Raw genomic sequence first — 461,373 nt, forward strand, 5'->3', positions numbered from 1 at the left:
GGAAAGGACCACGATCATTTACTTTTACAACCACACTTTTACCATTGTCTTTGTTGGTTACTCGGATGTAACAGTTCAATGGTAGGCTACGGTGAGCAGCAGTGAGAGCATTCATATCGAATGTTTCACCATTTGCTGTTTTACGACCATGGAATTGACGACCATACCATGAAGCCATGCCAGTTTGGCTAAACTTACGAACAGTGTTTGAAGCTACTGTGTTAAGTTTTTCAATCACTGAAGGCTCATCTTCAGGGATTTCAATTTTTGCTGCGATAGCTTGACGACGAATTTGGTCGCCAGAACGTTCAGTGATTGAAAGACTGTTAATGTTAGAAAAACGAGAATTAAAATTTTGAGTATCTTTACTCAATACACGAGCTGCTAAATTAGAGCCATCTACATCATTATTTAATGATGAGGATTGCACCATTTCAGCGTGCAATGGGGCCATACTTAAACTAGCCGTCAGTGCAAGAACGTATTTCAGCGATAACTGCATTTGTATAAACTCCTGAGAACATGTACTTTTTTCTTTCAGCGATTGACTGAAATTTAAAGTGAACATGTCTGATTATTCACTTTTGCAATTGCTACATTGGGGTGGATAATATTCATCGCTTACGGAGAGTGTCTAGTCTTTAACGAGAAATCGTTACAAAAAGGGCAAAAACTTACAGTTCTGGGTTAAAAAATAATCAAAAGTGTAACAAAATATTAAATTTGTGCGTATTGTGATCTATTTAACAAAAATATTTATTGACTTTTACATAACTCACAAAAAAGCTAGCCTATCGGCTAGCCACTTCAGTGCCTAATAACCATACAGCAGTCGCATACATACGGCTCTTATTATAGGTCGTAATCACTTGAAAATTCGGGTAAGTTAAATAGTAAATCGGACCATTATAGTCTTGTAATTGAATAACATTCACCATATCTAGATCATCAATTTTAACTAAAGGATTTAATGGTGAGATACCTAGTGTCTTTAATGCACCATATGGAAAAGGCTGAGTTAAATCTTTAGCAATAATACTTTCCGGATTTGACCCCGTGTAACGCGCCATAAACCCGATAGGTTGATCGCGTTGCCATCCTTGTTTTGCTAAGTAGTTTGCAATTGAACCAATTGCATCTTCTGCAGAGTTTCTTAAATCGATATGTCCATTGCCGTCATAATCGACACCATATTTACTAATATTGCTCGGCATAAACTGTGGATAGCCAATTGCACCTGCGTAGGAACCTACAATACTATTTGTTGGGTAGCCTTCTTTATAAGTCCATGCAATAAGGGCAGCTAACTCATCGCCAAAATATTCAGCACGGCGAGGGTAGCCAAAAGCAAGTGTAGCTAAGGCATCACGTGTAATAAAAGAACCTTTATTCGCGCCATAACCTGTCTCAACACCCAAAATGCCCAAAATGACAGCTTGAGATACACCATATTGTTGTTCAGCACGGTTTAAAGCATCTGCATATTGGTTTTTAAAACGGACGCCACGTTGAATTGTCCCTTCAACCAAAAACATAGAACGATAGTCATACCAAGGTTTGCTTTCCCCTGGACGAGTCATAATATTTAGAATGTTTGGTAAATTTTTTGCACCATTCATGGCTGCATCAACTTGATCGCCACTTAAACCATAAGCGCTCATGGTTTTTTGTTTAAAATTTACATAATCAGGATGTGTTGCAAAATCGTTGGCCTGAGCGAAGTGACTTGTACTGATTAAACCAGTACACAAAGCGAGCATTTTTAAAGTTTTATTTAAGTGTTGAGACAACATATCGTTTTAAAATTCCAGATTATCGATGTGTATGAATGGACATGACTAAACCAAAGGTGGCCATTAAAGTAATAATAGCTGTTCCGCCATAACTCATAAAAGGTAAAGGAACACCTACTACAGGTAAAATACCACTGACCATTCCCGCATTTACAAATACATAAACAAAAAAAGACAAACCAAAGGCGCCAGCAACTAAACGTCCATAGTTATGGAAGCTTTGTAAACCGATTTGGAATGTTCTAAAAATAATAGCAAAATAAAGAATAACTAAAATAAGTACACCGATGAGCCCAAATTCTTCGGAATACGCAGCAATAATAAAGTCGGTATGACCTTCGGGTAAAAAGTGCAAATGTGATTGAGTTCCTTCAAGAAATCCTTTACCTGAAAAACCACCAGAACCAATCGCAGTTTTAGATTGAATAATATTCCAACCTGTACCGAGTGCATCCGCCTCTGGGTCAAGCAACGTTAAAACCCTTTGACGTTGATAATCGTGTAAAAGGAATTCCCACGCAATCGGAATGATGACCGCAGCGCATGCTCCCGCAGCACCGATCATACGCCATGATAGCCCACTTAAAAATAAAACAAATATGCCACTTGCTAGCACTAACACTGATGTCCCTAAATCGGGTTGTTCTGCAATTAGTAAAAAAGGAATACCAATTAACATTAAGGATAAAACAACTTGTGAAAAGCTAGGGGGAAGGGGTTTACGTGCTAAAAACCATGCAACCATCATGGGCATACCGATTTTCATGAACTCACTGGGTTGGACACTTCCGAAACCGGGAATATCAATCCAGCGCTGAGCACCCATTCGGACTTCGCCAAACACCATGACTGCCACAAGTGAAAATAAGCCAAACAAATAAAAATATGGAGAAAAAGCTTGATAGACCTTGGGCGGAATTTGGGCTAGACCAAACATAACTATAAAGCCAATACCAAAACTCATGGCTTGTTTACTCACTAACCCCACATCCTGTGCAGAAGCACTATATAGTACGGTTAAACCTAATAAAGCATTTAAGAGCAGAAATAGGCATAACCAAGGGTCAACATGGAGTTGTTGCCACTTTGATGGTTGCATAGCGGTGCTAAGACCATCTCGAGGAGCTTGGCGTAAAAATTTATATTGTGGGCTAGGAGACATGCGGCGTTAACTAAGGTCAATCAGTGCTTGGCGCATGCTAACATAAACGTGGTGAATGGCAATGTATATCAATATTTTGCAATAAAAAAACCTAGCTAACGCTAGGTTTCCGATAGTCTATTTTTTATTAGTTAAAGAATAGACCATCATGGTATTCAGCCATCGCTTTAAGTTCAGTGCGATTTAAGCTTGGAATCAGTTTGTCGATTGCAATGTGAACAGCTTTTGTTACGGCTGCTGCACCAATATCTGCTGCTTTACGTTTGATCATACCGAGGTCTAATGTTTTATTAAAATCAGACATGAAGTGTTTGATCATCGTATCGCCGAACTGTTTATATAATTCAGCTAAAGCAGCTTTATTAATGTCATTTCCTGCTTCAAGCTCAGTAAAGTTATGCTTAAGGTTAGTTACTAAACCTGCATCTAAATTTACGCCTACTTTATATTGACCTTGTGGGTCTTTAAATAAGCTTTTTTCAGAGAACTCAACTGACTGTTTAACCACATCGTTAGGTGCTTTGCTTAACAGTTGCTTTAAAAGAACAGCAACGGTTGATTTGACATAACCTGCTAGTTTTTCGGCAGTATCGCGCTTTTCACTTGCAGGAAAATGCTGAACTAACTTAATCAAGACATTATCAATAATTTCTTCATTAAGTTGTAAAGCAATCTTATCGCGAAGTGGATATAAAGGTTCACTAGAATTTTTATTCGCAATTCCAGTCTGCATATCGTTCAATAAGCCTTCAGAAGGGGTAAAACCAAAAAACGGCATGGTATATCCTCAAATTATTCGTTTTATTGTCGTGCCAATCGAATCGGTTTTGGCATCCATGAAAGATCCGATACTCGGCAAGGGTTAATATCAAGTCCGCCGCGACGAGTATAAGTTGCATAAACCATCAGCTTTTCAGGCTGTAGATTTTGCCAAATATCGGCAAAGATCTGCTCAACACATTGTTCGTGAAAGCCGTTATGCTGACGGTACGAGATAATATAAGCTAAAACACTACGATAACAAGGTTTTTTGCCTTTAAAACGAATAAAAACTGTACCCCAATCCGGTTGTCCGGTGACTGGGCAGTTACTTCTTAAAAGATGAGAATACAATTCAACTTCGACTTCTTCACCAGAATCATCGAGTTTTAAAAGAGTGGCATCAGGATGCTGCTCTAAACGCTCTGGAGTGAGGTCATCAACACAAATACCTTGAGGCTTAGAAATCTCTAAATCATCTACTTGAAATAGGGTTAACTCAACTTTTGCACCTGCCGCCGCCGAGAGGTCTTTTTCAACAGTTTCAATAAATGATTGTTTAGACTCAAACTGAGTGAAATTAAGACTATTGAAGTAAAGTTTTAATGACTTAGATTCAATCAAATTCGGTGAAGATGCAGGTAGCGTAATTCTGCCAATAGCAACTTGCGGAATAGCATGAGCGTTTAACCATGAAATTTCAAAAACATGCCACCAATCTTTACCTTGTGTGATGCCTTCAATATGCGAGTAGCTTTCACGAGACTGAGCACGGGCAATTGGAAATAACACATCAGGTTGATAATTAGTTGGATATTGGGTTTCTTTTCCCAACAAAGACTGTTCGACACTCATTCACGCATTCCTGAACCACGAGCAAGTAAATAGTAAGCAATTCCGTAAAGTACAACACAGCATGATGTCACAATGATTAAAGAGAATGAAACATTCACATCGCTATGACCTAAAATGCCGTAACGGAAAGCATTAACCATATAAACAATAGGGTTAATTAAAGAAAGTTTTTGCCAAAAAGGGCCAAGTGCACTGATGGCATAAAACACACCACCTAAATAAGTTAAGGGTGTAAGAACAAAGGTGGGGATAATAGAAATATCATCAAATGATTTTGCATAGACTGCATTAATAAAACCACCTAATGAGAAAAGAACCGAAGTAATTAAGACTGTATATATAGTTACGAACCAGTTGTGTATGAAAAGGTCAGTAAAGAACATGCTCATTGCAGTCACAATTGTGCCTACTAATACACCGCGGCAAATACCACCAATCACATAGCCCCATAAAATAATATGTAGCGGCACAGGACTCATGATGAGTTCTTCAATGCTTTTTTGGAATTTTACGCTAAAGAAACTAGAAGAGACGTTGGCATAACTATTGGTAATGACCGCCATCATAATTAGGCCAGGCACAATAAATTGCATATAGCTCACGCCACCCATTTGTCCAATGCGTGAACCTACCAAATTACCAAAAATGACAAAGTACAAACTCATCGTAATTGCTGGTGGTAATAAGGTTTGTGGCCAAATGCGTAGAAAACGGCGTACTTCTTTACGAACGATGGTCCAGAGAGCAATTTGTAGTTGGCTAAAATTCATTTTGCCTCTCCTTCAAGATTTTTCTCGACCATTTTGACAAATAACTCTTCTAAACGGTTCGATTTATTACGCATGCTGTGAACACGAATACCTTGCGATTCTAATAACTGGAATAGGTCATTCAATGTATGCGCTCTATCCATCGTTACTTCTAAAGTATTACTATCAATTAAGTTGAACTTGACACCAATAATGTTTAACTGGAGCGGCCCAATCGGCTCAGCTAAATCGAAGATAAATGATTCTTCATTGAGCTGATTAAGGAAGCTCTTCATGCTGGTATCTTCTTTAATTACACCGCGGTCAATAATCGCAATGCGACGACACAACATTTCTGCTTCTTCTAAATAGTGTGTCGTTAAAATAATAGAAGTACCGCTTTCGTTCATTTCGGTCAGAAAATCCCACATAGAACGGCGTAATTCAATATCTACACCGGCAGTAGGTTCATCTAGAATAAGAAGTTTAGGTTCATGCATCATGGCACGGGCAATCATCAGACGACGTTTCATACCACCAGATAGCATACGCGCTTGTATATTGCGTTTTTCCCACAGACCGAGTTTTTCTAAATAATGTTCGGCACGTTTTTCTGCAATCTTTTTATGGATACCGTAATAGCCAGCTTGAGTGACTAAAATATCGAATGTTTTTTCAAACTGTCCAAAGTTAAATTCTTGAGGAACGACACCAAGCTGCTGTTTTGCTAGAGATGGATGGGTATCGAGATTGTGCCCAAAAATCTCAACTGTTCCTGAGGTTTTTTTCGTGAGGGAGCTGATAATACTAATGGTTGTTGATTTGCCGGCACCATTTGGGCCTAACAACGCATAAAATTCACCTTCAGGCACAGTGAGGTTAATACCTTTTAACGCCTGAAAACCATTACGATATGTTTTGGACAAATCTCTTAAAACCAAAGCATCAGTCATGAAATTCTCACATTATGAAAGAGGGGTATATTTTGAGCGATAATGATTAATAAACCAAGTAAAATAGTCGGAATTTTATAAAATTAAGATAAATTTATGAAGTTATTATATAAAAGCTGGTGCGCCCGGCGGGGATCGAACCCACGACCCCAGGTTTCGGAAACCTGTACTCTATCCAACTGAGCTACGAGCGCATGCGTGGGGCACATCATAGGAAAAAAACACTGGCAGGTAAAGCACGAAATACATGCCAAGTGCATTTAATGCTTAATTAAACAGCAAGTTGTTCAATATTTTATATACTTTATTAAAGAAGCTGAATTGAATAGTTAATTGTATGTAAAGCTTTTACAAGTTCCTGAGGGGGAATGCGTGATTCTTGCAAATTGGTAATCCATTGCATTTGACATAATTTAAGCTCTTGTATTGTTTTAGTTTCCTCTATTTTTTGAACAAGTGGTTTAGTCATTAGTCCACAATAACTGCTAAGCGTTTTCATCATTAATAGTTGTATTTCTTCGAAAGAAAGAGCCTCAGAAGATATTACTGGTTGAAAATATATAGTATTGGACTGATCTAAATTTTTTTGCTCGGAAAGCTGGATTTCTCCAACAAGATTCGGGGAATGCTGTATAGAGCTACCAACAGATTCTTTTTGATTTTCTTCTACTTTATTATTTATTGATGATGTTTTTAAAATAATTTCTTCATCAGTTGATGTTTCGGTAGAGACAGTTAGAGCAATAAGTTCTAAGTCGATAAGCTGTTGAATCAATTCTGGAGAAGCAATACGTTTTTTAAATTCACCATTTAAGTTTTGAAAATCTTCATGGTCTATTAATAGTAATAAACGTCTTTGTTTTGCATTTAAAACAATATTGCGTTGTTGAAGCGCAACTCTTCCTAAATTGGTTCGATAAAAACCAGCCATTATGTTTCCCCAATATAAAAATAAATCAGACTGTTCAATCTTCTGAGTTGAACAGTGCTGTTTTTAATAAAATATAAATGGGGTTAACTATAAAACTCAAAAATGACAATATGATGAAGAATTGATGAATATCATTTAGTTAAGTCTTTAAAGTACACTTTCTAATGCTTTGCGAAGGTAAATATCAAGCTCATCTTGGCGTAATAACCATTGAATATAGTCTTTAGGAAGTTCAGTAATTGCTGTGCCTTTATGCTTACCAAAGTTAACCGTCGTGGGGATACGTGCTTCTTCAGAAACTCGGTATAGCTCTTCAATATCTTGAATATTTAAATGATAGATAATATGCATCAAAATATTAGCAGTCAAAATAATATCTGCATCGGCACGGTGTGCACCTTTGAGCAATTCACGAGCTTTACTACTACCTTGAGAAATCATATAGATGAGGGCTGAAATGTTATGTGCTTCTGCTTCAGGCCAAACTTTACGTGCTAAAGCTAAAGTACAAATCGGTTTAATATTCGATATATCCACACCGCAACGAGCAATCGCGGCTATATCGTAATCAATATTGTGACCAATAATATAAGTCGTGCTCTCTGGTAATTTAAAGGTTTTATAGTGAGGCTGGTTTTCTAAATCTGACTCTAATATATGGTGAACTGCCATAGCTGCGTAAGAAATAGGGGCACCGACTTGATAGAGCTGATCAAACAATTTGCTTTTATCTAAGGTGAGCTTGCCTTCATTAATTTCAATCGGGGCATATGCAATTTCAATAGGCAAACCATTTAGTGTATGTGTTTCTGTATCTAAAATAATGGTTTGCATAACTGGCCCTTTAAACAATCACGAGTAATTAAGAATGTTAACAGTTGGCTACCTACTTTAAAATATGAAGTGAGGCTATAAAGTAGCGAGAACGTCAATTTATATTAAAAATAAAGTTTTCATAGATTAATTTCATCCAATTGAACTTGCGAAAAATAAAGATTAGGCGTAATTGTTTGTAAGACATTTAAAATGTTACTAAAAACTAAAGCACAACAAAAATGGAATTTAAGGGATATAGCAATGAAAATGAAACTGTTCATGACCAGTGTTCTTAGCACAAGTTTACTGTTGACGGCATGTGGTGGCGGAAGTAGCGATGACAGTCCCGCAACTACTAATCCATCTGGTACTCCAGCCAATAATATTAAAAACCCAGTGGTTAAAGTTGATGCTTACACAAGTACCAACTTAGGATCAGTTGCTGCCGAAAGTAGTATTCTGACCTATAAAATGTTAGGCCAAAGTGGCCAAGAGGTGCAAGCAACCAGTTTGGTATTTACACCAAACACTCCACCACCAGCAGGCGGTTGGCCAATTGTAGTCTGGGCACATGGCACTACAGGTGTTGCAGATGCCTGTGCACCAAGTAAAGCAGCTTTAACAGATAGTACAAAAGATTTAATTAGTAAGTTACTTACAGCTGGTTATGTTGTTGTTGCACCAGACTATGAAGGTTTAGGCACAGCAGGCATACACCCATTTTTAAATGTTAAAAGTGAGGCTTTCTCAATTACAGATGCTGTGGTTGCAACACGTAACTATTTATTACAGCGTAATTTATTAACTTCAAAAAAATGGCTTACAGTCGGACATTCCCAAGGGGGGAATGCTGCGTTAGGTGCTGCACAATATGCGAGTCGTGCACAGCTAGACTATAAAGGTACAGTAGCCGTAGCACCTGCTTCTAATTTGGGAAGTATTCTTTTAAATGGCGAACTAAAAGCTGCAAGCGCATCAGTATATGAAAAAAAAGCAATCTATACGCAGCTTGATACATTTACAGCTCTTGTTGTAGCAGGAATTCGTAATACCCATCCAGACTTTGATTATCTTCGAGTGTTTACTGAATATACCTCAAGGGTTGCACAAGACGCTGAAGGTTTTTGTTATGAACCTTTAGCTGCGAATTTTAACGCTACTATGCAAGTTTATATTGCAACTCATGGGGAAACATTAGATGGTTATACGCGTACACAACCTAACTTTATGGAAGTGCCGTTAGTTAAGACGTTTTTGGAAAAAGATTCACAGCCGTTACAACTAAAAGTCACTACACCAATCATCATTTATCAAGGGATCGCTGATCCTACAGTACCTAAATTAGCAACTGATCTATTGATATTTAATGCCACTACCTTAGGTACTAAAATTAATAGTTATGTGACTGGTAATTGGGACCATAATACAGCGATGAGCAGTAATATAGACAACATTGTTGGTAATGTTCAGAATTTGCTAACAGCACAATAGGGTTATTGATATTTAAAGTATTTTTAACATTGTTAAAAGCTAAAGTGAATGAGGAAAAAATTTAAAATATAAGCTTTAAACCAGCTTTTTAATTGATTTATAAACAATGGCTCATTTTTTATAAAACTTGAGCCATTTTTATTTAAAACTGAGCTAACTTCATTCTGTTTAATTATAAAGTTCATGCTACAATATGTCGCAATCTTAGCACGGCTTAAAAGCCCTAATTTTATAGGACCCCCGCTAATGTTTGCCAATATTTCCATTTCTGAATTTGATCCAGAATTAGCTCAAGCAATTGCTTCTGAAGGTGAGCGTCAAGAAGCACATATCGAGTTAATTGCTTCTGAAAACTATTGCTCTCCTGCTGTGATGGAAGCGCAAGGATCAAAACTTACGAATAAATATGCAGAAGGTTATCCAGGTAAACGCTATTATGGCGGTTGCGAATATGTGGATATCATTGAGCAAATGGCGATTGATCGTGCTAAAGAACTTTTTGGTGCAGATTACGCAAACGTTCAACCACATGCTGGCTCACAAGCTAACTCTGCTGTTTATCTAGCGCTTCTTAACCCAGGCGATACTGTTTTAGGTATGAGCTTGGCTCACGGTGGTCACTTGACTCACGGTGCTAAAGTAAGCTTCTCTGGTAAAACTTATAATGCAGTTCAATATGGTCTAAACGCTGAAACTGGCGAGATCGATTATGAAGAAGTTGAACGTTTAGCATTAGAGCACAAGCCACGTATGATCGTTGCTGGTTTCTCTGCTTATAGCCGTGTTATAGATTGGCAGCGTTTCCGTGACATCGCGGACAAAGTTGGCGCTTACCTTTTTGTTGATATGGCTCACGTTGCAGGTCTTGTTGCTGCTGGTGTATATCCAAACCCAGTTCAAATTGCTGACGTAACTACAACTACGACTCACAAAACACTTCGTGGTCCACGTTCTGGTTTAATCCTTGCGAAAGCGAATGAAGAAATCGAGAAGAAACTTCAATCAGCTGTATTCCCTGGTAACCAAGGTGGTCCATTGATGCATGCGATTGCTGCTAAAGCAATCTGCTTCAAAGAAGCAATGTCTGATGACTTCAAAGTTTACCAACAACAAGTTGTGAAAAATGCTCAAGCTATGGCTGAAGTATTAATCGCTCGTGGTTATGACGTTGTTTCTGGTGGTACAGAAAACCACTTGTTCTTGTTATCTTTAATCAAGCAAGACGTAACTGGTAAAGAAGCAGATGCTTGGTTAGGCGCTTCTCACATTACTGTTAACAAAAACTCAGTTCCAAATGACCCACGTTCTCCATTTGTGACTTCTGGTATCCGTATCGGTACTCCAGCAGTAACAACTCGTGGTTTTGGTGAAGCTGAAGTTCGTGAACTTGCTGGTTGGATCGCTGACGTGATTGACAGCAAAGGTGACGAAAAAGTTATTGCTGACGTAAAAGCGAAAGTTGAAACTGTTTGTGCAAAATTCCCTGTATACGCACAATAAGTTGTAGATATAAAAAAAGCGCCGTATGGCGCTTTTTTTATATCAAGTTAATTAGATAAGAATTAACTTTTAGATTTTACCGATGATTCGGCACCATGCCATCCACCCCCTAATGCACGGATTAAATCTACACTAGCCATCATTCTACTGCCGTTAAGCTGTGCGGAAAGTTGCTCTTGTTGCAAAATAGTCCGGTCAGAGTCAATCACATCAAGATAGCTAATTGCACCTTCTCTATAGCGTAGATGAGAAAGCTGATTTGCATGACGAGAAGAAGAAAGTGCTTGGTTTTGAGCCTGAATTTGCTGATCGAGAATACGTTGATCAGATAAACCATTTTCAACTTCGCGAAATGCATTCAGCACGGTTTGGCGATAATTCGCAATGCTTTCTTCATAGGCTGCTCGCGCTTGAGCAACTCCAGCCTTACGTTGTCCACCGTCAAATAATGGCAAAGATAAAATAGTGCCTGCGACTGGACCAAGTAAAAATGTACGGCTCGACCATTTACCTAAATCACCTAAAGTTGATGATTCATAACCGAGTGCACCTGTCAGGTCCAGTTTTGGGAAGAAAGCAGCACGCGCAATTCCAATACGTGCATTATCTGCTGCCATGGCACGTTCAGCCGCAGCAATGTCAGGTCGTCTTTCAAGTAAGGCCGATGGTAAACCTGCTGGAAGACGGAGACTGTTTTCAGTTAACGGTTGAATTGCCAAGCTAAAGTCAGCTGGGGTTTTACCTAACAATACTGCAAGCGCATGTTCTGCATTGGCTCGATTACGGGCAATGTTCAGTGCATTGGTTTGGGCTGTAGCAAGTTCAGTCTGTGCACGGAAAACATCAAGCTCGCTGACTAAACCATTTCGAAAACGCGTTTGAGCTAAGTCTCGTGTCTCGCCAAGCAGTTTAATTGTGCGATTATAAATTGCTTGTTCAGCATCAAGCTGACGAATGAGAAAGTAGCCTTGAGCAACATCTGCTTGTAACGCTAGAAGTGCCGACTGATATAAAGCTTCTTGTTGCTGTACATCAGCTGTTGCTGCATTGACACTACTGGCGATACGACCAAATAAATCGAGCTCATATGAAACATTCGCTTGAGCACGCCATAAGGTTTGTGCAGATGTATGAGTATTGTCATCTAAACCCAATGAAGCAGGAGAGGGCTTTTGACGAGTTGGGCCAAAGCCGGCACTAATACTTGGCAAACGTTCAGCTTGTGCTACTGAACGTAATGCACGTGAAGCCTGAATATTGGCTGCTGCCGCTTTAAGACTCTGGTTTCCAGAAATGGCTTGTTGTTCGAGCTCATTCAATTGAGCATCATTAAAAACATGCCACCACTCACCTCGAATCTGTTGATCGGCAGGTTGGGCAATTTTCCAGTTATTATCCTGAAGTTTAGCGTCAGATTCTTTAAATTTGACTGGAACTATCACTTTTGCAGGTTGATATTCCGGAGCCAAAGAGCAGCCTGCAAGCAGCAGGCTTCCCATGAGTGAGGACAATAATAAGCTTTGTTTTGCTGTAGCCATCAAATGTCCTCCTTAATGATCATGTGGGTTAGATAAAGGCGCTTCATGAACTGCTGCTGAATGCAATTTATGTTTACTGTTCAGTGTACGAATCAGGACATAAAAGGCAGGGGTCAGGAACAAACCAAACAGCGTTACACCGATCATGCCGAAGAACACCGCAATACCCATGGCATGACGCATTTCAGAACCTGCACCAGTTGAGGTAACCAGTGGGACTACACCCATAATGAATGCAATAGAAGTCATTAAAATGGGACGTAAACGTAGACGACTTGCTTCAACGGCTGCATTAAATGCAGTTGCACCTTGCATTTCGAGTTCCCTTGCAAATTCGACAATTAAGATGGCATTTTTACAGGCTAGCCCGACCAGCACCATCAGACCAATTTGGGTAAAGATGTTGTTATCTCCGCCTGTTAACCAAACACCCGTCAGAGCGGCCAAAATTCCCATTGGTACAATTAGAATTACAGCTAATGGCAAAGTTAGACTTTCATATTGAGCGGCTAAAACTAAGAACACCAGTAATACGCTAATTGGGAATACCCAGAGTCCTGCGTTACCAGCTAAGATTTTTTGGTAAGTTAAATCTGTCCATTCAAACTTGATACCACGTGGTAGAGTTTGTGCAGCAATACGTTCAACCGCAGCTTCTGCTTGGCTAGATGAATAACCCGGTGCAGGGCCACCGTTAATATCGGCTGATGTGTAGCCGTTGTAACGCACTACCATTTCAGGACCATAAGTTTGAGTTACATTCACCAATGAAGATAACGGCACCATTTGTCCCGCACTGTTGCGAGTTTTAAGCTGCAAAATATCTTCAGGGTTAGCACGGAAAGGGGCATCGGCCTGTGCTCGAACCTGATAAACACGTCCAAAGCGGTTAAAGTCATTAACGTACTGAGAACCTAAATAAATCTGCATGGTGTTGAAAACATCAGTCACAGCAACACCTTGTTGTTTGGCTTTTACACGGTCCAGATCTACGTTTAGTTGAGGCACATTAATTTGATAACTTGAGAACATTGGACCAAGTTCAGGGGCTGATTGTGCTGCTTTCATAAAGTTTTGAGCAGCATCATTCAAGGCTGAATAGCCTAAGGCACCTCTGTCTTCAAGTTGGAGTTTAAAGCCGCCCATGGTACCTAAGCCCATTACCGGTGGTGGTGGGAAAACTGCAATATAAGCATCTTGAATTGCTGAATATTTCTGGTTGAGAGCGCCTGCAATTGCATTCGCAGATAAGTCTTTGGCCTTACGTTCATCAAATGGTTTTAATGTCACAAAGACAATACCAGCGCTTGAACTATTGGTAAAACCGTTAATGGATAGGCCCGGGAAGGCAACCGCACTTTCTACACCAGGTTGTTTAAGTGCAGCGTCACTCATTTTACGAATAACAGCTTCGGTACGGTCTAAAGATGCACCATTAGGTAGTTGGGCAAAGCTAATTAAATATTGTTTATCTTGTGCCGGTACGAAACCACCAGGGACAATATAAGAAATACCTATTGTTAACCCAAGAAGAGCAGCATAGACACCCATTGCCGATGCTTTATGAGTTATCACACGGCTCACGCCCTGACTGTAGCGATCAGAAGTGCGCGAAAATACGCGGTTAAACAGTGCAAAGAAACGCCCGAACACACGGTTCATAATGCGAGTTAATGCATCAGGTTTGGCATCATGTCCTTTAAGTAACATAGCCGCCAAAGCAGGAGATAGCGTAAGGGAATTAAATGCCGAAATAACAGTTGAAATGGCAATGGTCATGGCAAATTGTTTATAAAATTGCCCTGTTAAGCCCGTCATAAAGGCAAGAGGTACGAAGACCGCAACGAGGGTTAAGGCAATCGCAATAATTGGACCGCTCACTTCTCGCATGGCACGATAAGTTGCGTCTCTTGGGCTTAAACCTGCTTCAATATTCCTTTCGACATTTTCGACGACGACAATCGCGTCATCGACCACAATGCCGATGGCAAGTACCATCCCAAACAGTGATAACGCATTGATGGAATACCCAAAAGCAAGCATAAGTGCAAATGTACCAATAATAGAAACTGGTACTGCAAGTAATGGAATAATCGACGCACGCCATGTTTGTAAGAATAAAATAACAACCACAACAACCAGTGCAATTGCTTCAAGTAAGGTATGAACGACTGCTTTAATACTAGAACGTACGAATTGAGTTGGGTCGTAAACAATGTCGTATTTAATTGAAGATGGGAAATCTTTTGAAAGTTCCTTCATCGTGCTACGCACCTGATCGGAAACTTGCAAAGCATTGGCACCCGGTGCTTGGAAAATTGGAATCGCTACAGCTTGTTTATTATCAAGCAATGAACGTAAGCCATATTGTGAGGCTGCAAGTTCAACACGTGCAACATCACCCAATCGGGTGACTGCGCCATCGGGTGCAGTTTTTAAAATAATGTCTGCAAATTCTTGCTCAGTGGTTAAACGACCTTGAGCATTCACTGAAAGTTGTACAGGTGAATTGGTTGGTGACGCACCAATTGTACCTGCCGCAACCTGAATATTTTGTTCACGGATTGCATTCACAATTTCAGTGGCTGTGAGGTTACGTTGCGCTACTTTTTGTGGGTCTAACCACACCCGCATAGCGTAGTCACCAGAACCGAATAAACCGACTTCACCTACACCTTGTAAGCGTGCCAAACGATCTTTTACGTTCAGTACCGCGTAGTTACGTAAGTAAGTCATGTCATAGCGGTTATCTGGAGAGGTCAGATGTACCACCATGGTTAAAGTGGGAGAACTTTTTAAGGTGGTGACACCTAAACGCTGTACATCTTCAGGTAAGCGAGGCATTGCCTGAGACACACGGTTTTGAACCAATTGTTGAGCTTTATCTGGGTCAATACCGAGTTTGAAGTTCACTGTAATGGTTAAGTTACCATCGCTGTTTGCTTGAGATTGCATATACAGCATGTCTTCTACGCCGTTGATTGATTCTTCAAGCGGAGAGGCAACAGTTTCAGCAATTACTTTTGGGTTTGCACCCGGATATTGAGCACGTACCACCACAGATGGCGGTACAACTTCTGGATATTCGGAAATCGGTAATTTAAATACGGAAAGTAAACCAGCAAGTAGAATCAGTACTGATAACACACCAGCAAAGATCGGCCGATCAATAAAAAATTTAGAAATATTCATATGTGATTAACCTTTTGCCGGAGTTGATGTTTTTTCTGTTGGCTGAGGTTGAGGTGTGTTAGTACTTGCAGTGATTTGTGCATTCGGCATAGGGACGAGGTGCGGTGTAACAGGGTCACCCGGACGAATGCGCTGTAAACCATTCACCACAATACGGTCGCCCGCTTGTAATCCGCTATTTACGATTTGCAAGCCATCTTGTTGCACCCCGATTTTTATTTCACGGTAAGCGGTCTGGTTTTTAGCATCGACTACAACAACAAAACGCTTATCTTGATCGACCCCAATTGCGGTTGGGCTAATGAGAATGGCTGAACGTGGTTGGCCGCCACCAAGACGAATTCGAGCATATAAACCCGGTAATAAAACTCCGTTTGGATTGTCGAAAGTCGCTCGAACACGAATCGTACCTGAGGTTGTATCTAGGTTATTGTCGATTGAGTTGATAGTCCCTTCACGTGAGAAACCAGTTTCATTGGCAAGTCCCATATAGACAGGAACTTGTGCAGAATTACGTTGGTTACTGATGTATTTCAGGTAAGTTTGTTCATCAACATCAAAAGATGCATAGAGACGCGATACAGACACTAAACTTGTTAAAACTTGTGCTCCGTTGCCAGCAGAAACCACATTACCCACGGTTACTTCGGCACGCGAAATTCGACCGCTAACTGGTGCAGTAATACGGGTATATTCCAGATTTAAGCGTGCAGATTGAACGGCTGCTCTGGCTGCTTGTAGGTTGGCACTGGCTGAGCGTGCATCATTTTCTGCCAGATCAAGCTCTTGGCGTGATACAGCATTACTTTGAATTAGACGTTGAATACGGGAAAGATTGGTTGCTGTATAGGTGACTTGCGCTTCGGCTGAAGCAAGTTGTGCTTGTGCACGATTGAGTTCTGCTTCAAATGGACGAGGGTCAATTGTAAAAAGTAACTCGCCTTTTCTAACCAGACTCCCATCTTTAAAATGAACGGCAATGAGTTTGCCCGAAACTTGAGGCCGAATATCAACTTGATCAATGGCTTCTAAGCGACCGGAATATTCTTGCCAATCGGTAATAGTTTTGCTGACAACAGGAGAGACATCAACAGTAGCAGCTTGTTGGGCTTGGGTCGGTGCAGCTTTTGCATCGGCATTTTCATGTAGAAATATAAAACTGCCTCCTGTTGCTAAAAGGGCAACAAAGATGGCAGACAGTGCGAACTGTTTGCGGGAAAATGACATGAGGTGCTCCTACTTATTTGGATACCTGTTTTCAGACTTTTAGTTATGGTCCGTATGGGAGAAACAGGGTTTGGGGGATGGACGGAGCATAAAAGTTTGTCAATCACGAATAAATATATTAAATTCGATAACACTATTCGTATTTTTATAACAATTGATGTATTTGAATTAAAAAATGCATTGATAGGAGTGTGCGTGTGGATCTATTTCATGCCATGAAAGTATTTAACAAAGTTGTCGAAACAAATAGTTTCAGTTTAGCGGCTGACAGTTTAGGCCTACCGCGTGCTTCTGTGACCACAACCATTCAGGGTTTAGAGAAACATTTACAAGTTCGCTTATTGAACCGAACCACTCGTAAACTCAGTTTGACACCCGATGGTGCGGTTTATTATGAACGTACTTCGCGAATTTTAGCTGATGTCGAAGACGTTGAATCGAATTTTCATGACTCGGAACGGGGACCACGAGGTCGACTACGCATTGATGTTAAAGCTTCAATTGGACGACTCATTCTTATTCCAATGCTTTGTGATTTTCATGCCAAGTATCCCGATATCGATTTGGTGATTGGAATGAGTGATCGTCCGGTCGATTTAGTTCAAGATGCAGTGGACTGTGTCATTCGTATTGGGCAGTTGAAAGATTCAAGTTTGGTGGCACGTCGTATCGGCACAATTCAATGTGTGACGGTTGCTGCACCGCGTTACTTGGCGGAACATGGCGAACCGGAAACTATTGATGACTTAAAAAAACATCAGGTCGTGCATTATTTTAATAGTCGTACCGGACGCAATATTGACTGGGATTTTATGGTTGATGGCGAGATTCATAGCGTTGGTGTGAAAGGGCGTGTTTCTGTCAACGATGGTGATTCCTATGTTGATTTGGCTGTACAGGGTTTTGGCTTAATTCAATGCCCATATTACATGGTGGGGAAACATCTAGAAGATGGCACACTCAAGGAAGTGTTGACTGAATGGTTACCTGCACCTATGCCTATATCAGTTGTATATCTACAAAACCGTCATTTATCGCCTAAAGTTCGTGTGTTTGTTGATTGGGTGGCTGAATTATTTGCAGGGTGTCCATTGTTGAGTGGTTGCTCAATGCTCTGGGATCAGAAATGTGAATTTGCTAGTGCCAAAGAACATAACCATGAATATACCATTCGGACATTGGTCGAAAATGAAAATATGGCAGAAGCCTATACACTCAAAAATTAGCTTTATAGTTTGAGTGATTTTTCAACATTTAATCAGGTAATACAATCTGCTGTTTTGACATCTTCATCAATCCTTAATTTATGGTATAGAAATTGCAATTATTTCGACAGAAGAGTAATTTAGAAATACTCAAATTTTTATCACCTTATTTGGATTTTAAGGAGAAGCTTCAACATGGCAAGCTTTATGAAAAAAATGTTCGTTTCAACAACTTTAGTTTTGGCTGCTGTTGCGACGAATGTACAAGCAAAGGATTGGAAGGTGATTCGTTTTGGTACTGAATCCTCTTATGCGCCGTTTGAATATAAAACACCAGATGGCAAGTTAACTGGTTTTGACGTTGATTTGGGTAATGCCGTTTGTGCAAAACTCAAAGCCAAATGTGTTTGGGTTGAAAACTCTTTTGACGGGATGATTCCAGCACTTAAAGCGAAAAAGTTTGATGGCATTCTTTCATCAATGACGGTCACTGATGAACGTGCGAAACAAATTTTGTTTAGTAGTAAAATCTACAACACGCCAACGCGTATGGTTGCAAAAAAAGGCTCACCGTTATTACCAACAGCTGCATCATTGAAAGGTAAGCGTGTAGGGGTGCAACAGGGCACAATTCAAGAAACTTATGCTAAAACCTATTGGGCAACAAAAGGTGTAACCGTTGTACCTTATCCAGTCCAAGATTTGATTTATCAAGACATGATGTCAGGTCGTTTGGATGCAACTTTACAAGATGCAATCATGGTTGACGGTGCTTTCTTAAAACAACCAAAAGGCAAAAACTTTGCATTTGTCGGTGGCAATGTGGTTGATGCAAAAACACTGGGTGTAGGCGCAGCGATTGGTTTACGCAAAGAAGATACAGATTTGAAAGCGAATATTGATAAAGCTCTCGCAGCAATCATTGCAGATGGTACATACAAGAAACTAGAGAAAAAATATTTCTCCTTTAACATTTACTAATGATGTGAAAAATGTCGGCTTAGTGCCGACATTTTAAAATCTATTCTCATCTCATCAATATTAGATATTGTTTTTAAGGAGAAGATGAGTCATGTTTTTATCTGGCTATGGACCACTCCTTCTCAGCGGAACATGGATGACTATACAGCTTGCGCTGTTGTCACTTTTGCTTTCTGTCATTATTGGCTTAATTGGTGCGAGTTCAAAACTCTCTAATATTAAAGCTTTACGTTATATTGCGACTGCCTATACTACGCTCATTCGTAGTGTGCCTGACTTGGTAATTATGCTGCTGTTATTTTATAGCTTGCAGTTGGGTTTAAACCAAATTACTGAAGCACTGCAAATGGACCAGATTGATATCAATCCTTTTGTGGCTGGTGTGATTACTTTAGCGTTCATTTATGGTGCATATTTTACCGAGACCTTTCGTGGTGCATTTCAATCGGTTCCAACGGGTCAAATTGAAGCAGCAATGGCCTATGGGATGACTCCTTGGCAGGTTTTTCGACGTGTATTGTTCCCCCAAATGATGCGTTTTGCACTGCCGGGTATTGGTAATAATTGGCAGGTTTTGATTAAGGCAACTGCACTGGTTTCGATTATTGGCCTAACTGACATTGTAAAAATTACGCAAGATGCGGGTAGAAGTACCATGCAACTGTTCTTTTTCAGCATCGTGGCTGCTGCGATTTATTTGGTCATTACCACCGTGTCGAACCTGATTTTAATGTGGCTTGAGCGTCGTTATTCTGCTGGTGTGAGGAAGGGACAATTATGATTGAAATCCTTCAACAGTATTGGCAGGCATACCTTTGGACCGATGGCCTACAAATGACCGGTGTCGCGATGACTGCTTGGTTATTGGTGCTTTCTATTGGTATTGGGTTTGTGCTTGCTGTGCCTTTATCACTTGCACGAGTATCAGAAAATCTTTGGTTGCGTGGTCCAGTTTGGTTGTTTACCTACGTTTTTCGTGGCACACCACTGTACATCCAATTGCTGATTATTTATTCAGGCATTTACAGCTTTGATTACATCCATGAACATCAGACGCTCGATGCATTTTTTCGAGAGGGCATAAATTGCACCATTTTGGCATTCGCGCTCAATACTGGTGCATATACGACTGAAATCTTCGCTGGAGCGATTCGTTCTATTCCACATGGTGAGATTGAAGCGGCCCAAGCTTTCGGTATGTCCAAATGGAAACTCTACACACGTATTATTATTCCGTCGATGTTACGCCGTGCTTTGCCATTTTACGGTAACGAAGTCATTTTGATGTTGCACGCGACAACCATTGCATTTACAGCAACTGTTCCAGATATTTTAAAAATTGCGCGTGATGTAAATGCGGCAACTTATGACACCTTCAATGCTTTTGGGATTGCCGCGGTGTTATATGCAGTGTTGGCATTTATTTTGATTTGGATATTTCGTAAGTTGGAAAAACGTTGGTTGGCATTTTTAAAGCCATCGAATCATTAGGAGACATAAATGGAACACGTTGCAAAACTAGTGATTCGTGATTTACACAAAACATTTGGTGATCATGAAGTACTGAAAGGGATATCACTTGATGCAAATGCTGGCGATGTGATTAGTATTATTGGCTCATCTGGTTCAGGTAAAAGTACCTTGCTGCGTTGTATCAATTTTTTAGAACAACCAAGCAATGGCTCCATTAAACTCAATGGTGAAAAACTACGCACAGTCTTTGATAAAAAAGGCAATTTAAAAGTGGTTGACCCAAAGCAACTACAAAAAATGCGTACCCAACTGATGATGGTGTTTCAGCACTTTAATTTATGGTCTCACATGACGGTACTGGAAAATGTCATTGAAGGGCCAATTCATGTGCTTGGGGTGAAGCGTGCTGAAGCCGAAGAGCGTGCAAGGAAATATCTACGCAAAGTTGGATTGCCTGAAAGTGTTGAAAATAAATATCCAGCATTTTTATCTGGTGGTCAGCAGCAACGTGTAGCGATTGCTCGTGCTTTGGCGATGGAACCTGAAGTCATGTTGTTTGATGAACCAACTAGTGCGCTTGATCCAGAGTTGGTGGGTGAAGTACTAAAGGTTATGCAGGGTTTGGCTGAAGAAGGGCGAACCATGATTGTGGTAACACATGAAATGGGCTTTGCACGTCATGTGTCTAATCAGGTGATTTTCTTGCATCAAGGGAAAATTGAGGAACAAGGTCATCCTGATGAAGTACTCAACAATCCGAAAAGTGAGCGTTTAAAGCAATTTTTAACGGGAAGTTTAAAATAAGCTGTTTATACCGAGTAAGGTGAAATTTTTATAAAAGGATTCTCATCTTATTCGGTTGCTTACAGGCAGTAATATTGCTGAAGTAAGAGCATTAAAAACTTAAGATTATTATTTATTGTGGTTTAAATATTAAGGCACCCTAGATCGAAAAGATTCTATGGGTGCTTTCTAATTATAATTTATAGATGGGTATTTTTAGAAAACACATTAATAATGATAATGCCTGCAATCATTAAAGTAAGACCAATACAGGCCGCCAAGTCTAAATGCTGTTTGTAAAATATCCAGCCAATTGCAGAAATTAAAATAATACCTGCACCTGACCAAATAGCGTATGCAATTCCGATCGGAATCGTTTTTAATGTCAAGGACAATAAATAAAAAGCAATTGCATAGCCCACAACCGTAATGATGGATGGAATGGGAATAGTAAAACCTTGAGATGCTTTTAAAGCTGAAGTTGCAATGACTTCACAAACAATGGCAATTGCTAAATAAAGATAAGACATGGGGAGCTGCGCCAGAATGAGTTTTAATCAATCTATATGAAATGTTGAAATGGTTTAGCAGTTTTAACGATTGTCTATTTTTTTGGTACAAAATGACCAGTAAATCAAACTGAACTGATAAATTGATTTTATCACTAGCAAAGCGGTCTCAGCTATTTATTCATTTATTTAATATTGGGTTTGCATGGTTATTTAAGAGGATCAGCAACTTTAGCTTGATCCTCTATAGACTTTTTTAAAGATAGGTTAACCGAGTATATTTAAACCTTTAAATTTCTCTAGCAGTTGCTCTTTATTTTCAATATGTGCAGGGTCTTGTTTAATACAATCGATTGGACAGACCGCCTTACACGTTGGCGCATCGTAAAAGCCTACGCACTCCGTACAACGAAATGGATCAATTTCATAAACTTTGCTGCCTTCAAAAATAGCAATATTGGGACATTCAGGTAAGCACATATCACAATTGATACAGTCACTCGTAATCAAAAGTGCCATGTTTAACTCGCTGAATAAGCTAATGTAGAGGCAGTAATACTTTCTTTTGCATGTGGCAAGTTACGTATGAGTAGGGCATAACTAACATCAACATTTTGTGAGAGTGGAATTTCAACAAAATGCCCCGAACCTTTAGCATCCATAATTGGATTGCCTTTTAAATCACGCATTTCGGTTAAGGTAAAAGTGATATTGCCTTGAGGTGTCATGAGTTCAAGTGAGTCGCCAACCACAAAACGGTTTTTAACTTCGATACGAATATAATCGCCGTGGCGTTCTAATACTTCGCCGCAAAATTGTTGATAGTCAAAATGTGATGAACCATCAGCATAGTTTTGATATTCACTATGGACATGACGTCTTAAAAAACCTTCGGTGTAACCACGGTTCGCCAGCCCTTCGAGCTGAGCCATTAAGCTTGGGTCAAATGGTTTACCTGCTAACGCATCATCAATGGCTTTTCGATAAATTTGGGCAGTACGGGCACAATAAAAATAGGATTTAGTACGACCTTCAATTTTCAGTGAGGCAATGCCCATTTGGGTTAAACGATCTACATGTTGTACAGCACGTAAATCTTTGGAGTTCATAAAATAGGTGCCGTGTTCATCTTCTTCGGCAGCAAACATTTCTTCATCATTACGTTGTACAAGCAAAATTTGATTCGAAATTTTTTCTGATTGTGCTGATGAGCAGCAAGACTTTTCTGAGGTGTTGAGCTGAGTGGATGGAATCACATCGCCGTTTGCATCTTCTTGAGCTTCATGCAGTTTATAGTCCCAACGGCAAGCATTGGTACAAGCACCTTGGTTGGCATCACGTTTGTTCATATAACCAGAAAGTAAACAACGACCTGAGTAGGCCATGCATAGTGCGCCATGTACAAAAACTTCGAGTTCAATATCTGGCACATGTTGCTGGATTTCTTCTATTTCTTCTAAAGACAACTCACGCGATAAAATCACACGGCTTAAACCATAATCTTTCCAAAATTTAACAGTGGCCCAGTTAATAGCGTTGGCTTGAACCGATAGATGAATTTGTACTTCTGGGAAATGCTCACGCACCATCATGATTAAGCCTGGGTCAGACATAATAAGAGCGTCTGGTTGCATCGCTACAATAGGTTCAAGATCACGAATAAAGTTTTTTAATTTGCTGTTATGTGGCTGAATATTCACCACAACATAAAACTTTTTACCCAAAGCATGCGCTTCATCAATCCCAATTTTTAAATTGTCATGATCAAAAGCATTATTACGCACACGTAAACTGTAACGTGGTTGGCCTGCATATACGGCATCTGCACCATAGGCAAATGCATAGCGCATGTTTTTAAGTGAACCTGCGGGAGAGAGGAGTTCAGTTTTCATAAAATAAAAGGCATAAAAAATATATGGTTTTATTTTATTAACTCTATATTTTGGATTCAACCTACTGAATTAGTAGGGATTTGACCTATATCTTTTTGTGCTGGTAGCATATTTTTTGCTAACTCTCCTAAGTGCATCAAAGCATTTAACATTTTAGGATTTAATTCGAAACACGCCGCTATACGTAAACAATGACTAAAACGTTTATCAGCCGAACATAAAATTCCCGGCATACATAAGATTTTTTCATCCATTGCCTGATGAAACAGTTCTAATGTGTCGATAGATTCGGGTAGCTCTAACCATAAAATAAATCCTGCTTGCGGTCGACTGACTCGAGTACCGAGCGGGAAATAACGACAGATATAAGATTTGATGGTATCAATTTGTTGTTGATAGCGTTTTTTAAGATGCCTTAAGTGCAGGTCATAACTACCATTTTCTAAGAAAAGTCCTAAAGTTTCTGTGAGTAAAGCTGGCTCGGCAACAGTTGTCGTAAATTTAAGTTGCTGCACAATATTACGAAAGCGCCCAGCTTCTAACCAACCAATTCGATAGTCGGGTGCTACAGTTTTAGTATAGCTACCACACGCCAAAACCCATCCGTTCTGGTCAAACGCTTTGATATTGGGCAAGAGGGGCTCGGTGAGTTGCAATTCGGCGTACATCGCATCTTCAATGACAGGAACCTGAAATTGATTAGCAAGCTCGGCTAAACGACGGCGACTGCTTTCTGGCATGCTAAAACCGAGAGGATTGTGTCCTGTTGGAATGGTTAATATGACTTGTACACTTTGTGATTTTAAGAGTTCTTCAAGGGTATCTAAGCACATACCTGTGTGTGGCGAAGTCGGCACTTCTACAATTTTTCGGCCTAAATTATGAAGCAGCGGGTACAGGTTATGAAAAGTAGGAGTCTCCAGTGCAATGCTGTCACCCGCTTGAGTTGTTGCCATAATCGCGAGACTTAAAGCTTCCATCGTGCCATGAGTCAGCACAATATCATCTGCTGAAAGAAACATGCCAAGTTGTAAGCCTCGCCTAGCAATTTGTGTACGTAAACGTGTAGAGCCGGGCGGTAAAGTATAGCTTTTAAAAATATCTGGTTGTGTTCGTAAAACCTGAGCAGTTAAGCGTTTTAGTCGCTCAATTGGATAGAAATTTTCCCCAGAAGGACAAGCTAAAGCCAAATTGACATAGGCTGGGTCCATTTGCTTTTTAACGATTTGAGCGAGGAAGCAACTAATGCCTGAAAGAGGCACTTTTTCTTCACTCACATAACGCTCTTCGGGTTCTAGCAGGTTTGAAGGTGCATGACAAACATAGTAACCAGACTGTGGTCGAACTGAAATTAAACCTTGATCTTCAAGCTGACGATAAGCTTCTTTGACAGTATTAATGCTGACCTGATAATGATTTGCGCAGTCTCGGATTGATGGTAAGCGTGAACCAATAGGCTGCCTACCATTCTGAATTTGAAGGGTTAGGTCATCACTCACTTTTTTATATTTGTACATGTCAATTCATTAAAAAGCCAAAGTAATGGATACACTTTATAGTGATCTTTTATTTAACTCAAATATTGTGATGGCTTTTGATTTATTCATTTAACACAAATCTAAACTTAAAAACTGTGTCTATTATTTTTCATATTAACTGATACTGTGACCATTAAAAATAAATCAGTAATATCAGACCTATGGTAAGGATTTAAAACCATAATTTTTAATTACAAAATCAATAGGAGTGGTCTATGTCTGTTGTTGCATTTAAACAAGTTGATGTTTTTACTTCACAAGCATTTAAAGGGAATCCTGTTGCGGTGATTATGGACGCCAGTACTTTAACGTCTGAGCAGATGCAGGAAATTGCGAATTGGACGAATCTTTCTGAAACCACGTTTGTGCTCCCTGCGACCGATTCACAAGCTGACTATCAGGTTCGAATTTTTACTCCGCAAAGTGAATTGCCATTTGCAGGACATCCTACAATTGGTACTGCCTATGCTTTGCTTGAAGCTGGTCTAATTACTGCTAAAGAAGGTAAGCTGGTACAGCAATGTGGTGCGGGGTTGGTAACGCTTACCGTGAGTGACTCAGGGCATATTTCATTTGAACTCCCTAAGCCTAAAATTACACCATTAGATGCAATGCACACTAAGAAATTAGCAGAAATTTTAAAATGTGAAATTAATACTCAATGGAATGCCACATTGGTTGATGTAGGCGCACGCTGGGTTGTCTTGCAAGCTGTAAATGCGCAAGCTGTTTTAGCGGCTCAACCAGACTTTGCTGCTTTAAAAGAACATGATTTAGAAATGAAAGTTGGTGGAGCAACAGTTTATGGTTTTTATGAAAATAATGATGAGCAGAAACATATAGAAGTCCGCTCATTTGCTCCTTCAATTGGAATAAATGAAGATCCGGTTTGTGGGAGTGGCAATGGTAGTGTGGCGTCTTTCATTCGTCACTATGGTATTTTACCAGCACAAAATGACGTCGTTCTTTCTTCACAGGGGCAAGCTTTAGGTCGTGACGGACAGCTTCAACTAAATTTGTATCAAGACAAAATTTTAGTGGGTGGAACTGCTGTTACCTGTATCGATGGCACGATTAACTTATAAAACAAATATTAAAAAACCGAGGACTGTGCCTCGGTTTTTTAATTAGAAAAATCTTATTTTTCTACGAAAGCACGTTCAATCACGTAGTCGCCCATTACACCCATACGAGGTGATTCAACTAAACCGTGTTGGTCAAGTAACGCAGCAACATCTTTCAAGAAAGCAGGGCTACCGCAAAGCATTGCGCGGTCAGTTTCACGGTTGAAGCGTGGTAAACCAACTTTTTCGAATAAAGCGCCAGTTTCAATTGCAGTTGTTACACGGCCTTGAGTGTGGAAAGGTTCACGAGTTACAGTAGGGTAGTAAACAAGTTTGTCTTTAATACCTAACTCTTCAAAGAACTCATGGTTTGGTAGTTCGTTCAAGATAAGGTCTTGATAAGCTAATTCAGAAATATAACGTGTACCATGAACAACAATTACTTTTTCAAAACGTTCGTAAGTTTCTGGGTCACGAATAATTGATAAGAATGGTGCAAGGCCAGTACCAGAAGATAAAAGGTACAAGTTTTTACCCGGTAACAGGTCATCATGAACCAATGTACCTGTCGGTTTTTTAGAAATTAAAATTTCATCGCCAACTTGTACTTTTTGCAAAATCGAAGTTAAAGGACCTTCTTGTACTTTAATTGAGAAAAATTCTAACTCTTCTTCGTAGTTTGCACTTGCAATCGAATACGCACGCATTAACGGTTTGCCATTCACTTCAAGTCCGATCATTACGAACTGACCATTTTTAAAACGTAAGCTAGTGTCGCGTGTAGTTTTAAAACTGAAAAGGGTGTCATTCCAGTGGTGAACATGAGTAATGCGTTCGACGTTAAAAGCAGCCATTAAAGGTCTCGATCACGATTAAAAGAAAACAGATAGCTATTCTAATCTAATTTCATTCCCGATAAACTGAATATATTTAATTGTGTTTATAAGAAAAAGTGATGAACAACTCTGTCACCTTCCCCGTAATCGGCCACATGTGTTCGCCTTATCGTGAAAAATTTGGTATTCCGCGGCAGCCTAATTTGGTAAATATTGAGTCTTATATCGATATGGTAGAACCTTATAATGACTTATTGGCATTTGAGGGCATTGAGCAGTTCAGTCATCTCTGGCTAGTCTGGCAGTTTCATGACAATAAAAATCAGGGTAGTGCCGATAAATTCCGTCCACAGGTTCGTCCGCCACGTTTAGGCGGTAATGAAAAAATTGGTGTATTCGCTACACGTAGCATGTATCGACCATCTCCAATTGGGCTTTCAGTTGTAAAACTGAATAAAGTGGAAAAACTAGGTAAGTCTGTTCGTGTTTACGTCACTGGAAGTGATTTATTAAATGGCACTCCAATTTTAGATATCAAGCCCTATATTCAATATTCTGATGCAATTGTTGATGCACAAAGTGGTTATGCACATGCTGAACCCGAACGGAAGTCAGTCGTTTGGTCAGAAGCTGCGTTAGCAGCTCAAAAATATTTTCTGCAAAATAAAGAAATAGATGCTCAATACATTGATGAGCTTGAGCAAGTTTTAGCTTTAGATCCAAGACCTGCCTATCAAGAAGACGCTGAGCGGATTTATAAAATGAAATTTTCAGACTTTGATATTCATTTTAAAGTCGATCAATTTTTAGTTACGGTCATTGATGTAGTGAAGACTTCTTCGCTTGCACAATAGAAATCTTTAAAACCAATGGATGTTGAGCCAAAGTAAACTAATAAATATGGCCATATGAATGAGTTGGGCGGGCACGAAAGCAAGGGCATAGGGCAGCCCGCCTGAAATTGCAGAGTTCACACTTTTGGCAAGCGCATGAACTGCAAAGCCTCCTAAAAAGGCAATTAATAAAGGTGTCATATGGGTGCTATCAGGTTCACCTTGTACAATGACTGCCGCAATAGCTGCATGTATTTCAAATAAAGATGCGAGCAGAGTACCTGCGATTAATCCAGCATCGCCTAAAGATATACTTAAACCATAAACACCTGCCTGAATGAGGGTGAGTGTGCCTGCAATAATAATGGCTTCTTTTAAGCTGAACATTCTTGAGTCGAGTTCGGGCGAAGTTGTACTGGGCTCTGCTTTACGCAATAAAATAAAAGCCCAGATTGCTAAAACTGCTAATGCAATAAGTGTAGGAAATATAATCAGCTTAAACCAAGCAAAGCTAATCCCAATCACAATAATTAAAGTTTGAATGAGTGTTGAAACACATGACATTAATGCAGCGCCTGCATTTGTAGTTGCATTGGCTCTGCCAGAGCGTACTTCTAAACCTAAACTAGCAATGGTCGCTGTACTAGAAACAAATCCCGAAGCTAAAGAAGAGAGTAATAAAGCGTTTTTAGATGAGAGTAACCGTTTCGCAATATGGGCGAGTGCTTGTACAAATAAGATCAAAGTGAGTAATTTTAAAATCACATGAGGATTTAAAACTGGACCCCAGAAAGGTTTATTGGGAACTAAAGGCAACGCAATTAAAAGTAAGGCGAGTAGGAAAATACCATCACGCAATTCCGATTCAGTAATCCACTGACTGGCAATGCCATGCATAGATTGTTTAGCCAATAAAATAATGGTCATGATCACGGCGAGTCCAGCAGCTAGCGAAATATTCCAAATACAAAGTGCCCCAATAAAGTAAGTCATAATAAAGGCAAGTTCGGTGGTCACACCGGGGTCATTGGGCTGATTTTTGAGAGATACAATGCTAATTGCACCAATGAGAAGAGCACCTACAATTCCAATTTCAGTGCCAAATAAAAAACAGATGGCACCTAATAGTGAACTAATTGCAAAAGAACGAAATCCCGCAAAAGTTTTGTATTCATGTTTAAGCTTACTTCGTTCACGTTCTAAACCAATTAGTAAGCCACAACCGAGCGCCGCAGCAATGACGGTAATGAATTCTTCAAATGAAGTTGTTTGTAATGACATTGTCATTGGAAGCTCCATATTACTTCCTCTTTGGTTTATTGTTATAAGTAGATTTGAATCGTTTTAAAAATCATATATTCACGTTCAGTTTATGCTTTTTATTATAGTGAGCATAGAGTCTTTTTTAGACAAAGCCACAGACACAGTATTTTTATAAATATGAACTATGACGCAAAAAAAAATTAAGTTGAGAATTGGTTTAATTATTTGAAGTTAAAGAATATTTAAAAGTTTGGTTTAGTGATTTTGTGGTGAGTTAAATTAAAAATATCTCTGCTATATTATAAAAATATATTGGGGATAACGCATGAATGCACACGTAGAAATAGATACGTATTGGTGTCTAGAACAACTATTACAAGAAGGCAGGATTACGGAACGAGATAAATTACTTGTACAGTCGAGCCACCGCCAAAAAGACCAATTAAAGTGGCATCCTTTACAGTGGATTGCACATTTTAATTTAAAGGATCAGCAGCACACACATGCTCATTTAAGTTTAAACCGCTTATGTTTATGGTTTGCAGATAGGGTTCAACTTCCTTTATTTGTGATTGATCCTTTAAAGGCAGATGTTAGTGCTTTAACGCAGGTAATGTCACAAGAATTTGCTATTCGCAATCATATTTTAGCTGTTGAAATTCATGCTGATCGAATTGTGATTGGAACAGATCAGCCATTTCAAACAGATTGGCTCAATAATCTTGAAAGAAGTCTAGCACCTAAAAAAATTGAGCGGGTATTACTTAATCCTGAACAGTTACAGCGTTATTTACGAGAGTATTATCAGGTCAGTCGGGCGGTCAACTCAGCTCAAAAAGATGCAGCTCATGACCGAGACACTAAAAATGTTGAAGCGCTTTTGCAGCTTGGCGATAGTCAAAACCCAGATGCGAATGATCAGCATATTGTGAAGTTGGTTGATTGGATTTTACAGTTTGCATTCGAGCAGAGCGCCAGTGATATTCACATGGAACCGCGTAAAGATAACGGTAAAGTCAGGTTCCGTATTGATGGTGTTTTACACACCATTTATAACATGCCATCAAATACGCTAACCGCCGTGATTTCCCGAATTAAAATTTTAGGGCGTTTAAATGTAGCGGAAAAACGTAAGCCACAAGATGGCCGATTAAAAACACGGACACCTAAAGGGCAAGAAACTGAACTCCGTTTATCAACCTTGCCAACTGCATTTGGTGAAAAACTGGTTATGAGGATTTTTGATCCAGATGTGTTGGTACGTTCTTTTCATCAACTGGGTTTTGAAGAGACTCTATTACAACAGTGGCAGCAATTAACAAAAAATAGCCATGGGATTATTTTGGTCACTGGCCCCACAGGTTCAGGTAAAACCACAACGCTATATTCTTCGTTAAAGCAGCTCGCAACTGATCAGGTCAATGTCTGTACCATTGAAGACCCGATTGAAATGTTAGAACCTAGTTTTAACCAAATGCAGGTCAATAATGCAATTGATCTAGGCTTTGCAGATGGTGTTCGTGCACTTATGCGACAAGACCCCGATATTATTATGATTGGGGAAATTCGTGATCAAGATACAGCGAATATGGCCATTCAGGCGGCACTCACAGGTCACTTGGTGTTATCAACTTTACACACCAATGATGCGCCATCCAGTTTGACTCGCTTGCATGATTTAGGTGTGCAGCCATTTTTAACAGCAGCAACTATTTTGGGTGTTCTCGCGCAACGTTTAGTGCGACAGCTTTGTCCGCACTGCAAGCAACAAACTTATATTAATGAGGATGAGTGGCAACATTTAACCTTCGACTACATTATGGAAATGCCAGAAAAAGTTTATCAAGCAATCGGGTGTGAACAATGTCGTCATACAGGCTATAAAGGGCGAGTCGGTATTTATGAATTTATGCCAGTCAGTCTTGAGCTTAAGCATCTTATTAGTAGCCATATGACCTTAAACGATTTGAGAACGCAAACTAAAAAAGAAGGTATAGAACCCTTAAGAATTGCGGGTGCTCGTAAAGTGATTGATGGTCTTACAACACTAGAAGAGGTATTAAGGGTTGTACCATTAAATTAACTTTTTCTTAAGATTCACCTCATCTATGCCTGTTGTACTTACGCTATTCCAAGATGTGGTTAAAAAGGTAATCTTATGAAAATGCTTAAAGCAATACTAATAACTACAGGTCTAACTGTTACTGGCGTAGCTATGGCAAATACACCTGTGAATCAGGCAGCAATTGCTCCAGCAACGCTAACAACTGTTAAGCATGCATTAACGGAAAAAGATAATACACCAGTCAAATTACATGGTCAGGTAGTAAAATCTTTAGGCGATGAAAAATATCAATTTCGTGACAAGACAGGTAGCATTACAGTTGATGTAGATGATGAGCTTTGGCAAGGTCGTCCTATTTCACCAAATACAAATGTGACTTTAATTGGTGAAGTAGACATCGACTATAAGCCTTTAAAACGCGTAGAAATTGAGGTGGATCAAGTTCAGTTCTAATTCATTGATCTCTGAATCTACTACTTTTAGCCGCATTTAAATGATGCGGCTTTGCTTTTTTTATAAAGGCTTGGCAAGATTAAAACAGCATATAACAGGAAAAATAGATGAGAATTTTGCTTGCAGAAGATGATCGCTCTCAAGCTGAAAGTATTCAATCATGGTTAGAGTTAGATGGTTATCAGGTCGATTGGGTGGAAAGAGGTGATTATGCGCTTACAGCAATCGAACAGCATGACTATGACTGTATTTTACTTGATCGGGGACTGCCGCAATTAGCGGGTGAAAAAGTTCTAACAACGATCCGTTATAAACAAAAAAATGTTCCTGTTATTTTTATTACCGCACGTGACAGTATTCATGATCGCGTAGAAGGACTAGATTTAGGCGCAAATGATTATTTGGTTAAGCCTTTTAGTTTAGAAGAGTTATCTGCCCGAATTCGCGCTCAATTACGCAAACAAACTTTGAGTCAGCAATCGATTTTAACGTGGGGTGATTTGCAACTCGACACACAAGCTAAAGTTGTATTAAACGCTGGCAAATCTATCGATTTAACGGCAAAAGAATTTCAAATATTGCGTAAGTTGATGGTTCATCCTGAACATATTATTACTCGCGATCAATTAGAAGAAGCGCTCTATGCATGGGGTGAAGAAATTGAAAGTAATGCAATTGAGGTATTTATTTATCAGCTTCGAAAAAAAATAGGGAGTAGCTGCATTAAAACCATACGGGGGCTAGGCTACCGTATGGGAGATTTAAAATGAAATCAAATCGCTCATCTTTGCAGTCGCAACTGGTTAAAACCACCATGTGGAGTAGTGTGGTGGTTGGGTTGCTGGCTTTAAGCTTACTCACCATATTTTCTGTTTATCACAACATGTCCGTACAAGACGAAATCATGGATGAAATTTCAGATACTTTGCTGGTTTCTGATCTTTCTCAACACTCCATGAAACAGTTTGATGAGCTCAGTGACGAATTTGATATTCAATATGAATTATTAAGCTCAGGCCAATTACTTACCCATTCTCATACCTATCAGCACGAGCTTTTTGAACAAGGTAATTTATCAAAAGGTTTTTCATATTTTTGGTTTGAAGGCCAATTATGGCGTAGTCTGGCTGCCCGGCAAGTAGACTCACAATTACATGTCGAAGTCTTTCAACCAATGAGCACCCGTATTGAAGAGGTTTTTAAAGCGCTTGCAGGTTATAGTGCACTCATGGTGTTATTTTGGCTTTTACAATGGGCAATTGTACGTTGGTGTACCAAGCAACAATTAGCTGCTCTAAACCTATTATCCAAACGTATTGCTCAAAAAACTGCATCAAATCTAGAACCTATTCAAGACCCAGATGTCATTACAGAAATTCAACCTGTGATTGATGCTATAAACCAGTTACTTGCAAGGTTGCAAAGGGCATTAGTGGCTGAACAGCGTTTTACCGCAGATGCTTCTCATGAGTTACGATCTCCATTATCTGCTATAAAAATGCGTCTTCAGGTTCTACAGCGTAAATATCAACATGTTCCAGAACTTCATCAGGACTTTGAGCGCATACAAGAAGACGTTTCAAAAAGTACAAAAATACTTGAAAATTTACTCCTTCTTGCTCGCTTAGAACCTAATGAAGCAGAACAGCCAGAACTTCCTAAGACGATTATCGATTTAAATTACTTATTAGCCAGAGTTATAGAAACTGTAAATGTAGATGCACAAGCTAAACAGATTTTGATAGAGACAAGTACCTTATCAATAGAAACTAAAACATTTGCGAATGAAGAGTTACTGTTTATTGCTTTTAGAAATTTATTTGATAATGCCATTCGTTATAGCCCAGCTTTAGGCTTTATTCATGTTGAGATTAGTCAGGATGAACAGCACATTAAGATTTCTGTAGAAGATACAGGAAATGGTGTAGATGATGAGGTATTGCAACGTTTAGGGCAGCGCTTTTTTCGGGTATTAGGCACTCAGCAGCAAGGTTCAGGGTTGGGAATTTCGATTACACGAAAAATTATTGAATTACATAATGGCGAATTACATTTTATGCATGCTGAACAGGGCGGTTTGAAGGTGGAAGTTAATCTTCCTTTATAAAAAATAGCATGGTTACCCATGCTATCCATTTTTTGTTTTCCCACGAATATTATTGAAACGCGAGTGTATTTTTTATTTAGTTAAAATAAGACGATTATTGCGAGTGAGGCGTAAACGATATTCCTCACCAGCATGCATAATGCGGATTTCACGGCCTAATGCAAAGAGGTTGTTAGAATGTAACATTGGTAAGGCATGAGCTGTTTCATTGTTACGAGTAAATAAGCTAAAAGGTGCGTTCATTTGTTGTGCTCCGTGGTATGTTCTTGAACGATTTAAATGATAATCATTATCGAATAGATCTGTCAATGAGATTTTAAAAATTTTATAAAATGATAAACTTTGCTTACACTTAAGAAAAACTTTAGAGAGTAGAAAAATGCCCAAACCGATAGTCGATGTCGCTATAGCAATCTTGATCCATCGTGGAAAAATATTAGTCGGGTGGCGTGGTGAGCAGCAGCATCAAGGTGGCAAGCATGAGTTTCCTGGAGGAAAGGTTGAGCAGGGTGAAACGCCCGAAGAAGCCTGTCGCCGTGAAATCTATGAAGAAGTGGGTATTGGTTTAAAAGAGTGGCACCAATTTGATTATATTCACCATGAGTATGAAGACATTATTGTCAATTTACATTTATTCCATAGTTATGTACCTGATGAACTATTAAATCTTATTCATCAACCATGGGCGTGGTACACACGGGAACAGTTACTTCACTTAAACTTTCCAAAAGCCAATAAAGATATTATAAAACGACTCTATTGGCCCAATCTCATCAAAATCAGCAATACGCTTACACCTGTAAATAACAGTGAGACTTTATTGTATTGGCGTATAGAGGAAGCTGATGCTGATCAGAGATATTTAGAACAATTACTTGCTTTAGATGAAGGGCAATTATCAAATTTAATTATTAATATCGATATTTGGCAGCAATTGAACCCCGAGTTAAAAAAACAGATTAAGACGGTTCATTTAAAACAATCTCAGCTCATGAATTTGCATAAGGGTGATTTAACAGTGGGCGTACGTCATATTGCCGCTTGTCATGATGCTGTTTCTTTAAAGCAGGCTGAGCAGATTGGCTGTGATGCTGTTTTTATGAGTCCTGTACAACAGACAGCAACTCATCCAGAAGCCGCGGCATTAGGCTGGGAACGCTTTGCTGATCTGGCTCAAAATAGCCAAATTCCAGTTTTTGGACTGGGAGGAGTGCATCCTGATGATTTAGCCACTGCACAGCAGCATGGTGCATATGGTTTAGCAGGCATTCGTAATTTTTAATAAGAAAATAAACAAGCATTAGAAGCTAGAGAGCTTTTAATGCTTGCTGTGCTTCTTGAACAGTTTTTTGATTATTAAGTTGTTGTCCAGCTTTTAAAATAGTCAACCAAAGCTGCTTTTTCATGGCCTGACTTTGGGCAAAGCTTAAGCCACGTCTTGCTAAAGACTCAGCATTAGAATATTGCTGCTTATGATTTGCCGTAAGGGCAAGAAATAAATAAGTCTCAGCTGCTTGGGGCGCTAAACGCTGTGCTTGAAGCGCATAACGTTCAGCTTCTGACCATTGCTGATTTTTGTAAGCCTGCTCAGTTTTCTGCATTAAGACTTTAAATGCAGGTAACTGACTTCCATCATCACTAAAGCGTTGGAGCTTCTTTTGCTGCGGAACAATAACCTGTAAATTTTTGCGTTGAATTTCCGGATGCTCATAAGGTGTAATTTTTACACCCGTTGGCGTTTCCGTATTTTTCTTTACAGGTGGAGTTGGTGTTTTCTCTTTGGACTCAGAATGATCAGGCAAAGTTGTACAACCGACCATAAGTACAGCACCAATATAAAAAACACCTTTCTTCAACATATCCTACTTTCCTGTTAACACTTAGTTGTTATAACTACCACTTGAAATCACATGTGAGTTATTTGACAGATCTTGTTGCATCTGACTTTCACTATCACGAATATAGCTATCGGTATTATCCGGTTGAGAAGCTGGCGTTGTGTTATCACTTTGTGGCGTATATGTTGGATCAACTTGATAATAAGGCGCTGCACATGGGGTAGCACGATGTGGAACTGTATGCGTTAGCATCGGAATATACATAGCACCATCACAAGCCTGTGCAGATAAATCACCTGATGCACGATCAATCCATTGCCACTGTACAGTGTCTGGTTGACGTAGATTCACAGGAGTTTGACGTAATTGCTTCATCACATTAGTCCACACTGGCAATGCACCAGATGAACCTGTTAGACCAGTAACATTGTTGTCATCTAAACCTAACCACACGACAGCCACATGATTACCTGAATAACCTGCAAACCATGAGTCACGTGTATCATTAGTTGTACCTGATTTACCCGCCAATTTTAAAGCTGGAGATAAGCTACTATAGGCTGAACGGCCAGTACCCGAAGACATCACCTGTTGTAAACCATAATTCATGATATAGCCAACAGATGGATCAATCGTCTGTTGCACCTTAAGACCATAACGGTCAAGCAGACGACCATTGGCATCTACGACAGATCGAATCGCACGAGTTGGATATTTAAAACCGCCTGTAGCGAAGTTTTCATAGATTCCGAGTACTTCCATTGGTGACATATTGACTGCCCCAAGGAAAATAGAAGGGTAGGCAGGAATTGTTGACTCAACACCAAACTTTCTTAAATTATTGGTAAATGTAGATAGACCAAACTCTTGACCCAAACGTACAGCAGAAAGGTTATATGAGTTCGCTAATGCCTCACTCAGGCTCACTACGCCATGTCCACCACCACTATAGTTTTTAGGTGTCCAGCTTTTACCGCCGTCTACAGGAACACTAATCGGAGCATCATCAATTTGGCTTGCCCAGTTATAACGTCCCGATTCAATAGCACTTAAATAAATCACAGGTTTCAACAAAGAACCAACTTGACGTTTCGCATCTAAAGCGCGGTTAAAACCAGTAAAGTCTTGTGTAGAACCAACCGCTGCAACGAGCTCACCATTTTCAGGATGTGCAATCAGTACAGCACCTTGTAAATTTTTCAAACGAGATGGATTACTGCTAGCCAAACGGTCTACTGAAGCTTTAAACGCATTTTGAACTTGCGTTTGAGTAATTGGATCTAAGGTCGTAAAAATACGTAAACCCTGATTGGTTAAATCACTTTCTTGATACTCTGTACGTAATTGACGACGTACAATATCTAAAAAGTCTGGGAATTTTGCAGGCCCTAAACTTGGTTTACTTAACACATTTAAAGGACGTGCAATTTCATCTTCATATTCAGCTTGAGTTAAATAACCCATCACACGCATGTTATTTAACACGGTATCGCGGCGTTTTTTTGCACCTTCAGGGTTTTTCCAAGGGTTATATAAAGAAGGACCTTGAACTAAACCGACTAAATAAGCTTGTTGTGCGACACTGAGTTCACGTAGCGGCAGACCGAAATAAAATTGTGAAGCCAAACCATAACCATTAATTGAGTAGCTACCATTTTGGCCCAGATTCACTTCATTTAAATACGCCTCTAAAATTTCATCTTTGCTGTAATGCAGTTCGATGAGTAAAGCCATTAATGCTTCATTGACTTTACGTTTTAGTGTGCGTTCAGGGGTGAGATAGAAGTTTTTAACTAATTGTTGAGTCAGGGTTGAGCCACCTTGACGTTTTCCACCAGTAACATTACTGACCAATGCACGAGCTGTACCACGAATTGAAATACCATGATGATGATAAAAATTGCGGTCTTCTGTAGAAATTAAAGCTTCAATGAGTGGTTTAGGGACATTATTCAGTTTAATGAGTACACGGTCTTCATTGTGTTGAGGATAAATTCCTCCAATGAGTAGCGGTTCTAAGCGTGCAACGCCGGTTGAAGAGGGTTTAGTACTTCTAACTTCAACAACTTGATCATTTGCGAAACTTAATTCTAAAACTTGTTCTGGTTCAACGCTGTCACCGTAGTCAAAACCACGTGTGTGGATATACATATTGCTGCCTTGAGCAACATAGCTTCCAGACTTGTCATAATTACTTGAAGTTTTGTAACCCAATAACTTTAATTCTTGAGTGAAATTTGCTTGAGAAATAGGCGCGTTGTTATAAATTTCCAAAGGTCGTGCAAACACTTTGGCAGGAATATCCCACCGCTGTCCTTCAAATTTTTCACGGATAATATTATCTAAACGAATCAGATAGATACTAAGAGCAATAAAAGCACCAATGACCAAAATGGAAAAGATTAGTGCAAAGAAACCGATACCACGTTCAAACTTCATAAAAATGAGATAAAACCCTAACAATGCCTGTAATGATGCGATAGCTTGTCATCAATTTGCAATGATAAAACTGTGAATAATTGGAAAAGTTAGATTGAATTTTACAGCATCTTGTAGTTATGTTTTTTTAAATTAATCGGGTTAATGTTATTATAGCCGAGTATCGCAGCGGAGCTTACTCATTCGTGCAAATTTCACATAAGTCCTTCAGAAACGTCGGGTTAATCGGTCGACCAGATAAATCATCAGTTGTAGAAACACTCTGTTTAATTCATGATCATTTATTGAACTTAGGTTTGAACCCCATTTTTGATCAGGAAACAGCCGAATTAGTGCCTTATGATCATGCACAGATAGTAAGCCGTCATTTATTAGGTGAAGTTGCTGATTTAGTTATTGTGGTTGGCGGCGATGGTTCTTTACTCCATGCTGCAAGGGCTTTGGTTCGTTATAATACCCCTGTAATTGGTATCAACCGTGGGCGATTAGGTTTTTTAACTGATATCAAACCGTCAGAAGCGATTTTTAAACTTGACCAAGTGCTTCAAGGGCATTTTCAACTTGATCGTCGTTTCTTACTTGAAATGGAAGTAAGAACAAATGGCGAAGTCATTTATGATGCAATTGCTTTAAATGATGTCGTTTTGCATTCGGGTAAGTCGGTTCACATGATTGACTTTGAACTTAACATTGATGGTCAATACGTTTATCGCCAGCATAGTGATGGTTTAATTGTTTCGACTCCAACTGGATCAACTGCCTATGCTTTGTCAGGTGGCGGCCCAATTTTACATCCAAGCATGGATGCGATTGCATTAGTTCCAATGCACCCTCATACCTTGTCATCACGTCCTATCGTCGTCGGTGGACAAAGCGAAATTAAGATTGTTATTCGCGAAAATCGGGTGTTACCAATGGTGAGTGCAGATGGTCAACATAGTATATCGCTCAATGTTGGAGATAGTTTACACATCCGCAAACATCCATTTAAACTAAGTTTATTGCATCCACCAGGTTATGATTTTTATATGGCCTGCCGTACCAAACTTGGTTGGAACCAAGATTTTGAATCTTTCCAAAGAGATGAATCATGAATATTGAACAAATGCTATCTATTTTAAACCCTGAGATTGTAGAGCGTTTAAAAACAGCAGTAGAAATTGGTAAATGGCCAAATGGCGTTGTTTTAACAAAAGAGCAGCGTGAAACCTGTATGCAAGCTGTAATTGCTTGGGAGTTAAAGAACTTACCAGAAGAGCAGCGTAGTGGTTATATTGACCGCGGTACGAAAGAAGAGGGTGAGGTTTGTGAAGATGATCACCACAAACATGAGCCAGAATTTAAACCAATTCGTTTTGTTTAAAACAGCATTTTAGAATAAAAAGATAAATCATATTAGCATTTGCTATCGCGTGGGCGACATGGATGTCGCCTGTTGAGCAACAGTACAAGAACGTACTGTTTGCTCAACGAAAGATTTTTGTTACTTTTCATCTTTGAAAAGTAAGTATTGCCTATATGCAACAATATCGAAGAGACATGGCGTATAAGGCTGTATGAACTAAATTTTATCTTTTAGCTCTGAGTTTCTTGTTTCCCATAATACTTTTGCTTTTTGCATTGCCTCTTCAAAACTAGCAACAACTCCCATGGTATATAGTGCAATTCCCATTGTTTCAGTTACTGCCATTTCTCCATATTCATGGTGCTGTTGACCTAACCATACTGCTTTAAAAGTTGCTAAATCTAACTCTTCTTCAGTTGGACTACGTTCAGGCGTGAGTTTTGGTAACTCATGTTCATAAAGCTCACCATTTTTAATGCCACAAATGAGTGTTTTTGCATCTGGATTTCGCTCAAACTCACCACCTTCACCTTTAATGACAGCACTATTTTGATAGCCTAAGCGCAGTGCACTATGTTGATGTGAAGTTCTATACGCTGGATGGAAGATAGCTTGTAAGGTAGCTTTAGCATTAAAAGGATTGATTAAGCGGGCTAAAGTATGAATTGGAGAACGTAATCCCATCACATTTCTTAAAGAAATTAGTTCACTTAAAACTGGTGAAATCACATCTAAAGGTAAGTATGCGAAATTTTGCTCTGCTAGTTGTGTACGCACTTCTTGTTCAGAGTGACAAATTTGATAACCCAGATATTCTAAAACTTGCTCAGTATAGACGCGATTAAGCGTATGGCCTGAAGCGCCATGCATAACAATCTTATAGCCATGTTGGGCAAGCGTAAGGGCAGCTAATAAAAACCAAGGATAATGTTTACGCTTACCCGCATAAGATGACCAGTCTAAATCGACTTCTAAGGGCTGAAAATTGAGTTGATCTCTAGTGGCTTGAACAAAACCAGCGAGTTCATCAATAGATTCTTCTTTAACACGAAGTAGCATTAAAAAAGCACCTAACTGCACATCAAGCACTTCACCTTTTAAAATCATGGTGAATGCCTGATAAGCTTCTTCATAGCTTAAAGAGCGTGAACCACTTTTTCCTTTACCTAAAATACGGACATATTGAGCGAATGGGTGTTCAGCATCTTTATAGATATTACGTTTAGTATTCATCGTAGTTCAAAAACAATAAAAATGATGGGATGCAGGCAGCTCAAAATGAAATGTCCACAAGTGTTTAATCAATATGACATAAAAAAGTGTCGAAAAAATATCAAAAGTGTTTCTTATACTAAAGTCTTAGGGCTGCATGAGTGTTTTTTGCGCGTATTAGCTAAAAATTTAACCGAATCATTATTTAATTCGAGTACACTTTCTCGTGCTTTTTTGAGCACTCATATCATAATTTTCTGTGATTCTCCTATATCTTCAGCTTTTTATTGAAAAAGTAAGAGGTTATTTCTAACTACTCAAAGTGGTTAGAAACTTCAGGTATTCTCCTGTTTTAGAAAACAGCTTTTTTTGTTTTCATTGAGGTAGTAGGAAGGTTTTTTGTTTACAAAGAACCGTTTCCCTTTTGCGGTGTTCATGTGAAAGGTTAGGGCTGTGTATTCGTAAAGAATAGACGTTTCATTTTGGTATTTCCAACGGACTTGGAAATATAGATTGAAGTAAAGTTATGGCTAAAAAACCGATTTATAAATCACTTTATTTTCAAGTGATTATTGCGATTATTGCGGGTGTTTTGGTAGGACATTTTTCCCCAAGCACAACGCAAATTGTCAATGGTGTTGAACAGCATATCCCAGGTTTAGGTGAGAAACTCAAGCCATTAGGTGATGCCTTTATTCGTTTGATCAAGATGATCATCGCACCCGTTATTTTCTGTACAGTGGTGAGCGGTATCGCTGGCATGGAAAGCATGAAGTCAGTCGGAAAAACTGGCGGCGTCGCGTTGTTATATTTTGAAGTTGTTTCAACAATTGCACTTCTGATTGGCCTTGTTGTAATTAACATTGCTAAACCGGGTGTAGGGATGAATATTGACCCTACAACTCTAGACACCTCGGGCATTCAAAAATACGTCAGTTCTGGTGAGTCACAATCTACCATTGATTTCTTAATGCACATCATCCCAGATACGGTTGTTGGCGCATTTGCAAATGGTGAAATCTTACAAGTCCTTCTTTTTGCAATTCTCTTTGGTTTTGCTTTACATAAGTTAGGTGATGCAGGACGTCCAGTTTTAAAATTTATTGACCAAGTTGCACATGTGTTCTTTAACATTGTGAATATGGTGATGAAACTGGCTCCGATTGGTGCATTTGGTGCAATGGCATTCACCATTGGTAAATATGGCGTTGGTTCACTCGTACAATTAGGGCAACTCATTCTCTGCTTCTATATTACGTGTCTACTCTTTATCTTCTTGATCTTGGGTACAATCAGCCGTGTTAGTGGATTCAGTATTCTCAAAATGATCCGCCTGATTCGTGAAGAGTTATTAATTGTACTTGGTACATCTTCTTCTGAATCTGTTTTGCCTCGTATGTTACGTAAACTCGAAATTGCAGGTTGTGAAAAGTCTGTAGTCGGTTTGGTTATTCCAACAGGTTATTCATTTAACCTTGATGGAACGTCAATTTATTTGACTATGGCAGCAATCTTTATTGCTCAGGCAACGAATACTCAGCTTGATATTCAACATCAGATCACTTTGTTATTAGTACTTTTAATTTCATCTAAGGGTGCGGCGGGTGTAACTGGCTCTGGCTTTATTGTTATGGCAGCAACTTTGTCTGCTGTAGGACATATTCCAGTTGCAGGTTTGGCATTGATTCTTGGTATTGACCGTTTCATGTCAGAAGCACGTGCTTTAACTAACCTTGTCGGTAACTCTTTAGCAACGATTGTTGTTGCTAAATGGGTCGGTGCTTTAGATAAAGATAAGCTCAATGATGCTTTAAATAATCCAGATGAAGTCGACAGAAAAATGATGGAACCAAAAAGTCCTCAAGTCGCTGAAGGTCTAGATTAATTCGAATAAACCTATATAAAAAAGGAAGCTAAAGCTTCCTTTTTTATTGGCTGACTGAAAAGTACAGTTTTAATGAGCAGCTATGCCATGACAGTTGCTAAAAAAATGATTAGCATGCACAGCAATGAGATTCGATAAAACAATAAAGCTGAAGGAAAATATTATGTTGGCATACGATGCAGATTTAGAATTATTCCGTGATAATTTTAAACGTTTTATGAGTGAGCATATTGCGCCTCACTACGACCAATGGGAACGCGAAGGAATCATGCCTCGTTCAGTTTGGAATCAACTGGGTGAAAATGGCTATTTATGTGTAGATGTTCCAGAAGAATATGGTGGTTATGGGGTTCCGACATATTATTCATTAATGCTGGTTGAAGAGTCTGCGCGTGCTGGTTTTTGTGCATTATCAACAGCTATTTCTTGCCACTCTGAAATTGCTGCACCATATATTTTACACATCGGGACAGAAGAGCAAAAACAATACTGGTTACCGAAAATGGTAACAGGTGAAGTGGTTGGTGCAATCGGTATGACTGAACCAGGAGCAGGTTCGGATTTACAATCAATGCGTACTAGCGCCATCTTGCAAGATGATCATTATGTGTTAAATGGTTCAAAAACATTTATTTCAAATGGACAGCATGCTGATCTTGTTGTGCTTGCGGTAAAAACAGATCCTCAAGCCCGTGCTAAAGGTGTGTCTTTATTATTGGCAGATACTCACTTAGAAGGCTTTAAAAAAGGTACAAATTTAGACAAAATCGGCCTGCATTCTCAAGATACATCTGAGCTGTTTTTTGACAATGTGAAAGTGCCTAAAAACCAGCTACTTGGTCAAGCTGGGCAGGGTTTTGCTTATTTAATGCAAGAATTACCACGTGAACGTACTGCAATTGCATCCACTGCAATTGGTGCAATCCGTGGTGCAATTGATTTGACAACGGCTTATGTAAAAGAACGCCAAGCATTTGGTCAACCCATTTCACAATTCCAAAATACGCGTTTTGTTTTGGCGCAAGCGAAAATTGATGAACTTGCTACAGCGGCTTTTTATGAAAGAAATATTGCTCTATATCAAGAAGGTAAACTAGATGTAGAAACGGCTGCAGCATTGAAAAGTTTCAGTAGCGATATGCAAATGAAAGTTGCAGATAACTTGCTTCAGCTTTTTGGTGGTTATGGTTATATGACCGAATATCCAATTTCACGTTTCTTTGTAGATGCCCGTATTCAGCGTATTTACGGTGGTACAAATGAAATTATGAAAGAAATCGTAGCGCGTGGATTAATTGGCAAAGCCTAATTAAGCAGAGTAAAAACAGCCTGTCCTAGAACAGGCTGTTTTGTTTTTAACTATTTGTTCTTCTGTTGAATGACAGGGTAGTCTTGTTGTTTCGGTAATTGCTGTAATGCATGATTGATCTTTCTTAAAAACTCATCTGCTTCATCTTGATGAAATGAATCTTCGGTGTATGCACTACGTTCTTGGATATTGATACTACAACCTCTTATTTTCATATTTTTAGGATTAAATGACCAGTCATTTGGATCCTTTAAAGTAATGTCTAAATCACTTTCACAGCTTTTCCATAGACGTAAAAAATCATTTGATAATTCTGTTTTAAATCCTCGTGCTGGATAGACCGAAAAGCCTTTCATTTCGGGATTAGAAAACTGTATAAACATGTCTACTGGCATACCGCCCCAAATGATTGCTGTATCAGTTGGTAAAGAGATGCCTGATAAATTTTTCTCTTTTAAAGCATGTGGTTGCTCAAATTTCTGCCTGAAATTTTGGGACTGATAGGTGAGCTTGGTTTGAGGTGGGATTGGAATACCACGAACTTGATTACTGACAGTCGTCCTATAGTACGGAGAATTATCAGTACCATTGCATCCTGCGATTAAGGGGCAACCACCACACGCCGTTAGACTGACAGTAAGTAAACTCAGTAGACCTAAAACAATAATTTTATTCATTCTATTTTACTGTTGTTATGACATCTTCAGACAGTATAACTAATCTATCGATTGAGAGCTTTGCCTTTAAGAGGAGTGAAATGCTCCTCTTTAAATTTAAGTGGGTTTTTATTTAGTTGTTTGTTCTGTAGGCTCATCAAATAAAGATTTACAGCTTTCTAGGTCTTTGCACGAAGCAAACATAAGGGCTTTAGGTAGACTCGCATACAAATTTGTAATGTGTTGCTCAGCCGGGTTGTAAAAATGCCAATAACTAAATTGATCTGAACGTTTACTTTCCAGAGCTTTAAAGAAATCAGTTTCGTTAAAGTTATGATCAGATTGAGTACGAGGTCCGCCTTGTTCATGGGTGCCGACTGTAGTCAAAAGCATAGGAGAATTAATTTGTTTTTGACTCTGCCAATAGTTTAATTTTTGAAATAGCATGCCTTGATCAAACCAGAGGGAAGGGCTGGCTGCGATGTAACGTTGAAATGCTTCAGGTTTTTTGGAAAAAGTGATAAAGCACAAATAACCCTCCAAATGAGTGGCCATAAATACTTTGCTGTTGGTTATTAATTGGAAACTGTTCGGCGATTTCCAGTTTGAGTTCATCATTTAAAAATGTAATGAACTGGTCAGCACCACCATACTTATATCTGCCTTGCTTCTGAAATTCAGCAGAAGGTTTAGGGGTGTAGTCATAAGCACGTTTTTGTACATCAAAAGTTTTTTGTTTAGGGTAACCAACCGCGACGATCATGAGCGGGTCTAGACCTAATTTTGTAGAACCTGCCCCAATAGATTGAGCGATATTGACTGCACTTGGAAAGGTTGCATTTCCGTCTAATATATAAAGTACGGGATAACCATGTTGTGATGGGGCAACAGGTGGTTTATAGACTTGAATCAAATACTCATGGCCGGTGTTTTTAGATTTGAGTTGAAATTGGGCTTGGTCATTATGTAAGACTATTTTTGATGGATTTTGTATAGGAGTTTGAGCCAAAGTAGAACAAGTTATTAAAGAGCTCAGAAGAAAACTGCAAGATAAAAAGAAAAATGAGTTATGCATAATAAACAAGAATAAAATTTATTATGCAAATGATAAATGAAAATCATTATCAAATAAAGCGATCTGAGGAATCCGACCAAGACGGTTTAATGAAAAAAGCCAATACAGCCATATTGCCTAACAAATCAAAGCAGACTATTGTTATACTCTCGTTTAAAAGATGATTTTGCTGAGGCTGCATTCCAATGATCAACGATGATCAAAACAAAACGACTTCTCTTAGTTTAGAACAAATTCGCGAAGATATTGATAGCGTGGATCAACAGATTCAAGAATTATTAAATCGACGCGCAAGCCTTGCTGAAGCAGTTGCGAAAGCGAAATTTGCTTCCGAAGAGAATCCTTTGTTTTATCGTCCTGAACGTGAAGCACAAGTCTTACGTAAAGTCATGGAGCGCAATCAAGGTCCTTTGTCTGATGTAACCATGGCGCGTTTGTTCCGTGAAATTATGTCGGCTTGCCTTGCTTTAGAAGCGCCGCAAAGTATTGCGTTTTTAGGGCCAGAAGGTACTTTTACTCAATCTGCTGTGCTTAAGCATTTTGGTAAAGATGCGGTTGTACGCCCACTTCCAACCATTGATGAAGTCTTCCGTGAAGTGGAAGCGGGTAGTGCACATTACGGTGTAGTTCCAGTTGAGAACTCATCTGAAGGTGTTGTAAACCATACCTTAGATTGCTTTAAAACATCGAATTTAAACGTGATTGGTGAAGTTGAATTACGTATTCACCATCAATTCCTTGTTTCTGAAAATACACGTAAAGACAGTATTAAGCAGATTTATGCGCATCAACAAACTTTGGCTCAATGTCGCCAATGGTTAGATGCACATTATCCGGGGGTTGAGCGTGTTGCTTTAAACTCAAATGCAGAAGCTGCGCGCCGTATTCGTAACGAATGGCATTCGGCAGCAATCGCATCTGATATTGCAGCAGGCATGTATAACCTTGAAATCTTACATAGCAATATTGAAGATAATCCGGAAAATACCACTCGTTTCTTAGTGATTGGACGTGAAAAAATTCCACAAAGCGGTAATGATAAAACATCGTTATTGATTTCAGCACATGACCGTGCGGGCGCTTTATTAGAAATTTTAGCACCATTTGCAAAACATAATATTAGCTTAACAAGTATTGAGACTCGTCCAGCATTACCTGAAAAGTGGGCATATGTATTCTTTATCGATTTAGAAGGTCATATCGAACAAGAGAATGTTGCTGCTGCGATTAATGATATTCGCCCAATGGTGAAAGAGATTCGTATTTTAGGTTCTTATCCTGCCGCTGTTCTGTAATCACTTATGTTGGAATAATGACATGCATCAAGATAAGCATGTCATTATGCTTAAAAACAAATTGTTCAATGGTTTAAATATCTTTGAGCAAAAGCAAAGTTGAAGTTATGTCACAACCCCTATTTAAAAAAGTTGCATTTATTGGTTTAGGACTCATCGGGTCGAGTTTAGCTCGTGTTATTGTTGCAGAAAATTTGGCGACAACTGTTGTTGCATCTACACGTTCACAGAAAACTTTAGAAGATGCAAAATCACTTGGCTTAATACAAGAGGGATTTTCTGATCCTGTTGAAGCCGTGAAAGGGGCAGATTTAGTCGTTTTAGCCTTGCCAGTACGTGCTACGCAAAAAGTGCTTGAGCAGATTAAACCTTATTTGTCAGAAACCACAATTGTAACTGATGTGGGAAGTACAAAAGGTAATGTCGTTGATGCAGCAAAAGCTGTATTTGGTGAAGATTTACCAGCAGGTTTTGTACCAGGGCATCCTATCGCGGGTAGCGAACACACTGGTGTTCATGCGGGTAAGATTGACCTATTTGCAAATCACAAAGTAATTTTAACACCGTTACCGACAAGTGCAGAATGGGCAGTTGATAAACTGATTCAACTTTGGTCAGCTGCTAAAGCTGAAGTTATTTGTATGGATGTTGCTAAGCATGATGAAGTGCTGGCGCATACGAGTCATTTACCACATTTAATGGCATTTAATCTGGTCGAGCAACTTGCAAACCGTGAAGATAATTTTGATATTTTCCGTTATGCAGCGGGTGGTTTTCGTGATTTTTCGCGGATTGCGGCCAGTGATCCTCAAATGTGGCATGACATTTTCTTTGCCAATAAAACAGCGATATTAAATGCTGTAGATGGCTTCGAAAAGCAGCTTACTGTACTTAGAAAATTGATTGAAAACGAAGATTCTCATGCATTAATGGGTTTACTCGGCCATGCTCAAGCAGCACGTCAACATTTCAATCATATGTTAGCCAAAAAACCTTTAATGGAGAAAAATAAGGTGACACAGCAATTCAGTATCTTACCGGGAAATAAAACTTTTAAAGGTAAATTTACCGTACCGGGTGACAAATCTGTGTCACATCGCTCCATTATGTTTGGTGCTATTGCCGAAGGCACTACCCATGTCACTGGCTTCCTTGAAGGTGAAGATGCTTTGGCAACCTTGCAAGCTTTCCGTGATATGGGCGTAAGCATTGAAGGCCCAAAAAATGGTGAAGTGACCATTCATGGCGTAGGCATGCATGGTTTAAAAGCGCCAGCAAGTGCCTTGTATATGGGTAACTCTGGTACAAGTATGCGTTTGCTTTCAGGCATGTTATCTGCACAAAAGTTTGATTCTGTCATGACAGGTGATGCATCACTTTCTAAACGTCCAATGGAGCGTATTGCTAAACCATTACGTTTAATGGGTGCGCAAATTCAGACCACGGGTGAGAAAGGTACACCACCTGTAAGCATTACTGGTGCTCAGCAATTAAAAGGCATTCAATACGATTTACCTATGGCATCTGCTCAAGTGAAGTCTGGTATTTTACTTGCAGGCTTATGGGCTGAAGGTGAAATCTCTGTTACAGAACCAGAGCCAACACGTGACCATACAGAGCGCATGCTTCGTGCATTTGGTTATGATGTTAAAACCGAAGGCAACAAGATTTCACTCGTTGGTGGTGGAAAATTAGTGGGGACTGACATTCAGGTTCCATCAGATATTTCATCAGCTGCTTTCTTTATGGTGGGTGCTGCAATTACTGAGGGTTCCGATGTTGTTCTGGAAGCTGTAGGTATTAACCCAACACGTACTGGCGTAATTGAAATTTTAAAACAGATGGGTGCTGATCTGACTGTTGAAAATGAGCGTATTGCCGGTGGCGAACCTATTGCTGATATTCATATTAAAGGTTCACGCACACTTAAAGGCATTCATATGCCAGAAGACCAAGTGCCGTTAGCAATTGATGAATTCCCAGCTTTATTTATTGCAGCAGCTTGTGCCGAAGGCCAAACGGTACTGACTGGTGCGGCAGAACTTCGTGTGAAAGAGTCTGATCGCATTCAGGTTATGGCAGATGGCTTAAAAATTATGGGCATTGACTGCACGCCAACTGATGATGGCATCATTATCGAAGGTAAGGGTAAGGCTGGTGACTGGTCACCAATCTTTACAGGTGGTGAAGTTGAATCACACCATGACCACCGTATTGCAATGAGCTTTAGTATGGCAGGCCTTCGTAATTCTGGTCCGATTACGATTCAAGGTACTGAAACTGTGGCGACAAGCTTCCCAACTTTCACTGAGTTGGCGAATCGTGCAGGCTTAACGATCGAAGTTAGCCAATAACTTTTCACCTAACACATTTTATAATTGCTAACACAATAGCAACGGCAGCAGCGGGCTAAAGGCTTGGCTGCTGTTTGTTTATTGCTTATGCTAAGCGCAGATAATGATAAAAGTGTTAGGACAAAGGATGAAAAAATTACAATTTATTGCCAGTTGCCCAGAACATGGGGTGCTCGATCATCCGCCAAATGAATGCCATATCACTCAAGAATATGTAGCGGCTTTATTATTTAAACAATTGGGACATTATGGCTTTGATGCACAGCACATTGTGCATGAACATGAAAAAGTAGAAGTGAGTATTGATAATCATCTTTTACCCTTGTCGATTACTTGTCAGAAAACAGACCATGATGGGCATCTCATGTGTGAAATCTCTGCCAATCCTGATGAAGAGCAAGATTGGTTTGAGAAAATTGAAACACAAAGCATCATTCGTCAGCTTGCACAGGCAGTTGAAAATAGTTTGAAAGCCGATCAGAGTTTCTCAGCATTTGAGTGGAAAAACTAAAACATACCCCTGTTAAGACTTAGTTATGAAGTACGACTTTTTAGAAAAGTCGTACTATCTCTTTAGATTAAAGATAAAAATACAAAATCTTTCCTGAAATTCCTACCTATCTTTAATGCATTGTGTATATTGAAATTATTAAGATATTTACATAATTAGAGTGTGGTTTTCATGACACAAGTTGATATTGCGGCGCTATCTCCTCAAGTGGTTTGGCAGCATTTTCAAACACTTTGCACTATTCCTCGTCCATCAAAGCATGAACAGCAGCTTCGTGAATTTTTACAAAATTGGGCGCAAAGTCGAAATCTAGAAACTTACGTAGATGAAGTGGGGAATTTGATTATCCGTAAGAATGCGACTGCGGGTAAAGAACATGTATCTGGAGTCATTCTGCAAGGCCATTTAGATATGGTCACACAAGCCAACACTGGCACAGTACACGACTTTTTTAAGGACCCGATTCGCCCAGTTCTTGAGGATGGTTGGTTGATTGCTAAAGACACTACCTTAGGTGCAGACAATGGCATCGGGGTAGCTTTAGCCTTGGCAGTTTTAGACTCAAATGATATTGCTCATGGACCAATTGAAGTTCTTTTAACAGTTGATGAAGAAGCAGGCATGAGTGGTGCCCGGCTTTTACAGGCAGGTGTGCTAAAAGGAAAATGGTTATTTAATATTGATACAGAAGAGTGGGGTGAGCTATATCTCGGATGTGCGGGCAGTATTGATATTGAAGTAGAACAATCACTCACTTATGAACCAATCCCTGAAAATTTGACGGTTGTGAATATTCAGGTTGCCGGTCTTAAAGGCGGTCACTCTGGCGTAGATATTCATTTAGGACGTGGCAATGCCAACGTTATTTTAGCTCGCTTTTTAAATGAGTATTTAGCAAAGCTTGGTGGACGACTTATTGAATTTACAGGTGGTACAGCTCGTAATGCTTTACCTCGAGAGGCAGTGGCAACCATTGCAATTCCGTATAACCAATTACCCGAATTAGAAAAATTACTTGCTGAATATCAAGCTGCATGGAAAAAACAGCTACAAGGTATTGATGACAATCTGCAATTAACTATTCAACCTACTAGTGTTGAAACGAATCAAGTGATTACTCAGCAACAGCAAAACGAGTGGTTGCAAGCTTTAGCAACTAGTCCTTATGGCGTTGCAAGTATGAGTCAAGCTTTACCAGACGTAGTTGAAACCTCAAATAATATTGGGGTGGTAAAACTAAATCGAGATGGTGGAAAAGCTGTTTTAATGGTTCGCTCAATGGTGAATCAAGAAGCTCAAGATTTTGCAGAAAAAATTCAGGCACATTTTAGTCAATTTAATATAGCCTCAGCACTCACACCGTTAGTTTCGGGTTGGACACCAAATCCTGACTCAGCTGCTCTAAAGTGCTTACAACAAGCCTATCAAAAGGCATTTAACATTGAGCCAAGTCTTAAAGTGATTCATGCAGGCTTAGAGTGTGGGATTATTGCCGAGCATTATCCAGATTTACAGATGGTTTCATTTGGACCGGATATTCAAGGTGCACATGCACCAGGCGAACGAGTCAAAATAGAGACTGTAGAGAAATGTTGGAAGCTGTTGGTGACAGCTTTGGCATCTGTAGAGTAATTTTTTTAAAAATAAGAAGCTCTTTAAAGAACTTCTTAAACTTTGACCTTTACATGAAAATGATTTTTACCTAACTCGATAAATTCGATTTCACAATCAATAAATTTTTCAATCATAGCTGCTTGAGTACGCGTATGCTCGCTAATACATTGTGCGGTGAACTCACCACCTTGACCCAAGGCTAACGGCAATAACAACTGATCTGCTAAATACTCATCCACAGCAGCATTAGTTTCCATATATTGCTTCACTTGTTCAGCCAAATGATTGGCAATTTGTTCTGCACTTTTTCGCATTTCGCCTAAAGAGGTAAATAGCTGGGTATGATGTTTGTGTTCAAGTTTGATATACACCGTATTGCCTTGGCTGATTCCATTCAGCTGAAATTGCTTTTGTGTATCCAATTTCAGTCTTTTATTTAAAGTCGCTAATTCTCTTTGTGCAATTTGCGCTTCTTCTGAAAGATTTAATACTGCTGCAAAAGCCTCAGTACATTGCAAAGCACCACGATCTAATAAATTTAGTTTGTTGCGATGTTGCCACGGCTGAATCGTAACTTGAATTTTACCTGCACCAATAGGAAAGAAGCCTGCTTTGTTTAATTTAAAATCGACGTTAATGCCAAGTTTCGCTAGAGCAGGTAAAAAGCAGTGTTCAATAAAATCTGCTGTTGGTGCAAGCGGGTTATGTGTGCCACCTGAAATGGTAAGCTCAGAGGCTTCATTTTGTAATAAAAATGCAGGTAGAAGAGTTTGTAAAACCAGTGTTGTACTACCTGCGGAACCAATTTGGAATTGATATTTTCCACTTTGAACATGTTGAGGTGCGAAATATAACCGTTGGCTATGTAACTCAGTACCTTCAACATAAGCTTGGCTAATTTGTTGAGATGCCTGTACACAAACTAAATGTTGGCGCATTAAACCTGGTTTTTTACGTCCTGCACGTATATTAATTAATTCAAATGCCTGACCTGTAATCATTGAAAGGGCAAGGGCAGTTCTTAAAATCTGTCCACCGCCTTCACCTTGTGAGCCATCAATTTGAATGGTTGTTGGCATATTTGCCAAAGCTTTATTCACTTCTATTTTCCTTATTTTCTAATTTAATGAACATACTGTCAGTACATGGTGGTGCGAAGTAACGTGTAACTTTGCTTTCGACAAAGGTTTACAAGGTGCATAGTGCTGAGCCTGATAAGTGAATATCGGTGCACGGCTCACATGCTGCCATAGCCGCCTGAATTATTTTCAATCCCTCAGATCGGAGTAACGCAGGATCTTGTACTCGCCCAGTATGCCCAAACTTTGATTGTGAAAATGATTTCACAAAATTTGTTGTTTACTCAACTAAATCGATCTGCCAATTGGCAGCTTGAATTTTGATGTTTAAGTCACGGAGTTTCGCACTGATATCATCTGCCTGCTTTTGTAAGCTAGAAACAGGAATGACTTTCTTCCACTTAATTTCACGTGAGCTATAACGATCAGGTTCTCGATGAGTATTGGCAATCGCATCTATTAAAATCTTATGCTGTTCAGCATAACTATCACGTAAGCTTAATAGGGACAACAATACTTTGCCATCTTCCAGTTTTGCTTGCGCATTGGTCAAATGAATACGACAAATCAATTGATTGCTTTCTTGGGTTAAAGCAAACACCTGTTTGATGAGTTCATTAGGGTCTTCACTTGGTTCATCGCCGTCTTGTACCAATACATTGGCATTAATTCGTTGTTTTAACGAAGCGAGCTTTTTTTGTTGATCGCTTCGCAGTAAAAGTGCTTCTGCGAGTTTCATTTTTTATCCTTGAATTTGGAAAATATGTTCTTTAAGAACTTTCTCAACAATTTCTAAAAGATCACTTCTAGGTTCAGATAAATATTTTTCGACATAGAAATCGTAATTTTCACTATCATATAGATGAGGTGCTTTCCCATGTACAATATTGCCGCGAATTTCTAAAAGATCATTTAATTGGGTTTCAGAGAATTTAGGTATGTAAGATTTGGATAAATCTCTAAATTTCTGAGAACTTTTAAATCGGGTATCTTCAATTAATGCCTCTATACAAGAACAAAAAGTGCGATATTGTTCAGCATCTTTTTCAAACCAACTGTTATAAAAACTAGTTAAAGCTGAAATACTTCTTTGTGATGTCTTATCATTTGATTTCAAAAGACTAGATAGATGTTCCAATTGGGTTGCTAATTCATTTTTAACTTTTAATTTGAAATAGAGACTCGGAGTTAAGTTCTGAGTTTGTCTGTACGTATAAGAGCTCTGATTAGAAAAATATGAACAACCTGAATCTTCACATCCACTATTGAAACAGTACCTTTTTTTAGATTCTTCAAATAAAGAAATAGCACCAAGTACAGAATATAAAGTTCTTCTTGAAATTTCTTCCGTGGGAGCTTTAATTCCAATCCAAGTTGATATTCGTTTTCTATTTTGATTTTCATTTCTAATACTAGGGTAATATAGAAAATCAAATTCATTTGAATAACGGACATCAATATCTATATGTTGGAGGCTAAGATTTTGGCTATTAATGATAAAAAAATTATCAAACATCAAGTCGTTTTCTAGATGGATTGAGTCAAATGGATACAAAAACGTATTAAGATCTTCTTTGAAAAGTGAAGAATTTAGTAGAGCATTTGCTAAATTTAACTTGGCTTCAATAGGAATTTGCATTTTGTAAGAAATATTTGGATTACGAGAAAACTCTCCCTCTCGAATAAACCAAAAGTTTTCGATTAGAAAATTAGTAACCTTATTTCTTACTTCAGAAGTTGGTAGTTTTCTTAAATATGAAGCACCATTCTGTTTGATAAAAACTAATGCTTTTAAGTAATCTTGCTGATTTCGAATATAAATTTCTGTACCTATTCCATGACTCCAAATAGGGCTATTAGGTTCACGAATAGTAAATTGAGCTAATAGTTCATCTCTCTCACCAATTGAATAAATAGCATCTAATATTAAATCTACAGCTTCAATACATATATTCATCATTTTATTTTTCCTGAGATTTATTTAATGGGTTATAAAATTTATAAATCACCCCTTAACACACACCACTTGCCGTAAGGTATACACAACTTCAACCAAATCGCTTTGAGCTTTCATTACATCTTCAATCGGCTTATATGCAGAAGGAATTTCATCAATGACAGCGGCATCTTTACGGCATTCCACACCTTCAGTTTGTGCAATTTGATCCTCAACAGTAAAACGTCGTTTTGCTTCAGTACGGCTCATAACACGGCCTGCACCATGCGAACATGAACAGAAAGATTCCTGATTTCCAAGCCCACGGACAATAAACGACTTCGCTCCCATTGAACCTGGAATAATTCCATATTCACCTAGACGCGCACGGACTGCACCTTTACGGGTGACCATCACTTCTTCACCGTAGTGTTCTTCTTTTTCCACATAGTTATGGTGGCAGTTCACTGCTTCTAAACGTGCCTGAAAAGGCTTTGGTACAATCGTAGCCAAGGCTTTAATCGCAGATTGCATCATGATTTCTCGGTTCTTCATCGCAAAGCGTTGAGCCCAACCTACGGCAAACCAGTAGTCATCAAAGTGTTCAGTTCCTTCGACTAAATATGCTAAATCTTTATTTGGTAAATTAATGAAATGCTTCTGCATGTCTTTACGGGCAAGTTCAATAAAATGATTACCGATAGCATTTCCTACACCACGAGAACCTGAGTGCAACATAATCCAAACATGATCATGTTCATCTAAACAGATTTCGACAAAGTGGTTTCCTGTACCTAATGTTCCCAAATGCTTGCGGTTATTAGTGTTTTTCAAACGTGGATGTTTGGCACAAATGTATTCAAAATCTGCAACAAGATCGGCCCAAGCTTGATCTACCATTTCTGGTGGAGTTTCCCATGAGCCGCGATCTCGCCCGCGCTTAGTCATTCCATGTGGAATTAATCGTTCAAGTTCAGTACGTAGAGCATGTAAGTTATCTGGTAAATCTGAAGCAGTTAAGCTTGTACGGGTTGCCATCATTCCACAACCAATATCTACACCCACGGCAGCAGGAATAATTGCTCCTTTGGTTGGAATCACGCTACCAATGGTTGCGCCTAAACCGAAGTGTACATCTGGCATTACAGCCATCCACTTATAAATAAAAGGCATTTGAGCAGTTTGCAATAATTGTTGTTTTGAGTTGTCATCAACAAGCACGCCTTTAGTCCACATTTTGACTGGCATAGTTTTTTCATTTTGCAGAACTTGGTAAGCACGTTCTTGCTGCTTTTGTTCAAATTGAGCTTGTTGGTTAATTTCTTCAATGACAGACATTTTCTCTTCCTTTCAAAGCCTGCCTGCCAAGCGTTTGCAGGCAGGTGTTATTCACAATATCCCAATGATGTTGTGTGCTTTGTACTATTGCACTGAGTGTGCCAACTTTTTTAAAAAGCACTTAACTTTAAATTAAGTTATTGAAATTAATATGTAAAAATAATTGTTTTCTCTGTGTGATTAATTTTTATTGGAGATTTTAATGTTTAATATATATCTAAAAATATATTTAAATATCTTTTTAGATATATATTATTAATGGGCTTTACGATTTTTATCGACTTTTAAAAGCTGTCCAGCTTCGTTTAAAGTAAACTCATCAAAATCATTTGCTAAATAAAAATGACCTTTATAAAACTGGTGAACTTCTTCAGCAATAGCGTGCTGTCCAGCTTTATCCTGATGTCTAGGGCTAAAGTGCGTCAGAATTAAATTACCCAGAGATTGCTGTTCTGCAAATTCAGCCACCATTTTTGCTGAACTATGCATTGGACCTTTGCCGACTTTATCTAAAACCGTTTGCAAGTATGTTGATTCATGAATAAGGAGTTGGGCATCTTTGCAAGTGTCAGCTAATAGCTCTGGTCGGTCATTATCACCACCTATAATTGCATGAACTTGTTGATTTTGAATTTTGATAAAGTCTTGAGCTTTTAATGTTTGTCCCTCAAATTCAACATCATAGCCTCGTTTTAAATGGCCCCACATATCGCCTTGAGGTACGCCTAACTGAGTTAGAGCTTGGGTATCTAATTTCTTGTGAATAGATTTGATATAAATGCTAAAAGCAAAACTTGGAACACGATGGCTTAGTGGATGTGCTTGAACGATGAATTCGTCAGTGATCTGTTGTGGCTGCGTTGCTTCATTCACATCAATAAATTGAAGGGAATAGGGTAAATGTAAATCTGTAAGTTGGGCAGTGATTTCAAACCATTGCTGAATTTCTTTCGGTGCAATCACGATTAAGGGTTTGCTACGGGCATTCATGCCTGCACTTGCCAATAAGCCAACTAGACCATAACAATGGTCGCCGTGAACATGTGTAATACAAATGGCAACTAGGTTTTGTAGTGAAAGTTTAGCTTGTTGAATGCGGTGCTGTGTCCCTTCGCCGGCATCAATTAAAATCCAGTCCTTATTCTTGTTATTACGAACTGCTAAACCTGAAACATTACGTGTCAGGGTCGGTACACCTGAAGATGTGCCTAAAAAAGTAAAATGAAGCATATTCTTGGAATTTTTTGGTCAAATGCGTATTGTATATTATAGACACTTATAAAATTTTATAGAAATTATGACGGATGCAAAGAAAACAGTCGTTATTGGCTTTGTCGGTTCTACACTTGATCAGGGGAGAAAGCCCGATCGATGGCAACGTTGGCGTCCTACAATTAGTCTGTTAATGCATGAAGATTTACTTATAGATGAATTGGTGTTGTTACATGACAGGCAACATCATAATTTAGTGAAATCTATAGCATTAGATGCAAAAGAAATTTCTCCGCAAACACAGGTTTCTGGGCATAAGGTGAGTATTAGAGACCCATGGGATTTTGCCGAGGTATATGGTGCACTCTATGACTTTGTAAAAACCTATCAGTTTGATGTTGAAAAAAACAACTATTTATTGCATATCACAACCGGAACACATGTTGCTCAAATTTGCTGGTATTTATTGGTCGATGCCCACTATTTACCAGCTCAATTGATTCAAAGTTCACCTAATCAGCAAAAGACCTCAGAAGGTGAATATAGAGTTATTGATCTGGACTTGTCTCGATACGATGCTTTAAAACAACGATTCGATGATGAACAAAAGCAAAATTGGCAACAGCTTAAGGCAAATATTTCTACTCATAATAAAGCGTTTAATCAGCTTATTGAGGAGGTTGAGTTAGTTGCAATCCGCTCTAGTGCGCCTATTTTGATTATGGGGGCAACAGGTGTTGGAAAGTCTCATTTAGCAAAACAGATTTTTCAGTTAAAGAAAGATAAATTCCAGTTAAGTGGTCGCTTTATCGATGTTAACTGCGCAACCTTACGTGGCGATAGTGCAATGTCGACCTTATTTGGTCATATAAAAGGTGCATTTACAGGAGCCGCAGCTTCTCGTGCTGGTTTATTAAAAAGTGCTGACCAAGGTATTTTGTTTTTAGATGAAATTGGTGAGTTAGGGCTTGATGAACAAGCAATGTTGCTGAAAGCGCTAGAAGATAAAAGCTTTTTTCCCGTGGGAAGTGATAAGGAAATTCATGCAGATTTTCAGCTGATTGCTGGTACTAACCGCGATTTACGTAATGAAGTTCAAGCAGGTCGATTTCGTGAAGATTTATGGGCCCGTTTAAATACTTGGACATTCTTCTTACCAAATTTAAAAGACCGTGTAGAAGATATTGCGCCCAACATTGAGTTTGAGCTACAGCGCTTTGCAGCAATTCATCAGAGACAATTACGTTTTCAACGCGATGCTTTAGAAATGTATTTGGAATTTGCTAAATCAGCAGATGCAACTTGGCAAGGTAATTTCAGAGATTTGGCAGCAAGCGTAACTCGTTTGGCAACTTTGTCTCAAGGTGAATTAATTCGAAGTGAAACAGTAGAAAGAGAAGTTGAACGCTTAAAACAACTTTGGCTTATTCAGACCACATCTTGCAATGATGGAAATAGAGATGTAGATATTCTATTGAACTATTTGAGTTCTGAGCAATTAGAGCAAATAGATGAATTTGACCAGATTCAATTACGTGGGGTACTTAAAGTTTGTGAAAATTCAAAATCAATGGCAGAGGTTGGAAGACAACTCTTTTCGGTGTCTCGTCAACAACGTAATACAACGAACGATAGTGATCGAGTGAAAAAATATTTGGCCCGTTTTGGATTAAGTTGGAATAATTTTTAGTAGTTACAGGGCTTATGAAATGATGGACATAGACTCAATCTATGTCCATCAAACTACTGCTTATTTCATAATAATAAAGCGTGTAATGATTTGGCGAAGCTGTTTTAAATAGCCTGTAAAGAAGTGGTTAGCGCCCGGTAAAATCGTAATTGGGTGCTTTTGTGGTTTTGCCCATGCAATTGCATCTGAAAGCAAGGTAATGTCATCTTGCTCACCATGAATGAGTAGAATATCACCTTGAATTTCTGGAGTTTTATAGTGGCGCAAACCCACTACGGTAGCCGTTGGTAAACCACACAAAATTAACTGTACAGGTCGTAATTCAGGATTAAGCTGTGCAAAGCATTTTGCCAAAACATGTGAACCGAAGCTAAAGCCGCCTGCATAAAATGGCAGACCTTCATGAAGCTTACGAACATGTTCAATTACGGCTAAAATATCTTCGGTTTCGCCATGACCTTCATCATGAATACCTTCACTGCCACCTAAGCCACGGAAACTAGGGCGATAAACAATACAGCCATATTCATTAAAGATTTGGGTTAAAAGGGCAGGGACTTTATGTTGAGGGGTTCCACCTTGCAATGGATGCGGATGGCAAACAACCGCAAAGCCTTTGATTTCACCTTCAGGGCGGTCAACGAAAAGTTCAATTTTACCTACTGGACCCTGGATGAAAGTTTGCTCAGACATATAAGAACCGCTAAATAACAATACGTGATGCTATTTTACCGATAGTCGTCATTGAAAACACGAGTTAGCATTAAAAAATATCTACTGTTATAGTTGGGATTAAGAATAATTTTTTCAGGTTGTCTATGCTTGCTTTAATTTCTCCTGCAAAAACTTTAGATTATGAAACAGCTTTACCTACAGATGAGTTTACTCAGCCTCGCTTGTTAGAACACTCAGCACAATTAATTGAGGTTTGCCGAAAACTTTCTGCTTCCGAAATTGCCAATTTAATGAGTGTCAGTGAAAAAATTGCCACACTAAATGCAGACCGATTTAGAGATTGGAAGCCTGAATTTGATTTTTCAAATGCTCGTCAGGCGATTTATGCGTTTAAAGGTGATGTATATACAGGTTTAGATGCCTATCATTTAAAAGATAAAGATATTGATTTTGCACAGCAGCATTTACGTATGCTATCTGGCTTATATGGTTTACTACGTCCTTTAGATCTAATGATGCCTTATCGTCTTGAGATGGGCACTAAATTAAAAAATTTACGGGGCCATAATTTGTATGAGTTCTGGGGTGAAATTATCACGAACCAGATTAATGAAGACTTGGCGGCAATTAAATCTGAGTTACTTGTAAATCTAGCTTCAGATGAATATTACAAATCGGTCAACGAAAAGAAAATTAAGGCTGAAATTGTTAAGCCTGTTTTTCTTGACCAGAAAAATGGCAAATATAAAGTCATTAGTTTCTATGCGAAAAAAGCACGCGGTTTAATGGCTCGTTTTATGGTTGAAAACCAATTAAATAAAGCTGAGGATCTTAAAGCGTTCAATACCGATGGATACTACTTTGATGCTGAAAACTCATCAGCAAAAGAGCTAGTATTTAAACGCGATGAGCAATAATCCTGAGCGTGGTTAATATATGATGATGCAGCTTTACTTATTAAAACTGGAACATGTTTGGTTTGAGCTGCATCAGCATTATCATTTTTCTGACCCACAAAAAATCTTAAATATACTCATCGCTGCTTATAGTGAAAAGCAGCGGGCCTATCATACTGTTCAACATTTATATGAATGCTTAGCTTTGCTCGAATCGGTTCGATCTGATTTGAATGATGCCTATGCGGTTGCATTGGCTCTTTGGTTTCATGATGTTATCTATGATCCACAAGCTAAAGATAATGAACTTAAAAGTGCTGAACTCTTTGAGCAATGTATGGCTCAAGATTTACCAGTAAATACTGCTCAGAAAATAAAGCAGTGGATTTTTGCCACGCAAAAACATATACCGACTGATGAGTTGGATTTGCAATTTTTATTGGATATTGATTTAGCTATTCTGGCAGCACCACCAAATCGTTTTATACAATATAAACAGCAGATTCAACAGGAATATGCGTGGGTTGATCCAGAAGTATATTCAATTAAGCGAAAAGAAGTTTTAGCGCATTTTTATCATTTAGACCCACTTTATCAGACTGCCTATTTCCAAAAGAATTTTGAATTCAGTGCCAAGGAAAATTTAAAGAGTACATTAGGTTTAGCCTAAGCTAACTATAAGAATGTATATTTATTACAATACAGTGAGATGGATTTTAGTGTTTTTTTGAAAAGTGAAAATGGCTACATGAGAGAAGAGAGGAACCACTGAAAAAGCAGTGATTCCTTAGAAATAAATTATTTAAAGAAATAACCTGTTTCTGGTGAGCTTGCATTTGCCATACGTTTGCGTGGCATACGACCAGCTAAAAATGCTTCACGCCCAGCTTCAACAGCTTTTTTCATTGCAGAAGCCATCAAAATAGGGTTTTGAGCAGCTGCAATCGCTGTATTCATCAGCACGCCGTCACAACCGAGTTCCATAGCAATTGCGGCATCACTTGCTGTACCAACGCCTGCATCTACCAAAACTGGTACTTTCGCATTTTCTTTAATAATTGAAATAGTGTGAGGGTTTAAAATACCTAAACCTGAACCAATAAGACTGCCTAAAGGCATAATCGCAACGCAGCCCATACTTTCAAGCTCTTGAGCAATGATCGGGTCATCAGATGTGTAGACCATAATCTCAAAACCGTCATCAATCAAAGTACGTGCAGCTTTTAAAGTCGCGGTTACATTTGGATATAAGGTCTTCTCATCACCTAAAACTTCAAGTTTTACCAAGTTATGACCGTCAAGTAGCTCGCGCGCTAACATGCATGTGCGTACCGCACTATCGGCATCAAAACAACCTGCGGTATTTGGCAAAATTGTATACTTTTCTGGTGGAATAACTGAGAGTAAATTTGGCTGATCTGGATTTTGTCCAATATTCACACGGCGGATTGCAACAGTTACGATTTCTGCACCACTCGCTTGAATGGCTAAATCTGTTTCATTTAAGTCTTTATATTTGCCAGTTCCTACCAATAAACGAGATTGAAAAGAACGTGAACCAATAATGAGAGGGGTGTCTTGCATGGATAACTCCGACTTAGCCGCCGCCAACAGCGTGAATAATTTCGATACGGTCATGTTGAGCAATAGTGATTTGCTCTAATTTGCTTTTAGAGACAATTTGCTGATTGTGTTCGACAGCAAATCGTTTTCCTTCAAGTGCCATTTCCTGAATGAGTTGCAACAGGTTTTGACAAGGCGTGTCCGTTAATTCGCCATTTAAATAAATTTGCATGATCACATTCCAATTATTTTGCGTATTTGAGGGCATTCCAAGCCAAAACGAGCCATCCAGCTATCATGAATGCTCCACCAATTGGGGTAATTGCCCCTAAAATTCGCGGTAATCCAAGCGCCATGATATAGAGTGAACCACAGAAGAATAAAATACCGATCTGAATCAATATGAATGGCAATTTAATGGGGAACGTAATGATGACTTTACTTAAAATACCAAGTGCTAAGAGACCTAAAGCATGGTAGAAAAAATAGTCGGTTGCAGTATGCCACCAAACAAGTTGCTCAGGACTCGCATGAGCTTTAAGACCATGTGCTCCAAAAGCACCCAACATGACTGCAAAGGCAAGATTAAGGGCTGAAATGGCAATCCACATAACAAAAAACGCAAATGAATAATGAAGGGCAACGTTATCATAGATTGGGTTGGCTAAACATAGCCAGATAAAACAAAAGGGCTAATCGCCCTTTTATTTTTAAACTTATTTTAGCTTGCAGACATGGCAATTTTAATTTTTTCCATTGCATTCTTTTCAAGCTGGCGAATACGTTCTGCTGATACATTATATTCGGCTGCTAACTCGTGGAGAGTAGACTTATCATCATCTAACCAACGACGTTGTAAAATATTACGCGAACGGTCATCTAACTGATCCATTGCATCATGTAAAGCAGATGTAGTTTGCTCTTCCCAGTCTTCATTTTCAACTAAACGAGCTGGATCATAGCGGTTATCTTCAAGAAACAATGCAGGTGCAGTATGTGGGGTGTCATCATCGTCGTCGCCTTGAGCATCGAAAGCGGCATCATAAGCGGTTAAACGACCTTCCATCTCCAGAACTTGTTCTGCAGTAACATTTAAGTCATTCGCAATCGATTGAGCTTCTTCGAGCGTTAATTTTTTACTCGATTTTTTTAAACTACGTAAATTGAAAAATAATTTACGCTGTGCTTTGGTCGTTGCAATTTTGACAATACGCCAATTACGAATAACGTATTCGTGAATTTCTGCCTTAATCCAGTGGACGGCAAAAGATACAAGACGCACGCCCATATTTGGGTCGAAACGCTTCACGGCTTTCATTAAGCCTAAATTACCTTCTTGAATAAGGTCGCCTTGTGGTAGGCCATAACCTGCATAGCTGCGCGCAATGTGAACGACGAAACGTAAATGCGACATTACCAGCATTTTTGCGGCATCAAGATCTTGGTCATAATAATAACGTTCAGCAAGTTCTTTTTCTTGCTCGGCCGTTAAAATAGGAATCTGATTGACAGTACTGATATATGCACCAAGGTTTACACCGGGCGCAGACAATGACAGGGGCATCAATTGATTGCTGCTGTCACTCATGATTTCTCCTTGTAGGATCGGATGGGATAACCAATAAATTCATCTTAATTTGAATCAGCTTCATAATTAAGGAAAATTGGGTAGAGAAATGTAAAATTTTATGCAATTTCTAATCTTTTAGTTTATCAAAGAATCATTGAGTTTCAATTAAATAGTGAAATTCTCTTTCGGATATATGTGTCGTCTGACACATAAAATGATGTAAACCACAGTAACGAGTTACATCTATTTCACTATGAGGGTCAGAAGATTTTAATAAGAATAGCTGTTTACCCGATACTTTTTTGAGTTCGCGTTTTAGCATTAATAACGGCATCGGACACGGTTGGCCCAAGGCATTAATTTCAATAAGTGCTGTAGTAGTAGAAGTGTTGGTCATTCATCATCAAAACAACTAAAAATATTATTCTAACAAATTTTTTTATAAACGCTGCACATTTTATAAAAGAAGAAACAAGCAATTACCTATAAGAAATATTGTAATAAGCTGTTTAAAAAAAGGACTAAAAATAGGGAGAATAATTGAAAAAAATTCTATTAATTGTCATAAACCCATGGTAAGCTCGAACCGTTTTAGGATTTACCGCACACTTAAATTGGTTTAAAAATCTTATAACAAATGGATGTAACCGGAAATTGTTGATAGTTTTACAGAATGATTACAAGCTTTAAGATTATAAATATTTTAAACACTTGTTTGCTCTGCTGTTTGCAACACCGGAAGGTCCTTTTTTCAACATCTGAGGATTGACTTATGACAGCTCGCGAACAAGGCGTAGTAAAGTGGTTTAACGACACTAAAGGTTTTGGCTTTATTCAACGTAACGGCGGTGATGACGTATTCGTTCATTTCCGTGCAATCGCTGGTGATGGCCACCGTTCTTTACGTGACGGCCAACGCGTAGAATTCAGTGTAGTACAAGGTCAAAAAGGTTTTCAAGCTGAAAACGTTCAGCCTTTAGACTAATTCATCATTTTTTGATGAATCATGGACGCTCCAATTTTTGAATTGGGGCGTTTTTGTTTATAATGATCTTCTCACTAGAGAGATTGTTTGTTAGAGCACGTATTTATGACATCTGGTTTTGAAACCTTGAATTTACATCCGCAACTTAAAAAGGCGATTGATGCTTTAGGGTTTAAGCAAATGACCCCGATTCAGCAAAAGGTTTTAAAATATACGTTGGGCGGGCATGATGCAATTGGTAGAGCACAAACAGGAACAGGTAAAACTGCTGCTTTCCTGATTAGTGTCATTAATGACTTATTACATAACCCGATTCAAGAGCAGCGTTTTCGTGGTGAGCCACGTGCCCTGATTTTGGCGCCTACTCGTGAATTGGCATTGCAAATTGAAAGCGATGCGAAGTTACTCACAAAATTTTCAGATTTACACATCGTGACACTCTTAGGTGGCGTAGATTTTGATAAGCAAAAGAAACAGCTAGATGCTAATTTTGTCGATATCATAGTTGCCACTCCTGGGCGTCTAATTGATTTTGTAGAACAAAAAGAAGTTTGGCTCGATCAAATTGAATTCCTAGTCATTGATGAAGCTGACCGCTTATTGGACATGGGTTTTATTCCTTCTGTAAAACGTATTGTGCGTTATTCCCCGCGTAAGGAAGAACGTCAGACCCTCATGTTCTCGGCTACTTTTAGTTATGACGTGCTTAATTTGGCGAGACAATGGTTGTTTGAGCCAATCACTGTTGAAATTGAACCTGAGCAAAAAACCAATAACGATGTTGAGCAACGCGTTTATGTTGTGGCTAAACAAGATAAATATCGTTTGCTACAAGATATTTTGCGTGAAGAACCAATCGATAAAGTCATGATTTTTGCTAATCGACGTGATCAAGTACGCCGTCTTTATGATCATTTAAAGAGAGATGGGTATCGGGTCGGGATGCTTTCAGGTGAAATTGCCCAAGATAAACGTTTAAAAATGTTAGACCAGTTTAAACAGGGTAAAAATAATATCATGATCGCAACGGATGTTGCAGGCCGTGGTATTCATGTTGATGGCGTATCTCATGTGATCAACTATACTTTACCTGAGCAATCAGACGATTATGTTCACCGCATTGGACGTACAGGTCGTGCTGGGTCACAAGGTATAAGTATTAGTTTTCTTTCAGAAGATGATGCTTTTTACTTGCCAGAAATTGAAAAAGCAATTGGTAAGAAATTGCCATTAACCCGATTAGATGGTTATTGCTAATAAAAAAATCCCAATCATTTGATTGGGATTTTTTTGATTAATTAATTTTACAATAGAAAGTAAGTGTTGTTTGATAATCATCGTCTTTTGCTAGGGATGCATTTTTACCAGTCAAGGTGCCAATTACACCAGCAGCAGCTTCAACCATTTGACCTGTTTTCTCGCTTACTACATCTTTTAATACGCCGTTATAAGTTGTTTTTTCATCTACAACAACAGGTGTAGTATTTTTTGAACAAGTTTTTTGAGCGGCAGTAATCGCATTATTTTTTGCAATTAGATTTGTTTTACCAATGCCTGTAACTTCAAATTGATTATTTTCTTTTTGAACGGCCAATGTGTTTTTAGGGGTGGTGGCACAAGCACCTAGTAATAAAACAACACTACTTAATGCGCTCGCTAAAATTATTTTTTTCATATTTCACCTAATATCGTTAATCGTCAAAAGATCTCATTATTTGAACACAAGTTTTCTAATTGATTTTGAAGACGTTGTATAAGTTTTGATGTTTTGTCTTAGAAAAATGTCAAAGTGTGAACTCGTTATTTTTATGTTCTAGATACAATGGTGGATTATCTGTAGATTATGCTAATCTATTTTGAATTTTTTGAGTTAGATCAATATTAATGACGGATTCAGCAACACAGATAATTCATCAAAATATTCACCAACGTCAATCTATTGGTCAATTGATTGAGCCTGCACCAAATGCAGATCAATTAGAGTTGGCTTTTCAAGCTGCTTTAACTGCTCCTGACCATCATAGACTTAAACCAACACGTTTTGTCGTTATCGAAGCTGAAAAACGTGCTGCATTTGGTGAGGTTTTAGCAAAAGCATTGGCCGATTTGGGTGAAACTGATTCAGCACAGCTTGAGCGGGTTAAGCAACATCCTTTCCGTGCGCCTTTACTCATTTTAGCGCTTACGCAATTGCAAGATCATCCTAAGGTTCCGCATTTTGAACAGATTTTAAGTACTGGAGCTGCCGTACAAAATCTTTTATTGTCTTTGCAAGTTCAAGGTTTTTCTACGATGTGGCGCAGTGGAGCTGTTGTTGAGTCAAATTGGTTAAAACAGCATTTAGGATTGCAACCACATGATTTGATTTCAGGTATTATTTATGTGGGCACGGCAGCTAAAGCAATTGCACCACGTGCAGATATTGAAAGTAAAGAATTCGTAAAAGTTTGGCAGGCATAAAAGTCTGTAGAAGTAAGAAATAGGATAATAAAGCATGACTGAATTTAAGTTTACAGATTTAGTGGAACCTGTTGCGGTCGATAAAAAAACGGCATTACGTATTACTGTTTTAGGTGGAGGTAGTTTTGGTACAGCTATGGCGAACTTAGCTGCACGTAATGGCTGCGACACCATGATCTGGATTCGTGATGCTGATACAGCAGAAGAAATCAATAAAACACATATTAATAAACGTTATTTGCCAGACTTTGTTTTAGAGTCATCATTGCGTGCTGTGTCCGACCTAGAACAAGCAGTATGTGATCGAGATATTATTTTGGTGGCGATTCCTAGTCATTCATTTCGTGATGTATTAAAGCAAATTGCTCCTTTTATTACTGCACAAGCTGTTGTTTCTTTAACGAAGGGCGTTGAGGCTAAAACTTTTAGCTTCATGAGCGATATTATTCGTGAAGAATTGCCAGAAGTTCCTTATGGCGTGTTATCTGGCCCAAATCTCGCTAAGGAAATTATGGCGGGCATGCCATCTGGTACAGTTATTGCCAGTGATTCTGAATTAGTCCGTTATGCTGTGCAGCATGCTCTTCATAGCGCTTTATTCCGAGTTTTCGGTAGTGATGATGTGCATGGTGTTGAACTAGGTGGTGCACTTAAAAATATTTATGCCGTTGCAATGGGAATTGGTGCTGCCTATAAGATTGGTGAAAACACCAAGAGTATGATTTTAACGCGTGCTTTGGCCGAAATGAGCCGTTTTGCAGTCAAACAAGGGGCAAACCCGCTAACGTTCTTAGGTTTATCTGGCGTTGGTGATTTATTTGCAACCTGTAATAGTCCATTAAGCCGTAATTATCAGATTGGTTATGCTTTGGGTTCAGGTAAAACACTTGATCAAGCAAGTAAAGAGTTGGGGCAAACCGCGGAAGGAATTAATACGATTGTTCAGGTGCGTGGTAAAGCCGAAGAGCTAGACGTATATATGCCTATTACAAATGCCTTATATGAAGTTATTTTTGAGGGCGCGCCACCTTTAAATATTGCATTATCTCTTATGAAAAATGGACACCGTAGTGATGTTGAGTTTGTTTTACCTCATCATGAAGTTTGAAGAAGAAATGTCATAAATTACGGTTATAATGCAATAATTATTAACAAGGAATATTTATGCAACTGACATTGGTTCGTCATGGGGAAGCCGCTCCTCCAGTGAATGGTAATGACACTAAACGTCCGCTTACTGCTCGTGGGCATGCTCAAGCTGAGCAGACAGCAACATTTTTAAAAGATATTGTTAAGCCTGATATTTTTGTAGTTAGTCCTTTATTGCGTGCTCAAGAGACACTGGCTCATATTCAAACTTATTTTAAAGATGTGCCTGTGCTGTTATGCGATAAAATTAAACCGGATGATAATGCTAAAGAAGCAGTGGAGTGGTTGTCTCAGGTTCCGTATGAGTCAATTGTAGTCGTGTGTCACATGAATGTAGTAGGGCATATTGCCGAACTACTGACACATGAGAACTTTAATCCATTTGCACTTGCCGAAGCTCGAATTTATGATCAGGCTGTTATTGCAACTGGTTTATCAACACAAAAAAATAGTTTTGTACCCACAATATAATTAAAAAGGTCATTTAGCCCATTATGCTGTATTTATGGATGCCTGAAACCAATGGAATATGGCATTGGTCTAACGGAGAAAACTGGTTGCAGGCAGCAAGTCTTGATCAATTAATACAAGACCTGCAACCACATCAAGGAAAAGAAGCTGTCATCTTTTTCCCTAGTCGCCATGCTCAGGTACTCCAGCAGCACATGGCAAAGTCTCATTACAAGCAACTCGGGGCAGATGGTGTTAAATATTTGCTTGAAGAATTTGTGACTTTGCCGATTGATCATATGAAAGTGGTTCATCATTTTCATGCTGATCAATTAACCGTATTGGGGGTGGCAAAAACAACAGTGGAAACATGGCAACATGCAATGGCTTTGCTGCCTATTAAACTCGTTGCTTTATTGCCAGACTTTTTAATTTTACCTGAACCTCAAGATCAGCAATTGGTCTTATGTAATATTGACCAGAAATTACTTGTGCGTGAAAGTAAATGGGTGGGTAATTCGCTAGATGATTTAGCATTGTTTTTAGAGTTCCAGCCAGTTGAAGCACACTATCAATATAGTGGTTTAACAACAGAGCAGCTAGAAAGCTTGATGGTAGCTTCAAGTGCTGAGCAACGTTCAGAATTTATTTATCAATTTCAGGCTTTAGATAAACCTAAACAGCATCCTTTTAATGTTCTACCTAAAACTAAAGGACAAGAGCAAGCTGTTTCTGGTTATTGGAAAGCGTGTGCTGCTGTGGTTTTAGCAATTATAGTGGTTCAGTTTAGCTATGATTTATTGCGCTGGGTAAAGTTAAAAAGTGTGGCTAATCAAACCTCTGAGCAGACGATTGAGCAATATAAATATTGGTTTGGTTCTTCTAGTCGTGTAAATGAGCAAAACATAAAAAGCCAATTTGAAAGTCATTTACGCATGAGTAAGCAAGGTGATACACAAGTACTTTCTTTATTGAGTCGCGTTGGTCCTATTTTAATGCAAAGACAAATTTTAGCTCAGCAGCTAAATTATGATGCTTCAACACTAACTATGGCATTAAAAGCAAAGTCGGCAGACGATTTGCAAGCTTTAACTCAGCAACTTAACCAGCAGGGTTTTAAAGCGGAGCTCGGTAATGTTCAAGCCGATGGTGGTGGGGCAATTGGGGTGGTGAAAATACAATAATGAAAATGATAACTCAATTGCAAAACCGCTTTGATCAGTGGGTTGAACAAATCGTTCAATATTTAGATCGTTTAACTCTGCGTGAACGTATTATGGTGGTCTTTACTACAGTCTTTGTAGTTGTGGCTATTGTCGGAGCTTCACTTTGGAAAATGCATTCTTTGGCAGAGCAGCAACAACAGCGCTTAAATGATTTAAAAGATTTGATGGTATGGATGCAGAGTAATGCCGTTACCATGAAGCCAGCGAATGAACTCGAATTAGGCCAATCAGAAAAAATACAACGAGTAGCTCAGCAACAAGGTTTAACGGTTACTTCTCAACAAAATGGTGAGCAGTTACAAATTATTGTTACTCATCAGAATTATGCAATTTTAGCTAACTTTTTAACCCAACTTGCACAAATGGGCTTAAGTATTCAAAAGATGGAAATGGTTTCAAGTGACGGACAGATTAAATTAACAGCGACGGTTCAGTAACATATTAAAATATGGTGTTCTTAAGCATGGTGTTTTGTGCTACCTGTGCCTATAATATGCCTACCTAAAATCAGTAGACTGTGATTGGTATGTTATATTCACTTGCTCGCCCGATGTTGTTTAGTTTAGCACCAGAGCGTGCCCATGAATTAACATTATCTATGCTTGATAAAGCACATAAGTTCGGCTTGCTACGCCAGAGCGTAGAATCAAAACCAACAACCTGTATGGGAATTGAATTTCCAAATCCGGTAGGTTTAGCGGCTGGACTTGATAAAAATGGCGCCCATATTGATTCTTTAGCTGGACTGGGTTTCGGTTTTATTGAAATCGGAACAATTACACCTCGTCCTCAGTCGGGTAATCCACAACCACGATTGTTCCGTATTCCTGAAGCGAAAGCCATTATTAACCGTATGGGTTTTAATAATGATGGTGTTGATAAGCTTGTTGAGAATGTCAAAGCTTCAAAATTTAAAGGAATTCTCGGTATCAATATTGGTAAGAATGCAGATACGCCTGTAGAAAAGGCTGTTGACGATTACCTGATTTGCCTTGAGAAAGTTTATAACTACGCTTCTTATATTACCGTTAATATCTCATCTCCAAATACCAAGAACTTAAGAAGTTTACAAAGTGGTGATGCATTAACTGAATTATTGCAAACATTAAAAGAAAGACAACTTGAGCTTGCCGAGCAATATAACCATTATGTTCCTTTAGTTTTAAAAGTTGCACCTGATTTAACAGCAGAAGATGTTGAATTTATTGCAGCACAATTATTGCAATTTAAAATTGATGGTTTAATCGTTACCAATACGACTTTATCTAGAGAAGGTGTAGAAAATCTTCCTTATGGTAATGAGTCAGGCGGCTTGTCAGGTGCGCCTGTTTTTGAAAAAAGTACAGAATGCTTACGTTTATTTGCCCAAACGTTAAAAGGACAAATCCCGTTAATTGGTGTGGGTGGAATTTTGTCGGGTGAACAAGCAGCAGTCAAACAGCAAGCTGGAGCAACACTAGTACAGATCTATAGTGGATTGATTTACACCGGTCCTATATTAGTAAAGCAATGTGTTGCAGCCATGACTTAAGTGAATATGAACACAATTGATATCATTATTCTGATACTTTTGCTCATTGGGGGGCTAAACGGTTTGCGACAAGGATTTATCAAAGCCTTTGCGAACTTGGTAGGATGGATCATTGCATTAATTATGGGTGCAAAATATGCTGTCCTCCTTGCGCCGTCCATGTCGGGTTTAAGTCATGATCCCGTTGTTCAAAAAATTGCAGCTTTCGCATTTATAGCACTTTTGATCATTGTTTTAACATGGATCGTCACTGCATTTTTAAATGGCCTCTTGAAAAGTCTGAAATTGGGGCCATTAAATCGTTTAGCAGGTGGTGCTTTTGGTTCCTTAAAAGGCTTGTTGGTTGTGTTGATTACAATGCAGGGCGTAGGGCCTTGGGTTGAAAGTTCACCAAACTGGAAACAGTCCATACTTATACAATTTTTACTGCCTTATGCACCTTTAGCGACTGAGTTGTCTAAAGATGCAGCGAGTGAGGCATTTCATCAAATAACATCTGGAGGTAGTGCATCAAGCACCCCTTCAAAAACAATGGACGAATCGGAAGATTCAGAAAACCGATCCGACCATTCGACAAAGAATCCTTTTTATTAATTCCTAGCTTGTCTGCGAGGTTGCTATGTGTGGAGTTGTTGGTATAGCCGGTAAATCGCCAGTGAACCAAATGTTGTTTGATGCTTTAACGATGTTGCAACATCGTGGGCAAGATGCAGCTGGAATAGTAACCTGCCATGAAGGCCGTCTTTTCCTTCGTAAGGATAACGGTATGGTGCGTGATGTTTTTCATACTCGTCATATGAGAGCATTACTTGGTAATTATGGTATTGGCCATGTACGTTACCCAACTGCTGGTTCTGCTAGCAGTGCTGAAGCACAACCATTTTATGTGAACTCACCTTATGGTATTACGCTTGCGCATAATGGTAATTTAACCAATGCCGAAGACATTCATGATGACCTGTTTAAAACAGATTTACGTCATATGAATACTGATTCTGACTCAGAAGTTCTTTTGAACGTATTCGCGCATGAGTTGCAGAAGAACGGTACTTTAAACCCTACACCAGATGATATTTTCCACACAGTTACTCGTGTACACGAGCGCTGTCTAGGTGCATATGGCGTAGTGGCAATGATTACTGGGCATGGTTTGGTTGGTTTTCGCGATCCAAACGGTATTCGCCCACTGATCTATGGTTCACGTATGACTGAACAAGGTGAGATGGAATACATCATCGCTTCTGAATCAGTTGCTATTACAGCTCTTGGTTTCAAAATTGAGCGTGACATTGAACCAGGTGAAGCAATTTTTATCACTGCTGATGGTGAATTATACTCAAGACAATGTGCAGCTAATCCAAAATACCGCCCATGTATTTTTGAATATGTTTATTTTGCACGTCCTGATGCCATTATTGATGGAATTTCAGTTTATAAAGCCCGTTTAAAAATGGGTGAAAAGCTTGCTCATAAAATCTTACGTGACTGGGGTGAGGACCATGATATTGATGTGGTTATTCCAATTCCAGATACGAGCCGTACTTCAGCATTAGAACTTGCAAATATTCTAGGTGTGAAGTTCCGTGAAGGTTTTATGAAAAACCGTTACATCGGTCGTACCTTCATTATGCCAGGTCAGCAACAGCGAAAAAAATCAGTACGCCAGAAATTAAACCCTGTTGAACTTGAGTTTAAGGGTAAGAATGTTTTACTGGTTGATGACTCAATTGTTCGTGGTACAACATGTAACGAAATCATCCAGATGGCACGTGATTCTGGTGCGAAAAAAGTATACTTTGCATCAGCTGCACCTCAGGTCATGTATCCAAACGTTTACGGTATTGATATGCCTGCTAAAACTGAGCTAATTGCTTCAGAGCGCAGTGTAGAAGAGATCCAAGAAATTATTGGTGCTGACCGTTTGGTTTTTCAAGACTTGGAAGACTTGAAAAATGCAGTACGTACTAGCAAAGTACCTGATCTAACTGAGTTTGATTGCTCTGTATTTGATGGGATCTATGTCACAGGCGATATTGATGGTGCTTATCTAAATAATTTGGAGCAGAAGCGTAATGATTCTGCGAAAAAGAAAAAAGATGGTTACATTGATGTCAATGTTGACGCAGCTTCTGTCGATTTAACTGGCATTAAAGAAGAATAGAAATAGCTGAAAAAAGCGGGTGTTTCCCGCTTTTTTCTTTTATGATGAAAACTAACAATGTAATTGGGAATATTTACATTGAAAGAAGTAAGCCACTATCTAATCGAAAATAAGAATATGGCATGGTCCATCACTATGTGTTTGGTTGCTGTGCTGCTTACCATTTTTATCTTAAATTTAATTTTAGGTTTACTCGTCCATTTTTTTGATTATAGTCAGCCCATTTGGTGGCACACTTTAAGTCCGTATTTTGTAGCACTATTACTTTTTATTATGGTTTGGTCAGTAGTTACTGAACTTTATATCTTGCGTAAAGGTGGACATTCTTTAGCAAAACAACTTAAAGCACGTCGTTTAGTAAAAGAAGAAAGTACACCAGAAGAGCTTGAAGCATTAAAAATTACTGAATATTTGGCGCAAAATTTTTCACTTAAAGTTCCAACCTTATATGTTTTACCTGATGAAGTCGGTGTAAATGCACTTACAGCAGGTTTTCACCCTAAAGATATTGTGATTATTTTGACGTGGGGAGCTCTGCAAAATCTAGATAAACTTGAACTATATGGTTTGTTGGGCCATGAGTTTAATCAGATTTTATCGGGTGAGGCTGTTGAGAATACTAAATTAAAGATTTTATATAGTGGATTAACAACGTTTAGCCAGTGGGGCAGTAAATTAGCAAAACAGGGTTTTAAGCGCTATAGCCCTGGTTATAAACATAAATTTGAAACCGTGTTTGTTGCGGTGGGTGGTGTTATTTGGCTGGCTGGAAGCCTAGGCGTACTGATTACTCGATTTATTAAATATTTAACCTTAAGTGGTCGTACATTTCGTAATGACCAAAAAACGGTACGATTATTAAAAAATAGTGCCAATACTCAGACTTTATTACGTATTTATGTTCACCATTCTGGTTCACAAATTCATAGTGCTTATTCTGAGTCAATCGCGCATATGTGTTTTGCGAACTCACTTAGTCCGCAAAGCTGGATGAATATTCACCCAAGTATTCGTGAACGGATTTATGAGTTAAATCCGACTTTGCTACAAGATTTACAATTAGAAAATTTAAAAAAGCTCCGCAATCGTCCGTTATTTAGTTTATTTCATTTTTTAGAGGAATCTGAAAAAGAAATTTATGTACCGTGGTCATCTCCACAGCCTTTGCCTTTGTTAAGATTGTCACCGATTAGTTTTGCATTAAATGATGCCATTAAGCCTCTTAGTAGTGATGTGCGTCGAAATAAAAAGCGCCCTGAACTCATTCAGCGTGCGCTACAAACTGCTACTGGTTCACGTGAGGTAATGGTCGCTATTTTGATGATTCGTCAATATCGAGAATTTATTCCTAAAGATGCGCCAGTTAGTCATGCCATTATTGATGCCTTATTAAATCTTGATGGCCGTATTCATATTCAGATATTTCATGATGCCTGTAAAAACATTGGACATATGCCAGCAAGCATTGCGCGGCAATTTCTAACAAAACTAGCGCTCATTATTCAAGAAGATGGCGAAATTGGTTTGTTAGATGCACTTTTGTTGGAGCGGGTTAAATATGAATTGAATTTGATGCCGTTACATTTGCCAACAGCACTTGAAGAAGTGAAACCTCAAATTGTTCGTTTGATTGATGCCTTGCTTCATGTTCAGCAAATTAATAGTCCAAATCAGTTAGAAGTACGTGAGCGTATTTTGCGTTCGCTACTCAATCCAGATGAAATGAATATTTATGATGAGATTTCGGATGAGCCTTTAGATTTGGCCGAAATTTTAAATGATATAGCGGGTTTATTATTGCGTGATCGTCTTAGTATTTTAGCGATTGCAGAAATGTGTTTGTGGAGTGATCGTATTATCACACAAGACGAACTAGACGTACTTGAATTATTGTATTGGCGTTTTGGCTTTGAGACAGAAGAAATTGTTGAGCAAATGCAAAAAAGAAATAGTGTGATGATTATTTAAAAGACATCTACGATTATAAAAACAACTGAACGAAATAAAACACTGAAAAAAAAACTGAAGCCCGTTAGAATGTAGCTTGAGTAGAGGTATTGATTCACACATGATTGGGCAGCAAAGAAATATATTGGCAACTTTAGGAATTGATTTGTGGATTCCTAAGACACAGACATGCCAAAAAAATAATGCTCAAAGCCTTTGGCGAGATCATGTTGTTGAAGAACCTGAACCGATTATATTGCCTTCTGTAGAGTTCATAGTTGTTGAGCAGCCCACAAAGCCACAAATCAACGATATTCCAAAAGTTGAACCTGAAATTGTGGTGCCAGTGTCAATGCCGGTTCAACCTGTTATAGAGTCTCGTAATGAAGTGCAAGCACCTGTCATTAAGATTGTATCATTTGAGTTGCAGGCTTTTTCTCTTGAAAAATGTGTTATTTTTTTAGATGTTACCAATTTAAATGAAGAAGAAAAACAGCTTTGGATTAACATACAAAAAGCAAAAATAGGGCAGTATGCTGAATTAAAGTGGCCTTTTCCTTTAGCTACTTATCAAGATCAGCGAGGTGCTGGTTCATATATACAAGGCTTCTTAGATGCTGTCGCAGCAGAGAAGAAGATATTGTGTCTTGGTGACTGTTCTTATATTCAACACGCTAATATTATTCATTTGGCAAGTTTAAAAGAAATGCTGGAGAAACCACTCCTTAAAAAAAGGTTATGGAAATTAATGCAAGATAACAACGAGTAGTAGGGATTTACATGAAAAAAGTTGTAGTTTTTAGTCAAATTGATGAAGAAATTTTGTCTCGATTACAACAGGATTATCATGTTGTAGTTCTTAACCCTAAATTGGGTGATATTAATGAACAAATACGACAGCACGTTGTAGATGCTGATGGAATGATTGGTGCAGGACGGTTACTTAATGAAAATAACCTTGCGCCAGCTCAAAAACTAAAAATTATTTCATCTGTAACGGTGGGCTATGACAATTATGATCTGGCTTATTTAAATCAAAGAAAAATCTGGTTATCAAATACCCCTCATGTTTTAACGGAAACAACAGCTGATCTTGCTTTTACATTATTACTAAGTGCTGCTAGAAAAGTTCCTTTTCTTGATCATTGGACTAAACAAGGTGAATGGAAAAGAACGGTAGGGCCTCAGCAATTTGGTTTAGATGTTTTTGGAAAGACATTGGGTATTATTGGACTTGGTAATATTGGTGCTGCAATTGCACGTCGTGGTTTTTATGGGTTTAACATGAATATTGTTTATCATAATCGTCGTGAAAAGCCTGAATTAGCTGAACCGTTAAATGCAGAATATCTTGATTTGGATCAATTACTACAGCAGTCTGATTTCGTGGTCACCGCCGTTGATTTAAATAATGAATCGAAAGCCTTAATGGGTAAAGCTCAGTTTGAGCTTATGCAGAAACACGCTATTTTTATTAATATTGCGCGTGGTTCAGTCGTTGATGAGCAAGCTTTAATTGAAGCTTTGCAGCAAAATCAGATCTTTGCTGCTGGCTTAGATGTATATGAAAAAGAACCTTTACAAGATTCAGAACTTTTTAAATTACCTAACGTAGTCACGTTACCTCATGTGGGTTCAGCTACTGCTGAAACACGTAAAAAAATGGCAAATCTTGCCTATAAAAATTTGGTTGAAGCTTTAGAGGACAAAACACCTAGATATCTGGTAAACCAAAACTTTATATAAGTGATGAATAACACTTCATTGCAAAACTAGTCGATTTCGAGTGATATAGTAAAAGTCTATTGATTGAAAACCTTTTTTTATGGTTTACATTAATAGGCTTTTTTTATGGTTTGATTTTAATAGAGAAAAACTTTTGAGATTTTTGCCAGTTATTTTAAGTGCGACTTTTATAGCAAATGCTTCGTATGCACAGTCTTTCGACCCTCAGCCATCTGCGAGTCAGGTGGAAATTCCTAATATCGGAAGTGGGATAGGCTTGCTTGATCAACAAAAAGAAAAATTTATTGGTGAAAAAGTTTTCCGTGAAGTCCATAAACAAATGCCAGTTATCCAAGATATCTGGCTCGAAGACCAATTTTTTCAAGTGTTTTCAAATATTCTGAGTGAGACTCAACTGGGTCAACCTATTGGTCTAGTTGTTATTAAAGACCCGCAAATTAATGCATTTGCTGTTCCGGGTGGCCTATTTGCGCTTAATACAGGACTTATCGCTTCAGCTCGTAATATTGATGAAATCGCTGGTGTTATGGCCCATGAAGTTGCACACGTATCACAGAGACATTTTAGCCGTTCAGAGGAAGCCTTTAAGGGGCAAACTTTATTAAGTTTAGCTGGGCTTTTGGCGGGTGTGGCCATAGCGGCACAGGGTGGTGGAGATGCAGGAGCGGCAGTGATGTTGGGAACGCAGGCTGCACTAATGGATAGCCAGTTAACATATAGTCGAAATCAGGAACGTGAAGCAGACCGTATTGGTATGCAATATATGTATGCAGCAGGTTATAACCCTCAAAGTATGGCAGACTATTTTGAAACAATGCATCGCGCGACTAGTCGGGTAAGTTTTTTACCAGATTTCTGGCTGACCCATCCGCTAACGACTGAACGCATGAGTGAAGCTCGACTTCGTGCGAACCAAATGCCTAAAGTTAAAAATCGTATATATGATGTCGATTTTGAAATTTTAAAATGGTACACAATGGTAGTTTCAAATCAGGCTACTGAAAACCAGCTACAGAGTTTAGCTTCACAAAAAAATATTGCTGGTCTTATTGCTTTGGCAGCTTTTTATGTAAAACAAGGTGATTATGTGCAGGCGCAGTCCACTTTAGATCAAGCGAAAACGAGTGGAAAACCTCTCGTTACACTCTTGCAGACTGATATTTATCTGGGGCAAAACAAGTTGGATCAGGCCTATACTTCAATTGCTTCAACACAAATGACTATGCCTGAAAATAGAGCTTTTAGTTATAAATTGGCTGAAGTGCTATTACGTCAAGGTAAATTTGCTCAGGTTCAAACTCTCGTTCAACGATTTATCAATAAAAATCCAAGAGATATACAAGGTTGGCAATTTTTACAACAAGCTGCTAATTTGGACAAGGCAGGATCTTTGAGAGCAGTCAATGTTTTACGCTATCGAGCGGAAGCTGAATATTGGTCGGGGAGTGAAGAAAATGCAATTAAATCGATGTTGCATGCTCAGCGATTAGCAAAAAACAATCAAGCCATGTCGGCTAGAATAGACAGTAGATTAAAGCAAATGCAAGATGAGCGAAGAATGAAAATTTGAAGATAAATCTTTCAAAATTTTCAGATATACAAATATTCGCAAACTAAAAGGAACTTTGGTTTGAAGGAATATAAAATTTAAGAGAAGAAATTAAGCTAATTTAGCTTTAATTTTTGCTGAAACTATAGAAGGATCGGCACGCCCGGCTATGATCGGACGTAGAGAATTCATCACCTTACCCATATCTTTCATGCTAGTTGCTTCTTGAGCAGAAATCGTTTGCTCAATGAGAGAATCAAGCTCTTCCTCAGTCATAGCTTCTGGTAGAAACTGGGATAAAATCTCAGCTTCGGCTTGTTCTTTACTAGCTAAATCATCACGACCAGCACCTTCAAAGGCTTTGATCGATTCTTTACGTTGTTTAATTTGCTTTTCAATGACCGCAAGAACCTGAGCGTCGCCAAGCTCTATGCGTTCATCGATTTCGATTTGCTTAATTGCTGCTTGTAGACTACGCAAAACCGTCACTGTTGCCATATCTTTGGCACGCATAGAAGTTTTTAATGCATCAGTAATTTGGTTTTTTAAAGTAGTCATAATTCAGCAGTCAATCACAAATTAATTAGTAAAGGCGAGTAGTACGTACAGATTCGCGAGCCAATTTCTTTTGGTAGCGTTTAACTGCAGCAGCTTTTTTGCGCTTACGTTCTTGAGTTGGTTTTTCGTAGAATTCGCGTTTACGAACGTCAGCTAAAACACCAGCTTTTTCGCATGAACGTTTGAAGCGACGGATAGCTACGTCAACTGGTTCGCCTTCTTTCAACTTAACTTGTGGCATGTAAAATCCTCTAGATTATGGATAAGATCAAGCACACTATTGTGCCGGATCACAAGTGAAGGTCAGTATTTTACTCATTTACAACTCATATCACAAGTCTATAATAGCGATTGCAATATTTTGACTCATATAAAAGGCAGTTTTGATGATTGTTTTAGGCTTGGAAACTTCTTGTGATGAAACAGGGTTGGCACTTTATGATAGCGAACTCGGCTTGCGGGGACAGGTTCTTTATAGCCAGATTAAACTTCATGCCGAATATGGTGGAGTAGTACCTGAACTAGCTTCTCGTGACCATGTTCGTAAATTAATTCCTTTAATGAATCAATTGCTTGACCAAAGCGGAATAAAAAAGCAAGAGATTGATGCGATTGCTTATACGCGTGGTCCAGGTTTAATGGGAGCCTTAATGACAGGGGCTTTATTTGGAAGAACTTTAGCTTTTTCTTTAAATAAACCTGCAATTGGTGTCCACCATATGGAGGGGCACATGTTGGCACCTCTGCTCTCAAGTCAACCACCCGAATTTCCATTTGTTGCTTTATTGGTTTCAGGTGGGCATACACAATTAATGGCAGCCCACGGTATTGGTCAATATGAGCTTTTAGGTGAATCTATTGATGATGCAGCTGGAGAAGCTTTTGATAAAGTTGCAAAAATGATGAGTTTGCCATACCCAGGCGGTCCTAATATTGCGAAATTGGCTTTGAGTGGTAATCCGTCAGCATTTGAATTTCCACGACCAATGCTTCACCAAGGTCTAGATTTTTCTTTTAGTGGTTTAAAAACAGCAGTTTCTGTTCAATTGAAAAAATTGAATGGTGAAAATCGAGACGCAGATATTGCAGCTTCATTCCAAGAAGCAATTGTAGATACCTTGGTAAAAAAATCAGTAAAAGCTTTAAAGCAAACTGGACTTAAGCGTCTAGTTATTGCGGGTGGAGTCAGCGCAAATTTACGATTACGTGAACAGTTGGAAACTTCATTAGCTAAAATTAAAGCACAAGTTTACTACGCTGAGCCTGCTCTCTGTACTGATAATGGGGCAATGATTGCTTTTGCAGGTTATCAGCGCTTAAAAGCAGGACAACATGATGGTTTGGCTGTAACCACAACACCACGTTGGCCAATGACTGAGTTGTCTATTCCTGAGTAAAACTATTCATCTTCAAAGGCCTGTTGGTTTTCAATATCTATATATTCGATATAACCACGGCCTTGAACTTCATTACCGAAATAATTACCGGTAAATATATAACTACTTGCATAACCTCGCCCATGACCGTAGCGGAGTGGGCAGTCAATTTCTGCCTGAATATTTAAAATAATTTGTTTAGCTTCATTTCGAGCAATCCACGAAAAGAATTTAGGAAGTCGCATCTTTTGCCCAGTCGGTGAGATGTAATCATCTACTTGATGGGAAATAACATTAAAACTGACATCTGTATAAATTTCTACGGGTTGATCAAGATATCTAATATGTAAAGTATAAGCAGCAGTCTTTCCTGCAATATCTGCTTTGGTAAGAAGAAGTTGAGTGGTCTCATTTAAATTGATAATTTGATAAGTAAAAAAATCAAGCGGCAGTTTATAAGCATTAGGAATAAGTTTATTTGCGATGGAGTGAGCTCCAACTGCTCGAGCATATTCGTAAGTGCAAAGTCCCTCACTTTCAATCCTTTCTGCTTGATAGCTTAAGAAGCCTTTAAACTTTGCCAATAAACTAAAATGATCATAAATCGGTGTTTTTATAAACCAAGAAACATGCGAGGTGACATCAATATCAAAGTCGAAATCAAGACCCTCATAATGTCCATTAATATGAATTTCTGGGAATTTTCCTTGAATTGAAATTTCTTGGCCTAATTCGATTAAGCTTCCATCTTTATTAATTTTTGTATCTTCAGGAATGATATAAGCCTTAAGCAAAGCTTTCTCTACTGCGGCGGTACTTGAAAAGAAAGTAGCTGTTTTTCGAGGATTTCCATGAATTATGTCATCATGATCAAATGCAAGAGCACCGGGTGTGCCTAATAAAATCATAATATTTAAATAGCGATGCGGCTCTGGCAAAAGTGGAAAAAAGATGCCGTAATGTGTCCAGCTATAATATTTTTCATCAACTCGGGGCTGGATAATATGAGGCTGAGAAAAAGGAAGAGTTGAGTATTTTTCTGCTTTATCTATAACACTTTGCGCAAGCAATAAGCTTTGACCTAAAACTTTGCTGCCTATAGAAATTTTGGGCAATTGTTTTTTCATATATAAACCTAAATCAGGATAGGACTATCTTTGTTTTAGGTTATGAAAAACAACTGTCAAAACTAAGCGGTTTTCAGGCCAAAGCTAAGGCTTTGCGGGACATTTTGTTTAATTGTTAGACAGCTCTTTTAAGCCATTTAAACCAATCCAGTGCTTAGAAAACTGATAAGCAGCACGTCCTGAACGTTGACCACGCATTTGACACCAACGTAAACTTTCAGCACGAACTTCGTCATTAAAAGCCATGTTTGCTTTATGAATATAATGCTCTACGATTTCTAAATATAAACTCTGGTCCATTGGGTAAAAAGACAACCACAAGCCAAAACGGTCTGATAAAGAGATCTTTTCTTCAATCGCTTCTTGTGGGTGTAATTCAGTGTATTGTGGAACGTCGACTCTAGTTACAGGTGTATTCTCATGCATGAATTCTGGCAATAAATGGCGACGGTTACTGGTTGCATAAATAATAAAATTACTTGAACCAGACTGTAAGGAACCATCCAATACACTTTTTAAACTACGGTAATTTTCATCTTCAGCATTAAAAGCTAAGTCATCACAATACACGATGTATTTTTCAGGTCGGTTTTGAATGAGTTTCTGAACTTTAGGTAAATCTGCCAAGTCATCACGCTCAATTTCAATTAAACGTAATCCTTGAGGAGCATACTCAGTCAATAAAGCACGAACAATTGATGACTTTCCTGTACCACGTGAGCCAGTTAAAAGTACATCATTTGCGGGTAGGCCATTTAAAAATTGTAAAGTATTTTGAATGATTTTTTCTTTTTGACGTTCAATGCCTTTTAAGTCATCCAGATAAATATTTTTGGGTGTATAGATGGCTTTAAGCTGCTGATTTTCCCATCTAAAAGCAGGTGCATTAAAATCTGTCTCTTGTTTAGCTTCAGGTAAGACCTGCTGTAACTGATTTAATACGAGTGATAATGTTTGAACTAAATTATCTGGTAAATCAATGGTAGCCATGGTAAGTCAATCATGTTAAACAGTAATTTACTAGGATACTAACACCGAAATTAACAGGCTGACAAAAAAGTTGTTGTCTCTACAGTTTATCGGTTTTGCAATTGATTGAAATCTTCAGACCGCGCATAGTGTTGTGGTGTCTATTCAGTAAAATCATCTGTGAAGATGAGGACGAAATATGTTTGAAAAAATACGCAGTGATATGAATCCGCATCAGGCCTACCGTATCAAAAAATTACAACGTCAATTAGACATGGCTGAATCTTATGAAGAATGGAAGTCTTTTGCATTAAAACTAGATGAAGAAACAGGGGTGCAAGAGTGGAAATTTGACAATAGTTCGCCTTACTTCGATGCAGAGCTCATTTCTTATCGCTACACTTTACTGAAAAGATATCGTCAGCAACATCGAACGCTAGATCTTATTTATTTACTCAAAGAAGGGCTAACCTACGATATTGCAAATATTGGACACCCTATGCTGTTTGCTGCAACTCATGTGGGAACAAAAAAGTTAATTGAAGATTATATTGAAGAAGTTAGTCAAAGCTTGGCTTTTATTGCTTCAAGTGAATGTATTACTTTCCAACGCAAAGAAAAAATTGAGTTTTTTGAAAATTGTGAAAAAGCATATGGCCAACCAGCCCTTATGTTCTCGGGTGGAGCGACTTTAGGTCTTTTTCATACAGGTGTGTGTAAAGCATTAATTGAACAAGATTTAATGCCTAAAGTGCTCTCTGGCTCAAGTGCTGGGGCAATTATGACGGGCATGCTCGGAACTTCTGCCAGTGAAGATGTTCAAAATTTATTAAATGGAGAACAATTCTTTAGTGATGCTTTTCATTTTAGAAAACTTCGTGAACTCATTAAAGGAAATGGTGGCATTGCCGATGTGCACTATTTGAAAAAGTTCCTTGTTGAAAATCTGGGTGATCTTACGTTTGAAGAGGCTTTCAAAAAATCTGGTTTAAATATTAATGTTGCTGTTGCGCCGTACGATGCAACAGAAAACCCGCGAATCATGAATGCGATTATGACTCCTAATGTTTTGGTATGGAGTGCTGTGTTGGCTTCATGTGCTGTACCTGTGTTATTTCCGCCCGTACGTTTAACCAGCAAACGTTATGACGGTGAACACACACCTTATATGGCAAACACAAAATGGGTGGATGGCAGTGTAAGAAATGATTTTCCGCAAGAAAGAATGGCGCGGCTTTACAATTTAAATTACACCATCGCCAGTCAGGTAAACCCACATATTGTTCCATTTATGCAGAATGATGCAGACCGCTTTCGTAAAGATGTTTTAAGCTGGCCTGAACGTATTTTAAGACGCCAAGGTAAAGTGCTATCGATGGGACTTATGGACTTTACACGTCAAAGACTTGGTTCTATTTCTCCGATTAGAAGGTTACTCGATCATGGCTATGGTGTAATGGGGCAACGTTATTATGGTGATGTGAATATCATTGCTAAATATGGCTTGAGTCACTATACCTATACCTTGCAAAACCCACGTCCACATTTGTTTAAACGCTTACAGAGAGAAGGGGAACGGGCGACTTGGCCAAAAATTTCTTCTATTGAGACTCATGCTCGTATTGGCAAGACGATTCAGCACTGTTTAGAAGTTTTACGTTTTGAAGAAAAGCAACAACAGCCTGAGTCTTATTATGCTGAAGCATGATTTTGCTTCGCATATACAAAACTTAAAAAGCGTGACAAAACCTGTGAGTGCCGCTTTAGGGCGGTATCTATGGACATGCAGCATTAATAACAAAGACTATTGGTTAAAATATCATTTACCTGAAACAGATGTCCAAAGTGAGCAGGATTTCATTCACGAACAATTGTTTTACGAAGAAATTAATCATAAGAGACCTGCGTGGCTTTTACTCCATAAATTAATCGAATTAAGTACTATTCCTCAGATAAACCATTCTTTAGGTAAGGTTTTAATTTTACCTGATACTGATTTGTGGTTTGGTTCGTTGTCTCATGAAACTGATTTGATTGATGTATATCATACGATTTGGTTCGCATTAGATAAGCTCGCAGAACTACATAGATTCGGTTGGATTCATGGGGATATTAAGAAAGAGCATTTTCGAAAGTTTGAGCAAAATCCTTATTTGATTGATTTTGAGAAAGCCCGACTTATATCAAGCTCAGATTCAAGAATGGATGCTACACCACGCTATATGGCTCCAGAGCTGTTTAGAGGCGTGTCTAAGGGTGTACAAAGCGATTTATACGCATTTGGTATAGTTTTATATGAATGGTTAACTCAAACTCGCTTAGAAGCAGGGAGTTACTATGATTGGGCAATATTGCATTGCCAAAATTTAACCATTCGATTGCCCAAACAATTTATGATTTTTTATCCATTGCTTTCGGGTTTATTGCAAAAACAACAAAAAAATAGGTTTGCAAACGTGTTTGAAGCGATGAATTGTTTAAAAGCACATTCAAACTTATAAAAATCATTGATCTAGTATCTGTATACAATTTACACGGTCAGTTTTTTTTAGAAAAAAAACACTTGTCACTGTTAGATCTTATCGCTAATATACACAGCCATCGGGGGCGTGGCGAAATTGGTAGACGCACTGGATTTAGGTTCCAGCGCCGCAAGGTGTAAGAGTTCGAGTCTCTTCGCCCCCACCACTTTAAGTTAAACTTAAAGTTTAATGTAGATGTTAGGTCATCTATGTTTTGGAAGAGGATTGGTGTAATGGTAGCATGACGGTCTCCAAAACCGTTCGTCAAGGTTCGAGTCCTTGATCCTCTGCCACATTTATTTTAAATAAATGTCCCAGATGGGGGCGTGGCGAAATTGGTAGACGCACTGGATTTAGGTTCCAGCGCCGCAAGGTGTAAGAGTTCGAGTCTCTTCGCCCCCACCATTAAAAGAAGCAAGACGATGTTCTTGCTTTTTTTATGATTAAATTATTAGTTGTTTAATCATAGATATAGAGGATTGGTGTAATGGTAGCATGACGGTCTCCAAAACCGTTCGTCAAGGTTCGAGTCCTTGATCCTCTGCCAATGATTTAAAAATGAAGCTCCTCTTTAGGAGTTTTTTTATTGCCTGAATTTTTTAAAACTCAAATTCTTTTATCTCTTTGTTTATATTTTATTCTCCCATTTAATAAGTTATAACCAATTATTCTTCTGCTCACCGATATTTTATCTAATCAGATGTAAGTCGTTGGTTAAGTAGGGAATATACTAAGTTTTTAGTTGCCTTGTTAAGTTATTGTTTTTCTGTTTTTTATTATAATTTATAAAATTTTTTTCATAAAAAGCTTGAATAGAAATTTATTTCATGTATCATGCTCTTAACTAGAAAAAAGTCTTGTTAGTAAATCTTCTTTAAAGTATCGTAGTTTTAGTCATAATCCTTCGTTTTTTAAGATCTTAACTCAATTTGTTATTCTTTTTTCAAAGTTATGTTAGTGTCATTATTAAATGATGCTAAAATATTAGAAATCAGTAGGATATATCATGTCTAATACAGTAAGCGGTACAGTAAAATGGTTTAACGAAACTAAAGGTTTCGGTTTCATTCAACAAGACAACGGTCCAGATGTGTTTGCTCACTTCAAAGAGATCTCTGGTTCAGGTTTCAAAACTTTGCACGAAGGTCAACGTGTAACGTTTACTGTTACTCAAGGTCAAAAAGGACCAAATGCTGTAAATATTATTCCACAATAATATTTCAGTAAGAAAAAAAGCACTATTTAGTGCTTTTTTTTATTTTAGTCTTTAAAGAAATTCTATTTTCTTTTAAGCAATATAAAAGCCCTCTATAAGAGGGCTTTTGTTTTTATATCTAATCGTTTGTAAGTCTAATAAGTTTCCGTACTCACTTATTGGTTGTTTGTATAAAGCATAGATTTAATGTAAGTGTGAAATATAAATTATCAGGAATAGATATGTGTTAGATTGAAAAATCTTTAGATGATGAAATTTTTATATTTCACGGAATTGTTAATGAACGTTCGACTGTGTTATGCCAGCCAACGAAATGAAAAAAATGAAGATTTATTACAAGATTTACGTGATATCCTGACAGAAGCTAGAAATTTCAACGATTTGAATCAAATTTGTGGTGTGCTCTATTATGCTGATAATGCTTTCTTTCAATGCCTAGAAGGTGAACAAGAGTTAGTAGAGCGATTATTTGAAAAAATTAAAAATGATCAAAGACACTACAATGTTAAATGGCTATGTACATATTCCATCGAGAAGAACTCTTTTCAGCGTTGGTCAATGAAATATGTACAGCGTAATACAAATATTGAATCTTTCTTTTTGAGTATGGGAGAAACTAGTTTTAATCCCATTTGTCTTGATGAGCAAAATTTAAAAATTTTCTTAAATGAATTATTACGTGCTGAGCAAAGTAAAATTAATACAGTTAAGAAAGTTGGTATGGTTAAGCGTGGGGTGAACCCTTTTTAGCTATCACATCAATATGGATGGTCTTGAGTTTAGGAATCATTCTAGTCATCACCAGATAGACAATGACTGAACTTGCGAGCATCCATATCACTTCTAAACTTTGGCTAATCACAAACATTGCCCAGTAAAAAAAACTAAATAAGGCGAGACACAGGCCGCTACCTTTGAAATACCAAGTAATGAATATTCCAAAAAGTGCTGAAGAGAGCAGAAGGTTAGTCGTCTCATTCATTCCAAGGTAGTTAAAGAAAATAATCAGTAAGCATAAAGCTAACATTGATAGTAAATATACAAATATATTTTTTGCAATAAACATTTTCTATATCCTATCTGATGATTAAAAAAAAGATCTTTCCTCTGTTTCCAGAGGAAAGATAGTACATATTAATTTTTTGAGATTCTTTTTCTATTATTAAGAATTTTTATATTAATAAAGATAACGTTACCGTTTCTCCAGATCTCTTCATTAATACTAAGCTTTCTATTTAATAGTAAAGAGTGCCTATGTACTGAAATTAATTATAGGAAAAACAATTGGTTATGTTGTAAGTTTTAGCTTACATGGTTGTGAGAAATTGCCTACAAATGTATAAAAAATAGACAAAATTTACAAAATAAAATTCAGTAAAAAATTATATTTAACAATGATTTATTCCGACTTATTGTTAAGTTGAACTTTACATAAGTAACAAAAAGTAACATGGATTATGTGGGAGTGTGTTTCTAAAAATAAAAAATGATTAGGTTATTAAATGAATATTCAATAAAAGTTATTTTATGAAATTATAAAAATAAGTAATTCTTAATATAAAATATTAATAATTAAAAGTTATATAAATTAATTTTTACATGAGAAAGTAGATGTCCTTATCCAGTTTCGATGATTAAAATGTAGATAGGGTGGGCAACCATACAGAGATGAGTAGTGTTAGCGCCATTATTTTATTAAAAATGTTTATATGCTTTGGTTTTGAAAATAATCGGTTGCTTAACCTGCCAGCTAAGGCCCAGATGTAAAGACAGGGAATTGCGATAATTAAAAAAATAAAGGATAAAATTGAGACATTTAGCCAGATATCTTGCCCTTGCTTTGTGTAAACACTAATCACTGCAAAAGCCATTAGCCATGTTTTAGGATTAACTGCCTGCATAAAAAATCCGGCAAGAAAACCAATTTTCTCTTTTTCATTGTCTTGTTCGGAAGGAATAATAGGGTTGTAGTTATATAATTTCCAAGCCAATGAGGTGAGCCAGATTAAACTAATCAATGTCATTATTTTTTGAATAATTGGGTAAGCCAGAAGAGTTGAACCTAGTCCAATGCCAACGATGAGCACAAGTAGGGCAGCCCCGATGCAAGAACCTAAAATGACAGGAAACGTTTTAGAAATTTTATAACGGCTGCTTAAACTCAAAATTATAAAATTGGTTGGACCAGGAGTAATTGAGGCAACAATAGCAAATAATGAAAATGTAGTGAGGTTTTCCATCTTGTTGACTTAAGTTAATAGGGGCATACAAGATGAAATAATTAAGATTTTTAATCTTGAAGATTTGTGCAGATTTTTCTATAGGCTGCGGGTGTTAAACCATAGCAACGTTTGAACCAGCGACTTAAATGACTTTGGTCTGCAAAACATAAATCGGAAGCAACTTGTGCGGGAGCAATGCTTCTGGCGAGCAAATCGCGTGCTCGCGTAAGTCTGAGTTGAATAAGATATTGATGCGGGGCTAAATGAAATGTTGCTTTAAAAATGCGATGAATATGGTAGCGGTCTAGGCCTATCATGCGGGCGATGTCTTCAAGTCCAATATCTTCAAATAGATGATCATGCAAAATATCTCGAATTTGATATGCGATTCGAGGCGTATGAGCAAAAGATGATTGGTGAGCTTTTTTTAACCATTTCCCTTGTGCAATATAGTGAATAAGCAGGTCTAGACTATTATCTTTCACAATATTCATTTCTTTATAGTGTAAATGTTGAAACGCTTGAGAAGTAATAATAGCGAGCTGCTCATCTGACTTTAGTGGTGCATCAATTACTAACTCGTATTGGTCAGGACTATTATGAAATAAACCTTGGATTCGTTGTTTTAACAAGTCTGGATGTAGGTACAGCATTTGATAGGTAAAGCCATCAGATGCAGGAGCATGTCCATCATGAATTTCTTCGGGTTCAAGCATAAAGACTTGCCCAGCATGACTATTGATTTGTTTTTTTCGACAGTGAAATTGCTGAATGCCAGATTCTGTTACACCGATTAAATAACTTGAATGCCAGTGTGGGTCATAGGCATGGCCAGTAAAATGGGCACGGATGGTTTCAATACCTGTGTTGGTATCTTTTGAAATATCCACCCAATTACCCATAAGAATTTAACCAGAAATTTTTAAGTTTAGCCCTTAGAACGGTACAAAAGAGCTGGGCACAGTTCTAGAAGATTTGTGCAAAATCTTTAAGAAGATCGAATATTCCTCTTTAAAACTGAATGCGACTTCATCTATGTATAAAATTTGCCAAGCAGGATACTAAACCAAATATCAAAGCACTGACTCCAATGATTTGAAAGAAGGTTGATAAACTTGCATTAAAATATAAGACAGAGATACTTCCAATAACAGCAGCAATGATCATTCTGATGGTACCTGCTAAGAGAGGGCCTAATAATCGTTTTGAACTTTGGCCTGCAAAATAAAGTGCCATACCAATACCTATCGCGCCATAAAAAGGCGCAACATGCTGCAAGTAATTTGTTCCAGTCTGAAGAACAGATGGATCATGAGTAAAAAAAACAAGCCAAATGGAAGGAAAAATACTAAAGAAAAGTCCTATTGAGCCAGTAATAAGAAACGTAATGAAAACCCCGATCCATGTTATACGGCGTGCTCTTTGAAATTGTCCAGCTCCGTAATTAATACCAACCATGGTCATGATTGCTGAACCGATACCGAACATAAGCGGAACTTGTATGTAGTCTAATCGGGACGCAATACCGTACCCAGCGATTGCATCAGATCCAAATTGACCAACTAAGGTAGTTATAAGGACAACAGTTAAATTGAGTTGAATTATTCCGATAGCGGATAGTGAACCAATACCAAGAATATCTTTGAAGAACTGAAAATTAATGGGCTTGATCGATAATTTGATAATGCTATGCGTTGTTCGCATGTGTTTAATTAAGCATATGATGGCAAAAATATAATAACTTAATACAGCGAGTCCAGCTCCGGCCACGCCAAATGAAGGAATGAATCCCCAGCCAAAAATGAAAATAGGTGATAGAGGCAAAAGTAGTACTCCACCTAGAAGTGTTATGCGAGCTGGGGTTTTTGTATCACCTGCACCGCGTAAAGCTGCTGATAGTAAGGCTACAGCCCATATGAGAGGTGAACCAATAAAAATAATATTGGAATATTTTAGAGCAGCATTCAAAGCTAAGCCCGTAACCCCCATTAAGTGGTAGATGATGGGCGCCGCGGTGAGCATAACAATACTAAAAACTCCTCCCAAAAGGCCAGCAAGAATTACACCATGCCAGACAAGGGATTGGACATCTTCTGATTGTCCTGCTCCAGAAGCCCGAGCAATTGCTGAGGCTAAACCTCCCCCAAAACCACCATTTGCTAGCATTTGCATGAGCATAAGAATTGGGAACACAACGGCTACACCCGCCATTACGTCAGTTCCCAAAGAACTTACAAAATATGTCTCTAGTAATCCAATTAATGTTTGTACGAGTAGAACAGCTATGGTCGGTAACGCCAGTTTTAGCATTACTTGGGTTATTGGGCCGTTTAAGATGGCATGATTTAAATCGTGTGTACTTAAAGACTGGCGTACTGATTGTTCTTGCATAACAGATTCTCGTTTTATGAATTACTTGCCTACGACTGCAATAGGGTTGTCTTAAAAATTTTGAGGTTGCCAGCCACCATCTAGTGATTTGTAAACTGCTACAGTGGCAAGGGCCGAATCAGTTTGTGCTTGAAATTTTCTATCTGAGAATTGCAAAGTATTAGCTAATATTGGTAAGACAACGAGAGTTTTAGAGGGCATATTTGGGCAGTGTTTTGAACAATTACTGGTTGTGACTATATTAATATTTGGTCACTAAATGTCAATAAGAGATAGGCTGCGTTAAACTGTCATTTTCAAAAACAGCTAAATAAAAAAATATGAATCGGGAAAAGAGTAGTTATCTTCTCCCGACGGAATGAGCTGAGGGTCGTGAGGTGCGAGATCAAATCCTGAGTGCTGCAACAGAGTGTTTTAGCGGCTAGGGTGGTGAGAGAACTACACTTTCTAATTTTGCAAAATCTATAGCTTTTCCTAAGCTAGTGTTTGTAATATTTATAATTTAATCAGTATTTTATTTTGTAGTTAGACATTTATTGAAAAATAAAAAAGTATGATACGAAATGATGTGATTTTTTGATTTTAAAAGAAAGAACTACGTTTCTGAAGTAGTCAAAGTGGTTTGCCTAGTGATCAAATCTTATTTATATCCATTGTTTTTACAATAGAGAATTAATCATCAACACTAATGTACTAAGATTACCTTCTGATCTTGTATTAAGAAGTTTATTGCCTTAATGGGTTTGTGACTTATTGTTAATTTGGTTATTTATTAAAAATTTTACAAGGCTGTGGTTTTAATATGCTTTAGCCCTTATTTTATTTACTGCAATATATTTAATTCCATTATTTTCGTTAAGTTGTGCTGATAATACTAAACAAGACACACATGACCCATGAGTTTTCACGGAGACGATATAAGTAGGATTGGAAAGTATTAAATACTTAAATCTAAATGTTTCTAAGATGAAGAATTAAAGCAATTAATAAACTGGAGAAAACCGAGAAAGAACAAAGAATAAATTTAAAAGACTGAGACCTGTACGTTACAGAACTCAGTCTTTAAAAGCCATTAGATAAAGCCAACTAACTTCGGGGGTAAATCATTCTAAATAGCTTTTTCAATATGAATAATTAGAACTTATAGCCCATTTTTAATCCATATGCGATAGCGTAGTTATCTTTAAATTCTGCAACATAGCTTGCTGTATCAAATTGTGCGCTAGTCTGTAATTTAGCATCACCTAACCAAAAATATTTTACGCCACCTGCAATGAACGTTCGTGGTGTTGGGCTGAATTGAGCCCCCAAGCCGAGATTCCAATAACCTTCTGTTGGGCCTAATGCTGTCACAAGATTACCCGCACCAGAATCCCAACCTATAGAAATGTTCCCTGTCCATTGATCATTTAACTTGCGGCCAATGCCAATGTTTCCTGACCATTGGTCATCACTATAGGCGGCTAGATCAAAGCCACCTGGCTTGCCAACAGATGGCCCTGCGATTTCTGAAGCCACACCGAACGCATAAGGGCGTATTGTGAAATCTTTCCAATTTACCCAGCGCACATTTGCAAATGCAATGGTATCTGCCAAGATGCCTGTTTGGAAATCTAGATTAACAGATTGAGGCGTAGTAATTTTTGTTTGCTCCAAGCCATTATTCATATTAATAAAAGTACCAATATTTTGCCCTAATGTTGCAATAGAGCTTTCATTAATTGTCATTTCATGATCAATTTCAGAGCGATATGTAACAGATGCTTTTAATGCAATTTCTGGAATTTGATATGCAACACCAACCAACCAGCCAACACCGCCAGTTTCTTTAATGTTGAGATTATATCCACCAAAGCTGTTATTACCACCGAATGCTAAGCCACGAAATTGAGCATTACCTTCAATTGTTTGGTAAACGGGACCTGCATAAAAATTAAAATTTTCATTTGGTTGATAGCCAAGCAGCATTGAAATACTTTGGGTTTTTACTTCAACTTCTAGTGACTCTGTACCATTGTGAAATAGACCTAAGCCACCTGCAGCAGCTGATGCTGGGTCAGAGAGCGAATAAGTAACATCTGCGCCAAATGGTCGATCGTAAATTAAACCAAAAGAGAAGTGGTCTGTTGCTTGTAGTTTTAGCGCAGCGCTAGGGAAGTAATAATCATCCCCCATATCGCTAATATTTGTATTTTGTAAACCAATCGCGCTTGGTGGTGTTGCATTTGGTGAATATTCATTGCGCACTTTACCTGAAACATTTGGATCTAATACCGAAATACCTGCTTCAAAGTAATTGCCAGGTTGTAAGAATGCAGAGATAGACTGACCTGAACGATCTAGAGATGCAGCAAATGCCCCTGTCATAGGTAAAGTTACTAAAATAATTGCTGTAGTTAATGTTTTTAATTTCATTTTACATCTTTCCTTGAGGTGAAAATGTGTGTCGGACGTTTTGTGTTTATATTTCATAGAGAGTTCATGCGATCGAAGGTATTACTCGTATAGGCATACATCTAATCCACCGATTGAGCCGTAGCTCCTCATCATTTTGTATGAGCACTAGCACAATAAGATGTGCAATCCCTAGCTAACTCTTGTTTAGGGTTATGAGTTAGCCAGAGAGGTTTGGCTACAGAATCGAATGAACAGCTAGTCTGACGAGACTAAACTCCCATCACTGTTGCCATGATGGTCTGGTGTAACCAGCGCGGAGTTGCCCAAGCTAGAACAGCAATTGCTTTATTGCCAAACCCTGGTACCACGCTCATGCGGCCTGCTTGAAGTGCCTGAATTCCCGCCTGAACTACAGGCTTGGGCTGCATCATGATCATTTTTAAGGCCGGTGTTAGTTTTTGTTTGGCTCCCGCAGCAAATCCTGTATCTGACAGGCCAGGGCATAGTGCTGTAACGACGACGCCATCCTTTTTGAACTCACGATGGAGTGCATCGGAAAACTTGAGTACATAGGCTTTAGCGGCGGAGTACACGGCAAAATTCTTAACGCCTTGATAAGAAAGCAGGCTCGCGACCATCAATATGCTTCCTTTTTTTCTTGCGCGCATGTCTTCACCGAACAGGCGTGTCATTGCTGTCAAGCTGCGGATATCCAAATCGATCATTGCTAATGAATGATCTAGAGTCTCATCCAAGAATGGACCTTGTAGTCCATGGCCTGCGTTGTTGATCAAAACGTCAACTACAATATCTCTTTCACGTAGGCGCTGATGTAATGCAGTAACTGCAGGAATAGAGGAAAGATCCACTTGTTCCACAATGACTTCGATATTGAAGTTCTGTCGTAACTCTGCAGCGATGGATTCAAGCTTAGTCAAGGTACGCGCTACTAAGATTAGCGAGCGACCTTGCTCTGCGTATTGTCTGGCGAACTCGATACCAAAACCGCTTGATGCACCAGTCACAAGGACCCAAGATTTACTTTTATCTGTCATCTCACTTACTCCGGCTTGCTATAACAATTTAAATGACTTTGCATTACTCTTCCTCATTTTGTGTTTTTCAATCTAGATGATTAATTTTTAATAATCATGAGGTTGCCAGCCGCCACCTAGTGATTTGTAAACTGCTACAGCTGCAAGGGCCGAATCAGTTTGTGCTTGAAGTTTTCTATCTGAAAATTGCAAAGCGCTTGAATCTGCTTGTAATACTTCTATTCGACTGTTAATTCCTTTCTGGTAGGCGATTAAAGCGATTCTCTGTGCATGCTTTAATGCATTTTCTCCATCTTGGAGAGCCATTAACTGTTCTTGTCGTTTGGATAAAGTTGATAATGAGTTTTCTACATCTTCCGCTGCATGTAAGACGGCTAATTGGTAGGCTGCAAGCTTTTCGGCTTCTTGTCCCTTAGCTAAGCGGATTTCTGCATTAATTCGACCAAAATCAAATAAGCGCCAACGCAAACCTAATAAGCCCGCAGCTTGATTCGCACCACTTGAAAATAAGTTTCCACTTGCTGTGGTTGTACTACCTATCAAACCGCCTAGAGAGACCTTTGGGTAATATTCTGCAATCGCACTGCCAATTGTCTTTCAGCCATGATGAGATCTGGTCTTCTACGTAACAGATCACGAGGTGTTCCAGTTTCTGTAATCTGAGGAATAACCGGAATTGGTTTTATTTCTGCTAGCTCTGCTCGGTGAGTTCCCGGTACGGTTCCAAGCATGACGTCGAGGGCATTCATGGCAATGTCTAGATTCATTTCAAGAACAGGAATAACAGCTTGAACTTGAGCGACATTCGCTTTGGCTTGTTTGACTTGAAATTCGGAAGCTAATCCTTTGCTGTATAAAAGATTAATGGTTGAAAGAAGTTGTTGTTGGGTTTTTAATTGTTGATGGGCAATGTTTAATCGAGATTGTAAGCCTCGAATATTAATATAGATATTGGCAGTTTGAGCTGCGACCATTAAACGGACGGCTGAGGCTCCTGCGTTTGAAGACTGATAATTTGCAAGAGCAGCTTCACGATCTCTGCGCAGGCCTCCAAAAATATCTAACTCCCAAGTTGCACTTAAATTTGCGTCATAAGAACTACCATGTCGGTCAAAATCTGGCATTGAATTTAAAACTTGCCCCAATGGTGTTTCAACAGATTGGTAAACTTTAGCTGCCTGTGCGCCAACAGTACCGATTGGTTGTAAAGAGGCATTAGCTGCCGATAATCCAGCCTGAGCTTGAGTCACTCGAGTATATGCTTGGGTTAAATCAAGATTTTGTTTTAACGCTAATGTGACATATCGAGTAAGTTGAGGATCGTTAAAACTTTGCCACCATACGACAATATCTGCTTTGCTATTGTCATTTGATGAGTTTAAAGGTGTGCCAAGGTATTGCTCGGGTAGAGATATATTAGGGCGTTTATAATTAGGACCTACGGTACACGCAGTAAGAGTACTTACGATGATGGGTAGGAGAACGATAGATCTAGATAACATATTTCCCCCGAGGCGAGATTTTGAACAATAGTTTAATTGTGACTATAATACAATTTGGTCACTAGTTGTCAATATCATTTCGCAAGAGTTAAACTGCCACTTTCAGATAAAGGTTTAAATTGAAAATATGAGTAAAGAAAAAAGTAGTTATCCTGTTTCGAAGCGAGGACCAGAAGATCATGACGTAAGAGATCAAATCCTGAGTGCCGCTACAGAGCATTTCAGCCGATATGGTTATGAGAAAACTACAGTTTCTGATCTTGCAAAATCTATAGGTTTTTCTAAAGCTTATATTTATAAATTTTTTGAATCTAAACAAGCAATTGGCGAAATGATATGTGCCAATTGTTTACGTGAAATTGAAGATGAAGTTAATACAGCCATTAAAGAAGCTGAATATCCAGCAGAAAAATTAAGGGTGTTATTTAAAGTAATTGTTGAAGCAAGCCTTCGTTTATTTTCTCAAGAGCGTAAGCTTTATGAAATTGCCGCTTCTGCTGCTTCTGAGAAATGGGATGCTACAGTCGCTTATGAAAATCGAATCCTTGAAGTATTACAAAACATTATTCAAGAAGGTCGTCAATCTGGTGATTTTGAAAGAAAAACTCCAATTGATGAAGCAGTTAAGGCTATTTATTTAGTCATGAGACCTTATCTGCACCCACTACTTTTACAACATAGTATTTCATATAACACAGATGCTCCAGTCTTGCTTTCTAGCCTCGTACTGAGAAGTTTATCGCCATAATAGATTTGTGACTATTGACTAAATTGGTCACTTGATTAAAAATGAGTCTCCTGATTAATTTCTTAAGGGGGGCTCAAATATGCTTTATCGTCGCCTTATTCCGTTTACAGCAATATGTATATTTCCTTTTTTCTTGCTCGGTTGTGCTGAAAATACGCAATCTGACCCCCGTACTTCGGCGCCGTTAGTACGAGTCGCAACTGTACAAGACGAAATCACTTCTGATTCAAGAGCATTCACAGGCACGATAGGGGCACGGGTAGAAAGTGATTTGGGTTTTCGTGTCTCTGGCAAAGTCATCAAACGATTTGTGGAAGCAGGCCAGACAGTAAAGCGCGGTCAGTTACTGATGCGTATTGATCCGGTCGATTTAGAACTTGCTGCTAAAGCCCAACAAGAAGCTGTGGGTGCAGCCAGAGCCCGTGCAGAACAAGCAGAGAAAGATGAAGCCCGATATCAGGATTTACGTGGAAGCGGGGCTATATCTGCTTCTGCCTATGATCAGATTAAAGCGGCAGCAGACACAGCGAGAGCACAGCTCAGTTCGACTCAAGCTCAAGCTAGGGTGGCATTAAACGCGAGTCACTATGCCGATTTAATTGCGGATGGTGATGGTACGATTATGGAAACACTGGTCGAACCAGGTCAGGTTGTCAGTGCGGGTCAAACAGTCATTCGCTTGGCTCATTCTGGTCAAAGGGAAGCAATCATTCAGCTTCCAGAGACATTACGTCCTGCAATAGGGGCTATTGGTCAAGCTACACTCTTTGGTAAAGAAAATATAAGTGTCCCCGCTAAACTTAGACAGTTATCAAATACAGCAGATCAACTCACTCGTACTTTTGAGGCACGTTTCGTCTTGGAAGGCGATTTAGCAAATGCTCCTTTAGGTTCAACGGTTACCGTACGTATTGCCAATCAAAATGAGAGTTCACAGCATTTTTTACAAGTGCCAGTCGGTTCCTTACTTGATAAGGGTAAAGGAGCTGGAGTTTGGGTAATTAATGGAAAAACTCAGAAAGTAACGTGGCGTTCTGTTGTTGTTAAACAGCTTGATGATGAATATGCCTATGTCACTGGCAATATTCAAAGTGGAGATCGAATTGTTGCTTTAGGTGCGCATTTGCTTCGAGAAGGTGAATTGGTACGTATTGCATCACAAGCGAGTCATCCTTCAGTTGGAAATGAAGGGGACCACTCATGAGTGAAAAAGGTTTTAACTTATCGGCCCTTGCTGTGCGTGAACGCGGCATTACACTATTTCTAATTTTTTTGATTTCGATTGCTGGCATCGTTGCTTTTTTTAAATTAGGTCGAGCCGAAGATCCAGCTTTTACAGTGAAGGTTATGACCATTGTGACGGCTTGGCCTGGAGCAACTGCTCAAGAGATGCAAGATCAAGTTGCTGAAAAAATCGAAAAACGGATGCAGGAGCTGCGTTGGTATGATCGAACAGAAACCTATACCAGACCTGGCTTAGCTTTTACGACACTGACTTTACTTGATAGTACGCCACCATCACAGGTGCAAGACGAATTCTATCAAGCGAGGAAGAAAGTAAATGATGAGATGAGCAACTTACCTGCTGGTGTTATTGGACCGCTCGTTAATGATGAATATGCAGATGTAACTTTTGCCTTATTTGCTTTAAAAGCAAAAAATGAAGCGCAAAGATTATTAGTACGTGATGCAGAAACAATTCGGCAGCAGTTACTTCATGTGCCAGGCGTAAAGAAAGTCAATATTATTGGTGAGCAATCTGAGCGTATCTATATTGAATTTTCGCATGAGCGTTTGGCAACACTAGGCGTAAATCCGCAAGATGTATTTGCTGCACTGAATAATCAGAATGTGCTTACTCCAGCGGGTTCCATTGAAACCAAAGGCCCTCAAGTTTTTGTCAGATTAGATGGCGCTTTTGACAAGTTACAAAAAATTCGTGACACCCCCATAACGGCTCAAGGTCGCACCTTGAAATTGTCAGATATTGCGACAGTTAAACGCGGTACTGAAGATCCTGCAACATTCATGATTCGTAATGGTGGGGAACCGACCTTACTGTTGGGCGTGGTGATGCGCGAAGGATGGAATGGATTAGATCTTGGTAAATCATTAGAGAAAGAAGTCGGATCGATTAATGAAGATTTACCTCTGGGCATCAGTTTAAACAAAGTGACTGATCAGGCAGTCAATATTAGCTCATCGGTAGATGAGTTCATGATTAAGTTCTTTGTAGCATTGCTTGTGGTTATGTTTGTAAGCTTTATTAGCATGGGATGGCGCGTTGGTGTCGTGGTTGCTATGGCTGTACCACTCACATTGGCGATTGTTTTTGTGGTGATGTTGGCAACGGGTAAAAACTTTGACCGAATTACACTTGGCTCTCTTATTCTTGCTTTAGGGCTTTTAGTTGACGATGCCATTATTGCGATTGAAATGATGGTTGTGAAAATGGAAGAGGGCTTTAGCCGTACAGCAGCTTCCGCCTATGCTTGGAGTCATACGGCAGCACCGATGCTTTCTGGAACATTAGTCACCGCTGTTGGGTTCATGCCAAATGGTTTTGCTCGCTCTTCAGCGGGTGAATATACCAGCAATATGTTTTGGATTGTTGGTATTGCACTTATTGCTTCATGGGTTGTTGCTGTCGTTTTTACACCTTATTTGGGTGTGAAGATGTTGCCTGATTTTAAAAAAATTGAAGGCGGTCATACTGCAATTTATGACACACCACGATATAACCGTTTCCGTCAAATTCTTGCACGTGTGATTGCACGTAAATGGATTGTTGCAGGCAGTGTTATTGGGTTATTTGTTTTAGCCATAGGCGGAATGGCATTGGTGAAAAAACAATTTTTTCCAATCTCTGACCGACCTGAAGTGCTTGTTGAAGTACAGATGCCTTATGGTACATCGATTACGCAAACAAGTGCTGCGACAGCAAAAGTTGAGGCTTGGTTATCTAAGCAACATGAAGCAAAGATTGTCACATCGTATATTGGTCAAGGTGCACCTCGTTTTTATTTTTCGATGGGGCCTGAGTTACCAGATCCAGCCTTTGCCAAGATTGTGGTACGAACTGACAATCAAGAAGAACGTGAAGCCTTAAAACACCGCCTAAGACAAGCCATTTCAAATGGACTTGCGACTGAGGCACAGCTACGTGTAACACAACTTGTGTTTGGACCTTATTCGCCATATCCAGTAGCTTACCGAGTTTCAGGCCCAGATCCAGAAAAATTACGCGTGATTGCAGCTCAGGTTCAGCAAATTATGAATGCTAGCCCAATGATGCGAACTGTAAATACGGACTGGGGAACTCGTGTGCCAGCCCTACATTTCACATTGGAACAAGACCGTCTACAAGCAGTTGGTCTGACATCAAGTTCAGTCGCACAGCAATTACAGTTTTTGTTAACTGGTATTCCGATTACATCTGTGCGTGAAGATATTCGTACAGTGCAAGTTGTTGCCCGTTCAGCAGGTGATATCAGGCTAGACCCTGCAAAAATTGGTGATTTCACACTGACTGGTGCAAATGGACAACGTATTCCTTTAGCACAAATTGGCAAAATTGAAGTTCGCATGGAAGAACCTGTCATTCGTCGTCGAGATCGGGTACCAACGATGACTATTCGTGGAGATATTGCTGAAGGTTTACAACCACCGGATGTATCTACTGCAATTACTAAAGAGCTTCAACCAGTCATTAAAGATTTACCAAAGGGATATCAGATTGTAGAGGCTGGTTCCATTGAAGAGTCTGGCAAAGCCACTAAAGCCATGCTTCCTATTTTTCCAATCATGTTGGCGATGACACTACTCATTATCATTCTTCAAGTGAGATCTATTGCTGCAATGATTATGGTGTTTTTAACCAGCCCGTTGGGATTAATTGGTGTGGTGCCAACACTTCTTTTATTTCAGCAGCCCTTTGGTATTAATGCATTAGTCGGGTTGATTGCATTGTCTGGAATTTTGATGCGTAACACGCTCATCTTAATTGGACAGATTCAGCAAAACAAAGAAGCTGGGCTTGATCCGTTGAATGCAGTGGTTGAGGCCACAGTACAACGCGCCAGACCTGTAATTCTGACAGCTTTAGCAGCTATTTTGGCTTTCATTCCTCTGACTCACTCAGTGTTTTGGGGAACGCTTGCTTACACACTTATTGGCGGAACGCTTGCAGGAACCATTTTGACTTTGGTTTTTCTGCCAGCAATGTATTCGATCTGGTTCAAGATCGGGGCTAAACCAGCAGTTTAATGATCAAATTTTCAAATTTAAAAGGTATTGGAGTTCATATGTCAAACTCAAAAGTGGTTGTAATTACAGGTGTTTCATCTGGCATTGGGCAAGTTACAGCAGAAAAATTTGCTAAACTCGGTCATAAAGTTTTCGGTACAGTCAGAAATAAACTCAAAGCTCAACCTATAGAAGGCGTTGAACTTATTGAGATGGATGTGTCAGATGAAGACTCTGTCCAGCTCGGGATTCATTCTATTATTGATAAAGCTGGGCATATTGATATTTTGGTTAATAATGCTGGAGCAAGCTTAATTGGTGCAGTAGAGGAGACCTCGATAAAAGAAGCAGAGTTTTTATTTAACACCAATGTATTTAGCATTCTTCGTACCACACAAGCAGTATTGCCTTATATGCGCATACAGCATTATGGAAGAATTATAAATATTAGTTCAGTCTTGGGATTCCTACCTTCACCGTATATGGGGCTATATTCGGCAACCAAACATGCAGTTGAGGGACTATCTGAATCTTTAGATCACGAGCTTCGCCAATTTGGAATTCGGGTATCCATTGTTCAGCCTTCTTTTACGAAAACTAATTTAGATAAAAATGCTCCTGTAGCAAGTTCTAAAATTCCTGAATATGACAATGAGCGTGATCTCGCTACTCAAGCCGTATTAAAGCAGATTGATCAGGCTCCTCAGCCCGATAGTGTTGCTGATACAATTGTTACAGCGGCACTCAGTGATTGGCAAATGCGCCGTACCCCATCTGGACAAGCATCTTTGTTAAGCAAGTTGCGTCGATTTATGCCGAGTGGTCCAGTTGATAAAAGTATTCGAAAGACTTTTGGTTTGAAATAAACTTTAAGTTGTTTTTAAAGGATCTAAATAAATTTTTTATTCAGATCCTTTTATAAAATAACCTTACCTGATTATTAAAAAAATAGTCACAAAAAGTAGTGAAGAAAGCAGCCTAAAACCTGAATATACAATAATCTATCTAGTTTCGAGTCCGTTTTGAACTATGTCTTTACTAGGTTGATTTTCTAATAATTCGGATAAATTATTTTCAAGCCAAGTGGTTAAATCAAAGAGTCGTTCAGAGGCTTCTCTCCCAAAATCTGTTAATTGATAATCTACACGAGGCGGTATTTCTGCATAATCTTGACGTAAGATAAAACCATCTTTCTCAAGCGTTTTTAAGGTTTGCGCCAACATCTTTTCACTAATGCCATCAATAATTTTCTTTAACTCATGAAAACGCAAACGTTTATCTCGAAGTGCAACTAAAATCAACACACTCCAGCGGCTAGTGAGTGTTAACAAAATTTTTCGAGAGGGACAATCTGCTGAAAAAACATATCCTTTCATCGCTCATCACCTTAATTACAAAACATTACATTTGTTTCTGAGCTTACTTTAAGGTAAGTACTTACTTTTAGTAAGTTAAGGTACTACGATGATTAAAATATATCAACTAGATCAGATGGAGAACATTATGCGTATTGCAGTTACTGGTGCATCAGGCCAACTAGGCCAACTTGTTATTTCGCAATTACTTGAACGAACTGAGGCAAAAAATATTGTGGCATTGGTGCGCAATCCAGAAAAAGCATCAGAATTAAGTTCAAAAGGGATTGAAGTTCGTGCTTTTGACTATGCTCATAATGCAGATGAACTTTCAATTCAATTGGCAGGTGTCGATAAGCTTTTATTAATTTCATCGAGTGAAATTGGTCAACGAACAGCACAACATCAAAATGTGATTAATGCAGCAAAACTTGCTCACGTAAAATTTATTGTTTATACAAGTTTATTAAAAGCAGATACATCACCGCTTCTATTAGCACAAGAACATGTTGAGACTGAACAATATTTAAAAATATCGGACATCCCATATACATTATTACGTAATAACTGGTACAGCGAAAACTATGCAATGGGGTTGGCACAAGCAGTTGAACAGGGCAAAATTTTCGGGGCCACGCATCACGGTAAAATTGCTTCTGCTTCACGCTTAGATTATGCGACAGCTGCTGCCGTGGTATTAACTCAAGAAGGGCATGAGAATAAAGTCTATGAGTTGGCAGGTGATACAAGTTATACGCTTGATGATGTTGCAAAGTGGGTAACTGAAATCAGCAAAAAAGATGTAACTTACAACGATTTATCGGAAGAGGAATATAAGGCGCTCTTGATACAAGTAGGTTTACCAGAAGGTTTTGCCACTATATTAGCGAACTCAGATGATGGTGTATCTAAAGATGCTTTATATAGTGATAGCAAAGACCTGCACAAACTAATTGGTCGTGCTACTACAAGTATGCAAGAAACTATTAAAGAATTTTTATCTTAAGTTGCTGGTAGAGCGCTTATCAAAAAAACAAAAAAGGCTTAAGTTTTATGATTTAGGCCTTTTTTTGATTTTTAAATTCTGCCCATTCAATAAGTGCTTCCATTGAAGGTCCAAGAGCCAATCCTATTTCACTAAGTTCATATTCAACTTTAGGGGGAACTTGTGGATAAACAGTACGTTTAATAATCCCATCTTGCTCTAATTGTTTAAGTTGCTGAATCAGCATTTTTTGATTAACACCTTCGATAAGCTTTTCTAAAGCAGAGAAACGTAAGGGGTGTTTTGCTGCAAAAAGTTGGCAAATGATGATTATTTTCCATTTTCCTTCAATAACTTTAAGAGCTTCAGATGTGATTTTTGCCCATACCATCCGTTGCTGAGGATCTTCACAATTCCAGTCACGAGCTGCTTTCATACTTACCTTTTAGATATATACTTACTTTTTTGTGTGTACTTCCTATTATCTCAGCTTGTCTTTAAACTTTAAAGTGTTAACTGTATTAAAGTTCTTGAAAAGGTGATTTTATGAAAATAGGTATTATTGGTGTTGGCAATATTGGAAAGACTCTTGCACGTCTTTTAAAAGAAGCAGGTCATACAATATATGTTGCAAACTCTAGAGGTGTGGAAGGCGTAAGAAAAATTGCAGATGAAATAAATGTAGTAGCAGTGGATATATATGGAGCTGTTAATTACTCAGATATCATTATTTTATCTATTCCATTACCTGCAATACTAGAGCTGCCTAAGGACTTATTTAGCTTGGCCTCACCTGAGAAAATAGTTATAGATACCAGCAATTATTATCCTGATTTCCGTGATCCACATATTCAAGAACTCGATCATGGGATGACCGAAAGTGTTTGGGTATCAAAGCAGATTAATCAGCCTGTTGTTAAAGCTTTTAATAATATTTTAGCTTATTCACTTGCAGAGTTAGGTCAAGTTGAAGGAAGTAAAAACAGATTAGCAATAGCTGTAGCTGGAGATAGTGCACCTGCAAAAAATGTTGTTATGAGTCTTGTTAATGACATAGGGTTTGACCCTGTAGATGCAGGGAATTTGGAGAATTCTTGGCGACAACAGCCATCTACTCCAGCATATTGCTGCGATTATGACCAGAACATGATGAAGAAAGGACTCGCTATTGCTCAAAAAGGAGAGGCCCCAAAAAAACGTGATCATTTACCTGAACTCTTCTCAAGCTTAGGGGCTAATCCAACACATCAGGATATTGTACAAATGAACCGAGATTTAAATCCAATAGTCGATTAGTTTTTTAAAATTAATTTTAAAAAAGATATAGGCTTATTTTTTTCTAGTGATTAAATAAGCCTAATTATTGGGATTAATAAAAATTCTCTATTTAATGGGGCTGGTGGCAACTATCTAAGAATTAAAAACTTATTTGTAGTGAAATTTTGAATAAATAAAGATTTTTTAAGAGGACAGATCAGCGCTTTTCGGTTCATGATTCCGTAAATTAAATATACATATTCTTGCGACGAGCCAACTAGTGCAAAGAGCTGATCTTGTTGATCAATACTAATCAGTATTTCATTACTTAAATTTAACAGATCAAAGGGCGATGCATTTTTTTTTGCTTCAACTGATATATTGAAATTCTCGAAAGTTTTCTTGATATCAAGTAGTGAATAATGGAAATTTTTCTGATTTCGTTGAGCTTGCAGGTAAACAGTAATAAGGTCTAAATCTATTTGTTTATCGTATTTTGCAGTAATTGCGGACGCAATAATAAAAGCGATGTTTGAACTATTTGACTCTATTGAGCCTACTTTAAGTTTAGAGATAGAACTCTGGATATTATCAGGTATATGTTGGACTGAAGCTGAGCACATATTTATTGACCTATAGACTGTGGTAGCTTGGGTCGTATTCAGCCCTGCTAATAATGATATAAAAACGATGAGTTTTTTTAATTTAATGGTCATATAAAGGTTTGAACGCCATTTTACTTAGCAAAACTTTAAGTTCCCGTAGCAGTTTTTAATGCCTATTTGTCCAGAGTCGATAGGATTAATAATTAACTCTCGACCAACTAATCCTCCGAGTGCTTCCCCAAGTCCTACATCAATCCGCTGTTGTGTTTCGATATCAGTAAGAATAACTTTCGGTAAGGAAAGCCACCATCCAGGTTGAGCAGTTACCGTATTTTCGAAGCTACCAGAACTAATTTTTTGCCACTGGATAGCTTGCTTTTGTAAGGATAGTGATGTGTCACTAGTAGGAATTGTTCCTGCTGCATCCTGAGCTAGTAAAATTTCATGGAAACCAGATAGAGGATAATCTTTTAATGTGGCATTACTTAGAGTTAAACCTAAAGGTAGATCTAAGATACCTAATAGTCTTAGTGGACCAGTTTTAGCTACTACATTATCCAGCGTTGCTGATGTAGAGCGGTTAAGAATAAGCTGTTTGTTATAATCATTAATATGTGCTTCTGTAGAGATCAATCCATTTTCAATCACTACATTCTTCAGAACAGTATTCGTAAGTGTTAAATTCAAATCACCAGATAAAGAGTTAATTCCTGCTGTGTCATCAGCTAATGTTGTTAAATCTGTATTTGATCCCAATCCAAGCTTGCCTAATATGCCTAATGCCCCAAGGCGAAAGCCAACAATTTCTCGAGTAGAAGCACTGTTCGGCGATTTTATAGCAAACTCGATAAAAGGATTAGTAATAACGGCATCTGATCCTGCATAGCTACCATTTACGGGGAGGACACCTGCTAAACTAATATTTTCAATATCAATGTCACAACCCACTCCTTTAGTCCCACCGCAACCTAACTGTAAACGTTTAATATTGGCATTTAACTCTACTTGAGCTTCCATTCCGAGACGATAAAAACCTACATCTGTATTTGGATTACCATTTTGATTAGCTGCAATATTGGTTAGATTAAATAATGCTTGACCAGTTACACCAGATAAACTTTTGTCATCTAAGCGATTAAGTTCGGCGTTTACAAGGGAACTGACCAACATCAATGGTATTGTAAATAACAAAGCCTGTTTTATACTTCTAAGATTGTTCATATCAGTTCCTTTGCTTAAAGATAATTAGGCTCAAGAGAAAAGTTAAAAATTTACTTTATGAGCCCAGTATCCTTTGCTTCACAGCCTTATTGTTTGAGTGTGATTCTAGGTAATTGTTTTGTTTAAGCATTCTTACTGAACATAAATAGGATTTATCTTCTGGGGAGGATAAAACTACAGTAAAAGCATAATGTGTTCAGTGCACACATTATGCTTATAATATGTGCGCGGTGTCAACATGTCTTCTATACAATCTCAAAAATCAAATTATCATCATGGAAATGTACGTGAAGAATTATTAAATGCAGGACTAGTTCATTTAAAAGATAATGATGCCGAGAGCCTTAGTTTTCGAGAAATGGCGAGACAAATTGGAGTAAGTGCCAATGCGGTATATCGGCATTTCGAAAATAAAGAGAGCTTTTTAGCAGCATTGGCAGCAAAAGGATTTCAGCTCTTGCAAGAGGAGCAAAGCCAAACGTTGCAAGATGCTAATTCTCAGCCAGAGGCGTTAAAATTATTTGGTTTAGCCTATATTAACTTTGCAAAAAATAATCGAAATCTCTTTGCTTTGATGTTTAATCCTGACTTACAAAAGAATGAAGCACTTGAGTTAAAAGAGGCAGTGGGTAATACATATACTCAGTTACATCAATTAACTGCTTCAATATTAGGTGTGGATGAAAATGATGCTCAAGTTGAAGTATTAGCAATGTTGAGTTGTAGCCTTGTACATGGCCTATCTCATCTTTTATTAGAAGGGCGTTTGGCTGAATCAGAAGAAAAAGCGAATAATTTAGTCTTATTAATTATGAATTATGCAACGAGTTTGCTTACTGGAGCTGGCGCGGATAAGCATTAAAATATTAAATACAAATCTAAATTTATTTTTGCCACCTAAAATTTCGGGGAGAAATGCCTTTCCAACGTTTAAAGGCTCTGGAAAATGCTGAAACTTCGGAATAACCCAATTGAATAGCAACTTCTTCAACTGTTAAATTGGTGGTTTTAAGTAAGTCTTCGGCTAAGTCTTTACGAATGTCATCTATAAGCTGTTCATAGGTAACTCCTTCAATTGCGAGATGTCGTTGTAATGTTCTGAGGTTGACCTGAAGATGGGCTGCCATTTCATCAATTCTGGGCATTTGTGAGGGTTGTTGGAGTAAAATATTTCTGACCTTTTGGCTATAGCTGCCTAGAGAACTTCTTCGCGTCCAAAGTTGTTGGCATTCTTCTTCATATCGTGCACGAATAAATGGGTCTGCTTGAGGTAATGGTAAATCAAGCAAACTGCTTTCAAAGATAATACAGCTACGTGGTTGATTAAATTGAATTGGATATCCCGTTAATTCGGGAAATTTATCGGCATACACAGGTGCAGGTAAAGCAATATTAATGCTCATTACAGGAAACTGTATAGGCAAGACATCTCGTTGAATTGATATAACCGTTATAAGATCTCTTTCAACCAGAAAACACGCTAAGTCATCAGGTAATTGACTATGATCAAAAATCAGTAATGTATATATATCTTCCTGAATAACTTCTAAATTGCAAAAAATGGAACTAAGTTGAAAGTATCGCATAGCAAAATGCAAAGCTTCTTTCATTGTCTGACTACTAAGAATGGCAAAACCCCATGCACCAAATGTGGTTGTATGGTGCCTTAGACCTGCTTCTATACTCAAGGGAAGTGTAGGATCTAGTAGTTTAAGTAAGTTTCGAATAACTAAAAATTCTTGTTCTGCTTTTACCTCAAAGTTAGGTTGCGACAAATCATCCAAAGAAATGTGCGTGTTTTTTATACAACTTTCAGGTATTAAACCATGTTGCTGACCTATCATAAGCAATATGCGAATAGCACTGATACTGCGAGGAAAATCCCAATATAATTGTATAGACATGCTTTGTGTGTCATGAAATGTCAAGTTTGGTAGTATAAAGTCATTCTGCTAATGTTCAAAACTTTATATCTTTTCGGATAGGATCAAATCCGATAGGGATATATAAAATGCTAAATAATAAAGACGGCAAGCACGAAAGTTTAACGGCAGCTTTAAAAGCTTTATATGATCAAACTAAAGCAAAAGTTGGTGATGCAGACCTAGAACATATCAGAAATGTTGCCGCTTACTCTCAAGCTATCAAAGCGCGTAGTAATGAGTTGATCCAACAAGGTGGAAAACGTAATGCCATAATGCGTGGCGCGATATTAGGTGCATTGCATACATTACTTGAGTTTTCTGAACTTGGTCATAACATCATGCATGGTAGTTATGATCATTTGCCAAAAGCAGGTTCTTTCCATTCTGAACGTTGGGTTTGGAATTTTATGGTGGATCCTTATGAATGGCGTGTGATGCATCATCAAAATCACCATCCTTTTACTAATATCGTTGGCGTAGACCATGATTTGGGATATTCCTTTTTACGTATTAAACCAGGTCAGCCATGGTATGGTCACCATACTTTGCAACTTCCACTGTTGTGGGTTTTATTATTAACAACACCTAATCTTGTATTTTCTTTATTTACTGGAGCATCAGCCGCTAAAACAGAAGGGCGTAAAGTACTTAGTCGAACCACCATTGAACAAACCTTAAAACTGACAAAAAAATATATTACTCAGCATTTTTGGAAAGATCCTCTTTCGGTCTCTCCTCATCGGATATTGCCGACATTTTTTGGAAATTATCTGAGTACAGTTTTGGGCTATGATTTGACTGTTGCCGTCTTATTTCTGGAACACCATTCACCCAATGTTGAGTTATTTAGTGACCCGGGATTGAGTGAAACAGAAGAAGAGTATTTTCGTCGTCAAATTTTAGCAACAAGTAATTTTACGCCTTATGCCCAACTTGATAATTATTTTAAAACATTGTTGGAAGAGGAAGTTAAATTCGATAATCCACCTGCATTTGGTGTGTTTTATGGCGGATTGGACACGCACTTAGAGCATCATTTATTTCCAGACCTACCATGTAATCGTCAAAGAGAAATCCAGCCCTTTGTTAAAGAAATCTGTTTGCAGCATGGCTTACCTTACAATGTTATGTCTCTTGAAGATGTTGTACCAGATATGATGGTCAATGTGCTCAAATTGGCGAGTCCTGTAGGTGAGCAAGAAAACGGAAATTTTTTAAAACTACTAAAAAATCCTAAGGAATTATTACGTCGAGCCGTATATGGAGCCCAATATAAACTGCCAGATAATATGACATATTTAAATAAACCTCGTTTTTATAATGTGCCTGTTAAGGTTTTAGCTGTGTTTCCGCAAGCAGAGAATCAGGCATTGATGATACGTTTTGAAAAACCCCAAGGATGGGAAAACGTAACTTGGGAAGCTGGTGCATTTATTTCTGTACGGGTTGAAGTCGATGGTGAAAGTCTGGTTCGACAATATAGTTTGTTAAGAGACAGTCACGAGGCTGATCATTGTTTAGAAATTGCCGTCAAACGTGTAGAGGGCGGACGTGCTTCAAATTACATCAATGATCATATTAAGAAAAATTCGCATATGATTTTGGTGGGAGTACCGCAGGCCTCTCCCGATTTTATTCTGAAAGAAGTACCTAAACAGATTGTTTTCCTTGCGGGTGGTGTTGGTATTACGCCAATTTTGAGTATGTTACGTAAGGCACGACGTGAAGCTCCACATAGTCAAGTTAGGTTACTTTATTTTAACCGTAATGAGAGATCTATTATTTTTGAACATGAATTACGTGAAGTTGCCAACTTATCTGGTTTTGATGTGCATTTTATATGTGATGAGATAGACCCTAATTATCCGATTTCAGAGCAGATGTATCAGGCGAAACTAAGTGCTGAGTTGCTATCTAAAGTTGTTCCCGATATAACAGCGCATGAAGTGTATGTTTGTGCTCCACCAGGATTTATTGCTGCCTCAAAATCTATGTTACTGGATTTAGGATTACCTGAAATACAATTTCATACAGAGAGTTTTACCCCTCCGGTAGTAGAGCACCCAACTGATGGTAAAGATCATGTTATCCACTTTGCTCGGAGTGGTATTGATATTGTAGTTGATGGAGGAACGACGCTATTAGAAGCTGCACGTTTGGCTGGCATTAATATTCCGTCGGGATGTGAAAGAGGGTTATGTCGCGCTTGTGTCTGTAATAAGCTACAAGGCGTTACTACTTTAGATCAATATAAGGCACAACCAGATTTACGTATTACCACCTGTAACAGTTTGCCTCGTTCGGATAAGTTGGTTCTGGATATTTAACATCTTTGAATATGGAGTTATTAATTTTTACTTTAAAGCTTAAGAGTTAATCACCACAACAATAAAAGCCAGCGTATGGCTTGCTACGCTGGTTCCCGATATTATTTAAACGAACTAACCTGAACGCTCAACTAACCAATGACTCATTTCTGGCCAGACTGAAGTAGGGGCTTGGCTTCCAGAAACGACACCCATGTGTCCACCAGGCACGACTTTAAATGTTTTATCTTGGCTGCTAATTAAATCCATGAGAGGTTTAACCGCTTCAGTGGTCACAATAATATCAGTACTACCACCCAGCGCTAACACTGAACATTTAATATCTTTTAAATAGGCTGTAAGTTCACCAAATTTCACTACACCATTCGATAGTTCATTATCAATCCAGAAACGAAGGATGATGTCACGCATGACTCCACCGGGATAAGCCAGCATGTTATCGATAAATGAACTTGCTGTTGCATGGTCAACAATAAATTCTCGGTTATCGAGATTTTTAAAAAGTTCCCAATACGTTTTTAGATTTCCAATTGGATCGGTTAATTTAAAGCCTAGAGTGTTTTGCCATCCATGAATATGAAACGCCTTACTTGGCACATGGTGGCGAATACGAAACGACGTATGTTTGCGAACCCATTGTGCAGGTTTGGTTAAGCTGCCATAGAGTTTGCCCATATAACCAGCTTTATGTGTATCGATAGGGGAAGCTAAAATAATTAGGTTTTTAATATCTTTATCTTTAAATAATGCGGTATAGCAGAGCGAGAGTGCCCCGCCTAAACTCCAGCCATGTAAAGAAAGCTGTTGTTGACCACTGTGCGCGCGGACCTCTTTTAACATTTCAGGCATAAAGACTTTAATGTAGGTGCCGAAATTGTATTTTGCTTGATGTCGGGTGGGCACGCCCCAGTCAATTAGATAGACATCAAACCCTTGCTCCAAAAAGAATTGGACAAAACTACGTGTAGGAAACAAATCATAAATGAGCATGTTTACTGCTAACGGCGGAACAATAACTAATGGTACGCGATGTTTAGGCGCAGAAGTATTCGTCTCATTTCTATAATGTCTTAAGCTAATAATTTCATGCTTATAAATCACATCAAATGGTGTTTTTCCTGACAATGCAATTTGAGGACCTCTAAAAAATAGATCCGATGCATTAATCAGCATGTGAGGTATTTTTTGACCAGCACCTGTCTGAAGAGATTTTTTAATGGACTGTAGCTGTGGAACGTTCTGTCGAACTTTAAGCAATAAACTCATTGAATATAAAACCTATAAAGATGTTGCCCAGAACAATAATGAGCTGGTCTTTTAAGGATATTAAAGGGAATGAGAGCGAAGTTCAGTGACTTAAAAGACAGGATTTTTTGCTTAAGGTATCAAGGAGTAATTATTTTTAATTAACAATATTTAATTTTAAGTGGTTGAAATTAAATAATTAAATTAATTGTATGGTGTGATTTTGTATAAAATATTTAAAAATTTAAGTTTTTCTTAAGAATCGTGAAAATTGATTGCTAGGGTAATTTTGTAAAGTTTATTTGTGTTTTTTTTACATATTAAAAAATAAAATATAATTATTTTACAATCCGTTAGGAATGTAATTAGAAAGTAGTATATATGGAATTTGTTTTTAATGGTTTTTATACACTAATTTCGGCGGTCATCGTTCTATTATTGGGCCGCTTTCTTGTTAATCGAATTGATTTTTTAAAACGCTACAATATTCCTGAACCTGTAGCAGGTGGTTTAGTTGCTGCGGTCGTCTCGCTACTTGTCCATACCATATGGGGATATAGCATTGTTTTTAGTAGCGAATTACAAACCAGCTTTATGCTCGTATTCTTTGCTTCTATTGGTTTAAGTGCCAATTTTATGAAGCTTAAAGAAGGCGGTATGGCTTTGGTTATCTTCTTAGTCTGTGTAGCGTCTTTCATCGTGGTGCAAAATGCGGTAGGCATGAGTCTTGCGACGTTGCTTGGTCTTGACCCCCTCATTGGCTTAATTGCGGGTTCAATTACCTTAACAGGTGGTCACGGTACAGCCGGAGCTTGGGGTGAAATTTTAGAAACTCAGCATGGTATTCAGGGTGCTCTAGCTTTAGGAATGGCGAGTGCGACTTTTGGTTTAATTATTGGTGGTGTGATTGGTGGCCCGTTAGCCAAATTGCTTATCAATCGTTATAGCCTTGCTCAACCCAAAACTAATGCTGAAATCCAACAGCGTGATGGTCATGTTGAACAAAATTCGGATGACCTTGCACCGTTTGAAAACCCTCATCAAGTTCGTTTAATTACTGCTGACAATGCAATTACTACATTGGGTATGTTCGCAGCGTGTTTGGCATTTGCTGAATTTATGACAGGCTTTAGTAAAGGTACTTGGTTTGAGTTACCAACCTTTGTTTGGGCGCTGGGTGGCGGTGTAATTTTAAGAAACATCTTAGAAAGCGTCTTAAAAATTGATATTTTTGACCGTGCGATTGATGTTTTTGGTAATGCATCATTATCACTTTATTTAGCAATGGCATTGCTTTCATTAAAGCTTTGGCAACTTGCAGATTTGGCTGGGCCGCTTGTGGTAATTTTGGGTGCTCAAACTATTACGATGGCGTTATATGCAGCCTTTGTGACCTTCCGTGTGATGGGTAAAAACTATGATGCAGCAGTGTTGTCAGCAGGGCACTGTGGTTTTGGTATGGGTGCAACGCCAACAGCAGTTGCAAATATGCAGGCCATTACGAACATGTATGGACCATCGCATAAGGCATTTTTAATTGTTCCGCTTTGTGGCGCATTCTTTGTCGATTTAATTAATGCAACGGTTATTCAGCTGATGTTGAAATTTGTTGTTTAATCAAAAAAAGCCCGTCAGGGCTTTTTTTATGGATTCTTTTTCTCAAAACTAATAATCGCCCTTAAACATAGTTTCACATAGAATAAATTGCAGATAAATAAAATGAGAAATGTATGAGCGCAGAAGCACATTCAATTAGCTTGGTTGCCCCTGTGGTTTTATTGGCGGCGGCTGTAATTGCAGTTCCTATTTTTAAACGTATTGGTTTAGGTTCGGTATTAGGTTATTTAATTGCAGGTCTGATTATTGGCCCATTCGGTTTTGCTTTTTTCCAAGATTCCACCGCAATTTTACATATTGCCGAGTTGGGAATTGTGATGTACCTATTTCTGATTGGTTTGGAAATGCAGCCGTCACATTTATGGAGCCTTAGACGCGAAATTTTTGGCCTTGGCACACTACAGATCATCATTTGTGCACTGGCTTTGACTGGCGTCGGACTGTTATTTGGCTTTACGTGGCAAGTTGCTTTTATTGGTGCCGCAGGGTTTGTATTAACCTCGACTGCTATTGTGATGCAGTTATTGGGCGATCGCGGTGACTTGACTCAGCCTCGTGGGCAAAAAATTGTAGCCATCTTATTATTTGAAGATTTACTGATTGTACCATTGCTCGCTATTGTTGCTTTTATGGCACCTAATCATGTGGTTGAAAGCACATCTGTACGTTTAGAAAATATAGGCATTGGTTTAATCGCAATTGCAGGTCTTATTGCGGCAGGTTATTGGTTACTTAATCCATTATTTAGACTCTTGGCGGCGGCTAAAGCCCGAGAAGTCATGACTGCCGCTGCCTTATTGGTTGTGTTGGGTGCAGCGTTGCTTATGCAAGTCAGCGGTTTGTCCATGGCGATGGGTGCTTTCCTAGCTGGCGTGCTTTTATCTGAATCAACGTTTAGACATCAAATTGAAGCTGATATTGAACCATTCCGAGGAATCTTGCTGGGCCTGTTTTTCCTTGGGGTTGGCATGTCATTGGATTTATCAGTGGTTGCTCAAAACTGGCAGCTCATTGTCAGTGGTGTAATTGCACTGATGCTTGCCAAAGCTCTCATGATTTATATTGTCGCCCGAATAACGAAAAGCCCTCATACTGAAGCCTTGGACCGTGCCTTACTCATGGCTCAGGGCGGAGAGTTTGCCTTTGTACTTTTCTCTGCTGCATTAAGTGCACAAGTTATTGACGGTACAATTAAATCTAATCTTACCGCTATTGTTGTGCTTTCAATGGTGTTGACTCCAATTGTAGGTATTATTTTTAAACGGTTTACTCAATTTAAAGCGAATGTTTCATTAGAAAACGTCAATATTGCTGAGGGCTTAAGCGGTAGCGTTTTAATGATTGGATTTGGGCGTTTTGGACAGGTCACCAGTCAATTATTATTGGCAAGAGGGGTAGATGTCACCATTATTGATAATAATACGGACATGATTCGAAACGCTGAAAAATTTGGTTTTAAAATTTATTATGGCGATGGCTGCCGCTTAGATATTCTACATGCTTCTGGTGCTGCAACAGCACAAGCGATTGTGGTGTGTGTAGACAGTAAAGAAACAACCAATAGAATTGTGGAACTCGTCACTCATGAATTTCCTTTAGCGAAATTATTAGTCCGTTCATATGACCGCGAGCACTCACTGCATTTAGTCAAACAAAAAGTAGACTTCATGATCCGTGAAACGTTTGAATCTGCGATTAAGTTTGGGGGAGTAATTTTACAAGAACTTGGTGTGGATGAAGATGAAGTAGAAAGAATTACTGAGGAAATTCGAGATCTTGATAATGAGCGCTTTGAAACTGAAATCGCAGCAGATGACGTAAATGCGGGAGTCGGTATGCAATATACACATACGCATCCCCGACCAACAGCACCATTGATTCGACCAAAACGAGAAGGACGGATTTTAAATAAAGAAGATAGCTCAGATAACGATTCTTGATGAGTATAAAGTTCAGTAAAAGCTCTCTTTAGAAGAACTTTTACTGAACAATAAACCTGATGCGCCTGCTAATCAAACCATCTTAACTGAGTGAGATTAGATTTTTAGTCACATTATAAGCCTGACTACAAATGCTCTAAGGCTGTACCTTTCACTGGGTTTCTACGCCAGTAATAAGGTTGCAAAAATCTAAGGAAAAGCTTCCACGGCGTGATCCACGCGATGCGTCGGTTGGCTTTTTTATTTTGAATAATTTGTTTTGCTAAATAAGCACAAACAATTTCTGGCGGATCAATCACAAAGAAAAATAACCGTTTCATCTTTTTCCAGTTTTGGATGTTGCCATTGGTCCAAGAAGAAACTAACAGGTCTGTTGCAACCATGCCTGGGCTTAGTGTGCCAGTTAAAATTGGAGTCGATTTTGTCTCTCTATAAAGTGCTTTACTGAAATAGCTTACGGCTCGTTTTGTGGTTGCATAAGGCGTCATGCCTGCACTCCATTCGCCGTTGCTTCCCCAACCTTCCATATTAAAGATTTGACCATAACCTTGTTTGAGCATGCCTTTTAAAGCGACTTGCGACCCCAACATTGTGCCTAGAATATTAGTTGAAACGGCTGCGTTTAATTCATCAGGTTGAAGGTCGATAAAGTCTTTGGTGGGGTGGCAGCTTCCTGCGTTATTAATCCACACATCGATTTGCCCAAAGCGCTCAATTGCACCATCCCATAGGGTTTGCACATCAGAAATTTGAGTCACATCGCAACATAGGCCAATGAATTTTTCTTTATTGAAGTGAGTTTCTAAATGAGAAAGAGCCTGCCTAAGATGCTCTGGGTTACGTCCAGCAATGACAACAGAACATCCAAGATCTAAAAAAGCATGGGCAAGGGCTAAACCAATACCTTTTGTACTGCCTGTAATGACCACACTGCAAACTTCAGTTTTGGGTAAACTCATTGCACTCTCTATATAAAATCTTTAAAAATAGTTACATGAATGGCTGTAAGTTAATTTTGCTCACTTAATAAGATGAGATAGACAATAGATAAACTTATCATTGAAAGATTCATCACGATAGGGTTATAGGGCAAGATCAGGGTAGAGGGTATTAAAAAACCAATTAAAAGAAGCAGCCCAAGCAAACCCAAAATACTTAAATAGTGAATATATTTATGTGCAGTAAAGAGAAAACATAAACCAAAAATCATTTCGGCGATACCACTCGCATGGCCTGCAAGTTTTGCATGTTCAAGTGATAGTCCTACCCATTGCCATACAAAAATTTCATCAGAATTAAGAAATAGAAATTTGGGAACAAGTCCTTGATAGATCCATAAAAAGGCCAGCACAAGGTTTATAAATTTGAAGATATTAATATTTTTCATGGAGGTACTCTAAAACTTTAAAATGTATATAATTCATATCCGTTATGGTAGAGCAGAAGAGGGACGCCTTGTGCGTGCTGGAGTCTAACCAGTCTGTCAACCCTCTTTTGCTCTGCTACCATTTATTTAAAACCATCAAAATCAGCAATATGCTGCCCTGTAATAAATAAAAAATACAGTTAAATATGCATCTTAAAATAAAATTTTTTTAAATGTTTAGCAGAACTATCATTCAGCTTAATTAATGATTAGTTAAAGTATCTAATTGAATGAAAAACAATAATTATTTAACCAATTTCTAGCCAATATCACATTGACACTCTAAACCCTGCCGATTATCCTTTGCCTGCTGGCCTACATCGCCAGCCGGCTTTGACAGGCTGTTTTTCATCTAGGGCACCAAGAAAGTAATTTTTTGGTGACGAACTCGTTCGTCCTGCCTTCGTAGCGGTAGGACGGAGGTGGGACGCCTTGTGCGTGCCGGTTCCTAGATGACTGGTCTGTCAACCCGCCTTCGTTCTGCCACCATAATTATTTGACAGTAATTCGGTAGAACTTCTATTTCATCTAGGAGTCCGCCATGCGTACTAATTTTTCTTATTTATTGGCCTTTGCCAAACTCTCTTTATTCATACCGCTCAACTGGTCTTTAAAACGGTTTAAACATTTATAGGTTTAACCTTTAGATCATTACGACTAAAAAATCATATCAACAATAAAGCTTGAGATAGGTTAGCGCATCCTTTTTGCGCAGCTTTCGAATGCCTGTTTTTAGCACTCATTTTAAGAGTGAAGGCCTTTCTATCTCTTTTATATACAACAAAAAATTATCTTTGAGCAGAATGTTTATGCCAAATTTAGAAAATTCATTTAGAGCATTAAGAGTGCTCCACGCGGCAAGAGATCTATTTAATCAACATGGTTTTCATAATGTAGGTGTCGACCGAATTATTGCTGAAGCCAGAATTTCAAAATCCACTTTTTATAATGATTTTCACTCTAAAGAAAAGCTCATCGAGATGAGCCTAACTTTTCAAAAAGATGCATTAAAAGACGAGGTATTTTCAATTATCCATTCATATCGTGAACTCATGTTGTTCGATAAGCTCAAGAAAATTTTCTATTTACATGCAGATTTAGAGGGCTTTTACCATTTGCCATTTAAAGCAATTTTTGAAATTGAAAAGCTTTATCCAACCGCCTATAAGGTTGTAATTGACTATCGAAATTGGCTAATTCAAGAAATTTATAAACTACTCTTAACGTTAAAAGTTACGGCCTCAATTGAAGATGCTCACCTGTTTTTATTTGTGGTTGATGGCGCTATGGTTCAGCTTTTAGGAGAAAATCAGATAGATGACCGAGATAGATTATTAAACTATTTTTTAACTATGGTTAATTAAGAATCGGCGAATGAAAAGCTCCTTATTTGAGGAGCTTTTTTTAGATCTGAATTTAAATATCTCATTAAAATAATGCATTGGGCTTGTATTTATTTATGGTGAATTCAAGCTTTTCAAATAAAGATCAGCGCGCTGTGCATGACCAAAGCACCAATCTTCTGCACTATTTTGCACAATCACAAACATGACATCTTGTTCTGGCACATCAAAATTCTGTTTAAGCTGGGTTGTAACATGCAGCATTAAATCTGATTTTTGTTGCGCCGTTCGGGGCTTGCCTGAGGTGATATAAAGCAAGATGAACTTTTCAGTACGTGCAGTTTTAACCCAATAATCAGGGTCAACAAAAACCTGTCCTTGCGGTATTTGTTCAAAAATATGAAAACAATCATTTTTAGGCGTATCGAAATAGTTTTCCATACAAGATTGCACAACTTTAGATATTTGCGCTTTTTCTAAATCGGTATATGAATAGCTGGTTGTAAAACGAATCATGGGCATGACCATATCTCCTCTGGCATATGTTCAAGTGCTGAAATAGCGGTGGGCAGTCCTGCATAAAAAGCAAGATGGGTAGTAACCTCAATAATTTGTTCCTTAGAGATCCCTTGGCTTAGGGCATTTTTGATATGCCATTCGAGCTGTGAATAGCGACCCTGCAAAATAAGCGCCGAGATTGTAATGAAACAGCGTGTTTGAGTATCAAGGATTGGTCTTTGCCAGATATCTGCAAACAAATAATCTTTGCCGAGCTCATAAAGTTTGGGAGCGACAGTTTCTAGATTATTGATATCAATTTTTCTAAACATCTTAAAACTCTGCGTTGGGGGATGTTGTAGCGACTATGGCAGTTTGTTATATTTTTAAAAATCAAAACTTTTTGAACCTATAGTTCAGTTTTTATGAATGATTATGCCAAAGTACCCACGAACCTTGATTTAGATGCCTTACGGGCATTTGTAAAAGGTATAGAGCTAGGCAGTTTTTATTTGGCTGCTCAAAACTTATGTCGTTCTCCGGCTGCGATTAGTGCTCAATTAAAAAAATTAGAGCAGCAGACTGGCTGCCAATTATTAAGAAAAAACGGAAGATTGTTAGAGTTAACACCGAGCGGTGAATTATTATTTAGTCATGCAAAAAGTGTGTTGGCAATGAATGATAGGGTACTTTTACAACTTCATCAGACTCAAGCGACAGGGGTTATTCGCTTTGGGTTACAAGAAGATTTTGCTGAAGGCACGCTCCAACAATTAATTGCTCAGTTCATGTTGCAATATCCTAAAGTGCAGTTTCAAATTCAGGTCGATCGAAATCTTAATTTATTAGAAAAAGTACAAAAACAAGAGCTGGATTTGGCACTCATCTGGCAACAAGATGAAGCCCGTGAAAATTTTTATGAATTGCAGAATGTAGAAACAGAGTGGTTATTTTGTTCACATCCACACATCCAGCAGATTATTGAAACTGGAACTTCGATTCCATTAGTTGTTTTACAGCAGCCTTGTATTCTAAGACAAATGGCAATTCAGGCGCTTGAAGAGAAGGGCTTGGAGTGGCACATTGCCTATGAGTGCAATTCTGTTCAAGCTTTGTGGCCTGCGGTACGTGCAGGCATTGGAATCAGTTTAAGATCATTATTTCAAATACCTTCAGATATCAAGATTTTAAAAAGTGCTGAATTGCCCCAACTTAGATCTTTATCGTTTGGGCTTTATTCCAGTTCAAAATTAGAATCTGGTTATATTGTTCAGCAATTTCAAAAATATATTGAACAGCATCTTCAATAATTTATCTGTCTAAAAAGTTGAATTTAATGAGATAGTCTTTGGTTTAATTTGTATTTTCATTTAACTTGGTAGCAAAGAGATTCTCTATAAATTATTTTGGGTAGCAGTAAAATAATCAAAATTTTCATTTTTCTTCTATCTTTCTTAACTTGAATGTTGATATACCAATGCTATAAGTTAAATTTTTGGAATGATATTTGCGTGTTAGGAGTCATTGTTTTTAGGTAAAACAAGCTCGTTGAAGAATGTAATCAAACTATAAATTTCAGAGTATCACTATGAAGCTTAAAGAATTAGCAGGTTGTGAGGAGTGCGATACAGTCTATCGTAGAGCTCCGCTTGCTTATGGAAAAAGAGCTTATTGTGTTTGCTGTGGCGCAGAACTCTATCGGCACACCAAACCTTTTTCAACGTTGTTAGCTTTGATTTTAACTGCCTTAATTGTATTTATTCTTGCCAATAGCTTTCCCATCGTAAAAATTGAATTACAAGGAAATACTTCCGAGACTACTTTACTGGGGGCAGTCTGGGTGATGTTTCACTTTGATCGGGCATTCGTTGGTGTACTTATTTTAATTACCACTTTTATTGTGCCGCTTTCCTATCTTTTATTGCTTAGCTATGTGCTTGGTACAGTGAGTATCTTGAAAAAGAGGCCAACGTTTTTGGTGATGGCCTTACGCACACTTTTCTTTATGAGAGTGTGGGGAATGGTTGAGGTGTTCTTAATCGGAATTTTGGTCACGCTTGTGAAGTTAATGGGAATGGTCTTGGTGATTCCCGAAATTGCTTTATGGGCATTTGCGATCTTAAGTGTATTGTTGGTCTATATTACTTCCATAAAGGTAAGTGATATATGGAACGAAATTGATAGGTCACTGCCATGAAAACAATAAAAAATGTGACCCAAGCAAAAAGCTCGCAACATGGATCGGTACTTAAGCAATATCCACGCGCTAAAGATCTCTCATTAATTGTGTGTCATTGCTGTGGGGTCGTAAATTCTGCTCAAAATGAAAAAAGACGACGAAATAAAAGCCATCAAGTTTTACGTTGTATTCGGTGTAATAGCGTGCTGCATTCACGTAAACCAGCGAGTTTAAATCGAACCTTTGCTTTGGTAGTTGCTGCAACAATTCTCTATATTCCAGCCAATGTCCTTCCGATGACGGTAACTGACTCACTTTTAGGTAGCCAGCAAGATACGATCATGAGTGGGGTAATTTACTTCTGGCAAAGTGGAGACTATCTGGTTTCAGTCGTTATTTTCATGGCCAGTATTTTTATTCCCATGTTGAAGCTGCTGATTTTGTATTTTTTATTATTTGCTGTATATCTACAGAAATCGGCAGGTTGGAAATTTTTACCGGAGCAATGCGTTAAGTTATATCGAATTGTCGAGTTTATTGGGCGCTGGTCAATGATTGATGTTTTTGTGGTGGCACTTTTAACAGCCCTCATTCAGATTCAATCGCTTGCTACGATTTTAGCTGGGCCGGGTTCGATTGCTTTTGGCGCAGTTGTGGTGTTAACCATGTTCGCATCACTTAGTTTTGACCCACGTATTATTTGGGATAATTTTTATGCATCTCAAAATACAAACAAACCGTCTTCTGTTGCTTCTGAAAAAACAACGATTATTCAGGCAGAACATTCGCCGTTGAATAATGATTCTATTAATCCCAGTCAATAAAAGAACAATGAGTATGTCTGAAAATGAAATAACCACTGGTAACTCAGATCATCGCAATGCAGATGTTGAACTGGATAGCATGAATGATTTACCAGAGCCCCAAGAAAAGAAGAGTCGGTGGAAGCCTTTATTAATTTGGCTTATTCCATTGATCGCGCTTTTAATCGCGCTGTCATTAGCTGTAAAAGCGCTACTGTCTCATGGCCCTACAATTGATGTGTCTTTTAGAACGGCTGAAGGGTTAGTCGCTGGTAAAACAACAGTTCGCTATAAGCAGGTGGATATTGGTGTAGTACGGCAGATTGATCTTTCAGATGATCGTTCACACGTTATTGCCAGAATTGATTTGCGCAAAGGTGCGAGTAACTTTGCAGCAAAAGATTCACGATTTTGGGTTGTGCGACCACGTATTGGGACGAGTGGAGTTTCAGGAATAGACACCTTATTGTCAGGTTCATATATTGAAGTGGATGGCGGTAAATCAGCAGAAGATAAGTTTGAATTTACTGGATTAGAAGTGCCGCCAGTCATATCTTCAGATGTTCCCGGAAAAGTATTTTTCTTAAATGCAGATGATCTTGGTTCGTTAGATATAGGTTCTCCAATTTATTATCGTCGAATTAATGTAGGGCAAATTACAGCCTATAAATTGTCTGATGACGGTAAAAATGTTGAACTACAAACGTTTATCCGTGCACCGTATGACAAGTTTGTAACCACCGATGCACGTTTTTGGCAGGCGAGTGGGATTGATGTGACCTTAAATGCTTCGGGCTTTAATTTAGATACTCAATCGCTGGCAAGTATTGTCGCGGGTGGTATTGCTTTTGGAATCCCTGAAAGCTCTCGTGCTACTACAGCGGCGAATCATAGTCGTTTTAATCTTTGGGATTCAAAAGGTGATGCATTAAAAGAGCCTGACGGGCAACCTCGTGGTGTGATTATGTATTTTGATCATTCATTACGCGGGCTGACTGTCGGTGCTCCGATTGATTTCATGGGTATTGAAATTGGTAATGTTAAATCAGTAAATGCCGAGTTTTATGACCACTATAAACAGATTCGTATGCGTGTTGAGGCTGTCATCTATCCTTCACGAGTTGAAAATGGTCAAGCACTTAACCCGAACAGTGAAATTTTTAAAGATTTTATTGAACATGGATGGCGGGCTCAAATGCGAACAGGGAACCTTCTTACTGGACAAAACTATATTGCTCTAGACAAGTTCCCTAAAGCCAAACCAGCCACATTACAGATTCTAGGTGATAACCGTGTGGTGATTCCGACAACGCCAACTGAACTGAGTGGCTTACAAGCACAGGTTTCTCAGATTGCAGACAAGTTAACGAAATTCCCGTTAGTTGAAATTGGGCAAGATGTGCGTAAAACGCTTAACAATATGAACACAGCGATTGAGTCTACCGACAAGCTGGTTAAACAGTTAGATGGAAAAGTTGCACCTGGTTTACAAGCAACTTTAGACGATGTTCGTAAAACGGTAAGATCGTCTGAGTCTATTTTGTCGAGCGATGCGCCGTTGCAACAAGACGTACGCAAAGCATTGCAGCAAATGACACGTGCCGCTGCCTCTTTACAGTTAATGTCAGACTATATTGAACAACACCCTGAATCAATTATTCGTGGTAAGACCCCAGAGGCCGATGATGAAAAATAAAAACAATCGATCTTTTCAACATTCTAAAGCAGCCAAATGGCTGCTTGGGAGTGGCTTGTTTTTAACGGCAGTTGCTATGACAGCATGTTCGAGTTCACCAACGCCAAACTACTATACGCTTACACCTAAAGTCACTCCGGTCACCAGTTCAACTGTGCAGGTGATTGAAGTTTTGCCAGTCGGGATTCCAGATCGATTAGACCGTGCGCCTTTAGTGCTCCAAGACAGTAGTGGTAAATCTACAGTGCTAAACAACGAACGTTGGACATCGACCATGGGTACGCAATTACGCGATACTCTGTCGGCGGGTTTACAACAAAAGCTAGGGGCAATTGACAGTTATAGCAGTGGGCTTGCTGGAAACAATCAACCGTTATATCGAGTTTCTACAGACTTTTCTCATTTTGATATTGTAGATCACAGCAATATTAATATTGCTGTATCTTGGGTGGTGAAGCGTCAAATACCGCCTACTCAATTAGAGTCAGCTAATGCAAAAGTAATCACTAATAGAGGATCTCAGCTGAATTGCAGAATTGCTTTTAAGCAGCCAATTGATCAAAAAGCTAAAAAAATGGAAGCAATTGTGAGTGCGTCAAGTGAGGCGATGACTCAAATTATTAATACGGTTTCTTCTTCAATTGTGGCGCTAGATTCAAACAAAAAATCGGTGATTAGCAATGGGGTTTGTTCGTAAACCAAATCGCTTTGAATTAACCCCTTTATTTGTGCAAAACAGATAAAGGGGTTTTTCTTTTAATTACCTCGATAGGTTGAATAGCCATAAGGGCTAAGTAGTAGAGGAATATGGTAGTGATTTACGCTTCCATCCACTTTAAAAATAACGGGTACTTCGGCAAAAAAAGTTTGTTGTTTATTCTTTTTGAACCAGTCTTCAGTTTTAAAGGTAACTTTATAAACCCCTTGCTCTAATTTTTTATTTTCTGGATACAGCGCAGTAATACGACCATTTGAATCGGTCACTTGCTGGTTGAGTTTAACCCACTGGTTATTGGTGTTTTTTTCTAAAACGACTTCAACCTGAGAAGAGGGCAACCCCGTTTCTAGATTTAACACATGCACACTTAGCGGATTAGTTTGTGCAAACGTAGCCGAAGCAATAAATAGCGAAGATAAAGCAATAAATGATTTAGGCATGATGAAGTTCCTTATGAATGAAAAACGGTTTCAATGGCTTTGCTTGCACATTGATTGTCATTTTGTGCGCCGCCAGCACCTGCAACCCCAATCGCTCCGATCACTTGGTTCTCAAAACGAACAGGTACGCCGCCTCCTAACAACAATAAATTTGCCAGTGTGGTTAAATTTTTTGCATCGGGGTTTTGGTTACTGTTTTGGCTTAAAACCAAGGTCGATGTTTTGGTAGATAGTGCCGTATAGGCTTTTTTCTCGGCAGCCATTAAATTATGCGGACCAACCAGCTCATGCCGTTCGGCAGTTAAAGGGTTACCACCACGGTCAACAACAACGACCGCAATGTTTTGATTTAATTTTTTGCATGCCTCTTTAGCACTGTCCGCTAATAGGTGTGCAGTTTTAAGATCTAATGAATAGACTTGATTCAAAGCAGGGGGCTGTGCAAAAGTACTATTACCCAATAGCACGGCTGTTAGCATCAGCCAGTTCAATTTGTTCATGATGATTGCCTCTATGTCGCTTTGAAAATCTTAAACAAATTGAATAATTCCAAGCATGACAATCACATTACAAAGTTGTCATCTTTCAAATGAGTCTCTACAAAATGCGTATCCTTATTATTGAAGACGAGATCAAAATCGCCACTTATTTGGTCAAAGGATTAAAAGAATCTGGATATCAAGCAGAGTGCATTCATTTAGGACTTCAAGGTTTGGAAATGCTAAAGAGAGATCAATATGACTTGCTTATTCTTGATGTGATGTTGCCAGACATAGACGGCTGGAGCGTATTACAAGTATTACGTCAGTTCTCAAAAATTCCGGTTATTTTCTTAACAGCAAAAGATCAGGTGATAGATAGAGTCAAAGGTTTGGAGTTGGGTGCAGATGATTACTTGGCTAAACCTTTTTCCTATATTGAGTTGTTAGCCCGTATTAAAAGTCTGTTAAGAAGACAGCAATATCTGCAAGAAAATGAGCTGTCTATCAGTGATTTAAAAATGGATTTGGTCGGACATAAAGTATGGCGTAATGGCAACTTAATTGAGCTGAGCAAAACCGAATTTAATTTATTGCGCTATCTATTGATCAATAAAGAGCAAATCGTGACGCGCAGGCGAATTGGTTCCGAAGTGTGGAATATTAACTTTGATACCGATACTAATTTTATTGATGTGGCAGTACGCCGTTTACGAAGCAAAATTGATGAAGGATATGAATTAAAACTCATTCATACCATCCGTGGTTTGGGTTATAAAATTTCGGTTAGCTTATGAACTTTAAATTTCTGCGTTCTCTGGAAGTCCGTATTACATTACTGGTCACGCTCTGTTCTGCCTTAATTTTATGTTCCGTCGGCTTTATGACCTATTTAGGTATTAACCAGATTTTATTAAAGCAACAAGATAAAGCTTTAGCAGACAGAATTAACCGTTTGGAAATTTTGCTGCAAGATAGCGAAAATGTAGAGCAAATTATTGCGCGGCCAAAGCTGTACCAAAACATGCTCGGCAACCAAGACAATTTGTTTCTGCTTATTAATAAAGACAAAGCTTTAATTAATATTAATCCACTCCATATTCAGTTACCTGAGCTTGCACAGCGCAACAGTCTTCAATTTCAGGACTTAGCCAACAACCCATATCCAACACGAATTGCTTGGAAAAGCATAAAAATTAATGACGAGCCTTATCTGCTCATTGCAGGTAAACAGTGGTCGGAACGCATCAATATTCTTTTACCTTTTCAAGAAAGTCTCTTGATGTATGTGGTAGGAGGCGTGTTTGCAATCTTTGTGCTTTGCATTTTAGCGTGTCACCTAGGTTTAAGGTCGCTACAACAACTTCGCAAGCAAACTCATTCTATTAACGTAAATCAGCTACAAAAACGATTAAACCTCCCAAATTCGCCTTTAGAAGTTGAGCTGCTTTCAAAAGATATAAATCACATGCTTGAGCGTATTGAAAAGGGTTATACACAGCTCAACCGTTTTTCTGAGGATATTGCTCATGAGTTCCGTACGCCTTTAAATAATCTGATTGGGCAAACTGAAATTGCTTTAACTGGCGAACGCTCAGTTGAGCAATATGAAGATTTGCTGGTGTCTCATTTGGATGATTACCACAGATTAAAACGCATGATTGATAGCATGCTTTTTTTAGCAAGAGCCGATCAGAAAATGGTTCTTGTAAACAAACAAGAAATAAACGTCCAAGATGTTATAGATGGGCTATGCCAGATTTTTGAATATCAGGCCGAGGAACAAGAGTGTCATTTTAGTTTCAACTTAGAAGCCCAGAAGTTATTTGCAGATCGAGAGCTATTTCAAAGAGCAGTCTACAATCTCATTTTAAATGCGCTGGTACACGGTGGTGACAAGCGAACTATTTATATTGCCACTAGGCATAAGGTGATTGAGCATACGCAATGGGTGAGCCTGACTGTGGTAACGGGAGGTGTTTCAATTGCTGACCATCAACTTGAGCATCTTTTTGAAAGATTTTACCAATGCCACTCAAGTCGAAGTGATGAGAACCAGACAGGTGGATTAGGGTTATCGATTGTCGCTTCAATTATGGATCTACATCATGGCCTATATCGGGTTTATAACACGCTCGATGGCGTATGTTTTGAACTGAATTTTCCAATTGCAGATGTTCCAAAGAAATACAATTAAATCCTTATTAATGTTCTTTAATTTTTAAAATTCACACTTTGTTCACAACCCTCTGGCGTATGTTTAAACATATGAAATAAATAGAAGAGGGTCGTTATGAAATTATTATTTAAGTCACTTGTCATCAGCAGCAGTCTTGCAGCGGTTAGCTTAACGCTTCCTTTGAGCACCTTTGCCGACACAAATACGAAACCAGTGGCTGTTGAATCTATTGATATTAATAAATACGCAGGTAAGTGGTATGAGATTGCGCATTTACCTATGTTTTTTCAGCGTAATTGTGTAGCCAATACAACTGCAAACTATTCCATTAACGCGGACAAAACCGTTGGTGTTTTAAATAGTTGTACCAACAAAGATGGCAAAATGATTTCATCTGAAGGTGTGGCCTATTCGCAAAATGAGGGCAACAGTAAATTAAAAGTGAGCTTTTTGCCTTCTGGCCTAAGATGGATTCCTTTTACAAAAGGCGATTATTGGGTTTTAAGAGTTGACCAAGATTATCAGGTCGCTTTAGTGGGGGGCCCAAGCCAGAAATATTTATGGATTCTTTCTCGTAGTCCTCAAATTGATGAAGCGACATATCAGTCTTATCTGCAAACCGCAAAAAGCTATGGCTACGATGTTTCTAAACTCGTTAAGACAACACATTCTAAATAGTGACGTTGCTGGTTATGTAGATTCTTATATTTATCTCGTAATCGTGTGAACTTCACATAAAATTCATTGCGCATTTTCTAAATTAGAACCAAAAGAAATGCTTTAGATCAGGAAGAATCAATGTCTAAATTTTTTCTGCGCTGGATCGATAGCTGGTCAGATTCAGAAAATGCGCAAGTGGGTACTTCTGGCGAATATGTCATTGAAAAGAAAATTCAATGGTTAAGAATAATTCCTTTTATTTTATTGCATATCGCTTGTTTAGCTGTGTTTTGGGTGGGCGTATCTTGGTTTGCAGTTGTCTTCATGCTGGGTTTTTACTTTCTTCGCATGTTTGCAATTACTGCTTTTTTTCACCGCTATCTTTCACATAAAACTTTTCAAACATCACGTATTGTCCAGTTCATTTTTATACTGATTGGAACCATGAGTGCACAGCGCGGACCTTTATGGTGGGCAGCACATCACCGTTATCACCATCATTTTACCGACACCGATCAGGACCCGCATTCAGCGAAAGCAGGCTTTTGGTATTCCCATGTAGGCTGGTTTTTAAATGAGCAGAATTTTGCCACTCGAAAAAAAGTCATTAAAGACTGGTTGAAATATCCTGAGCTGATTTGGCTGGACCGATTTAGTTTACCTATTGTGATTTTGACGGCTTTAGCAATTTATGGTTTCGGTTCATGGCTTGCACAACATTTTCCTGAGTTAGGTACTAATGGCTTACAGCTTTTGGTGTGGGGTTTTGTGATTTCCACAGTTCTATTAACGCATGCAACCTTGTGTATTAATTCACTCGCGCATCGTTATGGTTCACGAGAGTTTAATACCCCAGATGATAGCCGTAATAACTTTTTACTTTCTTTAATTACCTTAGGTGAGGGATGGCACAACAACCATCACTTTTACGCGGGTAGTGTGCGTCAAGGTTTTTATTGGTGGCAGATTGATATCACCTTTTATGTGCTCAAACTGATGTCTTTATTTGGTTTGGTGTGGGGGCTAAAGCCAGTACCAGCGAAGGTCTATCAATATAAAAAGATTAAAGATCTACCGATAGAAAAAATTGAAAATGGGGAAGTGTTATGAAAATTGCCATTGTGGGTTCGGGAATATCGGGACTTTATGCTGCATGGAAATTGTCAGAACAACATCAAGTTACCGTATATGAAAAAAACAACTATTTTGGTGGTCATACTGATACTCATGAGCTGGATATAGAGGGCGCTAAAGTTGCGGTAGATAGTGGTTTTATTGTGTTTAATGACTACAACTATCCGTTATTTACCGACATGCTTAAAAATTTGGGAGTTGAAACTCAAAGCAGCGACATGAGTTTTTCGGTGAATAACCTAGTCAGTGGGCTTCAATATAACCCCTCAAAAAAATGGTCGCTCTTTGCCCGTCCGCAGAACTTTCTAAACCGTAAATTTCTACAAATGCTCTCAGATTTGCTGCGTTTTTATGATGATAATAAAAATATTGATGTAACAGATTTTGGCCCTAATTTATCTATTGAAGACTATTTAGACCTACACAAATATAGCCATGAGTTCCGTTATGAGCATCTTTATCCGATGTGCGGGGCATTATGGTCGGCTCCGGTTGAGCAGGTAGGTCAGATTCCATATCGATTTGTCGTGAGCTTTTTTCAGCATCACCGCATGCTACAGCTAAAAGAGCGGCCGCAATGGCAAACGGTTAAACACGGTTCAGCAAGTTATATACATGCTATTCAACAAAACTGTCCATCTATTGAGTGGAAGTTTGCAGAAGTAAAAGGTGTGAGCCGTTCACAAGAAACTGTGTTTATCGAAACGACTGAAGGGCAAGCCGGATATGACTGGGTGATTTTCGCAAGCCATGCGGACGATAGCCTAAGTTTAATTAAAGATGCTTCATCGCTTGAACGAGAAATACTAAGTCAATTTAGCTATCAAGATAATCACATGGTGGTTCACCGTGACACTTCAATTATGCCTAAAAGCCGTTTGCAGTGGGCAAGTTGGCATGTACATGTAACGCCAACATCGCAAGTTCAAAGCAATGAGTCCGACATACATTATGGTTTTACCTACTGGATGAATAATTTGCAGAATTTACCCTGCAATACTCAAGTTTTTTCTACTTTAAATCCGAATATGAAAATTAAAGCCGAAGACATATTGGTTGAACGCCAATATCGTCATCCTGTGTTTGATACAAAAGCGATTCAAACTCAATCTCGTTGGCAAGAAATTAACGGACAAAACAGAACTTCATTTTGTGGAGCGTATTGGGGCTGGGGTTTCCATGAGGATGGTGCCCGCAGTGCAGCACGTGTTGTAGAGCAAATTTTACACTTATAAAAATAGGTAAGGAGCTTTTCAAATGTTATTAAATAAACTTGCTATAGCTCCTACACTTATTCGTCACCGACGCTATAGCCCCAAACAGCATCAATTCACATCGACCTTAAATTACTTATGGTTCGATCCAGATCAATTAAATGAGATTGCAAAAGATTGCTCACTTTGGTCAACCAATCATTGGAATGTCTTAGAACTATCCAAAAATGATTTTTTAAATATGTATCACGGTTCTATAAAGGAAAAAGTAGAAAAAGCGATACTGCAAAATAACAACTTACATATTAGGCCAGACTGGCAAATCAGAGTATTGGCTTTACCCCGTTGTTTGGGTTTTCGGTTTAACTCTGTGGTCTTTTATTTTGTTTTAAATAAAGCCGGAAAACCGCTATTTATTCTTAGTGAAATCACCAATACCCCTTGGAATGAACGAAAAGTTTATATACATGACTGCTCAAAACAACAAAGAAATATGGGTGATTATCAGAGTTTTGATTTTCATTTTGAAAAATCATTTCATGTTTCGCCGTTCATGCCTATGCAGTTGATTTACCGCTGGCGGTTTAGTTTTTCAGATCAGCAAAATGTTATTCACATGCAGCTCTTTGAAGAACAAAAACAAGTGTTTGATGCCACTATGCGGTTTGAACTTGTGCCCATCACATTTCCTTCACAGCAGTATCGATATGCTCTTATGAACAGCCTAGCCCCTTTTAAAATGTTGTTTTCAATATATTTAGAGGCATTTAAGTTATGGCGAAAAAAAGTTCCATTTTATCGTCATCCTAAAAAGATCAAGGTAGATAAGACATGATAAAAACATTTCTTTATGGTGAAGATGACTCACTACCGTTACTGCTCAAGAGTCTTCTCAAACTACGTCATGGACAGATCACTTTTCAGGGCGCGTGGAGTGGTACAGTTGGCGAGGTTTCAGACTTACATGCTGTGATTGAAGTTCGCAATCCTTTGCTGATGGATCTCATTTTAAAAAATGGTGTTTTAGGAGCAGCGGAAGGCTATATCCGTGGTGATTGGAGCAGCGAACAACTTGTAGAGTTGGTTCAGATATTGGCACGTAATCGAGATGTATTAGACCAGTTTAACCAGAATGTTATTGCACAGGCGAGCCAGTTTTTTCTGAAGGGTTGGTATAAAAATAGAAAAAATTCTATAAGCGGGAGCCGTAAAAATATTGCTGAGCACTATGACTTAAGTAATGACTTTTTTAAATTATTTTTAGACCCGTCGTTAATGTATTCGAGTGCTGTTTTTGAAAATGAAAACATGTCACTTGAAGATGCATCTGATTATAAAAAAGAGCTCATCTGTAAAAAGTTAGATTTAAAACCAATGGATCATTTGGTTGAAATTGGAAGCGGTTGGGGCGGTTTTGCAATTTATGCAGCCCAACATTATGGCTGTAGAGTGACCACCATTACCATTTCACAAGCTCAATACGATGAAGCCGTTACTCGTGTAAGTGAAGCTGGGTTGGCACATCGAATTGATGTGCAATTAAAAGACTATCGTTTGCTCGAAGGAAAATTCGATAAGTTGGTTTCAATTGAAATGGTTGAGGCCGTAGGTGCACAATATTTATCAACATATTTTGATCAGTGCAAAGCGCTGTTAAAACCGAAAGGTTTGGCATTTATTCAAGCCATTACCATTGAAGATTTCCGTTATAAAAAAGCATTAAATACAGTCGATTATATTAAGCGTTATATTTTCCCTGGTAGCTTTATTCCTAGCGTGAGTGTATTGACTCAAACCGCCTCTGAAAGTGGTTTAAGGCTAAAGCATTTAAATGACATCGGTTTAAGTTATGCAAAAACAATTCATCACTGGCGAGCACGGTTTTTAATCGCACGAGAGGAAGTATTAGCTCTGGGGTTCGATGAAAACTTCATTCGCATGTGGGATTTCTATTTATGTTATTGCGAGGGTGGTTTTAAAGAAGGTGTGATAAGCAATGTTCACTTGTTGTTTGAAAGTACCAGTTACTAACTCAAACACATCAAGCAAGGAGACTGCTCATGTTTTGGAATTTACTGATTCTAGATTTAATGATCATGTTGCTGAGCTGGCTACTTGCCACAGCAAATGGTCGAGCTGGAATTGTAGATGCCGCATGGAGTTTCTGTCTGGCAGTAAACATTATTGTGTCTTCTTTACTCATTTCAGTTGCTCCAGTTGAAGTGCGACTTTTTGTCGGTATTTTTAGCGGCTTATGGTTTTTAAGATTATTTTGGCACCTGTTAAGACGTTATCAATCTGAACACAAAGAAGATGGTCGTTACGCGAACATGCGCAAGTCAATGGGTAAGTTCCAGCACTTTGGCTTTTTATTATTTTTTATTTTTCAAACCCTTTTGGTGCTTTTGTTCTTTTTTCCGATGTGGACGCTACTCAATGTAGAAGCAATTGAATGGAGTGGTGGATATAAAATCGCTTTAGTGATTGCTGCTGTCATCATGGTGATTGCCTTTATTGGGGAGCAGCTCGCTGATCAGCAGTTATACCGATTTAAATTAAATCCGGAACATCATGGCAAAACGATGGATCAGGGTTTATGGCGTTATTCACGTCACCCAAATTATTTTTTTGAATGGTTACACTGGTTTGCCTATCCAATCATTGGTTTAGCTGCGGGCCAATATTTATTGTGGATTTATCCGTTACTGATGTGGCTATTTTTATACTACGTCACGGGTATTCCATTTAGTGAAAAACAAGCAATTAAAAGCCGCGGCCAAAATTATCTTGATTATCAACAAAAAACATCAATGTTTATTCCGCGAAAACCCAAAAAATAGGTGCGCATATGGATTTTATTGTTCATCAGTCTTTAAAAATTGTTGAAAGTGGTGTGATTCCAGATCATGCAATTCGGGCAGCAATTCGTGCTTTAAGCAAAAAACGCTTAATTCAAGAAGGGCGTTATGACCCTGAGCAAGGGGCACAGCGCTATATGGATCTGCTTAATATACTGAAGAAGAGCGAAATTGCCGTTGAAACGGACAAGGCAAATGAGCAGCACTATGAATTGCCGACTGAGTTTTTTCAGGCAGTGCTTGGAAAAAGACTCAAATACAGTGCTTGCTATTTTCCGACTAAAACAACAACTTTAGATCAAGCAGAGGAGCTCGCACTTCAGCTTTACTGTGAAAGAGCACAACTTAAAAACGGCCAACATATTTTAGAGCTAGGCTGTGGATGGGGTTCTCTAACATTATGGATGGCAGAAAACTATCCGCGCTCACAGATTACTGCTGTTTCAAACTCTGCAACCCAGAAAAAGCATATTCTTGGGCAAGCAAAGTTGAAGGGTTTAAACAATATTGAAGTAGTTACATGTGATGTGAATGTGCTCGAATTAGACCAAGCTCAATTTGATCGGGTTGTATCGGTTGAAATGTTTGAACACGTTCGTAACTATCAACGTCTTTTTGAGAAAATTCAGGGATGGCTGAAGGCAGATGGGCTACTTTGGTGTCATATTTTTTGCCATCGCTTTTTACATTATCCTTTTGAAGTAAAATCAGATTATGATTGGATGTCCAAGTATTTCTTTACTGGCGGTTTAATGCCTGCGACGTCAACTTTTTTGCATTTTCAAGAGCATTTAGAATTGGCTCAACACTGGCAGTGGTCGGGTGAGCATTATATGAGAACTGCAAATGCTTGGCTTGATAATATGGATAATCAAGAAGTTGAATTGAAGCCTCTGTTTAAAAAAATCTATGGAAAAGATGCCAATATTTGGTGGCAACGTTGGCGTATTTTCTTCATGGCTTGTGCTGAGCTGTTTGGTTTTGAGCAAGGACAAGAATGGGTAATTGGTCACTTTTTATTTAGAAAGAGATCATTGTAATTTCTACAGCCTATCCCGGCGATAAAGATATGATAAGAACTCGACATGATGGCAAATCTAGTCATCCATTAGCCAAAATGTTCAATCGATATTATTGGTTGCAGATTGGTCTGATTGCATTATCGATCGTGGTCGGGTTGGCTTGTAGTGCATGGGTCATTAAAGGCTCTTTACTTAAAACCGCTTTAGAGCAGGAAATGGAGCATTACTGGTTACGCATAGAACGTGACCCAAATGCAGATTTACCGGATACGAAAAATTTATATGGATATCGGTGGAATACAGAGATTGCACCTCAACCATTTCGGGGCATGCATTTAGAAAGTGGGGTGCACCGAGTATTCGTTGATGGTAAAGAGCGAATGACAGTCTATGGTGAGCATAATGGTCAACATGTTCTGTTGGTATTTGGCGAGAGCAATGTCAATAAGCTGATCTGGCTATTTGGACTGGCTCCGCTCATGTTTAGTTTGTCTGTGCTATATAGCTTTTTATGGTGGTCAAATCGAAAAGCCAGACGCTATTTTTCCCCAATTACACGCTTGGCAAATGCTTTAGAAAATATCGATTGGGCACATCAAGATACCCAAGCATCTCCTTTTAGAGATATTAATACCAATGGCAACATGGAAGCAGAATATCTCAAGCAAGCCTTGGAAAAATATCATCAAGTTTTAAGTGATTTTATTCGACGCGAAAGGGAATTTACGGGAGATGTGAGCCATGAGCTGCGTACTCCGCTAACCATTTTGAAAGGTAATGTGCAACTTTGTCAGGCGAGATATGGAGATGATAAAGCCTTAGTTCGTCTTCATAATACAATTGAGGATATGCAGTTATTAGTTGATACCTTACTGGCGATTGCACGTAATACAGTAAAAAGCTTACCGTCTGAGAAGAATTTTTTATCTAGAATTGTGAAGGATTTAGTCGAAAGTTTACAAGCAGTGAGTGAGAGTAAGGGAATACATATTCATATTCAACCCGACCTTTCTGAACAGCCGCGCTGGTTATATCCTTCTATGACTAAAATGGTTTTAAGCAATATTTTACGTAATGCATTGAACTATTCTCAAGGCTCACAAATCGACATTATTCAACAAAAAAACAGCCTAATTATTGCTGATAATGGAATTGGAATTTCTCTACCTAATGATGTGAAAGTACAAGAGCTCAGCGACTCTCAGCTTTCTTTAAAAGTTAAAGGCCACGGAATTGGTTTGCAATTGGTGCAAAAGCTTTGCAAACAATTAGGATGGAGAGTGGAGTTGTTTGATCGGCAGTACTATTTAGCTACTCATCCTGAGTTGGACTTAGAACAGGCAACAGGTTTAATTGTTGTGGTCTATTTGAGCTAACTTACAGAACTGTCTAAAGCAATTTTTAAACCGACGCCTGCCACTGTATGTAATAGCTTAGGGTCAAAAGGTTTATCAACCATTTTTCTTAAATTATAGATATGACTACGTAATGCATCACTTTCAGGTTCTTCATCGCCCCATAATTCCATCATCAGTTCTTGTTTGGTCACCACTTTTGGCGACTGACGCATCAAAATTTTTAATAATTTAAATTGAATAGGCGGCAATTCGATATTATTTCCGGCACGAATAACTGTTTGGGTTGCACTATCAAGAATTAAGTCATGAATCTGAATTTTATGGTGAGTGACTTCGCCAGCTGCTCTTTTAATTAATGCACGAATACGCATCACTAGTTCGTTAAAATCAAAGGGTTTAACCAAATAATCATCTGTTCCAGCGGTAAAGCCTTTAAGTTTGTCATCTAAAGTATCTCTTGCTGTCAGCATAAGGACAGGAATATCAACACCTTGTTCGGTGCGCAGCCAGTTGCATAGATCATAACCTGAGCCGTCGGGTAAGTTTATATCGAGCAGCAAAAGATGATAATGCTGCGATTTGAGAAAAGTCCGTGCAGCATCTAAATTACGCGCATGATCGATGATATAACCATGCACTTCAAGAAATTCGCAGACGGTTGCTGCAAGTTCAAAATGGTCCTCAACCATGAGGATAAAATGATTACCCATGAGATTTTATTAAGCCATTAATTTAATAATTGTTGTTTTAATTTAGCATTAAATGGTTCGCTACCAAACCAGATTTTAAAATATTGATTTGCATTCGGATTGTTTAAAGAACCGAGTAGCTTCTGGTTTAATTTGAGTTCCAGTTTTTGATTTTCTTGCTGGTAATACAAACTATATAAATCTCCATTTTTGATGGGTCTATAAAGTTCATTAATATGATTAAGTGGCGATTTTGCATCAAATCCACTAATATTCTTTTTCAAATAATGGGTTGCTGCACGTTTAAAAGCCCACTCAGGAATATCGCGGTTATAGCTAAAGTCCATTTTGATGCTTTGACTCTGCCAATTTTTTAAGCAATCTTCAGCAAAGTAACTGACATTTCCCACTTTCTTACTCGTGACCATCAAAGGTGCTGAACTACATTTTTTCAGTTCAGCCGCGTTAGCTTGAGATACGATCAAGATTCCCAGAAATATTAAGACTCGACTTTTTTGAACGGTAATATCCATTTATAGACTCCTCCAAAGATTGGTAAAGAACGGTAGAGGCCATTCGCCGGATCCCAATAATCTTGCTGGAAAATAATTTTTTGTTGCTCATTAATCTTAATTTGACTCATTCCATAAGAAGCCATAGTTTTTGAGCGGCCTAGCATTTTAAAGTCATAGGTCATGTACCAATGGATGTAGGCTGTATCTTGATGGTGAGTTGCACTAATCAGTTTTACAGTGACATTACTCACTCGGGCATTCATGCCTTCAAAATGTTTGATGAGATCTTTTTTTTGAGAGAACTGCGAGAGTGTATCGTTAATATAAAGCTGATCAGCGTAGAGATTGCCAGCATTGCTTACAAAAGAAGGGGTGCCAAGTGTATTAAATGCGGCAACAAAACGATTACCGATATCTAACGCCTGCTCATCATTTAATGTTATTCCAGTAATTTTTTGTTCAGCTTTGCCATAGTCACTTGAGTAACTAGGCACACTTTTACACGCTGTTAAACCTACCAAGGTAATCAGCCCTAGGGCTGTGGTTATAATTTTCATGTCTATATCCGAGCCAACTTTATAAGATTAAATTAAAGAGCTGGTCGTGAAGTTTGCGTGAATTCTTATGTTTTATGATTTGTGTTAAAAGACAGTTTTTTCTTTTTGAAATACCCTTTATTAGATCTATTTAAGTTAGAAGTTTCTCTGGGCTCCACAAATTTTAGTATTAAGAAAGCAATTTTATTCTAGCTGCGCTTTACTCATAAGAGATATAGATAAGTTTTGAATAAATAGAAGGGCTAAATAATGAAAACAATTGGTTTATTAGGCGGAATGAGTTGGGAGTCCACAGCGCTTTATTATCAACAAATTAATAAAATGGTTCACGGTAAATTAGGAAAATTACATTCTGCTAAAGTAATTATTAATAGTGTTGATTTTGAAGAAATCGCAGCGTTGCAAGCAAAAGGCTTATAGCAAGAAGCAGGCGCATATTTAGCGGAGCAAGCACTAAATTTAGAAAAAGCAGGGGCAGAGTGTATTTTGGTGTGTACTAACACCATGCATAAAATTGCACCGCAGATTGAGGATGCTATTACGGTCCCTTTTATACACATTGCCGATGCGACAGCAAAAGAAATTGTGAGTCAAGACATTCGTAAAGTCGCACTGTTGGGAACAGCTTTCACCATGGAGCAAGATTTTTATAAAGCTCGATTGCAGGATTATGGAATTGACGTGGTTATTCCAAATGAAGCCGACAGAAAGATAGTTCATCGCATTATTTATGAAGAACTTTGTTTAGGTGTAATAAACCCAGATTCAAGACAAAAATACGAGGCTATTGTAGAGGCGCTCATAGCTGAAGGTGCAGAAGGAATTATCTTGGGTTGTACCGAAATTTGTATGTTGATTGGTGAGGTTCAGTTCTCGGTTCCTTTATTTGATACGACTGCCATTCATGCAAAAGAGGCGGTGAGTTTTAGCTTAAACGAAAATAAAAAGTCTAAAAGCGCCAATCTACGCATGACTGCTGGGAATACTGTTTAGCAATATTTGGCATATCCTTTGTCATTAAACGTTAAGCTTGTGTCGTCAAATGTAAAGTGGCCCATATCCTAACTGTTGTAATTTTGGTTATTGCTTTTATAGGCAATCAATAAAAAACCAAAATATGGAATAGGACATGACGTTGACGAAAGCTATACGTTTCTATGGAACAGGAACGCCAGAAGTATTGCGCTATGAAGATGTAGAAGTAGGAGATCCAAAAGCTGGAGAAGTACGCCTACGTCATGTGGCAGTCGGTTTAAATTATGCCGATACATATTTTCGTAATGGAACTTATCAAATTCCAATGCCTAATGGCATGGGCGTAGAGGCTTCTGGTGTAGTCGAAGCATTAGGTGAAGGAGTAACTCACCTCAAAGTAGGTGATCGAGTTACCTATACAGGTTTTTTAAATACGTTAGGTGCATATAGCACCCACCGTCTAATTCCAGCAAATGCTTTAATTAAATTACCCGAAGAAATTTCTTGTGAAACAGCGGCAGCCATGACTATGCGAGGGTTGACCGCTGCTTATCTGATGCGCCGCATTTATGATTTTAAAGCAGGCGATTCAATTTTATTACATGCAGCCGCTGGTGGTGTTGGGCTGATCGTTTCTCAGTGGGCTAAATTACTTGGCTTGACTGTTATCGGGACCACATCTTCAGAAGAAAAAGCTGCCGTAGCAAGAGCTCATGGTTGTGATCATGTCATTAATTATAGCCATGAAAATGTTGCTGAGCGTGTACGCGAGTTAACAGGTGGCGTTGGTGTAAATGTCGTTTTCGATAGTGTTGGTCAAGCCACTTTTATGAGTTCATTAGACTCTCTCAAACGCCGGGGTTTGCTGGTTTGTGTGGGCACTGCTTCGGGTCCAATCCCTGCTTTTGATCCGGTATTACTTGCAGTCAAAGGTTCATTGTTTGTGACTCGTCCAGCTTTGGCCGATTACATTGCAGATCCTGCCGAGAAAAAAGAACTGGCAAATGAATTATTTGATCACGTTCGACATGGACGAATCAAAATTGAAATTAATCAGCGCTATGAGCTAAAGGATGCCGTGCAAGCTCATCGTGATTTAGAAGCACGCAAAACAATAGGTTCATCAATTTTTGTAATTTGAAGGGATTTCTTATGCAAATTGAACAGTTAACTTGCAATATTGGCGCAGAGCTCAGTGGCGTCAAACTCGCTGATGCGATTTATGATGATGGATTATTTGCTGAAATTCGCACACAACTACTTAAACACCGTGTGTTGTTCTTGCGAGATCAGCATTTAAGCCGTCAGGATCATGTCGCATTTGCAGAAAAATTTGGACAGTTAGAAGATCATCCTGCGGTAGGTAGCCATCCTGATCATCCGGGTTTGGTGCAGATTTATAAACATCCGGAAAGTCCTGTCGATCGTTATGAAAATGCTTGGCACAGCGATGCAAGCTGGCGCAAGGTTCCGCCAATGGGATGTGTGCTGCACTGCGTTGAATGCCCACCTGTAGGTGGCGATACCATGTGGACCAATATGGTCATGGCCTATGCGTCTTTACCCGAAGATATTAAAAATAAGATTGCTGAATTACGTGCTTATCACAGCATAGAAGCGAGTTTTGGGGCAGCGATGCCACTTGAAAAACGCTTGGACTTAAAAGCAAAGTTCCCTGATGCTGAGCATCCAGTGGTACGTACTCATCCTGAAACGGGCGAGAAAATTTTATACGTCAATGCATTTACCACCCATTTCAGCAACTATCACACCAAAGAGCGCGTCAGATTTGGACAAGATGCTAATCCGGGCGCAGCTGAACTACTGCGTTACTTAATTTCTCAAGCCTATATTCCAGAATTTCAAGTGCGTTGGCGTTGGAAGCCTAACAGCATTGCCATTTGGGATAACCGCAGTACACAACATTATGCAGTCATGGATTATCCACCTTGCCACCGAAAAATGGAGCGGGCCGGCATTATTGGTGACGCAACCTATTAAGTCTATGGGCTAAATAATTTTATCTAATTGAAATTCTAAAAAATATATGGAGATGCACATGCAATTCTTTGACGACTCATTGCACCCGGAAAATATGGAAAAAGTGGTGATCACGGTTGCGCCGTATGGACCCGAATGGATGCCAGAAGACTTTCCCGAAGATATTCCAGTGACCATGGATGAGCAAATACAAAAAGCGGTTGAGTGCTATGAAGCGGGCGCGACAGTGCTGCATTTACATGTCCGTGAGCTTGATGGCAAAGGCTCTAAACGCTTGTCAAAATTTAACGAGCTTATTGCAGGTGTTCGTGAGGCTGTGCCTGACATGATTATTCAGGTGGGTGGTTCGATTTCATTTGCACCAGAAAGTGAAGGTGAAGCGGCTCTATGGTTAAGTGATGACACCCGACATATGTTGGCTGAACTCACACCAAAGCCCGATCAGGTCACGGTGGCAATTAACACCACTCAAATGAATATTATGGAATTGCTCTATCCTGAATATTTAGAAGGGACTTCATTGGCACATCCAGCGACTCAGGCAGCATATGCAGAGATGACTGTGCCAGCAGGGCCTGCATGGGTAACTGAACACATCAAACGTTTATGTAAAAACAATATTCAACCGCACTTTCAGTTAACGGGAATGCATGGTCTTGAGACGCTAGAACGTATGGTGCGTAAAGGCTTGTACATGGGGCCGTTAAACTTAACTTGGATTGGAATTGGTGGCGGTTTTGATGGTCCAAACCCATTTAATTTCTTTAATTTTATTCATCGCGTACCTGATGGATGTACTTTGACATCGGAATCTCTGCTCAAAAATGTCTTGCCTTTTAATACGATGTCGATGGCAATGGGTTTACATGCTCGTGTGGGTAACGAAGACACGATCATTGATCATCACGGACGCCGTTTTTCATCTGTAGAGCAAATTAAGCAAACCGTTCGGATTGCCCATGAATTAGGCCGTGAAATTGCCTCAGGAAAAGAAGCCCGTGAAATTTATCGTATTGGGGTTCAATACAACAGTATTGAAGAAACCCTAATCGCAAATGGTATGGCACCCAACCGTAAAGTAGGGCAAAAGGGCGTTCCGCAGCGTAACTAATGTGACAAGGTCTAACGGAATTTAGACCTCAATTGTAGTGCAGCTTATTCGCTTTAATTTTAAAAGTGTGTTGCTGCACTAGCTAAATAGAAATTATAAAAAATACAAGGAGGTCATATGAATGCACATCAGTATTCAGATCAGATGAGCGATGTTGATACGTCAATCAGTATACCTCGTCGTTATGCATGGCTCGTTTTTGCTTTGACATTTGGTTTGCTCATTTCAGATTACATGTCACGACAAGTCTTAAACGCAGTCTTTCCTTTACTTAAAAATGAGTGGTTGCTCAGCGATAGCCAGCTAGGTTTGCTCAGTGGCATTGTGGCGTTAATGGTAGGTTTATTGACTCTGCCGTTGTCTTTAATGGCAGACCGTTTTGGGCGTGTTAAAAGCTTGGCCATTATGGCGGCTTTATGGAGTTTGGCGACTCTAGGATGTGCACTTGCTGAAAATTATGAGCAAATGTTTATTGCTCGTTTTATGGTTGGTGTGGGTGAAGCTGCTTATGGCAGCGTTGGAATCGCGGTGGTTGTGGCTGTTTTTCCGAGGGAAATGCGTGCAACACTCGCCAGTGCTTTTATGGCGGGCGGCGTATTTGGCTCGTTTTTGGGTGTGGCTTTAGGTGGTGTACTCGCACAGCATTTCGGTTGGCGTTGGGCTTTTGGAGCTATTGCTTTATTTGGTCTCATTTTGGCTTTTCTATATCCAATATTAGTGAAAGAAAACAGAATAAACGCAGCACCTCAAAATAAAATTCGTAGTAAAACCCAGCACATTAAAAGCCCTTTAAAAACTTTATATTCAAGTCGTTCAGTCATTGCCACTTACATTGGTAGTGGTCTGCAATTATTTGTTGGTGGCACAGTGATTGTCTGGATGCCAAGTTATCTCAATCGCTATTACGGCATGAGTACCGACAAGGCAGGCGTGATGGCAGCGGTCATTTTGCTATGTAGTGCAGTAGGCACAATTCTATGCGGCATGTTGTGTGATTATTTGGGTCGTAACTGTCCAGATCGTAAGGTCAGTTTAGCCATTACATACTGCTTACTCGGTTGTGTTCTTTTATTAATTGCTTTTGCTGTGCCGGCGGGACGTAACCAGTTACTTCTCATCTGCCTAGGAATGTTTATTGCTCTAGGAACCAATGGGCCATCTAGTGCCATGGTGGCCAATCTCACACATAATTCAGTTCATGGCTCTGCATTTGCAACACTCACCTTAGCTAACAATTTTCTTGGTTTAGCTCTTGGTCCTTTGGTGGTTGGCAAAGTATCTGATGTGATTGGTTTACACAGCGCATTTCAACTCATGCCATTGGTTAGTATTGCAGCCGCAGCCGTATTTTTTTATGCCAAACGCCATTATCACAAAGATATCGCGCGCTTTGAGCAGCAAGGAATAACTGAGCTTAAAAATCATTCAGGTAACCAAATACAAAAATGCGGGATGAATAATAAATGATGATTCGACAATTACATATTGATGTATTTTTTGACTTTATTTGTCCTTGGTGTGTGATCGGAAAACGTCAGTTACTGATCGCTATAAATAGATTTTATCAGCTTCACCCTAAAGTCAAAGTTATCGTGCACTGGCGAGGTGTTCAGCTCATACCGGACTTAGCAATTGAAGGGGTACCTTTTCAAACGTTTTATTTGAAACGGTTAGGTAGCTTGACAGCAGTTCGGATGAGACAAGAACAAGTCAATAAAGCTGCAAATAAAGTTGGGCTCAAGATCGATTTTGAGCAAATTAAACAAATGCCAAATACGGCCAAAGCTCATCGCTTATTTGATAAAGCTTTAAAAATAGGGACTCCTGAGCAGTGCAATGCGTTGTTAGAGCAACTCTTTGCTGCATATTTTTATGATAGGTTAGACATCGGAAATACCACCACTTTATACAAAATCGCGAAACGTTGTGGCTTCTCACCTGAGCTTATCAAAGATTTACTTATTCTAGATCATCAAGATTTTATCCCTGCAAGTACAGGAGGTAATGGCGTGCCTTATTTTATTTTTGATCGGGCTTCTGCCTTAGTGGGTGCGCAATCAGCAGATGCACTTTATCAAGCGATGCAAGAGGCACTGGTAGCACAAGGAGAGTTGATATGACCAACCGATTTGAAGTGCCTTTTGAAAAAATTCCAAATTCAGGTGAGCGGGCTTTTTTAAAAATTGGAGATAAAACTCTCGCACTATTTAACGTTGCGACTCAATTTTATGCCATTGATGACAGTTGTCCTCATCAGGGGGCATCACTATTTAGTGGACGGTTAGAAGGACGAGTGATTCAGTGCTGTGCCCATGGTCTACGCTTTGATTTAACAAATGGCTGTTTAGTTAATTCTTCTCAGCTCAAAGTTGTAACCTATCCCGTAGACGTGGTCGAGGACAAGGTATTTATTGTGATGGGCTATGGGGGAAATCATGAGTAGTTTAGTTTTGAAAAATTTTTCCCAGCACACAAGAGAATTAGCACCAGGCGTTGTGGTCAGTTCGGTCGTTGCTGCGGCTGCCTGTTTTTTATCAGAGCATTATGGTGCGCCAGTCATGTTATTTGCACTATTACTCGGCATGAGCGTGAATTTTTTAGCAGCTGAAAGTAAATGTAAGGTAGGTATCGAATTTACCGCACGTAGTGTGCTTCGGATGGGCATCGCATTACTCGGCATGCGTATAACTTTGGGGCAAATTACCGCACTAGGTTGGCAGCCTGTTGCGCTAGTCGTTACTCTGGTTATTGTCACAATTGCCGTTTCTGTTATTGCCGCTAAAATCTTAGGTTTCCAAAAACTATTTGGCATGTTAACTGGTGGATCAACGGCAATCTGTGGTGCTTCAGCTGCATTGGCATTATCGGCTGCTTTTCCAAATCATCCGCAAAAAGAAAAAGCGACTTTATTTACCGTGATTGGCGTGTCGGCACTTTCAACCTTTGCAATGATTGTCTATCCGATGATTGCGAAGTGGCTAGAGTTATCGCCACAAGCGGCTGGTGTGTTTCTTGGTGCTACGATTCACGATGTGGCGCAAGTGGTCGGCGCGGGTTATAGCATGTCTACCCAAACGGGTGATACGGCGACTGTAGTTAAACTGATGCGTGTAGCAATGTTACTTCCAGTAATCGTTTGTGCAGCTATGATTACCCGTATGCAAGGTGCAGATTCAACTGGGGAACGACCGCCATTACTGCCTTGGTTTGCGGTTGGCTTTTTAATACTGGCTGGTATTAACAGTACAGGATGGGTGCCAGCGATGGTTCAAAATGGAATTAATGATTTATCACGCTGGTTTTTAGTCATTGCAATTAGTGCTTTAGGAATGAAAACTCAGTTAAAAGAATTAGCATCGGTTGGAATTAAACCGATTCTTTTAATGATCGGTGAAAGCATCTTTTTAGTGGTATTGGTTCTTGGACTTATGCGCTTGTGGTTTTAATTTTAAAAATTAGATTTTTAAGGAAGTTATGGAGTAGCTCTCCAGCTTCCTTATATTTTAAATGACTTCATTTGGCTTCAAATAAAGAGAACTTAATTGAGCAAGGCTTTATTGTGACTACGCCACATATTCGGTGACATACCAAATTGGCTAATGAACCAACGCGTAAAAGAACTCGGCATTGAGTAACCTAAAATATCAGACACTTGAACAAGTGAATAATTTAGATTTTTTAAATAACGAAATACGAGGTCTTTGCGTACTTCATTCATTAAATCACTAAAACTCGTCTGAGCTTCTTCTAATCGACGCTGTAAGGTCCGTACGTGAATACCATGTGTTTGAGCGACTTGATCAATCGTAGCGCGTCCCATTGGCAAAAGAAGATAAATACTTTTACGAATATCAAAAATCATGGTCGATTCATTACTATTCTGCAAAATATCTAAATAACGCTGTGCATGGTTGGCCATCGCCAGATTTGCTTGAGGGTTTGTTGTATCAAGTTCGGCCGCCGTACAAACAATGCCATTAAAGTCACTACCAAACTCGAGCGCGCAGCCAAAAATCCGCCGATGCAAAGTTAAATCACTAGGCGGATTATGAGTGAAGTGTACACTTAACGGCCGCCATTTTTGCCTCATGAGTGCTGCACAAAAACGATGAGTGATCCCTAAAGCAAGTTCCGTCGCTTGGCGACTATACCCGCAAGTTGTGGTTATAACTTCTTCTCGAATAACAACTGTATCGTCAATTTCTTCTATATATATTTCAAGTGAGTTATTGAGTAAATTCCTATAACGAACAATCGTTTGCAGTGCTTCTCTCAAAGTATATTGGTAACTTAATAATAAGCTTAGTTCACCAAAATCCGCGATTTCACGTTGCTCTGCCATATGTAAACCGAAAACATCGCAATTACTCATTTGGGCTGAGTCTTCAAGCAAAGTAATGGCTTTATCTACAGGAATACGTTGTTTAAGATCATTCAATTGAGTTTGGCTAAGCCCAACACGTGATAATAAATGGTAGGGATTTAGATCTAATTGCTGAGCAACTGCCAAATAATTTTTTAAAGAGGCGGTATGCGCAAGAGGCACCATTTTATTATCTCCTGTTCTTAATCAGCCATATTCCTTACAGCTCGTATCTAGTTATAACTAAAATATCCACATTACAAAAGCTTTTATTTAAGAGCCTAATCATGATGTCAAATCAATTTTAAAGCTGTTCCTTTAATTCATTTGTAATTACAAAAACTATTTTAATTAATTTACGAAATTTTAAAAAGATGTGTCGTCAAATGAAAAGTCCGTGACGTCTTATGTACACCATTAACTGAAATGAGCCTTTATTGTGAATGGAGTTTTATAAAAATTCTTAAGCATCCTAGATGGCAAAATTCACAGGCGTTGAAATGGAAAAAATACAAACCAAAGCAACAATTTTAATTATTCCAGGGTTACGCGATCATGTTCCCGAGCATTGGCAAACGATCTTAGAAACAAAGCTAGCAAAGGTTCGCTCCGTATCACCTGTGCAAACCAACAAACTCAATTGTGAAAATAGAGTTGGCGCCATACAAGCACAACTCGAACAAATACAAGGACCTGTCATTTTGGTTGCACACAGCGCAGGCGTGTTGATGACACTCCACTGGGCTGCAAAATATCAAAGACCAATTCATGGTGCTTTACTTGTGGCTCCGCCTGATTTAAACAAAAGCTGGCCTGAAAATTATCCAAGCCCAACTCTACTTCATCAAGAAGGATGGAGTCCTTTACCAGATCAAACACTACCTTTTCCCAGCATTTTGGTTGCAAGCACCAATGACCATTTAGCTCGTTATGAAGCTGTAAGCGAAATGGCAGAAAAGTGGGGGAGTCAACTCGTAAATTTAGGTGAAGTGGGGCATTTAAACCCTGCATCTGGCTTTGGCTATTGGCCTTTAGCTGAACAATTCATTCAACAGTTAGATCAGGTCGAACAACCTGCCTAGTACAAAAAATACCTGCTTATGTAAAGCATTTAAAGCCAATGGATGGCTTTGAGTAATAAGCAATAAATAAGAAAAATCATATTGATAGGGAGATAATATGATGGGTCATTACCTATATTTAAATCAAAGAAATAATCACGTTTTATATATTCAAAAAATAGGCGTTTCATTAAGCCTAATTTTATTTATGTCTAAAGCAAATGCAGCCAGTTTTGATATTGATAAAGATTGGAAGTTCGATACAAAAACGACATTAAGTCTAGGTGCCAGTTGGAGTACACAAGATCCATCCGTTTCATTACTTTATCGGCCTGACGCAAACAAAATAGGGAAACAAGGTGCTAGCATTGATGTGAATGGTGATGATGGGCGTATGAATTTTAGTAAATATGATGCCATTTCACAGATCATTAGAGGCATAACAGAAGTTAAGCTAAATGGAAAACAGCAGGGTGCGGTCATTAGCACTAAATACTGGTATGACCATGCCTATGAGACAGGACAAGGAGACTTTAAACCGTTTAATGATTCAGCATGGCCAAGGCTCGCAAAGTTCAAAGGTATCGATTTATGGAATGCCTATATATGGAAAGATTTTGAACTTAACGATGGACGAACCATAAATTTAAAATTAGGCAAACAGACTTTAAATTGGGGGAAATCTCAGTTTTTTCAAAACGGTTTAAACTCGGTGAGTGCATTTGATTTTGCTGCAATCAACCGACCAGCTGGTGATGCAAAAGAAAGAATCATTCCAACCGAAATGTTTTCATTCGACACAAGCATTAATAAAAATTTGAAAATAGAAGGGTTCTATCAATTTAAATTTAGACCTTCAGTTGTTGATGGTAACGGAACTTTCTTTGAGATTTCAGACTTTGTGCCCGAAAATGCAGGTCCAGTTCTGATTGCTGGAGGTGGAGATAAATTATCAGATACTGCAATTCGTTTACGTACCTATATTCCACGTGCAGAAAGTAGAAAAGCAAAGGACAATGGCCAATATGGTATTGCTTTAAAACAGACATTACCAAGTTTAAATAATGCTGAGTTAGGTATTTACTATGCGAACTACCATAGCCGTAATGCAAACTTTGATGGAACCGCTGTAACGGCATCGGGACCTGAACATTTTAATAGCGCGAGTTATTTTTCTATCTATCCTGAAAATATCAAAATGTTTGGATTAAGTTTGACTGGGAAAGTTGGAACAACAACCGTTTTTAGTGAATTAACCCACAAACCTAATCAACCTTTACAATTAAACGGTACAGACATTGTCTATGCTCAAGTGCTATCGGAAGGAACACCATTTGCGCCGCCGGGAAAAACTGTTGAATTAGGTCAATATATTCAAGGATATGTACGCTTACCTGTAACACAATTTTCGGTTGGGTCAACTGATAGCATATTCAATATTTGGGGTGCAAATTCGATGACATGGTCTACAGAGTTTGCCTTAAACCATATTGCAGATATTGCTAATCATCGGATTGGCCGGACAGGCGCATTTGGCCGTAGTGAGCTTTCAACAGGTACTTATAATCCTGAAACAGGCGACTTTAAATGTACGCCGTATGGTACAGCTCATCTTACTAATACAGAAATAGACAATTTAAATGAACGCTTTTGTAATAAAAAAGGATTTTTTAATGAATGGTCATTTGGCTACCGATTACGTGGAGCATTAAATTATCAAGATATTTTACCCTCTACAGTGATTACGCCAAGTCTTAGTTTTAGACATGATGTTTATGGATATAGCCAAAACTTTCAAGAAGGGCAAATGAGTGTAACTGCGGCGTTATCTATGGCTTATCAGCAAAAATATACAACAGAGATTGCCTATAATAATTTTTTTGGTTCTAATGAATTTAGCACGATAGATGATCGAGATTTTGTATCATTAACATTTAAAGCTAATTTTTAGTTCAATTATTTTATAAAAAATATAGAAAGACTCGTTATAAATGATATTTAGACGTGGAGGATAACTTTTGAAATTTAGATCAAAAATAGATTGGTGGCTTTTATTAATATTTGTTGTTATCACTGCCAATATCCTTATGAAAATTTATGAAGCAAACCATCTTTACTCTTTAGCTTCAAATTTTCCACATCTCATCATTTATAGTTTAATCATTTTTCTTATTTGGCTTCCCATCTTTAATACTTATTATGTAGTAGAAAACAACACCTTAATTATTAAAAGTTTGGTGTTCCGATGGAAAATTAATATTGATGATATTACTAAAATTGAGCCTACTCATAATCCACTTTCATCTCCAGCACTCTCATTAGATCGACTCAAAATTTATTATATGAAAAATGGAGAAATTACTTCAGTGATGATTTCACCAAAAGATAAAGAACGTTTTTTTCAAGCCATAAACAAAAGACTCCATTAAAGTTGCTTGTTTAATTGCAAACATAAATTACGCTATTTCCATGACGACAAAAAATAAATGGAGATAACCCATGGCGACACGTTTTTTACTGCCAATTTTTGGCACTACGGTTTTAATTACATTAGCTGGATGCGCTTCATCCTCTCAATATCCAATTACCGACAGTTATGGGCCAGATCCAAAACTTCCTGAGCCTAAATCAAGCCTATTACCGACGGTTAATATAGCTCCGGCAGAAGGCTGGCCGAGTGGGGTAATGCCAAAACCAGCAGAAGGTTTAAAGGTAAAAGCATTTGCCAAAGGACTTGAACACCCACGCTGGCTTTATGTGTTACCAAATGGCGATGTATTAGTTGCTGAAACGGATGCTCCGCCTAAACCAGAAGACAGCAAAGGAATTAAAGGTAAAATCATGTCTTTTGTGATGAGACGTGCAGGCTCATCTCATCCAAGTGCAAACTGTATTAGTTTACTTCGTGATACCAATGGGGATGGCGTCGCTGACCAGAAAACGGTATTTCTTCAAAACTTAAATTCTCCATTTGGTATGGCATTGGTTGGTAATAACTTATATATCGCCAATACAGATGCACTGGTGCGTTTTCCTTATCAAGAGGGGGAAACTCAAATTACGGCCAGTGGAACCAAAGTGTTGGATTTACCGGGTGGCCTTTTAAATCACCATTGGACCAAAAATGTGATTGCTAACCCAGCTGGTACTAAGCTGTACATTACCGTTGGTTCTAACAGCAACGTTGCTGAAAATGGTTTAGATCAAGAAAAAGGGCGAGCACAAATTACGGAGTTTGACATCGCAAGTGGACAGTCACGCCCATTTGCAACGGGCCTACGTAATCCAAATGGTATGGCTTGGCAACCTCAAAGTGGAAAACTCTGGACGGTGGTTAATGAGCGCGATGAAATTGGTAGTGACCTAGTACCCGATTATATGACATCGGTTCAAGATGGAGCTTTTTATGGCTGGCCTTATAGCTATTATGGTCAACATGTTGATGTACGAGTAAAACCACAAAATCCAGCAATGGTGGCTCGTGCAATTAAACCAGACTATGCATTAGGCAACCATACAGCTTCTTTAGGCCTCACATTTTATGCAGCCGAACTCATGCCACAATTTAGAGGCGGTGCATTGATCGGTCAGCATGGTTCTTGGAACCGTAAACCTCACAGTGGTTATAAAGTCATTTTTGTACCATTTAGAAGTGGTCAGCCCTCTGGTCCACCGCAAGATATCTTGACGGGATTCCTTAGTGATAAAGGTAAAGCGTATGGGCGCCCTGTGGGTGTGGCAATTGATTTCTCAGGTGCTGTGTTAGTTGCAGATGACGTAGGCAATACGATTTGGCGCGTTTCGCCAGTTGCAGAGACAACTTATGAAGCTCCAATGAAATATGCTATTGGAACCCCGCCAGGCACACCATAAAGTGTATTAACGATCATTTATTAGCATGGGCGGCCTTTAGGCTTTATAGAGGCTCGCCCAAATGGCTATTATTTAATTCTTCAGATTAATGGCTTTGATCTGAGAAGTTAAAGTTCTTTCCAATTTATTATTAAATTTTGATAGCATTCGCGTTATACACAATAAGAACTGTATATGAATTATGACAGATCAATTAAGAGCAAAATTTGAGAATTTAGAACTTAACGCAGGTTTAGGGAAAATCAGTGCCTTTATTTCAATGTCACTCAGCTTACTTTGCCTGTTTGGTGCATTATGTTTTTTATTTCCCAGTGTATTAACGACCCCAGAACTCCGTCCTCTTTACGCAAAACACTATAATCTTTTTTATTATGGTCTGATCACTGGCATTGTGATTAGTGCTGGTTTTGGTGCATTCAGTGCAATTGTCCGTCAAAACCGTTATGGATTCTATGGATTGTGTTTTTCACTTGTTGCAGCAGTTTTGGGCTGTGGTGTAATTGAGGCACCCGTTTTACCAAGTGTACCGTTTTATGCAGGTATTGATTATTTTGTCCTGACTCTATTTATTTTGGCGTTTGTTTTTATTCCGCTTGAAGGTTTTTTTGCTAAAAATCCTGAACAAAAAATATTAAGAGTGGGCTGGGTGACCGATATGAAGTATTTCATGGTCAGCCATGTGGGGATTCAATTATTCAGCTTTTTAACTGTCATGCCAATTCAATATTGGATTACACATCTACCTGATAACCCAATTGTGCCTTATGTACAAGCTCAGCCGATTTGGCTGCAATTTATTGAACTATTAATTGTGGTCGACTTTACGGTGTATTGGTTGCACCGCGCTATGCATGAAGTTAACTTCTTATGGCGTTTTCATGCAATTCATCATTCGACTGAATATATGGATTGGTTAGCATCTTCCCGTTTGCATGTCATTGAAGTGCTGATGACTCGCTTTATTGCGACATTACCAATTTTCCTGTTGGGTTTTCATACTTCAGCAGTTTTTGCTTATTTAGTCTTTATTTCATTTCACGCTATTTTTATTCACTCCAATGTCCGTTTTCGTTTTCCCTATTTGCGATGGATTATCGCAACGCCAGAATTCCATCATTGGCATCACTCTTCAGAAAAACCAGCCATTGATAAAAATTACGCTGCTTTTATTCCACTCTATGATGTCATTTTCAAAACGGTCTATATGCCTAAACATTTGGCAAGTGTGTATGGAACAGTAGGTTATAAAATCCCAAATAGTTTTGTAAAACAGTTTACGTGGCCTTTTAAAAAGTATGTAAAACGTTTTTTAAAACCTTGGCGTGATCAGTAAATCTTAAGTGTTAGCTTATAAATGTAGAATGCATAAATAACATGTTTAAGCATTCTTCTTGGCATCTGCCGCTGCAAAATGAGCCATTTGGTCAGCATACGCTTTTTGAAAAGCAGGGCGTGTAGTCGCTCTCTGAACATAGGTGAGACAATGGGGAAACTCTGTTAACCCCTCAAATTTACTCACCAAACGTAATACGTCAGCCATAACAATGTCAGCAATAGAAAATGACTCCGTTAGCCATTCTCGCTCAGCAAGAATTGACTCCATATGTTGGAGTCGAGAGTGAAGAAAGGCATCAAATTGTTTGTGGACGGGAGTATCTGCCTGAGCATTAGAAAATTTTAATAAAGCCCAAGGAAGGCTTGCCATTTCTACTGAATTAAGCGCCGCAAATAACCATTCTATAACTTCATTACGCTGTTTCGGATTTGTAGGTAAAAGCACATCGCTACGTTCACCCAAATAAAATAGGATAGCGCCACTTTCAAAAATTGAAATATCACCATCTGTTAACCAAGGAACTTGTCCAAAAGGTTGATGAGAAAAATGATCATCTCCTCGTTCATAAAAAGATACGCTATTTATTTGATAGGGCATTTTTGCCTCTTCTAATGCCCATCTTATTCTTATATCTCTTACAAAACCTCGTGGTAATTCGGGTACCCAGTCAAAAGTTGTCAAAATGAAATTATTCATAATAAATTTCCTTATATTTTATGATGATAACTAAAAAATCCTTTTGAGAATGTTACTTGTTTTATTTAAACTCATCTTGTGGGTGAATTTTGATATTAAAAATAGTCTAACGAATTTCAATAGGCATCAATGTAGTAATCAGAAGCTAAATTATTTATTTAAGTATCATTTGTTTTAAATTATTTAAGTCAGCTTCATTTGAGGCTGACTTTTTAACACATCATTATTTGCTTTTAATATTTTTAAAAATCATTAGAAGGGCAATCAGAGCAAGGCCAATAATTAAACTCATATAAATATTGGCACTGTTCATAAGTCCGATTTTACTCACAAAATAGCCTGCAAGAATTGCTGGAATACTAAAAGCCAAATAGCTTTCAACAAAAAATGCAGCCATTAACCCTGCGCGTTCTTCGGGTAAAGCGAGAGGCATGACTGTGCGAATTGCACCCATAAAAGCTGTACCAAAACCCACTCCAGTAATAATAGAACCAATAAATAAAACCACGGCACTGGTAAAGTTAATCGCTAAAAATAAAATGGTTGCCCCAATAATGATGGATAAGGTACCCGTGAGCAAAATACGAAAATTAGTAGATTTTCTTAAGGTTAAAATACCTGCCGCACCAGAGAGTGCTAGCGCCATAAACATAATGCCGTTTAGCCAAGCCGAAGATGTCTGAAAAATTTTTGCCAGTAAAGAGGGCATAAGTGATAAGAAAAAACCACTCACCATCCAAAGCGCGATGTTAATAGGGCTAATGCTTAATAGAGCACCTCTTGCTTGATGAGGAATAGCCATGTTGGGTTTTAAAGAAGCGAGAGCACCAGATCTTTTTTGTGCAGTTTCAGGATTAAAAAAACTTAAAATGAGTTGCAATGTAAAGAGAACGAATAAAAGCTCAAAAACGAGCTGCAAAGGCTGTGATGAAAATTGCAAAATAATACAAGTCAGAAAGATGCCAGTGGCCATGCCAACCATTGGAGCAATACTATTAATTAGAGAACCTTGAAGTTTACTGAAATCTAAAATTGCGGCTCCAATTGCAGAAACGGCAAGTCCTGTCGCTATGCCTTGCAGGCCACGCGCAATAAATAACATAGAAACATCTGAGGCAAAAAGGAAAAAGCTCATTGAAATAATTTGAAGAAAAATCGCTGAAATAATGACAGGCCGACGTCCAATATAATCAGATAAAGAACCAATAATGAGTAAAGAGGCAAGTAAGGTAAATGCGTAGGTCGCAAAAATTAAAGTTAAGGTAACAGGCGAAAATTGCCATGCTTGTTGATACAGGCGATATAGAGGAGTGGGAGAGCTTGATGCGGCCATAAAGGTCATGAGCGTGATTGTGTTTAAGGTCAACGCAACTTGTGAATCTAGTCGAAAAATAGATCTAGACCATTTTGAACTTGAATTGTTCATATAAGATGAATAACATAAAAGCTAATATTTAGCTTTTATACATTATTTTTACACTAAAGCAAATCATTAGCTTTAGTGTATTTTGTATATACAAATAATATTTTAATTGTTTTTTATTTAAGTAGAGCTGATTAATGGCAAAAATTGTTACTGGGTTACGTCCTGGTGGTCGTAGTGAAAGAATTCAAACTGCGGTGCATCAAGCAGTAAAAGAGCTTCAAAAAAATTTGGAGCAAAGCCAAATTACCATACCCATGATTGCTGATGAAGCAGGAGTAACACCTTCAACAATTTACCGCCGTTGGGGTGATATCAATCAGTTATTTTCAGATGTAGCCTTAAATGAACTGAAACCTGATATGGAACCAAAAAATTTAGGCTCATTTCAGCTTGATATCACAGCATGGGTTGAACAATATTTCGAAGAATACTCTTCTGAAGTAGGGCAAACATTGCTACGAGATGTGCTATACGCAACTGAATCTTCAAATGCTCGAAAGTGTGAAACTTTAATTGTTCAACAACTTGATATTATTCAAGAAAGATCTAAAAATCGTCGTGAAGAGACTATAGGAAATCAAGAAATTATTGAAGCTGTGATTGCACCTATGCTATTTCGCATTTTATTCACTGATCGCACATTAAGCTTAGACTATGTCCATATTTTATTAGAGCGTTTATTTAAGGCTCATCCCAATTTTAATTAATTTATAGCGAACTATTAGCCTAAATCTTTAACAAGAAATAGGCATTTTTTCTCGTTAAAAAATTATATATCAATTTTTCTTATTATTTTTAAATTAAATTCTCATAATTTATATTTAATATGTTTGTGGTAAAGTCATTTATTTAATAAATGGTGGTCTTGAGTAAGATAAACAAGTTCTTAAAGTGGGGTTTATTAGTGTTTATAGTAGATAACTTTAACATAAATAATGAGTTATTGATTAATTTTGCCAGTTTTTTGGTTTTTAAGATCTAAAATTAAAAATTATTATATACAAATTAATGCATGATTTTAGTATTTGACATTTTTTAAATTTATAACACAGGGTGTTTTTTATTCTTTACAATGACTTTTCCTTGTTAAAGCAGCTTGTGGTGCTTGCTTTATATTTTATTTTTTTATCCCCATCGAAAAGGTATTTAGATAATGGATTTCAATACCCTTGACCAAGAAACGGTACAGAAAAAACAGAAATTTCACCAAATTTTGTATGTACAGGTCATTTTTGCAATTATTTTGGGCATTTTAATTGGTCATTTCTACCCAGAACTTGGCGAAAGTTTAAAACCGCTTGGTGATGCATTCATCAAGATCGTTAAAATGATTATTGCTCCCGTCATCTTTTTAACTGTTGTTACAGGCATTGCCAGTATGACAAACATGAGCCGAGTTGGCCGTGTGACTGGTAAGGCTATGCTGTATTTTCTGACCTTCTCAAGCTTAGCTCTTGTGGTTGGTATGATTGTGGCAAATATTATCCAACCGGGTAAAGGCCTTAACATTGATCCTTCTACCTTAGTCAACGACAAAGTAAATACTTACGTTGAAAAGGCGCATGCCACAAATATTACCGATTTCTTCATGAATATTATCCCGCAAACCTTAGTCAGTCCTCTGGCAGGTGGCGAGATTTTGCAGGTGTTATTTGTAGCGGTGCTATTTGGTATTTCTTTGGCTGCTTTGGGTGATCGAGCACGTCCAATTACCGATTTCTTGAATAACTTAACAGGCCCAGTTTTCTACTTGGTGGGTATGTTAATGAAGCTTGCTCCAATTGGTGCTTTTGGTGCAATGGCTTTCACGATCGGTGCGTATGGAATCGAATCAATTGGTAATTTATTACTGTTAATCATGACGTTCTATATTACTGCTGTATTATTTATTTTAGTTGTTTTAGGTGCAGTAGCTCGTTATAACGGTTTCTCAATTATTCATTTAATTCGTTATATCAAAGATGAACTTTGGTTGGTTTTGGGAACAAGTTCTTCTGAAGCAGCTTTGCCATCTTTAATGGACAAAATGCAAAAAGCAGGTTGTGAAAAATCAGTTGTAGGTTTAGTCATTCCAACAGGTTATTCATTTAACCTTGATGGTACAAATATCTATATGACGATGGCAGCTCTGTTTATTGCACAGGCTTGTAATGTAGATTTATCAATTAGCCAACAATTAGCATTGCTTTTAGTCGCAATGGTAAGTTCTAAAGGTGCAGCAGGAGTGACTGGTGCAGGCTTTATTACTTTAGCTGCAACTTTATCGGTTGTACCAGCTGTTCCTGTCGCGGGTATGGCTTTAATTCTCGGTATTGACCGTTTTATGTCTGAGTGCCGTGCTTTAACAAATTTAGTAGGTAATGCATGTGCAACAATTGTTGTGGCACGTTGGGATAAAGCTTTAGATAAAGATCTTCTTGATAAAGCATTAAAGAACCATAAAGCAGATTAACCTTACAAAAAAATCTGTAGCTAAGGGCAATTTGGGAGAGTAGCCCTGCTACAGTTTTGTTATTTAATAACTAAAAAATATATTTTAATTAAGCCATTCTAAAGTTCTGCAACATTACTTATCTTTCAAGAAAGACAATACTGTAATTAAAATCGAGTCTTGAAAAATTATGCTTTTAAGTGATCCTCAAACTCTTCACCTAATTGCATCGCTAATGAATTGCCAGACAACTCACAGGTTACCAAACCATATTCTTTTTTAAAACTAAATGTAAAACCTTTCCCGTCAGCAAGATTTTTAACTGAATACCCTAACTTTTCTAACCAAATACGAAACGCAATCAAATTTTTAGCTTTAACAACCTTTTTCACGTGAGAACTCCTTCTATCCGTGGCATTACATCTTATTTATTAATAGGGTTTTAATTAGATTTTTTAAAGGGGAAAAACTTTTTTTTATTTTTCAACTTGTAAAAAAGTAAGAAAAGATTTTATTTTTATAAAACTCCAAGTGTGCTATGTAACTAAAAAATAATCACTTTTTATTTTAAGTGCTGTTTTATTGAGTGTTTTTCAAAAATATAAATTCAACGTTATTTTTAAAATAATGAGCAAATAAAAACCACAGTAAATGTAAAAAATAATTACAGACAACAGGTAATAAGCAAAAAGATACAGTTCTTAAAACGAAACTGTATCTTCTTTGAAAGCTTAATTTTAGAAATTATCTTTACGAGCACGCAGGTAAGCGAAGTCTTCAACACTTTCTGCGCGAAGAAAGGGGTTGGTTGCTAATTCAAGTTCAATTGTACTTGGTAGAGTGATTGATCCTTTTTTACGTAGCTCACGGACCTCTTCAGCTCGTTCTGATAGAGCATGGTTATGCGGTTCTACCGTTAAGGCAAATTCGGCATTTGAAAGCGTGTATTCGTGTGTGCAATATACTTTTGTATGAGTTGGTAATGCAGCCAGACGACTCAGTGAGTGATACATTTGTTCGGCTGTGCCTTCAAATAATCGACCACATCCCATTGCAAATAAGGTATCGCCGCAAAATACAGCTTCTAACTCTTCAATAAAATAGACAATGTGTCCTAAGGTATGACCTGGGGTTGCAATAATTTCTACTTTTAAATCATTAAATTTTAGATGATCGTCATGTTGTAAGGGGTGAGTAATTCCCGGAATTTTTGTGAGCTCATCACGTGGGCCATAGACAGTAATATTTTGAGCAGTTGTTAAGCCAGCAACACCACCAATATGGTCTTTATGCCAATGAGTAAGCCATATTTGTTTTAAATTTAACTGATGATCCTGACAAAATTGGGTGACCAGTTCTGCTTCTGTGGGGTCGACTGCTACAGCTTCTTGGGTTTCAGTATCTTCTAAAATCCAGATATAGTTTTGGAGAGCATTCTGCACATCAATAAAATGAATTCTATAACGCATTGTTTTTATCCTTAAACTAAATCCAAAAAGTAAATGAATAATGACTAAGTCTGATCATACCAGAAAATGGTATTGAGCCATGCACCCAACTGTCTTTAAGAAAAGGGTTATATAAAACAAAAAAAAGCTCTCTAGAAGAGAGCTTTTTTATATGGGTCACTTAACGGAGCTTAGCCAGCCAGTTTCCTAGCGTCTGTACAATCTGTACTAATAGCAATAGGATAATGACTGTTAAAATTACGATGCTGGTATCAAAACGTTGATAACCATACGAAATCGCTAAATCACCAATACCACCTGCGCCAACTGCACCAGCCATGGCGGTTGCACCAATAAGACTGATTGTCGCTGTGGTAAGGTTTAAAATAAGTGAACTGCGTGCTTCAGGCAAAATAAAGCGAGAGATAATTTGCCACGGTGTAGCACCCATCGCTTGAGCAGATTCAATAATTCCTTCATTGACTTCAAGTAATGAAGTTTCAATCAGACGTCCCATATAAGGGCCAACATAAATAGTTAATGGAACAATAGCTGCCCATGTACCAATTGAAGTACCTACTAATAGCTTAGTAAGAGGAATCACTGCAATAAGTAAAATAATAAAAGGGAGGGAGCGTAAAGCATTTACAATTGGATTAAGTAAATGATAAATCACTTTATTCGGTAAAATACCTTCTGGGCGGGTAACTAATAAAATAATTCCCTGAATAAATCCCCAAATACCACCAAACAAAAGTGCGAAGAAAACCATATGAAAGGTTTCTTGCAAAGCTGTAACGAACTGATCAATAGAAAGGGAACTGTGCCAGAAAGGTTGAGTAAGTTCAGTTAACCACTGTACGATTAAATCTCTCATACTTGATCTCCTGATTGAACTACACCTACTTCATTTTGTTCCAAAAACTCAATAGCTTGCTTAATTAGCTGAGGATCACCTAAAAGCTGTACAAACATTTGACCAATAACTGTGCCATTAATTTCAGTCATATTGGCAAATAAAATATTTAAGCTAATATCGAATTTTTTAATCAGTGACTGAATTACAGGTTCTTGAGCAGAACGCCCTAAAAACTGTAAACAGTAAATACTATGATGATGCTGGTTTTCGAGCTGATTTAAAATATTCACAGGCAACTGTTGATGTAAAACAGTTTGAATGAAGTTTTTAGTCGTTGGATGTTGAGGTTTACTAAAGATGTCAATCGTTGAACCTTGTTCAATGACTTTACCAGCTTCCATCACAGCCACATGATCACAAATAGTTTCAATGACATCCATTTCATGGGTCACCATAACAATCGTGATTTTTTGCTCTTGATTAATTTTCTTCAGCAGTTCTAAAACTGACTTGGTTGTTTGCGGGTCTAGGGCAGAGGTTGCTTCATCACACAAAAGAATTTTTGGATGATTTGCCAAAGCACGGGCAATACCGACACGTTGCTTTTGTCCGCCAGAAAGTTCATCTGGATAAGCATCTTTTTTATGCTTAAGATCAATGAATTCCAATAACTCATTCAAGCGCTTTTCACGTTCTACCTTATTGTAATTCAGTAGGCGCATTGGCATTTCAATATTTTCAGCAACCGTCTTGGTTTGTAGTAGATTGAAGTGCTGGAAAATCATTCCAATGTTTGCACGTTCCTGACGTAATGAGCGCGCATCCAAAGCGGTGAAATCTTTCTGATTAATAATGATTTGACCTTCAGTTGGTCGCTCAAGAAGGTTGATCAGGCGGATTAAGGTACTTTTACCTGCACCACTATAGCCAATGATGCCAAAAATACTGCCCTCTGGAATCTCTAAATTGATTTGGTCGAGTGCGCGTATGGTTTGACTTTTGAGCTGATAGTGCTTTGAAATGTTTTTAAATTGAATCATATCTTCAGAAACTATGCTTGAAAGAAAAAACAGGCAAAGAGAATTTGCCTGTTTCATGTTACCGCTATTATATTACTATTTAGCTTCTGAGAGATAGCTGATAGGTTTGTCTACGTCAACTTTTGTTCCACCAAAGTGTTCTTCAATGTATTTTTTAACAGCTGGAGTGTGGTAAAGCTTACCAACTTTTTGCAAGACAGGATCATTTTTACGTGATTCAGCAGTTGCTAGAACGTTGACACTAAGTCTTGAGATTTGATCAATAGGTTCATAGAACATAGAATCTTTGAGTACGTTTAAACCTCCCTCGAGTGCTATGGTATTATTTAATACAACTGCATCAAATTCATTTTTAAGACGTAATGCAGTTTCCATTTTGATTGGTTTGATGTTGATCTTTTTAGGATTTTCGATAACATCAATTGGACTGCCCTGAACAGGATTATAGTCAGCTTTAAGCTTGATTAAGCCAGCAGTTTGTAACAAGAGTAGCGCACGAGATTCGCTGGCAGCATCATCCGGGATTGAAATAATTGCACCTTCAGGAAGTTCTTCAATTTTTTTGTATTTACTTGAATAAATCCCCATTGGCTCAATATAAGTGGTAGAAACCGCTGCAATCTTATCCGGGTTTGAATTATTAAATGCAGTAAGATAAGAATAAGCTTGGAATGCGTTCAAATCTACTTCTTTATTTGCAATCGCTGCATTCATTGAAACGGAGTCTGAGAAGTTTTTTACTTCTAACTTCAGTCCAGCAGCTTGGGTTTCAGGTAACGATGCGATATAACGCCAGATATCAGCATCTGAACCTGTAGAGGCAATCACTACTGTTTGTACTTGGGAGTCATCATTGTTTTGTTTTGTCTGTGGAGAACCTTCTTGTTTACCACACGCTGCCAATAGTACTACTGACATACTTAAAAAAAGGCTGATCAGCTTTTTCATTTAAAAAAGTCCTGATTGATGAGACATAGAAAAATAAGTATTGATCTACATCAATATGAAAAGAGAGGAGTTGAAATTACAACTAGTCTAAACTCTGTGATCTTTTTCTGGGGTTCCATAATTTGCTTGCATATTTTGGCTATAACAGAGGGTAATTGTTTAATAAACAAAAACTGTTTCCCCAAACAGTTCATCCCCAACAGTAGCCAAACGAGCATTCATAAATTTAGAATATTAAAAAACTCTCTACAGGCATAATTTGTAGAGCAAGTCTTTATGGAAATTATTAAAACAGCAGTGTCTGATGACAGTTACAACTATGTACTAATGATAGCAATAAAAGTATGCTTGATATAGGGGGCTTCTTTTTATTTGTTGATATCTTTAGCAAAATTTTAAAGATTTATACGATTTTCTTATATCGTGATACGTAATAAAAAAGCCTCTATATAGAGGCTTTTTTATTAGCATTTTAAACTTGTAGGTTTTTTAAGCTTTTTCGCGTGCAATTGCGCGGTAGCCAATGTCGTTACGATATTGCATACCCGTAAAGTTAACTTGACCACATACTTCTAGCGCATTAATTTGAGCTTCAAGAACGCTGTCACCCAATGCTGTTACGCAAAGAACTCGGCCACCAGAAGTCACAATGTGACCATCTTCACGAGTTGAAGTGCCTGCATGGAAAATTTTAGTATCTTCAGGTGATTGTCCGATACCTGAAATTACATCGCCTTTGCGTACGCTATCAGGATAGCCTTCTGCTGCGAGTACAATACCGATTGACTTGCGTTCATCCCATTCTGCTTCTTTTGGTAAATTACCAGCAATACCAGCTTCTACCAATTCAACAAGAGATGACTTTAAACGCATCATGATCGGTTGAGTTTCAGGGTCACCAAAACGACAGTTAAACTCGATCACACGTGGTTGACCTTGCTCGTCAATCATTAGACCAGCATATAAGAAACCAGTGTAAACATGTCCATCAGCAGCCATACCATCAACAGTCGGACGCATGATTTCAGTCATAACGCGTTCGAAAATTTCAGAAGTTACAACTGGAGCAGGAGAGTAGGCACCCATACCGCCGGTATTAGGACCTTGATCGCCTTCGAAAATACGCTTGTGATCTTGTGACGTTGCCATTGGTAAAATATTTTTACCATCAATCATACAAATGAAAGAAGCTTCTTCACCTGCAAGGAACTGTTCAATCACAACGCGTGAACCAGCATCACCAAATTTGTTACCTGCAAGCATGTCATCAATTGCTGCAAAAGCTTCTTCGTTGGTCATTGCAACGATTACGCCTTTACCAGCAGCAAGACCATCAGCTTTAATTACAATTGGTGCACCATTTTTTTCAACATAAGCTTTTGCTGCATCTACTTCAGTGAAAACGTCATAGAAAGCAGTTGGAATGTTGTGACGCTTTAAAAAGTGCTTAGCAAATGCTTTTGAGCCTTCAAGCTGCGCTGCATATTGAGTAGGTCCCCAAATTTTTAAACCTGCTTCACGTGCAGCATCTACCACACCATTAACTAATGGTGCTTCTGGACCAACAATAATAAGGTCAACATTATTTTCTTTAGCAAAAGCAATGATTGCTGAGTTGTCTAAAATATCAAGTTGAACATTAACACATTTGTCTTCTGTTGCAGTTCCAGCATTACCTGGAGCAACAAAAACTTGAGTAACATTGGTATCTTGCGCAATTTTCCATGCTAAAGCATGTTCACGACCACCACTACCTAAAACTAAAATATTCATTTTTAATTTGTTCCTTAACTTTAATCCTTTTCATCCCCCTCTATCCCTCAAGGTGGAGAGTTAGCTCCATTATTGTGGAAAACCCTCCTGAATAAAAGGAGGGTTAGGGAGGACTAAATTTAAATTAGTGGCGGAAATGGCGCATACCAGTGAAGACCATTGCAATACCAGCTTCGTCAGCTGCTGCGATTACTTCTTCATCACGCATAGAACCACCTGGTTGAATAATGCATTTAATGCCAGCTTTAGCTGCATTATCAATCCCATCACGGAACGGGAAGAATGCATCAGATGCCATTACAGCGCCTTCAACAACCAAACCAGCATGTTCAGCTTTAATGGCAGCAATACGAGCTGAGTTAACACGGCTCATTTGACCAGCACCAACACCAATAGTTTGGCGGTTTTTCGCATAAACAATTGCATTTGATTTTACATATTTCGCAACTTTCCAAGCAAAGATGAGGTCATCAATTTCTTGTTCAGTTGGTGCGCATTTGGTTACTACTTTAAGATCATCTTTGGTAATCATACCTAAGTCTTGATCTTGAACTAATAAACCACCATTAACACGTTTGTAGTCAAGTTGCGGTGAACGTGCGTCAATTGCAGGTAATTCGCCACATACTAAAACACGTACGTTTTTCTTAGCGCCAGTCACTTCAAGCACGCCATCAGCAATACTTGGAGCAATAATTACTTCAACGAATTGACGTTCTACAATTGCTTGAGCAGTTGCAACATCTAACTCGCGGTTGAATGCAATAATACCGCCGAAAGCAGATTCTGGGTCAGTTGCATAAGCTAAATCGTAAGCAGCTTTAATGCCGTCTAAAGAAACAGCAACACCACAAGGGTTAGCATGTTTTACAATTACACAAGCAGGTTTTGCGAATGATTTAACGCATTCAAGTGCAGCATCTGTGTCAGCAATGTTGTTATAAGACAATTCTTTGCCTTGTAACTGTTTTGCCGTAGAAACTGATGCTTCTTTTGCGTTTGCTTCAACATAGAAAGCAGCAGATTGGTGTGGGTTTTCACCGTAACGTAAATCTTGTGCTTTGTTCAATTGAGTATTGAACGTACGAGGGAATAAATCAGCTTCGCCTTCGGTTTTTCCTACACGTGCACCAAGATAAGAAGCAATCATGCCATCATATTGAGCAGTATGTTCAAATGCTTTAACAGCTAAATCAAAACGTGTTTCATAAGAAAGTGAACCAGCAGTTTTTAATTCATTGATTACGGTGTCGTAATCTGAAGCATTTACTACAATACCTACAGAAGCATGGTTTTTAGCAGCTGCGCGAACCATTGTAGGACCACCGATATCGATATTTTCGATCGCATCAGGAAGAGTACAGTCCGGTTTTGCAACTGTTGCAGCGAATGGATAAAGGTTTACAACAACTAGATCAATCGGATCAATGTTATGTTCTTCCATTACCGCTTCGTCTAAGCCGCGACGAGCAAGAATACCGCCATGAATTTTTGGATGTAATGTCTTAACACGACCATCCATCATTTCAGGGAAGCCAGTATGTTCAGATACTTCAACAACTGCGATGTTATTATCTTTAAGCAACTTGTATGTGCCGCCTGTAGATAATAATTCTACCCCTAAAGCTGCAAGGTTTTGAGCAAATTCGACAATTCCTGTCTTATCAGATACAGAAATCAAAGCACGTTTAATAGTCATGATGTTTAATTCAACAATTTCAAGTCTACGGATTAAAACCAATAAGCATAAAAAAATGCCCACGAAGTCGTGAGCATTTTATCATTTATTCACTCATTAAACCGTGAGCTTTTAACTTTTTGCGTAAAGTGCCACGGTTGAGTCCAAGAATCTCTGCAGCACGGGTTTGATTACCACGTGTATATTCAAGAACTACAGATAAAAGAGGTTTCTCCATTTCTGCTAGCACCATGTCATATACCTGAGATGGTTGCTCACCTTGCAATTGTGCAAAATAATGACGAACTGCGCGATCAACGTGGATGCGAAGAGCAACATCAGATTGTGCAGTAAAAATAGGAGATTTGCTATTCATGCGAGTTAATCCGAAAATCAAATACTAGCTTGGATAAAGTAGTATATAAATGTGGTCTAAAATACGGAGTCCTGTTTTAGATCCTAAAACAGTGACTCTAAAACATAAGAACAATTAGCTTGCCATATTTCTTCGTATTGAATAAAAAATAAGCGTAACAATAGTTAAATATTTGTTACAGCTCCCTCAAAAACAAAAAAAGTTAGGCTATGTGCTTAAATTAGAAAAGCACACATGCTTAACAGTATTTTTTTGGATTGAGAGCGAGGAGTATATGAGTCAAAGCTTTCGTGGCGCGTATCATACCATTGTCTAGGAAAAAGTGAGCAAATTAACTGCATTTTTTTTATTTTTTTTTCACTTTTTTTACATTTTAGGGGTGGACAATTTCTAATCGATAATTTAATAAGCTTTTTTTGCTTCTGTTTAGATCAAATTGGAATCGGAAAGGGGTGTTAGAGGGAAGGCGTTGAATACCCCGTAAGTTTTCAACAAGATATTGTTGAGGGGTTAATATAATTTCTTCTGTTTTATTTGGCTCTGTTGCAAAACTCAACTTTAAGTTGGGGAGTTCAATACTTTTATCATTCTCATTAAGCAATATGCCTGAAAATTGAGTATGACTTGTGTCAACTTTGCGGAGTTTTAATTTTTCTATATAAATAAGTTGATATTGTTCGGCTGATTTATTGCAGTGCAATATTTCGCAAACATAATTAAATGCGTGACTGACGGTCGGGCTTGCATGCATGAGCTTGGGGTTGAACCAGAGAATTTGAAAAGTAAAAACTAAAATCAAAATAAGGTTAGCAGAGCTCCATAGCGTATAGTACAGCCAACTATGCTTTTTATTATTGTCTTGTTCTTGTGCGGATGTTTGTTCAGCTAAATTAAGATTTGGTAGGGCGTTAATAGGTTCGTTGTGAAAATAATTTAAGTTGTTGAGATAGGTTAAAAGATCAATATTCGAATTTTCAACTTTTTGATCAAAGATATCTAACACGTGAGAATGTGTCATATATTTCGTTTGCATTGAACCATTGGCTAATGTCGATGAATTAACCGTGACAGGCTTTTCAATATTAATCAAATGGGTGAGTGCATTAAAGCTCGAATCGCATTTAGGGCAACAAACCATACCCTGAGCAACAGTCAATTGAGTAAGAGATACTTTATAAACTGTTAAACACTTAGGGCAGCGGGTTTGTTTTTCATTCATGAGTTAAAAAGTCTCAATTTATTGTTTTACGTTTTCCTGAAATGCGACACCAGTTTTCTTCGCGTTTTTCGACATCTAATATATCAAAAAATTCAGAATAAACACGTGAAACATCAGCAACTTGCTCTTCAATTACGCCTGCAAGTGCGAACTCACCTTCAGATTTAATTAAATTTGCAAACTCTGGCGCAAGTGCCATGAGTGGACCCGCTAAAATATTTGCAACTAAAACATCTGCCTGTTGAGGTTTGAACTCTTTATCGAATTCTTCAGGAAGGCCTACATATAGTCGATCTAATACACCATTAAGTTCAGCATTTTGTTTTGTTGCTAAAACAGCTTGCGGGTCAATATCAGTGGCATATACTTTTTTAGCACCTAACAACAAAGCAGCTACACCTAAAATGCCTGAACCACAACCATAATCAATCACGATCTTATCTTTAACGTCAGTTTTACCTAACCATTGTAAGCATAAGAAGGTACTTGCATGGTTACCTGTACCAAACGCAAGACCTGGATCTAACTTAATATTAGTTGCATCAGCTTCTGGTGGCTCTAACCATTCAGGTACGATCCAGAACTTTTCCCCAATTTGGATTGGTTCGTAATAATCCATCCATGCACGTTCCCATACTTGGTCTTCAAGTTCTTCGTGACGTATAGGAGCATCTGGAAGTTGAGCTTTTAAGAAAGCTTCTAAAGTGTCGACATCAATTGGGTCTTGTTCGTCTTGTTGATAAATGCCTGTCACAATGACTTTGTTCCATAAAGGTGTTTCACCTGGTAATGGTTCAAGTAAAGCCTGATCTTCAGCATCATCCAGAGTTACGCTTACCGCACCTAGAGACATTAAAAGTGTTTCTGTGAACTCAACTTGTTGTTGATCAACGGTAATGTGTATTTGTAACCACTTCACGAAAAGGACCTAAAAATTTTATTTAAAGGCGTATTGTAGCGGACTAGACCATTTTAAAAAAGAAAGCGGCCCATCTTTAATGGACCGACTTTGAAAATACTGATGAGATATAGTAGAAAATAAATTGTTTCTTCTATACTTTGTCTCAAAACAGATTAAGGAGCAGGGGCTTTAAATTGTAACTTGCCATTTTCATTTGGTTGGCAAGTCCCATTAAAGATCACACCCTTGTAATTGTAGGATACCCATTCGCCTTGCTGTTTTTTCATACAAACTTGGATTTGTTTTTGCATTTCTGCTTTGCTCATATCGGCAGCATGAGTAAAAGTTACGCCTGACAAACAAATTAGAGATGCAGTTAATATTTTTAACATGGTCGTTTTCATTTTGTATTCCTTCTTGTCGCGTTAATTTTAAAGTCATAGAAGTACTGTACATTTTTTATTCTAAGATGAATTAATTTTAATAACATTCACTTTGTATTGAATTCCTGAAACAAAATGTCAAATCATGTGGCGTACCGTAAATTGTGTGACCATAAATTTGTAATTATGTACATCAATATTTAGATAATTTTGCTATAATGTTCCGTCTTTTTTTTTCTGGTGTTTTTGTACTCATGCACTATCCTAAAGTTTATGATGTTATCGTTATCGGTGGCGGTCACGCAGGTACGGAAGCGGCCCTCGCTGCTGCGCGTATGGGACGACAGACTTTGCTTTTGACCCATAACATTGAGACTTTGGGCCAAATGAGTTGTAACCCAGCAATCGGTGGTATTGGTAAGTCGCATTTAGTACGTGAAATTGATGCACTTGGCGGCGCAATGGCTTTAGCTGCCGATAAAGGTGGTATTCAGTTCCGTATTTTAAATTCACGTAAAGGTGCAGCAGTGCGTGCAACACGTGCCCAAGCTGACCGTGTGCGCTATAAAGCTGCCATCCGCGATACTTTGGAAAATCAAGCAAATCTTGATATTTTCCAGCAAGCGGCTGATGACCTGATTGTTGAGGGTGATACAGTTAAAGGCGTTGTTACCCAAATGGGTGTTCGCTTTGACGCTAAAACTGTCGTGTTGACTACAGGTACATTCCTAGGCGGTGTAATCCACGTTGGTTTAGAAAAATCAAGCGGTGGTCGTGCGGGTGATCCACCTTCAATTGCACTTGCTCAACGTTTACGTGAATTAAAACTACCTGTTGGTCGTTTAAAAACTGGTACTCCACCACGTATTGATGCACGTTCGGTTGATTTTTCAGTCATGATTCCACAGCCGGGTGATTTCCCGTCTCCAGTCATGTCATTCATGGGTGATGCTTCTATGCACCCAGAACAAGTAAATTGTTATATCACGCATACGAATGAAAAAACCCACGACATTATTCGTGGTGGTTTAGATCGTTCACCAATGTATACCGGTGTTATTGAAGGTGTTGGTCCACGTTACTGCCCATCAATCGAAGATAAAATTCACCGTTTCGCTGATAAAGACTCGCATCAGGTGTTTTTAGAACCAGAAGGTTTAGATACACACGAGCTTTATCCAAATGGTATTTCGACTTCGCTTCCATTTGATGTGCAGTTTGAGCTTGTTCGCTCTATTCGCGGTATGGAAAATGCCCATATTTTGCGTCCAGGCTATGCGATTGAATACGACTATTTCAATCCACAAGCTTTGAAATTTACTCTCGAAACTAAAGCGATTAGTGGTCTATATTTTGCTGGCCAAATTAATGGTACAACAGGTTACGAAGAGGCTGGTGCTCAGGGTTTACTTGCTGGCTTAAATGCTGCGCGTCGTGCGTGGGAGCAAGAAGAGTGGACGCCTAAGCGTGATCAAGCTTACATGGGCGTATTGGTTGATGACCTCATCACTTTAGGTACCAAAGAACCATACCGTATGTTTACGTCGCGTGCTGAATACCGTTTGATGCTACGTGAAGACAATGCAGATCAACGTTTAACGACTGTTGGTCGTGAACTTGGTTTGGTTGATGATGTACGTTGGGCTGCTTATTGTGAAAAAATGGAAGCGGTTGAGCGTGAAACTTCTCGTTTACAACATTTGTGGGCAGCACCAAATAACCCAATGGGTAAAAAATTCGTTGAGATGACGGGTGCTGACTTAAGTAAAGAATGTAGTGCGATTGATTTGCTTAAACGCCCAAATATTAACTTTGGTCAAATTGCAGAACTTACGGGTTCTGAAGTTTCTGAGCAAGTTGGCGACCAAATCGAGATTGCTGTGAAATATGAAGGTTATATTAACCGTCAGCATGAAGATGTGGCACAGTTAAAGCGTCTTGAAGAAACTAAAATTCCTACCGATTTTGATTATGACGTAGTGTCTGGTTTATCGCGTGAAATTACACAAAAATTAAAAACGGTTCTTCCTGAAACATTAGCTCAAGCAAGCCGTATTCCTGGTGTTACACCAGCAGCAGTTCAGCTTGTAATGATCACAATTCGTAAGAACAATATGATTAAGAAAACAGCTTAATCTTTTAAATGTAAAAAAAAGCCCAGTTAAGACTGGGCTTTTTTATTTTTTGTTCCAAAAATATATGGAAACTTCCTAAGGAGGAAAATAGATTTCACTTCCTTTTTTTCTTATTTCACATATTTAAAGCAGCCCGTTATATTAAATTCACGTTCAAACAAGAGGGCTTTAACCATGACAATGAAATCAATTCGCTACAATAGAGATGAAATGGCATGCCAATGTTCATGTTTAAAATAGCGCAAAAGAAAGAGCAGATCAGTTTGGTCGGGGGAGAACAGATTGATCTGAAACAACTATAAATATAAGAGCCAATATAAAATTAAGAAAATTATAATTCAAAATCTAAAGAGAACCTTATGGTTCTCTTTTTTATATCTATTTATTTTCAGATTCAATTTCTCGTACAGCGTTGTGTACTTGAATTGGTTCGATATGTAGTAATTTCTTGCCAAAACTACGTAACCACCACACCAGTTGAGATGTAAAAGGTACGGTCGCGGTAACTTCTACAATATTTTCTTCAAGTGGAACTATAGTTTGGTCTTTACTTAACTGACTTTCATAGAAAGTTCTAGCAGTCTGTTCTGTCATGGTTAAGGTGAGTTGAATTGACTCGGTTGGCTGTTTGTAGTCCACTCTGAAGCCTAAAGCACCTGAATCGATATAATGATCAATATCAAAATTGACTGGATGCAGTGCTCGACTATCTAAGACTTTGGCTGATTTAAAACGGTGCAAGGCAAACGTTTGAACTTCAGTTTTGTCATGTCGTGTGCAAATTAAATAAATTACTGCACCTTTTTGTACCAGAGCCAAAGGATTTAAAACATAAGTTTTGTCTTCTCCTTGATTGACTCGTGCGCGATAAATACATTCTATTTGTTTGTCTTGGAGTAGACCTTCATAAATTGCTTGTTGAGCAGCACGGTCGACTACAGGTGGGATAAGCGGTTGGCTTGCTGGTACGATGCGAACTCGGTTAATCCATTGCCTCACATTATTTTGTGTAGAGAGGCTGCGTTTAGCTAAATCAAACCAAGGCCCCATCTCATCAAGCAGGCTAGGTGGAAGTAAGTGTTTAAGATGCTCCTCAACCATCATAAATGTTACTGCCTGTGAGCTCGTCATGTGAGGTAAGCTTTGAATAGGCGCATCTGATTGCCACCGCCAGCCCTGAGGTACAGCCTTATTACTTTCAATTGGAAAGCGCTGAGCAATTTGATTTAAATCACGCTGAATAGTCCTTAAACTGATATCAATACCTTCACGTTCAAGCATTTCTTGTAATTCCCGTGTCCCGATCCATTTACCGGTAGGGAGGCGAGATAAAATCTGCCATTGGCGATATAAACTATTTGAAGTTTCTTTTTCTATTACAGACATAAGCGTAATACATCTATATCCAATTGCTTTGGTGTCAACACAATAAAAAATCTTTACACATTTAGCAAGTTTGTCAGATTCGGTTTATAGGTACTTTTACAATCGATGTTAAGATTTAAAAGAACAAAGTTATAACAATGCACCGTAAAAAAATTAAACATATATAAATGGCACTGAAATTGCTTATTTAAAAATGAAATATAGATAAATGATAAGACGAGGTGGTTATGTCAGAACAAGAGCATGAATTACATATAGATAATGATTTTTTTATACAAGAGCAGACAACTACAGCACTCATTAACCCAACCTCTTTTTTAGAACATATTTCCGTAAAAAATAATCTATTTGAGCAGCTAAAATCAGAGTTTTTTAATGAGATGCTGGACGATGTAACATCAAACGGAGCTGCTTCTAAAAAAATTGAACAATGGTTGAGTATCCGTACTCTAGATGAGCTGAAACAATTGAATACTCAAGCGAAGCAGCATTTTCTTTACCATGGGATTACTTTTAACGTATACGGTGATAAAGAAGGCACAGAGCGCACAATTCCTTTTGATTTAATTCCAAGGGTAATTGAAAAAAAACAATGGGAGAAAATAGCTTCGGGCTGTGCGCAGCGTGTTAAAGCATTAAATTATTTCCTAGATGATATTTATCATGGACAACATATTTTAAAAGAACAACTCATTCCCGAAGAGCAAATCATGGGGAATGACGCTTTTCAACCTCATATGCTTAAACATGCTTTGAAAGGCAAAATTTATTCACAAATTAGCGGAATTGATATTATCCGTGATGGTGAAGGAGAGTTTTTTGTATTGGAGGATAATTTAAGAACGCCATCTGGTGTGTCTTACATGATCGAAAGCCGAAACATTAGCCAACAATTAATGCCTGAGCTATGTGCGGCCAATAATTTACAGGGAATTGAGCATTATCCAAAACTTTTAAAAGAAATATTGCAGGAGAATTCATCTGCGGACCGCCCTTTTGTGGTGGTGCTAACACCGGGACGTTTTAATAGTGCTTTTTATGAGCATGCTTTTCTAGCACGTGAAATGGATGTGCCACTGGTTACAAATCGCGATTTATTTGTCGAAAATGATCAAGTATTTGTCAAAACTATTCGTGGGCGTCAAAAAGTAGATGTGATTTACCGCCGATTAGATGATGATTTTCTAGATCCTTTAGCATTTAGACCAGACAGTGCTTTAGGTGTAGCAGGCCTTATGTCTGCTTATTTGCAAAAAAATGTTGTGATTGCAAATGCGCCTGGAACAGGCGTGGCTGATGATAAATCCATTTATCCTTATGTGGATCAAATGATTCAATATTATTTGGGTGAAACGCCAATTCTAAAAAATGTACCTACTTATCAGTGTCGTAAAGATGAACACTTAGATTATGTGCTGTCCAATTTAGATCAATTGGTTGTTAAAGAAGCACAAGGGTCAGGTGGCTATGGCATGTTAATTGGGCCTCAAGCAAGTTCGTGTGAAATTGATAATTTTAGAAAAAAATTGATCGCCACGCCTCATATGTACATTGCACAGCCTACCTTAGCCTTATCTGTAGCTCCGACTTTAACTACAGCAGGAGTGGCTGAACGTCACATTGATTTACGTCCATTTGTATTGAGTTCACCTTATCGTACAGAAATAGTACCGGGTGGCCTAACACGAGTAGCCATGCAGGCTGGCTCTTTGGTCGTAAATTCGTCCCAAGGTGGTGGCATAAAAGATACATGGGTTGTCGAAACATTACATTCTTGATTGTGGGTTAAAGAGGAACTTTATGGTTTTACTCAATTCGAGTGCGCATCAAATATATTGGTTGGGTCGATATCTAATGAGAGTTAAATTTGCAGCCTCTCATTTACCCTTTACACAAGATGAGAAAGTAACAAAATTTGCAGCAGCATTTGGTTTGGTCATAGAAAATGCTGAATTACTAAATCACTATATGTTAGACAAGAAGCAAACATTTTCATTACTGAACCAGTTGGTTATTGCTAAAGATAATATTCAAGAATTAAGAGGTATATTGTCATCAAATGCTTATGCAGAATTAAATCATGTGATTAACACGCTTCAAGCTCAACCTGAAGCTTTGAGAAAAGCTGTTGAAGAATGTACGCAAATATTAGAAGCGGAGAATGAAGATGTGGGTTTATTTCTGTATTTGGGTCAAAAAATAGAGCAATTTGATATAGAACTACGTTTTGGGCAAGATTTATCAGCCCTTGTGTCTGAACTGGAGGTTGTGGTGCAACGGCTTGCTGGTTTTGGTTGGGAGAATATAGATCAAAATTGGCAAGTATTAAGGCATCAGCTCACGTGGGATGCTTATTATACTTTTACACAGCAGTTGGAAAATATGTTTGAGGTCTGATTATGAAATTGATGGTTAATCATCAAACGCATTATAGCTATACTGAAACTGCTCAAAACAGTATTCAGTATATTAAAATGATGCCTCAAACATCGCCGCATCAACATGTTATGAATTGGGCAGTTAGCGTACCGGGTGACAAAACGATCAAGAGAGACATATTTAACAATGTTTGGATGACGGCTAGTCAGCGCTATCAATACCAACATCTGACATTTATGGCTCAAGGAATCGTTGAACTTCAGAATGTAGAGCTGGGTTGTGTAAATCTATCTACACCTACAAATTTATTTTTGCAGATGACAGGTGCAACCCGATGTGATTCAGAAATGTTAGACTTTGCCAGAAATATTGTAGTGGTCAAAGATCGACAGCATATTGCATTGTTAAGCGAATATATTTTGCAGAAAATACTTTATCAGCCTGAAAGTACATCGGTTCAGACAACTGCAACTGAAGCGTTTCACGCTGGTGAAGGTGTATGCCAAGATCATGCTCATGTTTTAATTGCGATGTGTCGTGCGTTACAATTACCAGCACGTTATGTCTCTGGTTATCTATTTGATCAAAACTATCCGCACCTTGCCAGTCACGCTTGGGCGGAAGTATTTTTAGAAAATCAGTGGTATTGTTTTGATGTAAGCAATCAGTTGTTTACACCCAAACATCATATCTACCTTGCGGTTGGCCGTGATTATCTTGATGTAGCACCTATTCGTGGTGTAAGAGAGCAAGGCGGGGTTGAGAACATGATGTCTGTGGTTCAAGTGTTGGCATGTTGAATGTAAAGAGAATGAAATGACCTATTGTTGTGCGCTAAGATTGGAACAAGGTTTAGTGTTTATTAGTGACACGAGAACTAATGCAGGAGTTGACCATATTTCTGTGTTCCGAAAATTGCATACTTTCGGTGTTACTGGAGAGCGTTTTATTGCCTTGCAAACAGCAGGTAATTTAGCAACAACGCAGGCTGTTATCGGTCATTTACAAAATGCCCTTACTTTGCAGCAAGAGCCTAATTTATATAGTGTTAATACTATGTTTGAGGCCGCTGAACTGATTGGTAAAACCTTGAAAACTGTTTTAGAGGATATTAGTTCAGATACTCAGGAACAAATGAATTATGCCTGTAGTATTTTGGTGGGTGGACAGATTAAAGGTGGTGACATGCAACTTTATAATGTCTATCCACAAGGTAATTTTATTTGCGCGACTACAGATACACCTTACTTTCAAATAGGCGAAAGTAAATATGGCAAACCTATTCTAGATCGTGCTTTATATTATGCAATGCCACTAGATGATGCATTACGTTGTAGCCTAATTTCTTTTGACTCAACTTTGCGTTCAAATGTTTCTGTTGGCTTGCCACTTGATGCATTGATTTACAATAAAGATAGTTTTGTGATCCCAATGGGAAAACGAATTACAGAAGATGATCCTTATTTTTCACAGATTAGTAAACAATGGTCAGATACTTTGCGTCGCGGCTTACAGGAAATGCCAAAACCAACTGATGATTACTGGCGATAGAATTTTAAAAACTAATAAAAAAATCCAAGCAAGCTTGGATTTTTTTATATTTTATTATTTAACTGCTTTTGCGAGTAGGGCGATTGCTTAAGCGGCAGAGCAATTCATATCCTATTGTTCCGTTTGCATCAGCAACATCATCCACTAAGCGGCGTGCACCCCAAAGTTCGACTGGTGTGCCTAATTTTACTTGCTTGCCTGTCACATCGATTGCAAGCATGTCCATACTCACTCGGCCTACAACTGCACAGAGCTGTTTATCAATAGCGACATAGTTTTGTTTAATATAAGCCCGTGGATAACCATCGCCATAACCTATAGAAACAATCGCGATATCCATTGGTTGCTTGGCACAGAAAGTAGAGCCATAACCGACATGTTCATCAGTTTGAATATGATTTAGCGCAATCACTTCTGCTGAAAAAGTCATAACTGGTTTTAGGTCAAGATCATTGACTGTTTTATCCGCAAAAGGCGAAGCGCCGTAAAGCATAATACCTGGGCGAACATAGTCAAAATGTAATTCTGGCCATTTATAAATTGCAGCAGAATTACAGCAAGATGCTAAAACTGGATCACAAGCTTGCTTAACCTGTAAAAATTGTTGTTTTTGTTGCTCGTTAAGTGGATGGTCTACATCTGCATTTGCGAAATGCATCGCCAGCACACAGGTAAATCCTTCGGCTTTTAAAGTTTTAATGACTTCAATAATTTCAGGTACTTTAAATCCTAAACGGTTCATCCCGCTATTGAGCTTAATCCAGACTTTTAAACCTTGAGCAATGTATTCTTGCTTATGTTTAATTAACCATTCAAACTGCTGTTGATGGTGAATCACACATTCAAATTTTTGCTCAATTATAATAGGCATTTCATCTTCAGAAAATGCCCCTTCAATTAAAGTGACTGGTTGTTGAAATCCAAGTTCGCGAATTTCTAAACCTTCTTGTAGGCAGGCGACACCAAAGGCATCTGAGGCACTTAAGGCTGCTAAACAGTCTTTGATTCCATGTCCATAAGCATTAGCTTTCACCATACTTACAATTTTTGAATTTTCTGCGAGTTGTTTGACACGGTTTAAATTATATTGAAGCGCATCGCGATCAATATAAACTGTTGCTTGGCGCACCCTCATTTACTCCTTTGGGCTAGAGATAGAGTTTATTCTTCATCATCATATTGGCTGTAATACTCAGGAGAGAGATTACTAAATCGAGTATATTGACCTTCAAAAGCAAGACGAACTGAACCAATTGGACCGTTACGTTGTTTACCAATAATAATTTCTGCAGTGCCGGCTTCTTTCGACTCTTTGTTATAAACCTCATCACGGTAAATAAACATAATCAAGTCGGCATCCTGCTCGATCGCACCAGATTCACGTAAGTCAGACATTACTGGGCGTTTATTTGGTCGGTTTTCCAGACTTCGGTTGAGCTGGGAAAGTGCGATAACGGGGCAGTGCATTTCTTTTGCTAAGGCTTTCAAGCTACGTGAAATTTCTGAAATCTCACCCACACGGTTATCACCCATTCCTGGAACTTTCATGAGCTGTAAATAGTCGACCATGATACAACCGATTTTACCATCATGCATTTTGGCAATGCGTCGAGCACGAGCACGAAGTTCCGTTGGAGGTAGAGCAGATGAGTCATCAATATATAAATGCATTTGTTGAAGTTGCAAAATGGTACCAGTCACCTTGGTCCATTCATCTGCATCTAAGTTCCCCGAACGTAAATGTCCTTGGTGAACTTTACCCATTGCAGAAATAAGACGCATCGCGATTGAGTCCGCTGGCATCTCCATTGAAAATACTAGAGCGGGTAGCTTGTTATATTGCAGAACGCTTTCAACCAAATTCATAGCGAAAGTGGTTTTACCCATGGATGGACGTGCGGCAACAATAATTAAGTCGCCAGCTTGCATACCAGATGTTTTATTATCAAGTTCTAAGAAACCTGTGGTTAAACCTGTAATATTGCCATCTAGTTTTGAGAGTTCATCAAGTTTACTAATTACATCGGCTGTAACAGAGCTAATAGATTTAGGACCTGCATCTTTTTTATTGTTATTGTGCTGCTCTGCTAGAGAAAAAATACTGGTTTCTGCTAGGTCTAGAATTTCACTAACACCACGACCTTTTGTGTCATAAGCATTTTGTAAAATTTCAGTACTGACTTTGATCATACTGCGAAGCGTAGAGAACTCTTTAATTTTACTGGCATACGTTTCTAAGTTATAGAAACTTGATGGTGAATCAGCCATAAGCTGCATTAAATATTCTTCACCACCAATAGCATCGAGTAAATTTTGTTTTAAGAGCCAGTCACTGACTAATACAGCATCATAAGGAGAGTTTTCTTGTGCCAGTTTCTCAATGGAACGATAGATATATTTGTGACGTGTTGCATAAAAATCATTTTCTTTTAATAAGTCGCTGACTTGCTCGAATGATTCGGCAACTGTCATTAGGGCCGCAAGAACAGCTTGTTCAATAGCTAAATTGTGTGGGGGAGTGCGAAACTCTTTAAGTTGGCCTGATTCACTCGTTTTATTTTCTTTTGGAGATGAAAGAGTTAAAGAAGTGGCATTCGCCTGAGACATAATTAGACCTGATGATAAAGAAAAGTGTACGCAAATAGCCTGTGAGGCCGAGAACTATCTTAAAACAAAATTAAATAAACTACCTAATTAAAAAACCAATAAAACTGAAGAACTGATCAGGAATTAATATATCTTATTTTAAAAATAGGGCACATAAAAAAAGAGCATGCAAAAGCATGCTCTTTTTTTGATGAGAAATTACTCAGATACGATAGTAACGAGAACTTCTGCAGCAACATCATGATGCAATTGGATTGCGATGTTGAATTCACCAGTGTGACGAAGCGCGCCATTCGGTAAACGAACTTCTGCACGGTCAACTGTAAGACCAGCATTCGTTAAAGCGTCAGCGATGTCACGAGTACCGATAGAACCGAAGAGTTTACCTTCGTCACCAGCTTTAGCAGTGATAACGATGTTAACTTCATTCAATTGTTCAGCACGTGCTTGAGCAGCAGCTAAAATTTCAGCTTCTTGCTTTTCAAGTTCAGCGCGACGAGCTTCGAAAGCAGCAGTGTTAGCTTCAGTAGCTGCAACTGCTTTACCTTGAGGGATAAGGAAGTTACGGCCGTAACCAGCTTTAACTGATACTTTATCGCCTAATTTACCAAGGTTTTTAATGCGTTGTAATAAGATAACGTCCACAGATCACCTCACTTATGGTTGTCAGTGTACGCAATCAAAGACAAGTAGCGAGCTTGCTTGATAGCAAGTGCTAATTGACGTTGATAACGAGCTTTAGTACCAGTGATACGGCTAGGAACAATCTTGCCGTTTTCAGTGATGTACTGTTTTAAAGTATCGATATCTTTGTAGTCGATGTACACAACATTCTCAGCTGTAAAGCGGCAGAACTTGCGACGACGGTAAAAACGTGCCATTGATGTTCTCCTTATTCAGCTTCTTGAGCAACTTGCTGTGCTTCTTCACGTTGAGCTTTACGCGCACGCTTTTCTTCAGCACTTTTAGCAAGCAATGACTCTTCAGTGATTGCGTGTTCACGACGGATGATAAGGTTACGAATGATCGCGTCATTATAACGGAACAATTCTTCTAACTCATCAAGAGTAGTTTGGCCACACTCAACATTCATAAGAATGTAATGTGCTTTGTGAATTTTGTTAATTGGGTAAGCCAATTGACGACGGCCCCAATCTTCTAAACGGTGAATTTGACCTTCAGCTTCTTTGATCTGAGAGATATAGCGTTCAACCATACCTACAACTTGATCGCTTTGATCTGGGTGTACTAAAAGTACGATTTCGTAATGACGCATTGTCAGCTCCTTACGGTTTAAACAGCCCCTAATAAATAAAAAATTAGAAGCAAGGAGTCATAACTTAAAAGTTATGTCGCAAAATTTGCGAAGGCTGAATTATAAGTAAAAGTTCGACTAAAAACAAATCTTTTGATGAGAAAAGTAAAAGTTCTTTACTTTTAAGAAGGAAATCCTCCCTTATTTAAAAGAGAGGAAGATTTGGAGCAGGGGATTGATAGGTAAAGCTAAAGCTCAAACTTAACAGGGTGATTAATATGACCGAGTAGAGGAAAAAACGTTTAGCCCAAAGTTGGTCATTTTCAGCTTTAAAACCAATAATTGATAAATAGAACCAATATGCTGTTAATGCATTAAAGGTGACTAGAAAGAATATATTGGTATAGCCAAAACAATATAAACCATTCAATACGGCTGCAAACAACAGAATATAAATGACACACTCTACTTTCGTGCGATAAATAGAACGTGCAACTGGTAGAATCGGGATTCCCGCATTTTTGTAATCGTCAAAACGATAAATAGCAATTGCCCATGAATGTGGCATTTGCCATAGCGCATAAGCCAAAAACAAAAGTAAGGCGGCTACATCAAAATGATGAGTTACTGCTGTATAACCAATAACAGGAGGACTCGCTCCGGAAATACTACCAATGACGGTTTGATGGATTGAGGTACGTTTGGTCCACAAACTATAAAAACCGACATAGACAACAAAACCAATTATTGCAAACAAGAAAGCGTAAGCATTTACACCAAACCACAAAATATTAAAACCGATAACTCCAAGAACAAATGCATATATAAGTGCAACAGGAGGAGAAATAGTTTTTTTGACCAATGCACGGTTTTGCGTGCGCTGCATTTTGGTATCGATGTCTTGGTCTATAACATTATTTACGACACAACCAGAGGCTACAACTAAAGTAGTTCCAAGTAAGGTAAGTAGTAATAATAAGATGTCTATAGAGCCTTGGGCGGCTAAGAAAAAGCCGCCCAAGGTGGTAATGAAATTACCGAAGAGAATTCCTGGTTTAGTCAGGAATAGATATTTTTTCAACATGACAATCAGTTTAGATCATCATATTGTAGTGAAGGTAATTCATAATCCACACAGAACCAATCAAAAGTACAGCGATACATAAGATTGTGTAGATGAATGCAATCATATTCCAGCGTTGTTCAGATGATGTATTCATGTGTAAGAAGTACACAAGCTGTACAAGAACCTGAGCAATAGCAGCGATTGCAATTACTGTAACTAAGATGCCACGACTGAAACCACCCGCCATCACCATCCCAAATGGGATGATGGTGAGGATAACAGAAAGGATAAATCCAACAGTGTATTGCTTAAAGTTACCGTGTGACGCACCTGCAGCATTATGGTCATGACTACTCATTAGAGAACTCCCAGTAAGTAAACGACGCTGAATACACAGATCCAAACGATGTCAAGGAAGTGCCAGAACAAGCTTAAGCAAGCTAGACGACGTGTATTCGGTAGTGTCAAACCTTTAGTTTTGATTTGATACATCAATACTAACATCCACACTAAACCAGAAGTTACGTGGATACCGTGTGTACCAACCAAAGTAAAGAACGATGATAAGAATGCACTGTGAGTTGGACCATGACCTTCTTCTACAAGGTGATGGAACTCATAAAGTTCCATTCCAATGAACGTTGCACCAAAAAGGAATGTAATAAATAACCAAGTGATAACTTGATTTACATTCTTTTTATAAGATGCAAGTACAGCAAAACCGAAAGTTACCGATGAAATCAATAAGGCAAATGTTTCAGTTAACACGTAGCCTAAAGAATCATGGAATAGGTCATATGCACTTGGAGTTCCTGGTGGAATATGACTGCTTAATACAGCGAACGCAATGAAGAGTGATCCGAAAAGAATCAAGTCACTCATCAAGTATGTCCAGAAACCAAAGACCGTTAAGTCGGTATCATCATGTTCATGATGACCGTCGTGGCCGTGGTTGTCGTGATGAAGTACTTCAGCCATTTCCTTAGTCCTTCTTCAAGTGTTTTTCAAGTAAAGCATAGCGTTCGTTTTCAATACGCTCAACTTCAGCAGCTGGAACGTAGTAATCAACATTCTTAGTGAATGAGCTTACGATCAAGCTAACAATAGCTGAAACGAATGAAACAACAACAAGCCACCAAATATGCCAGATGAGTGCAAAGCCAAGAATTGTAATGAACATTGCAATGACAAAACCAGCAGCACGATCAGTCGGCATGTGGATGTCTTCATATTTAGTGTTACGTGCGTATGCTACACCATTTTCTTTGTCAGTCCAGAAACGGTCAATACCGCTTGCATCTGGTTCATGCGCAAAGTTATAGAACGGAGCAGGGGAAGAGGTTGCCCATTCAAGCGTACGTGCATCCCATGGATCGCCTGTAAGGTCCATGTTGTCTTTGCGTTGTAAGAAACCAACAATGATTTGCATTAAGAAACATGCAATACCAATCGCAACGAGAACAGCACCAAATAATGCAATTGCAAGGTAAGGATCCCATTCAGGGTTGTCATATGTATTCAAACGACGAGTCATACCCATGAAACCAAGGATATAAAGTGGCATGAATGCAAAATAGAAACCGAAGAACCAGAACCAGAACGCAGCTTTACCCCATGCTTCATTGAGCTTCCAACCAAACATTTTTGGCCAGTAGTAAATGATGCCGGCAAACATACCAAACACCACACCACCGATAATTACGTTATGGAAGTGAGCGATCAAGAATAATGAGTTGTGTACAAGGAAGTCCGCAGGTGGAACAGCCATAAGTACACCAGTTAAACCACCGATACCAAATGTTATAAGGAAGCCAAGCGTCCATAACATTGGAGTAGTAAAGGTGATGCGACCTTTATACATGGTGAATAACCAAGAGAAGATTTTCACACCAGTAGGAATCGCAATAACCATGGTCATGATACCGAAGAACGCGTTAACGTTCGCACCAGCACCCATGGTAAAGAAGTGGTGAAGCCATACAACGAACGCAAGAACTGTAATTGCGATAGTTGCATACACCATAGACTTATAACCGAACAACGCTTTACGAGAGAAGGTTGCAACGATTTCTGAGTATAGACCAAATGCTGGTAATACTAAGATATATACTTCAGGGTGACCCCATGTCCAGATCAGGTTCACATAAAGCATTGGGCTACCGCCAAGCTCATTTGTGAAGAAATGGAAACCGAAGTAACGGTCTAGAGTTAACATTGCAAGTGTACCTGTTAATACAGGGAACGATGCAATGATTAATACAGCCGTACAAAGTGAAGTCCACGTGAAAATAGGCATATCCATCAATTTCATGCCAGGTGCACGCATTTTAATGATGGTAACGAAGAAGTTAACACCAGATAAAAGCGTACCTAGACCAGAAACCTGAAGTGCCCAGATATAGTAGTCAACACCTACACCAGGAGAATATTGAATGCCAGACAGAGGAGGGTAAGCCATCCAACCAGTCGCAGCAAATTCACCTAATACAAGTGAAAGCATCATCAAACCAGCAGCACCGGCGAATAACCAGAAGCTTAAAGAGTTTAATAATGGGAAAGCAACGTCACGAGCACCAATCTGTAAAGGTACAGAGATGTTCATCATACCTACAACGAGACCCATTGCTACGAAGAAGATCATAATTACACCGTGTGCGGTGAAGATCTGGTCGTAATGGTCTGGATGTAGATAACCTTCGCCGCCGCCTTTAGCGAGGAAAAGTTGTAGACGCATCATAATTGCATCGGCGAAACCACGCAAAAGCATGACCACAGATACAAGAATGTACATGATACCAATTTTTTTATGGTCTACCGTAATAAACCACTCATTCCACAAATATCCCCATTTTTTGAAATAGGTGATGCCGCCAAGCACAACAATTCCACCAAGTGCCATAAGGACCATGGTGACAAGCACGATTGGCTCTGTCGGGATAGAGTCCCAACCCAGTTTACCAAAAATCATATCCATGTCTTATTCCCCTTGAGCAGCGTGTTCAGCTGTTGCATGCGCAGCAGAGTGGTCAACACCATGATAGTTACTCATATAATGGTTGATAATTGTTTCAAACAATTTTGGTTCAACTGAAGAGTAATAAGTCACAGGGTGTGGCTTAGTCGGGAACGGTTTCATAGCTTCAGCTTTAGCAAACGCTTCTTGATCACCATCAGCTTTAGCACGATTTGCTAAATGCTCGATCTGGTGCTTAGAACGGTTACCATCACGTAAGGTTGCTAATTCAGCTTGGTCAAGCGTAGTTTTTTGAACTGCTTCTGGATTAATAGTAGAACCATTACCTGCTTTTACAGCTGCTACCCATTCGTTGAACTGTTGCTCTGTAACACTATGCGCCTTGAAACGCATTTGAGAGAAACCGTAACCTGAGTAGTTAGAAGAGAAACCACGATATACGCCAGTTTCATTTGCTAACAAATGAAGGTGAGTCTGCATACCTGCCATTGCATAAATCTGGCCGCCTAACTGTGGAATGAAGAATGAGTTCATTGTGAAGTTAGAGGTGATTTTGAAGCTTAACGGAGTTTTTTCAGGGAAACGTACTTCGTTAACAGTAGCAATGTTTTGTTCAGGATAAATGAAGATCCACTTGAACTGTTCAGCAACAACTTGAATAGTTAAAGGAGCTTTATCTGATTCTAAAGGACGGTATGGGTCATACTTGTGGGAACCCCACCAAGTTAACCAAGCTAAAATACCAATAATAATGACAGGGATACCCCATACTACAACTTCAATTGTAGTTGAGTGTGCCCATGTAGGTTTATAGTCTGCATCTTTATTTGACGCGCGATATTTCCAACCAAACCATAATGCCATGATGATTGAAGGAATCACCACAAGTAACATTAAATAGATCGCAGTCATCATGAGGTCGCTTTGACCTTGACCAACTGGACCTTTAGAGTTTAGAAGTACCATATCACCACCACACCCAGTCAAAAGTGCGGCAAGCGTTGATAAAGACAATACAGCTAAAATCGTTTGTCTCATTTTACAACCTCGGTGAAGAGTCCCATTCCCTAATTAAATATGGGATAGCGATTAAAGTGTCGCATGATTGAGAACGCTAATCCTTAAATTTAGACTTCTCAATTATATGACACCGCTACGTTGTAGGGCATTATGCCTCATATCAACAAACTAAGCTATACATAAAGTCGCCTGAAATAATTGTTTTAAAACCCGATTTTTTTTGTAGGGTATCGAATCTGTATGGAGCTTTTATTTAAATATCAACTCTCTATAGAAAAAAGGAGGCGAGGTGCCTCCTTTTTTTTTAGACCTTAAATGAATGAGTAATTCACTATCGTTTGATCACTTTTGTTCTTGCAATTTTGTCGTGTAGCGCTTGTCGCTTTTGTCCTAATGCAAAAGCATAGTCAATAATTGTACTAATAGGCATAAACAACAAATTGAGTATGATGAAAACAATGCTTCTTAATAAGAAGACGCGAGTTAAATTAACTTTACCATTGCTCTCGGCATCTACAATTTTAATTCCAACAATTTTCTTACCTATACTTTGCCCATATTTTGTTAAAAGAAAGGCTTGAATGGCAAGCATGATTACGACGTAAGCAAGCATAGAATGCCAAGCTTCGATAGGAATTAAAGTAAAAAGTTGATGTTGTAGCTCTGCTGCTTTAGTTGAAGCAACTTCCGCTGATTGCATTTGTTTTTGCAATTCAAATAATTGCTGATATTGCGATTCATTAAAGAAAAAAGAAGGGATTGCAGCTATTGGTAACCAAAGCAATAAATCAATAATTTTTGCCAAAGCTCGAGATGGAATAGAGGCAAGTTCGTGAGTTTTAGGCTCTACACGAATTTGACGAATAGTTTCATTAACTGAGCTGTTTGTGTTTATGACAGGTGCAGAATAACCGATAGGTTGATATACAAGTTTACCTTGGGTTAATTCTCCTAAAGCTTTCCATTCTGTTATGCCTTCATGCCAAGCTAAATCAGTTAACAAAATTTGTTGGCTAGCCAACATTTGATTTACTTGCTCTAAGGTGTAAGGCCCAGCTTGTTGATTATTACGTGCCAAGTAAATTTGCATAAATAAAAATTCTCTGTTCTAAAGATGAAAAAAGACCCACGGATGGGCCTTTTTTTATAACATATTAGATTTGCTTGATTTTTTCTTCAGCAAGGAAGAACCATGTATCTAAAACTGAGTCTGGGTTAAGAGAGACAGACTCAATACCTTGTTCCATTAACCATTTTGCAAGATCTGGATGGTCTGAAGGACCTTGACCACAGATACCTACATATTTACCCGCTTTGCGGCAGGCATGGATTGCCATTGAAAGAAGGGCTTTCACTGCTGCATCACGTTCATCAAAAAGGTGTGAAACAATGCCAGAGTCACGGTCAAGACCGAGCGTTAACTGAGTTAAATCATTTGAACCAATAGAGAAGCCATCAAAATGCTCTAGGAATTGTTCAGCTAACAGAGCGTTAGTTGGTAATTCACACATCATGATTACTTTCAAGCCGTTCTCACCACGTCTTAAACCATTTTGTGCTAGTAGCTCAATAACACGTTTTGCTTCAGATACGGTACGTACAAAAGGAATCATGATTTGAATATTGGTTAAACCCATTTCATCACGAGCTTTCTTAAGTGCACGGCATTCTAATTCGAAGCAGTCACGGAAATTGTCGGATACATAACGGCTTGCACCACGGAAACCGAGCATTGGGTTTTCTTCTTCAGGCTCGTACAACTTACCGCCAATCAAGTTTGCATATTCATTTGATTTGAAGTCAGACATACGAACGATAACTGGCTTATCACCGAATGCAGCAGCAAGAGTCGCAATACCTTCAACCAATTTTTCAACATAGAAATCTACAGGTGAAGCATAACCCGCGGTACGAGTTAGAACCGCAGCACGAGTTTCACGAGGTAGGCTATCAATGTTTAGCAGGGCCTTAGGGTGCACGCCGATCATACGGTTAATAATGAACTCAAGACGAGCAAGACCGATACCTTCATTTGGAATTTGGGCAAAGTCAAATGCACGGTCAGGGTTACCTACGTTCATCATAATTTTGAACGAAAGTTTAGGCATAGATTCAATTGAGTTACGTTGAACTTCGAAATCTAAAGCACCTTCGTAAATGAAGCCAGTATCACCTTCAGCACAAGAAACTGTTACTTCTTGACCATCAGTCAATACTTCTGTTGCGTTACCACAGCCTACAATAGCGGGTACACCAAGTTCACGTGCAATAATTGCCGCGTGACATGTACGACCACCACGGTTAGTAATAATTGCTGCGGCACGTTTCATTACCGGTTCCCAATCAGGGTCGGTCATATCTGATACAAGAACGTCGCCTTCTTGAACCTTGTCCATCTCTTTAATTGAGCTAATGATACGGACTTTACCAGAACCAATACGTTGACCAATTGAACGACCTTCACAAAGAACAGTACCTCTTTGTTTAAGAAGATAGCGTTCCATTGTGCCTACATTTTGGCGGCTTTTTACCGTTTCAGGACGAGCTTGAACAATGTAAATTTGACCATCATCGCCATCTTTCGCCCATTCGATATCCATTGGCGCACCGTAGTGCTGCTCAATAATAAGCGCTTGTTTAGCTAGCTCTTGTAACTCATGATCATTTAAAGCAAATTGTTGGCGCTCTTGTTTCTCAACATCAACAACAACAACAGATTTACCAGCAGAACCTTCTTCACCATAAATCATTTTCTGGTGTTTTGAGCCAAGGTTGCGGCGTAAAACTGAATGTCTACCTGCATTTAATAGTGGTTTAGATAAGTAAAATTCATCTGGGTTAACTGCACCCTGTACAACCATTTCACCTAAACCATAAGATGCGGTAATAAACACAACTTCGCGGAAACCAGACTCGGTATCAAGTGTAAACATTACACCCGCAGCGCCAGTTTCAGAGCGAACCATACGCTGAACGCCTGCAGAAAGTGCAACGACGTCATGATCAAAACCTTGATGTACACGGTAAGAAATTGCACGGTCATTATATAAAGAAGCAAATACTTCTTTAATCGCAATAAGAACGTTATCAATACCGCGAATATTCAAGAAAGTTTCTTGCTGACCTGCGAATGAAGCATCTGGTAAATCTTCAGCAGTTGCAGATGAACGAACGGCAACCGCGATTTCTGGGTTGCCGTTAGAAAGTGTTGTAAAAGCGGCGCGAATTTCTTGTTCTAGGCTTGCAGTGAGTGGAGTCTCTACAATCCATTGACGAATTTTAGCACCTGTTTCTGCAAGAGCATTTACGTCATCAACATTGAGTTGAGCAAGTTCTGCTTGAATTCGAGCGTTAAGACCGCTTTGATCTAAGAACTCACGATAGGCATCAGCAGTAGTTGCAAAACCGCCTGGTACCGATACACCAGCATTTGCTAAATGACTGATCATTTCACCCAAAGATGAGTTTTTCCCACCTACGAGTTCGACATCGTGTTTCCCTAATTTTTCTAGACCGATTACGCGCGCTTCCAAAGTTTTCACTCCACTTTTGCAGTATTAATGTCTATCTTGGCATGAAATTATAAAAATAAAGTGCTTAGTTGAGAATTATACTAAGCGACAGTCATGTAAGATCAGTTTACTATAAAGATTATATAGCACTAAGACAAATGTTTAAGGAGAATTTTAATGTCAGAAAGTAAACAGTTTAGACGGAGCGTTTTTTTTATTTCTGATGGAACTGCAATTACTGCCGAGACTCTTGGACATTCGTTATTAGCACAATTTCCCAATGTTGATTTTGATATTCATATCATGCCGTATATTACAACTGAAGAGGCGGCAATGGATGTTGTGATTGAAATTAATAGATGTCAAACCAAGGATGGTTGTCTACCTTTAGTCTTTGATACTTTAGTTGATCCAAACGCTCGAGAAATTATTAATACTGCTAAAGCAGTTAATCTAGACGTGTTTGAAGGCTTAATCAGTAAACTCGAACAAGAATTAGGTACACCGCCTACAACATTAGTTGGACAGACCCATGCTGTAACCGATTCGGAATCTTATAAAGCTCGTATTGATGCTGTTCATTTTGCGCTTGATAATGATGATGGAGCACGTACTCGTCATTATGATAAAGCGGATTTAATTCTAATTGGTGTTTCTCGCTCGGGTAAAACACCGACCTCTATTTACTTATCTCTTCAATTTGGTATTCGTGTTGCAAACTATCCATTAACAGAAGAAGATTTGGATGATAACCGTTTGCCAGCAGTACTAAGACCACATCGTAATAAATTATTTGGTTTAATGATTGATGCTGAGCGATTAGTTGCGATTCGTAGTGAACGTAAGGCGAATAGTCGTTATGCAAGTTTTAGTCAATGCCAAATGGAACTTAGAGCAATTGAAGGAATCTATATTTCAGAAGGGATTAAATATTTAAACGTGACTGAAATGTCGATTGAAGAAATTTCAACACGTGTTTTACAAATGACAGGATTAAAACGTCGTATTGGTTAATTTAATCAATTGTTTATTTTAACCATTCAATTTATATATATTTATTTTTGATTAAATTGAATGGTTTTAAATATAAAACATGAGAAAAATAAAAGTTTTAAATATAAAACAAAAAGTTATTAAAACGTTTTTATTGGTTATCGACCTGTAAGGTTTTTATAATCCAATTGTGAAATAAAATAAGAGTATTGAAAAGAAATGTATATATTTGAGTGAGTTTAAAAATTCTAATTATTTAATTTTGCTAAATATTTTTAAAAAACATGTAAAAATACATTAAATATTTAAAAATGATAAATAGATCACACTATTTTTGTGTTGTGTGATTGGTTTTTGATTTTAATTATACTTTCCCACCTCGATATGGGACTATCCGATTATCAAAATGCTAAAAAAATGTGTTTTTTCATTGGTATACATCTTGCCTCTCAATTTATATGCTGCTCAAGTGGATGAGTTGCGAGAGCAGGCTATTCACACTTACAAAACTGGACAAACTCACCAAGCAATATTGCAACTGGATCAATTGCTAAAAACCTATCCGCATGATCAAAAATTGCTAGCTGATTATTTAGTTGTAATGTCAAATGAAAAAAAAGATCTTTTAACTTTTTCTCAGCATCTAGTGAATATTAATTTGGTTAGTTTTCCAGAATATGGACAGCTACCTTTAATACGTAATTTTCGTGATTTTAAACACTTTAAAAATGCGATTGATTGGTCGAATAAATTTAATATTCAAAAAACGCCTGATGGGCAGATTTTGTTAGCAGTTTTATATGCTGAAGCTAAAGATGCTGTAAATGCTAAAGCACAGTTAGCAAAAATTAATAGTAAAAATCTGAAGACTGATCAACTTGTGCAAATAGCCTATGCATATCGACTCATCAATTCGCCTGTAGATGCTTTATCTGCAATTGAGCAAGCATATAAGCAGCAGCCCAAGTCTTTTGCAGTTTTACAAGAATATAGTTATGACTTAGCGGCTGTGGGGGCTTATAACAAGGCTCAGCAATTGTTGCTTGCTAGCGATAAAAATGCACAAACAGAATCGTTACAACACTGGCTACAAGTCAGTGAGTTTTCTCAACGTGTAAATAATGCCATTGCTCGTTATAAATATTTGAATCGGGAAGGCATGTCGGATAGTGAAGGCTTTGCTGAGCTTGATACTGTGTTGAAGCAAGGTGAGCAAATGCAGCCTTTGATTCAACCATCAGACCCTAATTATTTAAGATTCCATTATGATTATTTGTACGCTTTGGACTTCCGTGGGCGCAGCCGTACAGTATTAGATCAATTTACTAAATTAAATGTGCATTTAGAAAAACTGCCAGCCTATGTTCGTCATGCAATAGCCGATAGTTATTTAGCTGAAAGACAGCCACAGCAAGCTGAACTTGCTTTTAAAACCTTGCTCACTGAAAAAAACTATTCAGATATGACGGTATATACTGGACTGTACTATTCATATATTGAACAAGAAAAATATAAACAAGCTGAACAATTTTTGAGTGAGGTTGATCGACTTGTTCCGATGTATAAATATAGTCAGGCAAAAGGGGTGGATAAAACAAGTCATCCCGACCGTGATGACTATATTACTTTACAGGGCATGCATTTCGCTTATGCGAATCATCTTGATCAAGCAGAAAAGCATTTTCAAAAACAAGTAGATCTTGCACCTGCCAATGAAGGTCTAATTAATAATCTGGCTCGTGTTGAGCGTTGGAGAGATAAACCTCTACAGTCCAAGCAAACTATTTCTCGTTTAAATGGTTTAACTCCAGTTGCCAAAGATACTCGAATTAACCAGATGCAAAATGCTCAGGCTTTAGGAGATATTCCAGAATGGCGTAAAAATACTGAAAGTCTTTTGGAATATTACCCTGAAGATGGTGGAGTAATTAAAAGTCGAAAAGAGTTAGATGACCGCAATAGACCGACAATTTCTCACTCAACAACTTGGGGGCAAAGTAAGGCAGATAGTAGTAGCGATTCTGTGAGTGGTCAGAATGGTTTAAAAGACCGCGAAATGGAAACCCGTGTTAATAGTCCATGGATCAAAGATAATTATCGTTTATTCGCTTGGCATCAAGATCGTTACGGAGAATACCGTTTTGGTGATGTACATGACCAACGCTATGGTGTCGGGGCTGAGTGGCAAGCAAACCGTAAGGCATTGTCGGCAATTTTGTCTCAAAGTACAGATGGTGGACAAGCAGGTGTTCGGCTCGATTGGTCGCAATGGTTAAATGACCATTGGCAGTATCAATTGCAATATGACAGCCAAGCTAATATTCCATTACAAGCAATTGATGCTGGTGAGGATGGACAAGCTTACCGTGCTGCTTTGACATGGCAAAAAGATGAGTCACGTCAGATTGGGGCGAGTTATGGCCTAACTGATATTAGTGATGGTAATAAACAACAAGAATTTTCGACTTTTTGGCGCGAACGATTATTTGATGCGCCGCACCATATTACCTATGGAACCGTTCGTGGATTTTATGGCAGCAATAGCCAAGATCAGACTGCCTACTTTAGTCCCAGTAACCATTACAGTGCTGAGTTAAATTTAAGTCATGACTGGGTAACTTGGCGAGAATATGAGCGTTCATTTAAGCAGCATTTTGAAGCTGGAGTGGGACTTTATAAACAAGCAGATTACTCGGCTAGACCAACATACTCTCTGCAATATCAGCATCAATGGCAGCTCTCGCGGACTTGGCAACTTAATTATGGAATTGGTTGGCAATATCACCCATACGATGGTCATGATGAGCAGCATACCTACGGTATTTTCGGATTTGAAGGGCGTTTTTAATGAATAATATGATGTCAAAAATGTTGAGCTGTGTATTTGCTTCAACATTATTACCCGTACAATTTTCTCATGCCCGCATTGAAACTGAACTACCAAAAAATCATACGGTTTCTTTAACTTTTCATGATGTGCGAGATGATGTGTTAAAGGAAGGTGACCGAGATGTTTATGCGATTCAGACCAATAATCTGGCGCAGTTTTTAGATTGGCTGAGTCAATCTGACTGGAAGCCGATTCGTTTAAAAGACATTGAGGAAGCTCGTAAGCAAGGTAAAGAATTGCCTCATAATTCTATTCTACTTACTTTTGATGATGGGGCTTTGAGTAGTTATAGCCGAGTATTTCCATTACTTAAGCAATATCAGATTCCGGCAGTTTTTGCTCTTCCGACCAGTTGGATAAATGGCAATACGCAGGCAGGTTATGAAGCCTATGGTCAAGGTAACTTGGTGAACTGGGCTCAAGTTCGTGAAATGCAAGCATCTGGTTTAGCTGAGTTTGCAAGCCATAGTGACGATTTACATCATGGCATATTGACCAATCCTCAAGGCAATGAGCAACCTGCTGCGACTTCGTATGCATATTTAAAATCGCAATCACGTTATGAAACGGATGCAGAATATCAACAACGTATTTTGCAAGATTTGAAAAAATCTTACGCAGTTTTGAAAAAAGAAGTCGGTGTTAATCCAAAAGCAATTATCTGGCCTTATGGCGCCGTGAATGAGCAATTGGAAAAACTAGCGCAGCAGGCAGGTTTTGAGTTTTCTTTCAGTTTGGGTCGTGATGGTATGAATCGGGTGAGTGATTCAACTTTTAAACGAAGCTTGGTTATAAATAACCCTACAGCTGAACAGCTCACTGAAGGTATGTTAAATATTTTGAACTTTGAAGAGTCAGATTTATTTAAACAGCCTCGTCACTTTGTGAGTATGGATTTAAAGCAGTTAGCAGCGCCACAAAACACGCAAACAGATGAAAAATTAGGACAGTTGTTATCAAAACTGTATAGCTTAAAAAATAATGCCTTGATCTTAAAACCTTTGGAAGATAAAGATGGAGATGGGCAATATGATGTCGCTTATTTCCCTACAGATAAAATGCCTGTTCAACAAGATATTTTAAACCGTAGTTTATGGCAGGCTCAAACTCGTGCGGGCCAAGCGGTAATATTAGAGTTACCTGCTTATCCTCAAAAAGATAAGCCATTTTTAGCAGTAGATTTGGCAAAAGATATTGCACGCTTAAATAGTAATTTAAGTGGTATTCAGCTTAATGCGGGCACATCTTTAAATTGCGAAATGCAAACAGTAACCGCTCAAGAGAATAGCTGTATTGAACAATCAAAACATCTTGCTCAACTTAGCCAATTTACCAAAAAAGCTGTAAAGCCTTATTTAAATATGAGTAACCAAGGGCAGTTTATTTTATTGCTTACTCCTGATCTAGACCATGTAGAAAATCTACCAGCACTTTTAAAAACACTTTTATCGCAACATGATTTGGTCAATTTAAAGTTGGATATGATTGGTAAGAAAAAGCAATTTAATCAGGTGTTAGCACTATTAAATACGCTTAATGAAAAAGATAAGCAAAGAATTATGCTGACTTTAGTGTTGCCAGAAAATGCTTCAAAGACCAATTGGGAAGAAGTACAACAAGGGCTCTTTTCGATTCAGCGAACAGGGATTCAGAAGTTCGGGATTGATGGCTATAGTTTTGAAAAATCAAAAGATGTACATCAATATTTATATAATCCGGTTAGTTTGAACGCTAGCCCTGTCATGTATCAGCCTTTTGCTGGATTAGTAGAGGGGAAAAAGTAATGAGAGTATTACTCGATATTCTATTTGCTTTTGCCTTTTTATATCCTTTACTCATGGCTTGGACATGGATGGTAGGAGGACTTTGGTTCTTCTTTAAGAGAGAATACCGCGAACAAGCGCTTCCTGAGCCGACCAGCGAAGGGTGCAGTATCATTATTCCGTGTTTTAACGAAGAAGCTCAAGTGCGACAAACGATTCGGTATGCACTGCAAACGAAATATCCTAATTTTGAAGTGATTGCTGTCAATGATGGAAGTAGTGACAAAACAGCTGAAATCCTTGATGAATTGTCAGCGCAAGATTCGCGACTTCGGGTTGTACACTTAGCAGAAAATCAGGGTAAGGCTGTAGCTTTAAGATCCGGAGTACTGGTCAGTAAATACGAATATCTTGTTTGTATTGATGGGGATGCATTGTTACATCCGCATGCTGTACTTTGGTTAATGCAACCATTTATTAACTTCCCGCGAATTGGTGCGGTAACGGGTAATCCACGAATTTTAAACCGATCAAGTATTTTAGGAAAATTACAGGTTGGCGAATTTTCTTCGATTATTGGTTTAATTAAACGTGCACAGCGTACATATGGTCGTATTTTTACAGTGTCTGGTGTGATTGCAGCATTCCGTAAAACAGCGCTCGTTCGAGTCGGGTTTTGGTCAGACGATAAAATTACTGAAGATATTGATATTTCATGGAAGCTACAGCTGGACCATTGGGATATTCAGTATATTCCACAAGCGCTTTGCTATATTTATATGCCCGAGACATTTAAAGGCCTATGGAAACAACGCCTTCGCTGGGCACAAGGTGGGGTAGAGGTTCTTTTAGAATATATTCCACAAATGTTCAAATTACGCGTACGTCGTATGTGGCCAGTGATGCTTGAAGCTCTTGTTAGTATTATCTGGTCTTATGTCATGATTATGATCTTCACACTGTTTTTTGTGGGATTGTTTGTTGACTTACCTCTGCAATGGCAGATCAAAACACTGATGCCACAGTGGTACGGCGTGATATTAGGTGGAACATGTCTGATACAGTTCTTGGTTAGTTTGTGGATTGATCAGCGCTATGACCGTGGACGCTTCTTTAGAAACTATTTTTGGGTCATTTGGTACCCGTTATTTTTCTGGCTGCTTACTTTATTTACTAGTGTTGTGGCTGTACCAAAGACTTTATTTAACACTAAAAAACGTGCCCGTTGGGTGAGCCCAGACCGCGGCTTCCGTGGAGATAACCCATGAAACCTGAGGAAAATAAGGATATAGAGACTTTAGATATCCCCGAATATATTGATCAACCTGAATATGTGAAAAATAAAACAGCAAACTATACATTGCAAACTATTGGGTGGATTTGTTTGATGTGGTTGCTTTTCCCATTGGTTTCACTGTTTTTATGGGTTTTTGAAGGGCATCTAATTTATGATTATGTTTGGGTCGATCATTTATCAGAAGTTAAGACCTTACTTCATTTAGCATTACTCATTGGAATTAGCGCGCTCATTTTAATTTTGTGGGCGAGTTATAACTGGATTAGGTTCAGTGGTGAAGACCGTCGGACTAAAGCACCGAATAGTTCTGTTGAACTGCTAGCTGCCCAATTTTCGGTTAGTCCCGAGATCTTGAGTGAATTGCAAAAGAAACAACGCATTATTTTGCATTACGATGATCATGGCAATTTGCAAAAATATGAGTAAATGATAAAAAGCATGGCCTAAAGCCATGCTTTTTATTTTTATGTAGTTATTCTGATAATGATGTCGACGGGTTGCTCTACACCATCCATGCTTTGAATTGATGTATTGGTTACCTTAACAATAGGCCAAGTTTGTAATTTACAGTTAGATTTTTGGAGTGCAGCATAATAACTATCAGATTTAAAAAATACTTTCTTAGTCGTTGCCATATTGGGGGTTAAAAGGCGCTTAAGCCATGTTTCATTTACTTGAGTTTCAAGAAAACGTAATGCCAGAAGACTTTTTACACGATTGTTAAATAATCTCCGGTTTTTAATAATGAGTGGATGCGTAATTAACTTGTGTGTGACCATTTGACTATTGGGCAAAATAAAGTGAGGTGTAATTTGAAATACGGTCACAAATTTTGCTTGTTGGCAGATTTTTTCAAGATGGGTCACGGTATCTTGATTTGTACCAATAATAGCGACAGATGAATGTGAAAAATCAAACTCTTTAATTGAGGTTGACGGAATAACTTGACCAGCAAAGTCTTCAAAATCTTGAGCTGTATTTTGAAAAATTACTGATTTTGAAGCGTTATTTTTAATATTAATACTCATTTTCCAAAAGTCCTTTTGGTTTTTCAATCATGATGTTTTTATCGTTTTAATATAAATAACCAAGCAGGAAGTTGGGGTAAAGTCTTTTCAGATAGATGGTCATCCCATACTCGAAATCAATTCAAGTATGGGGAAGTGAAGCAGAGTTTTAATGTTCTGTTTTTACATTCATGAGTTGCGTAAAACTGTCTAGACGCTTCGTTGTGTCGTATATATCACATGTAAAAATAAACTCATCAACATCGTATGCCGCTAAAAGCTTTTGTAAACCAGTGCGGACAGTCTCAACTGAGCCTATTTGTGCCATTGCATAGAAGTTCTCAACAGAAAGCTGTTCTGCTGTATTCCATAGTCCCTGCATTGATTCAACTGGTGGTTTAAGTTTTAAGCTTTCGCCACGAATTAAGCCTAATACGCGTTGGTATGCACTTGTTGCTAAAAATTGTGCTTCTTCATCAGTATTTGCGACTACAACCGGTACACCCATAGAAACGTAAGGTTTATCTAAATAAGCAGAAGGCTCAAAGTTCTCACGATAGAGTTGGATGGCTTGGCCTAGCATACGTGGCGCAAAATGCGATGCAAATGAGTAGGGTAGACCAAGTTTTGCAGCCAATTGCGCACTAAAAAGGCTAGATCCAAGTAACCAAACAGGAACATGGGTATTTTGCCCTGGAGTTGCAATAATCTTTTGTCCTGCTTGCGGTACATCAAAATATTTTAGGATTTCAACAACATCTTTTGGAAATTGATCTTCTGTTTCTTGATGCCCACGACGTAAAGCTCGCATGGTGAGTTGATCTGTACCAGGAGCACGGCCTAAACCCAGTTCAATACGATTTGGATATAAAGTAGCAAGTGTTCCAAATTGTTCTGCGACAACTAAAGGAGCATGGTTAGGAAGCATAATTCCACCTGAACCTAAGCGAATATGCTGTGTATGTGCTGCAATAAAACCGAGTAAGACAGCCGTAGCAGAGCTCGCGATTCCATCCATATTGTGATGTTCCGCAAGCCAGAAACGTTCATAACCTAGTTTTTCTGCATGTTGTGCTAATTCTAATGCGTGACGTAACGAAAATTCGATGGTTTTATCATTACGAATAGGAGCAAGTTCCAAAATTGAAAACTTGGTATCTTGAAGTGATCGCATGCGATATTCTCGAATAAGGGTATATCGAAATACTACGATATATAGGGATTAATGTATATCGTTTTTTTTCGATATTAGGTTTTATCTCTCAATAAAAAAGCACCCGAAGGTGCTCTTTTGATTCATATATGAATTAGCGGTTTTTGTACCAGCCGCGATGTAAACCATTGTCATGACGGCGATGGCCACCTTTACTATAGTAACGACGGTCACCATCGTCATATCTACGATCATAGCGATCATAACGACTACCACGATCATAGCGATCATTGTAGTTACGATCTTCAGAAACTTTACGACCTAGCGCTGAACCACCCGCAGCACCTACCGCTGCACCAATGTAACCACCGTTGGTACCGCCCATGTTTTTACCGACTGTATAACCAGCTCCACCACCTAAAGCACCACCAATCGCAGCTTCTGTACGATTGCGACGGTCACTCGCTGCGGCTGCACCACCAGCACCACCTAAAGCCGCACCAATTGTAGCGCCTGTTGTGCCACCCATGCTTTTACCAATTGCTGTACCAACCACACTACCTAACGCAGAGGTTGCAGCAACACGGGTACCATTATCTGCATGTGCAACTGTCACCATAGACGATGTTGCAATTAATGCACTAGCTAACCAAATATTCATTTTCATCTTGTAGCTCCATGTCCTTTTTACTGAGAAGGACAGTATTTTTATCTTGAGATAAATGTAATCAAAAATTTCGTGATAATTATGGAGAACCCCAAAGGCGATACGCTAGTTTTGTGTCTGTTTGTATTGTTTCTATTAATTTGTGGATAAATCCTGAGCAAAAGAGAGATGGTGAATATTTGTTGATCCTAATAAAAAAGCACCCGAAGGTGCTTAGTGACGTTTCATCAAATTTGATTAGTGATGACGACGGTGTTTTTTCTTCCAGTGCTTAGAAGATCTGTCAGCATCACGGTCTTTAGAAATCTTATTACCTAGTGCAGAACCACCCGCAGCACCTAACGCAGCGCCAACGTAACCACCATTTGTACCGCCCATGCTTCTACCAACGGTATAACCAGCACCACCACCTAAACCACCGCCAATTGCAGATTCTGTACGGTGACGACGGTCACTTGCAACTGCTGCACCACCAGCACCACCTAAAGCAGCACCAATTGTTGCGCCAGATGTACCACCCATGCTTTTACCAATTGCCGTACCAGCGACACTACCTAAAGCAGAAGCGGCTGCTACATGTGTTGTATTGTCAGCATGAGCTACAGTAACCATAGAAGTTGCTAAAACAGCGCTACATAACCAAGCATTTAATTTCATTTTTTACTCCGTGTCCTTAGCAGCAGGACCCTATATCTTTTGTTACGGCAAATGTAACAAAACACGTTTCTTAAAATATGGAGAACCATCAATTCATTATTGTAGTTTAGTGTCAGGTTTGTATGTTTTCTATTAAAATAGAATGTTTAATACTCATATAGATAAATATGAGTCTCATTTAGCTTTAATGAGTTCATTATTCGCCATCTGAACAGAGAAAATTGATTAAAGCTCTTGTAGCAGAAGACATATATTTATGTTGTGCATACAGTAAAGAGAAGGGACGTGTGTGACCTACATAAGCCTCAAGTAAAGGTTGTAATTTTCCTTGTCGAATTTTTTCATTAACAATAAAGCTGTAACTCTGACATATCCCTAATCCACTTTCAGCAAGAGAAACTACGCCTAAAATATCTTCTTTTACTAGAATCCGATTTGTTGGTGTCCACTGAATTTCTTGATCTACATCTTTAAAGAACCATGGAATGACCTTACCACTGCTAGGTAATTCAAAGGCAATACATTGGTGATGATTTAATTCTTCCAAGGTTTGAGGAATACCCATACGTTTTAAATAATTAGGTGAAGCAACAAGTTGAAGAGGGGCAAGTTCCAGCGGTCTGGCTACAAGAGAGCTATTAGGGAGATGTCCTTGACGAATAGCTAAATCAAAACCTTCAGCAATTAAATCAACATTTCGGTTAGATATGCTGATCTCAATTTGAATGTCTGGATATTGCAAAAGGAATTTTTCTAATAAAGGTGGTAAGCGATAGTGTCCATAAGTTGTAGGAACGCTTAATTTGATTTTTCCAGAAATTTGCAGTTGTTCACCTTGAACCACACGTTCTGCATGGTCAATTAACTGAAAAGCATGCTGCATTTTTTCGTAATAAAGTTGGCCAGCTTCAGTCAAGCTTAAATGACGAGTGGTCCTTCTAAAAAACTGGATACCCAACTTTTTCTCTAGCCGTGTAATTGTTCTACTAATGACTGAAGGCGTTGTGGACAAATAGATTGCAGCTGCACTAATAGAAAGCTTTTCAGCCACAATTAAAAACACTTCAACATCGGCAAGATGGTCAAATTGACGAGACATTTTGTCCTCAAACGCAAAAAAGATTTGTAAATGTGGTTGTTTTTCTACCTTGCTGGCAAAAATAGAATATATCCATCCTAGTTATAAATCCAGCACAAGGCTGGAAAGAAGGTTGAATGATGAAATCTCTAAATAAAATAATGCTTGCAGTAGTGACCGCTTCAGCAGCATTAAGTGCAAATGCTGCTTATGTATTAGTTGTATTGTCTGATGAAGGGCAGTTAGAGCTAAAAAATGGTCATATTTTTAAAACAGGCTTTTATTTAAATGAGTTAATGCAGCCTACAAAAATGCTTTTAGATGCGGGGCACACAGTAACTTTCGCTACACCAAAAGGGAAAGCCCCGACGTTAGATGAGTCATCAAATAGTGCGATGTACTTTAATCAAGACGAAAAGGCATTAAAGCAGTACGCAGGCTTATTGCATGATCTAAAGTTAACGTCGCCTCAAGATTCTCCAGTTTTAAGCCTGTCTCGTATTGAGCAAATTGGCATAGATCAGTTCGATGCTATTTATATTCCAGGTGGACATGCACCTATGCAAGATCTATTAAAAGATAAACAACTTGGGAAAGTTTTGACGGCTTTTCATCGAGCTAGAAAACCTACAGCTCTGGTTTGCCATGGCCCTATTGCATTGATGTCTACTTTACCGAATGCTTCTGAAGTCGTTCAGCAACTTGAGCAAGGCAAAACCGTAAAAACTGGAGAGTGGATTTATAAGAACTATCGGATGACTGTGATTAGTAACCAAGAAGAAGAACAAGCGAAGGCTTTGTTAAAAGGTGGTGAAATGAAGTTCTATCCACAAACGGCATTACAGTCAATTGGTGGTAAATATCAAAGTAATACGAATGCTTGGACTCCAAATGTCGTGGTGGATCGTGAACTTATTACGGGACAAAATCCAGCCTCGGCTGTTCTGGTGGGTAAAACATTATTAGAAAAATTAAAATAAATAGACATGGTAAAGAGGTTTTATGAATAAAGCCTCTATTGCCTTATTGGGTAAAAAGGTGACGTATTAATTTCTATAAAAAAGCTAAATTAGAGGCGAGTAAATAAATCTCATCTGAAATCATTATATTTATAAGTTGTCACTTACTGTGAAAGTTGATGAATTGGCTGATTATATATGTCATTTGAGCGGCATAATCTGTAAACTATGCGCTATTTTTACGATTTTGCTTATCTTCTATATTTACATAGCGTTCGATAAGCTTTTTGGACTTTTGAGATATTTCCTCTTATGAAAGCGTCACTCCGTTTACGACTTGATCAACTCTGTGATCGACATGAAGAACTTACCGCGTTGCTTGCAGATGTGGAAGTCATCTCCGATAACAAACGTTTCCGTAAATTGTCTCGTGAACATAGTGATTTATCTGAAATTACCGAAGTTTGGGGCAAATACCGTCAAGCAGAAGAAGATATTGAAACTGCTGAGTTGATGAAGTCTGACCCTGACTTTAAAGATATGGCAGAAGAAGAAATTCAAGCGAATAAAGCGTTGCTTGGAGAGTTAGAAAGCCAGCTCAATATTTTGATGATTCCAAAAGATCCAAATGATTCTAATGCAGCTTATTTAGAAATTCGCGCCGGAACGGGTGGTGATGAGGCTGCAATTTTCTCTGGCGACTTATTCCGCATGTACAGTAAATATGCCGAGACACAAAATTGGCGTATAGAAGTACTTTCTGAAAATGAAGGTGAGCATGGCGGCTTTAAGGAAGTCATTTGCCGTGTAGATGGCGATGGTGTGTATGGCCGCTTGAAGTTTGAAAGTGGTGCGCATCGTGTGCAACGTGTACCTGCAACTGAGTCACAAGGTCGTGTGCATACATCGGCTTGTACAGTTGCAATCTTGCCTGAAATTGATGTTGATACCAACGTTGAGATTAACCCAGCAGATTTACGTATTGATACTTACCGTGCATCTGGTGCAGGTGGTCAGCACATTAACAAAACAGATTCGGCAGTGCGTATTACCCACATTCCAACTGGTACAGTAGTTGAGTGCCAAGAAGAACGTTCACAGCATAAAAACAAAGCCAAAGCGATGGCTCTTTTGGTATCGCGTTTAGAAAATGCAAAACGTGCAGCAGCTGATGCAGCAACTTCTGAAATGCGCCGTGATTTAGTGGGTTCTGGTGACCGTTCTGAACGTATTCGTACGTATAACTACCCGCAAGGTCGTATGACTGACCACCGTATTAACCTAACTTTATATAAGTTAGATGCGATTATGGAAGGTGATTTAAATGAATTGCTTGATAGCTTACATCGCGAATATCAGGCAGATCAGCTTGCAATGCTTGCACAGGAAAATGGCGGCTAATGAATATTGCTCAAGCGCTTGCAATTCGTGGTGAGCCTGACAGTTATGAACGACAGGAAAATGCTTGGTTACTTGAGCATTTTCTAAAAATCAATTCGCTTGAATTAAAGTTTAGACTTGAGCAAGAGTTAACAGCTCAACAAGAACAAGACTATGTAGCTGGTCTTGAACGTATTCAAAAGGGTGAACCTTTAGCTTATGTAACGGGTTCACAGCCATTTTGGACGCTCGATTTAAAAGTGACATCTGATACTTTAGTGCCACGACCTGATACTGAAGTTTTAGTTGAAACTGTCTTAAATCTAAATTTGCCAAATATTTCAAATATTGTTGATTTGGGAACAGGTACTGGAGCTATTGCGCTTGCCTTAGCGAGTGAACGTCCAGCTTGGTTCGTCACAGCAACTGATATTGATGCGCCTACTTTAGAAGTGGCAAAAGAAAATGCACTAGCTCATCATTTGCAACGTGTAAAATTCGCTTGCGGCGCGTGGTTTGAAGCACTAAAGCCACAAAAATTTGATTTAATTGTTTCTAATCCGCCGTATATCGACCCTGAAGATGAACACATGCAAGCTTTAGCGACAGAGCCACGCCGTGCATTGGTTGCAGATCATCAAGGACTGGCTGATATTGAAACTATTATTGCTCAAGGGAAAAACTGGTTAAAACCACAAGGCTGGATTGCACTAGAGCATGGTTATGATCAGGGACAAGCTGTTCGAAATATATTTGCTGAGCATGGTTTTAGCCAGATTAAAACCATTCAAGACTATGGCCAAAATGATCGAGTCACTTTGGCGTGCTGGATTTAAAATTACTTTTGTAGCGTATCACGCCAACGTAATAACCAGTTTTCTATAAGTTTCATTAAGGTATCGGTTACTTTACCCAATAGGGCTAATAAAATAATTGCAATGATAACAATATCTGGTCGAGACGTTTCTCGGCCATCACTGAGTAAATAGCCAATCCCTTGAGTGGCTGCAATCAGTTCAGCTGCAATCATAAACATCCAAGATAAGCTTAAGCTGTTGCGTAAACCCGTTAAAATGCCCGGAGATGCTGCCGGTAAAATAATAGATATAATCCGCTGAAAAGCATTAAGCCGATAAACTTTTCCAACTTCAATAAGCTTTCTATCTACATTATGAATTGCTGCAACTGTATTGGTATAGGTTGGAAAAAATGCTCCAATTGCAATCAATGTAATTTTTGAACCCTCATCAATGCCTAACCAAAGTAATAGCAGTGGGATCCACGCAAGACTTGGAATTGATTTAATTGCTGAAAAGGTCGGTTCTAAATAAGCTTCTGCTTCTTTACTTAATCCAACCCAAATCGCAAAAATTAATCCTAAACCACTCCCTATAATAAAACCTACTAAAACCCGCCATGTACTAATATAAATATGGGCAAAAAGGTCGCTATGAGCTAAATCTAAAAAAGATTGCCATAAACTAGAAGGTGCGGGGAGCAGATAAGCATCGATATAGCCATTTCTGACTAAAAATTCACAAGCTGCTAAAAAGATGAGTGGAATGAGTAGCGCTTTAAACCAACGTGTAAATCTATTGTTTAAATGCTTTTTCTGCGATTTTAAAGCTTGCTGAGCTAAGAAATGATTTAGCTCAGCTTTGTTAAATGAATCACTCATATACTATTTCACGACTTTTTGAGCAAACCGAGGGTCTAACAACTGATCAACCACTTGATTGATGTTGGTGCCTTTTCTAACCAAGTCTTCTTCTGTCAAAATTTTCCCAGAACGTTTTAGCGCTTGTGCTTGAGTTGCCGATGGAATGCTTTGATCAAGGTTAGTTCGGCTCAGTTGTAGCTTAGCTACAGGTAAAGGAAGTTTTGATTCTTGAGCTAAAAGTGCTGCCACTTTATCTGGATTGGCTTTTGCCCACTTTCGAGCTTGTTCGTAGGCTTTAATAACGGCTTCTACCGCTTCAGGGCTTTGCTTTTCAAAATCCTCTTTAACACTCAGTACGCTATAGCTATTAAATCCAACATTACGATAAAGCAATTTGGCACCAGACTGAATTTGAGCGGAAGCCATTAATGGATCAAGCCCAGCCCAAGCATCTACTTGGCCACGTTCTAAGGCGGTTTTTCCATCTGGGTGTTGTAAATGAACCAGCTGTACATCGCGTTTACTTAAGCCTACTGTGTCTAGCGCTTGTAGTGTAAATAAGAAAGGATCTGTACCTTTGGTGGCTGCAATTTTCTTACCTTTTAAGTCTTTTAGACTTTTAATTGGCGAGTCTTTTGCAACAACAAGAGCGGTCCATTCTGGTTGGCTTTGTACATAAACAGTTTTAATTGGACTGCCATTTGCTCGACTTAATACAGCTGCTAATCCAGCGGTAGAAGCAAAATCGATGCTATTACTGTTGAGATATTCTAATGAGCGGTTGCTACCTTGACTGAAAACCCATTTAATTTGAGTATTTGGGAGTGCTTTCTCGAGAAGTTTTTGATCTTTAACGACTAAGCTAGTTGGTGCGTAGTAAGCATAATCAAGTTTAAGTGTAGTCGGAACTGCTGCAAAAGCAGATGAAGCAAATACAAACCCCAATGTTGATGCTAGCAAAGTCTTTGATAAAGAAAATTTTGATTTTAAAGACATAATAAAAATAGAACCGAAATGAAATAAGAGATTATCCTTTCATGCGTTTGATGGCTTACAAACTTAGTTATTTTGATTTATAAATCAGATTGAAAGATAAAGTTTAGATAAAATTATAAATAACTGTTTTTATAGTAATTATTAAGTTTTAAGTAGTGCACTTATCTGGAATATTGAATTTAAAAGACAGAAATATCATAAGCTTAATTATTAGAATTTTAAGCTTATGTTCGATATATACGTTATTGATTGTGTGCAGTGAAATTATCTCGGTAGGCGCCTGGGCTGACGCCAGTCCATTTTTTAAAGGCGCGGTGAAAGGCGCTTGGATCTTGGAAGCTTAAGTCTTCACTAATCTCATGAATTGAATCGTTGGTTTTACTTAAACGTTGAACCGCAATATCACAGCGGATTTCATTTTTAATTTGTTGATAACTGACTCCTTCATGTTTCAACCGACGTTGAACGGTGGCTTCTGAAATGTTGAGCTGTTGTGCAACATTTTTAAGTTCGGGCCATTGTGCAGGGTGGAGTTTCAATAGATGGCGACGAATAAGAACGCTCAAGGCATTTTCATTTTTAAAGCGAACTAAAAGATTTTGTGGAGTTTGTTCTAAAAAATCATAAAGCGCTTTTTTATCTTTTTTAATTTTAATATCTAAATATTGAGCATCGAATTCAACTCGATTTATCTCGGCATTAAATTGAATTTCTTCACAAAAACGTACTAAATAGTCCTGAATATCATTCGGTTTAGAACAACGTACCGTAATACTATTTAAGCCAATTCTTTGGTCTACTAACCAGCACATAAGTCCGTGTACTAATATTAAAAAGGTTGCATAGGTAAACATGCGTTTAGGTTGTTCCCGATCATGAATCACCAAATAAGCTTTTTCTTGATCTCGTATTAATTCTCCGCGTATGTCATCAAGCACAAAGTTAAAAAACTTCAAAATATCGTGAAGTGCTTTTTCTAAAGTTTCGGCCGTACTGACAAGTTTAGTCAATAATTTATAGCTGCCACGACGCATGGGATGACTATCCATACCAAAAAACTCATCGTTCATGGCATTGGCAAGCTCTATCCATAATTGGGCATATGTCGCAACAGGCACACGAGCCTTTGGAGACATCAGCAATTCAGCGGGAATGCCTGCTTTATTTAGAATTATTTGTGTATTTAGGCCTTTGGCATAAGCCGCACTCAGTGCTTCATGTACTAGTGCAATCGAAATTGTGCCTTTACTTAAAGAAGATTGGACAACCATGTCAAAGACTCATATTTTCTTCATATATTTCAAGTGAAATATTTCATATTTAAAATTTGGATTGATCAAAAGCTGCAAGCATTTTGAGGCTTTTTGAAATTGTATCGGAAAACAACAACTTTTACTCTCACAACTAAAGTTAAAGAACATTTCTATAGGACATTACATAATGAAAATTCAAGGAAAGCATTTCGTGATTACAGGTGGTGGCTCTGGTTTAGGGGCTGCTACAGCTGAGTATTTAATACAACATGGTGCTTCAGTCACATTGGTAGATATGAATGTAGAAGCAGGCGAGCAGCAAGTAAAACAATTAGGGTCAAAAGCTGACTTCGTAAAACTTGATGTAACCGATGAAGTTGCTGCTGAACAGTTCTTTAAAGATGTGTTAGTAAAACATGGCAGCTTGCATGGTTTAGTCAACTGTGCGGGTATTGGCCCTTCTGCAAAAGTAGTTGGTCGTGAGGGTGTTCATGACTTGGGGATATTTGCAAAAACTTTAAATATTAATGTCACAGGTACATTTAATATGCTGCGTTTTGCAGCAGATGCAATGAGTAAAAATACGGTTGAAGCAGGCGAAGAAGATCGAGGTGTAATTGTAAACACTGCTTCGGTTGCTGCATTTGACGGTCAAATTGGTCAGGCAGCTTATTCAGCATCTAAAGGCGCTATTGTGGCCATGACATTGCCAATTGCTCGTGAGCTTGCGCGCCATGGCATTCGAATTATGACCATTGCACCGGGAATTATGGAAACTCCAATGCTTACCGGAATGCCACAAAATGTACAGGATGCTTTAGGGCAAATGGTACCTTATCCATCTCGTTTAGGAAAACCAGAAGAATTTGCACGTTTAGTTGGGCATATTGCTGAAAACTCTTACTTAAATGGTGAAGTCATTCGTTTGGATGGTGCAATTCGTATGGCAGCAAAATAATAAGTACATCTAGTAATTACTCTTTAAGTTATCCAAGTTTAAGTGTGAGATTTTAAAAAATAGTCATTGACTGCAAAAGACCGCAATTGTTATGCGGTCTTTTGCCATTGAGCAGAATTTTTCTAGTTTGAATTCGATTCAATACACTTCAAAAATTTAAATGAAAGTCGCTTTTTGATGATTAAAGCTGAGCTTTGACTTCTTCACCAATTAAATAAAACGTTCCACCAGCAATATAATGCAAGCTTCGAAGTTCTTTCGGTGCATCTTGAAAATGCCAGTGCCCATCTTTAAAAACACGGCTATCTGCCCATGCACCCACAACAGAACCAATGAATAAATCATGAGCTGACTGATTATGCGGTTCTGGAATAAGCTTACACACAAGCCATGCAATACAACCTGACACAAGTGGGCTAGTAAGACCTTCTTGATAGAATAACTCAGCTCCACAATGCTCAAGTTTTTCTGGGTCATCTAATTTGCTAATTGTCCCAAGTTGATGAGTCAGATCGAGCTGTGCATAGCAGGGAACTTGTAGTGTGAAATAGCCACTTTGTTCAACGAGCTGTCGGGTTTTAGTGCTTTTGTCGAGAACCACGGACACTTTGGCTGGTTTGAACTCTAAGGCACATGCCCAAGCGGCAGCCATGACATTGCGGTCATCTCCATGCTGAGCAGAAACAAGCACAGTTGGACCATGATTTAATAAACGATAAGCTTTTTCTAACTCTACAGGTGCAATATATGATTGCGTCATATTTAGCCTAAGTAATAAAGAAAATAGATATTTCTATTGTTGCAGAAAGCTTGATAGATGCAATGTTGCTAAATAAGCTTTATTAGAATAAAAAAGTTGTTTCTATTTTATAGCTTTCATAATGACGAACTTAGTCATAAAATCATTTCGCTTCTAAGTGAAAGGATTAACGCGTGACCGAGCTTCAAGATATCGATTTTGTAGAGTTAAGTGATGAAGAAATGCATCTCTATAGCCGTCAGATTTTACTTGATGGATGGGATATTGAAGCTCAGGAAAGACTTAAACTTGCTAATGTGCTGATTGTAGGTGCTGGTGGCATAGGTTGTAGCAGTGCAGAGCTACTTGCGCGAGCAGGGGTTGGGAAAATTACACTGATTGATGCAGATACGATCGAGATAAGTAATTTACAGCGTCAAATTGCATTTGGTCATGAAGATATCGGACGTTATAAAGCAGAAGTTTTGGCTAAACGTTTACAGAAAATTAACCCATATATCTGTGTTGAATACTATAACGAACGTTTAGACGAACATAACATTGATAGACTGGTTGAACACCAAGATGTGGTTTTAGATGGATGTGATAATTTTACGACTCGTTATCTTGTAAACGCGGCTTGTAAGAAACATCAGGTCGCACTAATTAGTGCATCAGCAATTGGTTTTCAGGCACAAATGTTTATGGTTGAAGGAGATTCAGCCTGCTATGAATGTCTTTTTCCAAAAGAACAACATAGCAATGAAGGATTACGCTGTGCAGAATCGGGGGTACTTGCAACTACTCCTGTAATGATAGCGTCATTACAAGCACATCACACTTTGCTGTATTTAGGGTTAAATCGTATACCTTTAAAACAGAAACTATTACTGTGGGATGGATTAAACATGACACAACGTATTGTTAGTTTTGATAAAGATGTAAATTGCCCACTTTGTCAGGCAAGCTAAACAGTAAATGAAATAAAATTTGCTACACTCAACCTGAATGATTTGGTTTTGAAGAAATATGAAAAAAAATATTTTGTTTGATGGGCTACGTTCCGTCGCCCGCATTGGTGAAACAGCAGTGGTTGCGGCCAAAGCTGGAATTAAATACGCAACTGAAAAACCAAGTAATGCCAAACTCATGCGAGAGACTTTTGAGTCGCTTGGTTCAACTTATATTAAGCTTGGTCAGTTTATTGCGAGTACACCATCGCTTTTCCCTCGTGAATATGTAGAAGAATTTCAAGGTTGTTTAGACCAGACACCAACACTGCCATTTAGCTATGTTCAAGGCGTGCTTGCATCAGAGTTTGAAGGGCGCGATTTAAATCAGATTTTTAGCTATATTGATGAAAAACCATTAGCTTCTGCATCAATTGCTCAGGTTCATGCAGCTAAACTGACCACAGGCGAAGATGTTGTTATTAAAGTACAAAAGCCTGGTGTCGAAACCATTTTATATACAGATTTAAGCGTGGTGCATTGGGCTGCTAAATTGCTTGAACGTGTCGTACCTAAAATTAAATTTGCTGCACTTTCTGAAATTGTTGATGAAATTAAAAGCCGTATGGTTCGCGAAGTTGATTTCATTGAAGAAGCACAAAACTTAGATGATTTTGTTGAATATTTAAATATTTCACAAAACAAAGCAGCGACTGCACCGAAAGTTTACCATCAGTTTTCTACACGCCGTGTTTTAACCATGCAACGCCTATATGGTGTGTCTTTGACAGATTTTAGTGTTGTAAAACAATACGCCAAAGACCCATCACAAGTACTGATTACTGCCATGAATACATGGTTTGGTAGTTTAATGCTGTGTAAGAGTTTCCATGCAGACTTACATGCTGGAAATCTAATGCTGCTCGAAGATGGCCGAATTGGTTTTATTGATTTTGGTATTGTGGGGCAGTTAAAGCCAGAAGTCTGGACAGCGTGTATGGCCTTTATGGATGCATTGCAAAAAACTGATTATAAAGCGATGGCCGAAAACATGCTGAAAATGGGCATGACGCATAACAAAGTTGATGTGGATGTATTGGCTCAAGATTTGGAGCGCTTATTTAATGGTGTATTAATGGCAGATCCACAGCAAATTCTGTCTACCAATCCTGCCGATTTAAACGACATTATGATGGATATGGTGGGTGTTGGTGAGCGCCACGGTATTAAATTCCCACGTGATTTTGCCTTGTTATTTAAGCAAATGCTTTATTTCGATCGTTTTATGCGCGTACTCGCACCATATACTGATATTTATGCAGACCAGCGTTTGAAAATGGTTCAAAATATGGAACCTGCTTCATTGTTAAAGCACTAAGGTCAGTTTAAATTTATGGATGCCATTATCATTGAAGGTTTGAAGGTCGAAACAGTCATTGGCTGTTTCAACTGGGAAAGACAAATTATTCAACCTTTAATGTTGGATTTAACCATCCATAATGATTTGAGTCGAGCTGCACAGTCTGACAAGCTTGAGGACACACTCAACTATGCCCAGATTTGTGAGTTGTCGGCTCAAACGATTCAGGAAGCCAAACCTGAATTAATTGAACATGCAGCACATCTTGTTTTGAAATGTTTGTTTGAAACCTTTCCAACAATTGAAAAAATTACCATAACCATCCGTAAGCCCGCCATCATTGCAGAAGCTAATGCTGTAGGAATTCGTCTTGAACGCACCAGAAACAATTTTTGCGCTCGCCCTAGCGAGTAATTTAGACGCAGATCAGCACTTTACTTTTGCGTATACGCAATTAGCAACTTTGGGGAAAGTGCAGTTTTCATCTGTTTATCAAATTCCATGCCGAGATGGTATTGGAGATGATTATTGGAATTCAGCATGTCTCTTAAAAAGCACTTTATCGTGTGATCAAATTGAATCTTTTCTAAAGCAACTCGAATCAGATTCTGGGCGTGTTCGTCCATCGCATCATATTTCTTTAGATGTAGATTTGATTGCATGTGGAAGTGATCTCGACCATATGCAATTTAATTCTAAAAAATTACCTTTAGCACTCGATGTAAAAATCCCTTTATATGAGCTTTGGCATTGTGAAAATTTGAAGACTGATAAAACGCATTATCCAGTCGTCAATTTTAAAATTTAATGCCTTTTAATGTAGATTTTACGCAAATTTTACGAGGACTTTAATTTCCTCAATAGAGAATTTACGAGCATTTTACCCATACTGAAATTCACTAAATTAGTGTTATTTCAGGACAATAAAGATGCTTATAAATTCTCAAATGCGCATCTTGCATCAGTCTGGCATTGTTTTATCCGGACTTAAAACAAATAATATTTCTTCATCTCTCCTTATTTCCAGTTTGGCAAATCAAGCCAAGGAACATAAAGGAGAATAGCCATGTTAGAACTTATACTTGTTTTATTTATTGCTATTTTTCTAGCATGGTGCCTCGGTAAATATCTATCCAAAGTGATGACAAATCAGCCGATGGTGGGCGATGGATTATTTCGCTGGATTGAAAATCCTGTTTATCGCTTGTTAGGTATATCTCCACAACAACAAATGAACTGGAAACAATATTCTCTAGCATTTGTTGTGAGCTGTGTATTTCTAGCTGTGGCCGTTTTTGCTATTTTTATGACACAAGCATGGCTACCATTAAATCCAAATCATGCACCAAATATGAGTTGGGATTTAGCATTACACACGGTTATTTCATTTTTAACTAATACCAATCAACAGCATTATTCTGGTCAAGCTCAGTTATCTTATTTGTCGCAAATGACAGGTATTGTGGGTTTGCAAGTCATTACTCCAATGATGGGGCTGGCTCTGGTGGTCGCGACCTTAAGAGCTTTCTTTTATCAGCGCCCAAGCCATATTGCAGCCGATGTTGCCGAGCAACCAGATCAAATTTTAATTGGTAACTATTGGGCAGATGTAATTCGCCCTACAGTTCGATTCTTGCTTCCGCTCTGTTTTGTCTGGTCGTTATTGCTCAACAGCCAAGGCGTGCCAGCAACTTTCCAAGGCGGGCCGGAAGTACAGCTGATTGATAAAGCCAATACAGTTCAAACTCAAAAAATTCCTTTAGGGCCAGTTGCGCCAATGGTAGCGATTAAGCAATTGGGGAGTAACGGTGGTGGTTGGTACGGTCCAAATAGTAGTGTGCCTTTAGAAAATCCAACACCACTTTCTAATTTACTAGAAATGATTGTGATATTACTCATTCCACTTACCGTGATTTTTATGGTTGGGCATTTTACTCAGCGTAAAAAGTTTGCTTACTTTGTGTTTGGCAGCATGCTTTTCATGTCGATTATTTCAGGTGCAGCCGCCGTTTGGTCTGAGAGTATGTCATCGACAGCATCTCAACTTGCCGTAATGGAAGGTAAAGAACAACGATTTGGACCAGCCGCATCAGCAGTTTGGGCTGCGCTTACTACACAGGTAAATAACGGTTCGGTCAATATGATGCATGATTCTTCTGCGCCGCTTACTGGGCTGGTTGAACTCATCAACATGTTGATTAATGCGATTTGGGGCGGTGTGGGCTGTGGTCTGCAACAGTTTATGATTTATCTATTACTTGCAGTATTTATTGCAGGTTTAATGACAGGTCGTACCCCTGAATTATTTGGACGCAAGATTGAAGCAGCAGAAATTAAGTTGCTCGCGATTATTATTTTGATTCAACCTTTAGTCATTCTTGCATTTACCGCATTAAGTCTCAGCGTTCCAGGCATATCTGGAATTAGTAATCCGGGACCACATGGTATTAGCCAAGTGTTCTACGAATATGTTTCTGCATTTGCCAACAATGGTTCAGGTTTTGAAGGGCTTGGAGACAACACTGTATGGTGGAATGTCACTTGTAGTATCGCTCTACTGTTAGGACGTTTTCCGACATTAATTTTGCCATTAATGATTGCAACACGTTTAGCAGCAAAAAGAAAAGCACCCGAAACAGCAGGTAGTCTTCAAGTTGAAACTCCAACCTTTGCTTTAACGCTGATTACGATTGTTGTGTTGCTTACCTTATTACAATTTATGCCAGTTCTTGTCCTTGGGCCAATTGCCGATCAACTTTTGTTGGTTAAAGGCTAAGGAGGCGAGTGAAAATGAATACACAAACTCATGTAAATAGCCATAAACAAACCATGGCAGTGCCAAATTTTGAAGTTTGGAAAAATGCATTTGTGAAACTGCTACCGCAGCATGCAATTAAAAACCCTGTGATGGCAATTGTATGGCTTGGAACAGTAGTTACTGCAATGAGTACAGTCTTAGGTTACACCACGCTGTTATTTGGTTTCGCGGTTACAGCAATTCTGTTTATTACCATTTTATTTGCTAACTATGCTGAAGCAGTTGCAGAGGCTAGAGGTCGTGGACAGGCATCTTCATTACGTGCAGCAAGAGAAAATTTAACAGCTCGAAGACTCAACTCTTTGACAGACCGTCAAACCACTCAAATCGCAGCCACCGAACTTCATTTAAATGATTTTATTGACGTACATGCAGGTGAGCTTGTTCCAGCCGACGGTGAGATTGTAGAAGGCTTTGCGACCATTAATGAATCAGCTGTTACAGGTGAGTCAGCACCTGTGCTACGTGAAGCTGGAACAGACCGTTCAGGTGTTATTGGTGGAACTAAAGTACTTACAGATCGTATTGTTGTACAAGTGACTGCTGAATCTGGTCAAAGTTTCTTAGACCGTATGATTGCTTTGGTTGAAGGTTCAAATCGCCAAAAAACTCCGAATGAGATTGCGCTTGGCTTCTTGTTAATGGTGATGACAATCACGTTTTTAATTGTCGTGATTAGCTTGCCATTTATTGCCAAGTATTTGCATATTGAACTTGATCCAGTTGTGCTCGTGGCGTTATTGGTCTGCTTGATTCCTACAACCATTGGTGGCTTATTACCTGCGATTGGGATTGCGGGTATGAACCGTGCACTCAAAGCCAATGTTTTGGCGAAATCAGGTAAAGCGGTAGAAGTTGCGGGTGACATTGATGTGCTTTTACTCGATAAAACAGGAACCATTACTTATGGTGACCGCCAAGCGACTTCTTTTTATCCTTTAACTTCGGTAACCGAGTCTGAATTAAGAGCAGCTGCTTGGGTAAGTTCACTTGCCGACCCAACACCAGAAGGGAAATCGATTGTTAAGTTAGCAAAGGAACAAGGGCTAAAACAGCAAGAACCTGAGCAAGCCGAATTTATCTCTTTTAGTGCATCAACTCGAATTTCCGGTGTGAATTTACCGAATGGTGATCAAATTCGTAAAGGTGCTTTAGATGCAATCTTGAAGTTTGTAGATGAAGATTATTCTCAAGATTTAGAATTGAAAGCACGTGTTGAACAAGTTGCTAAAAAAGGTGCAACACCATTGGTTGTCGCAAATCAACATCATGTATTGGGCGTGATTGAACTCTCAGATGTGATTAAACATGGTATTAAAGAACGTTTTGCTCGTTTAAGAGAAATGGGCATTAAAACCGTCATGGTTACAGGTGATAACCCATTAACTGCTGCCGCGATTGCTGCTGAAGCTGGTGTAGATGACTATATTGCCGAAGCAAAACCAGAAGACAAATTGGCTTGTATTCGCACCGAACAACAACAAGGCCGTTTAGTTGCGATGGTCGGTGATGGAACCAACGATGCGCCAGCATTAGCGCAAGCCGATATCGGTTTAGCCATGAACTCGGGTACACAAGCTGCAAAAGAAGCCGGCAACATGGTTGATTTAGACTCAGATCCAACCAAACTTCTTGCAGTGGTTGAGATTGGGAAACAGCAGCTGATTACGCGTGGTGCTTTAACAACATTTTCGTTAGCAAACGACGTCTCTAAATACTTTGCCATCTTGCCTGCATTGTTCGCTTCTGCAATTCCACAAATGCAAGTATTGAATGTGATGCACTTAGCAAGTCCAAACAGCGCGATTTTATCTGCATTAATTTTTAACGCGATTATTATTCCGCTATTAATTCCAATCGCACTCAGAGGCGTGAAATTTAAACCTTCAACCGCAACTCAGTTACTACGTCGAAATATGTTGATTTATGGTATGGGTGGTGTGGTTCTACCATTCATTGCCATTAAAGCGATTGATGTAGTGATTGTTCAATTATTTGGTTTGTAATCTGGAGTTTGAAATGAAAACTTATGCACAAAATTCAGAAGCAAATTTGGGTCAGACCTTAAGAGCATCTTTGGGATTATTAATTTTTACTCTGGTGGGGTGTGGTGCTGTTTATAGTGCTATCGCTACGGGCGCAGGACAGGTGTTATTCAATAATCAAGCGAATGGTAGTTTGATTGAAATAGACCACAAAGTTCTAGGGTCAAAATTAGTCGCTCAGCCATTTGTTGGAGAGGCTTATTTTCATCCACGTCCTTCAGCAGTTGCTTATGATCCGATGGCTATGGCAGGTACAAACTTAGCGCTTACTAATCCTGAGCTAAAAAAGCAAATCGATGCTCAGATTCTTGAAGTGAAAAAACAAGATCATACGGGTAACACACCTATTCCAAGCGATTTGGTGACTAAATCGGGGAGTGGTATTGATCCGCATATTAGTCCTGAATCTGCTCAGTTACAGGTTGCTCGAGTGGCTCAAGCTCGTCATTTAGACCCGATGGTTGTGGAAGAGCTGTTGCAAAAGCATATTGAACCGATGCAGTTTGGTGTATTGGGGCAAGCCCGTGTTAATGTATTAGAACTCAATATTGCTTTAGATCAATTACAATCTACACATTAACTTAAAATAAAATTGTTAGTTTACCGGATGATATCAAGTGCAAAGCAATCGCGAAAATCAGGCTGAGGCCTTATTAAATCATGTCAACAGATATCAAGCCGGTCGACTAACGGTCTTTTTAGGAGCGGCGCCGGGTGTTGGAAAAACCTATGCCATGCTCGCCCGCGCCAAAGAGTTATTTCAACAGGGAACAGATGTTGTTGTTGGTATTGTTGAAACTCATGGACGAATAGAGACTCTAAAAATTTTGGAAGGCTTACCTGAAATTGCTAGAAAGGAAATGCAATATCAAGGGCATACTTTAGAAGAAATGGATCTAGATGCTATTTTGCTAAGGCATCCAGAAATTGTGTTGGTTGATGAGTTGGCTCATCGTAACGTTCCAAACAGTCGTCATGAACGACGATGGCAAGATGTCAATGAGTTGCTCGATGCTGGGATTGATGTATTTACGACTATAAATATTCAGCATTTAGAAAGCCTAAATGATGTGGTCTACCAGATTACTGGCATTAGAGTAAATGAAACTGTGCCAGATCGGGTGTTTGATCGTATTCGAGACATTCGTTTAATTGATTTACCTGTCAGTGAACTGATTGAAAGGCTCCACCAAGGAAAAGTCTATGTGCCAGAGCAAGCAAATTTGGCATTACAAGGCTTTTTTAGCATTTCAAATTTAACAGCATTACGTGAACTCGCAATGCAATGCGTTGCTGAGCATGTCGATTCAGATTTAAAAGAGAGTTATGCCTCTAAAGGTTTAAAATCTATATCGTTGCAAAATGAATTAATGATCGCGATAGACGGACAAGGTTCTTCTGAGTATTTAGTACGAGCAGGTTGTCGATTAGCAGAGCGTAATGGGGCAACATGGACTGTAGTGAATGTTGCTAAAAGTTTGGACTTTGGACAGAGTTCAGCAAATTCATATAAAAAAGAATATATCGAGATTGATCTGGCATTTGAGCTGGCTCGACAACTCGGTGGTCGGACAGAGGTTTTATATGGGCATCGAGTTGCATCTGTTCTAATGGATGCCGCAGTGGATCGAGGTATTTCCAATCTGGTCATTGGTACAAGTATTTCGCCGTGGTGGCTAAAGTTATTTAAGAAAAATTTAGCTCAGCAATTATTAAATCAAGAAAACTCGATTGCTTTAACCATTTTGCATCCAGAACAGGGTACAAAAAAAACAACTCAAATTGAAAAGCCATCATTTTTATCATTAAAAGAAAGTATTTTTGTTCTAGCTGTTACATGTGCCAGTATTTTTATCGCTCACTTTGCCGAAGTTCTCTTAGGTATTGAAGACTTTTCCGTCATTTTCATTATTTCAGTTTTAATTGTAGCAACCAGAACTCGAATGCTCGCTGCGGTAGTAGCCGCTCTTATTTGTTTCTTGGCCTATAATTTTTTCTTTATTGCTCCACGTTTTACCTTACAAATTTCAGCACATCAAGGTGTGGTTACTGTTGTGGCTTTTTTTGCGGCAGCTTTAATCGCTGGGCGTTTGGCCTCTCAATTACGTCAGCAGGTTTTATCCTTAAAAGCAGCAAATGCCTACACTACGGTAATGCAAGACTTAGCGCGTAAACTTTCTAGTGCAGTAAACCTTGAGGAAGTTATGCAAACAGGTCGTATGACTTTAGAAACCCAACTTCAAACGAAGGTGTGGATTTCTATTCAAGATAGAGTCATTTCATCTGACATAGAGCTAAATGATAAAGAAAAAGTGGCGGCAGATTGGTGCTTAAAACATCAACAACCATGTGGACGTTTTACCGATACACTCAGCCAGTCAAACTGGTGGTTTTTACCTCTTTTAGAGCAAAAAAATAGCCTAGGTATAGTGGGAATTTATTTTAAGGATGATGTGGTTTCTCTAAATTTTGAGCAAAAGAAACTGACGGAAAGTGTAATTGAGTATATTGCACAAGCAGCTCTTCGCACCCAATTGGTCAATGAACTTGAACAAGCAAAAGTCACCAGTGAAACAGAGCGATTACGTTCGGCGTTATTATCTTCGGTATCGCACGATTTACGCTCACCACTTGCTTCTATTATTGGTGCAGCAGACACACTTGCCCATTTTAAAGCTGGTATGTCAGAGCAAGACCAGCAAGATTTACTCGAAACCATTCATTTAGAAGGCGAGCGCTTAGATCGTTATATTCAAAATCTACTTGATATGACACGTTTGGGGCATGAAGGCCTATCTTTAAAAAGAGACTGGATTGGTGTGGACGAATTAATCGGTTCTGCAACCCGCCGTTTAAAGCGCTATAAACCAGATACTCAAGTGTCGGTTGAATTACCTGAACAAACGATTAGTTTATATGTACATCCAGCACTGGTAGAGCAAGCCATTTTTAATGTTTTAGAAAATGCAGCAAACTTTTCACCTCCAGATGAACCTGTCATGATTCGTGCTCATCTTTCATCAGAAGATGAAGTAAAAATAGAAATTGAAGATAGAGGAGCGGGAATTCCTGAAGATGAAAGAAACCGCATTTTTGATATGTTTTACACCATGGAGCGCGGAGACCGTGGAAAATTTGGTACAGGTTTAGGGCTTACGATCGTAAAAGCAATTATTGGTGCGCATATGGGTACAATAGAAGCATTTTCAGGACGCCAAAATAAAGGTACTTTAATTCAAATCAGATTACCCATTCATCCAGTAAAAGAATAAGTTGTAAAGTCATGATAAGTTCAGAAACATCGCCTGTAGAAACACGTATTGTGATTATTGATGATGAGCCGCAAATCCGTAAATTTTTAGACATCGCCTTAAGAACACAAAAATACAAAACCACGCTCTGTGAGACAGGTTACAAAGGTCTAGAAACTTTGGCGACACAAGGTGCGGATTTGGTTATTCTTGACCTAGGCTTACCCGATTTAGATGGGAAAGAAGTACTCCAAGAATTACGTAGCTGGTCGAATGTGCCTGTTATTGTGTTATCTGTACGTGCCGATGAATACGAAAAAGTTGCTCTGCTAGATGCTGGAGCAAATGATTACATGACCAAGCCTTTTAGTGTGCAAGAGCTTTTGGCGCGCATACGTGTCATTCTAAGAAACCAACCGATTCAGCAAGAAGCACATGTGTACGACGATGGTTATCTCAAAGTTGATGTTACGCAACGTTTGGTGTGGGTTGAGCAACAGCCAATTACTTTAACTCGAAAAGAATTTCAGCTTCTGACGTTATTAATGCGCTATCAAGGACAGCTTTTAACACAGCCACAACTTTTAAAAGAACTTTGGGGGCCAACCCATCAGGAAGATACTCACTATTTACGTATTTTGGTGGGGAAGTTACGTAGTAAGTTGGGGGATAACGCGATTCAACCACGCTATATTGCTACTGAACCTGGTGTTGGATTACGTTTTTTAGCTCAACAGAAAAATCATTAGATATAAAAAAACCTTAGGGTATTTCTCCCTAAGGGTTTGCAAAGTGGTTTATAGTTTTTTTGCTTTTTTTATTTATATATCCCAATGTTGTTCTGCTTCAGTCATCTGACTATAAATATTTTGATATTCAGCCTGTTTAACTGTGTACCAATGCTCGACAAAGTCAGCTCCTAAATATCCTTTTAAAATAAGACTTCCTTTAAATATTTTTAAGGCTTCCTGTTGATTGTTGGCTAATAAAATATGCTCATCTTGAAACTTTAAAAGATGTGCAGGTTTTGGCAGTGGTAACTTATGAGATAAACCATAAGACACGCCAGCTAAAATAGTCGCTGTAACCAGATAGGGGTTACAGTCAGCTCCAGCAACACGATATTCTAAACGTTGATTTTTTACATCTGAGCATGGAATTCGGATTGCGACATTACGGTTATTGGTATCCCAATTTGCTTCTAATGGCACATGATGACCAATTTTAAAACGTCTATAAGAATTAATATTAGGAGCTAAAATCGCCATGGAGGCAGGCATTAACTCAATAAGTCCGCTAATCGCATTTAATAATTTGACGGAAAGTTCATCTTTTTCTACTTCTGAGCTAAATACATTTTCATGGTATTGATTGAGTAGACTCATATGAAAATGCATGCCGCTACCGGCTTTTGCCAAGTTTGGTTTCGCCATGAAACAAGCAGTTAAGTCATGCTTTCTTGCGACTTGTTTTACAATTCTTTTTAAAGCATTAATTTGATCGCAGAGCTTTAAAATATCATGGCTATGTTGGAGGTTTAATTCATATTGTCCAGGAGATGATTCTGCAACAATAGCGGTAATTTCAATAGACTGTAGTAGAGCAGCTTTTTCAACTTCATCTAGGACTTGCTGATAGTTATTCGGTACATCTATGTCGAAACATTGGTTTTCTATGCAGGTTTCAGACTGATGCTGAGGTGAGAAAAGATAAAACTCTAGTTCGGCAGCCATGACAGGAAAATAATTGGTAGCCTGTAACTGATTTAGTAATTTTTTTAATATATTGCGTGGTTCGTAATGACAATCTGAACCATCTTCTTCTTGCATTGATAGGTAAAGCTGAGCATTCAATTCTGGGGATAATGCACAGGGTTGCAAGCTGCCTAAAATGGGCAGGCAAAATCTGTCTGGTTCACCAATATATTTTCCTAAACCTGTCTCTTCAATCACTTTTCCATCAAGGCTCATGGCGTAAACAGAAAGTGGAAAATAGCATCCATTAGAAAGATTCTTTAAACTTTTAACATCAATCCGTTTGCCACGAATATGTCCGTTTAAGTCGTGCAGACAAATATCAATGTGTTGGGTATGAGGATATAAAGTTAAATATTCACCCACCTCTTTTAAAAAAAGCTCGGAATTGAAAGTTTGAGTTTGTGTTGAAGGAATAAAATCATCTGATATTTTAAATGCCTTAAAGTGAGGATTTTGTAAGTTTAAACTTGGGTAAATATGCGTACTCATTATAAAAAACCTTGGTGGTTATTTAGCTAAAATCTTACAGTAGCGTGTGAATTTAATCGCGTAAAAAAAGAGTAAAATGATTAAAGAATAAGTTACAAGTAATTTTAATTTTTTGTTTTAAAAATCAAAATCTTGTTTTTATTTTTTAAGATAATTGTTTTAAGTAAAATTAGTGTATAAAGGCAGTTTAAGTGTGAGCAAATTTCTGCGAACTTAATTTTTTTAATTAAACAATATTAAGAATTATGACCTTTCAATTTGGTGAGATAGTCAAACTGATTTAAACTTAAGACTTATCCAGTGAATCACTTATTTTTGAAGTCTTGAATAGAGCAGGACCTTTTAGGGTATTTACTGGAATTTTATTTTTGCGTTTTTTTTAAATTTATTTTTTGAGTTCTCTTAATATGAAAAATATCAGTTTAGCCATTCTAGCAATCAGCCTTTCTGGTTGTGCTGCAATGAGCGTAGAAGAATGTAAGACTGCGAATTGGTCATTAGTGGGTGAGAAAGATGGTTCAAAAGGTTCGTCGCCACGTTTAGATCAATATTACAAAGCATGTGGAAAAGCTAATATTGTTCCAGATCAAAAGTTATATGAACGTGGGTATAAAGAAGGGCTAGGGTATTATTGCCAGCCAACAAATATTTTTTATAGCGCTTTAGAGGGTAGTGGCAATATCAATGTGTGCCCAGTTGAGCAGCGTAATCGTTTAAGACCTTATTATCAGGCAGCTTCCGACTACTATAATGCAAAAAATGAATATGATCGTTATGACGAAAAGTTTAAGCAATATTCTGACAGTGCTTATAACGAAAAATTAAAGCCAGAAGAGCGTGAACGTTATCGTAAGCTTTTAAGAGAATTACAAAATGATCGTGACCGTATTAATCGAAACTATTGGAACTCAATTCGAGATATTGAACGTTTCAAATATGATCATGGCTTAAAATAATATTTGAAAAAGGATTGATCCGAATGAGATCAATCCTTTGTTTTTTTAAAGATAGTAGCTGGTTTTGGTCATTAGCTTTGAAATAGCAGTCATCGTAATTTTTACAGCATATGGTAATTCAACACCACCTGCTTCAAGCGCTGTATGGCGATGATGTAATTCATCTTCATTCATTTGCTCTAAAATTTTACGAGAACGATCATCTTGAGCGGGTAACTGATTTAGATGGTCTTGTAAATGAAGGCTGACCTGACGTTCGGTTTCTGCAACAAAACCTAAGCTATATTTATCACCAGCAATACCCGCAAGTGCGCCCATGCCATACGAAAGTCCATACCAAATTGGGTTTAATAAACTGGTATGACTATTTAGCTCTTTTAAACGAACTTCGCACCAAGCTAAATGATCTTGTTCTTCAATTGCTGCTTGTTGCATTTCTTTGCGTACATTTGGCAATTTCGCCGTTAATGCTTGTCCATGATAAAGGGCTTGTGCGCATACTTCACCACTATGGTTAACACGCATTAAACCTGCGACATGGCGAGCATCTTCTACTCCTAGTTTTGCTTCAACTGATTCGGCTGGATTTTGGCGCTGTGCTGCGGTTGCACCTGGAACAAGACTACGTAATGCTTGATCAAAAGAGTTAATAAGCTGATCAATTCCAGTATAGTGGCGCATAAATTAGTCCTCCAAAGAAAGATGTGCTGTGGCAAGCATTGGTTTTAGACGTGCTAGAAGCCAAATACTAAAGATTGCACTAAGTACAGCTGTAATAATAAATAGTATTTTAATATCAATTTTCAAAACACTTAAGATTAAGATTGAAAAAATTGCAGATGAAACCATGAAAACGGCATTTAAAATGTTATTTGCTGCTACAACACGAGCACGATGTGAACGTGGTGAATAAGCCTGCATCATGGCATATAAAGGAACAATATAAAAACCGCCGCTAATCCCAAGTAAAGTCACAGCAATCATGACGTGATAGTAAACCCAACCTTGGGTAAAAATATCTTTTAAGGTAAGTAATGCACCAGTTCTTTCGGGTACAAAAGCTAAACTCGCGGCAAGGTAAAGCGCAAAAACGGTAAGGCCAATCGCACCAATTGGTACCATTTTAATATTAATTTCTGAGCCACCAATTTTACGGCAAAGAAGAGACCCGACACCAATACCGACTGAGAAAAAAGTAAGCAAAAGGCTAACCACATTTTCTGATGCATGGAGGTTTTGCTGAGTAAGCTGTGGAATTTGCGTTAAATAAGTAGCACCATAAAACCAGTACCATGAGTTACCTAACAAAATGGTGAACACTAAAGGTAAGCTTTTGGCATATTTAATGGTTTGAAAACTTGTACGAATGAAATTCCAGTCAATCTTTAAATCGGGAGCAGCAACTTTCTGTGGCAAAATGAAGCGACTGCATACATAGCCAATGCAAGCAATAATTACAACAGTAAGACTAATCCACAACAAGTTCCCATGTGATGATGCAATTACAGCACCACCTAAAATCATCCCGAATAAAATTGCCATTGACGTGCCCGACTGAAACAGAGCATTACCCGACATTAATTCTTGCGGTTTTAAAATTTCAGGCAAAATTGCGTACTTGATGGGACCAAAGAATGTTGAATGTGTCCCCATCAAAAATAAGGCAAAAAGAAGCAACCATAAGTGCCCCAACAGGAAACCAGCAGTACCGATGAGCATAATAATAATTTCTAAAATTTTTATGCCACGGACGAGTTGTGAGCGCTCATATTTATCTGCAATTTGTCCGGCAGTTGCCGAAAAAAAGAAATAGGGCAAAATAAACAAGAGAGCTGCTAAATTATTGAGGGTACTTACTGGGGCAGATTGCTGCTGAATCAAACCATAAGTAATCACTAATAATAAAGCTTGCTTAAAAACGTTATCATTTAATGCGCCAAAAAACTGGGTAAAAAACATCGGTACGAACCGACGTGATGTCATCAGGTGCTCATCTTGTTTCATCATGTGCAAACTTCATTGTGTTTTATAAAAAAATGTGACCGAGTGTTAATTTGCATCTAAAACCATGTATGATATTTTTAACGCTTGATTAAATGAAAAATCAATGGTTTTGAGTGAGTTTTACACTCACCTTGGTGCGTTTTATTAAAAAATAAGTCTAGAGTTTTCTATGCCTTCTAAAATTAAGTTTAAACAGTCAACTCTCTCTCATTCTATGCATTTAATTTTAAAAATGCAGGGGATTCCTAAACTTATTTGTAGCAGCTTGTTGTTTACAGTTTGTGTAACGCCAAGTTTTGCTCAAACTTCTGTTGAAAGTAACTCTTCAACTTTAAATCAGACGGTATCTGATGCGTCAACTGAACAATTAGTTCCAGTGAGTCAGCAAACTACTGCTCCAATAACAGATATTGCTACCCTTGTGACTCAAGCGCAGCAACAACAAGATAGCTTGGCTATATTGCAACAACAAGAACAATTTCCAAATCAAATTGACGAATTTAAGCCAATTACGCTTGATAATCTTGATGATTTACCCGACATGCCTGTTGATCAAAGCATGGCAAATGAAATTTATAAAGTCGCTGAAGAAGCTAAAAGTGAAGCGCAAAACTTCCAAAATGGCACTCAGAAGCTACCTGAAGTTACAGTCAGTGATGCAACTCAGTCTGAACTCAATCAGATTAATCAAGCACCTGTGAATATTGACCAGCTTATGCAAGAGATCAAATCTGATAGCCAGATTGTAGTCGAAGCTAATGAAACTGGGAAAACCTTACCTGAATTAACGCCAGAGGCCGAAGCTCCGCCTGAGCAGGCAGGTTTCTTTAAACGTATTTTAAATAAAGTGCGCCCACCACGTGTAATTCCGATGGAGCAAGTACCGCGTATTAGTGCAGATGTGGAAGGTGCTTCAGATGTGCTGGCTAAAAATATTAAAGGTAAGTTATCAACATTTACCCAAGAATCATTCGAAGATTTTAATGCAGCGTTACCTCAACTCAGAACGCTAAGTAATCAGGCTGCTCAAGCAGTTGGTTATTATAATGCTGAGTTTAAATTTGAAAAATTAAGTTCGAGCCGAGTTCGCGTTAAGGTTACCCCAAATGAACCAGTACGGATTAATGAACAAAATATCGAATTTACTGGTGCTGGTGAAAAACAACCCCAGTTTCAGGTTATTCGCTTAGTTCCTGATCAGGATGTAGGTGATATCTTTAACCATGGTTTATATGAAACCACGAAAACTCGAATAGTCAACGCAGCCACTGATAACGGTTATTTTGATGCTTATTGGCGACTGCACGATGTGAAAGTGAGTCAGCCAGAAAATAAGGCTGATATCAATTTACGCTATGAAACAGGTGAGCGTTATAAATTAGATAAGGTTGAGTTTCGCATGAGTGATCCATCGAAACCCTTGCCTTTGAACCAAAATATTTTAGAAAGTATGGCCCCTTGGAAAGAGGGTGATGACTATGCATTTTGGCGAGTAAATACTTTAGCAAATAACCTAACCAACTCGCGTTATTTTAATTATACCTTGGTTGATAGCATCAAACCTGATCCAATTGAAAAACCACTTGAGCTACCGCCAGATTTGCAAGCTTTAGTCGATGAGCAAAATATTGATGTTGATGAGTCTAATTTACTTTCACCTGAACAACGCCAACTTGCTCAAGCACGTCAATTAGCCACATCTAATAAAGAAGTTACTCAAAACGTAGTAGACGAAAAACAGTTTGCAGGAACACAAAAGACAAAAGAGGCAGAACCTCAAACAGCAATGTTGCAAAGTGCATCAGTTCAGCAGGCTGAACAAGAAACTGAACAAGATCGTTTACAGGCTCAAGCACGTGAAACGAAAAGAATTCCAGTCATTGTGACTTTAAATGCAGATAAGCTAAATAGTTTAGAAACGGGTTTAGGTTACGGGACAGATACAGGTGTACGTTTACGTAGTCAGTATCGCCGTTCTATTGTTAACAAATATGGTCATTCTTTTGATGCCAACGTGGAACTATCGCAAATTCGTCAATCTATTGATGGCCGATATAGTATTCCCTACAAACACCCGTTAAATGACTATTTTAACATTGTGGGCGGATATGAGCGTGAAACTCGTGATGATATTGGTCCAGATGTAAGTTTGCTTACTGAATCTGCTGTTGTTGGTGGTGAGCGAATAATTAAACGCCCGTTAGGAAACTGGCAACATACTTTTGGTGTCCGCTATCGTTTAGACCGTTTGACCCAACAGGGTAATGTTGATATTTCTGAGTTGCCAGATGCTTTTAAAACTGCGGCATCACAGCAAGAAGCATTATTATTTAGTTATGAAACATCTAAAACCTCGAGTAATACACGGTTAAACCCAACGAAAGCTTTTAAACAAACCTATAAACTAGAATTAGGTAGTGAGAGTTTACTGTCCGATGCCAATATGGCCATTGCAAGTGCAGGTTGGAGATTTATTTATTCTCTTGGTGAAAATGATGATCATCAATTCGTTGGAAGATCTGACCTGAGCTACATTTTTACCGATGATTTTGACAAAGTTCCGTACAATCTTCGATTCTTTACTGGTGGTGACCAGACAATTCGTGGTTTTGACTATAAGAGTCTTTCTCCAGAAGTAGATGGATATAAAATTGGGGGACAAGCTTTGGCTGTAGGTTCTTTAGAATATAACTATCAGTTTAAGGATGGTTGGCGAGCCGCTGTTTTCTCAGATTTTGGTAATGCCTATGATAAAGACTTTAATAATCCAGCAGCTTATAGCGTTGGGGTTGGAATTCGCTGGAAGTCTCCAATCGGACCAATCCGTTTAGATGTCGCATCGGGTATTTCAGATGAAAACCATCCGATTCGTTTACATTTCTTTATAGGCCCACAACTTTAAAAATAAAATTTTATTAGGTTTATTTTATGGCGGATGTAGAACAGCAGCCAACTTCGGCACCTCGCTCACCTAAGAAGCGGCGCATTTTGCGTAGTTTCCTGCTGACGATATTGATCATATTTTTATTATTAGCGTCTTCGTTAGTCATCATGATGTCAACAGATCGGGGAAGTCGTTTTTTATTAGATCGGGTTTTAGAAGCTCAGAAAATAATTAAATATGAATACGAAGGCGGAAATTTACTGCGCGGAATTATTCTTAAGAATGTTTTGGTGCAATTAACAGACGTTGAAGTTTCATTAGACAGAGCTGACGTAGGTTTAGGATGGCGCTCTTTATTATTAGAAAAAGAAGTGCATTTGAGCCATGCGGATGTGCGTAATTTACGTATTATTAATAAAACCCCGCCGTCTGGTAAAGCATTCGAATTTAAGCCTATTAAGTTGCCATTTGTTCTACGTGTTGATGAAGCTGATGTTGATCATTTAGAAATTAAGCTAGCGACCTCAGATGTAAATTTTCATGACGTCCATTTGCAAGATGCACTTTGGTCAGAGACTAAACTAGAATTTGAAAAATCCAGTATGGATATGGGCTATCTTTCAGTCCACAATGCCACAGGAAAAATGGATTTTAGTGGTAAATATCCATTAGATGCTACAGCAGATTTAAGAATCCCATCTTTAAAAAGTTTAAATATTCAAAATATTAAAGTCGTAGCACGCGGAAGTTTAGATACTTTAAAAGCCGGCGTTGCCACAACAACTCCCGATTTGTTAACGGGTTGGGTGGTGTTGCATCCTGTTCGTGATGAAGTTCCAATGCAAGGTGAGTTACTACTAAAAAATTATCACTTACCTTTATTGGTTGAACAAAAATTATTTGCAAAAAATGGTGTGGTCAAGTTTCAAGGCGATATTAAACAACTTAATTTGGCAGTTGATACAGATTTAAAAGGTGAGAATTTACCTGAAGGTCAATACAACGCTTTAATGAATACTGACTTGGTTCATCAGTTGAATATCACTGATTTTAATGGCCAAGTCATGAAAGGCGCTGTTAACCTGAAAGGTTTAGTCAGTTGGAAAGATCATGTTACTTGGGATATTAAAGGCCGTTTAGACCATATTAATCTGAAAGACAAAGCCATTCCTCAGGTTGTACAAGACTTTTTACCGCCAAGTTTAGATGCTGCTGTTGCTTCAACTGGTTCTTTGGAAAAAGGTACTGAAGTTTTTGCTAATGTTGATTTCGACCGTTACGAGGCTTGGAAGCTTAAGTTTAATCAGGCTCCTGAAAAAAATAATAAACCTCAACCAATGCTCATGAATGTAGCTTGGACGAAAATAGACCGTGCGATGCCTTATATTGGGTGGTTAAGCAGTGACAATGGTCAGGTTGATTTAACGTTGCGTGATGGTCAGCAAGATATTAAAGTTGCTACAAAAGTATATCAGCATGAAAAAACTTTATTACCGGCAGGACAATATCTAGCTAATTTGAATGTTAAAGATAATGTTTTAAATGTTCCCAATTTTAGTTTTGCTGCTGAAAAAGGTAGCTTAACTGGTCAGGCTAAAGTATTTCTTCCGACTGAAAAACGTCAGTTGGTTTGGAATGCCTTGTTAAATGCAAAAGATTTTAATCCACAAAGTATTCATGCGGCAGCTCCTGTTAATCTTTTAAATGGTTCGATTAAAGCGAATGGTTTTGCTAAACCGAACCAGCAAATCATTCAATTTGAGAAAATTGATTTAACTGGTCGACTGGCTCAAGCGGGACAAGAAACTGTAAGTTTGGGTGGGAAAAGTACCGCAGCATTATTATTCCATGATGTAAAAGCTGGTGGTGGCTTTAAAGGTTTTGCTGTTAATTATGATGGATCTTTAAAAGCCTTAAAACAGGCAAATGGTTTATTGAAATTTTCTATAGCGGGTACACCAGATTTTATTCGAATTAACCAGTTACAGCATGACGGTGTCGCTGGGAAAATCTATGCAACAGGTTCTGTAAATCTCAAAGATCGCATTGCATGGGATATTAATAGTTCGTTGGTACGTTTTAAACCTCAATATTTTACCTCAGCGGTAAAAGGTGAAATTTCAGGTAATCTGAAAACCCAAGGGGTTTGGTCAGACCATTTGAAACGAATTAATATTCAGCAATTGAACCTTGCTGGCTTTATAAATAATAAACCTGTTCGAGGTAAGGGTAATCTATCTTTATTGATGGACTCTAATCAAAAGGGCTTTTTACCTCAGCAGTTTGAAGCAAATAATTTATTTTTAGTCTATGGGCAGAATCAGTTACAAGCGACAGGTAATGCTCAAAATCTAAAAATCAAGCTCAATGCACCAGCACTTTACGAGTTATACCCAGGATTACGCGGTCGAGCTTACGGTAATCTGAATGTACAATCACAGCCACGTTTAAAAGCAACTGCAAATATCGCCGTAGATGATTTTGCTTTTAATACTTTAGTGAGCGTGAAGAGATTGAGTATTCAGGGTGAACTTCCAACATCGGAAACAACACCAACTCAATTAACGGCAAAATTAGATAATTTGCGTAGTGGAAATAGACAAATTCAGTCCGCTGAAGTGAATTTGACAGGAACAAGAAAAGCGCATTTATTGAAAATACTCGGCAATAATAGTGTTTCCAAGTTCTATGTTCAGTTAGCAGGAGGGTTTAACCAGAACAATGATTGGTTAGGTCAAATCCAAAAAGGAAGTTTTGATTCAAGACGTATTCGTCTTGCACAAAATCAAAATGCTCCAGTGATTTATTCTTCTGCAAGATCTGAGCTATATGTAGGTCAACATTGTTGGCAAAGTGCGAATAGCCAGCTCTGTTTTGATCAGCCAGTACGAGTAAGTAAGGCTCGCGGTAATATTTCTTTTGTAACTCAAAACATGGATTTAAGTGACTTCGCGGCATTTATGCCAGAAGGCTTGGCGATGACGGGGCAACTAAATGGTTATGCCAAGGCAGCGTGGGTAAATGGCGGACATCCAAAACTTGATGCACGTTTAATTACGCGTAAAGGTGAAATTGGTTTAGCTGCTGAAGATCCACAAGACCCTCCAACCACTCTGGCTTATGATGAGCTGGGTGTTATTGCAAAAAGTGTATCTGAGGGCTTATTGTTCCGTGTTGATGTGAAAACACCAGATATTGGTACTGGTTATGCGAACGTCATTATCAATCCATTCCAGCCATCAATGCCAATGCATGGGGAAGTCGCTTTTAATGATGTTCAATTAAAAGTCTTAAAACCATTTATTCAAGATGTGCGTAAATTGAGTGGGACCTTAGCCTTGGCTGGTAAAGTCAACGGTACATTAACTCAGCCACAATTTACTGGTGAAATGCGTTTGAAAAATGGCGCAATCAGTATGATTTCGCTACCTGTTAATTTAACGAATGTTCAGGTTTACTCATCAATTCGTCAGGACATGGCAACAATTGATGGGGCGTTTAACAGTGGTCAAGGCGTAGGGCTTTTAAAAGGTAGTTTTGAATGGAAAGATTCGCCACGTCTTCAATTAAACCTCAAAGGTGATAATTTACTTGTGCGTCAGGCTCCATTAATTACTGCAATTGCCAATCCAAACCTTACACTTGATATGTATCCTTTCGATAAGCGTTTAAGCTTAAAAGGATCGGTAGATGTTCCTCGTGCACGTATTTCAATGCCAGAAACAACTGCTCCAGTCATTAACACCTCATCAGATGTCCGCATAGTTCGACAAGGCCAAGATCCGCTTGCAATTTTACGAGCTGCTAAACCTTGGGATATTCGAGCTGATATTGCTGTTAACATTGGCAACCAAGTGATATTCCAAGGCTTTAACAGTAATATTCCATTAGTTGGTCGTTTAAATTTAAGTCAACGTGGCTACGAGACTGCAATGCGAGCTAACGGAGCAATTGGTGTCAGTCAAAAAGTGAAAATCGAAGCCTATGGACAAAGTCTAGATTTGAATCGAGCAATTGCGCGTTTTAATGGTCCATTGGCTAATCCAACTTTAGATATCGATGCAAACAAAAATGTTCAGGGCAGTATGGTTGGGGTACGTGTTACAGGTACTGCAACATCGCCAAACATTCAGGTTTACAATGATGCCGGACTATCTGAGCAAGAAGCATTGAACGCGCTCGTTACGGGTCGTATTAATGAAGGTTCAAGTGGTTTAAGTAATGCAGAAGGATTTAAATCCGATGTAAATAACACCATTGCTGCCGCAGGGATTAGTATGGGCTTGGGTGGTACACGTGCTTTAACGAATCAGATTGGGCGTACTTTTGGTTTGAGTGGCTTAGCTCTAGATGCACAAGGTACGGGTGAAGATACGCAGGTGAGCTTAACGGGTTATATTACACCTGATCTATTTATTCGTTATGGTGTTGGCGTATTCACTCCAGTGAACAAGCTGACTTTACGTTATCAAATGAATCGACGTTTATATCTAGAAGCAAGTCAGTCTTTAGAAAGAGCAATCGATTTATTCTACAATTGGCGTTTCTAGTAGATGGAAATTAAACATTAGAAAGTATCTTTGTACCTATAATGATTTGATTAGTCTCAAGTAATAACGAAATAAAAGCTCACTTCTTAGTGGGCTTTTATTTTAAGCACTTCTATAGAATTTAAAAAAGTTGAATATTTATTATATAAAACATCGATTCTCTTAAGGGGAACCAAAGCTTGAACAGGCTTTTAATTAAAGAAAACTCACTTGAAAATTACTATTTTATAAATTAGTTTTCAGAATGATTAAATGAAACTAAATTGATAATACCTTGTTGATAAGTGCAAATAAGGTGGTTTTTTCCAAGGATATACCAGTGAAAATAGATACTTCTGTTGAAATTAAATATGACAAGGAAAACGATACAAATACTAAATATCGTGGGCTAATTCAAAAATTCACAGCAACATTGTCGATGACGCTTTTGTCATTTGGATGGGGCTCTACCGTAAATGCTGCACAACAACAAATTGCTTTAGTAGGAACATGGACATCGATCCCTAATGCACCACTTGCGCAAAAACCAAAACAAGCCAGTGAAGGTTTGTACCAGTTTAAAGTAAATAGTGATGGAACCTTAACTCCTGTTAAGGTCTTGAAAATGAAAAGTCCTTCTTGGATTGTAAAATCGAAAGATGGCCGCTTTGCCTATACCACTAATGAAGAAAATGAAGGGGCGGTGACTGCATTATCAATTCAAAATGGAAAGGTGGACGTGTTGAACACAGTGGATAGTCATGGTGGACATCCAACACACGCATCAATCAGTTTAGATGGCAAATTCCTATTTGTTTCGAACTATTCGGCATTTGATAAAGGTCGTGGTGGTGTGGCTGTTTTCCCAATTTTGCCAAATGGCCATTTAGGTGAAAAAGTACAAAATATTGTTTTTAGTGAGGGTTCTGGTCACGTCAAAGGTCGTCAGGACAGTGGTCATGCGCATTCGACCACATTTAGTCCAGATGGTAAGTATCTATATGCGAGCGATCTTGGAAATGACAAAGTCTATACTTTTCGTTATAACCCAAATAAACCTCAACCACTTGAAGCGGACAGCAGCCGAGATGTGACTTTTAGACATGGTTCTGGCCCGCGTCATATGGTCTTTTCCCCAAATGGCAAATATGCGTACGTTACCGCAGAAATGCGAAGTGAAATTGTGACATTTAATGTGCAAGATGGTCATTTGAAAAAAATGGCTGAGCTAAAACTAATTCACGAAGACAAAACACCTGAATTTAAAAGCGCGAGTGGAATTATCCTCAGTCCAAATGGCAAATATGTGATTGCTGCCAATCGTGGTGCAGACAACAAACTTTTGGTATTTAAAATTCAACAGAATGGATTGCTAGGTAAGCCAGTAGTTTATAAAGCCAATGGAATTGAACCACGTGCTTTCTCATTCGACGCATCGGGTAAATATCTCTATGTAACCAATGTTTATAGTAATAACATTAGCTTGTTCCGCTTCGATGCCAACAAAGGCACCTTAAAACCCGCTGGCAATGCAGCCAAAATATCAACACCGACTGATATCAAATTTTTTAATTAACCCAAATGAGGAAACTAGCATTTCTAATGCTTGATATAAAAAGACTGAGAGGGAAACTATCTCGGTTTTTTTATAGCTGTTTTTGCAAAAAAGATGATTTTCCGTATGATATGAGCAGCAATAATTAGTGTAGTGAAATGATGAAAAAGATTTTATTGATTGCAGTGAGTTTGTTCTTTGTTGGTTGTTCAGAAAAGAAACCATTAACACCAGAAGAGCAGTGGCATGGCTTTTGTACTAGTGTAGGAAATGCGGCTAGAAGCATTGTTTTTGATCGTCAGCAAGCAATCGAAAAAGCTCAGGCCGTTGAGCATGCTAATAAAATTGAAGATGACATTACCAAAAAGTTCATTCTTAATATTATTGAAAAAGTTTATGCAATTCCAAAAGAAGAACTAACTAAAGATTCTCAAGCACTCCAAGAAAAAGTTAGAAAGCAAGCGATGGACGAATGTTTGGCAACACCTCATGACAAAATGCCAAAATATAAATCGTTCTAATTAAGTACGGTTATTGAATTTCCACTCATCTGGGCTATTTTTGCTTAAAAATAGCCCAGATTTGGCCAATTTGCTCATTATTTATACAGTGGTATTTAGATACAAAATAATGGGCATCACGGAGAAACACCCCGTTTTCATTAACTTTTACCTTGAACTCTAGTAAACTTTTATAGTCCATATTACTTGTGAAGCTTTTTAAGAAAGCTGGAATTTGCAAGTAATTTTTCAAAAAAAGAGGAATGAACACCGTGCTAGAAGCTTACCGCCAACACGTTGAAGAACGTGCCGCACTCGGAGTCCCACCGAAGCCACTTGATGATGCTCAAACAGCTCAGCTTGTTGAACTATTAAAAAATCCACCAGCAGGCGAAGAAGCGTTCTTGGTAGATTTGCTTGAAAACCGTGTTCCTGCAGGTGTTGACCAAGCAGCTTACGTAAAGGCAGCGTTCTTGGCAGCAATTGCAAAAGGCGAAGCAACTTCACCACTCGTTTCTAAAGAGCGTGCAGTTTACTTACTTGGCACGATGCTTGGTGGTTATAACGTAGCACCACTTGTTGAGCTTCTTGATAATGCTGAACTTGCAAGCCTAGCTGCTGAAGCGTTAAAGAAAACCCTTCTTGTATTTGATGCATTCCATGACGTAGCAGATAAAGCAAAAGCGGGTAATGCCAACGCTAAAGCTGTTTTACAATCTTGGGCAGATGCAGAATGGTTCACAAGCCGTCCTGATGTTCCAGAAGAAATCAAAATCACTGTGTTCAAAGTAACTGGTGAAACAAATACTGATGACTTGTCTCCTGCGCAAGATGCTTGGAGCCGTCCAGATATCCCATTACACGCAAATGCAATGTTGAAAAACGAGCGTGATGGTATCAATCCTGAAAAACCAGGTGAAGTTGGTCCATTAAACCAAATCAAAGAACTCATCGCGAAAGGCAACCAAGTTGCTTATGTCGGTGATGTTGTTGGTACAGGTTCTTCTCGTAAATCTGCAACTAACTCTGTACTTTGGTTCTTCGGTGACGAACTTCCACACATTCCAAACAAAAAAGATGGTGGTGTGTGTTTAGGTACTAAGATCGCGCCAATTTTCTTCAATACAATGGAAGATGCGGGTGCTTTACCTGTAGAAATCGATGTTGCCAACATGAACATGGGCGATGAAGTTGTATTGAAAATTGACCATGCTGCTGCAAAAGTTACTGCTTTTAAAGATGGCGTACAAATTTCAGAAGCTGAGCTTAAAACGCCTGTACTTTTAGACGAAGTACGTGCTGGTGGTCGTATTAACTTGATCATCGGTCGTGGTTTGACAACTAAAGCACGTGAAGAATTAGGTCTTGCACCTTCTACATTGTTCCGTACACCTGTACAGCCTGCTGACACTGGTAAAGGCTTCACGCAAGCTCAGAAAATGGTTGGTCGTGCATGTGGTTTAGCTGAAGGTCAAGGTATCCGTCCGGGTACTTACTGTGAACCTAAAATGACTACAGTTGGTTCTCAAGATACAACTGGTCCAATGACTCGTGACGAGTTAAAAGACTTAGCTTGCTTGGGCTTCTCTGCTGACTTGGTAATGCAGTCTTTCTGTCACACTGCTGCGTATCCAAAACCAGTTGACGTAACAACTCACCATACATTACCTGACTTCATTATGAACCGTGGTGGTGTATCTTTACGTCCAGGTGACGGTATTATCCACTCTTGGTTAAACCGTATGTTACTTCCAGATACAGTAGGTACTGGTGGTGACTCACATACTCGTTTCCCAATCGGTATTTCATTCCCAGCGGGTTCTGGTCTTGTTGCGTTCGCGGCTGCAACTGGTGTTATGCCACTTGATATGCCAGAGTCTGTACTTGTTAAGTTCAAAGGTAAAATGCAACCTGGTATCACTTTACGTGACCTTGTACATGCAATTCCTTACTATGCAATTCAAGCGGGTGACTTAACTGTAGAGAAGAAAGGTAAGAAAAACATCTTCTCTGGTCGTATCCTTGAGATCGATTTATCAGAAATGGAAAATGACTTGACTGTTGAGCAAGCATTTGAACTTTCTGATGCATCTGCTGAACGTTCTGCTGCTGGCTGTTCAATCACACTTTCTGAAGAGAAAGTTGCTGAATACTTACGTTCTAACATCACCATGTTGAAGTGGATGATCGCAGAAGGTTATGGCGATGCTCGTACTATGGCGCGCCGTGCTGAAAACATGCAGAAGTGGTTAGACAACCCAAGCCTGTTAAAAGCTGATGCTGATGCTGAATACTTAAAAGTTTACGAAATCGATCTTGCTGACATCAAAGAACCAATTCTTTGCTGCCCGAACGATCCAGACGACGCGAAACTTCTTTCTGACGTTCAAGGCGACAAAATTGATGAAGTATTCATCGGTTCTTGTATGACTAACATTGGTCACTTCCGTGCAGCTGGTCAGTTACTTGACAAAGTACCTGGTGGTTCATTGTCTACTCGTTTATGGTTGGCTCCACCAACTCGTATGGACGAGCACCAATTAATGGAAGAAGGCTTATACAACATCTATGGCCGTGCTGGTGCACGTACAGAGATGCCAGGTTGTTCACTTTGTATGGGTAACCAAGCACGTGTAGCACCGAACACAACATGTGTATCGACTTCTACTCGTAACTTCCCGAACCGTTTAGGTCAAGGTGCAAACGTTTACTTAGCATCTGCTGAGCTTGCATCTGTAGCTGCGGTTCTAGGTAAATTACCAAGCCCAGAAGAATATCAACAGTACGCGTCGCAAATTGACAGCGCTTCTGCTGACATCTACAAATACTTAAACTTCGACAAGATGAGCGAATATACTAAAGAAGCTGATCAAGTTGATACTAAGAAAATCCAAACTGCTCAATTGACTTAATGAGCTAGGATGAAGAAAAGCCGAAAGGCTTTTCCCTAGCGCAAGAGCAAATCAATGATTTGTTTGAGCAAAAAGCTAAAAATAAGGGCTGATTAATCAGCCCTTATTTTTTTTGAAATAATTTCTAATTAATCTAAATTTTAAATCAAAAAAATTGTAGTAAGTTCTGTGCTATGCCTATCTAATAATTTTAATTAATATGGTCCAGTAATTTTGGCTTTACAATTCAATCAATCCATCATTTAATCATTGAAAATGAGTGATTTAAAAAGTTGATTTAACTAAATGGCGAAACAATCCCGCTTCTTATGTATTGGTGGATTTCTTAACGGTTCTGCTGTTAAAGATCAAGGTGATAGTTTTATCTGTGTCGAAAATAACAAGCAAGTAACCTATCACAAAAAGGAAATCTTTCATCCAGACTCGTGGGATCAAGATTACTACGTCTGCGAAACTACAACAGACCAGCAAGCACGAAATTGGGTTTATGATATCAAGCCTGATTAATAAACTTGATATAATTTTATTTGGTAAATAGACAATTTAGTATTTTTAATGTCTACATGAAAAAGCCCCATCATAAGGGGCTTTTTAAAACTAAAATAATTCTACCAATACCCCAACACTTTCCACCACAGTCCGCCAATCACCACAAAGATGATGATATTGACCACGCTCATGACAAAGCCAGCTTTCCACCATTCACCAAGTGTGGTGTAACCCGAACCGAACACTACAGGGGACGTGCCAGTCGCATAATGGGTTAATGTCATCATAATACTTGAAGCTGCTGCCATCATTAAAGCAAACAACATTGGCGGTGCACCGAGTGCAAGTCCTGCCGTATAAAAAGCAGCAAACATTGCGGTAATATGCGCCGTGGTGCTAGCAAACATATAATGTGCATACAAATAAGCAAGCATTAACAATAAACAAGCAGGCATCCAGCTTAGACCTAAATGACCGATACTGGTTTCTAAAACACCAGAGAACCACGTGATTAAGCCAAGCTTATTTAAATAAGTTGCCATCATGACTAATGCTGCGAACCAAGTAATCGTATCCCACGCGTTCTTTTGCGTCAGAATATCATCCCAAGTGAGTACACCTGAAAGTAGCAATAATCCTAAACCAATAAAAGCAGTCGTCGTTGGGTCAACAGCCCAAGCGGAGCCAAAAATCATGGCAGGAATACCTGCCCATAGCATCAATAAAATACCGAATACACCAAGCATGATGATTTCATTTTTACTGACTGGACCCATTTCTTTTAATTTAGTTTTAGCAAACTGAGCTGCATTAGGCGTTTCTTTAATTTCAGGTGGATACATCCAATACATAATTAAAGGCATAATGATTAATGCAATTAAACCCGGCACTAACATTGCCAGTGCCCAAGTACTCCAACTTAATGAAATTTCACTATTGGTCGCCTTTGCCACTAAATCAACTACTAATGGGTTAGGGGCGGTTGCCGTAATGAACATTGCAGAGGTAATCGGGTTGGCTTGGTAGTTAACCAACGATAGGTATTTTCCCATCCGACCTTCGGTGCCTTTGGCTGGATCAGAATCGTAACTAGTAGAAATTGCTAGTACAATCGGATGAATGATTCCACCACCACGTGCTGTGTTGCTGGGTGTTACAGGGGCGAGAATGAGTTCGGAAAGCACCATGCTATAGCCGATACCGATGGTTTTTTTGCCCCAAACTGCGATAAATAAATAGCCTAACCGTGCGCCTAATCCAGTTTTTTGCAAACCTTTGGAGATCATGATGGATATACCAATCAACCAGATTAATGGGTTAGCAAAACTACTAAGGGCATCTTGAATTGCACCGCTTGGGCTGGTGTTAGTCACGCCAGTAATAGCAACTAAAGTTATTGCAATAATGGCAATGGCACCAATTGGCATAGCTTTACCAATGATTGCGGCAATTACACCGACAAACATGGCTAATAAATGCCATGCATCAGGGTCAACACCATTTGGAACAGGAATTACGAACCAGATTAACAATGTAATAAATAAAGAAATAAGTGTAGGGAGGGCTTTAAATCCCATGTAATTTCCCCTTGTTTTCATATGATTAAAAAATTAAAGTTCTTTACGAATAAATCGCTAAAGAAATAAGTATTAAAGTTCTATTATCAATTAAATAATTCGAAAATTCAAAAAATAACAACCGATAAGCACTAGATTTTATTTCAATGAAAATGACAAATCTTTTAGGGTTAAGTATTTCTTAATTTAAACTATAATTATTAAGTTTTTTTGAAATTATGATGGTGAAATAGATGCCAAAATTATAAATTTCCTAGAAAGGTATCAGCCTAATAAATAGTACTGATTATTGTTAATTCTAGAAAAAGTCATAAAAATATTTACTCAAATTGAAAGATTCTAATGTTAATTTTTAGAAAATTTTAAAGATTAAGAAATAAATTATATATCTAGATAAAGATATAAATGATACAAAAAATTATTAAATAAAATAACTTATATATAATTTTGGGTAAAAAGTAAGCTCTTTGAATTATTATTTTTATTAAAAGTGTGAATTGTGTCATGAGTTTATTTAAAAACAATAAATATATCATTCTTAAATTTAATATATATAAAATTAAATATAGTACTAGAAGTTAACTGGTGTTTTGTTTTAAAATAATTAAACGAACTTAAAAATAATTAAAAAAAATATAAGTATTTTATATAGGGAATTTGAGAATGTTAAAGACGGTAGTTGAATTTAAATTTGATGATTATCAATCATCTGAGCAAAAGATGCATTCCAATGAAGGAGGTTTTTTAGTTCAAAAAACTGAAGATATTGCACAATATATTTTTAGTATATTGAAAAATAGATATCATTTAAATGTCGAGCTATATAGTGAAAACTGGGGATGGCAAATTGAGATTCCTTTGCCCGAAATAACCATGTATCTTGGAATCAGTGTCTATAAAGAATATAGCAATGGATTTGCAGTTTTTATTTCTCCTAATACACCTATTTTAAGAAAATTTTTATTTAGAAAACTTGATATTACCCATCATATTATGGTGCTGCAAAATTATATAAATATTATCTTAAGATCACACCCAGGCATTTATGATGTGTTGTGGTGGCAAGAAAATGAATTTCGATGTCTAGCAGTGAGTTGAAGTGGAAAAAGTGAAAAATTTTAAATATTGAAGTGAGTGAAGGAAAATTTATTAAAGACTATATTGGTGAATAGAGGGCGAGAGCTTACTATATCTTCAATATCAAGTGGTCAGATCAATATGCAAAATTCAGCTTGGAAGGAATTGCGTAAGTTCTTCTATAATAATCTTCATAATCATGACTATGAAACTACGATAAGTAGATGTATTAATTATTTTTTAGTGGTTTTAATTGTTGGTAACGTCGCAGCTGTTTTATTAGAAACAGTAAATGATTTGTACATAAGTTATCATGCTTGGTTCGACTATTTTGAAGTTATTTCAATTGCAGTTTTTAGTATTGAATATTTATTAAGATTGTGGAGTGTTGCAGATCGAGATACGACACAACCTGCATGGAAAATCCGTTTGAACTGGATGAAAAGCGGGGAAGCAATTATTGATTTGATGGCAATTTTACCTGCTTATCTCAATTTCTTTGTACGAATTGATCTTCGTATGCTCAGGATCCTAAGGTTACTTCGCTTATTAAAATTGACACGGTATTTTATCTCCCTACAGATATTGTTATGCGTGATTAAACGTGAGAAAGGGTCTTTTCAGGCAGTTATCTTTATTTTAATTATTATGATTATTATGACTGCTTCAGGCATTTATGTGGTTGAAAATAAAGCTCAACCAGAAGCTTTTAGTTCAATACCTAAATCTATGTGGTGGGCAGTGGTTACTTTAACTACAGTAGGTTATGGCGATGTGACCCCAGTCACCAGTTTGGGAAAGTTACTAGGCGCACTGATTACCATTTTGGGAGTTGGCATTGCGGCATTACCGGCAGGTATTTTGGCATCGGGGCTTGCAAATGAACTTAACCAGCGTAATCAAAGGTTAGAGCAAGAGTTTCGTGAATTACTTCAAGTACGTGGTATTGATATTTTACATGATGAAGTTGAAATAGAACGAATCCGTCAAAAAGTAGGCCTGCCAAAAGAGCAGGCGCATAACCTGATTGTTCAAATTATGCGAGAAAAAGTATTAGAGCAGGAAGAGTCTGTTAGAGAGAGAAAATGTTATTGCCCTCACTGTGGCGGAAAGCTAACTGATTAGAAATAATAAGTTAGCATCTTATTTGATTAAATTTACTTACTGGCTTTTTCTACAGCAAACGCAATAAGTAAAATGATAAGACCACCGAGACTCAAAACAAAACCTACCCAGATTGGCGCGATCCAACCCATTTGGTGGCTGAGTACCCATCCACCTAAAAATGCACCTAATGCATTGGCCATATTAAAGGCAGAATGGTTGAGTGATGCTGCTAATGTTTGAGCATCGCCTGCAACATCCATTAGGCGGGTTTGCAAAGCTCCGCCTAACCCCATTACGGTGAGACCAATCAAAAATAATGAGGCAATAGCAGTATAGATATTGCTCATAAAAAAACTGGCAACAACAAAGGCGATAGCTGAACTAATTAATACACCTACAATCGTTTTGTTTAGGTTTTTATCTGCAAGCCATCCTGCGGCTAAGCCACCAATAACCATACCAGTACCCCAGATAGCTAAAGCGATAGGGACAATTTGGATATCAACTTTTGTATATTCAGTCAAAATTGGTGAAACATAGCTATAAACAGAAAACATGCCTCCAAAACCGATGGCGCCTACCGCTAGTGTTAGCCACATATTGATATTTTTAAGACCGGCTAACTCTGTTTTTATACTGGCAGTAGCTTGGACTGGAATATTAGGTACAAAGAAGCCAACAGCAATTAAAGTGACAAAAGCAATGGTTGCTGAAAACTCAAAACCAGCTCTCCAGCCAAAATTTTGACCTAACCAAGTTGCCAGAGGTACACCTATTACAGTCGCAACAGTAAGCCCCATCATCATTTGGGCAACAGCAGATGCTCTTCGCGATGGACCCGCTAGTTCAGCTGCAACTAATGCGCCGACTCCAAAATAAGCTCCGTGTGGTAAACCAGCAATAAAACGTGAGATTAAAACAGTTTCGGGGGTATGAGCTAAGGCGGTACAGGCATTTGCAATACCATAAAAAAGCATTAAGCCGAGCAATAAAGTTTTTCTAGGAACTTTGGCTCCAAGAATAGCGATGATAGGAGCGCCAATAACTACACCTAAAGCGTAGGCACTAATAAAGTGGCCAGCTTCTGGTACTGTAATATTTAAATTATTTGCAATTTCCTGAATCAGTCCCATTGCGACGAATTCGGTGGTTCCAATACAAAAACCACCTACAGCCAGTGAGAAAATTGCTAAAAAGAGTGAATAATGTTGATGTGCAGATAGAGGAGATTGCGGGGACGCCATAATAGGTTAAGAAGAGACTCAAAAAAGAGAAGTATAAGGGAAAAGAGTGCAGAATAATAAAAAACTGAAATTAAGACCGCCGAGGCTAAGTACAAAAACAACCAGATAAGGACGATCCAAACCATTTGGTTAAGAACTCAACCACTTTCTTTTTGAATAAAAGATCAGAGAATTTTAAACTTGAATATTAAATGATAATAATAATGATTTTTATTTATGCATACTGTATTTGCTTATATTTTGTCTGAAAACTTTTACCTTGGTGTACAACAGGATTTTGTAATAATGAATAAATTTTTAGTGCTTTCTCTTGCATTAGCATCTAGTTATAGCTTTGCTCACGAACCTTATGTAGCGCCTGTAGCTTATAAAACTGAACAGACTCAAGTACCGGTAATTGCTGGTTATGCTGAAGAAGCATTAAATAGTGAATATGCTTTAAAGGATGCTAAGCTTACTGTAATTACACCTAAAAATGAGCTTAAAACCGTCAACTCAGAAGCTGTACATAAGTCTGTAACTGTTTTTGATGTAGATCTACCTGAAGAGGGCACATACATTGTTCAAACTCAGGCAAGTTATCCTTTAAAATATGTATATGACCAAAAAGCATGGCATCTATTTTTTGATATGCCAGCTGATAAAGCTCCACCGAAAGCCGAACGCGAATATTTGATTCTGGCTGATCTTAAAACAAAAACAATCAAAACAGAACAAGTAACACGTGAGTGGATATTGCAGAGTTATCTTTCTAAAGGGAAAGTTTCAGATATTCAACTTCCCAATACACCGATTAAAGTTAGTTTTTCTGTGCACCCAAACCAGATTAAAGCTGCTCAGCCTGTTAAGTTAGCTATAACTGAAAAAGGGAAACTTTTAGCTTATGCTGAAGTTAATTTGAGAGAAAAAGGTGCAACTGATAAACAAGTACAACCATTTAAGGCAGATAATAATGGGCAAGTTGAGCTCAAATTTACAAAAGCTGGTGAGTATTTAGTAGAAGTAACTACACCACTAAATTTGAAGTTAAAACCTAAAAATCAAAGCTATACAATTGTTAGCTTAAATGTGGTTACACAGTAACTTTTAGCCTTACATAAAAATTAGATCCGTTTCGGGTCTAATTTTAATTAACGGGGCAAAACATGTTCAATATCTAGTGGGCTATTTCAATTTTAAAATTATAAAAATTCATCACATAAAAGAATAATAAAATAAAATTCATGTTGAAGTTGGCTAACTAATTTTGTGATAAGATGAATACTATTCATTAGCAAGAATTTATCTAAAGTTTCTCGATTTTTTTGAAAAAATAAATATGAGATTAAAACATCTATAGATTAATCTACTTTTCAAGCGTGGACCTATGTTAGAAATTCGTCACCTTAAAACCTTAGTCGCCTTACGTGAACACGGTTCATTGGTTTCGGCAGCAAATGATCTTTGCTTAACACCTTCGGCTATTTCTCATCAGTTAAAAGAATTAGACCATTGGTATGGGGTAGAGGTTGTTAATCGTCGTAGTAGACCTGTTAGTTTTTCTAATGTCGGGCAGCGCTTACTTAAGTTAGCAGATGATGTTTTGCCACAAATTCAGATTACTCATAGTGATATCACACGTATTGTTCATGGACAGACTGGCAGAATTATTTTTTCATCGGAATGCCACAGTTGTTTTGACTGGTTAATGCCTTTATTAAATCAGTATCGCCATCAATATCCAGATGTAGATTTAGACTTTGCTTCAGGTTTTGAGGCCAATCCGCATGAACTTTTACAAAATGCAGAATTTGATTTACTGATTACAGCTGACCCAATTGCGTTAAAAGGAATTGAGTATTTTCCGATTTTTGAATATGAATCACGCTTAGTTTTGTCAAATACGCATCCTTTAGTTCGGGCTGAAAGTATTACAGTTCAAAAGTTAGCCGAAGAAGTTTTAATTACTTATCCGGTTGATAAGCACCGTTTAGATATTATGTCGAAACTGTTCATTCCTGCGAATATTCAGCCTAAACAAATACGAACAACAGATTTAACTCAAATGCTTATTCAACTTGTTGCAAGTGGACGAGGTATTGCTGCTTTACCTGATTGGGTAGTAAATGAATATGAACAAAAGGGTTGGGTCACAAGCCGCCGTTTAGATTGTGTTTCACCTACAGGCTTAAGACGAACTTTATATGCGGGCTATCGAACTGAAGAAAAAGAGAAAAGTTATTTTGAAGGATTTTTAAAGCAATTAGAAAAATTCTCTTTAAAACGAAATGCCTATTATTCTGGCTAAAGCAAATAATTTAGCCTAAGTGTTAAAAAGGTGCTTAATTGCACCTTTTTTTATCAACTTCTTTATTTACCAATAAACAAAGAGAGTAAGCCTGCTGCAATAAGAGGACCGACTGGTACACCACGAAGTAAGGCAACCCCAGCAACCGTACCAATGAGTAAGCCTGCAACCACATCAGGTTGGCTCGACATTAGTTTGACGCCGCGACCACCTAACCAAGCGACTAATAGGCCAATTGCGATAGCTAAAAGCGACTTAAAACTAACAAATGACTTTAAAATAGTTTCTCCACTGAGCTTTCCACTGGCAATTGGGGTGAGTACGCCAATCGTTAAAATAAGAATTCCTAAATTAAGGCCGTGAGCTTGAATGTAAGGAAAGAACTCACTTAAAGGAGTGATTTTAACGACAATAAGTACACCCGCTGCAATGGTTACAGCTGCATTTTGACTTAATAAACCGCAGACAAGCAGGACGAGTAAAACAACTAAATTAACATCAAATTGGGCAAGCATGGGGAGTGCAGAGAAAGTAAATAAATGGAATTGTATAATATTTAAGAGCCGCAATGTGAAAGCTTAGAAAGATACAGCCGATTTCAGATCTTATTTTTAATAAAAATTCACTGTATATCGCTCAATGATAAAGAGTTTTAATTTCTGGTTACGCATGGAAACAATGTTATATAAATTAACAAGTTAAAAGTTTTAGTTTTTTAAAGTTGTGATATAAAAATAGTTATTACTCATGAGTACAGGATAATTGTATGGATATTATAGATATCAAAATCAAAGATCAGTTTGATCAGATTCATGATGCAAAAGCGCAACTAAAGAAAAATTTAGTGGAACATGAAAATGAATCGTTAAAGCTGAGCCAACGTATTGAACATATTATTGTTGATAATGAAATAATTTTGCCTACTACCGAATTACTATTTGAAAGTGAACAGAACGAAAATATTTATCGGGTAGTAGAAGAATAGAGTGTGAGTTGAATGAAGTAAATGCAAAGAGCTGCTCGTAGTGTTTAGAAAAAAGTGGAAACTACGTTAAAATAACAGCTTAGTTCTAATGAGAAAACTTCATGCTGCTGGAAAAAATTTTACAATCACAAGGGTTTGGTTCACGTAAATATTGTCAGCAGTTAATAAAAAACGGATCTGTAAGTATTGATGGAGAGATTGCAGATGATTTAAAGAAGCAATTTTCTCCTGAAAATTTAGAGTTTTCTCTTATTGGACAGACCTATCAATATCGAGAAAAAGTTTATATTGCTTTAAAAAAGCCAAAAGGTTTTGAATGTTCTCATCAGCCTCACCATCATCAAAGTGTTTTTAGTCTCTTACCTGAAATTTTGATTCAACGTGGTGTGCAAGCTATTGGCCGTTTAGATCAAGATACAACGGGCTTACTTTTACTTACTGATGACGGTAAATATCTTCAAGCTTTAACTCATCCCCGTAAACATGTCCCAAAGGTTTATCATGTTACGACCATCGATCCTGTCACGCCTGAGCAAATTGAAATGTTGAGTCAAGGTGTGAGCTTGCATCAAGAAAAAGGTGTCTTTGCTGCAACGGATGTAAAGATATTAGAAACTCATCAATTAACCATGACGATTCATCAAGGTGTCTATCATCAAGTTAAACGAATGATTGCAGCTGTAGGAAATAAAGTAGAAGCCTTGCATCGCCATCAAGTAGGGCAATTGGTTTTACCCGAAATTGCTGAGGGAGAATGGATTTATTTATCTGAAGAGCAAAAACATCTCGCTCAAAATCTTACTTAAGAAAGCAATGGAAAGTTTGGAACTCACTATCTCGAATGAATCCCATTTTTTCATATAAGCGATGAGATTCATGGTTGTTGCCTTGAGTTTCCAAACTAATCCGCAAAGCATTCTCTTGTTTTGCAAATAAGATTGCTGTATCGATTAGCTGTTTAGCCGAACCCTGACGACGGAAAACGGGCGTAACATATACATCATCTAAGATATAGTAGGTTGAGCAAGCAACTGAAGAAAAACCTAAATAGAGTAAAATAAAACCCGTGATTTTATCGTCTTTAATATGAATGAAGAACACACTTTCTCTATTCTCAAAACGCTGTTTGAGAAAGTAAAGTGATTCATTAAAATTAGAAGAAGCCCCATAAAACTGGCGGTATTCATCAAATAAAACGGCGAGTTGGTCTAAATCTTCAAAAGTCGCTCGTCTAACGATCATTTGGTACTCCTTGTAACTTATCATTATATTTTTACAAAGAGAGCATAACGAAAAAAAGAGCTTCTTGACGTTAAAACTTGTTTATAAATGCAACAGTGTTAAGTTTTGTCGCTCTCACCAAGAAGTGCGTTTAGTTCTTCAAATAAATCTTCATGGTCATCATCTTCTGCTAAAGTCGATGGGTTTTGATTTAATGAAGATGCTTTTGCTTTTCTGAGTTTTAATAATTGTTCCATATTAATACTCTGATTTTCGATGGCAAACGGAATAGACTTAGTTAATACGACCTGTTTAAAAAAAAGTCGTACCGCTTGGGCAGGGGTAATTCCCAATTGTTTAAAAACAGCAAAAGCCTGCTTTTTCTCTTGGGAGTCCAGTCGAACCTGATAAACTTCTGTTTTTCGCATGAATAACAAAACCAAATGATTTTTAATTTTTAGGAATTTATTTTAAACCATCGCAATGTAATTTCAATGTTTTTCGGCATAAAAAACAATCTTTTTGTCATTACGCTTACATTACAACGTCAATTCAAACTGAGAATTGAAAAACATTTCCCCTTTCGTGAGTGGATCGACAAATGAAATGTGCTTAGCTAAAAGTTGTAATGGCTCTGAAAAATCATCATCTGCCTTATGTTGAACAGTCGGGTAAAATGGATCATTTTTAATCGGAATATCTAGATAATTAAGATGTACACGAAGCTGGTGCTGCTTACCTGTTGTCGGTGTTAAACAATATTTAGCCCAAATCTGGTTGTGTTCAATAAGCTCAATATAGGTCTGAGTGTTTGCTTTAGCATTTGCCAAAACTTGCATGGTGTAAAAAGGAGACCCTTTATCTAAATGCAAATGTAATGTTTGAGGAAGTTTTAATTCTTTTTTATAAGGAGCGATAGCGTGGTATGTCTTATTGACTTGACGCTCTGCAAATAATTGTTGGTAAACACCTCGCGATTCAACCCGTTTGCAAAATAGAACAACCCCAGCAGTTTCACGGTCTAATCGATGTATCGGTGTTAAAAATTCATTGCCTGTCTGTTTTTTAAGTCGAACTAATAATGTTTCTTGCACATATTGTCCAGTTGGGCTAATTGTTAAAAAATGAGGTTTATCGACCACCAGTAAGTCATCATTTTCAAATAAAATTCGATGCTCGAAAGGAACATGTGGTTCGTAGGCAAGAAATCGATAATAAAAAATATGCGTATTGCTTTGATAGGGACTATCTAATGTTAATTTTTGTCCATTTGCCCCATAAATAAGCCCATCTTGAAAACGTTGCTGCCACTCTTGTACTTTAATATGTTGAAAATGTTGGCATAGATACTCATAAATAGTTTGAGTATTTGTTTGTGCAGGAATATAAACTTGGCTTGCGCTTACACCATCAACCATAGGTGGCAAAAAATCGTTCGGACTAGACATAAAAAAGTATAAATATGTAAGAGAATTGATATAAAAAAAGCCAACCTCTAGGGCTTGAGTAGGCTTTTAAGGCAGGGCAATGTTATCATATCGATTATTTTGAATCATGTTATGTGTGCTATGTCGTATTCATTGAAATTGGTCTTAAATCATGAAGAAGATACTGGGCGTCTAGCTCAAGCGTTGGCGCAACATGTTCAGTCAGGTGTGATTTATTTAATTGGAGACTTAGGTGCGGGTAAAACCACACTTACGCGCTATTTCTTACAGGCTTTGGGTCACAAAGGCTCTGTTAAAAGTCCAACCTATACACTAGTTGAGCCGTATAAAATCAATGAGAAAGAAATTTTTCATTTTGACTTATATCGTTTGAATGATCCTTATGAACTTGAATTAATGGGAATCCGTGATTATCTAGATGTCACAGATGCATTATTTTTATTTGAATGGCCATCAAAAGGTGGTGATGAAATTCCTCAGGCAGATATCATCATCGATATTCAAAAGTCAGAGGATGAACTGAGTCGTTTTGTAACTTTAACTCTACCCACAGAACCTTTGTATCAGACTTTGCAGGAACAGCTTCATGACTGATGAAAAGCTAACACAACGTCGTATTCATACTTTAGACGCAGCGTTAGCCAACCAGATTGCTGCTGGTGAGGTGATTGAACGTCCTTCATCTGTTGTTAAAGAATTATTAGAAAACTCCATCGATGCGGGTGCAACTGAACTCATTGTACGGATCGCTCAAGGTGGTTCGACCCTCATAGAAATTATTGATAATGGGCATGGTATTCATTCTGAAGATTTAGCACTAGCTGTTATGCGTCATGCCACAAGTAAAATTAAAACTGCAGAAGATTTACACGCTATTGTAAGTTTGGGATTTCGCGGGGAGGCACTTGCTTCGATTGCCGCAGTTTCAAGATTGACATTGACCAGTAGCCAAGATGAAAGTGGTATTGGCCATCAGGTTGAAGTCAATGGCACAGCCTTTGATCATCAAGAAGTACAAGCTGTTGCTGCTCAAAAGGGGACTCACATACGTGTTCAGGACTTATTTTTTAATGTACCAGCACGCCGTAAATTTTTAAAGAAACCAACGACTGAATTTGGTCATATTGAAGAGATTGTTCGTCGTCTGGCTTTAACACATTTTGATATACGTTTTGTGCTTGAGCATAATGATAATATTAGAATTAATTTACCTATAGCTGATAGCGGAGAACTACGTTTTCAGCGAGTACAGCAATTATTAGGTTCGCAATTTGTACAAAATGCATATTGGATGGATGCCGAAAGTATTAGTATGCGTTTATCGGGGTGGCTTGGCCATCCTTCAGATGCACGTGCACAGGCTGATATGCAATATGTCTACGTAAATGGTCGTATTGTTAAAGATAAAACGATTTCTCATGCATTACGCATGGCATATGACGGTATTTTACATGGTCATCAGCATTCATCATATTTACTTTTCTTAGAAGTTGACCCTGAAAATATCGATGTGAATGTTCATCCTACAAAACATGAAATTCGCTTTTTAAATCAGAGAGAAGTACATGAGTTTGTAAGACATTATGCGAAAGAAACTTTGTCGCAATTTCAGACAGCGAGCGCTGATTTAGCTCAAGCGATGAAAGTGGATGAAACCTCAGACTACTCTGTGCAGCCTCAACCTAAATATCAGGAACAATTTACGCTGCATCGGGCAAATGAAGCTTTAAATCCAGACAATGAAGCGCGAATTCAGAATGCACCGACAGAGCTATTAACTGATTTTAATGCTAGTCGTCCGCAAGCTATTCACTATGCAGATCAAACACCAAGATATAATGGTTCTGCTCAATTAAATAATGCGTTAAAGACATACTTAGCGCCACTGCGTGATCAACCTGCTAATTTTTCAGTAAATGAAGATATTGAGCCAGTAACTAAAGTCGATGAATTTCCGTTAGGTATCGCAATTGCTCAACTTCATGGAATTTATGTTTTAGCGCAAAATACTGAAGGGCTGATTATTGTTGATATGCATGCAGCACATGAGCGTATTTTATTACAGCAAATGAAAAATGCTTGGGATAAGCCAGAATTTTGGACGTCTCAGCAGTTGCTTATCCCTAAAGTCATTTCTATTAGCCGTATGCAGGCAGTGCGTGTAGAAGAGTTGAAACCTCAACTTGAGCGCTTAGGACTAGAAATTGATTTATATGGGGATGAGCAGATTATTGTTCGGGGAGTGCCAGCCATATTACAAAAAGCTGACTTTGAAAATCTTATTCCAGAGCTTTTAAATGATTTAGACCCAAATGATGAAGCACAAGGATTACTTCAAAAAAGAGATGAGCTATTAGCTGGAATGGCGTGTCATGGGGCAGTGCGTGCACATCGACAACTCAGTCTTTCTGAAATGAATGCTTTACTTCGTCAAATGGAACAAACTGAATTTGCGAGCCAATGTAACCATGGGCGGCCAACTTGGCGTGCATTCCCATTATCTCAATTAGATAAATTATTTGCTCGAGGAGAGTAGTTTTACATGTCAAATCAATTGCCCGTCATCAATTTAATGGGACCAACTGCAAGCGGTAAAACCGCTTTGGCATGTGAATTATACGAACGTGGAAATTTTGAGCTGATTTCTGTTGATTCTGCTCTCGTTTATAAAGATATGGATATTGGTACTGCTAAGCCAACTCGTGAAGAACAAGCACTATATCCTCATCATTTAATTGATCTGATTACTCCTCTTGAAGTTTATTCAGCTGCTCAATTTGTTGAAGATGCGTCTAAGTTGATTGATGACATGCATTCACGTGGGAAAACTCCTATTTTAGTAGGAGGCACAATGTTGTACTTTAAGGCATTATTAGAAGGTCTATCGAGTAATTTGCCGAGTGCAGATCCCCAAGTTCGAGCGTCAATTGAAGAAAAAGGTTTAAATGAAGGGTGGCAGGCTGTTTATGACGAATTAGTTTCTGTAGATCCTGCCGCGGCTATAAAATTTAATGTGACTGATAAGCAAAGGATTATTCGAGCACTAGAAGTTTATAAGCTTACGGGTGAGCCAATTACTAAATTGCAGGCAGAACAACCAAAAAACGTACCATATCGATACATATTTCATAATTATGCTTTACTTCCAGATCGGGTAGAATTACATCAACGCATTGAGCAAAGATTAAGCAAAATGTGGGATATCGGTTTTTTGAGTGAAGTTGAAGCTCTAATTGAAAAATACGATTTAGATGAAAATTTACCCTCAATGCGTTCAGTGGGTTATCGACAAGCACTAGAATTTCTATTAAAAAGTGATATAAGTCTCAAAAGTAAACGTGAAATGGAGGATAAAGCTTTATTTGCAACACGACAACTTGCCAAACGTCAATATACGTGGTTACGTTCTTTGCAAGAAATACACGATTTTAAAACTTACTTGACGATAAAGCAGGCGAAAGAAGACTTGCGAAACTCTTATGGATAAAGCAAAATTTGCACACTGTCTTTTTATAATTTTTAGTTGAAAAATAAAGATAGTTTTTTTGCGCTGATTTAAAAATTTTTTTTTGGAGTTAAAAATGTCTAAAGGTCAAACTTTACAAGATCCGTTCTTAAATTCTCTCCGTAAAGAACGTATCCCTGTTTCTATTTTCCTTGTGAACGGTATTAAATTACAGGGTCATATTGAATCATTTGACCAATATGTTGTTTTATTAAAAAATACAGTAAGTCAAATGGTTTACAAACACGCGATTTCAACTGTTGTTCCAGCTCGTAACCCACGCCCAGCAGGCGCGCAAGGTACAGGCTTCCCAGCACAAGGTGGCACACAAGGCGGTTTTGGTGGTCAACCTACTGGTGGCTTCGGTGGCGGTCAAGGCGGTGGCTTTGGTGGTGCTCAAGGTGGCTTCGGTGGCGCTCAAGGCGGCTTCGGTGGTCAAGGCGGCTTCGGCGGTGGTCAAGGTGGCGGCTTCGGCGGTCAAGGTGGCTTCGGTGGTCAAGGCGGTGGTTTCGGTGGTCAAGGCGGCTTCGGTGGTCATCAAGGTGGTTTTGACAACGACACTAAATTTGAAGATGGTCAAGAAGACGAAAATAATCGTTAATTGATATCTAAAAAAGAAACCAGTCAGATAATGACTGGTTTTTTTATGTTTATTTAAAAGTTAATTCAAAATATTAAATTCATCAAAGGTCATAATCTGACCATGGTGACTCATATATTTAAATAAATAGAGTTTTAATCGATGATATTAATATTGGCTGCTGCTCTAAGTAGTGTCTTGGTGTCTATCCTATTAAAAAACTTAAAGAAAAAAGGGTATCAGCCGTTACAGATGATTGCATGGAACTATGCGAGCGCGAGTCTTCTTTGCTTTTGGTGGTTTCAGCCTGATATTCAACACATTTCAATATCAAAGACCCCTTGGTGGTTAATTATTGCATTAGGACTGATTTTGCCCAGTATTTTTCTGTGTTTAGCTAAGTCACTAGAATATGCAGGAATTGTTAAGACCGAAGTTGCACAGCGTCTTTCCGTCGTACTTTCTTTGCTCGCAGCTTATTTCTTTTTTCATGAACAATTTAATGCATTAAAGCTATGGGGAATAGGTTTAGGAATTTTTGCTGTTTTACTTGTCCTTTTTGGACAAATGAGTAATTCTTCGAATCATCAATCTCGAAAAGCAATTTTTGCTCTATTAAGTGTTTGGTGTGGATATGCCGCAGTAGATATTCTCTTAAAATATACGAGTAGTTTAGGTCTTCAATTTACACTCACTTTGAATCTTATTTTTATTACAGCTTTTATATTATCAATTTCATATCTATTGGTGCAGAAAACCCAAAAATGGCAGTTTAAAAGTGCTATAGCTGGGTTGATATTAGGTGTACTTAATTTTTCAAATATTGCTTTATATGTGAAGGCTCATATTCTTTTAAAGGATTCACCTGCAATTGTTTTTGCAAGTATGAATATTCTTGTGGTGCTATTAGGCATTGCAAGTGGCGTTATTTTATATAAAGAAAAATTAAAATGGCCTACCACTTTAGGTATTTTATTTGGGATAAGTGGCGTGATTTGTTTAGCTAGGGCAATGGCTTTATAGTTCAAGAGACTTGAATCTCTTGAACTATTCTAATTTTATAAATAGGTAAAAATAACTTCATCTGGTAGGCGTGATTTTGGTAGTTTGGCATTAAAATCGTTTTCACTGCGATAACCTAGAGAAACAATGACTGAACTACGTAGGCCTTTTTCAGTTAAACCTAACTCATTATTTAAAATGTCTTCATCAAAGCCGCCCATTGGGGTTGCATCAATTCCTTCTAAACCCGCAGCAAAAAGTAGTTGCCCCAGAGCAATGAATGTTTGATTTTCCATCCATCCAAATAAATTTTTCTGCTCATTTCGATAGAACTCAACATAGCCATGGCGAGTATCTTTTTGGCCTAATTTAGCTTTTTCATCTTTAAAACGGCCACTTAAATCATCTTGTTCAAGTAATTGATTTAAGTATTCAGATGAAATATCTGTTTTTGTGCAAAATACAAGTGTGTGTGATGACTCAAGTACTTTGGGACCATTGTAAGCATATTTACCTGTTAAGGCTTTTGCAATTCGTTCTTTAGCTGCCAGATTATCTGCAACTACGAAATGCCAAGGCTGAATATTTACTGAAGAAGGCGTAAAACGTAAAATTTCTAATAATTTATTAATTTTTTCTTGGGGGATTTTCTTTTCAGAATCATACGCTTTTGTTGTATAGCGACTTTTAACAGAATTCAATAGGTCCATAGGTGTGCTCCATATCAATCTTATGGCAATTGAGAGAATTTAATCTTTGCCATCATACGCTATTTTATTCAAAAACATTTCCTATGTAATTTGATAAAGAAATATAATGTTTATATAAAAGTTTAGTAATCTATTGAAAATGATTGATTTAATGCCAACAGATGCAAAGAGTAAGCTGCGAGAAATTAGAATTGTTAAAGCCTTTATAATTTTTGCATTTGTACTGTGTCTTTTAATTTTATACATTGAGTATCAAAAGTATGGACATATAAATTGGAGATTTGTATTTATTACTGGTGTATGTGTGATTTGGGATTTTGATTTAAATAAAAAAATTAAAGAATTGAAAGTTGAAATAAAAAGTGACTAATTTCTAGCTAATAATTCCAGACAACCAATTCGAGCTGTTGCATATTTGAAGACGGATCAATTTCTAAAATATAAGCCTGATCCTCACGCCAATCGCCAAGAACAATTCGTTGTTTATCTTGCACTTGATGAATTGAAGGGCGATGAGTATGGCCATGAATCAGTGCATCTACATTTGCTAAAGCGGACAGAACTGCTTGCTCATTTACATCCATGATTTCATAGCTTTTTTGCTGTTTATCCGCGGAGCTTCTCTTGCGGAAGCCATTAACCAGCTTAGTGCGAAAACTAAGTGGAGTTCGGCGTAAAAGAGCGACTAATAGAGGATTTCGAATAATCTTTTTAAATCTTTGATAAGAAACGTCATCTGTACATAATGCATCGCCGTGTTCTAGACGATATTGATGTCCTGCAATATTGAGGGAATAAATGTCAGGGAGTAAAACGCCATTAAATTTATTGAGGAAAACTTGATTAAGAGCAAAATCCCGATTGCCTACTTGAAAGTAAACTCGATTACCCTTTTGAGTAAAAGTCTTTAAGGCCGCGACAATTTCATCGAGCCATGGTGCTGAATAGTCATCTCCAATCCAGGCATTAAACCAATCGCCTAAAATGTAGAGCTGAGTATTTTTATCTTGGTAATGCACCAATAAGTCTAAAAACCCTCGAACGAGTCGAGGGTGTTCAGGTGACAAATGTAAATCTGAGATAAACAGATAAGTCACAGCTTTATCCTAAAATTATTCAGAAATAATTTTAGCAGATTCGATTACAACGTTTTCTAATGGAACGTCAGCGTGATAACCGCGGTTGCCAGTGCGAACACCTTTGATCGCTTCAACAATGTCTAAACCTTCAACAACTTTACCAAATACAGCATAACCCCAACCTTGAGCAGTTTTAGAGGTATGGTTCAAGAAAGAGTTATTTTTCACGTTGATAAAGAATTGAGCAGACGCTGAATGAGGAGCTTGAGTACGTGCCATTGCAACCGTACCCTCGTCGTTGCTTAAACCGTTATCAGCTTCATTTTCAATTGAATCACGTGTCGCTTTTTCTTTGAAGTTTTCATCCATACCGCCACCTTGGATCATGAAACCATCAATGACGCGGTGGAAAATAACGCCGTCATAAAAACCGTCACGTACATATTCTAAAAAGTTTGCTACTGTTTTAGGTGCTTTTTCAGCATTCAGTTCAAGAACAATACGACCTTTATTGGTGTTTAATTCGACTTGAGGAAAACTCATTACATTAATCTCCTAAACATGGGCTTATGACCATGGGTTTTTGGTTGAGAGAAGCATAAGCAAACTGTAAACTACAAGGCAAGTAAAAAACGTTAAAATCTTTGTTAAAAATGAAGATAGCGTTTAAATTTTTCGAAATTTTATCTACAAAGAAGTGATTGATACACTATGAAGCCTAATGATGTTGTCTCGAGCCTGCCAAATAACCCGACACCGAATACTCATGCCTCTGTCGATTCTGCGCAGCAAGAACAACAGGCTGGCTTAGATTTTGTTCGCCAAGTCATTACTGAAGACTTGGCTGCTGGACGTGCAAAGCAGATCGTAACGCGTTTTCCACCAGAACCAAATGGTTATTTACATATTGGTCATGTAAAAGCGATTTGCCTAAACTTTGGTGTGGCTGAAGAGTTTGATGGTTTATGTAATTTACGTTTTGACGATACAAACCCTGATGCTGAAGAACAAGAGTACGTTGACGGTATTGCGAATGATGTGAAATGGCTTGGTTTTAACTGGAATGGTGAGCCACGCTATGCATCAAGTTATTTTGATCAATTATATGCATGGGCTGTTCAATTAATTGAGCAAGGCGATGCTTATGTTGATTTACAGTCTCCAGAAGAAATTAAGTTAAACCGCGGTAGTTTTGTTGAACCGGGTAAAAATTCACCATACCGTGATGCATCTGTTGAAGAGAACCTTGCTCGCTTTGAAAAAATGCGCAGTGGTGAATTTAAAGAGGGTGAAGCTGTTTTACGTGCCAAAATTGATATGGCAAGCCCAAACGTACACATGCGTGACCCAATTTTATATCGCGTATTGCATTCAGAGCATCACCAAACAGGTGATAAATGGAAAATCTATCCAATGTATGACTATGCTCATCCATTGTCTGATGCTATTGAGGGGATTACTCATTCGCTTTGTACATTAGAGTTCCAAGATCACCGTCCGTTTTATGACTGGATTGTAGAAAAGGTAAAATCTAAAGCAGTTCCACATCAGTATGAATCTTCGCGTTTAAACGTGGACTACACCATTACATCAAAACGTAAATTACGTAAGTTGGTGGAAGGTGGTCATGTAAATGGTTGGGATGACCCGCGTATGCCAACAGTAGTAGGTATGCGCCGTCGTGGTTTTACTCCGGAAGGTTTACGTGATTTCTGTAAACGTGTAGGTGTGTCAAAAACTGATGGTATTGTAGATGTTGCAATGCTTGAGTTCTGTATTCGCCAATCTTTGGAAAATGCAGCTGCGCGTGGTATGGCTGTTTTAAGCCCACTTAAAGTGACTTTGACCAATTTGCCAGAAGATATGGATCTTACTCATGCTCGTCATCCTAACGTTGATATGGGTGACCGTGTGATTCCTTTAACTAAGGAAATCTATATTGACCGTAAAGACTTTGAGGAAGTACCACCGAAAGGCTTTAAACGTTTAATTCCTGACGGCGAAGTACGTTTACGTCATGCTTACGTGATTAAATGTGATGAAGTCATTAAGGATGAAAATGGTGAAGTGGTTGAGCTGAAATGTTCAATTGACCCTGAAACTTTAGGTAAAAATCCTGAAGGTCGTAAAGTGAAAGGCGTGATTCACTGGGTATCTGCAACCAAAGGTATTCCTGCTGAAGTACGTATTTACGATCGTTTGTTCACAGAAGCAGACCCTGAAACAGGTGATGATTTCTTGGCAAACCTAAATCCAGATTCGATGAAAGTATTAGAAGCTGTAATTGAACCCGCTTTGGCACAAGTGAGTCCTGAAGATCGTTTCCAGTTTGAACGTGAGGGTTATTTCGTTGCAGATCAGCACGATCATTCACCTGAAAAACCAGTGTTTAATCGTATTCTTGATTTGAAAGATAGCTTTAAGCCTGAGAAAAAGTAACACGACGAGTAACAGGTTTTGAGTAAATAGCAGATATAAAAAAGCCCAACTCAGTTGGGCTTTTTTATATCTATTTTCTTACATATATTATTCTTTATTACGTTTTGGCAAATAAGCTAAGCTGGATTAACCACATAAAAATAAAGAACAATGATTATAAGAAGAATAAATGCTAGCGATAAATAAGTATTCACCGTGTTAAAGCTTTTAATAAATTTCAGGATTTCCATAGTAAATCAGCGTTTATTTTATGTTACAAAATGAATAAATTAATAATACACGGAAATTAATTATAAAGGTTCCCAAAGATAGATTAATAATCCATCTTTGGGTGAAAAGTGAGCATTTGGCTTTATGTATATAATTTAATTAATCAATTGTTAAATTGTATTTTTATAATTTAACCACTATATCCAATACGTTTGAGAAATTTTTGAATAATTTCAAATGCAGCATGTTCGAGCGCTTGAGCGTATTGCAAATTATCTTCGCGAAGCTTTGGAATTGAAATATTTGCATGGCGAAGTTCACACGTATGACCAATTAACCACTTTTCAAAATGCTCTTCAGTGGTTTCAATGTGGAACTGCAAGGCAAGAATATTATTCCCGACTTCAAATGCCTGATTAGTATAAATATCAGAACTTGCTAAAAGCACTGCATTTTCAGGAAGGTCGAAAGTGTCACCATGCCAATGTAGAACATGCACATTATTAAGTAAACCAGATAAAACCTGATTAGCGCGTAGGCTTAAACTCAGTGGACCCCAGCCAATTTCTTTTTGATGTCCGGCATATACTTTTGCGCCAAGTGCATGAGCAATAAGCTGTGCGCCTAGGCAAATACCAAGTGTAGGTTTGTTAGCTACTAAACGTTGTTTGAGTAAAGCAATTTCATCTTTTAAGAATGGATAATCATCAGTTTCATAAACCCCGATTGGACCACCTAAAATAATGGTTAAACCTTCATGTGAAAAAGCAGGGGTTAAATCATCAACTCCCGCCTCAAAATAACGGACACGAAATCCGAGTTGATAAAAGACATCTTCTAATGAACCTAAGTCTTCGAAAGCAAGATGCTGAATGGCATAAATAGTTTTTGGGAAGGCGTTTGTTGTGCTCATACAAATGATTCATAGAAGATCAATACGTGGAGTATAGCGATAAATATAAAGAAGAGAATATCTGTATAAATCGCCAATACCCGAAAATTGATATTTTTCGTTAAAATGATGTTGTTATGCAAAGGATTATCTATTTATGACTAAATCCCTAAACATATTCTACTGTTTAAAATAATAGCTTTTGAGTTTCCTCAAGGCCTATGTTTGAAAGTTGATGTTCATCTTTTAAATTAACGCCTGAAAATCCGAGTTGTTTTGATTTTTTCATTAATGCGATTAAACGTTGTACCGCAACTGGAATACTTAAGCCTGCTGGGCGAACATTGGAAATACAATTGCGTTTCGCATCGAGGCAGCCTGAATATGCATTCCACGTGTAGTAAATGCCCATACTGTCCGGAGAGCTTAATCCCGGACGTTCTCCAATAAGCATCACAAGCATAGGTGCTTTGAAAATTTCTGCAACTTCATCGCCAAGAGCAACTCGGCTACCTGTCGCAAGTGCAATTGGTGCAAGACTCCAGTTTTCTTGCTGGACTTGTTCACTCAGCGCTGCAATAAATGCCACAGCGTTCGCTTCAATTGCTCTAGCAGAGAGTCCGTCACCTACCACAATACAAACATCGTACTGTTGTGGATTTTCCGCATATTTCTTAATTAAGGCATTTTTTGATTGGCTTGAAAGCTGACGTCCTAAATCTGGGCGTTTAAGGTAAATTTCTTTATTAGCGGCATTACTTTGTACATGAATGCTTGGAAGCTGCTGTTGCTGTAATTGCTCAGATAAATAGGAAACGTCCATATCTTGATAAACAGCATCTTTTGCTTGTGCATGAGATAGCTGAAACTCGAGTAAGGCTCGTGTTGGGATGCTGCAACCCGCACGGCCCAAAGCAATACGGGCATCGGTAAACTGTTTGAGTTTTTCCCACTGATCTTGATGGGTAGAGGAGGGATATTGAATATCACGACTGAGTTTCATAGTGTTCTCCCTAATTCATGAGCAGACGAGAGAATTGGTCGGGCATGTGATCTGCCCAACAAATTTGAGAGTTTTGTTGCTTAAAAATGCCCTGTTGTTCAAGCCAAGCGGAAAACTCAGGAGCGGGTTTTAAACCTAGGAGTTGTCTTAAATAGAGAGCATCATGGAACGAGGTCGTTTGATAATTGAGCATGACATCATCTGAACCCGGAATTCCCATAATAAAATTAATGCCCGCGGCGCCAAATAGAGTAAGGAGAACATCCATATCATTTTGGTCAGCATCAGCATGGTTGGTGTAACAAATATCGCAGCCCATTGGCACACCAAGTAATTTGCCACAAAAGTGGTCTTCTAGACCTGCGCGTATAATTTGTTTGCCGTTAAAGAGATATTCGGGGCCAATAAAACCGACGACTGTATTCACTAACAGCGGGTTATATTTACGGGCTACGGCATAGGCACGAGTTTCCAATGTTTGCTGGTCAACGCCGTGATGTGCATTGCTTGATAATGCACTACCTTGACCAGTTTCAAAGTACATAACATTTTGCCCAATGGTCCCGCGTTTAAGTGCGAGCGTGGCTTCATAACCTTCTTGGAGTAAATCAAGTGAAATTCCAAAACCTTCATTAGCCACTTGAGTGCCAGCGATTGATTGAAACATTAAATCAATCGGCACATTTTTTTCAGCGAGTTGAATACCTGAGCTAATGTGCGTGAGGACACAGGACTGCGTTGGAATTTGATACTCCTGAATTACATGATCAAGCAATTTCAGTAACTCTGACAAATTATGTAAATTATCTGTCGCAGGGTTAATGCCGATCACGGCATCACCATTGCCATACATCAGACCATCTAAAATACTGGCGGAAATACCGAGCACATCATCGGTCGGGTGATTCGGTTGCAGACGGGTAGAAAGATGGCCTTTTAGACCAATGGTGTTGCGAAATTGGGTCACTACTTCACATTTGCTGGCGGCATAAATCAAATCTTGATTGCGCATAATTTTGCTGACAGCAGCTACCATTTCTGGAGTTAAACCTGATGCTAATGCTTTTAAGCTTTGTGCAGTTGCTTCTTCTCCAAGTAACCAATTCCGAAAATCGCCTACTGTGAAGTGTGAAATAGGGGCAAAGGCTGCCAGATTATGTTCATCAATAATTAGACGGGTAATTTCATCTGTTTCGTAATCGACAACAACTTCATTTAAAAAGGTTTTAAGAGGTACATCGGCCAGTGTCATTTGTGCCGCAACATGTTCGGTTGCGTCTCTGGCAGCTACGCCTGCTAACTCATCGCCTGAACGCAATGGTGTTGCTTTTGCCATTAAAGTTTTTAGGTCAGCAAAGTGATATTGCTGATTGGCGACAATATTGCGATAACTCATGGTTGCATCCTTTTATTTATAGCTCTTGTTCAGCAGCTTTAATATTTGCAAACTCTTCTTCTGGTGTTCCCTTGACTAAATGATAGCGACTGTAGAATAAAAAGTAAGCAATAAATGCAGCATAAATAGCAGCAGCAATAAACCAGACTTTAGGGTTAACCACAAAACCTGCAACTACCGCAGCGACTGCTAAAATCAATGCAATGCTTGAAGTAACAATTCCTCCGGGAGTTTTATAGGGACGGGGCATGTCGGGTTTAGATAGGCGTAATTTGATGTGGGATAAAAGAATCAACACATAAGAAATGGTTGCACCAAAAACGGCAATTAAAATCAGTGAATCGCCTTCTTTAGTAAGTGAAAGTAAGAAACCGATAATGCCCGGAATAATAATCGCGAGATAAGGCGCTTTATTTTTGTTAGTTAACGAAAGTGAAGTGGGTAAGTAGCCAGCACGTGACAATGCAAAGATTTGACGTGAATAGGCATAGATAATTGAAAAGAAACTCGCGATTAAACCAGCTAAACCAACAAAATTTACAAAAGTCGCAAGCCAAGTATTGGTGCCATAAACTTTAACCAGAGCATCGACGAGGGGAGCACCAGAATTTTGTAAAGTACTTGCACCCGCTGCGCCTGCACCTAAGAATAAAATGAGCATGGCAAACGCCGTTAAGATGAGCATTGAACCAATCAAACCACGTGGTAATGATTTTGCAGGATCTTTCGCTTCTTCGGCTGCTAAAGGAACACCTTCAACTGCAAGGAAAAACCAGATTGCAAATGGAACTGCTGCCCAGATGCCTAAATAGCCATGAGGTAGAAAACGACTTGCGCCCACACCTGTACCAACAGGAATATCTAACAGGTTTTGTGCATTAAAATGCGGAATCATTGCTGCAATAAACACAACAAGAGCAACTGCTGCGATAAGCGTAATTGCAAACATAATTTTTAAGGCTTCGCCAGCACCTTTCAAATGTATGCTCATAAAAATCGCATAGCAGGCGAGGTAAATCATCCAGCCATTAATGCCAAATAAAGATTCGCAATAACCGCCAATAAATACAGCAATAGCAGCAGGGGCAATCGCGTATTCAATTAAAATAGCTGTTCCTGTTAAATAGCCACCAAAAGGACCAAAGGCAGCACGTGCAAAGCTATAACCACCACCCGCCGTAGGCATCATGGTGGACATTTCTGACATAGAAAGACACAGGCACAGGTACATAAGCGCAGCAAGCGCAGTGGCAATAAACATACCGCCCCAGCCACCTTGAGCAATACCAAAGTTCCAACCGGCAAAATCACCAGATATCACATAAGCCACGCCTAAACCAATCAGGAGTAACCAACCAACCGTACCTTGTTTAAGTTGACGCTGAGCAAAATATTCTGCTGATGAAACTTCTGCGCTTGAAGCAATAACGGAAGCTGTTTCTGGTTGATTCATACAATACTCCTGCGAGTGGGTTTGTATGAATCAATGCAAAAGCAATGCCTAAATGAAGCACTTTAGAGAGTAGATGACGCTTTTTTATTCCAAATGATAAAAACTTGAGAACTAACAGTACTAAATAAAGAAGCCAGTAATCTAAATTACTGGCTTCTTACATAATTAATGATCTTACTTCTTTCTAGTGTTGATAGTCTGGTATCAACTTGGTGCGAAACTTAGAAGAAGCCCATTGGTTTAGTTGAATAACTAACCAACAAGTTTTTAGTTTGTTGATAATGATCTAACATCATCTTGTGGTTTTCACGGCCAATACCAGACTTTTTGTAGCCACCAAATGCAGCATGTGCAGGGTAGATGTTGTAGCAGTTTGTCCAGACACGGCCCGCCTCAATGGCACGACCAGCACGATAAGAAATGTGAGCTGAACGTGACCATACACCTGCACCTAAACCATACATGGTGTCATTGGCAATTTTAATTGCATCGTCAAAGTCTTTGAACGTTGTCACAGCAAGTACAGGTCCAAAAATTTCTTCTTGGAAAACTTGCATGCCATTGTGACCTTTAAAAATAGTCGGATCAACATAGAAACCATCGCCTACTTCTTTACGGCCACTACCACCAAGTAAGAGTTCTGCACCTTCTTCGCGGCCCGTATTAATACAACGTAAGATTTTCTCTTGTTGTTGTAGAGATGCTTGAGCACCAATCATGGTTTCGGTATCGAGAGGATGACCAGTTTTAATACGTTTTACACGCTCTACAGCCAACTCCAAGAACTGATCAGCAATACTTTCTTGTACTAAAGCACGAGAAGGGCAAGTACATACTTCACCTTGGTTTAAGGCAAACATGGCAAAACCTTCAAGTGTTTTTTCTAAGAAATCATCTTCTTTATCCATGATGTCTTCAAAGAAAAGGTTTGGTGACTTACCACCAAGTTCTAATGTCACTGGAATAATATTTTCGGTCGCATATTGCATCACCATTTGTCCAGTTTGTGTTGAACCTGTGAAAGCAATTTTGGCAATACGTGGGTTTGTCGCTAATGGACGACCGACTTCTGAACCGAAACCATTGACGATATTAAGTACACCCGGCGGTAAGATATCTTGGATGAATTCAGCAACCAGTAAAATACCTACTGGTGTTTGCTCTGCTGGTTTAATCACAACGCAGTTACCAGCCGCTAGAGCAGGAGCAAGTTTCCATGCTGCCATTAAAATTGGGAAATTCCATGGAATGATTTGGCCAACTACACCTAATGGCTCATGGAAATGGTAGGCAATGGTATCTTCATCAATTTCAGAGATCCCGCCTTCTTGAGCACGAATACAACCTGCGAAATAACGGAAATGGTCAATCGCAAGTGGAAGGTCTGCTGCTAAAGTTTCACGAACCGCTTTACCGTTATCCCAAGTTTCTGCAACAGCAAGCATTTCAAGATTTGCTTCTAAACGATCAGCAATTTTTAAAAGTATATTAGAGCGTACCGTTGGTGAGGCTTTATTCCATGTTGCTTTCGCTTTATGTGCTGCATCTAGAGCGAGTTCAATATCTTCGGCACTAGAGCGTGGAATACGGGTGAAAGCTTTTCCATCAACAGGAGATACATTATCAAAATATGCACCCTTTACAGGTGCAACCCATTCACCGCCAATAAAATTTTCATATTGTGATTTAAATTGAACTTTTGAGCCTGGTTGATTTGGATCGATATAGCGCATATAAATATTCCTTTGCTTTTTAGGACTAAAGACTAACAAGAACCCTGTCAGTAGGTACTTTCGTACTTTGTATAATTAGGATATAAAGAAGAAGGTTGGAGAAAGGTTGGAATAGAAATGTGGATATATAAGGAATTTACAAATGTTCACAAAAAAGGATTTATTGCAGCAACGGACGTTGATTGATCAACTGCGTACGCAAAATAGTCTCTCTCCTCAAAATGCTGCCAAACTGGGTCAAAGTATTGCAAGTTCATGGGAACGGTCAGCCTCTGCTGCAATTCCTAAAGAGCGTTTTGCGGCTCCATTAGTCGAGAAGAAATCTGCTTCACAAAATGCTTTAGATATGGCTTTAAGTCAGTGTGCTGGCGATTTACGTCATATTGCAGAGCAATCCTCAATGGTGATTGCCGTTGGTGACATTGGTAGTACGATCATTTGGACGGCAACAAGTGCTCAAATGCAAAGTGCAGCTGAGCGTGTTCACTTTGTGCAGGGTGGGCAATGGCGTGAAGAATTTGTTGGTACCAATGCATTGGCTTTGTCTTTAAAAACTCAGCAATCAAGTTGTGTTTTTTCTAATGAACACTATATGGAATCGATTCATGATTGGGTGTGCTATGCCGCGCCGATTATCGATCCATACTCAAAACAAACTCTAGGTGTCGTTGATTTATCGACTACTTGGAAGAACCATAATAGTTTAGGAATATTGGCTGCCGAACGTTGTGCATCAATTATTCAATCTGCCTTGCTAGAGCAGCAGCGTCAGCAATTACATATTCGTGCTTTTTCAACACCACAAGTTAAATTTAATGGCAAAAGTTTATTATTAACACCGCGTCAAATTGAAATTTTAACCATATTGGCGTTATGTCCACATGGTTTAACTTTAGAGCATCTCTATCAGGCGCTCTATGGCGAACGTAAAGTGAGTATGGGTACGCTTAAAGCTGAAATGTCTCAACTTCGAGATATTTTGGGTGGTTTACTTGGGTCTCGGCCATATCGTTTGCTTGTACATGTTGAAGCGGATTTTTTACAAGCTGAACAGGCACTGGATGCGGGATATGCGGCTTCTGCTTTGCAGCTTTACACAGGTGTGTTTCTGGCAAAAACGGAAAGTCCGTTTTTATGCGCATGGCGTGACTGTCTTGAATCGCGCTTGAGCGATGCAATTTTTAAAACGCAAGAAACAGATTTATTACTTAAGCATTTAGCTCATTTCCCTGAAGCAATTGATGCGGTAGAACGTCTTATGGAGTTAGTACCGAGCGAACATCCCGCGCATCAATTACTGATGAAATACCTTGACTCACCTAAGCTCAGTTAAGTGATTTTTTGATCCAGCCACTGGAACAATTGTTGATAGACTTGTTCTCGTACTGGCTGGGCTGAAAGGACTAAATCATGCAAGCCATTGTGAATAGAGACAACAGAGACATCACCTTTGATTTTTTTGCCAAATTTTTCAATGTCTTTAACGTCTAAAATTACATCGCTTTGAGTCGCATCGGCTCCCCATTTTTTAGGGTTTTTAGTCTGATGAGAATGCATAATCAGTGCGGGAACATTCAGTTTAACTCCGCGATGTATTTCTTTTTGTGCTGTATGAATCGCATGTAGAAAGCTGAGTTGAACCGTAGGGGCAGAGGTAGGTTTCCAGTCCAGATTAAAGTCCCATTCGCCCTTGAGCTGTTTGTGAAGGCTCGCGGTGTACCATTTGTTCAGTTGGCTTGGGAATTTAACTTTAGGTAGATATTTTCCTACTCGACTGAGTACTGGAATACCAAATTTCTTTTCGACCAAGCTTAAATTAAAGTCGTAAAACGGGCTGTTTGCCCAAAGTGCTTTAATCAGAGGGTGGTTCGGGTGATGGGCAGCATAAAGCGTTGCTGTCAAACCGCCAGTCGAGTGGCCTGCAAGCAATACTTGAGTGTGCTGTTCTTTAGCAATGATATCTAATGCTTGAGTAATTTCGGCATCGTATTCACTTAAATCAAGCACATTATAGAAGATTTGATGGGGTAGCTTGGAACGACCATATTTTCTTAAATCCAAGGCATAGAAGTCATAACCATGCGCGTTGAATTGTTCAGCCATTTCAGTTTGAAAGAAATAATCTAAAAAACCATGAATATACAGCACGGCTTTTTGAGTCGATTGAGCGGCCTTTTTACGCACTAAGGTAGCTACAACTTTACCTTCATAATCATCAGGAAAGTTTAGTGTGAGCTGTTCGTAGCCAGTACCTAAAATATCTGGAACATAATTTTGAGTAGCTGAGAATGTATTCATTTTTATCGAGCTATTGTAATTAAGACATGCTGAGTATCCTTCAATGAAATGGGCGAATTGTCAATCAGGTTTAGAGGTTGGATTGGAATAGAGGTTTAAAAAAAGGGAATACCGCTGGAGCTAAGTATTCCCCAAAAAGTAAGTCAACGGTCGGAGGGGTTTGACTTACTAGAGGGATGTGCCATTACATCAAGATTAAAGTGCTGCTTTAAAAATCTCCACAACTTGTGCATGATTTGCTTTACGTGGATTGGTCAGCATACACGCATCTTTTTGAGCATTATCGGCCATAACTGCAAGGTCTTCAGTTTTTACGCCTAGCTCTGTTAATCCAGATGGAATACCAATCGATGTCGACAATTTACGAATGGCATCAATTGCAGCATATGCAGCTTCCATCACCGTCAGTCCATGAGTTTTTACACCCATTAAATCTGCGATTTTTGCGTAACGATCTGGACAGGCAATTAAGTTAAATTCGCACACGTGTGGTAACAAGATTGCGTTACATACGCCGTGAGGTAGGTTATAGAAACCGCCCAATTGATGCGCCATCGCATGTACATAACCTAAAGATGCATTGTTAAACGCCATACCAGCCAAGTACTGTGCATAGCTCATTGCATCACGTGCTTCGATATTTTCACCGTTTGCTACAGCAGGTTGTAACCATTGACTAATCATGGTGATAGCTTTTTCTGCACAAGCATCGGTAATTGGGTTGGCTGCCGTAGAAACGTATGCTTCAACAGCATGGGTTAACGCATCCATACCCGTTGCCGCTGTTAAACCAGCTGGTTTTGCAATCATGAGTTTCGGGTCATCAATTGCAATGAGTGGGGTACAACGCCAGTCAACAATTGCCATTTTTACGTGAGTGTCTGTATTGGTAATAATACAGAAACGGGTCATTTCAGAAGCAGTACCAGCCGTTGTATTCACTGCAATCAATGGCGTCATCGGTACTTTACTTTTATCGATACCTTCGTAATCACGAATATGACCACCACCAGCAGTAACTAGGCCAATCCCTTTCGCACAGTCATGAGATGAACCACCACCTAGCGAGACGATAAAGTCACAGCCATTTTCGTTATAGGCATTTACGCCATTATGGACATTGATATCGGTTGGGTTTGGTTCAGCACCAGGGAAAATATGGCTCGCAACGCCTGCTTCGGTTAAATAGTTTGCGATAAGATCTGCGACACCAAATTTAAATAAGCCTTCATCGGTCACAATTAATGCTTTTTTTGCGCCGAGGTTTTGTGCCTTTGTACCTATTTCTTTGGCACATCCTGGTCCAAAGAGTGATACACAGGGAATATAAAAACCGTTTGTTTGATCTGCAATATTTTTAAAAGCCATGGAGTGATTCCTTCTTCCATAAATCCATTGTTTGTTATTACAGGTGAGCCTCACCATGGCCTTAGTATTGTGATGTGAAGATTATTTTCCTACCTACCAAAAACCTACCAAATATTATTTTAATGTTAATTATTGATTTATATTGATTTTACAGAAATTCTAGCTCATTCATTTAATTTTTTCGGGAAAGTCGTTAAGCTATGGGCTGTTGAAGATGTACTTATGAGATTATGAAACAGGAAACTGCGCTTAAACTGCTTAAAGCAGGTGAAAATGTCTTTTTAACCGGTTCGGCTGGTGCAGGGAAAACCTATACACTCAATCAGTACATCCAATACTTAAAAGCACGTAAAGTGCCTGTGGCTATTACGGCATCTACAGGTATTGCTGCAACGCATATGAATGGCATGACGATTCATACTTGGGCAGGCATCGGGATTAAAGATCAGTTAACTGAAGATGACCTAAAACGTATGAAAGAGCGTAAATATCTCAAGGAACACCTTGAAAATGCGCAAGTTCTCGTCATCGATGAAATTTCGATGTTACATGCGAAGCAGCTTAATCTGGTGAATCAGGTTTTAAAATATTTTAAAGAAAGCGATGAGGCATTTGGAGGTATCCAAGTCATTGTTGCCGGAGATTTCTTTCAGTTGCCACCAGTTGGGCGTAATAGTGAAGCCAACCGTGACAAGTTCTGTTTTATGTCTGATGCATGGGTCGAAGCTAAATTTCGCGTATGTTATTTAACAGAACAACACCGCCAAGATGATGAAATTCTAAATCAGATTTTAAATGCCATTCGTGCGCAGAATATTCAATCAGATCATTTACACGCATTACGTCAATCACGCTCCCATGATATTGGTGAGACCTTTACTCGCCTCTATACGCACAATATGGATGTCGACAATATCAATTATCAGCACTTAAATGAAATTGATAATGAAGGGCATCAATTCAATGCGGTTTTAGATGGTAATGAAAAACTGGTAGAAACTTTAAAATCTTCGGTACGTGCACCAGAAGAACTCACCTTAAAGAAACATGCAAAAGTCATGTTTGTAAAAAACAACTTTGATATGGGATATATCAACGGGAGTTTAGGTGAAGTCATTGGTTTTGAAGAAGATGATGAAAATGGTTTGCTACCAAAGGTGAAATTGACCGATGGCACGACATTGCTGGTTGCGCCTGAAACTTGGTCAGTTGAAAATGATGCAGGTAAAGTGATTGCCAGTTTCCAGCAAATTCCACTTCGTTTGGCATGGGCGATTACCATTCATAAAAGCCAAGGGATGACCTTAGAAGCTGCTGAAATTAACCTCATGAACACCTTTGAAAAAGGTCAGGGTTATGTTGCGCTTTCACGTTTGAAATCTTTAACTGGATTAAAGTTATTAGGGATTAACGAGCAAGCTTTAGAGTTAGATAGTTTAGCTGTAAAAGCCGATCGTCGTTTCCAAGAGCTTTCTAAAGAAGCTGAAGTTAATTTTGCTGATGTAGATTTAACCGCACAGCATAAAGCCTTTATTCGTCACTGTGGCGGCACCTTAAATGAAACTGAGATTTCTCGTAATGAGAAAAAAATCGCAAAAGGTGGAAAGCAAAATTACGCTACGGCAACGCTAGATGAGACACGTGCGTTGTTTGAAGAAGGTTATGAAATTGAAGACATCGCGCATGAGCGTGGTCTGACACCAGCAACCATCATTAATCATTTAGCGCGACTTCATAAAGAACAAAAACTAGATATTTCAGTTGCCCATCCGGGTGAGGAAGTAGTCGAAGAAATCCGAAAAATTTATAAGAAACTGAAAAAGCGCCAAAACCCAGATCATTTTTCTGATGATGGTTCGATTAAATTAAGACCAATCGTTGAGGCAACTAGTCCTCGAATGGGATATGATCAGGTCCGATTAGCTTTATTATTTATTGAGTAAAGTTTAATTAGCTTAATTACTTATTACATAAATTGAGGTGGCTATGCCGCACGTTGTAGTTGATTATTCAGAAAACTTAACTGGATTAAACGCAAAACAATTACTTGAAGAAATTAATACCATACTGATTGAGACAGAGCTATTTAGTCCAGAAGACATTAAAAGCCGTGCGCGTAAAGACGAGGTTTTCCTCATTGGCTTAGGGGCTGATCAAGCTTATATTCATGTAAAAGTTTATATTTTGTCTGGAAGAACTGACGAACAAAAACAGCTAATGGGTGATCAGTTATTAACGGCACTCAGCAATAAAAATTATCTACAACAAGAGTTTAATGAAGAAATTCAATTGTGCGTTGAGCTTGTCGATATGCCAAGAGAAGATTATTTCAAACAAGTTGTATAACACTAAAAAGCGCAATTTCGATCAAGAATAGAGATCAGCACTATGTAAAAGTAGTGCTATCGAATGAACAGACATAAATGTATGGCTGTATATATCCAAAAGCTGCAACTGGTTTGCGATTATATTCAAAGACATTTAGATGAAGATTTAGATGTTGACCGATTGAGCCAGATTGCGGCCTTATCTAAGTTTCATTTTCATCGTATTTTTGCCATTCATATTGGCTTAAATGTGATGAAGTTTATTCAACTTTCTCGTTTAAAGCGGGCTTCTTTTCAATTGGCTTTTGAACCAGATCTCAAAATTATTGAGATAGCATTGCAAGCAGGGTTTGATAGTCCAGAGGCATTTACTCGTGCATTTAAGCGTTCATTTGATCAAACTCCTCGGGCTTTTAGAGATAAACCGGACTGGGAATCTTGGCACCAGAAGTTTGTTTTTACACTTCCAAAAAGTGAGCTAAAAATGAATGTAAATATTGTTGAGCGTCCTGCTGAAAAGATTGCCTATCTGTCTCATTTAGGCAGTCCAGATAAAGTCTTTGAAACAGCTGCACGTTTTATCGCTTGGCGCAAAGAAACAGGTTTATCGCCTGTGACTAAGTCTAGAACTTATGGGATTCCATTTGCTGACCCTGACCAGACTCCGTCTGATGATTTTCGATTTGATATAGCTGGTTCAATTGAAAAGGCTGTACCCGAAAATAGTTATGGTATACAAACAGGGGAAATTCCTGCGGGTCGTTATGCGACCGTAAGACATTTGGGTAGCCACGACCAGATTAAAGATAGTGTTTATTACATCTTTAGAAACTGGTTGCCTGAGCAATCCGAAGAAGCAGGGGAATATCCAGTTTTCTTTCACTATCATAATTTTGTGCATGATGTGAAAGAGTGTGACCTTATTACAGATATCTACTTACTTTTAAAATAAGAGTAGTGTGATAAAGGCATAACTTACGGTTATGCCTTTAAACCTAATAGCTTTATATTTGCATATTGCTCAATCAGGTTGGCATCTAACATATGGATATAATCCATAAAGATGTTACTAAAACTTCCCATAGTTTGTGCTTGATTAGCAGCAAGTTTACCCGCAATTGCAAAATGTATATGAGCTGAAAGCGCTGCAATAGTTGGCGTCGTTACCGCACTATATGCAGCGATTAACGCACCCAAAGCACATCCTGTTGCTGTAATTTTAGGTTGTAAGGGGCTGCCGCCGTTAATTTGGATAACGACATCTAATTCTTTAGACAGAATGTAATCTGACTCACCTGAAATTGCGATACAGTCTGTATGTACTAATAGCGCGTAAGCCTGTCGATAGACATCATCACTACTTAGGGTGCTATCTACACCTTTAGATTGAACCTGATTACCTGCAAGCGTACTGATTTCTGAAGCATTACCACGAATAATGCTTGGCTTAAATTGTAAAAGCTCGTCTGTCATTTGACTACGCCAAGCTAAAATTGGCCCATAACCTACCGGATCAAGTACCCATGGAATATCATTTAGCTGAGCTATTTTAGCTGAGATCTGCATGGCTTGCATTTGCTCAGTGGTGGGCGTACCTAAATTAATGCTCAAGGCCGATGATATTTTGGTAAAGCTTTCTGCTTCATAAGGATTATCAATCATCGCAGGCGAAGCACCAGACGCGAGTAATACATTGGCCGTATAGTTTGCAGCAACGCTATTGGTAATACATTGTACAAGAGGCGTTTTGGCTTGCATGTTGTGCCAAGCTTCAATGACCTGTTCAATCAAACTAGATGTCGATGTCATATTATTATCCCTAGTAAGCCAAAGTGATTATAAATTTAGTGGGTAAAATAGTGGTCTTGATGCTTACATTTTTGGCAAATCAAAGAAACATAATCTGCTGCATCATAGTCAACGGTTAAATCATTTGAACCACAATACATACAACGTTTGACAGAATAAAAGTTTAAACGTGGTTCAATTTTTCGCCATGCTTTCCATACAGGTTGCACAAATATCTGTTCGTCGTAACCCAAGAAACGATTAAGCAAAATATAACTCATTTTACTGTAAGGAATATTGTGAGGACGGGGGAGCATAGAGGTTTCCCACTTTTCGGTCACGGCTCTTTCGCGATATTGTTCTAACGTTTTCTTTAATAGATTGGTATTAATAAACTTATCATTGCGAGGCTGTAAAACTTTTTGCTTATACAGATATTCGAGTGCAGTTTGTACCAGATAATAAATCTGCCCAATTGCGAGTGAATCCATTAAACGATAGCAAAAGCTTTGAAAATTTGAATTTCCGGCAATTTGGATACCCCAAGTTCGGCAGTAGAACTGCATGAACTGGATAATTTCTTGATAGAGCACCTGAAAAAGTACGTCTTTCACTTCATCTGCACTACGAAAAGGAATACCAAAGCTTAAATTTTCATAAAACCAATTACGTAACTGTTGAGCCACGCTAAATAAACTTGGATCGCTGTAACCATCTAAACGAATATTTAAATAAAAACACTGTGGATCTTCAGTTTGGTCATTTGCATTCAAAATGCCATCTTTATGCAACTGTTTAATTAAATAGCTCTGAAACATCCAGTTAGGCGTGATGTGATGGTATTTAATTTTGTCCCAATGAATATATTCATCATGAGCGATTTCTTCACGGGCATAGTCGTCTAGAAGACTAAGCAAGAAAAGTTTATGTAAGAAGCTGAGCTGTTCCAGACTGCGTTGTGGTTGTTCTTTTGACTTAAATTGGCGTTGTTCTTGTAGGCGTGTTTGTTGTAGAAGCTTTTTCCGTTGTTTTGTGCATGTATCACAGTGGCAAGTCATTCTTTGATCTTTAAATAGACGGTGCTGACAATGACTGCATTCATGAAATTGAATGTCTTGTTCAAATTGCTCGGCATCTACCCAGTACATGGAAGCTTGGCAGAGAGGACAATGGCTACTTTCATCTAGCTGTTTCTGTAGAATTTGTAAGGCCATTTTGCTCCGAACATAAAATAAAAATGATGGGGCTATTATACACAGCCGCGCTATAGATGGCGGAGATTGCCACTTTCGTTTGTTGCTAAAATAGAAAAACCTAAAATCTATGTTTCGATTTTAGGTTTTCTTAGTGGGCTAAAAAGTTGAATTAAACAGGGCACGGCAAGCTCTCATCATTTTGGCCAAGCTTTTTGGCTTTAATAAGAGCCTGTACTTTTTTACTTGGTAATTTCAATTTCCCTAACGCATCGTAAGTATTAACAATAGAAGTAACCTCCTGAGTGGTAATAGAAATACCTTCCGCAGATAAGAACACGGCAATCACATGGTGATCGAGTCCTGCTGCTGATAGATCATGAATAGCTTTAATGTTCTCTAGTCGATGAAAATGTGCTTTAAATTCCATGCTGACACCTCTTGTTCTAATTTAGATACCCATATTGGTATATTTAATTAGGCAAGAACCATGCCCAAAATGTAAGCTGACTCTAAAAAATGTTAAAAGCTAAAGGTGTTTTATTTTTATTGTATAGATTGCTTATATAAACAACGATTATCGTAAATTTGGTCTAATCTGTGCTAATAAAACAAGATTCTAATTTGAAATGTATAAATGAAGTCCCATTAATTTCATAAAGGTAATCAAATACAGTGTGTATGACTTGGCGTATGATATTTCATGACGACTCATACTACCGTTTAGACGAGTATATAAGGAATAAAGATGAATATTGCGGCGCAGCCTCCAGTTCAGGCAGATCAGACAGTTTATTTAAAAGATTATCAAAAACCTGCGTTTTTGGTTGAATCAATTAATCTTGATATCCAAGTATATGATGACAAAACAATTGTTGATTCGACATTAGTGATGAAGCGTCAAACTGCTGGAGATCTGGTGCTATTAGGCCGTGACCTAGAATTACAGTCTGTTCAGTTAAATGGACAAATTCTCACTCCTGCACAATATTCACTCGATAGTGAACAACTGGTGATCACTAATGCACCAGATGAAGTCATTTTACAAACGCAAGTCATTATTCATCCTGAAACCAATACTCAGCTTGAAGGCTTATATAAAGCAGATGACTTGTTTGTAACGCAGAACGAACCTGAAGGTTTCCGTAAAATCACATTCTATCCAGACCGTCCAGATGTACTTTCTGTATTTACTACACGCGTAGAAGCAGACAAAAAATATCCAGTATTACTTGCCAATGGTAATTTGCTTGAAACAGGTGAGGTTGGTGAAAACCGCCACTTTGCAATCTGGCAAGACCCGACTAAAAAACCGAGCTATTTGTTTGCTTGTGTCATTGGGGATTTAGCTGTTCTTAAAGATCGTTATACGACTTCGGAAGGGCGTGATGTTGCTTTAGAAATCTATGCAATCGAGAAAGACATTCCAAAATGCTATATCGCGATGGAAGCATTAAAGCATTCAATGCGTTGGGATGAAGAACATTATGGCCGTGCTTATGACCTCGACAACTATATGATTGTTGCAGTCAGCCAGTTCAACATGGGTGCAATGGAAAATAAAGGTTTAAATATCTTTAATACGTCATGTGTGCTTGCTGATGAAGAATACACCACTGATGCAGCGATTATGCGTGTACAGTCTGTGATTGCCCATGAATATTTCCATAACTGGACAGGTAACCGTATTACTTGCCGTGACTGGTTCCAACTTTGCTTAAAAGAAGGTTTAACGGTATTCCGTGATCAATCTTTCTCAGAAGATTTACAGTCTGCTGCGGTTCAACGTATTGATGATGTCGCTGTGCTTAAATCACATCAGTTCCCTGAAGATGCAGGTCCATTGTCGCATCCGCCACGTCCAGACCACTTTGTAGAAATTAATAACTTCTATACGGCAACTGTTTATGAAAAAGGTGCGGAAATTAACCGCATGATGTCGACCTTACTGGGCAAAGAAAAATACCGTCAAGGAACCGACGAATATTTCCGCCGTCATGATGGGCAGGCTGTAACTGTAGAAGATTGGGTTGCTGCTTTAACAGCGGGTTCTGGTGTAGATTTATCTGCATTCTTAACTTGGTATAACCAACCAGGTACTCCAAAGCTTGAAGCAAAAGGTGAATATGATGCAGCATCAAAAACTTACCGTTTAAGCTTTAAACAAAGCCTGAAAGCACATCCTAAATACCCAAATTTAAAAGCTGTTCCGATTCCTGTGGCTTTGGCACTCTTTAATGCTAAAACGGGTGAGCAATATACATTGCACAGTGACAGCCTATTTGTAGACGACGTTAAAGATGGCGTGTACTTGTTTGACCAAGCTGAGGCAAGCATTGAATTTACTGGCGTGACTGAGCAACCAGTGGTGTCGCTACTTCGTAATTTCTCAGCTCCTGTAAATCTTGCATTTGATTATACCGATGCAGAGTTGGCATTCTTAATTCAGCACGAAACGAATGGCTTTAACCAATGGCAAGCAACCCAAACCTTGCTTGAACGTATTTTGCTAGAAGACCATTCTGCTGATGCTTACATTCAAGCCATTCAAAGCACTTTACCTGAGTTAGTTGGTCGTGACCCGCTTTTAGCATCGCGTTTGTTTGATGTACCAAGTGAAGGTTATTTAGGTAGTCGTATCGATCAGAACTATGCACCAGCCGATATTCATGTAAAACGTGAAGCCTTGCTGAATCGTTTAGCACAAGAGTTGGGTTCATTCTGGAAAGATACTTACCTTACACTTGACCCAGACCTGCAAAAAGAATTTTCTTTGGCAATGGGTGTGCGTGCATTAAAGAACATCATGCTCATGATGATGGCCCGTCAGGGTGATCAAACTGCATTTGAACTTGCACATGTGCAATATCAAAACACAGGTAATATGTCTGAACGCTTAGGGGCGTTACGTGTATTGGTTTGGCAAAATGCGCCTCAAGCTCAAGATGCACTTGCTGACTTTTATGACCGCTTTAAAGATGAAGCCTTGTCTTTAGATCAGTGGTTTATGATTCAGGCAGCAAACCCAAATGCGACAGCAGAAACAATCGAGTATCTGACTCAACATCCTGACTACGATTTAACAACTCCAAACCGTATCCGTGCGGTGAGTGGAGGGGTATCAAATAACCCTGAAAACACTTGGGGCTTTGGTGTAGCTCACTTTATTAATCTTGCACAATATCTTGATGAAAAGAACCCAATTTTAGGTTCACGACTGTTACAGGTATTGTCACGTTGGTACACACTTGCAGAACCTCAGCGCACTCAAGTGCAACAGGCTTTACAAGCATTACAGCCTAAAGTGAAATCGAAAAACGTTTCTGAAACTTTAAATAGTATGTTGAGCGTTTAATTATTTAAATTTACTAAATAAAGGTCTCTTAAGAGGCCTTTATTTTTATATATCTAATAGGTATTCAACGCTCAAAAGAAATTAAATTCTCCTTATAGAGAGCTATGTAGCTCTACTGCTGATCATTCCATATTTATTTAAATTATAATTTTTAATAATTTATTCAAAATATATCTTTAAATAAGAGTTTAAAATTTGAAATTAGACAGATTGATAATATAAGAAATAAGAAAGTTCCTCTGTAATTGACCTTTAATTTCATAAAATTAGCTAAATTTTTGACATATTTATTTAAATTTTACTTAATAAAATTTATGAATATTTTATTTATATAAGTTAAATCAAAAGGTTGGTTTTTTGTATGTTAATATTTGTATCTGTAGGGTTGATTTAGGTAATTATATTTTATTAATTAGAAATTAAAATAATAATAAAATCATGCATTTTAATTGTTTTTATGTATTATGTTTAAAAATAGGGTAAAAAAATAACTTTAAAAGGAGCGGTCAAATAAAAAATGATTGTAAGAATAAGTGGCAAATTTTTTATATCTATTAGTTTTAATAATTTAATTTAAAAGGTTTTGACTATGAAAAAGACTTTTTTTCATTTATCACTCATTGCTGTAGGATTACTTTCTCTCAATACAGCAAATGCAGCTACAGCAACAGGTACATTAACTGTTAAGGTAACAGTAACGAATAGTTGTGTATTAAACACTTCCGCTATAGGCACGACAGCAAATGCCGTTTTAGACTTTGGTACGCTAAGTTCTCTTACTAGTAATGTCGATGCAGACACCACAACAACAGGTGGTACTTCAATCAAAGTCCTATGTAACAACACTGTGCCATGGACCTTAGCTTTTGATGCTGGTCAAAATGCTCAAACGACTCAACGTCGTATGATTGGGGGAGCAACAAGTAACGAATATATTCCTTATAACCTCTACTCAGATACGGGCCGTGGCACAGCAATTGGTATTGCAACAACTGCTTATAGTGGAACGGGAAGTGGTAGTGTTCAAACACTTAATGTATATGGTCGTATCCCAGCTGGAACGGCTTTACCAAGTGCGGGTAGCTATCTTGATACAGTGACAGTAACAGTAACTTATTAATTTTTATAAATTAGAAATATTGTTAGCCCTTTTGAAAGGGCTAACACATTAAAAAAGTTATATTTGAGTAAATCATGAAAAAAAATATCTTTATTATTACGGGATTATTCTTAACTTTTTCTAGCCCTATTAACGCCGCTACAATCCGTCTTTCGCCTGTAAATGTGGAAATATTAAGTAATCAAACTGCTGCTTCAATTAGCTTATTTAATCAATCAAATGAAAGCACTGATGTGCAGATTCGCGTATTTGAATGGACTCAAAAAAATGGACAGGATCAATTAACACCTACAGATGAGATCGCAATTAGCCCACCATTTTTAAAATTACAGTCTAATGATTCTTATAACTTACGTGTAGTTAGAATTAATCCAACACCTATTTCTGGTGAAAAAACCTACCGTATTATTATTGATGAACTCCCAAAACCAATTGATAGCCGTAAAGTTGCTCAAGGCGTAAATGTATTACTTCGCTCATCATTACCCGTATTTGTAGTGAATAAAGACGCGATCACTCAATTGAATTGGAAAATTGATACAAATCAGGAGGCGCCTTCCTTAAATATTAGTAATATTGGAAATCGGCATGCGCTTCTAAATAATTTAATGCTTGTTGATACAACAGCAAATAAAAGTTATCCGATTAAAGTAAATACCGTGAATGGTTATATTCTTGCGGAGCAGACACGAAGCTACTCAATTAATAATTTTACATATCAGCCAAATCATAAATACAGTGTATCTCTGACAGTTAATGGTAAGAAAACCACACTTTAAGAGGCTTATATGAAATACATTATAGGTGTCTTATGTGTGGCATATTTTCCAGCATATTCTTTTGCTGAGCAATTCGTAGATCATACGAATACTCCAATTCCCAGCGTTCCTAAATCTTTAGATAGCAATAATAAATATACAAAAGTGAATACAACTGGAAATGAGCAATATCTTAATTTTACTCAGCTTTTTTTAGTTGTTTCTATTAATTCCAATGCTGCTGAAGACTTGGTTGCTGTGAGGCAATCTAAAGATGGAAAATTATATATTCGCTCTAGTGCCTTAAAAACTTTAAGGGTAAAAATGGATGAGCAGATTCCTGATAACCAATGGGTATGTATTAACGAGTTAAAAGGAATTCAGTTTAAATATTTAGAGAATGAGCAGGCTCTAAACTTACATGTTCCTTCGAACATGTTGAGCGACTATTCAGTTGACTTAAATGGTCAACAGCTTACGAGTCCTCATTTACTGAAAATGAAGCCCTTAAATGCGACTATTCTGAACTACAGCTTGTATAACACCATAACCAATGACGAAAATGTTTTCTCAGGTTCGGCAGAAGGGATCTTTAACAGCGCAATCGGTAACTTTTCTTCAGGTGTTTTATATAACGGAAGTAATGAAACTAGTTATAGCCATGAAAAATGGGTGCGCTTAGAGAGTAAGTGGCAGTACGTAGACCCTGAAAAAGTTCGGATATATACCTTAGGGGATTTTATTTCCAATAGTTCTGACTGGGGGAATAGTGTACGTCTGGCAGGTTTCCAGTGGTCGAGTGCTTACACCCAGCGAGGTGATATAGTTACCTCTGCACTGCCGCAATTTTCAGGCTCGGCTGCATTGCCTTCAACATTAGATTTATACGTTAACCAGCAAAAGATTTATTCAGGACTCGTGCCATCAGGCCCGTTTGACATTAAGCAGCTCCCGTTTATTTCAGGCAATGAAGTTACCCTTGTAACCACCGATGCAACAGGTCAGCAGAGTGTGACCAAACAGGCTTACTATTTTTCATCTAAAATTTTAGCAAAAGGCATTAATGAATTCTCAGTAGATGTCGGGGTTCCACGCTATAACTATGGGCTGTATTCAAATGATTATGATGATGCCACCTTTGCTTCGAGTGCGATTCGATATGGATACAGTAACTCACTGACCTTAAGTGGTGGTGCAGAAGCTTCAACAGATGGCTTATCAAATCTGGGCGGTGGTTTTGCCAAGAATCTGTTTGGTTTTGGGGTGATTAATGCTGATATCGCAGCGAGCCAGTATAAAGATGAAAGCGGTTATTCTGCCTTGGTTGGTTTAGAGGGACGTATTAGCAAGAATATTTCGTTTAATACCAGTTACCGCAAAGTATTTGATAACTACTTTGACCTTGCCCGCGTGTCTCAAATTCGATATTTAAAAGATAACCAGATAACTTCTGAGCCGCAGAACTACCTGAGCTACAGTGCATTGGCAGATGAGATTTTTAGGGCAGGGATGAGCTATAACTTCTACGAAGGGTATAGTGCCTATCTGGGCTATAACCAGATCAAATTTAGTGATAACTCTTATAAATTGGTGTCTGCCAATTTAAGCGGAAGTTTGAACAAGAACTGGGGCTTTTATGCATCAGCGTATAAAGATTATGAAAACCATAAGGACTATGGCATTTACTTTGCGCTGCGCTATACACCATCTACCCGCGTCAATGCGATTACGAGCGTATCTAGTGATGGCGGCAGGCTGAGTTACCGACAAGAAATATTCGGCCTATCAGAACCACAAATCGGTTCATTTGGATGGGGCGGCTATGTTGAACACGATCAGGATGTGAATCAAAACAATGCATCGGTCTATGCTTCTTACCGTGCTCGCGCAGCTTACCTGACGGGTCGATACAACCGAATTGGGGATAACGACCAAGTTGCACTTTCAGCGACAGGATCATTGGTTGCGGCAGCAGGACGAGTCTTTGCGGCCAATGAAATTGGAGACGGCTACGCAGTTGTGACCAATGCTGGGCCACAAAGTCAGATTATAAATGGCGGAATCAATTTAGGTGTAACTGATAAGTCTGGAAGATTCCTCATTCCTAGTCTAATGCCATACAAGGAAAACCATATTTATTTAGATCCATCTTATCTTCCTTTGAATTGGAGCGTGAAATCTACAGATCAAAAAACAGTTGTAGGTTATCGCCAAGGTGGTCTTATTGACTTTGGTGCTCATCAGGTCGTTTCAGGATTAGTTAAACTTGTTGACCAAAACAACTCACCTTTATTACCGGGTTATACGGTTCGCATTAATGGGCAGCAAGATGGTGTGGTTGGCTACGATGGTGAAGTATTTATTCCAAACCTATTAAAACAAAACAAGCTTGAAGTCGATCTTCTGGATCATGGTTCATGCCAAGTTGACTTCACATATAACAGTAATCAGTACTCAACTAAAAAATTGGGACCTTATGTATGTCATTAAATATTATGAATAAGGCTCAAATAGAGAGCTATAAGAAATTTTCCTTGTCTTTAAAATACTTTATAGGCATTTGCTTATTTTATCTTGTTTATGCATTTTTTAGTCCAGCACATGCTGCTTGTACGGTAGCTGGAACCACAAATCATACGTTTACCTACACGGCAGCAAATATTAATAGTGATGCAACTGTAAACCTTTCAGGCACAATTACTTGCACGAATGGAGGACTAATACCTCAGATCTCTCCGTTTATGTGTATGAAGACTGTATTTACGGGAACCACAAATGCAATTAACAGTGTTTCATTACCTTATACAGTCACGGCAACTTTAGGTGGTGCAGGTTCTTCTACCACCAACCAAACTTCGAATGTTTGGTATGGTCCAGTGGTAACACTCGCTTCAAATAATATTCTTAATTACTCAGTAAATGTGAAAGTACCAGCCCGAACGGGGTCGCTCATTGCATACCCTAAAGGAACCTATACAGCTACGGTTCAACTATTTTGGGATATGGATCTTCTAGCGGTGTTATGTTTAGGCGATTTACTCAGCTGGGACTCTGGAAATGTAACTTTAACAGCAAACTTTGTGGTACCAAGTATGTGCCAATTAAACTCAACCTCAACTGTAGATTTCGGCAATATTAATGATATTAGTACGACTAAGCATGATTACACAGCGCAAGGAGCTGTAAATTCGACCTGTAATTTTGGAACACCATATAGCATTTATTTAGGCGATGGAAACAACCGTATTGCTGGTGGATTTAGGCGTATGACCAATGGCAATAATGAATTTATTCCCTATCAGTTATATAAAGATTCTAACTATAGTACGGTGTGGGATGCTACAGGAGGCGTAACCAATGTTGGAGGGGCAGGAGGAGTCTCAAAAACTGGTACAGGTAGCGCTCAAACTACTCCAGTGTATGGAAAAATTCCGCAAAGTACTTCCATTGCAAGTACACCAGGTAATTATTCTGATAGTGTTGTTGTTACAGTGACTTATTAATTTATCAAATATACGCGGTTCTATTTTAGTAAAAATGGTTCCGCGTAATTTTAATTATACTCATTAAAATTGGCTGAGCATAAAACGATATAAATCAAATAATTTTAGTTTTTTGAAACTTATCCGTCATCAAAAACAGTTTGACTTAAAAAGACATACTGTATATTTATTGATTAGTTCCAAAAAAGAACTAGAAAGCAAAACAGGCAATTAAAATAAAGGTAAATCAATGTCGGATATTATTTTGCATCAATGGGAAATTTCCCCATTTTGTCAGAAAGTTTCAAGAATTTTGAAATTCAAAGGAATCTCATTTGACACAGTTAACTATAACGGCATTTTGGGGGCTAAAGTTCCTTTGCTCAGTAAAGTGGGTAAAGTACCTGTAATTGACCATAATGGACAGCGAATACAAGACAGTACCCGCATTGCTCGCTATCTAGAAGAAACTTATCCAGATACACCACGGCTTTATCCAGAAGATCCAAATCAAAAAGCACTTGCAGAGCTGTGGGAAGACTGGGCAGATGAAGCTCTCTATTTTTATGAAGTCTATTTCCGCGTAAATGACCCAGATGCGTTAGACGAGGCAATTCGCATTAGCAGTATTGGGCGGCCAGCGTATGAAAGACCAATGGTAAAAGGATTTATTTTAGCCGAGTTAAAAACACAGCTTTTCTTTCAAGGTTTAGGCCGAATGAAAGCTGAAAATGTTGAAGCAGAGTTTAGAAGGCACCTCGACCGTATCGAACAAGTTTTATCGCAAAGTGAATGGTTGGTTGGAGACTCTCAGACAATTGCCGACATTGCTGTGGTCGCTCAACTTGGTGAAGTGGTTCGCACAAGCAAAAAATTTAGTAAAGAAATTTTGGATCGTCCGTTTATTGCTTTATGGTATAAAAAACAAACAGGGTGAAACGACCATGACATTAGCAACACCAGATAAAAAATTAGATTGTGTAGTTGTCATTGGCGTTGGTGCATTACAAGGTATTGGTGTAGCCGTGTGCCATCGTTTTGCAAAAGAAGGTTTAAAAGTTTATGTCGCTGGGCGCACCTTCCAGAAAATTGAAGCAGTGGCTGCCGAAATTCATTCGAAAGGTGGGGACGCTGTCGCATTTCGCCTAGATGCAGAAGATCTAAAGCAAGTACAAGCTTTGTTTGACACAATCACCAGTCAAAATGAGCGTATTACTGCTGTCATTCATAATGTGGGCGGAAATATTCCCTCAATCTTTTTACGAAGTCCGCTGTCGTTTTTTACTCAAATGTGGCAATCCACTTTTTTATCGGCTTATTTAGTTTCTCAAAGCTGTCTAAAAATCTTTAAAGATCAAAACTACGGTACGCTTATTTTTACAGGTGCGAGTGCTTCTTTGCGCGGAAAACCTTTTTTCGCAGCTTTTACCATGGGTAAATCTGCTTTACGGGCTTATGCACTCAATCTAGCTCAAATCTATAAAGCACAAGGCATACATATTGCTCATGTGATTATTGATGGAATGGTCGATGGCGATAAAGTAAATAAAGCATTATTTGGTCTGGGGCGGTTAGCCCGTCTTACGCGTGGTACAGGTGGTCTCAATATTGATGCAATTGCAGAAAACTATTGGATGCTTTACCAACAAACATCGAAGCTTTGGACACATGAACTCGATTTACGCTCTTACCAAGAAAAATTTTGAGAGAGACTAAAATGCTAAAAAAAATATGTCAGAGATTTCAAAAAAAGCAGGGCTGTGTGGTCGTTGCTGGTCATGATTTACACTTAATCGAGCGTGATTTTGTAGTTCTAGATAAAAACGCACAATTTCCATTACACCTTTATCAAGTTGTACATGATTCAGCTGTGCAAAAAATCCAAGTTCACTCAATCAACGATGGCGTGACAGCAGTTCATTTGAACTTAGTAAATGCAGATCATTTAAAAAGCTTAGTGCGTTATATTTCCAGTCAAAGACACACAATTGAACTCTGTGTGTTTCAGCCGAACTTTTCATCTTCGCCGAATATTGAGGCTTTATCTTTAGAAGAGATTGAACACAATTGGCAGACCACAGGTTTAAGTGCAGTAAGTGTAGCGCAAGCTGTGATTAAGCCGATGTTAAAGCAGCAGCGGGGCACTGTTATTTTTCTTGGCGCACCATTTAACAACTCGACCCATTACGATGTGTTAAGCCAAAGCATGTTTGCGGGTATTCGTGCTTTAGCGCAGTCATTAGCAAGAGAGTTTCATCCTAAAGGCATCCATATTAGCTATTGCATGGTTGAAAAATGGGATGGACAGAACCAACACTTTATTTCATCTGTTAAGCAAGTGTGCCAACACATCTATCAGCAGTCTGATTCGGCATGGAGTCAAGAACTCAGCCTATCTTGAAATTTTACTTTCGCATGTTGTTAAAATACAGTACTGATCTGGAATGACGACAGAACAATAATTTCGATAGGTATTTACATGGCAAAAATTAAGAGTGCTCAGCAAGCTGTTAAAGTGGTTTGTACGTTGGCAGCTTTCACGTGTGTTTCTTCATTAGTGCAAGCATATCAATATGATCAAACTGCTCGTTTAATTAACGAGCGTTTATCTTATATGAAAGATGTCGCGGGTTATAAAGCAGAACAGCATTTACCGATTGAAGATTTAACTCAAGAAAAGAAAGTTCTTGATCAATCACTTTCTGAAGCCGATTCTTTTGGCCTAAATCGTGAAACAGTTAAGCCCTTTATTGTGACTCAAATGAATGTTGCGAAGGCAATTCAGTACCGATATCGCGCAGATTGGTTGTCGAGTCCAGAAACTAATTGGAAACCGCAAGATTTAGCAGAAGTACGTTTAAAAATTAGTACGCTAAATACTGAGCTTTTAAAAAATATTGCCTATGAACTCAAGAAAAATAATAACAAAGCACCACATAGCTGTAGCTACATGTGGTCTGTACAGCATACTCAAATTAAAGAGGCTGACAAAAAGGCTTTATGTATGACACTAAATAAAATTAAGTTAAAACAATAGGTTTCATAAAGCAGGGCATATAAATTGCTGATTCAATCCAAATTAAATCAGCAATCTCTTCAAGCTTAAATTTGTAGAACAGAAGTCTGATGAGTACGGAAATATTTTAAGGGATAAACGCTTTTAGCTTAAAAGCGTTTACAACTGTTTTTTCATTTATTGAGTAATCAGCAAAACAGCGAGAATAAAAAAAATACAACCACTGATTTTATTTAATCTGGCAAAGTTATTTCCAGACAGCATTTTTTCTTTAAAAATTGAAGAAAAATTAGCGTATACCAAATGAATTAAGAAACCAATCAGGCAAAAAGTTAAAGAAAGAATTAAAAATTGGTTTATTATTTTTTCTTTTATATCAATAAATTGTGGAAATAAGGCAATAAAGAAAACAATCGTTTTTGGGTTGAGAAGTGACGCAAATAATCCTTGATAGAATAATTTAGATTTACTTACCGCTTTTTCACTTGTTTCAGTGTCTAATAAATCTTGAGAAGGTGATGTTTTTACAAAGTTTTTATAACCTAGATACATTAAATAAAATGCACCAACAAATTTCAATACGGTAAAAATAGTAGGATTACTGGTAATGATTAAACCCACTCCACTTGCCGAAATGACTGCAATGACAAACATGCCAATAATTAACCCAATAATTCCAAATAGGGCGGTACGGACGCCGTAATTGATTGAGTTTGTAACTGTAAATAAAACGCCAGGGCCTGGACTAGATAGCGTAAGAAAGGCAATTGTTATGAAAACTAGTAAACCACTCACTTCATATATCCTTTTAAAAATGAATTATTTAAATTAAAAAAGCCTTCTGATGTTCCTCAGAAGGCTTTTAGTTTTATGCGCTTGCCAATTCTTTAACTGAATCTAAAGTAGTTTTATCTCTTACCTCAAAGGCAACAAGACCTTTCCAATTATGGCGGTTAATTGTTTCGATAAAGTCAGAATAATTTACAGTGCCGCGACCAATACTAAAGTGTTGATCTTGTTCACCATTGTTATTACTAAAAGAAATACCTTTAATTTTGTCATGGTATTTATCTACCACAGCAATTGGGTCACCTTCGCCCACATTTGCATGTCCTGCATCTAAGAAGAAATAGACATTTTTGTTGTCAATTTTATTAAAAACATAATCATATTCTTCCATGTGGGTAAACACATAATGGAAAGGACGGTAGTTTTTATAATTCGATAAATTTTCTAAATAAATATCAACTGATTTTTCAGCAGCATATTCAGCTAATTCTTTAACAGATAAAATATAGTTATCGAGAGCTTTTTGTTTAGCCAATACAATTTTCTTTGGTTCTACAATACCACCACCATGAATAACTAAAGGTGCCCCAATTTTTGCGGCAATATCAATTTCTTTTTTAACATATACAACCGCTGCTTCTCGTAAATAATCAACATCGCTACCTAATGGTGCTTTGAAGTTACCATGGAAAATAGGTTGTACATTATATTTTTTGATTAAGCAGTTTAGATTTTCGATTCGTTCAACAGACCAGTCTGGAACCATTTCCCCATGTAAACTTCCATCCACATACCAGTGGGTGCATCCATCGTTATATGCCCTAAGGATACCTTCTTCGGCTGGTAAATATTGCTGATGGGCAATTCCAGAAGCAAAGTTTAGGTAATTATTCATTAAAGGCGAAGTCATTGTTATGTTCCTGATTTATTAAAGGTATTTTGGGTTAATTATTTATTCACTCGTTACCCAGCCGACATCTTATTTTTATTTAGGCACAAAAACATTAGACTAAAGTCTAATATATTTAAGTAGGTTATATGTTTATACAGACAGATCTGTATATGCATAATTTATCAAAATATTGAGGCTGTATTTTTAAAAGATTGTTCGTGTATTCGTTAGATATACTCAATAAATATTAATTTTTAATATATATAGTTACTAATTATAATTTTTAAAAATTTATAGTTTTTATTAGTGTTAGCATTATATTACAATTTTTACCCTGTATATTTAATAGACTAATAAAACTTTTAATAGTTTGTTGGTTCGAATTATAATCATTATATAAATAATAATATTGTTTAATAAATTGAATTATTAAATAGTAGTTTGAATTATAATCGCCGTTTACTATTTTTACGGGGATGAAATGAAAATTATTTTTTTATCAATATTAGTTTTATTACAAATTATCTTTTTAACTCAGGCTGAGGCACGAGGAGGCCGTGGGGGAGGAAAATCTTTTAGTAGTCATAGTTACTTTTCAAAGAGTAAATCATCACATGCAGGAAGTAGCTATAGGGGTTCTAGTAGTGGTTCATCTATTAGTAGTTCTTCTGAATGCCCTTGTAGTGGAAACAAAAATTGTGTGGGGCCGCGTGAAGACAAATATTGCACTACTTCGGATGGCAACAAACGCTATCGCTAATCAGTAAATTTAGATTTAGACGCAATATAACTCAAAAAGCTCTTGTTATTTAAAGAGTTTTTTTATATCCAAAGTTTTGATTCTTTCTTTTTGAACATTGACACTCAAAACCTCTCCGATTATTCTTTGCCTGCTGGCCACATTGCCAGTCGGTTTTAGCAGACCGTTTTCATCTAGCACATCAAAAAAGTAATTTTTTGGTGTCGAACTCGTTCGTCTTCCTTCGTAGCGGTAGGACGGAGGAGGGACGCCTTCGGGCGTGCCGGTTCCTAGATGACTGGTCTGCTAACCCTTCTTCGTTCTGCCACCATAATCATTTAGCAGTGATCTGGTAGAACTTCTATTTCATCTAGGAGTCCGCTATGCGTACTAATTCATCTCTCTCATTGGCAGTTCTTGCCAAAGTCTTTACGTCTATACCTCACTGGTATCTAAAGCGATTTAATCGACTATAGGTTTTAACCTTTAGATCATTACGACTAGAAAATCATATCAACAATAAAGCCTAAGATATGTAAGGCAGGATTTGTGCTGCCTTAGTGTGCCTGTTTTTAGCACTCGATTTAAGAGTGACGGCATTTTTATCTCATTTATATACAACAAAAAATTATTTTAAACGGTATGTCTATGCCAACTTTAGAAGCATCATTTAGAGCACTTCGAGTGCTGCACGCGGCAAGAAATTTATTTAATCAATATGGCTTTAATAATGTCGGTGTTGACCGAATTGTTAGCGATGCCAAAATACCCAAAGCCACTTTTTATAACTGCTTTTCATCTAAAGAAAAACTTATTGAGATGTGTCTGACTATTCAAAAAGATGCATTAAAAGACGAAGTGTTTTCGATTATCCATTCGTACCGTGAACTTATGGTGTTCGATAAGTTAAAGAAAATCTTCTTTTTACACGCTGACTTAGAAGGGTTTTATCATTTGCAGTTTAAAGCTATTTTTGAAATTGAAAAGCTTTATCCCGCAGCCTACAAGGTCGTCAGTGACTATCGAAGTTGGTTCATTAAAGAAATTTATAAGCTGATTTTAACTGTAAAAGTTACCGCTACACTTGAAGATGCCTACATGTTTTTATTTGTGATTGATGGAGCAATGGTTCAGCTTTTAAGTGCAAATAAGATCGATGAAAGAGATAAGTTATTAGAATATTTTATGTCGATGCTTGCTTAGATTGGCGAAGACTTTAATGCTTAAAGAAAAGCCCTCTGGTGAGGGCTTCTAATTTATCTATAAGAAGGTTGGCTTAAGATTTTGTAGACTTTTTCTTTATATACATCATTTGAAATCACGCCTTTATCTCGCTGTTGTTTTAGCGATCTAAACTGCTGACCATTCATTTCTCTTTGAATGCCAACATTATCATGATTTCGAATGTAGTAAAGACTACGGTCATGATCACTCATATTTACTGTTTCTTCAGTAGAGTAGGTCGGTGTAGTTTCTTTTTCTTGATATTGTTTTGCAATTTCAAAAAAATCTACATTATGAGGATGAGTGGGCGAATTAGAAAAGTCTTTTGGCTGCCCATTAAATTTATGGTCTTGAGAACTCGCGTTTACTGCAAGCATGCTTTTATGCTGATTAAAGTTAGGGTGATTATATTCTTGCTTCATTTGAAATGTGGTTGTTTCAGAAAAAGCTACGGGAGAAAAAAGACTAATATTTAAAGATAAAAAAACTAATAACAATCTATTCATTTCTTTTGAAGTCCAATTGAAATTGAGTAAATCACTGTATTGTAACATTAAAGTTGATTTTTTGTAGGTTAAATTTTGAATGGATTTGAACATCTAGTAAATAATAAGATTCATAGGTGAGTGTAACAGCCTAGTTGAGAAGGCTTTTTACACTCATTTTTTTTAATGTTGTTTTGAGTATTCTTCTTTCAATTTATCCAGAAAAATAAAGAGGTTTTGATTCATTTCTTGGTAGTCGTGATTTCGTAATTCTTCACGACTATTCACGAATTTATAATGGTGAGCCTGATTTAACTCGGCTTCTGAATGTTGAATCAGCAATTCAACAACTTCTGTAGTTAATTCCATGTGACATTGCAATCCATACACTAATTTTGAATATTCAATAATTTGTCTTGGACAACCTGCACTAAAAGCGATGATTTTTGCGTTGGAAGTTAAACCCGGCATATCATTATGCCAATGTCCAACTTCGGTCATTTTTCCTAAGTGTGAAAACTTAGAGTTTGTTATGCCATATTCTGTAAGCATAATTGGAAATTTGCCAATTTCTCTTTCTGGACTATGTTCAAAGTTGGCCCCTAAAGCTTGACCTATCAATTGAGATCCTAAACATACCCCGATAACTACTTTATTTGCTTCAATCAATTTTTCAATGATTGATTGTTCAGCCAATGAATTAAAGTGAGGGCACATCTCTAGTGTCGTATCTGGATCTTGTGGACCACCCATCACAATAAGGAAATCTATATCTTCAGCAGAAGATGGCAAAGCTTCATTTAAATATACTCTTGAATATGTAATTTTGAAGTCATTATTTTGAGCCCATATTTCATATGCACCGGGTGCTTCAAAATCTTCATGAACAATAAAATGTAGGCGCATGTTAGTCCTCAAAATCTAAGCGTTAATTAACAGATCATTCGTTATAAATCGAGGATAGATTAAGTGCTGTAGGCTTTATCTAATACATCCAGTTTTTAAAAGTTATATGGTCCAGATATATGGGTTTTATGTGATTTAAATAGAGTTACTCATTTTATTAATACGGGTCTTATAAGTTTATTATTAAGTATTACTAAATAGTTGCGGTGTGACAATAGCTGTTTAATTTGTTAAGTTGTGTGGCTTTTATAACGGTAGTCAAAATTTATGAAGACATTTCTACTTATATCTTTATTGGGTTTTGGGCTGATTGGCTGTGCTTCATCTCCATATAATTCTCAAGAAAATTATTTAAATAACGCTCCAACTGTTCCAGTCAATAAAGCATTTAATAGTTTTAAAACACCTGAACACGGAATTTTTACCGATCAAGATATTCATAATATGCCAGAGAATTCAAATATGAATTTTCGTTACGAAGTCCCTTTTTAAAGAAGAATAAAGCATTAATTTAAACAAAGGTAGATAAGGATGGCTTACTACCTTTGCTGGCTAGGGATAATCAATGATTAATACCGTCTTCGGGTGGTTTTTTAAAATTTAAACTGTTAAATTTTAGTTATTGAAAAAAGGTACTTTAAATGAAAAATTTCACTATTATTGCTTCTTTATTTTTATTAGTTGGGTGTGCGACTAGCCAAAAACAAGTTCCTCCTGTTCAAGTGACTGATAATAAGATTACTTCAGAGGCTGAAAAATATAAAAAGCAGTATCAAAAGAAAATTTATAAAATATGGGATATTCCAAAGTCTTCTACAGGTATGAGTGCAAGCGTTAAAGTATTTTTAACTGACACTGGGGAAATTGAGCAAATCATCTTCTTAGATAAAGAAGAACAAAAATTTAAAACAAGTATTGAAAAAGCGATCTGGCGTGCAAGTCCATTTGCTTTGCCTTCAAATCCTGAAGTAAGAAAGCAAGCAAGAAAATTCAATATGAAATTTCAGGCTAAATAAGTAAGTTTTTCTTCAGCATGGGGAGCAAATTTAAAACTGTTAATGTATATAAATTTGCTCTCTTACCTTATGAAACAGCGAATATAGTTCGTTTAATAGGTATATAGATTTCTTTCAAAAGTAAAACCAACATATTATTTTAAATTGAAAATAAGACAGTTGATGGATAGGTAAACAAAATATAAAAATTAGTTACATTGCTATCAAAACATAACATAAACAAGACTTTAAATAGGCATTAAATTAATATAAAAAACTGATATGAGTCCTAAAATGTGACAAGAAAAAGTATGAGTGAAGCAAACAAATCCCATAGTGAAAGTAAGGCAACCTCATTTGTCGCGTGGGGTGTGATTCTATTTGGAGTTGTTTTAGGAGTAGCCTTTATTTTGTCATATGGGCAAGTTGAAACAAGAAATGATAATTTAGACATTATTCAAGTCTGGTCTAAAGAAATGGTTACAGTCGGCCTTTTCATTATATTTAATGGGCTACTGTTTGGTTACTTACTTTTAAAAATTAGTAGTATTTTGAACCATTTTGAAAATAACAAAAACTAAAACGTATCCGAAAGTGTCAGTTACACAAATGATGATTGTTTGGTGTTGAATGTAGCCGTTAATTATTTAAGCATGGAATGACACAAGTTAAGTAGAGGATAAATCTCATGATAGATGAAGAAAAACCCTTAAATTTTGACGATGATGAAGAGCCTCTTGATTTTGCTGATGAAGAATTTATCGATGATAAAAAAGAGGATGAGCTGTATAACAGTATTACCAAAGATGGCTCGAGTGTAGATCCAGCCGATGATGGTGAGCGACACATTCGCCCTGAAGATGGCGATCCCATCGAAATTGAAGAATAAATTAAAGCCCAATTCAATATTGGGCATTTTTAATATTTTTGAATTTTTATCTGAGGAGTACGGTACGTTCAAGGTTATTTAATCATTATCATTAATGACTCAAAAAATTGAGAACTAAGCAATGAGTGTAGAGGTGGGTACATATATATTTAATGAATGATTAATTCCCGAATTGAAGTAAAACTATGAGTAATTATATTTCTACATTTACCAACAAAATCAAAAATAAAGCAGTTCCACCAGTCAATGATGTTCTGCTCGCTTTTAAGACTTTGAAAAATGTACCAGGCGGATTAACGCTGTTATCAAAAATTGTTAGCCGAGTGGCTCCATATTTTCAGACTGTAAATCCAATTATCCAGAAATTAGATTTAAACCTGTGCGAAGCCTCAATCAAAAAAAATAAATCAATTGAAAATCATATCGGGACTGTACACGTTATTGCCATATGTAATGGGCTAGAATTTGTGATGGGTGTGTTAGCTGAAGCAGCAGTACCTCAACATTTAAGATGGTTACCTAAAGGCATGAGCGTAAATCATGAGCGTAAATTATGTAGCTAAAGCAGATTCTGATATTAAATTAGTAGCAACAATTGATGACGAGTGGAAAGTTGGAGATATGCAGATAAAAGTTAACGCTTATAGAGCTGATGGACAGCCTGTAGTGAAAGGGTATATTACGCTTTGGGTTACAGAGAAAAAGTAAATAACAGGGCATTAAATGCAAAAAATATTGGATTATCTCCGCAAATTTTTTACTTCCAAGTCTCAGCAAGATGCAGCAAACGATCATATTGCTACAGCAACTGATCATGGCGATGAATTAATAGGTGTCGCTGTTGATGAGATGTCTCTTAGTTTAGACGGTGTAAATCTAATCTGTAATTTTGAAGGATTAAAACTTAGTGCTTATGATGATGGTACTGGGGTATGGACTATTGGATATGGCACGACCCGATATCCTAATGGTCAGCGTGTAAGTGAAGGAGACCGATGTACGCTTGAACAAGCTAAGGCTTATATGCAGCATGATTTAAAGATATTTGAGCGTGCAGTAAATAGTGCTGTAAACGTGCCTTTAAAACAAAGCCAATTCGATGCATTAGTTTCTTTAAGTTATAACATTGGAGCAGGTGCTTTTAAAAATTCGACCTTACTCAAAAATTTAAACTTAGGTGATTATAAAGAGGCTGCCAACCAGTTTGATGTTTGGGTCAATGCTGGCGGTAAGCGTTTGCAAGGGCTTGTGAATCGTCGTGCAATCGAAAAGAAATTATTTCTATCATGAAAATAGTGCTTTCATTTTTTATTAAACTTTATCAAAAATTTATTAAAAGCCCCGAATGGTCAGGGCTTTTTCATATAGAAATTCAATGAATTAACTTTTATCTCCTAAAGTGATTCTGAGCCGGTTTAATGCTCCCATAAGCGAAATGCTAGTCGTTAACTCTACAATCTCTCTTTCACTAAAATATTCGGCTAAATGAGCTTTTACAGTTTCAATTTTTCCAGATAGAAAAGTGACAGCCTCTGCAAGTTCAAGAGCAAGATGTTGCTTCTTTGAAAAGGCATTCGAATGTTTATAGCCCGGAATTTTATCAATCACTTCTTGGCTTAGTCCCATGTCCCTTAATTCCTGAGCATGAAAAGCGCAGCAGTAGGCACAGCCGTTGATTTGTGACACATATAACTCAGCTAAAGCAATGATTTGAGGGTCGATGCCTGAGGTACGAATAGATGCATGTGCTGAGTACAAATGATTAATCGTTTTTTTAGCAACTTCTTTATATTCCATAATATAGGCCAGTCTTTTCGTGATGAAAAACTATTATTTACTACTAAGTATAGATTGTAAATTAGGCACTATTTTGTTATATAGGTATATTTTTTATACCTTATTAAACAATGAAAGATAATATTTCTGGCTGTTCTGTAGAAGAGGCAATGACCGTATTGGGTGGTCGCTGGAGAATGTTAATTATTTCATTTCTCATCGAAAGACCCATGCGCTTTAATGAGCTCAGACGCGCAATACCTAATATTTCTCAAAGAATGTTAACGTTAGAATTACGTTTTCTTGAAGAAGAAGGTTTTATTAACAGAGAAATTTTTGCGGAGGTTCCTGTTAAAGTTGAGTACTCACTAACCGAAGATGGCAAAAAATTAAACAGTTTAGTTGATGTATTAAAAGAAGTGGGCACTTGGCTAAAAGTAAGATAAGGCTGGTTTATTTTATAGTTTGATTTACTTTGTTTTTAGGTCACACCGAGATCGTATGTGATCATTTTAACAAGATCATTTATACAAATTTTAGGCGTAAAAAAGCCTGATGCTACGAATCAGGCTTCAGTATTCATCAACAATAGGAGTTGGCGAACAAGACCAATCTAACAGACCTGCGCTATAAAGGCAAACCAATGGTCGACCGAACAGTTCATATGAGCATAATTTTTCTCAAATTATAGGCATTAAAAAAGCCCTTGCTCGAAAGCGAAGGGCTTAGTCGTTCATTGATCTAGCAATGAACTATATAAGGCTCATCTCATACTAACTTCAGTATATCTGAAATTGAAGCAACAAAGAAGAAAACATTCTAAATATCTTCCTCATTCTATTTAAACTCAATTTATGTGCTCCTATAGCAACTTACATCTTTGATAAATCAATACACAAAATTTGCACTTTGCATTTTTGAGGGCGTGTTATTTGTGAGTAGCTCCAATTGGATTGGCTTATAAAGTAAAACAATAGCCGTCTATAAATTATTCAAAAGAAAGTTTCATACGAATCTATTGAAGAATAAGGGCGCTATAGGAAAGCAAGGAAGTAGAGATGAATTTGATTAGATTAGAAGAACTTTCATGGGTGAGTAATGCTGTTTTGACACCCCAATTGAACAATTGGCCGTGTGCACGATCTGGAAATATGGTCGACACTTCCTGTAGCGAGCACAAAGACAATTTTTCGGAACAATCTGATAAAAAATTTTATAAAGAATGGCTGAAACAACAAAAGAAAATACTTAAAAGTATTCCAAGTAATGCTGTTTTACTCAGCATGAAAGATCCTTTTTAGATTGGATATAAAATATGCATTACAAGGATGAGCATTTAGCTAAATAACTTTACGTAGGTGTGCTTGTTCGTCATAACTTGTTCTAGAGATACTGAAAATATAAATAGCAAAACAATAAAAAAGCACTTCTGTAGAGGTAAATTTTTATGGCTAATCTTCATCAAAAAACACTTTTTGATATTCTGACTCAACATCAGGCCTATCTATATCGAGCATCATCAAGATCGGTCAACGAACTTCTTAATTTATTTAATTCTGAAATGGTTACCATGCTTGCTAAGTTAACCAACTTATTAGATGAGCTAAATGAAAAGGAAAAAGCAGCATTGGCTGGTGGAATTTATTTAACAGCCAATTTAAGAGAGATACGTGCGCTAATTTCTCAGTGGTTTAATTTGATTAATGAAGCTCTCACTGACACTTTTACAATATCTGCTGTGGCATTAGCTTTCTATGAAGCTAGATATATGTCAAAAATTTTTGGTGGCCAATATAAAGAGTTAAAAGGCGAGCAACTCTATAAAGCTGCTAAACGCGTTCCTTTAGCGGGAGGGGCATTGGTTGATGAGTTACTCTCTAAAATTGCTGAGGTAGCTCGTCAAAGAGTTGAATATGCAATTCGGGATGGTCTTAACAATGGCGCCACAACCTTGCAGATTGTTCAGCGAATTCATGGAACCAAACGCCTTAAATATGAAGATGGGCTACTCAATAGTACTAAAACAGATATTGAGCGAACTGTACGTACAATTCGAAGTCATATATCCAATCAGGCATATTTAAATAGTTATAAGCTATTAAAATTTGAATATGTCAGATTTGTAAGTGTTCTTGATGGAAGGACATCGAAAACATGCGCTTCACTTGATGGAACGGTATGGCAGATTAATGATCCAACAAAAAAAGTTCCGCCTTTGCATCCGCATTGCCGCAGCATCCTAGTTCCAACTCTTGAGGATGGTCAGCTCGTTGGCAGTCGAGCCTTCATTATGGATGAAAGAAAATTTAAGGATATTCCTAAAGATGAGCGTGAACAATTAACTGGTCAGCTAGATGCAAATACTTCTTTTAAAGAGTTTTTTAAACTGACAGATGATTTCTTTCAAAAAGAATGGTTAGGGCCTAAAAGATATCAATTATATAAAGAAGGGCAATTCGATTTTGATAAGTTCTTTGATCCGGAAGGGCGGTTATATACGCTTGAAGAGCTTAAAGAACTGGATGAGCGTGCTTTTAAAGCGCTAGGATTGTGAGTTACAGCAGAAGCCTTTGAAATAGAATTTTATCTTGAATAACTTTTTAAGTTTTAACCAAATATACACACTTAAACAATTAGTTAAAAAAGTTTCAATAATCTAGCCAGATAGCATGTTAAGTTTTTCACAATCATAAAAATTTAGAAAGGATTAAAACATGAAATTTTCCTACCAAGATCTTAGCGGAAATAACGTTGAAGTGGCGTGTGAAAGTTATATTCATATACCGTCAGGAACAACAGTGAAATCTACAGAAACTGGCAATTATCACCCTACTGAAAATTTCAGATTTTTTAAGAAAACTGAAGCTGATTCTATGCCCATCTATCGATTTGCTATTGACCAAAATTCTAATGTTTTTAATAGTGATGAACTTCCAGCATTAGCTCAAATTGGGACAGACTGGAAAAATTTAGATTAAATTTTACTCAAAATAAGACCCTCATTCGAGGGTTTATATATTTTTTATGAGTTACTTCTTTTTAAATACAAGCATTAAGCCTAGTAAAATCGCAATCATTCCAATTAAGCCCGCCAGAGGTAACGTATTTTTTAAAATTAGAAAATCTAAGAGCGCAGTAACAACAGGGACTAAATAGAACAAGCTTGTCACATTTACAATATTGCCCTGACTTAAAAGCCGATAAAGTAAAAGCTGAGCAACTACAGAAATTAAAATTCCTAGAAATAAGACTGAAATAATCAGTTGTGAATTCCACGTTATTTCAAAATGTTCAAAGGGAACCATAAACAGGCAGACCACAAGACTAACTACATATTGTAGCGGTAATACATCTGTTGGGGCTTGTTGAATGTTCTTTTGCATGATGGCCCCAAAGGTTATACAGATGAGGGCCGTCAAAGCAAAGAGTATCCCGATTGGAGCTATAAACGACATCGTCAGGCTTTTCCAGACTAAAAGAATAAGCCCAGCTAAAGCAATGCATAAACCGAATAGTCTTTCTTTTTGTAAACTCTTTTCTAGAAGGCAAAGCGTTAAAATGGGTTGTATTCCCATAATTGTAGCCATTAAACCCGGTGTTACCCCATGAGCCATAGCTTTAAAATAGCAAATTGAATAACCTGCAATCATGAGTAACCCAGTAAGCAGAACTTGTTTTCGAGTTCCATGTTTAGGTAAGAGTCTTTTTCTAAAAATAGCCAGTAGCGCCAGAACAATTAAAGCAATAGAAAAGCGTAGAATTAATAATGCTATGGGTGAGGCATTATCTAGTCCCCATCGTGTAAAAATTGCGGCACTACCCCAGAGCAAAACAAAAGCGGATGTTGCACTTTGTGATGCAAGCATCTGTTTATTTAGGCGCATAAAACCTCCTCCTAGTGCGTAATACCTAAGAAATACGAAATAATGAAATTATGAGTAAGTGTCGCTATTAACGTGTTATTCGGACATTAATCAATTCACGGATAATTTCTTTCAGAAAAATGACTTGTTTTAACTTTTTCTAATTTCAGTATGGGAGAGAGAATAGGTAAAGAAAAGCGCATAATTCTTTTATATACTATTTGAAAATCGAATAGATAAATCGTAATGAATATAAAAAACTTACAGATTGATTGGTTAAAGTGTTTTGTCACAGTCGTAGATACAGGTTCATTGTCGAATGCAGCACCTGAGTTATACCGCTCACAGTCTGCGGTGAGTATGCAACTGAAAAAACTAGAAGAAGCGCTACATTGCCAACTTTTAATACGAACACATCGACAAATTGAATTAACGTCGCAAGGACAGCTACTCTTAGGTTATGCACGCCGAATTCTCGACTTACATACTGAAGCGCAAATGGCATTTCATGGAGATGAATTAACCGGCCGTATACGCCTTGGTGTACCTGATGACTATGCCGCTAAATATTTAACACCCGTACTCAAACGTTTTGCACCACGGTACGGAGGGGTTGAAATTGAATTGATCTGTGAACAGTCGACTTCGTTAATTCCGCAAGTAGAAAGCGGTGATATAGACTTGGCATTAATTTCAAGAGATAACGCTCGTCAAGGAACACTGTTATTTCATGAACCGATGGTATGGGTAGGCTCTCCACAATTTGAACTCTGGCGAGAAGACCCACTTCCAATTGCAGTTTACGAAAGTACCAGTCAAGCTAAAAAGAGTGCTATTCATTCTTTAGCATTACAAGGGCGCCGTTACCGTGTGGTATACAATAGTTCAAGTTTGGCAGGTCAAATTGCAGCAGTTGAAAGCGGTTTAGCAATCGCTGTGTTCACGCAGTGCAGTGCACCTGAGCATTTAACCATTTTAGGTGCAGATCATGGACTTGGGCCATTAGAGCCGATGGAGGCTGCGGTTTATCGGAGTAGGTCATCTTTAGAATCGAAGGCTGTAGACCACCTATATGAATTACTGATTAAAACGCTCAGACACTCTGTGAATGTTTAATGATCAAATCTTAAATTGATATTTAAAGGTTAAACCAAAGAGCTTTACATTTTTGCGTTAAATCTACAAAAAAGCCTAGAAACTTATGCTGATCGTAAAACTAATAAAAAGTATTTATTAACTCACTATCTGAATAATTCATGAGGTGAAATATGACAAAAATTATGGCTACCTTAGGTTTAGCTGCCATTATTTCTTTAAGTGTGAGCGCTTGCCAAGGTGAAAACGATACAAAGCAGCAAGATAAAACGACTACTCCTCATTCAATGGACAAAGATTCATAATCCAGATGAATTTTGAAGCCCATCGTAAGATGGGTTTTTTTATATCTTTTTATTTTTATCCTAAAATGTGATTTGTAACTCACAATATTTATTTTTAATGGAGCTGTTCAAAATATGTTGACTAATACGCTAGGTTTTAAATATATTTAAATGCAACCTGAATCATTTTAAATATAACTCTATATTTAAAGAAAATTGATTCAAGTGCCACCAGATCAGAAATTTAACCTTTAAATTTGATTATAAAAAATATTAATTAATCAAGGAGGTAAGTATGGACGCTAAATTTCATTCTGAAAATGAATATGGTTTTATTCTAGATATTTTGAACACTTACATGGTGATAAAGAAGACATTAAAAAATGATCATTATCCTTATGATTCATTTGGTTATCTTCTTGCTCTTTATCAACCGCTCAAAGTTTATATCCCTCAGCTTCCTCATCCAAAAATTTATATTGAGATTGGTGGAATTTCATATGACAGAATGATTGTTGGGCAAACAGAGGATGAGACAGAAGCCATAAATCTTTTATTGAATTTAGGACAACTTATTGCTTAACAATTAAGTGATATTTTAATGCTGAGTTTAATTTACTTAAGAAACACACTTTCTTAAGTAAATTTATGACAAAACTAAAGGCTATAAAATGGCTGTTGGAAAAGAGAACTTAAGGAAATTCTTTGCAGATACATTTGCAATGGTTCTATTTTCGTTAGCCATAGGTACTTTTGTTGAGCTAGTAATTACGGGTCTTACACTTGAGCAAACATTTAAAATACGTGCTACCGCAATACCTGTTTCTTTACTGATTGGTCGACCATATGGGTTTTATCGCGATTGGATTTTGAAAAAAATATGGGGAAGACATAAAACAGCTGTACAAAGCTTTTTGCTAGATACATTCACTAATTTAACATTCCAGATTCCACTTTATATTTTGATACTTGCTTTTAATGGAGCAACTTTAGTACAGGTAGTTACGGCTGTCAGTTCAATTCTTTTAATTGTTAGCATTTCTGGAAGACCCTATGGAGTTTTTCTAAATTTTTGCCGTAAATTCTTTGGTGTTTCTAGATGACATGATTAAAGAAACTCTCTTATATGATACAAAAAACCACAAAAGCTAAATCTATAACTTTAAAAGAATTTGTTTATATAACTAAGAACATTAAAAGTAGGTCATCGTAATGAAAAAAATATTCTTAGTAGCACTCACTGGATTGGCTTTATTGGGTAGTAATGCGGTATTGGCTAAACCCGATGCTACATTAATAAAAGAAGCGACAAAAAATGTAGTCACAGTCTCTAAAGCAAAAACTTTGGCTGATGAATCTGGAGTAACTTTAACGGGTACGATCGTAAAGCATACTGCTGGTGATCATTTTGAGTTTAAAGATGCTACGGGTTCGATTGTAATTGATGTTGATGATGACTTGTGGAAGCCTTTACAACTGAAAGCTGGCGATAAAGTGCGTGTAGTAGGAGAGATAGATACACATCGAGTTAAGCCTACCGACATTGAAGTTTTTAAGATTGAGCGTATTAAATAAAACTAGATTATTTATATCAATATTGTTCAAATCAAACAAAAAAGAAAACTCCTATTTTTAGGAGTTTTCTTTTGAAAGACGATAACTTTTTATTATTGCGTTGTATTAAATGCCTTTCGATATATGCTTAGGGCTATTAAATCAAGACGTTTCAGCTTTATTAGCATCACGTATGAAATCAACAAACGCACGTAGTTTTCCTGGCATGTGTTTGCGATGCGGATAGTAGAGATGAAAAGCGTCATCTAATCCACTGTGTTGCTTCAGTATCTGCTGCAGTATGCCGCTTGCTAACTCTTGCTTCGCAAAATCTTCGAAGACGAAACCGATACCTTGGCCTTGTATTGCTGCATCAAGAGTAGATCTCATTTCGTCAAAAATAAAGCGCCCTTGAACATCGATTTGTACCATTTGACCTTGATCTTCGAATTTCCATTCAAAGAATCTGCCACCTACGGAATAGCGCTGTCGAATGCAGTTGTGTTTTAACAGGTCCTCAAGAGTCTTGGGCTCACTTCGCTTGCGGAAGTAATCAGGGGCAGCCACTACAATTCTTTTTTGTCTTGTTCCCAACTGCACAGCGACCATGTCGTTTTGCACCCTCTTACCCATGCGTATGCCAATATCGAAACCAGCGTTGACGATATCACTCAGTTGATTATCCAGTGAGACCTCGATATTAATCAGCGGGAATTTTTCAAAGAAAGAAGCCAAATGCGGTTCAATAAAGATACGGTATGCGACATACGAAGAATTGAGGCGAACTGTACCAGATGGCTGATCGGTCGCCAGCAAGACTTGTGACAAGGAGTCTCTAATCAGAGCAAGCGCTGGTGCTAATGCTGCGTTCAAGGACGTACCAGCCTCGGTCAAACTTACACTGCGTGTAGTGCGGTTGAATAGCCGAACATTCAGTTGCGTTTCCACACTTTTGATAGTGCGTGATACCGCAGTTGGCGTGACGCCGATTTCTGCAGCAGCGCGAGCGAAGTTCAAATGTCTGGCTGCAGCCTCGAAGGTTAAAAGACCCGGAAGATGCACTGGTGGTGAAGAGAGTAAATCTTCTACACCCTCAGCACGAGTTGGACTCTGCATTATGACTTTTTTGTTCATACTGTATCTTCACTTATGATTATTTACGTCATTATCTCCTATCTTCATAATGCTTACATCAATTAATTACATCACGCAAATCAGTTATCAATAGGAGTCACAATGAAGCTTAATCGCTCATCGACGGATCTTTTTTCACCACTCAAAATAGGTGCGTTATCCCTTGCTAACCGAATCGTCATGGCCCCATTAACTCGTAGTCGTATGGGACTAGATGGTGTACCAAATGAATTGCATGCTCGCTACTATGCACAACGTGCCAGTGCTGGTCTGATTATTAGTGAAGCGACTAATATTTCCGCTCAGGCGCGGGGATATGCATTGACGCCGGGTATCTGGACTGAAGAGCAAGTAGCAGGCTGGAAATTAGTCACAGATGCAGTACATGCAGTTGGTGGCCTTATTGTTTGCCAATTGTGGCACGTGGGCCGCTTCTCGCATGTAGATCTGCAGCCGGATGGCGCAGCACCGGTAGCGCCTTCGGCGATTCGAGCAGAAGGCCAAACCTATACTGAAAATGGAATGATGGATGTCTCTATGCCACGAGCACTCGAGACATCCGAAATTCCTGGCATCATCGAACAATATCGACACGCCGCCATATGTGCAAAACGTGCTGGCTTTGACGGTGTTGAAGTACATTCTGCCAATAGCTACTTGCTTGATCAGTTCCTCCGCGATTCGACCAATCATCGCAGCGACGAATATGGCGGTTCCATTGAAAATCGCTGCCGACTCACGTTGGAAGTAACTGCAGCTGTGGTCGAAGTCTGGGGCCATGATCGCGTAGGCATTCGCCTTTCTCCAGTGACACCAGATGCAGGTAATACGCCATTAGATAGTCAAGTCATGCAGACATATGGCTACTTGATTGAGCAACTGAATCGTTTTCAACTCGCATACATGCATTTTGTCGAGGGAGCGACAGCCACTTCACGCGTCGTCCCTGAGAACGTAGATCTTGATGTCTTACGCGCGCTTTTCAAAGGACCATACATAGGCAATAACAATTACGACCTAGAACTGGCCATTACCCGTCGCACTGAAGGCCAGGTCGACGCTGTGGCTTTTGGTCGTCCATTTATTGCAAATCCAGATTTAGTACGTCGTTTGAAAGAGGGAGCTGAACTCGCTATTGCGCCACGTGAAACCTATTACGGCAACGGCGAAAAGGGTTACACCGATTGGCCTACATTAGCTGGGTAAGCCACTGGACAACTAATCTATGCTGGACAAAGCGGCCAGCTTTTTACAACGACTCGAATTAATAATCAGGAGTAAAGCATGAACAAACCTACGTACGTACAAGATTATCAAGCCATCGTTGAGGTACTGAACAAGTACAACGAAGGTTGCAAACAGGCTAAGAGCAGCATCATGAAACCTGCTTTCAATGAGCAAGCCACGATCTTCGGTGTTGATGGCGACGGCAAGCTGACCGGCGGCCCGATTCAAAACTTGTTCGATGGCATCGACAGCGCATTCCATCCCTCTGCTGAAGCTCAAGGAGTGATTGTCAGAGTCGACATCGTAGGCACGGCTGCTAGCGCGCGCATCGACACCAATGACGTCTCGGGTTTTTGCTTTACAGATTTTTTCAATCTGCTGAAAGTCGATGGCAAGTGGACTGTGGTCAGCAAGATCTATCACACCCACGTAGCACCTTGAACACGCGTGGCTGATTAGGCTTCCCCTAATGTCTTGCGCCTTTCTTTGCAGCCGAACGACCAGCTTACTTGCCTGAAAAATGCTGCCTTCCTACTTCGGCTACTGCACTTCGGACAAAAACATCCCAGTAGCAGCCTTGACGCGTGCACTCACTACAAAGGAAATATCATGAAAACTTTCACCTCTGCTCTGGCCCTTTCAGTCGCGACCCTATCGGGTGGTAATGCTTTTGCAACCAGTCTGCCCGGCGTCGAACACAACACGGCAAAATTCTTGCAATCCCTTGAAGGCGGCAAGCCGCTCGAGACCATGACGCCGGCCGAGGCCCGTGCAGTGTTGGTGGGCGCTCAAGCTGGCCCCAAAGTAGCCTTGCCTGCGGCTGACGTCAGCGAGAAGACGATCCACGTCAATGGCAGCGACTTGAAGCTAACCATTGTGCGCCCAGTAGGCAGTAAACAGAAGACCTTACCTGCGTTCATGTATTTCCATGGTGGTGGCTGGGTACTAGGCGATTTTCCAACCCACGAACGGTTGGTGCGTGACCTTGTAGTTGGTTCGGGCGCGGTGGCGATCTTCGTCAATTACTCCCTGTCACCTGAGGCGGGATTCGGTGTCGCCATTGAGCAATCCTATGCCGCGACCAAATGGGTGGCCGAACATGGCAAAGAGATCAACATCGATGGCAAGCGCCTTGCCGTAGCTGGCAACAGTGCGGGCGGCAACATAGCTGCTGTGGTTGCCTTGATGGCGAATGAGAAGGGCACACCTGCACTGCGTTCGCAAGTATTGCTGAGTCCGGTGACGGATGCAAATTTCGACACGCCGTCGTATAAGCAGTTTGCCAACGGCTACTTCCTGACGAAGGACTTGATGGTGTGGTTCTGGGACAATTACACGACCGATGCCAAGGCCCGCAAGCAGATCTACGCTTCACCGCTGCAGGCTACGACTGAGCAACTCAAGGGCTTGCCGCCGACGCTGATCCTGACCGCTGAATTCGATATCCTGCGCGATGAAGCTGAAGCTTATGGCCGTAAGCTCGACGAGGCGGGCGTGCAAGTGAATACGGTACGTTACAACGGCATGATTCACGATTTTGGACTGTTGAATGTATTCAGCCATCTGCCAGCATCCCGCAGTGCGATGGCGCAGGCGTCACAAGAGCTCAAGGTCAATCTGGCTAAGTAATCCCAAAGGCAGGGAACCTACAGCTCATGGCAGAGCTGTGGGATTTCATGACTGAAAACACGTCGTTCATCTGGTTGCCTAGCTACAGCAGCGAAGTTTCTCGCAATGTTTGCTGTGTTTTTTGCAGCTACGCATCAATCAGGAATTCTAACTATTATTAAGAGCAACTAAATGAAAATAACTTTTATCAAAACTTTATTTTTCGCGACAATCATGCTTGGCTTGGGTGCGACTGCTCAAGCAGAAGATCTACCACGCGGCCAACAAGTTAACAGTAGTAAAACCGTGAGCAAACCTACGTATGTGCAAGAATACCAAGCCATCACCGAGGTGCTGAATAAGTATATTGAGGGCTGCAAGCAGGCCAAGAGCAGCACCATGAAGCCCGCGTTCAACCAACATGCGACGATGTACAGCGTCGGCGCCGATGGTAAGCTGGCTGGCGGCGCGATTCCAATTCTGTTCGAAGGTATCGACAAGGATTTCCACCCATCTCCTGACGCACAGGCCGCTATAGCCCGCATCGAGATCGTTGGTACGGCGGCCAGCGCTCGCATTGATGCCAATGACATGTCAGGTATCTCTTTCACCGACTTCTTTCATCTGTTGAAGGTCGAAGGTAAGTGGACTGTAGTTAACAAGATTTTCTACACGTATCCAAACCATTAAATCTTGAATTAGTACGCTCAATTCTCAAGCAAAATCTATCTTTCGCTTTTCCTATTCTTACAAGATGTGAGGTGGAGACGCGATGCTTTTCACTCAGGGTTGGATATTAATCACTTCATTAAATCGTAATTATTACGAAGGTGTATTTATGAATATTCTTGTTGTTGGTGCAAATGGCAGAGTGGGTTCTCATTTGGTCAATACATTGGCAAAAATGGGGCATTCAGTTTTTGCAGGAGCCCGCAAGGACTCTTTGAGTTTTACGAATCCTAATATCCACTTTTTTGAATTAGATTTGCTGGCTGATTTGCAAAAGATCATTCAAGGTTTCGAGTCTATAAATATAGATGTTATTTATTTCACTGCAGGTTCTAGAGGAAAAAATCTTCTTCAAGTTGATGCTTTTGGTGCAGTGAAAGTCATGCAGGCTGCGCAAGCTGTGGGGATTCGTCGATTTATACTGTTGAGCTCAGTTTTTGCATTACAACCTGAACGATGGGGTGAGTCATTCTTACAGAATATCACTGATTATAACATTGCAAAATTTTTCGCAGATCATTGGTTAGTTCATCAAAGTAATTTAGATTTTACTATTCTACAACCAGGTGCATTGCAAGAAAGTTTAGGTAGTGGCCGAATCAAGATTAATGTCTCAGAGCCTCTTAGTAACAGTATTGATAATGTCGTAGAAACACTTGCAAGTATTTTAAGTGCTCCCAATACGATCGGTCAGGTAATTACGATGGCTGATGGTGACATTCCAATTACAGATGCGCTCAATCAAGTCTCCTCGTAAAGTTTTACGTTTCTGTTTAGTGCTTTTTTTAAAGCAAAGCTTAAGTTCAAAGATTTTTTAAATTGAAGATGAATATGATGAATCCTAAATACTCTCCCTTATTCCAACCCTATACTTTAAATAATGGGGTAACGATTAAAAATAGATTAGTCGTTGCTCCAATGACACATTTTGCTTCTAATGATGACGGTAGTTTGAGCCAAGAAGAGCGTGCTTTTATTCAAGGACGTGCAGAAAACTTTGGCTTATTCATTAGTGCCGCGACTTTAGTTTCACCTGAGGGTAAAGCATTTGTAGGTCAGCCTGAGGCTATTAGTGATAAAGACTTACCTAGCTTGAAAGCAGTTGCTAATTTGATTAAATCTCAAGGTGCAAAAGCAATTTTACAAATTCATCATGGAGGTAAGCTCATCATGAATGAATTGTTGAATGGTGCAGAAATGGTTGCACCATCTGAAGATCTTCAATCTGGATCACGTGAACTCACACATTCTGAAATCAATAATTTAATCCAAGCATTTGCAAATGCTGCTGATTTAGCTATTCAAGCGGGTTTCGATGGTGTTGAGATTCATGGTGCTAATGGTTTTTTAATTCAGCAATTTAACTCAGCACAATCAAACCATCGCACGGATGAGTGGGGTGGCAGTATTGAAAAACGTATGCGTTTTTCATTGTCGATTGTAGATGCTATACATGCTGTCAAAATGAAACATGGGTTAAATGATTTCATAATTGGTTATCGGTTTTCACCAGAAGAACCTGGAGAGCAAGGCTTAACAATGGCAGATACATTTGCCCTAATTGATGCATTAGTAGATAAACCGATTCAGTATTTACATGTTTCTCTTTGGGACTTTTATAAAAAAGCACGTAGGGGTGCAGATACAAACTTAACTCGTATGCAACTTTTACATGAGAGAATTGCAGGCAAGCTTCCATTAATTGGTATCGGAAGTTTATTTAGTGCAGATCAGATTTTAGATGCATACGAAACTAAATGGGCTGAATTTATTGCGGTTGGAAAAGCAGTGATGATGAATCCCGATCTTGCAACATTAATTGCGAATGGGCGCGAGAGCGAAATTGTTTTAGCAATAGATCCTCATAAAGCTGATCGTTATCGTATTCCTAATAATCTGTGGCAACAAAATATGAGCCGTTTATCCTATTTACCTCCACTTAAAGATGATTCTGAGTGGAAAACAGTTGATATTTAAATATTGAGCATAATATGGCCATTCAATCTGTACCTTTAGAAAAAGCCTATCGTTTATTGAATCATGGACCAACTGTGTTGGTCTCTGCAAAACATCAAAGTACTGAAAATGTGATGGCTGCTTCATGGGCTTGTGCGTTGGAGTTTTCTCCAGCAAAAGTCACTGTGGTTTTAGATAAAATGGCATTTACACGTTCTTTAGTTGAACAAAGTGGATGGTTTGCATTACAAGTTCCTGTTGCACGACAGGCTCAAATGGTTGTAGATGTAGGAAGTGAAAGCCTAAAAGATCACCCAAATAAATTGAATGAATTTGGTGTAAAGCTATTTTACCAAGATGGTTCTCAAACTCCTTTAGTCGAAGGTTGTGTAGCTTGGCTACTCTGTAAACTAATTCCAGAGCCACACAATCAAGAAGCTCATGATCTTTTCATTGGAGAGGTGGTTAGTGCTTGGGCTGATGACCGTGTCTTTAAAGATGGTCACTGGCAATTTGATGACGTACCGATAGAACTGAAAACTCTACATTATATTGCTGGTGGACAATTTTATGTTATAGGCCAAGGACTTAAAGTGAATAAAGGACCTTAGTCTAGCTTTAATTTTACTGTATTGGCATTTTCAAAGAACCAATACAGTAAATATTTTAATCATGTTAACGATAGAGATATTAGTGATATTGAAAATAAAATAAAGAAAGTACCAATTATTTTGTTAAATAAATAAAAAAATTTTGGTTTTTTTATTAATACTTTAATCTTTTCACCACCCCAAATGTAGATTAGCATCCAAGAAAATTCGCAAACAACAAAAGTAAAAATCAGTATTGAATATTGAGAGAGGATAGATGAATTAGGGTTAATAAATTGAGGGAAAAATGAAATAATAAAAAGTAATGTTTTAGGATTGCTAATAGCTATAAAAAAACCATTAATAAATAAATTTCCACGTGTTTTAAATTCGAATGCCTTGTCATGGTTTAATTGTTTTGATTTATATTTTAAGTGTTTTATACCAATTATAAATAAGTAGATAATTCCAAATAAATTAATTAATTTAATAAAGATGGTTTGTAAGTTGCTTAAAAATAAGAGTGTAATACAACATGCTGTAATTGATATTAATACTCCTAATAAACACCCTGTAACCGATATTATCGTTTCTTTTAAATTTTGGCTTAGTCTTGTATTCAAAACGAATACCATATTGGGGCCTGGTATTGCTGCTAGTGCAGAAATAGTAGATATAAATAAGAGCCAAGTATATAGAGTCATAGTAGTGTATTAAATGTTAAATTATAGTTTTTATATAAAAGTATAATAAACAATATTTTTTTATTAGATAGATAAAAAAATATTATATGCATACATGATTTTGATAATCATTTTTATTTAATTAAATTTGTTTTATTTCAATGGTTTGAGTTGTATATAGGAATAATTTGTTAATTTAAAAAAATATTTTTGTTTCTATGCATACTTTTTTTTATATAGCATGAATTTGTTTAAAGGATATAAGCAAATAAGGTCAAACAGATTCTTATTATCTTAAATTCCTATTAGGTATAAAGGATTATACGAGTAAAGAAAGAATCTAAATTTTAGATTTTAACTCGAAAAACCTTTCTATTTTAAATTTTTATTTAAGTCAAAAGTCAATTTAATAGAGGTTCCTATGAGTTTAGCACCATTCCATTTAGCTATCCCTGTTTATGATTTGCCCGCTGCAAGAAATTTTTATGGTGAAGTCTTTGGCTTAGAAGAAGGAAGATCTAGTGATCACTGGGTTGATTTTAATTTCTTTGGACATCAGTTAGTTATTCATGAACATCCTAAAATGGATTATCAAGAAAAAGTAGTTTCTAATTCTGTGGATGGTCATGATGTGCCTGCTCCGCATTTCGGAATCATTCTAAGTTGGGAAGATTGGGAAACTTTAGCTGAAAGATTAAAGTCTTTAGGTACAAAGTTTGTGATTGAACCCTATGTACGTTTCAAAGGTAAAGTTGGCGAACAAGGAACTATGTTTTTATTTGATCCGTGTGGTAATGCCCTTGAATTTAAAGCATTTAAAGATATGACTCAGCTTTTTGCGAAATAAAGTAATGAGGGATATGAATATTATTTGTATCCCTTTTTTGAGGACATGAAGAAACAAGGATGATTTATGAAAAGTATTTCTTTGGTATGGCAAATATTAATTGGTCTTCTTTTAGGTATTTTAGTCGGATGGTATTTTAATGTAAATCCAACTCATCAAGTTTGGGTAAGCACTGAAATATTAAAACCGTTAGGCGATATTTTTATTAATATGATGAAAATGGTCGTTGTACCTATTGTATTGTGTTGCATGATCTTAGGCATCGCAGGAGGAGGTGATAATAAGTCTTTTGGAAAAATGGGTGCGGGTTCTCTCCTTTATTTCTTTACAATAACAAGCCTTGCGATTGTTTGGGGTTTATTATTAGCCAATTTTTTTCAACCTGGGGTTGGAACAGATATATCTGGGATGGCACACTCAACTGTAGTACTACATACAGATACGAACAAAGGCGCTCTACAGATTATAAAAAATATCGTGCCGGAAAACATTGTGGTAGCCCTATATGAAGGCAAACTACTATCAATTCTATTTTTTGCGATTCTTTTTGGTTTAGCATTAAACAAAATTCCTGAAGAAAAAAGCCAACCTGTAATAAGAGTTTTACAGGGAATATCTGATGCATTGTTTAAGCTTGTAAGTTTAGTCATGGCTTATGCACCGATTGGTGTGTTTGGGATGATCGGCGCGACAGTTGCGACTTTTGGCTTCAGTTCTTTATTGCCATTACTGAAATTAATTGGAGTCGTTTATCTAGCTTTAGCTTTATTTGCTATTTTTGTTCTAGGTGCTGTGTGTTTGTATATAAGAGAAAACTTATTTCACCTTATTAAATATTTTAAAGACGAGCTTATTTTAGCTTTCTCAACTGGTGCATCTGCTGCAGTCATGCCTCAATTGATGCTGAAACTTGAGAAATATGGCGTTCCACGACGTATCGTAAGTTTTGTAGTGCCTATGGGGTATGCATTTAATTTAGATGGAGCATCAATTTTCCTAGGTGTGGCTACTATTTTTGTTGCTCAATTATATGGAATAGATCTGACTATCTCTCAACAAGCATTATTAGTTGTGACTATGGTCTTAACATCTAAAGGGGCAGCAGGAGTTCCAGGTTTTGCAATTCTAATTTTATCTGCAACTTTAGCTACAGCTGGCTTACCGCTAGAAGGTGTTGCGTTAATTGCTGGTATTTTTAGAATTATTGAAAGTGGTACTACAACATTAAATGTTCTTGGAAATGCTATTGCGCCACTAGTTGTAGCAAAGTGGAAAACTAAGAGGTTAGAGTCTTTTCATACTGTAACTGAAAATTAAAACCAAAGATAAGTATCGCACTAAGAGATACTTATCTATATAAATTTAAGAAGTGTATAATTTCTGCAAGGATTGGTTTTATCATTTAATGGAATGCAGATAGTATGTTTCATGAGCTCAAGACCCTTATAGCAATCAAAAAATATGGTTCATTTAGTGCTACAGGTAACAATGTGGGGCTTACTCAAGCAGCTGTCAGCGCACAAATCAAATCTTTAGAATCTTATTTAGGGATTAAGCTCTTTGAAAGAAATGGAAAAACTGTTCAATTTAATAGTGAGGGTTTACGCGTACTTGCATTAGCTGAACAACTTTTTGAACTCGTTGATAAGATGAAACAACCCGAATGTATGGCAGATTTTACGGGTGAAATTAGAATAGGGGCAATTGCTTCGATCCAATCAAATATTTTGCCAGAAATACTTGAAGAACTATTCAAATATTTTCCTAAAGCAAAAATTAAGCTTATGCCTGGAGTCTCATTCAATTTGTTCCATCAGCTTGGGAAAAATGAGATAGATCTAGCAATTATCATTAAACCTAATTTTGAAATTTCCGATGAATATTGTTATTACACCTTAAAAAAAGAGCCTATTCTTCTTATTACCCCAATTGATATTCACGAAAAACACCCTGTTGAAATTTTGAAAAATAATCCATTTATACGTTATGACTACTCCTCATTTGGTGGGAAAGTTGTTGCAAACTACTTAAATAGGAATCAAATTAAAACAAATGACATTATTGAAGTTGATGAAATTGAAGCAATTATTAGAATGGTAGAAAAAAAATTAGGTGTAGCTTTAATTCCAGATATTGGAATGAGTAAATTGAAAGAAAAAAATATTAATATTATTGATCTGAAACAACCAGATCTTTATCGTGAAATTATTATTATTCATAAAAAGAATACTGAAGATTCAATTATATCAACTATTGTTTCTAAAATAGTTGAAGGTGTTGCTATTCGTGAAAAGTAATTAAGTCTATTCATTTCTCAACAACAAAGCATATGTGCTATTGATAGGAAAAGACAAACATCCGACATTAAGTCGGATTTTTATTGCGTAAAATTAATTGATAGAGATTGTAACAATCTCGAAATATGTGTCAAAAATCTCATATCAACTGTCATTCAGCGAACTCAATAACGACAACTAGCCCATATAAGCCTAATCTTATTTAGTTATTTTACCAATCGTTAAATTATTATTGGTTTTATTTTTGCCGTTCGTCAGAAAAATTAGATAACTATTTCATGTAATTAATGAGATAAATTGATAGATTTATCTAAATTAATTTTGTTTAAAAATTATACTGATTGATAAAAAAGGCAACTTAGCTATATTCCATATCTATATTGCAAAATCAGCAATATATTTCTAGGATGGAATAAAAATGAAAAAAATAGTAATAAAAATAGCAATATTAAGTTCATTATCTGTAATCACAAGCATGAGTTATGCGCAGGAATTTAAAAGATTCTCTGTCTCTGCTGGTTGGCTACATGTAATGCCACAGGGTAAAGCTAATCCTTTTAATATTAATACCGCTGTTAAAAATGGAACAGAAGCTAAAGTCGGTACTATTTCAACAACAAGCTTTTTAAACTCTATTGATCCCAATGCTACTATGACTGATATGGGGGGAGAGGTTTGGAATTTAAAAGAAACCCTTACAGAGTTTCTAGCCCAACCCGAAATCCAAGATCAACTTACAGATGGTAAGGGGAATATTCTAGCTGAAGTTGCTGGTACAGCGCGAATTGAGGGATTGGAAAACTGGCAACAGCAAGATGCGGGACTAGAAGTCGATGATGTAGACACATTAGGTTTAACATTTAACTATTATCTGAATGACAATGTGTCTTTACAATTCATTGCCGGAATTCCACCTAAAGTTGATGTTAAAGGAAAAGGTGAAATCTTAGCACCATTAAGTGGAGTCGCAATGTCTCCTCATGACTTAGTGAAATACCTTTTTCCGGACGGCTTTACTTTAGGTCAGGCGATTCCGATTACCAACTTAGGAAATAAATCTAAAGCTGCATCTATTCGAGCATGGACCCCAACCATAGAAGCACAATATCAGTTTGGTAAAAGTGGGGTAAATAAGTTTAGACCCTATATTGGGGCAGGTTTAATGTATGCCCATTTTAATGATATTAAACTCAACGATGGAATTCGTTCTGATTTAGTGTCCGCAGGCCATATGATCCAAAACGTGTTGGATGGCAAAGCTGGAGCAGCTTTAGACCGAAAAGAATCAAGCGGAAAAATGGTCGTTAATGTTGATGCAGATGATGCGATAGCGCCTATTTTTACTGCTGGTTTTACCTATGATTTTAATGATTCGTGGTATACGGTAGCTTCTGTGTCTTATGCAAAGTTAAGCAATAATGCACAAATTGATGTTGTCAATCAAAATACGGGAACTCGCTTAATACATGCCACAACAAAAGTTGATATTGACCCACTGATTACCTATTTAGGGGTAGGTTATCGATTCTAATATTTTTTAAAAAGGGTATCTCAAAGTTAGATAATATTTAAATCTTTGAGATACTTTATTTGTTGCTGGTTATAAAAAGCAACTATTACTTATTAAAATCATACATAAAGTAAAATTTTATAAAATTTATTTTAATATAATAATCTTAAATAAATTTTGAGGATAGGAAATTGAAAAAAATCATTAAAACTTTATTATTATCTACACTAATTTCAACTGCATCATTCACAGTTTTAGCTAAAAATGTTGAGCAAAAAGTTAATTTTTTACAAGGTTCCACTCATACTACATTAACTGGAAAATTTCAGGGTTATGATGATGTGAGATATAGAGTTTATGCAAAGAATAGACAAATATTAAAATTTAATATTAATAGTCTTGGTAATTTAGCCTATGTTAACATTTTTGCACCAGGTAAAAAGCCAGGTAAAGATAATGCATTATTAATTGGTTCAACTGTAGGATCTAAAGGAGAACTTACTTTACTAGTTGATGGTGATTATATTGTTCAGGTTTATCAAATGCGTAATAGTGCTCGTAAAAATAAAACTGTGAAATATAATTTAGACATCGAAATATTAAATAAAGTAAAAAAATAATGATGGATAGAATTTACTAGCTCTCAAAAGAGAACTAGTAAATTTGAAGAAAAAGACATCAATAATGATTAATCGGCTAAAGCAAAGGACTCATGAATAGCACAACTTTCAACAAAAGTTTGATCATGTGAAATGAGCAATACAGCGCCTTCATAGCTTTGAATAGCGGTAGCTAATAGTTCTCTAGATTCAATATCTAAATGATTTTCTGGTTCATCTAATAACAAGAGTTCAGGAGTAGGATGTATCTGGCTAAGCGCCAATAAGGCTACTTTGAGTTTTTCACCGCCACTGAGCTGAGACAAAAGTTGTGTCCCTTTATCACCACGAATTCGAAGTTGACCTAATAGATTTCGCCATTCTAGTTCTGAAAGTTCATTATTCATGTGGGTTAGATTTTCAATCACCGTCATTTCATCACATAAAAAGCTAAAGTTCTGGTCCAGATAAAAGCACTCTACAAATAAGTGAATGCTGTCACATGGCTGTTCGTTTTGAGCATGAATGGCTTTAAGTAGAGTCGATTTGCCAATACCATTTTGACCGGTTATGTGAATTTTTTCGGCTGCTTGTACTGCTAAATCTATGGTTTTTTGCGTTCCATATTTCAGTTTGAGTTTTTTAATGCGAAGAATTTCTCCAGATTTCTTATGAAAAGTAGGGAAGACAAACTGTTGTGGCTTGACGGTTTCAAGACGCATTTTTTTGTCTGTTAAATCATTTTGACTGTTCGAAATCTGTCGTTGGTGCTGAGACTGTATGGCAGCAATACTTTGGCCTGCTTGTTCCTTTTTAAAATCAAGCAGAATTTTGGCTTGAGAATTTGAATCGCGTAATTTATTTCCAGCACGTTCACGTTTTTGAGCTTTCATTAATACTTCATGCTGCTTTTGCTTCATGTGTTTAACGTCGCGTTGGCCTTGTTGAACAGATTGCTCTAAAGCTGCAACATGAGTCTGATATTGGTCATAAAATTTTTCATAGTTTCCTGTTGTGTGATGTAAACCATGTTCATTCAAATGATAAATATGGTCTACTTCATTCAATAAACTACGATCATGACTAATGATAAGAGCACCTGCTGGGTATTTCCTCAAATGATCAATTAACCATTTTCTAGATTCTTGATCTAGATGATTACTAGGTTCATCAAGTAGTAGATAATGATCTGATTTTAAAAATAAGCAGCTCAATGCCAATTTAGTTTTTTGACCTTCGCTTAGGTTTTTCACTGGAAAGTCTAGATCTGTTGGTAAACCCGCAGACTCCAATAAATTATTCCATAAGGTGGGGAGGTCCCATTTACCTTCTAACAAATCATAATCATCGAAGTTGGCAACACCTTGTTCAACTCTTTTAAAAGCGTGATAAACATCTAAGATATCTAATGCTTCGGAAATGGTCTGTGCTGCTAAACGATGTAACTGAGGTAAATATGCATGCTTTACATGCCAAGATATTTGCCCAGATGTCAGAATTAAATCTGATTTAAGCGTCTGATTTAACATTTGCATAAGCAAAGACTTACCTTGACCATTACGGCCAATTAAAGCAGATACTTGATGCGATTCAAGGCTAAAATTTAGTTGTTGAAACATGACTTTAGATGAAAATTCTAAAGAGAGTTGTGCTATTACACATGCCTGCTGAGTCATAAAAAACCTCATAAATACAGGATGTACAAAATAGGAAAAGTAGTTTTAAGCAGAGACGTTAAATCACAAAAAATAGTCTATTTTGCACATCAAAAAAAGAAAAATTGATGAGAAAAAAGACTTACTTCATTGGCGTGACTCACGAAATTGGAAGAATAAAAAACTATTCTAGCTGGGTTTTTGATTAGTGTAAAATTTATGCAATCTATTTTATTAAAAACCCAATCGTTGGATTGGGTTTTTTGCATCTAAAAAGTTTATTCTTTTACAACCAATACCTGAATTTTAGTACTGTTTAAAACATCTTGAGCAAAACTACCCAAAATAAGTTTTTGGAAGCCTTTGCGACCATGAGAACCAATCACAATCAAATCGGAACCTAAGCCTTCTACAGCTTTTAAAATACCATCTGAAGAAATTTCACCTTGGATGATTTGAGTTTCGGCATCAACACCTTCTTCGGCACATAAAGCTTTTACAGTTGCGAGTGTTTTTTCTGCATTTGCTCGTGCTTCAACAAAATAATCTTTTACAACAGGTGAGATGTAATAAAAATCTACACCGCTAAAAGGATCTACCGCAACTAAGCTAATAGCGGTCAATTTGCTCCCAAAAGCTTTTGCAATATGAGCTGCTTGTCTTGCTGCCGCTAAAGAAATTTCCGAACCATCGACTGGTACAATAATATGTTGGTAATTCATAATGTTATTCCTCTTATTTACAGTTGTTATATGTATGAAGCATTTATTAATTAAAGATTAACATATTTCATTCACGGTAAACATCTATTCGGTTATAGGGAAGAAAAATTAAATAAATTTATTTTAAATCATATGTTTGTGTTTATTTTTATATTGATTGAGATGGCATTTAGGTGGTATTGCTAAATAATCGATAATATTTACATGAAAATTACAAAAAATTACCGTTCATATTTCTGTCATATAGAAACCGTATAACAAAATAATAAATTAAGGGGAGAGCGAGGAAGATGGCTGATTTAACAGCAAAGAAAGTCAATAAACTTATTGAAGAGTTTCGTCAAACAGGCAAAGAACCCGAAAAGTTAGTTATTGGCTATAAAACCTATGCCAGACTCATGACCGAAGATAAATTTGCAGAAAAAGTTGTCCCTTCACTTGAAGACTCAAAAGAACGCTTATATAAAAATCTAAAAATTAAACTTGTCACTGAAAAACATTACTTTGAAATTAAATGAAGATTATGTGAACTACATCACGTGTTATTAAAGTAAAGTAACACTAAATAAATTTAATAACATGATTATTGTATGATGATACAAATTAATGGTGTAGTCAACATTTGAAAACAGCAATCGTTTATAAACTCGATAGAATAAGTTGCTTTTATTTTAAGTAGTGGAATAAATTGAAATGCCGACATTCAGTGTAATTATATTTTATGTTTTAGCTATATTAGGCAGTGTAGCTATTGTTTATGGATTAGTCAGTTTAAGTGTTTTTTTAATTGTTATTGGATTAGCTCTATTATTTGCAGCATTATTATTAAAAAAAGAGTTTAAATTAGATATTTTATTTTGGAAATAAATATAATATGAGTTTGTATTTTAATTTCCTGTAAAACTGTTTCAATAGAGCTGAAAAGAAAAATTTCAGTTCTAAAAATATTAAATTAGTTTTTTATGATGAATATTGATGTAATAACGTTTTTTTGATCGGAATTATTACAATAAAATATAAAAGTAGAATATTTTAAATTCATTTAAGTATTTAAAAATAAAAAAGTTTCATTTAGGATGAAAGTAAAATTGTAAAAGCGTTTTTAGCTATTAAACAATAACAAAGCGAGGTGAGCATGACTTATAAGTATGAGTATGCAGGGTTCTGGTTAAGATTTGGTGCAATGATCATCGATACTCTTATTCTTTTTTTGGCTGTTATTCCTGCAGCATGGATTTTTTATCAAGGGGATTACGACTTAGTCTTTGCCACAGGTTTAAGTACTAAGCCACAAAATTATTGGTTCGATTTGATTGTGAACTATGCATTTCCTTTATTGTATTCGGTTTTATGTTGGCTGTATTTTGCAGGAACGCCGGGTAAACGATTGATGCGATTAAAAGTTTTAGATGAAAAAACAGGTAATAAGCTAACAGTTACGCAGAGTATTATTCGATATGTTGGCTATATTCCGTCAATTTTAGTGTTTGGTATTGGTCTTTTTTGGGTTGCATTTGATGCTAAAAAACAAGGCTGGCATGACAAAATGGCAAAATCAGTAGTAGTACGAGAACTATAAGAAATGAGGCTAAAAAGCGTCCATAGCATTGAAAAAGGCGCTATGAACGCTTTTTTATTAACTTTTTTTGACTTTAAATTTAAGTACTACAAATACAATAAGACCGACAATAAGTCCCCAAAAGGCTGAGCCAATACCAAAAAATTGAATGCCCGAAGCACTGCATAAGAAGGTAAATAATGCAGCTTCACGGTCTTCAACAGGGCCAAAGGCAAGCGCAATGTTATGGCTAATAGTACCAAGTAATGCGATGCCAGCTAAAGCTACAATAAAAATATGAGGAAAAGACATGAGTAAGCTTGTCAGTGTTGCTGCAAATAGTCCCATCAACGCATAGAAAAAACCAGAGCTTATGCCAGCAATATAGCGTTTACTTGGGTCAGGATGAACTTGATAGTCAAGGCATACAGCTGCACTAATCGCAGCAATATTAACGCTATAGCAACCAAAAGGTGCAAGCAAAACTTGGGTTAAACCAGTCCAGCCAATCAGTTGGTTAACATGTGGTTTATAGCCATAACTTTTAATCATGGCAATACCGGGTAAATATTGCGAAGCCATACTAATCACAAAAAGAGGTAAGGCTAAGCCCAAAAGAGCCGACCAGCTAAAGACAGGACTAATCCAAACAGGTTTAGCCAAAGACCAGTGAAGCGTAGGCATATGAAAGTCTAAAAACACAGGGCAGAGCAAAACGCCAGCAAGTGCTGTGAACACGATGCTATAACGCGGCCATAATCTTTTTGTAATAATATAAATGACGAGTAAAGATAAAACGAATGCCCAATCATTTTGCAAACTTGCGAAAAGTGAAATACCAAATTTAAGTAAAACGCCTGCAAGCATCGCACTGGTCAAGCTTTGCGGAATATATGAAAGCGCTTTTTGGAAAATTCCTGAAAAACCTAAAATCGCAGTCAGTAAACCAACAACTAAAAAAGCACCAATTGCTTCATTTATGCTATATCCACCGCCAGTTGCAATAATTAAAGCGAGACCAGCGGTTGACCATGCAGTTGCTACAGGGTATTTAAATTTCCACGAAAGAATAAGTCCTGATAAACCAAGACCCAAACCTAAAGCCCAAAACCATGAGGTGATTTGTTCAGGTGAAGCACCTAAAGCTTGGGCAGCCTGAATCACTAAAATAGCCGAAACACTAATACCAATAAGAAAGGTAATGAAACCCGCGAATACGGCTGGAATAGAAAAATCTTGAAGAATCTTTTGCATAGCTAAATGTTCTAAATCCCTGAAAAATTAATATGTTTCTGCCTTTGCTTTCAGCTCGCTAAATCTAACAATTTTTTTAAAGAAGGTGCTTTCTATTTTTAACAAAAAATGGAAATAATATTTTTAAAATATCGAATAATGCTATTATTCCTTCCATAAATAACACTAAATTTGGAATATTGTTTTATGGAAGGGCAAGCTGAAAATCTATCACCACTCGAATTGAAAATTATGCGTGCATTACAAGAAAATGGGCGTTTAAGTAATGCTGAATTGGCTAAGCTCGTAGGCATAAGTACTTCATCTTGTTGGAATCACACACAGCGTCTTTTTAAGATTGGGGCAATTTTAGATGTACGCGCTCGGATCAATCCGGCCATGGTACAGCGTGATACGGTAGTACTCGTTGGAGTGGTTTTAGACCGTTCAACCCCAGACAGCTTTCAGGCATTTGAACAAGCATCAGGTGATTTGGAAAATGTTTTAGAGTGCTATCTGGTGGCGGGAGAAGTCGATTATTTTCTAAAAATTCGTGTTAAAGATTTAGCTGCGTTTAACCGATTCCATAGTGAAAAAATTATTGCTTTGCCTGGAGTAAGACAAGTCAGAACTTTTTTTGTGCTCAATGAAGTTAAAACTGATGGCATATTGGCATTTTAGCGGCTCATCATGTTTTAACTTTATAGTGCCAAAACTGATAGGGTAAAGATGATTAGATTGTTGAGGTTGCTAGTTTTAGACCGAATCCGAAGAATAGAAGTCCGACTAAAAAGATACTACTGGCTGCAATTTTATGGTTTTCTTTAAAAAATGCTGAAAGTTTAATTCCAGAGAAGATTAATGCCGTTAAATAGCTAAAACTAATCACCTGCAAAATAACCGCTAAAATTAAAAAGCTTAGAGCGGGGTAGGCATAGTCGGGTTCAACAAATTGAACAAAGAAAGATAGGAAAAATAAAATTGCTTTAGGATTGAGTAAACTAATACTGAGTGCTGTTTTATAAGGATGAACTTTATCTAAAGCGGGTAAATCAGCCATTTCTGGTTGTGGTTGATTACGTTGTTTCCAGCGTTGAATACTGCCTTGTAAGAGTTTAAAGCCTAAATAAGATAGGTAAAGTGCACCTGTTAATTTAAGAATAACAAATACCCATGGAAATGCTTTAAGTAGAGAGGCAGCTCCTAGTACGGTACACAGCATTAAAATGAGATCGCCAGTAAAAATACCTAATGCGCCCATATATCCGGTTTTAATCCCGTAACGTGAAGCAATTGACATCACATATAGAGAGTTGGGCCCTGGCAATAACACAATTAGGAATGTACCAATAATATATGTTGTTAGATCTGTTATGCCGAACACGAGAAACCCAATAAAAAACCGATTTTTGCCATGATAACAAAAATCGGTGATTTTGTATGAAAAGTGCAGTTTTTTAAGGTTTAATTTCCGCATCAATTCCGAAAGATTGACGTAATAAAAAACTTAATTGGTCACGAGCTTTAATAAAGCCATCAACACCACCTTGTAAAAGTTGGAATGCCATTAAGTCATGATTAAGTTCGTCTTTAAAACTTTGTTCATTCTGAGCTGGTCTAACAATAGTCTCTGCTTGCTTTGATTGAGTAGCATCAAGAGCTGCATCAACTGTACGCGTATCTTGCTCAAGCTGGGTAAGTAGACCAGGAGAGATCGTTAGCAAATCACATCCTGCAAGTCCAAGCACTTGATCAATGCTACGGAAGCTCGCACCCATCACTTGAGTTGGGATATCTTGCTGTTTGTAGTAAGTGTAGATTTTTTTAACTGAAACCACACCCGGGTCTTTTTCGATTGGATAAGAGTCTACGCCTTCAGCCTTTTTGTACCAGTCTAAAATACGGCCTACAAATGGTGAAATTAAAGTTACTTTAGCATCTGCACAAGCTTGAGCTTGATGTAAACCGAAAAGGAGAGTGAGGTTACAAGCAATCCCTTCAGCTTCGAGTACTTTAGCAGCTTGAATACCTTCCCAAGTTGACGCGATTTTAATCAGAATACGTGACTGATCAATACCATAACCTTTGTAAAGTTCACATAATTCATGTGCTTTTTGAATGGTGGCTTCAGTGTTGTATGAAAGTGCAGCATCAACCTCTGTAGAAACACGGCCTTCAATGAGTTTTAAAATTTCTACGCCAAATTTTACAGTCAAAATATCAATGGTTCTTTCGATTAACTCATCGTTGCTATAGCCTTCTTCTTTGGCTTGATAATAAGCATCTTCAATCAGCTCTTTACTTTCTGGTTGTTCTGCTGCTGCTGTAATCAACGAAGGGTTTGTCGTCGCGTCTAATGGACGGAACTTACGAATTGCATCAAGGTCGCTACTGTCGGCAACAACGGTCGTTAATGTTTTTAATTGGTCTAGTGCTGTATGAGTCATTGATATTCAACATCTTCAGTAATAAATCTTATATTTTCTTTATAGCACAAAGTCTATTCATGCTGTCGATATATCAATTGTTATATTTCAAAGAAAAACGTTTAGGTTCTGCATCTCAATTGAAATAATTTTAAGGTGCCTGTTGCATTCGTTGCTTACGGATATATTCAATCAGAAATCTAGCAGCCGCGCCGAGTTCACTTTCACGACTCCAGACTAAGTCGACGTAATATTCAAATCTTGGAGTGAAATCTAATAAATCCAACACTTTAAGCTTGTTTTTTAGTTCGGGGTTTTCTTTAAACATTTCTTGAGGAAGAACACCCCAACCTAGATTGCGTAAAATCATTAAACAAGCAGAGTGGTGGTTGTCTGTACGCCAATAATGTTTCGAAAATAGCAATTCAGGTTTTAAAGTTTCATCTCGGCTTGCAACTACAATTTGTCGTGTAGTAAGGATTTGTTCATAAGAAACCTGATTTTGGCTTGCGAGGGGATGGCTATTTGAAATAACCGGAATTAAAGCCTCACGTTTAAGTTCTACAAATTGTTCTCTGTTATCTAGGTGTTCGCGTTCAAACATGAGTGCTAATTGGGCAGACCCGTCTAATAACATTTGAAGTGCATCTTCTTGAGGAGCAGACACAATATTAATTTGTAAGTCTGGAAAACGACTTTCTAAAAGACAAATATAGTCGGTCCAATTGGTATGTAAAAGTTCAGAGACAATCACAAGAGTTAAATTGGCTTCTAATCCTGTACTTAACGCGTGAGCATGTTGTTTCCACTGGTTCATCTCAATTAAAAGCTGAGATGTCTTTTCGTATAACACCCGTGCTTCGTCAGTAGGGACGGGTTCACGACCTTTACGGTCAAATAAAGTCAGGTTCAGATCAATTTCTAAGTTGGCAATAGACATGCTTACAGCCGAAGGAACTTTTCCAAGTTTACGTGCTGCTGCTGAAAAAGAGCCGGTTTCAATCACGGCCTGAAACATGAGTAGTTGTTCTTGATTAATATTCATCTGTCAAAAAAACTGAAAGAACCTGATTGGATTAATCAATATTATAAAAATAAAATGCACATTATCCAAGTTATTATTGAGTATTTAAAAATGTTGATTTCCAAGAGAAGGCTCATTCATGCAATCAGTTATGAAGGAATTTTATTGGTCATCATTGCGATTGCATTAAGTTTTATTTTTGATATGCCAATGGACGTAACCGGTACACTCGGTGTGTTTATGGCTGTCGTTTCAGTTTTCTGGAATATGATTTTTAACCACTATTTTGAAAAAGTAGAGCATAAATATAATTGGGAAAGAACGATCCCTGTGCGGATTTTACATGCGATTGGCTTTGAAGGTGGCTTGTTGATTGCAACAGTACCGATGATTGCATATATGCTTCAGATGAGTGTCATTGATGCACTTATTTTAGATATTGGTTTAACTTTATGTATTTTGGTTTATACCTTTATTTTCCAGTGGTGTTATGACCATATCGAAGATAAGTTTTTCCCAGATGCTAAAGCAGCATCACTTCATTAAAATTAAGTTGTTAAACTAAAAAAGCACCCATCAGGGTGCTTTTTTTAAAGGTGAATCGTAAAATTATTTCTCTACGATTGCTACAACGCCTTCACCACCTGCTGTACAGATCGAGATTAATGCGCGGCCTGAACCTTTTTGATTAATCAATTTAGCAGCAGTTGCCAAGATACGACCACCAGTGGCAGCAAATGGATGGCCTGCACCTAAAGATGAACCATTTACGTTTAGTTTAGAGCGGTCAATTGAACCTAAAGGTGCATCTAAACCAACGCGCTCTTTACAGAATTTTTCATCTTCCCAAGCTTTCAATGTAGACAACACTTGAGATGCAAATGCTTCATGGATTTCGTAGAAATCAAAATCTTGAAGTTTAAGGTTTGCACGCTTAAGCATACGAGGTACTGCATAAGCAGGAGCCATTAACAAACCTTCTTTAGGGCCGTTTTTACCAATGAAATCAACAGCTGCTGTTTCAGAGAAAGAAAGGTAAGCTAAAACTTCATGACCGTTTTCTTTTGCCCATTCTTCAGAAGCAAGCAATACAACAGAAGCACCGTCAGTTAACGGAGTTGAGTTACCTGCTGTCATTGTTGCAGTTTCGCCTTTACCGAAAACTGGCTTCAATTTAGCAAGTTTTTCAACTGTGCTGTCTGCACGTAAGTTGTTGTCACGGTTAAGACCTAAGAATGGAGTGATTAAGTCGTCAAAGAAACCACGTTCATACGCAGCAGCAAGTTTTTGATGGCTGCTTGCAGCTAACTCGTCTTGCGCTTCGCGAGTAATACCCCATTCTAAAGCAGTAATTGCTTGGTGCTCACCCATTGAAAGGCCAGTACGTGGTTCACCATTGCTTGGAGCATCAAGAAGCTTTTTAAAATCAATTTTTGTTAATGCTTTAAGACGGTCTTTACCAGTCTTAGCAACATTGAGCTCAAGTAAAACTTTACGTAAACCATCACCTACAGCAATCGGTGCGTCAGAAGTTGTATCTACACCACCTGCAATACCTACATCGATTTGACCAAGCGCAATTTTGTTTGCAACAACAAAAGCAGCTTGTAAACCTGTACCACAAGCAATTTGAATGTCATAAGCAGGAGTTTCAGGAGCAAGATCTGTGCTCAATACAACTTCACGAGTCATGTTGAAGTCACGGCTATGTTTTAAAACAGCACCCGCAACGACTTCACCAATACGCTTACCTTGTAAGTTAAAGCGCTCAACCAAACCATTCAATGCTGCTGTCAGCATGTCAGAATTAGACGCTTTAAAATAAGCAGTATTTGAACGTGCAAATGGAATACGGTTGCCACCAATAATTGCAACGCGGCGAACAGTGTTTTGGCTCATGGTTTTATCCTGTTGAACAGAAGTTTTGGTTTTTGTTGCTTTTGTTGCTGCAACTACATTATTAGAAGATGTAGATGGGGTTGCTGTAGCAGCGCTCTTATTACGAGGGCTACGTGCAGGTGCAGTCGTTGAACGAGTACGTGTCGTTTTTGGAGTATTAGTTGCTGCTTTAGGAGTTGTGCTGTTACGCTTAACCGTGTTAGAAGCCGGCTTTGATGTATTTGACACTTTTTCCTCAGCAGAATTCTCGACTGCTGGATTTTCTTGAGTTGTCTTGCTCATAAGGCTTTTCCAAGCATATTAACGATATTCTTATGACCTACATTAACACAATTCAAATAGACCTGTATTGACTAGAATGACATTGTAGATAGCATTCAGGTCAAGACATCCAAAGATGAACTCAAGTATGATTTGGAGTAACTCTAATGAACGACTGATTTCATATTGTTGCTATTCATCTCATAACATAATGAAGCCTGTCGTAGAAAATTCATTTCTTTGAGAGATAATAATCATGACTGATCAATACCAAGCATTTACACAATCTCCTATTGGTAAATTTGTTGTTAAAAATCTGGGTTTACCATCACCAGTTGCATTAGAGCGTTTTGAAAGTGCTCAGCCAGTAGTGAATGGTGCAGTATTGGTTGGCGCAGCGCCGTCAAGTGTATTGTCTGGTGCGATTGCACAAGTACTTAGCAATATTCATGCTGACAGCTATGTAGGCAATAATGTTGCATTACAGCAAGAAGCTGCAAAAGTTGGTTTAAATTTACGCCCATTCAATGCAGGCGACAAAGAATCAAAATTCAAAGCAGTAGTATTTGATGCATCTGGTATTCAAAACTCAGAACAGTTAAACGAACTTTATAAATTCTTTAACCCGATTGCACGTCAAGTTGCGACTTCTGGTCGCGTGATTGTGATTGGTACAACTCCTGAAACTGCAAAAACTGTAAAACAGGCGATTGCTCAGCGTGCACTTGAAGGATTTATCAAATCTGTAGGTAAAGAGTTTAAAAAGGGTATTACTGCTCAAGTTGTTTATGTTGATGAAGGTGCTGCTGCAAACCTTGAATCAACTTTACGTTTCTTGCTTTCTCCACGTTCAGCGTATGTATCTGGTCAAGTTGTTCGTGTTTCTAAAGCAGATGTAGTTGATGTCGATTGGGCAAAACCGCTTGCTGGTAAAACTGCATTAGTAACTGGTGCGAGCCGTGGTATTGGTGAGGCAATTGCACATGTGTTGGCACGTGATGGCGCTCATGTTATTTGTTTAGATGTACCACAACAACAAGCTGACCTTGACCGTGTAGCTGCTGACATTGGTGGTTCTACATTGGCAATTGACATTACTGCTGCCGATGCAGGCGAAAAAATTAAAACTGCTGCTGCAAAACAAGGTGGTTTAGATATTATTGTTCATAACGCGGGTATTACTCGTGACAAAACTTTGGCAAACATGAAGCCAGAGCTTTGGGACTTAGTAATTAACATTAACTTGTCTGCTGCTGAACGTGTAAACGACTACTTGTTAGAAAACGATGGTCTAAATGCAAATGGCCGTATTGTTTGTGTATCATCAATTAGTGGTATTGCTGGTAACCTTGGTCAAACAAACTATGCTGCATCTAAAGCTGGTGTGATTGGTCTAGTTAAATTTACTGCGCCTATCTTAAAAAATGGTATTACCATTAACGCAGTAGCACCTGGCTTCATCGAAACTCAAATGACTGCTGCGATTCCATTTGCAATTCGTGAAGCTGGTCGCCGTATGAACTCAATGCAACAAGGTGGTTTACCTGTTGATGTGGCAGAAACAATTGCATGGTTTGCATCAACTGCTTCTACAGGCGTAAATGGCAACGTTGTACGAGTGTGTGGTCAAAGCTTGTTGGGCGCTTAAGCACTTTTAGCTAAAAAGGGGGTGCTTGTGCATCCCTTTTTTATTCAAGAATCTTTAAATTATAAAAGGTTAGGTATGAATACTCGTCATTTTAGCCAGCTACCAAAAGCGGCATTGGCTTACCCAAAAGTGGTACAAGGTTTAATTTTTAAAAAGCCGAAAGGTCCAAAAATCTTACCGCAAGTTGAATATGTGGTAGATACACTAGAAATTGATCAGAGTCATCTCAAAGCTTATAACGAAGTATGTGGCTTTCAAAATAATGGCTTTGTACCCGCAATTTATTTGGCTGTGCTTTCTCAAAGTTTGCAAATGCACATGATGACGGCAGAAGCCTTTCCATTCCCGATTTTAGGTTTAGTTCACATCCGTAATCAGATTAAACAAACCAGACCAATTGGTGTAACTGAAAAACTAACCTTGTCATGTAAATTTGGGGAACTAAAACCGCATGATAAAGGTGTTCAGTTTGACTTTATTACTACGGCTAAAGTTGGCAATGAAGTGGTGATGGAAGGCTTAACGACTTATTTATCTCGTCAAAAAGTCGAGAAAAGAGTGGGTGAGAAAGCCAAAGAAGAACAAGCGCCAGCTTATGTTCCAAAGGCCCAGTGGGATATTTTAGAAAACACAGGCCGCCGTTATGCAAAAGTGTCTGGTGATTTTAACTTAATTCATATTCATGCCATTACTGCAAAAGCATTTGGCTTTAAGCAAGCTATTGCACATGGCATGTGGAGCAAGGCTAAAGCACTAGCGAACCTCGAATTACCAAATGCTTATGAAGCAGATGTCTGGTTTAAGCTACCAATGTTCCTACCTTCAAAAGTTGAGTTTTTAACTGTAAATGCAGATAAAAAGACTGATTTCTTGATTCGTAATGTGAAATCACAAAAACCGCATGTTGCAGGAACTGTAAAAGCATTATAAAAATATCAGCAGCCTGAGCAGATGTTTGGGCTGCTTTTGAGCAAAATAACAAAAAATGCAAGGAACTTCATGTGATTAAAGAGATTTTACTGGCCGATACCCATAACTATCACGGTATTTTAGATGAACGTTTTATTGATTTAGCCCACCAATTTAGCCGTCTTCAAGATGCTAGAACAGGACAAGGTGGAGCTGCATTAACGGTTTATTTTAGTGGCCAGAAAGTTGTAGATATCTACACCGGTCTAAAATCACAAAATGAAGTTTGGCAACCTGACACTTTGGCAGTTTGCTACTCTACAGGTAAAGGTGTACTTGCAACTTTAGCGCATATTTTAGTAAGTGAAGGTTTTTTAGAATACGACAAACCGATTGCGACTTATTGGCCTGAGTTTGCTCAAAATGGTAAAGAGCAAATGACTTTACGTCATGTGCTGAGTCATCAAAGCGGCATGTTTGATGTTCGAAATATTATCGAAAGTGCAAGAGAAATGCTCGACTGGTCACATATGTTAAATGTGATTGCAGCAACTAAGCCTAGATTCCTTGCCGGAGAGGACAATGCTTATCAAGCTTTAACATTTGGCTGGCTTGTCGGTGGTGTACTTGAAAAAGCAACTGGTCAATCTTTAGATCAGCTCATGCAAAAATACCTCTTTGAACCGTTGCAGTTAGACGGCGCTTATTTTGGTACACCTGCAAGTGAGCTGGACCGTGTAGCACGTTTAATTATTCAACCGAAACCAGAAAAACCAGCGTCTACCCAAGTTGAAAAACCCAAAAAGCCTCAGGCACACAAGAGTTCACTCTCTGAAAAAATGATTACGTGGACTGGGCAAGACCCGCAAGATTTTCAGGATGCCATGATTCCAAAAGGAATGAAGCATTTTAGTTTCTTTAGTGATGAAGGATTGCAAGCAGTCATTCCGGCGGCGAACGGCACGTTTACTGCAAATAGTCTTGCTAAAATTTACGTGATGCTGGCAAATCACGGTGAATGGGATGGGCAGCAACTTATTCGCCCAGAAATATTTAAAGAGCTCAGTACCATTCAAAGTTATGCACGTGATCGTGTCATGCCAATTCCGATGAATTGGCGCTTAGGATATCACCGCATTATTACCATGGGTAAACGCGCTAAAAATGGCTTTGGACATATTGGTTACAATGGTTCAGGGGCGTGGTGCGATCCTGAGCGTGATCTGAGTTTTGCCTATACTCATAACTTTCAAATTGGTTCAATCACGGGTGATTACCGTTTGTGGGGGCTGACTCAGGAAGCCTTACGTTGCACTGACCAAATTTTAAAAGGCCGTAAAGGCTGGTTCTAATTTTAGTATTTCAAAGCTGGCATCCTAATTAATGCCAGCTTCTATATTTATAATAATTCTAAGCGAATAATTGCTTCTGTATGGCGCTTAAAGTCTTCTTCAGCTAAACCTTGTAAACCAAGTTGATAAATACCTTCTAATCCACAAACAAAAGCGATGAGTCGCCAAGCTATGTCTGTTGAATTAGATGTATTTTTAAACTCCTCATCTTTTTTGCCACATTCAATCGCTTGGACAATAGATTCATGCCAACTTTGCATGGCAAGGTTATAAGCCTTTTGTATTTCAATATCTTGTTCAATCAAGAGTTCTGCTTCATTCCATAGGCGTAGGTAGGGCTGAAGTCTGTCTATGTTTTCTGCACCTAATAAAATGAAGAGTCTTTGAAATTGGCTAGTGGTTTTTAGAGTTTGTTCAATTTCATCAAGCTGTTCCATGAGCTTTAAAAAAGCTTCAGCTTTTAAATGAGATGCCGAGGAGAAATGATGATGAACTTGTCCGGTTGATGTTTGTGCTTCTGTTGCGATTCGGCGTACCGTCATGGCTGTAAAACCTTCAGCCAAAGCAACTTGCATGGCTGCTTGCAGAATCATTTCTCTGCGTTGATCGCGATTAAGATAGGCCATGTTTCTTTTACCTGACTGAATTCGACACAAATTACATTAAAACTAAAAGTTGGACAAGTGTCCAATTGTGTATATAATAACCATGATTTGAACACATGTCCAAGTTTTGGATATTGAAGAGCGTTATGCAAAAAAAATGGTTAATCCTGACAATTATCGTCCTTATTTATTTACCAGTTACGATTGATGCAACGGTGATGCATGTTGCAACACCATCTTTAAGTGCAGCATTGAATTTAACTGCCAATCAGCTTTTATGGGTCATTGATATTTATTCACTGATTATGGCGGGTTTGATTTTGCCGATGGGTGCACTCGGTGATCGTATTGGCTTTAAAAAATTATTATTTATTGGAACTGCAATTTTTGGAGTCGGTTCCTTAGCTGCGGCTTTTTCTCCAACAGCTTACGCCTTAATTGCTTCCCGCGCTGTTTTAGGTCTAGGGGCAGCGATGCTTATTCCAGCTACTTTATCAGGCATTCGTAATGCCTTTACCGAAGAAAAGCAGAGAAATTTTGCACTTGGTCTTTGGTCTACAGTGGGTGGTGGCGGAGCAGCTTTCGGTCCATTGGTTGGTGGTTTTGTACTAGAACACTTCCATTGGGGAGCAGTATTCCTTATCAATATCCCAATTATTTTGGTTGTTCTGGTCATGATTGTCATAATCATTCCTAAACAACAAGAGAAAACTGATCAGCCAATTAACTTGGGGCAAGCTTTAATTTTGGTTGTAGCCATTTTAAGCCTTATCTATTCAATCAAATCGGCTATGTATAACTTCTCGGTACTTACAGTTGTGATGTTTGTAGCTGGAGTAAGTGCTTTGATTCAATTTATTCGAAGTCAAAAAAGAACGACTACGCCAATGATTGATCTGGATTTATTTAAACATCCGGTGATTTCTACCAGCATTGTCATGGCTGTTGTTTCCATGATTGCTTTGGTTGGCTTTGAATTACTCTTGTCTCAAGAGTTGCAGTTTGTACATGGTTTTTCTCCATTACAGGCCGCTATGTTTATTATTCCATTCATGATTGCGATTAGTTTAGGTGGTCCTTTAGCCGGAATCTGTTTAAATAAATGGGGACTTAGACTTGTATCTACTGTTGGTATTTTAATAAGTGGATTTAGTCTATGGGGGCTTGCCCAGCTTAACTTTTCGACCGATCACTTCTCAGCGTGGACATGTATGGTCTTTTTAGGCTTTAGCATTGAGATTGCCTTACTGGCTTCAACTGCTGCCATTATGTCATCCGTTCCACCTCAAAAGGCAAGTGCAGCAGGTGCGATTGAGGGTATGGCCTACGAGCTTGGCGCTGGTTTAGGCGTCGCTATTTTCGGGTTAATGTTGTCTTGGTTTTATAGCCGCTCAATTATTTTGCCAGCAGAGCTTCCGTCGAACTTAATTGAAAAAGCGAGTATATCGATTGGTGAAACCATGCAATTAGCCTTTAATCTTGAAAATCCTTTAGGAGGACAGTTGGTTGCAGTTGCTCAGCAAGCTTTTAGCTATGCGCATAGTTGGGTGCTTACCATTTCAGCTATTTGTTTTTTCCTTTTAACTGTATTTGTCTGGTTTAGTTTTCCGAAGAAAGTAAATTAAAACGTTTTAGGGTATTTAAAGCTTCGGTCAAAATGTTCTTTATCCGAAGCTTTAAAATAACTGATAGTGCAGACAAATGGGGCAGTTCGCAGTTTATCTGTACGGATATGAGCTTTATGCGTTCACACTCTTTTAAAAACAAAGTATGCTTATGCCTGTAAAAAGGAGCATACATGTATCAAGTACTTGCTAGAAAATACCGTCCACGTAATTTCAATGAGTTAGTGGGGCAAAACCATGTTTCTCGTGCATTAAGTAGTGCATTGGAACGCGGTCGTCTACACCATGCTTATTTATTTACAGGAACGCGTGGTGTAGGTAAAACTACAATTGCACGTATTTTAGCCAAGTGCTTAAACTGTGAAACGGGTGTGACTTCTACGCCATGTGAAGTTTGTGCAACCTGTAAGGCAGTAAATGAAGGTCGTTTTATTGATCTGATCGAAATCGATGCTGCTTCAAGAACAAAAGTAGAAGATACGCGTGAACTGTTAGACAACGTTCCTTATGCGCCAACGCAAGGCCGTTTTAAAGTTTACCTGATTGACGAAGTACATATGCTATCGACGCATTCTTTTAATGCGTTATTAAAAACACTAGAAGAACCGCCAGAACACGTTAAGTTTCTGTTTGCAACGACCGATCCACAAAAGTTACCAATTACGGTCATTTCACGTTGTTTGCAATTTACCTTGCGACCTTTAGCCGTCGATGAAATTACAAAACATCTTGGGGCTATTCTTGAAAAAGAACAGATTGCTTCTGACCAAGATGCAATTTGGCAAATTGCTGAATCTGCTCAAGGTTCATTACGTGATGCATTATCTTTAACTGACCAAGCGATTGCTTATGGTCAGGGTGCAGTCCAACATCAAGATGTTAAAGAAATGCTTGGGTTGATTGACCGTACGATTATTTATGATTTGATTTTAGCGATTCATCAGAACCAACGTGAGAAAGTTAGTCAGCTTTTATTGCAATTTAGACATCAAGCACTAGACGTTTCACTTGTGCTTGATCAGTTGGTTTCGACAATGCATGAATTGGCAATTTTACAATATTTACCTGATTTGAGTCTGAAATATAGCGAAGAAATCAATCGCAAAATTATGCAACTGTCTAAGCTGATTTCTGCTCAAGATTTACAACTGTATTATCAAATTGCATGTAAAGGCCGTTCAGACTTGCAATTTGCCGTGACGCAAGAACAAGGTTTTGAAATGTGCGTTTTACGCTTATTGGCATTCCGTCCACTAGCGCCTAATGAAATTTTGGTGTCAGAGCCTGTTCAGCAAAATGGACAAGCAGTAGTGGGTTTGAGTCAACAGGCTCAGCAAACAGCTCAGGAGATGACTCCAGTAAATACTGTTCAGCCAGTTGAAGTTATTAGCCAACCCGCTATGGTTGAACCTGAACCTGAACCTGAACCTGAACCTGAACCTGAACCTGAACCTGAACCTGAACCTGAACCTGAACCTGAACCTGAACCTGAACCTGAACCTGAACCTGAACCTGAACCTGAACCTGAACCTCAGTCTAATCAGGATTTAATGGTATTTGACCCAAATCATCATGAGCTGATTGGGCTTGAGTCAGCAGTTGTTCAAGAGACTGTTAGTGTTCTGGATGAAGATTTCATTCCAGTGCCAGAACAAAAGTTAGTACAAGTTCAGATGGAAACTCAGGCCAGAAATATTGAACCTGAACCAGCGTTCACTACTGAGCCGATGGGTTTATTTGAAACGCCTAGTGCTGATTTTTCACTTGCCCAAGATACGCCTGATCTTGCTTCTGACCCTGTTATTGAACAACAGGCATTTGTGCAAGCCGAAGTAAGGGTTGAAACAGTTGCAGTTGTAAAAGAGGCTAGCGAAACTGATAACGGGCAGCTGATGCCTCAAGATATCTTGAAGCTGTCTCCTCAAGTTTTGGAAGGTGAGTGGACACTTGAAAAATGGGAGTATTGGTTTAGAAATAGTCAGCTTTCTCCAGCCGTTCAAGAACTTGCTCAGCATGGTGTGATGACTGGTGAAATTGGCGGTAATACTATTTTCCATATTCCTCAAGAATATGAAAATATGCTGACTCAATTACAGCAAGGCCTTATTGATGCATTAAATGAACAATGGCCTAATACTCAATTTACAGTTGAATATGGTGCGTTAAATACAACTACACCCTATACCATTCAAAGTGCGCGTAAAGAAAAAGCCTTTCACCGAGCAGCCGAGCTGTTACAGCAACAGCCAGTCATCAAAAGTCTCATAAAAACTTTTGATGCTGAACTTCAAAACATTCAATTAAAGCCTTAAATTTATCTGAGTTTTGATCTGGTGCAGAATATGAAAATAATAGAATTTTCATATTTTTCACTGGATTGAAATATTCAGGTCATGTCACTGTCATCGTACTTTTCTATGTTAGCCATTTTAGATTTTAAATGGACTATATCTCGTCATGAAAAGGCAATGCGCTAGAATAAATTGTTTTAAATATTCATATTTCTTATTAATCGGCGCGATCCTGCTGAGTGGTTGTAACGACTCATCAAATGATAATTCGAATGCACCAGAAACAGGTAAAAAGCCTGTGATGCGCTGTGCTCCATAAACCTCAATAATAAAAAGAACCTGATCATGATTACACGTCGTAAATTTTTAAATTATTCTATAAATATGGGCTTTGGTGCTGCGGCATTGGCAGCATTCCCATCTAGTATTCAAAAAGCTTTAGCAATTCCTGCAAACAATAAAACTGGCACCATTCAGGATGTCGAACACGTTATTATTTTAATGCAGGAAAACCGATCTTTTGATCATTACTTTGGAACGTTAAAAGGTGTTCGAGGTTTTGCTGACCGTTTTACAATTCCTCTACCAAGTGGCCGCCGTGTTTGGGAGCAGCTTAGAAGTAATGGGCAAGTTTTAACGCCTTTTCATTTAGATGGTACAGCCAATAATGCGCAGCGTGCAGATGGTACACCGCATACGTGGAATGACAGCCAGTTAGCTTGGGACAATGGGCGTATGGCAAATTGGCCAGCCCATAAAACTGATATATCCATGGGTTACTTTAAAGAAAAAGAAATTCCATATCAGTTTGCACTTGCGAACGCCTTTACGATTTGTGATGCCTACCATTGCTCTATGCACACTGGAACAGATGCGAACCGCTCTTTTCATTTAACGGGTACAAATGGGGCGACACCGACCAAGCGTTCATTTGTAAACAATGAGTGGGACTGGATTGATGGTAATCCAGCTACGGCAGATCGCGGTTATACGTGGAAGACTTATGCTGAGCGTTTAGAAGAAGCAGGAGTAAGCTGGATTTGTTATCAAAATATGCCAGATGAATGGGGTGATAACATGCTTGGTGCATTCCGTTCATTTAGAAAGGCTAACATTGCATCTGGTTATCCGGTTGCAAGCGGTGGTGAACCAAACAAACCATATGCTGATACGGGACAAAAACTACCATATAAAGCCTATGATGCTGCGACCGATAATGCCCAAAATCCACTCTATAAAGGCATTGCAAATACATTGCCAGGCAATAAACCTGAAGAATATCTCGACGCTTTTAAACGCGACATTCGTGAAGGTAAGTTACCTCAAGTGTCTTGGATTAATGCGCCATCCATTTACTGCGAACATCCAGATCCTTCTAGTCCTGTCCAAGGGGCATGGTTTATTCAAGAAATTATTGATGCATTAACTGCTGTGCCAGAGGTTTGGAGTAAAACAGCACTCATTATCAATTTCGATGAAAATGATGGCTACTTTGACCACGTACCGTCACCATCAGCGCCATCTCGTCTCAAAAATGGTCAGTACGCAGGCAAATCGACATTAAGCAGTGCCGATATGCAGGATGAGTATTTTGACCACGCAGCGCCTGAGGGGAGCCATTCTCAGCCTACACCTGATGGACGAGTTTATGGTCCAGGTCCTCGTGTTCCCTTATATGTGATTTCTCCATGGAGCCGTGGTGGCTGGGTGAACTCGCAAGTGTTTGACCATACTTCTGTGCTCATGTTTTTAGAAAAACGTTTCGGTGTAAAAGAGCCAAATATCAGTCCATATCGCCGTGCGGTGTGTGGTGATTTAACCAGTGCATTTAACTTTAAAACACCAAATGCAGATGTTTTACCTCAGCTCAACGGTAAACAGACACGTTTGCAGGCAGATGAGTTAAGAGAAAATCAAGAAGCTTTGCCAGCTGTTCCTGTACCAACGGATATTAAGTTACCGATTCAGCAAAGTGGCATACGTCTGTCGCGTGCGCTACCTTACGAACTGCACACCAGCGCGCGCTGTAAAGCCGATGGTAAAGTGCAATTGATATTCTCTAATACAGGTCAGCAAGCAGCGGTTTTTCATGTATATGACAAACTGAACCTAGACCTTATTCCAAAGCGTTATATTGTCGAGCCAAACAAGACTCTAGAGGATGAATGGGGCGCTTTAAAAGATAATTTAGGTCGTTATGATTTATGGGTACTTGGTCCAAATGGCTACCATCGTCACTTTAAAGGCGATACTCAACGTATTGTTGATAGTGGCGTTAAACCTGAAATTCGAGTGTGCTATGACATTGCCAACGGTGATGTCTATGTAGAACTCATGAATGAAGGAACCAAGGACGCGATATTGACAGTAAAACCGTGTGCATATCGACAGGATGCTCCATTACAACTTACCGTAAAAGCTGGTCAAGTTGTTAAGCAACATTGGGCTTTGGCTGATGTAGGGCATTGGTACGATTTTGAGATCACATGCCAAAGTGATGTGTCTTATTACCGACGCTTTGCTGGTCGGGTTGAAACGGGTGAGGACTCTTTTAGTGATCCTGCGATGATCTAAATAATGAAGAGGCAAAAAGAACAACTCATTTTCTTTTTGCCTCATTTTTTTATAATAAAAATTTCTCTAAAACGTCACGAGTAGACTCAGAAATTGGAACCGTTTTTCGGGTTTCACGGTCAACAAAGACATGCACAAAATGTCCTTGAGCTGAAGCTTGCTCTTGGCCTTGTTTAAAGATGGCCAGTTCATAGCGCAGTGAAGTGTTACCGATTTTACCAATCGCAACACCTACCTGAATAATTTCGGGAAAAGATAATTCCTGAAAAAAACTACAAGCTGAATCGACCACTAAGCCAATTGATTGTGATTGATGAATATCAAAACCTGTTTTTTGAATGAGTAATGCATTGGCTGCTGTATCGAAGTAGCTATAGTAAGTCACATTATTCACATGCCCATAGATGTCGTTATCTGCCCAACGTGTTTGAATGTCTAAAAAGAACTTAAATTGATCTCGGGTTTTTAAAACTGGTTTAGTCATTAATGAATCGCCTGATAAATTGCCAAAGCAGCAGCTTCTGTCATGTCTCGTGGATTATTTTGTAGTAAGCGAGTTTGCAACATGGCATCTTGAGCAAGTCTAGATAAGCTCGACTCATCAATACCCAATTCTCTAAGTTTTAGGGTCAAGCCGCTACGGTCTAAGTGGTTCTGCATGTGGTCAATAAACAGATCACACAAGCCATCAGTGCTGCCATTGCTGTATGGATCGAGCCATTGCATAAGCTCTGCATAGTATTTTTTTGCATTGGGCGCATTAAATTTTAATACTTCAACCAGCACTAAAGCATTGGTATGTCCATGCGACAAATGAAAATGACCGCCCAGTGGGTAAGCTAAAGCATGCACAGCAGCAACAGGTGAATTTGCAAACGCTTGACCCGCGAGCATTGAACCAAAAAGCATGTTTTGACGTGCTTCTAAATCATTACCATCTTTAAGAACTTTCGGTAAGTTATGATTTAACAACTTCAAAGCATTCTTAGCTAAAATATCGGTGTAAATATTCTTCTTGTGTTTAGAGGTATATGCCTCAATAGCATGTACCATCGCATCAATACCCGTTGCAGCGGTAATATGTGCTGGAAGGTTTTGAGTAAAGGTAGCGTCAAGAATTGCTGTATCGGCGTATAGTACCGGAGAAACAATCCCCATTTTTGTTGTCTCGCCAGTCGTCACAATTGAAATAGGCGTTACTTCAGAACCTGTACCAGCTGTCGTTGGAATCAAAATAAGTGGTAGGCGAGCAGTGGTGACTTGGTTTACGCTATACATCTCTTGCAAACTTTGAGTTTGGTTGGGGTGGGCGAGTAAAGCAATTACTTTTGCAACATCTAAAGAACTGCCACCACCAAAACCAATAATGGCATCTACATTTTGTTGTTTTGCATAATTGGCTGCATCTAAAACAACTTGTTCGGGTGGGTCAGCCTGAACATCTGCATAAATGACATATTCAATATTGAGCGTATCTAAAATTTGAAGAATAGAAAGGTGTAATTGATTTTTGACCATACCTGCATCTGTGACTAGCAATAACCTACGGTAAGCTTTTGATGACAAAACATTTTGTAATTCTTGTATAGAGCCTAAGCCAGAGATGATATTTGGAACGGTTTGAAATTGAAAATGGCTCATATACATTATTTCCTTATTTTTGAAAATTATTGTCGAATGGTTCTATAAGATTCAATCTTCAAATAACTTAGCATAAGACACCTTAAAATAAAGTACTTCTGAGGTGATTATGTTGAGTGTTATATGAGAAAAGCTCTACTTTCATGTGGCCAGACTCAGATGATAGACAGAGATCATGCAAGTAATTTAAAAAATCATCGGAAGGTGGGCTTTTTGTTATTTATACTGTTCAGTAGATTTTCCTGAAGGCTGCTAATTCATATAATGTCTTAACAATTTATAATTTTATTCGGTTCAAAAAGTGAAAATTTCTAAAACTTTACTTAGTGTTATTGGATGCACTTGCTTCATGCTGAGTCCTGTAGCAATCGCTAAAACTAGCTCTAGCGTCTATTCACCTAAAAAAGGTGTAATTTGTGATAAATATATTTGTGCTGACAAGAAGGGTGTATCTAAAAAACTTACAGTCAAATACTTAGGAACTCACAAAGCCAACAGAGCATTCTCTCAAGGAGATTTTGATACATCAGCATTTACACTCTCAAATGGTGTGTTCTGTGATACCAAGACGAAACTATGTCATGTCGATCGATACTTTGAGAACGGACATCGTAGCAAGATTGATAGGACTATGACTGATAAACTTTTTAAAAATAAATGATTCTTTTCTTCATGTTGCTTAAAAGCCCATAATATTTGGGCTTTTTTACATCTAAATAAAAGATGAAATGAACAGGAAAAATAATATAAAAAATTATTCCTTATTTCTGCGAGGAATGAGTTTCAGTTCCAGATTATTAAGATCTATGATTTGATTAGATGAATCAACAAGCTTTAATTTGAGTTGATCATCTGAATTCTTCTTAAAAATTTTCACGACATCTTTATCTGCTTCAATAAAATTACTACCAGATTCAAGCATGGCAAGCAAAACAATATTTAAGCTTTTACCTTTTGGGGTGAGTAAGTATTCTTTGCGCTCTCGTACACCCACTTCCTTATAAATTGATAATTCAAATATTTCTAAGTGGATGAGGTGTTTTAGACGATTAGATAAAATTTGCTTCGATATACCTGTATTTTCTAGAAAATCATTAAATTTCGTTACGCCGTAAAAAGCTTCTCTCAACAATAGGATCGTCCAACTATCGTTCAATATCTCAGCAATTTTGAAAATTCCACACACATCTACTGAAAATCTATGATCTGGAATAATATTTGACATTCTAGGAAGCTCCAATTAACATGAGTCTATAATTTAGACCTAGACTTAATTCAGGTAGCATTATGCCATTTATAAATATACAAACTATAGAGGGTTTACTAGATAAAGAGAGTAAAGCCGAGCTTTTTAAACGAATAACAGATTTATTTGTAGAGATAGAAGGAAAGGGAAATCCAGCTTTTCAAGAGCATGTCTGGATACGAATTGATGAATATCCGCCTGAACAGTGGCAATTAGGTAGCTTAAGGCCAACGAAGGAAATGATTGAGTTAATTAGTAACGTTAAATGATTGTTTTGGGCCTTTTACTAAAGCTGTATTAGTAAATCATAAGTTGCAAGTTAAGTATTTGCTAACCTATTTTAAGATGTAAAGCTCATATCATTAATAATAATGTGAGTGTTGTCATTTGTCTAAAAGCTCTCTTCGGAGGGCTTTATTATTTTATTCAAAATTAGAAGGTCAGCTACTTTATCGACTGATTTATCAACTTTTAATCTATTGATAAACATTATTTTCCTTTTCAAGCCATCTGAGTTTTGACAAAATGCATCACGTCACAATGGTCAATTCGATTCTGACAATAATTTATAGTTTTGTCAGGGTTTTACATGCCCATATTTATTTCTATTTAATTCAAATGTTTGGAAGTAGTTTCTAATGGAAACACAATATAAGGTGTTATGCGTCTGTTTAGGAAACATTTGCCGTTCTCCCACGGCTGAAGTGGTTTTTAGACATTATTGTGATGCACATCAACTTAATGTCATTGTCGATTCAGCTGGAACGAGTAATTATCATCCAAATAAAGCACCTGATCAGCGTAGTCAGCTGCACGCTAAAAAAAGAGGTTATGACTTATCGTCTTTACGTGCAAGGCAGCTTTCAACACAAGACTTTTTAGAGTTTGATTTGATTTTGGCAATGGATCACCAAAACTTTGATGATATTCATGACATGCTACAAAGCGCGGTTTCTCAGTTTGGTACTCATCAAATTCGTGCAAAAGTAGCTTTAATGAGTGAACATGATCCTCAATATCTACAACAAGCCTTACCTGATCCTTATTATGGTGGTGCTGATGGCTTCGAGCGCGTACTTGACCAATGCGAGTCTAGTAGTTTGGCGTGGATTAATATTTTAAAAAAACAATTGAATGTTTAAGAATAGGTTTTTCAACACAATGCAAATTCAGAATCAGGTACAGCTTAAGCCATTCAATACATTAAGTTTAGATGCAACAGCTTCACATTACACAAAAGTTGGTAATATTCAGGATATTGAAGAAGCTTTGGATTTTGCTAAGCGGCATTATTTAAATGTACTTGTGTTATCGGGTGGTAGTAACATGTTATTGCCGCAGCAGATCAATGCCTTAGTGATTCATCTTGATATTCAAGGAATTGAAGTTTTATCAAACGATCATGATTTCGTTCGAGTTAAAGTAGGTGCAGGTCAAGTCTGGCATGATTTCGTTTTATATAGCACTCAGCAAAATTGGTTTGGCTTGCAAAATCTCGCACTTATTCCTGGATTAGTCGGTGCTTCACCTGTACAGAACATTGGTGCTTATGGTGTTGAGGTGGGAGAATTTATTGAGTCGGTACAAGTGTATGACCGTCAATTAAAAGAAACTCAGACAATTTTAGCTGCTGACTGCCATTTCGCGTATCGTCATAGTATTTTTAAAGATGATCCAAACCGCTACATCATCACGCATGTCACTTTTAAATTACTTAAACAGCCAAATTTAAAACTTAACTATGGTGATTTGAAGCAAGCAGTGGGAGACAATCAGACTGCTGAGAACTTACAAAATCAAGTGATCCATATTCGTCAAAGTAAACTCCCCGATCCAAAAGAGTATCCAAATGTAGGTAGTTTCTTTAAAAATCCGGTTGTTAATCCTCAAGAGTTTGAGCGTTTAATCACACAATTCTCAACAATTCCACATTATCCTCAAGCCAGTGGAAACGTTAAAATCGCAGCAGGATGGTTAATTGATCAGGCGGGTTGGAAAGGGAAGCAACTCGATATGGTAGGGATGTTTCATAAACAGGCATTAGTTTTGGTGAATTATGCCAATGCATCTCTCACTGATGTAAAGAAAACTTATCAGGCTGTACAACATGATGTTGATCAGCGTTTCCATATTATGTTAGAACCAGAGCCTGTGCTTTATAACAGTTTAGGTTTAATTGAAAATCATACGGAATAGTTTTATGCCAAAAGTACACTTAATGGTACGTTTAGTACAAGTAGTCACCGTGCTATTTGTACTATTAGGCTGTTTCGTGGTTTTTTTATATTCGCCGTTTTATTCAAAACTTATTGTAGCTGGGCTTAATTATTTTGTACCGGTTGATGTGAATCAAGTTGCCGCTGAAAGTCAGAGACAGGCTGCATTAAGTGAACATGATAATTTAGAGCCAGGTTCAAATCTATGGATTGCTCGTCAAGCGTATTTAAAGCTGACTGAAAAAGCTTTACGTGAAAAAAAGACAACAGATCTGACCTATCTTCAAGAAAACTATAAGGCTTTGCAGCAAATTATTCTTTTAGAAGAAAAGGAACAAGATTCAGAGGCAGCTGCTTCTGTAACGGTTCCTTTAGTCGTGAAAAACTCAGAAATTGATGCTGCTGATGAAGCAAGTAGCCCTATTGATGAAGCACTCTTTATTAATATTTCAGAAAATAAGGCCCTTACAGAGCAATATACCGAGTTTTTAGCAAGAAAACCTATAGTGCCAGAACATCAAAAAGCTGTTAGCGAACCTGAACAGAAAATCGAGTATGTTCGTAAAAATCCTTTACCAGCTCCAGCTAAAAAGTTATCACAACCTTATGCAATTGTTGTATTAGGGGGTGGTTTGACTCTTGATAAAAATGGAAAAGATATTGTAGTTAATGGTTATACACGCTTGAGACTAGAAAAAACCTTAGAAGTTGAAAAACAAAATCAGCTTCCTATTGTACTGAGCGGTGTTGAGGCACCTTATATGCAAGCTTGGTTAAAAGAGCGCGGCGTTGATGCAAAGCTACTAGAAAAACGTAGTATGAATACTTGTGAAAATACAAGATTTAGTTCGCTATTGCTTCAGAAAAAGGGTGGAGCACCGACGGTCATGTTGGTTACAGATGAATACCATATGCCGCGTACTCGCCGATTATTTGCTTTAAATGGTATAGAAACAATTCCTGTTGTGGCTCCAATGCCAACGCCACTGACACGCTGGCAACCAAGTGTGCAAAATTACGATCATAGCCGTCGTGCAAATTATGAATTACTTGCGACAATTCGCGACATGTTGTTTGGCTCAAGTGATTGTCGAGAGGTACCTTAATGTCAGATATCCCATTTCTCAATCCTGCCGTATTAAAACAATTAGATTTGCCGGTTCCTAACCGTGATCTTACGCCACAGGTTTTAAGTCCACTTAATTTAAATACATTAGAAGAACCGTCTCGAGATTTACTGGCTTACCGCAAATTGTATGGTTTGCATTTACTTGACTGTGATCATTGGCAGGGCTATGTTCAAATGCCTTTGTTTCGATTACATGTGCAAGTTTTCAAGCCTAAAGTAGAAAAAATACAAGGTACTGTCTGCTTATTACATGGCTATCTTGAGCATAGTGGTATTTATCAGCCCATTATTCGTGAAATTCTTGAACAAGGCTTTAGTGTCATTACCTATGACTTACCCGGGCATGGTTTAAGCAATGGCTCACCAGCAAGTATTCAAAATTTTGATCACTATCAACAAGTTTTGATGGCTGTTTATCAATATGTAAAACATGCAGATCAGTTACCAAAACCTTGGGTAGGAATTGGTCAAAGTACGGGTGGCGCAATCTGGATGCATCACTTATTGGAATATGCTGAAAAACGCCAAGATCCGATTGTAGATAGAGTCCTGTTACTTTCTCCTTTGATTCGCCCTGCAAAAACAGCATGGTGGCATAACCCAGTTGGATTGGGCATTATTCGCCGTATTAAGCGCCAAGTACCAAGACACTTTAGACGTAATAATCATAATCCTGAATTTTTACGATTTATTCGTTTAAAAGATCCATTGCAGCCTCGAATGATGGGCATGGATTGGATTTTGGCAATGTCTAAATGGATGCAAGAAATGGAAGAGCGACCAGCTTGTCGTATTCCCGTCTGGCTTGCACAAGGTGCTCTTGATCAGACCGTTGATTGGCGTTACAACATTGAATTTATTCGTCGTAAATTTAGGCTGCAAACGTTATTAATGCTAGAAGAGGGATCTCATCAATTGATTAATGAGCGTGCAGATATACGAGCAGCTTTAACAGGGTTGATTCCAGCATTTTTACATGCGAAGCCAAAACATTTTTATTATTAAAAAATAATGCATCTATCCAAAAAATGGATAGATGCATGACTTAATCTTTGTACTTTATTTCGAATTTTGATAAAGCTGCATAAAGTTTTTATAAACCGAAGACTGCTTTTGTGGACTATACATATTGCGTTCGATTGTTCCTTTATCCGTTTTTATCAAAACGTTTACATTTTGAGCATTTTTAAACTCTTGCAAGAATTTGCTTGGAATAACAAAGAACGTTGTTGAATGTTTAGGAACTAATCGGCTCACATTCGTTTTTTCAGTTGATTGAGCGGGTTGATAGTTAAATCGTTTCCCATCAATATCAAATGTTAACTCGTTAATATCATAAAAGTTATAACTACTACTTAAATGCACATCTACACGAAGCTGATCTTTTTGATTCTCGTTCCATTTAACGAGCAAGCTTGGGCATAGTTCCGTTGGTGAGCAGTTTAGCTGACCCGCTGTCTTTACCTCTTTAGGAGCTGTTGTACTCACCTGTGTAGTGCTACAAGCCGCTGTAAGTAGACATGAACCCAATAAGAGTAGAGATTTCTTCATCATATAAATTCCAAGATAGTCTGTTTAATATTATTTATGTTAAAGCCAATAAATTTTGACATAAATTAACGAGTAGTTGGGCTTAAAAATACAAATGGTTTAGCGACTTTAAAAGAAGAAGTGGCATCACCTGCATATATATGGCTTTGATCAGGGCCTAAATCTAGTCTACGTGTTTTACCGTCTTTAAAATTAATCTTTTTCAAATCAACCCAAAATACATTTGGTGATAGTGCTGACTCGAAAAAGTAGAGCATCTGTTTATGATCGGCCACAGTTCGCCAGCGAGTTGAAGAGATATTCGGTTCTTCTTGAGTATTGAGTCCATAGGGAACGGATGCGTTTCGAATGACACTAAATACAGAGGCTTGAGCTTGTTTACTATTATCATTTTTAGGAATGGCATTAATGTAAAAAGATGCGCGTGCAAAACGATCAGATGCACGGTTTGTACCAGGGAGCATGATCGTTCCACCAATTTGTTTCCAATATTCGGCCAGTGCAAGTTGTTTATCGAAAGTAGGTGAGTTAGTCATGACCTGATAGCTGCGGCTATGGTGAATCACTTGCTTTCCACCAATATATTCAATAATTGCGCTATCTCCTGTTTTGTCAGAAATAGATAAATGCAGGGTAGTGAGTCTGGATTCGCCTGGGACATTATCGGTAACAATCGTGTAAGGTTCTTTTTCTAATGCTTTAATAGCTTCATCGACAGTTGCGAAATTATCGAGTACATATTGAGCCCATGCCGCAATACTGAGTAAAGGCTTATCCGTTTTTTTCACATCTGGATATTGAGACTCCACTAACCATAAAATATTAGCAACCAAGCCAGCTTCATTCATTCCATCTGTTGTGGAAACTTCATAGCCTGTGGCAATTACACTTCCATATTTAGACGTCCATTTTATTGAGTTGGAGCCTGCACTACCGTCACGACTAATCCCGCTTGGCATAATCCACAAATTTGTACCCGTATCAACTTTCCAGTCCATTGAGCGAGCAGTAATAATATGTTGGTTATTGCCTAAATATACGGCACGTGTACAAGCAACAGCATAGCTACTTAAACCTACTGCTAGTGCGACAAAAGAAGAAATGAATGTTTTTTTCAACATGATGAAATACCTTCTTGTTACAAGCATTAAAAAATTTTTATTAAATAAAATTAAATTATGTACGTTATTTATACTTTTATATTAGGTGAAAAATCTATTAAAGACAAATTAAAAGGGGAAGGAAATTTAAGCAAAAATCACAGATTAATTTCAAATATAGAAGAGCATCACACTATAAATGTAATGCTCAACATATCAAGTTAATATAAATTAAAAGTGATTGGCATTTGCCATATTCCACATCCGATAATAAAAATTATCATCGTCATTATTAAGTTCAGACTGTAAAAGTTCGCCTTCTTTTAAGAAAAAATGCAATTGAGCATAGTTCTTAATTTCACGGTCATTTACTCGCTGAGCCAAATGGTGAGCTTTAATATCAGAAGGATGGCGTAACCCAGCCGCGGCAATCATTTCTGATAATGCATGTAATGTATTTTTATGAAAATTAAATACTCGTTCTGATTTAGTTGGTACATCAATTGCTTTTTGACGGTCTTTATCTTGGGTTGCAACACCTACAGGACACTGGTTAGTGTGACAGCTTTGTGCCTGAATACATCCAACAGCAAACATGAAACCACGTGCTGAATTAACCCAATCTGCACCTAGAGCAAAAGTACTGGCAATATCGAAGGCACTAATGATTTTACCACTCGCACCAATCTTAACTTGATCTCTTAGTCCTGCACCCACAAGGGTGTTATGAACAAAACGTAAGCCTTCACGTAATGGAGTACCAATATTGTCGCTAAACTCAATTGGCGCTGCACCTGTACCACCTTCAGATCCATCAACGACAATAAAGTCAGGAACAATTTTTGTTTCTAGCATTGCTTTAACAATACTCATGAATTGCCAAGGTTGACCAATACATAGTTTAAAACCAACTGGTTTACCACTAGATAATGTGCGCAATTTCTGTAAGAAATGCATCATTTCAATTGGGGTAGAAAAACTAGAATGCTTTGCCGGAGAAATACAGTCATGATCGCGAGAAACACCACGGATTTGAGCAATTTCTGCGGTAATTTTATGTTTAGGTAAAATACCACCATGGCCTGGTTTTGCGCCTTGTGAAAGTTTCAGCTCGATCATCTTGATCTGTGGTAATTGAGATTGCTTGGCAAATTTCTGTTCGTCAAATTTCCCATCTAAAGTACGACAGCCAAAATAACCGCTGGCAATTTGCCAAACAATATCACCGCCATTTTCCAGATGATAAGGGCTTAAACTACCTTCGCCAGTATCATGATAGAACCCGCCTAACTGCGCACCTTTATTTAACGCGCGAATTGCATTGGCACTTAAACTACCAAAGCTCATGGCAGAGATGTTCATAATTGATGCACTATACGGTTGAAGGCATTGTGCATTACCCACCTGAATACGAAAGCTCTTTGGATCTGCTGGTGGGCAAGGGCTTATTGAGTGGACAATGAAGCGATAATTTTCTTGATAAACGTCAATGATCGAACCAAATGGTTTATCTGCATTTTCATTTTTAGCACGCTGATAAACTAGACTTCTTTGCATACGCGAAAAAGGTAGGGCATCTTGATCCGCTTCAATAAAGTATTGGCGAATTTCTGGGCGTATATCTTCAAACAAAAAGCGGAAATGCCCCATAATTGGGTAATTTCTTAGAATTGAATGTTTATTCTGCAAAACATCGTAAAGGCCTAATAAACTTAGTGCACCTGTAAGCACCCATAACCCGTTAAGGAGAGTATCAGAAATAAAATAATAGATACTGTGAGGGGTGTATACGGTGCGAAACCAGGTGATGCTCAGTGCAGTAAAAATACATAAGAACCAGAGAGAATGGCGCGAAAAAAATGTATTGAGAAATTTATGTCGAATGATTTGTGCTGGACTCGCCATATTGGAACAAATTCCTAATGTTTTACTGGTACATACCTTGCCAAGAAGCAAGTGAAACTACAAGTATGGAATTGTTAGTTTTAAGAGAAAAGAAAGCATGCATTCAAATGTTCACTCGATTTAAAGATGTATTTTTAAATCGAAAATATTTTAACTTTAAATAATATTATATTTCGAGAATTTAGGATTTAGATAAATTATTCAATGCTTAATTATAAAGGTGGTTGATTTTATAAATAGTTGGTTTTAATAAAATTTATATTTCATTAAATCACTTGCTCACAGTTATATAGAGTAATTGAATTTAATTTTAGATTTAATTAATAATAAATTTTTTATTTGAATGCTATTTGTTTATTTTTGATTCAATAAATACTGTGCTGTTTAGTTGTTTTTTGCTAATATAAATAAATTGAATTAATATTTTTTAATAGACATTACTACAACTATATAAGATTCTAAAAAATTATTTAAGGACTGAAATGAATTGGAAATTATTAATCTGCTCTGTTCTTTTGACAGGAGTCTTTTTCTTAACGTTAATGTTTTATCTAGGTTTTGATTTAGATACGTTCAAAAAAGTCGCTCTAATACAAAGTTTATTAGTTGCTGTGACTATCATATTTGACTCTATGGAGCGAAAGAATAATCCTATTTTTCCGGGATGTATCGTGTACCCCTTAATTGGGATTGTATTTGTTTTAGGATTTACACCTATTTTAGATTTTTTTGCTGAAAGACCTAAAGGATTTCATAGTTGGGATATTCGGAATATGTTTGAGATCAACTCTAGCCGTGCAGACTATCAATTTAGGAAACTGGCTTGGTATGGCAAAGCCTATATACAGTTAGGCTTTGCTATGATAGGTGGGTTTTTGGGCTTATTTTTTCATTTAATTTTTAGAAATAGTTGAGTTAGCGCTATCTTCTTCTGGTAGGGGAAAAGTCATTTTAATTATTAAAAATTTTTAAAAAACCTAGAATTTTTATAAATCACTTAGATTTCTTATTCATAAAATACTATTTCCTTATGCATTTAAAATATATAGAATAATCAATAGCTTATTTTTTGTTCTTGTTTTTTTGACCAAAGATTAAAAAAATATAAAATACTAAAAGTGATGGTAAACTTTAACTAATGAAAATCTATAGTTTTTTTAGTAGAGCTAATAAAAGTTGAATAGAATTATCGAAAATTGATGTAAAAAGTGTGATAAACCATAAAATTTTTTATAATTGAGAAATTCATCAGAACTTGAATTGTTAATTGATATTTAGAATGAAACTTATATTAGCGTTTTTGTTGTTTTTTTGTATTATGCGCGATAAGTAGAGTAAAAAAATAACGCTTTGAAAAAACAATCAGAAACGCTAGTGATTGTGATGGGGAAGGCTAGTTTTTACATCTATTAATTTTTTTGGCGTAATGTAAAAAGGTTTTTAACCATGAAAAAGTCTCTCATTTTATCAGTAATTACTGTGGGTTTAATGTCTATCAATGCAGCAAATGCTGCAACAGCAACAGGCACTTTGACCGTTAAAGCAACAATTACAAATAGTTGTGTATTGAATACTTCAGCTACAGGTACAACAGCTAACGCAGTTTTAGATTTTGGTACATTAAGCTCTCTTGCTAGCAACGTAGATGCAGACACCACAACAACTGGTGGTACTGCAATTAAAGTTTTATGTAACAACACTGTGCCATGGACTTTGGCTTTTGATGCCGGCAAAAATGCTCAAACGACTCAACGTCGTATGATTGGTGGCGCAACAAGCAACGAATTTATTCCTTACAACCTTTTCTCTGACACTAACCGTGCAACAGCGATTGGTATTGCAACAACTGCATATAGCGGTACAGGTACTGGCGCGCCACAAACAGTTAACGTCTATGGTCGTATTCCAGCGGGTTCAACTTTACCAAGTGCTGGTAGCTATGTTGACACTGTGACTGTAACAGTTACTTATTAATTTTTAATAAGTTTTATTGTGTCATTGCTAGCTCTTGATTCCAAGAGCTAGCTTAATTTGAGAAAAGTAGTTCTGGGCAAATCATGAGAAAAAATATCTTTGTTACTACAAGTTTATTATTATTTTTGCCTAGTATGCTGAACGCTGCATCAATTCGTCTTTCGCCTGTAAATATTGAAATATTAAGCGATCAAGCGGCATCCTCAATTAGCTTATATAACCAGTCAAATGAAAGCAGTGATTTGCAGGTACGTGTATTTGAATGGCGCCAAAATGCTGGGCAAGATCAATTAATACCTACAGATGAGATCGCTGTTAGCCCACCATTTTTAAAATTACAACCTAATGATTCTTATAACTTACGTGTCGTTAGAATTAATCCAGCACCAGTTTCTGGTGAACAAACATACCGTATTATTATTGATGAACTCCCAAAACCAATTGATAACCGTAAAGCGGATCAAGGGGTTAACGTACTACTACGTTCGTCATTGCCTTTATTTGTAGTAAATAAGGATGCAATTACTAAACTTACGTGGTTAATACAACAAGAACAAAATAATTCGTCTCTTACGATTAGTAATGTTGGCAATCGACATGCACTTTTAAGTAATTTAACGCTTGTTGATGTAACAGCGAATAAAAGTTATGCCATTAAAGTAAATACGGTGAATGGTTATATTCTTGCTGGCAAAGCAAGAAATTTTAATATTAGCCCTGATTTTAAATTTCAATCGGATCATAAATATAATATTTCATTGAATATTAACGGTAAGCAAACATCTCTTTAAAGAGGCACATATGAAATATCTCGTAAGTGCCTTATGTGTTATGTACTTGCCGATTCATGCTTTTGCTGAATCATTGCAAGATAATACGAATATTGCTTTACCAAGTATTCCCGAAGTTACAAACTCTTCTCATCAGATGTTCAGTTCTGATAAGGCGTACACGCAGCTTTTTTTGAAGATTTCTATTAACTCAAGTATTTCAACAGATTTGATCTCGGTGCGCCAAGATCAAGATAGAAAACTATATATTCGATCTCATGACTTAAAAGTTTTAAGGGTGAAAATGGATGAGCAGACTCCTGATAACCAATGGGTGTGTATTAACGAGCTAAAAGGAATCCAGTTCAAATATCTAGAGAATGAACAGGCTCTAAATTTACAAGTTCCGTCGAACATGTTGATGGATTATTCAGTTGACTTAAATGGTCAGCAGATCACCAGTCCTCATTTACTGAAAATGAAGCCCTTAAATGCTGCTATCCTGAACTACAGCTTGTATAACACCATAACCAATGACGAGAATGTTTTCTCAGGTTCGGCAGAAGGAATCTTTAACAGCGCAATCGGTAACTTTTCTTCAGGTGTTTTATACAACGGTAGTAATGAAACTAGTTATAGCCATGAAAAGTGGGTGCGCTTGGAGAGTAAGTGGCAATATGTAGACCCTGAAAAGATCCGGATATATACCTTAGGAGACTTTATTTCCAATAGTTCGGATTGGGGGAATAGTGTCCGCCTAGCAGGTTTCCAGTGGTCGAGTGCTTATACTCAACGGGGTGACATTGTCACCTCTGCACTGCCGCAATTTTCAGGTTCGGCAGCTTTACCTTCAACACTAGATTTATACGTCAACCAGCAAAAGATTTATTCAGGACTCGTGCCATCAGGCCCGTTTGACATTAAGCAGCTCCCATTTATTTCGGGAAATGAAGTTACCCTTGTAACCACCGATGCAACAGGTCAGCAGAGTGTGACCAAACAGGCTTACTATTTTTCATCTAAAATTCTGGCAAAAGGTATTAATGAATTTTCAGTAGATGTTGGGGTTCCACGCTATAACTATGGACTGTATTCAAACGATTATGATAATGCTACTTTTGCATCGGGTGCGATTCGATATGGATACAACAACTCACTGACCTTAAGCGGTGGCGCAGAGGCTTCAACAGACGGCCTAACAAACTTGGGTACTGGTTTTGCCAAGAATCTGTTTGGTTTTGGGGTGATTAATGCTGACATTGCAGCGAGCCAGTATAAAGATGAAAACGGCTATTCTGCCTTGGTTGGATTAGAAGGGCGTATCAGCAAGAATATTTCGTTTAATACAAGTTACCGCAAAGTATTTGATAACTACTTTGACCTTGCCCGTGTGTCTCAAGTTCGATATTTAAAAGATAACCAGATGACTTCTGAGCCGCAGAACTATCTAAGCTACAGTGCACTAGCAGATGAGATTTTTAGGGCAGGAATTAACTATAATTTTTATGCAGGCTATGGTGCTTATCTGGGCTATAACCAGATTAAATTTAGTGATAACTCTTATAAATTGGTGTCTGCCAATTTAAGCGGAAGCCTGAACAAAAACTGGGGATTTTATACCTCAGCATATAAAGATTATGAAAACCAAAAAGACTATGGCATTTACTTTGCGCTGCGTTATACACCATCTGCTCGAGTCAACGCGATTACGAGCGTATCCAACGAAAGTGGTAAAACAACGTATAGACAAGAAATAAATGGATTTAGCGACCCACAAATCGGTGCATTTGGATGGGGAGGCTATGTTGAGCGTGATCAGGACGCGAATCAAAACAATGCATCGGTCTATGCTTCTTACCGTGCTCGCGCAGCTTACCTGACAGGTCGATACAACCGAATTGGGGATAACGACCAAGTTGCAGTTTCAGCGACAGGATCATTGGTTGCGGCAGCAGGACGAGTCTTTGCAGCCAATGAAATTGGAGACGGCTACGCAATTGTGACCAATGCGGGGCCACAAAGCCAAATTTTAAATGGCGGGGTAAATTTAGGAGCAACTGATGGAACTGGTCGATTCTTAATTGCAAATTTAAGACCCTATCAGCTTCATCATATTTATCTAGATCCATCATATTTACCTTTAGAGTGGGATGTTAAATCCACTAACCAAACAGCATTCGTAGGTTATCGCCAAGGAGCTTTGATTGACTTCGGCGCTCATCAGGTCATTTCTGGATTAGTGAAGCTTGTTGATGCGAACAATTCACCTTTATTACCGGGTTATACAGTTCGTATTAATGGCCAACAAGATGCGGTGGTCGGTTACGACGGTGAAGTATTTATTCCAAACCTGTTAAAGCAAAACAAGCTTGAAGTAGATCTTCTAGATCATGGCTCATGCCAAGTTAATTTTGTGTATGAAAATAAGCAATACAGTGCTAAAAAATTAGGGTCTTATGTATGTCGATAACTACTGCGAGTCATGTTTTTTGGATGAAGAGTAAAAAGTTTTCGCTGGGCATAAAGTATATTTTAGCACCTGTTCTATTTTTTATATTATATGCATTTTTTAGCTCTGCACATGCTGCTTGTACGGTAACTGGAACCACTAATAGTACGTATACTTATACGGCGGCCACAATTAATAGTGATGCAAATATCAACTTTTCTGGCACGATTAGCTGTCTTGGGGGGCGTACTACTCCTGAAATTTCAGCTTATATGTGTATGAAAACCGTATTTACGGGAATTACAAACACTAATAGCAGTGTTTCATTACCTTATACGGTCACAGCAACTGTAGGTGGCGCTGGTTCTACTACTACGAATCAGTCCTCAAACGTTTGGTATGGACCAGTAAAAACGGTTGCTTCAAATAATATTATTAGCTACTCGGTCAATGTAAAAGTACCAGCCCGCACAGGTTCACTAATTGCATATCCTAAAGGCACATACACTGGTACGGTTCAGCTTTTTTGGGACATGCAAGCAAGCTCTAGCACCGTATGTGAAGGGGATAGTGGAGGAGGTTGGGATTCTGGAAATGCCACCATAACTGCTAATTATGTTGTACCAAGTTTGTGCCAATTAGATTCAACATCAAATGTTGATTTTGGCAATATTAATGATATTGGTACGGTTAGTCGTGATTACACTGCGCAAGGTGCAGTGAATACGACCTGTAACAATGGAACGTCATATAGCATTTATTTAGGCGATGGAAATAATCGTATTGCTGGCGGTTTTAGACGTATGACAAATGGTAGTAGTCAATACATCCCTTATCAGCTATATCAGAACTCGACTTATAGTACTGTATGGGACGCTACTGGTGGTGTAGCGGCAGTTGGAGGTTCTGGGGGTGTTTCCAAAACAGGCTCGGGCAACGCTCAAAGTACAAACGTGTATGGAAAAATTCCGCAGGGTACAACTATTTCAACGACTCCTGGTAACTACTCCGATACGATAGTTGTTACAGTCACTTATTAATGATCTGTTGGAATTTGATATTTAAGCTAAGCTTGATTTGAACATTCAGCTCTAAAGAGTGATATCTAGAAATTTGATTTTTAATTGTTCTAACTTGAAGATGGTATAAAAGCTTTTAAAAAACAGACAGATGTAAAAGGTTGATCAACGGTAATGTTGTTTTAGAATAAGTAAAAACAGAAAAAGACAAATTAAAAAAATAAGAAAAAACATCTGATGAATAAATACCTTATGAATATTAAATGTATTTTTACACAAGTTAACATATTGTACAAATTAAATTACAGTTCTCTTAGCTTTATTTAATCTTTCTTATCAATAAAAAAGCTTTTAGAGGAAAGTTGGTTATTAATAAATTAGGTATTTGTAAGGGGCAGCAAAGTGTTAAAATTGTGGGGTTGGGATGTTTTGATATATAGCTATCTCGAATTTTAACCTATTGAAAATACTAAGGTTTACAACTTGTTCCAACCACTTACAATCCAAACTAGACTCGGCGGATTCTACTTCTTTTATTATTCTATTGTGGGCACGTTTATGCCTTATTGGAATTTATACCTTCAAGATCAAGGGTTTAATTATCAGGAAATTGGTGTTTTATCGTCAATTGCTATTGTAACGCGTTTTTTTGCACCTTTAGTTTGGGGATGGATTGCGGATAAATCTGGTAAGCGAATGCTACTAGTAAGATTGGCAACTTGGATAGAATCATGTATCTGGTTGGCTATTTTTATAGTTCCAAATACGTTTCAATCTATAGCTTTACTCATGCTTATTTTTAGCTTCTTCCAAAATGCTATTTTAGCTCAATTTGAAGGGGTTACTTTATTTTGGTTGGGTGATCAAAAAGCTAAACTTTACGGCAAAATTCGTAAGTGGGGGTCTGTTGGATTCATTGTGGGTGTCTTTGTTATTGGTGCACTTCTGGAAATAGTACCTATTTCGATGCTTCCAATTTTATTATTAATTATTGCTTCATTGGCATTTATTTGGTCTTTCACTATTCGAGAACCAGATGGTGCACCAACCTCACAAAAACATTTAGAGCCTTTGCTTCCTGTACTTAAACGCCCGACAGTAGCTGCATTTTTTACAATTGAATTTATTTTACTTTTTTCGCATGCGCCTTTTTATAGTTTTTATAGTAATTTTCTGAAATCTTTGAATTTTAGTACGACTGAAATTGGATTCTTATGGGCTGTGGGAGTTTTTGCAGAAATTTTTATGTTTTCAATTGCTCCAAAGATCTTTCAATGTTTTTCATGGCGTAGTTTAGTCGTTGTGTGCTTGCTAGTGACGAGCATACGTTGGATGTTAGTTGGACTATTTTCACATTACTTTGTAGGCCAAATTTTTGCGCAGTGTTTGCATGCTTTTAGTTTTGGCCTATTTCACTTAATCGCGATGCGAGTTATTTTTCAAAATTTCTCTGCTGGACAGCAAGGGCGTGGACAAGCTCTTTACAGTACCATGTGGGGGTTAGGTGTGGCTTCTGGTAGTATTCTTGCTGGACATTTTTGGAAAACTCTTTCTGGTGAGCTCATTTTTATGTGTGCCAGTGTGGTTGTACTCTTAGGTTTATGCTTTGTAATGTGGCTTCCCAAACAAGTTGATTCTTCAACGGCATAAGCTTGAGATAATGTAAAACAAAAAATTTATATTGAAAAATGCAAGTAAATATAAAATTGTTTGATGACTTGTTGTAGCACGTTACAGTTGAAAAATATTGTTTTTATATGGTTATGGAGCAGTGATTTTGTCAAAAAATATGCTAACTTAACTTCATGCGTTTAATGATTAATAAATCTATGAAAAATATTTATATTATTGGATTATTGTGGGCTTGTTCTGGTTTAGCTGTGGCAGAAACGGCTACTCAACAGCCAGCCGAACAACCCGTTCGGACTGCAAGTAATCCTAATGCTATACGTATTGTTACGCGTCCTGAAATTATGGGATTATGGGGAATGGAAATTCCAAATAATAAGAAATGTGTGGAATATTATAACTTTCGTAGTAGTAATGATGTTGTGATCAAAAGTGGTCAAGAATGGTCATATGGTTTATATGAATATCAACCGTCTGATGACCCTAAAGAGCAGTTAGCTGCTTTAGTGATGCAAATTAAATTTGATAATAATAAAGTGGATTGTTCTGGCCAGAAGCAAGATCAAACAGGTGATGTTTCTCAGTATTTTGTACAGTGGAAGAATGATCATACTATCAACTTCTGTTCAACCGCTAAGGGCGAGAAGTGTTTTGCGACTTTGCGTAGAGTCCTACCATAAAGTAATAGATATAAAAAAAGCCCCTTATTTATAAGGGGCTTTTTTTACTATGCAGTTTCAGCTTTCTTCTTTTCTTCCAATTGCTTTAACAAGTGCTTTTCAAGGTAATGGATGTCCATTGCTTGAGAACAGAAGCTCTTATCTTGCAAAATGAGATCTTTATGAAGAGGAATATTGGTTTTAATTCCTGTAAGGATCATTTCATCTAACGCTTGACGCATACGTGCAAGTGATGTTTCACGGTCTTTACCATGAGAAATCAGTTTAGCAATCATAGAGTCATAGTAAGGTGGAATGCTATATTCTGGATAGATATGAGAGTCTAAACGAATACCTGCACCGCCTGGCGCATAGAAACTTTCAATTTTACCTGGTGAAGGTAAGAAAGTTGTTGGATCTTCAGCATTGATACGACATTCGATTGCATGACCATTAACTTTGATATCTTCTTGTTGAAGTTCTAGTCCTAGGCCGCCTGCAATACGTAGCTGTTGTTCAATAATGTCAACACCAGTAACCATTTCAGTAACAGGGTGCTCTACCTGAACACGAGTGTTCATTTCGATAAAGAAGAATTCACCGTCTTCGAATAAAAATTCAAATGTACCAGCACCACGATATTGCATTAACTGACATGCTTTAACACATGCTTCTAGAATATCAGCTCGAGCTTGTTCTGGTAGGTTTGGTGCAGGTGCTTCTTCTAGCACTTTTTGGTGACGACGTTGTAATGAACAGTCGCGGTCATATAAATGAATCGCATGACCATTACCATCACCAAGAATTTGAACTTCGACATGGCGAGGTTTTTGTAAAAAACGCTCCATGTAAACCGTATCATCACCAAACCACATTTCTGCATCGCGCTGCGCTGCTTGAACTGATTCAAGTAGTGTATCTACACGCTCAACAATACGCATACCACGTCCACCGCCACCAGATGCCGCTTTAACAATAAGCGGGAAACCGATTTCTTTAGCTTCCGCCAAGGCATTGTGGATGGTTACAGCATGGTCGCAACCAGGTACAGTAGGTACACCAGCTTTTTTCATGGCAACAATCGCAGAAACTTTATTCCCCATAAGGCGAATATGTTCTGGACGAGGGCCAATAAAAGTAAAACCTGAACTTTCTACAATTTCAGCAAATTCAGCATTTTCTGAAAGAAAACCATAGCCGGGATGGATAGCATCGGCACCGGTAATTTCTGCAGCAGTAATAATTGCCGGGATATTTAAATAGCTATCACTACTTGCACCCGGGCCAATACATACTGCTTCATCAACAAAACGTAAATGCATCAAGTCCTTATCGGCATCTGAGTAGATACCAACAGTCTTGATTCCTAATGTTTTGCAAGCCCGGGTAATTCGTAAAGCGATTTCACCACGGTTTGCAATTAAAACTTTTTGCAACATAGACGTCCCCGAGGTAATTACGCGCGATAACGGAATAAAGGTTGACCGAATTGGATAACATCACCATTTTTCACTAAAATTTCTTCAACCACGCCACTTTGAGTTGCTTCAATTGGGTTCATGATTTTCATTGCTTCAATAATACCCAAAGTTTCACCAGCAGATACAGTTTGACCTACTTTAACAAATGGTGCTTCGCCTGGGCTTGGAGCAGCGTAGAACACGCCAACCATTGGAGAAGTTTCAACTGCTCCACGTGGTGTTTTTGCTACTGGTGCAGCAGCAGGAGTTGCCGGAAGTGCTACACCAGCCGCAGCAACGACTGGACTACGGCGAGTTAAAGCGATTGATTGATCACCTTCTTTAACTTCAATCGCTTGCAAGTCAGACTCAATCATTAAATCGATGAGTTTCTTAATTTTGCGGATATCCATGGGCGACTATTCCTAAACTAGTTTGGGTTAGATGGTTGAATTTTTTCAATAGCGTAATCGAGTGCAAAGCTATAGCCTTTTGCACCGAGACCACAAATCACGCCAATTGCTTTATCGGATAAATATGAGTGATGTCTAAATGCCTCTCTTGCATGGACATTCGACAAATGTACTTCAATAAATGGAATGGCAACGCCAAGTAGGGCATCGCGTAGAGCAACGGAAGTATGGGTGAGGGCCGCAGGATTAATAATAATAAGTTTTACACCTTCGGTTTGTGCCTGATGAATACGGTCAACAATGGCACCTTCCCAATTACTTTGAAAAGTATCTAATGTAATTGATGCGTTTTGAGCTTGGATAACGAGTTGTTGGTTAATATCACCTAAGGTAAGATGACCATATACTTCTGGTTCGCGTTTTCCCAGCAAATTCAAATTCGGTCCATGAATCACCAAAATGGTCGAACTCATTCAGATTGCTCCAGCTCTAAAGTTGCAAATACTCTTTGCAAGATGTCTGCAAAGTTTGCTTATTATGGCATATGTTTCTACAATTTTTTTATAATTTGTTTTAATTGTCGCAGAAATGGTACGCCAAATTCGGCTTATATATTGTAAATTTTGCGATGATTTAGCAATGTTAAAAAATGACAAAATTTCAAGTAATTTAATGAAGCTTATTTTAAACTGAATTGACAAAAACAGTTCATGTATTTTGTGTAACGGCTGTAGAATTCTCTCCAATTACAAGTAGCTCATTCCATCTGGTTAGATAGTTTTTTGAACGATGACATTGCTTCATATGCCAAGACGGGCTACTCGAATGATAGCCCACTTGTAAATAGTGACTACCGAATCGATTACGAACTGTACTTAGTGTTTTCATGAGTTGTTGTCTTTGTTGAATCAACTCAAGAGGCTGCCATAAATCATCAATGTGATGTTGACGAGCGTGCAAACCACAAAATAAAACTCCAATCTTAATATATCTTTTATTTTCTTTATATAAAACATCAATTTGTTGCATTGCTGCTTTGGTTATTATGCATAGATCATCTGTTGCATATGTTAAGCCAATTGCTTGAGATGACGCTTTTTTATAAGGTGGTTTATCTGTTTTTTCATAAAGCATGACTTGAATACAGGCACACAGCTGTTCTTGTTTCATTAAACGCCGATGAGCACGATTGAGATGAAAAATAAGCGCTTGTTTAATAATCTCAAGGCTGGATAAAGCTTGAGCGAAACTTCGTGATGCTAAAATTCGTTTTGTTAAGATGGCAGGATCATCAAGTTGGATACAGGATTGGCCTTTTAGCTCACGAACAGTGCGTGCCATAACCACAGAGAAAGCTTTTGCGAGATGATGTTCATTGGCAAAAGTTAAGTCTAGACATGAATAAATTTCATAGCTTCGTAATTGTTTGACCAATTGGTAGCCAATTCCCCATACTTCTTTGACGGAAGTTTGTTGCATGAGGTCTTCAAGTAGTAGGGGGTCTAAAGTGGTGAAATTACAAATTCCATTAAAGCTTTTAATTTTTTTAGCATAGTGGTTGGCTAACTTGGCCTGAGTTTTTGAATATCCGATGCCAATACAGCAAGGTAAGCTTAACCATTCTTCTAGTGTATCTACCACTTTGGCGCAATAAGAATGGATATCTAAAGATTGAAGGTAAGGGGTCAGACGAATGAAGCATTCATCAATTGAATAAGCTTCTAAATCATCAGGTGAGAAAAATTCACCTAAAACTGAAAAAAAGCGACGAGACATCTCGGCATATAAAGTGTAGTTACTTGAATAGACGTGTACGCCAGCTTGTAGGGCTTCTTCTTCAATTTGATACCATGGGATTGCCATCTTTATACCCATATTTTTTGCTTCTTCACTGCGTGATACAACACATCCATCGTTATTAGAAAGTACTACAACTGGCACGCCAATAAGTTTGGGATTAAATAGTCGCTCACAACTGACATAACAGTTATTAATGTCTACAAGCGCGTAAATTTCGCGGTGTGAGATTTCCATTATGATTTGCCCCATTAAAAATATCGGTAAAACTACATATTTGTATGGGTTTTCATAAACACAGTGAGGTGACGTGTTCGCTGAAAAGTTGCATTTTGAATATGTAACAAAATCAAGTTAACAAAATTTATAACGGAAAGCTAGGGGAGTTACGACAGCCTGCTTTTGAGTAGATAAAGAAAAAGAAGATAAAGCTTTAATATTTTTTAATAAAAAAGGAGATCGCGTTGATCTCCTTTTTTGTGAATCATTCTATGTCAGTTTTGATTACCACTTATGACTATAAGTCACTTTAAGCGTTGCGCCATTTGCGACTAAATGGCTGGTGTTATTACCAGATCTTAATAATTGACTATAGAGAGGATAGTACTTGCGGTTAAACATGTTCTCTAAACCAATCGTCACAGTGTCTTTTTTGTTAAGCGCAAAGCTACTGATTAAATCTGCTGTTGTATAAGTTTTTACATCGGCACGACCAGAGATAGTAGCATCATTTAAACGATAATCTTCTGAACCGAAGTAAGTTGCTTGTAGGCGGTTTGTCCAAGTTTCAGTTGGGCTATAAGAAACGTAAGCTGTGAGTTTTAATGGTGGAATACGGAAACCTGTCATGTCTTGTTCAGCACCGTTTTCAGGTGTTTCACGACCTTTCATCCACGTAACGCTGCCACCAGTTCCCCAGATATTTGCATCGTCAAGATAATCAAGCGTTGCTTCTACACCAGTGACTTTTTCGTTGGTTCTGGTAAGAATTAATCCGTTACCAAAGGATTGCACAGCACCAAGGTCAGAAGTTGAGTGGAATACAGCTAAACTTGATGAAAAGTTATTGAAGTTTCCTTTCCAGCCGAGTTCATAGTTATCAACTTTTACTGGCTCTAAGAATGATGAACCAAGGTTAAAACCTTCACCAGCATTACGGATAATCAAACCGACATCAGGTAACTGGAAACCTTGGTTAAACGATGCATAGATCGAGTTTTGATCATTTGGAGAAAAGGTCACATTAGCATTGTATAACCATGCATCAGCTTTCACTTTCCCGCCTGGAACAGTGTAAGGGTTAGTCTTGCCTAATTGTGATAATGGAACAAAACTATCAATTTGTGCATAGCTGTCTTCATAGCGTGTACCAGCTTCTGCTGACCATTGGTCATTAAAGCGGTGTTTTAACTGTACAAAACCACCAACACTTTGCGTGGTAAGTTCGGGTAAATAAATAAGCTTGCCAGTTTTTACAAATTCTAGACCACCAGATTGATCATAAATTTTTTGGTCGAAAATATCTAAAGGCATTTCGCTTTTTTCACGGCTGAAGTCACCACCCCAAACCAATGATGTATCACCTAAAAATTCAAGTGGTGTGGTAACCGTTAAGCGACTACCGAGTACGTTATTTTCTTGATAAATCTGGTCGACTTGTTTCCCACGGTTTGCATTACCACGAGCATCAAACGGTGAAAAACGGGTAAAGAAGTCGCGGTAATAAATTTGAGCATCAACCTTATTACCTAATAAGTCTTTATTGGTATAGGTTAAATTGTATATCTGGTTTTCATTTTTATTTTGGTCTTTGAGCTTTAATCCTTTAATGGCTTTCGCTGGCACTGTACCCGCTGGAGCTTTTTTTACACTTGGGTCAGATGCATAATCTGAGTCTTGCTCTGCATTATAATAGTTTGCAGCAAATTGTAGATATTGATTGTCATCAATATGGTAACCCAGCTTACCGCCTACGCTGTAGCCATCGGAATCATAAAGGTCGCCCTGACTTGGTTCAGGTGCAACACGGTCACCACTTGCATCGTATGGGCTACCAATACGTTGATAACCAAAGTCGAACGCATAATCAAAGGCATTAAAGCTGCCTGTGAAATATTGGTGAATATCTCCACTCAAAGCATCAGAACGGAAATTTGTTAAAGGCGTTTGTAGTCCAATGACGGTTTTTGCGGTAGGTTCACCACCCGCAGCTTTTGTGGTAATTGAAATAATACCACCCGCAGCACCACCGCCATAAATGGCGTTACTGCCACGAATTACTTCAATGTTCGCAATACTTTCAGGGTCAATTGCTGAAAGTCCGCGTGATGTATCACGTGTAAGGTTCATCGGCACGCCATCAACCAAAATAAGAGCATTACGACCACGTAAGGTTTGACCATAATCGGTAATAGTTCGGCTTGAGTCCGATAGGCCCGGTACGGCTTTCGCTAAAACAGTCGCAATACTTCCAGATGAACCATTTCTTAAAAGTTCAATTTGTTTTTCATCTAACTTGGTGACTTGTTTGGCAGAGGTAGAGAGTTCATCTGCACGTGAAGCAGTAATTGTAATTGTAGGGAGTGCTTCAGGTTTCTTTTCTGTTTCTGTGGTTTCAGCAGGTGAAGCTGCAAATGCTGAGTTTGAAAGGAAAATGGCTCCACCAAGTGAAAGAAGTGGAATGATATTTTTAACTTCAGACTTTCTTGTAAAAAGTTTATTACTTTTTATCTTATTTCCCATTATCTCGCCCTGAGAGTGATTTTAAATTGAGCGAATTATAAATGAGAATCATTGTAATTAACAATATTATTAATTGCTTAAAAAATAATATATTTGAAATTTATTCAATGAATTAGGGGAATAGGTATTTATTCCCCCAAAAATTGAACAGTATTCAGATTTCTTTAAAAGCATTTAGGTGATTTTGATGGGCACGGCGAATAATGCTTCGGTCATCACCGAGCACAAAAAGCTGAACAGATTGTTGTTTCCAAGTCGCGATATCTTCAGGTTGTCGGGGAATAGCACAGAAATGCTTTTGACTATTTTTAGTCTTCATATACATTTCTTGAACTTTATCTTTGACCTTTGGATGGCTGGTTTGCCACGGCATTCCCATCGATTGAGAAAGGTCAGCAGCACCTTCAAGAATAATATCGATGCCTTCAACTTTTAAAATTTCATCAAGTTGTTCTAGTCCTTCTAAGCTTTCAATCATAGCAATGACAACAGTCTCATTTACAGCCTGTTCAACAAAACTTGCTAAATCGTCTATGCCGTATCGATTTAACCTTGTCGAATTCAGTCCTCTTTGCCCAAGCGGCATATAGTGACAATAGTTCACGGCTTCTTGTGCCTGCTTCGCATTTTCAATACGCGGAAACACAATACCCGTTACCCCTGCATCGAGCAGAGGTAAAACTAGGTGGTTAGCGTTTAAAGGCACTCTTACAAACACATCAAGAGACATGGCTCTAGCAGCTAAAATCATGGCCTCGACTTGAGACGTACTAAATAAAGTATGTTCCAAGTCGATAATGATAAAGTCATAGCCCGCAAGTGCCATTTGCTCAACATTAATGGGAGAAGCTACGGAACAAAATATTCCGTAGAGCGTCTCGCCATTTGCTATTCGTTTCTTAAAAGAAATCGAATGCTTATTCATATTCAATTTCCTTAATAAGGCTGAGCGGGTTAGGTGTGGTTTGTACTCTTAAGCGAATTTCCGGAAGGAAGCGGCGGCTTGCGAGCTGTTCAATATCGATAGTGTCATCTGTAAAGTTAAACAATTCATATCGTTCGGCAAACTCTGGGTGAGCTTCTTTATGCTGATTGATGATGGTTCTTAACATGGTCCAGAATTTAATTTCATCGAAGTCATAATGTTCATTTAAGAAAATCGCTAACTCAGCCAGATTTACAAACCAAAGTGCATCTTGAGTAAAGTCTCTTAACTCATTTGGAGAGTGGGTTTCCAAGAACGAGTTCGGGTTAATTTTGGCATGTTCCTTTGGTGCATCTTGTAAGTTAGGTAAAAGCTCTGGCTCACGTAAAAGATGACGGCTAAAACGAATTCCATCGTGGAAATCTTTCAAGGCAGCTTTAACAGGTAAGCCATTTTTATGAATCAGTACCATGTTTTGTGCATGTGACTCTAAAGCGAGGCCGTGGCACCATAAAATATGCATGATTGGTAAATAAGCATTGCTGAGTAATTTTTCTAACCAGAACTCAATACCGTACTCTTGAATCCACTCATCAATGAGAGGTTTTTGGTCCGTATCGAGTTGCATTAAACCTGTCACTGGCGTTGCCGATTCACCTTCTTTTAAGTAGCTGTAAATACTTTCGCGCCAAATGCAGGCAAGTGCGCCGTATTGAACAGGCAAAGCAATCTGCTGGTTAACCGAAAGACCGCCAATCTCTCTTAAAATAACAGGCTTGCGCTGTTTTTCTAAAATAGGATCTTGCTCAACAATGTTATAAAGCCAATCACTCATTTTTGCCGCATTTTGAACGGTATGTGGTGCCAATACACGAGAGGTAGAAGTATTGACCAAGTTCATTGCCAACTTGAGAGAAAGTGCCGAGATATCACTAATATTCGATAAGGTTCGAATCGATTGCTGTGGTAAATAAGTCGGACCTTCAATATCTAACGGAATGATCAGTTGGTTACTAATCGCATCTTGATAATATAATTCAATAATTTTATCCCACTGCCACGGATGAATTGGGGTGAGAATATAATCTTTAAAATCTACATTTTGCTCTTTCAATTGATCGTTAATGGCTTGTAGATCTTTTTCTGAAAAATGCTGTTTATAAAGTTGTTCTAAGTTAATCGTTTGACTTAAAACCAGTTTGCATAAGCTGTTATGAGTTGCCACCCATTGAACAGTAAAACCTTCAGAGAGCTCGGGTGCATATTTCTGGTTTTCTTTTAAATCGAAGCCGATACGAGACTTAAAGCTTGGGTGATATAAATGTGCATTAGTAATTCGCGCTTCTTGTTCTAAATAAGGCAAGGTTCTTAAAGGTTGAGCAGGTGCTTGGCTTAAAGTCTGTGCATGTTTAACGTAAGTTAAATTGAGCTCATCATTAAAGTTTTGCCATTTAACTGGGTCAGCTTCAATAATATCTTTTAAATCGGCAAGTAGTGTTTTTAAGTTAGGGCGAGTTTCAGTGCCTAAAGTAATATCAGAACGGACTAAACTTGAAGGATCTAGCTTAATTCGTTTAAAACTAAAATGTCGCTTGGCCGTGCAGGTATAAAAAATGGTATCGGAAATATAGAACTTGATTTGACCTTTAGAAAACTCGTATTTAAAAGTATTTTCAAAAATGAGCGCTTCTAATAATTGGCCCATCACGCGATTTTCCGCGAGGGTTTTATAATTGGTTTGTTGTGTTGGTTGAAGAGGGCAAAGCGCTTCTGCTCCGCGATATTTATAAATAGGGTTTTCAACTTCAATCCAGATAGGATTGCCACCACTGTGGTAGAGCGTATTTAACATATTTGCCTTGATTGGTAATGTGAGTGAATTAATTAATAAATCGCGGTACTGCTGACCTTTGGCGCTAAAGTTTTCTTGTGTGAGTGTAAGACGGGTGGCTTGCCAAAGTTCAGATTCTTCAATGGCCGTAACTCGTGCAATTGCACTGATGAGGTGAGAAATGTGATTGATCACGAGGTAATATTTTAAAAACGTCCATGCATCTTTTTGAGAGAACCAAACAGTACTATCTTCAGAAATAGATGAGTCGTCTTCTATCATTTCTGGAACTATGCTAATGCCTTCCATATCTCGAAGAATAAGACGATGTGGATAGCCATTTTTAAATTCCATTAAGCTGTTTTGCATGTGCGCTTCTACGCTAATGCCTTTGTTTGCAAACAACTCAATTAATGGAATAAGTGAAACTTTAATGTACTGTTTCCACCAAAAAGTAATGAAATCTTTCGCATCGTTCGATTGCAAATTTTGATTGGGTGCAGCTTGCTGAATAAAGCTGAATAGAGGAATTTCATAGTTTTCGTTTTCTTCAACCAAGCCACCCAGCATTCGGGTATTTTCTAATACCTCTGGTGTGAGTCCTGCTCTATAAAGGATGCCAAATGAACTTTCAAGCTCTGGAATTTTGACTGTTTTTGCCTCTAACTCCGGCAGAATTACAAGGTCTGGATATTGCTCATTAATCTTGTGATTAATAATAATTTTGCTCGCATCAATAGCGCGTTCCATTTCATCCATTGGGTTATTACGAATGAAACTAGTAATTCGCACATCAATAGAGAGTTTTAAGAACAGATTCGATTGAGGTAACCACACCGTGCGAACGGATGAGGTCGGCCATACGGTTTGACCTAAAGCTCCCAGATAGATCACGTCTTGGCTATCTAAATATTTCTTTAAAGATGGATGTTGAAGTAAGAAATTGGCTTGCCAAGGGTGGGTTGGCATGAGCTCATAGTTTGTGAAGTTTTCTTGCAAACGCTCTTTTGCAGTTGCTAAAACTTCATTTTCAATACGGTGAGAAGGTTCGGTCTCACTTACAAGTTTTTGGATTAAAGACGAATGAACCGCAAAGTAATGGAGTTGGAAACTTGCACCTAACTCAGGGCTATACTTTTTCATATCTTCTTTAGAAAAACCTAAGTTGGCTTTAGAGGTCACATGAAAAGGGTGCCCATATAACATGCCTTGCTCAGTTGCCTGAAAACCACTCAATGCTTTAGATGCTGTTTGAGATGGCTTATTTTCTAAAAAGAATTTTGTGTTATCGATACTATTGGCAATATCGGAGTACAGGTTCTTATTTTGGTTTTTATCTTTAAATAAGCTATTCAACTCATCTGTAATCAGTTTCACTAACTGTTTAGGAGCGGTGAGCGAGTCAAATGTATTGTCGTTTAAGTTTTGCAGTACAAAATCACGTTGATATCTGTGATAACCCGTAGTTGAAAGATGCTGAACTGCGCCATAAATAACCGTGTTAGAGGAACTAAATGTATAAGCAAAATATAGAGTGTCTGGTTGCTCCGCATACAGTGTGAATAAAGGAGAGTCTTGAGAGGGAATAATGTGCTCTTCAAGGTTCACTTTAAGCTCACGAAAGAAAGTATTCAGGTACTGTTCGAAAAGTTTATAAGACCATGCATCTGTTGTAATAATTGAGTTCATTCTTGTGCCTCTTCTAAAATTGTATCCATTAAGAATCTGTTCAAAATCACCACTAATCCCGCACCGATAAAAAATAGTGAGGTGCAGATTAATGCAGCGGTAATATTGAAAAATGAGTAAGTGAGCGTGATGGTGATTGGGCCAATAAGCTGCCCTAAGACAAAGGCACTGTTAGAAATGCCAATCACTTTTCCTTGGCTTTGAGCGCCAGCTTTTAGAGAAATTGTGTGTAAGATCGAAGGGATAAGGGCTGCGAAACAAAAGCCTTGTATGAGTCGTAATACAAGAATCAGCCAGAGATTTGACACCCAGATCAATGCGAAAATCGTGATACCACAAATTAAAGATGCGTAAACGAAGTTATTAAAAGACTCTCCTTTATCATCATTTCGCTTTCCCCAATAGGTTGCAGCAATAAAAGCGGCTCCCCATGAAAGTGCATGAATGGTTCCTGTTAAGCTTGCAGTAGATAATGATGAGTGAATGCTTTGGCTTATTTCACTAATGTATAAAACGAAGCAAGACACTAAACCAAAGCCGCCGGCTTGAACCAAAATGCCAGCGCTTAACCATGAAAAAATCGTTTTATCAAAGAAAGCTGGAAGCGATTTCTCGTTGGTTTTGGAAACTTCAGTTTTAACGGGATTGGTTAATACAAATGACGCAATCACAATGAGTGTCATCACAACAAATGCTGTTGCGTTGAGTAAAACTTCAACCCGCCATTGATCCATAAATACTCCGCCGAGTACGGGACCACATAGGCAAGCGAGCGCAACACTACTTTGCAGTTGTCCAAAAGCGGCGCCTCGTTGTTGCTCATTCGAGAGATATGAAACATAAGCATTTAAAATCACGGAAAGACCGCAAAAACCGAGTAAAATTCGCGCAAAAATAAATAGGTATAAATGCTGGGCGCTAGCCATAAGCAGTATTGAAATACAGAAACCAGCCAGAGAAAGTAACAAGGCTTTTTTATGGCCGAATGTGTCGGATAGGTGACCCACAATCGGTGCGGTAAATAAACTACCAATGGCGGGAGCTGCGAGTGCTAAACCTGCCCAGATAGTAGGAGCACTCATATGCGCCGTCAGTTTTTCCATATAAAGCGGCATGATCGGAATAAGCACCATGAGCCCGAAAGTGGAAAAAAACTGACAGAGCAAAATAATGAAATGATCTAGGCTAGATGAGCGCATGATTTAGATATCCATGGTCTCATAGCTAGAAATAGACAAGCGCTGATAAGGGTTTTGCGTGGTTCCGATTTTACTTGGCATGCCTGTAGAGTCGCTTTCTTGCGCAAGTAAAGGCGTAAGTAGCTGTTTGAATGGCCAAGTCTTATTGTCAAAAAGATAGGTTTGAATTTGCGATTTTGTTTGTTCTGAAATGGATTGGTTTTCTACAAAATCTTGAATAATGTCTTGAACCATTTCCCAAAAATCGCTTTCTGTACGATCCGTATATTTCAAAGTAGCTAAAGCAATTGGGTAGAGGTTAATTTGAATCCCTAAGGTAATGAAGTAATTAAATAAGTCTTCATTTTGAGTAAAGATAAGATTATTTGGCGTGCTGGTATCAATGGTATAAATCGGAGGTGTAAAACCATTTTCTTCAATGGCTGTGGTGCATATTCTTAATGTATCGTGGTCACGTAAAACAAAGCATTTAAACTTATTGTTTTTATAACACACCATGGTGTTTTGCCCGTGGCATTCAGGCATGATTCCTTTCGACCAAAAGGTTAAGAAGGTTTGAATAAAATGAACACTTAAGTCTTTTAATAATGACCATTTGTCACCTTCAACACCTAAAGTTTCCCAAGGGTCAACATACGTACAGCTTAAAGCTGACATGGTGATTGGCGTGACGTTTTTATCTTGGCAGAAAACAGGTAAATGTCTGACTTGGCAACCAATTACCCCTAAATTTTTTACAATCGGCTCTTGTTTGCCTAGCACCCACCAGTGCGTTTCATTACTCAAAAAGAGACGATTTTTTATTAGAGCAGTTTCATTAATGACTTCATTTAAAAAATCATAAGCCGTATGCCCATTCATTAAATAACGGCCTGGCATAGAACGGATTGCACCTAATGTCTTGGCATTGGTTGAGAGTTTTAAATGCAGAGTAGGGTTTGCGTTATGAATAAGGGTTCTTAAAGAAGAAGTCGGTAAACCAATTGTCGTGACATGGTTTAGGTCAATACCTTTGTACTTATTTTCTTCAAACTTTAAATAGCGATGTTGAGTCTCTAGCAAAGGCAGGGCTAAGTAGTCATCTGAAAGCTCAGCCATTTTTTCAGTAATATGCTTGTCCTCAACTTCTGATAACAGAAGCTCTTTATGAGGAATCGATTCCATATTGTTGATCACGTCATCTTTCTTAAAAGCCCACCAATACACCTCAATTTCTTTTTGAGTTGTGAGTGGTGCAAGTTCACCTTTTGAGTGAGCGAACGGATGAAATGGGCGATCAGCTACCAGCGATAGCAACTCGCTTTTGATTAAAGGCGAAGAAAATGAAAGGGCTGACTGTAAAATTTGAGGAATTTTTTCAGCCGTTACTAAGTTATCTAGCCAATAATCAATCGCTTTTTGATGGTGTGGTGATGGCCACCAAGTTGCTTTTGTTAAATAGTTGAAAACTTCAGAAATAGAAATTTTAGACGTCGTATTGCTCAAGAGCTTATGAAGCAAAACTTCGGGTTGAGTAATATAGAAAGGATTTACACCATCTACTTTTAAACAGCTGAAATAGAGTTCCAACTCATCATTGAGAGTAATTGCCAAATAAGGCTTTTTATAGGAAATATGATCTTTAAAATCTCCATAATTCTCCATGTAGAGTGCATCTATCGTTTTTTGTAGTTGTGCTGTGTAAATCCGATCTAACATTTTAGTTATTCCTATTCTTATAAAAGCGGTAGAACCGTGCCAACGTTTTGTTCTTGTGCGGCATTGAAGAACCACTTAGCGCAGACAATGTCATCAATCGCCATGCCCATTGGATTGAGCAAAATGATTTCATCTTCGTGTTCGCGGCCGTTTTTATGACCAATAATGATGTCGCCAAGTTCAGCATGTAGTTTTTCACGGCTGAATAAGCCATCTTCAACCAGCACGTTGATGACTTTCTTTTCTCGGTTTGATTGGTCCCAGTCATCTACAATAACTTTGTCCACTTTTAAGAAGACTTCAGGCTCAATATCCATAATTGAAATGTTTGAAACAAAGCAGCCTTTTTTAAGCCACTCAAATGGAATGTAAGGCTTATCTGAAACGGTACAGGTAATCAGAACGTCAGCTTGCTCAATTGCAGACTTGGCACTGTCATGAATTTCAATTTCTAGATGTGGATATTCTGATAAGAACAATGCTTTGAGTTTTTCAGCCGCTTCAGGGTTTACATCAAATAAATGTATTTTTTTCACTTGAGCATATTGCTCAAGTACCGTCTTAATCTGCATTTGCGCAATTGGTCCGCAGCCAATTACGGTAATGTCTGAAAAGTCTTTTTTTGCTAAATATTTAATCGAAACACCCGTAATTGCAGCAGTTCGCATTGCACTGATGAGGCTGCCTTCCATCACTGCAACTGGATAATTTGTTTCTGAGTCATTTAAAACAATCAATGCACTCGCACGCGGAATATTGAATTTTTTAGGGTTATGTTGTCTTGAACCAATCCATTTGATGCCGGCAATCGGGTCATTGCCACCTAAATAACAAGGCATTGCGATAATACGGTCAGCAATATGGTCTGCACCTTGCCAGCGAAGATAAGGTTTTAAGGGTTGTACAAACTGTTTATTTGCATGCAGGGTTAAACCTTCAGTAATCGCTTCAATAAATGAATTACTATGATTTGCGCCAAGATTTAATAAATCTGATTGACTTAGATAGCGAAGGGTAGCCAAATTGCTCATGAATATGTCCTAAAGGGAAGGTTAAACAACATTTTGTAAAGTAAGGTTTTCTTGGCGTCGTACGTTTCGATTGAAGTGACGCTTCTTGATCATTTCGAACCATTCATCTTCATAAACCAGATCGAGATAACGGTCACCGCGATCGGGTAATAGTGTTAAGACGCACGATCCATCAGGAATGGTTGGAATCAGTTTTTTGATGGCTGAAATAGATGAGCCGCTCGAACCGCCAGCAAAGATTCCTTCATGTTCAAGAAGTTCTCTGCAACCAAGTGCCGATTCATAGTCATCTACATAAATGACATCATCAATTTCATCGGGGGAGAGGAGAGCTGGAACGGTACTTGCCCCAATGCCGGGAATTTCACGTGGACCAGATATACCGCCAAATAAGACAGAGCCGACGATATCGACTGCAATCACTTTTAATTCTGGGAATTTTTCTTTAAGGCGACGAGACACGCCCATAATCGTGCCGGAGGTACTTGCTCCAATCACGAGATAATCAATCTTGCGATCAATTTGATTTAGGATTTCTTCTGCTTCACCAAAGTAGTGACTTTTCCAGTTGTTTGGATTGGCATATTGATTAATCCAGACAGCATTTGGTAGTTGTTGGCAGAGACGTTTTACAGTGTCAATTCGGGTTTTTAAGTAACCGCCGTTTTGGTCTTTTTCAGAGACCATTTCGATGTTGGCTTTGTAGAGCTTCAGCATTTGTAAGTTTGCTGAGGCAATTTTCGGATCAATAACGGCAGTAAATTTTAATCCATATATTTTGCATGCCATTGCAAGCGCAATCGCTAAGTTTCCTGATGAACTTTCAACAATATGACTATCTTTATTAATCACTCCAGATTTTAAACCTTCCTGTAGCATGAATAATGCTGGACGATCTTTAATACTTCCTCCTGGGTTTAACAATTCCATTTTCGCAATCACAGAGATCGATTGATGCGTGAATAGCCTTGATAATTGTAATAGTGGCGTTTTACCTATGCAGTCGAGAATATTTTCATGGATCATGGTAGATCTTCTCAGGTTTTTATGTGATGTGAATGATAATGATTATTAATTTAATTATTATTACCAATTGTGACATGATTGTTGCGGTTTGTAACGCAAAACAGGGGTGACTTATAGGAATTTTCACTAAATTTTTTTGTGTAATTATTTGAATGTTAATATTTATATTTTATAAAGTGACTAATTAATAAATGTTTTAAATATAACTAGATAGGCAATAAATTACTTTTCACCTATAAAAAATAATTTAATGAGCATAGGGTTTTGGAAATAAAAACTCGTGACTGAAATTGCTTTAAAATTAAATCGGAATATTTGTGTTGATTAACATATTTTATGCAGCCTACATTTTGTAGAGTTTATGACCATATTTACCGCCTATAAAAAGAGCAATATTCAAAGGCTTGCTTAAAATGTTAAGGATGATTGAGTGAAATTGATGATGTGTCAGTTATTGATATGAAAATGTCTGAAAATGATACGTTTAGATGGATATGATCATGTCCATAAGCGCTATATTTTAAATGGATCAATTGAGTCCAAAAAGTATAGTAATGCGTGTTTCGCATTTTGTCTTATGGGTCTTTCAAGCTGTCTTTTATATAAAAGACAGCTTTTTTTTGTTGATTGATAGGGCGTGTTAGACGAAATTAAGCTGTTTCGCTTGTTCATAAGCCGCAAGATTGATGCATTTATGACCCAGTGCATTGATTTGCGTTTGGTCTAGCTGAAGGTCATCCCACTTCTGCATTTGCTGAAAGAGCCAATAAAAGTCTTCTACTTTCGGAAGAGCGCTTTCTTTTACCAAATGACGGACAATATTCTGAATCATATAGTATTTGTCGACATGCACTTCTTCTGAGCAATGAAAACGAACAATTCCAAACTCGACCAATAATTTTAAAATTGGAGCAAAGTCTTCTAGTTCGCTAAGTTCTTGCTGAGCTTTCATAATTGCAGCGGTGAGTGCAACCAGCGTTTGTGGATGCTGTTCAGCCCATTCTTGCGTTACGGCTAAAACCTTGTCAGCCACAGGTGGAATAATGTTCTGGCTTGAGCAAATCATTTTACTTAAACCAAGAAGCTCGCCCTGAGTATTCCAAGGTTCTCCAACACAGAAACCATCAATCACATGTTTATCTAGTGCTTCGACCATATAAGGTGGTGGTAAGGTTTTGAGCTGAATCGATTGAGCGAGTTCAGGGTTTGCTAAAGCTAACCATTCTCTTAAACAATAATGATGAATGGAGTGCTTAAACACATGTGCTAAAGAAAGGGAATGACCTTGTTCAATGTAATGCACCACTTTTTGCGCCGTTATTTGAGCCGTATCATTTTCTTTAATTGTAAGTTGATGAGTAAGCTTTTGACTTAAGCTAATGAAAGCACGGTTTTCACTTAAAACGAGTGAGGTTTGCAGTGGCGTGCCAATTTGATCTGTGCCTACAGCCGCCGCAGGTAACATCGCAGATAAGCAGTGCGCTGCATCTAATAAACCAAAAGCAAGACGGTCGCGCAGGCTTGCCCAAGAAGCTTCTTTAACTAAAGTGACGTCTAAACCGACTTCTTCAAAGAAGCCTCTTTGTTTTGCCCAAAGTAATGCAAGACAATCAAGCAAAGGAATATAGCCGAGTTGTAATTGAGTCTTTTCTAATGCGCTCATTTATTCATCCTTTAGTTCGTTGCCAAGTAATTTTTGAGCGTCAAGTAAACGCCGTGCCATTTCTCCAATTGTAATCCGGTGACTCATCGCATTTTTTCTAAGAAGCTGGAATGCAGTTTCTTCAGGTAGGCCATGCAGTTGCATCAGTAAAACTTTGGCTTTTTCAACATCCTTTCGGTCGGCAAGTTTGGTTTGAGCCTCTTTTAAATCACCTTCGAGTTTTTTGTGCTTTTTATATTGCTCAATTGAGATTTCTAAAATGGTATGTAAGCGGGCAGGGTCTATGCCATCGACGATATAAGCGGTCACTCCTGCATCTATGGCTTGTTTGATGGTGTCTTTATCTGAATTTTTGGTGAACAGGACAGTCGGTAGATCATAGCTACTGACACAGCTTTCAATAATGTCGCGGTGAGGATGATCCATATCAAGCAAGATTACATCGGCTTGTAAATCTTCAAGACGAAAGATATTCAAGTGATCCAAAGTAAGGCAAGCGACCACTTCAAAGTCATTTTCAAGCAAACTGTTTTTTATATAGTCCGCTCGCGCATGATCATCATCAATAAGGGCTATTTTGAGTTTTGGCATAAGTTCAGAAAATCAGGCTAAGAAAATGCGCCAATTCGACGCGTTTTTGTTATCAATTTTAAAGCAAGATTAGTGCCATCGAAAAATAAAGAAAAAATCGAGCTTTAACGCTAAATTAGCATGCTTAATGGCGCTACTGATCAATCTTGGTGCAAAAATACGGTTCATTTTGTAGCAAGGCGTATTTTTGTTGAAACCATATAAATGTGCAGTGATAGAGCAAGCAAAATAAGGTTTGATTCTTTACTTATATGTTGAAAAATTCTATCTATATGAAATTAAATATAAAAATATTATTAATCCAAGTTTTTTAAAATATTGGCATGTAAAGTGCTTATTTAATTACAGGTCGAAGACGACCATGAGTTTTAAAGACGGCCAACGATGTCCGTTCTGATCGAGTTTGTGAGTGCAACCGCGCACACAAAGAAGTTACGTTCAGTCGGAGTGAAGGTCATGTCTTTATTTTTATTGCATAAAAAAGTTACATCTGAATTATTTAAATTTTCAGTTCCAGCGATGCGAGCCTTCTCTAAGAGGGGGCTCGCTTTTTTTATTTCTTTTTTTGATTTTGCTGTGCATTGGGTGTCGTTAACGAGTGAAAAAAATTGGTTTCAAGCAGCTACATGCCTTGTGAGCTTGATTCATTTCTCGATAGAGCACAAAGCAAAAGAACAATGTCTATTTGAGAATGGAATAACGCAGCTTAAAAGCAACGTGATTTGAGGAGAAACACTATGAAATTGGTAATGATTGGTCATGGTATGGTGGGCCACAAATTCATCGAAGCCATTTTAGAAAAAGCAGATGATGAACTGGAAATCACGATTCTCGCGGAAGAACCTCGTATCGCGTATGACCGCGTGCATTTGACAGAATATTTCTCAGGGAAGTCAGCAAAAGATTTATCTTTAGCCCGTTTTGACTTCGCAGATGCACATGGCATAGACCTGCGTTTAAACACCAAAGCAACTACAATTGATACTGATGCACAAACAGTAACCACCAATCATGGCGATGTGATTAGCTATGACAAATTGGTGTTGGCAACAGGTTCGTATGCATTCGTTCCACCAATTTCGGGTAATGACCGTGAAAACTGCTTTGTTTACCGTACCATTGAAGACTTAGATGCCATTCGTGCAGCGAGCCTGAATGCTAAAACAGGTGTGGTCATTGGTGGTGGATTGCTTGGTCTTGAAGCAGCGAAAGCATTACGTGATCTAGATTTGGAAACACATGTTGTTGAGTTTGCTCCACGTTTGATGGCTGTTCAAATTGATGACTTGGGTGGTAAAGTTCTACGCCGTAAAATTGAAGATTTGGGTGTAAAAGTTCACACGCAAAAAGCGACTCAATGCATTGAATGCGGTGATAGCACAACACATGTCATGAAGTTTGCTGATGGTAGTGAACTTGAAGCAGATATCATTTTATTCTCGGCAGGCATTCGCCCACGTGATGAGTTAGCACGTAATAGTGGTCTGGCGATTGGTGAACGTGGCGGTATCGTGATTAATGACTACTGTCAAACTTCCGATAGCAACATTTACGCAATTGGTGAATGTGCGCTTTGGCAAAACAAAATCTACGGTTTGGTCGCACCGGGCTATGATATGGCACGTATTGCAGCGAAACATGTGTTAGATGAAGAATGTCACTCTTTCGCTGGTGCGGACATGAGCACCAAGTTGAAATTGATGGGTGTTGATGTTGCATCTGTAGGTGACGCACATGCAATGACTCCAGGTGCATTAAGCTACTTCTATACAGATGAGCATGCACTGGTTTATAAAAAGATTGTTGTAAATGCAGACAAAACTAAATTGCTTGGTGCAGTTTTAGTGGGCGATGCCAAAGAATATAACGACCTTTTACAAATGATGTTAAACGGTCTGGATTTACCGGAAGTGCCTGAAAGTTTAATCATGCCGGGCTTTGAGCAATCAGCAGGTAAATCAGGTGGTAGTGGTGTAGATTTACTTCCAGATAGCGCAACGATCTGTTCATGTAACAACGTATCAAAAGTGGACATCTGCCAAGCGATTAGCGATGGCTCGACTTCTTTAGGTGCATTGAAGAAATGCACCAAAGCAGCAACTGCATGTGGTGGCTGTGCACCATTAGTGACTCAAGTGTTGAAGTCAGAGTTACAACGTCAAGGTGTAACCGTTAACAACCACATTTGCGAACACTTCCCGTACTCTCGTCAAGAGTTGTATCACTTGGTTCGTGTCAATGAAATCACAACATTTGATGATTTGATTGATCAACATGGTCATGGTTTAGGGTGTGATATCTGTAAACCTGCTGCTGCAAATATTTTGGCATCTTGCTGGAATGACTTCGTACTTGAGCCAAGCCATGCAGGCTTACAAGACAGTAACGACTACTACTTGGGTAATATTCAAAAAGATGGTTCTTACTCGGTCGTACCGCGTATGGCTGGTGGTGAAGTGACTCCAGACGGTTTGATTGCCATTGGTCAAATTGCCAAGAAATATAACCTGTATACCAAAATCACTGGTGGTCAACGTGTCGATATGTTCGGTGCACAAGTTCATGAGCTTCCATTCATTTGGGAAGAATTGAATGCTGCTGGTTTTGAATCGGGTCATGCATATGGTAAGTCATTACGTACCGTGAAATCTTGTGTTGGTAGCACTTGGTGTCGTTATGGTGTCGACAACTCGGTCGGTTTAGCTATTGAATTGGAAAACCGCTACAAAGGTTTACGTTCACCACATAAATTAAAAATGGCGGTGTCTGGCTGTACGCGTGAGTGTGCCGAAGCACAAAGTAAAGACGTGGGTATTATCGCAACTGAAAAAGGCTGGAACCTTTATGTGTGTGGTAACGGTGGTATGAAGCCGCGTCATGCAGAATTGCTTGCATCTGACCTCGATAAAGCAACATTGATTCGTTATATCGACCGTTTCTATATGTTCTACATTCAAACAGCAGATCGTTTACAACGTACCAGCGTATGGCGCGACAACATGGAAGGTGGTTTGGATTACCTTAAATCTGTGGTGGTTGATGACTCTCTTGGTTTAGCTGCTGAGCTTGAACGCCGTATGGAACATGTGATTGGCACATATCAAGATGAATGGCGTACTGCGGTAGAAAATCCTGAAGTTCGTAAACGCTTCCAAACTTATATCAATGCAAGTGCAAATGAACAGGCCGATCCACACATTCAATTTACGACTGAACGTGGTCAAATCCGACCATTAACAGACGTTGAACGTTCAGAAGACCGTATTCCAATGGTTGAAGCATAAGCAGGAGAATTTCTATGAATATTGTACAAGACAAAAATATGCTTCCTGATGATCAATGGATTGATGTGTGTGCACTAGATGATTTAACCCCAAACACTGGCGCAGGCGCATTAGTAGGTGATCAAGCAGTTGCAATCTTCCGAGTTGGACATGAAAAACGCGTTTATGTGTTAAGCAATAAAGATCCGTTTAGCCAAGCAAATGTGATGAGCCGCGGCATTATTGGTGATTTACAAGGCGAGCGTGTGATTGCATCACCAATTTATAAACAACACTTTAGTTTGGCAACTGGTCGCTGTTTAGAAGATAAAGATCAAAAACTTTCAGTTTATCCAAGCAAAATTGTTGATGGTCGTGTTTTGATCAACCCCGTGCCACAAAAAACTTATATTACCAATACAGGTGTGTCTCAAGACAAACTTAAACTAGTACTGATTGGTAATGGTTTGGCAGGTATGCGTTGCCTAGAAGATTTACTCGACATGGCGCCAGATCGTTATGAAGTAACGGTGATTGGTGAAGAACCTTGGGGTAACTACAACCGTATTATGTTATCTCCGGTTTTATCGGGTGAAAAAACCATTGAAGACATTATGTTGCATCCACCGAAATGGTATAGCGATAAAGGCATCAAATTTATTGCAGGCGACAAAGCTGTAAAAATTGATCGCCCACGTAAAGTGGTTTACACCGAAAAGGAACAAACAGTTGATTATGACCGTTTGATCTTGGCAACTGGTTCGGCGCCATTTATTCCACCAGTCCAAGGAGTGGATTTAAAGGGTGTTTTAACCTTCCGTGATATTTATGACGTTAACACCATGATTGAGTACTGCGGTTCAAAAAACAATGCAGTCGTGATTGGTGGTGGCTTACTTGGTTTGGAAGCAGCTTACGGTTTAAAGCAACGTGGTATGAACGTGACCGTATTGCACTTAATGGACCGTATTATGGAGCGTCAACTTGACGGCCGTGCGAGTCAGTTACTGCGTCATAGCATTGATCAAAAAGGTATTAACATTATTACCGAAGCCAATACCGAAGCGTTAATTGGTGATGAAAACGGTCATGTGAAGCAAATACGCTTGAAAGATGGCACAGTGTTAGATGCTGACCTTGTGGTGTTCGCTGTGGGTATTCGTCCAAATATTACTTTGGCGCAAAGTGCTGGTCTACGCTGCAACCGCGGTGTGTTGGTCAATGACACCATGCAAACATTTGACCCAAGTATTTACGCGGTGGGTGAGTGTATAGAACACCGTGGACAGACCTTTGGTTTAGTTGAGCCACTATGGGGCCAAGCTTTTATTTGCGCGACCCATTTGGCAGAACACGGCAGCTTAACTTTTAAAGCACCGACCGTACCGACTCAGTTAAAAGTCAGTGGTGTCGATGTGTTCTCGGCGGGAAATTTTGAGCCGAAAGATGATTATGAAGACATTATCCTGAATGATGAAAAACGCCAGATTTATAAACGCATTATCATTCAAAGCGATCGGGTAATCGGTGCAGTACTGTTCGGTGATACTGAAGATGGTATGTGGTATGCAGAGTTAATTGCAGACCAAACACCTGTTTCTTCATTCAGAAATAAACTGCTATTTGGTCGAGATTTTGCATTAAAAAATGCAGGCTAAATAGGGAAAGGAGCAGTTATGAACAGTATTCCAAGCGTTGAAATCGATAGCTCCGACCATGTTGCAACAACTATAACCAAAACAACATGTCCATATTGTGGGGTGGGTTGCGGTGTTAGTGTAAACGTCCAGCAAAAACATCAAGGACCTGTGGTGCAAGTTGAGGGGGATGCTGAGCATCCTTCCAACTTTGGACGCTTATGTATTAAAGGTAGCCGACTTGCGGATACTTTGGGGTTAGAAACACGTGTTTTACAACCAATGATGGGGCGAAAAGCTGATCGGGTAGTAACGACATGGGATGCGGCAATCAATAAGATTGCTGATAAATTCCAATCTTGTATCGATCAATATGGTCGTGACAGTATTGCATTTTATGTTTCAGGTCAGCTTTTGACTGAAGACTATTATGTGGTGAACAAGTTTGTAAAAGGCTATTTGGGTACTGCAAATATCGATACTAACTCACGCCTTTGCATGTCATCGGCTGTTGCGGGTCATAAACGTAGCTTTGGTGAAGATATTGTCCCAGCGAGTTATGAAGATTTTGAACATGCAGACATGGTGGTATTGGTCGGTTCTAATACCGCATGGTGCCATCCTGTGCTTTATCAGCGGATCATGCAGGCTAAAAGCCAAAATCCAGATATGTTCGTTGTGGTGATTGACCCACGTTTTACCAGTACTTGTGAGCAAGCTGATTTACATTTACCGATTTTACCGGGTCAAGATGTCGCTTTATTTAATGGCTTATTTCAATATTTATATCGAAATGGTCATGTCGATCAGGCCTTTGTAGATGCCTATACAGAAGGTTTGGGAGAGGTTTTGTCAAGCAGTCAGCAAGAAACTGATGTTGAATATGTGGCAAAACGTAGTGGTATTTCTTTAGACAAATTACAGCAGTTTTTTGAAAAATTCGCTCAAACTGAAAAAGTAATCACCCTATTTTCAATGGGTGTGAATCAATCAAGTCAGGGAGTTAATAAAGCCAACAGCATTATTAACTGCCACTTACTGACTGGAAAAATTGGTAAGCTCGGCTCTGCTCCATTTTCAATGACAGGTCAACCCAATGCGATGGGTGGTCGAGAAGTCGGTGGCTTAGCCAATATGCTGGCAGCTCACATGGATTTAGATAACCCCTTACATCAAAAAGTGGTTCAAACCTTTTGGGACAGCCCATTTATTGCGACTCAAGCTGGCTTAAAAGCGGTTGATTTGTTCCGTGCCGTTGAAGCTGGAAAAATTAAAGCCATCTGGATTATGGCGACCAATCCAGTCGTGAGTTTGCCAGATGCCGATCAAGTCAAACGTGCATTAGAGAAGTGCGAGCTGGTGGTCGTGTCAGATATCTGCGCAGATACGGATACTACAGCTTATGCTGATGTGTTACTTCCAGCCCTAGGCTGGGGCGAAAAAGATGGAACTGTTACTAACTCTGAGCGTCGTATTTCACGTCAACGCGCCTTTTTACCTGCGCCGGGTGAAGCAAAAGCAGACTGGTGGTCTGTTAGCCAAGTCGCGAAAAAATTAGGCTTTAATGGTTTTGACTTTAAGGGTGCAAGTGACATTTTCAATGAGCATGCAGCTTTATCTGCACAAGACAATATAGACATAGATGCTCGTGCAGAAAGTAATAATTTCCGTTATTTCAATCTAAAAGGTTTAATGAACCTAAGTAATGCTGAGTACGATGCTCTGCAACCAATTCAATGGCCAGTGTGGAATAAAAATCAAGATGCTAAAGCCGTTCAACAACTGTTTGGCAAGGGCCAGTTTAGTCATAAAAATGCCAAGGCAAAACTGATTCCAACTGTTGCAATTGATCCTGTTAATGCGGTTTCAGAAGACTATCCTCTCATTTTGAACACTGGACGTATTCGTGACCAATGGCACACCATGACGCGTACTGGTTTGTCACCAAATTTGACCAGTCATCGCGCTGAACCATTTTGCGAGATTCACCCAAGTGATGCCTTGAAGTTTGGTGTACGTGATCAAGGCTTAGTAGAAGTTCGTTCGAAATGGGGCAGTTGTGTACTACGGGTGACCTTCTCATCGGGTGTACGCCGTGGGCAAATTTTTGCACCCATTCACTGGACCGAACAGGTTGCATCCGATGCCCGCATTGGTAAAGTCGTTAACCCTGAGGTCGATGCGATTTCAGGTGAACCCGAGTTCAAACATACGCCTGTCACCATTCAGCCGTTCTATACCACTTGGCAGGGTGTGCTTTACGTGCGTGAAGGATACGATGCGTATATTCAAGAATCGCTACATCACTGTGCATGGTGGACTAAGGTCAAAATGGTAAAAAACAACCGCTACGAACTCGCTGACCGCCAAACTTTTCACGATACTCAAAAGAACTTAAAAAGCTTTTTGCCATTTGCCGATGAAACTTTTGAATGGCTGAGTATTGAAGATATTTCATCACAATTAAGTCATAGCGTTGTTTTGAAAGATGGCATCGTAATTGCAAGTCTATATATTGCACCGCCAGATTTATTGCCAGATCGCGATTGGGTGGCTAGCCTGTTTAAACGCGAACGTTTAAGTGCCTTACACCGAAAAGCGTTACTAGCTGGTATGCCAATGTCTGCTACAAATAATGACGGACCTTTAGTCTGTAGTTGTTTTAAAGTGGGTAAGAATAAAATTATTGAAACCATTAAAACGCAAAACATTACTCATGAAAAACAGGTCACTGCTTGTTTAAAAGCAGGTGGTAACTGTGGTTCATGTTTACCTGAAATCCGTGGCCTGATTAAAGCTTGCCAACAGGAGGTAGAAGTGTGAATAAGGGATATCCCGTAACTGATCTGGTCATTCTAGCGGGTGGACAAGCCCGCCGTATGAACGGTTTAAATAAGTTGTTACAGCAATTTGATGGTGAACCCCAACTTCTTAAAATTCACCAAAAATTAAAACCATCTGTCTCTAAAATTTGGGTCAATAGTCATCGTGATTATTCAATTTATCAAAGTATTGTGCCAGATATTAAATGTTTTCAAGATGATGCTTCTGGCTTTTTCGGCCCGCTTATGGGAATGAAAAGTGCGTGGTCTCATGTAGAAGCAGATTATGTTTTGTTTATTCCCTGTGACGTGACGTATGTCCCAACACAAGTCGTTGCTAAATTACACAGTGCACTTCGGAAAAATAAACAGGCTCAGGCAGCTTATGTTTCAATTAATGGAGATTCTTTGTATCCATTTTGCTTATTAAAACGAGAAAGCCTCATTACCATTACAGAGCAAATTGAAAAACAACGATTAAGTTTGAAAGAATGCTTTAAGCTTTTGCATGCACAAGTCGCCATATTTCAAAAACAAAATTTATTTTTTCATAGCATTAATTCTTTAGATGAGCTTCAGCAATACAAACAAATTAATGCCTTTAAAGAGATATTTACAGCAAGTTAAAAACTAGATTTGAAAATTAGATGCGTTAAATGACATAAAGTGTGAGATTTGCTACTTTTAAAGATCAATGAGATAGAGAATTAGTGACATTCTATCTCAATGAAAAATGACATAAAGTGTGAGATTTATTAAAAATAAATGACATAAAAGTTAGGATTTTTTTTAATAAATTTAATAAAACATTTTACGAAAGAAATAAGAGTGTAGGTCACTCTTATTAAACATTTTTATAGAAAAATACTTGTTGCCAAATAAGCAAGATGAAATAAATTCCTGTTCTTCTAAAGTTTGTAGGGCATCTATTGTGAGCTTCATAAAATTACAAGCTTCAGAAAGCGTATAAAAGTTTTCATGAATGTCTTGTATGTGATGAAACTGTTCGATTGCTATAAATTGCCAAAAACCTAAATTTATAATTTTTGCAAATTTTGCTTTTACCCAAGTTTCAATAAACTGATCATATGTGAAGTTTAATTCTTTCAAAATAATTTTAAGATCAATAAGTGAAGGATCATTTTTAATTTGTAAAAAGTTATCAAGACTATTTTTTAGAATTTTCAGAGGCCTTTTATTTTTATCAATAGCTAATATGAAATTACTTTCAATAAGTTGTTCTAGTTCCTTTACTTGAATACCTATTATTTCAGCAGCATCTGTAGATGAGTAATACGCCCTTGAAGTTATTCTAAAATTTTTTCTATGAGTTTTTCTTGTTTGATTATGAGGGAGGGTATTAATAATACTTAGAGTTATATTTTCAATATCCGACTTTTTATAAAATATAGCATATGAGTTGCTTTGAGCAGCAGGATGAATATCAAGTAAGCTAAGCTTAGATATTAAAATTGTTCGAGTTTCTTGAAAAGTTAATGCTAACTTTTCTACTAAAATAAAATTTTCATTAAAATTTGAAAGAATTTTTTTTGATATACAGTATTTAGTCTTGTAATTAATAATTTTTCTTGAGATACCGAGATAGGGATGCTTCAAAAATCTGGTTGCTACTTTAATATCTACTTCAAGAATTTTACTGATTTGATTGGCATCGAAATAGAGATCCGATTGGTCATTAAAAAGTGGTGGATTATGAAATGATTTTTGAGAATCTGATGGAAGTTTTCCACTCAATAATAATTCTTCAATTAGTTTAATTGAGAAAATAAATTTTTTATTTTTATGATACTTATCAAAAATATTCTTATTTAATGAAATTAATTTATTTACTTTATATGGTGAGATGTTAAGAATAGTATAGACTTCACTCATATTTAATTGTTGATCTACTCCGATAGTAGAAAGTGATTTTGGCTCATCAAATTCAATTAAAATATCTTTAGCAAGTTTACTAAAGGTAGGAGTGCTTCTTAGAAAAGGAAGAAGCTGTATACGTGGAAATGTGTAACATAAATTTTCTTTTATTAAACTAATTATTTTTTCAAAAAAAACATGCCTATTTTCTAAATAAAGATAACTAAGAGTTAAGGTTATATTAAAGTTAATAGGTAAGTTTAGTTTATTATAATAAGTTGAAAGAAGAATCCAAATGCCTTGGAATTCATTAAAAATATTTTCTATATTGTTTTCTACAGTATTTAAAAGCCAATTGGTATAATGCGTAATTTCAGAACAGGCAGCAATAGTTTTACTTTTTCGTAGGTCAAATTCACAATTACTACATATATGTAAAAAAGTACGATTTGTTTTTAACTGTGATCTACAGGATGGGCATTGACTAATTAGATAAATATTATGAACTGAACACACAAAAATTGGTATTAATGTCCATTGTTTTTTCCAGTATAAGTGTTCTTCTAAACAAATAGGACAAAATTTATCAAGCTTTAAGCAAATTAATTCACGTGAGATAAATTGTGCAGATTTATATTTAATTTGCATTCTATTTGAACTCATGTTGAAAACAAGAGAAGCATAATTAGGTTGTAAATCGAAGATATCAATTATTTGAGAAACTTTACTTTTATTTGTAAAGATAAATTCTAAATTCTCGTCTGAAACCTTAATGCCATGATTATTCAACATTTGTTTAGGACTTTGATATCCGTTAATTTGTGATAGTCTTAATATAATACTACCGATAAATTCATCTTCGAAGGCAATAGGTGTATGAGGTAATTTCATAAGGTATAACTACATTAAATTAGAAATTTCAGTGTTTGTTAAATAGAAAATATTCTTTTTTGTTAATGGCTTATAAAGAATTCCTTTTTTAGAGTAAGCATGATCAAAGTCAAGTAAATTGATTGTTATTCTGTTTTCACTCAAGGCATTTAAACAACTATGATAAACAAGTTCAGTGACATAAGCCTGATATCCTGAAGTTGCTAAAAAGATTCTTTTAGATAACTCAACTGAAAATAATGAAGGTGAAATTGTTAGCTTAAATTGATCACTTAAAAACTTTTCTAATTGAATTAAAAAAATAATTAATGTGGAAGGAGTATCTTTATCTTTTTGATTTAATGAGAGTGGAGATAGGGTGAAAACATGAGAAAATCTTCTAGCTAGTTGCGTGTCTAAAAAAAGATTAGATTGTAAATCTGGTAATCCGATTAAACATATTGAAATTTTACTTTCATCAGCGAGAGTTTTTATCCAGTTTGCAACGTTTTCAGATGTTCGATTTTTCTTTGCAGTAGTACTGTAAATATGATGGAATTCATCTAGTAATATCAAACGTGTTTCGCATTCTTTAAGTAAAACGCGTAATCTATAATTTAATTGCTCACTTGTTCCTTTTTGATCATTACAGCCAAGTTCTTCAAGCATCCGAATCGTGAGGCTCTTAATTGTGATTGGAGAAGGTACAGGTAAATAGAATACGGGTATACATTGTTTCTCAAAACCATTTTTTAATTCAGTGTATGGTTTGTTTCTATTCTTCAAAACAAGGCCTATTGTAGATTTACCCACACCTCCGGCTCCCAAAAGTAAAGAACAAATAGGTTTATTGTTTGCTATACTGATATTCATACATTCCGTTATACCATTTAGAGCAAAAGAAAACTCTTCATAGTTACTAATAAAATTTTTAAATTTTAATAGTTTTTCAATATTATTCATCAAAGTTAATTACCTCATAGTTGCTTTCATAACTTTGCAAAAGGGTAGAGTGTGTTTCAATTCTTTCAAAAGTTGATAATTTATTAGCTTCTTCCGGTATTAACTTTTGTGTTATGGCGAGCGTATTAATATTGTGGTTCAATAACTCATCATCAATTTTTTTGTGTCTTCTTTTTCGTTTAGACTCTCCTCTAGTTTTTTGTACAAAAAGTAATCTTGCTAAAAATAATAGATTTTCATTTTTAATTTCATTAATATCAGTTTTATAATATTTTTTTAATTCTTCCTTGGCTTCAAGATATTCATCTAAAGACATATTTTCGGTATATTCTTTTAAAATAGAATCAGCTCTAATTATATTTGAACTATCGTACGGGTCTTGAATAAAAATATGACTTAAATCCATATGATCAACATAAATTGTTACTTTTTCTTTAAATTTATATCCTAAAGTTGCTAAAGCATGTGATTTATATCTTAAACCTTTAAAATTTATTTGACCTTTATTAATTTTATAGCGGTATACATGCCTGCATTTTTGTTCTGCTTCAATTTCAGAAACATATAGCGGTGCACAGTATTTTTCAGCTTTTTTCCAATGTGAAGCGGGACGTTCTCCTGTAGCAGAATGAATTGATCTATGATAAATATTTTCTATAAAATCTTCTGTAAATTCAGAAATTTCATTTAATGTATAACAAGCTAATTTTTCTGAATTATATTCACCTCTTTTCTCATAAGAGGATTGAGTTGTACCTCTTAATTTATGGTAAACATTATGATTCAAAGTCAAAAAAAAACGTTCAATATGCGGTTTATTATCCGGTTTATAAGATTCAGACTCGCATTTTGTAATATTAAAAGTATTACAGAAATTATCTATTGTATTGTTTTTAAATTCTACTCCGTTATCAGGAATAATATGTGTAGGAATACCGCCCATTTTTCCTCTGGACGGAGCGCAAATCATAGATTTTAGTGCATGAATGGTTTTGATTGAGCACGGGGCAAGCATGCAAATATGCCAACCTACAATTGCTCTTGTATATACCTCAATTATTATACAAATCCATGGTGTTCCCAATGTTGAACCATTTTCATCAACTATTATACAGTCAACTTGTTGGGTATCAATTTCTACAATGGACATTAGTCCTGGCGATATTAATGATTGACCAGATGATTTAAATAATTTATCTGCTAAAATTTTTCCTTTTTTATTTCTTATTTTTAGATATGGATCAAATCGTTCCAATCTTCTATAAATTGTTCTTAAACTTGGAATTTTTGCATATTTATCTATCTTTAAAATTTTACCTTTTATTTCAAGATGAGCATCTATTGCAGTAAAATATTCTTTTTCCTTAATTATTTCTAGTAATACCTCATTAATTATACTTTCAATATAAATCGGATATCTTAAAGATTTATTACCACTTGATTTAGTATAAAAAGGATCATAACTTGAGAAATTGTCTCGATATATTTTTATATATCGAGCAAGAGTACTGTCAGAAATTATTTTAATTTCAGGGTGAAGAATAGAAATTTGCTTGATTGCTATTCTTAACTTTATTTTAGAACAATTAATATTATTCTCGAAGATATAATTTAAATATTTGCATATATCTTCAATTGGAGCTCTAAAGTTTTTATGTAACTTATTGATATAAAGTGAATTATATGCAATTTCTTTGGAGGATATTTTAGAAATTAAATCATCATAAGTTATAAAATGCATTGAAGAACTATCAATATTTGCAAACCTAATTGACTGCTGATCGATATGGCAAATTTCAAAGTTTTGATAATTTAAGGTAAATCTATCGCCAATATTTATATTGAAATTATTTTTCATTATTTATCTCCTAAGAAATTTTCATAAAAAATAAAGTAATCAGCCAAAAGAGGGGAGAGATTATTATTTTCTAAAATTAGAGTTAGATCATTCTTATTTTTGATTTGATTTTCTTTTAATAAAATACGAGCAAACTGAAGTTCTTCAGGTGAAAAAGATTTGAAATTTGCACGCTGATAATGCATGTTTAAAATTTGAGAATCTTTTCTTTTGGGTAGTTTTCTTGCATCATAAATTTTTAATGAAATCGAATATTTTTTTAATTCTTTTTCAGCTAATTCAAAACGTAAACGTCTTTCATTTGAAAGCATATTAATATGCGCTTTAACTTCATGTACTTCAATACTATTCATTTTTTTTACTATAAAATCTGGAATTATATAATTTTGTTCAGAAATGAATAACTTTATTGCTTGTGTCCGATACTCAATAATATCAGAATTACGTTCTAAATTAATTGCATGTGCAAGTTCTAGACTACTTTCTAAGGCGATTAAACCTGAATTTTTTTTACTTGGAAATAAAAATGTCCTAATACCGGGTCTAGACTTAACTTTTCTTATACCAACTAGTTCAGATGAGAAGTGTGCTTCTTTTTTAAAAGCAGCATCTATATTATGAATTAAATTTGAATTTAGTTGACTTAATTTATTGGATATATAACTATTGGTATTAGTCATTTTAGATTGGCCTGATATTAAAGACGAAATTATGCTTTGAGTAAGTGAAAATTTTACCCAAGTATTGACTGTTCGCTGTAATCAAGACATACTAAATGTTCGACGAAGTGGTAGTCTTTGATTACAACTTGGAACGGACTCTTTATGAGTCCGTTTTTTTATGTACACATTTTATTAACTCTCTTCTGTTTCATTATCAATTAACCCTAATTTTTGAGCAATACGTAAACTTTCACCACGTTTAGGTAAGCGGTTTGTATTTAAAACTCTATAGACGAGATCGCGAGAAAAGTTATGTTTTAAACACCAGTCAGATATTTTTACATTACCTTTTTCAAACTCATCTTTCACCTGCTTTACTGTCTTCATAATAAGAGTAATAAGAATTAATTTTGGATTATCCTAGTTGTTATTTTTAGCGTTTGCAATGCTTTATTATGTATTTTTAATATTAAAATAATATCGAGATTAATAAAGTAAAATATTAATTTAATATTTATAAATAAATATTTTATTGTTAGAGTTAATAATTTTATATTTGAATTTAATATTTATAAATAAATATTTTATTAACTTTTATAATCTAGTAATAATTATATTTAGTAATTAATATCTAACTACGTCTACAGTTTAGTGATGAAATGAGTATCTTCGTCATTGCAGACACGAATCGCATGGGCAATGGGTTGAATTTGGGGAGGAACTAAGTCAAGAATGTCAGAAACAATATCTGGTACGGTAAAGTACATCTACATGGTCATTCCTTTCTTAATGCACCATATAGACAATATCTATATAGATTTTTATGCTTATATATAAACTATTGTTTTATTCAAAACGTTTTAGAGTTTTTCCTGACCAACATTTAAATGCTCAATAAATTATTATTAGTAGGAAATATATAAATTTAATTTATATTTTTAATTATCAATGGCTTAAAATATTTTATTTATATATCTAAAGTTCAATATATAAAACTAATGGGTGAATTTCACCCATTAGTTTTTTTGTGAGCCAAGCTGAACGAATTTTTATCCAGAGTTGAAACTAAATATACAATAACTTTTTTAAAATTAAAATTTGTATGGTATTACCTCATATAATTTTTCTTAATAGCTTTATACTTTTATTCACTAACATTTGTTCAAATTAGTTTTTTTATATATAAATCTTTACTCCAAAAAGAACCTATGTCGATATAAAAACAATTATCCAATTGGACTGGTTCTTTTACTATTGTGTGCCCTAGATAGACTTCATCTATATTCCGGATAGTTTCATGGTGCTCACTATAGTGGCGAATACGATCTCGCCCCCACAAAGCTTTTTGATAAGAAGACTGTAGTCCAGATATTTGATAATTACCTTGCTCAACGTCTTTCTTAAACAATTCCCAGTCATTTGAATCTATATCTGCATGAACAAAACCAATTTTTTTGCTACAGATTTTTAGCTCTATAAGAATTGGAAGTTGAGAAAAGGTTGTAGAAATTTCTAATTGTTTATTTTGAGGTAATGAGTAGAACCATTCACCACCATTCCTTAAGTGTATATCCCGAATTCTAAGATCAGTTTTACCTAAGATACACATTTCCTCATGATTTCCCCGAATCATAGTGAACCATGGTTGGTTGATAAGAGTTAGACAATCGATATTTTCAGGACCTTTATCTATTATATCGCCCACTGAAATGAGTAGATCATTATCAAAGTCAAAATTGTGTTCACCTAATTTTTGCATTAGAAGAGAATAACAACCGTGGATATCACCTACGACAAAAATATGCCCTTTAGAATGGGAGAGGTAACGAGTAAACATAGTCTATTCTCTTGTAAAGCGATTGATGAGTGTAATCATCAACAGATTTAAAAACTAATTCTTTTGAAAGGTTCATTCCAATTTTCTAGAGAGCACTCGGTGAGATAGATCAATAGACCATGTAAAGTTAGCTATATAGCTAACTTTAAGCATTTTTCATATTATATTAGCCATATAGCTAACATTTTTGGAAGAGTAAATGGCACGTAGAGATGAGATAGGAAAAAAGGTAAGAGCCGCAAGGAAAAGCAAAGGCTATACGCAACAGAAACTTTCTCAATTAACTAGAATTAATAAAACAACCATATCTGAAATTGAGAATGGCCGTTTTACAGGGTCGTTTGATATCTTTGAACGTATACTGGATGAGGTTGGATTACAGTTTGAAGTCGTGCAAAAGAAGCATATTTTACCTGATTGGGATGAAATTGAAGCACTATTTGCAGAGAAGGATTAATAAATATCGCTTTAAACTCAGTTAAAAAATTTACATTAACTATCAGGTAACAACTCTTTAGGATTAGTTTCTAGGATATTAGAGATTTCATATAGTTTTAATATCGTAATATTGACCTCACCTCTTTCAATTCTGCCTAGATAACTGCGATCTATATTGCAGAGTAATGCCAATTTCTCTTGACTGATTTCTTTCTCTTTACGTTTTTTACGAATTAATTGTCCAATTTTTATAGATAAATCTTGCATAAATTCTATTCACTTAAAGAATAGAACTATTATTTTTTGCGGTTTAATAGTCCACGGATTATAATCCTCATTTTTAATATTGTAAGCGAATTAAAAATGAGCAAGATTCCATTAAGTATAATTACCTTTTTTAGTTTGACTTTAGGTGGTTGTCAACAAATGCAAGAAGCTGCAAATTCAACCGTAAAAACGATTTCTAAAGGTGTTCAAGCTTATGATGGGTGGGTGAGTAATGGCACAGTCAAGGTCTGGAACGATATGCCTGATGAGAATATTCGCAATAAATTCTTGGTACTTTCTTCCCATGGAAGTAATAACGTTATCACTTTAAATTCAGCTTTATTAAAGGATAAGTACAAATTAGAGAAAAGAACTTTTGATGCTATATTTCTAGAAAAGTACGTTACACACCAAGCTAATTTTTCAGAAGCAAATCGTAAGATTAATAATGGTATGTATGTTTCAGAAAAAGACTTGGCTGCACAACTTTTTATCGAACAAGCATTAGCTAGAGGTAATGAAGTTCGTTTATATAAGAAAGATGTAAATGCATCACTGAATAATAATTTAAGACAAGCGATTATAGCCTTTAATGGTGCATCTAATCGTTATGATGTAGATCCAGCTCTAATTGAATTTGATAAAAAGGGTAGTCCAGTTGCGATTATGACTCGTTCTTGGCAAACCATCTCAGCAATTGGAGTTGATAGCCGTATATACACCAATATTTACTTTGGCCCAGATATGATGCGTTGGTTTGAAAATAATTATACCAATCGTTACTTGGAAAATAATTTAATTCGGACATATCGTTAATTTACTTCGATTTAAACCTTAATAAAGCCTAGGAGAGACCAGTATTTTCCTAGGCTTATCTATACTTTGGCTAAGTAGTCCAATACCCATTTTCTATTTCAATTGTTGATCTTATATCTGTATGTCTAAACTGACTTTACCCTTTTACCATGAATTTTTTGCAATCCTCGAAAGTAAAGAAATATTGAATTGGAGAGCAAATGATTTCGTCCAAGCCATTTTTGATAAAAGAAAAAAAATTGGCAATCGGGACCGCCAGTTAGTCTACAGAGGGCTAGCTATTTTGGTTGAGTGCAAATATTTAAAGCGTGAAAGGAAAGATGAGAACAATAGGATATATAGATATAGTGAGGCTCCTCGACTTAAAGTTCATAAAGAAAAGATTCAGCATGAGAAAATTAAGGAGGTACTCATTGAAGAGCAAGGTATAATCGAGAAATTATTACAGAGAAACAATATTGAGCAAATCTTCCTTAAGGATATTGTAGATAAATACCCAGATTTTGAAATTTTTTTACATAAATATGATGTCTGTATTGCTAAAAAGATACTTGAACTAAAAACAAAGTCACAATTTATAAGAGGAGTCCTTAATGATCTAGATGACTGAAGATCTACCTACTATAAACATTTTTGATAATGCTACTTGGTGTAAATTTAAATTTCATGAGCCAGAATATAAATATGAAAATTGATATCTCTAGCTTTAGTGGCTTCGTTTCGTGATAAAGCTTTAGTGAGACCACTAATCTCAAACATCTTTTTTAAATTATTGATTCGAGAAGGATATAATTAATTTCCATGAGTTGTGAATATCTTCGTAGGTAATATTCCCTAAGTTTGCCTTTACAGTGAGTCCATCTAAAATAATTACAAATAGTGAAGCTAGTTTTCTAGAATCTCTTAATCCAGTTTTATTAAAGATATTTTCAACTTCATCTTCTAACCATTGTTTATACGATATGCTAATTTTCCTGAGATTTAAGTTGTTTGGAAATTCTTCTTGGGCTTTCATGAAAATGCAGCCATGAAATTCATGGCTAGTAAACCAAGAGCTAAACCATAAAAACAATTCTTGTAATTTTTCTAAAGGTTCAATTTTCTCTTTCATGACCTCTTCTAATGAATAAATTAGGTATAATTTTTTTCGTTCAAGTACTTTTTCAATTAAGATCTCTTTAGAAGGGAAGTATCTATAAAATGTTGTTTTGGCAACATTAGACTCACTAATCAGTCGGTCAATTCCTATAGACATGAAATTATTCTTTTCAAATAAATCTGTAGATATACTTAATATAGAGATTTCTTTGGAAGAGTTCATGTTTGTTGCTAACTATATGAATGTTAAATTATTATCTATAATACACTAAAACCAAGTAAAAGTCATTTATTAAGAGTATGTAAAATTTAAAAATAAATTGGTGTAATTTTTTTCGTATCGTTTAAATAAATTAAATTTTTATTGTGTTGGTAAGTTAATTTGGTAATTCATTTTATTATAAATTTTTTGCTTTTTTAAAATATTTAAAATTTTGTTTTATTGATTTAAATTGAATTTGTTATATGTATTTACTGTTGACTGATTTTTAAGATATTGATAGGTCGGGATCTTATTTTTAAAAACTAATTTAATATCTATAGCTGAAATGGACTCTGAATAATGGAATTTTTTAAGAAATTCTTCTAAATTTTTTATTGTTTAAAAAATATACATAAATAATATTTTTTTAAATTCTTTAAATATCAATAAATTAATGTTTGAAAAATATTTTTATGAAATATTTTGTTACAGTATTTGGTATTGAAAAATCTTATTTGATCTAAAAATATGCGGAATGGTCTGTATTGTTTTAGTTTTGATTGATATTATGCGCCTCGAATAAAGATTCGAATAATTAACTTTAAAATAGTTGTTTATTACATTTTGTTATTCATTAAAATTAATTTTATATATAAATTGGTGCTTTCATGAACGTAGAATCTCTTGTTAAAGAAGAGTTGTCAGAAAATATAACTAAAGACAATATTGGATTATCTTCATTAAAGCTTGGAGAACTTGACATTCTAAAGTTATATAATGAATTTTGTGTTGATAATAAAAGAAAAGTTATTTCAGATATTAATATTAATATGAGCCTAAGTGGTGACTTGGGTTTAGATTCTCTAAATCAAGTTGAGTTATTAGTATTTATTGAGCGTCGTTTAAAAATTTCAATTAATCCTGATGAATATTCATATGTCAATAGTTTGATGGACTTGTTGAATCTAATTAATAAAGAGGCGGGTACTCAGGAGGGCCAAGACTCTTTAAAACTAAATATTACAGATCTCCATCGTTACGTAACAAAGGAAATCCCTCATTTTTATAATGATGTAACTGAGCAAGAAGGGCGTAAACTCAGAATAAAAGATAAAATTGTATATGATTTCGCATCAGCAAACTATCTGGGCCTTGATTTAGATCAAAGGATTTTTGAAAGGATTTCAAGTGATTTATTAAAATGGGGGACTCACCCAAGTTGGTCTAGAGCAATAGCGTCTCCACAGCTTTATAAGGAGCTGGAACAAAAAATATCCGAAGTAATGGATGTTCCTGAAGTTCTTGTTTTTCCAACGATAACTTTAATTCATATGGGGATTTTACCTCTATTAGCTACTTCAAATACACTTTTTTTAATGGATGAGCGTGTGCATAAGTCTGTTCAAGAAGGTGTGGACTTAGCATGTGCTAAAGGAGCCCACAAAAAATTCTTTGCCCACAATGATATTAATGCATTGAGAAGCGAACTTAATAATAGCCAAGAATATGAGCAAATCCTTGTTTGTATTGATGGGGTATATTCAATGACAGGTCTGGACGCATGCCTGCCAGAAATAATAGAACTTATAAAAAGTTGCCCTAAAGTAACTTTATATATAGATGATGCTCATGGTTTTGGGCTTTGGGGGCATTCTCCTAGTGAAACTAATCCATATGGAATTGGTGGAGGCGGTTTATTAAAGAAATATAAAATTGATATTAGAAACGAAAATGTGATTTATGTGGCTGGATTGTCGAAAGCTTTTTCTTCACTTGCTGCTTTTGTTACATGTAGAAGTGTAAGTGAACTAGAAAATTTTGCTACTGCATCTACATTTATGAATTCTGGACCATGTCCTACAGCAAGTCTTTCAAGTGCCCTTACTGGACTGGAAATATCACAAAGTCTGGAAGGTGATCAGATCCGTAAGCGTCTTTATGATTTAACAAAAAGATTTATTACTGGTATAGAACAAGTTGGATTGGTTGCGAAACATGAGAATTACTTCCCATTAGTAAGTGTTGAGATCGGAACAATTGCGGATGTAATTGAGGCATCTAAAATTTTATGGAATTGTGGAATTTTAATAACACCGGCTGTTTTCCCAAATGCTCCAATTAAGCAATCAATGCTTAGATTTACTATCACTGCAGCGAATACAGATGAAGAAATTGATGCTGCAATTGATGCTTTAGAGATTGTCAGAAATCAGATCCCGCTTGCTCCTTATAACTAATTTATAACTTTAGGAAATAAAATGATTACTAATAAATATATAAATAATGGTATCTGTTCTTTTACTGAATGGGATCCTTTAGAAGAAGTTCTACTTGGTGATCCTTTAGGTGCCATGAAACCTGGTGATATGTCTGTATTTGATGCAGTTATTCCGCCAGTTTATGCTGATGTGCTTGAAGGAATCTTTCCAAATGGAACAACAGAGTATCCTCAAGAGTTAATTGATAAGGCTCGATTAGAAGTTAAAGAATTAAGAAAAATTCTTGAGGGTGAAGGGGTTAAGGTAAATGTTGCAGAACCTATTGATTTTTCACAATCTCTAAAAACTCCTAATTGGGAGGTTCCCCATCAATTTTGTTCTTCAAACCCACGAGATAGTCTTTTAATTATCGGTGACTTGATTATAGAAGCTCCAATGGCTGATAGAAGTAGATATTTTGAGACTTTTGCTTATAGGAATGCATTAAAAGATTTTAGTAAGCGTGGAGCTAAGTGGATTTCTGCACCAAAACCTATTCTTTCAGATGAAACGTTTACATCAAACTTAGAACGTGATCCGATCGATGGACATCCTACAAAATGGTTGATAAATGAAGAAGAAATCCTTTTTGATGCAGCTGATTTTATGAAATTTGGAAAAGATATATTAGTTTCTAAAAGCCATGTTACAAATGCAGCTGGTATCGAGTGGGTTAAAAGCATTATTGAGCCTCAGTTTACTGTTCATGTAATAGAAACTAAAAATCCATATGCAATGCATTTAGATGACACAATAATGCCTCTTGATCAAGGAAGATTGATATATAGCCCAGATTATTTAGACCCAGCTGCACTACCAGATATTTTTAAATCTTGGGAAATTATTGAAGCGCCTTCAGTTGTAATCAGTGAAAAAAATAGACTAGGTAAACTTTCAGGGTGGTTAAATATTAATATGTTGAGTCTCGATAATAAGAGAATTCTAGTAGAGACGAATCAAACGCATACTATTAATTTTTTGAAAAAATTAGGAATGCAACCTATTTTATGTGATTTTGAAAATTATTTCCCATTTGTTGGATCCTTTCACTGTGCTTCACTTGATATTCGTCGTGTAGGCGATTTACGAAATTGCTTTTAAGGGATTTAGTATGAGTATGTATACACGTAAAAGAGATGTATGCGTAATTGGTGCTGGTATCGCTGGCCTAATGGCTGCTGATCGACTTACAAGTTTTGGGTTTACTGTAGATGTATATGAAGCACAAGATAATTTTGGTGGTCGTATTAAAGATGCTATACATGAAGATGGGAATAGAATTGAATTAGGTGCAAATTGGTTCTCTAGTCAACAAAAGTATATTACATCCCAAATTGAGCGTTTCAAATTAGATGTTATTAAAACTGAAAATGCAGGTAATCATCTAATTTTTTGGAATAAAAAGAGAAGTTCATTTAAAGGTGTAATTCCGACGATTGGATTTATAAAGAACGCGGACATCTTGCAGGGTATGACGCGTTTTGATCTTGCTGTTGCCAAGCTTAAAGATAAAAAACTTTGGGATAAAAGTCTTAGTAAATACGATAAGTTGTCATTTGGACAGTGGATTGAGTCTACTTTATATACTCGAATGGGGCGAGAGTTTTTCCAAATGGTAAGTGAAATGGTATTTGGAGTTGAGTCTCACATGGTATCTTTTTTACATGTCCTAAATTATGCCAATCGTTCTACAAGTTTAACCAGCTTAATAAGTGTGGTTAATGGTCATCAAGAGTTTAGATTTAAAAATGGTCCTTCTGATTTATGTCGGAGCTTAGCTGAGAGTATTGGTACAAAAAATTTTTTTTTAAATAATCCAGTTAAATCTATTTCTATAAATGAAAATGGTTCGGTTGACGTTAATGCTGAAAAGCTGAACGGTACCTATAAAGTTGCCCTTTGTGCTATGCCTCCACCTGCTGTAAAGCAGATTATGTTTGAACCTCCACGATCAATTCCTCGTGAGCGTTTTTTACAAGCCTCACCAATGGGGAGGGTAATTAAAGTTCAAATAATTTATGAGAAACCATACTGGTTAGAAAATGGTTTTTCGGGACAAGTGATGAGTAATCTTTATCCAATAAGTTACACCATAGATAACTCACCACCAGACCATAGTTGTGGAGTTTTAGCTGCATTTGTATGTACTAGTCAAGCAGAAAAATTCATGAGTCCAGAAACAGATCATAAGCAAACTATAACTAGAGCTATTAATAATCTGTTTGGAGTAAATTTTCCTGAGCCCAAGGAGATTTTAATTGAGGACTGGGCTAAAAATAAATGGATCGGTGGGAGTTATGGGGCATATTTCCCCCCTGGAGTCCTTAGTCGAATGGGAGAAGTACTTGATATTCATGAACATCCTATCTATTGGTGTGGGGCAGAATATGGTAAGGAACATCCTTGTCAAATAGAAGGGGCTTTAGAATCTAGTTTTAGGGTTTCTAATTTAATTAAGTTGAAGCTAGAACAGGCAGCCCTATAAAAACTGCATCAAAAAAGCACGATTTTTTGTTTTGAAAATTTCATATTCGCAGAACTAATCTGTGGGAAAACAATTATGAACGAAAAAATTTTAGCCGATGATAATCATCAAGCTAAGAGAAACGCAATGCTATTTGACCAGCGTATGGCAAAAACTCAAATGTGGCATTTTTTAATTCTTACATGTTTACCAATACCTTTAACTGTAATTGCGTTTATCTGGTTTCCACCAACTATTTCTAATTTAATAGAATTCTTTTTATTTTGGTTTCTAACTTTATCAGGTGTTATATGTGGGAGTCACAGGTACTTGTCACATAAGTCATATGCTCCTGTTAAATGGCTAAAACAATTATTAATTGTACTCGCTTCAATGGGAGGACAAGGCCCTCCAGTAGTTTGGGCCGCATTTCATAGAAGGCATCATCAATTAACAGATAAAAATGGGGATCCACATACACCAACATTATCTGGATCAAATGTCAAAGGTGTATTTCATGCAAGTTTTATGTGGATGAAAAAACATGAATACCCAAATTTGATGGTGTATGCGCCAGATTTAGTTCGCGATGATGAAATCATGTCTGTTAATAGACATTATTATCGGTGGGTATTTTTTTCAATGATAGTGCCAGCATTAATTGAGTTTGTAGTCACTCAGAATCCTATTGGGTTGCTGACAGGTTTTTTATGGGGATGGGCAGTTAGGTCATTTGTTGTGAGTAGTACTATTGGATACGTTAATAGCTTTAATCATCTTGTTGGAAAGAAAGAGTTCCGAACAAGAGACAATAGTCGAAATCATTGGTGGATGACTATAATTACTTTAGGTGAATCTTTTCATAATAATCACCATGCTTTTCCTGGTTCGGCTCATGTAGGTTTGAAAGCAAAAAACTTAGATATAGCTTATGGACTAATAAAAATTTGGGAAAAGTTAGGATGGGTATCTAAAGTACAAGTTCCTTCTAAAGAGAGAGTTGAAGCAAAAAGAATTGAGAGCTTAAAGGAAAATCAAAATGATAACTCATAATGATAAAAGCCCTTCAGTGCTGATGCAAAGTATTTCCTTAATAGTTTGGCCAGGTATTGTATTGTCATCATTGATATTGTATTGGGTATTAATAAACTCTTTTAAATTATCATATGAAAATGCTTTGCAATTACATTTTATTGGACTCTTTTTTATTATATTTGTATTTGAATGGATTATTCCATGCCATAAAAGTTGGAATAAATATGATAACCAAAGTTGGAATGATTTTTTATATAATTTGACATTTCCATTAGTTCAAATCGTTGTTGCTTTGTTGGTTTTAAAAGTTGTTGATTTTACTACAAGTACTGAAAAATCATATTTAATAGATATTAAGAGGTTTATTAATTCTGAATTTCTTCAGTTTGTTTTTTTAATATTTTTAGTTGATTTTATTTGGTATATTTGTCATCGAACTTTTCATACAATTCCAAGGCTGTGGAATATACATGCATTACACCATAATAGTGATCAGCTTCATGTGTTGAATAATGCGAGAGTTCATCCAATAGAAGTATTTTCTCTATTTTTTCCGATATTATTGGTTGTTGAGTTTATTAATATTCCAAACTCTGTATTTAACTGGTTCCTTGTGTTTCAGTTAACAATTGGTTTATTAACGCATTCAAATATAAATACTAATACAGGATGGTTAGCTTATATTTTTAATACACCAGAGGCCCATCGTTGGCATCATAGCCGCATTAGAAGTGAGCATAATAATAATTATAGTTCTGTTTCAATGTTCTGGGATCATATATTTATGACTTATTTCAATCCTAGAGAGCGTGAGGCCTCAGAGAATATAGGAATAAATACGCTTTATACCTCAGTCCCTAAAAAGTGGGTTAGTCAATTATTTATACCTTTCAAAAGTCAAAAATCATCACTAGTGAAAGATAACTTAAAAAATTTGTAAAAAGACAGTACGAACGAGATTTAGTAGGAGCCAATATAATGAATATTGAGATGAGTTTACCTCAGATTTTAGCTGATAGAGCTCTAACTATGGGTGATAATGATTTATATCATTACATTCCACCAAGATCTAATGTACCTTTGAAATTAACTTATCGTCAATTACATGAGCAATCATGTCAGATAGCAAGTGTATTAAAGGATTACGGTTTAAATGGTAAAAATGCATTACTAATGTATCCTCCAGGACTTGATTTTATTAAAGCATTTTTTGGGTGTATGAGAGCAAATGTTTCTTCAATACCAATGTATATTCCTTCAGGTAATATTCCTGATAATCGTTTATTAGGTATAGTTGAGACAGTAGAGATTAAAATAGTTCTTACAATTAAAAGTAAAGAACAACAAATAAGAAGTCTGCTCCTTAATTTATTTCCTGATAAAGAAATATTAATAATAGCTACAGATGAAATCTTGTTGAGCAGTCCAGCTATTAGAGAAGATTTAATTATTGATTTAGAGCAACCAGCTTTAATTCAGTTCACTTCTGGTTCAACCTCTACACCTAAAGGCGTGATAGTTACTCATTCTAATATTGTTAATAATCAATATATGATTGAAAGAGGCTTCAACCGTCATGCCAAAACTTCAGGTGGGGAAACAATAGTAAGCTGGTTGCCCTTTTTCCATGATATGGGGTTAATTTGTAGCATTATGCATCCAATTTTCATTGGTGGCTGCTCCGTTTTAATGTCACCTGTTGATTTTCTTCAAAATCCCTATAAGTGGTTAAAACTTATTTCTGATTACTCAGCCGAAATTGCTGGTGCACCAAATTTTGCTTACGACTACTGTGTATCTCATATAGATAAGTCGCAGATTGAAGATTTGGATTTAAGCAGTTGGAGTGTTGCTTATAGTGGATCAGAAATGATTAGACCCTCAACAATGAAAAGGTTCTTTGAGAATTTTTCTAATTATGGTTTTAGAAAAGAATCGATTTTTTACTGCTATGGAATGGCAGAAACAACATTGTATGTATCAGGTTTCACGGGGGGATTTGAAGAGTCTGAAACAGACTCATCTGTGGCATGTGTTGGGATTCCTGATGAAAAAAGTGAGGTCGTAATAGTTGATGAGAATAAGTTGCCTCTTAATGATGGCCAAGTAGGCGAAATTTGGATTAGAGGTCCACATGTAGCACCTTGTTATCTTAATAATCCTCAAGCAACTGAGGCTGTCTTTGAAGCCAAGTTAAGTAACCAAAGTGAGGAAGAAGATAAACAATACCTTCGTACAGGTGATTTAGGATATATGAAGAATGGTTTTCTTTATATGGTAGGTCGTTTAAAAAATGTTCTTGTTTTAAATGGAAAGAATTACTTTGGTGAAGAAGTTGAATACTATATTTCAAAATCTAATGATTATTTTGTAGATTCAGGCTCATGCCTTATTCAGTTGAATGAAGGTTTGGAAAATTCTGAAGTAATTTTTATGCAAGAAGTACATAAAAAAAATATTGAACAAGTTAAGTCTGATTTAGTTAGTTTAGAAGAATCTGCGATTAGATTAAGACGAAATGTTTTAAATGATTTTAAATTGCCAATTCATAGATTTATTTTTTTGCGTTCAGGACGATTGCCTCGCACTTCAAGTGGAAAGATAGATCGTGGTCAAGCTAGAGATTTTATATTAAGTGCAGAAGAAAATTGTATATTAAATGTAGAAGTTAATTGATATTAAGAGTAAATGAAGTGATTCGTATATTAAAAATTTTATTAGTACTGTCTATTGCAGGATTTGGAATAGCAGGTTTTATGAGTAATATGGTCGACTATACTGCGACTAGGGAACAAGTAAAACAAGTCTTAGAGATGGCTCCTGGTACTCCTGGTATTGAATGGAGGAGTATACATACTGAAATAGCAATAGATATTGGTTTTGCGCTGATATATATGACTAAATTAGTAATGGCATTTCTTTGCCTTATTTGTAGTTTTCAAATGATTAAGAATATAAATTCGGATACAGAAACTTTTCAAGCTGCAAAGCATTTAGGAATAGTAGCTTGCGGAGTTGGGGTTATTATGTTTTTTATAGGTTTTATTGTATTCACCGAAACCTATTTTGAATATTGGCGTGTACCTGTTTTAGGGGTGGCAACGCATGATTTTGCATTTAGTTACATTACGATGTTATCTCTTTTCTTTATTATTTTAGCCCAAAAGGATTATTTGAAATGATTAAAAAAAATTATCCAAATCAAGCTTGGTATGTTGCGGGTTGGAGTAATGAGTTTAACGATAAAAAACCTCTAAAAAGAAAAATTTTGGGCGAGGAAATAGTTTTCTTTAGGAATACAAATGGGGATATTGTTGCACTTGAGGCTATGTGTCCGCATCGAGGAGCTGATTTAAGTATAGGTTGTATTGTAAATGGTAATATTCAATGTCCATTTCATGGTTGGCAGTTTGATAGCAATGGTAAGTGCGTTGTAGTTCCATCACAAACGTCGTCTCAAAAAATTCCCTCAAAAGCAGTAGTTAAATCTTATCATGTTGTTGATAAGCAAGGTATTATTTGGATTTGGGGAGGTGATTTAGATCCTGATTTACAACCACCATATTACGATTTTTTAGATCCTGATTTTGGATTAGGAATGAGACGAGTCCAAGATATACCAAGGCTAGCTAATGGTCCATTTCTATCAGTAGTTGAAAATGCTATTGATAATACGCATCCACCATTCATTCACCTTGGAACTTTGGCGGGTGAGCCGTTAATTGTTGCTGATCAGGTTATCCGTTTTGATGAAGATATGCGTGGGTTTTGGGGGCAGCTGGATCCAAAAAATACTGTACATGATTCGGTGGAAGGCACAGAGGGAATATTGGGTATAAGCCGTAGGCTCATGAATATTACAAAGTTAAATCGTGAGGAAAGCTATTTCCGTTTTGATCTGGGAGGAGTAGTTTATTTTTATGACAAATTTTTATCTGGCCATGAACAAGTAGCTTTATTTATGGCTACACCTGCCGATGATACACACACTTGGTTTTTTGGTGAGCATATACGTTCTTTTGCTAAAAATAAATTAGTAGATTTTATGATTAAAAAATGGGCGAGAAAATTAAATGATGAAGATATGGAACATGTTGAACTGATGTTATCTTCAAAGAAAATTCATGGTATTGATAACCCAGTTAGTGTTGTAGCAGATAGACCAGCTTTAGCCTTTAGAAAGATTTTTTTCAAAAATTTAAATCAAGAAAATAGGGATAGCTTTGCTTTGCAAAATTCAAATGATTTTATCGAATCATAAAATTTTAATTAGTAATATTTATTAATAATAAATTGGATTTCACAATTATGAAACAAGTAAGTAAACTCGGTTTGGAGAGAGAGAGTTATATTTCTGAAAATATTCTATCTCAAGAGTGGTCGAAAGTCTTTTCAAAAAATTGGAGTTTTGCTGGGACAGTAAATGATGTTATTAATAATGGGGATTACATGTGTGTATTACATGGTAAAAACTCATTAGTTATTATTCGTGATCATCAAGGAATTTTAAAAGCTTTTCATAATATTTGTAGACACCGTGGTACAGTTTTACTTAAAGGGAAGGGGAATATTTCTGATACTAAAGGGGTCCAATGTGGTTACCATTGTTGGCGTTATAACCTTCAAGGCGATTTAGTTTCTGTACCTCAGGAATCTACTCAATTTGAAAACATTAATAAGAAGAATTTTTCTTTATATCCAGCCGCAATTAAAATTTTTAAAGGTATTATTTTTGTTCATTCAGATGAAACCCAAAATGAACATTTTGATGAATGGTTAGGCGATTTTAAAAAACATTTTGGACCTTATGATTTAAACGATTTAGAAGAATTATATAGCCAAGAATATATAATGAACGCAAATTGGAAACTTTTTGTCGAGAACCATATTGAAAGTTATCATTTATGGTATGCTCATAAAAATTCTATTTTAGGCTTGGATCATTATAAGCAAGTAAATCATTATTATAATGGTCATTGGTCATTTTTTCAGCCAACTATTGTACACGGAAAAATGGCAGAGTTTGAAAAATATATTCCATCGACAATTATTGCCCCTAGTAAAGAATGGTTTGGCTCGGGCGACCATCTTTTATATCCAAATTTTGGAATAGTTACGGGCGCTAAATTTGTAGCATTTTTAAGAGTTTTACCAATTACGTCAGATAAGAGTCAAATTGAAATTCGTGTCTTTGGAAAAAGTGTTTATGCACAAGTAGATTTTGGTAGTTATTATGAAGAATCAGGAAGTAGCAAAGAATATAATGTTAATTTAGAGGATATTGAATTATGTGAAAAGGTTCAACAAGGTATGAATTCAGAATACGGAGGACTTGGAGTTTTAGCAAAAAATTATGAACTTTCAATACAAAAATTTCATGAAAAATACTTAAATGAAATGTCAGCTTAAATCTAAACTTAATAACCAATAGAGATATATAAATGATTAAATTATATGGTAACCCTTATTCAAGAGCTAATAGAGTACGATGGGCACTTGAGGAGACTGGTCAATTATATGAAGAAGAATTAGTTACTCTAGACTCAAATGGTACTAGATCAAAAGAATTTACTAAAATTAATCCAAACTCTAGAATTCCTGTCATTAATGATGAGGGTTTGATTTTATTTGAATCAATTCCAATATGTATATATATTGCGAAAAAATATGGTGCAGAATTTTTATATGTTAAAGATATAAAAGAAGAAGGTTTACTACTTCAATGGTCTGTTTGGGCAATGACTGAATTGGAAAAATATATTGAAACAGCATCTCTTCATATGACTTGGTATTCAGCACCTCAAAAGGATTTAACAATTGGTGAAAATGCTCAAAATGAAGTGATTCGTTGTTTGAATATGTTAGAAAGTACAATTAAAGATAGTGGATATATTGTGGGGGAAAAATTTACTATTGCTGATTTAATAGTAACTGAGGTATTAACTGGTATTGTTTTTGCAAAAATTAGTTTGGATAATTTCCCATCTATTCGTAATTATTTAAAGAAAAACTTATCCCGCCCAGCAGCTACTAAAGCTTTTGCGCCTGATATTATTGAACCTTACCTTAAATAAATTTTATGATTTCTTCCTTAAGGAACATAGCCTTGAGAAATCAAGGCTTATGTAATACAGCTAAATTTGGAGAAGGTCTGAATGGAACTATTCAGGCCATAGAGAGTCTAGGTTATGTGCAAATTGATACATTATCAGTAGTTGAACGTGCTCATCACCATATATTATGGAGTAGAGTTCAAAACTATAGCCAAGATCATTTAAATATACTTATTCGTGAAAAAAATATTTTTGAATATTGGTTTCATGCAGCCTCATACTTACCTATGAAAGATTATCGTTTTTCATTATTACAGAAAGAATCAATTAGTAGAGGTGAAAATAGATATTTTAATTTTTCAGATAAGAAATTAATGCATGAAATTTTGTCTAAAATTAAAATTGATGGTGAGTTAAAATTACGAAGTCTTGAAAAAGGATCTCAGAGTAATAAGGGCAATTGGTGGAATTTTGGTCCAGCACGACGTGCACTCGAGCAGCTATTTATGCAAGGTGATGTAATGATCTGTGAGCGTGATGGAATGGAAAAAGTATACAATTTGAGAGAACGTTGCATACCTGACAATATTGACCAAAGTATTCCAACAATTCATGAATATGCTTTATATTTATTTAACTCTACAATCAGGGCACATGGTGTATTTACATGGAAACAGTTGCTTCATTTAAAAGTGGGGAAAGAATTACGTGAGTCGATGAATGAAATTTTGCAAGAAAAAATTAAAAGCAAAGAAGTTCTTAAGATTAAAGATATTGTTAGTGGTGAAATATATGTAGATTCAAAGCTGTTTGATGAGGTTCATTATACTGCGAATAATGTAAAAATTTTATCACCTTTTGATAACCTTGTAATTCATCGGGATAGATTGGAATCTCTCTTTAATTTTAATTATAGATTAGAATGTTATGTTCCTGTTGAAAAACGTATTTATGGATATTTTTGCTTACCTATTTTATTTGGAAATAGTATTATTGGTAGAATAGATTGTAAGGCAAATCGTCCTGAAAAGAAATTGGAGATATTAAGTTTTCATATGGAAGATAAAATTAATAATTTTGATAAAAATGAATTTTATCAATTATTATGGAGTGAAATTTTAAGATTTTCAAATTTCAACAAATGTATTGAGGTTGAAGATAAAAATGAATACTTTAGCAGTATAAATTAATTTTCATTTTGCTATTAATATTTAATGGGCTTATCTATTGCTTTATAGGTAAGCCTTATATAAATTTACTACCCTTATTCGAGACGTTTAATCTCTACCATGAAACTGAGAATGAAAATATTTATTTGCGATTGGGGGAGAGTTGGCTTTGCAATCATGTGTCATTGTTTCAACTATTACATAAATAATTCGCAGAATTAGGTCCTCAATGTGCTATCTCAACGGTCTTATTTTTGAATTAGCCAACACAGGTTTATTTTCCACACTTTAGTGTGATAGTTCAGAATTATTCGATCAACAGAAAGCTCTAGATCAACAACTTCGTCCTGATAGTGAACGTGAGTTAGAAGAAGATATCAAAGTAGTAGAAATCTATTCAGTCGATTTCAATTTACTGTCAATAAATTGAGGAAAAGAAGGCTTCTCACGACAGATTATCGTTTTTGATCATACTGGTGATTTCATTCTGTTGAATCGTGTGTTATCTCATAGTTTAGTAAATGGAATAAATGGGGAAAGAAGCGTAGGATACATTAATTCTCTCCATCTGTACTATTGTAAGTAAAAGTTTTAGATGATCAGTCGTTGATTTAAACCTTTGCAGATCATCTATATAATTATTTTTTGCATGCTCTTCTTTAAATACTTTTATACGAAATAACTTGTCATTCAAAGAAGTCTTAATTGTTATTTTATAAAATTATTACAATCTCGAAATATGTGTCAAAAATCTCCCATCATTTGTCATTTAACGGATGGGTGTCCTAACAAATTTTTAAGTGATGTGTTCTTGACTATTTATTATATGAGTTCTATTTTGGAACTTGTTGTTTTAGTTCCATCCATATGCATAAAAATAAAGGGAGTTAATCGGAATGGTAGAAGCGCTGAAGCAAAATAAAACAGATGTGACCGCATGTATTTTGTGTTCTAGGAACTGTGGTTTAAGTGTCGAAATTAATGATAATCAGTTTGTCAAAATTAAAGGCAATCCTGAACATCCATTTTCTCAAGGCTACATTTGCCAAAAAGCTGCCAGATTACAGCACTATCAGCAACATGCAGACCGTTTGACCACACCTTTAAAACGCCAGCTAGATGGTTCATTTCAAGAAGTGAGTTGGGATGTTGCCATACAAGAAATTGCCGATCGATTAGTACATATTAGAGATAATTTTGGCGGGACTGCTTTTGCTTCTGTTGGGGGCGGTGGTCAAGGCAATCATCTCGGTGCAGCATATGGCCGACAACTTTTGCTGGCCATGAAAAGTTATTATGCTTACAACTCTCTTGCTCAAGAAAAAACAGGTGATTTCTGGCTCAATGGACGTTTGTTCGGTAGTCAGGCTTGCCATACCACAGAAGATGTTGAACACGCTGACTACGTTCTTTTTATTGGAACAAATCCTTTTCAGGCCCATGGCATTCCCAACGCACGAGACACGCTAAAACATATTAAGAAAGATCCGAACCGAACTATGGTGGTGTTCGACCCACGTGTTACCGAAACAGCCAAACAAGCAGATATTCATGTGCAATTAAAACCCGGAACAGATGCTTTTTTAATGTCGGCCATGATTGCGATCATTATTAAAGAAAATCTTTATGATGCAGCATTTATTGAGCAGCACACGCAAGGTTTTGAAGACGTAAAAACAGCATTTAGCCGTGTGCCGATTGAAGACTATATTGCCAAAGCAGATGTTCCAGTCGACTTGATTTATCAAGTGGTTCGAGATTTTGCCAAAGCTAAAAGAGGCTGTGTGCGGATTGATTTAGGTATTCAACATACTTTAAATACGACATTAAATGGATATTTAGAAAAACTACTGTACTTAGTGACTGGAAACTTTGGAAAGCAGGGTACCAATAATTTGCATACCATGTTTATTCCGATCTTAAGCGATACAGATGAAAGAAAGCCGAAATATAGACGTAGTGTTTATCATAAAATGTTCCCGATTTCTGGGTTCTTCCCGCCTAATATTTTACCCGATGAAATCTTAAAGGCAGGGGAAAAGCGAATTCGCGCAGTTTTTGTAGATAGCTGTAACCCGTTACTAACTTATCCTGATACACCTGCTTATGAGGAAGCATTTAAAGCATTAGATTTGTTGGTTGTGGTCGATGTTGCCATGACGGAAACCGCTAGGTTTGCGGACTACATTTTGCCAGCACACACCCAGTTTGAAAAATGGGAATTTACTGGTTTTAATTTGGAATTTCCTAAAAATGGTTTTCACCTGCGTCATCCTGTATTGACCGCTCAAACGAATACTTTGCCAGAGGCAGAACTTTATACACGATTACTTGAAGCCATGCAGGTGATTCCAAAACGCTTTCCAATTTTAGAAAAAATAGCTTCGGTCGACTCGAACAAAACAGCCTATTTACCTTACTTGTCTGCATTAGGGCTTACGTTTGCGAGAAATAAAAAATACATTCCTTTTGCAGCCTCAATTCTCTATCGCACTTTAGGTAAACAGTTAGAAAAATCAGCTGGTTCAGTTGCTTTTTTATTGCCTTTATCGATTCAATATGCTGTCTTACACACCAAAGCGGTGCGCCGTGCGGGTTACAAAGGTAATCCTTTAACTTTAGGCGTTCGTTTATTTGAACAAATTTTAAAACAACGTTCAGGCATCGTGTTATCGCAACATGAATATGACGAAATCTGGAAATTAGTTGCTTATAAAGATAAGAAAATACGCCTTGCTATTCCAGAGATGTTAACTGAGCTAGCAAATTTAAAAAATCATCAGGTTAATGCTGAAGAATTTCCATTCATACTTTTATCAGGTGAGCGACGTAGCTATAACGCCAATCAAATTTACCGTGATCCAGCTTGGCGAAAAGTAGATGCTGAAGGGGCTTTACGAATTCATCCTGAAGATGCAAAGCACCTAAATGTAGATGCAGGAGGTCAGCTTAAATGTATTTCACAACATGGAGAAATTCAGGTTACTGTAGATTTTGATGAGGGAATGCGAAAAGGTGTGGTGTCACTTCCACATGGCTACGGCATGCGCTTTCAAGATGGTGAACCAATTGGACCACAATTAAATCGACTAATTTCCGCTGAACATTGTGATCCATTATCTAAAACGCCGTATCATAAATATGTTCCCATCCGCTTAGAAAAGTGCTAGAAATAATGTAAGGCAAATAAGAGATTAATGCTGCACCAACTTTATACAGTTTTAAAATTACAGTGAAGTGGTGCAGCCAAAGGTCTATCAAAAAACCGAAGAAGTTATGGATGATAAATAGAATTGGAACAAATTTTGCATAAAAATCAGAGCACCAGTGAAGAGCAATTTTCTATTTTAATTGCCCAGAAAAAGTGCCAGCAATATTTGAACTGTTCTCGACATGAGTGCAAAAGATGAAACAATATCACTCTGAAAATACGCCATCTGTTCTACAAGACCAATATGGGCGTATCAAGCGAAAGTTACGAATTTCGGTAACCGATCGCTGTAATTTTAAGTGTGTATATTGCATGCCTGAACATCCTGAATGGTTAAATAAACAAGACTTGCTTAGTTTTGAGGCGCTCTTTCAGTTTTGCCGTTTTATGGTGCAACAAGGTATTGAAAGCATCCGTATTACAGGCGGCGAACCATTAATGCGTCAAGGCATTGTCCATTTCATTCGTGATTTACAAGCTTTAAAAGCATTAGGTCTAAAACGCATTTCAATGACCACCAATGGCCATTATCTTGCTAAATACGCTAAGCAGTTAAAAGATGCTGGTTTAGATGATTTAAACATTAGTTTAGATAGTCTTGATTCAATTCAATTTAAAGAACTCACCAAGAAAAAATTAGAACCAGTTCTTGAAGGTATTCAAGCTGCAAAAGATGCAGAACTACCCTTTAAAATTAACTGCGTGTTAATGAAAGATAAAAATGACGATCAAATCCTACCTATGGTGAGATGGTCAATTGCTAATCATATTCCGCTACGTTTTATTGAGTTTATGCCGCTTGATGGTGATGCACTCTGGTCAAATAAAGATGTGGTGAGTGAAGCTGAAATTTTACAGGCATTGCAACCGCATTATTCGATACAAGTCATCGAGCAACAACATGAGCCAGCGCGTCAATATCTGCTTAACAATAGCTACGCTCTAGGCATCATTTCCACCATTACTCACTCATTTTGCCACCAATGTGACCGTATACGACTAACGGCGCAAGGTGAGCTATATAACTGTCTCTTTGCTCAGCAGGGTTTAAATATTAAGCCGCAGCTTCAAGCACTATTACGCGCGCAGAACTCAACTGATCATGTGCTGCATAGTCAGCACTTAAAAGATCAAGTTATGCCGTATATCTGGAATAAAGCCAAAGGCTTTCATGCCTTACAAAATCAACAAACCCGTAAAATCAGTATGCATATGCTTGGGGGATAAATGCAGCAATCTATCCAAATTAAAATCGAATCATTTGGTGCAATTGAAAAATTGCTTCCACAAAATCTTTCGTTAGTTTTCCTCACCGATATTTTAGTTAAAGATGTTTTAGATGAAATTGTTTCGTTGCATCCGGAATGTACACAGGCCATGGAAAAATGTGCATGCGCTATTGGCGATAATGTCATAACAAGGCAATCTGCCTTAAGTCAGCCATGTACTTTGGTTTTATTATCACCAGTTGCAGGAGGATGAGCTATGCGAGATTTTGCACGTATACAGGAGCAGGCTTTAAGCCTTGATACCTTTGATCCTATTGAATCATTTCCTGAATGCGGTGGAATTGATATTTTTATGGGTACGGTTCGTAACCATCATGAAGGTAAAGCTGTTAAAGCACTGAAATATACCTCGTATAAACCGCTTTCTGAAAAAATGATACGTGAAATTGAACTGGAAATTGAGAAAAAGTATCAGGTATCTTATGTGCGAGTGGTTCATCGGATTGGATATCTAGATGTGGGTGAAATAGCAATCATTGCAATTGCTTATGCAGCCCATCGCCGTGAAGCTTTTCAAGCATGCGAAGAAGCGGTTGAGCGAGTAAAACATGAAGTGCCTGTGTTTAAAGAAGAGTTCTTTACAGATGGTACAAGTCACTATGTAGAAGGCTGCTGTATTCGTAAGGATGCACCGCAAGAACACAAGCATCACCATCATGCCGGCCATGAACACTCACACTGAAATAAGCAAGACTAGGATAAATAATGAAAAACGTAGGAATGAAGCCGGAGAGTTATCGAGTTGCTGAAGCACAAGCCATTTTATATGCACCACCGCACTGTATTGAATTATTAAGACAAGGAAATACCGAAAAAGGGGATGCCTTAAAAACTGCACGTGTTGCAGGAATTTTGGCAGCAAAACGAACTGATGAGCTGATTCCTTTGTGCCATCCACTGCCGATTTATCGCGCAGATGTTGAATATGAATTAGAACATGATTTTGTAAAGATTATTACCGTGGTCGAAACCATTGGTCCGACTGGCGTAGAAATGGAAGCCTTAACGGCTGCAAGTCTTGCAGGCTTAACCATTTACGACATGTTAAAACCACATTGTGAACCAGAAGAGCTCTGGATGGATCAATGTAAATTGCTTAAGAAAAAAGGTGGAAAATCACACTTTAAGCGAGTTCTTCGTCAGCCTGTTTCGGCTGCTGTTATTGTGCTGTCCGATACTGTCGCAGCGGGTAAAAAGCCAGATACTGCCGGAAAATCTGTGGTTGAAACTTTAACCGAGGCAGGATTCGACCCGATTCACTACCAAATTTTGCCAGATGAAGCGGATACTTTAAAAAACTTAGTGCTTGAGTTGAGCAAGTCATATGCTTGCATTATGACCGTCGGCGGTACTGGAATTGGTAAGCGAGATATTACGGTTGATACGCTAGAGCCTCTTCTTGAGCGTAAGCTAGATGGGTTAATGGAAGCTGCGCGTTCATTTGGGCAAAAACGCACGCCATATGCTGCAATGTCGCGTGGAGTAGCAGGTTTTATTGATCGTTCTTTAGTGGTGACTTTACCGGGAAGCCGTGGTGGAGCAAGTGAATCAATGGCTGCTATTTTACCTGCCTTAGTCCATATTTTTGATGTTTGCCGTGATTTACCACATCCGGGAGGCTACGAATAATGTCAGGTTGTGGCACAGAACGTGGGTTGATTAGCGTAGATGAAGCAATTGAGCTGATTAATAACCGACCAAAAAAACTAGGTTCAATTCAGCAAATTCTTCAAAATAGCCTAAGTAAATATCTTGCTAAAGAAATTTATTCAGAAATTAATTTGCCAAGCTTCTCTCAGAGTGCTGTAGATGGTTACGCACTTTGTAGCCACGCAGACGATTTAAATAATCAAAAGTTTCAGGTTACTGGCGAGATTCGTGCTGGAAGTGAAAGTCATGAAATTCTGAGTGAAGGACAGGCAATTCGTATATTTACTGGTGGCAAAATTCCTGAAGGCACAACGCATGTTGCGCGGCAAGAAATAGTAGAGGTCGTTTCAGCACAAGAAATTTCGTTAACTGAACATATTCGCCATCAAGCTGATATCCGTTTTACGGGTGAAGAAATCAAAAACGGACAGTTGCTTGCCCAAGTTGGACAGTTTTTAAATATTGGAAGCTTAGCTGCTTTAAGTATGGCGGGTGTACAAACGGTTGACGTTTATCGTGCACCGAAAGTCGCTGTTTTAGTCACTGGTGATGAAGTTGCCGAAAAAGCAGAAGATCTTGCTGAAGGTAAAATCTTTGATGCAAATGGTCCATTACTAAAAGCTTGGTTTGAAGATTATGGCTTAGAGATTGAACTCATTCATGTGGCAGATGAAGCGGCGCAAGTCACGCATTACTTTAATGAGTTAAAAGATAGTCATGATGTCATTATAACGACAGGTGGTGTATCTGTAGGTGATTATGACTTTGTTCGACCATGCGCTTTTGAGACTGGCTTTGAACAGATCTTTTGGAAAGTAAAACAAAAGCCGGGTAAGCCACTCTTTTTTGCTGAATATTCTCAACCTGAAAAAGATCACCGTTGTTATTTGCTGGGGCTACCGGGTAATCCGGCTGCGGTCTATGTATCAATGCAAGTTTACGGTAAAGCATTGCTCGACACTTTGCAGGGAAATCAAACAGGGCCAGATTGGTTTAGTGCAATCTTAGATCATGATTTAAAAGAAGATGCGCGTGAACGTTTTCTACGAATGCATGCTTATTTTGACAATGGACAACTTAAAGTTAAAAGTCTGGCAAAACAGCAATCACACATGCTCAGTAATTTAATGCAGGCCAATTGTCTGGTGCGAATTTCAGCAAGTGTGAAACTAGAAGCAGGCCATATATTGAAGGGTGTATTCATCTCAAATTAGTTATAAAAGATCATGAATATGACTTATTATGAAAACGAGTGAGTTATATTTATTTAGCAATATTTAATAATAATTGCCTGTTTTTTCATAATGAAAATTTTTTATAAAGTTGATAAGAAGTTATTTTTATAATGAATCTTGCATAAATCGTGGTAAGTGGTTTAGGGTATAAACATTAGGGCCGTTAGGCTAGGAAATATCGAGGAACGCATAAAGATGAAATGGGATGACATCGGTGATCAACCTTGTTCGGTTGCTCGTATGCTATCAGTGATTGGCGATCGATGGACGATGCTAATATTACGTAATGCTTTTATGGGAATACGCCGTTTTGACGATTTTCAAAAATCATTAGGCGTAACTCGTCATGTCCTTTCAGATCGTTTAAAGCGTTTGGTTGAATATGAAATTTTAGCCAAAGCTCCTTATTTTGATCGTCAAGAACGCTTTGAATATCGCCTTACTGATAAGGGGTTTGAACTTTATCCAATTATTTTATCGATGGCGAATTGGGCAGATAAATGGATGGATCAAGGTTTAGGCAAACCTTTAGAGTATCGTCATAAAACTTGTGGCCATAAGTTCGAACCAGTTATGGTGTGTTCAGTCTGCCATGAACCTTTACATGCTAAACAAGTGCAAGTTTCAGCTGGACCAGGCTATTTTGCATATATTGAACAAAAACAGAAACAAGCTTAATTTACCCTGCTATAAATTATGAAGACTCTTGTTGAATCGCATCAGCTAGAGTCTTATAAATGTGGTCATGATTTGACTGTGTCACATTAAAACGTATGAATTGACCAGCATTGGGAGCTTGGCTAAACGCATTTCCCGGTGCAAGAATAACTTGATGGTTAATACAATATTTTGCAATTTTTGAAGCTTCAACACCCTCTGGCAAATGACACCAAACAAAAATTCCCGCTTGAGGCTTAATCCATGGCTTTATGCCCAAAGGTTCTAGTTTGGTAATGGTATCGTGCATTGCTTTTGCTAAACGAACTTTTAATAATTCTATATGTTTACGGTAAGATCCATCAGTTAAAGCACTTAATAAAACTTCAGCCGATACCCCATTGTGAGAAAAGCTTGTGGCAATTTTTAGGTCAGTGAGCTGATCAATCCATTCTGGTTTTGCAATGATATAACCACAGCGAATAGATGCTGATAACGTTTTAGAAAAACTTCCAATAAAAATTACACGTGACAGATTATCCAAAGCCGCAAGCCGAGGAGCAGCGTTATATTCAAAATCTGAAAAAATATCATCTTCAACGACAATCAAATTAGATTGTTCAATGAGTTTTAATAGTTGATGTGCTGTAGAAAGAGAAAGTACTGCTCCAGTTGGATTGTGAATTCCTGAGTTGGTGATATAAAGACGTGGATTGTAAGTCTCAATTGCTTCTTTAAATGCCTCTAAGTCAGGGCCTGTTGGTGTGTAGGGAATACCAATAACTTTGACTTGATGAACTTTAAGTAATGCATGAAAGTTGAAATAACAAGGATCATCAATCAAAGCGACATCATCGGGCTTTAGTAAAAAACGGCAAACTAAATCAATCGCTTGAGTTCCTGAGTCTGTTAAAAGTACCTGATTAAGATTCGCCTCGATACCTTTTGCTTGAGCACGCCTTGCTAGTAAATCGCGTAGAGCTGGTAATCCCAATGGTGTTGAATAACCCATTAAACAATCATCAGGACTTTTCGCGGCCGTCCTTAAAGCTTTACGAATACTGTCTAATGGCATCCAGTCATCAGGTAGCCAACCGCAACCGGGCTTAAAAACATCTGCTTTCGCTTCCAAAGATTGACGTGAAATCCATAATGGATCGACTGAACGATCTAATTTAGGGCCTAATTCACTTAAAGCTAAAGGTGCAAGAGGGCCAACAATATAAAAACCAGATCCAGTTCTTGATTCGATTTTGCCTAAAGCAATTAATCTTTCATACGCTTCTACAACTGTTGATACTGAAAATCCCAGATCATTTGCTAACTTACGAACAGAAGGCAAGCGTGCTCCCGGCAATAAAGATCGATTTTTTATTTGTCGCTCAATCTCTGAAATGACAATTTCAATTTTTGTTTTGCTCTGATTCACGCGCTTAAAATCCCAACTGTATTGGTTGTTAATACATAACAGTTCTTTTGAATTGTACTGCTTTGTATCTGGTTTTATCACCTTAGCACAGCTTAAATTCTTCGTATAGTGACGGAGAAAATTATGAATAGGTTTATGAATGGCTGGGTGAATGGTTTTATTGGCGTGGCTATTTTTGCGGGGTCACTACCAGCAACACGTGTAGCTGTAATGGGGTTCGAACCGGGCTTTCTAACCGCAGCACGTGCGGCAATTGCTGGTATTTTAGGGCTTATTCTTATATTGGTTTTAAAACAAAAGAAACCAGCCAAACAAGATTGGTGGCCTCTTGCCATTGTTGCTTTAGGGGTCGTGATCGGTTTTCCGTTGTTTACAGCACTTGCTCTACAGCACATGAATGCAGCTCATTCAATTGTCTTTGTTAGTCTTTTACCGCTTGTAACTGCAATATTTGCTGTACTCAGAGGCGGAGAAAAGCCGAATCATTTTTTCTGGATATTTGCAGTATTGGGGAGTGCGGTTGTTTTTGCCTATATGTTCTTCCTTTCTGGTGATACATCACTTGGAATAGGGGATTTTTATATGTTGATGGCGATTATTTTCTGTGGTTTTGGCTATGCAGAAGGCGGTGTGCTTTCAAGAAAAATAGGCGGGTGGCAAGTCATTTGTTGGGCACTTATTTTGTCATTACCTTTTATGCTGTTTTTAACTATTTTCTATATGCCAGCTTCATTCCAAAGTGTGTCTCCATCAGCTTTAGTCGGTCTTATTTATGTGTCTTTGTTTAGTATGCTCATTGGCTTTTTCTTTTGGTACAAAGGACTTGCACAAGGCAGTATTGCTGCCATAAGTCAACTACAACTTTTACAGCCTTTAATGGGGCTTGCTATTGCAGCGGCTTTATTACATGAACATGTGAGCTGGTCAATGTTAGTGGTCACAGCAGCAACTATTTTATGTGTCGCTGCTGCTAAAAAGTTTACTTAACTTTATAAACAATTTGCTGGTTTAGGAACACCTGCCAAACGACTCAAATGACGGGCAACTAAACCAGTATTAAATTGTTGTTGTAAAACAGTATTATTAATCTCTGGGCTTACCGTTTTCATTAAAAATTTGATGAGTGGACGGGTTGCTGGAGAATGTCCAAACTGTTGATAAAACTGACGCACAGCAGCTAAAACTTCGAAATGCCACTCGGTCAATTCAATATCAAGTGACTTGGCAAGCTCTTGTGCAACTTCAGGATTCCAGATTGTATAATCAACCAAATGACCATCTTGGTCTAATTCTAAATTCATGAAACCAGCCTAAATATATTATTTAAAAGAAATACAACGATTAAATGTTAAAACAAGATCTGCAAATTGATCATAGTCCAATACATTCATCTGAGCTAAAGTATCTTTATCGATTAAGTCTTTTTCTATGCTTAAGCACGAAACAGATGCAAACTGTTGAATCATTTGAGCTGAAAGCCGTGCAACAGAATCACCCATAAAAATAATTTGGTCACCTTTCTGATAAAGATGACTTAATTCATCAATAATATTCGGTGTATTGTGATAAGTAGATTGCACAAGATAAAGTGTTGATGGATTCATTAAAATTACACCTTCATCTACCAATATAAGACATGGTCAAAAGACTGAATGAACTCATTATTTAACTGAATGAATTCGAGCTCTTGTTCGGTTTGCTGAACAAAAGGATTTTGCTGATTTTTGCTTTCGATAAGAATGGGGCTTAAATCATAAAATTCAAAGCTTTCGACCATATTTGATGCGACTTTGAAAGCATGGTGAAGTTGACTAAAGCTTAAGTCATTTTGTAAAAGGCTAAGTGCACCATCTTTCAATAATACTTTGACTGGTGAGCCAAAGGTTGCTAAAACCATAGTAGCGGAAAGGCTTTCATTGATTTGAAGACTGGTTAAATTGGCTTGGCTTAAAATGACGAGTACAGATTTCACACAATATACCTTTTAAAAGCAACAATCTAAGCAAACAAAGTAACTTAAAATTGAATAAGACGAGATGCTGACTGTACCGCATCAGCAAGTTCACCTAACCCGACGAGTTGAAAGTCTTTGGCAAGGTTGTGATGAGTAAGGTGATGGCGACTGGCATTTTCTGCATCGGTAATACCACGAGCGAGGGCAGCACTCACACATACAGGAAGTCGAATCGCAAGCTTTTGCCATTCATGCGTTAAATTACGCTGGTCGTCAGGAACCCATTGAAAATCATTAGCAACCTGCACGCCGTCTTGGTAAAAGAATACACGAAAGTCTTCATTTTTACTTTTGAGCGCCTGAGCAAGTCCTAACGCATGCCAAGCATGAATGGAAGTAGGAGCAGAGGTAATTAGTAGTAATGTACTCATTGAGAATTCACTATGGTCATACGTCTAAATGGGCGTAGATGCATTAAGATAAAGGTAAGTATACAATGATTTTAGTGACAGGTGGTTTAGGCTTTATCGGTTCACATATTGCTTTGAGTCTCATGGCTCAGGGTCAAGAAGTGGTAATTGTCGATAATTTGGCTAATTCGACCTTGCAAACGCTGGAACGGCTAGAGTTTATTTCTGGTATGTACGTTCCATTTGTTAAACTTGATGTACGTAATACACCAGCATTGAATAAGGTCTTCGAGCAATATTCAATTGATGCGGTTATACATACTGCTGGGTTTAAATCAATTGAAGAATCTAATCTTAAACCTCTTGAATATTATAATGATAATGTCAGTTGCATCATGAGTTTACTACGTGCCATGCAACGCACAGGTGTTCGTCACTTTATTCATCTGTCTAGCCTTGCCGCTTATGGAAAATCGGGTTTGCAATTAAGCGAAACAGACGAATTCAATTATACCTATCCTAATCCTTATATTAAGTCTCAACAGATGATTGAAGAAATTATCCGTGATACTTATAAAATTGATCATGAGTGGAAAATTGCGATCTTGCGCTTATCTAATATTGTAGGTGCATTTGAACATGGGGTACTCGGAGAGTATGTCGCACAGCTTCCTAAAAATATTGTACCGCTTGCCATGCAAGTTGCTGCAATGCAACGTGATCTGATTGAATTACAAGATCAAGCTGAAACATCAGATCATACGACTGAACGCAGTTTTCTACACGTTTTAGATGTGTGCGAAGCTGTGACTGCAAGCTTACATTGGCTGCGTGATCAAACACATTGCTGTGAGGCATTTAATATTGCCCATGATCAAGTTCACTCTGTTCGTCAATTACTAGATGAAATTTCACAAGTAACCCAAGCTGAAATTCCGACTCAACCCGCAATTTACAAACATGTTGAGTTAGGTCAAGTTGCGGCAGATATAACCAAAGCAAAAACATTATTGAATTGGGCACCTAAACGTCCGTTAAAACAAATGATTGAAGATGAATGGCGCTTTTATCAAAATACATTAAATGGAAGATAAGATAATGATTCTTATTTACAATAATGGAATGCTTGAGTACGATACTAAAAATTAACTAGCCAGAGCAAATACTTGCTTCAGCCCGTAAGTTCTTTAACCAGACAACTGAGGTTTCTATGCAAACACGAATTGAACATGACACTATGGGTGAGATTGAAGTTCCAAATGAAGCATTGTGGGGAGCACAGACTCAACGCAGCTTACAGAACTTTAAAATCGGGCAAGAACGATTACCCCGTGCCATGATTCGGGCAATGGGGCTGGTGAAAAAGGCTGCTGCAATAACCAATGCTGAACTTGAACAGTTACCACAAGATTTGAGTCAATACATTGTAGGTGCGGCTGAAGAAGTCATTGAGGGTAAGTGGGATTCACAGTTTCCTTTAGTGGTCTGGCAGACGGGTTCTGGTACCCAAAGCAACATGAACTGTAATGAAGTGATTGCCAATATTGCGAACCAAAAATTAGGTCAAGCGTTGGGTGCACAAAAACCAGTACATCCAAACGATCATGTCAACCGTGCTCAATCAACGAACGATTCATTTCCAACCGCTATTCACGTAGCAGCAAGTTTGCAAATTAATGAATTGCTTATTCCTGCCGTAGAACAGCTGAAAACGACTTTGCAAAAAAAATCAGATGAGTTTCAGTCTATTGTTAAAATTGGTCGTACCCATTTACAAGACGCAACTCCATTAACACTAGGTCAAGAATTTAGTGGCTATGTCTCTCAGCTTGAGCATGGATTAGTTCGTTTGCAACAGGCATTGACAGGTTTATATGAAGTACCATTGGGTGGTACTGCGGTAGGAACAGGACTAAATGCACATCCTGACTATGCAGTGAAAGTAGCTGCTCAACTTGCTTTGCTTACAGGCTTACCATTTGTGACTGCTCCAAACAAATTTGAAGCATTGGCAGGACGTGATGCAGCTGTTTTTGCTTCTGGTGCATTAAAAACGCTTGCAGTTAGTTTAAATAAAATTGCGAATGATATTCGTTGGTTGGCTAGTGGTCCACGCTGTGGTTTCGGTGAAATCCGTATTCCAGAAAATGAACCTGGTTCAAGCATTATGCCGGGCAAAGTAAACCCGACACAAAGTGAAGCAATGACCATGGTTGTTGCACAAGTGCTTGGAAATGATACGACCATTAATGTGGCTGGTGCTTCAGGTAACTTTGAATTAAACGTATTTATGCCAGTGATTGCTTACAACTTATTGCAGTCTATTCAGTTGCTTGGCGACGCGTGTAATAGTTTTAATGATCACTGTGCGGTGGGAATTGAACCTAATCAGGATAAAATTGATCACTTCTTACATAATTCGCTCATGTTAGTCACCGCTTTAAACCCAGTGATTGGTTATGAAAATTCTGCAAAAGTTGCAAAGACTGCCTACAAGGAAAATAAAACTTTGAAACAGGTAGCTGTTGAGCTTGGTTTAGTTACAGCAGAACAATTTGATGAAGTGGTTAAACCTGAAAAAATGGTTTCACCAAATAGTAAATAATCTCTCCTAATGGGCTTTTTTATTCTTAATTACTTCTGTAATATCCGCGAGTTGCTAAGTACAACAAAAGTCCTGAATGATCAGCGCAAAAAATCATAAGGGGAAGGCCTACTTGAAAAAGTAGGCTTTTTTTATATCTTGAAATATGGATGTCATATCTAGACTTTATTTTTGCTACGTTATTTTATTTTAAGTTCAAATAAATGAAAAAGACTAAATCAATAGTTGTTTTAGCAATAACAGCTTGTACCTTGTCGGGTTGTCTACAAATGTTTCCACCTACGGTAGCTGAGCTGAACTCTGGGGTTTATCAACTTCATGCTCAAAGTAATGCATTTGGTTCAAGAGAAGCTTTGAGGGCAAAGTTAATCGGTAAAGCAGAAGAAATATGTAAAGATAAGGGTTTTGATGAGTTGGATAGCAATAACAAAATCGTAAATCATCATACTGTCTATAATTCAGGAATGCTTATTCCTGTAAATACCAAAGCAGCCGTGTTGAAAGTTAAGTGTAAAGATTAATTTAAATAGAAGTTAAACCATTAGAAAGTTAATTCTGTCAGACGTATGGCAGTACAAGAAACCCGACTAACTATCGACTAATGGCGGGGTTTTTTATTATTAAGTATTTCTGTAATATCTGTATATGAATTCAGCACGGAATGATCAGTGTTAGAAATTAAAAGAAGGGTAAATCTTTTAAAATAAATGTGGATTAAAATTTTTATGGGTTTTAAGTATTTGAATTTTTTTTATTTTTAATTTGCTCCTCATTGATAGGATTTAGATGCTAATAAATTGGAAGATGACAGTATGCGTATCTTCCCCAAGTTAGTTTTGAATAACTTTTTCACTAGATTTATTTCTGATTGAGAAGAGGACGTTAGTTTTTTTTTATTTAAGAAAAAACATAATTTTTTAGATGGAATTTAAATATTGATGTACACAATTAGATATGTTCATCGGAACAATACTTACTATATCGCTTCGAATAACGAAGGAAATTTTATTATTCTTGAGTCAATTGATTCAGAATTTCGTATGGGCCATCAAATTTCTTATGATGGTGAGAAGGTATTTAACCTTACTTTGAATGATGAAACTGATGCGGTGATTAAATTAGAGAGTAATGAAAAAACAGCATATGAATACTTACTTTCAGTTAAATAAATTAGCTTTTTATGATGAATTATTTCTTTAAGAACTAGGTGTGCGTAAAAAATGCTTCCTACAATTAAACTTAAAAAGCTTTGTTTTTTATGAAAAAGCTATGGTATGGTTGTTTACGCTTTAATTTTGGGCAGTTAAAACAAATGAACTGTTTATTAAATAAAATCACGATCACCACCACGACCTTTAAAGAAGGCTGCGTGTGATTTTTTATTAAAGTGACTTAATAAGATAACCAAACCCAGCCAATAATGGCTGGGTTAATTTTTCTCTGTTCATTATTGGTTTTTACAGAGAGAAATGATGGAAAAACTCAATAGTAATTCAAAATCGGCTTTACTGGTCATTGATATGCAAAATGGCCTATTTAACAGCCAGTCTAAGCCGCATAATGCTCAACTTGTACTTTCAAATATTCTTAGCCTTATTGAATATTGCCGCTTGAATGAGAGATCAATTATCTTTATTCGGCATGTCGGTGAGAAAGACACGCTATTAGATCCAAATGGACCGAACACTCAGTTGATTAAAGAGTTATCCCTTAATCCAAATGCAGATACAGTCATTGAAAAAATGTACCCGAGTAGCTTTAAAAATACTGCTTTAAAAGAAGTATTAGAGAAACTTGATGTTGATGAAATCATCATTACTGGGATGAAGACTGAGTATTGTATTGATACTACTGTTAGGGCTGCTTCAGAGTACGGATATAAATTGATATTAATTTCAGATGCACATACAACAACTGATTCAGTAGCATTAAATGCTCAGCAAATAATTGACCATCATAACCAAGTTTTAAGTAATGCTTTTGCTAAGTTAAAAACGACAGAAGAGTTCATTTCTCAAATTTAATTTAGAAATGAACCGGCAACTTTATTCAAAAAGTCTTATTAGCTGTATCACTAAAACATAAGAAAATCTTTTGATGACTAGTGGGTGCTCGGTTTTTAGCGGTAGCAAGAATTGAACTTGTATCAACAAAGAGCTCTTTTCGGAGGGCTTTTTATCAAGAGGGTATAAGTTTCACTAATTAATGGCGAATTAGCGTTGAATAAGCTGTCATAATTGTTAAAATGCCCACCTTGTCCTGTTTTTATATTGTTTTTGTTTTGCATTTATTTTGCAAAATTGAAGATAAAGTAATTGAAAACAGAAGCTTAGCTAAGGATTTTTGAATGCTCTCTATTTATTTAACAGATACCCAACAACATGTGCAATTTAATGATTATCCCGGTGATCAGCCTGTTAAGTTTCTGTTAAATCTTAAAAAGATTTTCCCAAGTACAGGTGACCTGTTATTGCCAGTTTTACCTGATGATAATGATTTAGAAAATGTAACATGGGAATCAACTTCAGAAGATTTTGATGTCTTTAAAAAGCTATTGGCTGGATGGGGTGTTATTGAACTCCGTTTAAATGCAATTACGGCTTATAAAGATAAAAACTTTGCGAATGAGTTAGTGAAACAAGCTCAAGCGAAACGTAAGAAAACAGCACAAAAAAATCATGAACTTTCTTTGGTCGCACTTGATTATATTTTTATGCATGAAGTTCACGCATTGATTGATGCGGAATTGGTCACTATTGGCGAGAAATTTTATTTACCAACCTTGCGTGAGCAATGGAAGGGCATAGTTTTAGACCCAGTGCTCAATGGAAAATTCTAATTAAACACAAAAGGTGAATTTATAAAAATTCACCTTTTTTATTTTTATAATTAAATTAATGACTTATAACTTTATAATTGCTGGTACAAAAGTTTACAAGAAAAGAATGCGTTTTTTTTAAAGTGGCAGATACATTGCTTATATAAATACAAAATTATTGCGGGAGAGAGGTTCGAAAGAACCCGCCGAAGGAGCAACAAGCCCGGAAACTCTCAGGCAGAAGGACTGTAATAATTAAAAAATCTGGAGAGAAGCTTAGATTTATAAGAATTGAAAATAATAACTTATAAATTATAAACTCACCGAAGGGGAAGATCTAAACGTTAAAAGGTAACGTTGGGGTCGAAACTCTCAGGTACAAATGACAGATGGGCTGTACTGATGAAATGTTTTGCATTTCTGAGGAGTCTGTTATGCCACATGTTATTGTGATAGGTGCGGGAATCACAGGGGTTACCTCTGCCTATGAATTATCACAACTGGGTTATCAAGTCACAGTGATTGATCGACATCTATATCCTGCAATGGAAACATCATTTGCCAATGGAGGGCAATTATCGGCTTGTAATGCCGAAGTATGGAACCAAAAAGCCACTGTAGTTAAGGGCTTTAAATGGATGAGACAAAAAGATGCACCGCTATTACTGAACCCTTCATTTAGTTTGCATAAGTATAGCTGGCTCGTTGAGTTTTTATCCCATATTAAACACTATGAAGCGAATACGATTGAGACAGTCCGATTGGCATTACTGGCTCGTAAGCGCTTGTTTGAAGTTGCAGAAAAAGAGCAGCTTCAGTTTGATTTGGAAAAACGTGGCATTCTTCATATGTATCATAGTAAGGCTGACTACGAGATCGCTAAACAAGTTAATGATGTCTTGAATAAAGGCAAATTGGAGCGCTATTCGGTTTCACCTGATGAGATGAAAACCATAGAGCCATCATTAACTGGTGAGTATTTTGGTGGTTATTACACGCCAAGTGATGCAACGGGGGATATTCATAAATATTCAACCTCTTTGGCTGAAAAGACTAAACAGTACGGTGTTGAGTATAAATTTGGTCTGGAAGTCACAGATATTAAGTGTCATCCAGACAAAGTGATCGTAAGTTGTCAGCCAAGTGCAGAGCATCCTTATCTTGTTGAATCCGATAGCATTCAGATTGAAGGTGATGTGCTGGTAGTTTGCGGTGGTGTAGGAAGTTATCAACTTGCCGATATGATTGGAGAGCGAGTAAATGTTTACCCAGTAAAAGGTTATTCAATTACCGTGCAACTAAAAGATGAGCAAAGTGTAAAGAATGCACCATGGGTCAGCTTGCTAGATGAGAGTGCTAAAATTGTGACTTCTCGTTTAGGTAAGGATCGGTTACGCGTGGCGGGGACTGCGGAATTTAATGGTTACAACCGCGATATACGGGCTGATCGTATTCAACCTTTAGTAAATTGGGTAAACCGTAACTTTGATATTTCAACGGAGCACGTGGTGCCTTGGGCCGGTTTAAGACCTATGATGCCTAATATGCTGCCTGTGGTGAAGCAGTCTAAACAGCCTCGTATTTTCTATAATACAGGACATGGGCACTTAGGGTGGACTTTGTCAGCGGCAACTGCTGTTTTAGTTGGTCAGGATATTGCTCACAAATATCCGGCCTAGAAAGTAAAAAAGCCAGTGTTCAAACACTGGCTTTTATTTAACGTACTAATCATATAATCGGTAGATTCCGCTAAAACGCTCACAGCCCTTTTGTTGGGTCTTCACATTAAGTAAAGCTTTTTGAAAATTAAACTGATATTTACAGTTGTGTTCATTATCTAAAATTTCACTTTTTTGTTCAGGCGAACTATAGGCCATTAAAGAAATCGTTTGAGTTTCTTTGCGGTTATTTGGATTGCGGTATGCTATTCCTTCAATCTTAATTTTATCCTTTGCGAGCTGATGGACTTGAATGTGAACAGGCTGTGCTGCTAGATGTCCATTTTCAAACTTAAGATAATGTTGGGTAAGCGTTTGCTTAAGTGATGCATAAAAATTTAGGTCGTCAGTACGTAAATCAAACTGTTGTTGAATACATGTATTACTCTTGCATTGCTGAGTATGTTTAGACCATAACTTTTGTGTATCCTGTAAAAGCTGTAAGGGGGCATCAGTAACTAAATATGCAGAAAGATATTTATTATTGAGTTCCTTTCTCGATTCACTAAATGTTTTTGAGCAGATTTTAAGCTCAGCTCCAGAATTAGAGCAGTCTGTTGATTCTGCAAAGACAAGAGATGAACATAAACAACTCAATGTCACGGCAAAACTTAATCTTTTCAATTGATTCATATCAGTATTAGACAGCATGATCGCTTATACTTTCAGTCTACGTTGCTAGGTGTACTATAGCGAAACAGAAAGGCTGAATACAAGATTTCTTAAGTTTTTATGGAAGGTAATAGTTATATGGTTGCTCAAATTCGCATTGGACAAGGAATGGATGTGCATGCTTTTGAAGCGGGGGACTTCGTTACCTTGGCTGGTATTCAAATTCCCCATACACATGGCTTGAAAGCACACTCTGATGGTGATGTGGTGCTCCATGCCCTATGTGATGCATTGTTGGGTACTTTGGCACTCGGAGATATTGGACAACATTTTCCTGACACGGACCCAGAATTTAAGGGTGCGGACAGCCGAGTATTGTTAAAGCATGTTTACCAATTAATTTTAGACCGTGGTTATCAGTTAAATAATGCTGATATTACGGTGGCTTGCGAGCGTCCCAAATTAGCTAAGCATAATTTAGAAATGCGACAAAGCATCGCTGATGTTTTAAATGTAGATATTAATCAAATCAGTATTAAAGCAACGACAACCGAAAAACTTGGGTTTACCGGTCGTCAAGAAGGGATTTTAGCTACAGCAACTGTTCTAGTTTCTCATCACACCAAGTGATCGGCTTGTTGTAAAGACTGCTGAAGCTCAAGAGTTGCCTTACGGCCTTGTAGCTGTAAGGTAATACTATGAATAAGCCCTGTCCAAGTTTCATTGGGTTCCCAAATCTCGTGGAGTAAATCTTGAGAAGTAGGCATGTCCATATTCATATAAAACTGTCTATAGACATACATGAGACAACTAGTACTATCGTTTTTAGTGCAGTGAATCCAGACGATTTCATTCTGAACTAAATGATCAATAAGATCGAGTACCAATAAACATTGCTCGGCAGATGGAGTCTCCCAGTCAATTGGAATATGGATATAATTTAAACCGAGGTCTAAACAAATACGATCTTCATTTTCAATATGGTTTGGTGCATTACTTACAGCGAGGTTAATGACTATACTACACCCATATTCTTTAATCAGTTTTAGTTGTTCGATTGAGGGTTGAGCCGAACTAAATAAGTGCTCATGAATAACGGAAAAAGTAGGGATTTGAGCTAATGATTGTTCAAGAGTGGTCATGATCGTACTCGGCAAGAGTAAGTTTGGCTTATTGTGTTGAATGTTATACACGATTATATCTGAGAGATAAAATACAGCTAGCTTATATATTCATCAGCCTAAACAAGAATACTAAAAAAATTATAGTAAACAAAAGAAGTCATTTAAAAAAATAAAAAAACAGCACGATAAAAGTGCTGTTTTTTAGAAAGAAATTAAGCTTATTTTAGATGTTCATTTAATAAGAATTCCATCAAAGCTTTTTGTGCATGTAAACGGTTTTCCGCTTCATCCCAGACCACAGCATTTTTATGGTCCAGCATGGTTTCAGAAATTTCTTCGCCGCGATGCGCAGGTAAACAGTGCATGAATAAGCATTCAGGATGAGCAAGTCCCATTAATTTTTCATTGACTTGAAAAGGAGCAAAGGCTTTTTCACGAAGCTTCTGTTCTTCTTCTTGTCCCATGCTTGCCCATACATCTGTCACAATGAGATCCGCATTTACAGCAGCATCTTCGGCATTGTCAAAAACTTCGACACAATGACCAAACTCTGCTAAAAATTCAGGTTTAGGCTCATATCCTTTCGGCGATGCAATTTTGAGTTTAAAGCCCATCATGTGTGCAGCTTCAATATATGAGTTACACATGTTGTTGCCATCACCAATCCAAGCAACAGTTTTACCTTTAATGCTACCGCGGTGTTCAATATAAGTCTGTAAATCTGCAAGTAACTGGCAAGGATGATGGTCATCTGTCAAACCGTTAATAACAGGAACTTTTGAATACGATGCAAAACGTTCAACAATGTCATGACCGAAAGTACGAATCATCACAATATCAAGCATACTTGAGATTACACGTGCTGAGTCTTCAATTGGTTCGCCACGGCCTAATTGTGTGTCGCGAGGCGATAAGAAAATCGCGCTACCACCAAATTGGTTAATGCCTGCTTCAAAAGAGATACGTGTACGCGTGCTTGATTTCTCAAAAATCATTCCCAATACTTTACCAACAAAAGGTTGATATACCTTATTGTCATGCTGCATTTTTTTAAGTTCGCTTGCGCGTTCTAAAATGCGATTAAGTTCTAGAGTGGATAGATCACGTAAAGTCAGGAAATGTCTTAGAGCCATGTAGCTACTCCATAATAATTGTTATGAAATACAACAATTATCTGTTGTTGGCTGGGTGGATGTGGAAAAAAAGAAGTCTACTATACTATAAGCATTTTAAAATGCAAAAGAATTAGACTTTATGATGGCCTCTTAAGAAAATATCAACACAATAGTTAATATAATCAATTACTTCTTTCTCATCAGTTGGTAAAGGCATCCCCATAATTACACGCCATTCTATATCACGTAAAATTCCAAAATACATTAACGAAGAATGATCTGGAGATGTGCAAAGAATTTCTTCAGCCTGATGGGAAATTAGCAGTGCCTGAGCAATTGTGTTTTGTATATTTTGAGCGCATTTTTCGTATAGATATTTGCTCAAAGTTGCATTGCATTGTGTTTGTTCAATAATCAAACGTAAAAAAGCGATATGTTCGGGTTGAATAATATGATTATAAAAGCGAATGAGTGTTTGGATTAGATAGTTTCTTAACGATATTTGGGATGGTTGGAAGGGCATGGAAATATCTTTAAAGAACATTTCACGGCGATAATCGCAAATTGCGGTAAATAAGCCGTCTTTATTGCCGAAATATTTATAGATAGACGCTTTTGAACCACCAGCATGATTAACAATGTCATCAAGAGAAACGGCATCATATCCTTTATCCAGAAACAGCTCGGTCGCACTTAGCAATAGAGCTAAGCGACGTTCTATACCTCTGCGTGTTTGGGGTTTTTCACATACTGAATGATGTGACTCAAGGACTGAATCATGCATAAAATTTCATAACAACGGTTAACTTTGCTCGTTTAGTATAGCAAAACTATCTTTAAGGATGGTCATCACTATTTTTTTAGATCATCTGCTGAACAGTAATTGTCTAATTTAAAAAATAAATGAATAGAAAATATAAGTTTAGAGTGAGTTTTGAAAAGATTTTATGATGTAACCTGATGTTCATTTTTAAGTTTAATAAAAATAAAGCGGCTAGGAATGTCTTAGCCGCTTTTAATTTAAGGAATAAGCTTTTTAAGCTTCGGTTTGAATAACCTTGTGTTCATCTTCTTCATCATCGTCAGCAGATTCCATTCCAAGTTCTTTTAACTTGCGAGTTAAAGTATTGCGACCCCAACCCAGTAATTCTGCTGCATGACGTTTTCGGCCACGCGTTTGTTGTAAAGCTGCATTAATTAAGGTGCGTTCAAACATTGGTGTAGCGATATCTAAAATCTTCATTTCACCATTTTTAAGCTTTTGAATTGCCCATTGATTTAGTAATTCATCCCAATGGTGTAAAGAAATACGTTCAAATGAAGGGGCTGGTTGTCCAGAATCACTATTCTTTTGCAATGGAACTTGTTTAAGTTCAGAAGGTAAATCTTCTGGATAAACTTCACGTCCAGTGATCATAACAGTTAACCAGCGACACGTGTTCTCAAGTTGTCGAACGTTGCCGGGCCATGGTAACTGTTGCATATAGTCTGTTGTCTCGGTACGTAAGATCTTTGGACTTACCCCAAGTTCTTTACCTGCACGTGCAAGAAAATGCTGAGCCAGCATTGGTATATCTTCACTACGATGAGCAAGTTTAGGAATGTGAATACGAATTACATTTAAGCGGTGATATAAGTCTTCACGGAAGCGGCCTTCATTCACCAGTTTTTCTAAATCCTGATGCGTTGCCGCAACGATTCGAACATCAACTTTAACTGGAATATGTCCACCTACACGATAAAATTCACCGTCGGCAAGCACGCGAAGTAGTCGAGTCTGTGTTTCAAATGGCATATCGCCAATTTCATCAAGGAATAGGGTTCCACCATTTGCTTGTTCAAAGCGGCCCTGATGTTGGGTAGTTGCACCTGTAAATGCGCCTTTTTCATGACCAAATAACTCGGTTTCAATCAAGTCTTTTGGAATTGCAGCCATATTTAAAGCAATAAAAGGCTTAGCGCGGCGTGGTGAATGCTTGTGTAAGGCATGCGCGACTAATTCTTTACCTGTGCCAGATTCACCATTAATTAAAACGGTAATATGAGACTGAGATAAACGACCAATAGCACGGAAAACCTCCTGCATTGCTGGAGATTCACCAATAATTTCTGTTGATTGAAGAGGCGAAGCTGTTTTTGTGGCTTCTTGTTGTTGTAGCTTGTTGATATGCAGGATTGCACGATTGACCAAGGCTAAAGCTTCATCAATATCAAAAGGTTTTGGTAAATACTCAAATGCGCCTGTTTGATAGCTTGAAACAGCAGACTCTAAATCAGAGTGTGCAGTCATAATAATGACAGGTAAATCGGGATGAGAGTTTTTGACTTTAGATAAGAAAGTTAAACCATCAATTCCAGGCATTCGAATGTCAGTTAAGATGACATCGGGAGCATCATGATGCAAACGTTCAAGCGCAGTTTGAGCTTCTTCAAAATTGGTAACGTCAAAACCTTCTTCTTTAAAGGTCTTTTCCAATACCCATCGCATGGCGCGATCATCATCAATAACCCATATTTTATTTCGCGACACGGTCTGACTCCCAAGGTAAATATAAGCTAAAAATAGTTTTTCCAGGAACAGATTGGCATTCAATCATTCCGTTATGTTGATGCATAATATTCTGTGCAATACTCAGGCCAAGCCCAGTACCTTTTGCTCGTCCAGTAACCAATGGGTAAAATACGGACTCTAAGATACTCTCAGGTATACCTGGTCCATTGTCCTCAATATCGACCCGCACGGTAGATCGATTCAGCACACCATTAATTGTGACCAGTCGTTGAATACGGGTGCGTAGAATTAGCTCTGGTTCCTGATCGATAAAGAATGTTTTGTTCTCTGTTATGGCTTGAATTGCATTTACACTAATGTTGAGCATGACCTGTATTAACTGATCGCGATCAGCATTAACATCGGGTAAAGACAAATCATAGTCACGTATAATTTTAATTTTCTTCTTTGTCTGGTTTGCAATAAGAGAGCGTACTCGTTCTAGGGGCTCGTGTACGTTAACATTTTCATAGCTTGGTAGTTGTCTGGAACCTAACATGGTGTCAGCCAAATTAGTTAAACGATCTACTTCATTAATGATGACATCGGTGAATTCAGCATAAGTCTCATCATTTAAACTACGAGCGAGTAATTGGGTTGCTCCCCGAATACCTGCAAGTGGGTTTTTAATTTCGTGTGCAACGCCACGCACGAGTTGTCTAGCGACTTGATGTTGTTGAACTAGATTTTCTTCTTTTGAAATCTTTAACATGCGGTCGATTGGATTGAGCTCGATCAACAATAATGGGTGGTAGCTTTTACCTGCATTTAATTGAGAAACAGTGTAATCCACATGAAGGTCTTTAAAGTTAACATTAATGACAGCTTCTCGACGCGTATAATGTTGTCCAGTTTTTATGGTGTTTAATAAAGCTTCATGCGTATTAAAAGTATCATCGGGGGCATGAAGTAGGTTTAAAACAGGCTGTCCTGAAGCACGAAGCAAACTAATATCAAATAGTGCTTCGCAGGCAGAATTTAAATAAAAAATATTCAAGTTACTGTCGATTAATAAAATCGCAGTAGTTAAGTTGTCTACCAATAGGCGATAGTCGATAGGGTTGTGTTGATCCATTAGCGAATCGTTCCTGTCTTAAAATAGCGCAATGGCATCTTCATTGGTTATCGGATTTTCACCGTTATAGAACATGAACGATGCAAAATATACGCCAACTTTGTTTATGGGTTATTTTAAAGTTTTAAGGTACTTAAAAACGCGCTGAAATCGTTCTTTATATCTTTTGATCAAAACGGATAGCTCAAGTTTAGATAATAACATGATCTAAATTGGTGCAAAGGTGAGTTTTGGTGCAAATGTTGGTTGTATTTTGGTGCATTACACAAAGAGTAGCCTTTCCACCTATGCTTGAGGCAAGAAAAGACATACAATACGCGCATTCAAGTGGAGCGCAGATTCATGAAGACCCCCAAAGTCGGTTTTGTTTCTTTAGGTTGTCCTAAGGCATTGGTAGATTCTGAACGAATTTTAACTCAGTTAAAGACTGAAGGTTATCAAGTTGCATCAGATTATGATGGTGCTGATTTAGTCGTTGTTAATACCTGTGGTTTTATTGAATCTGCGGTACAAGAGTCGCTAGATGCAATTGGCGAGGCCATGAGTGAAAATGGTCGAGTGATCGTTACTGGATGCTTAGGTAAAGATGAAGATAAAATTCGTCAAATGCATCCAAACGTTTTAAAGGTTACTGGTGCAGCAGCTTATCAAGATGTAATGGAAGCTGTGCATGAATATGTACCAGCACCACCTAAACATAATCCGTTTATTGATTTGGTTCCTGAACAAGGAATTCGCTTAACACCAAAGCATTATGCCTACTTAAAAATATCTGAAGGATGTAACCATCGTTGTACCTTCTGTATTATCCCAAGTATGCGTGGTGACTTGGTTTCTCGTCCAGTTGGTAGTGTATTAGAAGAAGCTGCTGCTCTTAAAAGAGCCGGTGTTAAAGAAATCTTGGTTATTTCTCAAGATACATCAGCTTATGGCGTAGACACCAAGTACAAACTAGACTTCTGGAATGGTCAGCCTGTTAAGACAAAATTCTTCGACATGTGTGAAGCACTAGGCCAATTGGGCATCTGGGTGCGTTTACACTATGTATACCCATATCCACATGTTGATGCGGTTATCGATTTGATGGCTCAAGGTAAAATCCTGCCATATCTTGATATTCCTTTCCAACATGCAAGCCCACGCGTTCTTAAATTAATGAAGCGTCCGGCACATAGTGAAAATACACTAGAAAAAATTAAGTTATGGCGTGAAAAATGCCCTGATCTTGTGATCCGTTCTACTTTTGTGGTCGGTTTTCCTGGCGAAACTGAAGAAGACTTCCAGATTTTATTGGATTGGTTAGTTGAAGCTCAACTTGATCGTGTAGGCTGCTTTACCTATTCACCAGTAGAAGGCGCTACGGCAAATGATTTACCCGATCATGTGCCAGAAGAAATTAAGCAAGAGCGTTACGAGCGCTTTATGCAAGTGCAGCAGCAAATATCTGCTGCCAAATTACAAAAACGTATTGGTCAAACGATGACTGTATTAGTCGATGGTTTAGAAGACGAATATCCTGTTGCCGTTGCACGTTCTTATGCCGATGCTCCGGAAATTGACGGTAATGTGTTTGTAGAAGATATCGATAAGAACACTATTAAACCAGGCGATATGTTGGAAGTCGAAATTACCGATGCAGATGAATACGATTTATTTGCAAAGTTAATTAAAATTAAATCGGTTTAATCGAAATATATTTAAAGAGCATTCAGTTTAAGAGGTTTTGGAGCAAAGTCATGGCGGAAACAATTAGCCCTCGTTATTCACGTATTCTATTAAAATTATCTGGTGAGGCATTATCAGGTAATAAAGATATGGGTATTGATGCCCAAGTTTTAGATCATATGTCACTTTCAATTGCACACTTGGTTGGTTTAGGTGTGCAAGTGGGTATCGTTGTGGGTGGCGGTAATTTGTACCGTGGTAGTCAGTTGCAAAAAGATGGTCTAGTTGGCCGTGTAACAGGCGATCAAATGGGTATGCTTGCAACTGTAATGAATGGCTTAGCTATGCGTGATGCTCTAGTTCGTCGTAACATCAGAACTCGTCTTATGTCTGCATTGCCAATTGGTACAGTGGTAGAGTCTTACTCAAGTCGTGATGCGATTCGTCATTTGAGTCAAGGTGAGGTTTGTGTTTTCGTTGCGGGTACAGGAAACCCATTCTTCACAACGGATACAGCAGCATGTTTACGCGGAATTGAAATCGAAGCGAATTTGATTTTAAAAGCGACCAAGGTAGACGGCGTTTATAATAAAGATCCAAGTAAATTTGAAGATGCTGTTAAATACGATCATTTAACTTTTGATCAGGTATTAGATGAAAAACTTGGTGTTATGGATTTGACTGCTATTTGCTTATGTCGTGACCATAATGTGCCATTGCAAGTTTTTGATATGAATAAATCAGGTGCGTTATTGTCAGTAGTAATGGGTGAAAAAGAAGGAACGCGCGTTACTAAATAATGTACGTGTTACCAAAAGCTCTTTATACTAGCGCTAAATTAAATTTGTTAAATATATCTTTGAATAAATAAGTAAGGTAGATCATATGATTAACGATCTGAAAAAAGACAGCGAACAGCGTATGCTGAAAACTCTAGAGTCTTTGGAACTCGGGTTTGCTAAAGTTCGTACTGGCCGTGCACACCCATCAATCTTAAATGGTGTGATGGTTCCTTACTACGGTTCTGATGTGCCATTAAATCAAGTAGCAAACGTGGGTATCGAAGACTCTCGTACACTTATTGTTCAGCCATTTGAGCGTACAATGGTTTCAGCTATTGATAAGGCAATCCGTGAAAGTGATCTTGGTTTAAACCCAATTACCGCAGATGCAATTCGTGTACCTTTACCAGCATTAACTGAAGAAACTCGTCGTGATATGCAAAAAGTTGCGCGTAATGAAGCAGAAAATGCAAAAGTTGCGATTCGTAATATTCGTCGTGATGTATTAGGTGATATCAAATCATTGCTCAAAGAAAAAGAAATTTCTGAAGATGATGAGCGCCGTGCAGGTGATGATATTCAGAAAATCACTGACAAATATGTTGCAGAAGTTGACAAGCGTCTTGCAGCGAAAGAAGCAGAATTGATGAAGGTCTAATTTTATGACCGATTCTGAAGAGTATCATCTTCCCAAGCATGTTGCCATCATTATGGATGGCAACAACCGCTTTGCAAAAAAAAATCAAATGCAAAAAGGTGATGGGCATCGGGAAGGTAAAAATGTTCTTGATCCTATCGTTGAACATTGTAAAAAAACTGGTATTCGTGCTCTAACTGTTTTTGCATTCTCAAGTGAAAATTGGAATCGACCGCAGTATGAAGTCGATCTGCTTATGAGACTTCTGGAAGAAAGTATTCATGAGCAAATACCTCGCATGAAGAAATTTAATATTGCTTTGCGTTTTATTGGTGATCGGTCCCGATTATCCTCACACTTAGTTGCCTTAATGGAAGATGCAGAGCAACAAACAGCACACCATGACACTATGACTCTCACTATTGCAATAAGCTATGGTGGAATGTGGGACATTGCTAATGCAGCAAAACAGGTTGCAAAGGCCGTTTCCCGTGGTGAATTTGGTGCTGATCAAATAAATGTTGATTTGTTCGAAAAATATGTCAGTCTAAACGATCTGCCAGCTGTGGACTTGTTAATCCGCACAGGCGGAGATTATCGCATATCTAATTTCTTGTTATGGCAAGCAGCTTATGCGGAACTGTATTTTACTGAAGCTTTATGGCCAGAATTTACAGTACAAGAGTTCGATCATGCATTGAATGTTTTTTCAGGGCGTGAACGTCGTTTTGGTAAAACATCTGAACAAATTCAGCAAGAGAAAATAGAGAATTTATAATGTTAGAGCGGATTGTTACCGCATTGGTACTTGTTGCAGTTGTTTTAGGCTGTATGTTTGCTACGCAATCACATTATCCAATGTTGGTTCTTATGATTGTTGCAGCAGGGGTTGCGGGGTATGAGTGGTATAAATTAATGCCTCGCGAAACTTCAAATGCTGTAAAACCCAAAGCTTGGTGCTACGGTCTGCTTGTTGCATTTGTTTCAGGTGTTGCCTTATTTTTCCACGATATAGCATTACTTTTGTGGTCTGCTTCAATTTTGACTTGGATTGTCAGTGTATATTGGGTTAAGTCATTTCCTGAATTTGATGGCTGGTATAATGCGACCTTGTATGTGATTGGCATAATTTTAGTCTGCGCTGCGGTAACTTCAATTTTTGTAGTATGGCAAAGTTCACCATGGTGGTTAATGTATCTGTTCTTGCTCGTATGGGGCGCAGATAGTGGTGCTTACTTTGTTGGTCGCAAATTTGGAAAAAGAAAGCTAGCTCCAACTGTAAGCCCTAATAAATCAGTAGAAGGTTTGTACGGTGGTATTATTACGACTGTAATAATAATGGTAGTTGTGCAATATCATTATCTAAATTTAACTTTAATTCAGCAAATTCTGTTTCTCATATTGTCATTAATTACAGTATTTGGTTCAGTTTTGGGTGACTTATTTGAATCAATGATTAAACGTCGTGCAGGTATTAAAGATTCTGGACGTGTTCTACCTGGTCATGGTGGTGTGTTAGATCGTATTGATTCTTTACTTGCTGCAGCCCCGATTTTTGCAACGGGAATGTATATATTAAAACTTATTGGTGTAGATTTATAGATGACACAATCTGTTTGCATATTAGGTGTAACCGGTTCCATTGGTCAAAGTACCTTAAAAATTTTAAAACAACATCCTGATAAGTATTCAGTGTTTGCAGTTTCAGCTCATAGCCGAATTTCTGAGTTAGTTGAAATTTGTAAACAGTTCCAACCAAAAGTTGTGGTTGTTCCTGAGCAAAAAGTTGCCGAATTAACAACTCTACTTGCATATAATAAATTACAAAATATTGAAATTTTGGTTGATCAGCAAGGTCTGGTAACTATTGCCTCGCATCCAGATGTTGATGTTGTTATGGCTGCAATTGTTGGCGCTGCAGGTTTGTTGCCCACTCTGGCTGCTGTGAAAGCTGGTAAACGCGTTTTATTAGCGAATAAAGAAGCTTTGGTTATGTCTGGTGAAATCATGATGCAAGCAGCACGTGATCATCAGGCATTGTTATTGCCGGTAGACTCTGAACACAATGCTATTTTTCAGTCATTACCTCATAATTATTTAGAAGCCGAAAGAAATGGGCAACCACAGCAGGGCGTATCTAGAATTTTATTAACAGCCTCTGGCGGACCTTTTTTAAACCATTCCTTAGAGCAATTAAAAGAAGTTACACCTCAGCAAGCCTGTAAACATCCCAATTGGTCTATGGGGCAAAAAATTTCAGTTGACTCGGCTACTTTGATGAACAAAGGATTAGAGTTAATTGAAGCATGCCATTTGTTTTCAATATCTGAACATTTTGTTACAGTTGTTGTCCACCCACAAAGTATCATTCATTCTATGGTGCAATATGTGGATGGTTCAACATTGGCACAAATGGGTAATCCAGATATGTGTACGCCAATTGCACACGCTTTAGCATGGCCTGAGCGTTTACAGACGAGTGTTCCTGCTTTAAATTTATTTGAATATTCTCAGCTTAATTTTCAAGCACCAGATATTCAAAAATTCCCGGCACTTGATTTGGCTCGTCAAGCAATGCGTGCGGGAGGTTTGGCACCTACTATTTTAAATGCTGCAAATGAAGTTGCTGTTGATGCATTTTTAAAGGAACAAATTGGATTTACAAATATCCCACAAGTGGTAGAGCATACTTTGCAAAAATTGGAAAATTCAGTTGCTGAAAATATTGAGTGCATTTTAGCTAAAGATGAAATAGCACGACATGTAGCGCAGCAATATATATCAAGTATAGGAGGCTGAAATGAGTGCATTATTTATGATTGCAGCAGCGGCTCTTTTACTTGGTCCTTTAATTGCAATCCATGAGTTCGGTCATTATTGGGTGGCACGAAGACTAGGTGTTAAAGTTTTAGTGTATTCCATTGGTTTTGGACCTACATTACTCAAGTGGACATCAAAAAAATCTGGCATCAAATATCAACTTTCAGCTTTACCATTAGGCGGCTATGTAAAAATGCTCGATGAGCGTGAAGGTAATGTTGCAGAACAGGATTTACCTTATGCATTTAACCGCCAAAAACCATGGAAACGTATAGCAATTGTTGCAGCTGGTCCTTTAATTAACCTGATTTTTGCTGTCTTGCTTTTCTGGATCTTATTCTTACCCGCACAAGAACAACTGAACACTAGAGTTGGTAAAGTCATACCGAACTCACCAGCAGCAACCGCACAAATGCAAGTCGGTGACAAGATTATTGCTGTTGATGGGGAAGAAACACAAACTTGGGAAAAGCTTAACTTTGCTTTGATTGACCGTGTAGGTGAGACTGGTAGTGTAAATGTTGATATAGATCGTGCAGGTACTGAAAAAAATATTGTTTTACCGATTAAAGATTTCTTAAAAAATCAAAATGAATCAGCTTTAGATGTGTTAGGTTTTTTACCATACCGTCCTGTTATTCCAGCTGTTGTTACTGAGTTGACTCAAGATGGAGCTGCAATTCGTCAAGGAATGAAAGTAGGTGATCGTATTGTTTCAATTAACGGTCAAGCCATGAAAGACTGGTTTGATGTTGTCGAGGTCGTACAACATTCTCCAGAAAAATTACTTAATATTGATGTGTTGCGTAATAGTCAATTAGTCCATTTGCAAGTCATGCCTCAAGGAAAAAAAGATAACATGGGGCAAGTGAGTGGTGTCTTGGGCGTGAAAAGTGATGCGGGAAAAATTACAATTCCTGACGAATATAAGCAAACAATTCAATATACTCCAATACAAGCTTTCGAGATGTCACTAGATAAAACTGGTCAAATCTCTAGCATGATATTGAGTTCAATAGTAAAAATGGTTAAAGGTTTAATTGGTTTAGAAAATCTTTCTGGCCCAATTACAATCGCAAAAGTAGCGGGACAAAGTGCAGAAATGGGATGGCAGACTTTTATCTCATTTATGGCTTTAATGAGTGTAAGTCTTGGAATTTTAAATTTATTACCAATTCCAATGCTAGATGGTGGACATCTGGTTTATTACATTATTGAAGCTATTCGTGGGAAGCCTGTTTCTGAACAAATACAAATGTTTGGTCTAAAAATTGGTATGGTACTGCTCGGTAGTATGATGCTTTTGGCTTTATTTAACGATTTTATGCGTTTGTAAACGTATATGGATTTATAACTTACTGGAAAAAACTGGCATGCGGCACACACATTTTTTAATGCCTTTGGCACTTGTTAGCGCTATGGCAGCGGTACAACAAGCATATGCAGCTGATGATTTCGTTGTTCGAGATATTCGCGTAGATGGCTTAGTCCGTCTTACTCCTGCAAATGTTTCTACCATGTTGCCAATCAACAGTGGCGATCGCGTTAATGAACCGATGATCGCAGAAGCAATTCGAATATTGTATGCCACTGGACTTTTTGACGATATTAAAGCATCAAGAGATAACGATACTTTAGTTTTTAATGTCGTTGAACGACCAATTATTTCAAAACTTGAATTTAAGGGTAACAAACTTATTCCTAAAGAGGCTTTAGAGCAAGGCCTTAAAAAAATGGGTATTGCTGAAGGCGAGGTTTTTAAGAAGTCAGCTTTACAAACAATTGAAACTGAATTAGAGCAGCAATATACTCAGCAAGGCCGTTATGATGCTGATGTATCTGTTGATACAATAGCTCGTCCAAATAACCGTGTTGAACTTAAATTAAACTTTAATGAAGGTACAGCCGCTAAAGTTTTTAATATCAATATTATTGGTAATACTGTTTTTAAAGACAGTGAAATTAAACAAGCCTTTGCAGTTAAAGAAAGCGGTTGGGCTTCAATCGTAACTCGTAATGACCGTTATGCTAGAGAGAAAATGGCAGCGAGCCTTGAAGCTTTGCGTGCGATGTATCTGAATAAGGGTTATATCAATTTTCATATCAATAACTCACAGCTTAATATTAGTGAAGATAAGAAGAACATCTTTATTGAAGTTGCCGTAGAGGAAGGCAGTCAATTTAAATTTGGACAAACCAAGTTTTTAGGTGATGCACTTTATAAACCTGAAGAGTTACAAGCTTTAAAAATCTATAAAGATGGCGATACTTATTCTCAAGAAAAAGTAAATGCTGTTAAGCAATTGTTATTGCGTAAATATGGTAATGCTGGTTATTACTTTGCAGATGTAAATATTGTTCCACAAATTAATAACGATACAGGTGTTGTTGACTTAAATTACTATGTAAATCCAGGTCAGCAAGTTACTGTACGTCGTATTAATTTTACTGGTAACAGTAAAACTGCCGATGAAGTATTACGTCGTGAAATGCGTCAAATGGAAGGCGCTTTAGCGAGTAATGAAAAAATTGATTTGTCTAAGGTTCGTTTAGAGCGTACAGGATTCTTCAAAACTGTTGATATTAAACCAGCTCGTATTCCAAACTCACCAGATCAGGTGGATTTAAACGTAAACGTTGAAGAACAACACTCGGGGACTACCACATTAGCGGTAGGTTACTCACAAAGTGGTGGTATTACATTCCAAGCAGGTTTGAGTCAAACTAACTTTATGGGAACGGGTAATCGTGTTGCGATCGATTTATCTCGTTCTGAAACTCAAGATTACTATAACTTAAGCGTTACTGATCCTTACTTTACAATTGATGGGGTAAGCCGTGGTTATAACGTTTACTATCGTAAAACGAAACTTAATCAGGACTATAACGTTAATAACTACGTTACCGATAGTTTTGGAGGTAGTTTAAGTTTTGGTTATCCAATTGATGAAAATCAAAGTTTAAGTGCTTCAGTTGGTATTGATAATACTAAAGTAACCACAGGTGCCTTTGTTTCTACCTATGTCCGTGACTACTTGAAGGCAAATGGTGGTAAAGCAACAGGTACAGAGACCTATTGCCCAATTGAGAATCAAATTCCTATAGAAGAAAATGGTGTTATCACCGGCACTAAATGTAAGGAAGGTGGCGAAAGAACTTATGATAATGCTTTTGAAGGTGAGTTCTTTACCTATAACCTGAATTTAGGTTGGTCATATAACACATTAAACCGCCCAATTTTCCCAACCTCAGGTATGTCTCATCGTGTAGGTCTGGAAATTGGTTTACCAGGTAGTGATGTTGAATACCAAAAAGCAACTTATGATGCTCAGGCATTCTTTCCTATTGGTACTACAGGTTTTGTGCTACGTGGCTATGGTAAGTTAGGCTATGGTAATGATTTGCCATTCTATAAAAACTTCTATGCTGGCGGCTATGGCTCTGTCCGTGGTTATGATAACAGCACCTTGGGTCCGAAATATTCAAGTGTAAATTTACAAGAAGAGCAAAAAGATGACTCTTCTCCAGAAGATGTGGGTGGTAACGCTCTTGTGCAATTTGGTACAGAGCTTGCTTTACCATTGCCATTCAAAGGAGATTGGACTCGCCAAGTACGTCCAGTTTTATTTGCTGAAGGCGGTCAGGTATTTGATACCAAGTGTAACGTTGGTTCTTATTCTATGATTATGAATGGTCAGCAAATTGCAGATGCTAAAAAATACTGTGAAGATAACTATGGCTTCGACTTAGGTAATATGCGTTATAGCGTAGGTGTTGGCTTCACATGGATCACTATGATCGGACCATTATCTCTTAGCTATGCATTCCCTCTAAATGATAAGCCTGGTGATGAAACTAAAGAGATCCAGTTTGAAATCGGTCGTACTTTCTAAGTACGACTGGACTAAACACGAAATAAGGACACAAAGTTAAATGAAAAAATTAAATATATTAATGTTAGGACTGGGTTTGACAGTTTCTGCTATGACTAATGCTGCAGGTTATGGTGTTATTGATCTTGCTAAAGTTGTTGAAAGCAGTGCTTATTTGAAACAACAAAACGCAAGTTTAAATCAGTCAGTTAAGCCAACCACAACTCGTCTTGAGCAGTTGGGTAAAGAATTGGAAGGTCTTCAACGTCAAGCCCAAACTCAAGGGCAAAAAATGAAAGAAGATGATATTAAAAAGCTCCAAGCGCAATATCAAACAAAACTCAATGAATTTAATTCTACTCAACAAGGTTTGCAGTCTAAAGTTCAAACTAGTTTGCAAGGAATGAACTCAACTTTTGAGACTCGTGTGAAGCAAGCAGCTGAGCAATTACGAAAAGAAAATAATCTTGACTTCATTTTGAATAAAAATTCAACCGTTGCCTATGACGCTAAGTATGATTTAACTGATAAAATGATACAAAAGGTTAATTCAATGAAATAAATTAATGAAAGTGCAACATTATCGTTTAGATGAACTAGCTCACCTAGTAAATGGTGAGTTAGTAGGTACGGGTAGCCTTCAATTTCTAAACTTAGCAAGTTTAGAAAATGCGGAAACTCATCAAATTGCTTTCGTGAATGGCGAAAAGTATATTGATCAAGCAAAGGCTAGCCGTGCAGGTGCGTACATTGTTACAAGCCTTATTAAAGAACAGCTTACTGACAAGCAAAATTTTATTATTGTTGATAATCCTTATTTAGCTTTTGCTATACTTACGCATGTTTTTGATAAAAAAATTACATCAGTAGGTATAGAAAGTACGGCTCAAATTCATCCTTCTGCGATCGTTTCTGAAACAGCATATATTGGTCATTATGTCGTAATTGGCGAAAATTGTGTGATCGGCGATAACACAATTATTCAGTCTCACACTCGACTGGACGATAATGTGGAAATTGGAAAAGATTGTTTTATTGATGCCCATGTCACTATTACTGGTAGATCTAAATTATTTGATCGTGTGCGAGTTCATGCAAGTACTGTAATTGGTAGTGAGGGCTTTGGCTTTGCACCATATCAAGGAAAGTGGCATCGCATTGCTCAATTGGGTTCGGTTATTGTGGGTAATGATGTTCGCATTGGTTCAAATTGTAGTATTGATCGAGGTGCACTGGACAACACAATTTTGGAAGATGGGGTAATTATTGATAACCTTGTGCAAATCGCGCATAACGTTCATATTGGTTCAAATACGGCTATCGCTGCTAAGTGTGGAATTGCTGGTAGTGTTAAAATTGGCAAAAACTGTATTTTAGCAGGGGCTTGTGGTGTGTCAGGGCACCTTTCTATTACTGATAATGTGACCTTGACTGGAATGTCAATGGTCACAAAAAATATTTCTGAAGCTGGTACTTACTCTTCAGGAATTGGATTGTTTGAAAATAGTCATTGGAAAAAGACAATTGTACGCTTACGACAATTAGCAGATGTGCCATTGACCCAAATCACTAAACGACTTGATCATATACAAGCTCAAATAGAGTCTCTTGAATCAACCTTTAATTTGCGTAAATAGAATATTATGACCGAGTCAACTACACCTAAATTTGCCATCCCTGAATTACCAATGCAGATTCAAACGATTCGTCAATATTTGCCGCATCGTTACCCATTCTTATTGGTTGATCGTGTGACTGAAGTTACTGACAATAGTATTGTTGGTTATAAAAATGTTTCTATCAATGAAGAGTTCCTACAGGGACATTTCCCAGAATATCCAATTATGCCTGGTGTTCTAATTGTAGAAGCATTAGCTCAAGTTTCAGGTGTTCTAGGATTTATTATGAACAACGAAACGCCAAAACCAGGTTCTTTATTCCTCTTTGCTGGTGCTGAAAGAGTTAGATTTAAAAAACAAGTAGTTGCTGGTGACCAACTTGTATTAAAATCTGAATTAGTAATGCAAAAACGCGGTATCTACAAATATAATTGTACGGCTACCGTGGATGGTATTGTAGCAACAACCGCTGAAATTATGATTTCACACCAAAAAACAGAGCAGGCATGAGCAATCACGACTTAATTCATTCTACGGCCATTATTGATCCATCTGCAGTGATTGCTCCAGATGTCCAGATAGGACCTTATTGCGTTATCGGTCCAAACGTGACTATTGGTGCGGGTACTAAGCTACATTCACATGTAGTGGTGGGTGGTTTTACCAAAATTGGTCAAAATAATGAGATTTTCCAGTTCGCAAGTGTTGGTGAAGTTTGCCAAGACTTGAAATATCAAGGTGAAGAAACTTGGTTAGAGATTGGCGATCATAATTTAATTCGTGAACATTGCAGTTTACATAGAGGAACTGTGCAAGATAATGCTTTAACTAAAATAGGAAGTCATAACCTATTGATGGTTAATACTCATATTGCACATGATTGTATTGTTGGTGACCATAATATTTTTGCGAATAATGTTGGTGTTGCTGGACATGTACACATAGGCGATCACACCATTATTGGCGGTAATTCGGGCATTCATCAATTCTGTAAAATCGATTCTTACAGTATGGTGGGTGGGGCATCATTAATTTTAAAGGATGTACCTGCTTACGTTATGGCTTCTGGTAACCCAGCCCATGCATTTGGTATTAATATCGAAGGGATGCGTAGAAAGGGTTGGTCTAAAAATACAATTCAAGGCCTCAGAGAGGCTTATAAATTAATTTTTAAATCAGGGCTTACTTCTGTTCAAGCTGTTGCACAGATTAAAAGCGATATTCTTCCGAATGTTCCAGAAGCTCAGTTATTAATTGACTCTGTTGAAAAATCAGAGCGTGGTATTGTTCGCTAATAAAATTTATTAAAAAAAGACACTGCATATTGCAGTGTCTTTTTTTTGCTTAAAATTATTACTTATTAAAAAATTTGGCTTCTTCAGATTTTGGATACTGACTTAAAATTTTAGTTTTATATTGATTTGCTGAAGCTGCATTTTTATCGACATCTTTAGCAATACTATAGAGTTGATAAAGAGCACGAGGAGCTTTACTCGAATTTGGATATCGAGTTGCTACCACATTGTAGTTCTTTTTTGCCTCATTGTAGTTTACTGGATCAGTTGCTAAATTGAATTCAGCTAACCAAAAATAAGCATTTCCCGTATAAACACTATTTGGGTGATTTTTGATAAAGTTTTGCATTGGAGCAATCGCTTTTTTTGCTCCACCTTGCTTATAGGCATCTAAAGCTACAGTGTAAGCTGCCTTTTCAAGCTCTACAGGGTTTGATTGGTTTTGTGAGGGCGGCTGCTGAGGTGCTTCTGGTTGTGGTTGTGGAGTAGTGGAAGAGGTGCTTATTGGAGCAGCATTCACTACTTTGTTATCTGCTGTAGAGGCTTCTGTGCTTGCGGTAGCTGGAGTATCACTATTTGCAGGATTATCTGATGGTGCACTTTCTGGATCAACCTTCTGATTAAGTAGTTCTAAGCGCTGATCTAAATCGGTATAGCGATTAGATAAATCTTTTTTCAATTGTTCAATATCGTTAGATTGCTCTTCTAATTGCCCACGTAAGGTGCGTACATCATTCTCTAATTGTTGGTTTTTCTGCATTAATTCCCAGTTTAAATTACTAGGTACTGAATCATTATTAGAAGAAGTGTTAGTTGTACTACCACCGCTTTGGCTTAAACCACGAGACTCAATTGGAATGTTGGCATAGAGAGAGGTAGTGCTCATTAAGGCAATAAATAATAAAGAATGCTTCATCAATCGCATGAGTATAGGTCCATAATTTTATGTAAAAGCCAACTTAAAAAAGGAATATGTAAACTATTCACTTAACTATCTAAGATTTTAATTGGTCCATGCAATTAAAACAGCAAACAATATAAATGCAAGAATAGTTTACAATCTTCAAGCATATTTTATCCAAAAGAAGCTACAAGAAAGAATATAAGAATGAGATGTATAGAAATTTATGGGTTTTTGCTGATGAATTAATCAATTGAAACATAAACTTGCTTAAAATGGTGAAGAAGGCTTGCAACTATTTTAAAAATCTCTATACTCTGTTTTGCAATGGTAGCCCCGCTGGTGGCTTCGCAATTGTACTCTGTGAACCCCGCCAGGACCGGAAGGTAGCAACGGTAGCAGATCTATGATGTGCCGAAGTTTTGCTAGTGGGGCTGCCACCATTGCTCTTAGTCCATTCTCCTTTGGACTGCTTTTATAATTACATCTAAGTCAAATCCTCTGTATTGTAAAAACCTAATCTGTTTTGCTTTAAGTTTTGGATCTTTTTCTACTTCTTCACCAAATTTTTTCACTTTCAATTGATACGCTTGTTCTATCCAGTCAATATTGTGAATATCCTCTGCGATTAAATCATTTTCGATCTGTTTTGTTTTTAAAGCTTGTTTAATACGTTTCGGCCCTTTGCCTTTGCGAATTTGGCTGGCAAGCATTTGTTCAGCAACACGTTGATCACTTTGATAATTCTTTTCAGATAATTCCTCAACAAGTTGCTGGACCTCTTCAGGATTTTGCGCATAACGAGTTAATTTTTCAATAAGCTCTGCTTTGGAATAATCTCGACGGGTCAATAAAGCAAAAGCATAAGATCGTAAACGCTGACCTGTGAGCAAAGCTCGTTGTTGAGACTGTTCTTCAGTTCTTTTGAACATAGTATTAGGCTTCCCTTGTAAAAAAACGCCCCGAAGGGCGTTTTAAAGCGCATGAATAATTAAGATTCTAATAAAAGATCAGCTTCTTCTTCAGCTTCAACTTGATCAGTAGTAGTGCCAGTTGTTAACAGTTGTTCACGGATATTACGTTCAATCTCTCCAGCCATTTGAGGGTTCTCTTCAAAGTGACGAATAACATTGTTCTTACCTTGACCAATTTTACTACCTTGATATGAGTACCAAGCACCGGCTTTTTGTACGATATCTTGCTGTACAGCTAAATCTACAAGTTCGCCTAGCTGGTTTGTGCCTTTACCATATAGGATTTGGAAAAGAGCCTCTCTGAAAGGGGGAGCCATTTTGTTTTTAACAACTTTAACACGAGTTTCAGAGCCGACGATTTCATCGCCTTCTTTTACTTGGCCAATACGGCGGATATCTAAACGTACAGAAGCGTAGAACTTCAATGCGTTACCACCAGTTGTGGTCTCCGGGCTACCAAACATTACACCAATCTTCATACGGATCTGGTTAATGAAAATAACCATACAGTTTGAGCGCTTAGCATTACCAGTAATTTTACGAAGTGCCTGACTCATTAGACGAGCTTGCAAGCCCATATGAGAATCACCCATCTCGCCTTCAATTTCTGCTTTAGGGGTAAGTGCGGCGACTGAATCGACAACAATCATATCAATTGCGCCAGAGCGAACCAACATATCTGCAATTTCGAGTGCTTGTTCACCGTTATCAGGCTGTGATACAAGCAGGTTATCAATGTCTACACCAAGCTTACGTGCATATTGTGGATCTAATGCATGCTCTGCATCGATAAATGCACAAGTACCGCCAGTTTTTTGACATTGTGCAATCGCTTGTAGAGTCATTGTGGTTTTACCAGAAGATTCTGGACCATAAATCTCGACAATACGACCTTTTGGTAAACCACCAATCCCCAATGCAATATCTAAAGTCAAAGAGCCTGTAGACACAGCTTCAACAGCTTGAACAGTGTTGTCACCGAGACGCATCACCGTATTTTTGCCAAATTGTTTCTCAATTTGACTTAGCGCGGCTTGTAATGCTTTGCTTTTATTCTCATCCATCTCAAAAACCTCAATACTCTATGTTCATCACGTTTAACCCAAGTGGATGCATTGAATCTCAACTTGTTTCACTGGGGTAATAGTGACAGATTTTTTCTATAGCTTCTATGTGTTGTATGTGTGTGTGCGACACAACTCGACGTTTTTATTCATCACCGTATGACCAATTCTGATCGTTCTCCTGTTTAAACCGAATAATCTGTCGACGATCTTTTTTACCCGGTCTATGGTCAGGTCGAGCTAGATTATGCAATTTTCGTTGGGATGCAATCAACTCCCGTCTAGCAATGCTTACTTCGGTTTCTTCATAAAGTTGCTGTGCGACCGGAGCTGGACCACGTGTGTTCGAAAGAGCTTTTATCACAACAGTTTTTTTATCAAAACCTTGCTGAATAATAAGTTCCATTCCAACTCGAATTTCCTTGGAAACTTTTACACGCTCATTATTGTGATGTACTTTACCTCCTTCAATAGCTGCTTTAGCAATTGAACGAGTTTTAAAAAAACGAGCAACCCATAACCATTTGTCGACACGTATGGTCTCTACAGCATCGTTTTCATGCAATTTTGACATCATTATCCTTTCTATCAATTTGATTCAATATAGACAGCAAGTCTGTAAGCCGATCTAGTGCTTTAAACTTTAAATCTTGATGCTGTTTTATATCTTTTAGACTTGAGGGCTGTAAGATAGTAAACAAGTGTTGGATACCAAATTTCTCTGCTGTTTTTAATACAGGAGCCGTATCGTCAATAAAAATCGTTTCATCTGGATTGAAGGGGTGTAATCGTTGAAGCTCTTGCCAAAAATTAATATCTTCTTTGGCATAACCTACTTGTTCACTTGATATGATGACATCGAAGAAATGTTCAATTGCAATATTATCGAGTTTTAAACGTAAGCTAGCGCGGTCAGCATTAGTCACTAGCCAACACGTATATCCCTGTTCCTTAAGTTGTTGCAAAAGCTCAATGCAGTCAGAACGAACTTGGATCTTAGATTGAAATTCTTGTTGTAATTTGAGTACATCAACACCTACAGTTTTAGTCCAATAGATTGATGAATACCAAACAAGTGTATGGCGATGTGATTGATAAAATTGATATAGCTTTTCTTTGCTCTCGGAGGGGGGAAGTTGATACGTTTTTGCATGTCGTTCAGGAAGACATTCATTCCAAATGAAATCATCAAAAGCGAGATCTAAGAGTGTACCATCCATATCAAACATTATGATTTTAGACATATTTTTTAAATATCTCCAAAATCATTCAAAGTAAAATTTTTAAGACACATCTACCATATATCCTTTTAAAATCATAAATTAAACACTCAAACTAATTTAAAGCTTCATCCATTAATTTTTCTAAAATTTGTATAAATTAATATAATGGATTGAGAAGGTAAATGGTTTGAAATTATAACGTGGAATTTTGTAAAACAAAAAATAATAATGAAGCAGTTTTAGTAGAAAATTCCTCTTTTAAATTAAAAATATTTCAAATTTATTTAAGGTTTTTAGCCCTTATAGTTAAGTTTGCTTACATAGGATACGTATTGACAAACATTTTATAAATTGAAGGATACTTATTTAAAGTTATATTTAAAATTATTCCTATAAGAACTTAGAGAAAGCAATGAAAATTGGATTTATTGGTGGAACCAATGACGGTATTGTAATCAATGCTGCCGATGGCCTTGATACTTATAAACTTGAATGGCACTACAAAGCAGAAAAACATTGCGAGTCACAACTTACCTTAGGGCTGAATGGACCTGAGTATGATTATTACAACTTATTAATTCTAAGAAAAAATAAAGAGGCTAAACTTTTTTATGTGCTTACTACTATGGAGAAAGAGGAAATAGCGGATAAACTTCATGAATATTGGGAATGTTCGACCTCCGTCGGCTATGATTTTGATGAGTAAGCATTCGTGATTTCATATAGTACATGTGCTCTTAATTGGTGATGAAGAGGAACTTTAGGATGATCAAAGTTTTTAACTTTTTGCATTCCTATCCGCTCCATGACAGCTTGAGAGGGGGTATTAATTGTAGCGGTAAATGAAACGATCTTATCTAAATTCAGTATATTAAAACCATAATCTAAAACTGCTTTTGCTCCTTCTGTTGCATAACCCTGTTTCCAGAATTCTTTTGCAAGACGCCACCCAATTTCCACACATGGAGAAAAATCAAATTGTTCAGGTTGGCTGTGTAAACCAATAAACCCGATAAATTGATGGGTTTCTTTTAATTCTACTGCCCAAAAGCCCCAACCTTTTTCGTGAATAAGAGATGAAATTTTCTGGATTAAATTAAGGCTTTCTTTAGGTATTAAAAGATTTGGGAAAAATTGCATAACGTCTTGATCTAAGCCCATTGTTATAAAAGGCTCAAAATCACTTTCTTTCCATTGTCTTAAAATTAAACGCTTTGTTTCGATCATGAGATGACTCTTTAATTAAAAATGAGGTATCAAAGTGGCTTTTGCACAATCTTCTGTAAAATGATCTTGGAATTGATGCTGACTACACCTTTTATTTTATTTAAGGTGTTAATGACGAAATGAGAAAAAGAACTCAGATCTTTGGTCGCCACGTGTAAAACATAATTAGATTCGCCAGTAATAATATATGCATTAATGACTTCATCAAAATTTTTGATCTGACTTAAAAAGAAGTTGTGATCATTGCTAGAGCTATAGTCAATGAACATGAGATATAGGCAGAATTTCAACGAACAAGTTTACTTAGCTACCAAGAAGTTATCCATATTGCAGACATTCAATATGGTACGTACCCAAGGTCAACCTTAGATTTATTTCCTTTAAACCATGTTCTCAATCTTTCAAGCGAAGATATCTTAAAATATAGTCCTATTCATCAGTTAAATCGAGTCACTATTCCATGTTCAATTTTCTGTGGTGAACTTGAGCTCGAAGAGTTGAAATGGCAAAGCCAAAATTATTTTGATATTAAAAAAGAGCAAGATCAGGATTTTGTTTCTTTTAAGCTTATTCCTAAAATTAATCATTACTCTATTTTAGAACACTATTTTAAGTCGATATTAGTTTAAGCAGTCGAATTACAATATATATAATGTGATTGTATGAGTAATTAATTTTATAGAAAGATAAAGTGTGAGGTGAATCACATCTTAACCTGTTTTTTTATAGAAATTATTTATTGTTGTTGACCTAACAGTGGAACTTAATTAGATTAAAAAGATAGTGCTTTCTCACTAGACAATAAATTGTTTAGCTGTTGTTTAGTTGAGTTTTTAAGTCCGTAGCTTCCCAAGATGCGGACTTTTTTATTTGACTTTTAAAAACAATAAGATAAAGGGTGATATAGCTATAATATCTATCCAAAGATTAATATGAATGAATAAGATAGACCTGTCATAAATAAGAAATAAACTAGGATTTTTTTCATGATTTAACTCGAATTATCATTTAATAAGCAGATTAATTAAAATATAAGCTGACTTATCATTCATGAATTTGTCATATAGGCTTGGTAAATTATAAGAAAATAAAAAGCTATAAAAAATAATTAAATAATATATATAGCATTTGAAAGTAATTGATTTAGTCGGCTCTCATGAGTTGGTTTTTTTATTTATAAAGGAGCCTTTATGAAAGTACAATATTTTGAAGGCGGCATGTATAAACATATGTGTCCAGGTTGCGGTTATCTTCACTATATTCCTGTACATTATCCTTTTTCTAATGGTAACCAATGGAATTTTAATAATAATTTGGAAAACCCAACTTTTGATCAACTCATAATTATGTATGGGCATTGTAATTACTTTATTAAGAGTGGCTTTATTGAATATAGTGTTAATTGTAGACATCATTTAGCAGGATGTAGGGTTGAGTTGCCAGAACTAAAATTAAAAAACTATAGGTTTTATTAATTTTACTACTTGTCTTATATATTTAAGATCATTTAAAAATTTATATAATCGGTAAGTAATAGAGACTTTGGTAATATATATTTACATATTCTATGCTGAATATGTATAGTTAAAAAAATGTAAATTTATTTTGGTTGAGGCTAGTATTGAAATTTGCAAAAAATTATATAACTCACTGTTTTATATTTTATTTATGGATATCTGGAATTTTTAAGAAGTTTTAACACTATTGGAACGTATCTCATTATTTCTACATTTATATTGTTTTAATGATTATATATTTTTACATTATACATCCCAGCTAATCTAAACTGTTAATAGAGTAAAATAATCTTCTATTCTGAAATCTTCGATTTTTAATTTATTTGAATTAGTTCTCACTTTTAATAGAAAAAGATAAGAGTATTGTATAGACCCAAGTTTTATGAAAATATGTTTTAGTTTTCACGAAGGAAGAGTTTAAGAAGATTTTTCCAACATGTTGCATTCTTAAATATAACGATAGCACAGATCATAACAACGATGTATGAATAATATAAATGGAGATTTTCATGAAATTTTGCCAAGTATCAGCTGTTTTCTTAACAATAGCCACCGCTAATCTAACCTACGCAGCAGTACCAAATACAACAAATTCTTTACTAGATTCTTCTCAAGCTAAGGGAATTATTAAAAACCAATATATTGTTATTCTCAATAAAGATGCTGGTCCAGCTACGGATTTTGCTAAGAATGTTGCTAATCAACATGGGGGAAAGGTATTACAGACTTATAATACCGTACTTAATGGATTTGCAATTTATTTACCCGATGTTGCAAATACGGCTTTTGTTGAAGCTATGAAAAAAAATCCCAAAGTTCTTTCAATAGAAAATGACACAGTCATGAAAATTGATGCAACTACACAAAGCAATCCGGATTGGGGCTTAGATCGTATTGATCAGAAAACCTTACCTTTAAATTCAGCTTATTCGTATTTGCAAACAGGCTCGGGAACAACAGCTTATATTGTCGATACAGGCATATTATCTAGCCATCAACAGATCTCTGGACGGGTATTAAGTGGCTATACCGCGATCTCTGATGGAAATGGTACAACGGATTGTAATGGACATGGTACTCATGTAGCAGGAACAGTTGGTGGTAGTACTTATGGTGTGGCTAAAAATGTAAATTTGGTACCAATACGAATTTTAGGATGTGATGGATCTGGTGCTTCGAGTAACGTGATTGCTGGGTTAGATTGGATATCAAAAAATGGTAAAAAGCCAGCTGTGGTGAATATGTCTTTAGGCGGCGATGCGAGCACATCTTTAGATAGCGCGGTAGAAAACTTATTTAATAACGGTTATGTGATGGTTGTCGCTGCAGGAAATTCTAATGCAGATGCATGTAGTTCTTCTCCAGCAAGAGTGAGTAAAGCAATTACTGTAGCTGCTACAGATAACACTGATACACGAGCTAGTTATTCTAATTATGGAAGCTGCGTTGATATTTTTGCCCCGGGAAGCCAGATTAATTCTTCATGGATTGGAAGTAATACAGCAACTAAAGTTTTAAATGGAACGTCGATGGCTACTCCACATGTTGCAGGTGTCGTAGCTGAAATGTTGCAAAGTACGCCTACTGCAACACCTCAGACAATCTCTACTAATCTTTTAAATCAAGCAAGTACTAATGTGGTGAAAGACCCATCGGGTAGCCCAAATCGATTGCTATATAAATCTTCTCAATAAAAAGTAATTCTTTAAATTAGGAAAAGGTCCGGAAGGACCTTTCTTAAATTTTTGCATGAGTACCATATTTATCAATCATGATTGAGCTGGCTTCATTTAAACCGCGAACCGTTACCCCAATACCGTTCTTTTGAAATTTATTTATTACTGAATCTAGCATGGCAACTGACGTGACATCCCAAATATGAGAATGGGTAAGATCAATAATGACTTCATTAACATCTTCTTTAAAGTTAAAACTTTGCATAAATTTTTCAGATGAACTAAAAAATATTTGGCCTCTTAAATCATATAAACGTGTATTACCTTCAAATGAAGTGCTTACGTGAATATCATTTTCAAGTTTATTTGCTAAGAAAAGTGCTGAAAGTAATACACCAGTTAATACACCTAGCGCTAAATTATGGGTGGCAACCACTACAATAACGGTGGAAGTCATAACGACATTACTACTTTTAGGATTGGCTTTAAAGTGGAAAAGTGACTTCCATTCAAAAGTACTGATCGATACCATAATCATGACAGCAACCAGAGCTGCCATAGGAATTACTTTTAACCAATCACTTAAAAATACAACTAGAATAAGTAAGAATATGCCTGCGCAGAAAGTAGATAAGCGTGTACGACCACCCGATTTTACATTAATCATTGATTGGCCAATCATGGCACAACCCGCCATTCCACCCATAAAACCTGAGGCAATATTCGCTATACCTTGACCTTTACATTCTTGAAATTTGTCACTAGGTGTATCTGTCATTTCATCAACGATTGTTGCAGTCATCATCGATTCAAGTAAGCCAACCGCGGCAAGGGCTAAAGAATATGGAAGAATAATAAGAAGAGTTTCTAAATTAAAAGGAATATTCGGAATTAGAAATATCGGTAAAGTGTCTGGTAATGATCCCATATCACCCACTGTTCGAACGTCAAAACCTAAAAAAATAGCGAGTAATGTGACCACTACAATACAAATAAGTGGGGAAGGGAAGAACTTTCCAATTTTTGGTATATGGGGGAAAAGGTAAATAATTCCTAAACCAACTGCTACTAATAAGTAGACATGCCACGTTACGTTTACCAATTCTGGTAACTGAGCCATAAAGATGAGTATGGCAAGGGCATTAACGAATCCAATAACCACCGATTTAGAAACAAAACGCATGAGTTTAGCGAGTTTGAAATATCCTGCCAAAATTTGTATGACACCGGTTAAAACAGTTGCTGCAAATAGGTATTGAAGCCCATGGTCTTTTACAAGTGTCGTCATGACTAGGGCCATTGCACCTGTAGCTGCCGAAATCATAGCGGGACGACCATCAACAAATGAAATAATAACGGCAATACAAAAAGATGCATATAAACCAATTTTTGGATCTACACCCGCAATAATTGAAAATGCAATTGCTTCGGGAATTAAAGCAAGACCAACAACAAGACCTGAAAGAATATCTGCACGGACATTAGAGAACCATTGTTCTCGGACATTCGATAACATGAGAAATAGCCTAAGTTCTAAATTTTGAAAGGCTAGTGATGTGATATACCAGCACAAGCGTACACCACATCACTAAACAGTGATGAGTTATTTACAATGGATAAGGGTAAATAAACTTAAGGTGGCGTAAGTGTCATAGGTATAGAGAGTTTGAGGCATTTAAAAGTGCCCGAAGAATAGCATAAGTTTTTAAGGCTGACTAACCTAACTCGACTAAACCGATTTAATCATAATTTTTCATTTCAGCTTTTGGCATTGAGGTAAATTCATTCGAAGGCATGTCTAAGAAAAAATCTTTTGCCTCAGAATGCTTGCAGTTGAGCCAATCATTTCTAAGATCGTCTGGTATTACAATAACTGAGCGTTTTCCATCATCCGGTTTATGAAATTGTTTCATAAAAGGGTGATGATCAGCATTGATTGTTAATAGCGATATTGACCTAACTTTTTGCTCATTAATAAGCGTTTCCTCAAAGATCGCAGCCAGCGTAAAAGGTTGCCCATCTTGCCGGAAAATACCATACCAATGTGCTTTTCCATTGATATATTTAGGTTCATAAATGGCTTCAACAGGAATAAGCGCAAATTGGTCATTTAACCAAGCATGTTTAAAAGAGCGCTTTTGTTGTACTGTTTCTGTTCTGGCATTATAAGTTGCATATTTGAATGCAATTTCTTTGGCATAAGGGGGAATCATTCCAAATTTAGCTTTTCTCCACTCAAGCTCATTTTCATTCGATAAAATGAGTGGGCAATCATCACTTGGAAAAATATCCATCTTATATTCAAAAGTGGGTTCAAATAAGTTTAATTGATTGGCATGTGATTTCTTAAGAGGTTTAAAGTTTGCACACATAAGACACCTTCATTGTAAAAATAGCTCTCAATTACAGCTTCTAACTTTTAGTCTTTAGTGATGTATATTTTTATAATTAGAATTGTCTCTTTGAGTATTAATTTTTAACTATCAATTACTTCGTTAATAAGTGTTTATTTTTAATAATGCACATTTCAAAAAATATTAAGATATAAATTAATAGATAAAGTATAAAAAATAGATCAATCTTACGTTTAAGTTATTCATCTTAAAGATGAGTTTATGCGAGTGTTCATCCATTTTGGATAGCTACTTTTATGCAACAGAGCCTTTCAGAAATTTAGATTTTAATAGATTCGTTATTCATCATAATACAAATCATATAGAGAACTCGTACAAACCCTTTATTAGAGGTTTACAAATTCTCGGAAAATTTTGACAATTTATAAGGTGGACACATGAATAAACATTTATTGGCTAAAATTGCTTTATTAGGCGCTGCTCAGCTAGTTACACTCTCGGCATTTGCTGATGTTCCTCTCACTCCATCTCAATTTGCTAAAGCGAAATCAGAAAATTTTGACAAGAAAGTTATTCTATCTAATTTAAATAAACCACATGCTTTGTTGTGGGGACCTGATAATCAAATTTGGTTAACAGAGCGCGCAACAGGTAAGATTCTACGAGTGAATCCAGAGTCGGGCAGTGTAAAAACAGTTTTTCAGGTGCCTGAGATTGTAAATGATGCTGATGGACAAAATGGTTTGTTAGGTTTTGCTTTCCATCCTGATTTTAAAAATAATCCTTATATCTATATTTCAGGTACATTTAAAAATCCGAAATCTACAGATAAAGAACTACCGAATCAAACTATTATCCGTCGATATACCTATAACAAAGCAACTGATACGCTTGAGAAGCCAGTGGATTTATTAGTAGGATTACCTTCATCGAAAGACCATCAATCAGGTCGTCTTGTCATTGGTCCAGACCAAAAGATTTACTATACGATTGGTGACCAAGGGCGTAACCAGCTTGCTTATTTATTCTTGCCAAATCAGGCACAGCATACGCCGACTCGACAAGAAGTGAGTAGCAAAGACTATCATACCTACATGGGTAAAGTACTACGCTTAAATCTTGATGGAAGTATTCCAAAAGATAATCCAAGTTTTAACGGGGTGGTTAGCCATATCTATACGCTCGGTCATCGTAATCCGCAGGGCTTAGCATTTACTCCAAATGGTAAATTGTTGCAATCTGAACAAGGTCCAAACTCTGACGATGAAATTAACCTCATAGTTAAAGGTGGTAACTATGGTTGGCCAAATGTAGCGGGTTACAAAGATGATAGTGGCTATGCCTATGCAAATTATTCAGCAGCAACCAATAAAGCACAGATTAAAGATTTAGGGCAAAACGGAGTAAAAGTAGCGGCAGGTGTACCTGTAACGAAAGAGTCTGAATGGACTGGTAAAAACTTTGTACCGCCGTTAAAAACTTTATATACCGTGCAGGATACCTATAACTATAATGACCCAACGTGTGGGGATATGACCTACATTTGCTGGCCAACCGTTGCGCCGTCATCTGCTTATGTCTATAAGGGCGGCAAAAAAGCAATTGCTGGTTGGGAAAATACGTTGTTGGTTCCATCTTTAAAACGCGGTGTTATTTTCCGTATTAAGTTAGATACAACGTATAGTGCGACTTATGATGATGCTGTGCCGATGTTTAAAAGTAACAACCGTTATCGTGACGTGATTGCAAGTCCAGATGGGAATGTTTTATACGTGTTGACTGATACTGCCGGAAATGTCCAAAAAGATGATGGCTCTGTAACGAACACATTAGAAAACCCAGGATCTCTGATTAAATTTACATATAAAGCTCAGTAACACAGGCAATTAAAAAACCGATCTACATAAGATCGGTTTTTTTTAGATTAAGAAAAAACTATTCAGTTACGACTAATACCGGTAAATGAATTTCTCCTAAAAGAGATTGAGTCACACTTCCTAAGAAGAACTTTTTAAATCCTTTTCGACCATGAGAACCAATAACTAACAGGTCTGCTTTGAGTTCAGTCGCTGCTTTAATAATTTCTGTATGAATTGTTTGACCCTCAACAATTTTTGTTTCAACAGAAATTCCATGTTGGCTAAATTGTTCTTTCGCTTGGTCTAAAATACCCTGAATAGATGCTCTAGCTTTATTAAAATAATCCTGAGCTAATTCTGTACTATCAATGAATTCTACAGAAATAAAAGGATCTATAGTAAGCGCATATACTAGAGTCACTTTACTACCAAAGGCCTTAGCAAGTGTTGCTGCATGATTGACAGCAATGAGTGAAGTAGGAGAACCATCGACTGGAACCAAGATATGGTGATAACTCATATATTGCTCCTTATTGCCCTATGACAATGTAGGGTGCCAAAACACCGATTTATTATCTTTATGCTTATATTATGAACAATTTTTTAAGAGTTATTGTTTATTTTTAGTATGAATAGAGGAGAAAAAGTGATTAAAAATTTTATCTTAAAGCATGATAATGACTTTCTAAGTAAGGTTGATTCTGTTTAAGGATTGAAATGACTTGATTGGCATCTATAGCAGATTCAAACAAGAATCCTTGGCCTATACTATATCCAAATTGAAGAAGTAGTTCTTCTTGTTCAGGAGTTTCAATTCCTTCTGCAATAAGCCCCAGTGATAAATTTGGAGCGAGTAATCCGATTGCTTGGACAATCGCATATATTGATGGGTCATGTTGCATTTTTTGTATAAAACTACAGTCTACTTTTAAACTGTCTATTGGATAGTCACGAATATGGGTGAGCGATGAAAAGCCTGTACCAAAGTCATCTAGAGCAATATGTACGCCATGTTGTTTTAATTTGTTAAGTGCACGGATCACATACTCTGAACCTCGATCGCCTAGCATATGTTCGGTGACTTCTACTTCAATATAATGTGTTGGAATTTGAAATTGATTGATCTTTTTCAAGAGCCGCTCAGCATAGTTGTCTCTTAAAAACTCAACAGGTGCGGCATTGAGCGAAACAGGAAGAGGTTTAATGCCAAGATCTATCCATTTTGCGATATCACGTAAAACTTGATGTTGCATCGTTTCACCGATTTTACTCGCTAAATTATAATCTTTAAAAGCTTCTGCAATTTGAGATGGATAGCCTTTTTGAGCTGAAGTTGTATGCCATCGTAATAAAGCTTCAAAACCTACAACACGATGAGTTTTTAAATCTACTTTAGGTTGATAGTAGGGCTGGATGGTATGATGACGAATAAGCTGACGTGCTAAATTAAGCTGAGAAGCGACTGTTTCGGTCATTTGCATCATGCATGGATCATACATGCGAATACCACCGCGACCACGCGCTTTTAAGTCATGCAATGCCATATCTGCACAACTAAGCAAACCTGATTGGTCTACGGCATCTTGAGGATAGATTGAACAACCAATACTCATTCCACCATTTAGAACATTACCCAAATAAGTAATCGGCTGATTTAACTGTTGAAGTAAAATGGCTGCTAGCTCGCGCACATCATTTTCAGATTTAAGGTTATTAATAATAACCGCAAACTCATCTCCACCTAGTCGTGCAACAAAGCATCTTTCATCATCAACACAATGACTAAACCGTTTGGATAAAACTTTTAAAAGATGGTCGCCTGCGCTATGCCCTAATGTGTCATTAATATGCTTAAAATGATCAAGATCAATTAATAGTAAACCCACACTTGTTTGGCTATCTTTTGAATATGCAAGAGTGCGTTTAAGTTGAAATTTAAATGAACGCCGATTACATAATCCGGTCAGTTCATCTCTTTCACTCATGTTTCTAAGTTGATTTTCTGTCAGATGCTGTTGAGTGACGTTACGGGATACACACAGTATTTGTATGATTTCACCATTTTCCCGATGAATCGGGGTCAACATATTATCCCAATATTCGGGGTCCTGATCTGGTAAAGAACTCATTCCAGCGAATCTGGCAACTTTGCCTTGAAGGGCTTTTTTTAAAGCGACGCGTCCACGTTTACGAATATGAGGTGGCAAAAGCTCAAGCCATTTCATCCCAAATTTTGTTTCATCGACAGGAACACCTAAAGCGAGGCATCCTGATTTATTCATATGAGAAACTGTGCCATCTACATTTAATACCTTAATGCAATCTACACTGATGTCTAACATTTGATTTTGTATTTCAATATTCTTTTGCAAGTTTTGTTGCTCTTGAATATCGTGATCAATATCTAAAAAGCTGACATACCATTCACTCGCTAGAGAAGAGCCGCGATATTTGGAGGCTTGAATGGAAAGTTTGCACCATCTATATTGATTGCCACTTTGTAAAAGTCGGCATTTTAATTCTATTCTTTTTTGCAGGCGAATTGCTTCGAGCCATCTATTTTTGACTTCGTCTAAATCGACAGGAGATATAAAATCTAACCATTGCTGAGGTAATGGAGAAAAAGTATCCTGCCAATATTCTGTACACTCTATATTGCAATATAATATCAAGCCATTTTCATCACTAACCCAAGTTGGTAGTGGAATCTGCTCAACAATAAAATGCTTTTGGGTGTTGTTCGACATTGAAGTCATAACATGCCTAGAAAGATTGTATGGGCGGGTAATCTAATTATTAGTCGTTATTGTAATCTTTCTGTAGTAATCAAAACAGTAATAAATAAATTTCACTTGTCTTTTTTTTGAACTAAAATTGAGATCTTAAATAAATTATATACTTAATATTTAATTTATGTTTTTGTTATTTATTAATTTTTATCTGGCTTAAGTTAAAAAAAGATTTATGCTTATTTTTGTAAAAAACTTATTAAAACAGAAGCTTATATTTGTCTTTGCAGAACTATTTTAATAAAAGCTATGAAAATAAATTATAAAAATGAGAAGGATTAAATTGCGATGATTAAAATTTTAATAAGCCAAAATTTAACCATGATATATAAAGACAGGGAGGTTTTTGAAAGTCTGAATAAATACAATAACCACCATTAAGTTTACAAAAGTAATATAAAATAAAGGCTTATATTATCGTAAAATTCTTTTCATCAAGAAGGATATATATTTCCTTTTTGTGCATTTTATAGCCTACATTTTCCCCAAGATGTAGGTTTTTTTTATTCCTAATTTTTGACCTTATAATCTTTAAATATTAAAAATAAAAAAAAGCCAAATGGCTTTTTTATACAGTTTCAGGTTTTTTCAACTCTTGTTGAATATAAAGATTCATATAGTATTGTTCAATATAATCATCAGCATAGTTGTTTGCTAAGGTTTTTGTTGCCACTTGTTCATGTTTTAAATAGCAGCTTGATTCAAGGTCTTTTTCAAGTACCCACCATTGACGGTTAATACGACGCACTTGAAACTTGTCACTTTTGTATTTTCTTTTAGCCATTTTGAAAAATTTGCTATGCAGTTGTTGAAAGAGAATTTCTACTGGAGTTAAGGACTCAAGTCAACAGGTGAGAAGTTAATTGCTTATTTTATGTGAGGTATTGTTTCTATCAGTACCCAGACGAGGCCTTAAAATAGAAAAGCTCTCCTAAGAGAGCTTAATAAGATGTCTATCCTATTTTTAACGAGAAAGATTCTTTAAAAGTAATTTTAAACTTTCCATCATTTTTTCTAATTGCAAAGGGGTGATACCTTCGAAAGATTGTTCGAGTACCACGCTGGTTAGATCATTAATCTTATTGATCATTTCAGTACCTTTGTCTGTAAGTACTACGCGGGTGATTCGACCATCGGTCTGGCAAGAATAAGTTTCAACCAAACCTTCATCTTTTAAACGATAAACAATCTTGGTGGTCGTCGACATTTTTGAAATAATCATGTCTGAAAGTTCAGAAACACTTGCGTGCGGCTTACTACTTAAAGCCAACATAATGCGTCGACGTGAGTTATCTAAACCATATTTTTTTAAAGCATTATCAATGTTTTGTACATACTGAGCATGTACTTGAGTAATCCAATAATATGGAAAATCTTCAAGAGTAAAAGATTCTGTTGTAGGTAAAAAACGCGCATACTTCTTTGTCATTGACTTTTCCCCATACCTTGGTGGATCGCATTTCTGGTGAACTATCTTTAATAGTTGAAAAATATAGTTTCATCAAGCAAGTTATATCAGGACTTTACTTGGTGAGCAAAATTTATATAGCTAAATTTAACAATGACATGGTTTAGCGGTCCTTATCTTGATAAACATCTCTATACTTTGCATAAACTACAAATACTCTTCTTCTATAGTCAAAAGTTTGTTGAAAATTAATGTGACTTGATGAGTCAGCACCATTAATTCCTTAAAATCTTTAAACAGATATACAAGATTGCATCTAGGCTTGCTTGATCGTTAATTAAACGATATTGGCTTGCAAACGCATCGTAGAAAAAAAATGATGATTTGACCGTGGCATTGAACGAGATAGTTTTTGTCTCTAAAGTCATAATTATGAAAAATCAAGATATTTAAATAATAAATATTTATAAATATCATATATTTAATTTGTTTTGCGGTCAGTGAAATTTACCATACATTTAACATGAATCATCTATTATTTAGTGAAATAACTTGGATTTATTTATTAAATTATTGATTATTATGTATAAAATTTGAGTAATAGTTGAATGGTTAACGTTGTAAATTTAGCTTTTTTGTCTATAAATTATATTTTTAAGAGTTTTTACTCATCCTGCATCCCACTCATCTTTTAAATCGCAGATAGGTTCACTTTAACTGTAAAGTTGAAAGAGGGAGTGCTAGCGCAGCTTATAGCAAGAGTTATTCAGATTAAATTATGCGAGTAGCGTAAACCGGGTAATTGAAGAATTCTATTTGATGAAGCATATACAATTTATAAAAAAGGGAGAATTTATATTCTCCCTTTTTTAATTATGCAGTGGTCACAATTTTTTCTTCTATTTTTTTCTTAACAATCGCATAGCTTATACCTGTAACGATACTACCTGCTGCAATGGCAGCGAGATATAGCCAAGCATGGTTAATTGCATTTGGAATTAAAAGAACAAATACACCGCCATGAGGAGTAACTAATTCGCAATGGAATAATGCAACAAGTGCTCCAGTCACAGCCCCACCTAAAATGCAAGTTGGAATAACACGCATTGGGTCTTTAGCTGCAAAGGGAATAGCACCCTCGGAAATAAAACATAAACCTAATACGAAAGCAGCTTTTCCAGCATCTTTCTCTCCTGTACTAAATTTATTTTTAGCTATGAAAGTTGCAATAGCCATACCAATTGCAGGAACCATACCGCCCGCCATTGTTGCTGCTATTGGCATATAGGTATTTGTTGTCAACAATCCGACAGTAAAAGCGTAGGCTGCCTTATTGATTGGACCACCTAAATCGATACACATCATGCTGGCTAGTATAATTCCCATTAACACAGCATTTGTTGTACCCATGTTATTTAAGAAGTCTTTCATTAACTCGAAAATATGTGCTACAGGTTGTCCAACCACATAGAACATAATTAGACCGACAAATAATGTACCTAATAATGGAATAATTAAAATCGGTTTAAGTGCTTCTAGGCTAGTAGGAAGTTTAAGTTTTTTGGCAATGAAAAGTGCGATATAACCCGCCAGAAAACCTGAAACAATACCGCCTAAAAAACCTGCTTGTAGCTGAGAGGCGAGTAAGCCCCCAATTAAACCAGGTGCAAGACCAGGGCGATCAGCAATTGAGTAGGCAATATAACCCGATAACATCGGGACCATAAGCATAAATGCAGCAGCGCCAATTTGTTTTAATATGGCTGGTAAGCTTCCGGCTTGCTCAGCAGCATTGAGACCAAAGCATAAGGAGAGAGCAATTAAAAGACCTCCAGCCACCACCATAGGCAACATAAAAGAAACACCAGTTAAGAGATGTTTATATACGCCAACTCTTTCGGTTTTATCTTTGTTCTCGGCTGATGCTTGCTGCTTACCTTGTTCTAAAACTTGCGCATTGCTGATTGCTTCAGCAAAGGCTTTATCTGTTTGCTTTAGAGCAAAGCCAGTACCACATCGATAAACACGCTTACCTACAAAACGGTCTGTGTTAACTTCAATGTCAGTGGCAAGAATCACGATGTCCGCTTCAGCAATAGCTTGAGCTGATAAAATATTTTTTGCGCCAACGGAACCTTGTGTTTCTACTTCAATTTCATACCCAAGCTTTTCTGCACCTTGTTGTAATGCCTCGGCAGCCATAAAAGTATGTGCAACACCCGTAGGACACGCAGTGATTGCTACAAACTTTTTAGTAGTAGTTACTGCCAAGTTATTATCGCTTAGCCAATCTTGAGCTGGCTTAAAATGATCTAAGGCAGTTTTAAAAGCTGTGTGAGCATCATTTTTTATCTCTTCAATGCTAATAAAAGATAATGGATGTGTACCAAAACTATTAAGATTTTTCGGGCGTTGTCCAACAACAATGACTTGATCAAAGTTTTCATTCGCATCGAATTCATCAAGCGAAATAATGTTATTTGGATAATCCTGTTGGGATGCAACCTGTGAAAGTTTCCGAGCTAAAATCAAGGCATTGACTTGCTGTTGCGGACTATTAATGACAAATAATAAATGTTTAGCAGTTAGCATCAGATTCACTCAATGAATTGATTATAGTTTGGGCTTTTAACTGTTTTAGCGTTTCGGCATTGGGAGTACGAAAGCCAATTTGTGTGACAGCATGGCTTGCGATTGCAGTAGCAGTTTTTAATGTTTCTTCATCAGAGAAGCCATTTATTAAGCCATGAATCATGCCTGCTAAAAGAGAGTCACCCGCACCAACGGTACTTTTAACGATCACTTTAGGGGCTTGGGCATGAAGTGGGTGAGTGTCGTGTAGCCAGTTTACACCGTCTTCGCCCATCGAAATAACGACATGCTCAATTTTAGCTAAGTTTTCAAAAAGCTTTTTTTGTTCAGCATAAGTCGCGGCAGGAAGCTGATAACTTTCTACTAACTCGTCTGTATTTGGTTTAATCATCCAAGGCTGGCACTCAATTGCAGCGACCAATGCTTTACCACTTGTATCAAGTGCAACTTTTTTCCCTTGCTGTTGAATGAGCTTAATAAGTTGCTGTAATTCATCAACACTGAAACCTTGTGGAAGGCTCCCGGCAATTGCAACTACATCTACCTGTGGCAAAATCATTTCGATTTTTTGAAAGAGGTTCTTTTTATCTAGTTCAGAAACTAAGAAACCTTTTCCATTTAAATCGGTCATACGCCCAGAATGTTCAGCAATTTTTATATTTTGACGAGTCTCGCCTTCAATATAAATAAACTCAGGTTGGAATTGAGCTTCTTTAAAATGGTCATCAAAAATTTGTTTGTTCGTCGTTCCTAGAAAGCCAGAAACAATAACTTCATGCCCCAAATCTTTTAAAACTTGTGCAATATTTAATCCTTTGCCTGCTGCATGTATTTCTACAGATTCTTGGCGATTTACTTCGCCAATCTGTAACTCATTGAGTTGTATCGTTACATCAATTGCAGGATTTAAAGTAATTGTTAAAACTTTAGCCATTACTGTTCCTAATCTTTAGATTTCTTGTTCGGATAACTGACGTACAGCAGTAGCGCTCTCACATTCTAGTGCGCGTTTTGCAAGCGATTGAGCTTGGCTGTAGTTAAGTGTACGAATTTGGGCTTTTACTAAAGGAATACTATTTGGAGACATGCTGAGCTCATCTACGCCTAATCCCATAAGAATCGGTACAGCTTTTGGATCAGCTGCGAGTTCTCCGCATATGCCTACCCATTTGCCATGTTTGTGTGCAGCTTTTACAGTGTGATCAATCAATTGCAAAATACTTGGGTGGAGGCCATCTGCTTCAGCCGAGAGGATAGGGTGGCCACGGTCAATAGCTAAAGTATATTGGGTTAAGTCATTTGTTCCTATACTGAAAAAGTCCACTTCTTGAGCAAGAATAGGAGCAAGTAAAGCAGCAGAAGGAACTTCTATCATAATACCAACTTGTAAGTTGGCGCATGGATGTATAGCTTTAACTTCATCAAGAATTGTCTTTGCTGCACGCCATTCTTCTACACGGCCAATCATTGGAAACATGATTCGTAAAGGACGATCATCTGCGGCTTTAAGCAAAGCGGTAAGTTGTTGACGTAACAGCTCTGGCTGTCTTAGTGTCAAGCGAATACCTCTTAGACCTAAAAATGGATTTTCTTCTTCAGCAATTGGAAGGTAAGGAAGTGGTTTGTCCCCA

Annotated in this window: 433 protein-coding genes, 5 tRNA genes, 1 other RNA gene, 8 pseudogenes and 1 riboswitch (2 of these 448 running past the window's edge); of the genes and pseudogenes, 253 read left to right on the plus strand and 194 right to left on the minus strand. The window is 37.7% G+C overall.

Annotation, left to right across the window (positions count from 1 at the left end):
• The 10 genes from FY048_RS01995 to FY048_RS02040 form a co-directional block, all read right to left on the minus strand.
• A protein-coding gene (locus FY048_RS01995; protein WP_045430069.1) for a septal ring lytic transglycosylase RlpA family protein crosses the window boundary here: on the minus strand, window positions 1–502 show its 5' portion. It extends 110 nt beyond the left edge of the window; the window shows 502 of its 612 coding nt (coding positions 1–502); its start codon is at window positions 500–502; its stop codon lies beyond the left edge, outside the window.
• A 289-nt stretch (window positions 503–791) separates the two neighbouring features.
• Window positions 792–1,793 carry a lytic murein transglycosylase B gene (gene mltB / locus FY048_RS02000; RefSeq protein WP_205468764.1) on the minus strand — a complete coding sequence of 334 codons (1,002 nt, stop codon included), beginning with the start codon at window positions 1,791–1,793 and terminating at the stop codon, window positions 792–794.
• Window positions 1,794–1,812: 19 nt separating this feature from the next.
• Window positions 1,813–2,955: a rod shape-determining protein RodA gene (rodA, locus tag FY048_RS02005; RefSeq protein ID WP_348948280.1), complete on the minus strand. Its 1,143-nt coding sequence runs from the start codon at window positions 2,953–2,955 to the stop codon at window positions 1,813–1,815.
• Between the two features lie 127 nt (window positions 2,956–3,082).
• Window positions 3,083–3,733 (minus strand): hypothetical protein, encoded by a 651-nt coding sequence (locus FY048_RS02010; RefSeq protein WP_446089947.1) that lies wholly within the window; start codon window positions 3,731–3,733, stop codon window positions 3,083–3,085.
• A 23-nt stretch (window positions 3,734–3,756) separates the two neighbouring features.
• Window positions 3,757–4,569, minus strand: a complete 813-nt coding sequence (gene queF, locus FY048_RS02015; RefSeq protein ID WP_446089948.1) for an NADPH-dependent 7-cyano-7-deazaguanine reductase QueF — start codon at window positions 4,567–4,569, stop codon at window positions 3,757–3,759.
• Window positions 4,566–5,339: an ABC transporter permease gene (locus tag FY048_RS02020; RefSeq protein WP_446089949.1), complete on the minus strand. Its 774-nt coding sequence runs from the start codon at window positions 5,337–5,339 to the stop codon at window positions 4,566–4,568. Before FY048_RS02020 ends, queF begins: the two co-directional genes overlap by 4 nt.
• Entirely contained in the window at window positions 5,336–6,271 is a 936-nt protein-coding gene (locus FY048_RS02025; protein WP_446089950.1) for an ABC transporter ATP-binding protein, read from the minus strand. Before FY048_RS02025 ends, FY048_RS02020 begins: the two co-directional genes overlap by 4 nt.
• Window positions 6,272–6,388: 117 nt before the next feature.
• Window positions 6,389–6,465: transfer RNA gene (locus FY048_RS02030), tRNA-Arg, on the minus strand.
• A gap of 113 nt (window positions 6,466–6,578) precedes the next feature.
• Window positions 6,579–7,202 (minus strand): hypothetical protein, encoded by a 624-nt coding sequence (locus FY048_RS02035; protein WP_446089951.1) that lies wholly within the window; start codon window positions 7,200–7,202, stop codon window positions 6,579–6,581.
• 147 nt (window positions 7,203–7,349) lie between these two features.
• The gene (locus FY048_RS02040; RefSeq protein ID WP_446089952.1) at window positions 7,350–8,036 is read right to left on the minus strand and encodes a 3'-5' exonuclease; all 687 of its coding nucleotides are present in this window, start codon (window positions 8,034–8,036) and stop codon (window positions 7,350–7,352) included.
• Between the two features lie 243 nt (window positions 8,037–8,279).
• Between FY048_RS02040 and FY048_RS02045 the strand changes: the two genes are divergently transcribed.
• Window positions 8,280–9,509: an alpha/beta hydrolase gene (locus FY048_RS02045; protein ID WP_446089953.1), complete on the plus strand. Its 1,230-nt coding sequence runs from the start codon at window positions 8,280–8,282 to the stop codon at window positions 9,507–9,509.
• A gap of 32 nt (window positions 9,510–9,541) precedes the next feature.
• Here the strand turns inward: FY048_RS02045 and FY048_RS02050 are convergent, their stop codons facing one another.
• Window positions 9,542–9,694, minus strand: a complete 153-nt coding sequence (locus tag FY048_RS02050) for a hypothetical protein (protein WP_446090278.1) — start codon at window positions 9,692–9,694, stop codon at window positions 9,542–9,544.
• Window positions 9,695–9,755: 61 nt separating this feature from the next.
• Between FY048_RS02050 and glyA the strand changes: the two genes are divergently transcribed.
• On the plus strand, window positions 9,756–11,009 hold the full coding sequence (glyA, locus tag FY048_RS02055; RefSeq protein ID WP_446089954.1) for a serine hydroxymethyltransferase: 1,254 nt from the start codon (window positions 9,756–9,758) through the stop codon (window positions 11,007–11,009).
• 62 nt (window positions 11,010–11,071) lie between these two features.
• On the opposite strand, the gene FY048_RS02060 is transcribed toward glyA, so the two are convergent.
• The 3 genes from FY048_RS02060 to adeF are packed head-to-tail and all read right to left on the minus strand — an operon-like array spanning window position 11,072 to window position 16,966.
• Window positions 11,072–12,547: an efflux transporter outer membrane subunit gene (locus FY048_RS02060; RefSeq protein WP_446089955.1), complete on the minus strand. Its 1,476-nt coding sequence runs from the start codon at window positions 12,545–12,547 to the stop codon at window positions 11,072–11,074.
• 12 nt (window positions 12,548–12,559) lie between these two features.
• On the minus strand, window positions 12,560–15,739 hold the full coding sequence (gene adeG, locus FY048_RS02065; RefSeq protein ID WP_446089956.1) for a multidrug efflux RND transporter permease subunit AdeG: 3,180 nt from the start codon (window positions 15,737–15,739) through the stop codon (window positions 12,560–12,562).
• A gap of 6 nt (window positions 15,740–15,745) precedes the next feature.
• Window positions 15,746–16,966, minus strand: a complete 1,221-nt coding sequence (gene adeF, locus FY048_RS02070) for a multidrug efflux RND transporter periplasmic adaptor subunit AdeF (protein WP_446089957.1) — start codon at window positions 16,964–16,966, stop codon at window positions 15,746–15,748.
• Between the two features lie 197 nt (window positions 16,967–17,163).
• Between adeF and FY048_RS02075 the strand changes: the two genes are divergently transcribed.
• From FY048_RS02075 to FY048_RS02095, 5 genes are all read left to right on the plus strand, one after another.
• Window positions 17,164–18,192: a LysR substrate-binding domain-containing protein gene (locus FY048_RS02075; protein WP_446089958.1), complete on the plus strand. Its 1,029-nt coding sequence runs from the start codon at window positions 17,164–17,166 to the stop codon at window positions 18,190–18,192.
• A gap of 174 nt (window positions 18,193–18,366) precedes the next feature.
• A complete protein-coding gene (locus FY048_RS02080) occupies window positions 18,367–19,152 on the plus strand; it encodes an ABC transporter substrate-binding protein (RefSeq protein WP_446089959.1) in 786 nt (261 codons plus the stop codon).
• Between the two features lie 91 nt (window positions 19,153–19,243).
• Window positions 19,244–19,933, plus strand: coding sequence for an ABC transporter permease (locus tag FY048_RS02085; RefSeq protein ID WP_199942785.1), 690 nt, complete (start codon window positions 19,244–19,246; stop codon window positions 19,931–19,933).
• On the plus strand, window positions 19,930–20,643 hold the full coding sequence (locus tag FY048_RS02090) for an ABC transporter permease (protein ID WP_016137538.1): 714 nt from the start codon (window positions 19,930–19,932) through the stop codon (window positions 20,641–20,643). The genes FY048_RS02085 and FY048_RS02090 overlap by 4 nt, the downstream gene beginning before the upstream one ends.
• Before the next feature lie 9 nt (window positions 20,644–20,652).
• Complete coding sequence (locus FY048_RS02095) at window positions 20,653–21,429, plus strand: ABC transporter ATP-binding protein (protein WP_446089960.1); 777 nt, start codon at window positions 20,653–20,655, stop codon at window positions 21,427–21,429.
• Between the two features lie 179 nt (window positions 21,430–21,608).
• Here FY048_RS02095 and abeS read toward each other — a convergent pair whose 3' ends face one another.
• From abeS to FY048_RS02115, 4 genes are all read right to left on the minus strand, one after another.
• A complete protein-coding gene (gene abeS, locus FY048_RS02100) occupies window positions 21,609–21,938 on the minus strand; it encodes a multidrug efflux SMR transporter AbeS (RefSeq protein WP_016137540.1) in 330 nt (109 codons plus the stop codon).
• Window positions 21,939–22,184: 246 nt separating this feature from the next.
• A complete protein-coding gene (locus FY048_RS02105; protein ID WP_446089961.1) occupies window positions 22,185–22,436 on the minus strand; it encodes a YfhL family 4Fe-4S dicluster ferredoxin in 252 nt (83 codons plus the stop codon).
• 2 nt (window positions 22,437–22,438) lie between these two features.
• Window positions 22,439–23,809 carry a prephenate-dependent tRNA uridine(34) hydroxylase TrhP gene (trhP, locus tag FY048_RS02110; protein WP_446089962.1) on the minus strand — a complete coding sequence of 457 codons (1,371 nt, stop codon included), beginning with the start codon at window positions 23,807–23,809 and terminating at the stop codon, window positions 22,439–22,441.
• A gap of 56 nt (window positions 23,810–23,865) precedes the next feature.
• Window positions 23,866–25,332 carry an aminotransferase-like domain-containing protein gene (locus FY048_RS02115; RefSeq protein WP_446090279.1) on the minus strand — a complete coding sequence of 489 codons (1,467 nt, stop codon included), beginning with the start codon at window positions 25,330–25,332 and terminating at the stop codon, window positions 23,866–23,868.
• Between the two features lie 230 nt (window positions 25,333–25,562).
• Between FY048_RS02115 and FY048_RS02120 the strand changes: the two genes are divergently transcribed.
• Complete coding sequence (locus FY048_RS02120) at window positions 25,563–26,432, plus strand: PhzF family phenazine biosynthesis protein (protein ID WP_446089963.1); 870 nt, start codon at window positions 25,563–25,565, stop codon at window positions 26,430–26,432.
• A 53-nt stretch (window positions 26,433–26,485) separates the two neighbouring features.
• Here the strand turns inward: FY048_RS02120 and FY048_RS02125 are convergent, their stop codons facing one another.
• Window positions 26,486–27,265: a ferredoxin--NADP reductase gene (locus FY048_RS02125; RefSeq protein ID WP_016137545.1), complete on the minus strand. Its 780-nt coding sequence runs from the start codon at window positions 27,263–27,265 to the stop codon at window positions 26,486–26,488.
• A 101-nt stretch (window positions 27,266–27,366) separates the two neighbouring features.
• Here FY048_RS02125 and tsaA point away from each other — a divergent pair, with 101 nt between their 5' ends.
• Complete coding sequence (gene tsaA, locus FY048_RS02130; protein ID WP_446089964.1) at window positions 27,367–28,101, plus strand: tRNA (N6-threonylcarbamoyladenosine(37)-N6)-methyltransferase TrmO; 735 nt, start codon at window positions 27,367–27,369, stop codon at window positions 28,099–28,101.
• Window positions 28,102–28,107: 6 nt separating this feature from the next.
• Here tsaA and FY048_RS02135 read toward each other — a convergent pair whose 3' ends face one another.
• Complete coding sequence (locus FY048_RS02135) at window positions 28,108–29,379, minus strand: MgtC/SapB family protein (protein ID WP_446089965.1); 1,272 nt, start codon at window positions 29,377–29,379, stop codon at window positions 28,108–28,110.
• 289 nt (window positions 29,380–29,668) lie between these two features.
• On the opposite strand from FY048_RS02135, the gene FY048_RS02140 reads away from it, so the two are divergent.
• From FY048_RS02140 to FY048_RS02155, 4 genes are all read left to right on the plus strand, one after another.
• Window positions 29,669–31,426 (plus strand): GspE/PulE family protein, encoded by a 1,758-nt coding sequence (locus tag FY048_RS02140; RefSeq protein WP_446089966.1) that lies wholly within the window; start codon window positions 29,669–29,671, stop codon window positions 31,424–31,426.
• A 75-nt stretch (window positions 31,427–31,501) separates the two neighbouring features.
• Complete coding sequence (locus FY048_RS02145; protein ID WP_446089967.1) at window positions 31,502–31,861, plus strand: NirD/YgiW/YdeI family stress tolerance protein; 360 nt, start codon at window positions 31,502–31,504, stop codon at window positions 31,859–31,861.
• A gap of 107 nt (window positions 31,862–31,968) precedes the next feature.
• The gene (locus FY048_RS02150; protein WP_016137550.1) at window positions 31,969–32,631 is read left to right on the plus strand and encodes a response regulator transcription factor; all 663 of its coding nucleotides are present in this window, start codon (window positions 31,969–31,971) and stop codon (window positions 32,629–32,631) included.
• Window positions 32,628–33,968: a sensor histidine kinase gene (locus tag FY048_RS02155; protein WP_446089968.1), complete on the plus strand. Its 1,341-nt coding sequence runs from the start codon at window positions 32,628–32,630 to the stop codon at window positions 33,966–33,968. The genes FY048_RS02150 and FY048_RS02155 overlap by 4 nt, the downstream gene beginning before the upstream one ends.
• 72 nt (window positions 33,969–34,040) lie before the next feature.
• Here the strand turns inward: FY048_RS02155 and hemP are convergent, their stop codons facing one another.
• Window positions 34,041–34,211 carry a hemin uptake protein HemP gene (hemP, locus tag FY048_RS02160; RefSeq protein WP_004643472.1) on the minus strand — a complete coding sequence of 57 codons (171 nt, stop codon included), beginning with the start codon at window positions 34,209–34,211 and terminating at the stop codon, window positions 34,041–34,043.
• A 136-nt stretch (window positions 34,212–34,347) separates the two neighbouring features.
• Here hemP and FY048_RS02165 point away from each other — a divergent pair, with 136 nt between their 5' ends.
• The gene (locus tag FY048_RS02165) at window positions 34,348–35,250 is read left to right on the plus strand and encodes an NUDIX domain-containing protein (RefSeq protein WP_446089969.1); all 903 of its coding nucleotides are present in this window, start codon (window positions 34,348–34,350) and stop codon (window positions 35,248–35,250) included.
• A gap of 25 nt (window positions 35,251–35,275) precedes the next feature.
• Here the strand turns inward: FY048_RS02165 and FY048_RS02170 are convergent, their stop codons facing one another.
• Together FY048_RS02170 and mrcB are read right to left on the minus strand one after the other, a co-directional pair.
• Window positions 35,276–35,827, minus strand: a complete 552-nt coding sequence (locus tag FY048_RS02170) for a tetratricopeptide repeat protein (protein WP_446089970.1) — start codon at window positions 35,825–35,827, stop codon at window positions 35,276–35,278.
• 21 nt (window positions 35,828–35,848) lie between these two features.
• Window positions 35,849–38,245, minus strand: coding sequence for a penicillin-binding protein 1B (mrcB, locus tag FY048_RS02175; RefSeq protein ID WP_446089971.1), 2,397 nt, complete (start codon window positions 38,243–38,245; stop codon window positions 35,849–35,851).
• A gap of 185 nt (window positions 38,246–38,430) precedes the next feature.
• Here mrcB and FY048_RS02180 point away from each other — a divergent pair, with 185 nt between their 5' ends.
• Both FY048_RS02180 and FY048_RS02185 read left to right on the plus strand, forming a co-directional pair.
• Complete coding sequence (locus tag FY048_RS02180) at window positions 38,431–39,339, plus strand: NAD(+) kinase (protein WP_003650688.1); 909 nt, start codon at window positions 38,431–38,433, stop codon at window positions 39,337–39,339.
• Window positions 39,336–39,608, plus strand: a complete 273-nt coding sequence (locus FY048_RS02185; RefSeq protein WP_004791223.1) for a YeaC family protein — start codon at window positions 39,336–39,338, stop codon at window positions 39,606–39,608. The genes FY048_RS02180 and FY048_RS02185 overlap by 4 nt, the downstream gene beginning before the upstream one ends.
• A 198-nt stretch (window positions 39,609–39,806) precedes the next feature.
• Here FY048_RS02185 and FY048_RS02190 read toward each other — a convergent pair whose 3' ends face one another.
• Window positions 39,807–40,823, minus strand: a complete 1,017-nt coding sequence (locus FY048_RS02190; RefSeq protein ID WP_446089972.1) for a glycosyl transferase family protein — start codon at window positions 40,821–40,823, stop codon at window positions 39,807–39,809.
• A 505-nt stretch (window positions 40,824–41,328) separates the two neighbouring features.
• On the opposite strand from FY048_RS02190, the gene FY048_RS02195 reads away from it, so the two are divergent.
• Both FY048_RS02195 and FY048_RS02200 read left to right on the plus strand, forming a co-directional pair.
• Entirely contained in the window at window positions 41,329–42,687 is a 1,359-nt protein-coding gene (locus tag FY048_RS02195; protein WP_016137558.1) for a dicarboxylate/amino acid:cation symporter, read from the plus strand.
• Between the two features lie 163 nt (window positions 42,688–42,850).
• Window positions 42,851–43,996 carry an acyl-CoA dehydrogenase family protein gene (locus FY048_RS02200; RefSeq protein ID WP_056481145.1) on the plus strand — a complete coding sequence of 382 codons (1,146 nt, stop codon included), beginning with the start codon at window positions 42,851–42,853 and terminating at the stop codon, window positions 43,994–43,996.
• A 50-nt stretch (window positions 43,997–44,046) separates the two neighbouring features.
• On the opposite strand, the gene FY048_RS02205 is transcribed toward FY048_RS02200, so the two are convergent.
• Window positions 44,047–44,673 (minus strand): hypothetical protein, encoded by a 627-nt coding sequence (locus tag FY048_RS02205; protein ID WP_446089973.1) that lies wholly within the window; start codon window positions 44,671–44,673, stop codon window positions 44,047–44,049.
• Window positions 44,674–44,781: 108 nt separating this feature from the next.
• A pseudogene (locus FY048_RS02210) lies at window positions 44,782–45,727 on the minus strand (alpha/beta hydrolase).
• Between the two features lie 185 nt (window positions 45,728–45,912).
• On the opposite strand from FY048_RS02210, the gene pheA reads away from it, so the two are divergent.
• The 4 genes from pheA (at window position 45,913) to FY048_RS02230 (ending at window position 51,519) form a co-directional block, all read left to right on the plus strand.
• Window positions 45,913–47,022, plus strand: a complete 1,110-nt coding sequence (gene pheA, locus FY048_RS02215; RefSeq protein ID WP_003650703.1) for a prephenate dehydratase — start codon at window positions 45,913–45,915, stop codon at window positions 47,020–47,022.
• Between the two features lie 107 nt (window positions 47,023–47,129).
• Complete coding sequence (locus tag FY048_RS02220) at window positions 47,130–49,376, plus strand: bifunctional prephenate dehydrogenase/3-phosphoshikimate 1-carboxyvinyltransferase (RefSeq protein WP_446089974.1); 2,247 nt, start codon at window positions 47,130–47,132, stop codon at window positions 49,374–49,376.
• Window positions 49,377–49,503: 127 nt separating this feature from the next.
• Window positions 49,504–49,887 (plus strand): hypothetical protein, encoded by a 384-nt coding sequence (locus FY048_RS02225; protein ID WP_016137563.1) that lies wholly within the window; start codon window positions 49,504–49,506, stop codon window positions 49,885–49,887.
• A gap of 171 nt (window positions 49,888–50,058) precedes the next feature.
• Entirely contained in the window at window positions 50,059–51,519 is a 1,461-nt protein-coding gene (locus FY048_RS02230; RefSeq protein ID WP_446089975.1) for an aminoacyl-histidine dipeptidase, read from the plus strand.
• A gap of 35 nt (window positions 51,520–51,554) precedes the next feature.
• Here the strand turns inward: FY048_RS02230 and rtcA are convergent, their stop codons facing one another.
• The 5 genes from rtcA to FY048_RS02255 form a co-directional block, all read right to left on the minus strand.
• Complete coding sequence (rtcA, locus tag FY048_RS02235; protein WP_446089976.1) at window positions 51,555–52,601, minus strand: RNA 3'-terminal phosphate cyclase; 1,047 nt, start codon at window positions 52,599–52,601, stop codon at window positions 51,555–51,557.
• A 259-nt stretch (window positions 52,602–52,860) separates the two neighbouring features.
• Complete coding sequence (locus tag FY048_RS02240; RefSeq protein ID WP_446089977.1) at window positions 52,861–53,319, minus strand: DIP1984 family protein; 459 nt, start codon at window positions 53,317–53,319, stop codon at window positions 52,861–52,863.
• Window positions 53,320–53,322: 3 nt separating this feature from the next.
• Entirely contained in the window at window positions 53,323–54,540 is a 1,218-nt protein-coding gene (locus tag FY048_RS02245; RefSeq protein ID WP_446089978.1) for a hypothetical protein, read from the minus strand.
• Between the two features lie 45 nt (window positions 54,541–54,585).
• A complete protein-coding gene (locus tag FY048_RS02250; RefSeq protein WP_068526844.1) occupies window positions 54,586–55,854 on the minus strand; it encodes an RtcB family protein in 1,269 nt (422 codons plus the stop codon).
• 255 nt (window positions 55,855–56,109) lie between these two features.
• Window positions 56,110–57,084, minus strand: coding sequence for a ribonuclease Z (locus tag FY048_RS02255; RefSeq protein ID WP_446089979.1), 975 nt, complete (start codon window positions 57,082–57,084; stop codon window positions 56,110–56,112).
• Window positions 57,085–57,151: 67 nt separating this feature from the next.
• On the opposite strand from FY048_RS02255, the gene rtcR reads away from it, so the two are divergent.
• Window positions 57,152–58,756 (plus strand): RNA repair transcriptional activator RtcR, encoded by a 1,605-nt coding sequence (gene rtcR / locus FY048_RS02260; RefSeq protein WP_446089980.1) that lies wholly within the window; start codon window positions 57,152–57,154, stop codon window positions 58,754–58,756.
• 60 nt (window positions 58,757–58,816) lie between these two features.
• Here the strand turns inward: rtcR and FY048_RS02265 are convergent, their stop codons facing one another.
• Window positions 58,817–59,449: an alpha/beta hydrolase gene (locus FY048_RS02265; protein ID WP_004643457.1), complete on the minus strand. Its 633-nt coding sequence runs from the start codon at window positions 59,447–59,449 to the stop codon at window positions 58,817–58,819.
• A 125-nt stretch (window positions 59,450–59,574) separates the two neighbouring features.
• Between FY048_RS02265 and yaaA the strand changes: the two genes are divergently transcribed.
• A complete protein-coding gene (gene yaaA / locus FY048_RS02270; protein WP_446089981.1) occupies window positions 59,575–60,348 on the plus strand; it encodes a peroxide stress protein YaaA in 774 nt (257 codons plus the stop codon).
• A gap of 19 nt (window positions 60,349–60,367) precedes the next feature.
• A complete protein-coding gene (locus FY048_RS02275) occupies window positions 60,368–60,997 on the plus strand; it encodes an HD domain-containing protein (protein WP_446089982.1) in 630 nt (209 codons plus the stop codon).
• A gap of 128 nt (window positions 60,998–61,125) precedes the next feature.
• On the opposite strand, the gene FY048_RS02280 is transcribed toward FY048_RS02275, so the two are convergent.
• The 5 genes from FY048_RS02280 to FY048_RS02300 form a co-directional block, all read right to left on the minus strand.
• Window positions 61,126–61,911, minus strand: coding sequence for a thiazole synthase (locus FY048_RS02280; protein ID WP_174756324.1), 786 nt, complete (start codon window positions 61,909–61,911; stop codon window positions 61,126–61,128).
• A gap of 13 nt (window positions 61,912–61,924) precedes the next feature.
• Window positions 61,925–62,122, minus strand: a complete 198-nt coding sequence (gene thiS, locus FY048_RS02285) for a sulfur carrier protein ThiS (RefSeq protein WP_004791249.1) — start codon at window positions 62,120–62,122, stop codon at window positions 61,925–61,927.
• 13 nt (window positions 62,123–62,135) lie between these two features.
• On the minus strand, window positions 62,136–62,501 hold the full coding sequence (locus FY048_RS02290; protein ID WP_016137575.1) for a DUF423 domain-containing protein: 366 nt from the start codon (window positions 62,499–62,501) through the stop codon (window positions 62,136–62,138).
• A gap of 110 nt (window positions 62,502–62,611) precedes the next feature.
• Window positions 62,612–63,478, minus strand: a complete 867-nt coding sequence (gene rpoH / locus FY048_RS02295) for an RNA polymerase sigma factor RpoH (protein ID WP_016137576.1) — start codon at window positions 63,476–63,478, stop codon at window positions 62,612–62,614.
• Between the two features lie 133 nt (window positions 63,479–63,611).
• Window positions 63,612–63,857, minus strand: a complete 246-nt coding sequence (locus FY048_RS02300) for a sulfurtransferase TusA family protein (protein ID WP_446089983.1) — start codon at window positions 63,855–63,857, stop codon at window positions 63,612–63,614.
• A gap of 375 nt (window positions 63,858–64,232) precedes the next feature.
• Here FY048_RS02300 and FY048_RS02305 point away from each other — a divergent pair, with 375 nt between their 5' ends.
• Both FY048_RS02305 and rhlB read left to right on the plus strand, forming a co-directional pair.
• Window positions 64,233–64,445, plus strand: coding sequence for a cold-shock protein (locus tag FY048_RS02305; protein ID WP_016137578.1), 213 nt, complete (start codon window positions 64,233–64,235; stop codon window positions 64,443–64,445).
• Between the two features lie 105 nt (window positions 64,446–64,550).
• Complete coding sequence (gene rhlB, locus FY048_RS02310; protein WP_446089984.1) at window positions 64,551–65,702, plus strand: ATP-dependent RNA helicase RhlB; 1,152 nt, start codon at window positions 64,551–64,553, stop codon at window positions 65,700–65,702.
• A gap of 37 nt (window positions 65,703–65,739) precedes the next feature.
• Here the strand turns inward: rhlB and FY048_RS02315 are convergent, their stop codons facing one another.
• Window positions 65,740–66,120, minus strand: a complete 381-nt coding sequence (locus FY048_RS02315; RefSeq protein WP_005046134.1) for a hypothetical protein — start codon at window positions 66,118–66,120, stop codon at window positions 65,740–65,742.
• 209 nt (window positions 66,121–66,329) lie between these two features.
• On the opposite strand from FY048_RS02315, the gene FY048_RS02320 reads away from it, so the two are divergent.
• The 12 genes from FY048_RS02320 to FY048_RS02375 all read left to right on the plus strand — a co-directional run bounded on the left by FY048_RS02320 (window position 66,330) and on the right by FY048_RS02375 (window position 78,685).
• Window positions 66,330–66,905: a nitroreductase family protein gene (locus tag FY048_RS02320; protein WP_016137580.1), complete on the plus strand. Its 576-nt coding sequence runs from the start codon at window positions 66,330–66,332 to the stop codon at window positions 66,903–66,905.
• 34 nt (window positions 66,906–66,939) lie between these two features.
• The gene (locus tag FY048_RS02325) at window positions 66,940–68,013 is read left to right on the plus strand and encodes an NAD(P)H-dependent glycerol-3-phosphate dehydrogenase (RefSeq protein ID WP_446089985.1); all 1,074 of its coding nucleotides are present in this window, start codon (window positions 66,940–66,942) and stop codon (window positions 68,011–68,013) included.
• 56 nt (window positions 68,014–68,069) lie between these two features.
• Window positions 68,070–68,525 carry a SixA phosphatase family protein gene (locus FY048_RS02330; protein ID WP_004791265.1) on the plus strand — a complete coding sequence of 152 codons (456 nt, stop codon included), beginning with the start codon at window positions 68,070–68,072 and terminating at the stop codon, window positions 68,523–68,525.
• A 23-nt stretch (window positions 68,526–68,548) separates the two neighbouring features.
• Window positions 68,549–69,688: a type II secretion system protein GspL gene (gene gspL / locus FY048_RS02335; RefSeq protein WP_446089986.1), complete on the plus strand. Its 1,140-nt coding sequence runs from the start codon at window positions 68,549–68,551 to the stop codon at window positions 69,686–69,688.
• Window positions 69,688–70,167: a type II secretion system protein GspM gene (gene gspM, locus FY048_RS02340; RefSeq protein ID WP_446089987.1), complete on the plus strand. Its 480-nt coding sequence runs from the start codon at window positions 69,688–69,690 to the stop codon at window positions 70,165–70,167. Before gspL ends, gspM begins: the two co-directional genes overlap by 1 nt.
• A gap of 89 nt (window positions 70,168–70,256) precedes the next feature.
• Complete coding sequence (locus tag FY048_RS02345) at window positions 70,257–71,261, plus strand: quinone-dependent dihydroorotate dehydrogenase (RefSeq protein WP_199990476.1); 1,005 nt, start codon at window positions 70,257–70,259, stop codon at window positions 71,259–71,261.
• A 6-nt stretch (window positions 71,262–71,267) separates the two neighbouring features.
• Window positions 71,268–71,855, plus strand: a complete 588-nt coding sequence (locus tag FY048_RS02350; RefSeq protein ID WP_446089988.1) for a CvpA family protein — start codon at window positions 71,268–71,270, stop codon at window positions 71,853–71,855.
• A 25-nt stretch (window positions 71,856–71,880) separates the two neighbouring features.
• The gene (gene purF / locus FY048_RS02355) at window positions 71,881–73,422 is read left to right on the plus strand and encodes an amidophosphoribosyltransferase (protein WP_016137587.1); all 1,542 of its coding nucleotides are present in this window, start codon (window positions 71,881–71,883) and stop codon (window positions 73,420–73,422) included.
• A gap of 78 nt (window positions 73,423–73,500) precedes the next feature.
• Window positions 73,501–75,390, plus strand: a complete 1,890-nt coding sequence (locus FY048_RS02360) for a M48 family metalloprotease (protein ID WP_446089989.1) — start codon at window positions 73,501–73,503, stop codon at window positions 75,388–75,390.
• A 100-nt stretch (window positions 75,391–75,490) separates the two neighbouring features.
• Window positions 75,491–76,138, plus strand: coding sequence for a hypothetical protein (locus FY048_RS02365; protein ID WP_446089990.1), 648 nt, complete (start codon window positions 75,491–75,493; stop codon window positions 76,136–76,138).
• A gap of 11 nt (window positions 76,139–76,149) precedes the next feature.
• Window positions 76,150–77,115: a 2-hydroxyacid dehydrogenase gene (locus tag FY048_RS02370; protein ID WP_446089991.1), complete on the plus strand. Its 966-nt coding sequence runs from the start codon at window positions 76,150–76,152 to the stop codon at window positions 77,113–77,115.
• A gap of 142 nt (window positions 77,116–77,257) precedes the next feature.
• Complete coding sequence (locus tag FY048_RS02375) at window positions 77,258–78,685, plus strand: M48 family metalloprotease (protein WP_446090280.1); 1,428 nt, start codon at window positions 77,258–77,260, stop codon at window positions 78,683–78,685.
• Window positions 78,686–78,775: 90 nt separating this feature from the next.
• On the opposite strand, the gene FY048_RS02380 is transcribed toward FY048_RS02375, so the two are convergent.
• Together FY048_RS02380 and rpsU are read right to left on the minus strand one after the other, a co-directional pair.
• Window positions 78,776–79,222 carry a GatB/YqeY domain-containing protein gene (locus tag FY048_RS02380; RefSeq protein WP_446089992.1) on the minus strand — a complete coding sequence of 149 codons (447 nt, stop codon included), beginning with the start codon at window positions 79,220–79,222 and terminating at the stop codon, window positions 78,776–78,778.
• 25 nt (window positions 79,223–79,247) lie between these two features.
• Complete coding sequence (rpsU, locus tag FY048_RS02385; protein ID WP_001136722.1) at window positions 79,248–79,463, minus strand: 30S ribosomal protein S21; 216 nt, start codon at window positions 79,461–79,463, stop codon at window positions 79,248–79,250.
• 145 nt (window positions 79,464–79,608) lie between these two features.
• Between rpsU and tsaD the strand changes: the two genes are divergently transcribed.
• Window positions 79,609–80,619: a tRNA (adenosine(37)-N6)-threonylcarbamoyltransferase complex transferase subunit TsaD gene (gene tsaD, locus FY048_RS02390; protein ID WP_446089993.1), complete on the plus strand. Its 1,011-nt coding sequence runs from the start codon at window positions 79,609–79,611 to the stop codon at window positions 80,617–80,619.
• Window positions 80,620–80,621: 2 nt separating this feature from the next.
• Here tsaD and FY048_RS02395 read toward each other — a convergent pair whose 3' ends face one another.
• Complete coding sequence (locus tag FY048_RS02395) at window positions 80,622–81,725, minus strand: DUF6670 family protein (protein WP_446089994.1); 1,104 nt, start codon at window positions 81,723–81,725, stop codon at window positions 80,622–80,624.
• A gap of 108 nt (window positions 81,726–81,833) precedes the next feature.
• Window positions 81,834–82,715 (minus strand): ATP-binding protein, encoded by an 882-nt coding sequence (locus FY048_RS02400; protein WP_446089995.1) that lies wholly within the window; start codon window positions 82,713–82,715, stop codon window positions 81,834–81,836.
• A 178-nt stretch (window positions 82,716–82,893) separates the two neighbouring features.
• Here FY048_RS02400 and FY048_RS02405 point away from each other — a divergent pair, with 178 nt between their 5' ends.
• The 8 genes from FY048_RS02405 (at window position 82,894) to FY048_RS02440 (ending at window position 87,182) form a co-directional block, all read left to right on the plus strand.
• Complete coding sequence (locus FY048_RS02405; protein ID WP_446089996.1) at window positions 82,894–84,402, plus strand: DUF3336 domain-containing protein; 1,509 nt, start codon at window positions 82,894–82,896, stop codon at window positions 84,400–84,402.
• On the plus strand, window positions 84,389–85,195 hold the full coding sequence (locus FY048_RS02410; protein WP_446090281.1) for a protein kinase domain-containing protein: 807 nt from the start codon (window positions 84,389–84,391) through the stop codon (window positions 85,193–85,195). Before FY048_RS02405 ends, FY048_RS02410 begins: the two co-directional genes overlap by 14 nt.
• A 102-nt stretch (window positions 85,196–85,297) precedes the next feature.
• A tRNA-Leu gene (locus FY048_RS02415) sits at window positions 85,298–85,382 on the plus strand.
• Between the two features lie 53 nt (window positions 85,383–85,435).
• A tRNA-Trp gene (locus FY048_RS02420) sits at window positions 85,436–85,509 on the plus strand.
• A 27-nt stretch (window positions 85,510–85,536) separates the two neighbouring features.
• Window positions 85,537–85,621, plus strand: a tRNA-Leu gene (locus FY048_RS02425).
• Between the two features lie 68 nt (window positions 85,622–85,689).
• Window positions 85,690–85,763, plus strand: a tRNA-Trp gene (locus FY048_RS02430).
• A gap of 459 nt (window positions 85,764–86,222) precedes the next feature.
• Window positions 86,223–86,432, plus strand: a complete 210-nt coding sequence (locus FY048_RS02435; protein ID WP_003650775.1) for a cold-shock protein — start codon at window positions 86,223–86,225, stop codon at window positions 86,430–86,432.
• Window positions 86,433–86,711: 279 nt separating this feature from the next.
• Entirely contained in the window at window positions 86,712–87,182 is a 471-nt protein-coding gene (locus tag FY048_RS02440; protein ID WP_446089997.1) for an AnBLUF65 family BLUF photoreceptors, read from the plus strand.
• Here the strand turns inward: FY048_RS02440 and FY048_RS02445 are convergent.
• The 7 genes and pseudogenes from FY048_RS02445 to FY048_RS02475 form a co-directional block, all read right to left on the minus strand.
• A complete protein-coding gene (locus FY048_RS02445; protein ID WP_016137598.1) occupies window positions 87,157–87,498 on the minus strand; it encodes a hypothetical protein in 342 nt (113 codons plus the stop codon). The genes FY048_RS02440 and FY048_RS02445 overlap by 26 nt on opposite strands.
• Window positions 87,499–88,066: 568 nt before the next feature.
• Complete coding sequence (locus FY048_RS02450) at window positions 88,067–88,672, minus strand: LysE family translocator (protein WP_446089998.1); 606 nt, start codon at window positions 88,670–88,672, stop codon at window positions 88,067–88,069.
• 50 nt (window positions 88,673–88,722) lie between these two features.
• The gene (locus tag FY048_RS02455) at window positions 88,723–89,556 is read right to left on the minus strand and encodes an AraC family transcriptional regulator (RefSeq protein ID WP_446089999.1); all 834 of its coding nucleotides are present in this window, start codon (window positions 89,554–89,556) and stop codon (window positions 88,723–88,725) included.
• A gap of 127 nt (window positions 89,557–89,683) precedes the next feature.
• Window positions 89,684–91,045, minus strand: coding sequence for an MATE family efflux transporter (locus tag FY048_RS02460; RefSeq protein ID WP_446090000.1), 1,362 nt, complete (start codon window positions 91,043–91,045; stop codon window positions 89,684–89,686).
• Window positions 91,046–92,179: 1,134 nt separating this feature from the next.
• Window positions 92,180–93,460, minus strand: a complete 1,281-nt coding sequence (locus FY048_RS02465; RefSeq protein ID WP_446090001.1) for an OmpP1/FadL family transporter — start codon at window positions 93,458–93,460, stop codon at window positions 92,180–92,182.
• Between the two features lie 251 nt (window positions 93,461–93,711).
• A complete protein-coding gene (locus FY048_RS02470; RefSeq protein ID WP_446090002.1) occupies window positions 93,712–94,497 on the minus strand; it encodes an SDR family NAD(P)-dependent oxidoreductase in 786 nt (261 codons plus the stop codon).
• 87 nt (window positions 94,498–94,584) lie between these two features.
• A pseudogene (locus FY048_RS02475) lies at window positions 94,585–95,999 on the minus strand (efflux transporter outer membrane subunit).
• Window positions 96,000–96,126: 127 nt separating this feature from the next.
• On the opposite strand from FY048_RS02475, the gene FY048_RS02480 reads away from it, so the two are divergent.
• The 4 genes from FY048_RS02480 to FY048_RS02495 all read left to right on the plus strand — a co-directional run bounded on the left by FY048_RS02480 (window position 96,127) and on the right by FY048_RS02495 (window position 101,858).
• Window positions 96,127–96,747 (plus strand): TetR/AcrR family transcriptional regulator, encoded by a 621-nt coding sequence (locus tag FY048_RS02480; protein WP_446090003.1) that lies wholly within the window; start codon window positions 96,127–96,129, stop codon window positions 96,745–96,747.
• A 79-nt stretch (window positions 96,748–96,826) separates the two neighbouring features.
• The gene (locus FY048_RS02485) at window positions 96,827–97,951 is read left to right on the plus strand and encodes an efflux RND transporter periplasmic adaptor subunit (RefSeq protein ID WP_446090004.1); all 1,125 of its coding nucleotides are present in this window, start codon (window positions 96,827–96,829) and stop codon (window positions 97,949–97,951) included.
• The gene (locus FY048_RS02490) at window positions 97,948–101,013 is read left to right on the plus strand and encodes an efflux RND transporter permease subunit (RefSeq protein ID WP_446090005.1); all 3,066 of its coding nucleotides are present in this window, start codon (window positions 97,948–97,950) and stop codon (window positions 101,011–101,013) included. Before FY048_RS02485 ends, FY048_RS02490 begins: the two co-directional genes overlap by 4 nt.
• A 38-nt stretch (window positions 101,014–101,051) precedes the next feature.
• Window positions 101,052–101,858: an oxidoreductase gene (locus tag FY048_RS02495; protein WP_446090006.1), complete on the plus strand. Its 807-nt coding sequence runs from the start codon at window positions 101,052–101,054 to the stop codon at window positions 101,856–101,858.
• Between the two features lie 135 nt (window positions 101,859–101,993).
• Here FY048_RS02495 and FY048_RS02500 read toward each other — a convergent pair whose 3' ends face one another.
• Entirely contained in the window at window positions 101,994–102,368 is a 375-nt protein-coding gene (locus tag FY048_RS02500; RefSeq protein ID WP_016137609.1) for a winged helix-turn-helix transcriptional regulator, read from the minus strand.
• A 127-nt stretch (window positions 102,369–102,495) separates the two neighbouring features.
• On the opposite strand from FY048_RS02500, the gene FY048_RS02505 reads away from it, so the two are divergent.
• On the plus strand, window positions 102,496–103,353 hold the full coding sequence (locus FY048_RS02505; RefSeq protein WP_446090007.1) for an SDR family oxidoreductase: 858 nt from the start codon (window positions 102,496–102,498) through the stop codon (window positions 103,351–103,353).
• A gap of 52 nt (window positions 103,354–103,405) precedes the next feature.
• Here the strand turns inward: FY048_RS02505 and FY048_RS02510 are convergent, their stop codons facing one another.
• A complete protein-coding gene (locus tag FY048_RS02510) occupies window positions 103,406–103,768 on the minus strand; it encodes a winged helix-turn-helix transcriptional regulator (protein ID WP_446090008.1) in 363 nt (120 codons plus the stop codon).
• Between the two features lie 110 nt (window positions 103,769–103,878).
• Between FY048_RS02510 and FY048_RS02515 the strand changes: the two genes are divergently transcribed.
• The gene (locus FY048_RS02515) at window positions 103,879–104,628 is read left to right on the plus strand and encodes an NADPH-dependent F420 reductase (RefSeq protein ID WP_446090009.1); all 750 of its coding nucleotides are present in this window, start codon (window positions 103,879–103,881) and stop codon (window positions 104,626–104,628) included.
• A 110-nt stretch (window positions 104,629–104,738) separates the two neighbouring features.
• On the opposite strand, the gene FY048_RS02520 is transcribed toward FY048_RS02515, so the two are convergent.
• Together FY048_RS02520 and FY048_RS02525 are read right to left on the minus strand one after the other, a co-directional pair.
• Window positions 104,739–105,212 carry a hypothetical protein gene (locus FY048_RS02520; protein WP_016137613.1) on the minus strand — a complete coding sequence of 158 codons (474 nt, stop codon included), beginning with the start codon at window positions 105,210–105,212 and terminating at the stop codon, window positions 104,739–104,741.
• Window positions 105,213–105,329: 117 nt separating this feature from the next.
• Window positions 105,330–106,415, minus strand: coding sequence for a hypothetical protein (locus FY048_RS02525; protein ID WP_446090010.1), 1,086 nt, complete (start codon window positions 106,413–106,415; stop codon window positions 105,330–105,332).
• Window positions 106,416–106,653: 238 nt separating this feature from the next.
• On the opposite strand from FY048_RS02525, the gene FY048_RS02530 reads away from it, so the two are divergent.
• Window positions 106,654–107,277, plus strand: coding sequence for a TetR/AcrR family transcriptional regulator (locus FY048_RS02530; RefSeq protein WP_446090011.1), 624 nt, complete (start codon window positions 106,654–106,656; stop codon window positions 107,275–107,277).
• 22 nt (window positions 107,278–107,299) lie between these two features.
• Here FY048_RS02530 and FY048_RS02535 read toward each other — a convergent pair whose 3' ends face one another.
• The gene (locus FY048_RS02535) at window positions 107,300–108,319 is read right to left on the minus strand and encodes an AraC family transcriptional regulator (RefSeq protein WP_446090012.1); all 1,020 of its coding nucleotides are present in this window, start codon (window positions 108,317–108,319) and stop codon (window positions 107,300–107,302) included.
• Window positions 108,320–108,426: 107 nt separating this feature from the next.
• On the opposite strand from FY048_RS02535, the gene FY048_RS02540 reads away from it, so the two are divergent.
• Window positions 108,427–110,667, plus strand: coding sequence for a fatty acid desaturase (locus FY048_RS02540; RefSeq protein ID WP_446090013.1), 2,241 nt, complete (start codon window positions 108,427–108,429; stop codon window positions 110,665–110,667).
• Window positions 110,668–110,781: 114 nt separating this feature from the next.
• Here FY048_RS02540 and FY048_RS02545 read toward each other — a convergent pair whose 3' ends face one another.
• Complete coding sequence (locus FY048_RS02545) at window positions 110,782–111,933, minus strand: alpha/beta fold hydrolase (protein WP_446090014.1); 1,152 nt, start codon at window positions 111,931–111,933, stop codon at window positions 110,782–110,784.
• 360 nt (window positions 111,934–112,293) lie between these two features.
• Here FY048_RS02545 and gltS point away from each other — a divergent pair, with 360 nt between their 5' ends.
• Together gltS and FY048_RS02555 are read left to right on the plus strand one after the other, a co-directional pair.
• A complete protein-coding gene (gltS, locus tag FY048_RS02550) occupies window positions 112,294–113,529 on the plus strand; it encodes a sodium/glutamate symporter (protein WP_003650798.1) in 1,236 nt (411 codons plus the stop codon).
• A gap of 113 nt (window positions 113,530–113,642) precedes the next feature.
• Window positions 113,643–115,469 (plus strand): monovalent cation:proton antiporter-2 (CPA2) family protein, encoded by a 1,827-nt coding sequence (locus FY048_RS02555; protein ID WP_004643402.1) that lies wholly within the window; start codon window positions 113,643–113,645, stop codon window positions 115,467–115,469.
• Between the two features lie 125 nt (window positions 115,470–115,594).
• Here FY048_RS02555 and FY048_RS02560 read toward each other — a convergent pair whose 3' ends face one another.
• Both FY048_RS02560 and FY048_RS02565 read right to left on the minus strand, forming a co-directional pair.
• Window positions 115,595–116,428 carry an SDR family NAD(P)-dependent oxidoreductase gene (locus FY048_RS02560; RefSeq protein WP_446090015.1) on the minus strand — a complete coding sequence of 278 codons (834 nt, stop codon included), beginning with the start codon at window positions 116,426–116,428 and terminating at the stop codon, window positions 115,595–115,597.
• A 50-nt stretch (window positions 116,429–116,478) separates the two neighbouring features.
• Entirely contained in the window at window positions 116,479–116,856 is a 378-nt protein-coding gene (locus FY048_RS02565) for a DoxX-like family protein (RefSeq protein ID WP_005046200.1), read from the minus strand.
• Window positions 116,857–117,704: 848 nt separating this feature from the next.
• Here FY048_RS02565 and FY048_RS02570 point away from each other — a divergent pair.
• Complete coding sequence (locus FY048_RS02570) at window positions 117,705–118,259, plus strand: TetR/AcrR family transcriptional regulator (RefSeq protein ID WP_446090016.1); 555 nt, start codon at window positions 117,705–117,707, stop codon at window positions 118,257–118,259.
• 93 nt (window positions 118,260–118,352) lie between these two features.
• On the opposite strand, the gene FY048_RS02575 is transcribed toward FY048_RS02570, so the two are convergent.
• Together FY048_RS02575 and FY048_RS02580 are read right to left on the minus strand one after the other, a co-directional pair.
• On the minus strand, window positions 118,353–118,760 hold the full coding sequence (locus FY048_RS02575; protein ID WP_446090017.1) for a tautomerase family protein: 408 nt from the start codon (window positions 118,758–118,760) through the stop codon (window positions 118,353–118,355).
• Window positions 118,751–119,068 carry a carboxymuconolactone decarboxylase family protein gene (locus FY048_RS02580; protein WP_004643395.1) on the minus strand — a complete coding sequence of 106 codons (318 nt, stop codon included), beginning with the start codon at window positions 119,066–119,068 and terminating at the stop codon, window positions 118,751–118,753. Before FY048_RS02580 ends, FY048_RS02575 begins: the two co-directional genes overlap by 10 nt.
• A gap of 93 nt (window positions 119,069–119,161) precedes the next feature.
• Here FY048_RS02580 and FY048_RS02585 point away from each other — a divergent pair, with 93 nt between their 5' ends.
• The 5 genes from FY048_RS02585 (at window position 119,162) to FY048_RS02605 (ending at window position 124,111) form a co-directional block, all read left to right on the plus strand.
• Window positions 119,162–120,046 carry a LysR substrate-binding domain-containing protein gene (locus tag FY048_RS02585; protein ID WP_446090018.1) on the plus strand — a complete coding sequence of 295 codons (885 nt, stop codon included), beginning with the start codon at window positions 119,162–119,164 and terminating at the stop codon, window positions 120,044–120,046.
• Window positions 120,047–120,324: 278 nt separating this feature from the next.
• Window positions 120,325–120,933 (plus strand): paraquat-inducible protein A, encoded by a 609-nt coding sequence (locus FY048_RS02590; protein WP_045430345.1) that lies wholly within the window; start codon window positions 120,325–120,327, stop codon window positions 120,931–120,933.
• On the plus strand, window positions 120,930–121,739 hold the full coding sequence (locus FY048_RS02595) for a paraquat-inducible protein A (protein WP_446090019.1): 810 nt from the start codon (window positions 120,930–120,932) through the stop codon (window positions 121,737–121,739). Before FY048_RS02590 ends, FY048_RS02595 begins: the two co-directional genes overlap by 4 nt.
• 7 nt (window positions 121,740–121,746) lie before the next feature.
• Window positions 121,747–123,414 carry a PqiB family protein gene (locus tag FY048_RS02600; RefSeq protein WP_151743223.1) on the plus strand — a complete coding sequence of 556 codons (1,668 nt, stop codon included), beginning with the start codon at window positions 121,747–121,749 and terminating at the stop codon, window positions 123,412–123,414.
• On the plus strand, window positions 123,404–124,111 hold the full coding sequence (locus FY048_RS02605; RefSeq protein ID WP_045125716.1) for a PqiC family protein: 708 nt from the start codon (window positions 123,404–123,406) through the stop codon (window positions 124,109–124,111). The genes FY048_RS02600 and FY048_RS02605 overlap by 11 nt, the downstream gene beginning before the upstream one ends.
• A 59-nt stretch (window positions 124,112–124,170) precedes the next feature.
• Here the strand turns inward: FY048_RS02605 and uraH are convergent, their stop codons facing one another.
• Together uraH and FY048_RS02615 are read right to left on the minus strand one after the other, a co-directional pair.
• The gene (gene uraH / locus FY048_RS02610) at window positions 124,171–124,572 is read right to left on the minus strand and encodes a hydroxyisourate hydrolase (RefSeq protein WP_005046214.1); all 402 of its coding nucleotides are present in this window, start codon (window positions 124,570–124,572) and stop codon (window positions 124,171–124,173) included.
• A gap of 11 nt (window positions 124,573–124,583) precedes the next feature.
• Window positions 124,584–125,051: a GlcG/HbpS family heme-binding protein gene (locus FY048_RS02615; protein ID WP_446090282.1), complete on the minus strand. Its 468-nt coding sequence runs from the start codon at window positions 125,049–125,051 to the stop codon at window positions 124,584–124,586.
• A 125-nt stretch (window positions 125,052–125,176) separates the two neighbouring features.
• Here FY048_RS02615 and FY048_RS02620 point away from each other — a divergent pair, with 125 nt between their 5' ends.
• The 10 genes from FY048_RS02620 (at window position 125,177) to FY048_RS02665 (ending at window position 135,494) form a co-directional block, all read left to right on the plus strand.
• Entirely contained in the window at window positions 125,177–125,848 is a 672-nt protein-coding gene (locus FY048_RS02620; RefSeq protein ID WP_446090020.1) for a heavy metal response regulator transcription factor, read from the plus strand.
• Window positions 125,845–127,248: a heavy metal sensor histidine kinase gene (locus tag FY048_RS02625; RefSeq protein ID WP_446090021.1), complete on the plus strand. Its 1,404-nt coding sequence runs from the start codon at window positions 125,845–125,847 to the stop codon at window positions 127,246–127,248. Before FY048_RS02620 ends, FY048_RS02625 begins: the two co-directional genes overlap by 4 nt.
• Before the next feature lie 96 nt (window positions 127,249–127,344).
• A complete protein-coding gene (locus FY048_RS02630) occupies window positions 127,345–127,908 on the plus strand; it encodes a lipocalin family protein (protein WP_446090022.1) in 564 nt (187 codons plus the stop codon).
• Window positions 127,909–128,028: 120 nt separating this feature from the next.
• Entirely contained in the window at window positions 128,029–129,000 is a 972-nt protein-coding gene (locus FY048_RS02635; protein ID WP_446090023.1) for an acyl-CoA desaturase, read from the plus strand.
• Window positions 128,997–130,259, plus strand: coding sequence for an NAD(P)/FAD-dependent oxidoreductase (locus FY048_RS02640; protein WP_446090024.1), 1,263 nt, complete (start codon window positions 128,997–128,999; stop codon window positions 130,257–130,259). The genes FY048_RS02635 and FY048_RS02640 overlap by 4 nt, the downstream gene beginning before the upstream one ends.
• 22 nt (window positions 130,260–130,281) lie before the next feature.
• Window positions 130,282–131,073 carry a DUF1365 domain-containing protein gene (locus FY048_RS02645; protein ID WP_446090025.1) on the plus strand — a complete coding sequence of 264 codons (792 nt, stop codon included), beginning with the start codon at window positions 130,282–130,284 and terminating at the stop codon, window positions 131,071–131,073.
• Window positions 131,070–132,269 carry an SAM-dependent methyltransferase gene (locus FY048_RS02650; RefSeq protein WP_080027436.1) on the plus strand — a complete coding sequence of 400 codons (1,200 nt, stop codon included), beginning with the start codon at window positions 131,070–131,072 and terminating at the stop codon, window positions 132,267–132,269. Before FY048_RS02645 ends, FY048_RS02650 begins: the two co-directional genes overlap by 4 nt.
• A gap of 29 nt (window positions 132,270–132,298) precedes the next feature.
• Window positions 132,299–133,078: a DUF1295 domain-containing protein gene (locus tag FY048_RS02655; protein ID WP_198079846.1), complete on the plus strand. Its 780-nt coding sequence runs from the start codon at window positions 132,299–132,301 to the stop codon at window positions 133,076–133,078.
• An 8-nt stretch (window positions 133,079–133,086) separates the two neighbouring features.
• The gene (locus FY048_RS02660; protein ID WP_446090026.1) at window positions 133,087–134,136 is read left to right on the plus strand and encodes an SAM-dependent methyltransferase; all 1,050 of its coding nucleotides are present in this window, start codon (window positions 133,087–133,089) and stop codon (window positions 134,134–134,136) included.
• 29 nt (window positions 134,137–134,165) lie between these two features.
• The gene (locus FY048_RS02665; RefSeq protein ID WP_004643376.1) at window positions 134,166–135,494 is read left to right on the plus strand and encodes a sensor histidine kinase; all 1,329 of its coding nucleotides are present in this window, start codon (window positions 134,166–134,168) and stop codon (window positions 135,492–135,494) included.
• Here FY048_RS02665 and FY048_RS02670 read toward each other — a convergent pair.
• From FY048_RS02670 to FY048_RS02680, 3 genes are read right to left on the minus strand one after another with little or no spacing between them, the layout of a single operon-like run.
• On the minus strand, window positions 135,491–136,186 hold the full coding sequence (locus FY048_RS02670) for a response regulator transcription factor (protein WP_133972664.1): 696 nt from the start codon (window positions 136,184–136,186) through the stop codon (window positions 135,491–135,493). The two genes, FY048_RS02665 and FY048_RS02670, sit on opposite strands and share 4 nt — an antisense overlap.
• Window positions 136,187–136,203: 17 nt before the next feature.
• The gene (locus FY048_RS02675) at window positions 136,204–136,698 is read right to left on the minus strand and encodes a chalcone isomerase family protein (RefSeq protein WP_446090027.1); all 495 of its coding nucleotides are present in this window, start codon (window positions 136,696–136,698) and stop codon (window positions 136,204–136,206) included.
• The gene (locus tag FY048_RS02680) at window positions 136,665–137,237 is read right to left on the minus strand and encodes a nuclear transport factor 2 family protein (protein WP_446090028.1); all 573 of its coding nucleotides are present in this window, start codon (window positions 137,235–137,237) and stop codon (window positions 136,665–136,667) included. The genes FY048_RS02675 and FY048_RS02680 overlap by 34 nt, the downstream gene beginning before the upstream one ends.
• A gap of 249 nt (window positions 137,238–137,486) precedes the next feature.
• Here FY048_RS02680 and FY048_RS02685 point away from each other — a divergent pair.
• From FY048_RS02685 to FY048_RS02720, 8 genes and pseudogenes are all read left to right on the plus strand, one after another.
• Window positions 137,487–138,230 (plus strand): annotated as a pseudogene (locus FY048_RS02685) (aspartate/glutamate racemase family protein).
• A gap of 136 nt (window positions 138,231–138,366) precedes the next feature.
• Window positions 138,367–139,353, plus strand: a complete 987-nt coding sequence (locus FY048_RS02690; protein WP_446090029.1) for a quinone oxidoreductase family protein — start codon at window positions 138,367–138,369, stop codon at window positions 139,351–139,353.
• Between the two features lie 11 nt (window positions 139,354–139,364).
• Window positions 139,365–140,213 carry a TauD/TfdA dioxygenase family protein gene (locus FY048_RS02695; RefSeq protein WP_446090030.1) on the plus strand — a complete coding sequence of 283 codons (849 nt, stop codon included), beginning with the start codon at window positions 139,365–139,367 and terminating at the stop codon, window positions 140,211–140,213.
• A gap of 58 nt (window positions 140,214–140,271) precedes the next feature.
• Complete coding sequence (locus FY048_RS02700) at window positions 140,272–141,324, plus strand: 3-keto-5-aminohexanoate cleavage protein (RefSeq protein WP_004700764.1); 1,053 nt, start codon at window positions 140,272–140,274, stop codon at window positions 141,322–141,324.
• 117 nt (window positions 141,325–141,441) lie between these two features.
• Complete coding sequence (locus FY048_RS02705) at window positions 141,442–142,791, plus strand: MFS transporter (RefSeq protein WP_446090031.1); 1,350 nt, start codon at window positions 141,442–141,444, stop codon at window positions 142,789–142,791.
• The gene (locus FY048_RS02710) at window positions 142,788–143,444 is read left to right on the plus strand and encodes a DsbA family oxidoreductase (protein ID WP_446090032.1); all 657 of its coding nucleotides are present in this window, start codon (window positions 142,788–142,790) and stop codon (window positions 143,442–143,444) included. The genes FY048_RS02705 and FY048_RS02710 overlap by 4 nt, the downstream gene beginning before the upstream one ends.
• Before the next feature lie 14 nt (window positions 143,445–143,458).
• Window positions 143,459–143,767 (plus strand): Rieske (2Fe-2S) protein, encoded by a 309-nt coding sequence (locus FY048_RS02715; protein WP_446090283.1) that lies wholly within the window; start codon window positions 143,459–143,461, stop codon window positions 143,765–143,767.
• On the plus strand, window positions 143,760–144,770 hold the full coding sequence (locus tag FY048_RS02720; RefSeq protein ID WP_446090033.1) for a YeiH family protein: 1,011 nt from the start codon (window positions 143,760–143,762) through the stop codon (window positions 144,768–144,770). Before FY048_RS02715 ends, FY048_RS02720 begins: the two co-directional genes overlap by 8 nt.
• A gap of 92 nt (window positions 144,771–144,862) precedes the next feature.
• On the opposite strand, the gene FY048_RS02725 is transcribed toward FY048_RS02720, so the two are convergent.
• On the minus strand, window positions 144,863–145,873 hold the full coding sequence (locus FY048_RS02725; protein ID WP_446090034.1) for an AraC family transcriptional regulator: 1,011 nt from the start codon (window positions 145,871–145,873) through the stop codon (window positions 144,863–144,865).
• 290 nt (window positions 145,874–146,163) lie between these two features.
• On the opposite strand from FY048_RS02725, the gene FY048_RS02730 reads away from it, so the two are divergent.
• The 5 genes from FY048_RS02730 (at window position 146,164) to FY048_RS02750 (ending at window position 151,954) form a co-directional block, all read left to right on the plus strand.
• Window positions 146,164–146,769 (plus strand): RBBP9/YdeN family alpha/beta hydrolase, encoded by a 606-nt coding sequence (locus FY048_RS02730; protein WP_446090035.1) that lies wholly within the window; start codon window positions 146,164–146,166, stop codon window positions 146,767–146,769.
• Window positions 146,770–146,869: 100 nt separating this feature from the next.
• Window positions 146,870–148,699, plus strand: a complete 1,830-nt coding sequence (locus FY048_RS02735; protein WP_446090284.1) for a DUF1302 domain-containing protein — start codon at window positions 146,870–146,872, stop codon at window positions 148,697–148,699.
• 67 nt (window positions 148,700–148,766) lie between these two features.
• Window positions 148,767–149,177, plus strand: coding sequence for a PH domain-containing protein (locus tag FY048_RS02740; RefSeq protein ID WP_446090036.1), 411 nt, complete (start codon window positions 148,767–148,769; stop codon window positions 149,175–149,177).
• Window positions 149,178–149,247: 70 nt separating this feature from the next.
• Window positions 149,248–150,621, plus strand: coding sequence for a PQQ-dependent sugar dehydrogenase (locus tag FY048_RS02745; protein WP_446090037.1), 1,374 nt, complete (start codon window positions 149,248–149,250; stop codon window positions 150,619–150,621).
• 181 nt (window positions 150,622–150,802) lie between these two features.
• Window positions 150,803–151,954 carry a sterol desaturase family protein gene (locus FY048_RS02750; protein ID WP_005046275.1) on the plus strand — a complete coding sequence of 384 codons (1,152 nt, stop codon included), beginning with the start codon at window positions 150,803–150,805 and terminating at the stop codon, window positions 151,952–151,954.
• 45 nt (window positions 151,955–151,999) lie between these two features.
• Here the strand turns inward: FY048_RS02750 and FY048_RS02755 are convergent, their stop codons facing one another.
• The gene (locus FY048_RS02755; protein ID WP_446090038.1) at window positions 152,000–152,653 is read right to left on the minus strand and encodes a glutathione S-transferase family protein; all 654 of its coding nucleotides are present in this window, start codon (window positions 152,651–152,653) and stop codon (window positions 152,000–152,002) included.
• Window positions 152,654–152,876: 223 nt separating this feature from the next.
• On the minus strand, window positions 152,877–154,079 hold the full coding sequence (locus FY048_RS02760; RefSeq protein WP_446090039.1) for an MFS transporter: 1,203 nt from the start codon (window positions 154,077–154,079) through the stop codon (window positions 152,877–152,879).
• A 134-nt stretch (window positions 154,080–154,213) separates the two neighbouring features.
• Between FY048_RS02760 and FY048_RS02765 the strand changes: the two genes are divergently transcribed.
• Window positions 154,214–154,786, plus strand: coding sequence for a TetR/AcrR family transcriptional regulator (locus tag FY048_RS02765; protein ID WP_446090040.1), 573 nt, complete (start codon window positions 154,214–154,216; stop codon window positions 154,784–154,786).
• Between the two features lie 446 nt (window positions 154,787–155,232).
• Window positions 155,233–156,531, plus strand: coding sequence for a dicarboxylate/amino acid:cation symporter (locus tag FY048_RS02770; RefSeq protein WP_016137674.1), 1,299 nt, complete (start codon window positions 155,233–155,235; stop codon window positions 156,529–156,531).
• A gap of 167 nt (window positions 156,532–156,698) precedes the next feature.
• Here the strand turns inward: FY048_RS02770 and FY048_RS02775 are convergent, their stop codons facing one another.
• The 11 genes from FY048_RS02775 to FY048_RS02825 all read right to left on the minus strand — a co-directional run bounded on the left by FY048_RS02775 (window position 156,699) and on the right by FY048_RS02825 (window position 167,156).
• A complete protein-coding gene (locus tag FY048_RS02775; protein WP_016137675.1) occupies window positions 156,699–156,902 on the minus strand; it encodes a hypothetical protein in 204 nt (67 codons plus the stop codon).
• Between the two features lie 345 nt (window positions 156,903–157,247).
• The gene (gloB, locus tag FY048_RS02780) at window positions 157,248–157,979 is read right to left on the minus strand and encodes a hydroxyacylglutathione hydrolase (protein WP_446090041.1); all 732 of its coding nucleotides are present in this window, start codon (window positions 157,977–157,979) and stop codon (window positions 157,248–157,250) included.
• 160 nt (window positions 157,980–158,139) lie between these two features.
• On the minus strand, window positions 158,140–158,835 hold the full coding sequence (locus FY048_RS02785; RefSeq protein ID WP_016137677.1) for a methionine ABC transporter permease: 696 nt from the start codon (window positions 158,833–158,835) through the stop codon (window positions 158,140–158,142).
• Window positions 158,832–159,857: a methionine ABC transporter ATP-binding protein gene (locus FY048_RS02790; RefSeq protein ID WP_311075533.1), complete on the minus strand. Its 1,026-nt coding sequence runs from the start codon at window positions 159,855–159,857 to the stop codon at window positions 158,832–158,834. The genes FY048_RS02785 and FY048_RS02790 overlap by 4 nt, the downstream gene beginning before the upstream one ends.
• A 75-nt stretch (window positions 159,858–159,932) precedes the next feature.
• Window positions 159,933–160,805, minus strand: coding sequence for a MetQ/NlpA family ABC transporter substrate-binding protein (locus FY048_RS02795; protein ID WP_446090042.1), 873 nt, complete (start codon window positions 160,803–160,805; stop codon window positions 159,933–159,935).
• Window positions 160,806–161,294: 489 nt separating this feature from the next.
• Window positions 161,295–162,578, minus strand: coding sequence for a phosphoribosylamine--glycine ligase (purD, locus tag FY048_RS02800; RefSeq protein WP_446090043.1), 1,284 nt, complete (start codon window positions 162,576–162,578; stop codon window positions 161,295–161,297).
• A 124-nt stretch (window positions 162,579–162,702) separates the two neighbouring features.
• A complete protein-coding gene (purH, locus tag FY048_RS02805; protein ID WP_035366445.1) occupies window positions 162,703–164,277 on the minus strand; it encodes a bifunctional phosphoribosylaminoimidazolecarboxamide formyltransferase/IMP cyclohydrolase in 1,575 nt (524 codons plus the stop codon).
• An 85-nt stretch (window positions 164,278–164,362) separates the two neighbouring features.
• Window positions 164,363–164,632 carry a DNA-binding transcriptional regulator Fis gene (gene fis, locus FY048_RS02810; protein ID WP_001086304.1) on the minus strand — a complete coding sequence of 90 codons (270 nt, stop codon included), beginning with the start codon at window positions 164,630–164,632 and terminating at the stop codon, window positions 164,363–164,365.
• A gap of 373 nt (window positions 164,633–165,005) precedes the next feature.
• Complete coding sequence (locus tag FY048_RS02815) at window positions 165,006–165,851, minus strand: DUF3426 domain-containing protein (protein WP_446090044.1); 846 nt, start codon at window positions 165,849–165,851, stop codon at window positions 165,006–165,008.
• A gap of 13 nt (window positions 165,852–165,864) precedes the next feature.
• Window positions 165,865–166,770, minus strand: a complete 906-nt coding sequence (gene prmA / locus FY048_RS02820) for a 50S ribosomal protein L11 methyltransferase (protein ID WP_446090045.1) — start codon at window positions 166,768–166,770, stop codon at window positions 165,865–165,867.
• 155 nt (window positions 166,771–166,925) lie between these two features.
• The gene (locus FY048_RS02825; protein WP_016137684.1) at window positions 166,926–167,156 is read right to left on the minus strand and encodes a hypothetical protein; all 231 of its coding nucleotides are present in this window, start codon (window positions 167,154–167,156) and stop codon (window positions 166,926–166,928) included.
• A 233-nt stretch (window positions 167,157–167,389) separates the two neighbouring features.
• Here FY048_RS02825 and mnmG point away from each other — a divergent pair, with 233 nt between their 5' ends.
• The gene (gene mnmG, locus FY048_RS02830) at window positions 167,390–169,270 is read left to right on the plus strand and encodes a tRNA uridine-5-carboxymethylaminomethyl(34) synthesis enzyme MnmG (protein ID WP_446090046.1); all 1,881 of its coding nucleotides are present in this window, start codon (window positions 167,390–167,392) and stop codon (window positions 169,268–169,270) included.
• A gap of 378 nt (window positions 169,271–169,648) precedes the next feature.
• On the opposite strand, the gene FY048_RS02835 is transcribed toward mnmG, so the two are convergent.
• Window positions 169,649–170,656, minus strand: coding sequence for a helix-turn-helix transcriptional regulator (locus FY048_RS02835; protein WP_446090047.1), 1,008 nt, complete (start codon window positions 170,654–170,656; stop codon window positions 169,649–169,651).
• A 227-nt stretch (window positions 170,657–170,883) separates the two neighbouring features.
• Here FY048_RS02835 and FY048_RS02840 point away from each other — a divergent pair, with 227 nt between their 5' ends.
• Genes FY048_RS02840 through FY048_RS02855 form a run of 4 tightly spaced genes read left to right on the plus strand, consistent with a single transcriptional unit; the run spans window position 170,884 to window position 174,586 of the window.
• Entirely contained in the window at window positions 170,884–172,434 is a 1,551-nt protein-coding gene (locus FY048_RS02840; RefSeq protein ID WP_446090048.1) for a circularly permuted type 2 ATP-grasp protein, read from the plus strand.
• Window positions 172,435–172,456: 22 nt separating this feature from the next.
• Window positions 172,457–173,053 carry an alpha-E domain-containing protein gene (locus tag FY048_RS02845; protein WP_446090049.1) on the plus strand — a complete coding sequence of 199 codons (597 nt, stop codon included), beginning with the start codon at window positions 172,457–172,459 and terminating at the stop codon, window positions 173,051–173,053.
• Window positions 173,054–173,055: 2 nt separating this feature from the next.
• Window positions 173,056–173,835, plus strand: coding sequence for a transglutaminase family protein (locus FY048_RS02850; protein WP_446090050.1), 780 nt, complete (start codon window positions 173,056–173,058; stop codon window positions 173,833–173,835).
• Between the two features lie 16 nt (window positions 173,836–173,851).
• Window positions 173,852–174,586: a proteasome-type protease gene (locus FY048_RS02855; protein ID WP_016137690.1), complete on the plus strand. Its 735-nt coding sequence runs from the start codon at window positions 173,852–173,854 to the stop codon at window positions 174,584–174,586.
• A 58-nt stretch (window positions 174,587–174,644) separates the two neighbouring features.
• On the opposite strand, the gene alr is transcribed toward FY048_RS02855, so the two are convergent.
• The 12 genes from alr to ppsA all read right to left on the minus strand — a co-directional run bounded on the left by alr (window position 174,645) and on the right by ppsA (window position 187,050).
• Window positions 174,645–175,715, minus strand: coding sequence for an alanine racemase (alr, locus tag FY048_RS02860; RefSeq protein ID WP_446090051.1), 1,071 nt, complete (start codon window positions 175,713–175,715; stop codon window positions 174,645–174,647).
• A gap of 32 nt (window positions 175,716–175,747) precedes the next feature.
• The gene (dnaB, locus tag FY048_RS02865) at window positions 175,748–177,193 is read right to left on the minus strand and encodes a replicative DNA helicase (protein ID WP_016137692.1); all 1,446 of its coding nucleotides are present in this window, start codon (window positions 177,191–177,193) and stop codon (window positions 175,748–175,750) included.
• Window positions 177,194–177,391: 198 nt separating this feature from the next.
• Window positions 177,392–177,838, minus strand: a complete 447-nt coding sequence (rplI, locus tag FY048_RS02870) for a 50S ribosomal protein L9 (RefSeq protein WP_003652485.1) — start codon at window positions 177,836–177,838, stop codon at window positions 177,392–177,394.
• A gap of 8 nt (window positions 177,839–177,846) precedes the next feature.
• On the minus strand, window positions 177,847–178,074 hold the full coding sequence (gene rpsR / locus FY048_RS02875) for a 30S ribosomal protein S18 (protein ID WP_003652483.1): 228 nt from the start codon (window positions 178,072–178,074) through the stop codon (window positions 177,847–177,849).
• 11 nt (window positions 178,075–178,085) lie between these two features.
• The gene (rpsF, locus tag FY048_RS02880; RefSeq protein WP_002119610.1) at window positions 178,086–178,469 is read right to left on the minus strand and encodes a 30S ribosomal protein S6; all 384 of its coding nucleotides are present in this window, start codon (window positions 178,467–178,469) and stop codon (window positions 178,086–178,088) included.
• 184 nt (window positions 178,470–178,653) lie between these two features.
• On the minus strand, window positions 178,654–179,532 hold the full coding sequence (gene cyoE, locus FY048_RS02885) for a heme o synthase (RefSeq protein WP_446090052.1): 879 nt from the start codon (window positions 179,530–179,532) through the stop codon (window positions 178,654–178,656).
• Between the two features lie 10 nt (window positions 179,533–179,542).
• Window positions 179,543–179,872: a cytochrome o ubiquinol oxidase subunit IV gene (locus FY048_RS02890; protein ID WP_016137694.1), complete on the minus strand. Its 330-nt coding sequence runs from the start codon at window positions 179,870–179,872 to the stop codon at window positions 179,543–179,545.
• Window positions 179,872–180,492 carry a cytochrome o ubiquinol oxidase subunit III gene (gene cyoC / locus FY048_RS02895; protein WP_005306751.1) on the minus strand — a complete coding sequence of 207 codons (621 nt, stop codon included), beginning with the start codon at window positions 180,490–180,492 and terminating at the stop codon, window positions 179,872–179,874. Before cyoC ends, FY048_RS02890 begins: the two co-directional genes overlap by 1 nt.
• A gap of 4 nt (window positions 180,493–180,496) precedes the next feature.
• Window positions 180,497–182,488 carry a cytochrome o ubiquinol oxidase subunit I gene (gene cyoB, locus FY048_RS02900; protein ID WP_446090053.1) on the minus strand — a complete coding sequence of 664 codons (1,992 nt, stop codon included), beginning with the start codon at window positions 182,486–182,488 and terminating at the stop codon, window positions 180,497–180,499.
• A gap of 3 nt (window positions 182,489–182,491) precedes the next feature.
• A complete protein-coding gene (gene cyoA / locus FY048_RS02905) occupies window positions 182,492–183,526 on the minus strand; it encodes a ubiquinol oxidase subunit II (protein WP_016137696.1) in 1,035 nt (344 codons plus the stop codon).
• Between the two features lie 313 nt (window positions 183,527–183,839).
• On the minus strand, window positions 183,840–184,598 hold the full coding sequence (locus tag FY048_RS02910) for an RDD family protein (protein ID WP_446090054.1): 759 nt from the start codon (window positions 184,596–184,598) through the stop codon (window positions 183,840–183,842).
• Between the two features lie 64 nt (window positions 184,599–184,662).
• Window positions 184,663–187,050 (minus strand): phosphoenolpyruvate synthase, encoded by a 2,388-nt coding sequence (gene ppsA / locus FY048_RS02915; RefSeq protein WP_170834047.1) that lies wholly within the window; start codon window positions 187,048–187,050, stop codon window positions 184,663–184,665.
• A 147-nt stretch (window positions 187,051–187,197) separates the two neighbouring features.
• Here ppsA and ppsR point away from each other — a divergent pair, with 147 nt between their 5' ends.
• The 5 genes from ppsR to pgaD all read left to right on the plus strand — a co-directional run bounded on the left by ppsR (window position 187,198) and on the right by pgaD (window position 194,389).
• Entirely contained in the window at window positions 187,198–188,034 is an 837-nt protein-coding gene (ppsR, locus tag FY048_RS02920) for a posphoenolpyruvate synthetase regulatory kinase/phosphorylase PpsR (protein ID WP_016137699.1), read from the plus strand.
• A gap of 385 nt (window positions 188,035–188,419) precedes the next feature.
• Window positions 188,420–190,861, plus strand: a complete 2,442-nt coding sequence (gene pgaA / locus FY048_RS02925) for a poly-beta-1,6 N-acetyl-D-glucosamine export porin PgaA (RefSeq protein WP_446090055.1) — start codon at window positions 188,420–188,422, stop codon at window positions 190,859–190,861.
• A complete protein-coding gene (pgaB, locus tag FY048_RS02930) occupies window positions 190,861–192,687 on the plus strand; it encodes a poly-beta-1,6-N-acetyl-D-glucosamine N-deacetylase PgaB (RefSeq protein ID WP_446090056.1) in 1,827 nt (608 codons plus the stop codon). Before pgaA ends, pgaB begins: the two co-directional genes overlap by 1 nt.
• On the plus strand, window positions 192,687–193,934 hold the full coding sequence (gene pgaC / locus FY048_RS02935) for a poly-beta-1,6-N-acetyl-D-glucosamine synthase (RefSeq protein WP_446090057.1): 1,248 nt from the start codon (window positions 192,687–192,689) through the stop codon (window positions 193,932–193,934). The genes pgaB and pgaC overlap by 1 nt, the downstream gene beginning before the upstream one ends.
• Entirely contained in the window at window positions 193,931–194,389 is a 459-nt protein-coding gene (pgaD, locus tag FY048_RS02940) for a poly-beta-1,6-N-acetyl-D-glucosamine biosynthesis protein PgaD (protein ID WP_005039615.1), read from the plus strand. The genes pgaC and pgaD overlap by 4 nt, the downstream gene beginning before the upstream one ends.
• Window positions 194,390–194,427: 38 nt before the next feature.
• On the opposite strand, the gene FY048_RS02945 is transcribed toward pgaD, so the two are convergent.
• From FY048_RS02945 to FY048_RS02965, 5 genes are all read right to left on the minus strand, one after another.
• Complete coding sequence (locus tag FY048_RS02945) at window positions 194,428–194,991, minus strand: flavoprotein (RefSeq protein ID WP_446090058.1); 564 nt, start codon at window positions 194,989–194,991, stop codon at window positions 194,428–194,430.
• Between the two features lie 148 nt (window positions 194,992–195,139).
• The gene (locus FY048_RS02950; RefSeq protein ID WP_446090059.1) at window positions 195,140–196,144 is read right to left on the minus strand and encodes an LLM class flavin-dependent oxidoreductase; all 1,005 of its coding nucleotides are present in this window, start codon (window positions 196,142–196,144) and stop codon (window positions 195,140–195,142) included.
• A 133-nt stretch (window positions 196,145–196,277) separates the two neighbouring features.
• The gene (locus tag FY048_RS02955; RefSeq protein WP_446090060.1) at window positions 196,278–196,790 is read right to left on the minus strand and encodes a hypothetical protein; all 513 of its coding nucleotides are present in this window, start codon (window positions 196,788–196,790) and stop codon (window positions 196,278–196,280) included.
• 237 nt (window positions 196,791–197,027) lie between these two features.
• A complete protein-coding gene (locus FY048_RS02960) occupies window positions 197,028–197,447 on the minus strand; it encodes a glycine zipper domain-containing protein (RefSeq protein WP_005039626.1) in 420 nt (139 codons plus the stop codon).
• 196 nt (window positions 197,448–197,643) lie between these two features.
• Window positions 197,644–198,546 (minus strand): LysR family transcriptional regulator, encoded by a 903-nt coding sequence (locus FY048_RS02965; RefSeq protein ID WP_446090061.1) that lies wholly within the window; start codon window positions 198,544–198,546, stop codon window positions 197,644–197,646.
• Window positions 198,547–198,665: 119 nt separating this feature from the next.
• Between FY048_RS02965 and FY048_RS02970 the strand changes: the two genes are divergently transcribed.
• The 3 genes from FY048_RS02970 to prmC all read left to right on the plus strand — a co-directional run bounded on the left by FY048_RS02970 (window position 198,666) and on the right by prmC (window position 201,700).
• Window positions 198,666–199,505, plus strand: coding sequence for a type 1 glutamine amidotransferase domain-containing protein (locus FY048_RS02970; RefSeq protein ID WP_446090285.1), 840 nt, complete (start codon window positions 198,666–198,668; stop codon window positions 199,503–199,505).
• 291 nt (window positions 199,506–199,796) lie between these two features.
• Window positions 199,797–200,885, plus strand: a complete 1,089-nt coding sequence (gene prfA / locus FY048_RS02975; RefSeq protein ID WP_446090062.1) for a peptide chain release factor 1 — start codon at window positions 199,797–199,799, stop codon at window positions 200,883–200,885.
• Window positions 200,885–201,700, plus strand: a complete 816-nt coding sequence (gene prmC, locus FY048_RS02980) for a peptide chain release factor N(5)-glutamine methyltransferase (RefSeq protein WP_446090063.1) — start codon at window positions 200,885–200,887, stop codon at window positions 201,698–201,700. Before prfA ends, prmC begins: the two co-directional genes overlap by 1 nt.
• A gap of 2 nt (window positions 201,701–201,702) precedes the next feature.
• Here the strand turns inward: prmC and FY048_RS02985 are convergent, their stop codons facing one another.
• The 3 genes from FY048_RS02985 to FY048_RS02995 form a co-directional block, all read right to left on the minus strand.
• Entirely contained in the window at window positions 201,703–202,542 is an 840-nt protein-coding gene (locus FY048_RS02985) for an ABC transporter permease (protein WP_446090064.1), read from the minus strand.
• 3 nt (window positions 202,543–202,545) lie between these two features.
• Entirely contained in the window at window positions 202,546–203,520 is a 975-nt protein-coding gene (locus tag FY048_RS02990; protein ID WP_446090065.1) for an aliphatic sulfonate ABC transporter substrate-binding protein, read from the minus strand.
• 242 nt (window positions 203,521–203,762) lie between these two features.
• Window positions 203,763–204,791, minus strand: coding sequence for an AraC family transcriptional regulator (locus FY048_RS02995; RefSeq protein WP_446090066.1), 1,029 nt, complete (start codon window positions 204,789–204,791; stop codon window positions 203,763–203,765).
• 169 nt (window positions 204,792–204,960) lie between these two features.
• On the opposite strand from FY048_RS02995, the gene FY048_RS03000 reads away from it, so the two are divergent.
• Complete coding sequence (locus FY048_RS03000) at window positions 204,961–205,731, plus strand: 3-hydroxyacyl-CoA dehydrogenase (RefSeq protein ID WP_446090067.1); 771 nt, start codon at window positions 204,961–204,963, stop codon at window positions 205,729–205,731.
• Between the two features lie 181 nt (window positions 205,732–205,912).
• Here FY048_RS03000 and FY048_RS03005 read toward each other — a convergent pair whose 3' ends face one another.
• Window positions 205,913–206,491, minus strand: a complete 579-nt coding sequence (locus FY048_RS03005; RefSeq protein WP_446090068.1) for a flavin reductase family protein — start codon at window positions 206,489–206,491, stop codon at window positions 205,913–205,915.
• A 173-nt stretch (window positions 206,492–206,664) separates the two neighbouring features.
• Between FY048_RS03005 and FY048_RS03010 the strand changes: the two genes are divergently transcribed.
• The 9 genes from FY048_RS03010 (at window position 206,665) to FY048_RS03050 (ending at window position 217,643) form a co-directional block, all read left to right on the plus strand.
• Window positions 206,665–207,441: a HesA/MoeB/ThiF family protein gene (locus FY048_RS03010; RefSeq protein WP_446090069.1), complete on the plus strand. Its 777-nt coding sequence runs from the start codon at window positions 206,665–206,667 to the stop codon at window positions 207,439–207,441.
• Window positions 207,442–207,499: 58 nt separating this feature from the next.
• A complete protein-coding gene (locus tag FY048_RS03015; RefSeq protein WP_446090070.1) occupies window positions 207,500–208,798 on the plus strand; it encodes an ABC1 kinase family protein in 1,299 nt (432 codons plus the stop codon).
• Window positions 208,799–208,813: 15 nt separating this feature from the next.
• Window positions 208,814–209,194 (plus strand): dihydroneopterin aldolase, encoded by a 381-nt coding sequence (gene folB, locus FY048_RS03020; protein WP_446090071.1) that lies wholly within the window; start codon window positions 208,814–208,816, stop codon window positions 209,192–209,194.
• The gene (locus tag FY048_RS03025) at window positions 209,151–209,588 is read left to right on the plus strand and encodes a 2-amino-4-hydroxy-6-hydroxymethyldihydropteridine diphosphokinase (protein WP_446090072.1); all 438 of its coding nucleotides are present in this window, start codon (window positions 209,151–209,153) and stop codon (window positions 209,586–209,588) included. The genes folB and FY048_RS03025 overlap by 44 nt, the downstream gene beginning before the upstream one ends.
• Before the next feature lie 258 nt (window positions 209,589–209,846).
• On the plus strand, window positions 209,847–211,556 hold the full coding sequence (gene kdpA, locus FY048_RS03030) for a potassium-transporting ATPase subunit KdpA (protein ID WP_446090073.1): 1,710 nt from the start codon (window positions 209,847–209,849) through the stop codon (window positions 211,554–211,556).
• An 8-nt stretch (window positions 211,557–211,564) separates the two neighbouring features.
• Window positions 211,565–213,604 carry a potassium-transporting ATPase subunit KdpB gene (kdpB, locus tag FY048_RS03035; protein ID WP_446090074.1) on the plus strand — a complete coding sequence of 680 codons (2,040 nt, stop codon included), beginning with the start codon at window positions 211,565–211,567 and terminating at the stop codon, window positions 213,602–213,604.
• 13 nt (window positions 213,605–213,617) lie between these two features.
• Entirely contained in the window at window positions 213,618–214,223 is a 606-nt protein-coding gene (gene kdpC, locus FY048_RS03040; protein ID WP_446090075.1) for a potassium-transporting ATPase subunit KdpC, read from the plus strand.
• 37 nt (window positions 214,224–214,260) lie between these two features.
• Window positions 214,261–216,915 (plus strand): ATP-binding protein, encoded by a 2,655-nt coding sequence (locus tag FY048_RS03045; protein WP_446090076.1) that lies wholly within the window; start codon window positions 214,261–214,263, stop codon window positions 216,913–216,915.
• An 11-nt stretch (window positions 216,916–216,926) separates the two neighbouring features.
• Complete coding sequence (locus FY048_RS03050) at window positions 216,927–217,643, plus strand: response regulator (protein ID WP_174739302.1); 717 nt, start codon at window positions 216,927–216,929, stop codon at window positions 217,641–217,643.
• A 72-nt stretch (window positions 217,644–217,715) separates the two neighbouring features.
• Here FY048_RS03050 and FY048_RS03055 read toward each other — a convergent pair whose 3' ends face one another.
• The gene (locus tag FY048_RS03055; RefSeq protein ID WP_446090077.1) at window positions 217,716–219,140 is read right to left on the minus strand and encodes a glutamine synthetase family protein; all 1,425 of its coding nucleotides are present in this window, start codon (window positions 219,138–219,140) and stop codon (window positions 217,716–217,718) included.
• Window positions 219,141–219,547: 407 nt separating this feature from the next.
• Here FY048_RS03055 and FY048_RS03060 point away from each other — a divergent pair, with 407 nt between their 5' ends.
• Complete coding sequence (locus tag FY048_RS03060) at window positions 219,548–220,096, plus strand: DUF2799 domain-containing protein (RefSeq protein WP_446090078.1); 549 nt, start codon at window positions 219,548–219,550, stop codon at window positions 220,094–220,096.
• A gap of 45 nt (window positions 220,097–220,141) precedes the next feature.
• Here the strand turns inward: FY048_RS03060 and coq7 are convergent, their stop codons facing one another.
• Both coq7 and FY048_RS03070 read right to left on the minus strand, forming a co-directional pair.
• Window positions 220,142–220,777: a 2-polyprenyl-3-methyl-6-methoxy-1,4-benzoquinone monooxygenase gene (gene coq7 / locus FY048_RS03065; RefSeq protein ID WP_004791519.1), complete on the minus strand. Its 636-nt coding sequence runs from the start codon at window positions 220,775–220,777 to the stop codon at window positions 220,142–220,144.
• A 3-nt stretch (window positions 220,778–220,780) separates the two neighbouring features.
• Complete coding sequence (locus FY048_RS03070) at window positions 220,781–222,103, minus strand: MFS transporter (RefSeq protein WP_446090079.1); 1,323 nt, start codon at window positions 222,101–222,103, stop codon at window positions 220,781–220,783.
• A gap of 391 nt (window positions 222,104–222,494) precedes the next feature.
• Here FY048_RS03070 and FY048_RS03075 point away from each other — a divergent pair.
• From FY048_RS03075 to FY048_RS03100, 6 genes and pseudogenes are all read left to right on the plus strand, one after another.
• A pseudogene (locus tag FY048_RS03075) lies at window positions 222,495–225,002 on the plus strand (autotransporter assembly complex protein TamA); the annotation flags it as partial.
• A gap of 26 nt (window positions 225,003–225,028) precedes the next feature.
• Window positions 225,029–229,534, plus strand: coding sequence for a translocation/assembly module TamB domain-containing protein (locus FY048_RS03080; RefSeq protein WP_446090080.1), 4,506 nt, complete (start codon window positions 225,029–225,031; stop codon window positions 229,532–229,534).
• Between the two features lie 319 nt (window positions 229,535–229,853).
• On the plus strand, window positions 229,854–231,089 hold the full coding sequence (locus FY048_RS03085) for a lactonase family protein (RefSeq protein WP_446090081.1): 1,236 nt from the start codon (window positions 229,854–229,856) through the stop codon (window positions 231,087–231,089).
• Between the two features lie 137 nt (window positions 231,090–231,226).
• Window positions 231,227–231,589, plus strand: a complete 363-nt coding sequence (locus FY048_RS03090; protein ID WP_252612612.1) for a hypothetical protein — start codon at window positions 231,227–231,229, stop codon at window positions 231,587–231,589.
• 251 nt (window positions 231,590–231,840) lie between these two features.
• On the plus strand, window positions 231,841–234,480 hold the full coding sequence (locus tag FY048_RS03095) for a bifunctional aconitate hydratase 2/2-methylisocitrate dehydratase (protein ID WP_446090082.1): 2,640 nt from the start codon (window positions 231,841–231,843) through the stop codon (window positions 234,478–234,480).
• Between the two features lie 285 nt (window positions 234,481–234,765).
• Window positions 234,766–234,987 (plus strand): hypothetical protein, encoded by a 222-nt coding sequence (locus FY048_RS03100; protein ID WP_446090083.1) that lies wholly within the window; start codon window positions 234,766–234,768, stop codon window positions 234,985–234,987.
• A 101-nt stretch (window positions 234,988–235,088) separates the two neighbouring features.
• Here the strand turns inward: FY048_RS03100 and FY048_RS03105 are convergent, their stop codons facing one another.
• Entirely contained in the window at window positions 235,089–236,546 is a 1,458-nt protein-coding gene (locus tag FY048_RS03105; protein WP_446090084.1) for a DASS family sodium-coupled anion symporter, read from the minus strand.
• Between the two features lie 663 nt (window positions 236,547–237,209).
• Between FY048_RS03105 and FY048_RS03110 the strand changes: the two genes are divergently transcribed.
• Both FY048_RS03110 and FY048_RS03115 read left to right on the plus strand, forming a co-directional pair.
• A complete protein-coding gene (locus FY048_RS03110) occupies window positions 237,210–237,644 on the plus strand; it encodes a hypothetical protein (protein WP_446090085.1) in 435 nt (144 codons plus the stop codon).
• Between the two features lie 120 nt (window positions 237,645–237,764).
• On the plus strand, window positions 237,765–238,748 hold the full coding sequence (locus tag FY048_RS03115; protein WP_446090086.1) for an ion transporter: 984 nt from the start codon (window positions 237,765–237,767) through the stop codon (window positions 238,746–238,748).
• A gap of 32 nt (window positions 238,749–238,780) precedes the next feature.
• Here FY048_RS03115 and FY048_RS03120 read toward each other — a convergent pair whose 3' ends face one another.
• Window positions 238,781–239,974 carry an MFS transporter gene (locus tag FY048_RS03120; RefSeq protein WP_446090087.1) on the minus strand — a complete coding sequence of 398 codons (1,194 nt, stop codon included), beginning with the start codon at window positions 239,972–239,974 and terminating at the stop codon, window positions 238,781–238,783.
• 285 nt (window positions 239,975–240,259) lie between these two features.
• Here FY048_RS03120 and FY048_RS03125 point away from each other — a divergent pair, with 285 nt between their 5' ends.
• Together FY048_RS03125 and FY048_RS03130 are read left to right on the plus strand one after the other, a co-directional pair.
• Entirely contained in the window at window positions 240,260–241,057 is a 798-nt protein-coding gene (locus FY048_RS03125) for a DUF4198 domain-containing protein (protein WP_446090088.1), read from the plus strand.
• Between the two features lie 283 nt (window positions 241,058–241,340).
• A complete protein-coding gene (locus FY048_RS03130) occupies window positions 241,341–242,261 on the plus strand; it encodes a LysR family transcriptional regulator (RefSeq protein ID WP_446090089.1) in 921 nt (306 codons plus the stop codon).
• A gap of 62 nt (window positions 242,262–242,323) precedes the next feature.
• Here the strand turns inward: FY048_RS03130 and FY048_RS03135 are convergent, their stop codons facing one another.
• On the minus strand, window positions 242,324–242,776 hold the full coding sequence (locus FY048_RS03135) for a DUF441 domain-containing protein (RefSeq protein ID WP_016137739.1): 453 nt from the start codon (window positions 242,774–242,776) through the stop codon (window positions 242,324–242,326).
• 251 nt (window positions 242,777–243,027) lie between these two features.
• Between FY048_RS03135 and FY048_RS03140 the strand changes: the two genes are divergently transcribed.
• Window positions 243,028–243,246 carry a hypothetical protein gene (locus FY048_RS03140; RefSeq protein ID WP_004791556.1) on the plus strand — a complete coding sequence of 73 codons (219 nt, stop codon included), beginning with the start codon at window positions 243,028–243,030 and terminating at the stop codon, window positions 243,244–243,246.
• Window positions 243,247–243,347: 101 nt separating this feature from the next.
• Complete coding sequence (locus FY048_RS03145; RefSeq protein ID WP_446090090.1) at window positions 243,348–244,052, plus strand: pseudouridine synthase; 705 nt, start codon at window positions 243,348–243,350, stop codon at window positions 244,050–244,052.
• Here the strand turns inward: FY048_RS03145 and FY048_RS03150 are convergent.
• The 3 genes from FY048_RS03150 to FY048_RS03160 all read right to left on the minus strand — a co-directional run bounded on the left by FY048_RS03150 (window position 244,045) and on the right by FY048_RS03160 (window position 245,915).
• Complete coding sequence (locus FY048_RS03150; protein ID WP_446090091.1) at window positions 244,045–244,488, minus strand: N-acetyltransferase family protein; 444 nt, start codon at window positions 244,486–244,488, stop codon at window positions 244,045–244,047. The two genes, FY048_RS03145 and FY048_RS03150, sit on opposite strands and share 8 nt — an antisense overlap.
• Window positions 244,489–244,586: 98 nt before the next feature.
• Entirely contained in the window at window positions 244,587–244,895 is a 309-nt protein-coding gene (locus tag FY048_RS03155) for a type II toxin-antitoxin system RelB/DinJ family antitoxin (protein WP_003652408.1), read from the minus strand.
• Between the two features lie 111 nt (window positions 244,896–245,006).
• Complete coding sequence (locus FY048_RS03160; protein ID WP_446090092.1) at window positions 245,007–245,915, minus strand: pseudouridine synthase; 909 nt, start codon at window positions 245,913–245,915, stop codon at window positions 245,007–245,009.
• Between the two features lie 120 nt (window positions 245,916–246,035).
• On the opposite strand from FY048_RS03160, the gene tsaE reads away from it, so the two are divergent.
• From tsaE to FY048_RS03185, 5 genes are all read left to right on the plus strand, one after another.
• On the plus strand, window positions 246,036–246,509 hold the full coding sequence (tsaE, locus tag FY048_RS03165; RefSeq protein ID WP_005046403.1) for a tRNA (adenosine(37)-N6)-threonylcarbamoyltransferase complex ATPase subunit type 1 TsaE: 474 nt from the start codon (window positions 246,036–246,038) through the stop codon (window positions 246,507–246,509).
• A complete protein-coding gene (mutL, locus tag FY048_RS03170) occupies window positions 246,502–248,451 on the plus strand; it encodes a DNA mismatch repair endonuclease MutL (protein ID WP_446090093.1) in 1,950 nt (649 codons plus the stop codon). The genes tsaE and mutL overlap by 8 nt, the downstream gene beginning before the upstream one ends.
• 6 nt (window positions 248,452–248,457) lie before the next feature.
• Window positions 248,458–249,402, plus strand: a complete 945-nt coding sequence (gene miaA / locus FY048_RS03175) for a tRNA (adenosine(37)-N6)-dimethylallyltransferase MiaA (protein WP_017392107.1) — start codon at window positions 248,458–248,460, stop codon at window positions 249,400–249,402.
• A 94-nt stretch (window positions 249,403–249,496) separates the two neighbouring features.
• Window positions 249,497–250,021: an RNA chaperone Hfq gene (gene hfq, locus FY048_RS03180; RefSeq protein ID WP_209831057.1), complete on the plus strand. Its 525-nt coding sequence runs from the start codon at window positions 249,497–249,499 to the stop codon at window positions 250,019–250,021.
• A gap of 141 nt (window positions 250,022–250,162) precedes the next feature.
• Window positions 250,163–251,023 carry an EamA family transporter gene (locus FY048_RS03185; RefSeq protein WP_446090094.1) on the plus strand — a complete coding sequence of 287 codons (861 nt, stop codon included), beginning with the start codon at window positions 250,163–250,165 and terminating at the stop codon, window positions 251,021–251,023.
• 35 nt (window positions 251,024–251,058) lie between these two features.
• Here FY048_RS03185 and nfsB read toward each other — a convergent pair whose 3' ends face one another.
• Entirely contained in the window at window positions 251,059–251,712 is a 654-nt protein-coding gene (gene nfsB, locus FY048_RS03190; RefSeq protein ID WP_151745354.1) for an oxygen-insensitive NAD(P)H nitroreductase, read from the minus strand.
• A gap of 139 nt (window positions 251,713–251,851) precedes the next feature.
• Between nfsB and FY048_RS03195 the strand changes: the two genes are divergently transcribed.
• Complete coding sequence (locus FY048_RS03195) at window positions 251,852–252,082, plus strand: hypothetical protein (RefSeq protein ID WP_347019845.1); 231 nt, start codon at window positions 251,852–251,854, stop codon at window positions 252,080–252,082.
• Window positions 252,083–252,089: 7 nt separating this feature from the next.
• On the opposite strand, the gene FY048_RS03200 is transcribed toward FY048_RS03195, so the two are convergent.
• The gene (locus FY048_RS03200) at window positions 252,090–252,809 is read right to left on the minus strand and encodes a UDP-2,3-diacylglucosamine diphosphatase (RefSeq protein ID WP_446090095.1); all 720 of its coding nucleotides are present in this window, start codon (window positions 252,807–252,809) and stop codon (window positions 252,090–252,092) included.
• A 15-nt stretch (window positions 252,810–252,824) separates the two neighbouring features.
• Entirely contained in the window at window positions 252,825–253,334 is a 510-nt protein-coding gene (locus FY048_RS03205) for a peptidylprolyl isomerase (protein WP_016137752.1), read from the minus strand.
• Between the two features lie 168 nt (window positions 253,335–253,502).
• Here FY048_RS03205 and FY048_RS03210 point away from each other — a divergent pair, with 168 nt between their 5' ends.
• Window positions 253,503–255,230: a glutamine--tRNA ligase/YqeY domain fusion protein gene (locus tag FY048_RS03210; protein WP_446090096.1), complete on the plus strand. Its 1,728-nt coding sequence runs from the start codon at window positions 253,503–253,505 to the stop codon at window positions 255,228–255,230.
• Between the two features lie 116 nt (window positions 255,231–255,346).
• Here the strand turns inward: FY048_RS03210 and FY048_RS03215 are convergent, their stop codons facing one another.
• The 6 genes from FY048_RS03215 to exaC all read right to left on the minus strand — a co-directional run bounded on the left by FY048_RS03215 (window position 255,347) and on the right by exaC (window position 261,917).
• Window positions 255,347–255,460: a hypothetical protein gene (locus FY048_RS03215; RefSeq protein ID WP_080592263.1), complete on the minus strand. Its 114-nt coding sequence runs from the start codon at window positions 255,458–255,460 to the stop codon at window positions 255,347–255,349.
• Between the two features lie 170 nt (window positions 255,461–255,630).
• Complete coding sequence (locus tag FY048_RS03220) at window positions 255,631–256,353, minus strand: glutamine amidotransferase (RefSeq protein ID WP_347019848.1); 723 nt, start codon at window positions 256,351–256,353, stop codon at window positions 255,631–255,633.
• Window positions 256,354–256,519: 166 nt separating this feature from the next.
• Window positions 256,520–257,335 carry an ethanolamine ammonia-lyase subunit EutC gene (gene eutC, locus FY048_RS03225; RefSeq protein ID WP_446090097.1) on the minus strand — a complete coding sequence of 272 codons (816 nt, stop codon included), beginning with the start codon at window positions 257,333–257,335 and terminating at the stop codon, window positions 256,520–256,522.
• A gap of 10 nt (window positions 257,336–257,345) precedes the next feature.
• Window positions 257,346–258,731 carry an ethanolamine ammonia-lyase subunit EutB gene (locus FY048_RS03230; RefSeq protein WP_446090098.1) on the minus strand — a complete coding sequence of 462 codons (1,386 nt, stop codon included), beginning with the start codon at window positions 258,729–258,731 and terminating at the stop codon, window positions 257,346–257,348.
• A 16-nt stretch (window positions 258,732–258,747) separates the two neighbouring features.
• Window positions 258,748–260,184, minus strand: coding sequence for an ethanolamine permease (eat, locus tag FY048_RS03235; RefSeq protein WP_446090099.1), 1,437 nt, complete (start codon window positions 260,182–260,184; stop codon window positions 258,748–258,750).
• Between the two features lie 221 nt (window positions 260,185–260,405).
• The gene (exaC, locus tag FY048_RS03240) at window positions 260,406–261,917 is read right to left on the minus strand and encodes an acetaldehyde dehydrogenase ExaC (RefSeq protein ID WP_446090100.1); all 1,512 of its coding nucleotides are present in this window, start codon (window positions 261,915–261,917) and stop codon (window positions 260,406–260,408) included.
• Between the two features lie 142 nt (window positions 261,918–262,059).
• On the opposite strand from exaC, the gene FY048_RS03245 reads away from it, so the two are divergent.
• Entirely contained in the window at window positions 262,060–263,250 is a 1,191-nt protein-coding gene (locus tag FY048_RS03245) for a transcriptional regulator (protein ID WP_446090101.1), read from the plus strand.
• Here the strand turns inward: FY048_RS03245 and FY048_RS03250 are convergent.
• Both FY048_RS03250 and mdh read right to left on the minus strand, forming a co-directional pair.
• The gene (locus tag FY048_RS03250) at window positions 263,247–264,215 is read right to left on the minus strand and encodes an alpha/beta hydrolase (protein WP_446090102.1); all 969 of its coding nucleotides are present in this window, start codon (window positions 264,213–264,215) and stop codon (window positions 263,247–263,249) included. The two genes, FY048_RS03245 and FY048_RS03250, sit on opposite strands and share 4 nt — an antisense overlap.
• A gap of 195 nt (window positions 264,216–264,410) precedes the next feature.
• Window positions 264,411–265,583 (minus strand): iron-dependent methanol dehydrogenase, encoded by a 1,173-nt coding sequence (gene mdh, locus FY048_RS03255; RefSeq protein WP_174752632.1) that lies wholly within the window; start codon window positions 265,581–265,583, stop codon window positions 264,411–264,413.
• Window positions 265,584–265,813: 230 nt separating this feature from the next.
• Between mdh and FY048_RS03260 the strand changes: the two genes are divergently transcribed.
• The 3 genes from FY048_RS03260 (at window position 265,814) to FY048_RS03270 (ending at window position 268,862) form a co-directional block, all read left to right on the plus strand.
• Complete coding sequence (locus tag FY048_RS03260; protein WP_446090103.1) at window positions 265,814–267,526, plus strand: AAA family ATPase; 1,713 nt, start codon at window positions 265,814–265,816, stop codon at window positions 267,524–267,526.
• A 43-nt stretch (window positions 267,527–267,569) separates the two neighbouring features.
• Window positions 267,570–267,929, plus strand: a complete 360-nt coding sequence (locus FY048_RS03265) for a 5-carboxymethyl-2-hydroxymuconate Delta-isomerase (RefSeq protein ID WP_446090104.1) — start codon at window positions 267,570–267,572, stop codon at window positions 267,927–267,929.
• Between the two features lie 81 nt (window positions 267,930–268,010).
• Window positions 268,011–268,862 (plus strand): AraC family transcriptional regulator, encoded by an 852-nt coding sequence (locus FY048_RS03270; protein ID WP_446090286.1) that lies wholly within the window; start codon window positions 268,011–268,013, stop codon window positions 268,860–268,862.
• A gap of 29 nt (window positions 268,863–268,891) precedes the next feature.
• Here FY048_RS03270 and thiM read toward each other — a convergent pair whose 3' ends face one another.
• From thiM to FY048_RS03285, 3 genes are all read right to left on the minus strand, one after another.
• Entirely contained in the window at window positions 268,892–269,719 is an 828-nt protein-coding gene (gene thiM / locus FY048_RS03275; RefSeq protein ID WP_446090105.1) for a hydroxyethylthiazole kinase, read from the minus strand.
• A gap of 35 nt (window positions 269,720–269,754) precedes the next feature.
• Window positions 269,755–270,912 (minus strand): hypothetical protein, encoded by a 1,158-nt coding sequence (locus tag FY048_RS03280; RefSeq protein ID WP_446090106.1) that lies wholly within the window; start codon window positions 270,910–270,912, stop codon window positions 269,755–269,757.
• 151 nt (window positions 270,913–271,063) lie between these two features.
• Window positions 271,064–271,321 (minus strand): hypothetical protein, encoded by a 258-nt coding sequence (locus FY048_RS03285; RefSeq protein WP_004643236.1) that lies wholly within the window; start codon window positions 271,319–271,321, stop codon window positions 271,064–271,066.
• A 318-nt stretch (window positions 271,322–271,639) separates the two neighbouring features.
• Here FY048_RS03285 and pepN point away from each other — a divergent pair, with 318 nt between their 5' ends.
• The 9 genes from pepN (at window position 271,640) to FY048_RS03330 (ending at window position 282,643) form a co-directional block, all read left to right on the plus strand.
• Window positions 271,640–274,246 carry an aminopeptidase N gene (gene pepN, locus FY048_RS03290; protein ID WP_446090107.1) on the plus strand — a complete coding sequence of 869 codons (2,607 nt, stop codon included), beginning with the start codon at window positions 271,640–271,642 and terminating at the stop codon, window positions 274,244–274,246.
• A gap of 589 nt (window positions 274,247–274,835) precedes the next feature.
• A complete protein-coding gene (locus tag FY048_RS03295) occupies window positions 274,836–275,366 on the plus strand; it encodes a Csu type fimbrial protein (protein ID WP_446090108.1) in 531 nt (176 codons plus the stop codon).
• 74 nt (window positions 275,367–275,440) lie between these two features.
• Window positions 275,441–276,145, plus strand: coding sequence for a fimbrial biogenesis chaperone (locus tag FY048_RS03300; protein WP_446090109.1), 705 nt, complete (start codon window positions 275,441–275,443; stop codon window positions 276,143–276,145).
• Window positions 276,146–276,154: 9 nt separating this feature from the next.
• Window positions 276,155–278,614, plus strand: a complete 2,460-nt coding sequence (locus tag FY048_RS03305; RefSeq protein ID WP_446090110.1) for a fimbria/pilus outer membrane usher protein — start codon at window positions 276,155–276,157, stop codon at window positions 278,612–278,614.
• On the plus strand, window positions 278,605–279,627 hold the full coding sequence (locus tag FY048_RS03310) for a Csu type fimbrial protein (RefSeq protein WP_446090111.1): 1,023 nt from the start codon (window positions 278,605–278,607) through the stop codon (window positions 279,625–279,627). The genes FY048_RS03305 and FY048_RS03310 overlap by 10 nt, the downstream gene beginning before the upstream one ends.
• 229 nt (window positions 279,628–279,856) lie before the next feature.
• On the plus strand, window positions 279,857–280,543 hold the full coding sequence (locus FY048_RS03315; protein WP_107880910.1) for a glutathione S-transferase: 687 nt from the start codon (window positions 279,857–279,859) through the stop codon (window positions 280,541–280,543).
• 7 nt (window positions 280,544–280,550) lie between these two features.
• A complete protein-coding gene (locus tag FY048_RS03320) occupies window positions 280,551–281,312 on the plus strand; it encodes an SDR family NAD(P)-dependent oxidoreductase (RefSeq protein ID WP_446090112.1) in 762 nt (253 codons plus the stop codon).
• An 11-nt stretch (window positions 281,313–281,323) separates the two neighbouring features.
• Window positions 281,324–282,007, plus strand: a complete 684-nt coding sequence (locus FY048_RS03325; RefSeq protein WP_446090113.1) for an SDR family NAD(P)-dependent oxidoreductase — start codon at window positions 281,324–281,326, stop codon at window positions 282,005–282,007.
• A 78-nt stretch (window positions 282,008–282,085) separates the two neighbouring features.
• Window positions 282,086–282,643: a chorismate mutase gene (locus FY048_RS03330; protein ID WP_446090114.1), complete on the plus strand. Its 558-nt coding sequence runs from the start codon at window positions 282,086–282,088 to the stop codon at window positions 282,641–282,643.
• A 156-nt stretch (window positions 282,644–282,799) separates the two neighbouring features.
• On the opposite strand, the gene FY048_RS03335 is transcribed toward FY048_RS03330, so the two are convergent.
• Together FY048_RS03335 and FY048_RS03340 are read right to left on the minus strand one after the other, a co-directional pair.
• Window positions 282,800–283,417 (minus strand): LysE family translocator, encoded by a 618-nt coding sequence (locus FY048_RS03335; RefSeq protein ID WP_016137774.1) that lies wholly within the window; start codon window positions 283,415–283,417, stop codon window positions 282,800–282,802.
• A gap of 73 nt (window positions 283,418–283,490) precedes the next feature.
• Window positions 283,491–284,321 (minus strand): sugar phosphate isomerase/epimerase family protein, encoded by an 831-nt coding sequence (locus FY048_RS03340; RefSeq protein ID WP_446090115.1) that lies wholly within the window; start codon window positions 284,319–284,321, stop codon window positions 283,491–283,493.
• A gap of 463 nt (window positions 284,322–284,784) precedes the next feature.
• Here FY048_RS03340 and FY048_RS03345 point away from each other — a divergent pair, with 463 nt between their 5' ends.
• Window positions 284,785–285,063, plus strand: coding sequence for a hypothetical protein (locus tag FY048_RS03345; protein WP_446090116.1), 279 nt, complete (start codon window positions 284,785–284,787; stop codon window positions 285,061–285,063).
• Window positions 285,064–285,690: 627 nt separating this feature from the next.
• A complete protein-coding gene (locus FY048_RS03350) occupies window positions 285,691–286,245 on the plus strand; it encodes a TetR/AcrR family transcriptional regulator (RefSeq protein WP_446090117.1) in 555 nt (184 codons plus the stop codon).
• A 53-nt stretch (window positions 286,246–286,298) separates the two neighbouring features.
• On the opposite strand, the gene FY048_RS03355 is transcribed toward FY048_RS03350, so the two are convergent.
• Window positions 286,299–286,820 carry a hypothetical protein gene (locus tag FY048_RS03355; protein ID WP_446090118.1) on the minus strand — a complete coding sequence of 174 codons (522 nt, stop codon included), beginning with the start codon at window positions 286,818–286,820 and terminating at the stop codon, window positions 286,299–286,301.
• 114 nt (window positions 286,821–286,934) lie between these two features.
• Complete coding sequence (locus FY048_RS03360) at window positions 286,935–287,657, minus strand: type 1 glutamine amidotransferase (protein ID WP_446090119.1); 723 nt, start codon at window positions 287,655–287,657, stop codon at window positions 286,935–286,937.
• Between the two features lie 267 nt (window positions 287,658–287,924).
• Here FY048_RS03360 and FY048_RS03365 point away from each other — a divergent pair, with 267 nt between their 5' ends.
• The 6 genes and pseudogenes from FY048_RS03365 to FY048_RS03390 all read left to right on the plus strand — a co-directional run bounded on the left by FY048_RS03365 (window position 287,925) and on the right by FY048_RS03390 (window position 290,831).
• The gene (locus tag FY048_RS03365; protein ID WP_446090120.1) at window positions 287,925–288,149 is read left to right on the plus strand and encodes a hypothetical protein; all 225 of its coding nucleotides are present in this window, start codon (window positions 287,925–287,927) and stop codon (window positions 288,147–288,149) included.
• Between the two features lie 149 nt (window positions 288,150–288,298).
• Complete coding sequence (locus FY048_RS03370; RefSeq protein ID WP_446090121.1) at window positions 288,299–288,673, plus strand: TonB C-terminal domain-containing protein; 375 nt, start codon at window positions 288,299–288,301, stop codon at window positions 288,671–288,673.
• 290 nt (window positions 288,674–288,963) lie between these two features.
• Window positions 288,964–289,233, plus strand: coding sequence for a hypothetical protein (locus FY048_RS03375; RefSeq protein WP_446090122.1), 270 nt, complete (start codon window positions 288,964–288,966; stop codon window positions 289,231–289,233).
• A 107-nt stretch (window positions 289,234–289,340) separates the two neighbouring features.
• Window positions 289,341–289,541 carry a hypothetical protein gene (locus tag FY048_RS03380; RefSeq protein ID WP_004791647.1) on the plus strand — a complete coding sequence of 67 codons (201 nt, stop codon included), beginning with the start codon at window positions 289,341–289,343 and terminating at the stop codon, window positions 289,539–289,541.
• Between the two features lie 185 nt (window positions 289,542–289,726).
• A pseudogene (locus FY048_RS03385) lies at window positions 289,727–290,249 on the plus strand (hotdog fold domain-containing protein).
• Window positions 290,250–290,264: 15 nt separating this feature from the next.
• Window positions 290,265–290,831, plus strand: coding sequence for a lysozyme (locus FY048_RS03390; RefSeq protein ID WP_446090123.1), 567 nt, complete (start codon window positions 290,265–290,267; stop codon window positions 290,829–290,831).
• Window positions 290,832–290,921: 90 nt separating this feature from the next.
• On the opposite strand, the gene FY048_RS03395 is transcribed toward FY048_RS03390, so the two are convergent.
• Window positions 290,922–291,338 (minus strand): carboxymuconolactone decarboxylase family protein, encoded by a 417-nt coding sequence (locus FY048_RS03395; protein WP_446090124.1) that lies wholly within the window; start codon window positions 291,336–291,338, stop codon window positions 290,922–290,924.
• A gap of 110 nt (window positions 291,339–291,448) precedes the next feature.
• On the opposite strand from FY048_RS03395, the gene FY048_RS03400 reads away from it, so the two are divergent.
• From FY048_RS03400 to FY048_RS03415, 4 genes are all read left to right on the plus strand, one after another.
• Complete coding sequence (locus FY048_RS03400) at window positions 291,449–291,763, plus strand: winged helix-turn-helix transcriptional regulator (protein WP_446090125.1); 315 nt, start codon at window positions 291,449–291,451, stop codon at window positions 291,761–291,763.
• 612 nt (window positions 291,764–292,375) lie between these two features.
• On the plus strand, window positions 292,376–292,618 hold the full coding sequence (locus FY048_RS03405) for a hypothetical protein (RefSeq protein WP_446090126.1): 243 nt from the start codon (window positions 292,376–292,378) through the stop codon (window positions 292,616–292,618).
• Window positions 292,619–292,764: 146 nt separating this feature from the next.
• Window positions 292,765–293,871 (plus strand): minor capsid protein, encoded by a 1,107-nt coding sequence (locus FY048_RS03410; RefSeq protein WP_446090127.1) that lies wholly within the window; start codon window positions 292,765–292,767, stop codon window positions 293,869–293,871.
• Window positions 293,872–294,031: 160 nt separating this feature from the next.
• Window positions 294,032–294,295, plus strand: coding sequence for a hypothetical protein (locus tag FY048_RS03415; protein ID WP_446090128.1), 264 nt, complete (start codon window positions 294,032–294,034; stop codon window positions 294,293–294,295).
• A 51-nt stretch (window positions 294,296–294,346) separates the two neighbouring features.
• Here the strand turns inward: FY048_RS03415 and FY048_RS03420 are convergent, their stop codons facing one another.
• The gene (locus tag FY048_RS03420; RefSeq protein ID WP_446090129.1) at window positions 294,347–295,201 is read right to left on the minus strand and encodes a DMT family transporter; all 855 of its coding nucleotides are present in this window, start codon (window positions 295,199–295,201) and stop codon (window positions 294,347–294,349) included.
• Between the two features lie 225 nt (window positions 295,202–295,426).
• Between FY048_RS03420 and FY048_RS03425 the strand changes: the two genes are divergently transcribed.
• The 5 genes from FY048_RS03425 to FY048_RS03445 all read left to right on the plus strand — a co-directional run bounded on the left by FY048_RS03425 (window position 295,427) and on the right by FY048_RS03445 (window position 298,134).
• Window positions 295,427–296,296, plus strand: a complete 870-nt coding sequence (locus FY048_RS03425) for a LysR family transcriptional regulator (protein WP_446090130.1) — start codon at window positions 295,427–295,429, stop codon at window positions 296,294–296,296.
• Window positions 296,297–296,448: 152 nt separating this feature from the next.
• Window positions 296,449–296,580, plus strand: a complete 132-nt coding sequence (locus FY048_RS03430; protein ID WP_004643213.1) for a hypothetical protein — start codon at window positions 296,449–296,451, stop codon at window positions 296,578–296,580.
• Window positions 296,581–296,854: 274 nt separating this feature from the next.
• Complete coding sequence (locus tag FY048_RS03435; protein ID WP_446090131.1) at window positions 296,855–297,142, plus strand: hypothetical protein; 288 nt, start codon at window positions 296,855–296,857, stop codon at window positions 297,140–297,142.
• An 88-nt stretch (window positions 297,143–297,230) separates the two neighbouring features.
• Window positions 297,231–297,662, plus strand: a complete 432-nt coding sequence (alaE, locus tag FY048_RS03440) for an L-alanine exporter AlaE (protein ID WP_446090132.1) — start codon at window positions 297,231–297,233, stop codon at window positions 297,660–297,662.
• A gap of 109 nt (window positions 297,663–297,771) precedes the next feature.
• Window positions 297,772–298,134: a NirD/YgiW/YdeI family stress tolerance protein gene (locus FY048_RS03445; protein ID WP_446090133.1), complete on the plus strand. Its 363-nt coding sequence runs from the start codon at window positions 297,772–297,774 to the stop codon at window positions 298,132–298,134.
• A gap of 141 nt (window positions 298,135–298,275) precedes the next feature.
• On the opposite strand, the gene FY048_RS03450 is transcribed toward FY048_RS03445, so the two are convergent.
• Window positions 298,276–299,247, minus strand: a complete 972-nt coding sequence (locus FY048_RS03450; RefSeq protein ID WP_051110039.1) for a LysR family transcriptional regulator — start codon at window positions 299,245–299,247, stop codon at window positions 298,276–298,278.
• Window positions 299,248–299,349: 102 nt separating this feature from the next.
• Between FY048_RS03450 and FY048_RS03455 the strand changes: the two genes are divergently transcribed.
• From FY048_RS03455 to FY048_RS03485, 7 genes are all read left to right on the plus strand, one after another.
• Window positions 299,350–300,453, plus strand: a complete 1,104-nt coding sequence (locus FY048_RS03455; RefSeq protein ID WP_446090134.1) for an alkene reductase — start codon at window positions 299,350–299,352, stop codon at window positions 300,451–300,453.
• Between the two features lie 78 nt (window positions 300,454–300,531).
• Window positions 300,532–300,915, plus strand: a complete 384-nt coding sequence (locus FY048_RS03460; RefSeq protein WP_017389669.1) for a nuclear transport factor 2 family protein — start codon at window positions 300,532–300,534, stop codon at window positions 300,913–300,915.
• Window positions 300,916–301,083: 168 nt separating this feature from the next.
• Entirely contained in the window at window positions 301,084–302,103 is a 1,020-nt protein-coding gene (locus FY048_RS03465) for an alpha/beta hydrolase (RefSeq protein ID WP_446090135.1), read from the plus strand.
• 171 nt (window positions 302,104–302,274) lie between these two features.
• Window positions 302,275–302,772 (plus strand): nuclear transport factor 2 family protein, encoded by a 498-nt coding sequence (locus tag FY048_RS03470; RefSeq protein ID WP_446090136.1) that lies wholly within the window; start codon window positions 302,275–302,277, stop codon window positions 302,770–302,772.
• An 82-nt stretch (window positions 302,773–302,854) separates the two neighbouring features.
• Window positions 302,855–303,568 (plus strand): SDR family oxidoreductase, encoded by a 714-nt coding sequence (locus FY048_RS03475; RefSeq protein WP_446090137.1) that lies wholly within the window; start codon window positions 302,855–302,857, stop codon window positions 303,566–303,568.
• 74 nt (window positions 303,569–303,642) lie between these two features.
• Window positions 303,643–304,788: an NADH-dependent flavin oxidoreductase gene (locus FY048_RS03480; RefSeq protein ID WP_016137800.1), complete on the plus strand. Its 1,146-nt coding sequence runs from the start codon at window positions 303,643–303,645 to the stop codon at window positions 304,786–304,788.
• Between the two features lie 14 nt (window positions 304,789–304,802).
• Window positions 304,803–305,378 carry a flavin reductase family protein gene (locus FY048_RS03485; protein WP_446090138.1) on the plus strand — a complete coding sequence of 192 codons (576 nt, stop codon included), beginning with the start codon at window positions 304,803–304,805 and terminating at the stop codon, window positions 305,376–305,378.
• A gap of 59 nt (window positions 305,379–305,437) precedes the next feature.
• On the opposite strand, the gene FY048_RS03490 is transcribed toward FY048_RS03485, so the two are convergent.
• The gene (locus tag FY048_RS03490; RefSeq protein ID WP_446090139.1) at window positions 305,438–306,061 is read right to left on the minus strand and encodes a LysE family translocator; all 624 of its coding nucleotides are present in this window, start codon (window positions 306,059–306,061) and stop codon (window positions 305,438–305,440) included.
• Window positions 306,062–306,461: 400 nt separating this feature from the next.
• On the opposite strand from FY048_RS03490, the gene FY048_RS03495 reads away from it, so the two are divergent.
• From FY048_RS03495 to FY048_RS03520, 6 genes and pseudogenes are all read left to right on the plus strand, one after another.
• The gene (locus FY048_RS03495; protein WP_003650523.1) at window positions 306,462–306,887 is read left to right on the plus strand and encodes a VOC family protein; all 426 of its coding nucleotides are present in this window, start codon (window positions 306,462–306,464) and stop codon (window positions 306,885–306,887) included.
• A gap of 66 nt (window positions 306,888–306,953) precedes the next feature.
• Window positions 306,954–308,204, plus strand: coding sequence for a cation:dicarboxylate symporter family transporter (locus FY048_RS03500; RefSeq protein ID WP_446090140.1), 1,251 nt, complete (start codon window positions 306,954–306,956; stop codon window positions 308,202–308,204).
• 104 nt (window positions 308,205–308,308) lie between these two features.
• A complete protein-coding gene (locus tag FY048_RS03505) occupies window positions 308,309–309,184 on the plus strand; it encodes a LysR family transcriptional regulator (protein ID WP_446090141.1) in 876 nt (291 codons plus the stop codon).
• Window positions 309,185–309,602: 418 nt separating this feature from the next.
• Window positions 309,603–310,715, plus strand: a complete 1,113-nt coding sequence (locus tag FY048_RS03510) for an OmpW/AlkL family protein (protein WP_446090142.1) — start codon at window positions 309,603–309,605, stop codon at window positions 310,713–310,715.
• Between the two features lie 49 nt (window positions 310,716–310,764).
• Window positions 310,765–310,875, plus strand: a pseudogene (locus FY048_RS03515) (hypothetical protein); the annotation flags it as partial.
• 10 nt (window positions 310,876–310,885) lie between these two features.
• Window positions 310,886–311,314, plus strand: a complete 429-nt coding sequence (locus tag FY048_RS03520) for a DNA breaking-rejoining protein (protein WP_446090143.1) — start codon at window positions 310,886–310,888, stop codon at window positions 311,312–311,314.
• A 68-nt stretch (window positions 311,315–311,382) separates the two neighbouring features.
• Here FY048_RS03520 and FY048_RS03525 read toward each other — a convergent pair whose 3' ends face one another.
• Both FY048_RS03525 and FY048_RS03530 read right to left on the minus strand, forming a co-directional pair.
• Entirely contained in the window at window positions 311,383–312,969 is a 1,587-nt protein-coding gene (locus FY048_RS03525) for an ATP-binding cassette domain-containing protein (protein ID WP_446090144.1), read from the minus strand.
• A 257-nt stretch (window positions 312,970–313,226) separates the two neighbouring features.
• On the minus strand, window positions 313,227–313,670 hold the full coding sequence (locus tag FY048_RS03530) for a universal stress protein (protein WP_016137808.1): 444 nt from the start codon (window positions 313,668–313,670) through the stop codon (window positions 313,227–313,229).
• Window positions 313,671–313,960: 290 nt separating this feature from the next.
• Here FY048_RS03530 and FY048_RS03535 point away from each other — a divergent pair, with 290 nt between their 5' ends.
• From FY048_RS03535 to FY048_RS03545, 3 genes are all read left to right on the plus strand, one after another.
• The gene (locus FY048_RS03535) at window positions 313,961–314,188 is read left to right on the plus strand and encodes a hypothetical protein (RefSeq protein WP_004791683.1); all 228 of its coding nucleotides are present in this window, start codon (window positions 313,961–313,963) and stop codon (window positions 314,186–314,188) included.
• A gap of 175 nt (window positions 314,189–314,363) precedes the next feature.
• Window positions 314,364–314,537 (plus strand): hypothetical protein, encoded by a 174-nt coding sequence (locus FY048_RS03540; protein ID WP_446090145.1) that lies wholly within the window; start codon window positions 314,364–314,366, stop codon window positions 314,535–314,537.
• Window positions 314,538–314,805: 268 nt separating this feature from the next.
• Window positions 314,806–315,249 carry an RDD family protein gene (locus FY048_RS03545; protein ID WP_005306468.1) on the plus strand — a complete coding sequence of 148 codons (444 nt, stop codon included), beginning with the start codon at window positions 314,806–314,808 and terminating at the stop codon, window positions 315,247–315,249.
• A gap of 57 nt (window positions 315,250–315,306) precedes the next feature.
• On the opposite strand, the gene FY048_RS03550 is transcribed toward FY048_RS03545, so the two are convergent.
• Window positions 315,307–316,482 carry a benzoate/H(+) symporter BenE family transporter gene (locus tag FY048_RS03550; protein ID WP_446090146.1) on the minus strand — a complete coding sequence of 392 codons (1,176 nt, stop codon included), beginning with the start codon at window positions 316,480–316,482 and terminating at the stop codon, window positions 315,307–315,309.
• Between the two features lie 186 nt (window positions 316,483–316,668).
• On the opposite strand from FY048_RS03550, the gene FY048_RS03555 reads away from it, so the two are divergent.
• Window positions 316,669–317,142: an Lrp/AsnC family transcriptional regulator gene (locus FY048_RS03555; protein ID WP_446090147.1), complete on the plus strand. Its 474-nt coding sequence runs from the start codon at window positions 316,669–316,671 to the stop codon at window positions 317,140–317,142.
• A 52-nt stretch (window positions 317,143–317,194) separates the two neighbouring features.
• On the opposite strand, the gene leuE is transcribed toward FY048_RS03555, so the two are convergent.
• From leuE to aceR, 3 genes are all read right to left on the minus strand, one after another.
• On the minus strand, window positions 317,195–317,845 hold the full coding sequence (gene leuE, locus FY048_RS03560; RefSeq protein WP_446090148.1) for a leucine efflux protein LeuE: 651 nt from the start codon (window positions 317,843–317,845) through the stop codon (window positions 317,195–317,197).
• A gap of 73 nt (window positions 317,846–317,918) precedes the next feature.
• Window positions 317,919–318,908: a transaldolase gene (tal, locus tag FY048_RS03565; RefSeq protein ID WP_446090149.1), complete on the minus strand. Its 990-nt coding sequence runs from the start codon at window positions 318,906–318,908 to the stop codon at window positions 317,919–317,921.
• A 130-nt stretch (window positions 318,909–319,038) separates the two neighbouring features.
• Window positions 319,039–319,932 (minus strand): HTH-type transcriptional regulator AceR, encoded by an 894-nt coding sequence (gene aceR, locus FY048_RS03570; protein ID WP_151768350.1) that lies wholly within the window; start codon window positions 319,930–319,932, stop codon window positions 319,039–319,041.
• Between the two features lie 90 nt (window positions 319,933–320,022).
• Between aceR and aceI the strand changes: the two genes are divergently transcribed.
• The gene (gene aceI, locus FY048_RS03575) at window positions 320,023–320,457 is read left to right on the plus strand and encodes a chlorhexidine efflux PACE transporter AceI (protein ID WP_005073799.1); all 435 of its coding nucleotides are present in this window, start codon (window positions 320,023–320,025) and stop codon (window positions 320,455–320,457) included.
• A gap of 63 nt (window positions 320,458–320,520) precedes the next feature.
• On the opposite strand, the gene FY048_RS03580 is transcribed toward aceI, so the two are convergent.
• Window positions 320,521–322,092: an acetyl-CoA C-acetyltransferase gene (locus FY048_RS03580; protein ID WP_446090150.1), complete on the minus strand. Its 1,572-nt coding sequence runs from the start codon at window positions 322,090–322,092 to the stop codon at window positions 320,521–320,523.
• 235 nt (window positions 322,093–322,327) lie between these two features.
• Here FY048_RS03580 and FY048_RS03585 point away from each other — a divergent pair, with 235 nt between their 5' ends.
• The 3 genes from FY048_RS03585 (at window position 322,328) to FY048_RS03595 (ending at window position 325,980) form a co-directional block, all read left to right on the plus strand.
• Window positions 322,328–323,719: a 3-oxoacyl-ACP reductase gene (locus FY048_RS03585; RefSeq protein ID WP_060466581.1), complete on the plus strand. Its 1,392-nt coding sequence runs from the start codon at window positions 322,328–322,330 to the stop codon at window positions 323,717–323,719.
• A 75-nt stretch (window positions 323,720–323,794) separates the two neighbouring features.
• Entirely contained in the window at window positions 323,795–324,649 is an 855-nt protein-coding gene (locus FY048_RS03590) for a MaoC family dehydratase (RefSeq protein ID WP_446090151.1), read from the plus strand.
• 71 nt (window positions 324,650–324,720) lie between these two features.
• Window positions 324,721–325,980 (plus strand): serine hydrolase domain-containing protein, encoded by a 1,260-nt coding sequence (locus FY048_RS03595; RefSeq protein WP_446090152.1) that lies wholly within the window; start codon window positions 324,721–324,723, stop codon window positions 325,978–325,980.
• A 47-nt stretch (window positions 325,981–326,027) separates the two neighbouring features.
• Here the strand turns inward: FY048_RS03595 and FY048_RS03600 are convergent, their stop codons facing one another.
• Window positions 326,028–326,606: a TetR family transcriptional regulator gene (locus tag FY048_RS03600; RefSeq protein ID WP_446090153.1), complete on the minus strand. Its 579-nt coding sequence runs from the start codon at window positions 326,604–326,606 to the stop codon at window positions 326,028–326,030.
• Window positions 326,607–326,731: 125 nt separating this feature from the next.
• On the opposite strand from FY048_RS03600, the gene amvA reads away from it, so the two are divergent.
• From amvA to FY048_RS03615, 3 genes are all read left to right on the plus strand, one after another.
• The gene (gene amvA / locus FY048_RS03605) at window positions 326,732–328,210 is read left to right on the plus strand and encodes a multidrug efflux MFS transporter AmvA (protein ID WP_446090154.1); all 1,479 of its coding nucleotides are present in this window, start codon (window positions 326,732–326,734) and stop codon (window positions 328,208–328,210) included.
• 173 nt (window positions 328,211–328,383) lie between these two features.
• Window positions 328,384–330,522 carry a DNA polymerase III subunit gamma/tau gene (locus FY048_RS03610; RefSeq protein ID WP_446090155.1) on the plus strand — a complete coding sequence of 713 codons (2,139 nt, stop codon included), beginning with the start codon at window positions 328,384–328,386 and terminating at the stop codon, window positions 330,520–330,522.
• 324 nt (window positions 330,523–330,846) lie between these two features.
• A complete protein-coding gene (locus FY048_RS03615) occupies window positions 330,847–333,075 on the plus strand; it encodes a phosphocholine-specific phospholipase C (protein ID WP_446090156.1) in 2,229 nt (742 codons plus the stop codon).
• Window positions 333,076–333,124: 49 nt separating this feature from the next.
• On the opposite strand, the gene FY048_RS03620 is transcribed toward FY048_RS03615, so the two are convergent.
• Window positions 333,125–333,559, minus strand: a complete 435-nt coding sequence (locus tag FY048_RS03620; RefSeq protein WP_151963057.1) for an acyl-CoA thioesterase — start codon at window positions 333,557–333,559, stop codon at window positions 333,125–333,127.
• A complete protein-coding gene (locus FY048_RS03625) occupies window positions 333,559–334,716 on the minus strand; it encodes an iron-containing alcohol dehydrogenase (RefSeq protein ID WP_446090157.1) in 1,158 nt (385 codons plus the stop codon). The genes FY048_RS03620 and FY048_RS03625 overlap by 1 nt, the downstream gene beginning before the upstream one ends.
• 349 nt (window positions 334,717–335,065) lie before the next feature.
• Between FY048_RS03625 and FY048_RS03630 the strand changes: the two genes are divergently transcribed.
• Entirely contained in the window at window positions 335,066–335,377 is a 312-nt protein-coding gene (locus FY048_RS03630; RefSeq protein ID WP_446090158.1) for a YcgJ family protein, read from the plus strand.
• Window positions 335,378–335,470: 93 nt separating this feature from the next.
• Here FY048_RS03630 and FY048_RS03635 read toward each other — a convergent pair whose 3' ends face one another.
• A complete protein-coding gene (locus tag FY048_RS03635; RefSeq protein WP_446090159.1) occupies window positions 335,471–335,941 on the minus strand; it encodes a winged helix-turn-helix transcriptional regulator in 471 nt (156 codons plus the stop codon).
• A gap of 62 nt (window positions 335,942–336,003) precedes the next feature.
• Between FY048_RS03635 and FY048_RS03640 the strand changes: the two genes are divergently transcribed.
• From FY048_RS03640 to FY048_RS03660, 5 genes are all read left to right on the plus strand, one after another.
• Window positions 336,004–336,231 (plus strand): tautomerase family protein, encoded by a 228-nt coding sequence (locus FY048_RS03640; RefSeq protein WP_336170099.1) that lies wholly within the window; start codon window positions 336,004–336,006, stop codon window positions 336,229–336,231.
• A 369-nt stretch (window positions 336,232–336,600) separates the two neighbouring features.
• On the plus strand, window positions 336,601–337,104 hold the full coding sequence (locus tag FY048_RS03645) for a low molecular weight protein-tyrosine-phosphatase (protein ID WP_005306419.1): 504 nt from the start codon (window positions 336,601–336,603) through the stop codon (window positions 337,102–337,104).
• 19 nt (window positions 337,105–337,123) lie between these two features.
• Window positions 337,124–338,158 carry a UDP-N-acetylmuramate dehydrogenase gene (gene murB / locus FY048_RS03650; RefSeq protein ID WP_446090160.1) on the plus strand — a complete coding sequence of 345 codons (1,035 nt, stop codon included), beginning with the start codon at window positions 337,124–337,126 and terminating at the stop codon, window positions 338,156–338,158.
• A gap of 4 nt (window positions 338,159–338,162) precedes the next feature.
• The gene (locus FY048_RS03655) at window positions 338,163–339,284 is read left to right on the plus strand and encodes a YdcF family protein (protein WP_446090161.1); all 1,122 of its coding nucleotides are present in this window, start codon (window positions 338,163–338,165) and stop codon (window positions 339,282–339,284) included.
• Window positions 339,284–340,312 (plus strand): alpha/beta hydrolase, encoded by a 1,029-nt coding sequence (locus tag FY048_RS03660; protein WP_446090162.1) that lies wholly within the window; start codon window positions 339,284–339,286, stop codon window positions 340,310–340,312. The genes FY048_RS03655 and FY048_RS03660 overlap by 1 nt, the downstream gene beginning before the upstream one ends.
• A 54-nt stretch (window positions 340,313–340,366) precedes the next feature.
• Here the strand turns inward: FY048_RS03660 and FY048_RS03665 are convergent, their stop codons facing one another.
• The 3 genes from FY048_RS03665 to FY048_RS03675 form a co-directional block, all read right to left on the minus strand.
• Window positions 340,367–340,861, minus strand: coding sequence for a hypothetical protein (locus FY048_RS03665; protein ID WP_252612702.1), 495 nt, complete (start codon window positions 340,859–340,861; stop codon window positions 340,367–340,369).
• A 62-nt stretch (window positions 340,862–340,923) separates the two neighbouring features.
• Window positions 340,924–341,979 (minus strand): linear amide C-N hydrolase, encoded by a 1,056-nt coding sequence (locus FY048_RS03670; RefSeq protein WP_446090163.1) that lies wholly within the window; start codon window positions 341,977–341,979, stop codon window positions 340,924–340,926.
• A 210-nt stretch (window positions 341,980–342,189) separates the two neighbouring features.
• The gene (locus tag FY048_RS03675; protein ID WP_446090164.1) at window positions 342,190–343,863 is read right to left on the minus strand and encodes an FMN-binding glutamate synthase family protein; all 1,674 of its coding nucleotides are present in this window, start codon (window positions 343,861–343,863) and stop codon (window positions 342,190–342,192) included.
• 482 nt (window positions 343,864–344,345) lie between these two features.
• Between FY048_RS03675 and FY048_RS03680 the strand changes: the two genes are divergently transcribed.
• From FY048_RS03680 to FY048_RS03710, 7 genes are all read left to right on the plus strand, one after another.
• A complete protein-coding gene (locus FY048_RS03680; protein WP_446090165.1) occupies window positions 344,346–344,777 on the plus strand; it encodes a hypothetical protein in 432 nt (143 codons plus the stop codon).
• A 532-nt stretch (window positions 344,778–345,309) separates the two neighbouring features.
• Window positions 345,310–345,837, plus strand: coding sequence for a Csu type fimbrial protein (locus FY048_RS03685; protein ID WP_016137837.1), 528 nt, complete (start codon window positions 345,310–345,312; stop codon window positions 345,835–345,837).
• 83 nt (window positions 345,838–345,920) lie between these two features.
• A complete protein-coding gene (locus FY048_RS03690) occupies window positions 345,921–346,628 on the plus strand; it encodes a fimbrial biogenesis chaperone (protein ID WP_446090166.1) in 708 nt (235 codons plus the stop codon).
• Window positions 346,629–346,668: 40 nt separating this feature from the next.
• Entirely contained in the window at window positions 346,669–349,077 is a 2,409-nt protein-coding gene (locus FY048_RS03695; protein ID WP_446090287.1) for a fimbria/pilus outer membrane usher protein, read from the plus strand.
• Entirely contained in the window at window positions 349,068–350,096 is a 1,029-nt protein-coding gene (locus FY048_RS03700; protein WP_446090167.1) for a Csu type fimbrial protein, read from the plus strand. Before FY048_RS03695 ends, FY048_RS03700 begins: the two co-directional genes overlap by 10 nt.
• Before the next feature lie 462 nt (window positions 350,097–350,558).
• The gene (locus FY048_RS03705; RefSeq protein ID WP_446090168.1) at window positions 350,559–351,725 is read left to right on the plus strand and encodes an MFS transporter; all 1,167 of its coding nucleotides are present in this window, start codon (window positions 350,559–350,561) and stop codon (window positions 351,723–351,725) included.
• Window positions 351,726–351,880: 155 nt separating this feature from the next.
• The gene (locus FY048_RS03710; RefSeq protein ID WP_034678047.1) at window positions 351,881–352,384 is read left to right on the plus strand and encodes a hypothetical protein; all 504 of its coding nucleotides are present in this window, start codon (window positions 351,881–351,883) and stop codon (window positions 352,382–352,384) included.
• A gap of 47 nt (window positions 352,385–352,431) precedes the next feature.
• Here the strand turns inward: FY048_RS03710 and accC are convergent, their stop codons facing one another.
• The 11 genes from accC to sbnA all read right to left on the minus strand — a co-directional run bounded on the left by accC (window position 352,432) and on the right by sbnA (window position 368,174).
• Window positions 352,432–353,802 (minus strand): acetyl-CoA carboxylase biotin carboxylase subunit, encoded by a 1,371-nt coding sequence (gene accC, locus FY048_RS03715; protein ID WP_016137843.1) that lies wholly within the window; start codon window positions 353,800–353,802, stop codon window positions 352,432–352,434.
• Between the two features lie 17 nt (window positions 353,803–353,819).
• On the minus strand, window positions 353,820–354,236 hold the full coding sequence (locus tag FY048_RS03720) for an acetyl-CoA carboxylase biotin carboxyl carrier protein (protein WP_446090169.1): 417 nt from the start codon (window positions 354,234–354,236) through the stop codon (window positions 353,820–353,822).
• Between the two features lie 17 nt (window positions 354,237–354,253).
• A complete protein-coding gene (gene aroQ / locus FY048_RS03725; RefSeq protein ID WP_004791768.1) occupies window positions 354,254–354,709 on the minus strand; it encodes a type II 3-dehydroquinate dehydratase in 456 nt (151 codons plus the stop codon).
• Between the two features lie 235 nt (window positions 354,710–354,944).
• Window positions 354,945–356,270, minus strand: a complete 1,326-nt coding sequence (locus tag FY048_RS03730; RefSeq protein ID WP_446090170.1) for a Y-family DNA polymerase — start codon at window positions 356,268–356,270, stop codon at window positions 354,945–354,947.
• A 267-nt stretch (window positions 356,271–356,537) separates the two neighbouring features.
• Window positions 356,538–358,775: a TonB-dependent receptor gene (locus FY048_RS03735; RefSeq protein ID WP_446090171.1), complete on the minus strand. Its 2,238-nt coding sequence runs from the start codon at window positions 358,773–358,775 to the stop codon at window positions 356,538–356,540.
• A gap of 154 nt (window positions 358,776–358,929) precedes the next feature.
• The gene (locus FY048_RS03740) at window positions 358,930–359,700 is read right to left on the minus strand and encodes an HpcH/HpaI aldolase family protein (protein WP_446090172.1); all 771 of its coding nucleotides are present in this window, start codon (window positions 359,698–359,700) and stop codon (window positions 358,930–358,932) included.
• Window positions 359,693–363,220 (minus strand): IucA/IucC family protein, encoded by a 3,528-nt coding sequence (locus FY048_RS03745; RefSeq protein ID WP_446090173.1) that lies wholly within the window; start codon window positions 363,218–363,220, stop codon window positions 359,693–359,695. Before FY048_RS03745 ends, FY048_RS03740 begins: the two co-directional genes overlap by 8 nt.
• Entirely contained in the window at window positions 363,217–364,419 is a 1,203-nt protein-coding gene (locus FY048_RS03750; protein WP_446090174.1) for an MFS transporter, read from the minus strand. Before FY048_RS03750 ends, FY048_RS03745 begins: the two co-directional genes overlap by 4 nt.
• A gap of 3 nt (window positions 364,420–364,422) precedes the next feature.
• Window positions 364,423–366,063 (minus strand): IucA/IucC family protein, encoded by a 1,641-nt coding sequence (locus FY048_RS03755; protein WP_446090288.1) that lies wholly within the window; start codon window positions 366,061–366,063, stop codon window positions 364,423–364,425.
• Window positions 366,064–366,134: 71 nt separating this feature from the next.
• The gene (sbnB, locus tag FY048_RS03760; protein WP_446090175.1) at window positions 366,135–367,148 is read right to left on the minus strand and encodes a 2,3-diaminopropionate biosynthesis protein SbnB; all 1,014 of its coding nucleotides are present in this window, start codon (window positions 367,146–367,148) and stop codon (window positions 366,135–366,137) included.
• Window positions 367,149–367,169: 21 nt separating this feature from the next.
• Window positions 367,170–368,174, minus strand: a complete 1,005-nt coding sequence (sbnA, locus tag FY048_RS03765) for a 2,3-diaminopropionate biosynthesis protein SbnA (RefSeq protein ID WP_446090176.1) — start codon at window positions 368,172–368,174, stop codon at window positions 367,170–367,172.
• A 524-nt stretch (window positions 368,175–368,698) separates the two neighbouring features.
• On the opposite strand from sbnA, the gene FY048_RS03770 reads away from it, so the two are divergent.
• Window positions 368,699–368,818 carry a hypothetical protein gene (locus tag FY048_RS03770; RefSeq protein WP_080632082.1) on the plus strand — a complete coding sequence of 40 codons (120 nt, stop codon included), beginning with the start codon at window positions 368,699–368,701 and terminating at the stop codon, window positions 368,816–368,818.
• On the opposite strand, the gene FY048_RS03775 is transcribed toward FY048_RS03770, so the two are convergent.
• Both FY048_RS03775 and FY048_RS03780 read right to left on the minus strand, forming a co-directional pair.
• Window positions 368,815–369,837 (minus strand): ABC transporter substrate-binding protein, encoded by a 1,023-nt coding sequence (locus FY048_RS03775; RefSeq protein WP_446090177.1) that lies wholly within the window; start codon window positions 369,835–369,837, stop codon window positions 368,815–368,817. The two genes, FY048_RS03770 and FY048_RS03775, sit on opposite strands and share 4 nt — an antisense overlap.
• Window positions 369,838–370,428: an ANTAR domain-containing response regulator gene (locus FY048_RS03780; RefSeq protein ID WP_446090178.1), complete on the minus strand. Its 591-nt coding sequence runs from the start codon at window positions 370,426–370,428 to the stop codon at window positions 369,838–369,840.
• Between the two features lie 384 nt (window positions 370,429–370,812).
• On the opposite strand from FY048_RS03780, the gene FY048_RS03785 reads away from it, so the two are divergent.
• From FY048_RS03785 to mobA, 5 genes are read left to right on the plus strand one after another with little or no spacing between them, the layout of a single operon-like run.
• Window positions 370,813–371,154 carry a hypothetical protein gene (locus FY048_RS03785; protein ID WP_416697162.1) on the plus strand — a complete coding sequence of 114 codons (342 nt, stop codon included), beginning with the start codon at window positions 370,813–370,815 and terminating at the stop codon, window positions 371,152–371,154.
• 11 nt (window positions 371,155–371,165) lie between these two features.
• Complete coding sequence (gene nirB, locus FY048_RS03790; RefSeq protein WP_446090179.1) at window positions 371,166–373,712, plus strand: nitrite reductase large subunit NirB; 2,547 nt, start codon at window positions 371,166–371,168, stop codon at window positions 373,710–373,712.
• A 14-nt stretch (window positions 373,713–373,726) separates the two neighbouring features.
• Window positions 373,727–375,349 carry a nitrite reductase small subunit NirD gene (gene nirD / locus FY048_RS03795; protein WP_446090180.1) on the plus strand — a complete coding sequence of 541 codons (1,623 nt, stop codon included), beginning with the start codon at window positions 373,727–373,729 and terminating at the stop codon, window positions 375,347–375,349.
• Between the two features lie 18 nt (window positions 375,350–375,367).
• Complete coding sequence (locus FY048_RS03800; RefSeq protein ID WP_446090181.1) at window positions 375,368–378,151, plus strand: molybdopterin-dependent oxidoreductase; 2,784 nt, start codon at window positions 375,368–375,370, stop codon at window positions 378,149–378,151.
• On the plus strand, window positions 378,148–378,777 hold the full coding sequence (mobA, locus tag FY048_RS03805; RefSeq protein WP_446090182.1) for a molybdenum cofactor guanylyltransferase: 630 nt from the start codon (window positions 378,148–378,150) through the stop codon (window positions 378,775–378,777). The genes FY048_RS03800 and mobA overlap by 4 nt, the downstream gene beginning before the upstream one ends.
• Window positions 378,778–378,948: 171 nt before the next feature.
• On the opposite strand, the gene FY048_RS03810 is transcribed toward mobA, so the two are convergent.
• The 7 genes from FY048_RS03810 to FY048_RS03840 form a co-directional block, all read right to left on the minus strand.
• Window positions 378,949–380,916, minus strand: coding sequence for a TniQ family protein (locus FY048_RS03810; protein ID WP_446090183.1), 1,968 nt, complete (start codon window positions 380,914–380,916; stop codon window positions 378,949–378,951).
• 9 nt (window positions 380,917–380,925) lie between these two features.
• Window positions 380,926–381,858, minus strand: a complete 933-nt coding sequence (locus FY048_RS03815) for a TniB family NTP-binding protein (protein ID WP_446090184.1) — start codon at window positions 381,856–381,858, stop codon at window positions 380,926–380,928.
• Window positions 381,851–383,716, minus strand: a complete 1,866-nt coding sequence (locus tag FY048_RS03820) for a Mu transposase C-terminal domain-containing protein (RefSeq protein WP_446090185.1) — start codon at window positions 383,714–383,716, stop codon at window positions 381,851–381,853. Before FY048_RS03820 ends, FY048_RS03815 begins: the two co-directional genes overlap by 8 nt.
• Window positions 383,716–384,396 (minus strand): hypothetical protein, encoded by a 681-nt coding sequence (locus tag FY048_RS03825; protein ID WP_446090186.1) that lies wholly within the window; start codon window positions 384,394–384,396, stop codon window positions 383,716–383,718. The genes FY048_RS03820 and FY048_RS03825 overlap by 1 nt, the downstream gene beginning before the upstream one ends.
• Before the next feature lie 174 nt (window positions 384,397–384,570).
• A complete protein-coding gene (locus tag FY048_RS03830; RefSeq protein WP_446090187.1) occupies window positions 384,571–384,765 on the minus strand; it encodes a DNA-binding protein in 195 nt (64 codons plus the stop codon).
• 254 nt (window positions 384,766–385,019) lie between these two features.
• Window positions 385,020–385,145, minus strand: coding sequence for a hypothetical protein (locus tag FY048_RS03835; protein ID WP_446090188.1), 126 nt, complete (start codon window positions 385,143–385,145; stop codon window positions 385,020–385,022).
• A gap of 395 nt (window positions 385,146–385,540) precedes the next feature.
• A complete protein-coding gene (locus FY048_RS03840) occupies window positions 385,541–386,215 on the minus strand; it encodes a metallophosphoesterase (protein WP_446090189.1) in 675 nt (224 codons plus the stop codon).
• A gap of 199 nt (window positions 386,216–386,414) precedes the next feature.
• Between FY048_RS03840 and FY048_RS03845 the strand changes: the two genes are divergently transcribed.
• Window positions 386,415–386,672: a helix-turn-helix domain-containing protein gene (locus FY048_RS03845; protein WP_446090190.1), complete on the plus strand. Its 258-nt coding sequence runs from the start codon at window positions 386,415–386,417 to the stop codon at window positions 386,670–386,672.
• A 35-nt stretch (window positions 386,673–386,707) separates the two neighbouring features.
• Here the strand turns inward: FY048_RS03845 and FY048_RS03850 are convergent, their stop codons facing one another.
• Window positions 386,708–386,920 carry a helix-turn-helix domain-containing protein gene (locus FY048_RS03850; RefSeq protein WP_130172543.1) on the minus strand — a complete coding sequence of 71 codons (213 nt, stop codon included), beginning with the start codon at window positions 386,918–386,920 and terminating at the stop codon, window positions 386,708–386,710.
• A gap of 96 nt (window positions 386,921–387,016) precedes the next feature.
• On the opposite strand from FY048_RS03850, the gene FY048_RS03855 reads away from it, so the two are divergent.
• A complete protein-coding gene (locus tag FY048_RS03855; RefSeq protein ID WP_446090191.1) occupies window positions 387,017–387,736 on the plus strand; it encodes a hypothetical protein in 720 nt (239 codons plus the stop codon).
• Between the two features lie 121 nt (window positions 387,737–387,857).
• Complete coding sequence (locus FY048_RS03860; RefSeq protein ID WP_446090192.1) at window positions 387,858–388,346, plus strand: hypothetical protein; 489 nt, start codon at window positions 387,858–387,860, stop codon at window positions 388,344–388,346.
• A 159-nt stretch (window positions 388,347–388,505) separates the two neighbouring features.
• Here FY048_RS03860 and FY048_RS03865 read toward each other — a convergent pair whose 3' ends face one another.
• Window positions 388,506–389,057: a TetR/AcrR family transcriptional regulator gene (locus FY048_RS03865; RefSeq protein WP_446090193.1), complete on the minus strand. Its 552-nt coding sequence runs from the start codon at window positions 389,055–389,057 to the stop codon at window positions 388,506–388,508.
• Window positions 389,058–389,704: 647 nt separating this feature from the next.
• Here FY048_RS03865 and FY048_RS03870 point away from each other — a divergent pair.
• The 18 genes from FY048_RS03870 to FY048_RS03955 all read left to right on the plus strand — a co-directional run bounded on the left by FY048_RS03870 (window position 389,705) and on the right by FY048_RS03955 (window position 410,078).
• Entirely contained in the window at window positions 389,705–391,273 is a 1,569-nt protein-coding gene (locus FY048_RS03870) for an aminotransferase class I/II-fold pyridoxal phosphate-dependent enzyme (protein ID WP_446090194.1), read from the plus strand.
• A 21-nt stretch (window positions 391,274–391,294) separates the two neighbouring features.
• The gene (locus tag FY048_RS03875; RefSeq protein ID WP_446090195.1) at window positions 391,295–392,395 is read left to right on the plus strand and encodes a hypothetical protein; all 1,101 of its coding nucleotides are present in this window, start codon (window positions 391,295–391,297) and stop codon (window positions 392,393–392,395) included.
• A gap of 10 nt (window positions 392,396–392,405) precedes the next feature.
• Window positions 392,406–393,779, plus strand: a complete 1,374-nt coding sequence (locus FY048_RS03880; protein WP_446090196.1) for a flavin monoamine oxidase family protein — start codon at window positions 392,406–392,408, stop codon at window positions 393,777–393,779.
• A gap of 75 nt (window positions 393,780–393,854) precedes the next feature.
• On the plus strand, window positions 393,855–394,811 hold the full coding sequence (locus FY048_RS03885) for an acyl-CoA desaturase (RefSeq protein ID WP_446090197.1): 957 nt from the start codon (window positions 393,855–393,857) through the stop codon (window positions 394,809–394,811).
• The gene (locus FY048_RS03890) at window positions 394,798–395,733 is read left to right on the plus strand and encodes a sterol desaturase family protein (protein WP_446090198.1); all 936 of its coding nucleotides are present in this window, start codon (window positions 394,798–394,800) and stop codon (window positions 395,731–395,733) included. The genes FY048_RS03885 and FY048_RS03890 overlap by 14 nt, the downstream gene beginning before the upstream one ends.
• A gap of 38 nt (window positions 395,734–395,771) precedes the next feature.
• On the plus strand, window positions 395,772–397,469 hold the full coding sequence (locus FY048_RS03895; RefSeq protein ID WP_446090199.1) for a fatty acyl-AMP ligase: 1,698 nt from the start codon (window positions 395,772–395,774) through the stop codon (window positions 397,467–397,469).
• 17 nt (window positions 397,470–397,486) lie between these two features.
• Window positions 397,487–397,975 (plus strand): DUF2165 family protein, encoded by a 489-nt coding sequence (locus tag FY048_RS03900; RefSeq protein WP_446090200.1) that lies wholly within the window; start codon window positions 397,487–397,489, stop codon window positions 397,973–397,975.
• Entirely contained in the window at window positions 397,972–399,054 is a 1,083-nt protein-coding gene (locus tag FY048_RS03905) for a Rieske 2Fe-2S domain-containing protein (protein WP_446090201.1), read from the plus strand. The genes FY048_RS03900 and FY048_RS03905 overlap by 4 nt, the downstream gene beginning before the upstream one ends.
• A gap of 47 nt (window positions 399,055–399,101) precedes the next feature.
• Window positions 399,102–400,202, plus strand: coding sequence for an aromatic ring-hydroxylating oxygenase subunit alpha (locus FY048_RS03910; RefSeq protein WP_446090202.1), 1,101 nt, complete (start codon window positions 399,102–399,104; stop codon window positions 400,200–400,202).
• Window positions 400,203–400,234: 32 nt separating this feature from the next.
• A complete protein-coding gene (locus FY048_RS03915; protein ID WP_446090203.1) occupies window positions 400,235–400,867 on the plus strand; it encodes a glutathione S-transferase family protein in 633 nt (210 codons plus the stop codon).
• 5 nt (window positions 400,868–400,872) lie between these two features.
• Window positions 400,873–402,036: a winged helix-turn-helix domain-containing protein gene (locus tag FY048_RS03920; protein WP_446090204.1), complete on the plus strand. Its 1,164-nt coding sequence runs from the start codon at window positions 400,873–400,875 to the stop codon at window positions 402,034–402,036.
• A gap of 875 nt (window positions 402,037–402,911) precedes the next feature.
• Complete coding sequence (locus tag FY048_RS03925) at window positions 402,912–405,185, plus strand: molybdopterin-dependent oxidoreductase (protein WP_446090205.1); 2,274 nt, start codon at window positions 402,912–402,914, stop codon at window positions 405,183–405,185.
• 227 nt (window positions 405,186–405,412) lie between these two features.
• A complete protein-coding gene (gene moaA, locus FY048_RS03930; RefSeq protein ID WP_446090206.1) occupies window positions 405,413–406,453 on the plus strand; it encodes a GTP 3',8-cyclase MoaA in 1,041 nt (346 codons plus the stop codon).
• Window positions 406,454–406,708, plus strand: coding sequence for a MoaD/ThiS family protein (locus FY048_RS03935; RefSeq protein WP_446090207.1), 255 nt, complete (start codon window positions 406,454–406,456; stop codon window positions 406,706–406,708).
• Window positions 406,709–406,711: 3 nt separating this feature from the next.
• Window positions 406,712–407,197, plus strand: a complete 486-nt coding sequence (locus FY048_RS03940; RefSeq protein WP_446090208.1) for a molybdenum cofactor biosynthesis protein MoaE — start codon at window positions 406,712–406,714, stop codon at window positions 407,195–407,197.
• 23 nt (window positions 407,198–407,220) lie between these two features.
• Window positions 407,221–408,144 carry a bifunctional molybdenum cofactor biosynthesis protein MoaC/MoaB gene (gene moaCB, locus FY048_RS03945; RefSeq protein ID WP_446090209.1) on the plus strand — a complete coding sequence of 308 codons (924 nt, stop codon included), beginning with the start codon at window positions 407,221–407,223 and terminating at the stop codon, window positions 408,142–408,144.
• Complete coding sequence (locus FY048_RS03950) at window positions 408,144–409,379, plus strand: molybdopterin molybdotransferase MoeA (RefSeq protein WP_446090210.1); 1,236 nt, start codon at window positions 408,144–408,146, stop codon at window positions 409,377–409,379. Before moaCB ends, FY048_RS03950 begins: the two co-directional genes overlap by 1 nt.
• Before the next feature lie 216 nt (window positions 409,380–409,595).
• On the plus strand, window positions 409,596–410,078 hold the full coding sequence (locus FY048_RS03955) for a winged helix-turn-helix transcriptional regulator (RefSeq protein ID WP_004791810.1): 483 nt from the start codon (window positions 409,596–409,598) through the stop codon (window positions 410,076–410,078).
• 16 nt (window positions 410,079–410,094) lie between these two features.
• On the opposite strand, the gene FY048_RS03960 is transcribed toward FY048_RS03955, so the two are convergent.
• Window positions 410,095–411,486 carry an aminotransferase-like domain-containing protein gene (locus FY048_RS03960; RefSeq protein ID WP_446090211.1) on the minus strand — a complete coding sequence of 464 codons (1,392 nt, stop codon included), beginning with the start codon at window positions 411,484–411,486 and terminating at the stop codon, window positions 410,095–410,097.
• Window positions 411,487–411,609: 123 nt separating this feature from the next.
• Here FY048_RS03960 and FY048_RS03965 point away from each other — a divergent pair, with 123 nt between their 5' ends.
• Window positions 411,610–412,473 carry a DMT family transporter gene (locus FY048_RS03965; protein WP_446090212.1) on the plus strand — a complete coding sequence of 288 codons (864 nt, stop codon included), beginning with the start codon at window positions 411,610–411,612 and terminating at the stop codon, window positions 412,471–412,473.
• Between the two features lie 2 nt (window positions 412,474–412,475).
• On the opposite strand, the gene FY048_RS03970 is transcribed toward FY048_RS03965, so the two are convergent.
• Genes FY048_RS03970 through tusD form a run of 4 tightly spaced genes read right to left on the minus strand, consistent with a single transcriptional unit; the run spans window position 412,476 to window position 413,871 of the window.
• Window positions 412,476–412,787 carry a TusE/DsrC/DsvC family sulfur relay protein gene (locus tag FY048_RS03970; protein ID WP_049836897.1) on the minus strand — a complete coding sequence of 104 codons (312 nt, stop codon included), beginning with the start codon at window positions 412,785–412,787 and terminating at the stop codon, window positions 412,476–412,478.
• 18 nt (window positions 412,788–412,805) lie between these two features.
• The gene (locus tag FY048_RS03975; protein WP_446090213.1) at window positions 412,806–413,090 is read right to left on the minus strand and encodes a DsrH/TusB family sulfur metabolism protein; all 285 of its coding nucleotides are present in this window, start codon (window positions 413,088–413,090) and stop codon (window positions 412,806–412,808) included.
• A 17-nt stretch (window positions 413,091–413,107) separates the two neighbouring features.
• A complete protein-coding gene (locus FY048_RS03980; protein WP_446090214.1) occupies window positions 413,108–413,458 on the minus strand; it encodes a hypothetical protein in 351 nt (116 codons plus the stop codon).
• Window positions 413,459–413,502: 44 nt separating this feature from the next.
• Window positions 413,503–413,871, minus strand: a complete 369-nt coding sequence (gene tusD / locus FY048_RS03985; RefSeq protein WP_004791822.1) for a sulfurtransferase complex subunit TusD — start codon at window positions 413,869–413,871, stop codon at window positions 413,503–413,505.
• A 65-nt stretch (window positions 413,872–413,936) separates the two neighbouring features.
• Here tusD and galE point away from each other — a divergent pair, with 65 nt between their 5' ends.
• From galE to FY048_RS04020, 7 genes are all read left to right on the plus strand, one after another.
• Window positions 413,937–414,944 (plus strand): UDP-glucose 4-epimerase GalE, encoded by a 1,008-nt coding sequence (galE, locus tag FY048_RS03990; protein ID WP_446090215.1) that lies wholly within the window; start codon window positions 413,937–413,939, stop codon window positions 414,942–414,944.
• 116 nt (window positions 414,945–415,060) lie between these two features.
• Entirely contained in the window at window positions 415,061–416,455 is a 1,395-nt protein-coding gene (gene fumC / locus FY048_RS03995) for a class II fumarate hydratase (RefSeq protein ID WP_446090216.1), read from the plus strand.
• Between the two features lie 203 nt (window positions 416,456–416,658).
• Entirely contained in the window at window positions 416,659–416,976 is a 318-nt protein-coding gene (locus tag FY048_RS04000) for a hypothetical protein (protein ID WP_446090217.1), read from the plus strand.
• Window positions 416,977–417,393: 417 nt separating this feature from the next.
• A complete protein-coding gene (locus FY048_RS04005) occupies window positions 417,394–417,624 on the plus strand; it encodes a hypothetical protein (RefSeq protein WP_446090218.1) in 231 nt (76 codons plus the stop codon).
• Between the two features lie 303 nt (window positions 417,625–417,927).
• Complete coding sequence (locus tag FY048_RS04010; RefSeq protein WP_446090219.1) at window positions 417,928–418,479, plus strand: cysteine hydrolase family protein; 552 nt, start codon at window positions 417,928–417,930, stop codon at window positions 418,477–418,479.
• A 323-nt stretch (window positions 418,480–418,802) separates the two neighbouring features.
• On the plus strand, window positions 418,803–419,294 hold the full coding sequence (locus tag FY048_RS04015) for a hypothetical protein (protein ID WP_446090220.1): 492 nt from the start codon (window positions 418,803–418,805) through the stop codon (window positions 419,292–419,294).
• A 150-nt stretch (window positions 419,295–419,444) separates the two neighbouring features.
• A riboswitch (glycine riboswitch) is annotated at window positions 419,445–419,532 on the plus strand.
• Between the two features lie 175 nt (window positions 419,533–419,707).
• Window positions 419,708–420,952, plus strand: a complete 1,245-nt coding sequence (locus FY048_RS04020; protein WP_446090221.1) for a D-amino acid dehydrogenase — start codon at window positions 419,708–419,710, stop codon at window positions 420,950–420,952.
• Window positions 420,953–420,997: 45 nt separating this feature from the next.
• Here FY048_RS04020 and FY048_RS04025 read toward each other — a convergent pair whose 3' ends face one another.
• Complete coding sequence (locus FY048_RS04025) at window positions 420,998–421,642, minus strand: A1S_1983 family putative colistin resistance protein (RefSeq protein ID WP_446090222.1); 645 nt, start codon at window positions 421,640–421,642, stop codon at window positions 420,998–421,000.
• 99 nt (window positions 421,643–421,741) lie between these two features.
• Between FY048_RS04025 and ispF the strand changes: the two genes are divergently transcribed.
• Entirely contained in the window at window positions 421,742–422,233 is a 492-nt protein-coding gene (ispF, locus tag FY048_RS04030; protein ID WP_016137875.1) for a 2-C-methyl-D-erythritol 2,4-cyclodiphosphate synthase, read from the plus strand.
• On the opposite strand, the gene FY048_RS04035 is transcribed toward ispF, so the two are convergent.
• The 5 genes from FY048_RS04035 to glnL form a co-directional block, all read right to left on the minus strand.
• Window positions 422,221–422,745: a protein tyrosine phosphatase family protein gene (locus FY048_RS04035; RefSeq protein WP_016137876.1), complete on the minus strand. Its 525-nt coding sequence runs from the start codon at window positions 422,743–422,745 to the stop codon at window positions 422,221–422,223. The genes ispF and FY048_RS04035 overlap by 13 nt on opposite strands.
• 200 nt (window positions 422,746–422,945) lie before the next feature.
• Window positions 422,946–423,860, minus strand: a complete 915-nt coding sequence (gene argF, locus FY048_RS04040; RefSeq protein WP_446090223.1) for an ornithine carbamoyltransferase — start codon at window positions 423,858–423,860, stop codon at window positions 422,946–422,948.
• Window positions 423,861–423,972: 112 nt separating this feature from the next.
• Window positions 423,973–424,626, minus strand: a complete 654-nt coding sequence (locus tag FY048_RS04045) for a TetR/AcrR family transcriptional regulator (protein ID WP_446090224.1) — start codon at window positions 424,624–424,626, stop codon at window positions 423,973–423,975.
• A gap of 252 nt (window positions 424,627–424,878) precedes the next feature.
• The gene (gene glnG / locus FY048_RS04050) at window positions 424,879–426,372 is read right to left on the minus strand and encodes a nitrogen regulation protein NR(I) (RefSeq protein ID WP_446090225.1); all 1,494 of its coding nucleotides are present in this window, start codon (window positions 426,370–426,372) and stop codon (window positions 424,879–424,881) included.
• Complete coding sequence (gene glnL, locus FY048_RS04055; RefSeq protein WP_336170202.1) at window positions 426,359–427,468, minus strand: nitrogen regulation protein NR(II); 1,110 nt, start codon at window positions 427,466–427,468, stop codon at window positions 426,359–426,361. The genes glnG and glnL overlap by 14 nt, the downstream gene beginning before the upstream one ends.
• A 342-nt stretch (window positions 427,469–427,810) precedes the next feature.
• Between glnL and rimO the strand changes: the two genes are divergently transcribed.
• The 12 genes from rimO to lpxA all read left to right on the plus strand — a co-directional run bounded on the left by rimO (window position 427,811) and on the right by lpxA (window position 440,158).
• On the plus strand, window positions 427,811–429,154 hold the full coding sequence (gene rimO / locus FY048_RS04060; RefSeq protein ID WP_016137881.1) for a 30S ribosomal protein S12 methylthiotransferase RimO: 1,344 nt from the start codon (window positions 427,811–427,813) through the stop codon (window positions 429,152–429,154).
• Between the two features lie 50 nt (window positions 429,155–429,204).
• Window positions 429,205–429,933: a UMP kinase gene (gene pyrH / locus FY048_RS04065; protein ID WP_003652185.1), complete on the plus strand. Its 729-nt coding sequence runs from the start codon at window positions 429,205–429,207 to the stop codon at window positions 429,931–429,933.
• Window positions 429,934–430,018: 85 nt separating this feature from the next.
• A complete protein-coding gene (gene frr, locus FY048_RS04070) occupies window positions 430,019–430,573 on the plus strand; it encodes a ribosome recycling factor (protein WP_016137882.1) in 555 nt (184 codons plus the stop codon).
• Between the two features lie 4 nt (window positions 430,574–430,577).
• A complete protein-coding gene (uppS, locus tag FY048_RS04075; RefSeq protein ID WP_016137883.1) occupies window positions 430,578–431,330 on the plus strand; it encodes a polyprenyl diphosphate synthase in 753 nt (250 codons plus the stop codon).
• The gene (locus FY048_RS04080) at window positions 431,330–432,154 is read left to right on the plus strand and encodes a phosphatidate cytidylyltransferase (protein WP_016137884.1); all 825 of its coding nucleotides are present in this window, start codon (window positions 431,330–431,332) and stop codon (window positions 432,152–432,154) included. The genes uppS and FY048_RS04080 overlap by 1 nt, the downstream gene beginning before the upstream one ends.
• Window positions 432,155–433,351 (plus strand): 1-deoxy-D-xylulose-5-phosphate reductoisomerase, encoded by a 1,197-nt coding sequence (gene ispC / locus FY048_RS04085; protein ID WP_016137885.1) that lies wholly within the window; start codon window positions 432,155–432,157, stop codon window positions 433,349–433,351.
• Between the two features lies 1 nt (window position 433,352).
• Window positions 433,353–434,708, plus strand: a complete 1,356-nt coding sequence (gene rseP, locus FY048_RS04090) for an RIP metalloprotease RseP (RefSeq protein ID WP_016137886.1) — start codon at window positions 433,353–433,355, stop codon at window positions 434,706–434,708.
• A gap of 37 nt (window positions 434,709–434,745) precedes the next feature.
• On the plus strand, window positions 434,746–437,265 hold the full coding sequence (gene bamA / locus FY048_RS04095) for an outer membrane protein assembly factor BamA (protein WP_446090226.1): 2,520 nt from the start codon (window positions 434,746–434,748) through the stop codon (window positions 437,263–437,265).
• Window positions 437,266–437,305: 40 nt separating this feature from the next.
• Window positions 437,306–437,806 carry an OmpH family outer membrane protein gene (locus FY048_RS04100; protein ID WP_004643108.1) on the plus strand — a complete coding sequence of 167 codons (501 nt, stop codon included), beginning with the start codon at window positions 437,306–437,308 and terminating at the stop codon, window positions 437,804–437,806.
• A gap of 4 nt (window positions 437,807–437,810) precedes the next feature.
• Window positions 437,811–438,881 carry a UDP-3-O-(3-hydroxymyristoyl)glucosamine N-acyltransferase gene (gene lpxD, locus FY048_RS04105; protein ID WP_446090227.1) on the plus strand — a complete coding sequence of 357 codons (1,071 nt, stop codon included), beginning with the start codon at window positions 437,811–437,813 and terminating at the stop codon, window positions 438,879–438,881.
• A gap of 6 nt (window positions 438,882–438,887) precedes the next feature.
• The gene (gene fabZ, locus FY048_RS04110; RefSeq protein ID WP_003652176.1) at window positions 438,888–439,373 is read left to right on the plus strand and encodes a 3-hydroxyacyl-ACP dehydratase FabZ; all 486 of its coding nucleotides are present in this window, start codon (window positions 438,888–438,890) and stop codon (window positions 439,371–439,373) included.
• Window positions 439,370–440,158, plus strand: coding sequence for an acyl-ACP--UDP-N-acetylglucosamine O-acyltransferase (gene lpxA / locus FY048_RS04115; RefSeq protein WP_016137890.1), 789 nt, complete (start codon window positions 439,370–439,372; stop codon window positions 440,156–440,158). The genes fabZ and lpxA overlap by 4 nt, the downstream gene beginning before the upstream one ends.
• A gap of 58 nt (window positions 440,159–440,216) precedes the next feature.
• Here the strand turns inward: lpxA and FY048_RS04120 are convergent, their stop codons facing one another.
• Window positions 440,217–441,083 (minus strand): YbgF trimerization domain-containing protein, encoded by an 867-nt coding sequence (locus tag FY048_RS04120; RefSeq protein WP_446090228.1) that lies wholly within the window; start codon window positions 441,081–441,083, stop codon window positions 440,217–440,219.
• Between the two features lie 313 nt (window positions 441,084–441,396).
• Here FY048_RS04120 and ffs point away from each other — a divergent pair.
• Window positions 441,397–441,493, plus strand: an RNA gene (ffs, locus tag FY048_RS04125) — signal recognition particle sRNA small type.
• 15 nt (window positions 441,494–441,508) lie between these two features.
• Here the strand turns inward: ffs and FY048_RS04130 are convergent.
• The 4 genes from FY048_RS04130 to FY048_RS04145 form a co-directional block, all read right to left on the minus strand.
• Window positions 441,509–441,991, minus strand: a complete 483-nt coding sequence (locus tag FY048_RS04130; protein WP_446090229.1) for a regulatory protein RecX — start codon at window positions 441,989–441,991, stop codon at window positions 441,509–441,511.
• 59 nt (window positions 441,992–442,050) lie between these two features.
• Window positions 442,051–443,097, minus strand: coding sequence for a recombinase RecA (gene recA, locus FY048_RS04135; protein WP_016137893.1), 1,047 nt, complete (start codon window positions 443,095–443,097; stop codon window positions 442,051–442,053).
• A 145-nt stretch (window positions 443,098–443,242) separates the two neighbouring features.
• Window positions 443,243–443,671 (minus strand): RNA-binding S4 domain-containing protein, encoded by a 429-nt coding sequence (locus tag FY048_RS04140; RefSeq protein ID WP_446090230.1) that lies wholly within the window; start codon window positions 443,669–443,671, stop codon window positions 443,243–443,245.
• Window positions 443,655–444,341, minus strand: a complete 687-nt coding sequence (locus FY048_RS04145) for an HAD-IA family hydrolase (protein WP_446090231.1) — start codon at window positions 444,339–444,341, stop codon at window positions 443,655–443,657. Before FY048_RS04145 ends, FY048_RS04140 begins: the two co-directional genes overlap by 17 nt.
• A gap of 391 nt (window positions 444,342–444,732) precedes the next feature.
• Here FY048_RS04145 and FY048_RS04150 point away from each other — a divergent pair, with 391 nt between their 5' ends.
• Complete coding sequence (locus FY048_RS04150) at window positions 444,733–445,026, plus strand: hypothetical protein (protein ID WP_009390215.1); 294 nt, start codon at window positions 444,733–444,735, stop codon at window positions 445,024–445,026.
• Here FY048_RS04150 and FY048_RS04155 read toward each other — a convergent pair.
• Together FY048_RS04155 and gigD are read right to left on the minus strand one after the other, a co-directional pair.
• Window positions 445,008–445,547, minus strand: coding sequence for a GNAT family N-acetyltransferase (locus tag FY048_RS04155; protein WP_446090232.1), 540 nt, complete (start codon window positions 445,545–445,547; stop codon window positions 445,008–445,010). The genes FY048_RS04150 and FY048_RS04155 overlap by 19 nt on opposite strands.
• Before the next feature lie 29 nt (window positions 445,548–445,576).
• Window positions 445,577–445,798: pseudogene (gene gigD / locus FY048_RS04160) on the minus strand (Lrp/AsnC family transcriptional regulator GigD); the annotation flags it as partial.
• Between the two features lie 126 nt (window positions 445,799–445,924).
• Between gigD and FY048_RS04165 the strand changes: the two are divergent.
• The 3 genes and pseudogenes from FY048_RS04165 to FY048_RS04175 all read left to right on the plus strand — a co-directional run.
• A pseudogene (locus FY048_RS04165) lies at window positions 445,925–446,176 on the plus strand (alpha/beta hydrolase); the annotation flags it as partial.
• A 561-nt stretch (window positions 446,177–446,737) separates the two neighbouring features.
• Window positions 446,738–447,022: a DUF6527 family protein gene (locus FY048_RS04170; protein ID WP_446090233.1), complete on the plus strand. Its 285-nt coding sequence runs from the start codon at window positions 446,738–446,740 to the stop codon at window positions 447,020–447,022.
• A 551-nt stretch (window positions 447,023–447,573) separates the two neighbouring features.
• Entirely contained in the window at window positions 447,574–448,758 is a 1,185-nt protein-coding gene (locus FY048_RS04175; protein ID WP_446090234.1) for a S8 family peptidase, read from the plus strand.
• Between the two features lie 43 nt (window positions 448,759–448,801).
• Here the strand turns inward: FY048_RS04175 and FY048_RS04180 are convergent, their stop codons facing one another.
• Window positions 448,802–450,256, minus strand: a complete 1,455-nt coding sequence (locus FY048_RS04180; RefSeq protein ID WP_446090235.1) for a SulP family inorganic anion transporter — start codon at window positions 450,254–450,256, stop codon at window positions 448,802–448,804.
• A gap of 223 nt (window positions 450,257–450,479) precedes the next feature.
• A complete protein-coding gene (locus FY048_RS04185) occupies window positions 450,480–451,112 on the minus strand; it encodes an SOS response-associated peptidase family protein (RefSeq protein WP_446090236.1) in 633 nt (210 codons plus the stop codon).
• A 419-nt stretch (window positions 451,113–451,531) separates the two neighbouring features.
• Between FY048_RS04185 and FY048_RS04190 the strand changes: the two genes are divergently transcribed.
• A complete protein-coding gene (locus FY048_RS04190) occupies window positions 451,532–452,971 on the plus strand; it encodes a glucose/sorbosone family PQQ-dependent dehydrogenase (protein WP_446090237.1) in 1,440 nt (479 codons plus the stop codon).
• 58 nt (window positions 452,972–453,029) lie between these two features.
• Here FY048_RS04190 and FY048_RS04195 read toward each other — a convergent pair whose 3' ends face one another.
• From FY048_RS04195 to ptsP, 7 genes are all read right to left on the minus strand, one after another.
• Window positions 453,030–453,473, minus strand: a complete 444-nt coding sequence (locus tag FY048_RS04195) for a universal stress protein (RefSeq protein ID WP_446090238.1) — start codon at window positions 453,471–453,473, stop codon at window positions 453,030–453,032.
• 139 nt (window positions 453,474–453,612) lie between these two features.
• Window positions 453,613–455,709: a sensor domain-containing protein gene (locus tag FY048_RS04200; protein ID WP_446090239.1), complete on the minus strand. Its 2,097-nt coding sequence runs from the start codon at window positions 455,707–455,709 to the stop codon at window positions 453,613–453,615.
• A gap of 601 nt (window positions 455,710–456,310) precedes the next feature.
• Window positions 456,311–456,526 carry a hypothetical protein gene (locus tag FY048_RS04205; protein ID WP_336168377.1) on the minus strand — a complete coding sequence of 72 codons (216 nt, stop codon included), beginning with the start codon at window positions 456,524–456,526 and terminating at the stop codon, window positions 456,311–456,313.
• A gap of 180 nt (window positions 456,527–456,706) precedes the next feature.
• Window positions 456,707–457,171: a MarR family winged helix-turn-helix transcriptional regulator gene (locus tag FY048_RS04210; protein ID WP_004791909.1), complete on the minus strand. Its 465-nt coding sequence runs from the start codon at window positions 457,169–457,171 to the stop codon at window positions 456,707–456,709.
• Window positions 457,172–458,023: 852 nt separating this feature from the next.
• Window positions 458,024–459,742, minus strand: a complete 1,719-nt coding sequence (locus FY048_RS04215) for a fructose-specific PTS transporter subunit EIIC (RefSeq protein ID WP_446090240.1) — start codon at window positions 459,740–459,742, stop codon at window positions 458,024–458,026.
• Window positions 459,729–460,676, minus strand: a complete 948-nt coding sequence (gene pfkB / locus FY048_RS04220; RefSeq protein WP_446090241.1) for a 1-phosphofructokinase — start codon at window positions 460,674–460,676, stop codon at window positions 459,729–459,731. The genes FY048_RS04215 and pfkB overlap by 14 nt, the downstream gene beginning before the upstream one ends.
• Before the next feature lie 15 nt (window positions 460,677–460,691).
• Window positions 460,692–461,373, minus strand: partial view of a phosphoenolpyruvate--protein phosphotransferase gene (ptsP, locus tag FY048_RS04225; RefSeq protein WP_446090242.1) — the 3' portion only. The gene runs 2,174 nt beyond the window's last position; only the last 682 of its 2,856 coding nucleotides appear in the window; its start codon lies beyond the right edge, outside the window; the stop codon is at window positions 460,692–460,694.

Source organism: Acinetobacter sp. 1124_18A (assembly GCF_052824995.1).

Coding starts and splice junctions, on each gene's coding strand:
- FY048_RS02650 (WP_080027436.1), top strand. CDS start 131,070: ATGATAAAAACATTTCTTTATGGTGAAGATGACTCACTACCGTTACTG.
- FY048_RS03720 (WP_446090169.1), bottom strand. CDS start 354,236: ATGGATATCCGCAAAATTAAGAAACTCATCGATTTAATGATTGAGTCT.
- FY048_RS03055 (WP_446090077.1), bottom strand. CDS start 219,140: ATGAGTACGCATATTTACCCAAGTTTAAACTTACAAAATCCTCACTTT.
- trhP (WP_446089962.1), bottom strand. CDS start 23,809: ATGAAAACTGAACTCCTCTCTCCCGCAGGTTCACTTAAAAACATGCGC.
- FY048_RS03125 (WP_446090088.1), top strand. CDS start 240,260: ATGAATAAATTTTTAGTGCTTTCTCTTGCATTAGCATCTAGTTATAGC.
- ppsR (WP_016137699.1), top strand. CDS start 187,198: ATGTCAGAAAGTAAACAGTTTAGACGGAGCGTTTTTTTTATTTCTGAT.
- FY048_RS03500 (WP_446090140.1), top strand. CDS start 306,954: ATGAAAAGTATTTCTTTGGTATGGCAAATATTAATTGGTCTTCTTTTA.
- FY048_RS03780 (WP_446090178.1), bottom strand. CDS start 370,428: ATGCCAAAACTCAAAATAGCCCTTATTGATGATGATCATGCGCGAGCG.
- FY048_RS02195 (WP_016137558.1), top strand. CDS start 41,329: ATGGCTAAAAAACCGATTTATAAATCACTTTATTTTCAAGTGATTATT.
- pgaA (WP_446090055.1), top strand. CDS start 188,420: ATGCTAAAAAAATGTGTTTTTTCATTGGTATACATCTTGCCTCTCAAT.
- FY048_RS02750 (WP_005046275.1), top strand. CDS start 150,803: ATGACAGATCAATTAAGAGCAAAATTTGAGAATTTAGAACTTAACGCA.
- FY048_RS03105 (WP_446090084.1), bottom strand. CDS start 236,546: ATGGGATTTAAAGCCCTCCCTACACTTATTTCTTTATTTATTACATTG.
- FY048_RS03245 (WP_446090101.1), top strand. CDS start 262,060: ATGTTCACAAAAAAGGATTTATTGCAGCAACGGACGTTGATTGATCAA.
- FY048_RS02320 (WP_016137580.1), top strand. CDS start 66,330: ATGACGGATTCAGCAACACAGATAATTCATCAAAATATTCACCAACGT.
- adeG (WP_446089956.1), bottom strand. CDS start 15,739: ATGAATATTTCTAAATTTTTTATTGATCGGCCGATCTTTGCTGGTGTG.
- FY048_RS04205 (WP_336168377.1), bottom strand. CDS start 456,526: ATGGCTAAAAGAAAATACAAAAGTGACAAGTTTCAAGTGCGTCGTATT.
- FY048_RS02755 (WP_446090038.1), bottom strand. CDS start 152,653: ATGAATAATTTCATTTTGACAACTTTTGACTGGGTACCCGAATTACCA.
- pheA (WP_003650703.1), top strand. CDS start 45,913: ATGATCAACGATGATCAAAACAAAACGACTTCTCTTAGTTTAGAACAA.
- FY048_RS02720 (WP_446090033.1), top strand. CDS start 143,760: ATGAGTAGTTTAGTTTTGAAAAATTTTTCCCAGCACACAAGAGAATTA.
- purF (WP_016137587.1), top strand. CDS start 71,881: ATGTGTGGAGTTGTTGGTATAGCCGGTAAATCGCCAGTGAACCAAATG.
- FY048_RS02165 (WP_446089969.1), top strand. CDS start 34,348: ATGCCCAAACCGATAGTCGATGTCGCTATAGCAATCTTGATCCATCGT.
- FY048_RS03975 (WP_446090213.1), bottom strand. CDS start 413,090: ATGAATCCATCAACACTTTATCTTGTGCAATCTACTTATCACAATACA.
- FY048_RS02170 (WP_446089970.1), bottom strand. CDS start 35,827: ATGTTGAAGAAAGGTGTTTTTTATATTGGTGCTGTACTTATGGTCGGT.
- pyrH (WP_003652185.1), top strand. CDS start 429,205: ATGGCGGAAACAATTAGCCCTCGTTATTCACGTATTCTATTAAAATTA.
- FY048_RS02560 (WP_446090015.1), bottom strand. CDS start 116,428: ATGAGTTTACCCAAAACTGAAGTTTGCAGTGTGGTCATTACAGGCAGT.
- hfq (WP_209831057.1), top strand. CDS start 249,497: ATGTCTAAAGGTCAAACTTTACAAGATCCGTTCTTAAATTCTCTCCGT.
- FY048_RS02640 (WP_446090024.1), top strand. CDS start 128,997: ATGAAAATTGCCATTGTGGGTTCGGGAATATCGGGACTTTATGCTGCA.
- FY048_RS04000 (WP_446090217.1), top strand. CDS start 416,659: ATGAAAAAGACTAAATCAATAGTTGTTTTAGCAATAACAGCTTGTACC.
- dnaB (WP_016137692.1), bottom strand. CDS start 177,193: ATGTCTCAGGCGAATGCCACTTCTTTAACTCTTTCATCTCCAAAAGAA.
- FY048_RS02190 (WP_446089972.1), bottom strand. CDS start 40,823: ATGAATACTAAACGTAATATCTATAAAGATGCTGAACACCCATTCGCT.
- FY048_RS02555 (WP_004643402.1), top strand. CDS start 113,643: ATGAGCGCAGAAGCACATTCAATTAGCTTGGTTGCCCCTGTGGTTTTA.
- FY048_RS02265 (WP_004643457.1), bottom strand. CDS start 59,449: ATGTCTGAGCAAACTTTCATCCAGGGTCCAGTAGGTAAAATTGAACTT.
- galE (WP_446090215.1), top strand. CDS start 413,937: ATGATTTTAGTGACAGGTGGTTTAGGCTTTATCGGTTCACATATTGCT.
- FY048_RS02370 (WP_446089991.1), top strand. CDS start 76,150: ATGAAAAAAGTTGTAGTTTTTAGTCAAATTGATGAAGAAATTTTGTCT.
- FY048_RS02525 (WP_446090010.1), bottom strand. CDS start 106,415: ATGAACAATCTTAGAAGTATAAAACAGGCTTTGTTATTTACAATACCA.
- FY048_RS03360 (WP_446090119.1), bottom strand. CDS start 287,657: ATGCGCCTACATTTTATTGTTCATGAAGATTTTGAAGCACCCGGTGCA.
- FY048_RS02090 (WP_016137538.1), top strand. CDS start 19,930: ATGATTGAAATCCTTCAACAGTATTGGCAGGCATACCTTTGGACCGAT.
- FY048_RS03710 (WP_034678047.1), top strand. CDS start 351,881: ATGCGTTTAATGATTAATAAATCTATGAAAAATATTTATATTATTGGA.
- nfsB (WP_151745354.1), bottom strand. CDS start 251,712: ATGGACCTATTGAATTCTGTTAAAAGTCGCTATACAACAAAAGCGTAT.
- FY048_RS02995 (WP_446090066.1), bottom strand. CDS start 204,791: ATGGTTGTCCAATCTTCTTTAAGTAAAGGCACAATTTCGATTGCACTA.
- FY048_RS03265 (WP_446090104.1), top strand. CDS start 267,570: ATGCCGCACGTTGTAGTTGATTATTCAGAAAACTTAACTGGATTAAAC.
- FY048_RS02590 (WP_045430345.1), top strand. CDS start 120,325: ATGAAGCTTAAAGAATTAGCAGGTTGTGAGGAGTGCGATACAGTCTAT.
- FY048_RS03280 (WP_446090106.1), bottom strand. CDS start 270,912: ATGGCCTTACAAATTCTACAGAAACAGCTAGATGAAAGTAGCCATTGT.
- FY048_RS04210 (WP_004791909.1), bottom strand. CDS start 457,171: ATGACAAAGAAGTATGCGCGTTTTTTACCTACAACAGAATCTTTTACT.
- FY048_RS02835 (WP_446090047.1), bottom strand. CDS start 170,656: ATGTCTGTAATAGAAAAAGAAACTTCAAATAGTTTATATCGCCAATGG.
- FY048_RS02255 (WP_446089979.1), bottom strand. CDS start 57,084: ATGCTTCATTTTACTTTTTTAGGCACATCTTCAGGTGTACCGACCCTG.
- FY048_RS03585 (WP_060466581.1), top strand. CDS start 322,328: ATGACTGATCAATACCAAGCATTTACACAATCTCCTATTGGTAAATTT.
- FY048_RS02200 (WP_056481145.1), top strand. CDS start 42,851: ATGTTGGCATACGATGCAGATTTAGAATTATTCCGTGATAATTTTAAA.
- kdpC (WP_446090075.1), top strand. CDS start 213,618: ATGAAAACTTATGCACAAAATTCAGAAGCAAATTTGGGTCAGACCTTA.
- FY048_RS02765 (WP_446090040.1), top strand. CDS start 154,214: ATGGCAAAAATTGTTACTGGGTTACGTCCTGGTGGTCGTAGTGAAAGA.
- rpsR (WP_003652483.1), bottom strand. CDS start 178,074: ATGGCACGTTTTTACCGTCGTCGCAAGTTCTGCCGCTTTACAGCTGAG.
- FY048_RS03855 (WP_446090191.1), top strand. CDS start 387,017: ATGAGCAAGATTCCATTAAGTATAATTACCTTTTTTAGTTTGACTTTA.
- FY048_RS02120 (WP_446089963.1), top strand. CDS start 25,563: ATGTCTGTTGTTGCATTTAAACAAGTTGATGTTTTTACTTCACAAGCA.
- FY048_RS03410 (WP_446090127.1), top strand. CDS start 292,765: ATGGCTAATCTTCATCAAAAAACACTTTTTGATATTCTGACTCAACAT.
- FY048_RS03205 (WP_016137752.1), bottom strand. CDS start 253,334: ATGAGTTTTCCTCAAGTCGAATTAAACACCAATAAAGGTCGTATTGTT.
- lpxA (WP_016137890.1), top strand. CDS start 439,370: ATGAGCAATCACGACTTAATTCATTCTACGGCCATTATTGATCCATCT.
- FY048_RS02680 (WP_446090028.1), bottom strand. CDS start 137,237: ATGAAAATTATAACCACAGCCCTAGGGCTGATTACCTTGGTAGGTTTA.
- FY048_RS03785 (WP_416697162.1), top strand. CDS start 370,813: ATGTCCGTTCTGATCGAGTTTGTGAGTGCAACCGCGCACACAAAGAAG.
- FY048_RS03130 (WP_446090089.1), top strand. CDS start 241,341: ATGTTAGAAATTCGTCACCTTAAAACCTTAGTCGCCTTACGTGAACAC.
- FY048_RS03890 (WP_446090198.1), top strand. CDS start 394,798: ATGATAACTCATAATGATAAAAGCCCTTCAGTGCTGATGCAAAGTATT.
- FY048_RS02485 (WP_446090004.1), top strand. CDS start 96,827: ATGCTTTATCGTCGCCTTATTCCGTTTACAGCAATATGTATATTTCCT.
- FY048_RS04180 (WP_446090235.1), bottom strand. CDS start 450,256: ATGTTATCGAATGTCCGAGAACAATGGTTCTCTAATGTCCGTGCAGAT.
- tsaA (WP_446089964.1), top strand. CDS start 27,367: ATGAACAACTCTGTCACCTTCCCCGTAATCGGCCACATGTGTTCGCCT.
- FY048_RS03230 (WP_446090098.1), bottom strand. CDS start 258,731: ATGAGTTATCGCAATATTGTCGCCAATCAGCAATATCACTTTGCTGAC.
- FY048_RS03675 (WP_446090164.1), bottom strand. CDS start 343,863: ATGGCGAGTCCAGCACAAATCATTCGACATAAATTTCTCAATACATTT.
- FY048_RS02480 (WP_446090003.1), top strand. CDS start 96,127: ATGAGTAAAGAAAAAAGTAGTTATCCTGTTTCGAAGCGAGGACCAGAA.
- FY048_RS02225 (WP_016137563.1), top strand. CDS start 49,504: ATGAAAAAATTACAATTTATTGCCAGTTGCCCAGAACATGGGGTGCTC.
- FY048_RS02505 (WP_446090007.1), top strand. CDS start 102,496: ATGCGTATTGCAGTTACTGGTGCATCAGGCCAACTAGGCCAACTTGTT.
- FY048_RS02035 (WP_446089951.1), bottom strand. CDS start 7,202: ATGGCTGGTTTTTATCGAACCAATTTAGGAAGAGTTGCGCTTCAACAA.
- FY048_RS03970 (WP_049836897.1), bottom strand. CDS start 412,787: ATGAATTTAGAATTAGACCAAGATGGTCATTTGGTTGATTATACAATC.
- FY048_RS02595 (WP_446090019.1), top strand. CDS start 120,930: ATGAAAACAATAAAAAATGTGACCCAAGCAAAAAGCTCGCAACATGGA.
- FY048_RS04195 (WP_446090238.1), bottom strand. CDS start 453,473: ATGAGTTATCACCATATCTTGGTTCCAGTCGATGGTTCTCCTACTTCA.
- FY048_RS03435 (WP_446090131.1), top strand. CDS start 296,855: ATGGACGCTAAATTTCATTCTGAAAATGAATATGGTTTTATTCTAGAT.
- FY048_RS03455 (WP_446090134.1), top strand. CDS start 299,350: ATGAAGCTTAATCGCTCATCGACGGATCTTTTTTCACCACTCAAAATA.
- FY048_RS03155 (WP_003652408.1), bottom strand. CDS start 244,895: ATGCGAAAAACAGAAGTTTATCAGGTTCGACTGGACTCCCAAGAGAAA.
- FY048_RS03700 (WP_446090167.1), top strand. CDS start 349,068: ATGTCGATAACTACTGCGAGTCATGTTTTTTGGATGAAGAGTAAAAAG.
- mnmG (WP_446090046.1), top strand. CDS start 167,390: ATGCACTATCCTAAAGTTTATGATGTTATCGTTATCGGTGGCGGTCAC.
- FY048_RS02690 (WP_446090029.1), top strand. CDS start 138,367: ATGACGTTGACGAAAGCTATACGTTTCTATGGAACAGGAACGCCAGAA.
- FY048_RS02380 (WP_446089992.1), bottom strand. CDS start 79,222: ATGACTACTTTAAAAAACCAAATTACTGATGCATTAAAAACTTCTATG.
- FY048_RS03660 (WP_446090162.1), top strand. CDS start 339,284: ATGTCAGATATCCCATTTCTCAATCCTGCCGTATTAAAACAATTAGAT.
- FY048_RS02025 (WP_446089950.1), bottom strand. CDS start 6,271: ATGACTGATGCTTTGGTTTTAAGAGATTTGTCCAAAACATATCGTAAT.
- FY048_RS03480 (WP_016137800.1), top strand. CDS start 303,643: ATGATGAATCCTAAATACTCTCCCTTATTCCAACCCTATACTTTAAAT.
- FY048_RS04190 (WP_446090237.1), top strand. CDS start 451,532: ATGAATAAACATTTATTGGCTAAAATTGCTTTATTAGGCGCTGCTCAG.
- uraH (WP_005046214.1), bottom strand. CDS start 124,572: ATGCCTAAATCATTTATTGCTTTATCTTCGCTATTTATTGCTTCGGCT.
- FY048_RS02955 (WP_446090060.1), bottom strand. CDS start 196,790: ATGAAAATGAATATTTGGTTAGCTAGTGCATTAATTGCAACATCGTCT.
- FY048_RS02845 (WP_446090049.1), top strand. CDS start 172,457: ATGGTTTTACTCAATTCGAGTGCGCATCAAATATATTGGTTGGGTCGA.
- coq7 (WP_004791519.1), bottom strand. CDS start 220,777: ATGCGCCACTATACTGGAATTGATCAGCTTATTAACTCTTTTGATCAA.
- FY048_RS03005 (WP_446090068.1), bottom strand. CDS start 206,491: ATGACGCAATCATATATTGCACCTGTAGAGTTAGAAAAAGCTTATCGT.
- FY048_RS02240 (WP_446089977.1), bottom strand. CDS start 53,319: ATGAAACTCGCAGAAGCACTTTTACTGCGAAGCGATCAACAAAAAAAG.
- FY048_RS02060 (WP_446089955.1), bottom strand. CDS start 12,547: ATGGCTACAGCAAAACAAAGCTTATTATTGTCCTCACTCATGGGAAGC.
- FY048_RS02145 (WP_446089967.1), top strand. CDS start 31,502: ATGAAAATGCTTAAAGCAATACTAATAACTACAGGTCTAACTGTTACT.
- FY048_RS02840 (WP_446090048.1), top strand. CDS start 170,884: ATGTCAGAACAAGAGCATGAATTACATATAGATAATGATTTTTTTATA.
- FY048_RS03865 (WP_446090193.1), bottom strand. CDS start 389,057: ATGAACTCTTCCAAAGAAATCTCTATATTAAGTATATCTACAGATTTA.
- FY048_RS02410 (WP_446090281.1), top strand. CDS start 84,389: ATGCTGAAGCATGATTTTGCTTCGCATATACAAAACTTAAAAAGCGTG.
- FY048_RS03485 (WP_446090138.1), top strand. CDS start 304,803: ATGGCCATTCAATCTGTACCTTTAGAAAAAGCCTATCGTTTATTGAAT.
- FY048_RS03295 (WP_446090108.1), top strand. CDS start 274,836: ATGAAAAAGACTTTTTTTCATTTATCACTCATTGCTGTAGGATTACTT.
- FY048_RS02945 (WP_446090058.1), bottom strand. CDS start 194,991: ATGAGTATTAATATTAAAAATAACGCTTCAAAATCAGTAATTTTTCAA.
- FY048_RS04020 (WP_446090221.1), top strand. CDS start 419,708: ATGCCACATGTTATTGTGATAGGTGCGGGAATCACAGGGGTTACCTCT.
- FY048_RS04145 (WP_446090231.1), bottom strand. CDS start 444,341: ATGTCTAAAATCATAATGTTTGATATGGATGGTACACTCTTAGATCTC.
- FY048_RS02645 (WP_446090025.1), top strand. CDS start 130,282: ATGTTATTAAATAAACTTGCTATAGCTCCTACACTTATTCGTCACCGA.
- FY048_RS02575 (WP_446090017.1), bottom strand. CDS start 118,760: ATGCCCATGATTCGTTTTACAACCAGCTATTCATATACCGATTTAGAA.
- FY048_RS03215 (WP_080592263.1), bottom strand. CDS start 255,460: ATGGAAATCCTGAAATTTATTAAAAGCTTTAACACGGTGAATACTTAT.
- FY048_RS03925 (WP_446090205.1), top strand. CDS start 402,912: ATGGTAGAAGCGCTGAAGCAAAATAAAACAGATGTGACCGCATGTATT.
- aceI (WP_005073799.1), top strand. CDS start 320,023: ATGTTGATTTCCAAGAGAAGGCTCATTCATGCAATCAGTTATGAAGGA.
- FY048_RS02910 (WP_446090054.1), bottom strand. CDS start 184,598: ATGCAAATTTACTTGGCACGTAATAATCAACAAGCTGGGCCTTACACC.
- FY048_RS03530 (WP_016137808.1), bottom strand. CDS start 313,670: ATGAATTACCAACATATTATTGTACCAGTCGATGGTTCGGAAATTTCT.
- FY048_RS02655 (WP_198079846.1), top strand. CDS start 132,299: ATGTTTTGGAATTTACTGATTCTAGATTTAATGATCATGTTGCTGAGC.
- FY048_RS04130 (WP_446090229.1), bottom strand. CDS start 441,991: ATGTTCAAAAGAACTGAAGAACAGTCTCAACAACGAGCTTTGCTCACA.
- FY048_RS02745 (WP_446090037.1), top strand. CDS start 149,248: ATGGCGACACGTTTTTTACTGCCAATTTTTGGCACTACGGTTTTAATT.
- FY048_RS02635 (WP_446090023.1), top strand. CDS start 128,029: ATGTCTAAATTTTTTCTGCGCTGGATCGATAGCTGGTCAGATTCAGAA.
- eat (WP_446090099.1), bottom strand. CDS start 260,184: ATGAATCAACCAGAAACAGCTTCCGTTATTGCTTCAAGCGCAGAAGTT.
- FY048_RS03690 (WP_446090166.1), top strand. CDS start 345,921: ATGAGAAAAAATATCTTTGTTACTACAAGTTTATTATTATTTTTGCCT.
- purH (WP_035366445.1), bottom strand. CDS start 164,277: ATGACTATTAAACGTGCTTTGATTTCTGTATCTGATAAGACAGGAATT.
- FY048_RS02825 (WP_016137684.1), bottom strand. CDS start 167,156: ATGAAAACGACCATGTTAAAAATATTAACTGCATCTCTAATTTGTTTG.
- FY048_RS03670 (WP_446090163.1), bottom strand. CDS start 341,979: ATGTTGAAAAAAACATTCATTTCTTCTTTTGTCGCACTAGCAGTAGGT.
- FY048_RS02515 (WP_446090009.1), top strand. CDS start 103,879: ATGAAAATAGGTATTATTGGTGTTGGCAATATTGGAAAGACTCTTGCA.
- rhlB (WP_446089984.1), top strand. CDS start 64,551: ATGACATCTGGTTTTGAAACCTTGAATTTACATCCGCAACTTAAAAAG.
- FY048_RS02085 (WP_199942785.1), top strand. CDS start 19,244: ATGTTTTTATCTGGCTATGGACCACTCCTTCTCAGCGGAACATGGATG.
- FY048_RS02510 (WP_446090008.1), bottom strand. CDS start 103,768: ATGAAAGCAGCTCGTGACTGGAATTGTGAAGATCCTCAGCAACGGATG.
- folB (WP_446090071.1), top strand. CDS start 208,814: ATGGATGCCATTATCATTGAAGGTTTGAAGGTCGAAACAGTCATTGGC.
- FY048_RS02050 (WP_446090278.1), bottom strand. CDS start 9,694: ATGAACTTTATAATTAAACAGAATGAAGTTAGCTCAGTTTTAAATAAA.
- pepN (WP_446090107.1), top strand. CDS start 271,640: ATGAATATTGCGGCGCAGCCTCCAGTTCAGGCAGATCAGACAGTTTAT.
- FY048_RS02445 (WP_016137598.1), bottom strand. CDS start 87,498: ATGTTTATTGCAAAAAATATATTTGTATATTTACTATCAATGTTAGCT.
- FY048_RS02850 (WP_446090050.1), top strand. CDS start 173,056: ATGAAATTGATGGTTAATCATCAAACGCATTATAGCTATACTGAAACT.
- FY048_RS02735 (WP_446090284.1), top strand. CDS start 146,870: ATGGGTCATTACCTATATTTAAATCAAAGAAATAATCACGTTTTATAT.
- amvA (WP_446090154.1), top strand. CDS start 326,732: ATGCAAAAAAAATGGTTAATCCTGACAATTATCGTCCTTATTTATTTA.
- FY048_RS03755 (WP_446090288.1), bottom strand. CDS start 366,063: ATGGAGAATTATGGAGATTTTAAAGATCATATTTCCTATAAAAAGCCT.
- FY048_RS02490 (WP_446090005.1), top strand. CDS start 97,948: ATGAGTGAAAAAGGTTTTAACTTATCGGCCCTTGCTGTGCGTGAACGC.
- FY048_RS03060 (WP_446090078.1), top strand. CDS start 219,548: ATGAAAAATATCAGTTTAGCCATTCTAGCAATCAGCCTTTCTGGTTGT.
- FY048_RS02615 (WP_446090282.1), bottom strand. CDS start 125,051: ATGCTAACAGCCGTGCTATTGGGTAATAGTACTTTTGCACAGCCCCCT.
- FY048_RS02020 (WP_446089949.1), bottom strand. CDS start 5,339: ATGAATTTTAGCCAACTACAAATTGCTCTCTGGACCATCGTTCGTAAA.
- FY048_RS02400 (WP_446089995.1), bottom strand. CDS start 82,715: ATGGCTACCATTGATTTACCAGATAATTTAGTTCAAACATTATCACTC.
- FY048_RS03285 (WP_004643236.1), bottom strand. CDS start 271,321: ATGGAATTTAAAGCACATTTTCATCGACTAGAGAACATTAAAGCTATT.
- tsaD (WP_446089993.1), top strand. CDS start 79,609: ATGATTGTTTTAGGCTTGGAAACTTCTTGTGATGAAACAGGGTTGGCA.
- FY048_RS02205 (WP_446089973.1), bottom strand. CDS start 44,673: ATGAATAAAATTATTGTTTTAGGTCTACTGAGTTTACTTACTGTCAGT.
- FY048_RS02710 (WP_446090032.1), top strand. CDS start 142,788: ATGATGATTCGACAATTACATATTGATGTATTTTTTGACTTTATTTGT.
- kdpA (WP_446090073.1), top strand. CDS start 209,847: ATGTTAGAACTTATACTTGTTTTATTTATTGCTATTTTTCTAGCATGG.
- FY048_RS03260 (WP_446090103.1), top strand. CDS start 265,814: ATGAAACAGGAAACTGCGCTTAAACTGCTTAAAGCAGGTGAAAATGTC.
- FY048_RS03940 (WP_446090208.1), top strand. CDS start 406,712: ATGCGAGATTTTGCACGTATACAGGAGCAGGCTTTAAGCCTTGATACC.
- FY048_RS03920 (WP_446090204.1), top strand. CDS start 400,873: ATGATTTCTTCCTTAAGGAACATAGCCTTGAGAAATCAAGGCTTATGT.
- FY048_RS02790 (WP_311075533.1), bottom strand. CDS start 159,857: ATGATTCAATTTAAAAACATTTCAAAGCACTATCAGCTCAAAAGTCAA.
- FY048_RS03745 (WP_446090173.1), bottom strand. CDS start 363,220: ATGAACTCAATTATTACAACAGATGCATGGTCTTATAAACTTTTCGAA.
- FY048_RS03395 (WP_446090124.1), bottom strand. CDS start 291,338: ATGGAATATAAAGAAGTTGCTAAAAAAACGATTAATCATTTGTACTCA.
- FY048_RS02460 (WP_446090000.1), bottom strand. CDS start 91,045: ATGCAAGAACAATCAGTACGCCAGTCTTTAAGTACACACGATTTAAAT.
- FY048_RS03600 (WP_446090153.1), bottom strand. CDS start 326,606: ATGGCCTATCTTAATCGCGATCAACGCAGAGAAATGATTCTGCAAGCA.
- FY048_RS03695 (WP_446090287.1), top strand. CDS start 346,669: ATGTACTTGCCGATTCATGCTTTTGCTGAATCATTGCAAGATAATACG.
- FY048_RS02605 (WP_045125716.1), top strand. CDS start 123,404: ATGAAAAATAAAAACAATCGATCTTTTCAACATTCTAAAGCAGCCAAA.
- FY048_RS03015 (WP_446090070.1), top strand. CDS start 207,500: ATGAAAAAAAATATTTTGTTTGATGGGCTACGTTCCGTCGCCCGCATT.
- FY048_RS03415 (WP_446090128.1), top strand. CDS start 294,032: ATGAAATTTTCCTACCAAGATCTTAGCGGAAATAACGTTGAAGTGGCG.
- FY048_RS02665 (WP_004643376.1), top strand. CDS start 134,166: ATGATAAGAACTCGACATGATGGCAAATCTAGTCATCCATTAGCCAAA.
- bamA (WP_446090226.1), top strand. CDS start 434,746: ATGCGGCACACACATTTTTTAATGCCTTTGGCACTTGTTAGCGCTATG.
- tusD (WP_004791822.1), bottom strand. CDS start 413,871: ATGAGTACATTACTACTAATTACCTCTGCTCCTACTTCCATTCATGCT.
- FY048_RS04150 (WP_009390215.1), top strand. CDS start 444,733: ATGAAAATTGGATTTATTGGTGGAACCAATGACGGTATTGTAATCAAT.
- eutC (WP_446090097.1), bottom strand. CDS start 257,335: ATGAAACTCAGTCGTGATATTCAATATCCCTCCTCTACCCATCAAGAT.
- FY048_RS03350 (WP_446090117.1), top strand. CDS start 285,691: ATGCCAACTTTAGAAGCATCATTTAGAGCACTTCGAGTGCTGCACGCG.
- fumC (WP_446090216.1), top strand. CDS start 415,061: ATGCAAACACGAATTGAACATGACACTATGGGTGAGATTGAAGTTCCA.
- FY048_RS03680 (WP_446090165.1), top strand. CDS start 344,346: ATGAATTGGAAATTATTAATCTGCTCTGTTCTTTTGACAGGAGTCTTT.
- FY048_RS04120 (WP_446090228.1), bottom strand. CDS start 441,083: ATGCGATTGATGAAGCATTCTTTATTATTTATTGCCTTAATGAGCACT.
- aroQ (WP_004791768.1), bottom strand. CDS start 354,709: ATGAGTTCGACCATTTTGGTGATTCATGGACCGAATTTGAATTTGCTG.
- FY048_RS04170 (WP_446090233.1), top strand. CDS start 446,738: ATGAAAGTACAATATTTTGAAGGCGGCATGTATAAACATATGTGTCCA.
- FY048_RS03425 (WP_446090130.1), top strand. CDS start 295,427: ATGAATATAAAAAACTTACAGATTGATTGGTTAAAGTGTTTTGTCACA.
- mutL (WP_446090093.1), top strand. CDS start 246,502: ATGACTGATGAAAAGCTAACACAACGTCGTATTCATACTTTAGACGCA.
- FY048_RS03955 (WP_004791810.1), top strand. CDS start 409,596: ATGAAATGGGATGACATCGGTGATCAACCTTGTTCGGTTGCTCGTATG.
- FY048_RS02695 (WP_446090030.1), top strand. CDS start 139,365: ATGCAAATTGAACAGTTAACTTGCAATATTGGCGCAGAGCTCAGTGGC.
- FY048_RS03610 (WP_446090155.1), top strand. CDS start 328,384: ATGTATCAAGTACTTGCTAGAAAATACCGTCCACGTAATTTCAATGAG.
- FY048_RS02280 (WP_174756324.1), bottom strand. CDS start 61,911: ATGCAAGACACCCCTCTCATTATTGGTTCACGTTCTTTTCAATCTCGT.
- FY048_RS02155 (WP_446089968.1), top strand. CDS start 32,628: ATGAAATCAAATCGCTCATCTTTGCAGTCGCAACTGGTTAAAACCACC.
- FY048_RS03420 (WP_446090129.1), bottom strand. CDS start 295,201: ATGCGCCTAAATAAACAGATGCTTGCATCACAAAGTGCAACATCCGCT.
- cyoB (WP_446090053.1), bottom strand. CDS start 182,488: ATGGATATGATTTTTGGTAAACTGGGTTGGGACTCTATCCCGACAGAG.
- FY048_RS03465 (WP_446090135.1), top strand. CDS start 301,084: ATGAAAACTTTCACCTCTGCTCTGGCCCTTTCAGTCGCGACCCTATCG.
- FY048_RS02300 (WP_446089983.1), bottom strand. CDS start 63,857: ATGACCAACACTTCTACTACTACAGCACTTATTGAAATTAATGCCTTG.
- FY048_RS03640 (WP_336170099.1), top strand. CDS start 336,004: ATGCCATTTATAAATATACAAACTATAGAGGGTTTACTAGATAAAGAG.
- prfA (WP_446090062.1), top strand. CDS start 199,797: ATGAAAGCGTCACTCCGTTTACGACTTGATCAACTCTGTGATCGACAT.
- FY048_RS02040 (WP_446089952.1), bottom strand. CDS start 8,036: ATGCAAACCATTATTTTAGATACAGAAACACATACACTAAATGGTTTG.
- FY048_RS04025 (WP_446090222.1), bottom strand. CDS start 421,642: ATGCTGTCTAATACTGATATGAATCAATTGAAAAGATTAAGTTTTGCC.
- FY048_RS02080 (WP_446089959.1), top strand. CDS start 18,367: ATGGCAAGCTTTATGAAAAAAATGTTCGTTTCAACAACTTTAGTTTTG.
- FY048_RS02580 (WP_004643395.1), bottom strand. CDS start 119,068: ATGTTTAGAAAAATTGATATCAATAATCTAGAAACTGTCGCTCCCAAA.
- FY048_RS02450 (WP_446089998.1), bottom strand. CDS start 88,672: ATGGAAAACCTCACTACATTTTCATTATTTGCTATTGTTGCCTCAATT.
- FY048_RS03545 (WP_005306468.1), top strand. CDS start 314,806: ATGACTTATAAGTATGAGTATGCAGGGTTCTGGTTAAGATTTGGTGCA.
- rpoH (WP_016137576.1), bottom strand. CDS start 63,478: ATGAGTGACAGCAGCAATCAATTGATGCCCCTGTCATTGTCTGCGCCC.
- FY048_RS02455 (WP_446089999.1), bottom strand. CDS start 89,556: ATGGGTAATTGGGTGGATATTTCAAAAGATACCAACACAGGTATTGAA.
- FY048_RS04200 (WP_446090239.1), bottom strand. CDS start 455,709: ATGACTTCAATGTCGAACAACACCCAAAAGCATTTTATTGTTGAGCAG.
- FY048_RS03740 (WP_446090172.1), bottom strand. CDS start 359,700: ATGAATAAGCATTCGATTTCTTTTAAGAAACGAATAGCAAATGGCGAG.
- FY048_RS03775 (WP_446090177.1), bottom strand. CDS start 369,837: ATGAGCGCATTAGAAAAGACTCAATTACAACTCGGCTATATTCCTTTG.
- FY048_RS03850 (WP_130172543.1), bottom strand. CDS start 386,920: ATGCAAGATTTATCTATAAAAATTGGACAATTAATTCGTAAAAAACGT.
- FY048_RS02105 (WP_446089961.1), bottom strand. CDS start 22,436: ATGGCACTTTTGATTACGAGTGACTGTATCAATTGTGATATGTGCTTA.
- FY048_RS03935 (WP_446090207.1), top strand. CDS start 406,454: ATGCAGCAATCTATCCAAATTAAAATCGAATCATTTGGTGCAATTGAA.
- cyoA (WP_016137696.1), bottom strand. CDS start 183,526: ATGAGACAAACGATTTTAGCTGTATTGTCTTTATCAACGCTTGCCGCA.
- hemP (WP_004643472.1), bottom strand. CDS start 34,211: ATGAACGCACCTTTTAGCTTATTTACTCGTAACAATGAAACAGCTCAT.
- FY048_RS02660 (WP_446090026.1), top strand. CDS start 133,087: ATGGATTTTATTGTTCATCAGTCTTTAAAAATTGTTGAAAGTGGTGTG.
- FY048_RS03505 (WP_446090141.1), top strand. CDS start 308,309: ATGTTTCATGAGCTCAAGACCCTTATAGCAATCAAAAAATATGGTTCA.
- FY048_RS03430 (WP_004643213.1), top strand. CDS start 296,449: ATGACAAAAATTATGGCTACCTTAGGTTTAGCTGCCATTATTTCTTTA.
- FY048_RS02365 (WP_446089990.1), top strand. CDS start 75,491: ATGATTGGGCAGCAAAGAAATATATTGGCAACTTTAGGAATTGATTTG.
- fis (WP_001086304.1), bottom strand. CDS start 164,632: ATGAATAGCAAATCTCCTATTTTTACTGCACAATCTGATGTTGCTCTT.
- glyA (WP_446089954.1), top strand. CDS start 9,756: ATGTTTGCCAATATTTCCATTTCTGAATTTGATCCAGAATTAGCTCAA.
- FY048_RS03750 (WP_446090174.1), bottom strand. CDS start 364,419: ATGCGCTCATCTAGCCTAGATCATTTCATTATTTTGCTCTGTCAGTTT.
- FY048_RS04175 (WP_446090234.1), top strand. CDS start 447,574: ATGAAATTTTGCCAAGTATCAGCTGTTTTCTTAACAATAGCCACCGCT.
- glnL (WP_336170202.1), bottom strand. CDS start 427,468: ATGGATCAACACAACCCTATCGACTATCGCCTATTGGTAGACAACTTA.
- FY048_RS02345 (WP_199990476.1), top strand. CDS start 70,257: ATGTTATATTCACTTGCTCGCCCGATGTTGTTTAGTTTAGCACCAGAG.
- FY048_RS03160 (WP_446090092.1), bottom strand. CDS start 245,915: ATGTCTAGTCCGAACGATTTTTTGCCACCTATGGTTGATGGTGTAAGC.
- FY048_RS03495 (WP_003650523.1), top strand. CDS start 306,462: ATGAGTTTAGCACCATTCCATTTAGCTATCCCTGTTTATGATTTGCCC.
- FY048_RS03580 (WP_446090150.1), bottom strand. CDS start 322,092: ATGAGCAAGACAACTCAAGAAAATCCAGCAGTCGAGAATTCTGCTGAG.
- rpsF (WP_002119610.1), bottom strand. CDS start 178,469: ATGCGTCATTACGAAATCGTACTTTTAGTACACCCAGATCAAAGCGAT.
- alaE (WP_446090132.1), top strand. CDS start 297,231: ATGGCTGTTGGAAAAGAGAACTTAAGGAAATTCTTTGCAGATACATTT.
- FY048_RS02630 (WP_446090022.1), top strand. CDS start 127,345: ATGAAATTATTATTTAAGTCACTTGTCATCAGCAGCAGTCTTGCAGCG.
- FY048_RS03655 (WP_446090161.1), top strand. CDS start 338,163: ATGCCAAAAGTACACTTAATGGTACGTTTAGTACAAGTAGTCACCGTG.
- FY048_RS02305 (WP_016137578.1), top strand. CDS start 64,233: ATGACAGCTCGCGAACAAGGCGTAGTAAAGTGGTTTAACGACACTAAA.
- ispC (WP_016137885.1), top strand. CDS start 432,155: ATGACACAATCTGTTTGCATATTAGGTGTAACCGGTTCCATTGGTCAA.
- FY048_RS03070 (WP_446090079.1), bottom strand. CDS start 222,103: ATGATGAAACAAGATGAGCACCTGATGACATCACGTCGGTTCGTACCG.
- yaaA (WP_446089981.1), top strand. CDS start 59,575: ATGCTTGCTTTAATTTCTCCTGCAAAAACTTTAGATTATGAAACAGCT.
- FY048_RS03910 (WP_446090202.1), top strand. CDS start 399,102: ATGAAACAAGTAAGTAAACTCGGTTTGGAGAGAGAGAGTTATATTTCT.
- FY048_RS03860 (WP_446090192.1), top strand. CDS start 387,858: ATGTCTAAACTGACTTTACCCTTTTACCATGAATTTTTTGCAATCCTC.
- FY048_RS02405 (WP_446089996.1), top strand. CDS start 82,894: ATGTTTGAAAAAATACGCAGTGATATGAATCCGCATCAGGCCTACCGT.
- FY048_RS02620 (WP_446090020.1), top strand. CDS start 125,177: ATGCGTATCCTTATTATTGAAGACGAGATCAAAATCGCCACTTATTTG.
- FY048_RS04005 (WP_446090218.1), top strand. CDS start 417,394: ATGTACACAATTAGATATGTTCATCGGAACAATACTTACTATATCGCT.
- FY048_RS03470 (WP_446090136.1), top strand. CDS start 302,275: ATGAAAATAACTTTTATCAAAACTTTATTTTTCGCGACAATCATGCTT.
- mrcB (WP_446089971.1), bottom strand. CDS start 38,245: ATGAAGTTTGAACGTGGTATCGGTTTCTTTGCACTAATCTTTTCCATT.
- FY048_RS02465 (WP_446090001.1), bottom strand. CDS start 93,460: ATGAAATTAAAAACATTAACTACAGCAATTATTTTAGTAACTTTACCT.
- FY048_RS03615 (WP_446090156.1), top strand. CDS start 330,847: ATGATTACACGTCGTAAATTTTTAAATTATTCTATAAATATGGGCTTT.
- cyoE (WP_446090052.1), bottom strand. CDS start 179,532: ATGTTGAAAAAATATCTATTCCTGACTAAACCAGGAATTCTCTTCGGT.
- FY048_RS03590 (WP_446090151.1), top strand. CDS start 323,795: ATGAATACTCGTCATTTTAGCCAGCTACCAAAAGCGGCATTGGCTTAC.
- FY048_RS03825 (WP_446090186.1), bottom strand. CDS start 384,396: ATGACTAATACCAATAGTTATATATCCAATAAATTAAGTCAACTAAAT.
- frr (WP_016137882.1), top strand. CDS start 430,019: ATGATTAACGATCTGAAAAAAGACAGCGAACAGCGTATGCTGAAAACT.
- thiS (WP_004791249.1), bottom strand. CDS start 62,122: ATGCAAATTTATTTAAATGGCGAATTAACGGACACGCCTTGTCAAAAC.
- FY048_RS03340 (WP_446090115.1), bottom strand. CDS start 284,321: ATGACTTCGCCTTTAATGAATAATTACCTAAACTTTGCTTCTGGAATT.
- FY048_RS03735 (WP_446090171.1), bottom strand. CDS start 358,775: ATGGGAAATAAGATAAAAAGTAATAAACTTTTTACAAGAAAGTCTGAA.
- FY048_RS02150 (WP_016137550.1), top strand. CDS start 31,969: ATGAGAATTTTGCTTGCAGAAGATGATCGCTCTCAAGCTGAAAGTATT.
- FY048_RS02990 (WP_446090065.1), bottom strand. CDS start 203,520: ATGTCTTTAAAATCAAAATTTTCTTTATCAAAGACTTTGCTAGCATCA.
- pgaD (WP_005039615.1), top strand. CDS start 193,931: ATGAAACCTGAGGAAAATAAGGATATAGAGACTTTAGATATCCCCGAA.
- FY048_RS02530 (WP_446090011.1), top strand. CDS start 106,654: ATGTCTTCTATACAATCTCAAAAATCAAATTATCATCATGGAAATGTA.
- FY048_RS03185 (WP_446090094.1), top strand. CDS start 250,163: ATGATATTAATATTGGCTGCTGCTCTAAGTAGTGTCTTGGTGTCTATC.
- fabZ (WP_003652176.1), top strand. CDS start 438,888: ATGACCGAGTCAACTACACCTAAATTTGCCATCCCTGAATTACCAATG.
- FY048_RS02670 (WP_133972664.1), bottom strand. CDS start 136,186: ATGGGTAATCATTTTATCCTCATGGTTGAGGACCATTTTGAACTTGCA.
- gspL (WP_446089986.1), top strand. CDS start 68,549: ATGCTGTATTTATGGATGCCTGAAACCAATGGAATATGGCATTGGTCT.
- FY048_RS02520 (WP_016137613.1), bottom strand. CDS start 105,212: ATGTGCTCAGCTTCAGTCCAACATATACCTGATAATATCCAGAGTTCT.
- FY048_RS03450 (WP_051110039.1), bottom strand. CDS start 299,247: ATGAACAAAAAAGTCATAATGCAGAGTCCAACTCGTGCTGAGGGTGTA.
- FY048_RS02545 (WP_446090014.1), bottom strand. CDS start 111,933: ATGAGTTTATTGCTTAAAGTTCGACAGAACGTTCCACAGCTACAGTCC.
- FY048_RS02435 (WP_003650775.1), top strand. CDS start 86,223: ATGTCTAATACAGTAAGCGGTACAGTAAAATGGTTTAACGAAACTAAA.
- FY048_RS02770 (WP_016137674.1), top strand. CDS start 155,233: ATGGATTTCAATACCCTTGACCAAGAAACGGTACAGAAAAAACAGAAA.
- FY048_RS03080 (WP_446090080.1), top strand. CDS start 225,029: ATGGCGGATGTAGAACAGCAGCCAACTTCGGCACCTCGCTCACCTAAG.
- FY048_RS04015 (WP_446090220.1), top strand. CDS start 418,803: ATGCTCTCTATTTATTTAACAGATACCCAACAACATGTGCAATTTAAT.
- FY048_RS02350 (WP_446089988.1), top strand. CDS start 71,268: ATGAACACAATTGATATCATTATTCTGATACTTTTGCTCATTGGGGGG.
- FY048_RS03330 (WP_446090114.1), top strand. CDS start 282,086: ATGGCAAAAATTAAGAGTGCTCAGCAAGCTGTTAAAGTGGTTTGTACG.
- FY048_RS03880 (WP_446090196.1), top strand. CDS start 392,406: ATGAGTATGTATACACGTAAAAGAGATGTATGCGTAATTGGTGCTGGT.
- FY048_RS03965 (WP_446090212.1), top strand. CDS start 411,610: ATGAATAGGTTTATGAATGGCTGGGTGAATGGTTTTATTGGCGTGGCT.
- FY048_RS02010 (WP_446089947.1), bottom strand. CDS start 3,733: ATGCCGTTTTTTGGTTTTACCCCTTCTGAAGGCTTATTGAACGATATG.
- FY048_RS03320 (WP_446090112.1), top strand. CDS start 280,551: ATGACATTAGCAACACCAGATAAAAAATTAGATTGTGTAGTTGTCATT.
- FY048_RS02855 (WP_016137690.1), top strand. CDS start 173,852: ATGACCTATTGTTGTGCGCTAAGATTGGAACAAGGTTTAGTGTTTATT.
- FY048_RS03840 (WP_446090189.1), bottom strand. CDS start 386,215: ATGTTTACTCGTTACCTCTCCCATTCTAAAGGGCATATTTTTGTCGTA.
- FY048_RS03800 (WP_446090181.1), top strand. CDS start 375,368: ATGAACAGTATTCCAAGCGTTGAAATCGATAGCTCCGACCATGTTGCA.
- FY048_RS02705 (WP_446090031.1), top strand. CDS start 141,442: ATGAATGCACATCAGTATTCAGATCAGATGAGCGATGTTGATACGTCA.
- FY048_RS03535 (WP_004791683.1), top strand. CDS start 313,961: ATGGCTGATTTAACAGCAAAGAAAGTCAATAAACTTATTGAAGAGTTT.
- abeS (WP_016137540.1), bottom strand. CDS start 21,938: ATGTCTTATCTTTATTTAGCAATTGCCATTGTTTGTGAAGTCATTGCA.
- FY048_RS03390 (WP_446090123.1), top strand. CDS start 290,265: ATGCAAAAAATATTGGATTATCTCCGCAAATTTTTTACTTCCAAGTCT.
- FY048_RS03895 (WP_446090199.1), top strand. CDS start 395,772: ATGAATATTGAGATGAGTTTACCTCAGATTTTAGCTGATAGAGCTCTA.
- moaCB (WP_446090209.1), top strand. CDS start 407,221: ATGAAAAACGTAGGAATGAAGCCGGAGAGTTATCGAGTTGCTGAAGCA.
- FY048_RS04080 (WP_016137884.1), top strand. CDS start 431,330: ATGTTAGAGCGGATTGTTACCGCATTGGTACTTGTTGCAGTTGTTTTA.
- FY048_RS03150 (WP_446090091.1), bottom strand. CDS start 244,488: ATGATCGTTAGACGAGCGACTTTTGAAGATTTAGACCAACTCGCCGTT.
- FY048_RS03380 (WP_004791647.1), top strand. CDS start 289,341: ATGATAGATGAAGAAAAACCCTTAAATTTTGACGATGATGAAGAGCCT.
- FY048_RS03645 (WP_005306419.1), top strand. CDS start 336,601: ATGGAAACACAATATAAGGTGTTATGCGTCTGTTTAGGAAACATTTGC.
- FY048_RS03100 (WP_446090083.1), top strand. CDS start 234,766: ATGGCGAAACAATCCCGCTTCTTATGTATTGGTGGATTTCTTAACGGT.
- FY048_RS02675 (WP_446090027.1), bottom strand. CDS start 136,698: ATGGATATTACCGTTCAAAAAAGTCGAGTCTTAATATTTCTGGGAATC.
- FY048_RS04155 (WP_446090232.1), bottom strand. CDS start 445,547: ATGATCGAAACAAAGCGTTTAATTTTAAGACAATGGAAAGAAAGTGAT.
- FY048_RS02970 (WP_446090285.1), top strand. CDS start 198,666: ATGAAATCTCTAAATAAAATAATGCTTGCAGTAGTGACCGCTTCAGCA.
- aceR (WP_151768350.1), bottom strand. CDS start 319,932: ATGAATATTAATCAAGAACAACTACTCATGTTTCAGGCCGTGATTGAA.
- uppS (WP_016137883.1), top strand. CDS start 430,578: ATGACCGATTCTGAAGAGTATCATCTTCCCAAGCATGTTGCCATCATT.
- pfkB (WP_446090241.1), bottom strand. CDS start 460,676: ATGGCTAAAGTTTTAACAATTACTTTAAATCCTGCAATTGATGTAACG.
- FY048_RS02135 (WP_446089965.1), bottom strand. CDS start 29,379: ATGGAGCTTCCAATGACAATGTCATTACAAACAACTTCATTTGAAGAA.
- argF (WP_446090223.1), bottom strand. CDS start 423,860: ATGGCTCTAAGACATTTCCTGACTTTACGTGATCTATCCACTCTAGAA.
- FY048_RS03365 (WP_446090120.1), top strand. CDS start 287,925: ATGAAGACATTTCTACTTATATCTTTATTGGGTTTTGGGCTGATTGGC.
- FY048_RS02140 (WP_446089966.1), top strand. CDS start 29,669: ATGAATGCACACGTAGAAATAGATACGTATTGGTGTCTAGAACAACTA.
- FY048_RS02125 (WP_016137545.1), bottom strand. CDS start 27,265: ATGGCTGCTTTTAACGTCGAACGCATTACTCATGTTCACCACTGGAAT.
- rodA (WP_348948280.1), bottom strand. CDS start 2,955: ATGTCTCCTAGCCCACAATATAAATTTTTACGCCAAGCTCCTCGAGAT.
- FY048_RS03635 (WP_446090159.1), bottom strand. CDS start 335,941: ATGTCAAATATTATTCCAGATCATAGATTTTCAGTAGATGTGTGTGGA.
- FY048_RS03090 (WP_252612612.1), top strand. CDS start 231,227: ATGATGAAAAAGATTTTATTGATTGCAGTGAGTTTGTTCTTTGTTGGT.
- FY048_RS02965 (WP_446090061.1), bottom strand. CDS start 198,546: ATGTCTCGTCAATTTGACCATCTTGCCGATGTTGAAGTGTTTTTAATT.
- FY048_RS02095 (WP_446089960.1), top strand. CDS start 20,653: ATGGAACACGTTGCAAAACTAGTGATTCGTGATTTACACAAAACATTT.
- rtcR (WP_446089980.1), top strand. CDS start 57,152: ATGACGGATGCAAAGAAAACAGTCGTTATTGGCTTTGTCGGTTCTACA.
- FY048_RS04140 (WP_446090230.1), bottom strand. CDS start 443,671: ATGTCAAAATTGCATGAAAACGATGCTGTAGAGACCATACGTGTCGAC.
- FY048_RS03355 (WP_446090118.1), bottom strand. CDS start 286,820: ATGTTACAATACAGTGATTTACTCAATTTCAATTGGACTTCAAAAGAA.
- FY048_RS02570 (WP_446090016.1), top strand. CDS start 117,705: ATGCCAAATTTAGAAAATTCATTTAGAGCATTAAGAGTGCTCCACGCG.
- sbnB (WP_446090175.1), bottom strand. CDS start 367,148: ATGAGCAATTTGGCTACCCTTCGCTATCTAAGTCAATCAGATTTATTA.
- FY048_RS03815 (WP_446090184.1), bottom strand. CDS start 381,858: ATGAATAATATTGAAAAACTATTAAAATTTAAAAATTTTATTAGTAAC.
- FY048_RS03145 (WP_446090090.1), top strand. CDS start 243,348: ATGCTGCTGGAAAAAATTTTACAATCACAAGGGTTTGGTTCACGTAAA.
- rpsU (WP_001136722.1), bottom strand. CDS start 79,463: ATGCCACAAGTTAAGTTGAAAGAAGGCGAACCAGTTGACGTAGCTATC.
- FY048_RS04185 (WP_446090236.1), bottom strand. CDS start 451,112: ATGTGTGCAAACTTTAAACCTCTTAAGAAATCACATGCCAATCAATTA.
- FY048_RS03905 (WP_446090201.1), top strand. CDS start 397,972: ATGATTAAAAAAAATTATCCAAATCAAGCTTGGTATGTTGCGGGTTGG.
- FY048_RS03000 (WP_446090067.1), top strand. CDS start 204,961: ATGAAAATTCAAGGAAAGCATTTCGTGATTACAGGTGGTGGCTCTGGT.
- FY048_RS02585 (WP_446090018.1), top strand. CDS start 119,162: ATGAATGATTATGCCAAAGTACCCACGAACCTTGATTTAGATGCCTTA.
- FY048_RS02495 (WP_446090006.1), top strand. CDS start 101,052: ATGTCAAACTCAAAAGTGGTTGTAATTACAGGTGTTTCATCTGGCATT.
- FY048_RS02325 (WP_446089985.1), top strand. CDS start 66,940: ATGACTGAATTTAAGTTTACAGATTTAGTGGAACCTGTTGCGGTCGAT.
- FY048_RS02500 (WP_016137609.1), bottom strand. CDS start 102,368: ATGAAAGGATATGTTTTTTCAGCAGATTGTCCCTCTCGAAAAATTTTG.
- FY048_RS03110 (WP_446090085.1), top strand. CDS start 237,210: ATGTTAAAGACGGTAGTTGAATTTAAATTTGATGATTATCAATCATCT.
- FY048_RS03250 (WP_446090102.1), bottom strand. CDS start 264,215: ATGAATACATTCTCAGCTACTCAAAATTATGTTCCAGATATTTTAGGT.
- FY048_RS03845 (WP_446090190.1), top strand. CDS start 386,415: ATGGCACGTAGAGATGAGATAGGAAAAAAGGTAAGAGCCGCAAGGAAA.
- FY048_RS02275 (WP_446089982.1), top strand. CDS start 60,368: ATGATGATGCAGCTTTACTTATTAAAACTGGAACATGTTTGGTTTGAG.
- FY048_RS03540 (WP_446090145.1), top strand. CDS start 314,364: ATGCCGACATTCAGTGTAATTATATTTTATGTTTTAGCTATATTAGGC.
- FY048_RS03370 (WP_446090121.1), top strand. CDS start 288,299: ATGAAAAATTTCACTATTATTGCTTCTTTATTTTTATTAGTTGGGTGT.
- prmC (WP_446090063.1), top strand. CDS start 200,885: ATGAATATTGCTCAAGCGCTTGCAATTCGTGGTGAGCCTGACAGTTAT.
- thiM (WP_446090105.1), bottom strand. CDS start 269,719: ATGACATCGACATCTAGTTTGATTGAACAGGTCATTGAAGCTTGGCAC.
- lpxD (WP_446090227.1), top strand. CDS start 437,811: ATGAAAGTGCAACATTATCGTTTAGATGAACTAGCTCACCTAGTAAAT.
- FY048_RS03730 (WP_446090170.1), bottom strand. CDS start 356,270: ATGGAAATCTCACACCGCGAAATTTACGCGCTTGTAGACATTAATAAC.
- FY048_RS04100 (WP_004643108.1), top strand. CDS start 437,306: ATGAAAAAATTAAATATATTAATGTTAGGACTGGGTTTGACAGTTTCT.
- rimO (WP_016137881.1), top strand. CDS start 427,811: ATGAAGACCCCCAAAGTCGGTTTTGTTTCTTTAGGTTGTCCTAAGGCA.
- gltS (WP_003650798.1), top strand. CDS start 112,294: ATGGAATTTGTTTTTAATGGTTTTTATACACTAATTTCGGCGGTCATC.
- FY048_RS02245 (WP_446089978.1), bottom strand. CDS start 54,540: ATGATGAATATATGTATTGAAGCTGTAGATTTAATATTAGATGCTATT.
- FY048_RS03525 (WP_446090144.1), bottom strand. CDS start 312,969: ATGACTCAGCAGGCATGTGTAATAGCACAACTCTCTTTAGAATTTTCA.
- FY048_RS03620 (WP_151963057.1), bottom strand. CDS start 333,559: ATGACTAAACCAGTTTTAAAAACCCGAGATCAATTTAAGTTCTTTTTA.
- FY048_RS03210 (WP_446090096.1), top strand. CDS start 253,503: ATGAAGCCTAATGATGTTGTCTCGAGCCTGCCAAATAACCCGACACCG.
- FY048_RS03375 (WP_446090122.1), top strand. CDS start 288,964: ATGAGTGAAGCAAACAAATCCCATAGTGAAAGTAAGGCAACCTCATTT.
- FY048_RS03555 (WP_446090147.1), top strand. CDS start 316,669: ATGGAAGGGCAAGCTGAAAATCTATCACCACTCGAATTGAAAATTATG.
- rseP (WP_016137886.1), top strand. CDS start 433,353: ATGAGTGCATTATTTATGATTGCAGCAGCGGCTCTTTTACTTGGTCCT.
- FY048_RS03915 (WP_446090203.1), top strand. CDS start 400,235: ATGATTAAATTATATGGTAACCCTTATTCAAGAGCTAATAGAGTACGA.
- FY048_RS03445 (WP_446090133.1), top strand. CDS start 297,772: ATGAAAAAAATATTCTTAGTAGCACTCACTGGATTGGCTTTATTGGGT.
- gloB (WP_446090041.1), bottom strand. CDS start 157,979: ATGCGTTATAGAATTCATTTTATTGATGTGCAGAATGCTCTCCAAAAC.
- FY048_RS03315 (WP_107880910.1), top strand. CDS start 279,857: ATGTCGGATATTATTTTGCATCAATGGGAAATTTCCCCATTTTGTCAG.
- FY048_RS03310 (WP_446090111.1), top strand. CDS start 278,605: ATGTCATTAAATATTATGAATAAGGCTCAAATAGAGAGCTATAAGAAA.
- FY048_RS03140 (WP_004791556.1), top strand. CDS start 243,028: ATGGATATTATAGATATCAAAATCAAAGATCAGTTTGATCAGATTCAT.
- FY048_RS03050 (WP_174739302.1), top strand. CDS start 216,927: ATGATAAGTTCAGAAACATCGCCTGTAGAAACACGTATTGTGATTATT.
- FY048_RS03870 (WP_446090194.1), top strand. CDS start 389,705: ATGAACGTAGAATCTCTTGTTAAAGAAGAGTTGTCAGAAAATATAACT.
- nirD (WP_446090180.1), top strand. CDS start 373,727: ATGAATATTGTACAAGACAAAAATATGCTTCCTGATGATCAATGGATT.
- FY048_RS03325 (WP_446090113.1), top strand. CDS start 281,324: ATGCTAAAAAAAATATGTCAGAGATTTCAAAAAAAGCAGGGCTGTGTG.
- FY048_RS04045 (WP_446090224.1), bottom strand. CDS start 424,626: ATGCATGATTCAGTCCTTGAGTCACATCATTCAGTATGTGAAAAACCC.
- adeF (WP_446089957.1), bottom strand. CDS start 16,966: ATGTCATTTTCCCGCAAACAGTTCGCACTGTCTGCCATCTTTGTTGCC.
- mltB (WP_205468764.1), bottom strand. CDS start 1,793: ATGTTGTCTCAACACTTAAATAAAACTTTAAAAATGCTCGCTTTGTGT.
- FY048_RS03830 (WP_446090187.1), bottom strand. CDS start 384,765: ATGAAGACAGTAAAGCAGGTGAAAGATGAGTTTGAAAAAGGTAATGTA.
- FY048_RS02185 (WP_004791223.1), top strand. CDS start 39,336: ATGAATATTGAACAAATGCTATCTATTTTAAACCCTGAGATTGTAGAG.
- gspM (WP_446089987.1), top strand. CDS start 69,688: ATGAAAATGATAACTCAATTGCAAAACCGCTTTGATCAGTGGGTTGAA.
- ispF (WP_016137875.1), top strand. CDS start 421,742: ATGGTTGCTCAAATTCGCATTGGACAAGGAATGGATGTGCATGCTTTT.
- FY048_RS02760 (WP_446090039.1), bottom strand. CDS start 154,079: ATGAACAATTCAAGTTCAAAATGGTCTAGATCTATTTTTCGACTAGAT.
- FY048_RS03195 (WP_347019845.1), top strand. CDS start 251,852: ATGATTGATTTAATGCCAACAGATGCAAAGAGTAAGCTGCGAGAAATT.
- FY048_RS03885 (WP_446090197.1), top strand. CDS start 393,855: ATGAACGAAAAAATTTTAGCCGATGATAATCATCAAGCTAAGAGAAAC.
- miaA (WP_017392107.1), top strand. CDS start 248,458: ATGTCAAATCAATTGCCCGTCATCAATTTAATGGGACCAACTGCAAGC.
- FY048_RS02230 (WP_446089975.1), top strand. CDS start 50,059: ATGACACAAGTTGATATTGCGGCGCTATCTCCTCAAGTGGTTTGGCAG.
- FY048_RS03305 (WP_446090110.1), top strand. CDS start 276,155: ATGAAATACATTATAGGTGTCTTATGTGTGGCATATTTTCCAGCATAT.
- FY048_RS02290 (WP_016137575.1), bottom strand. CDS start 62,501: ATGTGGATTGCCATTTCAGCCCTTAATCTTGCCTTTGCAGTCATGTTG.
- FY048_RS03685 (WP_016137837.1), top strand. CDS start 345,310: ATGAAAAAGTCTCTCATTTTATCAGTAATTACTGTGGGTTTAATGTCT.
- FY048_RS02440 (WP_446089997.1), top strand. CDS start 86,712: ATGAACGTTCGACTGTGTTATGCCAGCCAACGAAATGAAAAAAATGAA.
- FY048_RS03345 (WP_446090116.1), top strand. CDS start 284,785: ATGAAAATTATTTTTTTATCAATATTAGTTTTATTACAAATTATCTTT.
- mdh (WP_174752632.1), bottom strand. CDS start 265,583: ATGGCTTTTAAAAATATTGCAGATCAAACAAACGGTTTTTATATTCCC.
- FY048_RS02950 (WP_446090059.1), bottom strand. CDS start 196,144: ATGCGATCACTTCAAGATACCAAGTTTTCAATTTTGGAACTTGCTCCT.
- FY048_RS03665 (WP_252612702.1), bottom strand. CDS start 340,861: ATGATGAAGAAATCTCTACTCTTATTGGGTTCATGTCTACTTACAGCG.
- FY048_RS02535 (WP_446090012.1), bottom strand. CDS start 108,319: ATGTCTATACAATTATATTGGGATTTTCCTCGCAGTATCAGTGCTATT.
- recA (WP_016137893.1), bottom strand. CDS start 443,097: ATGGATGAGAATAAAAGCAAAGCATTACAAGCCGCGCTAAGTCAAATT.
- FY048_RS02625 (WP_446090021.1), top strand. CDS start 125,845: ATGAACTTTAAATTTCTGCGTTCTCTGGAAGTCCGTATTACATTACTG.
- FY048_RS02725 (WP_446090034.1), bottom strand. CDS start 145,873: ATGGTGCCTCTTGCGCATACCGCCTCTTTAAAAAATTATTTGGCAGTT.
- FY048_RS03770 (WP_080632082.1), top strand. CDS start 368,699: ATGGATCAATTGAGTCCAAAAAGTATAGTAATGCGTGTTTCGCATTTT.
- cyoC (WP_005306751.1), bottom strand. CDS start 180,492: ATGGCTGAAGTACTTCATCACGACAACCACGGCCACGACGGTCATCAT.
- FY048_RS04215 (WP_446090240.1), bottom strand. CDS start 459,742: ATGCTAACTGCTAAACATTTATTATTTGTCATTAATAGTCCGCAACAG.
- FY048_RS03475 (WP_446090137.1), top strand. CDS start 302,855: ATGCTTTTCACTCAGGGTTGGATATTAATCACTTCATTAAATCGTAAT.
- FY048_RS03300 (WP_446090109.1), top strand. CDS start 275,441: ATGAAAAAAAATATCTTTATTATTACGGGATTATTCTTAACTTTTTCT.
- pgaB (WP_446090056.1), top strand. CDS start 190,861: ATGAATAATATGATGTCAAAAATGTTGAGCTGTGTATTTGCTTCAACA.
- FY048_RS02315 (WP_005046134.1), bottom strand. CDS start 66,120: ATGAAAAAAATAATTTTAGCGAGCGCATTAAGTAGTGTTGTTTTATTA.
- FY048_RS02470 (WP_446090002.1), bottom strand. CDS start 94,497: ATGACAGATAAAAGTAAATCTTGGGTCCTTGTGACTGGTGCATCAAGC.
- FY048_RS03115 (WP_446090086.1), top strand. CDS start 237,765: ATGCAAAATTCAGCTTGGAAGGAATTGCGTAAGTTCTTCTATAATAAT.
- FY048_RS02250 (WP_068526844.1), bottom strand. CDS start 55,854: ATGTCTGTCATTGAAGAAATTAACCAACAAGCTCAATTTGAACAAAAG.
- FY048_RS02960 (WP_005039626.1), bottom strand. CDS start 197,447: ATGAAATTAAATGCTTGGTTATGTAGCGCTGTTTTAGCAACTTCTATG.
- FY048_RS02045 (WP_446089953.1), top strand. CDS start 8,280: ATGAAAATGAAACTGTTCATGACCAGTGTTCTTAGCACAAGTTTACTG.
- FY048_RS03510 (WP_446090142.1), top strand. CDS start 309,603: ATGAAAAAAATAGTAATAAAAATAGCAATATTAAGTTCATTATCTGTA.
- FY048_RS02785 (WP_016137677.1), bottom strand. CDS start 158,835: ATGAGAGATTTAATCGTACAGTGGTTAACTGAACTTACTCAACCTTTC.
- FY048_RS03950 (WP_446090210.1), top strand. CDS start 408,144: ATGTCAGGTTGTGGCACAGAACGTGGGTTGATTAGCGTAGATGAAGCA.
- FY048_RS03220 (WP_347019848.1), bottom strand. CDS start 256,353: ATGAGCACAACAAACGCCTTCCCAAAAACTATTTATGCCATTCAGCAT.
- FY048_RS03490 (WP_446090139.1), bottom strand. CDS start 306,061: ATGACTCTATATACTTGGCTCTTATTTATATCTACTATTTCTGCACTA.
- tsaE (WP_005046403.1), top strand. CDS start 246,036: ATGTCGTATTCATTGAAATTGGTCTTAAATCATGAAGAAGATACTGGG.
- FY048_RS03135 (WP_016137739.1), bottom strand. CDS start 242,776: ATGCTTGCCCAATTTGATGTTAATTTAGTTGTTTTACTCGTCCTGCTT.
- purD (WP_446090043.1), bottom strand. CDS start 162,578: ATGAATATTTTAGTTTTAGGTAGTGGTGGTCGTGAACATGCTTTAGCA.
- FY048_RS02890 (WP_016137694.1), bottom strand. CDS start 179,872: ATGAGTAGTCATGACCATAATGCTGCAGGTGCGTCACACGGTAACTTT.
- sbnA (WP_446090176.1), bottom strand. CDS start 368,174: ATGATCCATGAAAATATTCTCGACTGCATAGGTAAAACGCCACTATTA.
- nirB (WP_446090179.1), top strand. CDS start 371,166: ATGAAATTGGTAATGATTGGTCATGGTATGGTGGGCCACAAATTCATC.
- FY048_RS02540 (WP_446090013.1), top strand. CDS start 108,427: ATGCTAAATAATAAAGACGGCAAGCACGAAAGTTTAACGGCAGCTTTA.
- tal (WP_446090149.1), bottom strand. CDS start 318,908: ATGACTCATACAGCACTAGACCAATTAAAAACATTAACGACCGTTGTT.
- FY048_RS03550 (WP_446090146.1), bottom strand. CDS start 316,482: ATGCAAAAGATTCTTCAAGATTTTTCTATTCCAGCCGTATTCGCGGGT.
- FY048_RS03875 (WP_446090195.1), top strand. CDS start 391,295: ATGATTACTAATAAATATATAAATAATGGTATCTGTTCTTTTACTGAA.
- FY048_RS03460 (WP_017389669.1), top strand. CDS start 300,532: ATGAACAAACCTACGTACGTACAAGATTATCAAGCCATCGTTGAGGTA.
- FY048_RS03630 (WP_446090158.1), top strand. CDS start 335,066: ATGCTGAGTCCTGTAGCAATCGCTAAAACTAGCTCTAGCGTCTATTCA.
- FY048_RS02220 (WP_446089974.1), top strand. CDS start 47,130: ATGTCACAACCCCTATTTAAAAAAGTTGCATTTATTGGTTTAGGACTC.
- FY048_RS02815 (WP_446090044.1), bottom strand. CDS start 165,851: ATGAATGAAAAACAAACCCGCTGCCCTAAGTGTTTAACAGTTTATAAA.
- FY048_RS02795 (WP_446090042.1), bottom strand. CDS start 160,805: ATGAAAAAGCTGATCAGCCTTTTTTTAAGTATGTCAGTAGTACTATTG.
- FY048_RS03400 (WP_446090125.1), top strand. CDS start 291,449: ATGAAAGATAATATTTCTGGCTGTTCTGTAGAAGAGGCAATGACCGTA.
- FY048_RS02600 (WP_151743223.1), top strand. CDS start 121,747: ATGAGTATGTCTGAAAATGAAATAACCACTGGTAACTCAGATCATCGC.
- FY048_RS04010 (WP_446090219.1), top strand. CDS start 417,928: ATGGAAAAACTCAATAGTAATTCAAAATCGGCTTTACTGGTCATTGAT.
- exaC (WP_446090100.1), bottom strand. CDS start 261,917: ATGCGCTATATCGATCCAAATCAACCAGGCTCAAAAGTTCAATTTAAA.
- FY048_RS02565 (WP_005046200.1), bottom strand. CDS start 116,856: ATGAAAAATATTAATATCTTCAAATTTATAAACCTTGTGCTGGCCTTT.
- FY048_RS02395 (WP_446089994.1), bottom strand. CDS start 81,725: ATGAAAAAACAATTGCCCAAAATTTCTATAGGCAGCAAAGTTTTAGGT.
- FY048_RS03625 (WP_446090157.1), bottom strand. CDS start 334,716: ATGAGCCATTTTCAATTTCAAACCGTTCCAAATATCATCTCTGGCTTA.
- FY048_RS03810 (WP_446090183.1), bottom strand. CDS start 380,916: ATGAAATTACCTCATACACCTATTGCCTTCGAAGATGAATTTATCGGT.
- pgaC (WP_446090057.1), top strand. CDS start 192,687: ATGAGAGTATTACTCGATATTCTATTTGCTTTTGCCTTTTTATATCCT.
- FY048_RS03820 (WP_446090185.1), bottom strand. CDS start 383,716: ATGAAAAATAATTTCAATATAAATATTGGCGATAGATTTACCTTAAAT.
- FY048_RS03270 (WP_446090286.1), top strand. CDS start 268,011: ATGGCTGTATATATCCAAAAGCTGCAACTGGTTTGCGATTATATTCAA.
- FY048_RS02700 (WP_004700764.1), top strand. CDS start 140,272: ATGCAATTCTTTGACGACTCATTGCACCCGGAAAATATGGAAAAAGTG.
- FY048_RS02985 (WP_446090064.1), bottom strand. CDS start 202,542: ATGAGTGATTCATTTAACAAAGCTGAGCTAAATCATTTCTTAGCTCAG.
- FY048_RS03405 (WP_446090126.1), top strand. CDS start 292,376: ATGAATTTGATTAGATTAGAAGAACTTTCATGGGTGAGTAATGCTGTT.
- queF (WP_446089948.1), bottom strand. CDS start 4,569: ATGAGTGTCGAACAGTCTTTGTTGGGAAAAGAAACCCAATATCCAACT.
- FY048_RS02730 (WP_446090035.1), top strand. CDS start 146,164: ATGGCAAAATTCACAGGCGTTGAAATGGAAAAAATACAAACCAAAGCA.
- murB (WP_446090160.1), top strand. CDS start 337,124: ATGCAAATTCAGAATCAGGTACAGCTTAAGCCATTCAATACATTAAGT.
- FY048_RS03120 (WP_446090087.1), bottom strand. CDS start 239,974: ATGGCGTCCCCGCAATCTCCTCTATCTGCACATCAACATTATTCACTC.
- FY048_RS03835 (WP_446090188.1), bottom strand. CDS start 385,145: ATGTACTTTACCGTACCAGATATTGTTTCTGACATTCTTGACTTAGTT.
- accC (WP_016137843.1), bottom strand. CDS start 353,802: ATGTTGCAAAAAGTTTTAATTGCAAACCGTGGTGAAATCGCTTTACGA.
- FY048_RS04035 (WP_016137876.1), bottom strand. CDS start 422,745: ATGACCACTCTTGAACAATCATTAGCTCAAATCCCTACTTTTTCCGTT.
- FY048_RS02330 (WP_004791265.1), top strand. CDS start 68,070: ATGCAACTGACATTGGTTCGTCATGGGGAAGCCGCTCCTCCAGTGAAT.